General features: G+C 42.0%; 427 protein-coding genes, 1 tRNA gene, 3 pseudogenes and 1 riboswitch (1 of these 432 cut by a window edge). Of the genes and pseudogenes, 181 read left to right on the top strand and 250 right to left on the bottom strand.

The annotated features are described in order from the left end of the window. The first annotated feature begins 343 nt into the window (after positions 1-343). Both ACVW2L_RS22415 and ACVW2L_RS22410 read left to right on the top strand, forming a co-directional pair. Positions 344-1,717 carry a methyltransferase RsmF C-terminal domain-like protein gene (locus tag ACVW2L_RS22415; RefSeq protein WP_457130172.1) on the top strand — a complete coding sequence of 458 codons (1,374 nt, stop codon included), beginning with the start codon at positions 344-346 and terminating at the stop codon, positions 1,715-1,717. Between the two features lie 103 nt (positions 1,718-1,820). Next, positions 1,821-2,423, top strand: a complete 603-nt coding sequence (locus ACVW2L_RS22410; protein WP_457130171.1) for a glycerol acyltransferase — start codon at positions 1,821-1,823, stop codon at positions 2,421-2,423. Between the two features lie 7 nt (positions 2,424-2,430). On the opposite strand, the gene ACVW2L_RS22405 is transcribed toward ACVW2L_RS22410, so the two are convergent. From ACVW2L_RS22405 to ACVW2L_RS22365, 9 genes are all read right to left on the bottom strand, one after another. Continuing rightward, on the bottom strand, positions 2,431-3,915 hold the full coding sequence (locus tag ACVW2L_RS22405) for a tetratricopeptide repeat protein (RefSeq protein ID WP_457130170.1): 1,485 nt from the start codon (positions 3,913-3,915) through the stop codon (positions 2,431-2,433). 287 nt (positions 3,916-4,202) lie between these two features. Further along, the gene (locus ACVW2L_RS22400; RefSeq protein WP_457130169.1) at positions 4,203-4,442 is read right to left on the bottom strand and encodes a hypothetical protein; all 240 of its coding nucleotides are present in this window, start codon (positions 4,440-4,442) and stop codon (positions 4,203-4,205) included. A 14-nt stretch (positions 4,443-4,456) separates the two neighbouring features. Next, positions 4,457-4,864 carry an RNA polymerase sigma factor gene (locus ACVW2L_RS22395; RefSeq protein WP_457130168.1) on the bottom strand — a complete coding sequence of 136 codons (408 nt, stop codon included), beginning with the start codon at positions 4,862-4,864 and terminating at the stop codon, positions 4,457-4,459. Between the two features lie 262 nt (positions 4,865-5,126). Then, on the bottom strand, positions 5,127-7,277 hold the full coding sequence (locus ACVW2L_RS22390; protein WP_457130167.1) for a tetratricopeptide repeat-containing sensor histidine kinase: 2,151 nt from the start codon (positions 7,275-7,277) through the stop codon (positions 5,127-5,129). A 193-nt stretch (positions 7,278-7,470) separates the two neighbouring features. Next, complete coding sequence (locus tag ACVW2L_RS22385) at positions 7,471-8,217, bottom strand: LytR/AlgR family response regulator transcription factor (RefSeq protein ID WP_457130166.1); 747 nt, start codon at positions 8,215-8,217, stop codon at positions 7,471-7,473. Continuing rightward, positions 8,214-9,257, bottom strand: coding sequence for a sensor histidine kinase (locus tag ACVW2L_RS22380; protein WP_457130165.1), 1,044 nt, complete (start codon positions 9,255-9,257; stop codon positions 8,214-8,216). The genes ACVW2L_RS22385 and ACVW2L_RS22380 overlap by 4 nt, the downstream gene beginning before the upstream one ends. A gap of 32 nt (positions 9,258-9,289) precedes the next feature. Next, the gene (locus ACVW2L_RS22375) at positions 9,290-10,129 is read right to left on the bottom strand and encodes a LiaF transmembrane domain-containing protein (RefSeq protein ID WP_457130164.1); all 840 of its coding nucleotides are present in this window, start codon (positions 10,127-10,129) and stop codon (positions 9,290-9,292) included. 117 nt (positions 10,130-10,246) lie between these two features. Then, the gene (locus tag ACVW2L_RS22370; RefSeq protein ID WP_457130163.1) at positions 10,247-11,284 is read right to left on the bottom strand and encodes an agmatine deiminase family protein; all 1,038 of its coding nucleotides are present in this window, start codon (positions 11,282-11,284) and stop codon (positions 10,247-10,249) included. Positions 11,285-11,379: 95 nt separating this feature from the next. After that, a complete protein-coding gene (locus tag ACVW2L_RS22365; protein WP_457130162.1) occupies positions 11,380-12,249 on the bottom strand; it encodes a carbon-nitrogen hydrolase in 870 nt (289 codons plus the stop codon). Between the two features lie 203 nt (positions 12,250-12,452). Between ACVW2L_RS22365 and ACVW2L_RS22360 the strand changes: the two genes are divergently transcribed. Both ACVW2L_RS22360 and ACVW2L_RS22355 read left to right on the top strand, forming a co-directional pair. Further along, positions 12,453-13,367: a lysylphosphatidylglycerol synthase transmembrane domain-containing protein gene (locus ACVW2L_RS22360; RefSeq protein WP_457130161.1), complete on the top strand. Its 915-nt coding sequence runs from the start codon at positions 12,453-12,455 to the stop codon at positions 13,365-13,367. A 75-nt stretch (positions 13,368-13,442) separates the two neighbouring features. Continuing rightward, complete coding sequence (locus ACVW2L_RS22355) at positions 13,443-14,147, top strand: SDR family NAD(P)-dependent oxidoreductase (RefSeq protein ID WP_457130160.1); 705 nt, start codon at positions 13,443-13,445, stop codon at positions 14,145-14,147. Positions 14,148-14,195: 48 nt separating this feature from the next. Here ACVW2L_RS22355 and ACVW2L_RS22350 read toward each other — a convergent pair whose 3' ends face one another. The 3 genes from ACVW2L_RS22350 to ACVW2L_RS22340 form a co-directional block, all read right to left on the bottom strand. After that, positions 14,196-14,369, bottom strand: coding sequence for a hypothetical protein (locus ACVW2L_RS22350; RefSeq protein ID WP_457130159.1), 174 nt, complete (start codon positions 14,367-14,369; stop codon positions 14,196-14,198). 1 nt (position 14,370) lies between these two features. Beyond that, positions 14,371-14,646 (bottom strand): hypothetical protein, encoded by a 276-nt coding sequence (locus ACVW2L_RS22345; RefSeq protein ID WP_457130158.1) that lies wholly within the window; start codon positions 14,644-14,646, stop codon positions 14,371-14,373. 161 nt (positions 14,647-14,807) lie between these two features. Further along, complete coding sequence (locus ACVW2L_RS22340; RefSeq protein ID WP_457130157.1) at positions 14,808-15,146, bottom strand: single-stranded DNA-binding protein; 339 nt, start codon at positions 15,144-15,146, stop codon at positions 14,808-14,810. A gap of 142 nt (positions 15,147-15,288) precedes the next feature. Here ACVW2L_RS22340 and ACVW2L_RS22335 point away from each other — a divergent pair, with 142 nt between their 5' ends. The 3 genes and pseudogenes from ACVW2L_RS22335 (at position 15,289) to ACVW2L_RS22325 (ending at position 17,825) form a co-directional block, all read left to right on the top strand. Next, positions 15,289-15,654, top strand: a complete 366-nt coding sequence (locus ACVW2L_RS22335) for a hypothetical protein (RefSeq protein ID WP_457130156.1) — start codon at positions 15,289-15,291, stop codon at positions 15,652-15,654. A gap of 145 nt (positions 15,655-15,799) precedes the next feature. After that, a pseudogene (locus ACVW2L_RS22330) lies at positions 15,800-17,343 on the top strand (NAD(P)/FAD-dependent oxidoreductase). 5 nt (positions 17,344-17,348) lie between these two features. After that, on the top strand, positions 17,349-17,825 hold the full coding sequence (locus tag ACVW2L_RS22325) for a DinB family protein (protein WP_457130155.1): 477 nt from the start codon (positions 17,349-17,351) through the stop codon (positions 17,823-17,825). A 96-nt stretch (positions 17,826-17,921) separates the two neighbouring features. On the opposite strand, the gene ACVW2L_RS22320 is transcribed toward ACVW2L_RS22325, so the two are convergent. The 3 genes from ACVW2L_RS22320 to ACVW2L_RS22310 all read right to left on the bottom strand — a co-directional run bounded on the left by ACVW2L_RS22320 (position 17,922) and on the right by ACVW2L_RS22310 (position 19,223). Beyond that, complete coding sequence (locus tag ACVW2L_RS22320; protein ID WP_457130154.1) at positions 17,922-18,140, bottom strand: hypothetical protein; 219 nt, start codon at positions 18,138-18,140, stop codon at positions 17,922-17,924. A 101-nt stretch (positions 18,141-18,241) separates the two neighbouring features. Continuing rightward, on the bottom strand, positions 18,242-18,637 hold the full coding sequence (locus tag ACVW2L_RS22315; RefSeq protein ID WP_457130153.1) for a hypothetical protein: 396 nt from the start codon (positions 18,635-18,637) through the stop codon (positions 18,242-18,244). Between the two features lie 13 nt (positions 18,638-18,650). Beyond that, positions 18,651-19,223 carry an RNA polymerase sigma factor gene (locus ACVW2L_RS22310; RefSeq protein ID WP_457130152.1) on the bottom strand — a complete coding sequence of 191 codons (573 nt, stop codon included), beginning with the start codon at positions 19,221-19,223 and terminating at the stop codon, positions 18,651-18,653. A gap of 260 nt (positions 19,224-19,483) precedes the next feature. On the opposite strand from ACVW2L_RS22310, the gene ACVW2L_RS22305 reads away from it, so the two are divergent. Then, the gene (locus ACVW2L_RS22305; protein WP_457130151.1) at positions 19,484-19,849 is read left to right on the top strand and encodes a CoA-binding protein; all 366 of its coding nucleotides are present in this window, start codon (positions 19,484-19,486) and stop codon (positions 19,847-19,849) included. A gap of 116 nt (positions 19,850-19,965) precedes the next feature. Here the strand turns inward: ACVW2L_RS22305 and ACVW2L_RS22300 are convergent, their stop codons facing one another. From ACVW2L_RS22300 to ACVW2L_RS22285, 4 genes are all read right to left on the bottom strand, one after another. After that, positions 19,966-21,120 carry a sensor histidine kinase gene (locus ACVW2L_RS22300; protein WP_457130150.1) on the bottom strand — a complete coding sequence of 385 codons (1,155 nt, stop codon included), beginning with the start codon at positions 21,118-21,120 and terminating at the stop codon, positions 19,966-19,968. Between the two features lie 377 nt (positions 21,121-21,497). Next, a complete protein-coding gene (locus ACVW2L_RS22295) occupies positions 21,498-22,904 on the bottom strand; it encodes an alpha/beta hydrolase family protein (protein WP_457130149.1) in 1,407 nt (468 codons plus the stop codon). Positions 22,905-22,942: 38 nt separating this feature from the next. After that, entirely contained in the window at positions 22,943-23,578 is a 636-nt protein-coding gene (locus ACVW2L_RS22290) for a hypothetical protein (RefSeq protein ID WP_457130148.1), read from the bottom strand. Further along, a complete protein-coding gene (locus ACVW2L_RS22285; RefSeq protein ID WP_457130147.1) occupies positions 23,562-24,056 on the bottom strand; it encodes an RNA polymerase sigma factor in 495 nt (164 codons plus the stop codon). Before ACVW2L_RS22285 ends, ACVW2L_RS22290 begins: the two co-directional genes overlap by 17 nt. Positions 24,057-24,286: 230 nt before the next feature. Here ACVW2L_RS22285 and ACVW2L_RS22280 point away from each other — a divergent pair, with 230 nt between their 5' ends. Beyond that, positions 24,287-25,261: a hypothetical protein gene (locus ACVW2L_RS22280; RefSeq protein WP_457130146.1), complete on the top strand. Its 975-nt coding sequence runs from the start codon at positions 24,287-24,289 to the stop codon at positions 25,259-25,261. Between the two features lie 15 nt (positions 25,262-25,276). On the opposite strand, the gene ACVW2L_RS22275 is transcribed toward ACVW2L_RS22280, so the two are convergent. The 6 genes from ACVW2L_RS22275 to ACVW2L_RS22250 all read right to left on the bottom strand — a co-directional run bounded on the left by ACVW2L_RS22275 (position 25,277) and on the right by ACVW2L_RS22250 (position 31,592). Then, complete coding sequence (locus ACVW2L_RS22275; protein WP_457130145.1) at positions 25,277-26,359, bottom strand: hypothetical protein; 1,083 nt, start codon at positions 26,357-26,359, stop codon at positions 25,277-25,279. 5 nt (positions 26,360-26,364) lie between these two features. Continuing rightward, on the bottom strand, positions 26,365-27,483 hold the full coding sequence (locus ACVW2L_RS22270) for a hypothetical protein (RefSeq protein ID WP_457130144.1): 1,119 nt from the start codon (positions 27,481-27,483) through the stop codon (positions 26,365-26,367). A gap of 39 nt (positions 27,484-27,522) precedes the next feature. After that, positions 27,523-28,635 carry an SPFH domain-containing protein gene (locus tag ACVW2L_RS22265; protein ID WP_457130143.1) on the bottom strand — a complete coding sequence of 371 codons (1,113 nt, stop codon included), beginning with the start codon at positions 28,633-28,635 and terminating at the stop codon, positions 27,523-27,525. A 435-nt stretch (positions 28,636-29,070) separates the two neighbouring features. Further along, positions 29,071-29,979, bottom strand: a complete 909-nt coding sequence (locus ACVW2L_RS22260; RefSeq protein ID WP_457128872.1) for an IS3 family transposase — start codon at positions 29,977-29,979, stop codon at positions 29,071-29,073. Further along, on the bottom strand, positions 29,976-30,299 hold the full coding sequence (locus ACVW2L_RS22255; protein ID WP_457126385.1) for a hypothetical protein: 324 nt from the start codon (positions 30,297-30,299) through the stop codon (positions 29,976-29,978). The genes ACVW2L_RS22260 and ACVW2L_RS22255 overlap by 4 nt, the downstream gene beginning before the upstream one ends. Positions 30,300-30,542: 243 nt before the next feature. Next, positions 30,543-31,592: a glycoside hydrolase family 130 protein gene (locus ACVW2L_RS22250; RefSeq protein WP_457130142.1), complete on the bottom strand. Its 1,050-nt coding sequence runs from the start codon at positions 31,590-31,592 to the stop codon at positions 30,543-30,545. Positions 31,593-31,702: 110 nt separating this feature from the next. On the opposite strand from ACVW2L_RS22250, the gene ACVW2L_RS22245 reads away from it, so the two are divergent. The 3 genes from ACVW2L_RS22245 to ACVW2L_RS22235 are packed head-to-tail and all read left to right on the top strand — an operon-like array spanning position 31,703 to position 34,546. After that, positions 31,703-32,557: an alpha/beta hydrolase gene (locus tag ACVW2L_RS22245; RefSeq protein WP_457130141.1), complete on the top strand. Its 855-nt coding sequence runs from the start codon at positions 31,703-31,705 to the stop codon at positions 32,555-32,557. 10 nt (positions 32,558-32,567) lie between these two features. Continuing rightward, positions 32,568-33,656 carry a glycosyltransferase gene (locus tag ACVW2L_RS22240; protein WP_457130140.1) on the top strand — a complete coding sequence of 363 codons (1,089 nt, stop codon included), beginning with the start codon at positions 32,568-32,570 and terminating at the stop codon, positions 33,654-33,656. Positions 33,657-33,694: 38 nt separating this feature from the next. Continuing rightward, entirely contained in the window at positions 33,695-34,546 is an 852-nt protein-coding gene (locus tag ACVW2L_RS22235) for a 4-hydroxy-3-methylbut-2-enyl diphosphate reductase (RefSeq protein ID WP_457130139.1), read from the top strand. 101 nt (positions 34,547-34,647) lie between these two features. Here ACVW2L_RS22235 and ACVW2L_RS22230 read toward each other — a convergent pair whose 3' ends face one another. Next, positions 34,648-34,995 carry a HesB/IscA family protein gene (locus ACVW2L_RS22230; protein WP_457130138.1) on the bottom strand — a complete coding sequence of 116 codons (348 nt, stop codon included), beginning with the start codon at positions 34,993-34,995 and terminating at the stop codon, positions 34,648-34,650. A gap of 94 nt (positions 34,996-35,089) precedes the next feature. Here ACVW2L_RS22230 and ACVW2L_RS22225 point away from each other — a divergent pair, with 94 nt between their 5' ends. The 3 genes from ACVW2L_RS22225 to dnaA all read left to right on the top strand — a co-directional run bounded on the left by ACVW2L_RS22225 (position 35,090) and on the right by dnaA (position 38,944). Then, positions 35,090-35,620 (top strand): DUF7935 family protein, encoded by a 531-nt coding sequence (locus ACVW2L_RS22225; protein WP_457130137.1) that lies wholly within the window; start codon positions 35,090-35,092, stop codon positions 35,618-35,620. 4 nt (positions 35,621-35,624) lie between these two features. Then, positions 35,625-37,172, top strand: a complete 1,548-nt coding sequence (locus ACVW2L_RS22220) for an acyl-CoA mutase large subunit family protein (protein ID WP_457130136.1) — start codon at positions 35,625-35,627, stop codon at positions 37,170-37,172. A gap of 344 nt (positions 37,173-37,516) precedes the next feature. Next, entirely contained in the window at positions 37,517-38,944 is a 1,428-nt protein-coding gene (gene dnaA / locus ACVW2L_RS22215; RefSeq protein WP_457130135.1) for a chromosomal replication initiator protein DnaA, read from the top strand. Positions 38,945-39,044: 100 nt separating this feature from the next. On the opposite strand, the gene ACVW2L_RS22210 is transcribed toward dnaA, so the two are convergent. The 6 genes from ACVW2L_RS22210 to ACVW2L_RS22185 form a co-directional block, all read right to left on the bottom strand. Then, the gene (locus ACVW2L_RS22210; RefSeq protein WP_457130134.1) at positions 39,045-39,446 is read right to left on the bottom strand and encodes a hypothetical protein; all 402 of its coding nucleotides are present in this window, start codon (positions 39,444-39,446) and stop codon (positions 39,045-39,047) included. Positions 39,447-39,453: 7 nt separating this feature from the next. After that, complete coding sequence (locus tag ACVW2L_RS22205) at positions 39,454-39,660, bottom strand: cysteine-rich CWC family protein (RefSeq protein WP_457130133.1); 207 nt, start codon at positions 39,658-39,660, stop codon at positions 39,454-39,456. Between the two features lie 30 nt (positions 39,661-39,690). Next, positions 39,691-40,431, bottom strand: coding sequence for a hypothetical protein (locus ACVW2L_RS22200; protein WP_457130132.1), 741 nt, complete (start codon positions 40,429-40,431; stop codon positions 39,691-39,693). A 212-nt stretch (positions 40,432-40,643) separates the two neighbouring features. Then, the gene (locus ACVW2L_RS22195) at positions 40,644-43,022 is read right to left on the bottom strand and encodes a ribonucleoside-diphosphate reductase subunit alpha (RefSeq protein WP_457130131.1); all 2,379 of its coding nucleotides are present in this window, start codon (positions 43,020-43,022) and stop codon (positions 40,644-40,646) included. A gap of 71 nt (positions 43,023-43,093) precedes the next feature. After that, complete coding sequence (locus tag ACVW2L_RS22190) at positions 43,094-44,065, bottom strand: ribonucleoside-diphosphate reductase small subunit (RefSeq protein ID WP_457130130.1); 972 nt, start codon at positions 44,063-44,065, stop codon at positions 43,094-43,096. A 394-nt stretch (positions 44,066-44,459) separates the two neighbouring features. Continuing rightward, positions 44,460-44,822: a methionine-R-sulfoxide reductase gene (locus ACVW2L_RS22185; protein WP_457130129.1), complete on the bottom strand. Its 363-nt coding sequence runs from the start codon at positions 44,820-44,822 to the stop codon at positions 44,460-44,462. A gap of 203 nt (positions 44,823-45,025) precedes the next feature. Here ACVW2L_RS22185 and ACVW2L_RS22180 point away from each other — a divergent pair, with 203 nt between their 5' ends. Next, positions 45,026-45,595, top strand: coding sequence for a GNAT family N-acetyltransferase (locus ACVW2L_RS22180; protein ID WP_457130128.1), 570 nt, complete (start codon positions 45,026-45,028; stop codon positions 45,593-45,595). Here the strand turns inward: ACVW2L_RS22180 and ACVW2L_RS22175 are convergent. After that, entirely contained in the window at positions 45,592-47,346 is a 1,755-nt protein-coding gene (locus ACVW2L_RS22175) for a lysophospholipid acyltransferase family protein (protein ID WP_457130127.1), read from the bottom strand. The genes ACVW2L_RS22180 and ACVW2L_RS22175 overlap by 4 nt on opposite strands. 37 nt (positions 47,347-47,383) lie before the next feature. On the opposite strand from ACVW2L_RS22175, the gene ACVW2L_RS22170 reads away from it, so the two are divergent. Further along, on the top strand, positions 47,384-48,046 hold the full coding sequence (locus ACVW2L_RS22170) for a ComEA family DNA-binding protein (RefSeq protein WP_457130126.1): 663 nt from the start codon (positions 47,384-47,386) through the stop codon (positions 48,044-48,046). Beyond that, positions 48,043-48,570 (top strand): adenine phosphoribosyltransferase, encoded by a 528-nt coding sequence (locus ACVW2L_RS22165; RefSeq protein ID WP_457130125.1) that lies wholly within the window; start codon positions 48,043-48,045, stop codon positions 48,568-48,570. The genes ACVW2L_RS22170 and ACVW2L_RS22165 overlap by 4 nt, the downstream gene beginning before the upstream one ends. A gap of 62 nt (positions 48,571-48,632) precedes the next feature. Here ACVW2L_RS22165 and hpf read toward each other — a convergent pair whose 3' ends face one another. The 3 genes from hpf to rpsU form a co-directional block, all read right to left on the bottom strand. Further along, positions 48,633-48,980 carry a ribosome hibernation-promoting factor, HPF/YfiA family gene (hpf, locus tag ACVW2L_RS22160; RefSeq protein WP_377101158.1) on the bottom strand — a complete coding sequence of 116 codons (348 nt, stop codon included), beginning with the start codon at positions 48,978-48,980 and terminating at the stop codon, positions 48,633-48,635. A gap of 12 nt (positions 48,981-48,992) precedes the next feature. Further along, positions 48,993-49,898 (bottom strand): tyrosine-type recombinase/integrase, encoded by a 906-nt coding sequence (locus tag ACVW2L_RS22155; RefSeq protein WP_457130124.1) that lies wholly within the window; start codon positions 49,896-49,898, stop codon positions 48,993-48,995. Between the two features lie 77 nt (positions 49,899-49,975). Further along, the gene (gene rpsU / locus ACVW2L_RS22150; RefSeq protein ID WP_457130123.1) at positions 49,976-50,170 is read right to left on the bottom strand and encodes a 30S ribosomal protein S21; all 195 of its coding nucleotides are present in this window, start codon (positions 50,168-50,170) and stop codon (positions 49,976-49,978) included. Positions 50,171-50,357: 187 nt separating this feature from the next. Between rpsU and ACVW2L_RS22145 the strand changes: the two genes are divergently transcribed. The 5 genes from ACVW2L_RS22145 to sucD all read left to right on the top strand — a co-directional run bounded on the left by ACVW2L_RS22145 (position 50,358) and on the right by sucD (position 55,133). Continuing rightward, a complete protein-coding gene (locus tag ACVW2L_RS22145; protein ID WP_457130122.1) occupies positions 50,358-51,944 on the top strand; it encodes an ATP-binding protein in 1,587 nt (528 codons plus the stop codon). 87 nt (positions 51,945-52,031) lie between these two features. After that, positions 52,032-52,883, top strand: a complete 852-nt coding sequence (locus tag ACVW2L_RS22140) for a methylated-DNA--[protein]-cysteine S-methyltransferase (RefSeq protein ID WP_457130121.1) — start codon at positions 52,032-52,034, stop codon at positions 52,881-52,883. Positions 52,884-53,158: 275 nt separating this feature from the next. Then, a complete protein-coding gene (locus tag ACVW2L_RS22135) occupies positions 53,159-53,428 on the top strand; it encodes an Ada metal-binding domain-containing protein (protein ID WP_457130120.1) in 270 nt (89 codons plus the stop codon). After that, a complete protein-coding gene (locus ACVW2L_RS22130; RefSeq protein ID WP_457130119.1) occupies positions 53,415-54,026 on the top strand; it encodes an alpha-ketoglutarate-dependent dioxygenase AlkB family protein in 612 nt (203 codons plus the stop codon). The genes ACVW2L_RS22135 and ACVW2L_RS22130 overlap by 14 nt, the downstream gene beginning before the upstream one ends. A gap of 228 nt (positions 54,027-54,254) precedes the next feature. Then, positions 54,255-55,133 (top strand): succinate--CoA ligase subunit alpha, encoded by an 879-nt coding sequence (sucD, locus tag ACVW2L_RS22125; protein ID WP_457130118.1) that lies wholly within the window; start codon positions 54,255-54,257, stop codon positions 55,131-55,133. A 795-nt stretch (positions 55,134-55,928) separates the two neighbouring features. Here sucD and gltX read toward each other — a convergent pair. Next, positions 55,929-57,434 (bottom strand): glutamate--tRNA ligase, encoded by a 1,506-nt coding sequence (gene gltX / locus ACVW2L_RS22120; RefSeq protein WP_457130117.1) that lies wholly within the window; start codon positions 57,432-57,434, stop codon positions 55,929-55,931. A 192-nt stretch (positions 57,435-57,626) separates the two neighbouring features. Here gltX and ACVW2L_RS22115 point away from each other — a divergent pair, with 192 nt between their 5' ends. Together ACVW2L_RS22115 and ACVW2L_RS22110 are read left to right on the top strand one after the other, a co-directional pair. Then, positions 57,627-58,838, top strand: a complete 1,212-nt coding sequence (locus tag ACVW2L_RS22115) for a sensor histidine kinase (protein WP_457130222.1) — start codon at positions 57,627-57,629, stop codon at positions 58,836-58,838. After that, positions 58,819-59,325: a DinB family protein gene (locus tag ACVW2L_RS22110; protein ID WP_457130116.1), complete on the top strand. Its 507-nt coding sequence runs from the start codon at positions 58,819-58,821 to the stop codon at positions 59,323-59,325. Before ACVW2L_RS22115 ends, ACVW2L_RS22110 begins: the two co-directional genes overlap by 20 nt. Before the next feature lie 70 nt (positions 59,326-59,395). Here ACVW2L_RS22110 and ACVW2L_RS22105 read toward each other — a convergent pair whose 3' ends face one another. Then, the gene (locus ACVW2L_RS22105) at positions 59,396-59,731 is read right to left on the bottom strand and encodes a DUF6249 domain-containing protein (protein ID WP_457130115.1); all 336 of its coding nucleotides are present in this window, start codon (positions 59,729-59,731) and stop codon (positions 59,396-59,398) included. Between the two features lie 189 nt (positions 59,732-59,920). Here ACVW2L_RS22105 and ACVW2L_RS22100 point away from each other — a divergent pair, with 189 nt between their 5' ends. Then, a complete protein-coding gene (locus tag ACVW2L_RS22100) occupies positions 59,921-60,502 on the top strand; it encodes an RNA polymerase sigma factor (RefSeq protein WP_457130114.1) in 582 nt (193 codons plus the stop codon). A 5-nt stretch (positions 60,503-60,507) separates the two neighbouring features. Continuing rightward, positions 60,508-60,993: a hypothetical protein gene (locus ACVW2L_RS22095; RefSeq protein ID WP_457130113.1), complete on the top strand. Its 486-nt coding sequence runs from the start codon at positions 60,508-60,510 to the stop codon at positions 60,991-60,993. A 278-nt stretch (positions 60,994-61,271) separates the two neighbouring features. Here ACVW2L_RS22095 and ACVW2L_RS22090 read toward each other — a convergent pair whose 3' ends face one another. The 4 genes from ACVW2L_RS22090 to ACVW2L_RS22075 form a co-directional block, all read right to left on the bottom strand. Next, positions 61,272-62,975: a sodium:solute symporter gene (locus ACVW2L_RS22090; protein ID WP_457130112.1), complete on the bottom strand. Its 1,704-nt coding sequence runs from the start codon at positions 62,973-62,975 to the stop codon at positions 61,272-61,274. 108 nt (positions 62,976-63,083) lie between these two features. After that, positions 63,084-63,269: a hypothetical protein gene (locus tag ACVW2L_RS22085; RefSeq protein WP_457130111.1), complete on the bottom strand. Its 186-nt coding sequence runs from the start codon at positions 63,267-63,269 to the stop codon at positions 63,084-63,086. 215 nt (positions 63,270-63,484) lie between these two features. Next, the gene (locus ACVW2L_RS22080) at positions 63,485-63,802 is read right to left on the bottom strand and encodes a GIY-YIG nuclease family protein (protein ID WP_457130110.1); all 318 of its coding nucleotides are present in this window, start codon (positions 63,800-63,802) and stop codon (positions 63,485-63,487) included. 120 nt (positions 63,803-63,922) lie between these two features. Next, positions 63,923-66,391: a PIG-L family deacetylase gene (locus tag ACVW2L_RS22075; RefSeq protein ID WP_457130109.1), complete on the bottom strand. Its 2,469-nt coding sequence runs from the start codon at positions 66,389-66,391 to the stop codon at positions 63,923-63,925. A gap of 376 nt (positions 66,392-66,767) precedes the next feature. On the opposite strand from ACVW2L_RS22075, the gene ACVW2L_RS22070 reads away from it, so the two are divergent. The 9 genes from ACVW2L_RS22070 to ACVW2L_RS22030 all read left to right on the top strand — a co-directional run bounded on the left by ACVW2L_RS22070 (position 66,768) and on the right by ACVW2L_RS22030 (position 75,323). Continuing rightward, positions 66,768-67,400 (top strand): TetR/AcrR family transcriptional regulator, encoded by a 633-nt coding sequence (locus ACVW2L_RS22070; RefSeq protein ID WP_457130108.1) that lies wholly within the window; start codon positions 66,768-66,770, stop codon positions 67,398-67,400. After that, on the top strand, positions 67,397-68,752 hold the full coding sequence (locus ACVW2L_RS22065; protein ID WP_457130107.1) for a TolC family protein: 1,356 nt from the start codon (positions 67,397-67,399) through the stop codon (positions 68,750-68,752). Before ACVW2L_RS22070 ends, ACVW2L_RS22065 begins: the two co-directional genes overlap by 4 nt. Positions 68,753-68,768: 16 nt before the next feature. Next, the gene (locus ACVW2L_RS22060) at positions 68,769-69,833 is read left to right on the top strand and encodes an HlyD family secretion protein (protein ID WP_457130106.1); all 1,065 of its coding nucleotides are present in this window, start codon (positions 68,769-68,771) and stop codon (positions 69,831-69,833) included. 4 nt (positions 69,834-69,837) lie between these two features. Then, positions 69,838-71,382 carry a DHA2 family efflux MFS transporter permease subunit gene (locus tag ACVW2L_RS22055; RefSeq protein ID WP_457130105.1) on the top strand — a complete coding sequence of 515 codons (1,545 nt, stop codon included), beginning with the start codon at positions 69,838-69,840 and terminating at the stop codon, positions 71,380-71,382. 285 nt (positions 71,383-71,667) lie between these two features. After that, complete coding sequence (gene pnuC / locus ACVW2L_RS22050) at positions 71,668-72,258, top strand: nicotinamide riboside transporter PnuC (RefSeq protein WP_457130104.1); 591 nt, start codon at positions 71,668-71,670, stop codon at positions 72,256-72,258. Positions 72,259-72,319: 61 nt separating this feature from the next. Next, positions 72,320-72,877, top strand: coding sequence for an AAA family ATPase (locus ACVW2L_RS22045; protein ID WP_457130103.1), 558 nt, complete (start codon positions 72,320-72,322; stop codon positions 72,875-72,877). Positions 72,878-73,043: 166 nt separating this feature from the next. Then, positions 73,044-73,604 (top strand): RNA polymerase sigma factor, encoded by a 561-nt coding sequence (locus ACVW2L_RS22040; RefSeq protein WP_457130102.1) that lies wholly within the window; start codon positions 73,044-73,046, stop codon positions 73,602-73,604. Beyond that, positions 73,601-74,155 carry a hypothetical protein gene (locus tag ACVW2L_RS22035; protein ID WP_457130101.1) on the top strand — a complete coding sequence of 185 codons (555 nt, stop codon included), beginning with the start codon at positions 73,601-73,603 and terminating at the stop codon, positions 74,153-74,155. Before ACVW2L_RS22040 ends, ACVW2L_RS22035 begins: the two co-directional genes overlap by 4 nt. Continuing rightward, positions 74,136-75,323, top strand: coding sequence for a hypothetical protein (locus ACVW2L_RS22030; protein WP_457130100.1), 1,188 nt, complete (start codon positions 74,136-74,138; stop codon positions 75,321-75,323). The genes ACVW2L_RS22035 and ACVW2L_RS22030 overlap by 20 nt, the downstream gene beginning before the upstream one ends. Positions 75,324-75,414: 91 nt before the next feature. On the opposite strand, the gene ACVW2L_RS22025 is transcribed toward ACVW2L_RS22030, so the two are convergent. Beyond that, entirely contained in the window at positions 75,415-76,599 is a 1,185-nt protein-coding gene (locus tag ACVW2L_RS22025; RefSeq protein WP_457130099.1) for a class I SAM-dependent rRNA methyltransferase, read from the bottom strand. 85 nt (positions 76,600-76,684) lie between these two features. Between ACVW2L_RS22025 and ACVW2L_RS22020 the strand changes: the two genes are divergently transcribed. Continuing rightward, a complete protein-coding gene (locus tag ACVW2L_RS22020) occupies positions 76,685-76,912 on the top strand; it encodes a hypothetical protein (protein WP_457130098.1) in 228 nt (75 codons plus the stop codon). Between the two features lie 75 nt (positions 76,913-76,987). Here the strand turns inward: ACVW2L_RS22020 and trpC are convergent, their stop codons facing one another. The 5 genes from trpC to ACVW2L_RS21995 all read right to left on the bottom strand — a co-directional run bounded on the left by trpC (position 76,988) and on the right by ACVW2L_RS21995 (position 81,905). After that, the gene (gene trpC, locus ACVW2L_RS22015; RefSeq protein WP_457130221.1) at positions 76,988-77,773 is read right to left on the bottom strand and encodes an indole-3-glycerol phosphate synthase TrpC; all 786 of its coding nucleotides are present in this window, start codon (positions 77,771-77,773) and stop codon (positions 76,988-76,990) included. A 57-nt stretch (positions 77,774-77,830) separates the two neighbouring features. Beyond that, entirely contained in the window at positions 77,831-78,487 is a 657-nt protein-coding gene (locus tag ACVW2L_RS22010) for an anthranilate synthase component II (RefSeq protein WP_457130097.1), read from the bottom strand. Between the two features lie 54 nt (positions 78,488-78,541). Continuing rightward, complete coding sequence (locus ACVW2L_RS22005; protein ID WP_457130096.1) at positions 78,542-79,951, bottom strand: anthranilate synthase component I family protein; 1,410 nt, start codon at positions 79,949-79,951, stop codon at positions 78,542-78,544. A 216-nt stretch (positions 79,952-80,167) separates the two neighbouring features. Further along, a complete protein-coding gene (locus ACVW2L_RS22000; RefSeq protein WP_457130095.1) occupies positions 80,168-80,605 on the bottom strand; it encodes a cytochrome B in 438 nt (145 codons plus the stop codon). 112 nt (positions 80,606-80,717) lie between these two features. Next, positions 80,718-81,905, bottom strand: coding sequence for an anhydro-N-acetylmuramic acid kinase (locus tag ACVW2L_RS21995; protein WP_457130094.1), 1,188 nt, complete (start codon positions 81,903-81,905; stop codon positions 80,718-80,720). A gap of 211 nt (positions 81,906-82,116) precedes the next feature. Between ACVW2L_RS21995 and nagB the strand changes: the two genes are divergently transcribed. From nagB to ACVW2L_RS21975, 4 genes are all read left to right on the top strand, one after another. Beyond that, the gene (gene nagB / locus ACVW2L_RS21990) at positions 82,117-84,036 is read left to right on the top strand and encodes a glucosamine-6-phosphate deaminase (RefSeq protein WP_457130093.1); all 1,920 of its coding nucleotides are present in this window, start codon (positions 82,117-82,119) and stop codon (positions 84,034-84,036) included. 415 nt (positions 84,037-84,451) lie between these two features. Continuing rightward, complete coding sequence (locus ACVW2L_RS21985) at positions 84,452-84,952, top strand: hypothetical protein (RefSeq protein ID WP_457130092.1); 501 nt, start codon at positions 84,452-84,454, stop codon at positions 84,950-84,952. Positions 84,953-84,970: 18 nt separating this feature from the next. Beyond that, positions 84,971-85,336, top strand: a complete 366-nt coding sequence (locus ACVW2L_RS21980; RefSeq protein ID WP_457130091.1) for a hypothetical protein — start codon at positions 84,971-84,973, stop codon at positions 85,334-85,336. Between the two features lie 35 nt (positions 85,337-85,371). Beyond that, complete coding sequence (locus ACVW2L_RS21975; protein WP_457130090.1) at positions 85,372-85,731, top strand: hypothetical protein; 360 nt, start codon at positions 85,372-85,374, stop codon at positions 85,729-85,731. Between the two features lie 377 nt (positions 85,732-86,108). Here the strand turns inward: ACVW2L_RS21975 and ACVW2L_RS21970 are convergent, their stop codons facing one another. From ACVW2L_RS21970 to ACVW2L_RS21950, 5 genes are all read right to left on the bottom strand, one after another. Then, entirely contained in the window at positions 86,109-87,128 is a 1,020-nt protein-coding gene (locus ACVW2L_RS21970) for a carboxypeptidase-like regulatory domain-containing protein (protein WP_457130089.1), read from the bottom strand. 122 nt (positions 87,129-87,250) lie between these two features. Next, entirely contained in the window at positions 87,251-88,264 is a 1,014-nt protein-coding gene (locus ACVW2L_RS21965; protein WP_457130088.1) for a carboxypeptidase-like regulatory domain-containing protein, read from the bottom strand. 39 nt (positions 88,265-88,303) lie between these two features. Then, positions 88,304-89,080 carry a hypothetical protein gene (locus tag ACVW2L_RS21960; protein ID WP_457130087.1) on the bottom strand — a complete coding sequence of 259 codons (777 nt, stop codon included), beginning with the start codon at positions 89,078-89,080 and terminating at the stop codon, positions 88,304-88,306. Positions 89,081-89,306: 226 nt separating this feature from the next. Further along, positions 89,307-89,792 (bottom strand): molybdopterin-dependent oxidoreductase, encoded by a 486-nt coding sequence (locus ACVW2L_RS21955; RefSeq protein ID WP_457130086.1) that lies wholly within the window; start codon positions 89,790-89,792, stop codon positions 89,307-89,309. 68 nt (positions 89,793-89,860) lie between these two features. Continuing rightward, positions 89,861-90,307 carry a VOC family protein gene (locus ACVW2L_RS21950; RefSeq protein ID WP_457130085.1) on the bottom strand — a complete coding sequence of 149 codons (447 nt, stop codon included), beginning with the start codon at positions 90,305-90,307 and terminating at the stop codon, positions 89,861-89,863. 209 nt (positions 90,308-90,516) lie between these two features. On the opposite strand from ACVW2L_RS21950, the gene ACVW2L_RS21945 reads away from it, so the two are divergent. Then, entirely contained in the window at positions 90,517-92,901 is a 2,385-nt protein-coding gene (locus ACVW2L_RS21945) for a DUF5686 family protein (RefSeq protein ID WP_457130084.1), read from the top strand. A gap of 64 nt (positions 92,902-92,965) precedes the next feature. On the opposite strand, the gene ACVW2L_RS21940 is transcribed toward ACVW2L_RS21945, so the two are convergent. From ACVW2L_RS21940 to ACVW2L_RS21930, 3 genes are read right to left on the bottom strand one after another with little or no spacing between them, the layout of a single operon-like run. Beyond that, entirely contained in the window at positions 92,966-93,658 is a 693-nt protein-coding gene (locus ACVW2L_RS21940) for a response regulator transcription factor (protein ID WP_457130083.1), read from the bottom strand. Positions 93,659-93,661: 3 nt separating this feature from the next. Next, positions 93,662-95,308: a sensor histidine kinase gene (locus ACVW2L_RS21935; protein ID WP_457130082.1), complete on the bottom strand. Its 1,647-nt coding sequence runs from the start codon at positions 95,306-95,308 to the stop codon at positions 93,662-93,664. 9 nt (positions 95,309-95,317) lie between these two features. Continuing rightward, complete coding sequence (locus ACVW2L_RS21930; RefSeq protein ID WP_457130081.1) at positions 95,318-97,231, bottom strand: prolyl oligopeptidase family serine peptidase; 1,914 nt, start codon at positions 97,229-97,231, stop codon at positions 95,318-95,320. A 144-nt stretch (positions 97,232-97,375) separates the two neighbouring features. On the opposite strand from ACVW2L_RS21930, the gene ACVW2L_RS21925 reads away from it, so the two are divergent. Next, positions 97,376-99,184, top strand: a complete 1,809-nt coding sequence (locus ACVW2L_RS21925; protein ID WP_457130080.1) for a tetratricopeptide repeat protein — start codon at positions 97,376-97,378, stop codon at positions 99,182-99,184. Positions 99,185-99,204: 20 nt separating this feature from the next. Then, complete coding sequence (locus ACVW2L_RS21920; protein ID WP_457130079.1) at positions 99,205-99,504, top strand: DUF4286 family protein; 300 nt, start codon at positions 99,205-99,207, stop codon at positions 99,502-99,504. Between the two features lie 96 nt (positions 99,505-99,600). Here the strand turns inward: ACVW2L_RS21920 and ACVW2L_RS21915 are convergent, their stop codons facing one another. From ACVW2L_RS21915 to hemC, 12 genes are all read right to left on the bottom strand, one after another. Continuing rightward, positions 99,601-100,449 carry an OmpA family protein gene (locus ACVW2L_RS21915; RefSeq protein ID WP_457130078.1) on the bottom strand — a complete coding sequence of 283 codons (849 nt, stop codon included), beginning with the start codon at positions 100,447-100,449 and terminating at the stop codon, positions 99,601-99,603. Between the two features lie 18 nt (positions 100,450-100,467). Next, entirely contained in the window at positions 100,468-101,130 is a 663-nt protein-coding gene (locus ACVW2L_RS21910) for a DUF2461 domain-containing protein (RefSeq protein ID WP_457130077.1), read from the bottom strand. Then, positions 101,108-101,515 carry a DUF983 domain-containing protein gene (locus tag ACVW2L_RS21905; protein WP_457130076.1) on the bottom strand — a complete coding sequence of 136 codons (408 nt, stop codon included), beginning with the start codon at positions 101,513-101,515 and terminating at the stop codon, positions 101,108-101,110. Before ACVW2L_RS21905 ends, ACVW2L_RS21910 begins: the two co-directional genes overlap by 23 nt. Positions 101,516-101,521: 6 nt before the next feature. Next, positions 101,522-101,797, bottom strand: coding sequence for a hypothetical protein (locus ACVW2L_RS21900; RefSeq protein WP_457130075.1), 276 nt, complete (start codon positions 101,795-101,797; stop codon positions 101,522-101,524). Between the two features lie 58 nt (positions 101,798-101,855). Then, positions 101,856-102,398 carry a CopD family protein gene (locus ACVW2L_RS21895; RefSeq protein WP_457130074.1) on the bottom strand — a complete coding sequence of 181 codons (543 nt, stop codon included), beginning with the start codon at positions 102,396-102,398 and terminating at the stop codon, positions 101,856-101,858. Between the two features lie 131 nt (positions 102,399-102,529). After that, positions 102,530-103,555 (bottom strand): uroporphyrinogen decarboxylase, encoded by a 1,026-nt coding sequence (gene hemE, locus ACVW2L_RS21890; RefSeq protein ID WP_457130073.1) that lies wholly within the window; start codon positions 103,553-103,555, stop codon positions 102,530-102,532. 163 nt (positions 103,556-103,718) lie between these two features. Continuing rightward, the gene (locus tag ACVW2L_RS21885; RefSeq protein WP_457130072.1) at positions 103,719-104,240 is read right to left on the bottom strand and encodes a tetratricopeptide repeat protein; all 522 of its coding nucleotides are present in this window, start codon (positions 104,238-104,240) and stop codon (positions 103,719-103,721) included. Next, positions 104,240-104,944 (bottom strand): response regulator transcription factor, encoded by a 705-nt coding sequence (locus ACVW2L_RS21880; RefSeq protein WP_457130071.1) that lies wholly within the window; start codon positions 104,942-104,944, stop codon positions 104,240-104,242. The genes ACVW2L_RS21885 and ACVW2L_RS21880 overlap by 1 nt, the downstream gene beginning before the upstream one ends. A 139-nt stretch (positions 104,945-105,083) precedes the next feature. Then, the gene (locus ACVW2L_RS21875) at positions 105,084-105,953 is read right to left on the bottom strand and encodes a sensor histidine kinase (RefSeq protein WP_457130070.1); all 870 of its coding nucleotides are present in this window, start codon (positions 105,951-105,953) and stop codon (positions 105,084-105,086) included. 78 nt (positions 105,954-106,031) lie between these two features. Next, positions 106,032-107,399, bottom strand: coding sequence for a glutamate-1-semialdehyde 2,1-aminomutase (gene hemL / locus ACVW2L_RS21870; RefSeq protein WP_457130069.1), 1,368 nt, complete (start codon positions 107,397-107,399; stop codon positions 106,032-106,034). Positions 107,400-107,480: 81 nt separating this feature from the next. Beyond that, complete coding sequence (gene hemB, locus ACVW2L_RS21865; protein ID WP_457130068.1) at positions 107,481-108,452, bottom strand: porphobilinogen synthase; 972 nt, start codon at positions 108,450-108,452, stop codon at positions 107,481-107,483. Between the two features lie 84 nt (positions 108,453-108,536). Beyond that, positions 108,537-110,114: a hydroxymethylbilane synthase gene (gene hemC, locus ACVW2L_RS21860; protein WP_457130067.1), complete on the bottom strand. Its 1,578-nt coding sequence runs from the start codon at positions 110,112-110,114 to the stop codon at positions 108,537-108,539. Between the two features lie 237 nt (positions 110,115-110,351). Between hemC and ACVW2L_RS21855 the strand changes: the two genes are divergently transcribed. Next, positions 110,352-112,751 (top strand): ABC transporter permease, encoded by a 2,400-nt coding sequence (locus tag ACVW2L_RS21855; protein ID WP_457130066.1) that lies wholly within the window; start codon positions 110,352-110,354, stop codon positions 112,749-112,751. Positions 112,752-112,990: 239 nt separating this feature from the next. Here ACVW2L_RS21855 and hemA read toward each other — a convergent pair whose 3' ends face one another. After that, complete coding sequence (hemA, locus tag ACVW2L_RS21850) at positions 112,991-114,217, bottom strand: glutamyl-tRNA reductase (RefSeq protein ID WP_457130065.1); 1,227 nt, start codon at positions 114,215-114,217, stop codon at positions 112,991-112,993. A gap of 150 nt (positions 114,218-114,367) precedes the next feature. Here hemA and ACVW2L_RS21845 point away from each other — a divergent pair, with 150 nt between their 5' ends. The 4 genes from ACVW2L_RS21845 to ACVW2L_RS21830 all read left to right on the top strand — a co-directional run bounded on the left by ACVW2L_RS21845 (position 114,368) and on the right by ACVW2L_RS21830 (position 117,457). Next, on the top strand, positions 114,368-114,742 hold the full coding sequence (locus ACVW2L_RS21845) for a DoxX family protein (RefSeq protein WP_457130064.1): 375 nt from the start codon (positions 114,368-114,370) through the stop codon (positions 114,740-114,742). A gap of 49 nt (positions 114,743-114,791) precedes the next feature. Further along, positions 114,792-115,622, top strand: a complete 831-nt coding sequence (locus tag ACVW2L_RS21840) for an alpha/beta hydrolase family protein (RefSeq protein WP_457130063.1) — start codon at positions 114,792-114,794, stop codon at positions 115,620-115,622. 53 nt (positions 115,623-115,675) lie between these two features. Continuing rightward, the gene (locus ACVW2L_RS21835) at positions 115,676-116,668 is read left to right on the top strand and encodes an MBL fold metallo-hydrolase (protein ID WP_457130062.1); all 993 of its coding nucleotides are present in this window, start codon (positions 115,676-115,678) and stop codon (positions 116,666-116,668) included. Between the two features lie 123 nt (positions 116,669-116,791). Next, entirely contained in the window at positions 116,792-117,457 is a 666-nt protein-coding gene (locus ACVW2L_RS21830) for an energy transducer TonB (RefSeq protein WP_457130061.1), read from the top strand. Positions 117,458-117,479: 22 nt separating this feature from the next. Here ACVW2L_RS21830 and ispG read toward each other — a convergent pair whose 3' ends face one another. The 6 genes from ispG to ACVW2L_RS21800 form a co-directional block, all read right to left on the bottom strand. Further along, a complete protein-coding gene (ispG, locus tag ACVW2L_RS21825) occupies positions 117,480-119,507 on the bottom strand; it encodes a (E)-4-hydroxy-3-methylbut-2-enyl-diphosphate synthase (RefSeq protein WP_457130060.1) in 2,028 nt (675 codons plus the stop codon). Positions 119,508-119,519: 12 nt separating this feature from the next. After that, entirely contained in the window at positions 119,520-119,777 is a 258-nt protein-coding gene (locus tag ACVW2L_RS21820; protein ID WP_457130059.1) for a Txe/YoeB family addiction module toxin, read from the bottom strand. Continuing rightward, entirely contained in the window at positions 119,768-119,965 is a 198-nt protein-coding gene (locus ACVW2L_RS21815) for a DUF2683 family protein (RefSeq protein WP_457130058.1), read from the bottom strand. Before ACVW2L_RS21815 ends, ACVW2L_RS21820 begins: the two co-directional genes overlap by 10 nt. Before the next feature lie 96 nt (positions 119,966-120,061). Further along, complete coding sequence (locus tag ACVW2L_RS21810; RefSeq protein ID WP_457130057.1) at positions 120,062-120,751, bottom strand: response regulator transcription factor; 690 nt, start codon at positions 120,749-120,751, stop codon at positions 120,062-120,064. A 110-nt stretch (positions 120,752-120,861) separates the two neighbouring features. Beyond that, positions 120,862-122,667 (bottom strand): sensor histidine kinase, encoded by a 1,806-nt coding sequence (locus ACVW2L_RS21805; protein WP_457130056.1) that lies wholly within the window; start codon positions 122,665-122,667, stop codon positions 120,862-120,864. Between the two features lie 147 nt (positions 122,668-122,814). After that, positions 122,815-123,177 carry a DUF3127 domain-containing protein gene (locus tag ACVW2L_RS21800; RefSeq protein WP_457130055.1) on the bottom strand — a complete coding sequence of 121 codons (363 nt, stop codon included), beginning with the start codon at positions 123,175-123,177 and terminating at the stop codon, positions 122,815-122,817. A gap of 82 nt (positions 123,178-123,259) precedes the next feature. Between ACVW2L_RS21800 and ACVW2L_RS21795 the strand changes: the two genes are divergently transcribed. The 9 genes from ACVW2L_RS21795 (at position 123,260) to ACVW2L_RS21755 (ending at position 130,420) form a co-directional block, all read left to right on the top strand. Further along, a complete protein-coding gene (locus ACVW2L_RS21795) occupies positions 123,260-124,456 on the top strand; it encodes a THUMP domain-containing class I SAM-dependent RNA methyltransferase (protein WP_457130054.1) in 1,197 nt (398 codons plus the stop codon). A 1-nt stretch (position 124,457) separates the two neighbouring features. Beyond that, complete coding sequence (locus ACVW2L_RS21790) at positions 124,458-124,952, top strand: hypothetical protein (protein WP_457130053.1); 495 nt, start codon at positions 124,458-124,460, stop codon at positions 124,950-124,952. 75 nt (positions 124,953-125,027) lie between these two features. Then, the gene (locus ACVW2L_RS21785) at positions 125,028-125,252 is read left to right on the top strand and encodes a helix-turn-helix domain-containing protein (RefSeq protein ID WP_457130052.1); all 225 of its coding nucleotides are present in this window, start codon (positions 125,028-125,030) and stop codon (positions 125,250-125,252) included. A gap of 57 nt (positions 125,253-125,309) precedes the next feature. Further along, on the top strand, positions 125,310-125,954 hold the full coding sequence (locus ACVW2L_RS21780; RefSeq protein WP_457130051.1) for an HD domain-containing protein: 645 nt from the start codon (positions 125,310-125,312) through the stop codon (positions 125,952-125,954). Positions 125,955-126,011: 57 nt separating this feature from the next. Further along, positions 126,012-126,548, top strand: a complete 537-nt coding sequence (locus ACVW2L_RS21775) for a YceI family protein (RefSeq protein ID WP_457130050.1) — start codon at positions 126,012-126,014, stop codon at positions 126,546-126,548. A 312-nt stretch (positions 126,549-126,860) separates the two neighbouring features. Further along, positions 126,861-127,925 (top strand): sensor histidine kinase, encoded by a 1,065-nt coding sequence (locus ACVW2L_RS21770; RefSeq protein WP_457130049.1) that lies wholly within the window; start codon positions 126,861-126,863, stop codon positions 127,923-127,925. A 46-nt stretch (positions 127,926-127,971) separates the two neighbouring features. Beyond that, positions 127,972-128,622, top strand: a complete 651-nt coding sequence (locus ACVW2L_RS21765; protein ID WP_457130048.1) for a DUF47 domain-containing protein — start codon at positions 127,972-127,974, stop codon at positions 128,620-128,622. A 15-nt stretch (positions 128,623-128,637) separates the two neighbouring features. Then, the gene (locus ACVW2L_RS21760; protein ID WP_457130047.1) at positions 128,638-129,651 is read left to right on the top strand and encodes an anion permease; all 1,014 of its coding nucleotides are present in this window, start codon (positions 128,638-128,640) and stop codon (positions 129,649-129,651) included. Positions 129,652-129,682: 31 nt separating this feature from the next. Further along, positions 129,683-130,420, top strand: a complete 738-nt coding sequence (locus ACVW2L_RS21755) for a DUF4197 domain-containing protein (RefSeq protein ID WP_457130046.1) — start codon at positions 129,683-129,685, stop codon at positions 130,418-130,420. A 14-nt stretch (positions 130,421-130,434) separates the two neighbouring features. Here ACVW2L_RS21755 and ACVW2L_RS21750 read toward each other — a convergent pair whose 3' ends face one another. The 5 genes from ACVW2L_RS21750 to pdhA form a co-directional block, all read right to left on the bottom strand. Next, positions 130,435-131,715 (bottom strand): carboxypeptidase-like regulatory domain-containing protein, encoded by a 1,281-nt coding sequence (locus tag ACVW2L_RS21750; RefSeq protein ID WP_457130045.1) that lies wholly within the window; start codon positions 131,713-131,715, stop codon positions 130,435-130,437. After that, positions 131,708-132,277 (bottom strand): RNA polymerase sigma factor, encoded by a 570-nt coding sequence (locus ACVW2L_RS21745; protein WP_457130044.1) that lies wholly within the window; start codon positions 132,275-132,277, stop codon positions 131,708-131,710. The genes ACVW2L_RS21750 and ACVW2L_RS21745 overlap by 8 nt, the downstream gene beginning before the upstream one ends. A gap of 213 nt (positions 132,278-132,490) precedes the next feature. Next, on the bottom strand, positions 132,491-133,057 hold the full coding sequence (locus ACVW2L_RS21740) for a pentapeptide repeat-containing protein (protein ID WP_457130043.1): 567 nt from the start codon (positions 133,055-133,057) through the stop codon (positions 132,491-132,493). Positions 133,058-133,140: 83 nt separating this feature from the next. Continuing rightward, positions 133,141-134,841, bottom strand: a complete 1,701-nt coding sequence (locus tag ACVW2L_RS21735) for a 2-oxo acid dehydrogenase subunit E2 (protein WP_457130042.1) — start codon at positions 134,839-134,841, stop codon at positions 133,141-133,143. Between the two features lie 134 nt (positions 134,842-134,975). Further along, on the bottom strand, positions 134,976-135,971 hold the full coding sequence (gene pdhA, locus ACVW2L_RS21730; protein WP_457130041.1) for a pyruvate dehydrogenase (acetyl-transferring) E1 component subunit alpha: 996 nt from the start codon (positions 135,969-135,971) through the stop codon (positions 134,976-134,978). A 354-nt stretch (positions 135,972-136,325) separates the two neighbouring features. Between pdhA and ACVW2L_RS21725 the strand changes: the two genes are divergently transcribed. Both ACVW2L_RS21725 and ACVW2L_RS21720 read left to right on the top strand, forming a co-directional pair. Beyond that, on the top strand, positions 136,326-136,898 hold the full coding sequence (locus tag ACVW2L_RS21725) for a C40 family peptidase (protein ID WP_457130040.1): 573 nt from the start codon (positions 136,326-136,328) through the stop codon (positions 136,896-136,898). A 161-nt stretch (positions 136,899-137,059) separates the two neighbouring features. Beyond that, on the top strand, positions 137,060-138,085 hold the full coding sequence (locus ACVW2L_RS21720; protein WP_457130039.1) for a CapA family protein: 1,026 nt from the start codon (positions 137,060-137,062) through the stop codon (positions 138,083-138,085). A gap of 2 nt (positions 138,086-138,087) precedes the next feature. Here ACVW2L_RS21720 and ACVW2L_RS21715 read toward each other — a convergent pair whose 3' ends face one another. Continuing rightward, complete coding sequence (locus tag ACVW2L_RS21715) at positions 138,088-138,273, bottom strand: hypothetical protein (protein ID WP_457130038.1); 186 nt, start codon at positions 138,271-138,273, stop codon at positions 138,088-138,090. Between the two features lie 91 nt (positions 138,274-138,364). Between ACVW2L_RS21715 and ACVW2L_RS21710 the strand changes: the two genes are divergently transcribed. After that, positions 138,365-139,306, top strand: a complete 942-nt coding sequence (locus ACVW2L_RS21710; protein WP_457130037.1) for an SPFH domain-containing protein — start codon at positions 138,365-138,367, stop codon at positions 139,304-139,306. 329 nt (positions 139,307-139,635) lie between these two features. Continuing rightward, entirely contained in the window at positions 139,636-140,820 is a 1,185-nt protein-coding gene (gene hflX, locus ACVW2L_RS21705) for a GTPase HflX (protein WP_457130036.1), read from the top strand. 85 nt (positions 140,821-140,905) lie between these two features. Here the strand turns inward: hflX and ACVW2L_RS21700 are convergent, their stop codons facing one another. From ACVW2L_RS21700 to mqnB, 4 genes are all read right to left on the bottom strand, one after another. Beyond that, a complete protein-coding gene (locus ACVW2L_RS21700) occupies positions 140,906-141,175 on the bottom strand; it encodes an alpha/beta fold hydrolase (RefSeq protein WP_457130035.1) in 270 nt (89 codons plus the stop codon). Positions 141,176-141,233: 58 nt separating this feature from the next. Then, positions 141,234-141,815, bottom strand: a complete 582-nt coding sequence (locus ACVW2L_RS21695; RefSeq protein ID WP_457130034.1) for an alpha/beta fold hydrolase — start codon at positions 141,813-141,815, stop codon at positions 141,234-141,236. A 196-nt stretch (positions 141,816-142,011) separates the two neighbouring features. Then, the gene (locus ACVW2L_RS21690; RefSeq protein WP_457130033.1) at positions 142,012-142,878 is read right to left on the bottom strand and encodes a menaquinone biosynthesis family protein; all 867 of its coding nucleotides are present in this window, start codon (positions 142,876-142,878) and stop codon (positions 142,012-142,014) included. Between the two features lie 88 nt (positions 142,879-142,966). Then, positions 142,967-143,629: a futalosine hydrolase gene (mqnB, locus tag ACVW2L_RS21685; protein WP_457130032.1), complete on the bottom strand. Its 663-nt coding sequence runs from the start codon at positions 143,627-143,629 to the stop codon at positions 142,967-142,969. Positions 143,630-143,788: 159 nt separating this feature from the next. On the opposite strand from mqnB, the gene ACVW2L_RS21680 reads away from it, so the two are divergent. From ACVW2L_RS21680 to ACVW2L_RS21655, 6 genes are all read left to right on the top strand, one after another. Then, entirely contained in the window at positions 143,789-144,205 is a 417-nt protein-coding gene (locus ACVW2L_RS21680) for a 6-pyruvoyl trahydropterin synthase family protein (protein ID WP_457130220.1), read from the top strand. 9 nt (positions 144,206-144,214) lie between these two features. Continuing rightward, positions 144,215-144,853 carry a GTP cyclohydrolase I FolE gene (folE, locus tag ACVW2L_RS21675; RefSeq protein ID WP_457130031.1) on the top strand — a complete coding sequence of 213 codons (639 nt, stop codon included), beginning with the start codon at positions 144,215-144,217 and terminating at the stop codon, positions 144,851-144,853. A 119-nt stretch (positions 144,854-144,972) separates the two neighbouring features. Continuing rightward, complete coding sequence (fabD, locus tag ACVW2L_RS21670; protein WP_457130030.1) at positions 144,973-145,860, top strand: ACP S-malonyltransferase; 888 nt, start codon at positions 144,973-144,975, stop codon at positions 145,858-145,860. Between the two features lie 102 nt (positions 145,861-145,962). Beyond that, complete coding sequence (locus tag ACVW2L_RS21665; protein ID WP_457130029.1) at positions 145,963-149,694, top strand: ATP-binding protein; 3,732 nt, start codon at positions 145,963-145,965, stop codon at positions 149,692-149,694. A gap of 115 nt (positions 149,695-149,809) precedes the next feature. Next, complete coding sequence (locus tag ACVW2L_RS21660) at positions 149,810-150,433, top strand: hypothetical protein (protein WP_457130028.1); 624 nt, start codon at positions 149,810-149,812, stop codon at positions 150,431-150,433. 224 nt (positions 150,434-150,657) lie between these two features. Continuing rightward, a complete protein-coding gene (locus ACVW2L_RS21655) occupies positions 150,658-150,906 on the top strand; it encodes a hypothetical protein (protein WP_457130027.1) in 249 nt (82 codons plus the stop codon). 4 nt (positions 150,907-150,910) lie between these two features. On the opposite strand, the gene recO is transcribed toward ACVW2L_RS21655, so the two are convergent. From recO to tilS, 3 genes are read right to left on the bottom strand one after another with little or no spacing between them, the layout of a single operon-like run. Beyond that, the gene (recO, locus tag ACVW2L_RS21650; protein ID WP_457130026.1) at positions 150,911-151,636 is read right to left on the bottom strand and encodes a DNA repair protein RecO; all 726 of its coding nucleotides are present in this window, start codon (positions 151,634-151,636) and stop codon (positions 150,911-150,913) included. A 12-nt stretch (positions 151,637-151,648) separates the two neighbouring features. After that, entirely contained in the window at positions 151,649-152,128 is a 480-nt protein-coding gene (locus ACVW2L_RS21645) for a hypothetical protein (protein ID WP_457130025.1), read from the bottom strand. 14 nt (positions 152,129-152,142) lie between these two features. Next, positions 152,143-153,486: a tRNA lysidine(34) synthetase TilS gene (gene tilS / locus ACVW2L_RS21640; protein ID WP_457130024.1), complete on the bottom strand. Its 1,344-nt coding sequence runs from the start codon at positions 153,484-153,486 to the stop codon at positions 152,143-152,145. Positions 153,487-153,538: 52 nt separating this feature from the next. On the opposite strand from tilS, the gene ACVW2L_RS21635 reads away from it, so the two are divergent. Together ACVW2L_RS21635 and ACVW2L_RS21630 are read left to right on the top strand one after the other, a co-directional pair. After that, the gene (locus tag ACVW2L_RS21635) at positions 153,539-155,947 is read left to right on the top strand and encodes an OstA-like protein (protein ID WP_457130023.1); all 2,409 of its coding nucleotides are present in this window, start codon (positions 153,539-153,541) and stop codon (positions 155,945-155,947) included. A 45-nt stretch (positions 155,948-155,992) separates the two neighbouring features. Next, positions 155,993-156,343, top strand: coding sequence for a DUF5808 domain-containing protein (locus tag ACVW2L_RS21630; protein WP_457130022.1), 351 nt, complete (start codon positions 155,993-155,995; stop codon positions 156,341-156,343). A gap of 85 nt (positions 156,344-156,428) precedes the next feature. Here ACVW2L_RS21630 and ACVW2L_RS21625 read toward each other — a convergent pair whose 3' ends face one another. Further along, the gene (locus ACVW2L_RS21625; RefSeq protein ID WP_457130021.1) at positions 156,429-157,010 is read right to left on the bottom strand and encodes a non-canonical purine NTP diphosphatase; all 582 of its coding nucleotides are present in this window, start codon (positions 157,008-157,010) and stop codon (positions 156,429-156,431) included. 1 nt (position 157,011) lies between these two features. Beyond that, on the bottom strand, positions 157,012-157,506 hold the full coding sequence (locus tag ACVW2L_RS21620; protein ID WP_457130020.1) for a hypothetical protein: 495 nt from the start codon (positions 157,504-157,506) through the stop codon (positions 157,012-157,014). A 179-nt stretch (positions 157,507-157,685) separates the two neighbouring features. Between ACVW2L_RS21620 and ACVW2L_RS21615 the strand changes: the two genes are divergently transcribed. From ACVW2L_RS21615 to ACVW2L_RS21565, 11 genes are all read left to right on the top strand, one after another. After that, positions 157,686-159,065, top strand: a complete 1,380-nt coding sequence (locus tag ACVW2L_RS21615; protein ID WP_457130019.1) for a peptidylprolyl isomerase — start codon at positions 157,686-157,688, stop codon at positions 159,063-159,065. A gap of 19 nt (positions 159,066-159,084) precedes the next feature. Further along, entirely contained in the window at positions 159,085-160,047 is a 963-nt protein-coding gene (locus ACVW2L_RS21610; protein WP_457130018.1) for an AAA family ATPase, read from the top strand. Between the two features lie 61 nt (positions 160,048-160,108). Beyond that, entirely contained in the window at positions 160,109-160,369 is a 261-nt protein-coding gene (locus tag ACVW2L_RS21605) for a hypothetical protein (RefSeq protein WP_457130017.1), read from the top strand. Further along, a complete protein-coding gene (locus ACVW2L_RS21600) occupies positions 160,366-160,659 on the top strand; it encodes a type II toxin-antitoxin system RelE/ParE family toxin (RefSeq protein ID WP_457130016.1) in 294 nt (97 codons plus the stop codon). The genes ACVW2L_RS21605 and ACVW2L_RS21600 overlap by 4 nt, the downstream gene beginning before the upstream one ends. 196 nt (positions 160,660-160,855) lie before the next feature. Next, positions 160,856-161,293 carry a 50S ribosomal protein L13 gene (gene rplM, locus ACVW2L_RS21595; protein WP_294792728.1) on the top strand — a complete coding sequence of 146 codons (438 nt, stop codon included), beginning with the start codon at positions 160,856-160,858 and terminating at the stop codon, positions 161,291-161,293. A 23-nt stretch (positions 161,294-161,316) separates the two neighbouring features. Beyond that, the gene (rpsI, locus tag ACVW2L_RS21590) at positions 161,317-161,703 is read left to right on the top strand and encodes a 30S ribosomal protein S9 (protein WP_377102230.1); all 387 of its coding nucleotides are present in this window, start codon (positions 161,317-161,319) and stop codon (positions 161,701-161,703) included. A gap of 21 nt (positions 161,704-161,724) precedes the next feature. Beyond that, complete coding sequence (rpsB, locus tag ACVW2L_RS21585; RefSeq protein WP_457130015.1) at positions 161,725-162,591, top strand: 30S ribosomal protein S2; 867 nt, start codon at positions 161,725-161,727, stop codon at positions 162,589-162,591. A gap of 95 nt (positions 162,592-162,686) precedes the next feature. Then, complete coding sequence (tsf, locus tag ACVW2L_RS21580; RefSeq protein ID WP_457130014.1) at positions 162,687-163,538, top strand: translation elongation factor Ts; 852 nt, start codon at positions 162,687-162,689, stop codon at positions 163,536-163,538. Between the two features lie 166 nt (positions 163,539-163,704). Next, on the top strand, positions 163,705-164,409 hold the full coding sequence (gene pyrH / locus ACVW2L_RS21575; protein WP_457130013.1) for a UMP kinase: 705 nt from the start codon (positions 163,705-163,707) through the stop codon (positions 164,407-164,409). A gap of 111 nt (positions 164,410-164,520) precedes the next feature. After that, positions 164,521-165,084, top strand: coding sequence for a ribosome recycling factor (gene frr, locus ACVW2L_RS21570; protein WP_457130012.1), 564 nt, complete (start codon positions 164,521-164,523; stop codon positions 165,082-165,084). A 75-nt stretch (positions 165,085-165,159) separates the two neighbouring features. Next, positions 165,160-166,926 (top strand): ABC transporter ATP-binding protein, encoded by a 1,767-nt coding sequence (locus ACVW2L_RS21565; protein ID WP_457130011.1) that lies wholly within the window; start codon positions 165,160-165,162, stop codon positions 166,924-166,926. 234 nt (positions 166,927-167,160) lie between these two features. On the opposite strand, the gene ACVW2L_RS21560 is transcribed toward ACVW2L_RS21565, so the two are convergent. Continuing rightward, positions 167,161-168,459: an MFS transporter gene (locus ACVW2L_RS21560; protein WP_457130010.1), complete on the bottom strand. Its 1,299-nt coding sequence runs from the start codon at positions 168,457-168,459 to the stop codon at positions 167,161-167,163. 411 nt (positions 168,460-168,870) lie between these two features. On the opposite strand from ACVW2L_RS21560, the gene ACVW2L_RS21555 reads away from it, so the two are divergent. After that, positions 168,871-170,247, top strand: coding sequence for a M20/M25/M40 family metallo-hydrolase (locus tag ACVW2L_RS21555; protein ID WP_457130009.1), 1,377 nt, complete (start codon positions 168,871-168,873; stop codon positions 170,245-170,247). A 399-nt stretch (positions 170,248-170,646) separates the two neighbouring features. Here the strand turns inward: ACVW2L_RS21555 and ACVW2L_RS21550 are convergent, their stop codons facing one another. Genes ACVW2L_RS21550 through ACVW2L_RS21540 form a run of 3 tightly spaced genes read right to left on the bottom strand, consistent with a single transcriptional unit; the run spans position 170,647 to position 172,549 of the window. Further along, positions 170,647-171,441, bottom strand: coding sequence for an ABC transporter permease (locus ACVW2L_RS21550; protein ID WP_457130008.1), 795 nt, complete (start codon positions 171,439-171,441; stop codon positions 170,647-170,649). Then, positions 171,438-172,343 (bottom strand): ABC transporter ATP-binding protein, encoded by a 906-nt coding sequence (locus tag ACVW2L_RS21545; protein WP_457130007.1) that lies wholly within the window; start codon positions 172,341-172,343, stop codon positions 171,438-171,440. The genes ACVW2L_RS21550 and ACVW2L_RS21545 overlap by 4 nt, the downstream gene beginning before the upstream one ends. Beyond that, positions 172,337-172,549, bottom strand: coding sequence for a hypothetical protein (locus tag ACVW2L_RS21540; RefSeq protein WP_457130006.1), 213 nt, complete (start codon positions 172,547-172,549; stop codon positions 172,337-172,339). The genes ACVW2L_RS21545 and ACVW2L_RS21540 overlap by 7 nt, the downstream gene beginning before the upstream one ends. Positions 172,550-172,749: 200 nt before the next feature. On the opposite strand from ACVW2L_RS21540, the gene ACVW2L_RS21535 reads away from it, so the two are divergent. Continuing rightward, complete coding sequence (locus tag ACVW2L_RS21535; RefSeq protein WP_457130005.1) at positions 172,750-173,763, top strand: sensor histidine kinase; 1,014 nt, start codon at positions 172,750-172,752, stop codon at positions 173,761-173,763. A gap of 1 nt (position 173,764) precedes the next feature. Next, entirely contained in the window at positions 173,765-174,499 is a 735-nt protein-coding gene (locus ACVW2L_RS21530) for a LytR/AlgR family response regulator transcription factor (protein WP_457130004.1), read from the top strand. Positions 174,500-174,608: 109 nt separating this feature from the next. Here ACVW2L_RS21530 and metF read toward each other — a convergent pair whose 3' ends face one another. The 6 genes from metF to murQ all read right to left on the bottom strand — a co-directional run bounded on the left by metF (position 174,609) and on the right by murQ (position 182,419). Continuing rightward, positions 174,609-175,562 (bottom strand): methylenetetrahydrofolate reductase [NAD(P)H], encoded by a 954-nt coding sequence (metF, locus tag ACVW2L_RS21525; protein ID WP_457130003.1) that lies wholly within the window; start codon positions 175,560-175,562, stop codon positions 174,609-174,611. 58 nt (positions 175,563-175,620) lie between these two features. Continuing rightward, positions 175,621-175,941, bottom strand: a complete 321-nt coding sequence (locus ACVW2L_RS21520; protein WP_457130002.1) for a four helix bundle protein — start codon at positions 175,939-175,941, stop codon at positions 175,621-175,623. A gap of 42 nt (positions 175,942-175,983) precedes the next feature. Further along, the gene (metH, locus tag ACVW2L_RS21515) at positions 175,984-179,670 is read right to left on the bottom strand and encodes a methionine synthase (protein ID WP_457130001.1); all 3,687 of its coding nucleotides are present in this window, start codon (positions 179,668-179,670) and stop codon (positions 175,984-175,986) included. A gap of 185 nt (positions 179,671-179,855) precedes the next feature. Further along, positions 179,856-179,970: riboswitch (SAM riboswitch) on the bottom strand. A 137-nt stretch (positions 179,971-180,107) separates the two neighbouring features. Beyond that, the gene (locus ACVW2L_RS21510; protein ID WP_457130000.1) at positions 180,108-180,839 is read right to left on the bottom strand and encodes a Bax inhibitor-1/YccA family protein; all 732 of its coding nucleotides are present in this window, start codon (positions 180,837-180,839) and stop codon (positions 180,108-180,110) included. A gap of 108 nt (positions 180,840-180,947) precedes the next feature. Then, a complete protein-coding gene (locus ACVW2L_RS21505; protein ID WP_457129999.1) occupies positions 180,948-181,514 on the bottom strand; it encodes a hypothetical protein in 567 nt (188 codons plus the stop codon). An 80-nt stretch (positions 181,515-181,594) separates the two neighbouring features. Then, positions 181,595-182,419, bottom strand: coding sequence for an N-acetylmuramic acid 6-phosphate etherase (gene murQ, locus ACVW2L_RS21500; RefSeq protein WP_457129998.1), 825 nt, complete (start codon positions 182,417-182,419; stop codon positions 181,595-181,597). A 107-nt stretch (positions 182,420-182,526) separates the two neighbouring features. Here murQ and ACVW2L_RS21495 point away from each other — a divergent pair, with 107 nt between their 5' ends. Then, a complete protein-coding gene (locus ACVW2L_RS21495) occupies positions 182,527-184,122 on the top strand; it encodes a S41 family peptidase (RefSeq protein WP_457129997.1) in 1,596 nt (531 codons plus the stop codon). Positions 184,123-184,183: 61 nt separating this feature from the next. Here the strand turns inward: ACVW2L_RS21495 and der are convergent, their stop codons facing one another. Both der and era read right to left on the bottom strand, forming a co-directional pair. Beyond that, positions 184,184-185,485 (bottom strand): ribosome biogenesis GTPase Der, encoded by a 1,302-nt coding sequence (gene der, locus ACVW2L_RS21490; protein ID WP_457129996.1) that lies wholly within the window; start codon positions 185,483-185,485, stop codon positions 184,184-184,186. Between the two features lie 127 nt (positions 185,486-185,612). Further along, the gene (era, locus tag ACVW2L_RS21485) at positions 185,613-186,491 is read right to left on the bottom strand and encodes a GTPase Era (RefSeq protein WP_457129995.1); all 879 of its coding nucleotides are present in this window, start codon (positions 186,489-186,491) and stop codon (positions 185,613-185,615) included. 143 nt (positions 186,492-186,634) lie between these two features. Between era and ACVW2L_RS21480 the strand changes: the two genes are divergently transcribed. From ACVW2L_RS21480 to ACVW2L_RS21460, 5 genes are all read left to right on the top strand, one after another. Next, positions 186,635-186,711, top strand: a tRNA-Met gene (locus tag ACVW2L_RS21480). A gap of 227 nt (positions 186,712-186,938) precedes the next feature. Then, entirely contained in the window at positions 186,939-188,138 is a 1,200-nt protein-coding gene (locus ACVW2L_RS21475) for a phage integrase SAM-like domain-containing protein (protein WP_457129994.1), read from the top strand. Between the two features lie 5 nt (positions 188,139-188,143). After that, complete coding sequence (locus ACVW2L_RS21470) at positions 188,144-189,031, top strand: hypothetical protein (protein ID WP_457129993.1); 888 nt, start codon at positions 188,144-188,146, stop codon at positions 189,029-189,031. A gap of 114 nt (positions 189,032-189,145) precedes the next feature. Continuing rightward, positions 189,146-189,772, top strand: a complete 627-nt coding sequence (locus tag ACVW2L_RS21465) for a hypothetical protein (RefSeq protein ID WP_457129992.1) — start codon at positions 189,146-189,148, stop codon at positions 189,770-189,772. A 55-nt stretch (positions 189,773-189,827) separates the two neighbouring features. After that, on the top strand, positions 189,828-191,738 hold the full coding sequence (locus tag ACVW2L_RS21460) for a DEAD/DEAH box helicase family protein (protein ID WP_457129991.1): 1,911 nt from the start codon (positions 189,828-189,830) through the stop codon (positions 191,736-191,738). Between the two features lie 82 nt (positions 191,739-191,820). On the opposite strand, the gene ACVW2L_RS21455 is transcribed toward ACVW2L_RS21460, so the two are convergent. Continuing rightward, positions 191,821-192,450 (bottom strand): helix-turn-helix domain-containing protein, encoded by a 630-nt coding sequence (locus ACVW2L_RS21455; protein WP_457129990.1) that lies wholly within the window; start codon positions 192,448-192,450, stop codon positions 191,821-191,823. An 897-nt stretch (positions 192,451-193,347) separates the two neighbouring features. Between ACVW2L_RS21455 and ACVW2L_RS21450 the strand changes: the two genes are divergently transcribed. The 10 genes from ACVW2L_RS21450 (at position 193,348) to ACVW2L_RS21405 (ending at position 198,477) form a co-directional block, all read left to right on the top strand. After that, positions 193,348-193,845 carry a hypothetical protein gene (locus ACVW2L_RS21450; protein ID WP_457129989.1) on the top strand — a complete coding sequence of 166 codons (498 nt, stop codon included), beginning with the start codon at positions 193,348-193,350 and terminating at the stop codon, positions 193,843-193,845. A 22-nt stretch (positions 193,846-193,867) separates the two neighbouring features. Next, positions 193,868-194,041 (top strand): hypothetical protein, encoded by a 174-nt coding sequence (locus tag ACVW2L_RS21445; RefSeq protein WP_457129988.1) that lies wholly within the window; start codon positions 193,868-193,870, stop codon positions 194,039-194,041. Between the two features lie 424 nt (positions 194,042-194,465). Beyond that, a complete protein-coding gene (locus ACVW2L_RS21440) occupies positions 194,466-194,975 on the top strand; it encodes a hypothetical protein (protein WP_457129987.1) in 510 nt (169 codons plus the stop codon). Positions 194,976-195,053: 78 nt separating this feature from the next. Continuing rightward, complete coding sequence (locus ACVW2L_RS21435; RefSeq protein WP_457129986.1) at positions 195,054-195,506, top strand: hypothetical protein; 453 nt, start codon at positions 195,054-195,056, stop codon at positions 195,504-195,506. A gap of 23 nt (positions 195,507-195,529) precedes the next feature. Next, positions 195,530-196,027 carry a hypothetical protein gene (locus tag ACVW2L_RS21430; protein WP_457129985.1) on the top strand — a complete coding sequence of 166 codons (498 nt, stop codon included), beginning with the start codon at positions 195,530-195,532 and terminating at the stop codon, positions 196,025-196,027. Between the two features lie 320 nt (positions 196,028-196,347). Then, positions 196,348-196,743, top strand: coding sequence for a hypothetical protein (locus ACVW2L_RS21425; RefSeq protein ID WP_457129984.1), 396 nt, complete (start codon positions 196,348-196,350; stop codon positions 196,741-196,743). 11 nt (positions 196,744-196,754) lie between these two features. Further along, positions 196,755-197,228, top strand: coding sequence for a hypothetical protein (locus tag ACVW2L_RS21420; protein WP_457129983.1), 474 nt, complete (start codon positions 196,755-196,757; stop codon positions 197,226-197,228). A 103-nt stretch (positions 197,229-197,331) separates the two neighbouring features. Next, positions 197,332-197,712 (top strand): hypothetical protein, encoded by a 381-nt coding sequence (locus ACVW2L_RS21415; protein WP_457129982.1) that lies wholly within the window; start codon positions 197,332-197,334, stop codon positions 197,710-197,712. Between the two features lie 5 nt (positions 197,713-197,717). Continuing rightward, positions 197,718-197,993, top strand: coding sequence for a hypothetical protein (locus ACVW2L_RS21410; protein WP_457129981.1), 276 nt, complete (start codon positions 197,718-197,720; stop codon positions 197,991-197,993). Beyond that, on the top strand, positions 197,974-198,477 hold the full coding sequence (locus ACVW2L_RS21405) for a hypothetical protein (RefSeq protein WP_457129980.1): 504 nt from the start codon (positions 197,974-197,976) through the stop codon (positions 198,475-198,477). Before ACVW2L_RS21410 ends, ACVW2L_RS21405 begins: the two co-directional genes overlap by 20 nt. A 115-nt stretch (positions 198,478-198,592) precedes the next feature. On the opposite strand, the gene ACVW2L_RS21400 is transcribed toward ACVW2L_RS21405, so the two are convergent. Together ACVW2L_RS21400 and ACVW2L_RS21395 are read right to left on the bottom strand one after the other, a co-directional pair. Then, positions 198,593-199,384, bottom strand: coding sequence for a hypothetical protein (locus tag ACVW2L_RS21400; RefSeq protein WP_457129979.1), 792 nt, complete (start codon positions 199,382-199,384; stop codon positions 198,593-198,595). 104 nt (positions 199,385-199,488) lie between these two features. Beyond that, positions 199,489-200,022, bottom strand: a complete 534-nt coding sequence (locus tag ACVW2L_RS21395; protein WP_457129978.1) for an N-acetyltransferase family protein — start codon at positions 200,020-200,022, stop codon at positions 199,489-199,491. 640 nt (positions 200,023-200,662) lie between these two features. On the opposite strand from ACVW2L_RS21395, the gene ACVW2L_RS21390 reads away from it, so the two are divergent. The 6 genes from ACVW2L_RS21390 to ACVW2L_RS21365 all read left to right on the top strand — a co-directional run bounded on the left by ACVW2L_RS21390 (position 200,663) and on the right by ACVW2L_RS21365 (position 206,304). Next, complete coding sequence (locus ACVW2L_RS21390; protein ID WP_457129977.1) at positions 200,663-203,206, top strand: hypothetical protein; 2,544 nt, start codon at positions 200,663-200,665, stop codon at positions 203,204-203,206. A gap of 59 nt (positions 203,207-203,265) precedes the next feature. Beyond that, positions 203,266-203,595 carry a hypothetical protein gene (locus ACVW2L_RS21385; RefSeq protein WP_457129976.1) on the top strand — a complete coding sequence of 110 codons (330 nt, stop codon included), beginning with the start codon at positions 203,266-203,268 and terminating at the stop codon, positions 203,593-203,595. Beyond that, the gene (locus ACVW2L_RS21380; protein WP_457129975.1) at positions 203,592-203,885 is read left to right on the top strand and encodes a hypothetical protein; all 294 of its coding nucleotides are present in this window, start codon (positions 203,592-203,594) and stop codon (positions 203,883-203,885) included. Before ACVW2L_RS21385 ends, ACVW2L_RS21380 begins: the two co-directional genes overlap by 4 nt. Then, entirely contained in the window at positions 203,863-204,252 is a 390-nt protein-coding gene (locus tag ACVW2L_RS21375; RefSeq protein ID WP_457129974.1) for a hypothetical protein, read from the top strand. The genes ACVW2L_RS21380 and ACVW2L_RS21375 overlap by 23 nt, the downstream gene beginning before the upstream one ends. Before the next feature lie 230 nt (positions 204,253-204,482). Continuing rightward, on the top strand, positions 204,483-205,214 hold the full coding sequence (locus tag ACVW2L_RS21370) for an N-6 DNA methylase (protein WP_457129973.1): 732 nt from the start codon (positions 204,483-204,485) through the stop codon (positions 205,212-205,214). Between the two features lie 652 nt (positions 205,215-205,866). Continuing rightward, positions 205,867-206,304 (top strand): hypothetical protein, encoded by a 438-nt coding sequence (locus ACVW2L_RS21365; protein WP_457129972.1) that lies wholly within the window; start codon positions 205,867-205,869, stop codon positions 206,302-206,304. A 672-nt stretch (positions 206,305-206,976) separates the two neighbouring features. On the opposite strand, the gene ACVW2L_RS21360 is transcribed toward ACVW2L_RS21365, so the two are convergent. From ACVW2L_RS21360 to ACVW2L_RS21350, 3 genes are all read right to left on the bottom strand, one after another. Next, complete coding sequence (locus tag ACVW2L_RS21360; protein ID WP_457129971.1) at positions 206,977-207,216, bottom strand: hypothetical protein; 240 nt, start codon at positions 207,214-207,216, stop codon at positions 206,977-206,979. Then, positions 207,216-207,587, bottom strand: coding sequence for a response regulator (locus tag ACVW2L_RS21355; protein ID WP_457129970.1), 372 nt, complete (start codon positions 207,585-207,587; stop codon positions 207,216-207,218). Before ACVW2L_RS21355 ends, ACVW2L_RS21360 begins: the two co-directional genes overlap by 1 nt. A 111-nt stretch (positions 207,588-207,698) precedes the next feature. Beyond that, a complete protein-coding gene (locus ACVW2L_RS21350; protein WP_457129969.1) occupies positions 207,699-208,067 on the bottom strand; it encodes a response regulator in 369 nt (122 codons plus the stop codon). A gap of 181 nt (positions 208,068-208,248) precedes the next feature. On the opposite strand from ACVW2L_RS21350, the gene ACVW2L_RS21345 reads away from it, so the two are divergent. Continuing rightward, a complete protein-coding gene (locus ACVW2L_RS21345) occupies positions 208,249-208,497 on the top strand; it encodes a hypothetical protein (RefSeq protein WP_457129968.1) in 249 nt (82 codons plus the stop codon). A 30-nt stretch (positions 208,498-208,527) separates the two neighbouring features. On the opposite strand, the gene ACVW2L_RS21340 is transcribed toward ACVW2L_RS21345, so the two are convergent. The 3 genes from ACVW2L_RS21340 to ACVW2L_RS21330 all read right to left on the bottom strand — a co-directional run bounded on the left by ACVW2L_RS21340 (position 208,528) and on the right by ACVW2L_RS21330 (position 211,626). Then, positions 208,528-208,851, bottom strand: a complete 324-nt coding sequence (locus ACVW2L_RS21340) for a single-stranded DNA-binding protein (protein WP_457129967.1) — start codon at positions 208,849-208,851, stop codon at positions 208,528-208,530. A 338-nt stretch (positions 208,852-209,189) separates the two neighbouring features. Continuing rightward, positions 209,190-210,794, bottom strand: coding sequence for an IPT/TIG domain-containing protein (locus tag ACVW2L_RS21335; RefSeq protein WP_457129966.1), 1,605 nt, complete (start codon positions 210,792-210,794; stop codon positions 209,190-209,192). Positions 210,795-210,828: 34 nt separating this feature from the next. Next, the gene (locus ACVW2L_RS21330; protein WP_457129965.1) at positions 210,829-211,626 is read right to left on the bottom strand and encodes a hypothetical protein; all 798 of its coding nucleotides are present in this window, start codon (positions 211,624-211,626) and stop codon (positions 210,829-210,831) included. A 114-nt stretch (positions 211,627-211,740) separates the two neighbouring features. Between ACVW2L_RS21330 and ACVW2L_RS21325 the strand changes: the two genes are divergently transcribed. The 10 genes and pseudogenes from ACVW2L_RS21325 (at position 211,741) to ACVW2L_RS21280 (ending at position 221,914) form a co-directional block, all read left to right on the top strand. Further along, positions 211,741-212,973 (top strand): hypothetical protein, encoded by a 1,233-nt coding sequence (locus tag ACVW2L_RS21325; RefSeq protein WP_457129964.1) that lies wholly within the window; start codon positions 211,741-211,743, stop codon positions 212,971-212,973. A gap of 1 nt (position 212,974) precedes the next feature. Further along, a complete protein-coding gene (locus ACVW2L_RS21320) occupies positions 212,975-213,598 on the top strand; it encodes a response regulator (protein WP_457129963.1) in 624 nt (207 codons plus the stop codon). Positions 213,599-213,659: 61 nt separating this feature from the next. After that, positions 213,660-214,028 (top strand): annotated as a pseudogene (locus ACVW2L_RS21315) (zincin-like metallopeptidase domain-containing protein); the annotation flags it as partial. 200 nt (positions 214,029-214,228) lie between these two features. Further along, positions 214,229-214,564: a helix-turn-helix domain-containing protein gene (locus ACVW2L_RS21310; protein ID WP_457129962.1), complete on the top strand. Its 336-nt coding sequence runs from the start codon at positions 214,229-214,231 to the stop codon at positions 214,562-214,564. A gap of 13 nt (positions 214,565-214,577) precedes the next feature. Beyond that, on the top strand, positions 214,578-215,624 hold the full coding sequence (locus tag ACVW2L_RS21305; RefSeq protein ID WP_457129961.1) for an HNH endonuclease domain-containing protein: 1,047 nt from the start codon (positions 214,578-214,580) through the stop codon (positions 215,622-215,624). A 5-nt stretch (positions 215,625-215,629) separates the two neighbouring features. Then, positions 215,630-216,340, top strand: coding sequence for a hypothetical protein (locus ACVW2L_RS21300; protein ID WP_457129960.1), 711 nt, complete (start codon positions 215,630-215,632; stop codon positions 216,338-216,340). A 416-nt stretch (positions 216,341-216,756) separates the two neighbouring features. After that, positions 216,757-216,981, top strand: coding sequence for a hypothetical protein (locus ACVW2L_RS21295; protein ID WP_457129959.1), 225 nt, complete (start codon positions 216,757-216,759; stop codon positions 216,979-216,981). A gap of 682 nt (positions 216,982-217,663) precedes the next feature. Then, complete coding sequence (locus ACVW2L_RS21290) at positions 217,664-218,965, top strand: DEAD/DEAH box helicase (protein WP_457129958.1); 1,302 nt, start codon at positions 217,664-217,666, stop codon at positions 218,963-218,965. A gap of 242 nt (positions 218,966-219,207) precedes the next feature. After that, the gene (locus ACVW2L_RS21285) at positions 219,208-220,866 is read left to right on the top strand and encodes an ATP-binding cassette domain-containing protein (RefSeq protein WP_457129957.1); all 1,659 of its coding nucleotides are present in this window, start codon (positions 219,208-219,210) and stop codon (positions 220,864-220,866) included. Further along, positions 220,856-221,914: a glycosyltransferase gene (locus tag ACVW2L_RS21280; RefSeq protein ID WP_457129956.1), complete on the top strand. Its 1,059-nt coding sequence runs from the start codon at positions 220,856-220,858 to the stop codon at positions 221,912-221,914. The genes ACVW2L_RS21285 and ACVW2L_RS21280 overlap by 11 nt, the downstream gene beginning before the upstream one ends. Here the strand turns inward: ACVW2L_RS21280 and ACVW2L_RS21275 are convergent. From ACVW2L_RS21275 to ACVW2L_RS21265, 3 genes are all read right to left on the bottom strand, one after another. After that, positions 221,898-222,737 (bottom strand): glycosyltransferase family 4 protein, encoded by an 840-nt coding sequence (locus ACVW2L_RS21275; protein ID WP_457129955.1) that lies wholly within the window; start codon positions 222,735-222,737, stop codon positions 221,898-221,900. The two genes, ACVW2L_RS21280 and ACVW2L_RS21275, sit on opposite strands and share 17 nt — an antisense overlap. 256 nt (positions 222,738-222,993) lie before the next feature. Then, positions 222,994-224,100: a hypothetical protein gene (locus tag ACVW2L_RS21270; protein ID WP_457129954.1), complete on the bottom strand. Its 1,107-nt coding sequence runs from the start codon at positions 224,098-224,100 to the stop codon at positions 222,994-222,996. Then, positions 224,087-224,833, bottom strand: coding sequence for a class I SAM-dependent methyltransferase (locus ACVW2L_RS21265; RefSeq protein WP_457129953.1), 747 nt, complete (start codon positions 224,831-224,833; stop codon positions 224,087-224,089). Before ACVW2L_RS21265 ends, ACVW2L_RS21270 begins: the two co-directional genes overlap by 14 nt. A 196-nt stretch (positions 224,834-225,029) precedes the next feature. On the opposite strand from ACVW2L_RS21265, the gene ACVW2L_RS21260 reads away from it, so the two are divergent. The 5 genes from ACVW2L_RS21260 to ACVW2L_RS21240 are packed head-to-tail and all read left to right on the top strand — an operon-like array spanning position 225,030 to position 231,384. Further along, positions 225,030-226,532 carry a B12-binding domain-containing radical SAM protein gene (locus ACVW2L_RS21260; RefSeq protein ID WP_457129952.1) on the top strand — a complete coding sequence of 501 codons (1,503 nt, stop codon included), beginning with the start codon at positions 225,030-225,032 and terminating at the stop codon, positions 226,530-226,532. Positions 226,533-226,539: 7 nt separating this feature from the next. Further along, the gene (locus ACVW2L_RS21255) at positions 226,540-227,586 is read left to right on the top strand and encodes a radical SAM protein (RefSeq protein WP_457129951.1); all 1,047 of its coding nucleotides are present in this window, start codon (positions 226,540-226,542) and stop codon (positions 227,584-227,586) included. A gap of 7 nt (positions 227,587-227,593) precedes the next feature. Beyond that, positions 227,594-229,048, top strand: coding sequence for an ArnT family glycosyltransferase (locus ACVW2L_RS21250; protein WP_457129950.1), 1,455 nt, complete (start codon positions 227,594-227,596; stop codon positions 229,046-229,048). A gap of 54 nt (positions 229,049-229,102) precedes the next feature. Continuing rightward, positions 229,103-230,563 carry a B12-binding domain-containing radical SAM protein gene (locus ACVW2L_RS21245; protein ID WP_457129949.1) on the top strand — a complete coding sequence of 487 codons (1,461 nt, stop codon included), beginning with the start codon at positions 229,103-229,105 and terminating at the stop codon, positions 230,561-230,563. Next, complete coding sequence (locus ACVW2L_RS21240; protein WP_457129948.1) at positions 230,563-231,384, top strand: class I SAM-dependent methyltransferase; 822 nt, start codon at positions 230,563-230,565, stop codon at positions 231,382-231,384. The genes ACVW2L_RS21245 and ACVW2L_RS21240 overlap by 1 nt, the downstream gene beginning before the upstream one ends. Here ACVW2L_RS21240 and ACVW2L_RS21235 read toward each other — a convergent pair whose 3' ends face one another. From ACVW2L_RS21235 to ACVW2L_RS21195, 9 genes are all read right to left on the bottom strand, one after another. After that, entirely contained in the window at positions 231,385-232,305 is a 921-nt protein-coding gene (locus tag ACVW2L_RS21235) for a nucleotidyltransferase domain-containing protein (protein ID WP_457129947.1), read from the bottom strand. Between the two features lie 105 nt (positions 232,306-232,410). Further along, complete coding sequence (locus ACVW2L_RS21230; protein WP_457129946.1) at positions 232,411-233,655, bottom strand: O-antigen ligase family protein; 1,245 nt, start codon at positions 233,653-233,655, stop codon at positions 232,411-232,413. Next, positions 233,627-234,760, bottom strand: a complete 1,134-nt coding sequence (locus ACVW2L_RS21225) for a DUF1972 domain-containing protein (protein WP_457129945.1) — start codon at positions 234,758-234,760, stop codon at positions 233,627-233,629. The genes ACVW2L_RS21230 and ACVW2L_RS21225 overlap by 29 nt, the downstream gene beginning before the upstream one ends. Further along, positions 234,757-235,830 carry a glycosyltransferase family 4 protein gene (locus ACVW2L_RS21220; RefSeq protein WP_457129944.1) on the bottom strand — a complete coding sequence of 358 codons (1,074 nt, stop codon included), beginning with the start codon at positions 235,828-235,830 and terminating at the stop codon, positions 234,757-234,759. Before ACVW2L_RS21220 ends, ACVW2L_RS21225 begins: the two co-directional genes overlap by 4 nt. Positions 235,831-235,832: 2 nt before the next feature. After that, the gene (locus ACVW2L_RS21215; RefSeq protein WP_457129943.1) at positions 235,833-236,792 is read right to left on the bottom strand and encodes a glycosyltransferase; all 960 of its coding nucleotides are present in this window, start codon (positions 236,790-236,792) and stop codon (positions 235,833-235,835) included. Beyond that, the gene (locus tag ACVW2L_RS21210; RefSeq protein WP_457129942.1) at positions 236,782-238,425 is read right to left on the bottom strand and encodes a hypothetical protein; all 1,644 of its coding nucleotides are present in this window, start codon (positions 238,423-238,425) and stop codon (positions 236,782-236,784) included. The genes ACVW2L_RS21215 and ACVW2L_RS21210 overlap by 11 nt, the downstream gene beginning before the upstream one ends. 109 nt (positions 238,426-238,534) lie before the next feature. Then, on the bottom strand, positions 238,535-239,941 hold the full coding sequence (locus ACVW2L_RS21205; RefSeq protein ID WP_457129941.1) for a lipopolysaccharide biosynthesis protein: 1,407 nt from the start codon (positions 239,939-239,941) through the stop codon (positions 238,535-238,537). A 10-nt stretch (positions 239,942-239,951) separates the two neighbouring features. Then, positions 239,952-240,749: a glycosyltransferase family 2 protein gene (locus ACVW2L_RS21200; protein ID WP_457129940.1), complete on the bottom strand. Its 798-nt coding sequence runs from the start codon at positions 240,747-240,749 to the stop codon at positions 239,952-239,954. A gap of 413 nt (positions 240,750-241,162) precedes the next feature. After that, a complete protein-coding gene (locus ACVW2L_RS21195; RefSeq protein WP_457129939.1) occupies positions 241,163-242,119 on the bottom strand; it encodes a hypothetical protein in 957 nt (318 codons plus the stop codon). Between the two features lie 149 nt (positions 242,120-242,268). Here ACVW2L_RS21195 and ACVW2L_RS21190 point away from each other — a divergent pair, with 149 nt between their 5' ends. From ACVW2L_RS21190 to ACVW2L_RS21140, 11 genes are all read left to right on the top strand, one after another. Continuing rightward, on the top strand, positions 242,269-243,588 hold the full coding sequence (locus tag ACVW2L_RS21190; protein WP_457129938.1) for a serine/threonine protein kinase: 1,320 nt from the start codon (positions 242,269-242,271) through the stop codon (positions 243,586-243,588). Between the two features lie 62 nt (positions 243,589-243,650). Further along, positions 243,651-244,595: a hypothetical protein gene (locus tag ACVW2L_RS21185; protein ID WP_457129937.1), complete on the top strand. Its 945-nt coding sequence runs from the start codon at positions 243,651-243,653 to the stop codon at positions 244,593-244,595. Between the two features lie 92 nt (positions 244,596-244,687). Next, on the top strand, positions 244,688-246,130 hold the full coding sequence (locus ACVW2L_RS21180; RefSeq protein ID WP_457129936.1) for a PP2C family protein-serine/threonine phosphatase: 1,443 nt from the start codon (positions 244,688-244,690) through the stop codon (positions 246,128-246,130). After that, on the top strand, positions 246,117-250,187 hold the full coding sequence (locus tag ACVW2L_RS21175; RefSeq protein ID WP_457129935.1) for an FtsW/RodA/SpoVE family cell cycle protein: 4,071 nt from the start codon (positions 246,117-246,119) through the stop codon (positions 250,185-250,187). Before ACVW2L_RS21180 ends, ACVW2L_RS21175 begins: the two co-directional genes overlap by 14 nt. A 53-nt stretch (positions 250,188-250,240) precedes the next feature. Beyond that, a complete protein-coding gene (locus tag ACVW2L_RS21170; RefSeq protein WP_457129934.1) occupies positions 250,241-251,032 on the top strand; it encodes an FHA domain-containing protein in 792 nt (263 codons plus the stop codon). Further along, entirely contained in the window at positions 251,029-252,381 is a 1,353-nt protein-coding gene (locus ACVW2L_RS21165) for a serine/threonine protein kinase (RefSeq protein WP_457129933.1), read from the top strand. Before ACVW2L_RS21170 ends, ACVW2L_RS21165 begins: the two co-directional genes overlap by 4 nt. A gap of 175 nt (positions 252,382-252,556) precedes the next feature. Further along, positions 252,557-254,110: a tetratricopeptide repeat protein gene (locus tag ACVW2L_RS21160; RefSeq protein ID WP_457129932.1), complete on the top strand. Its 1,554-nt coding sequence runs from the start codon at positions 252,557-252,559 to the stop codon at positions 254,108-254,110. Between the two features lie 276 nt (positions 254,111-254,386). Continuing rightward, positions 254,387-256,474: a TonB-dependent receptor domain-containing protein gene (locus ACVW2L_RS21155; protein WP_457129931.1), complete on the top strand. Its 2,088-nt coding sequence runs from the start codon at positions 254,387-254,389 to the stop codon at positions 256,472-256,474. Positions 256,475-256,514: 40 nt separating this feature from the next. Continuing rightward, positions 256,515-257,156: a TonB-dependent receptor domain-containing protein gene (locus ACVW2L_RS21150; protein WP_457129930.1), complete on the top strand. Its 642-nt coding sequence runs from the start codon at positions 256,515-256,517 to the stop codon at positions 257,154-257,156. Between the two features lie 24 nt (positions 257,157-257,180). Continuing rightward, entirely contained in the window at positions 257,181-258,440 is a 1,260-nt protein-coding gene (locus tag ACVW2L_RS21145; RefSeq protein ID WP_457129929.1) for a right-handed parallel beta-helix repeat-containing protein, read from the top strand. A 6-nt stretch (positions 258,441-258,446) separates the two neighbouring features. Next, positions 258,447-259,550: a phytase gene (locus ACVW2L_RS21140; RefSeq protein ID WP_457129928.1), complete on the top strand. Its 1,104-nt coding sequence runs from the start codon at positions 258,447-258,449 to the stop codon at positions 259,548-259,550. 253 nt (positions 259,551-259,803) lie between these two features. Here ACVW2L_RS21140 and ACVW2L_RS21135 read toward each other — a convergent pair whose 3' ends face one another. The 6 genes from ACVW2L_RS21135 to ACVW2L_RS21110 form a co-directional block, all read right to left on the bottom strand. Continuing rightward, positions 259,804-260,322: a helix-turn-helix domain-containing protein gene (locus ACVW2L_RS21135; RefSeq protein ID WP_457129927.1), complete on the bottom strand. Its 519-nt coding sequence runs from the start codon at positions 260,320-260,322 to the stop codon at positions 259,804-259,806. 250 nt (positions 260,323-260,572) lie between these two features. Further along, on the bottom strand, positions 260,573-261,373 hold the full coding sequence (locus ACVW2L_RS21130; RefSeq protein WP_457129926.1) for a DUF3823 domain-containing protein: 801 nt from the start codon (positions 261,371-261,373) through the stop codon (positions 260,573-260,575). A 20-nt stretch (positions 261,374-261,393) separates the two neighbouring features. After that, positions 261,394-263,427: a RagB/SusD family nutrient uptake outer membrane protein gene (locus tag ACVW2L_RS21125; protein ID WP_457129925.1), complete on the bottom strand. Its 2,034-nt coding sequence runs from the start codon at positions 263,425-263,427 to the stop codon at positions 261,394-261,396. Between the two features lie 10 nt (positions 263,428-263,437). Continuing rightward, the gene (locus tag ACVW2L_RS21120) at positions 263,438-266,926 is read right to left on the bottom strand and encodes a SusC/RagA family TonB-linked outer membrane protein (RefSeq protein WP_457129924.1); all 3,489 of its coding nucleotides are present in this window, start codon (positions 266,924-266,926) and stop codon (positions 263,438-263,440) included. Positions 266,927-267,133: 207 nt separating this feature from the next. Beyond that, complete coding sequence (locus tag ACVW2L_RS21115) at positions 267,134-268,234, bottom strand: FecR family protein (RefSeq protein WP_457129923.1); 1,101 nt, start codon at positions 268,232-268,234, stop codon at positions 267,134-267,136. Positions 268,235-268,297: 63 nt separating this feature from the next. Further along, complete coding sequence (locus ACVW2L_RS21110) at positions 268,298-268,936, bottom strand: RNA polymerase sigma-70 factor (RefSeq protein ID WP_457129922.1); 639 nt, start codon at positions 268,934-268,936, stop codon at positions 268,298-268,300. Positions 268,937-269,453: 517 nt separating this feature from the next. Between ACVW2L_RS21110 and ACVW2L_RS21105 the strand changes: the two genes are divergently transcribed. Further along, a complete protein-coding gene (locus tag ACVW2L_RS21105; protein ID WP_457129921.1) occupies positions 269,454-269,849 on the top strand; it encodes a YidH family protein in 396 nt (131 codons plus the stop codon). A gap of 121 nt (positions 269,850-269,970) precedes the next feature. After that, a complete protein-coding gene (locus ACVW2L_RS21100) occupies positions 269,971-270,357 on the top strand; it encodes a hypothetical protein (RefSeq protein ID WP_457129920.1) in 387 nt (128 codons plus the stop codon). A 32-nt stretch (positions 270,358-270,389) separates the two neighbouring features. Here ACVW2L_RS21100 and ACVW2L_RS21095 read toward each other — a convergent pair whose 3' ends face one another. After that, positions 270,390-271,877, bottom strand: coding sequence for a PAS domain-containing protein (locus tag ACVW2L_RS21095; protein WP_457129919.1), 1,488 nt, complete (start codon positions 271,875-271,877; stop codon positions 270,390-270,392). Positions 271,878-272,042: 165 nt separating this feature from the next. On the opposite strand from ACVW2L_RS21095, the pseudogene pruA reads away from it, so the two are divergent. After that, positions 272,043-273,672, top strand: a pseudogene (gene pruA, locus ACVW2L_RS21090) (L-glutamate gamma-semialdehyde dehydrogenase). A gap of 93 nt (positions 273,673-273,765) precedes the next feature. On the opposite strand, the gene can (ACVW2L_RS21085) reads toward pruA, so the two are convergent. Beyond that, positions 273,766-274,422, bottom strand: a complete 657-nt coding sequence (gene can, locus ACVW2L_RS21085) for a carbonate dehydratase (protein ID WP_457129918.1) — start codon at positions 274,420-274,422, stop codon at positions 273,766-273,768. A gap of 259 nt (positions 274,423-274,681) precedes the next feature. Between can (ACVW2L_RS21085) and dnaK the strand changes: the two genes are divergently transcribed. Further along, positions 274,682-276,595: a molecular chaperone DnaK gene (dnaK, locus tag ACVW2L_RS21080; protein ID WP_457129917.1), complete on the top strand. Its 1,914-nt coding sequence runs from the start codon at positions 274,682-274,684 to the stop codon at positions 276,593-276,595. A gap of 73 nt (positions 276,596-276,668) precedes the next feature. Here dnaK and ACVW2L_RS21075 read toward each other — a convergent pair whose 3' ends face one another. The 3 genes from ACVW2L_RS21075 to ACVW2L_RS21065 form a co-directional block, all read right to left on the bottom strand. Continuing rightward, the gene (locus tag ACVW2L_RS21075) at positions 276,669-277,370 is read right to left on the bottom strand and encodes a TMEM175 family protein (RefSeq protein WP_457129916.1); all 702 of its coding nucleotides are present in this window, start codon (positions 277,368-277,370) and stop codon (positions 276,669-276,671) included. Positions 277,371-277,450: 80 nt separating this feature from the next. Next, complete coding sequence (locus ACVW2L_RS21070; protein WP_457129915.1) at positions 277,451-278,239, bottom strand: TIM-barrel domain-containing protein; 789 nt, start codon at positions 278,237-278,239, stop codon at positions 277,451-277,453. After that, positions 278,169-279,713: a glycoside hydrolase family 31 protein gene (locus ACVW2L_RS21065; protein ID WP_457129914.1), complete on the bottom strand. Its 1,545-nt coding sequence runs from the start codon at positions 279,711-279,713 to the stop codon at positions 278,169-278,171. The genes ACVW2L_RS21070 and ACVW2L_RS21065 overlap by 71 nt, the downstream gene beginning before the upstream one ends. Positions 279,714-279,801: 88 nt before the next feature. Between ACVW2L_RS21065 and ACVW2L_RS21060 the strand changes: the two genes are divergently transcribed. Both ACVW2L_RS21060 and ACVW2L_RS21055 read left to right on the top strand, forming a co-directional pair. Next, positions 279,802-280,143, top strand: coding sequence for a hypothetical protein (locus ACVW2L_RS21060; protein ID WP_457129913.1), 342 nt, complete (start codon positions 279,802-279,804; stop codon positions 280,141-280,143). A gap of 49 nt (positions 280,144-280,192) precedes the next feature. Further along, positions 280,193-280,372, top strand: a complete 180-nt coding sequence (locus ACVW2L_RS21055) for a hypothetical protein (RefSeq protein WP_457129912.1) — start codon at positions 280,193-280,195, stop codon at positions 280,370-280,372. 67 nt (positions 280,373-280,439) lie between these two features. Here ACVW2L_RS21055 and ACVW2L_RS21050 read toward each other — a convergent pair whose 3' ends face one another. The 3 genes from ACVW2L_RS21050 to ACVW2L_RS21040 all read right to left on the bottom strand — a co-directional run bounded on the left by ACVW2L_RS21050 (position 280,440) and on the right by ACVW2L_RS21040 (position 283,027). Next, positions 280,440-281,342: a nucleotidyltransferase family protein gene (locus ACVW2L_RS21050; protein WP_457129911.1), complete on the bottom strand. Its 903-nt coding sequence runs from the start codon at positions 281,340-281,342 to the stop codon at positions 280,440-280,442. An 87-nt stretch (positions 281,343-281,429) separates the two neighbouring features. Beyond that, complete coding sequence (locus ACVW2L_RS21045; RefSeq protein WP_457129910.1) at positions 281,430-282,545, bottom strand: M42 family metallopeptidase; 1,116 nt, start codon at positions 282,543-282,545, stop codon at positions 281,430-281,432. 68 nt (positions 282,546-282,613) lie between these two features. Further along, complete coding sequence (locus tag ACVW2L_RS21040; protein WP_457129909.1) at positions 282,614-283,027, bottom strand: GNAT family N-acetyltransferase; 414 nt, start codon at positions 283,025-283,027, stop codon at positions 282,614-282,616. 247 nt (positions 283,028-283,274) lie between these two features. Between ACVW2L_RS21040 and ACVW2L_RS21035 the strand changes: the two genes are divergently transcribed. Further along, positions 283,275-283,598 carry a hypothetical protein gene (locus ACVW2L_RS21035; protein ID WP_457126385.1) on the top strand — a complete coding sequence of 108 codons (324 nt, stop codon included), beginning with the start codon at positions 283,275-283,277 and terminating at the stop codon, positions 283,596-283,598. Further along, positions 283,595-284,503, top strand: a complete 909-nt coding sequence (locus tag ACVW2L_RS21030) for an IS3 family transposase (RefSeq protein ID WP_457126506.1) — start codon at positions 283,595-283,597, stop codon at positions 284,501-284,503. The genes ACVW2L_RS21035 and ACVW2L_RS21030 overlap by 4 nt, the downstream gene beginning before the upstream one ends. 289 nt (positions 284,504-284,792) lie before the next feature. Here ACVW2L_RS21030 and ACVW2L_RS21025 read toward each other — a convergent pair whose 3' ends face one another. Together ACVW2L_RS21025 and ACVW2L_RS21020 are read right to left on the bottom strand one after the other, a co-directional pair. Continuing rightward, positions 284,793-286,409, bottom strand: coding sequence for a S8 family peptidase (locus tag ACVW2L_RS21025; RefSeq protein ID WP_457129908.1), 1,617 nt, complete (start codon positions 286,407-286,409; stop codon positions 284,793-284,795). A 24-nt stretch (positions 286,410-286,433) separates the two neighbouring features. After that, positions 286,434-287,975: an acyl-CoA carboxylase subunit beta gene (locus tag ACVW2L_RS21020; RefSeq protein ID WP_457129907.1), complete on the bottom strand. Its 1,542-nt coding sequence runs from the start codon at positions 287,973-287,975 to the stop codon at positions 286,434-286,436. A gap of 189 nt (positions 287,976-288,164) precedes the next feature. Between ACVW2L_RS21020 and ACVW2L_RS21015 the strand changes: the two genes are divergently transcribed. The 3 genes from ACVW2L_RS21015 (at position 288,165) to can (ACVW2L_RS21005) (ending at position 290,883) form a co-directional block, all read left to right on the top strand. Then, the gene (locus ACVW2L_RS21015; RefSeq protein WP_457129906.1) at positions 288,165-288,497 is read left to right on the top strand and encodes a hypothetical protein; all 333 of its coding nucleotides are present in this window, start codon (positions 288,165-288,167) and stop codon (positions 288,495-288,497) included. 66 nt (positions 288,498-288,563) lie between these two features. Continuing rightward, the gene (locus ACVW2L_RS21010; RefSeq protein WP_457129905.1) at positions 288,564-290,162 is read left to right on the top strand and encodes a SulP family inorganic anion transporter; all 1,599 of its coding nucleotides are present in this window, start codon (positions 288,564-288,566) and stop codon (positions 290,160-290,162) included. Positions 290,163-290,172: 10 nt separating this feature from the next. After that, positions 290,173-290,883: a carbonate dehydratase gene (gene can / locus ACVW2L_RS21005; RefSeq protein WP_457129904.1), complete on the top strand. Its 711-nt coding sequence runs from the start codon at positions 290,173-290,175 to the stop codon at positions 290,881-290,883. A 130-nt stretch (positions 290,884-291,013) separates the two neighbouring features. Here can (ACVW2L_RS21005) and rplQ read toward each other — a convergent pair whose 3' ends face one another. From rplQ to rplC, 30 genes are all read right to left on the bottom strand, one after another. Then, on the bottom strand, positions 291,014-291,625 hold the full coding sequence (gene rplQ, locus ACVW2L_RS21000) for a 50S ribosomal protein L17 (protein WP_457129903.1): 612 nt from the start codon (positions 291,623-291,625) through the stop codon (positions 291,014-291,016). A gap of 110 nt (positions 291,626-291,735) precedes the next feature. Then, positions 291,736-291,852 carry a ferredoxin-thioredoxin reductase catalytic domain-containing protein gene (locus ACVW2L_RS20995; RefSeq protein ID WP_457130219.1) on the bottom strand — a complete coding sequence of 39 codons (117 nt, stop codon included), beginning with the start codon at positions 291,850-291,852 and terminating at the stop codon, positions 291,736-291,738. After that, positions 291,852-292,844 carry a DNA-directed RNA polymerase subunit alpha gene (locus ACVW2L_RS20990; RefSeq protein ID WP_457129902.1) on the bottom strand — a complete coding sequence of 331 codons (993 nt, stop codon included), beginning with the start codon at positions 292,842-292,844 and terminating at the stop codon, positions 291,852-291,854. Before ACVW2L_RS20990 ends, ACVW2L_RS20995 begins: the two co-directional genes overlap by 1 nt. Positions 292,845-293,001: 157 nt before the next feature. Continuing rightward, complete coding sequence (gene rpsD, locus ACVW2L_RS20985) at positions 293,002-293,610, bottom strand: 30S ribosomal protein S4 (RefSeq protein WP_457129901.1); 609 nt, start codon at positions 293,608-293,610, stop codon at positions 293,002-293,004. Between the two features lie 67 nt (positions 293,611-293,677). After that, positions 293,678-294,067 (bottom strand): 30S ribosomal protein S11, encoded by a 390-nt coding sequence (gene rpsK / locus ACVW2L_RS20980; protein WP_457129900.1) that lies wholly within the window; start codon positions 294,065-294,067, stop codon positions 293,678-293,680. A gap of 132 nt (positions 294,068-294,199) precedes the next feature. Next, positions 294,200-294,577, bottom strand: coding sequence for a 30S ribosomal protein S13 (gene rpsM / locus ACVW2L_RS20975; RefSeq protein WP_457129899.1), 378 nt, complete (start codon positions 294,575-294,577; stop codon positions 294,200-294,202). A gap of 68 nt (positions 294,578-294,645) precedes the next feature. Then, complete coding sequence (gene ykgO, locus ACVW2L_RS20970; protein WP_022833269.1) at positions 294,646-294,762, bottom strand: type B 50S ribosomal protein L36; 117 nt, start codon at positions 294,760-294,762, stop codon at positions 294,646-294,648. 8 nt (positions 294,763-294,770) lie between these two features. Next, positions 294,771-294,989: a translation initiation factor IF-1 gene (infA, locus tag ACVW2L_RS20965; RefSeq protein ID WP_294794535.1), complete on the bottom strand. Its 219-nt coding sequence runs from the start codon at positions 294,987-294,989 to the stop codon at positions 294,771-294,773. A 63-nt stretch (positions 294,990-295,052) separates the two neighbouring features. Then, positions 295,053-295,844: a type I methionyl aminopeptidase gene (map, locus tag ACVW2L_RS20960; RefSeq protein ID WP_457129898.1), complete on the bottom strand. Its 792-nt coding sequence runs from the start codon at positions 295,842-295,844 to the stop codon at positions 295,053-295,055. 5 nt (positions 295,845-295,849) lie between these two features. Further along, positions 295,850-297,190, bottom strand: a complete 1,341-nt coding sequence (gene secY, locus ACVW2L_RS20955) for a preprotein translocase subunit SecY (RefSeq protein WP_457129897.1) — start codon at positions 297,188-297,190, stop codon at positions 295,850-295,852. A gap of 7 nt (positions 297,191-297,197) precedes the next feature. Beyond that, on the bottom strand, positions 297,198-297,644 hold the full coding sequence (rplO, locus tag ACVW2L_RS20950; RefSeq protein WP_457129896.1) for a 50S ribosomal protein L15: 447 nt from the start codon (positions 297,642-297,644) through the stop codon (positions 297,198-297,200). Positions 297,645-297,648: 4 nt separating this feature from the next. Next, positions 297,649-297,828 carry a 50S ribosomal protein L30 gene (rpmD, locus tag ACVW2L_RS20945; RefSeq protein ID WP_294794539.1) on the bottom strand — a complete coding sequence of 60 codons (180 nt, stop codon included), beginning with the start codon at positions 297,826-297,828 and terminating at the stop codon, positions 297,649-297,651. 6 nt (positions 297,829-297,834) lie between these two features. Continuing rightward, positions 297,835-298,353, bottom strand: coding sequence for a 30S ribosomal protein S5 (gene rpsE / locus ACVW2L_RS20940; protein ID WP_377102082.1), 519 nt, complete (start codon positions 298,351-298,353; stop codon positions 297,835-297,837). 18 nt (positions 298,354-298,371) lie between these two features. Beyond that, positions 298,372-298,728, bottom strand: coding sequence for a 50S ribosomal protein L18 (rplR, locus tag ACVW2L_RS20935; RefSeq protein ID WP_294794542.1), 357 nt, complete (start codon positions 298,726-298,728; stop codon positions 298,372-298,374). Positions 298,729-298,733: 5 nt separating this feature from the next. Then, entirely contained in the window at positions 298,734-299,291 is a 558-nt protein-coding gene (gene rplF / locus ACVW2L_RS20930) for a 50S ribosomal protein L6 (RefSeq protein WP_457129895.1), read from the bottom strand. Between the two features lie 16 nt (positions 299,292-299,307). Next, positions 299,308-299,706: a 30S ribosomal protein S8 gene (gene rpsH / locus ACVW2L_RS20925; RefSeq protein ID WP_100342668.1), complete on the bottom strand. Its 399-nt coding sequence runs from the start codon at positions 299,704-299,706 to the stop codon at positions 299,308-299,310. Between the two features lie 139 nt (positions 299,707-299,845). Then, positions 299,846-300,115: a 30S ribosomal protein S14 gene (gene rpsN / locus ACVW2L_RS20920; protein ID WP_294794544.1), complete on the bottom strand. Its 270-nt coding sequence runs from the start codon at positions 300,113-300,115 to the stop codon at positions 299,846-299,848. Next, the gene (gene rplE / locus ACVW2L_RS20915; protein ID WP_457129894.1) at positions 300,108-300,686 is read right to left on the bottom strand and encodes a 50S ribosomal protein L5; all 579 of its coding nucleotides are present in this window, start codon (positions 300,684-300,686) and stop codon (positions 300,108-300,110) included. Before rplE ends, rpsN begins: the two co-directional genes overlap by 8 nt. Beyond that, positions 300,686-301,024, bottom strand: a complete 339-nt coding sequence (rplX, locus tag ACVW2L_RS20910) for a 50S ribosomal protein L24 (protein ID WP_457129893.1) — start codon at positions 301,022-301,024, stop codon at positions 300,686-300,688. The genes rplE and rplX overlap by 1 nt, the downstream gene beginning before the upstream one ends. A gap of 1 nt (position 301,025) precedes the next feature. After that, positions 301,026-301,394: a 50S ribosomal protein L14 gene (rplN, locus tag ACVW2L_RS20905; RefSeq protein WP_066006038.1), complete on the bottom strand. Its 369-nt coding sequence runs from the start codon at positions 301,392-301,394 to the stop codon at positions 301,026-301,028. Between the two features lies 1 nt (position 301,395). Beyond that, on the bottom strand, positions 301,396-301,650 hold the full coding sequence (rpsQ, locus tag ACVW2L_RS20900) for a 30S ribosomal protein S17 (RefSeq protein WP_129876199.1): 255 nt from the start codon (positions 301,648-301,650) through the stop codon (positions 301,396-301,398). 20 nt (positions 301,651-301,670) lie between these two features. Then, positions 301,671-301,880, bottom strand: a complete 210-nt coding sequence (gene rpmC / locus ACVW2L_RS20895) for a 50S ribosomal protein L29 (protein WP_294794548.1) — start codon at positions 301,878-301,880, stop codon at positions 301,671-301,673. Positions 301,881-301,966: 86 nt separating this feature from the next. Next, positions 301,967-302,389 (bottom strand): 50S ribosomal protein L16, encoded by a 423-nt coding sequence (rplP, locus tag ACVW2L_RS20890; RefSeq protein ID WP_457129892.1) that lies wholly within the window; start codon positions 302,387-302,389, stop codon positions 301,967-301,969. A 154-nt stretch (positions 302,390-302,543) separates the two neighbouring features. Then, positions 302,544-303,449, bottom strand: coding sequence for a 30S ribosomal protein S3 (gene rpsC, locus ACVW2L_RS20885; RefSeq protein WP_457129891.1), 906 nt, complete (start codon positions 303,447-303,449; stop codon positions 302,544-302,546). A 7-nt stretch (positions 303,450-303,456) separates the two neighbouring features. Beyond that, entirely contained in the window at positions 303,457-303,885 is a 429-nt protein-coding gene (gene rplV / locus ACVW2L_RS20880; protein WP_294794552.1) for a 50S ribosomal protein L22, read from the bottom strand. 6 nt (positions 303,886-303,891) lie between these two features. Then, a complete protein-coding gene (rpsS, locus tag ACVW2L_RS20875; RefSeq protein ID WP_100342678.1) occupies positions 303,892-304,158 on the bottom strand; it encodes a 30S ribosomal protein S19 in 267 nt (88 codons plus the stop codon). A gap of 2 nt (positions 304,159-304,160) precedes the next feature. Continuing rightward, on the bottom strand, positions 304,161-304,988 hold the full coding sequence (gene rplB / locus ACVW2L_RS20870; RefSeq protein ID WP_457129890.1) for a 50S ribosomal protein L2: 828 nt from the start codon (positions 304,986-304,988) through the stop codon (positions 304,161-304,163). Between the two features lie 8 nt (positions 304,989-304,996). Then, positions 304,997-305,287, bottom strand: a complete 291-nt coding sequence (gene rplW, locus ACVW2L_RS20865) for a 50S ribosomal protein L23 (RefSeq protein WP_457129889.1) — start codon at positions 305,285-305,287, stop codon at positions 304,997-304,999. A gap of 1 nt (position 305,288) precedes the next feature. Then, positions 305,289-305,918: a 50S ribosomal protein L4 gene (gene rplD / locus ACVW2L_RS20860; RefSeq protein WP_457129888.1), complete on the bottom strand. Its 630-nt coding sequence runs from the start codon at positions 305,916-305,918 to the stop codon at positions 305,289-305,291. A gap of 1 nt (position 305,919) precedes the next feature. Next, positions 305,920-306,537 carry a 50S ribosomal protein L3 gene (rplC, locus tag ACVW2L_RS20855; RefSeq protein ID WP_457130218.1) on the bottom strand — a complete coding sequence of 206 codons (618 nt, stop codon included), beginning with the start codon at positions 306,535-306,537 and terminating at the stop codon, positions 305,920-305,922. 311 nt (positions 306,538-306,848) lie between these two features. On the opposite strand from rplC, the gene ACVW2L_RS20850 reads away from it, so the two are divergent. The 4 genes from ACVW2L_RS20850 to ACVW2L_RS20835 are packed head-to-tail and all read left to right on the top strand — an operon-like array spanning position 306,849 to position 310,367. Further along, a complete protein-coding gene (locus ACVW2L_RS20850; RefSeq protein ID WP_457129887.1) occupies positions 306,849-307,430 on the top strand; it encodes a putative colanic acid biosynthesis acetyltransferase in 582 nt (193 codons plus the stop codon). A 1-nt stretch (position 307,431) separates the two neighbouring features. After that, positions 307,432-309,081 carry a GMC family oxidoreductase gene (locus ACVW2L_RS20845; protein ID WP_457129886.1) on the top strand — a complete coding sequence of 550 codons (1,650 nt, stop codon included), beginning with the start codon at positions 307,432-307,434 and terminating at the stop codon, positions 309,079-309,081. Further along, positions 309,078-309,926 carry an aldo/keto reductase gene (locus ACVW2L_RS20840; RefSeq protein ID WP_457129885.1) on the top strand — a complete coding sequence of 283 codons (849 nt, stop codon included), beginning with the start codon at positions 309,078-309,080 and terminating at the stop codon, positions 309,924-309,926. Before ACVW2L_RS20845 ends, ACVW2L_RS20840 begins: the two co-directional genes overlap by 4 nt. Before the next feature lie 48 nt (positions 309,927-309,974). Then, entirely contained in the window at positions 309,975-310,367 is a 393-nt protein-coding gene (locus ACVW2L_RS20835; protein WP_457129884.1) for an acyl-CoA thioesterase, read from the top strand. Here the strand turns inward: ACVW2L_RS20835 and ACVW2L_RS20830 are convergent. Then, a complete protein-coding gene (locus ACVW2L_RS20830) occupies positions 310,364-311,530 on the bottom strand; it encodes a hypothetical protein (protein WP_457129883.1) in 1,167 nt (388 codons plus the stop codon). The two genes, ACVW2L_RS20835 and ACVW2L_RS20830, sit on opposite strands and share 4 nt — an antisense overlap. A gap of 41 nt (positions 311,531-311,571) precedes the next feature. Next, positions 311,572-312,831: a prephenate dehydrogenase/arogenate dehydrogenase family protein gene (locus ACVW2L_RS20825; RefSeq protein WP_457129882.1), complete on the bottom strand. Its 1,260-nt coding sequence runs from the start codon at positions 312,829-312,831 to the stop codon at positions 311,572-311,574. 86 nt (positions 312,832-312,917) lie between these two features. On the opposite strand from ACVW2L_RS20825, the gene ACVW2L_RS20820 reads away from it, so the two are divergent. The 4 genes from ACVW2L_RS20820 to ACVW2L_RS20805 all read left to right on the top strand — a co-directional run bounded on the left by ACVW2L_RS20820 (position 312,918) and on the right by ACVW2L_RS20805 (position 315,841). Continuing rightward, positions 312,918-313,637: a DUF3667 domain-containing protein gene (locus ACVW2L_RS20820; protein ID WP_457129881.1), complete on the top strand. Its 720-nt coding sequence runs from the start codon at positions 312,918-312,920 to the stop codon at positions 313,635-313,637. A 64-nt stretch (positions 313,638-313,701) separates the two neighbouring features. Beyond that, on the top strand, positions 313,702-314,466 hold the full coding sequence (locus ACVW2L_RS20815; protein WP_457129880.1) for a hypothetical protein: 765 nt from the start codon (positions 313,702-313,704) through the stop codon (positions 314,464-314,466). Further along, entirely contained in the window at positions 314,463-314,900 is a 438-nt protein-coding gene (locus ACVW2L_RS20810) for a hypothetical protein (RefSeq protein WP_457129879.1), read from the top strand. Before ACVW2L_RS20815 ends, ACVW2L_RS20810 begins: the two co-directional genes overlap by 4 nt. A 224-nt stretch (positions 314,901-315,124) precedes the next feature. Then, positions 315,125-315,841: a DUF92 domain-containing protein gene (locus ACVW2L_RS20805; RefSeq protein WP_457129878.1), complete on the top strand. Its 717-nt coding sequence runs from the start codon at positions 315,125-315,127 to the stop codon at positions 315,839-315,841. Positions 315,842-315,850: 9 nt separating this feature from the next. On the opposite strand, the gene ACVW2L_RS20800 is transcribed toward ACVW2L_RS20805, so the two are convergent. The 5 genes from ACVW2L_RS20800 to ACVW2L_RS20780 form a co-directional block, all read right to left on the bottom strand. After that, positions 315,851-316,927, bottom strand: a complete 1,077-nt coding sequence (locus ACVW2L_RS20800) for a redoxin domain-containing protein (protein ID WP_457129877.1) — start codon at positions 316,925-316,927, stop codon at positions 315,851-315,853. 70 nt (positions 316,928-316,997) lie between these two features. Then, entirely contained in the window at positions 316,998-317,351 is a 354-nt protein-coding gene (locus ACVW2L_RS20795; protein ID WP_457129876.1) for a hypothetical protein, read from the bottom strand. A 10-nt stretch (positions 317,352-317,361) separates the two neighbouring features. Then, the gene (locus tag ACVW2L_RS20790) at positions 317,362-317,757 is read right to left on the bottom strand and encodes an RNA polymerase sigma factor (RefSeq protein ID WP_457129875.1); all 396 of its coding nucleotides are present in this window, start codon (positions 317,755-317,757) and stop codon (positions 317,362-317,364) included. Continuing rightward, positions 317,717-317,917, bottom strand: a complete 201-nt coding sequence (locus ACVW2L_RS20785) for an RNA polymerase sigma factor (protein ID WP_457129874.1) — start codon at positions 317,915-317,917, stop codon at positions 317,717-317,719. The genes ACVW2L_RS20790 and ACVW2L_RS20785 overlap by 41 nt, the downstream gene beginning before the upstream one ends. Further along, positions 317,910-318,239: a DUF6249 domain-containing protein gene (locus ACVW2L_RS20780; RefSeq protein WP_457129873.1), complete on the bottom strand. Its 330-nt coding sequence runs from the start codon at positions 318,237-318,239 to the stop codon at positions 317,910-317,912. The genes ACVW2L_RS20785 and ACVW2L_RS20780 overlap by 8 nt, the downstream gene beginning before the upstream one ends. Before the next feature lie 161 nt (positions 318,240-318,400). On the opposite strand from ACVW2L_RS20780, the gene ACVW2L_RS20775 reads away from it, so the two are divergent. Continuing rightward, on the top strand, positions 318,401-319,135 hold the full coding sequence (locus ACVW2L_RS20775; protein ID WP_457129872.1) for a hypothetical protein: 735 nt from the start codon (positions 318,401-318,403) through the stop codon (positions 319,133-319,135). A 92-nt stretch (positions 319,136-319,227) separates the two neighbouring features. Beyond that, positions 319,228-319,518 carry a hypothetical protein gene (locus ACVW2L_RS20770; RefSeq protein WP_457129871.1) on the top strand — a complete coding sequence of 97 codons (291 nt, stop codon included), beginning with the start codon at positions 319,228-319,230 and terminating at the stop codon, positions 319,516-319,518. A 158-nt stretch (positions 319,519-319,676) separates the two neighbouring features. Here the strand turns inward: ACVW2L_RS20770 and ACVW2L_RS20765 are convergent, their stop codons facing one another. From ACVW2L_RS20765 to rpsL, 5 genes are all read right to left on the bottom strand, one after another. After that, positions 319,677-319,886 (bottom strand): hypothetical protein, encoded by a 210-nt coding sequence (locus ACVW2L_RS20765; RefSeq protein ID WP_457129870.1) that lies wholly within the window; start codon positions 319,884-319,886, stop codon positions 319,677-319,679. Positions 319,887-320,042: 156 nt separating this feature from the next. Next, entirely contained in the window at positions 320,043-320,348 is a 306-nt protein-coding gene (rpsJ, locus tag ACVW2L_RS20760) for a 30S ribosomal protein S10 (RefSeq protein ID WP_022830652.1), read from the bottom strand. Between the two features lie 113 nt (positions 320,349-320,461). Beyond that, a complete protein-coding gene (gene fusA / locus ACVW2L_RS20755) occupies positions 320,462-322,576 on the bottom strand; it encodes an elongation factor G (RefSeq protein ID WP_457129869.1) in 2,115 nt (704 codons plus the stop codon). A gap of 100 nt (positions 322,577-322,676) precedes the next feature. Further along, positions 322,677-323,144 (bottom strand): 30S ribosomal protein S7, encoded by a 468-nt coding sequence (gene rpsG / locus ACVW2L_RS20750; RefSeq protein ID WP_377102052.1) that lies wholly within the window; start codon positions 323,142-323,144, stop codon positions 322,677-322,679. A gap of 19 nt (positions 323,145-323,163) precedes the next feature. Next, entirely contained in the window at positions 323,164-323,586 is a 423-nt protein-coding gene (gene rpsL, locus ACVW2L_RS20745; RefSeq protein WP_457129868.1) for a 30S ribosomal protein S12, read from the bottom strand. Positions 323,587-323,923: 337 nt separating this feature from the next. Here rpsL and ACVW2L_RS20740 point away from each other — a divergent pair, with 337 nt between their 5' ends. Beyond that, positions 323,924-324,103, top strand: coding sequence for a hypothetical protein (locus ACVW2L_RS20740; RefSeq protein WP_457129867.1), 180 nt, complete (start codon positions 323,924-323,926; stop codon positions 324,101-324,103). Between the two features lie 50 nt (positions 324,104-324,153). Here the strand turns inward: ACVW2L_RS20740 and ACVW2L_RS20735 are convergent, their stop codons facing one another. The 22 genes from ACVW2L_RS20735 to ACVW2L_RS20630 form a co-directional block, all read right to left on the bottom strand. Beyond that, positions 324,154-324,276, bottom strand: coding sequence for a hypothetical protein (locus tag ACVW2L_RS20735; protein ID WP_457129866.1), 123 nt, complete (start codon positions 324,274-324,276; stop codon positions 324,154-324,156). A 63-nt stretch (positions 324,277-324,339) separates the two neighbouring features. Then, complete coding sequence (locus tag ACVW2L_RS20730) at positions 324,340-325,434, bottom strand: acyltransferase family protein (RefSeq protein WP_457129865.1); 1,095 nt, start codon at positions 325,432-325,434, stop codon at positions 324,340-324,342. Between the two features lie 85 nt (positions 325,435-325,519). Next, positions 325,520-326,515, bottom strand: a complete 996-nt coding sequence (locus tag ACVW2L_RS20725; protein WP_457129864.1) for an ABC transporter ATP-binding protein — start codon at positions 326,513-326,515, stop codon at positions 325,520-325,522. Between the two features lie 81 nt (positions 326,516-326,596). Continuing rightward, a complete protein-coding gene (locus ACVW2L_RS20720; protein WP_457129863.1) occupies positions 326,597-327,427 on the bottom strand; it encodes an outer membrane beta-barrel protein in 831 nt (276 codons plus the stop codon). A 36-nt stretch (positions 327,428-327,463) separates the two neighbouring features. Further along, positions 327,464-328,231, bottom strand: a complete 768-nt coding sequence (locus ACVW2L_RS20715) for a hypothetical protein (protein ID WP_457129862.1) — start codon at positions 328,229-328,231, stop codon at positions 327,464-327,466. Continuing rightward, the gene (locus ACVW2L_RS20710) at positions 328,215-328,787 is read right to left on the bottom strand and encodes an RNA polymerase sigma factor (RefSeq protein ID WP_457129861.1); all 573 of its coding nucleotides are present in this window, start codon (positions 328,785-328,787) and stop codon (positions 328,215-328,217) included. Before ACVW2L_RS20710 ends, ACVW2L_RS20715 begins: the two co-directional genes overlap by 17 nt. Positions 328,788-328,916: 129 nt before the next feature. Next, positions 328,917-329,492: a DUF420 domain-containing protein gene (locus ACVW2L_RS20705; protein ID WP_457129860.1), complete on the bottom strand. Its 576-nt coding sequence runs from the start codon at positions 329,490-329,492 to the stop codon at positions 328,917-328,919. A 73-nt stretch (positions 329,493-329,565) separates the two neighbouring features. Continuing rightward, positions 329,566-330,264 (bottom strand): SCO family protein, encoded by a 699-nt coding sequence (locus tag ACVW2L_RS20700; RefSeq protein WP_457129859.1) that lies wholly within the window; start codon positions 330,262-330,264, stop codon positions 329,566-329,568. Further along, the gene (locus ACVW2L_RS20695; protein ID WP_457129858.1) at positions 330,265-330,615 is read right to left on the bottom strand and encodes a cytochrome C oxidase subunit IV family protein; all 351 of its coding nucleotides are present in this window, start codon (positions 330,613-330,615) and stop codon (positions 330,265-330,267) included. It abuts the gene before it with no gap. 21 nt (positions 330,616-330,636) lie between these two features. After that, on the bottom strand, positions 330,637-331,371 hold the full coding sequence (locus ACVW2L_RS20690; protein ID WP_457129857.1) for a cytochrome c oxidase subunit 3: 735 nt from the start codon (positions 331,369-331,371) through the stop codon (positions 330,637-330,639). 25 nt (positions 331,372-331,396) lie between these two features. Further along, positions 331,397-331,984 (bottom strand): cytochrome c oxidase subunit 3, encoded by a 588-nt coding sequence (locus ACVW2L_RS20685; RefSeq protein ID WP_457129856.1) that lies wholly within the window; start codon positions 331,982-331,984, stop codon positions 331,397-331,399. Between the two features lies 1 nt (position 331,985). Further along, complete coding sequence (gene cyoE, locus ACVW2L_RS20680; protein WP_457129855.1) at positions 331,986-332,876, bottom strand: heme o synthase; 891 nt, start codon at positions 332,874-332,876, stop codon at positions 331,986-331,988. Next, positions 332,873-333,889 carry a COX15/CtaA family protein gene (locus ACVW2L_RS20675; protein WP_457129854.1) on the bottom strand — a complete coding sequence of 339 codons (1,017 nt, stop codon included), beginning with the start codon at positions 333,887-333,889 and terminating at the stop codon, positions 332,873-332,875. Before ACVW2L_RS20675 ends, cyoE begins: the two co-directional genes overlap by 4 nt. Positions 333,890-334,016: 127 nt before the next feature. Then, on the bottom strand, positions 334,017-335,903 hold the full coding sequence (locus ACVW2L_RS20670) for a cytochrome c oxidase subunit I (protein WP_457129853.1): 1,887 nt from the start codon (positions 335,901-335,903) through the stop codon (positions 334,017-334,019). A gap of 9 nt (positions 335,904-335,912) precedes the next feature. Then, positions 335,913-337,094, bottom strand: coding sequence for a cytochrome c oxidase subunit II (locus ACVW2L_RS20665; RefSeq protein WP_457129852.1), 1,182 nt, complete (start codon positions 337,092-337,094; stop codon positions 335,913-335,915). 49 nt (positions 337,095-337,143) lie between these two features. Further along, the gene (locus tag ACVW2L_RS20660; RefSeq protein ID WP_457129851.1) at positions 337,144-338,412 is read right to left on the bottom strand and encodes a quinol:cytochrome C oxidoreductase; all 1,269 of its coding nucleotides are present in this window, start codon (positions 338,410-338,412) and stop codon (positions 337,144-337,146) included. 12 nt (positions 338,413-338,424) lie between these two features. Further along, positions 338,425-339,000, bottom strand: a complete 576-nt coding sequence (locus tag ACVW2L_RS20655) for a c-type cytochrome (RefSeq protein WP_457129850.1) — start codon at positions 338,998-339,000, stop codon at positions 338,425-338,427. Continuing rightward, positions 338,993-339,529, bottom strand: coding sequence for a DUF3341 domain-containing protein (locus tag ACVW2L_RS20650; protein ID WP_294793226.1), 537 nt, complete (start codon positions 339,527-339,529; stop codon positions 338,993-338,995). Before ACVW2L_RS20650 ends, ACVW2L_RS20655 begins: the two co-directional genes overlap by 8 nt. Positions 339,530-339,535: 6 nt before the next feature. After that, positions 339,536-341,005, bottom strand: a complete 1,470-nt coding sequence (gene nrfD / locus ACVW2L_RS20645) for an NrfD/PsrC family molybdoenzyme membrane anchor subunit (RefSeq protein ID WP_457129849.1) — start codon at positions 341,003-341,005, stop codon at positions 339,536-339,538. A gap of 23 nt (positions 341,006-341,028) precedes the next feature. Next, the gene (locus ACVW2L_RS20640) at positions 341,029-344,076 is read right to left on the bottom strand and encodes a TAT-variant-translocated molybdopterin oxidoreductase (protein WP_457129848.1); all 3,048 of its coding nucleotides are present in this window, start codon (positions 344,074-344,076) and stop codon (positions 341,029-341,031) included. Between the two features lie 46 nt (positions 344,077-344,122). Further along, a complete protein-coding gene (locus ACVW2L_RS20635; RefSeq protein WP_457129847.1) occupies positions 344,123-345,391 on the bottom strand; it encodes a cytochrome c3 family protein in 1,269 nt (422 codons plus the stop codon). Between the two features lie 228 nt (positions 345,392-345,619). After that, the gene (locus ACVW2L_RS20630; protein WP_457129846.1) at positions 345,620-346,600 is read right to left on the bottom strand and encodes a deoxyhypusine synthase family protein; all 981 of its coding nucleotides are present in this window, start codon (positions 346,598-346,600) and stop codon (positions 345,620-345,622) included. Positions 346,601-346,837: 237 nt separating this feature from the next. On the opposite strand from ACVW2L_RS20630, the gene ACVW2L_RS20625 reads away from it, so the two are divergent. Further along, entirely contained in the window at positions 346,838-349,132 is a 2,295-nt protein-coding gene (locus tag ACVW2L_RS20625) for a serine hydrolase (protein ID WP_457129845.1), read from the top strand. Between the two features lie 232 nt (positions 349,133-349,364). Here the strand turns inward: ACVW2L_RS20625 and ACVW2L_RS20620 are convergent, their stop codons facing one another. The 29 genes from ACVW2L_RS20620 to ACVW2L_RS20480 all read right to left on the bottom strand — a co-directional run bounded on the left by ACVW2L_RS20620 (position 349,365) and on the right by ACVW2L_RS20480 (position 375,245). After that, entirely contained in the window at positions 349,365-349,865 is a 501-nt protein-coding gene (locus ACVW2L_RS20620) for an acetyl-CoA carboxylase biotin carboxyl carrier protein subunit (RefSeq protein WP_457129844.1), read from the bottom strand. A 3-nt stretch (positions 349,866-349,868) separates the two neighbouring features. Further along, on the bottom strand, positions 349,869-350,528 hold the full coding sequence (locus ACVW2L_RS20615) for a DUF4159 domain-containing protein (RefSeq protein ID WP_457129843.1): 660 nt from the start codon (positions 350,526-350,528) through the stop codon (positions 349,869-349,871). Between the two features lie 7 nt (positions 350,529-350,535). Further along, complete coding sequence (locus ACVW2L_RS20610) at positions 350,536-351,243, bottom strand: 16S rRNA (uracil(1498)-N(3))-methyltransferase (RefSeq protein WP_457129842.1); 708 nt, start codon at positions 351,241-351,243, stop codon at positions 350,536-350,538. Positions 351,244-351,256: 13 nt separating this feature from the next. Beyond that, positions 351,257-352,597, bottom strand: coding sequence for a hemolysin family protein (locus tag ACVW2L_RS20605; protein WP_457129841.1), 1,341 nt, complete (start codon positions 352,595-352,597; stop codon positions 351,257-351,259). Continuing rightward, complete coding sequence (locus ACVW2L_RS20600; protein ID WP_457129840.1) at positions 352,597-353,148, bottom strand: inorganic diphosphatase; 552 nt, start codon at positions 353,146-353,148, stop codon at positions 352,597-352,599. The genes ACVW2L_RS20605 and ACVW2L_RS20600 overlap by 1 nt, the downstream gene beginning before the upstream one ends. Before the next feature lie 5 nt (positions 353,149-353,153). Beyond that, positions 353,154-353,795 carry a DedA family protein gene (locus tag ACVW2L_RS20595; protein ID WP_457129839.1) on the bottom strand — a complete coding sequence of 214 codons (642 nt, stop codon included), beginning with the start codon at positions 353,793-353,795 and terminating at the stop codon, positions 353,154-353,156. A 62-nt stretch (positions 353,796-353,857) separates the two neighbouring features. Beyond that, complete coding sequence (locus tag ACVW2L_RS20590; protein ID WP_457129838.1) at positions 353,858-355,234, bottom strand: NADH-quinone oxidoreductase subunit N; 1,377 nt, start codon at positions 355,232-355,234, stop codon at positions 353,858-353,860. A 6-nt stretch (positions 355,235-355,240) separates the two neighbouring features. Beyond that, on the bottom strand, positions 355,241-356,689 hold the full coding sequence (locus ACVW2L_RS20585; RefSeq protein ID WP_457129837.1) for a complex I subunit 4 family protein: 1,449 nt from the start codon (positions 356,687-356,689) through the stop codon (positions 355,241-355,243). Position 356,690: 1 nt separating this feature from the next. After that, positions 356,691-358,598 carry an NADH-quinone oxidoreductase subunit L gene (nuoL, locus tag ACVW2L_RS20580; protein ID WP_457129836.1) on the bottom strand — a complete coding sequence of 636 codons (1,908 nt, stop codon included), beginning with the start codon at positions 358,596-358,598 and terminating at the stop codon, positions 356,691-356,693. A 96-nt stretch (positions 358,599-358,694) separates the two neighbouring features. Next, complete coding sequence (nuoK, locus tag ACVW2L_RS20575; protein WP_457129835.1) at positions 358,695-359,024, bottom strand: NADH-quinone oxidoreductase subunit NuoK; 330 nt, start codon at positions 359,022-359,024, stop codon at positions 358,695-358,697. A gap of 1 nt (position 359,025) precedes the next feature. Then, the gene (locus ACVW2L_RS20570) at positions 359,026-359,529 is read right to left on the bottom strand and encodes an NADH-quinone oxidoreductase subunit J family protein (protein WP_457129834.1); all 504 of its coding nucleotides are present in this window, start codon (positions 359,527-359,529) and stop codon (positions 359,026-359,028) included. Between the two features lie 59 nt (positions 359,530-359,588). Continuing rightward, a complete protein-coding gene (locus ACVW2L_RS20565) occupies positions 359,589-360,101 on the bottom strand; it encodes a NuoI/complex I 23 kDa subunit family protein (protein ID WP_457129833.1) in 513 nt (170 codons plus the stop codon). 1 nt (position 360,102) lies between these two features. Continuing rightward, the gene (nuoH, locus tag ACVW2L_RS20560; RefSeq protein WP_457129832.1) at positions 360,103-361,155 is read right to left on the bottom strand and encodes an NADH-quinone oxidoreductase subunit NuoH; all 1,053 of its coding nucleotides are present in this window, start codon (positions 361,153-361,155) and stop codon (positions 360,103-360,105) included. After that, on the bottom strand, positions 361,155-362,150 hold the full coding sequence (locus tag ACVW2L_RS20555) for a 2Fe-2S iron-sulfur cluster-binding protein (RefSeq protein WP_457129831.1): 996 nt from the start codon (positions 362,148-362,150) through the stop codon (positions 361,155-361,157). Before ACVW2L_RS20555 ends, nuoH begins: the two co-directional genes overlap by 1 nt. Positions 362,151-362,221: 71 nt before the next feature. Then, positions 362,222-362,557 carry a four helix bundle protein gene (locus ACVW2L_RS20550; protein ID WP_457129830.1) on the bottom strand — a complete coding sequence of 112 codons (336 nt, stop codon included), beginning with the start codon at positions 362,555-362,557 and terminating at the stop codon, positions 362,222-362,224. A gap of 33 nt (positions 362,558-362,590) precedes the next feature. Further along, positions 362,591-363,955, bottom strand: coding sequence for an NADH-quinone oxidoreductase subunit NuoF (gene nuoF / locus ACVW2L_RS20545; protein WP_457129829.1), 1,365 nt, complete (start codon positions 363,953-363,955; stop codon positions 362,591-362,593). After that, positions 363,955-364,482, bottom strand: coding sequence for an NADH-quinone oxidoreductase subunit NuoE family protein (locus ACVW2L_RS20540; protein ID WP_457129828.1), 528 nt, complete (start codon positions 364,480-364,482; stop codon positions 363,955-363,957). Before ACVW2L_RS20540 ends, nuoF begins: the two co-directional genes overlap by 1 nt. Further along, positions 364,475-365,686, bottom strand: a complete 1,212-nt coding sequence (locus tag ACVW2L_RS20535; RefSeq protein WP_457129827.1) for an NADH-quinone oxidoreductase subunit D — start codon at positions 365,684-365,686, stop codon at positions 364,475-364,477. Before ACVW2L_RS20535 ends, ACVW2L_RS20540 begins: the two co-directional genes overlap by 8 nt. A 3-nt stretch (positions 365,687-365,689) precedes the next feature. Further along, positions 365,690-366,193, bottom strand: coding sequence for an NADH-quinone oxidoreductase subunit C (locus ACVW2L_RS20530; protein WP_457129826.1), 504 nt, complete (start codon positions 366,191-366,193; stop codon positions 365,690-365,692). Continuing rightward, entirely contained in the window at positions 366,194-366,736 is a 543-nt protein-coding gene (locus ACVW2L_RS20525) for an NADH-quinone oxidoreductase subunit B (protein WP_457129825.1), read from the bottom strand. 475 nt (positions 366,737-367,211) lie between these two features. Continuing rightward, complete coding sequence (locus tag ACVW2L_RS20520; protein ID WP_457129824.1) at positions 367,212-367,583, bottom strand: NADH-quinone oxidoreductase subunit A; 372 nt, start codon at positions 367,581-367,583, stop codon at positions 367,212-367,214. An 80-nt stretch (positions 367,584-367,663) separates the two neighbouring features. Beyond that, a complete protein-coding gene (locus tag ACVW2L_RS20515) occupies positions 367,664-369,391 on the bottom strand; it encodes a tetratricopeptide repeat protein (RefSeq protein WP_457129823.1) in 1,728 nt (575 codons plus the stop codon). Between the two features lie 33 nt (positions 369,392-369,424). Beyond that, positions 369,425-370,327: a PstS family phosphate ABC transporter substrate-binding protein gene (locus ACVW2L_RS20510; protein WP_457129822.1), complete on the bottom strand. Its 903-nt coding sequence runs from the start codon at positions 370,325-370,327 to the stop codon at positions 369,425-369,427. A 224-nt stretch (positions 370,328-370,551) separates the two neighbouring features. Next, on the bottom strand, positions 370,552-371,376 hold the full coding sequence (locus tag ACVW2L_RS20505) for an energy transducer TonB (RefSeq protein WP_457129821.1): 825 nt from the start codon (positions 371,374-371,376) through the stop codon (positions 370,552-370,554). A 48-nt stretch (positions 371,377-371,424) separates the two neighbouring features. Then, positions 371,425-371,964: an ExbD/TolR family protein gene (locus ACVW2L_RS20500; protein WP_457129820.1), complete on the bottom strand. Its 540-nt coding sequence runs from the start codon at positions 371,962-371,964 to the stop codon at positions 371,425-371,427. A 6-nt stretch (positions 371,965-371,970) separates the two neighbouring features. Continuing rightward, positions 371,971-372,585: an ExbD/TolR family protein gene (locus ACVW2L_RS20495; protein WP_457129819.1), complete on the bottom strand. Its 615-nt coding sequence runs from the start codon at positions 372,583-372,585 to the stop codon at positions 371,971-371,973. Positions 372,586-372,674: 89 nt separating this feature from the next. Further along, entirely contained in the window at positions 372,675-373,505 is an 831-nt protein-coding gene (locus ACVW2L_RS20490) for a MotA/TolQ/ExbB proton channel family protein (RefSeq protein ID WP_457129818.1), read from the bottom strand. Between the two features lie 503 nt (positions 373,506-374,008). Next, on the bottom strand, positions 374,009-374,350 hold the full coding sequence (locus ACVW2L_RS20485) for a translation initiation factor (RefSeq protein WP_457129817.1): 342 nt from the start codon (positions 374,348-374,350) through the stop codon (positions 374,009-374,011). A gap of 7 nt (positions 374,351-374,357) precedes the next feature. Continuing rightward, the gene (locus ACVW2L_RS20480; protein WP_457129816.1) at positions 374,358-375,245 is read right to left on the bottom strand and encodes a diacylglycerol/lipid kinase family protein; all 888 of its coding nucleotides are present in this window, start codon (positions 375,243-375,245) and stop codon (positions 374,358-374,360) included. A gap of 227 nt (positions 375,246-375,472) precedes the next feature. Here ACVW2L_RS20480 and metK point away from each other — a divergent pair, with 227 nt between their 5' ends. The 4 genes from metK to ACVW2L_RS20460 all read left to right on the top strand — a co-directional run bounded on the left by metK (position 375,473) and on the right by ACVW2L_RS20460 (position 378,654). After that, positions 375,473-376,723 (top strand): methionine adenosyltransferase, encoded by a 1,251-nt coding sequence (gene metK, locus ACVW2L_RS20475; protein WP_457129815.1) that lies wholly within the window; start codon positions 375,473-375,475, stop codon positions 376,721-376,723. Positions 376,724-376,793: 70 nt separating this feature from the next. Next, a complete protein-coding gene (locus ACVW2L_RS20470; RefSeq protein ID WP_457129814.1) occupies positions 376,794-377,306 on the top strand; it encodes a DUF3347 domain-containing protein in 513 nt (170 codons plus the stop codon). A gap of 3 nt (positions 377,307-377,309) precedes the next feature. Beyond that, entirely contained in the window at positions 377,310-377,879 is a 570-nt protein-coding gene (locus tag ACVW2L_RS20465) for an NUDIX domain-containing protein (protein WP_457129813.1), read from the top strand. A gap of 37 nt (positions 377,880-377,916) precedes the next feature. After that, complete coding sequence (locus ACVW2L_RS20460; protein ID WP_457129812.1) at positions 377,917-378,654, top strand: lysophospholipid acyltransferase family protein; 738 nt, start codon at positions 377,917-377,919, stop codon at positions 378,652-378,654. Positions 378,655-378,746: 92 nt separating this feature from the next. Here the strand turns inward: ACVW2L_RS20460 and ACVW2L_RS20455 are convergent, their stop codons facing one another. The 3 genes from ACVW2L_RS20455 to ACVW2L_RS20445 form a co-directional block, all read right to left on the bottom strand. Continuing rightward, positions 378,747-380,045: an ATP-binding protein gene (locus tag ACVW2L_RS20455; protein WP_457129811.1), complete on the bottom strand. Its 1,299-nt coding sequence runs from the start codon at positions 380,043-380,045 to the stop codon at positions 378,747-378,749. Between the two features lie 62 nt (positions 380,046-380,107). Beyond that, positions 380,108-380,785, bottom strand: coding sequence for a response regulator transcription factor (locus ACVW2L_RS20450; protein WP_457129810.1), 678 nt, complete (start codon positions 380,783-380,785; stop codon positions 380,108-380,110). A gap of 349 nt (positions 380,786-381,134) precedes the next feature. Further along, complete coding sequence (locus ACVW2L_RS20445) at positions 381,135-382,652, bottom strand: ammonium transporter (protein ID WP_457129809.1); 1,518 nt, start codon at positions 382,650-382,652, stop codon at positions 381,135-381,137. Between the two features lie 549 nt (positions 382,653-383,201). Here ACVW2L_RS20445 and ACVW2L_RS20440 point away from each other — a divergent pair. Continuing rightward, positions 383,202-383,675 carry a hypothetical protein gene (locus ACVW2L_RS20440; RefSeq protein ID WP_457129808.1) on the top strand — a complete coding sequence of 158 codons (474 nt, stop codon included), beginning with the start codon at positions 383,202-383,204 and terminating at the stop codon, positions 383,673-383,675. A 531-nt stretch (positions 383,676-384,206) separates the two neighbouring features. On the opposite strand, the gene ACVW2L_RS20435 is transcribed toward ACVW2L_RS20440, so the two are convergent. Continuing rightward, entirely contained in the window at positions 384,207-384,386 is a 180-nt protein-coding gene (locus tag ACVW2L_RS20435) for a hypothetical protein (RefSeq protein ID WP_457129807.1), read from the bottom strand. A gap of 228 nt (positions 384,387-384,614) precedes the next feature. Here ACVW2L_RS20435 and ACVW2L_RS20430 point away from each other — a divergent pair, with 228 nt between their 5' ends. The 6 genes from ACVW2L_RS20430 (at position 384,615) to ACVW2L_RS20405 (ending at position 395,290) form a co-directional block, all read left to right on the top strand. Next, positions 384,615-385,178 carry a hypothetical protein gene (locus ACVW2L_RS20430; RefSeq protein WP_457129806.1) on the top strand — a complete coding sequence of 188 codons (564 nt, stop codon included), beginning with the start codon at positions 384,615-384,617 and terminating at the stop codon, positions 385,176-385,178. Positions 385,179-385,225: 47 nt separating this feature from the next. Further along, complete coding sequence (locus tag ACVW2L_RS20425; RefSeq protein WP_457129805.1) at positions 385,226-385,651, top strand: TraM recognition domain-containing protein; 426 nt, start codon at positions 385,226-385,228, stop codon at positions 385,649-385,651. A gap of 308 nt (positions 385,652-385,959) precedes the next feature. Continuing rightward, entirely contained in the window at positions 385,960-387,021 is a 1,062-nt protein-coding gene (locus ACVW2L_RS20420; RefSeq protein ID WP_457129804.1) for a hypothetical protein, read from the top strand. Continuing rightward, entirely contained in the window at positions 387,018-387,746 is a 729-nt protein-coding gene (locus ACVW2L_RS20415) for a hypothetical protein (protein WP_457129803.1), read from the top strand. The genes ACVW2L_RS20420 and ACVW2L_RS20415 overlap by 4 nt, the downstream gene beginning before the upstream one ends. Positions 387,747-387,765: 19 nt before the next feature. Further along, on the top strand, positions 387,766-391,482 hold the full coding sequence (locus ACVW2L_RS20410; protein ID WP_457129802.1) for a PKD domain-containing protein: 3,717 nt from the start codon (positions 387,766-387,768) through the stop codon (positions 391,480-391,482). After that, positions 391,475-395,290: a DUF6443 domain-containing protein gene (locus ACVW2L_RS20405; RefSeq protein WP_457129801.1), complete on the top strand. Its 3,816-nt coding sequence runs from the start codon at positions 391,475-391,477 to the stop codon at positions 395,288-395,290. Before ACVW2L_RS20410 ends, ACVW2L_RS20405 begins: the two co-directional genes overlap by 8 nt. A gap of 951 nt (positions 395,291-396,241) precedes the next feature. Here ACVW2L_RS20405 and ACVW2L_RS20400 read toward each other — a convergent pair. From ACVW2L_RS20400 to ACVW2L_RS20380, 5 genes are all read right to left on the bottom strand, one after another. Next, entirely contained in the window at positions 396,242-396,490 is a 249-nt protein-coding gene (locus ACVW2L_RS20400; RefSeq protein WP_457129800.1) for a hypothetical protein, read from the bottom strand. Between the two features lie 288 nt (positions 396,491-396,778). Continuing rightward, positions 396,779-397,732 (bottom strand): PorP/SprF family type IX secretion system membrane protein, encoded by a 954-nt coding sequence (locus ACVW2L_RS20395; RefSeq protein ID WP_457129799.1) that lies wholly within the window; start codon positions 397,730-397,732, stop codon positions 396,779-396,781. 3 nt (positions 397,733-397,735) lie between these two features. Then, entirely contained in the window at positions 397,736-405,520 is a 7,785-nt protein-coding gene (locus ACVW2L_RS20390) for a putative Ig domain-containing protein (protein WP_457129798.1), read from the bottom strand. A gap of 272 nt (positions 405,521-405,792) precedes the next feature. After that, positions 405,793-406,848: a helix-turn-helix transcriptional regulator gene (locus ACVW2L_RS20385; RefSeq protein WP_457129797.1), complete on the bottom strand. Its 1,056-nt coding sequence runs from the start codon at positions 406,846-406,848 to the stop codon at positions 405,793-405,795. A 476-nt stretch (positions 406,849-407,324) separates the two neighbouring features. Next, on the bottom strand, positions 407,325-407,567 hold the full coding sequence (locus tag ACVW2L_RS20380; protein WP_457129796.1) for a hypothetical protein: 243 nt from the start codon (positions 407,565-407,567) through the stop codon (positions 407,325-407,327). A 125-nt stretch (positions 407,568-407,692) separates the two neighbouring features. On the opposite strand from ACVW2L_RS20380, the gene ACVW2L_RS20375 reads away from it, so the two are divergent. Further along, positions 407,693-407,851 carry a hypothetical protein gene (locus tag ACVW2L_RS20375; RefSeq protein WP_457129795.1) on the top strand — a complete coding sequence of 53 codons (159 nt, stop codon included), beginning with the start codon at positions 407,693-407,695 and terminating at the stop codon, positions 407,849-407,851. Positions 407,852-407,888: 37 nt separating this feature from the next. On the opposite strand, the gene ACVW2L_RS20370 is transcribed toward ACVW2L_RS20375, so the two are convergent. From ACVW2L_RS20370 to ACVW2L_RS20355, 4 genes are all read right to left on the bottom strand, one after another. Then, positions 407,889-408,065 (bottom strand): hypothetical protein, encoded by a 177-nt coding sequence (locus ACVW2L_RS20370; RefSeq protein WP_457129794.1) that lies wholly within the window; start codon positions 408,063-408,065, stop codon positions 407,889-407,891. An 11-nt stretch (positions 408,066-408,076) separates the two neighbouring features. After that, positions 408,077-408,952, bottom strand: a complete 876-nt coding sequence (locus ACVW2L_RS20365; protein ID WP_457129793.1) for an SDR family oxidoreductase — start codon at positions 408,950-408,952, stop codon at positions 408,077-408,079. Between the two features lie 64 nt (positions 408,953-409,016). After that, positions 409,017-409,952, bottom strand: coding sequence for a manganese catalase family protein (locus ACVW2L_RS20360; RefSeq protein WP_457129792.1), 936 nt, complete (start codon positions 409,950-409,952; stop codon positions 409,017-409,019). A gap of 54 nt (positions 409,953-410,006) precedes the next feature. After that, positions 410,007-410,267, bottom strand: coding sequence for a KGG domain-containing protein (locus ACVW2L_RS20355; protein WP_457129791.1), 261 nt, complete (start codon positions 410,265-410,267; stop codon positions 410,007-410,009). 222 nt (positions 410,268-410,489) lie between these two features. Here ACVW2L_RS20355 and ACVW2L_RS20350 point away from each other — a divergent pair, with 222 nt between their 5' ends. The 6 genes from ACVW2L_RS20350 (at position 410,490) to ACVW2L_RS20325 (ending at position 416,561) form a co-directional block, all read left to right on the top strand. Next, positions 410,490-411,227, top strand: coding sequence for an SDR family oxidoreductase (locus ACVW2L_RS20350; protein WP_457129790.1), 738 nt, complete (start codon positions 410,490-410,492; stop codon positions 411,225-411,227). Between the two features lie 9 nt (positions 411,228-411,236). Next, the gene (locus ACVW2L_RS20345) at positions 411,237-412,316 is read left to right on the top strand and encodes a zinc-dependent alcohol dehydrogenase (RefSeq protein ID WP_457129789.1); all 1,080 of its coding nucleotides are present in this window, start codon (positions 411,237-411,239) and stop codon (positions 412,314-412,316) included. A gap of 25 nt (positions 412,317-412,341) precedes the next feature. Then, positions 412,342-413,028 (top strand): DUF421 domain-containing protein, encoded by a 687-nt coding sequence (locus ACVW2L_RS20340; RefSeq protein ID WP_457129788.1) that lies wholly within the window; start codon positions 412,342-412,344, stop codon positions 413,026-413,028. A gap of 9 nt (positions 413,029-413,037) precedes the next feature. Further along, positions 413,038-413,745, top strand: a complete 708-nt coding sequence (locus tag ACVW2L_RS20335) for a DUF421 domain-containing protein (protein ID WP_457129787.1) — start codon at positions 413,038-413,040, stop codon at positions 413,743-413,745. 9 nt (positions 413,746-413,754) lie between these two features. Then, complete coding sequence (locus tag ACVW2L_RS20330; RefSeq protein ID WP_457129786.1) at positions 413,755-414,213, top strand: BON domain-containing protein; 459 nt, start codon at positions 413,755-413,757, stop codon at positions 414,211-414,213. A 146-nt stretch (positions 414,214-414,359) separates the two neighbouring features. Then, complete coding sequence (locus ACVW2L_RS20325) at positions 414,360-416,561, top strand: hypothetical protein (protein WP_457129785.1); 2,202 nt, start codon at positions 414,360-414,362, stop codon at positions 416,559-416,561. Here the strand turns inward: ACVW2L_RS20325 and ACVW2L_RS20320 are convergent. From ACVW2L_RS20320 to ACVW2L_RS20310, 3 genes are all read right to left on the bottom strand, one after another. Further along, the gene (locus tag ACVW2L_RS20320; protein ID WP_457129784.1) at positions 416,548-418,146 is read right to left on the bottom strand and encodes an alpha-amylase family glycosyl hydrolase; all 1,599 of its coding nucleotides are present in this window, start codon (positions 418,144-418,146) and stop codon (positions 416,548-416,550) included. The two genes, ACVW2L_RS20325 and ACVW2L_RS20320, sit on opposite strands and share 14 nt — an antisense overlap. A gap of 78 nt (positions 418,147-418,224) precedes the next feature. Then, positions 418,225-419,022: a hypothetical protein gene (locus tag ACVW2L_RS20315; RefSeq protein WP_457129783.1), complete on the bottom strand. Its 798-nt coding sequence runs from the start codon at positions 419,020-419,022 to the stop codon at positions 418,225-418,227. Positions 419,023-419,166: 144 nt separating this feature from the next. Beyond that, positions 419,167-419,817 (bottom strand): response regulator, encoded by a 651-nt coding sequence (locus ACVW2L_RS20310; RefSeq protein ID WP_457129782.1) that lies wholly within the window; start codon positions 419,815-419,817, stop codon positions 419,167-419,169. 185 nt (positions 419,818-420,002) lie between these two features. Between ACVW2L_RS20310 and ACVW2L_RS20305 the strand changes: the two genes are divergently transcribed. After that, entirely contained in the window at positions 420,003-420,236 is a 234-nt protein-coding gene (locus tag ACVW2L_RS20305; RefSeq protein ID WP_457129781.1) for a hypothetical protein, read from the top strand. A 289-nt stretch (positions 420,237-420,525) separates the two neighbouring features. Here the strand turns inward: ACVW2L_RS20305 and ACVW2L_RS20300 are convergent, their stop codons facing one another. Both ACVW2L_RS20300 and ACVW2L_RS20295 read right to left on the bottom strand, forming a co-directional pair. Further along, entirely contained in the window at positions 420,526-421,005 is a 480-nt protein-coding gene (locus ACVW2L_RS20300) for a hypothetical protein (protein WP_457129780.1), read from the bottom strand. A gap of 6 nt (positions 421,006-421,011) precedes the next feature. Then, entirely contained in the window at positions 421,012-422,163 is a 1,152-nt protein-coding gene (locus ACVW2L_RS20295; protein WP_457129779.1) for a zinc-dependent alcohol dehydrogenase, read from the bottom strand. A 166-nt stretch (positions 422,164-422,329) separates the two neighbouring features. Between ACVW2L_RS20295 and ACVW2L_RS20290 the strand changes: the two genes are divergently transcribed. From ACVW2L_RS20290 to ACVW2L_RS20265, 6 genes are all read left to right on the top strand, one after another. Then, positions 422,330-423,406: a PAS domain-containing sensor histidine kinase gene (locus tag ACVW2L_RS20290; protein WP_457129778.1), complete on the top strand. Its 1,077-nt coding sequence runs from the start codon at positions 422,330-422,332 to the stop codon at positions 423,404-423,406. Between the two features lie 367 nt (positions 423,407-423,773). Further along, complete coding sequence (gene glgX / locus ACVW2L_RS20285; RefSeq protein WP_457129777.1) at positions 423,774-425,924, top strand: glycogen debranching protein GlgX; 2,151 nt, start codon at positions 423,774-423,776, stop codon at positions 425,922-425,924. Continuing rightward, the gene (gene treZ, locus ACVW2L_RS20280; RefSeq protein ID WP_457129776.1) at positions 425,902-427,722 is read left to right on the top strand and encodes a malto-oligosyltrehalose trehalohydrolase; all 1,821 of its coding nucleotides are present in this window, start codon (positions 425,902-425,904) and stop codon (positions 427,720-427,722) included. The genes glgX and treZ overlap by 23 nt, the downstream gene beginning before the upstream one ends. Before the next feature lies 1 nt (position 427,723). Beyond that, a complete protein-coding gene (treY, locus tag ACVW2L_RS20275) occupies positions 427,724-431,767 on the top strand; it encodes a malto-oligosyltrehalose synthase (RefSeq protein ID WP_457129775.1) in 4,044 nt (1,347 codons plus the stop codon). 58 nt (positions 431,768-431,825) lie between these two features. Continuing rightward, positions 431,826-433,613 (top strand): glycoside hydrolase family 15 protein, encoded by a 1,788-nt coding sequence (locus ACVW2L_RS20270; RefSeq protein ID WP_457129774.1) that lies wholly within the window; start codon positions 431,826-431,828, stop codon positions 433,611-433,613. Beyond that, positions 433,614-433,674, top strand: partial view of a mechanosensitive ion channel family protein gene (locus tag ACVW2L_RS20265; RefSeq protein ID WP_457129773.1) — the start only. 995 nt of this gene lie beyond the right edge of the window; the window shows 61 of its 1,056 coding nt (coding positions 1-61); its start codon is at positions 433,614-433,616; the stop codon falls past the right edge of the window.

The raw sequence follows: 433,674 nt of genomic DNA, 5'->3' as shown, positions 1-433,674 counted from the left end.
TCGTCGTTCTCTGTCGCAGAGAACTATTTTGTAAAACCCTTGCGGATTCTATTTTTCAATGTTTTGCTTCGTTGTAGAAGCGGCTGCAAAGATGCGAATAATTTAGTATTCATGTCAAGTGTTATTTTCACTTTTTTTAAATCTTTTTTTCTTCGCAAATCTTCAAAAAACAACCGGCTTTTTTACCGGCCGGGTTGCAAATGTAAGCAGAAAATCTGAACCACCGAAAACATTTTTTATAATTTTTTATATAAGGCCATAAACTACTGTAAACTAACGTTTAGCAAAAGCATATTGCCAATTAAAACCTACCCTATTAGGCTTTTTGTATATTTGAACACAGATGGAGACGAACCAATTCCCCCCAAATTTTCTTGAATTACTGAGCAACGAGCCAGGATTTGATCGCGATAATTTTGTTAACGCGCACCAAAATTCGGCTACACCGACAACAATTCGCCTAAATCCTTTCAAAAAAACAAATATAAAAGCGCGCAACCCGGTGCCCTGGTGCGCAGATGGCTTTTACCTTGATGCCCGTCCATCCTTTACATTCGACCCACTTTTTCATGCCGGCACCTATTATGTACAGGAAGCATCGTCTATGTTTATCGCACACATTCTTCAGCATATAAAACAACCGGAGCCTGTAAAAATACTGGACCTGTGCGCTGCGCCCGGCGGTAAAAGCACTTTGCTAAACTCGGCAATGGATGCCAATGACCTGTTGGTAGCTAACGAAATCATTAAAACGCGCGTGCCTGTGCTGGCCGATAACCTTACACGATGGGGAACATCAAATACCATAGTTACTAATAACGACCCAAAAGATTTTGAGCGACTGCCCGGCTTTTTTGATATAGTATTGGTTGATACCCCTTGCTCCGGCTCGGGCATGTTCAGAAAAGACCCTGACGCAATGACCGAATGGAGCGAGGCCAACGTTAACCTTTGCCACCAGCGGCAGGAGCGCATATTGGCCAACGTGTATCCTGCGTTAAAAGAAGACGGATACCTTATATATAGTACATGCTCTTACTCGCATCAGGAAAATGAGGACATTTTGGATTGGCTGTGCCAGACTTTTAATATGGAAAGCATCAGCATACCTATTAATAAAGACTGGGGCATAGTTGAAACACAGTCGCCTTTGAAAAAGGCGTGGGGTTATCGTTTTTATCCGGGCAAAGTAAAGGGTGAAGGCTTGTTCGCTGCCTGCCTCCGTAAAAAAGAGGAAACCACCGATCTGGGATCTTTTAAGAACAACAATAACCAAAAAGTAGATAAACACGAGATGGAACTGGTACGCAGTTTTATTATGCAGCCGGAAAGGTTTTATTTTTTTAAAGTGAACGATGATTGGCTGGCTATAGATAATGTGCACAAAGAAAGCCTAAACTTGTTGGCGCATCGGTTATATCTGAAAAAATCTGGCGTGCGAATAGGTAAAGTTGCGGGCCGCGACGTTGTGCCAGATCACGAGTTAGCTTTAAGCACTATAGTTAATAAGGATTTGATTTTGCAAACCGAGCTTGATTACGACCAGGCCATACAATATTTAAGGCGGGATAACTTAACTATTGATGCAACCGATAAAGGTTGGAGCCTGATGACTTATGAGGGACAAGCTTTAGGCTGGGCCAAGCTGCTGCCCAACCGTATCAATAATTACTATCCTAAAGAGTTACGCATATTAGCTCAGCCACCTAAAAATTGATATTTGTTGGATATTTAATCCGTGTTTTTATAAATACATTAAATTAGCGGCCATGATCATTAAATCAAAACCGTTAAAACCCTTCTTTTTTAAATGCGGGAGCATGCTTATTTCCGCATTGCTAAAACGGCGCTTTAATAAACTGATCATTAATCCGGTTGAACTAAAGCCTAACCACTCTTATATTTTAATGGTTAACCATTTTAGTTTTTTTGATGGGTTTTTTGCTTTTTATTTATGCGGAAAGGTTTTGTGGAAACCGGGTTTTATGCGCAAACTTTACATCATGTCGGTTAAAAAGCAGATGGAGAAGAATCCCTGGTTACAATATTGCGGCAGTTTTTCGGTTGAGCCCGGCAAGTTGTCGTTAATTGAAAGTTTTGATTACATAGGCGAAAAGTTATCTGAGCCCGGTAACTTATTTCTTTATTTCCCACAGGGGAACCTGGAAAGCATGCACATACGGGATATTGAGTTTCAGGATGGAATAAACGAAGTGGTAAGCCGTGTTAAAGGCAATTGCCAACTAATTTGGTGCAGCAACATTATTGAGTATTTTGAAAGCACCAAGCCGTCGTTATATTTTGAGATGCTTGATTGCGGCACAACTGCCGACTATGATTTTAAGCAACTGGTAGAAAAAGTGAATACGCACCACAAGAAAGCGTTGCAGCAACAAGTGAGGTTTACTAAATCTGCGCTATAATAAATAGCTAATCGGCTTTTACACGTGATAAGCCATCTTTAGCTTGATTATCTATACTGTTTTGATACTCGTGGTTTTTCATTGATAGGGTGAGTTTGAAAAACTCTGCTGCTTTTGTAAAGTCGCGTTTCTTCTCGTAAATAAGGCCGCTAAGCAAGGCTGAGTTGGCAGCATAATAATAACTGGTTGTTCTGCCTAAATTTATTGCACGCTGGTAGTTGGGTAACGCCGCTGTATCATTTTCCATAGCGTCGTAAGTGCGGCCAAAGCGGTAATAATATTCTGTTTTGTCCCTAACTATTTTGAGCTCATTAAACTGTTTGCTTTTGAGCATTGTGAGCGCCTTATCGTAGTAGCCCCCGTCAAAGTAAAATCTTGCTCTCAGCAATTCTTCGTCGGGGCGGCTATCGTTCGCTTCCTTTAAGGCCTCCTTATCTTTTTCATCTGCGGCTGATCCTTTGGTACGCACCAGATTAAGATAACTGTTATAGCCATCTATGTCTTTTTTTAGAAAAGAACAGTAAGCAACCTTTAAGTATGCATCCTTATTAAAGCTATCACCTTTATTTTCATTGATAAACTTCAGAAAATATTTATCAGCGTCCTTATCCATCCTACATAGTTTGGCATTGGCTAACCAGTAAGTTATTACAGGCATATCCATGTATTCTGATGTTTGCGGAGCATCTATAAATTTACTTATGGCTACATCTGTATGGCCAGTTTTAAATGCCATGTAACCTTGCAGGTAGCTTTTTAATAAACTCTTGTCGCTCATATCGCCGGCCATTGCCATCAATTGAGCATAGCTGCCTTTGTTTTTCAGAACATCAATATTGGCCAGTGCTATTATAAAAGTAACTTCATCCTTATAAAAACTGTATTTGGTACCGTCTAACTGGCTGCGTAACCGTTGCAATTGTTTTAAGCCAGTAGGTAAATCGCCCTTAACTCCCAAAAAGCCAACTATGCCCTTTGAGCTCGGCGGAATAGCGCCAACCAAAATATTTAACCAGCCAATGCTTTTTTGATTGGGAAGAAAATCAGGAAACTTCTCTGCGTTTTTTGTTAGCAGTTTATGCCCCTTGCGCATATCAAAAACGGAGGAGGGATAGTCGCCAAACTTAGCTTTCAACACTGCCGACTGTATGTAAATATCAGCTTGCGCGAGCATATAATAGGGCGATTTTTCGTCGTTGTCTTCTAATGCGTCAATCCGGTCAGAGCGCTTGTCTTTATATTTTGCGTAATCTGCCCTATTGCTTGAAGTAAGCAGGTAGAAATAATCCATATAGTTTTCCAGCAAAGTGATGATGCCGTTATCTGGATTAACGCGCTTTTCTTCTGCTATAAGTCTTTTTGCCTCAGGAAACCTAAGTTCAAAAATAGCTTTGAAAGCGGCTGTAGAGTTTTGATCTAAAGTAAAATCAGCTTTAGCAGGCTGTTGAAAGCCGATAAAAATTAAAAATAACAGAGCGTACTTATAAGCCATCCATCAAAGGTATTTTATTTAACTTATTAAGTAACTAATTATTGTGGATTGGGTTTTATGGGGGTTTATAATTTACGGGCTGTTGGTGTTTTACTTGGAAATATGACAGATAACGGCGAAGTTGTGCCTGCATTTTAACGTTAGCCTTAGCTACACGCATTAAAAGCTGGAATTTAATAAATTGGCAATTAATTTACCAATAAAACAAGCGCCAGTAGGGCAGTTATTTTGACAATGAAAACTGAGCGAGATACAGTTACATCTGTCTTTTATGAGTGAAACGTGTATTAAGTTGCTATTTCATTTAAAATAAATTTAAATGAATCGTCTGAAAGAACTGGAGAGCTTTGCAATTTTGGGTTTTCTACGACGGGATAATCCCTTAACTTCTGCGCTATCATTTCTCTCAATACAGCATCATTAGTGCCTGATACAAAATGTCTTAAAAGATATTTAATCTCGTAAGCCGAGCACTGATCATTCAAATAGCGTTGAAAGATATCGTTAAGTGAGTGTTGATCTGTCATCTGCCCCCCTTTAATCAACTAAGATCAATGGCTTGAAAAAGCCTGCCGGTGCTTCCGTTGCGATAGACCTGTCTTTCACCAATATTGCTGGTAGCAGTTATAATAAAGTAATTTTGGCGTCTTTTGTTTAAAGCAGCTTCCCTAAAAATTTCATAGACCAGGTTTTCGGCTGTTTTAAAAATATGGTTCCGAAACGGTTTACCGGGATCAATATTTTCTCTGTCAATCCATATTTTAACGAAAACTTCCCGGAGTATTTTTCCAGCTTGTTCTTCAGTCTTGACTAATCTTAGCATAGTACGGTATAGTCTAACCTTATAATTATTATAAAGTTGTTCCAAGGCCTGTTTGTCATCGGACTTTAGTAACATTATCAGCTCACTTTCAGCTAATAACATATAATTGATATGATTATTACTCATCCCAGTCAATGCTTTAATACAAAAATACTTAATTGCGCTTTAACTTAACTTATGTTTAACAGGATGATTAAAAAATTACGAAATCGCTATTACAATTATCATTTTTTTTTAAAAAATAATAACAACACTTCCTAAACGGAAAATATTCTGATTTTAAAAATGAGTTTTTAATTAAACGAAAAAAGAAGCACCACAAATTATTATTTTGATAACAATTAGAGTTTTTGCTATGATCTAATAGCAGATTGTTATGTTCAGCATATTACCCCAAGGGCAGATCAAAACACAAACGGGTGCCAATATCCAGCTTGCTTTCAACCCAAATTTTCCCGTTATATTTTTCAATCAGATCTTTACAAAATAAAAGCCCCATTCCGGTTCCGCTTTCATTTTCAGTACCCTGCAAGCTACTTACACGACTTTTAAACAAATGGAGTAAATGCTGTTCTGTCATTCCAATGCCGTTATCTTTAATACAAAAAAGCATGCGGTTATTTTCATTTAAAGCTGATATTTCAATTAAACCACCCCTGTTTGAAAATTTAATGGCATTGGTTAAAAAATTATGAATAACAATACGAATGGAACTTGGATCCGCAAAGGCGGCAACGTTCTGATCCATGTTAAGTGCTATATTTAGCTCCTTTTGCGTTATCCTGTCTTCCAGATGCATAAGTTCCTTATTTACCAGGTCATCTATTTTAAAGGGTTTAATATTGGTGTCAGTAGTATCAACCTGGCTATTGATCCAAAAAAGCAGTGTATCCAAAAAATCTGATGTGTGTTCAAGTTTATTGAACACGGTTGGCGTCATTTCAATAAACTCGCTATGCGTAATACTATCATCTATCATTAAATTAAAAAGTCCCCGCAATGTGCTTATCGGAGCCCTCAGATCATGCGCAAGCACGCCAATCAATCTGTCTTTCAACAAATTAAGTTCATTCAACTTAACTGCTTGATTCTGGATATCTTCCTGCTGCAACATTATTTCCTTATTTTTTTCCTGGAGCAACTTATTAATTGCTTTTTGCTTGCGCCTGCCTCTGTAATAAATGGCAGCCAATGTTGCTACTACTATTGTAATACCGGCATAAGCAATATTCACGCTTCGTTGCACCGCCAATTTTTGCCTAAACTCCTTTTCTTTTTTTAATTGCTTTTCGCCTATTTCTTTTTGCTCTTTAGCAAATTCTATCTCGAGATTATAGAAAGCTATCTTCTGTATACTTTCATTGTGTTTTAGACGGCCGCGCATGGTTGAGTAGACCAATTCCTGACGATACGCTTCCTCAAAACGCCCTAATCCGGCAAGTGCTATACTTGTTTGCTTGATAGCGTCTGTTTTTATGGCCGTACTGCCAAGACTAACAGAGGTGGTTTGAGCCTGCAAGGCAAAATTGTAAGCTTCCGTAAAATCTTTTTTGCTGTTAAATGCCTGTGCCAAACCAAGGCACGCCTTGGCTGTGTTATATTTTATTTTACTGTGATTGGCAGATTGTAACGAAAGGTTGAAGTAATATATGGCAGAATCAGTATTATGTGTGCGTAAATTATACAAACCAAAGTCATAGTAAATCAGACTCTCACCGTCCTGGTCGCGCATCTTTTTAAAGTTAGCCCTTGCATAATGCAGATAAGGTAAAGCTTCTGCATCTTTTGCCTGATCAAGCAATACCTCGCCAATGTTCTGAGAGATAACACCAAGTCCTTGCACATCATCAAGGCGAGTCCAAATATCTTTTGCCTTTTTATAATACTCAAGTGCCTTTGAATAAAGTTCCAGCTCGTGCATTATTATGCCAATATTGCAATATTTATCCGCAGCGGATAAATCGTCCTTTTTCTTTATGTTAATGATCAAAGACCTAAAATAATTATCAAGCGCTTTTGAATAATCTCCCCTATTATCATATGTAATCCCTATGAGGTTATAACATTCTGCTGCGTCTGTCTCGTTGCGCGCGTTAATGGCAATTTGAAGAGCTTTATCATAAAGCTTTATTGCTTTATCATAATTGCCTAAATAATCCTCAATGCTACCCAGCCCTGTATAGCAATTAAAAAGCCCATGCTTATGGCCAATTTGTGTATAAATGGCGAGCGCAGTATTATATAGCTTTTCTGCCACCTCATAATTGCCTATATAAGCATTTACCGATGCAACCTGCACATTACCATCAGCAATACCTTGTCTATCGTTAATTCTTTTCGCAAATTTTATTTCAAGCTCACCGTAATAGTTAGTACTGTCCGGAAAAGACTCATAAAATTCCAGCGCAAGCTGGTTAATGCGTCTTATGGTTATGGTGTCGGGCAGGGTGTTAGTATTTTTGAGCCGGGGCGAGATGAGTTTTTTTAAGCTATCTGTTGCGCTGTTAAATGGATGCGCAGACACAACAGAACAGAGCATGCTCAGAAAAATATATATCGCACAGTGGGGTTTCAATTCTATCAGTCAATAGTATAAGAAGTAAAACTAATATATAAATGCTATTAATAGTATTAAGGCGATGATATAAGCAAAAAAAACCGCGATATGCGGCTGTTTAAATACGTTGATTTAAGCGATACAACTAACAGGAATAATGGATAAAAATCTATCCCTATATACCTAACACCTGTTTAAGTTTAGCATACCCCGTTTTACTAACAGGTATTTTGGCACCTGACTTAAGAATTGCCAAATGACTATCTTTTTCGTAAGGGTCTATACGCGTAATTTCCTGTACGCTTAATATATATGAGCGATGCACCCTTACAAAATGCCGGGGATCAAGCGTTTGCTCAAAAAAGCTCATGGTTTTGTTTTTAAGGAACGAGCCTTCGTGCGTAAATACGCTTACGTAGTCATCGTCGGCCTGCAGGTATTGCACATCGGCGACAGGTATAATTTTAACCTTTGTACCTGTTTTTACAACAATGCGTTCATGCTGCTGCGGCGAGTGCGATGCGGTTTCTAAGAGATTTTCTGTTTGTTTTGGCACTGTACCGATAGCTGACGCCTGCCCCAAATATTTTTCAATGGCCTTTGCAAAACGCTCTTTACTAAAAGGTTTTAGCAAATAATCCACGGCATGTGCCTCAAACGCTTTTATGGCATATTCATCAAAAGCGGTAGTAAAAATAATGGCCGGCGCGTCGTCAACCAACTCCAGCATTTCAAAGCCATTTATTTTGGGCATTTGCACGTCTAAAAAAACCAGATCCGGCTTGTGCTGCTGTATAGCTTTAAGTCCTTCAAACCCGTCGCCACATTCCTGTAGTACTTCTACCTGCGGAAAATCCAGCAAATACTCCTGCACTACCATGCGGGCCAAAGGTTCATCGTCAATAAGTAAAGCTCGGGTCATAACTGCGGTATTTTTATTATGGTTGTAAATATATTATCATTTGCGTGTGTTTCCATCAAATCATTACGTGCAAATAACAAATATAAACGGCGCTGCACGGCGCTTAAGCCAAAACCGGTCCCCTGTCGCGGGCGCGATGTTTTAGGATCAAACGGATTTTGTACTATCAGTTCAAGATAGTTTCCATCCAATTCTGCCCTTATGCTTACCACCACTTCCTCTGTAGTGTCATACAAGCCGAACTTTATAGCGTTTTCTACAAGAGGCTGTAACAGCATAGCCGGCATTACGCATGATCCGCAACTTTCGTCACAACTTATCTCAGTTTTTAAGCGGTGTCCAAATCTAACTTTTTCAATATCAAGGTATAAGTTTAAATGCTGTAGTTCTTCACTTAAACTAACTTGCTGCTGATCGTCTTTGCGCAGTGTCCCGCGTAAAAAGTCTGATAACTGGTGTATCATTTTGCGGGCCAACTCTGGCTTAAAACCAATTAAGGCGTTAATAGAGTTTAGGCTGTTAAACAAAAAATGCGGCTGCAACTGCTGGCGCAAATTATACAACTCTGCTTCGCGGGCAAGCCTTTCGGCCTCAGTTTTACGCTTTTCGTTTTCTTTTTGATCTTGCTGGGTATACCAGATCATACTTATCATGGCCATCCATCCTATCGCCAAAAAATTAGTAAACGACCGGATAACCATTGATTGCCCCATAAAACTTGCGTAAACAGCTTCCGGATTTAGCAAAGGCAAAATATAACGACTGCCCGCTGTACATGCGGCGGCTAAAGCAACGCACCATATTAAAATATTAATGTAACTGCCCTTACCAGGCTGATAATAACGTAAGTTGTTGTTAATAAGCCAGCATGCCGCAGCCAGCAATATGGTACTTACCGCACCGTCTGTAATACCGGTAAACCAGTCAAAACCAAAGCTGTGCATAATGTAGCTTTGCAGGCCGGCCCATGCCAACCCGCAAGCTGCAAATGCACCACGCAATTTTGAAAATGTTAATGATGTAGTTGAGTGAGCTGCCACAAGTAAATTGCTATATTGATGTTATTTACTAATTAATAGCTGCGCACATCTACGCCTGCAAATATGGATGTTCCTTTAATTACCAGAATTTTATTCGGATCCTGCGGAACCGCAGTTCTAACGCGTTTGTCATCAAACCCGGCAAATACTGCTGCTACGTCTGATACTACTGTCCAATGCGACGGCACTATCATTTTAACTCCACCAAACACTTGTGTTACGTCAATATAAACTCTGCCGTTAATGTCTGATTGAGTGAGGTCAATTTCAGCACCGCCAAAAACGTTTACTATTTCGCCACCCTGAAAGTTTTTTGAATAGATAGTTTTTTTAACGCTGCCAAAAATAGAAACCGCGTCCAAATGCTCGTCGCCTGAATAAAAGGGTTGACTTTGTGCGTTGGTAGTACCGGCATCTGCCATGGTGCTAAAATCTGCAAGTGGTTTCTCGGCTGTTAAAGGCTGCTCTACGTTGAAGTCGTATTTACTGCTCTCCCATTTTTTTTTCCAGCTCTTTTTATCCCAATGTGTAGTTTGATTTCTTCTTACTATCATCCACACGCCAACTGTAATTAGTATGCCGGGAAAAACAATAGCGCCTGCATCTAAACCGGGTATAGCCTTACCAAGCAAAAATAATATGCCAATAACTACAGCAACCAGCCATGATGAATTACGAAAATTATTCTTGCTACCTATATAAAGGCCGCCTACAATAAGCCACATTGGCCAGCTAAGCAGCCAGCTGGGAAAGAAGAAAAAGTCAAATTCTTTGAGTAACCAGGAAGCGCCTATGCACAGTAAAATAATTCCGGCGAAAACTTTTCCTTTGTTTGCACTACTTTGGTGATCTATATTAGAGTTAGTATCCATGTCTTTTAAATTAATTGTTACTCAAAAGTAACGCACTAATATAGCAAGCCCAACTTAAAAAAGGCAAGCATCTATTAAGAACTCGGTAAAAGCGGCTAATATGTCGGTGAAAAATTCTTATACCTCAGGCTCCTGCTGGCTAAGGCAGTGAAAGCTCCCTAATCCCCAGATAATATCTGTCGAATCTATCCCTATAACTTTCCGGTCAGGAAAACATTTGGTAAGAATATCCAGCGCCTTGTCATCATTGGCACACCTGTAAGTTGGTACAACAACAGCGGCATTACCAATATAAAAATTAGCGTATGATGCGGGTAGGCGCATGTCGTCATAAACTACCGCATCGGGCATGGGTAATTCAATTATATTTAATTGCTTGCCATTTAGCAGGCGCATGGTTTTTAATGATTGTAAATTCTCTTGCAGCAAGTAGTAATTATCGTCGCCCTTATTTTCTTCAACAACGGTTACAACGGTATCTTCATTTACAAAACGGGTTATGTCGTCAATATGCCCGTCGGTATCGTCGCCAACTATACCATCGCCCAGCCACAGTATTTGTTCTGCGCCATAGTAGTTATACAGGTACTCTTCTATTTGACCCTGATTTAAATGCGGATTACGATTAGGATTCAATAAACATGCGGTGGTAGTAAGTATGGTTCCCTTTCCATTAAAATCAACAGACCCACCTTCCATTACTATGCCCGGATGATAAACCGGCAGGTTAAAATGATTGGCTATTTTAGTTGGTATAACGTCGTCCAGATCAAAGGGTGGATACTTGCCTCCCCATGCATTATAACCCCAGTCTACTATAGCTTTTTGCTTAGTGGCCTGATTCATCAAAAACGCCGGACCATGATCGCGGCACCAGGCATCATTACTCTCAAACTCGAAGAACTCGATTTTGCTCAAATCGGCATCTACCAATTGCAATTGCTGTTTGGCAAAAGCGGCCATGTACTCATCCCTAACATTTATACGCACCAGTTCACCCTCTGATAAAGCTTTAATAAACTCGCAGTATTTAGGATAAATGGTTACAATCTTGCCCGGCCAGGATTCTTCCTTATGCGGCCAGCTAAGCCAGGTTGCCTTATGTTTAGCCCACTCAGCTGGAAAATGATATCCTTGTTGTTTCGGGTAGTTCATGGTAGATATAAAGTAAACCTGTCATTGCGAGGTACGAAGCAACCGCGAACTTTGCAGCGTGCTATTGCTTCGTACCTCGCAATAACAGGTGGTTATTAGTCGTTATCTAAAAGACGTTTTGTGATGGGTTGATATGAATCTATGCGGCGATCCCGCAAAAATGGCCAGTGGGTGCGGTAAAAATCAGTTTTACCCAAATCAAGTTCCTGCACTACAACTTCTTCGTCATCAGTTGATGTTTGATGTATTAAAGCACCAAACGGATTGGCAAAGAATGATCCTCCCCAAAATTTAACGCCGGCTTCCTCTCCTACCCTGTTTACACTTACCACATGCACTCCATTGGCAACAGCGTGCGAGCGCTGTATGGTTTGCCATGCGTTGTATTGCTCAACATTGGTGGCTTCATCCTGCGTAGTGGCCCAACCAATTGCTGTTGGATAAAATAATATTTCTGCACCCATCAAGGCGGTAATACGAGCCGCTTCAGGATACCATTGATCCCAGCAGATCAGCACGCCGATAGTAGCAAATTTGGTTTTAAAAACCTTATAACCCAGATCGCCGGGGGTAAAGTAGAACTTTTCGTAAAAACCCGGGTCATCCGGTATGTGCATTTTGCGGTATTTACCTAAATAAGCACCGTCAGCATCCAAAACCGCAGTGGTGTTATGGTAAAGGCCCTGCGCACGTTTTTCAAATAGCGATGCTATGATAACAACACATAACTCCGCTGCCACTTTTGAAAGTTCATCGGTTGATGGACCGGGAATAGCTTCGGCCAATTGAAAATTATCGTGATCCTCCACATCGCAAAAATACAGCGAAGTAAAAAGCTCCTGCAAGCAAACTATCTGCGCACCTTTTTGGGCTGCTTCTCTCACCTTAGCAATCGCTTTCTGCAAATTCTGCTGCTTATCAGCAGTACAGCTCATTTGCACAATACCAACTTTTACTTTACTCATGTCCGCTAAAAATTTCTGCAAAAATAAGGTTTTTTAAAGATTAGTTGATTGGTGATTAGCGATTAGTTGACTTGTGTTTCGTCACAGTTATATAATATTACAATACAGATTTGTAAAGTTATTACTTGCGTTTAACCTTAATTAACTATTCCCTAATCTTCAATCTTTAATTAACTAATCTCTATTTACTACCTTTGCGCGCAATGACAGAAATAGACAAAAGCATCATTGACGAAGTGGAGGACGAGATAAAACCCAAAACTTTAAAGTCAAAGCTTTGGAACATTACCAAAACAATCTTAAAGTTCGCTGTAACGTCGGTATTGTTATACTTTGTATTCAGACGGGTGCCGCTTGCAGATGTTAAGTACAGACTATTACACGCCAACTATTGGTGGATGGGAGCGGCATTGGTTAGTTTTTCACTTTCCATGATAGTTTCCTCTTGGCGTTTAATGAGTTTCTTTAAATCTATTAACCTTCATCTTGATCCCCGCTTTAATTTCCGGCTGTATTTATTAGGATTATTCTATAATTTCCTGCTGCCAGGTGGTATAGGCGGCGACGGTTACAAAATATACATGCTTAATAAAAGCTATAAACTACCGGGTAAAAAGGTTTTTTGGGCCATACTGTTTGACAGACTAAGCGGCCTCTGGGCTATAGGGCTGATAACGGTTATGCTGATTTTCCTTATACCGCAAATAGATATACATATAGGCATTCCCTTAGGCATATTCGTTGCTGCTTCAATAGTTTACTATTTTGTGGCTTATACGTTTTTTAGAGAATACACACGTCATTTTTTTGCAGGGCACGCAAAGGCTGTTCTGGTGCAGGGCTTACAAGTAATGGCAATCGTTTTTATATTATTAGGACAAAATTTTGATGGGAAATTTTCGCCCTATCTGCTGTCTTTTCTCATCTCTGCTTTGGCCACCATTATTCCCATAAGCATTGGCGGTGCCGGAATAAGAGAAACGGTGTTTATGCAACTTAACCAAAGTATTTCCGATGGACGAAAGCCTGGCGGTGTTTTTGCCGGGTTCATTTTATATAATATCGTTGTTAGTAGCACTATCTGGCATTTACTACGTATTGCGCCCAAGCCGACTTGAAGATGGCTTACCCAAGGGCGATGTTGTTGTTGGAGAAACGGACGACGATGCGGTTGGAAATTAATTATTAGCAGTATGAACATTATTATAACAGGTGCCAGCAGCGGCGTAGGTTTTGAAGCTGTTATAGAACTGGTTGCTACAGGCAAACATAAGGTAATAGCATTGGCCCGTACGCAAAACAAACTGGAAAAACTGGCCGAGATAGCTGTGGGTTTAAATCCGGATGCTGTTATATATCCTATTGTGTTTGACATTGTGCACGATGATTACGCCGATCTGCAACAGTTTATCAAAACCCATTTTGATGGAACTGTGGATGTACTGATCAATAATGCAGGCGCGTTGGTAAATAAACCCTTTACCGAACTACTGGAAACCGACGTTGTTGAAATGTTGCAAAGCAACTACCTGGGCCATGTACGCATTATTCAAAATCTGTATCAGTTTATGCCTTCAGGTTCGCATATTTTAAATATTGGCAGCATGGGCGGTTTTCAGGGGAGTTCAAAATTTGCGGGACTGTCAGCTTACTCTGCAAGCAAAGCCGCTTTACATACCCTTACCGAATGCCTTGCCCAGGAATTTAACGAAAAGGGAATATCCGTTAACTGCCTGGCCTTAGGCTCTGCGCAAACCGAAATGTTAGAGAAAGCCTTCCCAGGCTACCAATCGCCGGTAATGGCGTTTGAAATGGGTAAATACATTGCTGATTTTGCCTTAACCGGCCATAGATTTTTCAATGGGAAAATTTTGCCGGTAGCGTTGAGTACGCCGTAAAAAAGCCCGAACAGTAAAGTTCAGGCTTCTATGTAGTTCGGGATTCCTTTATTTCTTTAAATACAGGAAAAATATAGCCAGGGTGGCACCCACATGGCCTATCCAAAAGATAAACATCCAGGCTATAACTTCGCGCTTATTCCCCCTCATGTCTTGCAAAAGCTTTTGTATTTCGCTGCGCACGTCATCTTTAGTTGCAACTAATTCAATGCCCTTTACCATACTATTTTTTAAGGATAAGCATTATAACAGCTACTGTTGCGCTAAACTGACCGATCCAGAATACAAACATCCATTTTATGGAGTTACCAATTTCTTTGCTTAGGTCGTATTTCACCTTTGCAAGATCATCCTTTGTAGCTAAAGATTTAATAGTTGCTTCCACAGACCGTTCTGTTTTGTTATCGATGTATTTAAACATAGCCTCGGTTGTTTCGTTACCTAATTTATCAGATAACAGCTGGTACAGCCGGGCGGTTTCCTTTGCTTCTAAGTACATAACAAATATAAAATAAATGTGATAAGGTTAGGTTTAGGTGATGTAGGTTTAGGACATTGTATCTTTTTATAGTGGCAGTTTACAGTAGCAGTAGGCAGTGGTAGCCAAATTAGTATTCACTAAACAGCTCTTTAATTTACTGCAAACTGCCCACTGTAAACTTACGCTCTCGCTCCAACTTTTAAAAATTCGTGCACTACTACTTCGGTGGCGTAGCGTTTGTTGCCGTCTTTATCTATGTAACTGCGGTTGCTTAGCTTACCTTCTATAACTACCTCGTCGCCTTTTTTTAACATGTCGCCGGCTATGCCTGCCTGTACACCCCAAACTACCAGGTTGTGCCATTGCGTTTCGGTAATGCGCTCGCCCTTATCATTCTTGTAGCTGTCGTTAGTAGCTAATGATAGCTTGGTTAATTTCTTGTTGCCGTCAAATATTTTTACTTCCGGATCCATACCCAGGTTTCCCACCAGGCGTACGCTGTTCTTTAATGAGTTCATAATTTGCTATTTTTTCGTTTCGTATTTGATGATACAAAGGTGCAGCTTGCTAAAAATATTAGTCGGTTAATAAACGTTTACAATCGATAATAACCGTTTGCAAACGTTTGCAAATAAATAATTAATTGATTACCTTAGCTTTATGATTACCGAAAAAACTTGTTTAGATTGTGGTACCGTTATACATGGCCGTGCGGATAAAAAATTCTGCAATGATCTCTGCCGAAATAACTACAACAACCAGCTAAACAGTAACAGCTATAACCTGATCCGCAACATCAACAATATATTAAAGCGTAACCGCCGTATTATGGAAGAGCTTAATCCGTCAGGTAAAACAAAAACTACCACCGTTAAAATGGCGGCCAAGGGCTTCAACTTTAAATACCTTACCAATAAATATGATACCGCCAATGGCAAAACCTACCACTTTTGTTACGAGTACGGTTACCTGCCCTTGGATGGCGATGAGATACTACTGGTGAAGCGCGAGGAAAAAGCAGAGTAATAAACAAACAACCTTTTCCATATTCTCCCAATCACCAATCTTTAATCACTAATCTTCCAACAACCAAACTTTGACCTTTAATCACCAATCATCAATAACTAATTCACTAAATTGCACCCATCCGGGATAAAAACCCGGCAACAACATGGTAAAAGAAATTGAAATTGTATGCTCGCCAGAGCAGCACGAAGATATAGCGGCACTAAAAAGTATAGCCGCCACCACCCTTAAAGTTGCCACCAAACAGGTAACCCACCTCAAAATTTTAAAACGCTCTATTGATGCCCGTGGCCGCAAGGTAGTGTACCGCATGCAGGTACAGGTTTTTATGGGCGAAACTAAAGCGCCTGATGTTTTCACAGTCAACTACCCTGATGTAAAAGATGGTAAACCGGTACTTATAGTAGGTGCCGGTCCGGCTGGATTATTTGCTGCTTTGCAATGCATTGAAATGGGTTTAAAGCCTATTGTGTTAGAACGGGGTAAAGATGTAAAACAGCGCCGTCGGGATCTGGCTAATATCAATAAGCAAGGGCTGGTTAATCCCGAGTCGAACTATTGTTTTGGTGAGGGTGGCGCAGGGACTTATTCTGATGGCAAACTCTATACCCGATCTACCAAACGTGGCGATGTAAATGCTGTTTTGAAAACGTTTGTTGCCCATGGTGCTGCAGAGGATATATTAATAGATGCCCGGCCGCACATTGGCACCAATAAGCTGCCGCAAATAATTACCGCCATGCGCGAGAGCATACAAAATGCAGGCGGTGAAGTGCGGTTTGATGCTAAGGTGACGGAGCTGCTCATCAGTTTTGATCAGATAAAAGGTGTGCAATTAGCAGATGGCGAAAAGTTAGCTGCCGACGCCGTTATACTGGCCACGGGCCACTCTGCCCGCGATGTGTTTGAAATGCTGCGCCATCAGGATATTTTAATGGAGGCTAAAGCTTTTGCCTTGGGTGTGCGTATAGAACATCCGCAGGAAATTATCGACAAGGCGCAATATCATTGCGATTTCAGGGGCGAACACCTGCCACCGTCTTATTATAATCTGGTAGAGCAAGTAGAAGGGCGTGGAGTGTTTTCGTTCTGTATGTGCCCGGGGGGGATCATAGCCCCTTGCGCCACGGAGCCGGGCGAAATAGTAGTGAACGGCTGGAGCCCATCCAAACGGAATAATCCTTACGCCAATTCGGGTACAGTGGTACAGATCAATCTGGAGGATGTGATTGGCGATAGTGCCGATCCGTTTAAAATGCTCAATTTTCAGCATGAGGTAGAAATGGCGGCTTTCCGTGCAGGAGGCGGTAATTTGGTGGCACCAGCGCAACGGATGGTTGATTTTGCAGAGGGCCGCTTGTCGCGCGATCTCCCTAAAAACTCTTACTTGCCCGGCACCAAAAGTGTCGACCTTTTAGAAGTGCTCCCTTTTAAAGTGCACGAACGCCTGCGCAAGGCCCTGCCTGTCTTCGGCAAAAAAATGAAGGGCTATTATACCAACGAAGCGATATTGTAGGTGTCGAGTCGCGCACGTCATCGCCCATAAAAATACCCCGCGTTAAAGAAACCTTACAGCATCCGCAAGTAAAAGGATTGTTCCCTTGTGGTGAGGGGGCAGGTTATGCAGGGGGGATAATATCTGCTGCAATTGATGGCATAAATTGTGCTGTGGCAATAGGGAAGATATAAAGCTTATGAATACATCAACTCAACTCCAAGCCGAACTAAAAAAAGTATTATGGGGCCAACCGTGGTATGGCAACTCGGTATATGTTACACTAACCGGTATCAACTTTGAAACAGCTATTAAACGCCCGCCGGGTGGCGCGCATACCATAGCCGAAATTGTGCTGCACATGATAAGCTGGACCGAAGAGGTGATTGATCGTATAAACGAAAAACCTGCAGGTTTGCCTTTAGGTGGCGATTGGCCGGAGCCGGCCGCTCTTGATGAGCTGAAATGGAACTTGTACCTGGATGACCTTAAACTGGTAAACACCAACTTGCTAAGAGCCATACAGGACTTCCCGGAAGAAAATTGGGACCAGCCTATTATCGATGATCGCGGCGAAGAACCTATTGTTACCTATGCCGAAATGGTTTATGGCTTAATTCAGCATCATATTTACCATCAGGGGCAGATAGGGTTGCTGGTTAAGATGCTATCATAAATAAAGCAGGTCATGCTGAACTTGTTTCAGCACCTCACATACTAAGCGCGCTTTAATGTCCAGTGGGATGCCGAAATAAGTTCGGCATGACTATATTTAATATGCTAGTTCCTCACAACTAAACCCCGCGCCTTTTAACAGCAACTCAATCTGCCGCGGCGAAAGCTCATCATCAGATACCACTCGTAAAATATTATCGCAATCTTCCAGGTCGAAATTCCATTCCTCAATTTCGGGGCGCGAGCTTAACAGTGGTTTAATACTATCAACCAGATGCGGCGCCGAAACACTTGTTGTAAATACCAATACGTTCATGTTGTTATTGATTATGGTTTGAAATAAGCGGAGGCTTTGCATCTTATCAACCCCTCCGCCCATATAACGATCATGCTAATCTAAACAGGACAGTTTGCCTGTTATTCTTCTGATTTTTTTACATCATTTGCCCAGTCGTTCCATTTACTGGCAAACGGATGGTTACCACAGCGCTCCTTCATTTTTTGTTTGAATGTTTCGCGCTCATCGGGCGTCATGCTGGCAAGGCGCTCTTTCATTTTCCAGCGCATCCATGGTGCGCGGCCACCGCCGCCGCATGGCCCGCAACCCCGGCCGCCGCCCCGGCCAAAGCCAAACAATAGCTTGCAAAGTACAAACAGGCCCATTGCCTGCCAAAAGGTTATAACGCTATACCCAAATATGCCGGGTACCAGGCAGTTCCATAACGTCATCACCGCGAAGCTTACCAGCGACAGGAATGCCGCCCCAGCCAGGGGTATAAATATGAAACGCCCTTTATAAAATGCTTTTTTCATTTTCTTAAATTCTTTAATATCGTGTTATATCTAAATACAGTTGTTGTAAGCGGGTGCGCAAATGCAGCACGGCATATCGCTTGCGCGATACCAGCGTGTTTACATTCACGCCCGTTATTTCGGCAATTTCCTGAAACGTCATGTCGTCCATTTCCTGCCAGATAAAAACCTGTCGTTGTTCTTCGGGCAGCTCATCCAGGGCCCTGAATAGCTCTTCCCAAAACAGGTTGCGCAGATACGCCGTTTCCGGCGTTACCTCATCGGTCATTAAAATAGCCTGCAGATCGCTGGTATCGTCGTCATCATCATCGCTGATGAAAAGATCTTCCAGCAAACTCTCTGACCTTTTTTTATGCTTATCCGTAATTTTGTTCCTCGCCACTTTGTACAGCCAGGCGCCTGTCTGTTCTATTGGCTGCGCATTAACCACCGAGCTAAACTGAAACCATACATCCTGCAGAATATCTTCGGCATCAGCATCACTCTTCACCCGTTTACGGATAAAGCCCATTAAGCTCTTACCATACTCCTTTATTGTGCTAAGGATATGGCTGTTTTTGTCTTCGGGCATTACGGTGGTGATCAATGTTTTATTGTTTTATAAAGGTATAGACGACTGACCTTTAAAAACATTTCAAATAATTTTAAATTATTTTTCTGGAGCGCTGCTAAAGTTCGCCTCTTGAGAGGGAGCGGGCAGACCTGTGCGGCTGCAGGGGTGTGTTTAGTCGCTTGCACAACACACCCCTACACCCCTCTCAAGAGGGGAATCGCACAGTCCGCCGCTTCTGGCTAAGAATGACAATAAATCCGGTTTGGCGCAGTATTTGAACACTATTAAACACTATGGCAAATAAAAAAACATTGATATTAGGAGCCACGCCCGATGCATCGCGTTATGCCTATCTGGCAGCTAACCGCTTAACCGGGCATGGGCACACTATTGTAAACGTAGGGCAAAAAACCGGCGAGGTGGCAGGCGTAGCTATTGAGAAGCCCGAAACCTTGCATAATGATATTGACACCATTACACTATACGTGGGCACCCGCAACCAGGAGCCATTGTATGATTACATATTAGGCACCAACCCAAAACGCATTATTTTTAATCCCGGTACAGAGAACCGCGAACTCCAAAAAATGGCAAATGAACGCGGGATTGAAACTATTTATGCTTGCACATTGGTGATGTTAAGTATTGGCGAGTATTAACCCCCCTTAACCGCCTGAAGGGAGAACAATGGCGGGTGGTTTTAAATTCTTATAATGAAAAACTTAATGCGTTGTATGTGGAGAAATCCTTCTGCGGAAACCGCACTCCGGAATACTTAACTTTTATTTGTAAGCGGTAATTCTACAAAAAACGAAGCACCGCTTAGCGCATCGCACTCAAACCATATGCGCCCACCCAGCAAATTGGTGTAATCCCTACATAACGAAAGCCCCAGCCCTACCCCACTTTCATTAGCCGTACCTCTTACCGTTGCCGAACTCAGTTTAAATATATCGTCTGTAAGCTGCACCGGTTTACCGTTGCCACTATCTTTAACTACCAGTAAAGCGGTTGTTGCCTGTTGGCTAACAGTTATCAGAATATTGCCAGCCGGTGCGGTAAATTTAATGGCATTATTTACCAGGTTGCGTACAATAAGCTGCACCATGTCAGCATTGCCCCATACGGCAGCCTTCTCGGCAAACCTCACTTCCAGCAGAATGTTTTTTCGTGTGGCAATTGCCTGAAAAAGTTGTATTTGTTGTGCCAGCAATTCCTCTAAAAGCAAATTCTCTCTAAGCAATACCCCTCCGCTCATTTGGCTTTTAGACCAAAGCAGTACGTTGTTTACCATATCAAGCGTACCGCGTGTAGATTGAAGCAACTGAGCTTTGATCTCCCGTCGCTCCGCCTCAGACAGGTCAAACTCTGATAACAGCTCCAGATAGTTCTGTATAAGCGCGAGCGGACTGCGCAAGTCATGAGATATAATGGAAAATAGTTTGTTTTTCTCCGCATCAAGCTCTGTTAATCTTAAAGCGTTTTGCTGTGCCTCTTTTCGTTCGCTATCATACCTTTTACGGGTGATATAAAAACAGGCCAGCACAATGATCATTACCGTTACATAGGCAGAACTGTTATCAATATAGCGGTCAATTTTTGCAGGATAGGTGTATGGAACCCATTCCGGGTGATAATACTGAATAGTATTAAGACCCACTAACAATAAAACGTTGCTGCTTACCCAATACCAATATTGCTTTACCGGCACTATGGCCACCATTACCACCAGCATCAAAAGAAAAAAGTAACCCGTAGGGCCGTCGATACCTGAATTGAGAAAAAAATTGATAATGAACAGGCAGGTGCCGGTTACGCAAAAAATTGCGCGCGAAACAGCAGTATAATTCAGAAAACGCGACAAGTAATAAAGCAAGCTAACCAGCACTAAAGTAACAGCGCTTACTAAAGCTACTAAGGGCAATCCCACTATTAAATTGAGTGGAATATTGTAGATAAGCGCTGCTATACAAATCAAAAGCACCGAATGAAATATCCGGATTGGTAAAGGAAAATTGCTTCGCGGCCCACCCCAATGTTCAGTGAACCGTTGAAAAAAATCAACAATATTAGACACTACAACAATAGTAACGATTAAATTTTATTGATGCTATAGTTTAATGGGTTTTACTGAACCTAAATTTTCCACACAGTAGAGTTATTGTTGAAATAATTACATTTTTATCGCAATTGTTACTTGACGAGTTTTATCTAACCATTTAGGTGGCCGGCTTACACACTAACTAAATTAAGTGTCTGGTTTAAAGTAAATTGCTCATTTATCTGCAGTTGCTTAAGGTCATACAATTAAAATCCCAGTCCATTTATCCAGGTTGACACCTTTTCCAATGCTACCGGGTTGAAAGTCTCTTCTATTTCAGCATATTCATTCATACTGCCGGTTTTAGCTTTTTGAAACAGGTGATTAAGTCCTGTTAGCGCTACTTCTTCATGATTTTTATTGCCTGCTGTTTGTAATGCCGCTTTAATGGCTGCAAGGTTAGTAATGTTTTCAACCTGAATATCTAAAGTGCCATTTATAGCCAGCACAGGGCACTTAATTTGGGTTAGGTAGTCTGCCGGTTTAAGCGACAAGGCGTAACGGTACCAGGCTGACAGGAACTGAGTTGTTATTTTGTTTGCCATATCTTGCTTAGATTCTTTTGCAAACGTTTTAGGTGGAAATGCACTTAGGGCACCAAGCAGCACGGTATCTACTTTAGCCTTGAGTGCAGCATTGCTGAGCTGGGGATTATCAACTATGGTCTTAAATACATTTTGAACCATAGACGTCGATAGTTTCATAGCTTCCTCGGCCGTCCCCGCCATACGCAATTGATCTTTCTGTTGCTGTAAGCCTAATTCAGTCATCGGTACACCCGGAGCTGCTAACAAACAGATAAATTTCACGGCATTATTTCTGGCGGCAACCATCGGAGCTATCATTCCGCCTTCGCTATGGCCAATTAAACCAATAGATAGTTTATTAAGGTCTGGTCTTACCTGTATATATTTAACAGCAGCCTCCGTATCATCAGCAAAATCAGCGGTTGTGGCAGCAGCAAAGTTACCGGTTGATTTACCAACTCCCCTGTCATCATAACGTAGCACTGCTATGCCGTTTCGGGTAAGCCAGTCGCTCAATACTAAAAACGGGCGATGGTCCATGCCCTGTAGTTCCTCGTTCCTGTTTTGCGGACCGGATCCTGTAATAAGAACCACGATCTTTGAGACATTACCACTTGATGGGATAGTTAAAGTGCCTGCTATCGTATTACCGGTTTTTGTGTTAGGGATAGTCACTTCCTCCTGTTTATAAGGAAATGTTGTTGGATCCTGCGGACGCTTGCCTTGCTCTTTGGGTGTGGTGTGCGTTAGGATAAGTTCTGTGTTAAGAGCGCCTTGTGTAAAGGTTCCATTAATAATGCTGCTATTGGGCTTATAAGTTCCGGTAAATTTAATGCCAAACTTATTTGCTTCAATAGTGATTGCATTGTTATTGACTGTTGTTTTATCCGTGGCAAGTCCTTTTGCACCCTGATCGGGGCTATCCATTACAGTAGAGTAGCCATCTCCCGATTTGTTAATGTGAAACACCAGGTTAAGTTTGGCTCCGGCAACTTTTATTGCACCGTACCAGTCGCCGGTTACGTCCTGCGCTTTTAGGTTAAACGCTGCTGCTAATAGCATCAATATTAAGGTTATCTTTTTCATTATTATAAAGGTATTAGGATATCTGTAAAATTACTTTTTTATTCTCCTTGTCTCAGCTTTTCCATCTCGGCAATGGTTTCCTTCAGCTTATCAAATAAGCGTCCGTACACAACACGCACCTCCCAACTGTACATTTTACGAGAAAAAAAGATCACAAGCAACAGAGATGTTGCAAGATATGCCGCTGCCCAAAATGGAATATCAAGTGTTGGATGTCTTTTTTGCAGAATTAAAAAAAAGCCCACTTTGTTCCAAAACGACCACATACCGCTAAAGCCAATTAAACAATATAACGGCAAAGAAAACCTTACTATTTTTCCGAATTTAGCGAAGGTGTCTTTGATATACAAATCAAACGCCTTAAGGTATTCATAACTGCTTACGCCTTGATCCAGCGTTTTAATGGTATTTACAATCCTACGGGTGTACCACATCATAAAAAGCGCCATGGTGCAAAAAACCAAACCATTCAAAAAAATATCCATAAAATAATCAGTAACAAGTATAACAACGAGCAACCCATAATTGAAAACTCTGTAGTTTTTCATCCGCTGTTTTATCCGCTCAACCACATTGATCGATTTACGATTATACAAGTCGTTAACTTGCGGCGCAACCAGGCTGCTTTCGTTCAGAAATCCCTGTTTCCATATTAGTTCAATTGAGTTTTCCATCCAATAATTTTTTTAAACGTTCTTTAATTCTGCCCACACGCACGGCAACATTATTTGCTGTTGTATCCAATATATCGGCAATTTCCTGGTAGGGCTTTTCTTCCAGGTAGAGTAAAATAATAGCCCGGTCCACTTCCGACAGCTGCCTTATGGCAATGTATAGCTGATTCAACGGCTCATCTTTAAAAGCCCGATTTTCGGTTGTTACAAAGTCGGGCAAAGGGTCAGAGGTGAAATACGTTTTCCCATTCTTTTTATGTTTTTTGAGTAGCGTAAGGCACACATTAAGAGACACCCGATAAACCCAGGTTGACCATTGGCATTGTTCGTGAAAAGTTTCTTTGCTTCGCCAAATTTGCAGGCATACCTCCTGGTAGTAATCCTCAAAATCCTCTTGCGAATTGGTGTACGCTCTGCAGATCTTGATAATGATGCCTGCAAAGGGTACAATAGATGTCTGGTAAAAATCTATGCTCAATTTCTTGTCGTTTAGTGCTATTTACATGATTAGTGGCTGATATCAAATAATATTACACCGGATCTGAAATTTTTTGAGGATTGTGTTTGGGAATGGTTAGGCGAAGTGGGAGATTTAAGTGGGACGCTTAAAATTTGGGCGTCCAAGTTTGCAACTTGGACGGGCGGGGAATAGAACAATTTCATAACTTGCAATTGGATACAAAAAGCAATAGCATCGATTAAAAAACAATGAGAGTTATATTACCTTTTAGGCCAAACGAAAATAGCTATGACATAGATTTTTGCGATGAAGAGTATGAAAGATTTGTGAAAGACCTACCTGGGTTCTCCAGCAATGCAGATCTCATTAAATTGTTGGATGACAATGAACAGAATATTGTTCAGTTAAGGGATGTTAAATTCGAATTTATACTTGGAAACGATAATCCGCAAATTTTAGAACTTAAAGCACAAATCCCAGAGCTAGTTACTGATTGGATAGATGACTTTTTAATCATTGACTTTGTCTTAGAGCGCGAATTAAACGGAATGTTCATTGTAATAAGAACCAATTCATATCTAAAGAGACTGTCCGTTTTAATTAATTTAACTTACGGAGCAACTATTAATTTCCTCCATGGAGTTATCCTGTCTAGTAACGGTATAGATAAAACTAATGTACTAATGAATAATCTTGACTTTGCATACCTGCATGCGAAGAAAATAGGATGGCCACCGATGACAGGTGTTAAATTAATGGCTACAATAAGTTGGATGAATAAATATGAAATCAATTTTTATTCTTCCAGTCGCAACTCTGCTGGTCGGGCAATAAACGCATTCACTCATCTATTTAGTTATGAAATAACTGAAACCGATTCCGCACATCTTTTTTGGTGTATGCTGGGTCTAGAGAGCTTATTTGCCCAAGGGACGCAAAATATCTCTGAACAATTGAGACAAAAGATTTCATTAGTGCATGGTGAACCTTTAGAGTTTAAGAAAAAGCTGAACGCTTTATATGCGTTTAGATCTAGACTAATTCATGGAGATTTGAATTTTCCCGCTAAATTTTCTATTGATCATGAAAATTACGAAGAGGGTTATTGGGATTATGTAGCATTTGCCGCTTCCCTTTTATTAGCAAGTATTAAAATCTTAATACAAAATGATCTCAATGAATTTAAATTTACATTTACTTGGACAACTGATGTGGGAGTTTAGCCTTACAGCTTTTAATTAACTTTCTTTACTTGGCCAAATCGAGGACACATAACCAGCTCCGCTTTTACTCAAAGGTAGCCGTTTATAAAAATGAGGGTGAGGATTAAAAATGGCTTCTTTCTGGAGTATAAAGTTGATTAAATCAAAAGAGACTTCGACACCTAATGTTTTTCTAATCGCAATAAGCAAGTATCCCACATCAATAATATAATTAAGCCAATCTGCCGCCTCCTCAGCTGTTATTATAAACGACGGCGGATCAAAATGCATCATATGATTACGTAGTTCACGCAATTTATCGCAATTGGGAATATAAGATTCAGCATTAAGGTGCCGACCGCTGATTTGGTACACCCAACCGAGCTTATCTTTGAACCTACGCCCATGACGATGACCTAATCTATCTTTATCAAAGATCCAATTGGGTAATGGGTCGTATTCTGCTTTTAAATACAATTGATTTAATGTGATTTCTATAAGAGAAACAGTATCGCTAATCAACGTGCGTAAGTCTAAAAACCAATCTGTCGTTAATGCTAACCTGGAGGTTTCAACCAACTTCGTTCGATTTTTCGATATTCGCCTGATTAGCAAGGGGAAAAGATTTGTAAAAGAACGGCCTTCCCGATCAAGTTTGGGTATAATTGGATATGATTTACCATATATTTGCTCACCCGTCCCATCGCTTATAGCAAACGTTTCATTGTTTTCATCAACAAAGTGGGCGTCGTATTTTAAATCCATGGAATAGTCTAACCAGCGACATTCTATGGCTAATAAATTAAAATCAATTCTTTCAAAATACCCTTTTTCTCTAATATATTCAGCTATAATTAAGTAGTTCAAAGGTTTACTAGTTATCTTGTTTCCATCCTCATCGGTACTATGGATATTATAACTCAAGCGGTCTTTGTACCATTTCTTTCTGGTCTTTCCATTCTGGAATAATTGGTCAACAATGAGAAAACCCGCTTCTGTATTTGCTCCTTTGCGTGGGGTATCACTGAAAATAATATATGCGTGTTGATTTTTCTCGTCTTCCTGGGCTTTGAAATTTCGATTAGGATTATCTATAGTGAGTGTAATTTTTCTCTCCATACATTTTACCCCTGTCCTCCATTAAAATACCAAACCCCCACCGCAATCAAAGCCAACACCAACAAAACGGCCAAAACGATTTTAATAACGCTTACAGGTCGCGCCCCAATTACCTCGCCGGTGCTGGCGTTTATGGTAAACTGGTAAAGTTTGTTATTGTAAGTATAGGCGCTTACCCAAACCGGCAGCACCATATATTTTATGGCGTTGTTGCTATAGGTGGTATCGGTATCGCCAATGCGTTGTTCATCGCCGCCTATGTCGTTCCTTATTTCGGAGTTTATGGGTTCCACCGTTTGTTCCTGCGCTTTTTTAAAACCGCTTTCGGGGTCAAGCTGGTAGGTTTCTGACCGGAAACCGCTCAAGTATCCCTCATTAAATTTTTTAAGCTTCGCGAAGTTCCAGGGGCCAAGTTTATTCAGTGTTTTTTCGGGTAAAGATTTGCTGGCCGGCACCTCCAAATCATTAAAATCACAATGTACCGTACCACTGGCAGATGACCAACGCGTATGCCTTACCTGCCGGGTGCGGGTCTGGCTTTTGCCGTTTACCGTTTCTGTATAGGTTTCGGTAGTATAGTAATAGTCGCCGCGCTCACCGGTATAGTCTGTTACGGTATCGGTATCATAAGTAAAGTAGGGTAAATAAACGCCTGTTAGTGCCGATGCACTGCCGTTAACTTTAGCGGCCAGATCATTAGGTGCCCACCAAAGGCCCTTAAGCCATTTATTAAAATACAATATGCCCTGCTCGCGGGTAACATCAAACGGCAAAACATAATGCGGCGGCACATACTGCTTGCCGCCATCCAGCTTTAGCACCAGCGGCGCTGTGCAGAACGCGCATTTGTCTGACGATACAAAGGAATCTAACAAAGTTTGCGAACCGCAATTATTACATTGAACGGTTTTTATGTTGTCGCTTTGCCTTTCAACATCTATACCCGCCACAAAATCGTCCAGATCCACAGCAACTATGTCGTTATCCGTGCCGCTATCAATGGCGCTGGTTTGGCCGCAATGGTCACATTGCAGGGTTTGGCTGCCTGGCTTGTAGTACAGCATTGCGCCGCAACCCGGGCATTTAAGCAAGTTGCTTACCTGGGCGGTGTTAGTATTGGGCATAAGGCATTTAAAGGTTTGGTTTTTTTATAGCGTTAAACGTTATGCCAATGGCGGAGGTACATCACTTAACAGATCGGCTATCTCTGTAACAGTTTGTGCAGTGGCCCAATTGGCCATTCCCTTTTTCCACATCACGGTGTCCTTATCTATTTGTTTGTTGCCTATCATGGCCGCGATATCCGAAAGGCTATGCGGCCCGTCGGCTTTACCATTAATTACTACATGATATTGAGCGCCTGCAGGCAGCGGCGGTGGTGTTTCGCCAACGGGAGCGTTTGCATCAAACTGGCCCTGCTTAAATATATTGCCTACCTGGCCCATCATGGCAGCGCCTACACCAAGCCCCATCCCGGCAGCGCCCAGATTACCGCCAATGCTGTTTTCGGCAGATTTTTCGATAGCGTTGGCTGCCTGAAACTGCGCGTAAGCGCCCAGGTTGCCCAAAATACCCATCTGGCTGCGCTTATCTAATATTTCCTCTACTTCGGGTGGTAATGATATATTTTCAACCAATAGCTTGGCAAGGTTAAGGCCCATTTCTGCAAAATCAGGTTGAATGTTGGTGGCTATCAATTGCCCCATTTCGTTATAATTAGCGGTTAGGTCCAGTATTCCGATCTTTGACTCGGCCACTGCGTCCATACCCCTTGAGCTAACTATGTTGCGCAATTGTTCGGTGATATCACTTACAATAAACTGCGGGTTGGTTGCCGATATGTTGGCTATAAATACCGAAGGATTATCTACTTTAAAGTTGAATGACCCAAACGCCCGCAACCTAACGGGGCCAAATTCGGCATCGCGTATCATTACCGGGTTTTTAGTGCCCCATTTCTGATCGGTGAATGTACGTGTGCTTATATAATAAACATCGGCTTTGAACGGACTGTTAAAACCATATTTCCAACTCATTAAGGTGGTTAATATGGGCATGTTTTGCGTAGTTAACTCGTAAGTTCCCGGCGAGAAAACATCGGCAATTTTGCCTTCGTTTAAAAACACCGCCACCTGCGATTCGCGTACGATTAGCTTTGCGCCCATTTTTATGGCATTATCCTCCCGGGGGAATTTCCACACCAAAGTATCATGCGTGGTATCAACCCACTCAATTACATCTATTAATTCGCTTAAAAGTCTGCTAAAAAGTCCCATTTTGTTTAAACAAGGTTAGTTTTTCTTTCATAAATATGAACAAAAAACCATCATTTTGTTACAACAAGTTAATTTTTTAATAAATATTAACAAAAAGCAAACCCCGAATTATGGAACGGCCTATGAAGCTATTATGGCCTGCGCGCAATAATGACAACCTATGCAAGAATAGTTCACAAAGGGTAAACAAGCCCCAGGACTGGCATTTATGTGTATCGTCCTGAAAAAAGTTTACACTTTTAATGATTAATCCTGTGATAAGTTTACACTTTAATTTTAGTCCTGTTATAGGTTTACACTTTTCTAAATATAAAGAATAAACTATTGTTGTTTGCTTGTTGTGTGGGAATGTGGGAAACTCCTTCAGTTTTCCATATTTCCACATGTTTTTCGTTTTTTGCTTCTTTTTTCTTTTTACTGTCTCCTTTCTTTTGTTTAAAACTGTAGTACCCGATTTCTGCAGGGTCTGTTAACCCAACTCTTCCATTTACGTTGGATCGGGCCGGTTTGCCCATGTGCCTGGTCAGGGGTCATCATATCAATGCTGCTATGCAGCCTCACGCTGTTATAAATCTCAACAGCTGTTACTGCCGACTCCCGGGCGCTTGTAAGGTGGGGATATACTTCCTTAAGTAACTCCAGCTTTAGTATTCCGTTTACTCTTTCTGCAATGGCATTATCCCTGGGATCACCGCTTTGGGTCATGCTGATAGCGATAGCGGCTTGATTTAACAAACCGATATAGTTTTCACAACAGTATTGTGAACCACGGTCTGAATGATGGATCAACAGTTCATTACCCGTCCTTTCTTTAAGCGCCATTTCCAGAGCCGCCACAGGCCCCTGAACTGATAGGTCCTTATTCATGTGGTAACCCACGATCTTACGACTGTAAGCATCTGTAACCAAACTCAGATAAGCGAATATGCTCTTTTTCAGTCGTATATAGGTAATGTCACTCACCCATAATTCTTCTGAACGGCTTAATACGATACCCTTTATCAGGTCGGGGTATTTCTTCATCCAGTGATTCGAGTCCGTTGTCCGGGGCTTACTGTGCCTACGCTTTCTGTTTAACAAACCGTTTTCACGCAGCAGGTCAAACACCCGATCTCTGCCCCTGACGATATGATGATCTGCCATAAATGGCTCCATCATCGCATACAACTTTCGTCCTCCAAGTTTCGGTTGAAGCAGGCGGTGAGCAAGCACCTGAGCGATTATCAGGTCGTCCTCCAGTACACTTTTTCCTAATGCTTTTTGATATTGATAATACGCCTGTGGCGAATGACCAAGCAGTCTGCAAAGCTCACGAAGTCCCCGTGAGCAGCTTTGCATTTTCATTTGGACCGCCTGGTGCCATGCTTTTTTCGCAGGTCTATACCCAGCTCCTTACTGGATATATCGATCATCAGATCCTGTAACTCAATCTTCAGACGAGCTTTTCGAAGCTCCTCACGGAGCGTCTTAACATCATCCGGTAAGGTTGTGTCTTCTACTGAAATGGCTTTAATTGCTGCCGGCTTCTTTTCTTTCTTTTGCTTTGACATCACCATCCGGTGGATTTGCGCACGGGATATTCCGTACTTTTTCTCTAAAGCTCGGTAATTTAATCCCAATAAATTACGATCCATAAGTATCGATTCTGCTGTTCTTTCGTCCATCTTTGTTTACTTAATGTGTAAACCTATTTCAGGACGAGACAATGGGACAAAAATTTACAATGCCTACGACCACTGATTATCAACAACTTATCGAACATTTACAGCTAATTTTCCTGACGAATAAGTAGTCTCACTTTGTCCCACGCAGAAAAAGCAAACCATTAATTATCAAATACTTACCGAAAAAACTGTCCCATTACGTCCCCCGGTGTCTCACACACCCATGGGACAGTGGGCAAGTATTCATACGCCCAATTGGGCCAGTATCTCTTGTATAGAAAACGTGGCCCCACACACAAACTCGTCACTTGCGCCGTAGTAAATGGTAACAGTATCGCAGTCAACCACATGCCCGTTGGTAAACACCACATTGCCAAAAAAGCCGCTTAGTTCGTAGGGTTCGGTAGGTATCATAATGGGGTCTTCGGCGCGGGCTATAACCTTTGTCGGGTCATCCAGATCAAGCAGGAAAGCGCCCAGGCAATACTGGTGTTCTTTGTTGGCGCCATGATAGATTTCCAGCCAGCCCTTGTCGGTCTTTATCGGCGCTGCCCCGGCGCCAACACGGGCGCTATCCCAACTGCCGGGCCGGGTTTTAACAATGCACTTGTGCCTACCCCAATGCACCCCATCCGGCGATTCGGCTATCCAGATATAGTTGCCGCCTATATCAACACTGCTTGGGCGGTGCAAAGCGTAGTAGAGGCCGTTGATCTTCTCCTCAAAAATGGCGCAGTCCTTATTATGCGGGGGCAGTATCATGCCGTGCCGCTCAAAGGTCTTCCAATCTTTAGTGGTGCGCATGCCAACCCCCACCCCATTGCCTGATACAGAGGTGAAGGTTAGGTAGTAAGTATCATCAATTTGGGTAACCCGGCAATCCTCAATACCAAATGCCTCCAGGTAACCCATTCCAAATAGCGAACTGTACCCTTCCGGCTCATAAAAGTTGATGCCGTCGTCACTACACAACAAACGCAGGTGCGATAGCGTGGTAAGGTAGTCCAGACCCATATAACGTATTACCCTTGGGTCCGTGGTTATCAGTTCCGGGTGCTCTGCGGGTAATTCTACAATCTCCGTCTTACCCAATTCATTAAGAACGGGAAAGAAAATGGAGCCTTCTTTTTGCACGGCGTTCTCGGCCACCCTAACAATCAGCCAGATTTTACCTTCAAACCTAAATACACCGGGGTTGAGCAGGCAGATTATATTCAGGCCTTCCTCGCTTGGCGGCAGGTCGGCGGGTTTTAGTAAGGGGTTTTGCGGGAAACGACGGGCCAAATCACTCATGGTACAAGTTTTTGCAATATTTAACAAGTTGTTAAGACATAAGTTTTAAAAGGTAGCGAAACGCAAATTCTCCCTTCGCATATTTAAGCATAATCCTTAATATTGCCTTAATGGGTTTTTTGCAGATCCCCGGCTTGGGAACAGTACATTTTCATGAATACGGAACGGGTAACAAACCCCTGCTGGCTTTTCACGGCTATGGTATGACCGGCAAGCAGTTCCATGTTTTGGAGCAGTCTTTGTTAAAAGAATACCGCGTTTATGGCTTTGATCATTTTTTTCATCATGAAAGCAAATTAGATAACTGGACCGAAGAACAAATAGTGGCGGGTATGCCACGCGCAATGATGCGGCATTATGCCGAGGAGTGGTTTAAACTGCATGGCCGGCAGCGCTTCTCTATAATGGCGTACTCCATAGGTGCCAACCTTGCACTTATCTTGGTAGAGGAATTTCCTGATCTTGTGGATGAGGTTATCCTGATGGCACCGGATGGGTTATCGGTTTTTAAAGGATTTCACTTTTTGTTACATCAGGGGCCGGGTAAACTCTTATTCAAGCGGCTAACCAAAAGCAAATGGATGGCAACATCGCTCTTACGCAACTTGTTGCGCATAGGCTTTATAGACCAGGCCTTGTTTGACATTGCTTATAACGAGCTGGATACCCCTAAAAAACGATTGGATGTTTATTATACGTTAAATCTAATGCGCCTGCTTGTACCCAATACGGAGCGTTTACCAGATCTGATCAATCAACATAAAATAAAATGCATTTTGATATTTGGCAGGCACGACAACCTGTTTCCTCACAAAAATGCTTTGCCTTTTATTGAAAAACTCCATGATCCGGCCATTCATCAGGTTGATCTTGGACATTGGCTGATAGTACCTGCGCTTGATGAATATTTAACTAAATTTGAAAGACAAGGAACCGCAGACCATCTGCGCCGGATAAACCAATAATAAATTAACATTGATATACATAATTGCTGCAACCTTATTCTTTATAGTATTGCGCTTTACGGTTACGCTGTTCAATTTTATATCAGACCCAAAACTCAGGCGCGTAAGCCGGCACTATACCGACCTGGTATCCATTCTTATCCCCGTGCGCAACGAACGGCGTGATATTATTACTTTGCTTGAGTCTATCTATCAGCAGGATTATAATAACTACGAAGTGATTATTTTGGACGATGATTCAACAGATGATACGTACAAATTATGCAAGGCTTTTTGCGACAGGCATCAGAATTTCAGAATAATAAAAGGTGAACAATTGCCTGCCGGGTGGACGGGCAAGAATTTCGCCTGTCATCAGTTAGCACTTGCTGCCAAAGGAGCTTTCCTATTATTTCTGGATGCCGATGAGCAGGTGCATAACAGATTGATAAATACGGCCATTTATCGCATGCATCAATATCAATTGGGTTTGCTAAGTGTATTTGCTAATCCTGATATGCTTACAACCGGCGAGTGTATTGTGGTGCCCCTGCAGCATTATCTGCTGTTAGGTTTGCTGCCGCTCAGGTTAGTCTATCTTATAAAAAGCCCTTTTGTTGCTGCGGCAAGCGGGCAGTTTATGTTTTTTGATGCCGGCGCATACCGTAGGCACCAGTGGCACAGTTTGGTTAAAGATAAAATTGTGGAGGATGCCGAAATTATGCGGCTGGTTAAGGCGGCAGGACATCGAGGCGAAACCTTGCTGGCAAACAACATGCTTAGCAGCCGCATGTATAAAAGTTACACAGAGGCAATTAGCGGCTTCAGCAAAAATGTACTTTCAGTTTTTAATTATAACATCATTTGGTTTTTAATATATATACTGTTAACTATTGCAGGGCCAATGATGGTGATCATCACCCTTAATATCCCGCTTATTTTGTTTATGTCGGCTATCATCCTGATCGGTCGTCTGATGAGTTCATTACTGGCAGGTCAAAATCCTGTTTACAATATTATTTTGCACCCATTGCAAATGATAAGCCTTACGGCCATTGCCTTCATAGCCATTCAAAAACATCTAACCCATACCCTTACGTGGAAGGGCCGGCGGATATAGATTAATTTGCATTAAATATTGCTTAAATTTGTACACGTATGGGAGCATATAACTTACAGGTTACTATTGATAAGGATTCGGGCTTTTGCTTTGGCGTTATTTATGCCATTGATATGGCCGAAGATATCCTGGAGGAAGACGGTTATTTATATTGCCTTGGCGATATTGTACACAATGATGAAGAAGTAGGCAGACTAAAAGCCAAGGGGCTGCGTATTATAGATCACGCTGCGTTGAAAGACCTGCGTAACGAAAAGGTGCTAATCCGTGCGCACGGCGAGGCTCCGGAAACTTACCGTACCGCGTTAGAGAATAATATTACGCTGATAGATGCATCGTGCCCGGTTGTGCTTAAGCTGCAAAACCGCATCAAAACATCATTTGACGCAAAAGAAAAGATCTTAATATTCGGAAAACATGGTCACGCCGAAGTGGTAGGTTTACAGGGACAAACCAATAACGAAGCGCTCGTTTTTCAGGATCTTGCCGAATTGGATAATGTAGAGCTTCCACAAAAGATCACCCTTTACAGCCAAACTACCAAAAGCATGGATAAGTTTTATCATATAAAAGATGTACTTACCGGGCGTGGCTATGAACTGAATGCTAATGACACTATTTGTCGCCAGGTATCCAACCGCGATAAGGATCTACCCGCGTTTGCAAAGAACTTTAATAAAATAGTTTTTGTATCCGGAGTAAAATCATCAAACGGAAAAGTGTTGTATGAGGTATGCCGCAAACATAATCCTGATACCTATTTTGTTTCATCAATAGCCGAATTAAGTCCATCTATGTTTTCGTCGGATGATACCGTAGGGATTGCAGGGGCAACATCAACACCCATGTGGCTGATGGAACTGGTAAAAGGTGAGTTGGAATCGTACTAAATCTCTTTGAACTGCTTCAGCATCAAAAGCTTATAACAAAAAAGCGGCTCCGAAATATCGAGGCCGCTTTCTATTTATATAGGTAGATAGTAAGATCGTATTTATACAGAGAAAGAGGTACCGCAACCGCAGGTACTTGCAGCATTGGGGTTACTGAATGTAAAACCACGGGCATTCAAGCCATCCTGAAAATCAATTTGCATGCCCGCCAGGTACATACCATGTGCTTTGTGCATGTATACCTTTATATCTTCAATAACGTATTCGTTATCGCCGTCCTTTTTCTGGTCGAAACCTAAAACGTAGTTCATACCGGCACAACCGCCCCCTTCAACACCAACGCGCAGGCCAAAATTTTCGCCTATCTCTTGCTGATCTCTAAGTTTATGTAATTCTTTTACTGCTCCGGTTGTAAACGTTACCGGTGCTGCTTCAACCGCTACACTCATGTTATTTTAAATTAACTACACAAATATAAGGTAAAATGCGGATTTTTGTTGAGCACGCCTTTTTTATGACCTGCGCCTAACAATATTTATAAGCATGGATCTTTACCCTTTTTTATTAGATATATTAAAATACAGTATTGCAGGTATGGGGGTGGTATGGGTGGCTTTTTACTTACTGAAACCTTATCTTGATAAACAGGATCAGTTGCAGCTGCTGGAGTTAAAAAAAAGCATCAGCAGCCAAACGTTGCCATTGCGTTTGCAAGCCTACGAACGTATGGTGCTGTTTATTGAACGCATTAACCCTGCAAATATGCTTATCCGCCTAAAAGCAGGTGATTATACCGCCGCCGAATTGCACGCATTAGTGGTGAGCGAAATACGTAATGAATATCAGCACAATATTACCCAACAAATTTATTTGAGTTTGCGTGCCTGGGGTGTGGTAAAGCAATTAAAAAATGATACGCTAAGTATAGTTAGTAATGCAACAAAAGCCTTACCCGAAAATGCGAGTGGTATGGAATTGGGTAGGATTATCCTGGCGCACTTAAGTCAGTTAGAAAACGACCCTTATGATGTAGCCATCGGCCTCGTTCATAAGGATCTTGATAATATATTATAATATTATGCGGGGCAAAAAGGTAAAAACCACTTCGGGTATTGAGATCAAAGAGGTTTATACTGAACCCTCGGCGATGAATGAACTACCGGGCGAGTTTCCTTACACCCGCGGTATTCAGAAAGACATGTACCGGGGTAAACCCTGGACGGTGCGCCAATACGCAGGCTTTTCAACCGCCGAAGAATCTAACAAACGTTATCATTATTTATTGAGCCAGGGCACAATGGGCCTGTCGGTGGCGTTTGATCTGCCTACGCAGATCGGTTACGATTCTGACCACGAACTCTCTGAGGGCGAAGTGGGCAAAGTTGGTGTAGCTATTGACTCGTTAAAAGACATGGAAGCACTTTTTGATGGTATCAAACTGGCAGACATCACCACCTCAATGACCATTAACGCTACTGCAGCTACACTATTGGCCATGTACATCGCGTTAGCAAAGAAACAAGGCGCAGATTTGCAGCAGATTTCGGGCACGGTGCAAAACGATATATTAAAGGAGTATGCCGCGCGCGGCACCTATATATATCCCCCAACCCAGTCCATGCGGTTAATTACGGATATATTTGAATACTGCAGTAAAGAGCTTCCAAAATGGAACACCATATCCATATCAGGCTACCATATTCGCGAAGCAGGATCAACCGCGGTACAGGAGTTGGCATTTACACTGGCTAATGGTAAGGCCTATTTAAATGCGGCAATTAGTCGTGGGCTTGATATTAATGTGTTTGCAAAAAGGCTTTCCTTCTTTTTTAACTGTCATAATAATTTTTTTGAAGAGATAGCCAAATTCAGGGCGGCGCGACGCATGTGGGCCAACATTACCAAACAAATGGGCGCTACTGATGCAAATGCCCAAAAGCTCCGCTTCCATACGCAAACCGGCGGTTCAACGCTTACCGCCCAGCAACCCATGAATAATATTAGCCGGGTTACTGTACAGGCGCTTGCAGCGGTACTTGGCGGAACGCAATCTTTACATACCAACAGTTTTGACGAGGCTATTGGCCTACCCAGTGAAGCAGCTGCGCAAATAGCACTGCGCACACAGCAGATCATCGCTTTTGAAACCGGAGCAACAGATACAGTTGACCCATTGGCCGGCTCTTATTTTATAGAGGCGCTTACTGATGAACTGGAAAAGGCCGCTTATATATATATAGATAAGATAGACGCCATGGGTGGCGCCGTTAAAGCAATTGAACAGGATTATATCCAACAGGAAATTGCGGCATCAGCTTATATCTATCAAAAAGAAATAGAAAATGGCGAAAAGATAATTGTTGGTGTAAATAAATTTACTAAGAGCGGCGGAAAAGCGGATGCTTCTTTTAGGATTGACGATAAAATAAGGCAGGATCAGATAGCAAAAATCAATACACTTAAAGCGTCTCGAAATAATGTTCAGGTGGCTTCGTGCCTCTCAAACTTACGCCTTGCCGCGGGCAATAATGATAACCTAATGCCGCCAATATTAAACGCTGTTGAAGCTTATGCAACACTGGGTGAAATAGCCCAAACCTTGCGGGAAGTGTTTGGTGAATATTAACTTAATGTTATTCCGAAAAGAAGTAAAGCAATCTGTTTAACCGACGAAAAAACGCGGGACAATTTTTAAATTTATAGTTAAACTTTGTTGAAAAAATGCCCATACGGCATTGAAACGCAATATCCTATGTTAAAACATATATTTAGGTACCCCCGCCGCTAATAATATAGGTTTTAATACTGAAAAACACACAACGAATGATGTTATTTTTTCAAAATTTATTTCAATAAAAAGTTAAAATTTAATTTTTTAATTCGCTTTTTTTCTGAATATTCGATGTTCCGTAGCAAACCCAAAGAATGCATCGCTGAGGGTTGTAATTCAATATTTTACTAAAAACTTATATGGAAAAAACTTGTACTAACGTCTGGAATAGCTGTCTCCAAATCATAAAAGATAACATACCGGCGCAAAGCTTTAAAACCTGGTTCGAACCAATTAAAGCTTTACGCATGGAAGGCAGTGTTCTTACTATACAAGTTCCGAGCCTGTTCTTCTACGAATGGTTAGAGGAGCATTATGTTGGCCTGCTGCGCAAAACAATTAAAAAACAATTGGGTGATGATGGACGTTTGGAGTACAACATTGTTGTTGAACAATCATCGGCAAGTAAACCGTATACAACTAATATGCCGTCAAACGGTAACGGTGCCGAGTCAAAAAAACAGTCTATGCCCATCCCGATCTCTATTAATAAGGATATAAAGAACCCGTTTGTTATTCCGGGGCTTAAAAAGCTTAATGTTGATCCGCAGCTTAACCGCCAATACACCTTTGAAAATTTTGTTGAGGGAGATTGCAACCGTTTGGCACGGTCGGCAGGATATGCCGTTGCTGCAAAACCAGGCGGTACATCATTTAATCCGCTAATGATATATGGTGGTGTAGGTTTAGGTAAAACCCATTTGGCGCAGGCCATTGGCAATCAAATTAAACAAACACTGCCTGATAAACTGGTTCTTTACGTATCGTGCGAGAAGTTTACCCAACAATTTGTTGATGCGCTTAAACATAATAATATTAATGATTTTGTGAACTTTTACCAGGCAATTGATGTGCTTATAATGGATGATGTGCACAATTTTGCCGGCAAAGAAAAAACACAGGATTTCTTCTTCCACATATTTAACCACCTTCACCAATCAGGCAAGCAACTTATCATTACATCAGACAAAGCACCTAAAGATCTGGCTGGTTTAGAGGAGCGTTTGTTATCAAGGTTTAAATGGGGATTATCAGCAGATTTGCAGATCCCTGATCTGGAAACCCGTATGGCTATCCTTAAAAATAAAACCTATCAGGATGGTATTGAGTTGGGCGACGACGTGATTGAATACGTTGCACATAACATTGATAATAACGTACGTGAACTGGAAGGCGCTATGGTATCGCTACTGGCACAATCAACGCTTAACCGCAAGGAGATAGACCTGAACCTGGCCAAGCAAATGCTGAAGAACTTTGTGAAAAATTCTTCAAAAGAGATATCAATGGAGTATATACAAAGCCTGGTTTGCGAGTACTTTGAAGTGCCTATTGAAATGGTAAAATCACAGACCCGCAAGCGCGAAATAGTGCAGGCAAGGCAAATATCTATGTACCTGGCCAAGGCGCATACCAAGAGCTCACTTAAATCAATAGGAAGCTTTTTTGGCGGCCGCGACCACTCAACTGTTATTTATGCCTGCCAAACGGTAGAGGATTTAATAGACACCGACAAGAAGTTTAAAGGATACGTTGCTGATATACAGAAAAAGCTCAAAATGAGCTAGGTTATTTCGGATTTCGGATGTTCAATTTCGAATTTGATATTGAGGCGCTGCGGGTTTACCTGAGCGCTTTTATTTTTAGCGGATTTTTTTGGCTTGAAGTTTAATAAACACACGCCAAGGGCCCATCCTTAGCTACCAACACAGACCATCCCGGTTTAGCGCCGACAGCAACAGAGGCAATAAATTTGTCGCGGACATAAATCCCAACTTCTATCAAACCGTCGTCTTTTGATTCTGTCCATTCGCATCTTATCTCACTTTCGTGCGCTATAGGTTTTATAGTAGCATCTTTTGCTAAGTATTCTTTTGGATTTAAAAACGGCATATCCTCAGGCAGCCAAAATGAAGTAACAGGCGGCTCTTGTTGGTTATAAAGCCAGACATCGCCAACAATGTCTTCACCCTCGTATAGATAAGCGTAGGCTACGCGGCTATCGTCTTCTATTACTATAGAATAATGGCTATCAAATTCGCAGTAAGTACGTAAGGAAATATTAGACATACAACTATTACGCTATCTCCATTGCCTCTTTATAATCCACCTGCAAAGCTCTCAAACAATCAGCGCACATACAGCCCTCAAAATTTTCGCTGATGTATTGCACCTCGTTTAAACTTAGCTGTACGCCGCTGCACTGGCATTTAGTATAGGAGTTAGCCTTACACTCAATCCGCGTTCCACAACGGTCGCAGGCTATTATTTCGTGCTTGATCATTTACATCAAGATAACAAAAGACAGCGAGTTTTAAAAATTGTAAATTAAAAATAAATTGCCGGCGTAGGCTTTAAAATCAGGGGTAATAGGCGCATCAAAGAATTCATCCACCTTGGTTTTTGCTAAGCTAACGCTATAACGCGCTTCTATGCCCACATTTATTCTATTGGTAACGGCAAAATTCAAGCCCAGCTTCGGTCCAAGGAACGGTATATTATTGGTTTGAGAAGTCACAGTAATATCCTGAAGCGTTTCGGTAGTAAAGCTATACTTAGAGAACATATAACCACCGTTAAGACCGGCATAGAAGCTGGCCGAAGGAGTTATCAGCCATTCATATGCTGCTCCTAAATAAGCGCCCACCCCTGTAAAATTGCTTATCCCTATTTCTCCGGCAGCAATTACCTGTCCATTAAATTCAACCTCTATAGGATAAGAAATTTGCTTTGGTTGATATGCCCTGTAATCAGTTGTAAGCGACAATATAAAATGGTTTGTTTTTTTTGAAAGGGTCAAACCAAATGTAGGTGCGCTTTTGTATGAATCTCTTAAATCACCCAGCGGTGCTTCAATACCGCCATTTGCAGCTAAAGACCACCCTTCTGTAGGTAGGTAGGCTCCTCCGCTGCCTCTTTTGCTCCCACCAAGTAAATTGCCATCTGCGTTCATCCCACCAGAAAGGTGCTGAGCCTGCGAGGGTAAGCAAATTACCATTAAAGATAAAACCGGAATAACGAAAAAATAAAAGAGGCGTTTGAATTTAAAGTGCATGCGCAAGGATGAGATATGGTTGATTCTTCAAATTTAATACATTTTTTTAACCGATACTAAAAAATTTCTTTTAAGCCATAGTTAATTTATTGATTAATAGGTTTTTTTGGGTTATAAGCTCCTTTGTAATAAAACTGTACCTGGAGCACGCTATGAAAACAAAAAGACGCCTTAGTATTAAGGCGTCTTTCATAATTTAAATTTATTGGGGTTTATGCTGAGCAGGTTACGCAGCCTTCTTCCATTGAGCAGGTTGGGCCTGCAGGTATCTCGTCTTCCACCTGTTGTACCACTGCTGGTATAACAGGGTCCATGTTTTTACCGCCTTGGTTTTCAACAGTAAACTTAACCGCTTGAGACGCCGCTTGTGTACGCAGGTAGTACATACCTGTTTTTAAGCCTTTCTTCCATGCGTAGAAGTGCATTGAAGTTAATTTTGAGGCGTTTGGCGAGTTTATAAACAGGTTTAGAGATTGCGACTGGCAAATGTACGCTCCTCTGTCTGCAGCCATATCTATAATGGTACGCATTTTTATTTCCCATACGGTTTTGTACAGATCTTTCAAATCCTGAGGGATCTCCGGAATATCCTGAACAGAGCCATTCGCAGAAATGATCTTGTTCTTCATGGTAGTATCCCACATGCCGCGGTTAACTAAATCGCGCAACAGGTGTTTGTTAACAATGATGAACTCGCCGCTTAATACCCTGCGGGTGTATATGTTTGAAGTGTATGGTTCAAAGCATTCGTTGTTACCTAATATTTGCGACGTAGAAGCTGTGGGCATTGGCGCTACCAATAATGAGTTACGTACACCGTGGTTCATAACATCTAAACGCAGGTTTTCCCAATCCCAACGGCCACTGTCTGGTTTTACATTCCACAGATCAAACTGGAACTGGCCTTTTGATAGTGGCGAACCTTTAAAGGTTTCGTAAGCGCCTTCTTTAATTGCCAGGTCCTTTGAAGCTGTCATGGCAGCAAAGTAGATAGTTTCAAATATCTCCTTGTTTAACTGCTGCGCTTCTGCGCTTTCAAATGGCATGCGTAATAGGATGAATGCATCAGCCAGGCCTTGTACGCCTAAACCAATTGGGCGGTGCCTTAAGTTTGATGTACGGGCCTCTTCAACCGGGTAATAGTTATTATCAATTATCTTATTAAGGTTAATAGCAGCCTGATAAGTTACCTCATATAATTTTTCGTGATCGAACTTGCCCTCGCGAACATAACGTGGCAACGCTAATGATGCCAGGTTACAAACAGCTATCTCATCAGCTGATGTATACTCTAAGATCTCGGTACAAAGGTTTGAGCTTTTTATAGTACCTAAGTTTTGCTGATTTGATTTGGCATTAGCGGCATCTTTATACAATAAATAAGGAGTACCGGTTTCTACCTGGGCATCTAACACAGCAAACCAAAGTTCTTGTGCTTTAACAGTTTTGCGGGCACGGCCTTCGGCTTCGTATTTTTTATAAAGAGCCTCAAACTCCTTACCATGGCAATCTGCTAAACCTGGTGCTTCGTGCGGGCAAAACAAGCTCCAGTCTTCATTTGCCTCAACACGCTGCATAAACAAGTCGCTTACCCAAAGGGCGTAGAACAAATCGCGGGCGCGCATTTCTTCTTTACCGTGGTTTTTACGCAGGTCTAAAAATTCAAATATATCTGCATGCCAAGGCTCTAAATAAATAGCGAAAGCGCCTTTGCGTTTACCACCACCCTGATCAACATAACGGGCGGTATCATTAAATACGCGCAGCATAGGGATAATACCGTTGCTGGTGCCGTTAGTACCGCTTATGTATGAGCCGGTAGCACGTACATTGTGTATGCTTAAGCCTATGCCACCCGCGCTTTGCGAAATTTTCGCTGTTTGTTTAAGCGTATCATAAATACCTTCAATGCTGTCATCTTTCATGGTTAACAAAAAGCATGAAGACATTTGAGGTTTTGGAGTGCCCGAGTTAAATAACGTTGGTGTAGCATGGGTAAACCAACGCTCACTCATCAGGTTATAGGTTTTGATAGCGCTCTCAATATCCTCTTTATGGATACCTACTGATACGCGCATAAACAGGTGTTGAGGGCGCTCTGCTATCTGGCCATCTAACTTTAACAGGTATGATTTTTCAAGTGTTTTAAAGCCGAAATAGTCAAAGCCAAAATCGCGGTCGTATATGATTGAACTATCTAGTTCTTCAGCATTTTTTTGGATGATCTCATGAACATCCTCTGCTAATAACGAGGCATTTTTGCCTGTTTTAGGATCAATGTACTCATAAAGCAGCTTCATAGTTTCAGAAAACGACTTTATTGTATTCTTATGCAGGTTGGATACCGCAATACGCGATGCCAGCAAAGCATAGTCAGGGTGTTTTGTAGTAAGTGATGCGGCCGTCTCGGCGGCAAGGTTATCCAGTTCTGATGTAGTTACCCCATCAAATAAACCTTCAATTACTTTTTGTGCCACATCAATTGGGTCAACCAATGCCGGGTTTAAGCCATAGCATAGCTTTTCAATGCGCGCGGTGATCTTATCAAATTTTACCGACTCTTTTTTTCCGTCTCTTTTTACTACAAACATACCAGTGAACAGTTAATGGTGATTAGTGATTGTCTTTTGTTGTTATATATATTGGGTTGTAGGTCTCCTTTTTAAAAATCCTCATCTAATGAGAATGATTTGCTTTCCTGATTATTTAATACACCGCTTTTTTGATAATCGCCTACACGTTTTTCAAAGAAATTGGTTTTGCCTTGCAGGGATATCATCTCCATAAAATCAAACGGATTTGTGGCGTTGTATACTTTGTCATAACCCAGCTCGCCTAACCATCTATCGGCTACAAACTCAATATACTGGCTCATTAGTTTAGCGTTCATGCCAATCAGGCTCACCGGCAATGCATCGCTTATAAATTCTTTTTCAATTTCAACAGCGTCCGTTATAATGGCCGTTGCTGCTTCTTTTGATAGTTTGTTTTCCAACATACGATATAACAAACAAGCAAACTCGCAATGCATACCTTCATCACGGGATATTAATTCGTTGCTAAAAGTGAGACCCGGCATTAAGCCACGTTTTTTTAACCAGAATATTGAACAGAAACTACCCGAAAAGAATATCCCCTCAACCGCTGCGAAAGCAATTAAGCGCTCGGCAAAAGTGCCGTTGTTTATCCAACGTAAAGCCCACTCGGCTTTTTTTCCTACACATGGTACAGTATCAATAGCGTGGAACAATCGATCTTTTTCGGCAGGTTCCTTAATGTAAGTATCAATTAATAACGCATATGTTTCTGAGTGGATGTTCTCCATCATGATCTGGAAACCGTAGAAGCAACGCGCCTCGGGCAATTGCACCTCACTCATAAAGTTAACAGCCAGGTTTTCGTTAACTATGCCATCGCTGGCGGCAAAAAAAGCAAGGATATGCGAAATGAAGTGACGCTCGCCATCGTTCAGGTTCTCCCAGTGTTTCATGTCGTCAGAAAGATCTATTTCTTCAGCTGTCCAGAAACTGGCTTCACATTTTTTGTACATTTCCCAAATGGCGGGATACTTAATCGGGAGGATGACAAATCTGTCTTTATTCTCCCTTAGTAATACTTCATTTTCCTGGCTCATTCCCTATTCTTTTTTTACCGTTTAACCATTTGTTAAAAGTCGACAAACCACCTGCCGCTCTTTGTTTTATTAAAAAGCGGATAACTTTCTTTTCTTAAAAGTTCTGTGTGTACTTCCTTCAGCTTTATTAAGTTAACCTGTGATTTACACAGTGTTAACGCTAACAGATGCGATTAGCTAATATCGCCGTTGGACTAAAACAAATGTAACAGCGATATCGTTAAGATGGATGCCGAAGTTTTGAACAATAGGCCGAGTTATAAACAATTTTACCCCCTTTTTCTTCACATCGACTCGTGTAAAACTTTTTATTTTTTTTAAAACAAAATGGCTGAGTATATGCAATGTATTTCCTGTCAGTTAATAAAACTTTCAGGAATATTCGTATGTAAATTTATTGTACAGGAACAAATTTCATTGACAAAGAATTAACACAGTGGCGCACATTTTTTGGTGTTAAATATTCACCCTCAAAAACGTGCCCAAGGTGAGCGCCGCAATTGGCACAAACAATTTCAACGCGGCGGCCATCTGCGTCTGGTACCCGCTTTACTGCGGCTGATATTTCATCGTCAAAACTTGGCCAGCCGCAATGCGATTCAAATTTTGACTCGGAAGTATAAAGCGGTGTATCGCAGCGTTTGCAAACGTATAAACCCTGCGCCTTATTATTTAATAACGCTCCTGTAAATGGGCGCTCTGTGCCTTTGTGTAATATCACCCATTCTTCGTCGGGTGTGAGTTTGTTGTATTCCATTTTTAATTATTTAATTACTGAGCTGTTGAATGGTTTCTCGATATATACAATGTACGCATATAAATTCAACTGATTTTAGCACGAATGGTTTGTTGACATAGTGTTGACCGAAGGACAAGCACCCTCTCTTCTATTTAAGGAATAGATGTTTTAAAACTATTCAACTATAACTTATGTAGATTAGAAATTCATCCATAACAAAAATGTTGATCAGAAAAGCAAAGCGCGAAGAAGCTAACATCATTGCACCTTACCTATTGATGGCAATGGGCGATATTGCATACAATTTTATAGGAGAAAGCTCGCCGGACAAAGCGACTGCCTGGTTAGAAACACTCATAAGCAAAAGCGATAATCAGTATTCTTTTGAAAATTGCATGGTGGTAGATACCGGGCAAAAAATTATTGCAGCTGCACTGGTGTATAATGGTAGCCAATTACAGCAGTTGCGCCAACCCGTTGCAAAAGTAATCAAGCAGATGTTTAACCGGGACTTTAATCCAGAGGATGAAACTGAACCGGGCGAATATTACATAGATTGCATAGCGGTGAATCCTGAGCAGCGAGGGCAGAAAATTGGCACTAAGCTATTGCAATTTCTGATAGATGAATATGTATACAAAAGAAATGAAACACTTGGTTTGCTGGTAGATAAAGATAACCCGGCAGCCCAAAAATTATACCTGAAATTAGGTTTTAAATTTGTTGGCAATAAGACTTTCGCAGGAAAACAAATGGAACATCTTCAATTAAAGGGAAACAATTATCCCTAAAAATTCTGCGTTAGTTTCTCCAGCATATCCTCTGGTATCTTTTCCAGATCAAGCACCAGAAAACCATCAAGCGAATCGGAAAATTTGGGGTCGATATTGAAGCCTATTATCTTCGCGTTTAACCCAATGTATTGCCGCAGCAACACAGGCACCTTTATATTCCGTGTTTCTACTTCCGATATCAGGCTGTCCAGGTTTTTAAAAGTATCCTCGCTACCGCGCAACACGTCGGTATCTATCTGGGAAAAATCAACCTTAAACTTTTTACGCGGCTTAACAAATGCGGCCATTTCATTATCGAAATGATTGCGGTTAATGTATTCTACTATTAATGATTTAGAAAACCTGGAGAAGGAGTTGCTGATGCTTACCGGCCCAATCAAATAGCTGTACCTGGGCTTATCAGCTACAAACTTTATTATACCCTTCCAGAGCAAAAACAGAGGTAAAGGTTTTAACTGATATTCTTTGCGGATGAACGAGCGGCCAAGTTCCAGACTCCGTTTAAGCACAGGCGTAAGCTCCGATTTTATTTTAAACAGCTCGTTTATATAAAATCCTTTTTTGCCGAAACTATAGAATATCTCATCGCCCAGGCCTATGCGGTAAGCGCCAACTACCCTGCGGGCCTCTTTATCCCATATAAAAAGGTGATGGTAGTAAATATCGTACTCATCTAAATCAATTGATTTGTTGGTACCCTCTCCAACCTCTCTAAAAGTGATCTCGCGCAGCCGACCTATTTCTCTGATAACACAAGGTATATTTTCGGTGGGTGTTATAAATACTTCATAGTTTTTCTCCGTCCAAACCAAATAATCCTCCCGCAATTGAATAACCTCTTGCTCTAAAATGTCAGTATCAATAGTTTTAACTATCTCCTGCTGCTTTTTTTTTATTTTGAACAGTTTGCGTGGATCAAACAGGCGCTTTTCACCTTCCAATCCGGTACCCAGCGCATAGGTTTTGGCCCGTAAGAAGTTGAGCAACTGGGTGGTGTTACTATAGTTGGGAAAATCTTGCGCAGCAATTGGTTTACCAATACGCAGTTTTATGATATGCCCCTGTTTGTTAAAAAGCTCTGACGGCAGTTTTGCAGTACGCAGCGTTGGATGGATTAAACCGAGCAGATTAAATAACAGGCCGTTATTGCCATGAAAATAAATTGGCACCACCGGCACTTTTGATTTGGCGATGATCTTACCAACTACCGGATGCCATATCTTATCTGTAACCTGTTGCTTATCAATTTTAAAGGTAGACACCTCGCCTGCCGGGAAAATACCTATAGGTGTACCATCTGCTAATAAACTGAGCGTGTTTTTTATACCACTTATACTGGATGAATGTTCAACGTTCTCAAAAGGATTTACCGCGATAAAATATTCACTCAGGTTGGGTATCTTTTTCAGAATAAAGTTAGCCATTAACCTGGCATCAGGCCGCACCATTAACAGCATTTTAAGCAGTACCAGGCCTTCTATACCTCCATACGGATGATTTGCAATTGCGATAAAGCTACCCTTTCGTGGTATATGCCTCAGGTCCTTCTCATTAAACGCTATTTCTACACCACAACCTTGTAAAATAGCGTCAATAAATTCAATGCCCTGTTTTGGTTGCGCCTCGGCAAACAAACTATTCACCTGATTTATCTTCATCAATTCCATCAGGAATGAGGCAAGGCCCGGCATTTTCAGTTTATCAACTCCGGTAGCTTTTGCAAATTCCTCGGTGGTTATTACTTTCATTTTTAAATTGCTAATTTAACGGCTACTTCCCTAAATCATGAGGCAACGAATAACCAACTATTTTTCCATTACTAAAAAAGAATGGAACGGCACCGTTGTGCTGGTTATAGCGATATTGTTAGTTGTAGCTGTGCCTTACGTTTATCAAAATCTCCACAAAGATAAACCAATAAACTATAAAGAGTTTGATAAAGCAGTGGCCTTACTTAGCGTAGCAGATAAAAAATCAAAAATAAATGCCAACTCCGGTAAAGGCAACCCATCGGTATTTGCTTACTCCTCAAATAAATTAAAGCCGGGCGAAACGGTAGACGTCAATACTGCCGATTCTGCCGCACTAACCCATATACATGGTATAGGGCCTTCATTTGCCCGGCGCATTGTGGCTTACCGTAAAAAGCTGGGTGGTTTTATAAATAAAGATCAATTGAAAGAAGTGTATGGTCTTGATTCGGAAAAATATGCTGAGATAAATAATGAAGTGCGGATAGAGCCTTCCGGTGTTAAGAAACTGGCTATTAACACTATTGATTTTGAAACCCTGCGGCATTTCCCATACCTTAGCTATAAACAGGCTAATGCGGTGATACAATACCGCGTGCAGCATGGCAATTACCGATCATTAAACGACATGCGCGACATCGTCCTTCTTAATGACGAAATTTTAAGTAAAATTGCACCATACATCACTTTTAAATGATTGAACAACGAATTAAAGCTGCTATACGCGACATCCCTGATTTCCCAAAACCCGGTATTGTATTTAAGGATATTACCACTATTTTAAAAGACCCTGTTTTATGTGTGGATATAGTTGATGCCTTTATTGACCTGCTAAAAGATAAACACATAGATGTTGTGGCAGGAGTTGAAAGTCGTGGGTTTTTATTTGGACTAACGTTGGCCACCAAGCTGGGAGTATCGTTTGTACCGATCCGAAAAGCAGGTAAACTTCCCTATTCCGTAAAACAAAAAACATACGACCTGGAGTATGGCAGCGCGGTGATAGAGATGCACATAGACGCTTTTGAACCGGGCGCAAATGTTCTGCTACATGATGACTTGCTTGCCACCGGCGGCACCGTAACTGCAGCCAGCGATTTGATAAGTGATATGGGTGGGAAAGTATGCGGTTTTACTTTTGTAGTTGGCCTTGGATTTTTAAATGGGAGAGAAAAAATAGCACCTATTAATGGCGATATAATTGTGCTGGCAGAATATTAAGCAAAAAAAAAGCGCCCCGATTTTTCGGAGCGCTTCATTATTTAATTAATATATCGTTTTTATTAAAATTCTTCTTCGGTTGAAGTCAGAACAGCTTTTCTAACCTCCTGCGCTGCTATTTCTTTCTTTGTTTTATGCTTCGCTATTTGCTTGCGCAGGCTTTCAATAGCCAAATCGGTTGCCTCTTCAAAAGTTTTGCATTGCTCTTTAGCAAATATGGTATTGCCGGGCAAATGCAGTTTTATTTCTGCTATTTTATTTGCTTCATGTTCTACATTTTCCAACTTTAAATAAACTTCCCCGTTTATAATGTTATCAAAAAAGGTATCCAGCTTATCAGCTTTCTTCTGTATAAATGCCAATAAATTTTTGTCTGCATTAAAATGAATTGATTGCACTGTAATTTTCATGGTTCCTCCTTTTTATGCCTTTGGATGGGCGAGTTTATAAATAGACTTTAATCTTTCAACGGAATTATGGGTATAGATCTGCGTAGCGCTCAGGCTAGCATGCCCCAAAAGCTCTTTTATAGCATTCAGGGCGGCTCCTTTGTTGAGCAGGCTGGTTGCAAAAGTGTGCCGTAGCACATGCGGACTTCTTTTGCTTTGGGTTGATATATGGGATAAATATTTCTGCACAATTAAATAAACAAGCTTCGGATATACGTCTGTCCCTTTATTTGTAACGATCAATGTTAACGATTTGTTACTAAAATTTTCACTTTTCTTTAAGTCCAGAAATTTTGTCAGCAAATGGCGCAATTCTAAGTTCAGCGGAATGATGCGCTGCTTATTACGTTTGCCTAAAACTTTTACCGTGCCTTCATAATTATCTATATCTGTTTCCTTAAGGCCCACCATTTCTGCAAGGCGCATGCCCGTACCGAATAGCATTTCAATTACAAGCTTATCGCGGGTTCCGGCAAAATCTTCTGTAAAAACATCTGCACTGTCTAACATCTGGGAAAGCCGTGCGTCCTCTACTACCACCGGAAGATTTTTTGGCACTTTGGGTGTATGTATTTTTGATGCAGGATTGATAGTGATCACCCCATCCGCCAACAAAAATTTAAAGTACTTACGCAGTGTTGCTATTTTACGACTGATGGACCGTGAAGCGATCTGGTTACCCATCATTTCAACCATCCAATTGCGAATGTGGTGTTGGGTTATTTGTTCAGGATGGGTAATTATTACTTCCGGACTATTTAAAAAGGCCATAAATTGGTCAAGGTCTGACCGGTAGGCTGATACGGTGTGCGGAGAGTACCGCTTTTCGAACTGTATATATTGTATGAAACGCTCTAAAAACATAAAAACTACTTGCACATCCGTGTAAATTGAATGTACAAATAGTTTTTTATATGTTTTCAGGAAAACTGAAAAATTCTTTTTATTGAAAAGAACTATACAGCAGTTTCCAGATTTAAGCCTTGTTTGTAAATGGCATGCTTAACCACGTGACGACGGGTCACAGATTTTTTCTCGAATGCCTGGCGGCTACGCAATTCGCGCAATACACCTGTTTTCTCAAATTTCTTTTTGAAGCGTTTTAATGCTTTATCTAAAGATTCGCCTTCTTTAATGTTGATGATGATCATAATTCCCAAATACCTCCTTTCAGGGACGTCAAAGGTAAGCACAAAGTTTTGATTTTCAAATAGATTTTTTCTAAATCAAAACTTTGTGCCTTAAATGCTGTGGGTGGCTATTTAGCAAAACATTTAGTATGCTGTTCTGTTAAAAACATCTATATTTAACGTGCTGTTAACCGGCCTTATATACAATATGTCCGAATCAAACATTCAAGAATCACCATATTTACATTACCTGGACGGCGGCGGCGAAATGGGCCGGCTTACCCGGGAATTTGATTGGGAAAAAACCACTTTGGGTACACCTGATACCTGGTCGCAAAGCTTGCTTACTACAGTTAGTATCATACTCAATTCTCGCTTTCCTATGTTTTTATGGTGGGGGCCTTCATGCATACAGTTTTATAATGATGCCTACCGGCCCAGTTTGGGCCAGAACGGTAAACACCCGACCGCACTCGGCCAAAACGGTGTAGACTGCTGGCAGGAAATATGGCCCATTATTAAACCTTTAATAGACCAGGTAATGGCCGGCGGCGAATCAACCTGGAGCGAGGACCAGTTGATACCCATTTACCGCAATAATAAATTGGAAGATGTTTACTGGACCTTTAGCTACAGTAAGGTTATTGACGAAACCGGCAAACCCGCCGGCGTATTGGTTATATGTAATGAAACTACTGAAAAAGTAAGATCGTATAATTCCGTCAAAAGCGCCAAGCAGGACCTTGAGTTTGCCATTGAAGCCGCTGAACTGGGCACATGGGATCTTAACCCGTTAACCAATCACTTTATAGGCAATACGCGTTTAAAGGAATGGTTTGGCTTGCCGTTGGAAGAAAGCATAGACCTTAACCTGGCCATTTCTGCAATAGTTGAAGATGACCGCGCACAGGTAATTGAAGCCATAAAAAATGCCATAGCGCCGGGTTCTGAAGGTAATTATAATATAATATACACTGTAAAAAGCCTGAAAGACGAGATCCGCAGGGTGCTTGAGGTAAAAGGGAAAGCGCTGTTTGATGCAGAAGGGAAAGCGTACCGATTTAGTGGCATAGCGCAGGAAGTTACCGAAGCCTATAAACTACAGCAACGAAAGGACGAGTTTATAAGCGTAGCCAGCCACGAGTTAAAAACACCCATTACATCGCTTAGTGCGTCAATGCAGATCTTACAAAAGCTGGTAAAGACCGATCCGTCGTCCGAAAAAATACCGGTGTTTGTAAATAAAGCTAATAACAACTTGAGCAAGCTTATTAACCTGCTTGATGATCTGCTTAACGTAACCAAGATACAACAGGGCCAACTTGCGCTTAACATTACCCGGTTTGACATTGTTGAACTAATAAAGGACTGCTGCGGCTACATTAACTTTAACAGCGAGCATGAATTTAAACTAATGGGCGATGACGAGGTAATGATATTTGCCGATTACCGCCGCATTTACCAGGTAATGATAAACCTGATAGGCAATGCCGTAAAATACTCGCCACAATCTAACCGGGTAGAGATAACAGTTTTTCATGATGAAGAGAACGTAACGGTATCGGTTCGCGATTTTGGTATTGGTATCAATCCGGAAAAACTTCCTCACCTGTTTGACAGGTATTACCGCGTTGATGCTTTTGGGCACCAGTTTTCGGGCCTGGGGCTTGGGCTTTACATTACTGCCGAGATCATTCAGCGCCATAACGGCAAAATAGCTGTAGATAGTAATCTTGGCAGCGGCAGTAACTTTTGGTTTAGTTTGCCAATGGATGACAGAATGGTTGAACAGTAACCAGGCAACTAATTTAACTAACACAGCAAGAAACGGGTTTCATAACGTTTTGCAGGCAGGTAAATTTGTACCATTAATGTTATGATAATGGAAACGCAAAACGAAATTGATTATAAAAGAATAGCCGAAGCCATAGAATTTTTAAGGCTGAACCATAAACTGCAACCTACTTTAGAGCAGGCAGCAGAGCATGTTAACCTAAGCCCCTTTCACTTTCAGCGGATGTTTAAGGATTGGGCGGGGGTAACACCTAAGCAGTTTCTACAATACCTGAGTATTGAATACGCCAAATCTGTCCTAAAGGAAAAACAAGCCTCGCTTTTTGATGCTGCTTTTGAAACCGGCCTGTCGGGAACTGGTCGCCTGCACGATCTCTTTATAAAGGTTGAGGGTATGACACCCGGCGAATTCAAAAACGGAGGCGAGCAACTCAATATCAACTATAGCTTTGCAGAGAGCCCGTTTGGGGCGGTCTTAGTGGCCTCAACAGCCAAAGGTATTTGCTATATGGCATTTGCTGATGAGGGTAATGATGAAGCTTTTTCCCATCTTCAGCATGCATTTCCAAATGCGCAATTCAACTTGTTTTTAGACCGCATCCAGCAAAACGCCATCTTTATTTTTACCCAGGACTGGAGCAAACTCGATCAGATAAAACTGCACCTAAAAGGCACGCCTTTCCAACTGAAGGTCTGGGAAACCTTACTTAAAGTGCCCATGGGCGGGCTGGTAACTTATGGTGGGTTGGCAGGTAAATTACAGAGTCCTAATGCCAGTAGGGCGGTAGGTTCGGCGGTGGGTGATAACCCTGTAGCTTTTCTTATCCCCTGCCACCGGGTCATCCGTTCAACTGGCCAGATCGGCCAGTATCATTGGGGTAGTGATCGCAAAAACGCCATGATTGGTTGGGAAGCGTCGAAGGCATTCGGAGCAGTTTGATCTGGCAATCCCACAGTAATATTCGCACGTGTTGCACAAAATATATGTTCCCTTGCTAAAAAATATTCAATTAATTGAATATTAGATATTTAACGATTTAAAATGTCATGACTTTTACGTCTGGAAAGATAGCTGTAATATCTACTTAATTAATTAAATATCAGGCAATTGAAAAAGCCTAAAATTGCCCATTTTTTTGATCATTTAGCAACACTTTTGCAACCGATTAGCAACACTTTTTTTGAATGACCGCAGCGGTTAACATATCAATTTAAATGACCGAGCACCTCACCTTAGGCGACAAACCTCTCACCCGGGGCCGCGCATTACATAAACTTATCGCCACAGGCGAAATAAAATTGGCCGGCAATAAAAAGCTGAAAATATACGGCACACTTAAATGTTCATCAGGCAGACGATTGAAATTAGAAAACCGTATATTCTTTAAAAACGAAGACGAAGCGATAGCCAACAACTACCGCCCATGCGGCAATTGTATGCCTGCCGGTTATAAATTATGGAAAAACAACAATGGAACTATTTGAGCAAGAGAAAGCACCCAACCTTTTGCCCTACGGCGGCGAGGTTATATATTATGGCCGGGTGATGGATGCGCAAAGGGCCAACCATTATCTTGACGTTTTGCTAAACACAATTGAGTGGAAAAACGATGAAGCGGTGATATTCGGCAGGCACATTATTACCAAACGTAAAGTGGCCTGGTATGCCGATAATGATTATAGCTACACCTATTCCAACACCACTAAACACGCCTTACCCTGGACAAAGGAATTATCGGCATTAAAAACACTGACTGAAGAACTAACAGGACATCAATTTAATTCGTGTTTGCTTAACTTGTATCACAATGGCGATGAAGGTATGGCCTGGCATAGCGATGATGAAAAAGCTTTGGGTAAAGATACCGCCATTGCATCCTTAAGCTTCGGTGCGGAGCGCAAATTCGCGCTTAAACACCGCGAAAGCAAACATAAGGAGGAGTTGATATTAGCCCATGGCAGCTTGTTGATAATGAAGGGCGCAACACAAAGTAACTGGCTGCACTGTCTGCCCAAATCAAAAAAGATAAAAGAGCCAAGGGTTAATCTTACTTTCAGGACGATGGTGCAGAATAAAGTTTAAGTAAAAAGAGGTGAATGTATTGGTTGCTTAAACCTTCTGCAATTTTGTTCCAGCGGAACAAGACCCAAATGACAGAAGTTTAAATAATAATTGGTTATAATAATACCCGTTCGGCAAACTTCATCATAATTATTACAATAATTTATGGCCTAAACGCCTAATACGGGCAAATTTAGTTTGAGAATATGGCCAATAAACTTAGATTTGCGCTACAAAAATCAAAATTCAATGAGTGTACTCGTAAATAAGGATTCTAAAGTTATTGTTCAGGGTTTTACAGGTAATGAAGGTTCGTACCACGCGTCGCAAATGATAGCATATGGTACGCAGCTGGTTGGCGGGGTTACTCCCGGCAAAGGCGGGCAAACCCACCTTGACAGACCTGTGTTTAATACTGTTGCCGATGCTGTTAAACAAACCGGTGCTGATGTATCCATCATTTTTGTTCCGCCTGCATTTGCTGCCGATGCGATAATGGAAGCTGCTGAAGCGGGTATAAAGGTAATTGTCTGCATTACCGAAGGTATCCCTACAAAGGATATGATACAGGTTAAAGAATATCTGGCAGACAAAGACTCACGCTTAATTGGCCCTAACTGCCCTGGTATTATCACTGCCGACGAAAGCAAAATTGGCATTATGCCGGGCTTTATCTTCAAAAAAGGTAACGTTGGTGTAGTTTCAAAATCGGGTACCTTAACTTACGAAGCGGTTGACCAGGTTGTTAAAGCCGGTTTAGGCATAACCACTGCCATTGGTATTGGTGGCGATCCAATCATTGGTACACCTACCAAAGAAGCTGTTGAATTATTAATGAACGATCCTGATACACACGGTATCATTATGATAGGCGAAATAGGTGGCGGCATGGAAGCAGAAGCTGCCCGCTGGATTAAAGAGCATGGCACTAAACCTGTTGTAGGTTTCATTGCGGGCCAAACCGCGCCTCCGGGACGCCGTATGGGCCACGCCGGTGCAATTGTTGGCGGTGCTGATGATACTGCTGCTGCAAAAATGAAGATCATGGCTGAGTGCGGTATCCGTGTAGTTGAATCGCCTGCCGAAATTGGCGCTGCTATGGCAGAAGAATTGGCTAAGCTTGCTTAACTAAGCAGTTATAAAAAAAAGAAAATCCCGGAGCTAAAGCTCGGGATTTTTTTTTGCTAAATATGCCGTTATGAGCACGAAGCAATCCCTATGCGGGTCATTGAGCGTAGTCCACCGCTCTTGCCTTGCCAAGTTTATTATTGTTCTTTTCCTTGATGAAAAGAACCAAAAATCAAGTCAGCAGAGATGCTTCTTTGCCGCACATGGCCTTTGCCCTGCAAAACGCAATGCGCCACGGCTACGTTACGTTGCGGCGGACTAACTGATCGCTTTGTTAATCTGTAATCGCAACGTTCCTGATGCCTTTGCCCACACACAACCCACTGCGCATTGCGTTTTCAACCAAAGCTTATCTGCTGACGGATTCTACAAATAAAAAATTACTGCACACAAGAAACATTAAAAAGAAATAGGTTGCCTGGTAGGTGTGCGGCCAAGAGTATAACATTTACGTTTTTTTAACATTGCAATATTCACAACAGAGCACAATTCGTCAGCCGCGCAGCTTCGGAAAAGAGCAGGGAAAACAGATGGCCTGTGTGTGGGCAGGGGCATAGTAAATTTTTGCTGAAGCGGTGGCGTGTGCGGTAACAGGCGCAAAAAGATTACAGCCCGTGGTTTTACCTGATCGTGGGCAAAGGCCTTGTGCGCAAAGAAGCATCGTGGATGACTTGATTTTTGTTTCTTTTTATCAAGAAAAAGAAAAAAGGCTTCCGCGGCCTCAGCGGGGCAAGCTAAGAGCGTTAAGGCCTCACTAAGCTACAGATGAAGTCGATTTAATCAAAAAAGCAAGGTCTAATTACCAAACTCCGCTACCCCAGCCTCAATTCGCTTAACGGTTTCGGCCTTACCAATTAATGCAGCAATATCAAACACATGCGGACCAAATTTACCGCCTACCAGCATTACCCGGAAGGGCAGCATTACATCGCCGGGTTTTAAACCTTTATCGGCAGCTAATGCTTTAAACTTTTCCTCCAGTACTACAGCCGCAATGGTATCGCTACCATTTAATAATGCAACAACATCATTAAAAAAATCGGTTTTCTCGGGCGTCCATTTTGGTTTTACAGCATTCAGGTCATATTCCTGCGGTATCTCAAAAAAGTATTTAGCCTGGTCGTAAAAGTCAGTCAGCAAAGTACAGCGGTCCTTTATCAGGTTAATAACAGTTAGCAAATAAGTGGTGTCATCGTTTGCAACAATACCCTTAACCTGCAAAACCTCTTTTACTTCAGCCAGTAAGTTTTCGCCGCTTGACTTTTTTATCCACTCAGCATTGAACCATTTGGCTTTTTCAAAATCAAACTTGGCGCCCGATTTATTGATACGCTCTATAGAAAACTTCGCTACCAGTTCGTTTAAAGTAAACAACTCCTGGCCACTGCCATCGTTCCAGCCCAAAGTAGCCAGCATATTAACAAAAGCCTCGGGCAAAAAACCCATGCCATTGTAACCCTTGTCGCCTTGCCAATCTAAAGCAAACACCGGGAAACCCAAACGGGCACCATCGCGTTTACTAAGCTTGCCGTGTCCATCGGGTTTTAATATTAAAGGCAGGTGTGCCCATTTAGGCATTTCATCTTTCCAGCCCAGGTATTTCCATAACAACAAATGCACGGGTGCAGATGGCAACCACTCCTCACCGCGAAAAGCGTGGGTTATCTTCATTAAGTAATCATCAACCACAACGGCTAAATGATAGGTAGGCATACCATCCGCCTTTAACAAAACCTTATCATCAACCTGGTTGGTATCAAAACTAACGTTGCCTCGTATCAAGTCGTTAAAGTTCACGGTCTCGTCGGCAGGTATTTTTATGCGGATAACATGTGGGGTATGGGCATCTAATAAAGCATCAACCTCGTGCTGTGGCAAAGAAAGTGAGTTACGCAAACCATCGCGGTAAACCTGGCCGTACTGAAAGTTAGGTATCTCTTTGCGGTTTTTATCCAATTCTTCGGCGGTATCAAAAGCATAATAAGCATGCCCCTGCATCACCAGCTGCTCGGCATACTGGCGATATAAACTTTTCCGTTCGCTTTGGCGGTATGGGGCATATTGGCCGGGCTTAACCGGGCTTTCATCAGCCTCAATACCACACCATTTAAGGCAATCAATTATGTATTGTTCCGCGCCTTCAACAAAGCGGGTTTGGTCTGTGTCTTCTATCCTTAAAATAAATTCGCCGCTATTTTTTTTGGCGAAAAGGTAATTAAACAGTGCAGTACGCACTCCTCCTAAGTGTAAACCACCCGTAGGACTGGGTGCAAACCTAACTCTCACTTTCTTATCTGACATATGTGGCGCAAAGATAGTTTTTAGTCGGGAAGTCCGAAAGTTAGTAAAGTCCGGATGATGTAATGTTTTTTTAGTCCGAAAGTCGGGAAAGTCAGGAAGTGGGCAATCTTTATTACTTTCCAACTTGTGTGGACTTTCCGAGTTTAGGACTTCCCGACTCCAATAAAATTTGCGTTATTTGATATTGATATGATAAACGCGTACCAAAACAGGAGGCTATGGAATTACATTTTGTTGTTTTTTGCAACAATTATAGCCAGCGGCTCGCTGATGTATACCCGGTATCTGGTAAAAAACATAGCACGCTCAGAACGCGCGCGTGCACAGATCTGGGCGCTGAGTATTAAGGAAACCATCAATGCTGATAATAGTAACTCTCTATCTTATATTTTCACGGTGCGCGATAGTTCTGCCGTTCCGGCAATTGTAACTAATCATAACGGAGATATATTGTTTTTTAAGGGGCTGGATACAACCAAAACCAATATTGATCTTCCGCCTGATGTAGCAGCAGGTAAAAAAGCACCAAAGTATGATCCGAAGTATTTTGAGACTCAGTTAGAAATTATGGAGTCGCAGCATGAACCATTTGAAATAGGTACCTGGCTTATCTATTACAAAGATTCTGATCTGCTTACCCAATTAAGGTTGTTCCCCTATGTGCAGCTCTCTGTTATTGCCATTTTCCTTTTACTGGCCTATACGGCTTTTAACTCATCGCGTAAATCAGAACAAAACCAGGTTTGGGTGGGGCTGGCAAAAGAAACCGCTCACCAGTTAGGCACCCCAATTTCGTCATTAATGGCCTGGCTGGAGTTATTGAAGGATAAGTTCAATGCCGAAGAAGACCCGCTAATGGCCGAAATGGGTAATGATATAAAACGCCTTGAAATTGTTGCAGACCGTTTTTCTAAAATTGGCTCGGTTCCTAAACTGGATACTTTGCCGGTTTATGGGGTAGTAAGTGATTTTGTGGATTATTTCAGGGTGCGTGTAAGTCATAATATCAACTTTGAAGTTACCGGAGATACCACGCTTCAGGCCGGCCTTAATATTCCGTTATTTGACTGGGTGATAGAGAACCTGCTTAAAAACGCAGTAAACGCTATTGAAGGCAAGGGTGATATTAAGGTAAATATTTCAACCAACAAGGTAAAGGATGAGATATTTATTGATATAAGCGATACCGGCAAAGGCATACCGCGCAGCAAATTTGTGCGAGTATTTCAGCCAGGCTACACCACGCGCAAACGTGGTTGGGGTTTGGGCCTGTCATTAACTAAACGCATTGTAGAAAATTATCATAACGGCCATATATTTGTGCGCGAATCTGAACTGGGCAAAGGCACAACTTTCCGCATCAGCTTAAAAAACATCAGAACAAATGATACCACCGAAGCCTGAAGAATACGCTCCAATGATGGGCAACTACATTAAACTGGTAGCCGATACCAATATTATTAATACGCTTGAGCAGCAAAACACAACAGTTTTTGATCTGTTTAACAATTTGGCCGAGGAGAAAGCCATGTACGCTTATGGCCCCAATAAATGGACGCTTAAACAGGTTATTGGCCATTTAATTGATGCGGAACGCACTTTTGCATACCGGGCTTACGCTTTTTCGCGCGGCCAGGCCGAACTGCCGGGTTTTGATGAGAACACTTACGTAGAGCACGGCGGCTTTAACGCCCGGTCTGCGCAGGACCTTGCTACTGAGTTTAAAGCGGTAAGGATATCAAATTTATATTTCATCCGCGCGCTGAGTGTTGATCAATTGACAACGGTGGCCATCTCAAACAGCATCCCAACATCTGTACGAGCGCTGGTGTACGTAATGGCAGGCCATGTGCAGCACCACCTGAATATTGTTAACGAAAGATATTTTTGAGCTGAAAGCCGAAAGACCAAAGCTAAAAGTTTGTGAGTAACTCCTTGGCTTTTAGCTTTCGGCTTTCAGTCTACTTCGCTGTTTTCTTTTCTATCACATATGCACCAAGCAAACCCAGGCCGCCAAAAAATGCGATCATCGCAAAGTAAATGGCTTCGGCATCATTAAGTCTTAATGACCATTCTAAAATGTAGGCCAAAAACAATCCAACGCCGCCGCCTATCATTAACATACCCGCGGTTAGCACATAGTTGCGCGATCCGGCATTGTCAACTTGCAGGCGTGGGTCCATGCCGCGCTCTATCATCGCCATTTTTTCCTTATTGCGAAGGTAAACGATGCCGAAAATTAGTAAAAAGAATGCCAATGGCACAAAAATGGGAATTAGTACGTCTGCTCTTTCCATATAATTTAAAGTTTAATTTCTGGTTATGTAACACCATGTTACATTGTGTTTTGCAGCTATGACTACCTAATTTTTAACCAGGTTACGGCCTGTCTAACTTTTTTTAAAATATGGGTTCTGTTAAAAGCATATATTTATATAACGGGGGTGTAACCTCAATTAAATTTGCGTAGTCATAGTAAGCATTAAATGCAAAGCAAGCTTACCGACATTGAACTGATACAGCGCACGCTAAAAGGCGACCAGCGGGCTTATGCCTTATTGGTAAAAAATTATCAGCGGTATGTTTTTACGCTGGCACTACGCTTTACCAAAAGCCGCGAGGATGCCGAAGAAGTTGCACAGGACAGTTTTATAAAAGTATATAAGGCGCTGAATTCTTTTAAACAGGAATCAAAATTCAGCACCTGGTTGTATACTGTGGTATATACCACTGCTATGACAAGTTTACGAAAACGAGGCACCAATACCGTTGCGTTAGATGACGAGGAGAATTTTATTCAGATAGAAAACGCTGCTTCGGTAGCAGATGTAAACAGCGCAGAGAACCGCTCAAGATCGTTTTATCTTAATCAGGCCATATCGCAACTATCTGCCGATGACGGAGCTGTTTTAACGCTGTTTTATCATGCGGAACAATCATTAGAAGAAATAGCATTAATAATGGGTATTGAATCCAATGGCGTTAAAATAAAATTATACAGGGCGCGCAAGCGTTTAAAAGAAACGTTAGAACGCAATTTAAAACATGAGGCGAAAGAATTGATATGAACAACATGGAAGAAAAACTGTGGCAATATATTGATGGAACCTGCAGCGACGATGAGCGCTTAGCTATTGCTGCTTTAATTGAAAATGATGCAGCCTGGCACACGGCGTTTACCAAGATGTTGGAGTTGGACAATTCCATAGCAGAGATTAGCTTAGATGAGCCGTCTATGGCTTTCTCTTATAATGTGATGGAAGCCATACGTGCACAGGAAGCAAGTAAACCACTAAAAACAACTATCAACACCTACGTTGTTGGTGCAATTGCAGGATTTTTTATTGCTGCTATTATTGGAGTACTGGCGTTGATATTCTCTCAAGGAAGGTTAAGTATCGCGAACAGTCCGGTTGATGTCAGCCTGCCCGATCTTTCTGTCCCTGTAATTTCAAGCGTATTAAGGGTTTTCTTTTATGCAGATGTGATACTGTTGCTGTTTTTGGTTGATACCTTTTTGAGAAGGAGAAAGAGCACCGCTGAGGCCAAAAGTGTATAAAAATATAAACACGGTGTTCGGTTTTTTCAGACAGTTTTATTTTTACCACTGCTTCATTTTTTCTGAAAACATAATCCTTTCAACACTAATACCACAGTGAGATTTTTGGTACAGTAATTGATTATATACGTATGAACCGGTACTTACCGGTTTAATTGTGATAAGGTTTAGGTTGAATGCCCCTAAGAAGCAAGTTCGAAGGGGCATTTATTTTTTCCAAAAATTACAAATGCTGTCCAGAAAATGGAATTGTGATCTAACTGAGGACGATTTAATATTTATTTCGTCTGTGATGTTTCTTTATCCTCAAAAAACAAATTGAGCATCAACGCAAGCCCTATTACTAATAAACACCCTATGGCGTTAAGCCATAAATAAGCCACCACTTCGTAGTATCCGCATACGCAGATAATTATCTCCGATAACACCGCTGCAATAAATACCGCAGTTCCTCTTACCTTTTTTAAATAAAAAGCGGTTACAAAAACTCCCAATATGGTACCGTATATATAGGATCCCAGTTGATTTACTGCTTCTAACAAGTTACCCAGCTTGCTCGCATAAAGCGCCATGGCGATGCAAACCAATCCCCAAAATACGGTAGCAGCACGCGATGCGTTCAGATAATTCTGGTCTGATGCTGTTTTGTTTACGCCGCGTTTATAAATATCAATTACTGTTGTTGAAGCCAATGAGTTAAGCGCACTGGCCGTTGAGCCCATAGATGCCATAAATACAATGGCTATAAGCAGGCCTATTAGTCCTTTAGGCAGGTAATGCGTAACAAAGTTCAGGAACACGTAGTTGGTATCGTTGGTATCAGCCTGGGCGTTGTTCCTTTTCATTATGGCCATTCCCTCCTGCCTTATTTTGCTTACGGCATTTTCTGTTTGCTGTAGTTTAGTTCTGGCAAGTTCTACACGGGCATTGTCTTTACTATCTATGGCGTTTATTAGCTCTTCGGCGTTAGTTTTTCTTTGTTCAAAGGCCTTGGTGTACTCAGCATCTAAGGCATTGTACGCTGCGGCGTATCCACTTTTTTGCACCTGCTTTACCTCGTACTGGTTAAAAAACATCGGCGGCCTGTTAAACTGGTAAAACGCGAAAACCAACACTCCTATCAGCAAAATGCAAAACTGCATAGGGATCTTTATCAAGCCATTCATAATCAATCCCATCCTGCTTTGTCCAACCGAGCTGCCTGTTAAATACCGCCCCACCTGGCTTTGATCGGTACCGAAATAAGACAGCTGCAAAAAGAACCCACCAATAATACCGCTCCAAATATTGTAACGGTTGTTGGGTTCAAACTTCCAGTCGATAACATTCATGCGGCCCAGTTTGCCCGCAAGTCTTAGCGCATGTCCAAATCCAACATTTTGTGGCAGTAAGGCCACTACCATTGCCCCTGCGGCGAACATCCCCAAAAAAATGATGCTCATTTGCAGCAATTGTGTGTATGATACTGCCTTTGTACCACCGTAAACAGTATAGAATATTACCAGCCCGCCAATAAAAAGGGTGGTGTAAGTGGTATTTATATTAAGGATGGTTGAAAGGATAATAGACGGCGCATATATGGTAATACCTGTTGACAACCCGCGCTGTACCAAAAACAAAAAGGCTACCAACGAGCGGGTTTTCAGATCAAAACGTTGCTCCAGGTACTCGTAAGCGGTGTAAACTTTAAGGCGGTGGAATATAGGTACAAAGGTGATGCAAAGCACTATCATGGCCAGCGGTAGCCCGAAGTAGAACTGCACAAAGCGCATCCCGTCTGAGTAAGCTTGCCCGGGGGCCGAAAGGAAAGTGATAGCGCTGGCTTGCGTGGCCATTACCGAAAGCCCTATATGGTACCAGGGGAGGGATCGTCCGCCTACAAAATACTGATCAATGTTTTTGGTAGCGCCGCTTTTCCAAACACCATAAACTACTATGGTTAACAGGGTAATGGCGAGAACGATCCAGTCTATCAGGCTCATCTATAATAGAGCGTGATAAGCGAGAAGAAAATGATAAGGAAAACCAGCCAAATGATAACTACACCATAAAACTGGTTCCAGCTACGTATAAAGGGAGGTAATTCAGTATCAGACGTGCTTTTCATGGCCTTTAACGAAGGTTCTGAGGAAGAAACCGGCAAACAATAGGCCGGTTACGCCTAAACCAATTGTGAAGCCAATGCTAACGCCGGTAACTACACCAATAAAAAGACCGGTTAACAATGCAACCAGGTAATAAATAGAATAGAAATTGTTGTCTTCGTGTTGTTTCATGTTGTTATTATGTAGTAGGGCAAAAGTAATTGATTATGCGTTGTATAGCAAGCTAAAATTTCAATTGTAACAGGCTTCTTATTTGGTTAGTAGAATTTTATTTGTCATTCTGAGCGATAGCGAAGAATCTTGTAAACCATGTTGTACCGAGCGCTCGGTTAGTAAAGCGTATAAGATTCTTCGCTATCGCTCAGAATGACAACTTAATTTAGAGTTCAGGTTTGGGGTGGCCAATCCATTATATCGGTATTCAAAAAACGCCAATCCGGATTTTCACTTTCAATTAGTTTTTCTTTCTTAACACGCAACCAGCCTTTTATTTCCTTTTCCCTTTCAATAGCATGATTTATATACTGATGCCTTTCAAACCAAACCAAGTAATAGCATTTGTATTTTGTAGTGAAATTGTCCTTTTTTTCAGTTCCAAAATAGTGTTCATAAAGCCTTCTTTCAAGGCTGTTTGTAACGCCAACATATAGTACCTTTTTACTCGAGGTTGTTAATATATAAGTGTAAAAATTGTACTGCCTCATCTTAAAAAAAGTTTGTCATTCTGAGCAATAGCGAAGAATCTTGTAAGCGATACTAAGCCGCTCGTTCATATGTAAAGCGTATAAGATTCTTCGCTATCGCTCAGAATGACAATTTTAGTTTTACCTCGGCTTACTCAACAAATTAACAAATAACTTATACGCACCCGGCACACCGGCAGGCAGCTCTCTGAAGAACACCAGCGAGGTGTAAATAAAGCGGCCCTTGCCATAATCGCCTACAATTAGTGAGCCCGGGTTTGGTTGTTCACCGGCATCATTCATCTGTAAGATGCTTTTATAGCGCGGGTCAATGTTACTTACAAAATACAGACCGCGTTCCTGAATCCAGCCTTCAAAATCGGCCGGGGTAATTTTGTTGGGATAGTTAAGTACGGGGTTAGTCGGATCAAGGAACGTAACCGCCGCATTCTCATCAGTAACGCGCTGGTTAACCGGACGGAAAGGATACGGACCCGGATTAACCACAATACCATTGTTGTTATTGTATTGCACCACCAAATTGCCACCATTATTTACATAATCTAACAAACGCGGCTGCATTACGGCCAGGCGCGGATTTACGTTGTACGCACGTATGCCGGTAACAATGGCATCGTAAACAGAAAGATCAGCGTTCATTATTTCGTTTTCTGTAAGCTGATGAACGTCATAACCCACCTGCATTAAAGCTTCCGGAACTAAATCGCCCGCACCTGCTAGGTAACCTATTTTTTTACCGGCAGTTTTCAAGTCCAGGTTGATCAATTTTGTCTCGGCCGGAGGGAATAAAGTAATGGCAGGCACGTGATCGTATAAAATTTGTTGTATACCTAAACTCCAATCCTTATCCCCAACTTTTACTACTGCTTGTAGTGTGCTGGTTTTAGGTTTATCGTCGCCCGGAGTTATAGTAAATGATGCTACCCACTCCGCATTGCGTGCTTTATCTGTAAAGTCAATTTTTTCGGGAGCGATCTTCCAGCCTGCAATTGGCTTTAGGCTTATGCTGCCACTTGCCTTGGTAAAGGCCTGCATTTTTATCTGCACGGTTTGCGGCTGCTGAGTGTTGAAAACGTAGTCTTTGTTGATGATGTTAGCGCTTACCGGTGGAGCGATAACCAGGGGCTGATAAATCTCACCTTTAGCAGGTTCAACGTACTTATACGTTACTGGGCGATCATAGCTTATATATATCCCGGCAATTGTGAATACAAATGTTACGCGCTTGTAGTCGGGATTTTCCGGACTGCCTACTTTGGTTTCGTCATTAATTGTGTATATACCAATGGGGTGAGGCGATTCAAGCCAATAAGGTTGTGTAATATTACCAGCATAATCATTTAAACTAAAACTTTTTATTTGATTTATGGGCAAATCGCCATTTGCAGGCTGCTCAACGTTTTTGTGGTCTATCTTACCGTCAAAGTAGGACACTTCTAATTTATTAATCTTTACATCAGGCAGTAGTCTGCTTATTATTTGCGCATTTACCTTTATTTCTTCTCCCACAGCATAAGTAGCCTGTGCCGTATAGGCTTCAAACCACAAACCGGCGCAGGCGGCTATCAGTTCTTTTAAGCATTTTAATTTTTGTTCTTTCCAGTATGGGTCGCTTACCTCTTCAACTTTAGTCAGTAACGACACCAATGCCGGAACAGACTTCTCCGGGTGATCAAGATCCAGATTTTTGCGTATACCTGCTATATCTGCCGATATACCTTTTCCACCATTTACACGCGTCCAGGTGGTGTTCACACCATCCATCAAATCAGTTTTCGGGGCATCGCCTAATATCGTTCTAAAAGTTTCCTGCGCATCGCCGCGTTGTTTGGCGCTGCCAAATCCTTGTGTTTTATGGTTAGAGCGGCTATCGGCAGCTACCTCGCCATATCCCTTACCCAATGCCGTATTATAAGCGCCTGTGCTCATTTTAAATGGGCCCTCGGTATTGGCACCGCCAAAATTAGCGCCGTTAACCATCAGGCGCTTTGCTTGCCATACTTGTGTATATTTCAGTTGCTCGGGGAAACGTTTCGGATCGGCAGCTGCCGCAAATGCTTCCTGCGCTATAATGGCCGATGAGGTATGATGCCCGTGGCCACCCTCGCCGGTGGTGGTAAAGCGGCATATAATAATATCCGGTCTGAATTTTCTTATCACCCAAACTGCATCGCCTAAAACTTTCTCATGATCCCAAATCTTCAAAGTCTCTTCCGGCCCTTTTGAAAAACCAAAGTCGTTAGCCCTGCTAAAAAACTGTTCTGCACCGTCCATTCTTCGGGCCGCTAACAGCTCCTGCGTTCGTATCAATCCCAGCAACTCGCTTTGCTCATTACCTATTAAATTTTGCCCTCCATCGCCGCGTGTTAAAGCTAAATAGCCTGTGCGGTAATGCTTCTCCAAGGCCAGGTATGCCAGTAAACGGGTATTCTCATCATCGGGGTGAGCTGCTACATAAAGTACGCTGCCCAACACATCCAGTTTCTTCAGTTCTTGCAAAATGGTTCCCGGATCAGAAGGCGGGGCGGTTTGTGCACAAACTGCACTACTCAATAATAAAATTGCGGCAAGTAATTTGAGATGCTTCATAGGGATAAATATAAGGCAAAGATTGTATTATTTATAAGTCGTAAAGGTGGTCAGTCAGAAAGATGTTACACTATTTAGAGGGATTAAGCTCAAAAAAAATTGTACCCCCCCCAAACTCCCCTCTTGAGAGGGGGACCTTCGGGTCTGCGCGGCTGCGGGGGTGTGTTAAGCCTCATGCATAACACACCCCACCGCCCCCCCTCAAGAGGGGAATCGCACCGCCCGCAGCTTTTTTTTGATATTTCGGACTTCTCAATTAATAAAAACTAATCAATCGATTGATTTTTTACCACTGACAATGAGTTACTTACGCTGTATGACAAAAATATGACACGCATTTAATCAATCGTTTGATTAATTTTGACCTATTGAAATTATGGACAAAGATAAAATAGACAAAAAGGACTACATTCTGGACGTGGCTGAACGCGTTTTTGCAGATAAAGGGTTCGACGGCGCTTCTACCCGGTTAATATCTGGTGAGGCTGGTGTAAATATGGCTATGCTTAATTATTACTTCGGTTCAAAGGAGGGTCTTTTCCTGGCAATAATTGAACGGAAGATATCTCATTTCCAAAACATCCTGCAAAATCTGGGCAGTAACGAAAACATGCGCGCTTGGGATAAAATGGAAACCTACATAGAGCTTTACGGCGATAAAATAGTAAGCAATAACTGTTTTCAGAAACTGCTTTATAAAGAAATGGTGATGGACCGTGGCAACGAGCTATCGCAAAAGTTGCGCGAAATGCTGCTTAAAAATGTTGCCGAGGTGGAGAAGATCCTGAAAGAAGGCATAAGCGCCGGCGACTTTAACCACGATATTGATATCCCGATGGTGATTGCCACCCTTTACGGCACCAAAAACTATATCATCAACACGCCGCTAATGGCCGGGCCGCTTTTGGGTTATGATATCCGTGACGATGAAATGATAGAAAAGAAGCTTAAACCACAGATAAAAAGCTTTATGAAGAATTTATTAAAATGCTACCTGCTAAAACAATGAAAATACAATTTAACACATCTCACCACTTCCATTTAATTAAGATACCGCTACTGGCCGTTATTTTGGCCATCCTGCTAATGGGCCTTGTAAATAATGCAAAAGCACAGGATAAAACACTGCGCCTGGAAGAAGCCATACAAATGGGGCTTCAAACAAGCAAGGTATTAAAACTGTCGCAAGCTAAAATAGACGAGGCGGTATCACGGTACAACCAGGAAAAGGACCGCGACCTGCCAACCGGATCAGTAAGCTTTGCTTATAACCGGGCGCAGATCCCTGCCAATAAGTTAAACTTTGGCGAAGAGGCTGTGGCGCTGCCGAAAAGCGCTAACGCTTTTCTGGGCATTGCATCTATCAACCAAACCATTTTTGGCGGGCACCGCTTAAAGTATGCACAGGAATCAACCAATTTGCTTACCAACATATCTCGTTTAGATGCGGTAAGAGATAAGGACCAGATAACCTACGATATTATCAGCGCTTACTATAACCTGTATAAGGTACAGCAAAGCTTAAAGGTGGTTCAGGAAAACCTGGAAACTATTGACGAACAGATTCATCAGTCGCAACGCTTTTTTGAGCAAGGTTTGGTGACTAAAAATGATGTACTGAGGTTTCAGTTGCAACGATCAAACGTTCAGATAAACGGTGTTGATCTGGAAAGCAACCGCAAGATCATCAATCATAACCTTAACATCTTGTTAGGTTTGCCAGAAAGTACCCGGCTGGTAATTGATGAGATACCCATGGCCAAACGCGCTATTGGTACGCTTAATGATTATATAGACTCAGCAATGGCTAACCGCCGTGAGCTGGCACAGTTGGACATACGTAAGCAAATTGCCGAAAACAACATCAAAAGCATAAAAGCCAATACTACACCTACACTTTCCGCCTCGGCTGGTGCTTATTATGTTGATGTATCTGCTAATCCACTGCCAAGAAGCGGCAACTTTATTACGCCTATTACGCTTGGGCTTACCGCATCGTGGAACTTATCAAGCCTTTGGAATAATAAGAATAAAATAGCCGAAGCTAAGATACAGCAAACCGAAGTAGACATTAACAAGGGCATTGTGTCTGACCAATTGCGTAACGAGGTAAATGAAAACTATCAGAACTATTTAACCGCTCTTGATAAAATCCAACTGCTGCAGACCTCTATTGAGCAGGCAGGCGAAAACAAAAATATACTGGCATCAAAATACAGAAGCAACATTGCATCGGCAATTGACAGGGCCGACGCGGAGACCCTACTCTACCAGGCACAGATCAATTTAGCATTGGCAAAAGCCGATGCCGACCTGGCCTACTATACCTTAATTAAATCAACCGGAAAACTAAATAAATAATAATTACTCTACTAAAATGGCAAAGCAAGCAACAGCTCAAGAAGATACACCTGCGAAAAAACCAAATAAAGTTCTCCCTATTATTTTAGGGGTGATACTGTTAGGCGGTATTATTTTCGGAGTGAAAGAATACTTATACTATAGTAAACATGTTGATACAGACGACGCGCAGATTGATGCGGATATAAGCCCTGTTGTGGCCCGCGTAGGCGGATATGTAGACAGCATAATGTTTGAAGAGAACACCCAGGTAACCAAGGGACAAGAATTGGTTAAAATTGACGACCGCGATTATAAAGTTAAGTTAGAGCAGGCCCAGGTTGCACAAACAGGCGCGGCTGCTAATGTAGGCGTAGGTGAGTCGCAGATCTTTACCAATACAGCTAATTCGGCAGTTGCGCGTGCGCAAATGGAGTCGGCCAAGGCACGTTTAGATAAAGTGGTGAAAGATTACGAGCGTTACGCTAACCTTATTAAGGATGGATCTATCACCCAGCAACAGTTTGATCAGGCAAAATCTGATCTGGAAGTTGCACAGGCTACTTATCGCGCATCGCAAGATCAATACAAGGCTGCCCAGCAACAGGTTAATACAACCCGCAGCGAGCTAAAGGTAACCAATACCGGTGTTAACCAACGCCAGGCAGATATTGATTATGCTAAACTGCAATTAAGCTACACCCGCGTTATTGCACCGGCAAGCGGCATCGCATCAAAAAAGAATGTGCAGTTAGGCCAGTTAGTACAGGCAGGGCAAACACTGTTTAACATAGTTAATGCTAACAGCCTGTTTATTACCGCCAACTTTAAAGAAACACAGTTAGAACAGATCAAGAACGGCCAGAAAGTACATGTTGAAGTAGATGCTTATCCTAATATGGAAATAAGCGGTACGGTTTACAACTTCTCGCCAGCTACAGGAGCTAAATTCTCATTGCTGCCGCCTGATAACGCTACCGGTAACTACGTAAAGGTAGTTCAACGCGTACCAGTTAAGATCAAGCTGACCGGAAGTAAGGAAGATCTGGCCAAGTTGCGTGCAGGTATGAGTGTAAACGTATCAGTATTAGTTAAAGAATAATTAAATGGCCGAAACTGGTTTTAAAAAATGGATCATCACAATTACGGTGATAACGGCTTCGCTATTGGAGCTGATTGATACCACTATTGTGAACGTAGCGCTGCCCCACATACAGGGAAACCTGGGTGCAACGCTTGAAGATGTGGCATGGGTAGTTACCGGTTATGCAGTGGCCAACGTAATAATACTGCCCATGTCTGGCTGGTTGGGCGGCAGGTTTGGCCGTAAAAATTATTTCCTGGCCTCTATTATAGTGTTCACATTCGTTTCGTTTTTATGCGGAAACGCGCAGAACATGGACGAACTGATCATCTTCAGAATTTTACAGGGCCTTGCGGGTGGCGGCCTAATATCAACCGCACAGGCTATTTTATTAGAAACCTGGCCCCGCGAGCAGATTGGCACTGCAACAGCCTTGTTTGGTTTAGGGGCGGTAGTTGGCCCAACTGTTGGCCCCACTATTGGCGGCTGGATTGTTGAGCAATATGCCTGGCCCTGGATCTTCTATGTAAACATACCCGTAGGTGCGCTGGCTGCTTTTTGCGCCTATACGTTTATTCGAGAGACGCCAAAAGAGGAAAAGCGACCTGTTGACTGGTGGGGCATTGTGCTTTTAGCTGTTGCCGTTGGTAGTTTACAAACAGTATTAGAAAAAGGCGAAAGCGAAGATTGGTTCTCTACAACCTACATTGTAATATTATCAGTAAGCGCGGTTCTGGGTACCTTCCTGTTTATTTGGAGGGAAATGAGCACGGACCACCCGATAGTAAACTTCAGCATATTGCGGCACCGGAGTTTTGCGGTGGGTATGTTTACCTCGTTTATACTTGGTTTTGGTTTATACGGATCTGTTTTTGTGTTCCCGGTGTTTTGCCAAACGCTGTTAGGGTTTGATGCGCAGCAAACCGGCGAACTGCTGTTTCCCGGTGGCTTGTGTACCATTGTGATGATGCCTTTTATTGGTAAAATGCTTAACAAAGGTATCCCTGCGCAGTTTATGGCTACTGCGGGTATGTTCCTGTTCTTTGTGTTCACCAATATGCTAAGTCATTCCACCCTGGAAACAGGGCAAAAGGATGTGTTAATTCCATTGTTGATACGTGGTGTTGGTATGGCGCTGTTGTTTGTACCATTAACCACACTTGCAATGTCAGACCTTAAGGGTGCTGAACTGGGGCAAGGGTCTGGTCTTAATAACATGATGCGGCAGTTGGGTGGATCTTTCGGTATTGCGGTGCTTACAACACTGATACATACACGGCAAGCTTATCATCGTAGCCATTTGTTGGAGAACATAAACGTTTTAAACCCTGCTTTTATCGAACGGTTTAACGGGCATTTACACAATTTCATGAGCAAAGGAAAATCCTTATCAGACGCTACTACAATGGCCTATAAAGCTATTGAAGGAGGTATAATGAGGCAAACCTTGCTGCTAACGTATGATGATGCCTACTGGTTATCAGGCATGGTAATGTTGTTTTCCATCCCACTGTTATATCTGCAGCCTTTTAAAAAGAAATTAAAGGCAGTTACAGACGCACATTAAGAACAAAAGCCGTTCTCTTTTGCAAGGGAACGGCTTTCTCCAAAAAAATTAACAATTAAGTTTAGTGCCTCCGGATATCCGCTTTCCTCTCACAAAAAGTATCCGCCGAAGGTATTTGTTTAAATCTTAGCGATAAAATTATAAGTTTTTTGATAAAACAAGGCATATTTTTTATTCTTTTAATGAAAAAATTTTGCCCTGTATACAAATCCAATCATTTTTTCTTAAACCAAAGTAAAAAACAGGCGGAAATTGATGTCAAAGGGATTGAATTTTAGTTAACAAATGGCACTTGCACAGGAGTTTCAAATATGGTGGCAGCAACAAACATGGCAAGAGCTAACAGGCTTTACAACCGGCTTGCTATGTGTATACCTTGCAGCTAAAAACGTTATATGGAACTGGCCGCTGGCTATCATCAGCGTAGTTACCTATGCCTTTATTTTTTACGAAAAACACCTGTTTGCCGATACCGGTTTGCAACTTTATTTTTTGGCGATGAATATTTATGGCTGGTATCATTGGAGCAAAAGGTCGCCGTTAGATAACGTTGCGCCTGTGGTGCGGATAACAAAGCGCCAGATATTATTAAGCATAATTGGCGTTGCCGTAGTCACCTTGTTTTTAGGCTCTGTTTTAAAATATACCACGGCCTCCTACCCCTACCTTGATAGCTTTTGCGCTGCTTGCAGCATAGTTGCCCAACTGCTTTTGGCACGCAAGGTTTTAGAGAACTGGCTGATATGGGTGTTTGTAAACATTATTTATGTTGGCATCTATTTATTTAAGGACCTGCACCTAACCGCCGTAATGTATGCTATCTATATACCGATAGCGGTGTTAGGGTATGTGGATTGGAAAAAACAGCTAAAATGATTTCAGATTTCGGAATTGTGATTTCGGATTTAATTACTTTTATACGCGTCTATTCTAAAACATGCACAATACCGAAATAGAAAATCCGAAATCCGAGATTATAAAGATCGCTATAGTTGGTCCGGAATCAACGGGCAAGTCTACCATGTCGGCATGGTTGGCAGAACACTATGATACTGTTTGGGTGCCCGAATATGCGCGCGGTTATTGCGAGAAACTAACTACTCCGCCTACCTGGCAGGACGAAATCAATATGTTTAACGGGCAGTTGGCGCTTGAGCGGGAAATGGCGACTAATGCCCGAAATGGCATTTTAATATGCGATACTACCTTCATTACCGTAAAGATCTGGAGTGACCATATTTTCGGCAGTTCGCCTAAAGAAGTAACCGATGCGCTTACCCAACATCATTATGACCTTTACCTGCTATTAAATATAGATATGCCATGGCAGGATGACCCGCTGCGCGATTTCCCCACGCTGCGCGAACACTTCATGGAAATTTGGCACCAGGAGCTTAAAGCCATAAATGCTAACTACATAGTAATATCCGGCACCGGGCAGCAACGGTATGATAGTGCTGTGGGGGTGATAGATCAATATTTATCTGGCCATTAAATTTGGCTAAAGCCACTTTCTTCTTACTATGTGCCGCCGGTTAAAAGCAACGGATAATCAGAGAATACATAGCCTTTGGGCCAAAACCACCCTCTGAAGAATATTTTCCTTTCCCGTGCAACATTCAAACAAAGCATGCGTCATATAACATTGAAAGCTAAACAGTTTGAGCGCCGTATTTACTGATAAGCATTATAACCTTGTTGTTGAGTGCAAACAGGGTAGTAAGAAAGCCTGCTATGACCTATACAGATTGTATTCGAAAGCAATGTTAAATGTTGCCTTTCGGATAGTGGGAGATATTGGCGATGCTGAAGACATTTTGCAGGAATCTTTTGTTGACGCATTCAGCAAGTTAAAAGATTTTAGGCAGGAAACAACGTTTGGCTTGTGGCTTAAGCAAATTGTAATAAACCGCTCGGTTAATTTATTAAGAAAACGCAGGGTTGAGTGGGTGAGCCTGGATGAGAGTGATGCCGAAAACCTGGGTGAAGTGGAGGTGGATGACGATGAAGATGTTCAATACCAGGTACTCCTTATTAAAGAAGCAATGACAAAACTGCCCGATGGATATCGAACGGTATTGTCATTGTATTTGTTAGAAGGTTATGACCACGAAGAAATTGGACAGGTTTTGGGCATAACAGAAAACACATCCCGAACGCAGTTTTTAAGGGCGAAAAGAAAGCTATGTGAAATATTGAATAAAAAAGGACGAATAAAATGAGTTCAAGATTAGATGATTTTATAAAAAATAACCGCGAACAGTTTGACGATCTGGAACCGGCAGACGAGTTGTGGCAACATATAGAAAGGGGGTTGCCCCGGCCGGCGTATACTGAAAGGTTTAAGAAAAAAACATTTTCGTTCGGGTTTGTTTTGCGCGTGGCAGCGACCGTTATTTTAATTATGGCAATTGGCTTTACCGGCTATTTAAAATTAAGCTCACGGGTAGATCTGGCCGCAATAAATCCCGATTATGCGCAACAACAGGCACATTATGCTTCCTTGGTTGAAACCAAGCGCTCAGCACTAAAGGCCGTTACCAAAGCCGACCCGCAATTGTATAAGGAGTTTGACACAGAGTTTGCCCGTATGGATTCGGTTTATAAACGATTAAGGAATGAGTTGTCTGTTAGCCCGGATCGCGAAAAGGTTTTGCGTGCAATGATCCAGAATTTACAGATACAAACGCAGGTTCTCAATCAACAGCTAAACATGGTTCAGCAATACAACAATATGAAATTAGTCCAAAGAAATGAGATCAAAAATGTTTAATACATTATTGCTGATTGTATTTACCGCCATTCCTGGTCGTATTTTAGCCCAGCATGTTATTAAAACGATGATGGCTAAGTATGCTATAGTTGTAAATAACGATAACGGATCGGCCGGTGCGGATACAGGCAACAACAGTATTTATATTTTTACCACCCCACACGTGGCAGAGGTTATAGGATTTGATCCGGAGATTCCGGTTGTATACGTATATAACAACGGTGCCTATGTAGATGACACCAACGTTGAATTGATAAAAAATTACAGCAAGACCTATACAGTTAATCTGCAAGACAAATTGGTGATAGATAATTTATACGGAAAAATAACCGTGAACACCTGGAATAGGAATGACATTAAGGTAGACATACAGATTAAGGTAGCCGCAAAGGATGATGCAGACGCCAAAAAACTGCTTAATAAAGTAAGCATCAATAACGAGAAGGTAGGCTCAAGGGTGGCGTTTAAAACCAACATAGCCAAAGAAGGCGTTTGGAACCTTATATCTGGTAGCAATAAAAATATTTACAGGCGAATAGAAATCAATTATACTATATATATGCCTACCCGCAATGCGCTTGATATAAGCAACCAGTGGGGAATTATTGAGCTGCCTGATTTTGAGGGTAAGGTGGTGATCAACTGCTCGTATACCAACCTCATCGCTCAATCGCTATCTAACACTGCGGAGATCCATATTAACAACGGGGATGCTAAAATTGCTAAATTAAAAAAGAGCGATCTTAATATTTCTTATGGTAATTTAAGCCTTGGATCGGCCGACAACCTTAATGCCGTTGTAAACTTCAGCTCGGCAAAGATCGGGAAGATAAACACCTCTGGTGTAATTAGTATGCAGTACAGTACCGGTCTGCAAATTGATGATTTGGACAAAGACATGAAAAACCTGTCGGTAAACTCATCATTCTCTAACGTAAAATTGGGTTTAAGCGATACAAAGAATGCCAACTTTAATGTAACGGTACGTAATGGCAGCTTTAGCTATAACAATCCGGCTATAAACATGGCAACGAAAAATCCAAGCGACTCTACCGCCAACAGCGGGCAAATGCAGCAAGCGCAAAACTATAAAGGGCAGGTTGGCAAAGGCAGCACAACTAAACTTATCAAAATCAACTCAAGCTACGGAAGCGTTAAGTTCGATTGAGAGTCAAGAATCAAGATGTCTTCGTATAGTTTTGAGAGACAAAATTGAAAATCTAATCTTGATTCTTGGCTCTTGTCTCTTAGTTCTTACTCTAAAATACCCTGCAAAGCAAGCCTTTTAAGTACTCACCCTCGGGGAATGATGCTCTGACCGGATGATCCTCGGGTTGGCAGAACTGACAAATAAACTGCACCTGTTTACCGGCATCTAACGCGGCCCAGGCCAGCACCTGTTTAAAGTTTTCCATGTCCATAGCGCCCGAGCATGAGAATGTAGCCAACAAGCCACCGCTGTTGAGCAATAGCATACCAACGCGGTTTAAGTCTTTATAAGCGCGCGCAGCCCGGTCTAGCGCCGAACGGGAAGGCGCATATTTTGGTGGATCAAGCACAATGATGTCAAACTTTTCCCCGGCATCCTTAAAGGCGCGCAACTGCTTGTTTACGTCTGATTGGATAGCCGAATGTATGCTTTCGTCAAGGTTGTTTAGGCTGATGTTTTGCTTAAGGGTTTCGATAGCTAAAGCAGAGCTGTCTACGCTGGTTACTGATGCTGCGCCGTTGCGCAGGGCATTCAGCGTAAATCCGCCGGTATAGCTAAAGCAATCCAACACTTTTTTACCGGCAGCGTGTTCGGCCACAATGCGGCGGTTGTCGCGCTGATCACAGTAAAAGCCTGATTTTTGCCCCTCGGCTATGTTGATACTGTAAACAATACCGTTCTCTTTCACTTCAACAGATGCGGGTGGCTCATCGCCCCACAAAACAACGTTATCTGTTTCCATGCCCTCATGCTGTCGCGATGAGGCATCGCTTTTATCAAATATACTCAGCGGATTTAGCAGGCGCTTTAACTCATCAATTATAACCGGCATTAACTTTTCAATGCCCGATGTAAGTATTTGTACGGCTAAATGATCGGCGTACTTATCAACTATCAAACCCGGCAGGTAATCAGCTTCGCTAAAAATTAAACGGCAGGTATCAGTATCTGCATTTAAAATAGTTGTACGGGCATTTACGGCAATCGCCACCTTTTGCCTCAACCAATGTTCATCAACTGCTGTATTTTCATCCCACTCCAGCAAACGCAAAGCAACCCGCGATTGATCGTTATAAAAGCCATACGCCATAAAATCGCCTTTATGGTTGAGTAAACGTACAATATCGCCGTTAACTGGCTTACCTTTAACACGGTCTATCGCCCCGGAAAACACCCAGGGATGCCTTTGATTTACTGCTTTCTCTTTATCCTTTTTTAATACAACATCAATCATGGCTGCAAAAGTATTAATATTTCTGCATTCATAATTTTTGTACGCTATGGATTACATTATAAAGTGTTATTCGTAACTTTATATTATGACGTTGTTAGAGTTAAAAAAATCTATACACGAGAAGATAGATAACATAAATGACGAGAGTTATTTGGAAATGATCAACGATATTATTTCATCAAAAGATGAAGTGTTTATCATCCCGGAGCATATGAAGGAAGGAATAAGGCGGGGCGAGGAGGACATTAAAAATGGCCGATTTAAAACTATGGAAGAATTGGAAGAGAGATATAAAAAGTTCTTAGAAGATTGATTTGACTCCAACCAAAAATAGCGATGGGTTTGAAACCCATCGCTATTTTTGGTTACAATATTTTTCAATTTTATACTATCTCAACCCCTTCACAAACTCCTTCATTGCATCACCGGGATGCTCTTGCCTCATAAAGTTTTCGCCAATTAAAAAGCCGTTAAAGCCTGCCTGCTTTAACTCATTAATTACATGGGTATTGCTGATGGCACTTTCAGATATCTTCATAAAATCTGTCGGGATATGATCCACCAGATCAAAAGAAGTTTGTACCGATACTGTAAAATCGGCCAGGTTGCGGTTATTTACACCGATAGCATCTAATTCTGGATGGATGCTACGCTGCAACTCTTCCATGTTATGTACCTCTAACAGCACATTTAAGCCTAAGCTTTTAGCTAACGACGCCAGGGTGTCTATTTCTTTCGGCGTAAGTATAGCGGCTATCAGCAATATAATATCAGCACCCCAGGCTTTGGCTTCCAATACCTGATACTCGTCTATCATAAAATCTTTGCGTAACAGCGGTATCTGGTTTATGGCGCGGGCTTTTGCCAGATCCTGCTGCGTACCCATAAAAAAGTCAGTGTCGGTTAATACAGACAATGCCGAAGCCCCTGCGGCGGCATAACCCCTGGTTACATCCTCCACACTAACTTTATCATTAATGATACCTTTTGAGGGCGACCTGCGCTTAAACTCCGCAATAATGCCGGTTCGGGCAGGGTCCAACAAAAAGTCTTTAAACGAATAGGTTTGGCGATTAAACAACGCAGAACTTTCCAGTTGTTTAATGGAAATGTTTGCCTTTGCCGCCGTTATCTCTTCGCGTTTGCGGACTACAATTTTATCAAGTATGGTCATATCCTTTTGCTGCTGCAAATGTAAACTTTGATTGCTCATTGTTAAATCTCAGTGCGCTTATTGTGAAACAACCTCTTCGGCAACTGTTTCTGTGCGTAATGTCAGCCAGTTCTGCATCATTTCTTTTCCATACTCGGTAAGGATAGACTCAGGGTGAAACTGAACTCCTCTAACATCATAAAACTTATGCCGTAAAGCCATTGCAGAATTATCGCGTTCATCAACAGCTGTAATGGTCAATACATCCGGCAGATTTTTCTCATCAACCACCCATGAATGATATCTGCCCACCTTAAACTGCTGCGGCAATCCCTGAAAAAGTTGCTCATTAACGTCGGTTACTTTAATTGGGGTAGCAATACCGTGCATAGGCTGCTTTAAGTTGTATAAACTGCCGCCAAAAGCTTCGGCAATGGCCTGCTGCCCTAAACACACACCAAATATACTTTTGGTTGGAGCATACCGCTTAATAACATCTAACAACAAACCTGCCTCAACAGGAATGCCGGGCCCTGGCGAAAGAATGATTTTATCAAACGCCTCTACATCCGCTAAATCGAACTTATCATTACGCCATACCTCGCATTGCAGGCCAATTTCGTTAACCAAATGCACCAGATTGTAGGTAAATGAGTCGTAATTATCAATAATTAAAATTTTGCCGTCCGATCCACCAAGGGGGATGGAAGCCTGTATGTTTTCTTTTGTACTCATAATAATCACTATTACGTTAAATTAAATATTAATTCCCCTTTAGGGGGTTAGGGGCTACAACTCTTCTGCCAACTCAATAGCTCTTCTTAATGCTGCTATTTTATTATTCACCTCATTCAATTCGCTTTCGGCTACTGATCCTGCCACGATACCGGCACCTGCCTGATAGTGAAGTGTGTTGTTTTTGCTCAGGAACGACCTGATCATGATGGCATGATTAAAATCGCCGTTAAACCCTAAATAGCCTATGGCACCGCTGTAAAAACTGCGTTTTATATTTTCATTCTCATCAATAATTTCCATGGCCCGGTATTTTGGCGCGCCGCTCAAAGTTCCAGCCGGGAAGGTATCGGCAACCACCTTAAAAGTAGGCACATCGGGTAGAAGCTGCCCGCTTACTTTTGATACAAGGTGAATCAAATGCGAATAATATTGTACCTCTTTAAAAGCCTTAACCGATACATGGTCGCAATGGCGACTCAGGTCATTACGCGCCAGGTCAACCAGCATTACGTGTTCTGATGATTCCTTTGGATCGTTCTTTAGGTTATGTGCTATTTCTGCATCTTTCTCATCATCACCACTACGTTTAAATGTACCCGCAATTGGGAATATGGTAGCATGCCTCTCTTTTATTGTTATCTGAGCCTCGGGCGATGAGCCGAAGATCCTGAAATCGCCAAAATCAAAATAAAATAAATAAGGCGACGGGTTGATGGAGCGTAACGCGCGGTATACATTAAATTCGTCGCCGGTAAATTTCTTAGCGAAAGCACGCGATGGTACTATCTGGAAGACATCGCCCCGGTAAATATGCTGCTTCATCTTTTCAACAATAGCCATAAAACCCTCGTCGCTCAGGTTTGATGTTTCTTCGGCGTTGCTCTGGAAGCTATATTCAGGGAAGTTTTTATTTTTTATCAGATCTTCTATCCTTCTGATGCTCGATCCGTCATCTGCGCCCTCGGTGGAGTTAAGAAATATATATAATTCGTTTTTAAAGTGATCAATAGCAATAATATACCGGTAAAGATGATACTGCATTACCGGTATTTGCCGGGTGGTATCATCGCTCTTTTTTAGGGTGATGGTTTCAAAATGCTCAACCGCTTCGTGGGTAAAGTAGCCAAACAAACCGTTAGAGGTAATTTTTAAAGGGATGTCTGTAGTTTCAAAACTGCTTATAAAATCGCTTATTTGATCAATCAGTTCAAAACTGCCTTCTTTTAATTCTGCTTTTGTGCCATCAGGATAGGTTGTTGTTAATGCGCCATTATCCAACAATATACCGGCAAATGGCTGGCAACAAACAAAGCTGTGGCTGTTCTCGCGACTGTGGTAGTCTGAACTTTCCAACAGAAGCGAATTAGGGAAAACATCGCGCAGACGCAGGTAGATGCTTACCGGCGTTGTGGTATCGGCAAGTAGCTTTTTATAAGTGGTAGTAATTTTAAACTTTTTCATTTAGCGTTAAATTAGGATATAAAACAAAAAACCCGGCAGATTGGGGCTCGCCGGGTTTTGTATTAGGTTTACAATTGTTTAGTCTTGCTGATCACAAACGACTCCGGCTGCCCAATTTAATGAGTGCCACCAGTAGTTATTATTGTTGTTTTTGATCATTGTGGTCACAAATTTATAAAGAAAAATGAATTAGCAAACTTTTTTGCATTCTTTTTTTCAACTGGCACCAAATAAGCCCCTACCACTTTGAAGAATAGCCACTACGATAACCAAAAGTGCCAATGAATACGAAATAGCAATAGCGCGAAACTTGGCTTCGTGTAATACTGCCTTTTTTGAACGGCTATGGCCAATGGTTATTAAAGCAATGGCAAACAGCATCATAACAGCGTGCTCCATTGTCCAGTAACGGGCGGTATCATCTTTCATGGTTGCTTTGGTAAACTGTACAAACGGGCTAACAAAGTATAATATTAAGCCAATTAAAAACTGGGTATGTACAGATATCATGGCAAACAGATTTAACTTACGGTTACCGTCTGTATATGATTTTTTGCCGAACCAGCCAACAAAGGCTACCAATATAGCCACCACAACCAGCAGCATTACTAAATACCTGAACCCGGAGTGCAGGTGTAAAAGGAAATTGTACATAAAGAAATTTTTTGCAATATACGAAGCCCCCTCTAAATCTCCCCCGGTAGGGGAGACTTTTTATCGTGCGTTTATAAAGCCCTCCCTTCCGGGGAGGGTTGGGAGGGGGCTATCACCCAGCAAAGCTAACTTTCCCTAACAATACCGATGGATTGCCGCCCACTGCCAAGGGTTCACCCGCTAATGCTTCATTCCCTAACAAAGCAAACAATATGGCCTCCTTGGCATCAGGGTTAATACCCAAACTCCCTGTATCATTAATTTCTGTACGATACAAGCGTCTTTTTAAATAATCCATCACAAATGGATTTTTTGCACCGCCACCGCTTACAAACATTTTAGCGCCTTTAGGCATATAGGCGCGGGTAAAATCTGCAATGGCTTTCGCTGTAAAGGCGCTTAGCGTGCTTATCACATCCTCCGGCGCTATATGACTGGTACCTGATCGCTCTTGTGCTGCCCGAACATACTCTTCATTAAACAGCTCGGGACCGGTGGTTTTGGGTGGTTTTTCCTGAAAGAAGGGATGCTTGAGCAAAGAATTCAACAAACCTTCGTTAACGGTGCCCGAGTTGGCTATGGCAGAATCCTCATCAAAAGCCCTATTAAAAAACTTGCGGCTAAAAGTATCTATTAAAGTATTACCGGGTCCAATATCAGAACAGAGAATGCGGTCAGTATCGCCATCTGCAGGTAGATAAGTAAGGTTGGATATTCCGCCAATATTAACCAGTATGCGATCCTCGCCCGCCATACTGCCCAAAATCACATCCCCGTATAAAGCCAATGGGGCACCCTCGCCGCCCGCCGCTACATGTTTCTGCCTAAAATCAGATATGGTTAATATTCCTGTATTAACTGCCAGGTGGTCGCCGTCTCCAATTTGCAACGTGGCGTTAGGGTAACCGTCGTGCTTATGCAGCCGCTGCGGTGCATGGTAAATAGTTTGCCCGTGACTGGCTACAAAATCTACGTCAGCCGGATCAACTTCCCAGCCCAGCAATGCTTTCAGTACAAGTTCGGCGTGGTAGCTGCCTATAAAAGCATTCAACAAGCACACCTTTTCTAACTCAACCTGTTTCTTGGAGAAGACCGGGCGTACATCGTCCTTAAAACTATCGCTGTAGGGCACAGTAATAAAATTAAGCAGTTTAAACTGCGTTTCAAGTCCATTACCAATAAAGCTGCACAAGGCAATGTCCAAACCATCAAGCGAAGTGCCCGACATTAAACCAATGCCCAGCCGAGATGGCTTTTGAGCGATATCTACCAGTTGTTGTAAATTTTTGTTCAGAGGCATATGATGAAAGGATTTGGTGAGATATTGAACCAAGCGTCAAGGTGCAGGCATCAAAACTGGAGTTTCAGAATATAGCCTATGTATGTTGGCTCTTTAATTCCTGCCTCTTAACGCTACAAATTAGCTATTTGCCACCGCAACAGCAAAAGTTAAATCAATAAATGTTGATATTTGTTGAAGCACATAGCATCTTCATATAACCTGCTGCACCATGGCCCGATTAAATTTATTAGAAGAAACCCGTTACGAAAAGCTGCCTGTTACCGTTTATGCCACACCTGCCGAAGCATCATTTGCAGTAGCTGCACGCATAGCTAAACTGATACGCAGCAAGCAGGCCAATGGAGAAAGTGCAGTGCTGGGCCTAGCCACCGGGGTAACGCCAGTTGCAGTTTATGCCGAGTTGGTGCGTCTGCATAAAGAGGAAAGTTTGAGCTTTAAAAACGTCGTCACCTTTAACCTGGACGAATATTATCCTATGCAGCCGCAAGCAGCGCAGAGTTATGTGCGTTTTATGAACGAGCAGCTGTTTGATCATATTGATATCAACCGCGACAACGTCCATATACCTGACGGCACTCTTCCACAGGAAGAAATAGTTAATTTCTGTTTAAATTACGAAAACCAAATAGAAGAACTGGGTGGCCTGGACCTACAGATATTAGGTATTGGCCGCACAGGGCATATTGGGTTTAACGAGCCTGGCTCAGCACCTAACTCAGGTACCCGATTGGTGACTTTAGATGATATGACTCGTGCCGATGCCGCCCGCGATTTTGGCGGCAAGCAGAACGTACCAAGCAAGGCTATCACCATGGGCATAGGCACCATATTTAAAGCGCGCGAGATCATCCTGATGGCTTGGAGTAGTAAGAAGGCCCCCATTGTTAAAAAGGCAGTAGAGGGCGAGATCTCGTCCGAGGTGCCGGCTACTTATTTGCAGCTTTCGGATAATGTTGAGTTCATCCTGGATGAACCTGCGGCCTCTGAACTTACCCGTTTTAAAACACCTTGGCTGGTGAAGGATTGTGTGTGGGATAACGAACTGAAGAAGAAAGCCATAATATGGCTGGCCGAACACGCTGGCAAGCCCATTCTAAAACTGGTGGCCGACGATTACAACAACAACGGCATGGCGCAATTAGCCGTGGAGCAAGGGCCTGTTTACAATATCAACATAGACGTATTTAACCAGATCCAACATACCATTACAGGTTGGCCCGGCGGCAAGCCCGGTGCCGACGACAGTCAACGGCCGGAGCGGGCTCAACCGGCCCAAAAGCGCACGGTGATATTCTCGCCCCATCCCGATGATGATGTTATATCTATGGGCGGCACCTTTATGCGTTTGGTTGATCAGGGTAATGATGTGCATGTGGCTTACCAAACATCAGGTAATACGGCGGTGTGGGATGATGATGTGCTGCGATACGTTGAATTTGCAATTGACTTTGACCATAGCATGGGAACGCCCGCAGCTAAGCTGCACAGCACTTATGCTGATATGCGCACCTTCATCGCACAAAAACAACCCAACCAGCCCGATACTCCAGAGATACGCGATGTGAAAGGTTTTATACGCAAAACCGAAGCCTTGGCAGGTGCACGCTACGCCGGTTTAAAAGATGACCATATCCATTTTATGGCTTTGCCGTTTTACGAGACCGGCAAGGTAAAGAAGAACCCGGTAAGCGAAGAAGATATCCGTCTTACTATGGAGCTGTTGCAGGAGATAAAACCGCACCAGGTGTTTGCCGCAGGCGACTTTGCCGACCCGCACGGCACCCACATAGTTTGCTTTAATATAGTGGTAGAGGCGCTGCGCCGCTTAAGCAAAACCGAGGCTTGGGTTCCCGATTGTTGGCTCTGGATGTATCGCGGCGCCTGGTTTGAGTTTGAAACCCACGAGATTGAAATGGCTTTACCGCTATCTCCGGATGAGGTGCTGCGGAAACGTTATGCAATTTTCAAGCACCAAAGCCAGAAGGACCCGGCGGTGTTTCCGGGTGAGGACCAGCGCGAGTTTTGGGTACGCGCCGAGGACCGTAACCGAGAAACCGCAGAGCGTTATGACCGCCTTGGCTTTGCCGAATACGCCGCTATGGAGGCCTTTAAAAGGTATTATTTCTGAGGTGTTCCGTTTCACATGAATATGAAACAAAGTGGAACGGGTGAAACACTTTTTTCAACTAAATAACTGATAGTAAATGAGTTAACGATTAGACGTGAAACAAAATGAAACTACTTATTCGTCAGGAAATTTAGCTGTAAAAACCTCACAACGCACTGTATTTCAGCCTGATGTGAAAATGCAATATTGCGCATGTAAGTGAAACGCTTTTTGGGAGCTATTTTTCGACCACGCGGGCTTGCCAAAAACGGATTGTAGTACGACGCTGCCGATGGGATACTGCAAAGAATAGTATTATATCTCTAAGGTGGCATTGTGCAACCTCAGGGTCCCCTTCAGGAGACCCTGAGGGGACCGAAACAACGGCGTACGCGCAGAACACCACCGAGGCATAGACAGTATTTAAATAATAAAAATGGCTAATTCGATTAAAATTGACTATGATGGTAACGGCTTCTGGATACATGAAGCATTTATAGAAGTACTCAGTGAATTTGTATGTAGAACATTTGAAAATACTGGGCTTCCCAACTTAACGGCGAACATTCAAGACCTTTATATAGATTTTGATACAAATCGAAGCAGCGCTTACTCAGGGTTTGTAGAGCTACTGTTGGATGACAATGTGATTTCTCCCAAAGACAAAACTCAATTTCTTAATCTTTTGACAGACGCTCAAAGTCGAATCGTTTTGGAGGGAAACGAGTTAAGTACAACCTGGTTAAATAATTTTGAAAGCATAAAAACTAGTCCTAGATTAAGAAGAGTTTGGGTCATTCCTATAAAAACCCAAAGCCTAATCACAACATTGGAGTATATAAAGCAATTAGTTAACGGTACATGGCCATATTCTGGAACAAGTACCAGCGTTCACTACCTGGGTTTTCCGAGCGATAATGCACAGCTAAATATATAATTCACAATAAAATAGTTTATGACAATAATAGATTTATATACAGGATTCGAAATTGATTCGGAGATTATTTTTAGAGAAAAAACCTTATCGGGTGACAATGTAACTGAGGTTCATTTGTGGTATGGATACTTTGTTGATATCATGAGTTTAATTCCCCTTAGCGAAACGATGCATCAAGATAGCGTTACTTATAATTGGCAGAAAGGGACAGGTTTTTACAATTACCAAGAATGGGAATGTAAACGAGTACAGGAATTCAATGACCAGCTTATTTCGATCAGTTCAAATATCGAATCTGATTTTCAAGAGGCATATAATGCACTTAAACTGATTTGCCACTCGACATTGCAGAACTCAAATAAGCTGTATATAGAATACCTATAATGTATGAAAAGTGGATATTTTTAAGAATAATTAATATGACTACAATAGATTTATACACTGGATATGAAGGAGAACTGGATGATTTCCTACGAGAACGGACTCCCTCCGGAACTTTAGTATTCGAAGTTCACCTTTGGCATGGGCATTTCACATCGGTGCTAGACTGGTTGCCATTTATTACAGAGACACATGAAGAAAGTGTCGTATATAATTTTCATACAGATGTAGACTGGGGTGATGAAGAATCTGAGTGTAACAGGCTTCTGGAACTTTATAATCAGCTGGAAGCAATTGAAAAAGACATAAATCCACTAGACTACGATGCATACATAGCTATAAAGCAAATCTGCAATTCTGCCCTGCAAAATGGCAATAAACTCTACTATAAAAATTAACACGTTTGGGGGCAAGTATCCAGCCGCAGTGTGAGAGGACGCTCGTGAGGGCACAAGTATTAAATTAGATTAATAATCCTATTTATCCTTATAGTAGTCTGAGAAATTTCTGAACATTTTGAAATAATTTCCGTCCCCGCAGGGTCTCTCATAGAGGGACCCTGCGGGCCGTGATGCTTAAGGGCCAGCATAGTTTACTCGCATTGGCTAGTTAAATGTATAGCCATACTAAAATATAAAAAGCGGACTTACTCTAACGTTGACCATTATGCTACCTCAGGGTCCCTTTCAGGAGACCCTGACGGGACGGGAGTCATTAATCATTTTTTTCCTGGCCCTTGTTGATGTTCCGGCGCGATGGCCGTTATTATTATTAATTATTTATTGGAAAGCGGCTCCGAAGGCTCAAAATCAATAGGCAGTAACTCACTTACCCGTTGCGCACCCATTCTACCGCTCCATATCAGGTTACTTTGGTTATAACTACTGGGAGTTATCAGGTCATCTTTAGTCCCGTTTTGAAAACTTAAGTGCGACTCATTACCGCCCTTATACCTAATAACCATGCAAGGAAATTCCATAAAATGATGTATGCCGTTCACGAGGGTGGTGGTGCATGTATCGTTTAATAATTGTTCCTTATTCGCCCTTATATTGTTAAAGGCAAAATTAGTGTTAGCATAGTCGTAAAAAAAATTGGTCTTTTCCAGATCTCTTGCGCATACTGAACGTATAAAATGCATTCTCGATCCATAATAGGCCTCATCGCGCGCGTTGCGTATGGCTTTTATCTCGTCGGGCGACAAGCTCAATGTGTCTTCCTCAAAAACATAATTGCCTTTATATGCTGTTTCATTGGGAGATGATCTTCGTGAATACGAAAAAGCTGACAGAAAACAAGTGATGTTGTAGCCCAGTTTTTTATTGTGAATGATCAATGGCTGGTTTGCATTAGCTGTTAATGTTCGTTTATGATAAGTAAAGCCGATAACTTCCGGGTTAATTATTATGCAATCTTCGCTTACTGAACCAATGAATTGGGTTAAAAATATTTCCATATACTTTTCCCTGTTTTTGCCTCCAATACGCACTTCCCGTAAAATCCGGGTACGTGGACTTAACTTTACAGTTAAGGTTTTCCCGCTGTAATTATATATCGTATCTGCCTGATAACCCAGGCTGCTTACAATCAATGCTTTTTTGGTTTCATTGGTATAGAATATAAATTCGCCCTGCGTGTTTGAGGTGGTACCCTTTGACAAGCCATCTAAATATATGCTGGCACTACGAATAGGATTACCCGTGCCGGCATCAACCACAGTGCCTTTAACAACTTGCGCGTGCGCATAAGCTGTTACAAGCAAAAAAGCAATAGCTGTAAATAAGGCCTTTATCATTATCAATTATTAATCGGTTAATGGTTCCCAGGGCTCAAAGTCAATTGGCAATAACTCATTTACCCGTTGCTCGGCCATTTTGCCACTCCATATCAGGTTACTTTCGTTATAACTATTGGGGGTTAATGCAGTAGCATCAGCCGGCCTTTTAAGGTCATTTCTCCGCTTTGAAAGGTTATCCAGGAATTAAAAACGCGGCCGTTATAGGCAAGCATCGCAAAAGGTCTGCCCGAATAATACATTCCGTCGTTATGGACGATGATGTTGTTTAATAATTGTTCTTTATTCGCTCTGATATTGGTGAGAACAAAATTAAATTTATACTCGTTGTAATTGAGAATATTATTAAAGCCACAGTAAAAATTGGTTTTTTTCTCATCATTCGCCCAATCCTTCTCCCAACTTGCCCCCGCCAGTACTAAACGTATAAAATGCATCCTCGATCCATAATAGGCCTTATCACGTGCTTTGCGTATTTTTTTTATCTCAACAGATTTTAGGAACAACGTATCCTCCTCAAAAACATAATTGCCCTTATACGATGTTTGCATATGGTAAGATGTTTCCCAGGGATACAATGTTGGCTGGGGCGCATAAGAAAAAGCCGACAAATAATAAGTGATCTTGTAACCCAGTTTTTTATTGAGAATTATTAACGGCTGATTTACAGTGGCCTCTAATGTTTTTGTTTTTTGATGATAAGTGAAGTTGATGTCGTCCGGGTTACTTATTATACAATCTTTGTTGCGCGAACCGATGAACTGGGTTAAAAATATTTTCATTTGCTTTTCGCGGATCGTTATTATGGTTCCAACAACCGCTTCACGTAAAACCCGGGCATGCCGGCTTAATTTTACAGTGAAGGTTTTGCCGTCGTAATTACTTATTGTGTCCGGCTGATAACCCAGGCTGCTTACAACCAATGGCAATTTGGTTTCATTAGTATATAATGCAAACTCGCCCTGTATGTTTGAGGTGGTACCTTTTGATGATCCTTTTAAATAAACACTTGCTTTAGGGATAGGATTGCCCGTTTCAGCATCAACCACTTTACCTTTAACAACCTGCGCTTTAACAGCTATTGATATAAGTAAAAACGCGATAAAAAAACACCCCATCAATATTTGCTTCTTCATTTATCTAACGATAATGTTTTATCTATTGCTACTCTTAAATTACGGCTTAACGGCCAACGTGTAGGTAGCGTTAAAATAGGTCGGCGTCATAGCGTACTCCATTCCCCGGGCAACCACCTGCTCTGTAGCTGCACCAAATCGGTTAGTACCGCCCACTACTACTGTTGTTTTAGGATCGTCGCCGTTTACGGTTATACCATAGTTAAAGGCGCCTTTATCATTAATGAGCTGACGGATATATTTTAACGGGAAAGCGAGTTCTAATGTATAAACTTTGTCTTTAGTTACGTTTTGGGCCATAATTATACCCGCGTCGTTGTAAACAGGTACGGTCCCATCAGTAAATTCCTTTATACCGTTAACCTTTATCACCTTAAGTTGCCCGTTTATTCTTTTGTTGATCATCACTACTACATCATCTTCCAGCGGACCCGCCGTCTTCATAGCATAATCAATTTGTACTGATGTCCACGGTATTATAGGATAAGTTACTTTTACCGGCGGTAAGGCTGAATTTTTATCCGCGGCGCTAACGGTTAAAGTTATACCCCCATCCAGCATCTTCTGTATAACCTCAACTTCTGTTGCCTGGCAAGCCAGGTACAGGTTATCTGCATCGTTAGCCAGTGTATACAATATTTCGGTGGCACGATTATACGCTTGAAAAGTGTCGTTCCATTCAGTTGCCTTGCCGTCGGTTTTAATTCCGGCAGGTGCAAAAATGCTGACTTCCTGTTTGTTGGGTAATTTTTGCGCGCATACTATATTATTCATAAATATTAGCGCCGCCGACGCTAAAACATACTTTATGTTCATTGATAATTGGTTTGATCGGGACCAATCTACGAAAAGTTCGTAAAAAACAAGAGGCAATTGGATTTTTTCACAGTATGACCGCTACCCTTCACCCGTGGCAGACTGGAAAATAATTGCTTAATATTTGTTGGTCATTTTCAATTTTTATTTGTCCGAGCGGTAACGAAACGGAAATCAGGTTAACGAGATGATAGCGGAAATTGACAAAGAGGCTAAAGAGTAAACTCTATTTAGCAAAAGCCACCTTTAACCCTGTTACCTGTCTTATGCTTCTTGCTGCCTTTTTATCATCAGACGCTATAATCCTAAAGGGGCCGTCGGTTGGGGGTAATGGGTTTCCATCTACTTTATCAGCCAGAATTATCTGTTTGTCTGTAAATTCTTTATCCAGCTCAACCAACGCGAAAATAACTTTATAACCATCAGCGGCTTCTGCCATAACATATTTGGTAAGGTTCAATCCCCTAAGCGCTGCGCCTGATGTAACGCCGGCTTTCTGTAAAATATCTCCAAGTAAAACACCCGAATAGGTATGGTCTTTACCCGCTTTATCTTTATAGATGACAGATACCTGCTTAAATTTCTGTAACTCCGCTTTATCTATATTTAAAGGCATTGTAACCTCACCGCTTACAATAACAGCCTGGGCGTTTGCGGTTATGCTTATAGCTACCAAAAAACAAATCAATATTGGGGTAAGGAGTTTTTTCATCGTCATATTTTTAACAATATAACGCTAAGGTAGATAATATTTATCCCCTTAAAAAACCCGGTAATTCATCATTTTAACTCTTCGGCCAAACCCACCAAAAGCCCATCTGCACTGCGCAGGTAGCAAAGCTTATATACGTTTTCGTAGTTAACTATTTCGCCCACCAATTGCGCGCCTTGTTTAACCAATCTGGCTACTAATTCGTCAACGTCTTGAACGGTAAACATAGCACGCAGGTAACCCAGCCCGTTAACCGGAGCGGCGCGGTGATCTTCGACAATGGCAGGCGCAATAAAGCGGGAAAGCTCCAGCTTGCTATGGCCATCAGGCGTAATCATCATAGCCACCTCAACGTTCTGGTTGCCGAGCCCTGTAACGCGGCCGGCCCACTCCCCTGCTATGTTGCCCCGCCATTCTAACTTAAGGCCTATCTCGGTAAAAAATGCAATGGCGTTGTCCAGAGATGCTACAACAATGCCCATATTGTCCATTCTTAATAATTTGTTTTCTGCCATGGCTTCGTCTCTTTATAAATTATAGTCATTGCTATTTTTTACAAGTTGTCTCAAATCTACTGGATTTTTTCCAGCAAGGTCCTCAGCAAAAGACCTCCCGCCCTTTAAAGCTTGCAAACTGGACGGGAAATAAAGAATCTGCATGATCAATTTGCGATATTGCCTGCGCGTTTTAGAAAACATATAAGCAAAACATAGGTTAAGTAAACATGCGTTGGCATTTTTGGTTTTTTATTGGTTTTTTGTTGGTTGGATTACGGGCTGCAGGGCAGACGGTAGTGACGGGCCAGGTAGTTGATGCAGCAAACGGAAGGCCCCTGGCTTCGGTGTCGGTGAGTTTTCCGGGAAGTAATTTGGGCACGCGGGCTGATTCGCTCGGACGGTTCCGGTTATCCGGCGCTGGAAACTTCGCCCAGGTGGAGTTTTCGCACGTAGGGTATTTGCCCGCTGTGAAGACCATAGTGCCCGGGCAGGTAAATAGGTTACAGGTATTGCTGGAACAGGATGTATCTGAGCTGGCGGGGGTGACAATTAGTTCGGGCAGGCGCGGGCCATACAGAAACAAGGGCAACCCCGCGGTTGAACTGATCCAAAAGGTGATAGATCATAAAAAAGAGAACCGCGGGGGAGAATATTTACAATATGAGCAGTACGAACGTATGGGCTTATCGTTGTTTAACCTACCGCAAAAACTGGTAGAGAGTAAGTTTTTCAGTCAGTACCAGTTTATGTTGGATACGGTAAACGGGCAAACTTTTTTACCGGTGCTGCTGGAAGAGAAATTGTCTGACGTTTATAAAAAACAAGAGACCCAGAAGCTTTACAAGGGAGTGAATATTTTGCAGTTTATTGATACGGCCGGTATTAAGCTGTACGTGAACCAATTTTATGGCCATCAGATTGATATTTATGAGAACAATGTATTTATCCTGGCCTATCAGTTTTTGAGCCCAATAGCAGATAATGCACCCAATTATTATAAGTTTTTTATTACTGATACCGTTGATAACCAGGTAGAGCTCACATTTACACCGCGCACCAAAGGCGATCTGTTGTTTGAGGGTAAACTGAGGGTTAGTTTGGATGGCCGCTACGCGGTAACAGCTTGCGAACTTCGTTTGAACAGGCAGGTAAACGTGAACTTTGTGCGAAGCTTTGACGTGTTGTTAGATTTTGCACCGCAATTAGATGGCCGTTACCTGCTTACAAAAAGCATGGTAAAGGCAGATTTTGGGTTGACCAAAAAGGGTTGGGGTATTTTTGGCGAGCGCACGGTGGTGTTTCGCAATTACCGGAATGATTCCGTAAGGGTACTTACACCAGCCAAGGGTTTTGATACGTTAAGCAAGGGCCAGGCGCAGGTATATGCCAAACTGTATAAGCTGGAACAAATGCCATCGTACAAACGGACGATTTGGGGGCTAACCACGCTAACGTCTGGTTACGCTGATTTGGGGCCTGTGCAAATTGGACCATTGGCGCAGTCGCTGTCTTTTAACGCCCAGGAAGGTTTGAAACCGGAAATTGGATTCAGGACGACGCCCAAACTGGACAGCACTTTTTATTTTGACGGCTTTGTATCATATGGTACCAGGGATCACCAGGTAAAAACCGGTGCAACGGCCTACCTGGCATTAAATAAGACGGCGCCTTATCGTTTTCCGAATGATTACTTTAAAGTGAGCTATCTATATGACGTGGATGTGCCCGGGCATACGTTTTCGTTAACCAATAGGTCCACCACGTTGTCTTCGCTTCAAATCGGGCGAACGGATTACTGGCTCTACAGTCGCATCTTCCAGTTTGAGTATGTAAAAGACTTTGAAAACCATTTTTCTTATAGAATAGGTTACAAAAACTGGGAGCAAACGCCTGCAAAGGCATTGGTTTTTCAACTTCCTGACGGCACTAACATCCCCAGCCTTACCACCAGCGAACTTGGCCTGCATTTACGTTATGCCCCACATGAAGAGCTTGTACAAGGTGCCCGCAACCGGCACAGCATTCATAACCCTTATCCTATTTACGATCTACAGCTCAACCGCAGTCTTGGTGGTCAATTCAGCTATACAGCTATCGGCCTCAATATTTATAAACGTGTCTATCTTTCGCAGGCCGGTTTTACAGACGTTACTTTATTGGGTGGCGTCGTGGTAGGCAAAGTGCCTTTTCCCCTACTTAACATCAGCCCGGCTAACCAGTCGCTGGCCTATAAACGGGATGCTTATAACACTATGAATTACCTTGAATTTGTGAGCGATCATTATGCCGGCCTCAACTTCACCCATACCTTTAACGGTTTCTTCTTAAACAAGATCCCGCTGATAAAGCGCCTTAAGTGGCGGGAATTTCTATCGGCCAAAATTTTATATGGTGGTCTGCGCGCCGAGAACGACCCTGCGCAAAACAAAGATCTATACCGTTTCCCTGCTGCTGTTTATGCTTTGGGCAACACACCATATGTAGAAGCCGGTGTGGGTATAGCTAATATTTTTAAGGTTTTCCGGGTGGATGCTATCCGGCGCTTCAACTACCTCGACAATCCTAATGTTCGCACCTACGCCATAAAATTCAGCTTCTTTCCGCAGTTTTAACGTATTCGTAAATAAAAAAGGCGCTCCATTGAGCGCCCTTAATTATAAAATACGTTGAAAATTCTTACGCTAGGTAAGCAAATTTATAACCAATACCCCTTACAGTTTGCAGATATTGCGGATAATCAGGGTTAGTTTCTATCTTTTTACGCAGGCGCACAATGTGCATATCAAGTGTGCGGGTATTCACATCAGCGTTATAACCCCAAACTTCCATCATTAGTTCCTCGCGGTTTATTACTTTGTTTTTGTTCTTTAAAAAGTAAAGCAATATGCGGTTCTCTAATATGGTCAGCTCAATTTTTTTGCCATCCTTTATCAGCAGGTGGGTGTTAGGATGGTGCTCCATGTTGGCAAAGCTGTAAGTTTCTGATTTTTCGTTATTCAGCTGAAACTTGATCTTGTTATCTATCAGTGCCACCATAACATCCATATTAAATGGTTTGGTGATGTAATCAGATACGCCGAAGCCATAAGCATCAATCTTGTCAATATCCTGCTGTTTGGCGGTGGTCATGATGATCAGCTTATCAAATCCTTTGGCGCGTACATTGGCGCATACTTCTGACCCCTGTTTGCCGGGCAACATCCAATCTAACAAAACAATATCCGGCTGCTGCGAAAGAATAATTTCTTCGGCATCGTCGCCGTTATTTGCTTCTAAAACTTTATATCCTTCTGATTCCAGACGTTCGGCCACTAAAAAACGCAGGTTTTCATCATCTTCAACCAGCGCAATCTTTATCTCTTTGTTCATGATCTAATTTTCGTAAGGCAGCGTTATGGTAAATTCCGATCCCTCGTTAACCTTGCTGCGAACTATAATGGTACCATTCATAAAATTTACCAGCTCTTTGCAAAAGGCTAAACCCAGGCCAACGCTTCCGTTCTTGTTATATTGGTTTTCTAATCTATAAAATTTTCTAAAGATATTGTTTAATTCACTTTTTGGGATACCTATCCCATTGTCAATAAACGAAAATATAATATTACGCTTTTCAGCGCTTACATTTATAAAAAGCGTCTTTTTTTGCGGATGCGAGTACTTGTAAGCGTTCTCCATCAGGTTTTGAAAAATACTGCCCAATAAAACCACATCAGTTTCAAAATATTGCGCGTTTTTTATTTTATAATTCAGCTTAAAGTCGGGATATTTAATGGTAAAGGTATCAATATAGCTTTTTACAAAATCGGTTACGTTTATCTTATCTTTCTTGATCTTGATAGATTTGTTTTCCAGTTGGGTAAACGAGAGCAGTTTGTTCATCAGCTCGTTCAGCTTGTCTGCTTCTTCATCCAGTATCTTGCCGTAGTGTTTGCGTTGTCGCTCGGTAAGTTCACTATCACCGCGCAGGTTTGAGCCCGCAATTTTTATTACACTTACAGGTGTTTTAAACTCGTGGGTAAAATTGTTTATAAAATCGTACTGCAGCTTAAACAGCTTAAGGTTTACATTAACATTGCGGTAAATAAGCCAGCCTATTAGTACAAAAAAGAAATAAACAAGCAATATTATTCCACCCGCCGGCGCAAATCTGCGGTTAGCCTCGGCCCGCAAATAGCTTTTTGACGACTTGAAATACAGTTTATAATCTGATAACGCGCCAGAGAGCGCAACCTCATCCGTTAATACCTGGCTCCTGTCAATGTCTGGCGGGTCATAAACAAACTGCTTTATAGAGATCTCCTGGTAAAGCTCGGGGTTTGTATTAACAATCTTGAGGTATTGCGGATCAAGATAAAACGTAAGCATGTTCTGCTTATAATAAGCAGGCGAATAACCGCTTCGCTGCAGATCATAGTACACTTTCAGATCCTCGTTATTAGGAATATTTAAAAAGCTTACCTTACCCGGCCGGGTCAAATAAAATTTGGCCTGATCTTCATTACGGGCGCCGCGCGAGGTATCATAAGCAGCGATATAATCACTCAACTTATCTGCCATTTGCCTAAAATCATTCTCGTTTATGGTAGCTTCATTTTTTACCGGCAACACCTTTTGGCCGGGAGGATAATATTGATGGACGGCATTAACCCGCATACCCAGGTTCCTCACCTTTTTGTTTGAGCCGATGGGGTTACCCACGGTTATTTGAAAGAAAGCTATTTTACGGATAAAGGAGAAATTGCTAAAAATAGTGTCGGCGTACTCACCGGCCAAAGCAGAATCAAGCAAACCCGTGTACGAGGTTATGATGGGTATTCTGTTTTTATAAAGATCATTGTAAGGGTTTACAAAAGTTTTTTCGGCAACGCGGTTTTTCTTTGATGCAAAATCATTCTCCACGTTTTGGGCCGTTATTTTGTAAGCCGCATAAAGCGCCACAAATAGCGTAACCGATACCAGTATTAAAAAAGCTACTATCAGTGAAAAATTCTTCCGGTAAGAGGTATTGGGTGCCCTCATTGCACAAGGTTAAGGTTTAACCAGCATATTATCATGTAAAAATTTTTCAATTTTCTGATACATCTGCGTTCTGCTGCTGTCTGTTGATCCTGATCTGTTTTCCTTGTTGCTGCTGTTATAGTCAACCTGCACATTGCGGCGCCGCAAATTGCTGATGTAATGGCCCATTTCGCTTGTGTTTAAGCGTGAATCCATACTTGCCTGAAAAATCATGACAGGGGATTTTACCTTACCAGTATTAAATACGGGCGATATGGCTTTAAGGCGCTCGGCATCTTTTTCCGGATCGCCAAACATCTCATATCTCCTTTGCATAATGGGTAAAAAAAACGACGGCAACTCCTTCACATATGTAAAAGCGTTTATGGGCGCATCAATAGCTACGGCACAAGCATATTTATGTGGGTAGAACGATACGCCGTATAAAGCCGAGAAGCCGCCAAAGCGGCGTCCAACTATAGCTATTTTGGCGGGGTTGGCTATTTTATTCTGAATAAGCCAGTTAACCCCATCTAATATATCCTGTTGAATTTTTCCGCCTTGTTCTTTAAAGCCGGCGTTATAAAATTGTTTGCCATAGCCTGACGAGCCTCGGTAGTTCACCTGCAGCACGGCATATCCCCTGCTGGCAAAAAACTGCGTTTCCGCCCTGTATCCCCATTGATCGCGCTGATCAAAGGGATTGTCATGCGGGATAACGATCACCGGTAAGTCCGCACGATCATTGCCCTGTGGATAAGTAATGTAACCGTTAATGATCAAACCATCACTTGCATGATAGGTTATCGGTTCCATCGCGCACATATCCTCGGGGTTAAGCTTTGAGTTATCGTTAAGTTTGCTCAGCTTATTCTGCTTACGGTCATATAAATAAACCGCACCCCGGCTTCTGTCTGTTGATGCTGTTACAATAAATTTCTGTTCGGCGGTGTCTCTGCTTGACAAGCTAATTTCACTTCCCACCAATTGGCGGCTCAGGGCATTGTACATTTTTCCAATATCTTTATCAAAAAAATGCTTTTGAGGCTTATCCTCTTCCCAGGCGGCAGATTCAATCCTGTGCTTGCTCCTCATGTATTCCACACGCTGCATATCCGCCTTATCGCTGGCATAAACAACGCGTTGTTCTTTGCCATCTTCAGCATTGATTTCAACAATGGCTGTTTTATCCCTGCCGACATTTGATAAAGCGTAGAAATTGTTCTTAACGCCGCTAAAACCTATGGGGCGCACGGAATTACGGAAGTTGTTTTTTATAATAAGCTTAAACGGAGCGCCCTCGCCGGTGCGGTAAAAAATGCTTTCATCGGCACCCTCGTTGGCCTTAGCAAGGCGTATACTGCCATCAGCATCAAGAAACCATTCTGTTATTTTGCCGGGATTAACAAGGTATAGTTTCAATTCGCCCGTTTTTATATTCAGCTTGTATACATCGCTTATTGCCGAGTCGGGAGTGTTCAACGTACGCTTGTTCATTGAGATGGACAGTACATTAGGCGCAAGGCGGTTAGTATTAATTATCCAGGTTCTTACTTTTGGTTCAGACTCAAACAACACCCGTGTTTTTAAGCTCTGTACATCAAGCGCAAATATTTGATGCCTGCTTTTATCACCAAAGTTTTGCTTACTAAATAATATCTGGTTATCAAAGGTCCAAAAATAGTCGCCCCGAACGTTAAAGTCCGTGTATGATGTAGCGGCTACTTCGTTCCCCTCTTCAAGCTTTTTTATGTATAGATTTTGTTTATCCTTATACCGTTTCAAATAAGCAACATACTTGCCGCTTGGCGAAATTTTAAAGTTGCTTTTTTCAGAAGAAGTAAAAAAATCGCTTACAGCAATATCATCCGCCTTTTTATCCTTGCAACCAGAAAAAGCGATCAGTAAATAAAATAAAAGTAAAAGTCTCCGGCTCCTTATCATCGTATGTTACTTCAGATTATAACAGCTTAAAATAATGAAATATGTACCCGTGTTTTTATTTGTCACCACAATTTTACCCTTATACAGCGTTAGTAACTAATCAATAAAGCTTACATCAATAATATAATATCTAAATTTAACGCTATGAAACGCATTTTAGGATTTGTATTTGTTGTTTTGCTGTCCTCGGCTAACTTATTAGCGCAGGGCAATGAATTTGCACTGGCCCGCCAGTATACCGCCAATGGCGAGCCTGAAAAGGCGCTGGAGCTGTATGACAAATTATTTAAACAAGATGCCGAAGCGTATTTTTCATTTTACCTGAATACCCTTTTTGAATTACAAAAATTTGATATTGCCGAAACTACAGCCAAAAAAATGGTTAAGCAATTCCCTAAAAATAACAAATATATTATTGCACTGGGCGGTGTTTACAACAAAAAGAACGAGAAGGAAAAGGCCAATTTATTATATGATGACCTGATAAAGAGCATACCCGCCAGCCCTAACGAAATAAGCAATGTGGCATCGCAATTTTACCAGGCCGGCAATGTTGACTATGCTATTAAAACATTTTTGTACGGCCGAAAGAAACTGGGCAAGGATGAACTTTTTGCTAACGAACTGATAACGCTATACCGCTATAAACGCGATAAGGTGAATATAACAGAGGAATTTTTAAACTTTTTACCTACAAACGCAGGCTATCTTGGGCAGGCACAATATACGCTATCAACCCTGTATGAGGGTGATGAGGATTACGATATGTTACGTACATCTCTGTTAAAAAGGATACAGAAGGACCCGCAGCAAACCATATTTATTAATATGCTGACATGGATGTACATGCAGCAAAAGGATTATGAACAGGCGCTTAACCAAACCCTGGCGCTTAGCCGCCGCACTAACAGCGATGGCGGCGATGTGTACGACCTGTGCCGCACCCTGGTAATTAACGAAGCTTATGATACAGCCATACGTGGTTATGAATTTGTTATAAACAAGGGTAAAACCCAGCCCTGGTATACATCGGCAAAAATTGAGCTGATTGATGCAAAAAACCTTAAAATAACCAGCGGCAAATACGTTTATGATGACCTGGTGGGCCTTGAAAAAGATTACCTGGACCTGTTAACCGAGCTGGGTAGAAACTCATCTACCGTATATGCCATGCAAAGGCTGGCCAAACTACAGGGCTTTAAACTGCATAAACTGGACGACGCGCAAAAACTTTTAGAGGAAGTGAGCAAGATACCAGGTGTGCGCGACGAGCTGGCCGCTGCGTGTAAATTAGATCTGGCAGATGTATACCTGTTAAACAAGATGCCATGGGACGCAACCCTGCTTTATAGCCAGGTAGAAAAAGATAATCCTAACTCTGCAATGGGGCAGGACGCCAAGTTTAGAAATGCCAAATTTTCTTACTACACCGGCGATTTTGCTTTTGCCAAAGGACAGTTAACGGTATTAAAGTCGGCAACTTCGCAGTTGATTGCGAATGACGCTTTAAACTTATCTTTATTAGTTACCGATAACCTGGCTGCCGATAGCGCCGGCAGTGCGCTAAAAGTATATGCTAAAGCCGATATGCTGATATTTGCGCAGGAGCCCGAGAAAGCGATGGTGGTGTTGGATAGCATTAATGTTTTGTATCCCAATAATATCCTTACTGATGATATATTAATGTCTAAGGCGCGGATATACATTCAGCAAAAAAAATATACTGATGCTATAGTTCAACTTAAAAAGATCTATACAGATAGTCCAACCGAGCTTTGGGCCGATGACGCGGTTTACATGTTGGCCGATATTTATGATAATCAGTTAAATGATAAAGAGCAGGCTAAAACGCTTTACCAGAAAATAATTACTGATTACCCGGGTAGCTTGTGGATCAATGATGCCCGCAAGCGGTTCCGTATTTTACGTGGCGACAACACAGAGAACCTGTAATTTATTTCTATTTTTGCGGCATGATCGTTTATAACGAAACCGTGATTGTGGATGAAGCCATACATAGGCAATGGCTTAGCTGGATGCAGCAGGAGTATATACCACGCGTAATGGCTACAGGCCACTTTACCCGCCATACTGTATTGAATGTGCTTGATTCGCCTAACGAGGGTGTAACCTATTGCGTTCAGTATTTTGCAAATACCCGACAAGACTATAATAAATTTATGGCCGGCCATCTGCCACAACTACAGGCACTTCATTTACAAAATTTTGAAAACCAGTTTGTAATGTTTAATACATTAATGCAAACGGTATGATGTTTAGCAGGCATGCTTTAAAGTGAGAAAGGCCAGGATTAATCCGGGCCTTTCTCGTTTTAAAGCATGCGCCAAAGGGCAATGTCTGAATATCTTTTACTTCGTTATCAAATTATACAATTCATCCAGTTTGGGGCTTAACACAATCTCTATCCGGCGGTTCTTTGATAATGCCTCAGCGGTATTAGCAACATCAACAGGCTGGTACTCGCCTTTACCTGTTGCCGTTAACCTTTTAGGATCTATCTTCTCAACCTCGGTCAAATAGCGCGTTACCGATGTGGCGCGCAGCACGCTCAGGTCCCAGTTGTCTTTTATTTGCCCAAGGTTATTAATCTTTTTATTGTCCGTATGCCCTTCAACAGCCATGTTAATATCCGGCTCTTTCTGCATTACTGTAGCTAATTGTTTTAATGCCGCTTTACCACGGTCATCAATAACTATACTGGCTGATGGAAACAGCAATTTATCTGTTAATGACACATAAACCTTTCCATTTTTTATATCAACCGATAAACCATTTTGTTGGAAACCTAATAGCGCCTTTTGCAACTTTTCTTTCAAGGCATTGGTGGCTTCATCACGTTTCTTTAGTATATCCTCTACTTCTTTTAAACGTTGCTCGCGCTTTTGCAGATCAGCAGAGAGCTGACTAACCTTTGATGTTGACGAGTTATAGTTGGTATTTAATGCTTCGTACTTATCATTAAGGGTGTTATAGTTGCCTTGTAAAGCGGCAATATCGCGCCTCAAGCCGGCAATGTCCCTGTGTAACTTTGCGGTATCGTTTTGTAAACTACCAACCTGATCTTCAAGTGTACCGGTGCGGGTAGTTAATGAGTCGCGCTGGGCCAGCAAACCCTTGTATTTTTTAGGCGATAACACTACGCAGGAATGTAGTGTAGTTGCTAAAACTGCCGCCAAAATAAAATACTTTATCTTCATACTATTTAAGGTTATATGTTAAACAATTGCGTTGCGTAAAAAAACATTAAGCGGATAGATCTTGCTGCATATGGCAGCTACTTTGTCAACAAGGTCCGCTTTCATCAGGTCCTTATCTTTTAGCTGGTGCCAGGCTATAAAGCTTTTCAGCTTTAGCAGTTCAATATTTTCATTGTCGGCGCTGTAATCGCGCGGCAGTGTTTTCAATTTATCCTGATCCCTAAAAATACCGAATAATTTAACAAAGTCTGCATCATCAATTATTGCTTTCAGGTCTTTTCCGTTATAGTCAATTTCCTGCCTTATGGCTTTTAAATGCGTAGCTTCCGGCATCCAGTAACCACCGGCAATAAAAGATTTTCCCGGCTGAATTTGGAAGTAATATTCGGCACCGCCAGGCTTAAGCCCGGTAGTAGGCAGGCTTACGCCAAAGTTGTTTTTGTAAGGTGTTTTGTTTTTGCTGAAGCGGACATCCCTGTAAATGCGCATCACACATTTTTTAGGATCAAGCTCCGGTGATACAGCCGAATCAATTTTATGTACCTCTTTTATCAGCTTGCCTGTAAAATCAATAACATTTTCGCGGGCCGTATCGTGGCGTTGTTTATTATCCATAAACCACTCCCGGTTATTATTGTCTGCCAGTTGTGTTAAAAACTCAAATGTTTGCTTTTGTATCATCAGTATCCAGATGGGGTTGATAATGTATCTTGGGCGATAACCAGTACAATAATAAAACGCGCGAGGCTCTGAAAATTATAGGTGCCATTACAACGCATCCGCCAATTATTACCCCCGTATATAACCACGGCGACGTGGTATTGTTGGTTATAAAATAGGTACCCATTGCCAGCGCGAACGAAAGACCCACATTTAAGGCATAGCTAACGTACATGGCCGCGTAAAAATAGCCGGGCTCTATTTCAAAATAAAGGTTGCAATGGGGGCAGTTAAGATTAATCTTGTTGGAGCCAAGGTTGTATACGCTCCCGCTGAACATATCGCCACGGCGGCAACGCGGGCATTTTGCATGCGCCATTGCCCACAGTTTTGATGTGTTAGCCACAGGCGTTTAGTTTAAATGCAGCTTCTCTTCGCGCATTTCAAGAGTTACATTCTTTTTGCGGTATTTTTTATACCAGATATAGCCAACTATCGCGACAGCAAGATAAGGCGCTGCTAAAAGGTACATTATACCATTATTAAGGCCATTAGCGGCACCGCCTCCGTTTGCACTGCTGGATTCAACAGTAGCGCTACACATAGCGCATTGTGCGTTAGCTTGTGTGCACACAAAAATCAACAAGCCTAATGCTAAGAATGTCAGTAAAAATTTAGAGCCTTTCATTGTTGCAAAAATAACTATTTAATAATTAAAACGATGCTTGCGCCGCTATATTATGCCGCTACTTCTTTTCGCGGAAATGCTTATAGATTTTAACTGCGCACATTATAATTATGGAGAAGGCAATTATGCCCACTACTCCGAATATCCAGTTGAGCGAACTTTTTAGTACCACCAAAAAAACTATTGCGAAAAGCAAGATGGTAGCCAATTCGTTCCAAACGCGTAATTGGGTGGATGTCCATTTGTAAACGCCGCTACGCATTTGTTTCATTTTATGCTGACAGATAAAGTGGTAGGCTATCAAACACCCAACAAATGCCAGTTTAATATGCATCCAGGGCTGTTGCAGCCAAAAATCCCTTATGTAAAGCATTGTGCCACCTGCTGCCAAAACAAGGTACATAGAAGGGGTGGCAATAACCCACCACAGCTTGCTCTCCATTATTTCAAACTGTTTGGAAAGGATAGTGCGGTCTGGTTCGGGTTTGGCTTGCGCTTCGGTATGGTAAATAAAAAGGCGCACCATATAAAACAGTCCCGCCATCCAGCAGACTACAAATATGATGTGTATGGCAAGAATGTAATCGAAATAGTTGCTCATGCCCCCTAACCCCTAAAGGGGAATTAATGTGGTTATTTAGTTTGTCATTGCGAGGTAAGAAGCAATCGCGAACTTTGCATGGCGGCCGTTCTCCGTGCGATTGCATCATACCTCGCAATGATAAGTTTCTATTAATATTTGTACTCTTTTATTACCTCAACCGCGTACTTTACATTGTCAAACGGGATATCAGGCATAATGCCGTGACCCAGGTTGAATATGTAGCCGTTCTCCCCATTCATACGGTCGAACAAGCGGTGAATACGTTCTTTTATAACCTTTTTATCAGCATACAAAATATGTGGATCCAAATTGCCTTGAACGGCTATACCTTGCGGCAAACGCCTCTTCATATCCAACAAGTCAACGTTCCAGTCGATAGAAATAACATCAGGTTTAGCCTCGGCCATTAGCGGCGCGAAAACGGAGCTGCCCTTACAGAAAGATATTACCGGTATATCTTTACGATTCAATTTGCTGATGATCTCGGCAATGTAACGGTGAGAAAACTCTTTGTAATCGTCCCATGCTAAAGCTTGTGCCCAGCTATCAAAGATCTGCACAGCATTAACACCGGCAGCTATCTGTAGGTTAAGGTAATCAGCAGTAACTGTAGCTATCTTTGATAATAACTGATGCGCCATTTCAGGCTCATTGTGCAGCATCAGTTTGGTGCGTTTAAAATCTTTTGATGATCCGCCCTCAACCAGGTAACTCATTACGGTAAACGGCGCGCCCGCAAAACCAATAAGCGGTATACGGCCATTCAGTCGCTGCTGAATTACCTTTATAGCGTCGGCCACGTATTGCAGCTTATCAATACAATCAACATTCAGATTATCAATATCAGCCTTGGTGCGTACCGGGTTGGCAAACCGCGGACCAATATTAGCCTCAAAGCTCAGGTCGCCGCCCATGGCTTCGCCTGTTACCAGTATGTCCGAAAACAAAATTGCCCCGTCAATATCCAGCAGATCAACAGGCAGCATAGTAACGTCTGCAGCAATCTCCGGCGTTTTACACATTTCCAGAAAGGAGTATTTGTTTTTGATCTCCCAATACTGCGGCATAAAGCGTCCTGCCTGGCGCATCATCCATACTGGTGGGCGTTCTGTTGCCTCAGAAAATGCGGCTTTTATTAATAGTGAATCCCTCATCTTTTTTGTTAGAATCAAGAGTTAAGAATCAAGAATTAAGACTTTAATTCTGCTCTCTGTACCCCTTACGACTCTCTGCTTTTTATGTTTTATAATTTCTCTTGGTTCTTATTTCTTGGCTCTTGGTTCTAAGTCCCTGGCTCTTGATTCTTGTCTCTTGATTCTATTTACCCTTTAGTTCCTGATGAAGCTTTTTGATTACTTCCTTCATCTTTGCTGTGGTCTTTGCTTCGTGCTGATCTGTTAATTGTAAGTAGGCCTTGGCCTTTTCAAAATTACCTAACCGGATGTTAATATTAGCCACATGCACCAAAGCGGCAACGTGGTCATTTGCAGATCGTAATGGATATTGGGCGGCTAGTTCGTAATGTCTTTCGGCCTCTTCATAATCCTGCCTTTGCAGGTTAATGCCACCCATTATAAACTCGTAAAACCCGCGCCGTTGCTTGCTTAACCATTGGGGTTTACCTATCTGGCTTAATAACGACTCAGCCCTGTCATAATCCTTTTTATGAAACGCTTTGGCTGCCATAATTACAGTACCCTCTTTAAAGTAACCGTATATCAGTAACCCTACAAACATTACAATAACGCCCACTAACTCGTAAACGCGCCACTGTAAGGCAAAGCCCAGTAAAATTAAAAATGCCCCTGTAACAAGTATGCGTGCCCGGTTTGTGAACATTAATGCTGATCGGTAAATTTATAGCCTACCCCACGTATTGAGTGAAAGTAAACCGGGTTTTTAGGATCGGGTTCAAAATATTTACGGAAGGTTAAGATAAAATTATCAATGGTACGGGTTGATGGATAAACATCATAGTTCCACACAGTTTCCAATATCTGCTCACGCGATACGGCCTCATTACGGCGCTCTATCAGCAACTTAAGCAGCATGGTTTCCTTTTTAGTAAGCGGAGTGATAGAATCATCGCCGTTAACCAGTTCAAATGAGTTAAAATGAATGGTTTTATCGCCTATTTTATAGCTGTTAAACTCTTTAAGATCATCGCCCTTTAAACTGCGTTTAACCAGGTTATTAACACGTAAAATAAGTTCTTCTAAATTGAATGGCTTGGTCAGATAATCATCTGCGCCTTTTTTCAGACCTGCAATTTTATCCTCGTTGGTATTTTTGGCGGTAAGGAACATGATAGGCACCTCTGAGTTTTCCAGTCTGATGGTTTCAGCAACCACAAAACCGTCAATCTCCGGCATCATTACATCCAGGATAACCAGGTTAAAACGCTCCTCTTTAAATATTTGTAAAGCTTTTTTGCCGTTGTTGGCAGTTGATACCTTGTAGCCTTCTAACTCAAGGTTGAGCTTTATAGCCTCTAAAAGATGATCCTCATCTTCGGCTAACAGAATTCTTTTTTTGTTTGGCATTGTGAGTTTATTTATGCACTAATTGTGAAATGGAATAATTTCCGTCGTGCTGTAAAGGCACTGACACCCGTCCTCATCAATAATCGTGCAGAGTTACCAAAAATACCCTTTATCCCTGCAATCCCATTGTCATATCTTGTTACCCGAACACCACCTCGAAAATACTTCCTGCCGGGCGATTGTCTTTAACCTTTATACTGGCTTCGTGCTTATCTAACACCTGCTTTACTATGTACAGCCCCAGGCCCGTACCTTTTGTATTACGCGTATCCTCGCTGCCCACACGATAAAACCTGTCAAAAATGCGGGTTTTTTCGTTATCGGCTATGCCAATGCCATGGTCTGCTACTCTAAAATGTATTTTCCCATCTTTTGCAAAAAGCTTAACGTCAACCGCTTCGCAGGGTTTTGAGTACTTAATGGCGTTTTCAATTAAATTGGTAACTACCGATGTAAGCGCGAACTTATCACCGGTTATTTCAATTTTAGGTTCAATTTCGGCGTTTATTATCTGTTGATTTCCGTCGCATTTGGTTATTTGCAGGCGGTTAACAATGCTATCCACCAAAACTGATAAGCTGAATTTTGCCTTCGGGAAAGTGTACGAGCTATTCTCAATTTTTGATGCCAGCAGCATATTCTCTACCATGTCATCTAAACGCTCAATATCAAGTAATGATTTATCTATAAAATCCAAAATTTGCGCTTTGCTCAGATCACGTTTCTGTATGGTTTGCAGCAACAGTTTGATAGATGCCAAAGGCGATTTTAGCTCGTGCGTTACAGATAGCAGGAAGTTCTTTTTCTGCTCCTGTAATTTACGCTCACGCGCAAGCGATTTATGCATGTAAAACGCCCCTGCCAACAGCACAAGGCCAAACATCATCCCTTCGCTCAGGATCATTCCCTTACGCTCGGGCTGCATTTTTACCAGCATATACCCCCACCATACCAGTTCAGCAACGGCGTAGATAATTATGGCGTAAAATATTACTAATGGCTTTTTCATTCAGTTTGCAGTTTGCAGTAGTCAGTTTACAGTACTTCGCCGCTGACCAAAGCCAACTGCTTACTGCAAACCGCCAACTCACTTCTTAAATACCAGATCCAGGCTATCAAATATAGCTCTTTTTGTTTTTTCAAGATCTATCTTATTATGGGCCGATGATATAAAACCAACCTCATAACCCGATGGACCTAAATAGATACCTCGGTTGATCAGTTCGCGGTGCATTACTTTAAATTTTTCCATGCTGGCTGCATCAATTTCTTCGGCTTTGCTAATGCTTGCCTTATCCGTAAACGCGAACCAAAAGATGGAACCTATGCTGAATACCCTGAATTTGTAACTCCGCGCAGTAGCAAAACGCTGTATAGCATCAACAAACTCCTGCGTTTTATTATTCAGATCTTTGTAAAAGCTTGATTTAAGCAATTCTGTCAGTTGCGCAATACCTGCAGCCATCGCAACCGGGTTGCCAGATAACGTACCCGCCTGGTAAACGCCACCATCTGGAGAAACATGACCCATAATTTCGGCAGATGCACCATACATGCCTACAGGCAAGCCACCACCGATGATCTTGCCGTAGGTAATAATATCCGGTTTGATCTGGTAATATCCGGCAGCGCCTTCAAAACCTACGCGGAAGCCAGAGATAACTTCGTCAAATATTAACAAAGTGCCATTGGCAGTACAAATATCGCGCAGTGATTGTAAGTACTCTTTGCTTTGCAGCAATAAGCCGTTGTTGGCAGGTATCGGCTCAATAATAACGGCCGCTATCTGATCTTTAAAATCGTCAAACGCCTTTTGCAGCGCTTCTGTGTCGTTTAAGCTGATAACAATGGTTTCGTCGGCAAATGCTTTCGGTACACCGGCGGATGAAGTCTCGCCGAAGGTTACCAGGCCAGAGCCGGCCTTAACCAGTAATGAGTCTGAGTGACCATGGTAACAGCCTTCAAACTTCAGGATCTTATCGCGTTTGGTATAACCGCGAGCCAGCCTGATAGCAGACATAACCGCCTCGGTACCAGAGCTTATAAAGCGCAGTTTCTCAATAAATTTATTGTTTTTAACAATGAGTTCTGCCAGTTCATTCTCCAAAGCTGTAGGTGCGCCAAACGACATACCGTTTTGCATTACCTCTATCACTTTGTCTTTTACCTTTGGATGGTTATGACCCAAAATTAGCGGTCCCCATGAGCAGCAAAAATCAATAAATTCGTTGTCGTCGGCATCCCAAACGCGACAGCCATCGCCCTTTTTAATAAATAGAGGTGTACCGTAAACCGACTTAAACGCCCTTACCGGCGAGTTTACCCCACCCGGAAAAAACGTCTGCGCTTTGGCATAAAGTTCTGCCGATTTTTCCCTGCTGATATCCGGCTTACCTGTGGTACTTACCGCGACATCTTCCTCTCCCGAAAACATTTTTTTAATACTGTCTAACATCTTTCTTAAGTAAAAATTAAAAAGTAAAAATTAAAAAAGCCTGGTTGTTTTTTTGACTTTTTAATTTCGACTTTTAACTTATCACAACCACTTATTCTCTAACACTTCTTTAGCATGATACGTTAATATCGCGCTTGCGCCTGCCCTGCGTATGCCCATTAGCACTTCAGTAACTGCGCGCTGCTCGTTGAGCCAGCCGTTACGTACGGCCGCTTTTAACATAGCATATTCGCCGCTTACGTTATAGGCAGCAACAGGCAGCTGTGTATTATCTTTTAATAACTTTATAACATCTAAATAAGCCAAAGCTGGTTTTACCATTAAAAAATCGGCGCCCTCGGCTTCATCTAATCGCGCTTCTATTAATGCCTCCTGCTGGTTGGCGGGATTCATCTGGTAAGTTTTTTTGTCGCCAAATTTCGGTGCCGAGTTCAATGCATCCCTGAACGGGCCATAAAACGCGCTTGCATACTTAGCTGTGTACGACATTATGGAAACGTTGCTGAAGCCATTATCGTCTAAAACCTTGCGGATAAAACCTACGCGCCCATCCATCATATCGCTCGGGGCAATGATATCGGCGCCGCTTTGTGCATGAGCCAAAGACATTTTGCCCAAAACCTCTAATGTTTCATCATTCAGTATCTGGCCATTCTCAACAATACCATCATGCCCATCAATACTGTACGGGTCCATAGCCACATCTGTAACCACGCAAGCCTCAGGAAAGTTTGATTTAACCTCGCGTATTGCACGCAGATACAAAGTTTCTTCGCGATGGCTTTCGGTAGCGTATTTGTCCTTCAGTTCTTCGCTTACATTCGGGAACAGGTCAAATGAATTTAACCCCAGTTTAAGGCAGCTTTCTATCTCGCGCAGCAGGTTATCTATCGAATACCGGTACAAGCCCGGCATAGAAGCTACCTCGGTTTTTTGATTTACGCCATCAACAATAAACAGCGGAAATATTAAATTAGCCGCGCTTATGTGCGTTTCCTGCACCATCTGGCGGATAATTTCGCTTTTTCTATTTCTTCTTGGTCGTTGATTCATTTAGTTCACGGTTAATAGATGATAGTTCATAATAGTTGGATTCGCAGCAATTTTACTATGAACCATCAACAATGAACTATCAACTCAAATTCCAAACACCGCCTCTGCCAAACCTACCTCATCTGGCGAGAATGGCAGGGTGTATTTAACACCCATCTCATCAAATTTCTTTCCGGTTGATTTACCCATGGCAATTACTTTTTGATAAGGATCAAGCAGGTTATCTATAAAATAAGCATCAACATTTGATGGGCTGGTAAACACCAACACTTCTGCACCTGATGCTTCAACCTCATCCTCCAATACGGTTTCGTAAATCGGCAGGTCAATTATCTTAACACCTGCAGAAAGGCCTTGCTGTACGCTCCTTAATGAATCTTTAGCACCCGGGAACAATACAGTATCACCCTCCGGTACCAGTTGAGCAAACTCGGCGGCTACATCGGCACTGTCGTTACCCACACCCGTGTAGTTGGTAAAATACCCTTTACGGCGCAGCATTTCTTCTGATCCGGCACCCATTACCCCAAACTTTACACCTTTTGGCAATTGCGGTTCTAATTGAAAGAAATATTCTACGGCATTTTTGCTGCTGAAGAAAAGCCAGTCTACATGCTTTAATATAAACGAGTCGAGCTTGGTTATTATAGGAACTGTTCGTATAAGCGACCGGTCATCTATCTGCATATTATGTTTTGCCAGCGCGCGGCGGAAATAACTTTGTTCTGATACCTCGCGGGATATAAACACACTTGAGGGCAGCTTACGGTCTTTTTCAAAATAGCTGAACACTTTTTTTGAAAGCCCCTCGGTAGTGGGTGCTTCAATAAATAACCTGTCCGGAAACTCATCACCTTCGTCAGCCTTTGAAGTAAACACCTGGTACACGCCATCTTCTTTACGGCAATAGCAGCCCAACGGCAAATGGCAGCCACCACCAAACATCCTTAATAAAGTTCTTTCAACGGCTAATTCCTCGGCAACATTAGGGTGATGCAAAACCTGCAAAGCCGCAAAAAGTTCGGTATCTATCTCGCGTATCTGTATAGCCAATGCGCCCTGTGCAGGGGCCGGTATTAATTCATTTGGTGTAAGTTCTTCAACATGAAACTCGCTCAGATCAATACCCAGCCTATGTACACCGGCTTTAGCCAGCATAATGGCATCGTAGCTTTCATCACGCAGTTTTTGTATACGGGTAGGTACATTACCGCGCAGCTCTTCAATTTCAAGATCGGGGCGATAAGCTAACAACTGGGCCTTACGGCGATTAGACGATGTACCCACAATAGCGCCGTATTTTACGGATAGTTTTTGTTTAACATCAACACAGTCTTTCAGTATCAGCAAAAGCTCAGACGGGTCTTCGCGTTCTGATACTGCGGCAATTATTAATCCTGCCGGATTTTCTGTAGGCAGGTCTTTATGCGAATGTACGGCAAGGTCAATGGTGCCTGCCAACAGTTCTTCCTCCAGCTCTTTGGTGAAAAAGCCCTTGCCTTCCAGCTTATCAAAACTTAAATTAAGAATTCGGTCGCCCTGCGTTTTAATGATCTTAAGTTCGGCGGTTATGTTATGTTTTGCCAAACTATCCTTCACAAAGTTGGCTTGCCATAGCGCCAATTCGCTGCCGCGTGTTCCTATTATTAATGTTCTTTCCAATTGCCTTAATTATTTGCAACCGCAAATTTAATTTTTTAATGCTAGGATAGTAATATTAATTGAGGATATGAATGTTAAGTGACGGAGGGGCTATGGTTTTTGCATATTGTATCATAATCAAACAAATACTGTTTCAGTTACGAACATCTGTTATTTACATTTAACTAATAATATATTGATAATTAGGTATTTATATAATTGGCACATATTTTTGTTATAACAGAGAAATTGTGAATCATGCTGAAAAATTATTTTAAGGTAGCCTGGAGAAATATTCAAAAGCAAAAAGCATTCTCTTTTATAAATATTTTTGGCCTGGCAGTGGGTATTGCTGCATTTTGGCTCATCACCCTTTATGTTAGCGATGAGTGGAGCTATGACCGCTATAATACCCGTGCCGACCGCATATTTCGTGTTGTGCAGCATGGGCAATGGAACGGCGGCAAATTCGATCTGGCAATTACATCGCCACCATATGCGCCAACCTTGAAAGCAGAGTTTCCGCAGGTTGAAGAAACCGTACGCATAAATCCCGAGGGCGGAGGTAATATTTCATTTGGAGATAAAAAAATAAATGAAGGAGGCATGTTTTTTACCGATGCTGGCTTCTTTAAGATTTTTTCGCATAATTTTTTATATGGTGACCCCAATACAGCTTTGCAAAAACCACAAAGCATTGTATTAACCAAAGCATTTGCCGAAACCATATTTGGCAACGCCGCAAAGGCGCTAAACCAACTGATACAAGTAGATGGTAATGCTACTACAGTTACCGGCGTAATAGCGGATGTGCCCGTAAATTCGCATTTTTCCTTTAAGGCCCTGCGCAGTATGCCGTCTGAAGATAATGGCGCTACGGGAAACTGGGGTAACTCTGAATTGTATACCTACGTACTTTTGAAAAACCACGGCGACAACAAACAGATTGAGGCCATGGGTGAAGATTTTTTTAACCGCCATATTAAAGCCGATTTAGGCCCTATGAAGTTCACGCTGGAATTGCAACCGCTTACGGACATACATTTACATTCCAACTTAGGTTATGAACTTGGCTCAAACGGTAACATTACTTATGTGTACGTGTTTAGCATAACTGCTTTGCTTATACTGGTTATTGCCGTTATAAACTATGTAAACTTAACCACTGCAAGGTCTTCTATCCGCATTAAGGAAGTTGGTATACGCAAGGTCATCGGGTCAGGAAGGCGACAGGTAATGGCATTGTTTTTTGTTGAGTGTATTGTGTTAACACTTATCGCCACTATTATAGCATTAGGGGTAATTTATTTCACACTCCCCTACTTTAATTCTCTATCGGGTAAAACATTGGTGTTGTTGCAATTTGGCGCTGTAAAAACCATAATAATATTTGCTGCATTTGCATTGTCCATCGGTGTTTTATGCGGTATTTATCCCGCTTTATTCCTATCGGGATTTAAAACAATTCCTGCTATTAAGGGGCAGTTAGGGAATCAATTTTCTACCATTTTTTTCCGGAAATCGTTAGTAACCTTTCAGTTTGTTGTTACAATTGTCATGATATCAGGGTCGGTCATCATTTACAAGCAGCTTAATTATTTTTCAAATAAAGATCTGGGCTTTAATAAAGCACAAACAGTAACCTTCCATATTAATAATCGCAATGTACGCGGCCAAGTAGACGCGCTGAAGCAACTGCTACTGCAAAACCCTAATATAGAAGGTGCAGGTGTAGCCGGAAACCCAATTGGCAACAATAACATAGGCGGGGGCGATTTTAACCTGGGCGCAGATGGTAAGCCCACTTCCGGATCAACAATAGTACAGAACTTAACTGTTGATGCCGATTTTATCCCCACCCTACAGATAAAGATGGCCGCAGGCAGGAATTTTTCGGCAGCGAATTCAACAGATATAAAAGATGCAATTATTGTAAACGAAACCTTGGTTAAAGACCTTGGCTGGACTAACGCTGTAGGTAAACCGGTACGTACGGGGGTTGACGAAAAAGGTAATGTTATAACACAAACCATTGTAGGAGTGGTAAAAGATTTTAACACTTATTCACTTCAGCATAAAATATCTCCTATGGTATTAAATATGCCAGCAACAGTCGGCGATAAGGATAACCTATACATCCGGATAAGCCGCGGAAATGTGCAGGCATCGTTAAATTATATAACTCAGGTATTTAGCAAATTTGACAATGAAAATATACCCGAATTCCATTTTCTTGACCAAAATTTTGCAGCTCAATATCAAACTGAGCAAAAGCAAGGTAGCATATTGCTAACATTCACCCTGCTTGCCATAAGTATTGCCTGCTTAGGTTTATTTGGACTGATAACTTTTACCGCCGAGCAACGTGTTAAAGAAATAGGCATCCGTAAAACATTGGGGGCAAGTGTGGCCAGTATTGTGCATTTGCTATCAACCGACTTGATGCGCCTTGTTGTGATAGCTGTGCTTATTGCCTGCCCTATTGCCTGGTTTACTATGGATAAATGGCTACAGGAATTTGCTTATAAAATTGATATAAATCTTTGGGTTTTTCTTTTGGCAGGCAGTGTTGCTGCCATAGTGGCTCTTGCAACCATAAGCATACAATCTGTAAAAGCAGCCTTAGCCAACCCTGTAAAAAGTTTAAAAGGCGAGTAAGTAAGGCTTCAACGCCCTTAGGTTATTTCAAGACATTATCAAATTCTGTTTTGTACCGTACAAGCGTGACACTGAAAGTACTTATCAGCGTTTTTCAATACGCAAGGCAAAAATCAATTGGAGCAAGTCAAATATCGAGAGAGTGGAGCGTTTAACGGCCACAGAATTAATGACAGAACAAGGTCAAAAATTTGTTGATGCTGCTAAGCCGGTAAGTGGGAGATTGAGTAAAGCGGATTTTAATTACTGTTGATCAATATATCTTTAGCCATTACCATAGGTACGCTGATATATTTTTTCTCCATATAATTCATAACACGCTCCAAAACTTCGCGAGATTGCTCGTCCATGCCTTGCACTTCATCAGCAAAAACGCTGTTAATGGCTGTGTTGCGGATCTCTTTTATCTTTTCGGGTACACAGCGCATAGCCAGTTCAACGCGGCGCTGTTTAAGCAGCTGCAAAAACTCGCACATGTTATCTTCAATAATAGCTTCGGCATGTACAAGTTCCTGGTAACGTTCCTGCATGTTGCGTTTAGCTACTTCGGTTAATGAGTGTACCTCAATAAAATTTACCGGAAAGTGCTCTAATACTTCCGGAGCGGTATCGTTAGGGATGGCAAGATCAACAATAGTTTTGCGGGTTGTTTCGCCATTGAGTAATGAAGTATATATTTCGGGCGTAATGATGGGTTCAACTGCCGATGTGCAGGTGATGATCACGTCAAAACCTTTATTGTAAGTTTTAAGCGCCTCCAGATCAAAAGCTTCGCCGTTTAAGTCGGCAGCCAGTTTTTCAGCCTTTGCCAAAGTGCGGTTAAACACCGCAAAGTTAGAAAATTTATGCTTTTGAAGATATTTGGAGATGTTTTGGTTGGTTTCGCCTGCTCCGATGAGTAGGATGCGGGCATTACTGCAGAGTTTAAGGTTATTGAGCTTACGGTAAGCTAACGATACTACAGAGATGGGGTTTTTAGAAATTGCGGTATTGGTATAAACCTCTTTAGCTGTTTTGACAACACAGCTCATAAACATTCGCATCCCGTCGCCGGTAAGACCTGCTTCGCGACAGTCCTCATAAGCTTTACGCAACTGTGCCAATATTTCTTTTTCTCCTACCACCAAACTTTCTAAAGAGCAAGATGTTCTTAGTAAGTGGTTAAGTGCCTCTTTTTCTTCGTATATTAAAGCGGCATCAACAAAAGTGCCCATGTAATGCGTACACAGGCCTATGTTAAGTTTCTCTATAAATTTTGCGGCAAATGCTTTGTCGACCGTTTGTGGGGTAAGCATAACAAACTCAACACGGTTGCAGGTGGCAAGGTAAAACATTTCAGAAATACCGAACTCTGCTTTTACCTCACGCAGTTTATCCGTCAGATTTTCCTGACAGATAACCAGCTTGCCCAACTCCTTCAGCTCAATCTGTTTATGCGTAAAAGCTATTACCTTTAGATACTTCAAAACAAGTTTAAAATTAACCGAACAAAAATAATATCCTGTAGCAGAACCTCTGTCAAACCTTTGTCATACCGACGTATTTAGATTGTTTATAAATAAACCGAAATCGTGTTCGTAAACATCTGTTTATCAGCTTTAAGTAGAAAAAATATAATGACAACTTTAAAAAAAGTGAGCACAATCACTTTAATTTTAGGCTATGCGGCCGCAGGTATCAATCATTTTAGGGTACCAGAGTTTTATATCGCTATCATTCCGCAGTATATCCCCCACCCGCAATTTATGAACGCGGCGGCGGGTATCTTTGAAATTATATTCGGATTAGGGCTGGCGTTTAAAGTTACCCGCAAATACGCGGCATGGGGAATAGTTTTAATGCTTGTGGCGTTTTTGCCTGTGCACATCAGCATGATAACCGATGCGCCTTTTAGGCTTGGCGCCACAACTGTAAACCCTTTGTTAGCCTGGTTACGACTGGCGCTGCAACCTGTTTTAATTGCCTGGGCATGGTGGCATACAAGGGAGTGATATTGTATTTGCTAAGTGCGTTGCAATGTGGTATACTTGATAAGCAATTATGATAAAAAAAGAAACCTTTACACTGCCCGGCGCTAAAGGCCGCGGCATGCTGGCAGATCTTACTTATGACGATACCAATAAGGCCGCGCCGCTTGTCATTTTCGCGCATGGTTTTAAAGGCTTTAAAGACTGGGGCACGCATAACCTGCTGGCCAATTACTTTGCCAACAATGGTTTTCGGTTTTTAAAGTTCAACTTTTCGCATAATGGTACCACTCCCGATAACCCGGTTGATTTTACCGACCTGATAGCTTTTGCCGATAATACTTTTTCGATGGAATTGGAGGACCTGGGTACCGTGATTGATTTTGCCTGCAATGGCCCATCCATGCCGCGCGCCAACGGGGTTTACCTGATAGGGCATAGCATGGGCGGAGGCATAAGTATAATAAAAGCGGCCGAAGATAAGCGGGTTAAGAAACTGATAACATTTGGAGCGGTAGCGAGTTTCCGCAATCTGTGGCCCAAAGCGGCCGAAGAGCAATGGCGGCTGCAAGGCGTTATGTACATGTACAATAGCCGAACACAACAGCAAATGCCGATAAAAAGTACATTGTTGGATGATCTGGAAAAGAATGCCAAACGGTTGGATATTTTAGCCAATGCAGCAGCAGTAACCTGCCCTTGGTTAATTTTGCACGGCGACGCCGATGCCACTGTGAATATCAGCCATGCAAAGGACCTGAAAAAGGCCCAACCCAGAGCTGAATTGATTGTTGTTAAGAATGGCGACCACACTTTTGGTGGGACACACCCCTATCAGCAAAATGCGCTGCCGCAAGATCTGGCGGCTTTTGCTGAGGTGTCTGTTTCTTTCTTAAAAAAATAAAAATTTAAAAGATTTCCGGCGGTCAATCGTCTGCCATTTACGTACTATATAATATGAGCTTAGAAAGACCTGCCAAAAAAGATAACAAATACATCAACACCATCCCTACAGACGAAGCAGGCTTTGATAAAATGATCCCGATTATGCGGGAGTACATGAATAATAAATCTGAGAGCACCCCTGCCAAAACACTCGGCCCGTTTAAAACCGATGTATCTGTTTACAATACCCCGCCAGAAACCGGCTTGCGGGTAACCTGGGTTGGCCATTCCAGTTTGCTGATCGAAATAGATGGCTACACCATACTTACAGATCCGGTTTGGAGCAATCGCGTGTCCTTTACCCAGTTTATGGGGCCAAAGCGATTTTTTCAGCCACCCATTGCTTTAAAAGATCTGCCGCACATAGATGCCATTATCTGTTCGCACGACCATTACGACCACCTGGATACAGCTACCATTGAGTTTTTTGCAGGCAGCACTATCCCATTTTTCTGCTCCTTGGGTGTAGGGCAATACCTTAAAAAATGGGGCATCGCTGCCAACTTCATTACCGAAATGGATTGGGGCGACAGCGTAATGATTGCACCTGATTGCGTTTTAACAGCGGCCCCGGCACGGCATTTCTCCGGCCGCGGTATCTTAAATCGTAACGAAACTTTATGGTCATCCTTTGTAATTAAAGGACCAAAGCATAATATATATTTTGGAGCCGATTCCGGCTGGCACCCACAATTTGAAGAGATAGGCGAAACCTACGGACCGTTTGATTTGACCATGCTGGAGATTGGCGCTTACGGTAAATACTGGCCGGATATACACATGGGACCTAACCATGCATCAAACGCGCACCTTGCCTTAAAAGGGAAACTGATGATGCCAATACATTGGGGCACATTTAACCTGGCCCTGCATGATTGGTACGAACCCGTTGAATTACTGATAGAATACGCCAGAGAGAAAAATATTGAGCTATTTGTACCTGAACCAGGTAAACCTACTGAAGTTGGTGCGTTTAACTCTGAATGGTGGCGGAAGTATATGTAGTTGGCAGCTTGTAGTCGGGAGCTTATTGCAGGCGCTTGAAAATAAATAAGTAAGATAGATTAAAATAACGATATGACTTATGGAATTTCAGGCGATCAGGCATCTAACTAAAAACAGCCGAAAATGGAAAAGCCAATTATTAACGCAAAGCTAAAATTTAACTGCACCGCCAATTGGGACAAGATGGGCGATGCAGATGGCGGCAGAAATTGTCTTTTATGTCAAAAGAAAGTATACGACTTCACTAATAGCGATCAAAACGAATTTGAACTCATCTTAGCTGAAAACAATTATAACATTTGCGGTAGGTTTAAACTTGAACAATTAAAAACACCTATTCTAAAAATACCTGTTTGGAAAAAATGGCTATCAGCAGCTATGGTGTTCATTGGATTTAATTTATTGAGTGGAAGGCTAATAGCTCAACAAACTAGGGCGATAATAAAACAGGAAGAAATAAGGCCGTTAGATTATAGCTTTCCCCTAGGTAAAATTGCAATCACATTTGATACGTATCCGAAATTCCCAGGAGGAATTGAGGCATTAAATAAATTTCTCCAAAAAAATGTTAGTTACAAAGGACGCGAAGGAAAAATAATTGTTGGTTTTGATCTCGACAAAAAAGGGAAAATTAGTAATCCTCGAATTTTAAGCGGACTTGATAGTGCAAGCAATGCCGAAGCGCTTAGGGTGATGAAATTATCACCTCGATGGCAACCGGCGCTGTTTAAAGGGCAAGCCACAACTATAACATTTACTTTACCAGTGGTATTTCAACTTTCAAAATAGAACGTTTGCTGCCAACTGCCTACTAAAAACTGCCAACTTCTTCAACAGGCTCAATCCAATTCCCATCCTCACGAATGATGCTTATCAATTCATCCAGCGCATTGGCGGAACTGATATTCTTTTTTACAGCTTCTTTACCGCGATAAAGGGTGATCTTATCAGTACCCGAACCAACATAACCATAATCAGCATCGGCCATTTCGCCTGGGCCGTTCACTATGCAGCCCATAATACCAATTTTTAATCCTTTAAGGTGACTTGTGCGGCTGCGGATCATCTGTGTAGTAACCATCAGATCAAACAAAGTACGGCCGCAGCTTGGGCATGATATATATTCAGTTTTTGAGATTCGGGATCGTGTAGCTTGCAGAATACCAAATGCTGTTGAAGTAATTGTTTTTGTATCAACCTGCGGCACATCTATCCAAATGCCATCGCCAAAGCCGTCTATAAGTAAGGCTCCTAAATCTGTTGATCCGTAAAGTTGTAGGTTCTGCGTTGTAAGTTGTGGGTTTTGATCAACAAAGTTGTATGACCTTTTGATGATGACGGGAACTTCTAACCCCAATTCTTCCATTTTAAAGAAGAAGGCGCGCTGATCTGCCATGCCGTGCAAGGCATCGGTTTCTAAAACAAAAACCAATGTATTGCTAAACGGCAACGAGCCAAATTCATCAGAATCAATATCCGCAGGTTTTAATCTAACCAAATTTAAAGGCGATGACCGATCAACATCACCAATAAACTCCTTCAAAGTAAATAAAGGATGGCACAGTGTTTTATTACTCAGTTTTTTCCAGGTGGAATAATTATAAAGCTGCTTTAAGTTGCCGGGAAGGTTAAAGGACGGTAATTCATCAGCCAGATAAACAAAATCAACCGACTGCTCGCCCATGTTGTATTTATCCAGCAATGGCGAGTAAATATATCCGGCGTCATTCAACACGGCAGGATCCTTCAAATTTGCTTTAGACAGATCAACCACCACGCGTGGAACCATATGCCCACCTATGAATGCGTTAGCTTCGTAAGTATGGCGTTTTTTGTACTCGTAAGGATTGTGGGTTGTGAGTTGTGAGTTGTGAGTTATAGGTTCTGAGCTCTGAGAATTTTCTTGATTCTTGACTCTTGATTCTTGACTCCTCTTAGAATATCTTTTCACCAATGCAATAGCTACCGGTGCTTCTGCTTCGGGCTCTTCGGTTAGTGATACACGGACTGTATCACCAAGACCATCTTCCAGCAGCGTACCAATACCAACGGCAGATTTTATACGGCCGTCCTCGCCATCTCCCGCTTCGGTAACGCCTAAATGCAGGGGGTAATTCATGCCTTCGGCAACCATAGTCTCCACCAGCAACCGGTAGGCCTGAACCATAACCTGGGGGTTGCTTGATTTCATGGAAACTACCAGGTTATAGTAATTCAATGTCTCGCACATCCGCATAAACTCCATTGCCGACTCTACCATGCCCTGTGGCGTATCGCCATAGCGGCTCATTATCCGGTCGCTTAACGACCCATGGTTAGTGCCTATCCGCATGGCAGTGCCATACTCTTTACACACTTTTACCAGCGGTGCAAACTTTTGGTAAATACGTTCCAGTTCGCCTTTATATTCAAGGTCGGTATAATCTATCTGGTCAAATTTCTTTTTATCGGCATAGTTACCGGGGTTAACCCGCACCTTTTCTACAATCCGCGCAGCAACTTCGGCAGCGTTGGGCGTAAAATGGATATCGGCAACCAGCGGTGCAGTATAGCCACGGCTGCGCAGTTCTTTTTTTATTACAGCCAGATTTTGCGCTTCTTTAATACTTGGCGCGGTAATGCGGATATATTCGCAACCCGCCTCTATCATGCGGATAGACTGTTCAACCGTACCCATTGTATCCATGGTGTCGGTAGTGGTCATACTTTGTATGCGGATGGGGTTATTGCCACCCATAGGTACATCGCCTATAAAAACCTCGCGCGTTACAAAACGCGAATATTCTGTAAGCGAGTTACAATAACGACCGGGTAATAATTTGATAGCAGTTTCGCTCATGATGAACTGTGATTAATAATGCCCCTTCAAAGAATAGACATTTAGTTTGTCATCAATTACACTGTAAATTATGCGATGTTCACCATTTATTCTTCGTGACCACTTGCCTGATAATTCGTGTTTTAATGCTTCAGGTTTTCCAACACCTGAATAAGGGGTTTCAATAATGGATTGAAGTAATTCGTTTATTTTCTTTTGAACAGAAATATTTCCGCTTTTTCTCCACTGATTTAAATCATCCAAAGCTTTTGGCGTAAAAACTATTTCCATAGATCGCCAATATCAACTTTAATGCCTTTACCGGCGTTAAGGTCTTCGTCTCCATGTTTTATCATAGTAACGAATTCCGGATCATAAGTTGATTTTTCTGCTTTAAAGGATATCTTTAAAGCTTTCATAAAAGCTTTAATTGCAACCAATTGTTCTTTATTCTCAGGATGAACTATTAGTGTTTCCATGTTACAAAATTAAGGCATTTTCGCAATAGTTGTTCGATTTTTTTTACAGACGATACTACGCAGTAGAGTATACCTGTTCCAAACCTTACAAAATGCTTAATTTACCAGCAACTTATACCCCCTGCCATGCACGTTGATAATCTCAACAGATGGATCATCTTTCAGGTACTTACGGATCTTGCTTAAAAAAACGTCCATGCTGCGGCCATTAAAGTAATTATCGTCGTGCCAAATATTAAGCAGGGCTTCTTCGCGGGTTAATACTTCGTTTTGCTTTAGGCAAAGCAGGCGCAGCAGTTCAGCTTCTTTGGTTGATAGCTTTTGCTGGCTGCCATTTATAGCTATAACCTGTGCCGAATAATCAAATTCATAAGCACCGATTTTAAAGTTTGATTGCTTATCCTCCCGGCGCTCTGCACTTTCTGCACGCTTTAACAAGGCGTTAACGCGCAACAACAATTCTTCAATACGGAAGGGTTTGGTTATGTAATCGTCACCACCTAAGTTATACGCCTGGGTCTTATCCTCTATCATACCTTTTGCAGTGGCAAAAATTATCGGCACGTCCTGGTTTATCTTCCGGATATCTTTGCCTAAAGTAAAGCCGTCTTTTTTGGGCATCATTACATCCAAAATAAGCAGATCAAAGCTTTGCTTGGTAAAGGCACGCAGGCCCTCCTCTCCGTCGGTACATAAAACAACATCGAACTTGCCTTTCAGCTGCAGGTAATCCTGTGTAAGCAATCCCAGGTTAGGATCATCTTCAACCAGTAATATTTTTTTCATGGTTCGGTTGTATTTAGTCCGGAAGTCGGCAAGGCCGAAAGTCCGAAAGGTTTTTGGGTGATATTATACGCGTATTTGTAAAAAAAATTGCTCGCTTTTAATGCTGTTAATTAAGCCGTTGCAAATTTTAACTCAAATTCTGATCCTTTATCTTTTTCAGACCGCACGCTGATTGATCCGTTCAGTCTTTTAACTATTGTATTAACATAGCTCAAGCCCAACCCGAAACCTTTAACGTTGTGCACATTACCTGTTGGTATGCGGTAAAACTGTTCAAAAATTTTGGTTTGCTGGTCGCGGCTCATGCCTATACCTTCGTCGGCCACTTTAATTATTACCTGCCCGCTTTTATTAGAGCTGCTTATAGTTATCTTAGGTTTACCTTCACTATATTTAATAGCGTTATCAACCAAATTGTAAAGCACGTTAGAAAAATGTAGCTCGTCTGCTATAATTACAGGCTTTTCTGCACTTAGCTCCAATTTAATTTCGGCATCGCATTTTTGCAGTTTAAGCTCCATGCTATCTAAAACAATGGCTATAAGGTCGTTTATATTTACCGGTTTATTCTCCAGCCTAAAGTCGTTTTTATCAATGCGGGCAACGTTTAGCACCCGTTCAATATGATTGCCCAGACGGGCATTTTCTTCATAAATAATATTGGCAAGGCGCGTTATACGGCTTTTATCAGCATTAATTTCAGGATCAAGTAATGATTCGCTGGCTATCATAATGGTTGAAACCGGAGTTTTAAACTCGTGGGTCATGTTATTGATAAAGTCCGTCTTCATTTCGGAGATCTTTTTCTGCCTTATAATAGTTACCAGTGTGTAGGCAAAGCAAAATATCAGTACAAAGAGCAGCCCCGCGGTGGTAGCCATAGATGCTTTCATGCGACCAAGAACAAATGAATTTTTTTGCGGAAATGATAATTTTATTTTACCGGGATCATTGACAACGTCCTTGGTAAAAATTGCGGTCTCGTAAGTATTATCGGATGTAAACTTAGGTCGCTTGGTGGCATCAGCAGCGCTGGTAAATATCAGCGAATCGCCACTGGCATTGGTTACGTCGTAATTAAACGGAACGTTAATATTTCTGCTTTGTAACTCAACACGCAGCAGGGAGTCGATCCACTCGCGGTCAAGCCGATTTTTCAATAGCTCCCCGGAGCGTTGGTATTCAGTTAATAGGGTTTGCATAGAAGTTGCGCTGCCTGCAAGGGCGGCTGCGTTCCTTAAAGAGTCTTCCGTCATCTCGGTAATCATCTGCTTCACCTGCCTTATACTGCGTTCCTTTTTCTTCCGCATTTCCTCTTTTTGCCAAACTTCATTTACTTGCAATTGAGCAACTATCTGCGGGCCGTATAATGGGTCTGTATATGAAGTGAAAACAGTATCGTATTTATTGATCCTTCCGGTCCGCTTAACATATTTAGGTTGCGGCAAAGCGGTTAAGCGGCCCTGCATGTTACCTAATTCATCAAAGTAGAAATCCATTTTTAGTTTACCAGAGAACGCTTCGTCGAATTTTTGGCTGAGAATTAACCGCTGCAGGCTATCAGTTAGTAAAGCGATGCGTTTTTGACGTGCAGTTGAAACACTGCTACTTTGCGAGCTATCTTTAGCAATAATTTGAATCTGCGGCTCGTATTTTTTTATTACTGCGTTAATAACGCCTGTATTGCGGCCATCACTAACACTATGATTAGCTAAGGCTTTTTTTGCCAAAAATCTGTCGGCATCATGCTTACTTAACTTATCAACCACATTATTAAGCGCTCCATTAACTGTGCTGTCAAACAGCTGTGACTGCATATCATAGCTTTGCATCAAAAAGTATAACTGCATGGTAATAACACCAAGCAATGCAAAGCTCATCAGCCCAATAATAATGCGTATGCTTCTTCTTTTCAAAGCGATAAAATCAGCAGGAGTTTCTTATACCTTCTTCTGCAAAGACAAAAATATTTTAAATAATGCCTATCCGCTGGTTTTTAACAAATTTTAACAAAAAAGCCCCGCTATTGCGGGGCTAAAAAATTGTATGTCTTAAATATTTAATTAAAACGGCAGATCATCATCGTCTGCTGCAGAGCTGATATCAGCAGGTGGGGCATACTCAGGAGTTGAGCTGCTGCCTGCACCACTCAACACATTAACGCGCCAAAGCTGCATAGAGTTAAAGTAGCTCTTTTTACCGGTTTTGTCTGTCCATGGGCGGCCACGCAGGTTAAAGAAAACCTCAATATCATCGCCTACCTTTATATTATCCAACAGGTTACACCTGTCTTGTATAGCCTCAAACTTTAAGTACTCCGGATATTGAGGATTTTCAACATACTCAACAATTAATTCTCTTTTTTTTAATGAATCGGTAACCTGTGCGGTTGCACCAATTTCATGTACTTTGCCTTTAATATCCATCCTTATAAAAAAATTTAAATGTAAAGTTAATAGATGTAAAGTAAAATTAGGGTTTATTAATTCATAAATTCGCCAAAATATTATGCAAGTTTTCCACACCGAGAGTAAGATAGTTATTACCTGTAATAAAAGGCTATCGCCTTATCTACAGCAAGAAGTTGAGGCTTTGGGCTTTACCCCTGTACGCGTATTTCAAACAGGCGTTGAATTAAAAGGCACTGTTACCGATACCATACCGCTTAATTTAAATTTACGTAGCGGCAGCCAGATACTCTACCTGTTAAAAAGTTTCACTGCGGCCACTCCGCAGGAGCTTTATGAAAACCTGGTACAGATAGAATGGGAGCAGTTGATTGATTTTAGTGGATATTTTTCTGTAACCTCAAATGTTAACAACGAGCATATACTTACGCCCCTTTTTGCCAATGTTAAGGTAAAAGATGCCATTGTTGATCGTATTAAATCCGTTAAAGGTATCAGGCCCAACTCTGGCCCTGATGCCAATAAAACCGTGATACATCTTTACTGGCAGGATGACAAAGCCGAAATCTTTTTAGATACCTCTGGCGAAACACTTGCCAAGCACGGTTATCGTAAAATTCCGGGCAAGGCGCCCATGTTAGAAGCATTGGCCGCATCGGTAATTATGGCAAGCAACTGGGATAAAAATAGTCCTTTTATTAACCCCATGTGCGGATCTGGCACGCTGGCTATTGAAGCAGCTTTGCTGGCTACAGAAAAACACCCGGGCCTGTTTAGAATGAACTATGGCTTTATGCATGTTATGGGTTATGACGAGCAGGAGTTTTTTACAGAACGCCGCAAACTTAAAGACAAAGCAAAAAAAGAAGTTGGCTTTAAAATTATAGCTACCGATATATCTGCCGACGCTGTTGATGTGGCAAAAAAGAATGCCAACACAGCGGGTGTAGAACATTTAATTGATTTTGCTGTTTGTGACTTTGCCGATACTGAAGTACCCGAAGAACCGGGCGTTGTAATGTTTAACCCGGAATATGGCGAGCGTTTAGGCACGCATACCAAGCTGGAAGCAACTTACAAACGTATGGGCGATTTTATGAAGCAAAACTGCAAAGGTTACAGGGGCTATATTTTTACCGGTAATCCTGATCTGGCTAAAAAAATTGGACTACGCGCGGCACGCAGAATAGAATTTTACAATGGTAAGTTAGATTGCCGCCTGCTTGAATACGAGCTATATGATGGCACCAGAAGAGCGCCGGTAGAACCTGATCAATATCCGGGAGGATTAAAATAATATGAAAAAGATATTTTTATTTTTTGTTGCTACAACGCTTGCTGCATCGTGCTTCGCACAGCAGGAACTTGCTTTTCCGTTTCAAGGCGGTAAGGAGGTGATGAATAGCTTCTTTACGCAAAACGTTGATGTATCATTAGACATCCAAAAAAGAAAAGTAACCGGAACTGCCGTTTTTAAGTTTACTGCAGATACCGCCGGAGCCATCAAAAAAATAATTATCTATTATGCTGATGATGTGTCGTTGGTAACGCCCATTATTGAAGCCTTAAAAAAATCAGACGGTAAATGGATTATTCCATTCAGAGAAAAAGCGCACGATTTCATCATTCCGTTCAGGATCAACTTTAAAACACCTGCAACGGCGAGCGCTGCTTTGCAAAAAGCCGTGTACGAATATCATCGCACCCGTAAGCCAGTACTTTCTAATGATCAGGTTCCGTTGGATGTAGCAACGCTGTTGCCTGCGGTATCAGTAACTTATGAGATTAATTGATCGTTATTTTCAATTCTTGAAATCTAAGGGCAAATAATTTTCGTAAGTGGATAAACTGATCACTATATCATACTTATGACGAATGCCACGGGTTTAAAAATTAAGGCTATCGCCGCTAACATCCGCACAAAACGAGAAAAAAAGAATTATACACAGGAATATTTAGCTTATAAACTAAGCATTTCACAAAATGCCTACAGTAAAATAGAACTGGGGTATACCAAAATAACGCTGGAACGCCTGTTCCAAATAGCCGAGATCCTTGAAACTGATGTCATATCGTTACTCAATTTAGATTAGCTGCATATTTTAAATATTTAACAAAGCATAAGCTCCATTACTGTAATATTGCAGCTTATGGAACATGCAGAGATTATTGAAAAAACCATAGAGTTTGTTAAAGAAACGCTGAAAGACGCCGAAGGTGGCCACGACTGGCATCATATAGAGCGCGTTTATAACAATGCAAAAAACATAGCCGAGACAGAAGACGCCGATATTTTAGTAGTTGAACTGGCCGCTTTGTTACATGATATTGCCGACCCCAAGTTTAACAATGGCGATGAAGATAAAGGCCCGCAACTTGCAGCAGAATTTCTGAACAGCATCGGGGTTGAGGCGGCCATAATAACGCATGTTCAAAACATCATAAGGTACATGTCGTTCAAATCATCATTTGATGCGCCCACCTTCAGCTCTATAGAAATGCAGATAGTACAGGATGCCGACCGGCTTGATGCCATGGGCGCCATAGGTATAGCGCGTGCTTTTAACTACGGCGGACACAAAGGCCGGGCAATTTACGACCCCAATATAAAGCCCGAGGCGCATACCAATAAAGAAGCTTATAAAAACTCAACTGCACCTACCATTAACCATTTTTACGAGAAGCTATTGCTGTTGAAAGATAAAATGAATACAGAAACAGGCCTACGCCTTGCGCAGCAACGCCACAACTTTATGCTGGTTTATCTGGACCAGTTCTATAAAGAATGTCACTAATTGTAAAAATAGTAACACACTATAACACGGCGAATGGAATCGTCGTTATTTAGCAGTATGAAACGAATACCCCTGATTGCATCATTCTTAATAATTTCTATTGCTGCGGCATTTGCGCAGAGTACTGCTACCGTTACCAAGGCAGGCATTAAATTTCAAATAAAGAACCTGGGTATTAATACCGGTGGGACAATAGGGGGCGTAAAAGCTACTATTCTGTTTAATCCGGCCCAGCTGGCCACCAGCAGTATTGAAGCTACCGCAGAGGTCGCCACTATAAATACTGATAACGAAGAGCGCGATACGCACTTAAAGAGCGCTGACTTTTTTGAAGTGCAGCGTTACCCGCATATCAGCATGAAATCGGTGTCTTTTAAGCACAAAAGCGGAGTCAATTATGTGGGTAAGTTCAACGTCACCATAAAAGATAAAACCAAGCAACTGGATGTGCCTTTTACATATACAGAAAATGGCAATACTGCTGCAATTATCGGCACCGTTAAACTAAACCGGCTTGATTTTGGCGTAGGGGGTTCAAGTCTGGTGCTGTCTGATAATGTTACCGCAACCATAACCGTAGACATGAATAAGTAGGCGGGCTCAGGAGAAAGGGTGTTTCACAAAGATATATAACACTCCCGGAACGTTTGGAACGGATTCTTTTGTAAACATCTTATTTTCAAATCCTTAAAATTTCGCAGTGAAACAGTATGAAACTACTTATTCGTCAGGAAAATTAACTGTAATTTAAGCCTAAGTTCCTGATTATCAATCAACCGTAATTTTAGAAACTTTTCCCTTTTTATGAAACGGTTTTGAAACGATCTCCATGCCCAACTTCTAAACTTAACTTTTCCATATTGTCCTGTTAAACTATTGCGTTAGTAATTTCATACTTTTATTGTTATGAAATTCAGGGTACTTATATTGATCAACGCGGGAGCGGTAGCCATTACGCTGTCAGCCGTAAATTACTATTTTCAGCGCAGCCTGTACGATATGGCTATGACCTTTGTTGCCACCCTTATTACCAGCTTTATTGTTTTTTATTACCTAATAGAAAAATATATCTACTCAAAAATAATAATCATTTATAAGCTGATACATAATCTTAAACTGGGCCGCGATCTGCGCGACGCTTTGGGCGAACATACCAGCGCCGACCCCATTAATGACGTTGAGAAAGAGGTAAAAGAATGGGCCAAACAGAAGAAGACAGAAATAGACGCATTAAAGACCCAGGAGAAATTCAGGCGCGATTTTTTATCCAATATATCGCACGAATTTAAAACCCCTTTATTTGCCATACAAGGATATATTGAGGCCGTGCAGGATGATGACCTGGAGGATAAAGCGATGGCACGCCAGTTTTTAGACAAGGCATCAAAGAATGTGGACCGCCTTAGCTACCTGATAAAAGACCTGGATGAAATATCAAAATTAGAATCGGGCGAGCTGCCTATTAATTATACCAAGTTTAAAATTAATGATCTGATAAAAGAGGTTATGGAAAGTTTGGAGTTAAAGGCCAGGCAGCATAAAATTAAATTGAGCTTTAAGCAGAAATATGATGAGGCCACAATGGTAACCGCCGACAGAGATAAAATTACGCAGGTACTGGTTAATTTGCTGGACAACTCGTTTAAGTATGGCAGGGAGGACGGCACCACATCGGTTACCTTGTTTGATCTTCACGACACAGTGCTGATAGAAGTAACCGACGATGGCATTGGAATTGAAGAAAAATACCTGCCGCGCCTTTTTGAGCGCTTTTTCCGCACAGATGCAAGCCGCTCAAGGCAAATTGGAGGGTCGGGACTTGGATTGGCCATTGTTAAGCACATTATAGAGGCACATCAGCAAACCATCAACGTGCGTAGTACAGAGGGGTTGGGATCAACATTTGGGTTTACGCTGCAAAAGGTTAAACAAGGATTACCATTTCCCGGGTTACCAATATTAAAAAGTTAACATTAAATTAACATTGCAAATGTACCTTTGAGCAAATATTATTAAAATGTCGTTAAACAGTATCTTCCAGTATTTTGTACCAAAGGATAAAAAAGTTTTTTTTCCGCTATTTGAACAAGCCGCAAACAACACCGTAGTCATGTCAACCCTGCTGGTTGAAGCGGTTAACTCAAATAACCCGGCAACACGCGAAGAACTGTTTAAACAAATTGATAAACTGGAAAACAAAGGCGACGAAATTACCCACCAGGTATTTTTAGAGCTGGGCAAAAACTTTATTACCCCGTTTGACCGCGAAGATATCCACTCGCTTACCAGCGCTATTGATGATGTGGCCGATTATATACAGGGTGCAGCCAACCGCATGAACCTTTATCGTATTGACGACTATAACGAACATATACTTAAACTTTGCGAACTATGCCTGCAAGGCAGTACCGAGCTGGAAAAAGCCGTTCGAGAATTGAAAGATTTGCGTAATGTACGCGCCATAGCTGACTCATGCATCCGCATCAACAGCGTTGAAAATCAGGCCGATTATGTGTTTGATCGCGCCGTTGCTGATCTGTTCCTTTACGAAAAAGATGCCATCCGCCTTATAAAATACAAAGAGATCTATGCTGCTTTGGAAACAGCTACTGATATGTGCGAAGATGCTGCCGACGTTATGGAATCCATTTTAGTTAAAAACGCCTAATTTTTATAAATTTAAATGGTTACCACCCTTTTAGTTATTGTAGTTGCCCTTGCGTTAATATTTGATTACACCAACGGTTTTCATGATGCGGCCAACTCAATAGCCACTGTAGTATCAACCAAAGTGTTAACACCTTTCCAGGCGGTACTGTGGGCTGCAGCGTTTAACTTTTTAGCTTATTTTGTTGTAACCGACCATAAAGTAGCCAATACAGTTGCCAAAATTGTTGTTATGGACTATGTTAACATCCATGTACTACTTGCGGGGCTATTTGCGGCAATTACATGGAATTTAATAACCTGGTGGTTCGGCATTCCGTCCAGTTCATCACATACGCTTATTGGCGGTTTTGCAGGCGCAGGTATAACCAATGCACTATATATGGGCGCAGCGCCCCTTGATGCCGTTAACATGCATTACATCACTACTATTATAATGTATATAGTGTTGGCCCCTGTAATAGGCCTTACTATTGGGTATATTATAACCATACTTATAATGCACATCTGTAAAAATGCGCGGCCTGCCACAGCCGAGCGTTGGTTTAAAATATTGCAGCTGGCAACATCAGCATTATTAAGCTTTGCCCACGGAACAAATGATGCGCAAAAGGTTATGGGTATACTTTATGTTGCTTTAATAGCCGAAAAAGTAATATTGCCAACCGCACCAATGCCGGAGTGGATACCATTGGCTTGTTACTCTGCTATCGCTTTAGGTACCATGTCTGGTGGTTGGAAAATCGTTAAAACTATGGGCAGCAAGATCACCAAGATCACCTCGCTTGAGGGTGTTAGCGCCGAGACCGCAGCTGCCATCACTCTAAAAATAACCGAGCATTTTGGTATCCCGGTTTCTACAACCCATACCATTACCGGTTCAATTATAGGTGTTGGTTTAACAAAACGCATATCGGCCGTGCGCTGGGGCGTAACCATCCCGCTAATGTGGGCCTGGATAATCACCATCCCTATATCGGCTATATTAGCGGGCACAGTATTTATGCTGATGCGTGTTTTCGGTTACTAAAACTCTTTTGCACTTTCAACGTTTTAACGGTATGAAAAAATATTTGTACCTGCTGTTGCCTGCTCTTTTAATTTCTTTACCGTTTTCCGGATGTGATGTTGCGCAACAGGCGGCCACCGCTGTTATTAACTCGCAAGGGCAGCCAACAACGCTCGAGATAGGGAATGCTTTAAAGCAAGCGCTTGAGCAGGGGTCAACCAACAGCAGCGATCAGTTATCGGCAGTTGACGGCTTTTTTGCTAACGCGGCGGTGAAAATATTGTTCCCGCCCGAAGCACGTAAGGCTGAAAACACATTGCGCAGCATAGGTTTAGGTAAACTGGCTGATAATGTTATACTATCGCTCAACCGCGCTGCAGAAGATGCTGCCAAACAAGCCAAACCCATATTTGTAAGCGCAGTTAGGCAAATGACCTTGCAGGATGTTATGAATATTTTGTTAGGAAGCCAGGATGCCGCCACGCAATATTTTAAACGCGCAACCACTGCCGAATTGGTAAGCAAATTTAAACCTGTTATAGAGACAAGCCTTGGTAAGGTGGGTGCGACACGTTATTATACCGATGCCGTAAACGCATACAATAAAATACCACTGGTAACTAAACTTAACCCGGATATTAGCGATTACGCCACTCAAAAAGCTATTGAGGGTGTATTTTACCAGATAGCACAGGAGGAACTTAAAATACGCCAGAACATTGGTTTTAGAACCACACCATTAATGCAAAAGGTTTTTGCCTACGCAGACAAAAACAAAAGAGCACTCTAATTTAAAACTTACTATTATTTCTCAGGCTTGTGGAACTTCACAGTCACGGTAATCTTCTTAGGTTGCCCCTGCGGGCTTCCCACCCATTCAGGTCCATTTTTAATAAGTTGGACGGCTTTTTGGCCAGCCATATCATCGTCCGTTTTACTGATCTCGAAGTCGCTTAACGTTCCGTCTTTTCCAACGGTAAAGCTTACCCTTGAACTGCCGGTTTTGCCATTGGGCAATACGGAGTTGGCATTAAGATACTTCTGGAAGTTTTCCCATCCATATTTAGGTTGTGCATCCGGCTGCGTTCCGTCTGGTTTGGCTATCACCACCTCGTTTAACATCATGGCGTCTGGCTCAAGTGTCACTTTAGACGGCGCGTCTTTCGCATCTATCGTGCGGGGGCGGTAGCCTATATATTTATAGCTAATATTTGTGTTAAGGCTGTCCACATTTAGTGTATAGGCGCCATCTTTATCAGTAAACGTGGAGTTGGCGTTGTTACCTGCTCTAACTGTTACGCCGGGCAAAGGCTGGCCGTCTTCGCTTACAACTTTACCCTTTATTGTAGCAGACACCACTGTAGCAGAAGCGGCCTTTGCTGCCGACATTATTTGATCTTTTAAAGGATCACTATATGCGCCTACTTTCTCTTGCTTCTTCTGTCTACCGAAGGCCACTACCACCATTTCATTAAATGGTACAGAATCTTTTTTAACGCGGGTATTTTCAGCAGCAAGAGCTACTTCATTTAAATTACCACCCTGCACGGCAGATGAAGCAATTTCTGCAGTTTCATCAGCCGTTACCGGCACATCGTAATTGTTAGAAGCTGATCCGTTATAATAGGACCGGCGTGGTGATCTGATCACCGCTCTGTTTCTTGGGGCATTGAAAGCTATTAATGAGTCTTTGTTGATAGCTATCTGAGGGTCCTTAATAAGTGGCGACGGGGCTACCTCTGTATTATCGGCTTGTAATTGTGCGCCAACTTCTGCTTTATTTACCACCGGGCCAGACATTAGCCACCAGCCCCCAACACCCAACACCACTATAACCGACGCCGCCATTGCCAATGTGCTAAAAGAAATTATACGCGCTTTTGGCCTTTGTAAACGATTATGCAAATTAGCGGCAAGCTCCGCAATGGCTTTATCCTGATTTCCGGCAGCTTCAAAACCTTCCATTGCATCCATCAAAAGGGGGTCGTTAAGCGCGCGGCGTTCCAGCTCGTACATCGCACGCGTATCCAGTTTCCCTTCCAGGTACTTTTTAATTTGCAATATGTCGGCGTTCTTGCTATCCACTGCTTCTCTCTAAACAAATTTTAAGGTTGCGTTTACCGTTCTGTATATAACTCTTAACCTCGTTAAGTGTAAAACCGGTTAAGTCTGCAATTTCTTTATAGCATTTCTCTTTTAAATAAAACAGATCAACGCTTTGTTTTTGCGCGGGTATTAATTTATCCATGCATTTTTCTAAAGCGGTAAGCGCTTCTTCCTTGTTGTTATCTTCAGGATGCAAAACAGGGTTAAATTCCATAAAGTCATCCAAACCAATTGTTTCCATTTTTTTGCCAGACCGTAACTGCATTAAACAATAATTACGGGCAAGCACATACAACCAGCTTCTAAACTGTTTTACCTCGTGCTGCTTTACTTTGGTTACCAATTCCTCAAAAATTGCCATTACAGCATCTTTTGCCGGTTCCTCATCTTTTAAGTATTTTAAACAAACCCCATAAATAAGCTGCATATATTTTTGGTACAACTTACCTAAAACAGCAAGATCGCCGTTTTTACGATATCGTTGTAGCAGTTCTTCATCATCTGCATCATCAGGCCTAACTGGTTTGGTAAAAAACTTCACGGATGGACAAAACTAACTGTTTTAAGGCGATTTATAAAATAAGGATATTAAATTTCGCTGTCATTTCGATAGAGCAGCGGGGGGTAGTGTGCTGGCCGCGAACGAGAAATCTTTTCGAAGATGCAAGGTGAGCCTTATCGCTTCGAAAAGATCTCTCTTTCGCGCCGACGCTCAAGGCCCGCCTGCTCTATCGAGATGACAGAGGGGAAGAGTTTACACAATCTTTAAATTATATTTATGCAACAAGCCGGGTAAGCTGTGTGTAGCAAATATGGCTTTGTTTAACGTGTTCAGCTCAGGGTCTATTATAAAATTGTAGGCGGTGCTAAAGTTAACCGAGGTAAGGTTGCTTTGCCTGAAAACAGTTTCTAACAGGTTGCACTCGTCAAACACAGAACCACTTAGATCGGCTTGCGTAAAAGTGGTTTCTTTTAATGATGAGCGGATGAATTTGGTCTTCAACATTTTTTTGCCCATAAAGGACGAGTAGTCTAAAATACACGACTCAAATTGAACGGCAAACAAAAAATCGGCACATTGGCTAAAGTTAACGCCCAATATTTTACAGCTTTTAAATACTGCGTTGTTAAGCGTAGACCGGTCCCACTTCATCATAGATAGATCGCAGTCCTCAAAAATGCAATCAATAAATTTAGCTTGTGCAAATTCGCTTTCTTTCAGATCGCATTTTTTAAAGGTGCAGTTATTGTATTCGCCACCACGGGTGGTTTGCCCCGCGAAGCTTTGTCCGTTGAAAACTTTGTCGTCGTGTATTTCCATTTGATTTTGTCCTAAACTAAAATAGCGACGGGTTTTACACCATCGCTATCAATATCTATAAATTCGAAATCGAAAATCCGAAATTAAATTAGCAGTCTAACCGGTTCTTCCAGCAATGATTTTAAAGTTTGCAGGAACGCTGCTGCCAAGGCACCATCAACCACACGGTGATCGCTGCTTAGCGTAACTTTCATAACATTGCCCGGCACTACAGCGCCATTTTTAACTACAGGTACGGCTTGAATACCGCTTACCGCAAGAATACAAGCGTTAGGTGTATTAATAATTGCCGTAAACTCATCAACACCAAACATACCTAAGTTAGATATGGTAAAGGTTGAGCCTTCCATTTCGGCAGGCTGTAATTTTTTGCTTTTTGATTTACCGGCCAGATCCTTAACCTCTAAAGAAATGTGGGTTAATGATTTGCCATCGGCAAATTTAATAACCGGCACCAGTAAGCCTTCGTCAACAGCAACAGCAACGCCAATGTTTACATGCTCATTGGTGCGGATCTTATCACCCATGAAAGATGAATTAATTGCGGGATGTTGTTTTAAGGCAACAGCGCAGGCTTTAACCACAAAATCATTAAATGATATTTTAACCGGAGCAACCGCGTTGATTTTGGTGCGGGCCTCTATGGCCTGATCCATATCAATAGACATAGTTACATAAAAATGCGGAGCAGTAAACAAGCTTTCACTTAAGCGGCGGCTAATTGCTTTACGCATTTGTGTAACCGGCCGTTCTGTAAATTTCTCTTCGCCGGTAAAGGTTGGCAAAGTAATAGGAGCAGCGGCCGGTTTAGCGGGCGCCGATGGAGCGGCAGTTGCAGGAGCAGCTGAAGCTGCTTGAGTGCTACTGCTACTTTCCGCTGCAACTTTAGGAGCGCCCGGTTTAAAGTCTTCTATATCTTTTTTAACAATACGGCCACCCTCAGCGCTGCCTTTAACAGCGGTAAGGTCAATGCCCTTGTCTTTAGCCATTTTGCGCGCCAACGGCGACGCTTTTACGCGGCTGTCGTCAGAACCTTCAGATGCTTCTTCAGTTGCATTGGCGGAAATAGTGGCAGTCTCTTCCTTTGATTCGCTGTTACTGTTAGTTTGCGCTGCTGCTTCGCCTCCACCGTCTTGCAAAAGTGGTGTAATATCAGTTCCTTCTTTACCTACAATAGCGATAATGCCATTAACTGGTGCAGCTTCACCCTCTTTAGGGCCGATGTATAATAAGGTGCCGGTTTCATAACCAACCACTTCCATGGTAGCTTTATCAGTTTCCACGTCAGCCAAAGAATCGTCTGACTTTACTTTATCACCAACTTTAAAATTCCATTTATTAATAACACCTTCTGTCATGGTATCGCTCAAAGCAGGCATACGTATAACCGTAGCCGGGATGCTCGACAGATCAACTTTAGCAGCAGGTGCAGGTGTTGCAGCAGGGGCCTTATCGGCAACCGGAGCAGCAGGTTTTTCTTCTTCTTTCTTTTCAGCAGCAGGTGCGGCTGTGTTTTCGCCGGCAAGAGCAGCTTTATAGTCTTCGCCTTCTTTGCCTATTACAGCAATAACAGTGTCAACAGGTGCAGCCTGGCCCTCTTCAATACCAATATATAACAGACTGCCATCCTGGTATGATTCAAAATCCATGGTGGCTTTGTCAGTTTCTATTTCGGCCAACACATCGCCCGATTTTACCTTGTCGCCAACTTTCTTATGCCATTTAGCCAAAACACCCTCAGTCATGGTGTCGCTCATTTTCGGCATTTTTATTACTTCGGCCATTATATATTGTTTAATGATTTATTGATTTACTGAATTATTGATTAGCTATAATATTGAATAAAAATGATCGGGGATGATTTTTTTTATCACCGTGATTTAATTCAATAAATCAACCATTCAATAATCGGCTATTGTCAGTCTTTTATATAAGGATAATCTTTTTGTACGTAAACATCGGTATATAACTCCGAAGCTTCCGGCCATGGCGATTCTTCTGCAAATTTAACAGCCTCATCAACCTCAGATTTTATCTTAACGTCCATTTCTTCAAACCATTTGTCATCGGCGTAGCCGTTCTTTTCAATGGCAAGCTTAACCGCTTCAAGAGGATCTTTAGCCTTATAGCTTTCCAGTTCCTCTTTTGTACGATATTTCTGCGGATCGGACATGGAGTGACCTTTATAACGATAAGTACGCATCTCCAGGAAGGTAGGGCCTTCGCCTGCACGGGCACGCGAAACTGCTTCGTCCATTGCGTTATGTACCGCAACCGGGTCCATACCATCAACAGCTGATGAAGGGATGCCGTAAGGTAAACCCAGTTTGTATATATCGGTTTGTATGGTGGTACGCTGTACCGAAGTACCCATGGCGTAACCATTGTTCTCGCAAATAAATATAACAGGCAGTTTCCAAAGAGCAGCCATGTTAAAGGTTTCGTTCAAAGCACCCTGGCGCACGGCACCATCGCCCATGTAGGCAACGTTAACAAAATCAGTACCTTTAAACTTCTCTGCAAACGCAACACCTGCACCCAAAGGTATCTGGCCGCCAACTATACCATGCCCGCCATAAAAATGATGCTCTTTGCTAAACATGTGCATTGAGCCGCCCTTGCCTTTTGAGCATCCGGTAGCTTTGCCGTAAAGCTCGGCCATTATAGCGTTAGAGCTTATACCCTGAGCAATAGCATGCGCATGATCGCGATAGGCAGTGATCATACTATCTCCCTTTTTCATTACCGACATGGCCCCGGCCAAAACGGCTTCCTGACCTATATACAAATGGCAAAAGCCTCTGATTTTTTGCTGACCGTAAAGTTGTCCTGCCTTTTCTTCGAACCTACGCATTAACAGCATAGACTCGTACCACATCAGATAAGTGTCTTTAGTTATTTCGATTGAACTCATTAATTAAAATCCTCAGTTTGCAGATTAATGCGCAAATCTAATTATATATCCCAAAAAACCGAAAGCGGTATGTAAAAAGATTAGCTTTTAAATAGCTTAAACGTTATAGTTTGGGTAACAATATCAAATTCAGAAAAATTAAGTTACACACGTATTACAAATGGGTTATTATCTCCACTATTAACAGTGTTAAAACTATTGCATTTACACAATTGTTGAAAGTTATTTTTTTATGAAATATGTAACAAAGTGTTTGGTTTTTTGAAAAATATGAATAGTTTTGTGGGCAACCTGATCCGAAGTGTATGATTTAATGAACAAATTCATTAAAAAACAAAACGAAACAAGGACTAAATGAAGAAAACATTACTGGCAATTGCCCTATTTTTCAGCGTTTTAGCCGTTCAGGCACAGACAAAAACCGTTCCAAGTCAGGCAACGGAAAAAGCTCCCGAGGAGCAAGAAAGCTTAGCAAAAGATTATCTATCACAAATAATGGGTGTTGCGCTTAACACAACATCAAATATGAAGCTTTTTAGTTTTGTTTATGACTGGATAGGCACACCTTACCGTTTTGGTGGTGGCTCTAAAAAAGGCATTGACTGTTCTGGCTTTACCAAACAATTATACGAGCAGGTTTTTAACCTTGACATAAAACGCAACTCGCGTGATATTTTTAGCATGGTTAGCCCGGTTAAAAAAACTGAACTTAAAGAAGGCGACCTGGTTTTCTTTAAAATACGCAGCCGCAGCATCTCGCACGTAGGTATTTATTTAGGCGGGAACCGTTTTGCACACGCCTCTTCTCGCGGTGTGGCAATAAGTAGCCTTGACGATAATTATTATAGCCGTTATTTTTATAAGGGCGGTCGTTTGTTAGCGTCCTTCAAAAAAGAACTGGAGATTACCGAAGACCAAGCACAATAATCTAACGTTTAGATACTGATATATCCTTTCACTTTTGCGGTGAAAGGATTTTTTTTGCCATTATGATTTGCCGCCTGAATCTTTTTATCATCATTATCAGCTGTTTGTGCCTGATACCTGGCTGCGAGCCCCCGCAGTCAACAGTAAAAAATAATCCCCCGGTGGTTAGTCTACCAAAACAAATACCCCCTACGCCAAAACTACCAGATTCTGTGTGCATTGCTGCCGTTGGCGATATTATGCTGGGCACCTCCTATCCGGACAATTCTACCTTATCGCCAGACAGTGCTATAAATAGGTTTAGGTATGTAGAGCAATACTTCCAAAATGCTGATGTAGCGTTCGGAAACCTGGAAGGCACCTTGCTTGATGGTGGCCAACCCGCTCACTATAAACTGCATTTAAAAAGCAAGGCCTATTTGTTCAGAATGCCCGCTAAATATTGCGGCATTCTTAAAAATGCAGGATTTGATGTACTGAGCCTCGCTAATAACCACATCGGCGATTTTGCCGAAACCGGTCGCGAAAGCACTGTAAAGGCTTTAGACAGCTGCGGCATACATCATGCAGGGTTATTAGAATATCCTTCGGTTGAGTTTGAAAGAAATGGCGTAAAATATGGTTTCTGCGCTTTTGCACCCAACAGCCACACCGTATCAATTTTTGATATGAAAGGCGCGGCCAAGATCATCAGCGATTTGAAACAGAGGTGTGACATAGTGATGGTATCATTTCATGGTGGTGGGGAAGGGCCGGATTTTGAGCATGTGGCTCCGGCGGGCGAATCCTACTTTAGTGAGCGCCGTGGTGATCTGCGCGTCTTTGCACACAATGCTATTAACAATGGAGCTGATATAATATTGGGCCACGGCCCGCACGTGAGCCGCGCAATGGAATTATATAAAGGCAGATTAGTCGCTTACAGCCTGGGTAATTTTTGCACTTACCGCGGTGTGGGTATTGAGGGCGTTGCAGGCATTGCCCCGCTTTTAAAAGTTTATTTAAACCGTAAAGGTGAATTTTTAAGCGGAAACATAATTTCGGTTAAGCAAAGCAGGGAAAGGCATGTTGAGCCCGATACATTGCATCGGGCTGCAAAACGCATGAAATGGTTAACGGTTGTAGATTTCCCTGACAGTAAGCAATTGTTGATATCAGAAAAGGGATTGCTTAGCGTTGTTAGATAAAGCTAAGCCTCGTCCTTGGTGTTGCGCACCAATCCTATCCCGGTTAAAAAAAAGATCAGGCTTATCACGCCTATCACTGTAAGGTTTACCGCATTGCCGTCGCGTTGTATAATTACTACGCCGGTGTAGATTAGACCGATAATGCCCAAAATGGTCAATATAGTCCCAAAAGTTCGTTTTACGTTCATAGGTTACTTCTAAAAATTAATCATTAATTTTAGAAACAAATTGCACTCCAATTAGTCCAAATAAACCAGGTTAATACTTAAATCATATATAATGCAAAGCCAAATAACATCTTTCATATTGGTATTTATCGTATTGGTAATACTTTTTTCATCCTTTGTGACTGTAAAACAGGGCACTATTGCAGTAATTACCGTATTTGGCAAATACCGCAGAATATTAACACCGGGGCTTAATTTTAAGATTCCACTTATAGAGGCTATTTATTCTAAAATATCCATACAGAATCGCTCAGTTGAGCTGGAATTCCAAGCCGTTACGTTTGACCAGGCCAATGTTTATTTTAAGGCCATGATCCTCTTCTCCGTATTAGATCAGCAGGAAGAAACCATTAAAAACGTAGCCTTTAAGTTTGTTGATGAGCGTAATTTAATGCAAGCTTTAATACGTACTGTCGAGGGTTCTATCCGTGCTTTTGTGGCCACCAAACGACAGTCGGAAGTATTGATATTACGCCGCGATATTGTTGAACACGTTAAAGAGCAGCTGGACCTGATATTAGAGGGTTGGGGTTATCACTTGCAGGATCTGCAACTGAACGACATTACGTTTGATGAAGTGATTATGAAATCAATGAGCCAGGTGGTAGCATCAAACAACCTAAAAGCAGCTGCCGAAAACGAGGGGCAAGCTCTATTGATCACCAAAACTAAAGCTGCCGAGGCAGAAGGTAACGCCATCAAAATATCTGCCGAAGCCGAACGCCAGGCATCGCAACTTCGCGGGCAGGGTGTGGCGCTTTTCCGTCAGGAAGTTGCAAAGGGTATGAGCGCTGCCGCCAAAGAAATGGAGCAGGCGCATATGGATACCTCGGTAATATTATTTACCATGTGGACGGAGTCTATTAAACATTTTTCAGAAAACTCAGAGGGTAACGTGATCTTCCTGGATGGCTCAACCGATGCTATGCAGCAAACCATGAAACAGCTGATGAGCCTGAATGTAATGCAGCAGATGGAGAAAGGGAAGAAGTAAATTTCGGATTTCGGATGTTCGATTTCGGATTTATGGCTAATCAAATAAATTCGAAATCGAACATCCGAAATTCGCAATTCCCAAACATCCGAAATGGAACATCCGAAATCCGAAATATTCATTATCTTTGCAGCATAATGAATATTACTGCTATACAATAATACTTTGGCCCCAAGGCAAGCTATCCTCAAATAGCCGGACCGGAGTATCCCGTTTTAATTAATTAAATTTATTATTGAATGTTTTGTCGGCTATGGCTGCTCACTGTGTATTTTTGCACATGATGTGGTTTTGCTAATTGGCATTCCCATTGATATGATCATTACTGAATGAGAAAGAAATTTTATGATACTGCTATAAAGCAGGAGCGTGCTGTGCTTGTTGGTGTTATTACCGCCAACGAAAGCGATGAACGCGCTAAAGAATATTTAGAAGAGCTGGCGTTCCTGGTAGAAACAGCCGGAGCTAAAACTGAAAAGGTATTTACCCAAAAGCTGCAAAAGCCAGATCGTGCTACGTTTGTAGGCTCGGGCCGTTTGGAGGACATCAAAGCCTTTGTAATTGAGGAGGAGATAGATATGGTGGTGTTTGACGACGAGCTAACACCATCGCAACTGCGCAATATTGAGAATGAGCTGCAGGTTAAGATCCTGGACCGGAACAACCTTATATTGGATATTTTTGCCAACAGGGCGCAAACAGCGCAAGCCAAAACACAGGTGGAGCTGGCACAGCTACAATACCTGCTGCCCCGCCTAACCCGTTTATGGACGCACTTGGAGCGGCAAAAAGGTGGTATTGGTATGCGCGGACCGGGCGAGAGCCAGATTGAGACCGACCGCAGGTTGATTCTGAATAAAATTGACTTGTTGAAGGACAGGTTAAAAGCGATTGATAAACAAAATGAAACGCAGCGTAAAAACCGCCATCAACTGATACGGGTTGCGTTGGTGGGTTATACCAACGTGGGTAAATCAACCATTATGAACATGCTGGCAAAATCTGACGTATTTGCAGAGAATAAGCTGTTTGCTACGCTGGATACAACCGTGCGCAAGGTGGTGATTGAAAACGTTCCCTTCCTCCTGTCAGACACCGTTGGATTTATCCGCAAGTTGCCGCATGATCTGGTTGAGTGCTTCAAATCTACTTTGGATGAGGTACGCGAGGCTGATATTTTGATACATGTTGTTGATGTATCGCACCCAAGTTTTGAGGACCATATACGGGCCGTGAATGACACCCTGAGAGAATTAGGCGCATTGGATAAACAGACTATTGTGGTTTTTAATAAAATAGATGCCTATCAGCCCGTGCAAACACACAGCGAAGATGAGTTACATACCATGACCTTGGATGACTTTAAACATAGCTGGATGGCTAAAAATAACAATCCCGCGATATTTATTTCGGCAACCGAACGAGAGAATATTGATGAGTTTAGGAGCCTGATTTACGAGTTGGTTAAGGATATTCATACAAAGAGGTATCCGTATGATCAGTTGTTGTATTGATGCTTAGTAGAATCAATAGTTAGGAAACAAGAGTTAAGAATCAAGATGCAAGAGAGTGATGGGTATACCTGTCGCTCTTTTAGCTTTATGGTTTCTTAATATCTGCTATCACCTCATCCAACAGTCTATTAAACTCCGCAGGATTTTCGACCATGGCATAATGCCCTGTACCTTCAGTATAATAAACTTTAAAAGGAATATTTTTAGCAGCCATGTATTTGGTAACAGTCGGTGTTACATCGCTGTTAATAAGGTATAACTTTTTCCCGGCTTGCTTTAATTTACCAAGTTCATCAAAGCTCAGGTCTTGTTGCTCCATACTGGCTATAGCAATGGCGCTATCCGTTTGCGCCACATCATTCAATATTCTCTTTTTTATATCTGGCGCTGTTGTTTTAGAAAACAGCGACTGCTCAAAGTATTGAAAAAGCTATTTTTTTAAAGTTGTGTTTCATTTCGGCAATGGCGGCAGCGTACTCCTTAGCTGCATTGGGGCTTTGCGGTTCGCCTACGTTTTTAAAGTTATCAATGCCCACCAATCCCAATATTGAAGTAGGATTCTCAGCGGCAGCCTGCAAGGCAATATCGCCAGACATTGAATGCCCTACCAGGATGACATTTTTTAAGCTAAGTTTGCTAACAACAGCATTCACATCGCTGCCATAAGTTTTGGTGTCCCATTTATCTCGGTTTTTCCCCGATTGCCCAAAGCCGGGCAGGTCCATGGTAACAACCCTATATTTTTTGCCAAAGTACGACACCTGATTGGCCCAATAACCTTTGTTAATTGCCCAACCGTGTATAAAAAGTATAGTAGTGTCGCTTCTGCCGGTATCGGTGTAAGCAATATTAACACCATTGTTGCTAATAACAACCGGCGTTTCAAATGCATCTGTGCCAGTTTGTTCTGTCTCAGATTTTTTCCCGGATTGACTACACGAGAGAATAACACCTGATAACAGGAAAACAACTACAAGATTGAACAGTGATTTCATAAAGTACTTTTGGGAATAACGATCAAAAATTAAAAAATTTTCTAATTGTAAACTATTCTTCAATAACCATTTAACTTTATTTAACACAAGTTATTATTCTGAGCGATAGCGAAGAATCTTGTAAAAATGCAAGGCCGAGCGCTTGGTTAGTCGCTCATATAAGATCTTTCGCTATCGCTCAGGATAACAAACTACCTTACGAGAGGAAGATTTCTTCCTTTATCTCCGGTATAATCCCTTTCTCTAAAGCCGTATCAAATAAAAGCTTAATTGCCTTCCTTCCATCCTCGCCTAAGTCAACGGAGTACTTATTTACATAAAGCTCAATATGCTTATACATCACCTCCTCGCTCATTTCCTGCGCATGTTGACGGATGAATTCTAAACCCGATTTAGGGTTAGCAAAAGCAAACTCAACTGATTTGCGCAGCACCCGGTTAACTTTATGCTGAACTTCTAAAGGCAAATTACGGTTGGCAACTATACCGCCCAACGGGATAGCGCAACCGGTTTTCTTTTCCCAAAAATCGCCCAGGTCTATTATCTTTTTTAAGCCTTTGTCCTGATAAGTGAAGCGGTTTTCGTGGATAATTAAACCTACATCCACTCTGCTCTCTAAAACGGCATTTTCAATATCCGAAAAAACTAACTCAATTTTATTGGTAGCCTCCGGGAAGGCCAACCCCAACAAAAAATTAGCTGTGGTATACTTCCCGGGGATGCCGATTAAAGGATTTATGATTTCAGATTTACGATTTACGATTTGCCCTTTTTCCAAATCCGAAATTGAAATTTCCAAATCCGAAATTAAAAGCGGGCCAACTCCAAAACCCAGTGCGCTGCCGGCATCCAGCAAAACATATTGATTGGCTACATAAGCAAATGCATGGTAGCTTAGCTTGGTAATGTCCAACTCGCCGCGAAATGCTTTTTGGTTAAGCGTTTCTACATCGTCATAAAAAACCTCAAACTCCAGGCCTTCTGTGTCAATTTTATGATGAATAAGCGCGTCGAAAATAAAGGTATCGTTAGGGCAAGGCGAAAAGCCGAGGGTTAGTTTCATTTTGAAAGATTAGTGATTAGTTGACAAGAGATCAGGCCGAACAACTGAAAAATCGATAATTCAATAAACCATTAATTCAATAATTAGCCTAAAGTTCCTTTATCAAATCCAGCGCAAATGTATTCAGATTTTTAACAGCAAGGCCTATCTCCCAGTTATTGCGGTTACGTTTTTCAACATAATTTGACACTGCCCTGATCTGTACACACGGCACCTTTAACTGATGGCAGGCGTAAAAAAAAGCCGCCCCTTCCATACTTTCCAGTTGCGGTTTAAGTCTATCAGTAATTGCTGCTATTGATGCTTCGTTGCCATGCACCTTATTTACAGTTATTGCGGTGGCTTTAACCGGGGCTAATTTTGAAGTGAAATAGCTAATAGAACTTGTTGGATTAAAAATGCCCGCGCCCAAACCCAACTGCTCAATGCTGATAAAGCGGGTATCATCTTCGGCACCTAACTCGGCAAAGGTATCCTGGGTTATATTAACCACGCTGCCTAAAGGAATATTGCGGTCAAAACTACCTGCAATGCCTAAATTAATTACTAGGTTATAAACGTTATGCGGCAGGTGTTTACCTAAAGCAAAAGCGGTAGGTACCATACCTGCGCCGGTTATCAATACAGAGCAGTTAGCTACCGAAGCATGGCGGGGCAAAAACAGATCAGGCTCATCCTTTACCTGCAAACCTAACGATTGTATTAACGGCTCAACTTCGGGCTGCGTAGCAGCAACAATCAAAATGCGCATAGGCCTTGTTTTTATGCTAATATAGCTTTTTTAGTTTGCAGTGGCGGCCAAGCGTACAGTGGGCAGTTTACCACGTTAATAATTACCAGTTAAAAACTGCCCACTGCAAACTAATAACTGCAAACTCAATTATGTATATTTGCACCCATTAAAATTATGATGATACACATAACGCGCAAAGAACATTTTAATGCCGCACACAGAATGTACCGTGAGGAATGGAGCGCAGAAAAAAATGCGGAAGTGTTTGGCAAGTGCGCCAACCCTAACTGGCATGGGCACAATTATAACTTGTTTGTAACTGTAAAGGGCCAGGTAACGCATGCTACAGGTTATCTTATTGACCTTAAAGATCTAAAACAAATAATACACGAATACGTAATTGAAAAGCTTGACCATAAAAATCTAAACCTGGATGTTGATTTTATGAAAGGTAAAATGGCATCAACAGAGTTGGTATGTATTGAGATTTTTAATCAGCTAAAAGCGCCTATTGAAGCCCATGAAGGTGTGTTTCTGCATTCGGTTAGGCTGTTTGAAACCGAGAACAACTCGGCAGAATATTTTGGTGATTAAATCTGAAAAATGATCGACAAAAACAATATCCCCGATAGGGATGACGACATAAACGGCTACGAAAAGGTTGACCGTTATAACCCCGACCTGATAAACAGCTTGTCTGCCCATTACAAAGAAGTGTTAAAACAGATAGGCGAAAACCCCGAACGCGAAGGTTTATTAAAAACTCCGGAGCGTATTGCCAAAGCCATGCTTTACCTTACCCACGGATATGACCTGGACGCTAAGGAAATTTTAAGCTCGGCATTGTTTAAAGAAGAATACAGCCAAATGGTGGTGGTGAAGGACATAGAAGTATATTCTATGTGCGAGCACCATATGTTGCCCTTTTTTGGTAAAGCACATATAGCTTATATACCTAATGGGCACGTGGTTGGTTTAAGCAAAATACCACGTGTGGTTGATGCTTACGCCCGCCGTTTACAAGTACAGGAGCGTTTAACCAACGAGATACGCGATTGCATACAAGAAACATTGCAGCCAATTGGCGTGGGTGTGGTTATCGAGTGCCGCCACCTGTGTATGTGTATGCGCGGTGTGCAAAAACAAAACTCTGTAACTACCACATCAGCATTTACAGGCGGCTTTTTACAGGAAAAAACAAGGGCAGAGTTTTTGCATTTAATATCGTCTAAGCTTAGTTGATTAGTTGATTAAGTTGATTGTGTGAGTGGTTTTGCTGCCAATCAACTGTTGATCAATAGATATTACTATCACATTAATAACATTATTAAAACTACTCACACAATCAACTTAACCAACCAATGAAAGCATACATTTTTCCGGGGCAGGGCGCCCAGTTTGTAGGTATGGGCAAGGACCTATACGAACGATCAGAAAAAGCACGTGAATTATTTGAGCAGGCTAATACTATACTGGGTTTCCGCATTACTGATATAATGTTTAACGGTACCGATGAGGACCTGAAACAAACTAAAGTAACGCAACCCGCTATATTCCTTCATTCGGTTATCCTGGCTAAAGTATTGGGTGATGATTTTAAACCTGATATGGTGGCCGGTCATTCGCTTGGGGAATTCTCGGCGCTGGTTTCGGCCAACGCCTTATCTTTTGAAGATGGCTTAAGGCTGGTTGCAGCGCGTGCTAATGCTATGCAAAAAGCCTGCGAAATACAACCATCAACCATGGCGGCTATTTTAGGTTTGGATGATTTTACTGTTGAAGATATTTGCCAGCGCATAAGCGATGTAGTGGTACCTGCCAATTATAATTGCCCAGGCCAGTTGGTAATATCAGGCTCAATAGCCGGTATTGACAAGGCCTGCGAACTGATGACCGAAGCAGGAGCTAAAAGAGCTATTAAACTAAATGTGGGTGGAGCTTTCCATTCGCCATTGATGGAAGCTGCGCGTGTTGAGTTAGAGCATGCCATTGTAAATACTACCATTAATATGCCGGTTTGCCCTATATATCAAAATATAGATGCCAAACCTTATACAGATCCGGAGCAAATTAAACATAATTTAAATGCACAGCTTACCGGTGCAGTGCGCTGGACACAAACCTTAATGCATATGCTTGAGGATGGAGCAACATCATTTACCGAGGTTGGACCGGGTAGTGTTTTGCAGGGGTTGGTTAAAAAAGTAAACCGGCAGATACCTACAGAAAGCGCCGAAATAGCACAATAAATTAAAGAAGCCGCAAACTAAAGCGGCTTTTTTTTATTTAAGTGTGTAAGTTTACACCAATCAATTCATCACCTGTTGAGCTATTCCGCAAAAATACGTTTAATGTTATTATTGCTGGCGGGCAGCTTGCTGCTTACTGCTTTAATAGTCCATCGTTCTAATACCCCGGATGCAAGTATGCGCGAAAGCGCCAAAGGGCTGGAAAGTAACCTGCATAAAAAGGAAGCTTACATTTACACTTTTATTAATGGCAAACCCAATTTTAATAGCTTAAAAAACATAGCCCGGGACGAAAAGGAGGGCCTGCGTCTTATTAACCAGCTCACTACCGAAAAAGGCATCAGGTTTGTAACCGTAAAGAATAATAAAGTAAACTTTTGGAGCGGGGTTGAAGTTATTCCAAGCTCCCCTGCCCGGATAAAGGAAGGCGTATCGTTTATAAGGGAACCGAATGGCGATTATGAAGCAATTAAGAAAACAGAGGGCAATTTTTCAGTTATATTTTTTATACCTATAAAAACCACCTATGCTTTTCAGAATCAATACCTGCAGAATAATTTTTCGCAGGATCTTATAGACGAGAAAAACATAGAAATTGCCGACTTTACAGATAAAAATACCTATGCCGTTCACAATGTAAATAACGCCTACCTCTTTTCTGTTAAAGCAATACCCAACCAGGTTAACTCGCGTTTTTACTACTCAGAAGTTACGCTTTGGCTGCTGGCATTAATGGTGATATGCATTTTTGTGCAAAACACCTGTAATTATCTTGTCCGTATAGACTTTCCTTTTCTTGGTTTGTTCATCCTTTCCCTGTTCATCATTGGCTTACGGGCACTCAACCTTTTCTATAACTGGCCCAACTGCACTTTTAATATTGGCATCTTTGACCCGAAACTGTTTTGGGGAGGGCGCTTGTTTCCATCCATCGGCGACCTTTGTATAAATATACTTTGCCTTACATGGCACATAACATTTTTGTATCAGCTGCGCCATAAACTACTCAAATTTATTCCCGATAAGTTTTCAGGGTACGCCTTGTTAACAGGCTGTTTCACCATACTGGTAATTACTTCAACCGCTCTTTACCATCTATTCCATGATCTGGTTATAAGATCCGATATCAGTTTTGACGTTAGTAATGTGCTTAACCTTTCCATACTAAGCGCTTATGGCTTGGTTATGCTTTGTTTTAGCTTTCTCGTATTCACTTTATTAATAGAGGTAGCATTAAGCATATGCGTGCAATTGCCTATTGTGCGCAAGCATCAATTGCTGTTCTTAATAATTGGTACTTCCGTTTGCACTATTGGGTGGGCGTTGCAATACCACCAGTTTACATTTTTCTATTTTTTATGGGGAGCTATAGTGGGCGTAAGGGGGTATGCCTACCATCGTTATGAGGGGAAGTTAAATTACCGTTCCTTAGCAGTAATAATTTTAATATGCTCATGTATATCGGCACTGTCTCTTACCCGCTTTGAAAAAGTAAAAGAGGGCAAGATGCGTCGCTTGCTGATCAAAAAACTTGAGTTTCCGGACGATGCTGCTGCAGATACCTTATTTAAAACAGTTGAAAGTAAAATTGTTAAAGACGAAGTTATACCCAGCTTTTTCATTACCAATCATCCCGATAACGAGCACATCAAAAACTACTTTCAGAAACGTTATTTTGATAGGTACTTGTCAAAATATAATCTGACTGTACACGTATTTAATACCGAGGGCGAACCAATTGGTGGCGACCAAAGTTATTACTCTCAGGTTTTTGGTGATATGGTGGCGCTGGGATCATTCAAGGTGTCCAAATATTTTTACAGACAAACCACTACTCCGGGCTTGCTGAGTTATTTTGCCATATTGCCGGTATTTAACAAAAATGAACCTATTGGCTCAATAGTAGTTGTGTTGGACGCCAATACAATTTATAGCGGCGACTATTTCCCCGCCTTGCTGGCAGACGGCGACTTTACCGGTGACGGCGATTTTAAAAACTATTCGTATGCGTTTTACTCTGATAATAAATTGTCCTCGCAAAACGGAACATATGTTTACAACCTCACAAACGATACCACAACCGCAGCGGGCTTTAAGGGAATAAGTAAAAAGTATGTTGAAAAAAACGCTAATATTATTAATAACACCTGGTACGATCCGATTGATAGCTATAGCCATTTGATATATAAACTGCCTAATGATCGCGACTTTATTGTAGTGACCAAAGAAGAGAATCCTGTTTTCAACATAATTACCTCGCTAACTTTTTTCTTCATCATATTATTGACTTTTAGTTTGGTTGTTATTTTATCAGTCTGGGCCTGGACACGCATTAAAATCTTAACTATAACCAATGACCGTATAAAATGGGGCTTGCGGCTCAGTTTTGACAAAGTACTCTACAAAACACGCATCCAGTTATCAATGGTATCGGCTGTAGTTATAACGCTGATATTGGTAGGCGCAGTAACCTACGCATCAATAAGTACGCAATATCAGGCCCAGCAAGACAAGATGATTCGGGACAAGATCATCCGGGTCTCAAATACAATTGGGAATTCGCTTGGTGATTATGTAAATAACAACATCGAAGAAAAACAGATAGCTCTTGATGGCCTTGCAGAGTTATACGCTACTGATTTGACCATCTTTAACCAAAATGGAGACGTTGAGGTAACTACGCAGCCCCGTATTTACGAAGAAGGCCTGGTAGCCGGTAAAATGGACGGCCGTGCTTATATCCACCTCAATAAGTTACAGCGTGCTGAGTATATAAACGAAGAAACTATTGGCCGCCTTAAATACAAGGCGGTGTATGCTCCCATCAGAAACATCAAAGGGAGTAATAAAACTATTGCTTATTTGCAGCTACCCTATTTTGCCAACGAGGTTGATTATCGCGAACGCATTGGATCATTATTAAACGTGATGATCAATATTTACGCACTTATTTTTATCGCGATAGGTTTTTTAGCTGTGGTAATTGCACGGCAGATAACCTATCCGCTAAATTTTATACAGCAAAGTTTAAGTAAAACCATTTACGGCCAAAAAAACGAGCCCATACTGTGGGACCGCGACGATGAGATAGGCGCGCTGATTAGCGAATACAACAAAATGATAGCTGCGCTTGAACAAAGCGCGCAAAAATTGGCTCAGTCTGAACGGGAAAGCGCCTGGCGGGAAATGGCCAAACAGGTTGCTCACGAAATTAAAAATCCTTTAACACCGCTTAAGCTGGGGCTTCAATTGTTAGAGAAGTCATGGCGGGAAAAGGATCCGAAGTTTGATCAAAAATTTGAGCGCTTTAGTAAATCGTTTGTAGAGCAGATTGAAAGCCTGTCATCAATAGCATCAGAGTTTTCTGCATTTGCAAAAATGCCAGACACGCGTATGGACAGGTTTAACATTTTTGATGTTTTAAACCAAGCCGTGATAATTTTTAAACAAATGGATAATTTCACTATCCTATATAGCGCGCCAGAACAACCGTTTATTGTATTTGCTGATCGCGACCAGCTATTGCGTTGTTTTAATAATTTGCTTAAAAACTCAATTGAAGCAACCCCGCCAGACAGAGCCGGACTTGTTGAGATAAACTATGAAATTGATGCTAAAAATATTCTTTTTATGATCAAGGATAACGGTAATGGCATCCCTGAGAATATGCGAGAAAAGATATTCGAACCCAATTTCACTACAAAAAGTTCGGGCACAGGCTTAGGTTTGGCATTTGTAAAAAATTCGATTGAAAACGCGGGTGGAAAAGTATGGTTTGAAACAAAAACCGGCCTGGGAACTACGTTTTACCTTAATTTCCCGAAAACGACTTAGCGTATTATTTACGTTATGAAATATAAGCCCTTGTGGTACAATAATCTTTGTATACTATTATGTAGTATATTTGCGTTAAAACCAATTTTAAATTAAAGGGACATATATTTATTAAATGAGATTTTTTTTACTGCTTGCGTGCTGCGCAATAAGCCTTAACACATCAGCTCAGTTTTGGAAAAAAAAGGTTAGGTATGCTGCACTGGCGCCTGCACAATCTATGCCCGCCCCTCAGTTTACCACACCGGCGTTAAAACTTAAACCCAGCATTGCCTACACTAATTTTTATATAGCACCTGTGTTTGATTTTGATAAAATGGAACAGGCCATGCTTAAAGAGGCAAAACACAATATGCGCTACCGCGAGTACCAGCAGGCCAGCTATAGTTTTACAGACCTGGCAGGTTTATATCTGTTACATAACAGGTTTTCTGAGGCTAAATGGTACCTGTTGCAAAGCATCTCACTCTCTCATGATGCTAAGCTTAAATTAGCCAATTTGTTAACGCTTGCCGGTATTAAAACTGATTTGGGTGAAGTTTCTATGGCTAAAACCGATCTTCAGCAAGCGCGTGTGTTGGCCAATATCAATGGTTTTAACACCGATGTGATTGAAATTGATAAACGCCTTATTGCCCTTAGCAACAGCAAGCCTTTGGTAGTAAAGCCTGAACTACGCTACTCTGAAGCTGTAGAAGCTGCCGCCCGGAAAAAAGCATTGGCACTTAAAGTGCTATAAACTTAAACAGTTTTGTTAAAATAAGTTAAAATACTTGGTTCTGTTAACCATATTTTTATATTTGTTTATTGTTATTACAGAACCGGACCAATTGTTCTTTTTAACAATTAATGAGATAGTTAATACGAAAGAGGAAGCCCCACAGCTTTCTCTTTTGCTTTTAAAAAAATTCTGATTACTAAACATACTGGCGCCTGCTGTGTTTATATACAAAATAGATAATTATGACAAACTCAACGGACACTATACCTGCAGATAAGGATGGTAAATATAAATTCACCATTAGCTATTCAGAACGCGAAGTAAGCTGCCAGGTAGAAAAAGAACAAGACATGCTGCATGTAATCATTGATGAGAACCTGAATGCCGACTTAAAGATAAATGCTGACGGGTCAGTTATCCAAGTTGATGGTGCGGCTATACCTGAATCATGCGTCACTTATATTAAAAAGCAGGTATTAGGCCACAGCTAAGCTTTCAGGACAATACCTCTTCTAATACTTCGTGCGAACGGATATTACCGAAATTATCGGTATGTAAGGAATAATAATCAAGCAGTTTTGTAATCAGATGGCGGCGATCTTCGTTATTAATTTTCAAGGTCGCCGCACTGCTAAAGCCCGATTGTAGCAAACTGCTAAATATCTGCGTATACGGCTGCGAGATAAATTGCAAGCCATCCGGCTTATACCTGTTAAACGTTCCGTTTTTCAGATCAAAATAATCTGCTTCGCCTGCCAGGTATCTATCAGGATAAAAACCAAGGTAACGCGTTAAATTGATGAGGAACAGCAGGTGAAAATTAGCCAATCCTTCCGTTTGATGATCCAGCCACTCAACCGCGCTAAATAAAAAATCGAACAAATTTTCGTCGGCAGTTTGTTGTTTAACCGTTTTGTATATCACCTCGTTTAAAAACATTGTAATGCTGCTTTTAACTATATCATAGGGGATGGTTTGCAGCAGCGGTGCATTCTTTAGCTCGGCAATGCGCTGTATGCCTCCGGTATTTTTATGATACACCACCATATCCAACAGGTGCAGCGGCTGCAGCATATTACGGCTTACTTTAGCTTTTACCTTTTTTACCCCGTTAATGATGTATGATTGTAAGCCAAACTTCTCGGTAAATACCTGTACAATAACGCTGCTCTCGCCGTAGTCGGTAGTTTTTAAAACAATGCCCCTGGTTTTATGCAGCATGTATGCAGGTACTTATTTCATCTCTTCCTGAATGGCCCTTAAAAGTTCGTTAGGGTGTTGCGAGCCAATGATATAAACAAGGCCGTCCCTGTCTGTCAGATAAATAGCATCCCGCCCCGCCGCATAAAACCGGATAAAGCCTTTTGAGTGCAGGTTATAAACCGGGTTATTAAAAAGGTATCTGCTGTAAGCAGTCTTTTCTACTTTAACAATGCCATTAAGATCTATTTTAACCAGGCGTGTTGTCCATAAGCCGTTAAGTAAAACGCTTTTATTCTGCACCCTTGTTCTGAAATGGAGCAGAAAGCCCATAATAATAGATATGATTATTATAGCAAACCCCACTACGGCCAGTAGGTTGCCGGTGTTTTCGCGCTCATCTGTAAAAACGTAGGCAGCAAAGCAAAACATAGCCAGCACCAAACGTATGGTTATGGGTATAAATTCGCGCCCCAAATATTGCTTCTCTGTAAATGCAGCTTTTTCGCTCATTTTATTTTAAATTATTATTCGCACTCACCTATCGGCAACAATTCGAATATAGTTACTTTTTTAGTGTTATTCGTCACTTTATATCGCTCGTCGGGCCGGTAGCCCGCTATCCATATTATATCACCGTTTGCGTTTACTAATAACGGAATAGTTTTTTTTAAGTGCAGCGGAATTTTAAGATCAACAAAAAAATCACTTACTTTTTTCTTTCCATGCATCCCCAGCGGATAAAAATGATCGCTTCGCTCCCAATACCGCAATAATAGCGGAAATTCAAGTTTATCGCTGTCAACAGAAAGGGCTAAAGGGTTATTTTTAATAACCACCGGCTCATCGCTTTTTGTAACATTTAACTTAAAGGTGCCGTGTATTAAAGTGTTATCCGTATCAGCTATCAGGACGGAAGGTGCTTCCTGAATTTTTTTGGTAAGGATCAGCTTTCCCCTATCAAGCACCAAAAGGTAGCCAAAGCTAACTTCAAATTTTCTGCCTGCATGCTTGTTAAGGCTTGCAATTATATCATCAACATCGTGCTCGCTAAAGCCGTAACCCTGCAACAATTTAAACAACAACAGCCGTTGCGGGAGCAGTTTCTTAACCTCGTCAACAGCTATATGGATCTCCGTACCTATATAACTGAATAATTTTTGTCTCACTTCTTCCACCCGCAGTTCAAGCAACTGCTCCAGTTCTCTAAAATGTTTAAGGTTGTTTTCAAACGTATGTTCCAGCGAAGGGTTAAGTTCTTTTAGTGCTGGCACAACTTGATGACGTATTTTGTTACGCGCATATTTTACCGATGCGTTAGAGCTGTCTTCAACGTAGGTCAAGTTATTTTGGGCAACTATTTCTTCAATATCTTTACGGGTAAAGCAGAGCATGGGGCGTACAAGGTTGCCATTTTGGGGTAAAATGCCGTGCATACCCGCAATACCTGTACCCCGCACCAGGTTTAACAATATTGTTTCAATTGTATCGTTTTGGTGATGCGCCAAGGCAATGCAGGTGTGGTTATACTGGCGGGCTACTTGTTCAAAAAATTCATAACGTAGCTCGCGGGCTGCCATTTGAATAGAAATTTTGCGGGTGACGGCGTAATGTTCTGTATTAAACCTTGTGCTGCAAAAAGGCGTCTGATATTGCAAGGCTAAATTACGGCAAAACTCTTCATCAGCGTTGGCCTCGGCCCGTAGTTGAAAATTGCAGTGCGCTATGGTAAATTTATAACCTGCCGTTTTAAAAAGATGCACCATTGCTACAGAATCAATACCGCCACTAACAGCAACCAGCAAATTGCTATCACGCTTAAAAAGACAATATTGTTCGATAAAATTGGTGAATTTTTGGACCGGCAGCATGCATCAAAATTATTAATTTAATAACCCCCTGCAAAAAACTAATTTTGCTGCTGTGAATAAGTACGTTTTAAGTCTTCTTTTAATACTAATGGCCGGGGTTGGTTGGGCACAACAATCAGGTAAATCAAGAGTAAAGCTTATTTTTTCGGAAAGCGGTGGTTTAGACAAAACCAAAGATGGCAAAGTGGTTTATAAAACCAAAAAGGGGGTATTTCAGCAAGATTACTCTACGCTAACTGCAGATAGTTCGTTGTGGTATGCTGATGAAAATATGGTTGACTCGTACGGCCATGTTGTTATTAACCAAGGTGATACGCTACACATTTTTGCGGATAAGTTACATTACGACGGCAATACAAAATTAGCCACCTTAACGGGCAACGTTAAAATGGTTGACAAGGATGCCACCCTGTTAACCGATTTTTTTACTTACAACACAGCTACCAAATTTGGTACTTACACAGGCGGAGGGAAGCTTTTCAACAAAGAAAACACGTTGACAAGTAAAAACGGGTATTATTTTGCAAGTAGCCGCGATGCGTATTTTAAGTATAACGTAGTACTAAATACTACGGATGCCGTTATTAAAACCGATACGCTAAAGTATAATTCGGGCAGTAGGATTGCGTGGTTTTACGGGCCCACCAATATTTATGGCACCAAAGACAAGGATGTGCTGTATACCGAAGATGGGCGGTACGAAACAATACCGGAACAGGCTTTCTTCGGCAAAAAAAACCTATACACACAGGGCAGTAAAACGTTAAAAGGCGACAGTCTTTTTTACGATAGATTAAAAGGCTATGGCCGGGCTGTTAAAAATGTAACTTTTGATGATAAAGAGCAGCGGGTTACCATAAAGGGCCATCTGGGCGAGTATTATAAAGACAGCGAAACAGCCAGAATTACCGAAAACCCCTATGTTATTTTTGTAACGCAGGATAGTTCTAAAAACAAAGCTCCGGCAGACTCTATAGCCAAAGTAATTAAAAAAGATTCTTTATCAGTCGGTAAAAAAGACATCGTGGTAAAAAAAACAGTACCTGCGGCTACTGTGTCAAATTCAAAACCCGCCACTCTTAAAACTACTGCCTCGGCACGTGTTAAGCCTACTTTAAAGGCGATAACCGATTCTGTGATAAAAAAAGCAAATCCGGCTAAAATACCTGCTGTCAGCAAATTAACCTTAAAAGCGGTTACAGATTCGGTTATGAAAACGGCACAACAAAAGGCCGGGCCACAAACTGCCAAAGTTGCGCAAACACAAAAACAGGTTACGCAAACCGTTGCTTTAAAAGATTCGGCAGACCGGCAGGCTAACGCCAAAGTAGATTCTATGTATATGGGTGCCGATACCATTGTAACGCGTGTTATTACGGTAAAGCAAGAAAGAGAAATGAAACTTGCGCGCTATCTTTTAGATAACCCTGATACAACAGCTGCAAAAAGACCAAAATCTGTTATGCTTACCAAGGCTACATTGCCCAAAGTTTTAAAAATAACACCCCCGCCGTTTCCAAAAGATACCAGTTTTATACATGCTGATTTTTTTGGGCCGCCAAGGAAACCTGCGCCTAAACCAGTGGCGAAGGCTGCTCCGCCAAAAAAACCTGCTGTGGCAAAACCTGCTGTGGCAAAAACTAATACAGCTAAAATTGATTCGGCAGCGCTAAAAGCCAAAATGTTAAATGATACTGCAAGGATCAGGATCATAATGGGGTACCACGCCGCCAAAATCTTTAAATCTGACCTGCAGGCTAAAGCTGATTCCATGTACTATAGTGCAAGCGATTCAACCATACGAATGTATGTTACGCCTATTATATGGACGCAAGGTTCGCAATTGACCGGCGATACCATTGCCCTGCAAATGAAAAATAAAAAGATTGACAATATCGACCTGTTCCCTAACGGATTTATTGTAAACATTGAAAAAAACGATTCGCTGCATTTTAACCAGGTTGGAGGCAAAAAAATCCATGGTACTTTTAAAGATAGCCGCCTAAACACTATGGAAGTTACAGGCAATGCCGAGACGATTTATTTTAACCGCGATACTGTTAAGCATGTGGTTACAGAAATGTCGAGATCATTAGGCAATGTAATTAAGGCCAATTTTAAAAATGGCAAGCTTAATCGTGCCAACACCTACGGAAATACCGAAAACAAGGCGAACCCCATCAATAAGGTTAAAGAGGACGATAAAATTTTAAAGGCATTTATCTGGAAACCTAAAGAACGCCCACAGACTAAAGAGGCTATCACAGGCAACGGCAGCAAGCTAAAAGCAACTGCGGTTGCTGTTAAGACACCCGATAAAAAAGGATCAGTTTCTACCTCAAATAAAGGCAATGTTAAAGATCCGCCTGCAAAGCCAGTTACCGATAAACCAGGTGCACCGGCGACTAAAGATACAGTACCACCAAAACCGGTTACTTATGAGACGATAATAAGTAATTAAGTTTATTTTATTTATAGGTTTAACATGCGTTAGTGCGTACATACGATGGAACCAGACTACGTTGATCTGATAAATAAAAATAAGAACAAGAAGCCCCGCTCTAAGAACGTCCGCTGGTATGTCATTACGGTTGGCATAATAGGCGCTATTGCGTGTCTAATCAAACTGATATCAAACTCAGAACATCTATTTAATAGCAACAACCATTATATAGCCGGCTTTATTTACTATAATATAGCAGATTCAAGGGTATTTATACCACGCGGCGATGGTTTGGGCTGGACCTTAAACTTTGCAAATAGCTGGAGCTACACTGTATTGGGACTAATTGCCTTAATAGCTTTGTATAGTGTTTTACGTTCGTTTGAGGAAAGTAAAAGCGAAATACCGAATTAGGCAAGCACTAAAGTATAAATAATTACCTACAGAGTATACTGTGTAGCAGGTGTAGCACCCTACCTGCTACGCTACAAACATTTTATTACGAGTTTTTATTCAAAAAATCCACCAGCTTTTCTACTGCCTTGCCCCTATGGCTTATAGCGTTCTTTTGGCCAAGGCTCATCTCTGCAAAAGTAATGTCATACCCATCCGGCTGAAAAATGGGATCGTACCCAAACCCTTCATTGCCCGACAATTCTGTAAGTATAATGCCGTCTACAGTTCCTTCAAAAAAATATTCCTTCCCATCCCATATCAGCGAAATAACAGTAATAAAACGCGCTTTACGGTTGGTAACACCCTCCAACTGCTTAAGTACTTTGGCGTTGTTGGCTGCATGATTACCGTGCTCGCCCGCATACCGGGCGGAGTAAACACCGGGCTCGCCGTTTAGGGCATCAATCTCCAGTCCGCTGTCATCAGCAAAACAGTTTATGCTGTATTTATTGTAGATGAAATGGCTTTTAATAGATGCGTTCTCTTTGAACGTTGAGCCTGTTTCGGCAATATCATCGTGGCTCAAGATATCATTAAGGCTCAGCAATTTAATTTTGCCGGCTACGGCAGCCTGCACTTCGGTAAGTTTGTGGGCGTTATTGGTAGCAAAAACTAATTGCTGCATATTAAAGATTTTTCATTTGCTCCCAGAAAGCGCGCTTATTATCCGTACTTTCCATCATATCATCAAAACAAAAACTAAGCAATGTATTGCAGCCGGATATCAATTGTAGGCGGTTAAACTCCGGCGCAGACATAGCAGCGGGAATGGCTTTATCCCCCAAAATAAGCAGCTTTTCAGGGGCGAAATAACTGGTTATGGCATGGATATCGGCATCATTCCGGGCTATATTCAGTATCGCAACATCGTCAGGCTGATAGCCTTTTCGCGAAAGAATAGCTTCTAAAGCAGTATAATGTGGGGCATAAATAGCCTCATGTTCGGTGTAATGGGTCAAAATCAAAAATTTCTTCTTGTTCTTTCCCTCGTAGTTGAAGCTAAAAGGCAAGCTTTCAGCTTCCTTAACAACTTTTTTACTTTGAAGTTCTTTATCCTCGGGTAGCAAATAGATATCTTCGTTTATTATGAACCGAAACGCGGCAGGGTCTTCTACTTTCACTTTTAACAAATTTTAACCAAAAATAGTTAAAGTGTTTGAAGCTTTATCGGCATATTCGCACAATTATAAATCTGCATTATCTTTGCGCTCCATTTAAGGCGTTTTATAGTGAACAAGATTTGCCAAAAATTGGCGTTTATTGAACAGATTTGTTGCAGTAGGTACATATTAATTTTTACATGAGAAAGATAGCAGTAGTTATTATAAGTTTTGTTTTGTTTACCACGGCCGCCAGCGCGCAGAAAAAGCAGGTGCTGGATAAGATAGTGGCTGTTGTGGGTAGCAATATTGTTCTGAAATCTGATTTAGACCTTCAGTATTCCCTTTACTTATCACAGGGAAACCCGCCTAACGAGGATATAAAATGCAGTATTTTACAACAAATTGTTTCGCAAAAATTGCTTAATCATCAAGCGCAGATAGATAGTATTGAGGTAAAAAGTGATGAGGTGGACAATGAGATAGACCGCCGTATGCGCCGCAGTATACAACAAGCCGGTGGCGAGGAAAATCTTGAGAAATTCCTTAACAAATCATTAGTTCAATACAAGGATGAGCTTCGTGGCGACATTAAAGATGCTATGCTGGCTGAACGTATGCGTAGTAAGATAACTGAAAAGATCAATACCACCCCGCAGGATATAAAGAAGTTTTTTGACGCGATTCCGAAAGATAGTTTACCAATTTTTAATAAGGAGGTAGAAGTAGGACAGATAGTTTTTGACCCAAAACTTTCAAAGGAAGAAAAAGAAGATGCCCGTAAAAAAGCACAAGATCTATTAGATAAGTTTAAAAAAGGCGACGACTTTGCTACCCTTGCCAAACTTTACTCGCAAGATCCGGGTTCTGCGCCAAGCGGTGGCGATTTGGGCTTTAACGACCGTAGTGGCTTCGTAAAAGAATTTTCTGCCTGGGCATTTAAACTTAAAGCGAGCGAAGTATCGCCGGTATTTGAAAGTGATTTTGGCTTTCACTTTCTACAGGTTGTAGAACGCAGGGGCGAGAATGTGCATGCCCGACATATATTGATTGTTCCAAAAATGACTGAGGCAAGCGTTAAACGGGCGGAAGCAAAAGCTGATTCTATTTACAAATTAATAACAGATAGTAAAAGTAAGGGCGAGTTTTTTGCCAGCGCAGCAAGCGTATTTTCTGATGATAAAGAAACAAAGTATAACGGCGGGATGCTATTGAATCCGGACAACGTTGATGTACGAACTACTTTTATACCTACAGACAGGTTAGACAAACAGATTGCCGGAATAGTTGACTCAATGAAAGTGGGAGATATATCAAAACCACAACCATACCGCGATCAGAATACAGGTAAAACTTCTTATCGCCTTTATTACCTAAAATCGGTAACCGATGCGCATAAAGCTAATCTGGAACAGGATTATCCGAAAATTAAGGCCATGGCCAATGCTGCCAAAATGAACCGCGTGATGAGCGAGTGGTTTGAGAAAAAAAGAAAAGAAAATTACATAAAAATAGAAAAAGAATACCAGCAGTGCCCACAATTGCAAGGCTGGTCTACTGTAACCGCTTCAATCAAATAATTAAAACCCTTTTAACACTATGCAACACCGATCTGACGTAGAGGCCGCCGATGCCCTAAAACAAGCGTACCAGCAAATACGAACAGAAATAGGTAAAGTTATAGTGGGACAAGACGAGGTTGTTAAGTTTATACTGATCTCTATTTTCAGCAACGGCCATTGCTTATTGGTGGGCGTGCCCGGGTTGGCAAAAACCTTGCTGGTTCAAACTGTATCGCAAGTACTTGACCTGGATTTTAACCGTATCCAATTTACGCCCGACCTAATGCCTTCAGACATTATTGGTGCTGAAATATTGGGCGAAGACAGAAACTTTAAATTTATTCCGGGCCCGGTGTTTTCAAACATCATTTTGGCTGATGAGATAAACCGTACCCCACCAAAAACACAGGCTGCGTTGTTAGAGGCCATGCAGGAAAAATCTGTTACCGCGGCAGGTGTTACCCACAAACTGGCGCAACCATTTTTTGTACTGGCAACCCAAAACCCCATTGAACAGGAAGGAACCTATCCGCTGCCCGAGGCGCAATTGGACAGGTTTATGTTTAAGATATCACTTAACTACCCATCATTTGCCGAAGAAATACAAGTAGTACGTAACACAACCAGCACCTTAAAACAGGAAGTGACCAAGCAACTTAATGCTGAGCAAATTATTTACTTTCAGCAACTGGTGCGCAATATTCCGGTTGCAGATAATGTATTGGAATATGCAGTTAAACTGGTAGCTAAAACCCGCCCCGGCGGCGAATTCGCAGCTCCGCAGATCGGCCGTTTGCTTAACTGGGGTGCAGGCCCGCGCGCATCTCAATTTTTAATACTGGGCGCTAAATGCCATGCGGTTATTAATGGCAAATACTCGCCTGATATTGAAGATGTGCAGGCCGTAGCCAAACCAATTTTAGGGCACCGTATAGTACGCAGCTATCATGCGGAGGCAGAAGGGCTTACTACTGATGACATTGTTGCCCAGCTGTTTTAACAACTGATTTCTTATAACACGTAATCAAGTAATTTTGTATTTTTGATTAAAAGGCATTGTTATGACTGTAGCTGCTATAAAAGAAAAACTATACCATTACATCAGTGAGGCGGATGATAAAAAAATCAAAGCGCTTTACACTTTGCTGGAAGAGCAGATGAATCCTGTTACAGATTGGTCAGAGGACGTAGAATTTGTGGCTGAATTAGATGAGCGGTACAGACGATGGGAGGCAGGTATAGACCGTGGCTACAATCTTGAAGAAGTTAAAGAATATTTAAATCAGCAGAGAAAAGATCGTCAAGCAGGTGTTTCAAAGTGACTTATATTGTTGAACTATCGCTCAAAGCTCGCAAAGAATTAGCCGATGCGTCAGCGTGGTATGATGAACAATTATTCGGCTTGGGGGAAGACTTTGAAAAAGAAGTTTTTATAAAGATCGATCTTATTAAAGAAAGCCCATTTCACTACGAAAGTAAAAAAGGGTTTCATGAAGCAATTACTGAAAGGTTTCCATTTTTGTTGGTATTTAAGGTTGAGCAAAAGCTTAATATTATAATCATTGTATCAATTTTCCACATGAGTCGTCATCCTAAGAGAAAGCGGCGGTAATACCATAAGCATTATCACTCATACAGATTGTTAAAAGTAACCGAAAAAACCATGCTCTATTGCTGCAGAAGCACCAGCTATAGCTTTCGCATAAATTATCCTTAAATCACCCTTGCAAATAAAACTTTAAACTGTATCTTTGCAGTCCCTAAAAAGTAGGGTGAAATAAACATTTTATTAAATTAATTTAAAGCAAGTGAATACGTTAAGTTACAAAACTGTCTCTGCCAACAAGAAAACCGTTAACAAACAGTGGGTTGTTGTTGACGCTGAAGGCGAGATCTTGGGGCGCTTGTCTACAAAGATCGCAATGATCATTCGTGGAAAAAACAAGCCAGAATTTACCCCAAACGTAGACTGTGGAGATAATGTAATAGTTATCAACGCAGACAAGGTAAAGCTTACCGGAAACAAATTTAGCGACAAGCAATATGTTTCTTACACCGGTTACCCGGGCGGTCAGCGTTTCATTTCTCCTAAGGAGTTAATGGCAAAACATCCAACACGTGTAATTGAAAAAGCTGTGCGTGGTATGTTACCTAAAAATCGTTTGGGCAAAGCATTATTTGGCAATCTGCATGTATATGCCGGTGCCGAGCATCCTCATGCAGCACAAAACCCAAAAGCTATTTAATCATTAACTAAGGAAAAAGAAAAATGCCAACAACTAACACTTCAGGCAGAAGAAAAACCGCCGTTGCACGTATCTACCTTACTGATGGTAGTGGTGCTATTACCGTTAACGGTAAAGATTACAAAGAATACTTTCCAACATTGCCATTGCAATACATTGTTACTCAATCAACAGAAGTATCTGGCTCAGCCGGATTATATGATGTTAAGGTAAATGTAGCTGGTGGTGGTGTTAAAGGACAGGCAGAAGCTGTTCGTTTAGCTATTGCTAAAGCTATTGTTGAACTTGATGCTGATAAGAAACCTGCGCTACGCGCCAAGGGCTTAATGACACGCGATATGCGTATGGTTGAGCGTAAAAAACCAGGACGCAAGAAAGCACGTAAGAGATTCCAATTCAGTAAACGTTAAAATTTTAAGGAGAACAACACAATGGCAAGAACAACATATGAAGAGTTACTGGATGCTGGTGTACACTTTGGTCACCTTACCCGCAAATGGGATCCGAAAATGTCACAGTACATTTTCATGGAGCGCAACGGTATACACATTATCGATTTAAATAAAACCTTATCAAAGGTTGAAGAAGCTGCTGCAGCTATAAAACAAATTGTAAAATCAGGCCGCAAGGTATTATTCGTAGCTACAAAGAAACAAGCGAAAGATATTGTTGCTGAATATGCAAAAGGTGTAAACATGCCTTTCATCACCGAGCGTTGGTTGGGTGGTATGTTAACTAACTTTGCAACTGTACGTAAGTCTATCAAAAAGATGTCTAACATCGATAAATTGACTAAAGATGGTACTTACAGCAACCTTTCTAAAAAAGAAAGACTGATGATACAGCGTGAGCGTATTAAACTGGAAAGTTTATTAGGCGGCATTGCAGACCTTAACCGTTTACCGGCTGCGCTTTTCTTGATTGATGTTAAGAAAGAGCACATTGCAGTGTCTGAAGCATTAAAGTTAAATATCCCAACCTTTGCAATGGTTGATACTAACTCTGATCCTTCAAACATCGACTTCCCTATCCCTGCGAATGATGATGCTACTAAATCAATTTCATTGATCACTGGTATTATAATCAAAGCTATTGAAGAAGGTTTAGACGAACGTAAACGCGAGAAAGACGACGAAGCAGAAAAAGAAGCAGCACAAGCTAAAGCGAAAGCTGATGCCCCTGAAGTTGCAGACAGATCTGCCGCTGCCGGCGAAGGCAAAAGAGCGCGTAAAGGTGCTGTTGAAGCTACTGCCGCAGTAGAAGACGAAGCTCCTGCTGCTGAAGGTTCTGAAGAATAATTATTAAAGAGTTGTAGGTTGTAAGTTATGGGTTGTAAGTTTTACGCCTAAAGCTTACAACTTGCAACTTTCAACTTTTAAAACATAAATACAAAATGTCTACAGTACAAATATCTGCCGCTGATGTAAACAAATTACGCCAGCAAACCGGTGCCGGTATGATGGATTGCAAAAAAGCTTTGACCGAAACTAACGGCGACTTTGAAGCAGCCATTGACTTTTTAAGAAAAAAAGGCGCTAAAGTAGCTGCCAGCCGTCAGGATCGCGAATCAAACGAAGGTGTTGTGATTGCACGCACATCTGCTGATGGAAAACGCGGTGTTATTATCGAGTTGAACTGCGAAACAGATTTTGTTGCTAAAAATGCAGAATTTGTTGCTTTTGCTAACGCGATTGCTAACGAAGCGGTAGAGCAAAATCCAAAATCATTAGAAGAGTTAAATCAGCTTTCTATTGACATTGAAAACTCACGCCCTACTATTGCAGAAGCTTGTATTGAAAAAACAGGTAAAATTGGCGAGAAAATTGGCGTATCAAAATACGAAGTTATTGAAGGCGAAAAAGTTGTAGCCTATATACACGGTAACTTCCGTTTAGGTGTATTGGTGGGCTTAAGTGCTGCAGTTGCTGGTGCTGATGAAGCAGGAAAAGACGTGGCAATGCAAATTGCCGCAATGAATCCTGTTGCTGTTGATAAAGACGGCGTTGATGCTACAGTTATTGAGCGTGAGCTGGAAATTGCTAAAGATCAAATTCGTGCTGAAGGCAAACCAGAAGAAATGGTTGAGAAAATTGCCGCCGGTAAATTGAATAAATTTTATAAAGACTCAACCCTGTTAAACCAGGAGTTTGTTAAAGACTCATCAAAAAATGTTGCACAGTTTTTAAGCAGCATTGATAAGGGCCTTACGGTAACCGCCTTTAAGCGGGTAGCTTTAGGAGCTTAAATATTTTATCCCCCTCGTTTACACGAGGGGGATTTTTTTTGTCGTATTTTCTGCTGCGACATCGAATGGCGAGCGTTTTGCACACGGCACTATGTTTTGACAAATACGACATAAAATTTTAACAGTAACTTTAATTCTATATTTTTGGTAAACCCACAGCATCTATATGAAATATAAAAGAATCCTACTAAAACTTAGCGGAGAGTCCTTAATGGGCGACCAGCAATACGGCATTGACAACAAGCAGGTATTGCAATATGCACAAGATATTAAAAGCGTACGCGAGCAAGGAATAGAGATAGCAATAGTAGTAGGAGGCGGTAATATTTTTAGGGGCTTGAGCGCAGAAAAGTCGGGCATGGATCGTGCTCAGGCCGATTACATGGGCATGTTGGCCACAGTTATCAATTGTATGGCACTGCAAAACGCCCTGGAAACCGTTGGTGTTGAAACGCGCTTGCAATCGGCCATTAAAATGGAGCAGGTGTGCGAGCCTTATATCCGCCGCAGGGCCATGCACCATTTAGAAGAAGGAAAAATTGTAATATTTGGCGCGGGTACCGGTAACCCTTATTTTACCACAGATACCGCAGCCTCATTACGTGCCATTGAAATGAAGGCTGACGTTGTTTTGAAAGGAACCCGTGTTGATGGCATTTACACTGCCGATCCCGAGAAAGACCCAACCGCTACGCGCTTTGATGAAATATCTTTTCAGGAAGTGTATGACAGGGGCCTTAACGTAATGGACATGACCGCCATTACTCTTTGCCAGGAAAATAAGCTACCCATTATAGTTTTTGACATGAACAAAGAGGGCAATTTTATGAAGATAGCCAGCGGAGAGCCTATTGGTACTTTGGTAAAGTAGAACAAGTGGGTATCGAGAACCGGGCCTTTTTGCCGCATCATAAATCTTGCATCTTGTTTCTTGATTCTTGCCCCTATTTTATATTTTTGGACAAATTTTAATAAAAATCCAATGAGCGAACTCATTAAAAAGCAAATTACTGATGCAAAGGCTTCCATGGACAAAGCCATTGATCACACCGATAACGAACTGAATAAGATCCGTGCAGGCAAAGCCAGCCCATCTATGTTGGATGATATTGTGGTAGACTATTACGGTAGCCCTACGCCGCTTAGCCAGGTTGGCAGCGTTAACACGCCCGATGCACGTACTATTGTAATTCAGCCGTGGGAAAAATCGTTACTTGTACCTATTGAGAAAGCCATTATGGAGGCTAATCTGGGTGTTAATCCGCAAAATGATGGTATTATCATCCGCATTAACGTACCACCGCTAACAGAAGAGCGCCGTCGCGATCTGGTTAAAAAAGCAAAAGGCGAAGCAGAAAGCGGTAAAATTGGCATCCGTAACATTCGTAAGGATGCTAACGAGAAGATCAGAAAATTAAAATTAGAAGGTGTATCAGAAGATGAAATGAAAACCGGCGAAGCTGAGATACAGAAGTTGACAGATGCCTACATTATTAAAGTAGATCAGCTATCTGAGGCTAAAGAAAAGGACATAATGACCGTGTAGTTTAACTGCATTGTCAAATTAAAAGGGAATGAGCTACTTAGCCATTCCCTTTTTTTATGTTTGCACATATAATTTATGAACATACTTTTAACCTACCTCAAAAAACATCAGTGGACGGTAGTACTGGCTTTAGTACTTGCAGGCCTTAATATAGGTTTCTCGCTGGTTGACCCCATGATAACCGGTACCATTATGGATAGGTACATTGTACCCAAAGACGGTATCATACGCACTTTTGATGAGCGTTTTTACGGCGCATTGAGCTTGATTGGTCTGGCAATTGGCGCGGCCATGGTATCGCGTATAGCCAAAAACTTTCAGGACTACTTCACCAATATAATTGTACAAAAAACAGGTGCCGAAATGTATGCCGATGGGTTAAAGCACTCGCTTGAGCTGCCTTACCAGGTTTTTGAGGACCAGCGCAGCGGCGAAACTTTGGGTATACTACAAAAGGTCCGCACAGATAGCGAGAAGTTTATTACCTCTTTCATTAGCGTGTTATTTGTTAGCCTGGTAGGGATGATATTTGTAATTGTTTACTCATTAAAAGTAAACTACCAGGTAACGCTGGTTTATTTTTGTGCCATACCTATTATAATGTTTGTGAGCATGGCGCTAAGCAAACGTATCAAGACGATACAACGGAAAATAATAGGTGAAACTACGGCGCTGGCTGGTTCAACTACTGAGTCCTTAAGAAATATTGAGTTGGTAAAAAGTTTGGGCCTGGCTAAACAGGAAATTGAGCGCCTCAACAAAACCACCTACAAGATATTGGATCTGGAGTTGCGTAAAGTAAAATTTGTGCGCAGCATGAGCTTTATTCAGGGTACTGTTGTTAACCTGGTGCGTAGCTGCATGGTATTAGTACTGTTAGTATTGATTTTTAAAGATCAGCTAACAGCAGGTGATTATCTGAAATTCCTGTTCTATTCTTTCTTCCTGTTCAACCCGTTACAAGAGTTGGGCAACGTGATCCAGTCATGGCGCGAAGCAGAGGTATCCTTGAGTAATTTTAAAAGCATCCTGGATACACCAATTGATCCTAAGCCTGAAAAACCTGTATTAGTTGAAAAGATCAAAAAACTAACCTTTGATAACGTTAGTTTTAAGCACCTTACCGCTAACCGCAACGCGCTTAACCACATCAGTTTTGAAACCAGTACCGGCGAAACCATTGCCTTTGTAGGGCCGTCGGGCTCGGGTAAAACCACTTTGGTTAAGCTGTTAGTAGGCTTGTATCAACCGCTTGAGGGTGACATTTTATACAACGGCGTATTAAGCAAAGAAATAGATTTGGACCAACTACGCGAGCGGGTTGGCTTTGTAACGCAGGATACACAGCTCTTTTCTGGCACCATACGCGAGAATTTACTGTTTGTACGCCCTGATGCAACCGACGAGGAATGTATGACGGTATTGCAGCGCGCTGCCTGCCAGACATTACTGGCCCGCGCCAGCAACGGTTTGGATACTGTAATCGGTGAGGGCGGCGTGAAGGTATCAGGGGGCGAAAAGCAGCGCCTTTCAATAGCTCGCGCCTTGCTGCGCAGACCAGATTTGTTGGTATTTGATGAGGCTACTTCATCTTTGGATTCGCTTACGGAAGAGGAAATAACAGAGACTATTAAAGATGTTTCCGTTTTTAACGATCATATCACTATCCTCATCGCACACCGTTTGTCAACCATTATGCATGCCGACAGGATCTATGTGCTGGAGAAAGGCCGGATAATAGAATCAGGCGGGCATACTGAACTGTTGCTGCAAAAAGGCCTGTACTACGCTATGTGGCGCCAGCAAATAGGCGAGAAAGTAACAGTTGAAGAGGATTTATAAACGATAATAAATAAGTGTTGCACAAAAATACATCCCCGGTGCAACACTATGTTTAATCAATTGATTATTAATATATTACAGTTTTTTTCGCAATACTGATTTTGAGTAGGTTTTGTACAAAAAAGTTTTAAGTGCTTACATATCAATACATTAAAGTATTACTGATTGGTGCGTTGTGCAACGCTTTAGCAACAGAAAAGCAACAAAAAAGCAACACTTTTGCAACAGCAAAAGTTATGCTTTCGGCTGATCATCCTGATGCGGAGTATGGATCTCATTAAGCGATAAAGGAACCAGTCTTTTTGTTTTAAAGAACGTTACAATAACGATCAACACCGTCATACTACCGCCAAAAATAACGGACGGCACCGTCCCCAACAGCTTAGCCGCTGTTCCTGATTCAAAAGCACCAATCTCGTTAGATGAGCCAATAAACATTTGGTTTACCGACGATACCCTGCCGCGCATATGATCTGGCGTGAGCATTTGCATAATGGTGCCTCGTATTAAAACGCTTACACTATCAAATCCCCCTTCGGCAAACAGGAACAACAGCGATAAGTAAAAATTGCGCGACAGCGCAAAACCAATAATAGATAAGCCAAAACCGGCAACCGCAATCAAAAGATTTCGCCAGGGCTTACCCATAGGCGACAAACGAGCCATAGCCAGCATAACCAGCACAGCACCTGTTGATGACACGGCGCGCATAATGCCCAGCCCCTCTGCTCCTACCTTCAATATCTCGTTAGCAAAAACGGGCAGCAAAGCCACGGCCCCGCCAAAAAACACCGAGAAAAGATCAAGGCTCATGGCGCTGATCATCATTTTATTATGAAAAACAAAGTGCAACCCCTCTGACAGGCTTTTCCAGATACTTTCTTTTGGAACAAAAACGGGTGGGTATTTCCGCAGAAAGAAAACACAGGTAAGGGCAATTAGCAAGAAGCTTAATATTACGGTAAACGCTGCTGTTATACCAAAAAAACCATAAATAAGCCCACCGGTGGCAGGGCCAATTATGGATGCGATCTGGAAGCCCGAACTGCTCCAGGTGCTTGAGTTAGGATAAAGCTCCTTAGGCACGCTATGCGCCAATACAGTAAATGCTGCCGGGCCGTAAAAGGCACGGGCAATACCATTGCAAAAAACCATGATATAAATAATATGCTCTACCCAATCCTGATGAATAATATTTGTTACATCTTTTAGCGTAACAGTGAATATCACTGCCGAGGAAAAGAAGACCAACAGAAAAACCAGCAGCAGCATTTTTCTTTTCTCACTTTTATCAGCAATGTATCCTCCAAATAAGCCAAAACCCAAAGCCGGGATAGCCTCGCTTAAACCAATTAAGCCTAAAGCAAAAGCGCTTTTTGTAAGGTGATAAATATAAAAGCCAAGTATTACGGCCTGCATTTGGTAAGCAAACGTAAAAAAGAAACGCATACCCAGGTACGAGCGGAAATCTTTAAAACGCAGGGCCGCAAATGGATCTTTTTTTACCGGTGGAAGGGATTCTGTATCTGACATAGCTTGCAGCAAATTTACGGTATAGGCGTCAAGAGAAAGAGCTAATAAATAAAATATGACTGAAGGGAGATTCAAGAGACAAGAACCAAGAGGTAAGATTTTTTTGTCATTCTATATTTCAACAACTTGTATCCAAATCCAAACTAAACTTCTGCTTAAAAACTCCTTCCCCGGGGAAGGGTGCGGTTGGCTGTGAAGTGGCGGGGAGGGGTTATTAAAGCGGCTAAAACCCCTCCCTGCACCCTCCCGCAGCGAGGGAATCACACAATCCAACGCTTCTTTTTAAATCTTTCAAACACTCCTGTTAGCAAATCCAAAAAATGTGCATAAGCATTAATACCAAAAGCTAATAAATAAAATATGACGATACATGAATATTAGCGATATTGAGGCAATACAATAACATTAACTATGAAGCGCCTGCACATACTCATGCTGTTATTTTTAACGGCTCCCGCCTTTTCTCAAACTATTGTTAAACAAGATGCCGCCATAAAGCAAATGGTTGAAGAAGTATCGTCAAAAAACATTGAAGCAATAGTGCGCAAACTGGTGAGTTTTAAAACGCGCCACACCCTTAGCGATACCACAAGCGCCACCGAGGGGATTGGCGCGGCCCGCAACTGGATAAAAAGCGAAATGGAAAAGTATGCAGCATCATCAAACGGAAGGATGAAAGTGGAGTTTGACACTTTTACACAACCGGCAGGCGGGCGTTTTGACAAACCAACTGTTTTAAAAAATATATTGGCGATATTGAAGGGGACTGATGCTACTGATAACCGGGTATATGTTGTATCCGGTCATTATGATTCGCGGGTAACCAACATCATGAATAGTAAAGGTGAAGCGCCCGGCGCGGTTGACGATGCTTCTGGCACAGCAGTGTCTATGGAGATCTGTCGCATTATGGCAACGCGCTCCTTCCCCGCCACCATCATTTTTATGGCAGTGCCGGGCGAGGAACAGGCTTTAAACGGATCGGCACATATAGCCAAACGTGCAAAAGATGAAAACTGGAACATAGATGCCATGCTGAACAATGATATTGTTGGCAATACCCATGGGCAGGACAATGATTTGAAGGATAATACACATGTGCGCGTTTTCAGCGAGGGAATACCATCAATTGACGTGGTAGTTCGTGGTGATACAAGTCGCCGCGTGGCTACGGCGATAAGTAATTTAATAGGTAACGGGGGCGAAAATGATAGCCCTTCAAGGCAATTGGCGCGTTATACTAAAGAAATAGCGGAACGCTATGTTGATCAACTGGATGTAAAACTGGTTTACCGGCGCGACAGGTTTTTAAGGGGCGGCGACCAAACCTCGTTTCAGCTCCAGGGTTTTACGGCGGTAAGGCTGACAGAAATGAATGAAGATTTTACCCGCCAGCACCAGGACCTGCGCACCGAAAAAGGCATTCAATACGGCGACCTGCCCGGGTTTGCAGATTATGATTATATACAAAAAGTGGCGCGGATGAATTTATCGGTTTTGGCTAACCTGGCCATCGCGCCTCCAGAACCGGGAAATGTTGGCGTAAGCACATCAGGCTTAACCAATACCACTACGCTTAAGTGGGAAACACCAAAAACAGGGAAGAAACCGGCCGGGTATTATATTCTGATGCGCGAAACTATTAATCCATATTGGGAAAAAAAGATCTACATAACGGGTAATACAAGCACACTCAATTACTCGAAGGATAATTACTTTTTTGCTGTGCAAGCCGTAGATGCAGACGGGCATGAGAGTTTGCCGGTGTTTCCGAAACCGGTGAGGTAAGCCAGTATCATTTGTCATTCTGAGCATAGCGAAGAATCTTATAAAAGCGAAAAGTTGCCCATCGTTTAGGCATTTAAGATTCTTCGCTATCGCTCAGAATGACAGATTATATTTCAACGATATATAATGCTAACTGTAGCGCAAAAAAATACCGATGAGTTTATGACCCATCGCTATTTTTTTGTTTTGTAATACTCCCCGCCCGTCCAAGCTTGCAGCTTGGACGCACAAAATTTAAGCGTCCCGCTTAAATCAATAAACATCCAAGCGAAACGCTTGGTGGGCGGGCAGGTCCGGGATTAAAAATCCGGACCAACATGCCGGGATATCAACATTTCGCAAAAAAAATAGCGATGGGTTTAAAACCCATCGCTATTTTTTTAAATGGTGTAATACTTTTTACTTCACACTCCGCTTTTGCACAATATAGAAGCCAGCCACAAATATCACTGCAGATACAACCAGGGCTATAACAACTTCCTGCGTAAACAGGTCTATTTTAAAATCGGCTGCTGTCATGGGCTTGCGCGGCAGGCTTTTTAATGCCAGCAGTGGATGAGCGTAAGGAATGGTGTAACTATATTTCCAGCTGGCGCTTGCACAAACAACACCGGTTATAAAAAGTATAAAACCAATCCCCATCGGCTTTAAAAAATCGTTCCACATCAGGCTAAATAAAAACTGAATAGAAAGGATGCCCAGTGATGAAAGGAATAGTTTCAGATATATCTGCAGCAATATCTTTTCCATGTGAAAATCACCAAACTTTAGTTCGGGTTTAAGCACGCCCAGTAAATTACCAAAGCCAATTGTAAAAAGCCCAAACAGCATTAATGTTATAAAGATCAATAACAAGGCGTAAAAAAACTTGGCCGAGTAAACAGACCATTTACCTATTGGTAAACTGAACAGGGTTTTCCAGGTATCGGCTTTATGCTCAATACTGTTAACCGAGTAGGCAATAAAAATAATATACATGGGCAAAAGCAACGTGCCCATAACATTGAGCGGTACGCCGGCAAAACGCAGCCAGTTTACCATTCCCGGCACGTTCATCAATTTGTCGCTGTTTATAAAATAACCTACAGTGGTAAGCAACAATATTAAAAATGGCAATAATATAGCAGCCCAAAAGCCCAGCGTTTTCCGGCTTTTATAAAACTCGGACCTTAACGATAATAGAAATCCGTTCATATAGCCTGATTTTGAGTGATATTTAAGAATAGGTTTTCAAGATCTTTTTGCACTTTGTGAATACTATACACCGTTATACCCGCCCGGTTAAGCAAAGCATTGATGGCCCCGGTATCTTCTTTTGATTTAAAGGCTACGGTTAAGTGGTCGTCATTAACCTCGCCAACTATGTACCCGCTTTTGGTAAGCAGATTAGCAGCATCAACCGTATTACCGGTTTCAATACGTACCTGCGGTTTGCTTAGGCCCTCCAGTTCCTTTATTTCACCCTGAAACAACAGTGTGCCTTTATTAATAATGGCCACATGGGTAGCCATACGCTCAATCTCGGCTAATAGGTGGCTGGATATGAATACGGTTTTGCCTTGCTCTTTGGTAAGGCGCTTTAACAATTCGCGTATCTCAATAATACCGTTAGGATCAAGCCCGTTAGTAGGCTCGTCCAACATTAGCAGTTTCGGATCAGGCAGCAGCGCCAATGCTATGCCCAGGCGCTGTTTCATTCCTAAAGAGTATTTACCGGCTTTTTTATCTGCAGCCTCTGTAAGCTGTACCAGGCGCAGCATTTCGTCTACCCGGCTATCGTCAATTTTTAAAAGTATGGCCCTGTTAGCAAGATTTTCTCTGCCGGTTAAATGGCTATATATGGCGGGCTGCTCAATAAGCGAGCCTATTTGCGAGAGTATTTGCTGGCGGTTGGTTGCAAAATCCAACCCGAATATTTTTATATCTCCCTGATCGTGTTGAAGGAGATTAAGCAGCAGCTTTATGGTAGTGGTTTTCCCGGCGCCATTAGGGCCGAGAAAACCATATATACTTCCTTGCGGAACTTGAAGAGATAGGGAGTTGACAACGGTCTGCGCGCCGAACTTAAAAGTTAGGCCGGTAGTTTCAATTACCATACGTTGTCTTTTTTAACCGATGCAACGGTTCTTAAAAAGTTTACACCTTTAACAAACAGTGAAGTAGCTTTTACCGTTGAGGATGCTGCCACTTCGGCCTCATGCTTTTTTTGTTCAAACTGATAGCTGATGCCCATTATTAAGGCAAACACTAACGGTGCAAGTAACAGTACAAAAGGATTGGTGTTGTTAACTAACTTTTTCATTGCGATTGATTTTATGATACAAAGAAATATCAAAATATCAACCTGCTAAAATCATTTAGACCAACAGTTGCTATTTATAGATGAACGGTTGCAGCACCAATACAAGGTGTTCGTCGATAATAACAGACCGTTCATCGATGAAAATATAGGCTGTATATAAATATCAATGCTTTAAAGTTCAAAATATATATTTTGGATTGATGAAAAAAGGCTTACAAGTCTTCTGGCACGTATTTATCTGGCTCAGTCTGGTGTCGTTTGTTTTGTTTGTGGTACGCAACAATGACAGATTTACCATGCAGGGCATATTGGTTCTATTCGTGCTTTACGGCCTCATTAACATTAGTTTATTCTACATTAATTACCTCATTTTAATACCTCGGTTTTTAGACCGTAAGAGTTACGCGGTTTATGCAATGGCGGTGTTAATTGTTGTAATTGGCTACGGCCTTGCCAAATACGGGGTAGGGCGCATTTTTCCGAATGATGTATTGTTGCGAAACTCAAACAACATTATCGGGTTTTGGTCGTACTTTATAAGTACGGCTATCACCAGCCTGATGTTTATTTTTCTGAGCATTGTATTAAAGTTTAGTATCGCCTGGTTTTCGAATGACCGTATACAACGCGATCTGGAAAACCAACGTTTGACTGCCGAACTGGCTTTTTTAAAATCGCAGATCAATCCCCATTTTCTGTTCAACTCTTTAAACAGCATTTATTCCCTGGCCTATCAAAAATCAGATAATACGCCCGGCGCCATCCTCAAACTATCAGAGATAATGCGGTATATGCTTTATGAAAGCAACGATAATAAGGTTGCCTTAGAAAAGGAACTGCAATACCTGCAAAATTATATCGACCTGCAAAAAATCAGGTTTGGCAAAAGTGCGTTTATTGATTTTAAAATTGAGGGCGAAGTGGGCGACCAGCGCATTGTACCGTTATTATTGATAGCATTTATCGAAAATGCCTTTAAGCACGGCGTGGCTAACGATGCTGCTACGGCTATTCAACTGCTAATACGCATTGATGCTACCAGTTTATACTTTTTTATCCGGAATAAAAAGCACGCTAATAACCGCGATGCAGTTGGCGGAATTGGCCTGAGTAATGTTAAACGCAGGCTGGATCTGCTTTACCCGCGAAAATATAGTTTAGAAATACGCGACGAAATTGATACGTACACTTGCGAATTATCCTTAGTTTTATAGCATGATAAGATGTTTGGTAGTTGATGACGAGCCTTTGGCGCTAAACATTTTGGAAGATTACATTTCCAAAATTCCTTTCTTAGAGCTTGTTAAAGCTACCACCAACCCTATTGAAGCGTTAACGCGGGTACAGGATGGCGGTATTGACCTGGTTTTTCTGGATGTGCAAATGCCCGAATTGACCGGAATTCAGTTCCTGAAAATAGCTAACGGAAAAACTAAGGTTATTTTAACTACCGCTTATCCGCAATACGCGTTGGAGGGTTATGAGCTGGATGTGGTTGACTATTTGTTGAAACCGATAGCATTCGACCGTTTTTATAAAGCGGCCCAAAAAGCGCAAGGCATTATAAAACCCGTTGCCGGGCAACCTGCCGAACCAGCCCAACATGTGCAGCAGCAACAGCAGGATTTTATGAGCGATTTTATTTTTATCAAAAGCGAACATAAGATCCAAAAAGTATACCTGCACGACATATTGTTTATAGAAGGCTTAAAGGATTACATCTCCATTTTTACCACTAATGAGCGCATTATCACCCTGCAAAACATGAAGAAAATGGAGGATACGCTGCCAGAGAAACATTTCATCAGGGTGCATAAATCGTACATAGTGGCCCTCAATAAAATTGACAGCATAGAGCGCAGCCGCATCCGCATAGGCGATAAAATAATCCCCGTTGGCGATACCTACCGCGACGACTTCTTTAAGATTATTGACGGGAAGAATGTTTGATTTCGAATTTCGGATATCGAATTTCGAAATTTTACTTCATCATTCAATATTCGGCGTTCAGTGTTTAACATTATTTGTCCAATCAACTAACCTCTAATAAACTAATTCACTAAAATATCGCTTGCGCAATACGTTTTGTCGGCCCAGGGTTACCCATGGTATAAAAGTGCATTACCGGCGCGCCAAATTTTATAAGTTCTTTACACTGGTTTATCATCCACTCAATACCTACCTCTTTAACATCAGCCTCGGTTTTGCAGGCGTGCACAGCATCGCTCAGATCATCCGGCATATCAATGTGGAAGATCTTTGGCAAACTAATTAGCTGTTTTGATGACGTTATTGGCTTTAATCCGGGGATGATAGGCACATTAATACCATTCTCGCGGCATTGTTTTACAAACTCAAAATACTTGCTGTTATCATAAAACATCTGGGTAACGATAAAATCGGCACCGCCATCAATTTTTTGCTTAAGGTATTTAAAATCAGTTTTCAGATTAGGCGATTCGAAATGCTTTTCAGGATAACCCGCGACACCAATACAAAAGTCAGCCTTAACAGATACATGATCTTCGTGCAGGTATTTGCCATTGTTCATATCGGTTACCTGCTGCAGCAACTCGTTAGCGAAGCAATGTCCTCCCGGCGTCGGCACAAATGATGATTCGGTTTTACGGGCATCACCACGTAACACCAAAACATTTTGAATTCCCAAAAACTGCAGGTCAATCAGCGCGTATTCGGTCTCCTCTTTGGTAAAACCGCCACAAATAAGGTGTGGCACTGCATCAACGCCATATTTGTTCATAATAGCCGCACACACTGCCACAGTACCCGGGCGTTTACGGTAGCTCACCTTCTCTAACAAACCACTTGCGTGCTCTTTATAGACACTTTCCTCGCGCGATGAGGTAACATCAATAAACGGCGGTTTAAACTCCATCAGCGGGTCTATAGCGTCAAATATACCCTGTATGCCGCGGCCTTTCATTGGAGGAAGAAGTTCGAAGGAGAAAAGGGTTTTGCCCTTGGCGTTTGCTATGTGGTCTGTTATCTTCATTGTTTTTTTGTATCAAGTAGAGAGTATCAAGTAGCAAGACTTTTCTGCAATCCATAAATCATTTTCTGTATATCAGTAATAGCGGCGCAATTTCTCTTGATTTTTCTGCTGTTATATAATTAAAATCTAAGGCTATTAATGTCTGCGTTTCCAGTTCAAAAGACGACCCTTGTGCAATGTTAAGAAATTGGTAGAACTCTTTAGTAGACTTTCTTCCGCAGCCTTCCGCAATATTGGAAGGGATAGAAACAACACATCGGGTCATTTGAGAAATCAAACCGAACTTTTCTTCGGATGGAAACGTTCTTGTCATTACAAAAATCGCTTTGGCAACTTCCATTCCAGCTTTCCAAACCTTTAACTCCTTAAAATTATGCATTAATGTCTTGCTACTTGATACTCGCTACTTGATACTAATAAATCAATAATTTAAGTTAGGGCCAAGCCAACGCTCCACAGTTTCCACCGACATATTTTTACGAGCAGCATAATCCACAATCTGATCCTTACTTATCTTATTCAAACCAAAATACCTCGACTGCGGATGTGCGAAATAAAATCCGCTTACTGAGGCGGCGGGCATCATGGCCAGGCTTTCGGTCAGGTACATGTGTGCGTTGTCTTCGGCTTTCAGCAATTCAAACAAAGTAGTCTTTTCTGTATGCTCCGGACAAGCGGGATAACCCGGCGCCGGGCGAATACCTGCATATTCTTCTTTTATCAGCTCTTCTTTGCTTAGTTCTTCGTTCTTTGCGTAGCCCCAGTATTCTCTTCGTACCAACTCGTGCATTTTTTCTGCAAAAGCTTCGGCAAGGCGGTCGGCAAGTGCTTTGGCCATAATGCTGTTGTAATCGTCGTGGTCTTTTTCGTATTTGGCTACCAGTTCGTCGCAGCCAATACCCGTTGTTACGGCAAAGCCGCCAAAGTAATCGGCTACGCCGCTTTCTTTCGGCGCCACAAAGTCTGACAAGGCATAATATGGCTCGCCCTTTACCTTTTCTGATTGCTGACGAAGCGTATGTATGCGTGAGAGCAATTGTGTGCGGCTTTCGTCTGTATACAGCTCTATATCATCACCATCGGTGTTAGCCGGCCAAAAACCGATAACGCCGTTTGCTTGTAATAATTTATTGTCTACTATCTCTTTTAATAATGTCTGGGCATCATCAAACAGTTTTTTGGCCTCATCGCCCACAAACTTGTCTTCAAATATTTTAGGGTAGCTGCCGCGCAGTTCCCAGGTATGAAAGAAAGGTGTCCAGTCAATATAAGGTACCAGCTCCGTTAACGGATAAGCTTCAAAAACTTTTGTTCCGGTAAATGATGGTGCAGGTGCAACTTTAGTTACATCTATTTTAAGCCTATCAGCACGGGCCTGCTCCAGTGTTACAAAACGTTTATCTGATTTTTTATTGGCATGTGCCTCGCGGGCTTTGGTGTACTCGTCTTTGATGCCTTGAATGTAGGCATCGCGGGTATCCCTGTTCATCAGGTTGCTGCAAACGGTAACACTCCGCGAGGCATCCAAAACGTGTATAGCTGCTCCCGAGTAATTAGGCGCAACCTTTACCGCGGCATGAATGCGCGATGTTGTAGCACCACCAATAATCAACGGAATGGTAAAACCCTGACGCTCCATTTCTTTGGCGAAATGCACCATCTCATCTAATGATGGCGTGATCAATCCGCTTAAGCCGATTATATCTACATCCTGTTTTTTGGCTTCTTCAATAATGCGCTGTGCAGGCACCATTACCCCAAGGTCAATGATCTCAAAGTTATTACAGGCCAGCACTACGCCTACTATATTTTTACCAATATCGTGCACATCACCTTTTACGGTGGCCATTAATACCTTACCGGCATTGGCACGACTTCCGCTGGAGTCTTCTCCGGCATCAATAACGCGTTGCTTTTCTAACTCAATAAAAGGCAGCAAATAAGCCACCGCCTTTTTCATTACACGGGCAGACTTTACTACCTGTGGCAAAAACATCTTACCAGCGCCAAACAGGTCGCCTACTATGTTCATTCCGTCCATCAGCGGGCCTTCAATTACCTCTAATGGCTTGGCGTATTTCTGACGTGCTTCTTCAACATCGGCATCCAGGTATTCAATAATACCTTTTACCAACGCATGTGACAGGCGGCTTTCTACCGGCTCATTGCGCCATTGTTCGTCGCGTACTATTTCTTTGCCTTTACTTTTTATGGTATCAGCATATTCAACCAGGCGCTCCGTAGCATCGTCGCGGCGGTTAAGTAAAACGTCTTCAACCAATTCAAGCAACTGCTTATCAATCTGCTCGTAAACCTCCAGCATACCAGCATTTACAATGCCCATATCCATCCCCGCTTTTATAGCGTGGTATAAAAATGCCGAGTGCATGGCCTCGCGTACAACATTGTTGCCTCTGAAGGAGAACGAAATATTACTAACCCCACCGCTCACTTTAGCATGCGGCAGGTTTTGCTTTATCCAGCGGGTGGCTTCAATAAAGTCAACCGCGTAGTTGTTGTGTTCCTCAAGTCCGGTGGCAACGGTTAAGATATTCGGGTCGAAGATGATATCTTCTGGCGGGAAGCCGACTTCGTTCACCAAAATATTGTAAGAGCGTCCGCAAATTTCTTTACGGCGCTCCAATGAATCAGCCTGACCGGTCTCGTCAAAAGCCATTACAACGGTAGCTGCACCGTAACTCATTATTTTACGGGCGTATTCTTTAAACTTTTCTTCGCCCTCTTTAAGCGAGATGGAGTTAACAATACCCTTGCCCTGGATACACTTTAGTCCGGCCTCAATAACCGTCCATTTGGATGAGTCGATCATGATGGGCAGCTTGGCAATATCAGGTTCAGAAGCTACCAGGTTAAGAAACTTAACCATCACCGCTTCAGAGTCGATCATGCCCTCATCCATGTTGATGTCAATCACCTGTGCGCCACCTTCTACCTGCTGCGCGGCCACTGATAAGGCTTCCTCGTAATTTTCAGCCAATATCAGCTTGCTGAATTTGGGTGAACCTGTAATGTTGGTACGCTCGCCCACGTTAACAAACATGGTATCGGGCTTAATGGTAACAGCCTCCAACCCGCTTAAGCGCATATTTGGTTCAAGCGTTGGGATCAGACGCGGCGAATACTGTGCGGCTTTATCAGCAATACATTTTATATGATCAGGTGTGGTACCACAACATCCGCCAACTATATTGACCATGCCAGCTTTGATGAAATCATCAACCTGGTGCGCCGTTTCGTGCGGGGTTTCGTCGTACTGGCCAAATTCATTCGGCAAGCCGGCGTTAGGGTAGGCAGATATAAATACATCCGCTTTCTCAGAAAGTTCCTCCAGATGCGGGCGCATTTCGCGTGCACCCAAGGCACAGTTAAGACCTACGGATAATAAGTTAGCATGGCGTACAGAGTTCCAGAACGCTTCAACCGTTTGCCCTGAAAGGGTGCGGCCCGAAGCGTCGGTAATGGTACCCGATATCATGATGGGCAAATGCTTGCCGCTTTCCTGTGCGTATTTATCGGCAGCAAATAGTGCCGCTTTAGCGTTCAGGGTATCAAATATGGTTTCTATCAGCAACACATCTGATCCTCCATCAACCAAACCACGGATCTGGTCGTAATAGGCATCAGCAAGAATATCAAATGTAACTGCACGATAACCGGGATCATTCACATCCGGCGAAAGCGAAGCGGTACGGTTGGTTGGCCCAACGGCACCTGCGACAAAACGCGGTTTTGACGGTTCTTTTTTATTGTATTCATCAACCACCTCACGCGCCAATCGGGCACCCTCATAGCTTAACTCGTAAGCCAGCTCTTCCATCTGATAATCAGCCAAAGAAATAACCTGCGTGCTGAAGGTATTGGTTTCAATTATATCTGCTCCGGCATCTAAATATTCGGCATGTATGGCTTTGATAATATCGGGGCGTGTAAGGTTCAGCAGGTCGTTATTACCCTGCAGATCGCTTGGGTGATCCTTAAACCGCTCCCCACGAAAATCCTGCTCCGTCAACTGGTACCGCTGTATCATGGTACCCATTGCCCCGTCAATAACCAGAATGCGTTTTTTTAGTTCGTCTTTTATATTCATTGTTTCGGATATGAGATTTGAGACATGAGATTTGAGATGGAATAATCTTAGATCTTATCTAAATCACAAAGTTTCAGATGGAAATGGAGTTAAGAAGACAGATACCGGAATTGGTCTCAAATCTCATGTCTCAAATCTCACATCTATAAAAGCTTATTTCGAAAAGTCTGGTATAACGTGACTTTCGCTTATCTGTCTCAGTCCATAAGTCGGCGGGCTGAAGTAGAATGTAGCACCTTGTTAAGTAACAGGTTGCTAAGACATCGCAGGGTCTAATCCCTCCATCTTTCTCTATAAGCAGCGCAAAGGTGCGCAATAAGTTTGTAAAGTGCAACCCATTTAAAGCCTCTGTTGGTACACCAAAAGACTTTTACTTTCTGCCAACAAAAAAAGCCGCTTGGTTAAAGCGGCTTTTAAAGGCTGTATAATAACTTACCTTAGTTTCTTCTGCCGCCAAATACGCGCAGCAACATTAAAAACAAGTTGATAAAATCAAGATATAAAGTTAAGCCGCCCATTAAGGCCATCTTTTTTGCTGATGCATCGCCATACTCTAAACCCGCACCAATGTTTTTCAGCTTCTGAACATCATAAGCCGTTAAGCCAACAAACACTGCTACACCAACGTAGCTAATGATCATATCTAAACCACTGCTGTGCATAAACATATTTACCAGGCTGGCTATAACGATGCCTATCAGGCCCATTATCATTAATGAGCCGAACTTAGTAAGATCAGTTTGTGTAGTGTAACCCGCAATTGCCATTATACCGAACACCAATGACGATGTGATAAAAACGCCGGTAATTGATGCTGCCGTATAAGCCAGTAATATATAGCTTAAACTTATACCCATAACAATAGAGTAAGCTATGTATAGCACAGTTAATACACCGTAAGACAGTTTGTTAAAGCCAAAAGATATGGTTAACACAAATGCCAGCGGGGCAAACATTACTATAGTACCCAACATTGAGTTACGGCCTGTTTCAGGGTCTCGCAACATAGAGTAAAGAGATGCGTCACTGGAAAAAATATAAGCACAAACCGCTGAGATCCCCAATGCTACGAACATCCATAAAAATACATTCGCAATAAATTTGCGCGATGCATCTGCTTCATTAACTTGTATTACGTTATCATAAACGTATTTTTCTTTAAATTCCATTTTTGTATTTAATTATATTGGTACTAAGATAAATTTTAGATGTGAGATTTGAGACATGAGATGTGAGAAAACACTTTTTTTTACAATCTCAATACTCAAATCTCACATCTAATTAAGTCTCTTCGTCAATTGCTCTTCTACTTTTTTAAAGAACTGTACTGGCTTCAAATTGCGCCAGGTCATATCGTCAAGTTCCCCGCCGAAGTTTATATAATAATCAATGTTATTACGCTTAAATTCTTCAATTACGTGCTCGCGGAAGTTGATGCCCGCTATCCAGCCATCCTCCACATCCTGAAACCATTCTTCGTAATAACAATCGTCAGACGAGTGATAGTTCAAAACATTCTCTCCTATCAGGATAAATTTATTGATGCCGTAATCTTCCATCAACTCAATTATCTCACGTTTAAGCAGCATAATATCATTGTTAATGGCATCGTTCCACTCGCCTATAAACTCTATAATAGCATAAGAACGCTCGTAATCAGCAAAAAGTACTTTAAGGTAAAGCGTGTTTGATCCGAATGAATCCCATTGCGGATGCAGCAGATAATTATAGATCTGCTTATCAAATTCAAACTCGCTGTATTGTGTGTTGTAAAACGGGGACCTATCGTCTTCCGCCGCCACATAATCATCGCGCCATTTATAATATGGTTCTATTTCGTGCATTTAAGCCCCCTCTAAATCTCCCCCGGTAGGGGAGACTTTTTATTAAATAGTTTATTATTCATCCTCCTTTAAAGCCCTCCCTACCGGGGAGGGTTGGGTGGGGCTTGATAATGCTCTACTGCTTTTCTCACGCTGCCTTCTTCAGTTAATAGTTTCGCAGCAGTTTGCTCGTCCAACCCGGTCTCCGCCATTATCATACGTGTACCGCGATCAATCAGTTTGTTGTTGCTCAACTGCATATCTACCATCTTATTACCCTTAACGCGGCCTAACTGTATCATTACTGATGTGCTCAGCATGTTCAGCACCAGCTTTTGTGCGGTGCCGGCTTTCATACGGGTTGATCCTGTTACAAACTCCGGCCCTGTTATTACTTCAACCGGTAATTTGGCAACTTCTGCAACCGGGCTGCCGCCGTTACAAACAACGCAGCCTGTTAATACATTATTTTGATTAGCAGTTTCTAAGCCGCCAATTACATAAGGCGTACTGCCCGATGCTGCTATGCCTACCACCACGTCTTTATCATTAATATCAAATGCCTGCAAATCTCGCCAGGCTTGCTCGGTATCGTCCTCTGCAAACTCAACGGCTTTGCGTATGGCACTATCACCACCGGCAATTATGCCCACTACCCAGTCGAACGGTACACCAAACGTTGGCGGGCATTCTGATGCATCAACCACACCCAGCCTGCCGCTGGTACCGGCGCCTATGTAAAACAATCGGCCGCCATTGCTCATTCTTTCGGCAACGGCTGATGCAAGCGCTTCAATTTGAGGCAATGCCTTGGCTACCGAAACAGCTACCGTTTGATCTTCGTAATTGATGTGGCTAAGAGTTTCGGCCACAGTCATTTTTTCCAGATCGTTATAATGAGAATCCTTCTCGGTTGTTCTTTGCATTTGCTCTGCTTTATTTCGCAAAATTGAGTAAAATTCCTGATAATGGTTAGATAATTGATCTAACAAAATATCAGCTATCGGCCTAAATGATTAGCTTTGTGATTGGTATGAAGAAAAACGCCGCCATTATTTTTCGCTCTGCAATTCTTATCCTGCTGGGGTTAACTATCGGCTTGTATATAAACGGCGATAACTTTATAGGGCACGATACTAACTTTTCTTCATCCGGACCAAGTAAATTATCAAAGGTTTTAGACCTTGTGCGGAATAAGTACGTAGACTCTGTAAACGTAGATAGTGTTGAAGGCGAAACGGTCAACGAACTTTTGCAACGGCTGGATCCCCACTCGTTATACCTGCCTGCCCAACAAGCGCTTAGCGTGAATGAGAAATTAGAAGGCGGCTTTAACGGCGTAGGCATTGAATATAGTTTGTTGCGCGATACCCTGGTTATATCCTATGTTTATCCCGACGGACCGGCTGCCCTACAGGGAATTAAGGCCGGTGATAAAGTGGTGGAGGTGGATAACGAAAAATTTTCGGGCACCAACCTTACCAATGAGCTGGTGAATAAGAAGCTGAGGGGAACTAAGGGCTCAGACCTGCTAATGGGCATACTGCGTGCTAATACGAAAGAAATAAAAGCTGTAAACGTTAAACGCGACCGCGTAACATTGAGCAGTATTGATGCCGCTTATAAGGTTGACGCAGAAACCGGATATATTAAAATAAGCAAATTTGCCACCAATACAGATGCCGATTTTAGGGCAGAATTATTAAAGCTTAAGGAGGACGGCGTTAAAAAACTGGTGCTTGATCTGCGGGGGAATGGCGGCGGTTATTTAAACAGCGCTACCAGCCTGGCCGACGAATTTTTAAACAGTAAACAGCTAATTGTATACACCAAAGGTATACACGAACCCCGCACCGATTACTTTGCTACAGATTCGGGCACCTTTCAGGATGGTAAGCTGGCTGTGCTGATAGACGAATACTCCGCCTCGGCAAGCGAGATCTTAGCGGGTGCCTTGCAAGACCTGGACCGCGCCACTATAGTAGGTCGCAGATCTTTCGGTAAAGGCTTGGTACAAGAACAATTTCAGTTTGATGATGGGTCGGCAGTTAATTTAACCGTGGCCAGGTATTACACAGCGTCAGGTCGATCCATACAAAAAACCTATAAAAACGGTGTTGCCAGCTACCGTAATGAACTGGCTGAGCGCATGCGCAAGGGCGAGTTATTTTCTGCCGAAAGCAACCTTAATGACAGCGTAATGCATACCAACAGCAAGTACCGTACATCAACCGGGAGAAAGGTATTTAGTGGCGGTGGCATTATGCCCGATGTTTTTGTGCCCGAAGACACCACCAAAAACACATGGCTGATTAGTCAACTAACCAAAAACGACCTTTTTACTGCTTATACAATAGACTACCTGCAGTCTGTTCTGAAATTGTACAATGCTGATGATGATTTTGTAAACGGCTACAATGTTAGTGATGCGGCCATGGCTCAGTTTATTAAATATGCATCGCTAATTGTTAAGGACATTACCAAAGAAGAGATAGCTGCCAGCAAGGCACACCTAAAAACTTTGCTAAAAGCCAATGCCGCACACTTTAAATGGGGCGATGCCGGGTATTATAAGGCGCTGAACTCAACAGACATCGCGTTGAAAAAGGCGGTAGAAAGTCTTAATTGATGTATGCAGATGTGCAGACGCTTTAATTTAATCTCATCCGCACATTTGCATATCTGCAAATTTACTTCTGCCTAAACCACACCTGTACCGGTGCCCCGCTTAGCTCAAAGTTTTCGCGAAGCTTATTCTCTATAAAGCGATAATAAGGCTCCTTTACATACTGCGGCAGGTTGCAGAAAAACGCAAACATGGGCGATGTACCCTGTATCTGCGTAATGTATTTTATTTTAACGTATTTACCTTTTAATGATGGCGGCGGATAATTCTCGATGATCGGCAGCATCACATCATTCAATTTTGAGGTAGATATTTTGCGTGCGCGATTAGCGTAAACCTGGTTAGCTACATCAATAACTTTTAGTACGCGCTGTTTCTCTGTTACTGATGTAAACACAATAGGTACATCTGTAAAAGGCGCAGTTTTCTCGCGGATCATTTCCTCAAAAACCTTAATGGTTTTGTTGTTTTTTTCAATAAGATCCCACTTGTTCACAACTATCACAATGCCTTTTTTATTCTTCTCCGCCAGGTGAAAGATGTTCATGTCCTGCGATTCAAAGCCCTCAACAGCATCAATCATCAAAATGATAACATCAGCTTCTTCCAGAGCCTTTATGGTACGCATAACCGAGTAAAACTCAATATTCTCTTTTACCTTGGTTTTTTTACGCATACCGGCAGTATCAATCAGCATAAAATCATGCCCGTATTGGTTGTAGTGTATGTGTATGCTATCCCTTGTGGTACCCGCAACCGGAGTAACAATATTGCGCTGACTGCCAATCAGTGAATTTATGATAGACGATTTACCCACATTCGGCCTGCCTACGATGGCATATTTGGGGCGCGTATTATCTTCTAACGGAAGATCTTCAAAGTGTTTAACCACTTCGTCCAACAGTTCGCCGGTACCTGACCCTGTCATAGATGAGATATTGTAGATCTCGCCCAAGCCAAAGCCGTAAAACACGGTAGCATCTGCTTGCTGGTTATGATTATCTACCTTGTTAACTACAACAAAAACGGGCTTTTTGCCACGGCGCAATAATGTAGCAATTTCGTCATCCAGATCGGTAATGCCGGTGGTAACATCAACCACAAACAAAATAACCGATGCTTCCTCTACAGCAATTATAACCTGCTCGCGTATGGCAGCTTCAAAAACGTCGTCAGAGTTGGCAACGTAACCCCCTGTATCAATCACCGTAAACGGATGATCCGTCCACTCAGCAACACCATAATGCCTGTCGCGGGTTACTCCGCTAAAATCATCAACAATGGCTTTGCGGGTTTCGGTCAGTCTGTTATATAAGGTTGACTTGCCTACATTTGGGCGGCCAACTATGGCTACTATGTTACTCATGCTTTATTAAGATGTAAGAAGCAAGAATCAAGAGCCAAGATATATTGCCTGGCCATCTTCTTATTCTATTTGATAAACTTTATTATTTACTTTTTTGTCTTGAATCTTGATTCTAACATCTTGACTCTTAACTAATGTACCCAAATTTCTTAAGGTAGTTTTTTGTGTCGCGCCAGTCGGGTATAACTTTTACGAATGTTTCAAGGAATACTTTACGCTGGAAAAACTCTTCCATATCCTTGCGGGCGTAGGTACCAACTATTTTAAGCATTTTACCCCCTTCGCCTATTATTATATTCTTCTGCGAATCGCGTTCAACAATTATCTCGGCGCTAATACGGTAGAGTTTTTCGCCTTCAACAAATGCGGTAACCACAACTTCGCAGCTATACGGAATTTCTTTTTTATACTGCTTTAACAACTGCGCCCTTATCATTTCTGATGCAAAGAAGCGGTCGTTTCTATCGGTCAGTGCGTCTTTCTCGTAATAAGGGGCATGCTCGGGCAGGTGCTCCTTTACAAATTCCATCACCGCCTGTATGTTATGGTCATGCAAGGCAGATATAGCAAATACGGCAACCGGTTTTAATTTCTCTTGCCAAAAATCTATCTTCTTCTTTACGGCCTCTTCGTCGCTTTGGTCTATTTTGTTAACCAGTATAGCAACGGGTGCTAAACTGCCTTCCAGTTTTTTCAGCACATCGGTTTCGTCGTATTCCTCGTGTATATCTGTTACCAGCAAAATCAGGTCGGCATCAACAATTGAGCCCTCTACCTGGTGCATCATGCTTTCCTGCAGGGCGTAGTGCGGTTTTATAACGCCGGGTGTATCGGAGAAAACAATCTGATGGTCAGCATCATTTACGATACCCAGAATACGGTGACGTGTAGTTTGAGCTTTATGGGTGATGATGGACATTTTTTCGCCCACCAGCAAATTCATCAGCGTTGACTTACCTGCGTTTGGTTTACCAATAATGCTTACAAACCCTGCCTTATGACCCATATTAAAATAATTAAAATATTATTTGGACTGCAAAGAAACGAATTATATCTTTGCAGTCCAATTTAAACAGAATGTAAATTGCATTTTGACAATTGGAAAGGGCTTTTCGGGGTAATGTACCGGTTAAAAAAAGCCAACAATAGTGCGGGATGGAGCAGTTGGTAGCTCGTCGGGCTCATAACCCGAAGGTCGTAGGTTCGAGTCCTGCTCCCGCTACCCAGTAAAGCCCCTGATGAAAATCAGGGGCTTTTTTTATGGATTTGTGTGTGGCTTACGCATAAGTGTACCTTGAAACGAGAGGTACACTCAATAAAACACTAATCAGCGAGGTATCTTTCGAGGTACACTCGTGAAAAGGCAAAAGGTACACTTTAAACCCATGTAAGAACCTAAATACCAGTTTGTTATAACGAGCTCTGATTTCTCTAACCCATTAATCAGTATGCAATGATACACAGCTATCACATTTTATTCTTTCTTTACAAATCTAAAGCCAATGACAAGGGATGCTCTCCCATCTTTTGCCGCATCACATTCAACAACACTCGTAAGCAATTCTCAACCGGTCATTTCGTGAGTGAAAAGAACTGGAGCAGCCAGGCACAACACATTAAGGGTAACTCGAAAGAAACTAAGCGGGTAAACAGCAATCTAGACCTAATTAAACAAAAGCTTAACAAGGCTTATGACGAGCTTATACGAGAAAAGGAATTCTTCTATATTGATGACATCTACAACCGCTTCTCCGGCAACGACAAAGAGTACAAAACTCTATTACAAGCCTTTGATTATCACAATAAGAAGATGAAAACATTAATTGGCAAGGATTACGTCCAAGCCACTTATGATAAGTTCGTGGTAATACAAACACATGTAACCGACTTTATTCGGCACCAATATAATAAGCCCGACTATCCGCTCTTTGAACTAAGATTGAACTTCTTAGCTGACCTTGATTACTACCTTAAAGTTGTTAAAAACCAAAATCAGAATACTATCAACAAGGTTATCGAGCGCGTTAAGAAGGTTATTAAGATAGCAGTCGGCAATGGTTGGTTAACCGCAGATCCGTTTATACTATACCAAAAGAAAAAATATTCCAAAGAGGTGGTATTTCTAACCGTTCAAGAACTAAAGAAGCTCGAAAACCACAAGTTTGTACAAGAGCGCTTAGATGCAGTGCGTGACTGCTTTATATTCTCCTGCTATACTGGTTTAGCTTATAATGAAGCTGCGTTGCTATCGGATGAACACCTGCAACCCGCCGAAGACGGCTTTACGTGGATTGAAATGGTAAGACAAAAGACCCAGCGTCCCATTGTAGTACCAATCTTACCCCGAGCGATAAGGATATTAAAAAAGTATGGCTACCCAAGAGCGGGCTTGCTTCTACCAGCTATATCTAATCAGAAGATGAATTCTTATTTGAAAGAGATCGGTTCGATTGTTGGCATAAACAAAGTTCTCACGCATCATATTGCTCGTAAGACTTATGCAAGCACAGTGCTAATGAACAATGATATACCTGTCGAAATCGTCTCGTTCCTACTAGGGCACAGCAAAACATCCACGACTGAAATGCACTATGCGAAGGTTGTTAAAGACTCTGTAACCAGGCATATTAAGGAACTTGCTAAGAAACTTTAACTTTAATGGGTAGTGGAGTGCATACCTCTGCTACCTTAATTCCTGAATTTTTCACAACTTTGGACATGCGGTATGTGAATTTCTATAAGACTAAAGATGAGCAAGGAGTTGAGTTAACTTATAATAGCACAGTTTTTAAGAAAGTTATTCATTGGGATCTTTTAACCGCTATAGGTGACGATACTGTTACTCTAAAATATCCTTTGGCCAAAAAAGAGTTTGAGCAATACCAAAAACAGACGGAGTTGATTCACGACACTCTCATCCAACACGACCTCTTAAACAGGAGGGAATCTAAATACCATCATTCTAACTTGCTATTCTTACTAATTGAGTTCAATAGACAGTATAAAAATCTGTTGGCAGACAAGGCACGTGATGCACGGCTGAACAATATGATCGAATTCCTAAAGCTGACTAAACCGTTGACTCCCTTGCAAAAGCAGAATGTTGAAATGTCTTTTGTCATTAATGGCACACCGTTCAGCTTTGAAGATCAGCCTATTCTATCTGAAATGGCTATCAATAAACTCGCTGGCATACTGATGAACAATATTCGGCAACTATATCCTGAACTTTGGGAAATACACCTCAAACGAGGTGGAAATCCTAAAGCTTTGAAAGAACGCGCAGTAGCGGATTCAACACTCCAAAATCAAGCTGTCGCTGATATAGTCAAAATTCTTATTGAGTACCTAAATAGTGATTCACAAGTTCTCAGTAACCCAACAGCAAAACCTGATAAAGTTACTTTGTCAAGTAAGCAGGGAGCATTTGTGTATGATCTATTAGTTGCTCTTAAAATTTACGACCCTCGAGAGAAATCGAAAACAGACACCGGCGGTAAGGAAGCAAATTATCACGGTCTAAGAAAGCTTATCGAGCGTTACTGATTCCAGTCAAATTGGACAAAACAAAGTCATAAAAGCTAGCGGTTTGTCCAAATTCACCCTCACTTACTGAACAATCTTTGTATCGTCATCAAACCAAATGACATATAAAGAATTATGAATTCATTATTAAAATTAAAGATTGAGAGCGTTACAAAACAGTACTATAACGCACTAGAACAAGGGTTGAGCAAGTTCGCTCCCCGAAATGGCTTTTATTACGTAAAAGCATTTGAGTTTCGCGATATTCGAAACGGCAGTTACCCATTTATTACTGCAAATTGGAAAGCAAATCGCGAAGATTTGTTTGTTGCAGAAGCGACGTTTGAACTTGCCGTATCAAGCCTTCATGCGGCTGATTCAAAAAGTCAACTTGACTATTCCAATATCATTGGCAAGACCTTACAGGTATTTCGCGTAGGTATACAATTATCAAATGATAACGGTATAGAAAAGGCTGTTGTACATGGCCTCTGGTTATATGAGTATAGCGAACCAAAATTTCTTGATGGCAACTCGCTACTGTTTGGAGCAATTGGGTCAGAGATTAAAAGTTTAGAAGACGGTACACTAGTAATTGCATCAGAGTTTGATAATGGTATAGATAACGAAATTCCTCTTGGACTTGTGGACGATTATACCTTTGAAGAGGGCGATCCATCTAATAATGAGGATTTGAGTGGTTCCGATGAAGAGCGGCGGGATGACAATCGATCACAGGATGACAATAATTCGGTTAACTAAGTATTTTGAAATAGGGAGGTGTCAGTGCGGCACCTTCTACAATTTTCAACGAGCCATGACAAACACCAGCGATATTTTTGACATTACCAATGTTACCTTCGACCAGGTAATAACCTATTCGAAAGATGTTACATACTTTAAAGAAATACCAGAAGTTACTCCTATTCCCACAAATTCAATTGTTTATAAAACGGTGACAGGCATAGGAGCAACCCATAGCGAAATCGTAGCTGAAAGGCACAGCATCATCGTACTTCCCCATATCTCTATCATCACCAGCAAGCATGACTATTACAAAAACGAAAAAGGCGTCAAAACCTTAGCTATTTATGGAGAGGTTAAAGTTAACGTCGTACGAGAATTTTTGCATAATGACGATGTACATACCAAAATACTAACTACTCCTAAAGGTTTAAACAAAATAATTGCTGTGATGCGAGAACACGAGCAGCATTTGGATTATAAAAAGCTTTTTTTCCTTTTAATTGATGAATGTCACAAGCTAGTTCAGGACGCCTTTTACAGAACAGACATGGTGGAACTTATGGAGCACTTCTTTGATTTTGAAAGGAAGGCAATGGTATCAGCTACGCCAATACCACCAAGTGACCCAAGATTTAAGAAAAAGGGCAAAGAATTTAAGCATATAAAGGTTTGCCCGGAATATGACTATAAACAACCGATTAATGTTGTACCAACTGACAGTGTTGTTAATACAGTAGGAGAATACTTCAACGAAAATAAAGCAGAATGTTTTTGTATATTTTTCAATTCTGTTGAAGGTATTAAAAGCTTAATAAATCAGACTAGTATCAAAGATGATTATGTCATTTTTTGCTCTAAGGAAAGTAAGGAGCTTTTAAAATTGAGCGATGAACCAAATGTGTCGAACAGCATCGGTGGCTTTAAACGATACAACTTCTTTACCAGCAGTTTTTTCAATGGTCTAGATATTTATATGGACATAAAGCCTGACGTAATAATCATCACAGATTATGGCTACAAGGACCATACATTGCTTGACCCTTATACAGATATACTGCAGATTATGGGTAGATTTAGGAGAACCGATGCGCAAAGAGACAACAATGAGTATGCATATCGAAAAGTAACTCATATAAACAATGCTGGTAGCTTTACCAATCCTTTAACAAAGCCTGAAGCCATTTTAAAAATCGAACACAGTAAAATTGTTTATGAACACATCCTTACTTTACAGCTTTCGCTTTATGATAACAAGTTCAAGCAGTTTATAGACCACCAACTGAAGACAGTTAAACCATATTTCCGGCTGTTAAGTGCTAAAGGTGATTTCTCGCATTTTTTGCAAGATAACTACCTGGACGATGAAAGAGTTAAAGTGTATTATAAAAGCACATCTGTACTGTTGAATGCTTACACGCACACTAAACTTTATGATGTCAATCAGGTTCCCCGTAAAACATACGACAAGGACACATTGATGAAATTGCAAAGAAAGAGTATCCGATATTCAAGCGAAATGAATAAGCGTATGGCTAATGACTTACTTGAGTTGGATGATTATAAAGGATTGGACGTTTATTATGAACAACGTGCAAATGTTGAAAAGTTGTCGCCTGTTATATTTGATGCCTATAAAAGACTTGGTTATCAAAAACTAATTGATCTGGAGTTTAAGAAAACACCTATTGAAAAAGAGCTTTTAAAGCTTGATATTGAAAATGGATTGAACCATTTGCCACTTATAAATATGGTATACATGACATTTCGCTTAAATGTTAAATATACTGTTGAAGAGGTTAAAGAAAAGCTTCTCGAAATATTTGAAGAGTTTAATATCTCTTATAGAGCCAAGAGTACTGACGTTTTCCGCTATTTTGAATACAAGGAAACAAAGGCAAAAGGCGGTGATAACAAAGACGACAGGGCGTATGTGTTTACCGCGCAAAAGTTTAACCCCATATCTGGGAGGCTGCATATTTAGCAGCACATTTTTTAGACATCAAGTATATGCATAGAAGAGTCGGTAAAAAAATGTGATTGCTAAGTAGCTGTCACCATTATCATTAAGCTACTTTCACTTTAGGAATTTCATAAACGTGCGCAGTAAAAGTACTCTTGGGTAGCGGCCAGTTTATCTTATCTGTGATTTTGTAATACTTTAATGCCTTATTTGTATGTTTATGCGGCTTACACACCTCTCTAACATATTCCCTGGAGATCAATTTGCTTAAAGGATTATGTACCTGCTTATATGATACACCCAACAAGCTAGCAAGTTGCGTAATCCTAAACATGCAACTTAACCCGCCATGAACGAAGAATTGCCGTAAACAGATTAACATGGCCTTTTCATGGTTTGATAAATCTTCAGTTTTATACAGAATGTCGTAAGAAAGCTGCTCATAGTGTTCTAAATCTTCAAAATAATACTTGTTGCAGGTTCCTTCTCGTTTAGAGCGCACTATTTTTAAGAATCCGGCGTCTTCCAAACGATTAATGGATGCTGCCAAAAATGTCCGTCCAAGTCCTGAACGTTCCATAATCTTTGTGTAGGATGGAAAACAATAATCTTTGTCGTTGCTGTCGAACGATCTAATGCTTACATAAGTAAGCGCATCTAAATACTTAAGTTTTTGTTCTTTTAAGTTTAAAAAGTCAGGCATGGCAATAAATTGCTGTGCAGTATAATTCACGTCTTATAATCATTAATGGGCTATTAACTATCGATCTTCGAAAGGGAAGTTGATCTGAAGTAGCTTGAACCAAATTTGGTTGGGCGGAGTATCTTAATATAAAAATACGAAATTTTTATGACTTTTCCTAGCGCGAACGACTTGGTGAGAATAGATAGTAAGTTGATTTTAAGATAGTTAAAACAGTTTGAGCTTTCCAAAATGGAAAAGGTGGAAGCAGCACATTTTTTATTCGGGTCTCTTAGTATAATACTATGTGAAAATATTTTGTACCCACTAATGTCGTTTCCCTTTACAGACTCTATCTACTATATATCTATATGTATAGATAATGTTCGTTTTGGGGAAAAGTGAAAATTAAGTTGCAAATTCAAAAACTGGTTTCTCCCATTTTCCTCTTACGAATACTATCTATACAAGAAAATATCTTAATGTATAGGTAACGTTCGCCATGGGAAATAGGTAAAACAAATTTCCATAACTCGCTAAAAATGAGTATCTTTATGTTAATTGTTGAAGCAAGGTTCACGCTGCTAAACATCATTATATATTTCACAGGGCACAAAGGAGCTGAGTATTATACTCGGCTCTTTTATTTAGAAGTCGTATCAGCCCAATTAAGGCATTTTCTACAACTTGATTAGGAAAGACATCAACCAGTTTTAGCTTTTAATGGCGAACCCTTAAAGGAGGTTAAAGCGTTGTTAACCAAAGGTTTAATGTCATTTTTATTTGCTAAAGTCACTGAATTTTAGTATATTTGTACTAATAAACTACTGATAAGCAATTAGTTATTCTGTTTCTCTTCTTGTTTTGGTGCTTATCACTCGTTTCTTTCAGATCCACTTCTTGCAATTCTGCAAGCTTGATTATCTAATAATCTTCAATAATACCCTAATGCAATTTAAAAATGATTTTAACAGTGAGCAGCTTAATGTGCTGCATGAGGTTATCCGTGAAGGAAGAACCTATTCAGATGTACCAAAACTTACCTTTACAAGCCAAGGAGCTTTCATAAACGAGCCAGGACAGATTGACCTTACTCTCGATAACTACTTTGAGACTGATGATTTAAAAGACTTCCGTTGCTTGGATACTTTCTGCGATTACATTATTCGGTTTGACTATAGTGACTTTGAACCATTTAAGAAGCTATTTCAGCTGATGTATGATAGAGTTTCATTTAATGTCTCATTTCACTTAGGGGCCAACGTAATTGAAGTTTTTATCCCATTTGAGGGTAAGGAAGAGCCTGAATATATCGATATAGTTTATCATCCAGCGTTTTATATGTTTTTGAAGCTATATACAGAAGGACATATAAATATAAAAGTTACATCAGACCAATTATTAGAGAAAATCTGTGACTTTACCGGATATGTAAAGATTTATTAAAGCTATAATAAAAAATAAGACAATGAATAATAAGAATAATGACAACGAATTGAATGCAAGCGCACTTACGGTTGCACAGATAATAAAAGGCAACAAAGACAAGCATGCTGCCTTAATTAAAGCTATTTTATCTTTTAAGGACATCATACCTAACTTGAAGGATTTTCCAATACAAATGCCTCAATCCATGAGATAACATCACAACACCTACTATCATCACATCTACATATACAGACGAAGCCACCTACAAAGTGGCTTTTGTCGTTTCTAACACCTGTTTATCACTCATTATGCGTCTATCTCACATTTACGCCCCTGGCATCGCAAAACGTACTCGCTTTTTGTTTTTGACACTTCTATCCAAATATCAATTCCAATTTTAAAATTTTGTCTATGGTGCGACCGGCTAGCCCGCTCTGAAGTACCGCCTCCCCTTCATCCTGAGGGAAAACGGAATATTGTTACGTTGTGCGCTCACAGTGGCAGTCTCGCAAGCTCGATTTTCTATCTATCGGAACAGTTGTTCCAAGTCAACCAAATTCTAACTAAGAATAGTGCCTTTTCAACTCCAATCCTTAAAAGTAAAATTTCCTAAAAACCATTTTCAATCCCTTTAAAACATGAAAGAAATGCATCATCCATTTGCGGTTAAAAGTGGAGCTATACTCGATCCGCAACCACCAAAACCACGTCGATATCGTGAACAACCTCGTTGGTTAGTCACCAAGTCGCGAACTGATCAGAAATATCAGAAGATGCAAAATGAATCTGTTGAAGCAGTATATCATCGCATTATTACATTGGCGAAACAGCTTATCCTTTTACACGGTGGTGATACCATCTATGAGCAAGACCACAAGTCAAATCCAGATTCCTACACCGGCATGCACAGCTTTGTCACCAGTACATTCTACTGGCGATTGGACTGTGAGCTTAATTACAACTATGAGGTTTATTATGCTTTTCACAACTGCCCTTATGAGCAACAAGTCCGAGAGCTTATGCATCCTTTTCCGCTTTACTGCACAACACATGAATTCAAACCCAAGCAAGGCTATGAAGCCTTTTATACAACTGTGCTTGAGGTACAAAATGCTATCCACATCACTACATTAAAAGTTACAGGCTGAAGCAGCCTTCTACATATATCCCAACCGCCTGGTCATTTGATCGGGCGTTTTTATTTATCAATTTTTTATTCAAACAACATGGAAACACAAAACAAACAAGACCAACAAATTAAAAATGGTAATCAGGCAGTAGAGAAAGCCTATCAAGCCATCATCAAAGAAGTCAAAACTGTACTTGCATCATTCCCAACCGAAGAATTGCGCACCTATGTTGAGCGTAAGGGAACTAACAACGATTCCCAATCATTTTATTGCCCTATGGCTTATATCAGTGTAGCTGAAAACTTTGGTAAAAGGGTGATCTCATTTGCTAAGAATGCGAAGGCGAAGCCGCACATTGGGCCAATACTTGATACTGTAATTCCACGCATCATTTATAAGCAAACGGCAGTAGAATCCAGCAAGATCAATATTGAAGATAGGGTGGAGGAATATACATACCAATACAGCAAATTCGATGATGCGTTGAAGTATGCAGCGAGCCTTGAGAATTATAAGAAACATACGGTTCACCCAATGCAGGAGGCTTAATCTCCTGCATCTAATTATGTGTTATGAAATCTCAAACAAACCCTGACTTACCTATGTCGCCTTATAATGCTGAAGTGCACCGGATTTATTTTAAAGTCCTTAAAGATGCAAAAGCATTACTTGCAACGATTGAAGCCGAATCGTTACGTTACTCACTCATCAGACGGGACAAGCCACCGATTGTTTCTGGCTCGATCATTCATGAATTTGTCTCTCCTTTGCTTTATCTACGGCTGTCATTTTATGAGGATAAGCTCGGTATCCACTATGGTTGGGAACTTATACCAACTTTTGGCGAATTCTATCCGATTACTAGAACCTTCATCCGCAATCTTTACAAGGCTACAATGGTAAGTGCCACTCCCATCAATATCGAAGATTGCATACGAACAGATTATGTTATAAACGAGTGTTCAGCAGCTTATGAGCATCTGGAAGAAAGAGGCTGTCGGCACCATTCATTTCACCTCGTTCCTTATAAACCGAAAGCTGTCAAAAGAAAGTTGAGCAAGGTCGCTTAACTGTTACCGATACTGATTAACTTTGTTTATTAACCAACAAAGGAGGAACCACATAGACAGTATCTATACCATTTAACATATTATAATTAAAGATATAAAGCGTTAAGCTTTGTTTGCTTTACTCAAACGAACCTAGGAAATTCAAATAAGCAGTAAAAGCAAATGAGTTCAACGTCCACGCGCAAGCGTAGGGCGAAGACTTGTTTGTTACTGCGTGGGCTTCCTAGGGCCTGTTTGGGTGCAGACTAAGTTCAGTCCTGCGCTTTCGTGTTTTATAACCATCGAGTTTGAGGACTACTCGGTAATTCAACCACTTATTCATGTTAAGGAAAATCTTACTCGTTAGCATATTGATCTTATCGGTCATTGCTGCTCACTCACAAACCCTTAAAATTACTGATGTCTCCGCTTCAGATCAAAAGCTTTGGAACAACAAGACCAAGGCTCTATTTGGCAAAACACTAGTCATTACAACGTTTGACAAAGCAGTGAGACTTGTCATTCCTGGGCACGAAACTATGGTGCTCAAACAATCAGGTAGTGACTCTAATGAGTATAAAGAAGTAACAGATGCAGGCAATGAAACTCAGAGTTATATACTAACGCTACAAACCACAATGCGCGTCGTTACTTCTGCAACATTTGTTTTAAGATATGATGAAAAGAACTCACCCTATCGATCTGCTGCACTCACTATTACGGCAAAGAGGTTTTAAATAGGAAGGTCATGAAATATACATTTAAATCTTATCTTATAGCGATAGCCTTATTGCTTGGAAGCCTATCCGCGGCTTATGCACAACGAACATTTAATTTCGAAATAGATGGTGCGAAGTATTCACTTGACGAGGCTAAGTATAACGATCTCTTTGGCATAACATTCTCTAAATTAGTCGCCAAAGGAGTGGCTAAAGAAAGCGCTTTTGACGCATGGGTAACAACGTTCAATGGATTCAAAGTATTCTCTGTCAAAGGGTATTACCGCTATACCACATACGGCGAAAGACTGGCAACCTCTCAGTATAGCGGAGACAATATGCCCCTGTACTTTCTTGGATGGGAGAAAGAAGGGAAACTGAGCAAAGCTAATCCTAACAATCCTACTAAACCCGAAAGTATAGCTGCAAGGATGGCCGTGCTAAATCACTATTTAGGTAGAGAAGTTGTTCGCTATCTAACAGACAAGCCAATCCTTGATTAGTTAGGTTGGCCCTGTTGGCTCGATTCTCTGAATAGGGTGCTTACCTAAGTCATCAACCTTTTAAAAGCCCAAAAGCCTAATACACGATAATTAAACCAATACAATGAAACAAACCTTATCAATCCTTCTGCTTGCAGCGGTACTGGCTACATCATGCTTACAAAAAACCACTGACAGCAAACCCAAAGAGCAATCGTTTAACATTAAAGAACTCTACGCAACAGGAGATTTGCCACCAACCAATGAAGCTGACAGGTTTGTTATAACCGGCACAATTGATGAAACTGATTTAGGAGGATCGTTTGTTGTGAATACTGTTGACGGAGATAGGGTCGCTTTGACTTTTAAGCCTGAACAGATGCAGGTAACCGACCGCAAGACTTTCAACGCCTACCTTTTAAAAGGTAACAAGGTTAAATGCGTCGGTACGAAGCTAGACCCAGGTGTTTACGCGCTATTGGCTGCCAAAATCACTGAACAGTAATTACCATGAAGTACAATCCTATAACCCAAGAACTCTATACCGGTACTGGTTCATTTCTAAAGCAACTGCATTGTCCATTAGCTAAAAAATGGGAGCAATTAAACACTACATCAAGTGCACAGGCCAAAACCTGTAGCACTTGTAATCGGGCTGTTTACGACACTTCCATTTTGAGTGATAGCGAAGTGCAATCTATGCTAAATGCAGCTGCTGAAACATGCTTAAAAGTTGACCTTAACCAATTTAGCATTACAATTACCTATGAAAACCGAAAACAATAACAACCAACAAACCGAACTTAGAATTATCAAAACAGCCCGAACAGAACAGGCAATTAATGAAGCTGCCAAGGAAGGTTTTTGGCCCATAGTTAAGCCTGTAATACCATCACCTGAAATAAGAGCCAAGTATGCTATCAAACAAGATAAGGAAACCGGAAAGATAACTGTAGGGAACGATTACAGGGCAATGAATATTCCAATGTTCAAATTTGACCACGACACGCAGCCTACAGATACAGATGTTATTATTGGTTGGACTTACTTTTATCCTTATCAGTTTGAAAGTCCTTTCGCTGCATACCTTGTGCCAAATGATTTGGGTATTGGCGAGCTTGTGGTTTTGGAAGACTTGATTGAAGATGTCGTCGGTGCTAAATGGAACCAGGGAGATACTTACCGCTTAAAAAGCTGTGAAGCTGTATGGGATGGTAAAGAGTTTGTTTTGCAGCATAAACCAACTAAAGTTAGCGGGTTTGTTGGGTAATGTTGTTTCAAAGCCTACCTTTTAAATGCCAAGAGCCGCAATACAGAGCTTACCTGAATTAAGTAGGCTCTGCAAACTTTGGTGGTAATCTTGATCTTGTTCTCTTAAACCGGTATCATTTTACTAATTCATAAGTTCCATCCAAGTAAGTCGGAGAAGTAAGCCATCCCATAGAATCATGAACGATAGCGCTGGCAGATGGATCTGAACTTCTGCCACCTACTATAATGCCATGTTTGCCATCAGCAGTAATCAATCCGTTGACAGTCATTCGATAACTGAATTTACCCTCTGCATCAATTACCTGGCTGATGTATTTTAAAGGTAAAGCAAGCTCGTAGGTGTAGACTTTCTTATCATCTATCAGGCCAATAGCTGTTATGCCAAAATCGTTATATATCGATATTTTTCCATTATCAATTCCCTTTGCACCATTAAGCGGAATTTCTTTGATGTGCTCCGATATCCGCTTGTTAAGGGCAGACAGTTGTTTTTCTGACAACGTTTTGTTGTTGCGAAGTGTAGAACTTACTCCTTCATCATATGGTACAATAACATCCGGGTAGGTGATTTCAACGGGAGGTATATTGCTGCCTTTTTCTGTACTCTTCAAACTCAATGTTACTCCGCCATCGATAATTTTTTGTATAATACCATGGTACGTTGCTTGCACCACAAGATAAAGGTTGTTGCTGTCATTACTTAAAGTATAGAAAAACTCAGTTGCGTTATTATAAGCTTCAAACTGAGGCCACTCGGTGGGCTTACCATCTATTTTTATGTCAAGAGGTGCTTTTATACCAGTTGTTTGAACTCTAGGCAAGTTTTGAGCATGTGACGCTATTGCTCCATTCAACATTAAAATAACTATACTGGATACAAGAGACTTAGGTATTAATTGGTTCATAAGTCGAATCTAATACGAACCTATCGAAATAGCAAATGTTAATTTGAGCATTGTACCAGTAGATTGCAATAAGCTACGCTATCCCTAACCCGCTTTCGGTTCCGTTAACGTAGCTCTTTCCGCATCATGATGTCGGTTTGTTCGTCGCTACCTAACTTGAAGACGTGCTTATCAAACTCAACGAATCCGTTCTTCTTATAGAAGCTTATTGCTCTCGGATTTTCTTCCCAAACACCCAACCATACATAATCGACTTTGAGTTGATTTGCTACTTCAATTGCCTTATCATATAGCACTTGTCCTACTTTCTTTCCATGATATTCTTTTAGAACGTAGATACGCTCAATCTCAAGTCCATGATCTTCCTTGATTTCTGTTTGTGCTTGTCCCTTATTTAATTTTAGGTAACCTATAACACTTTCACCCAACGTAGCGAAGTAGAAAAAGGAATCAGCATTACTTAGTTCACTAGTAAGCTTATTGTCAGTGAAACCTTCCGCAAGGTACTTCTCCATGTCCGCATTATCATTTGTACTCCCGAACGTTTCTAAGAATGTTTTCCTTCCAATCCTTTGTAAAAGGTGCAAATCCCCTAATTCCACCTTCCTTATCACTATTGTTTCAATACCCTCTGACATGCTTTCTTATCTCTAACTATTGCAAAGTTAGCATACAATGGTTATTAAGAAGAACGCCATTAACCTTACCCACTTTTGTTGCTTACATTGGGCTAAGGTTAACTCTGTTCTTCTCTTGTCGCTCCCACAGGCCCACCGCACAGGAAGAAAGGCGTTCCGCATTCCTTACACTCACAATCGTTGCGCCAAGCTTGCGTTCATGGTAATAAGCTTATCAGCACATTACCATTCACCGGCATAGCCGACTTGACACACCGCTTGTCAAGAGTGAACGTCATGCTCCACACTCACTTTCTCTCGATTTCAGCAACTCTCACTTATGCTGCACTTCACTTGGTTTGCAACCAGGTGAAGCTTGCAACGTTCAAGATGCGTAAATCGAATCGTTCGTATTGTCTGGCTCGCCTTGCGCCAATCGTTCGGGCTGCGCGATTGTCACAGCTCTTGATTTGCAATGCTTATGGCATTGCTCAAGGTCAATGCCAATCGTTTGTCGCAGATACTTAGCAGTCGTACCTATCGGTACTCTCTCTGCTAAGACCCTCACTCAACTCGCAACCACCTGCGTTGCTCTTCGGTGGTTTGGAGGGCTCGAATAGTTTACTAACGCCTCAATACTTGAAATTTATTAATAATATTAATGTCTGAAGTGGTTCAACTCGATAATTTGTTTGTTAATTTTAATAATTACTTTGTTAAAAGTATCTTAGGCTTCAATCTTAAACAATATTGCGAAATGATAGGCGAATACGAGTTGGGTTTAGAAACTATAGATGCCCTTATCGATTCTTACAATGAATCAGATATAAGTCTTTTTAACGAAGCTAAAACTCGCCTTTCATTTATAGATAAAATACTTACGGGATGCTTAGCTTGGGCTCATTCTGACATAGATCCTGAAGACTCATTCGGCGGAAGCTTCTGTGATTACAAACTAAATTTGTTCCGACCGGTAGCTGTTTGGGAAGCTAAACGAACCAATATATATTTTGAATTACCTATAGGTGTTTCGGAACTTATATTGCCTATCAAAACAATCGCCAAAGGCAATCCTAAGGTTAAAGATGCTCTTAAGCAAGTTAGTAGTTATTGCCATGAGAGAGGCATACAAATTGGAGTAGTATGTAATGGATGGCAGATAATTGCTTTTGTGGCCAATAGGAATGATTCTGTACCACCACTCGAGGGCAATGCGTTAGTGGTTTCTTCTCTTAACGTATTTAAAGAGAATTTTAAGGACGTTTGGAATTGTCTCTCAAAGCCAGGAATTGAAGAAAAACATATAATAAAAAAATTACTTGGTGATTCAGTAAGGCAATTACCTCCAAAATTATCGTCCACAATTTATCAATATCCGGGTATACAAAACCGGAATACCCTTCAAACTGAACTTGAAATCTTAAGCGATTTGGTTTTGGAAGATGTTATCAAAGATAAAGATGTTGAAAAGGATTTTTTAGAAGACTGCTATTGTAAAAGTGGTGCTCTGTCTCAATATTCCTTAGTCAGTAAAGACATTTTGACAACAAGATACAATTATTTATTTGAAGAAAATGATCGAAAAGCTACGTTAGAACAAGTTGCAACTAAAAAAGGATTATCTCCTGAACTAGTAGAATTGTTTGCCAATAGCCTTAGTAAAAGGCCAATTTTGCTTATCGGGGATGTAGGTGTTGGAAAGTCGACGTTTATAGATAATTTATTATTGGTTGAAGCTCCCAGAGTTTTTGAAAAATCAATTACGTTCAAAATTGATTTGGGTTCAAGAGCGATTATTAGCGTAGACATTAAAGAAGCGATACTTAAACTCATTGATGAACAACTTAAATTTAATTATAACGTTGATGTAGAGGATGATGACTTTGTAAGACATTGTTATTATATCGAATTAGAAAACTTTAAAAAAAATGTTAGAGTGAAACGCCTTTATGATGTCGAACCTGTTTTGGCTATCGAAAAGGAGGTTGAATACCTTAGTTCACTTGTCGAAGATAGAGCAACGCATCTAAAGAAAGCCCTTTTATACATAAGCAAAAGTCAAAAAAGACAAATTATAGTTTTTATAGATAATTGCGACCAACGAAATGATCAAGATCAGGAAACTGCCTTCTTAGTTGCTCAAGAGCTTGCGACAGATTGGCCAGTAATCGCATTCTTATGCTTAAGACCAGAGACTTTTCATAGAACGAAAAAATCTTCGGGTGCATTGAGTGGATATCATACTAAAGCATTCACGATATCTCCACCAAGAATAGACGATGTAATAATTAAGAGGTTGCAATTTGCTCAAAAGATCACAAGTGGTGAAATTAACCTGTCAAGACTTGAAAATAAAACAAGCTTCTCCAAGCTCGACATACTTATTGAGACCTTTAAAGATTCTTTAAGGCGTAACAATGAACTTTTCAAATTAATTGATAATATTTCAAATGGAAATATCAGAAAAGCTGTTGAGTTAATAAAGAAATTTTTTGCCAGCGCTCATGTTGACACAGAGAAAATAATTAAAATCGCGGAAGAATCAGGATACTTAGTTCCTGTTCATGAACTACTTAGGGCTATTATTTTCAACGAGAACGTTTATTACGATCCCAGCTCATCTGAAATCGTCAACTTGTTAGACGTACGCACTTATGATCCAAAAGAGCATTTTTTAACGCCATTGATTTTAGGGCTGCTATTTGATCGCTCAAAGAACAACAGGGACAATGGCTTTGTTTCTATAGCGGATTTGTATTCCCATGTACAATCTTTTGGCTTTAACGTTGATCAAATTGATAACGGACTGAATTTCATTTATTCTAAAAATCTTTTAGAATTGTCTCAAAAAGGTAATGCTTTAGATATAGCACATATCGAATTGCTCCTTAGAATTACCAACTCAGGGATTTATCACTTATGTTATTTATTAAACTCATTTACATATATTGATGCAATAGTTGTAGATGTACCAGTTTTTGATGAAAATTTAAGAGGCTTGATTATTAATGTGCAGGATATAAACGGGAGGATCCAACGTGCTCTAACTTTCAAGAATTATTTAGATCAAATCTGGCAGAACAGTGATTTTGTAAATCCATATTTTGACTGGAGGCAGCGCTCCGCCGAGTTAGAAAAGGAAATACAACGTATTTTAGAGCGATTAAACAAGAATGCAAATAGTTATAACAAACCATTGCAATAATTTGATAATGAAGGATTACATCATTGAGAAATATTCCAAGGTGATATATTAAGTAGTTTATGGCGAGCTTAAAATATTTATATAATTCTAACGGTGACTGGATAGCCTTTAAGCTAGGGAGATATTTATACAATTCAAATGCCAACTGGATTGGGTGGTTCCCATGGAATGATGAACATTCGGTTGACACAAAAGGCCAATATTTAGGGTCAATCTTCCCGGGTAACAGATTTTATAAAATTAATTATTTTCCTTATAGAGGTTACCCAGGCTATCCAGGCTATCCAGGTTATCCAGGCTATCCAGGATACCCAGGATACGGCGGTTATTCACAACTTCCCTCTGGAACTTTGGATTACACAAAAGAAGAATTGAATAACAAAAAATGACTGAATTACACAAAATTGTATATTCGCCAGTTTCGAAAGAACTTGAACGATGTAATTTGATTATTAAAGAATGTGCTATAACTCTGGACTCATTATTGTCTATACATAACGAAATAGAAAATGAACAAGAGAAAGAAGACCTTTTACGAGCAATGTTCGTTTTTACAACGGGAGGGCTTGATTCTATTATCAAACAGGCTATAAAAGATGCTCTGCCCTGGTTGATTGATATTAATAAGGGTGCCGAAAATATGTTTCTTGGATTCGTTGAAAAAGATATTCAAAGGTAATGATGATGGCTTTAGGGTTAATTCCAAACTTCTTTCTAAACTCCTCATATCAGAAAGTCCCAAAGAAGAATTGAAAGCTAGATTATGCTATAACTTAACGAGTAATAGCCTCCAGTCTAAAGATCAAATACTAAAAATTGCAGCATACTTTGATATCCCATCTGGAGCCATTGTGTCTGACTTTAACGAATTACATAGAATATTTTTGGAGCGAAATAAGATAATTCACGAAATGGATATCAATTTTGAGGGAGACAGAAGTAGAAATAAACGTGAATTAAACGAAACAGTAGGCTACATAAATAAACTATTAGAATTGGGTGAAAAATTCGTATTAGAAATCGATCAAAGGCTTATACACACTTAAGAGCCTTTCTTTATAATGTTACCTAGATTACGAAGAATGAATGTTTAATTCTCTCTCCAAGTTAGCCTCTCATCATCACATAGCTCACTTCGTTTCAAGGTAGTATCTCGTAATTGGGTATCATTCGCACACTCATGAGCCTCCGCAATTACTCGATTTCCACCTTGCCTTAGTGATGCTGTTCAGCAGTTCGTTGCTTCGAGAATTCACTCGAACTAATACTTACTGCTATGACTGAGATCAAAGAACTGCTTCCCGAGTTTAACAGGTTTGCTTACGGGCAATCCCTACACACCGCGTTTACTGACATGCTTGATTGGATGCTGTTACCTTTTAAAAGGTACGACACTGTCGATGAACAACGCAATGCACTCGAAACCTACCAATCTCACCCAAAGGTTGAACAATTAGTTAAACTTATAACACTGATAGGTGACTTGTCAGAAAACTTCAGAGATCCACTTGGTGAACTATTTATGCAAGCTATATCCAATGGACACAATGGGCAGTACTTTACGCCGGAACCAATCTGTGATATGATGGCAATGATGCAAGTTGGTGACATCATTGAACCAGGAAAGACCGTTAATGATCCAGCTTGTGGTAGTGGACGGATGTTGCTTGCAGCAGCTAAACTTAATCGCAGTAGCTTACTTTACGGTGCAGACCTGGACTTAACTTGCTGTAAGATGGCGTTGCTCAATATGCTACTTAACTCGCTTACTGGAGAGATAGCTCACATGAACACGTTAAGCAATGAGTTCTACAGAGGTTTTAAAGTGCAGACTACATTTGTTGATGGTTATAACATACCATACTACGTTGAGTTTACTGAACCTGAGTTAAGTTACATTTGGCTACGTCCTTTAAAAGTTCAGGAAGTTAAATCCAAGTTTGATATGCCATTTGAACCTGTTAGATCAGAATACACTATAAATGGCATTCAGATTAGCATGTTTTAATTACAAGTGCAAGCACTTCGCTCCACATATTCTTTATTGCCGCCAGAACTGTAATAGTAACAACCTCCTTCAGGACCTCTATATAGCTTCTGTCCGCTTTTATAGGTGCCACAATTTGAGGAAGTCGTATTGGTTGGCGTTATAGATGATTTTGAACAATTGCTGAACGACAACGCCGCGAGCAAGATAATAAGAATAATTTTCTTCATTGCTTGTTTATTTGGTCTTAGGGATTACATCTGCTGCACGCATCATAACCTTGAGATATAGCATCTCTCTTGCCAATAGGAATCGAGCTTTTTCTCAAATAGCTGCAATATTCGCTATGATACTTGGCACCTGTTCTAGTGATGTAAACTGTTACTTCCTTTTGAACATACTTTTTTGAAGTTTTCTTTGACTTGGGTTGAGCAACGGATGGTTGATTGATCGCTATACTAAGTACAGCTAATAGCATTAAGAGATATCTTTTCATGTCATAACGGTTTGGTTGCCACTAAAGTAGATTGAATATACGAGAATAGCAAGTCGGCACTTAACGACACTAATCCTTGTCAATTTGAGAATTTTATATAGATTTGATTATCCAAACTATCACAAGATGAGACAATTGAAAACCCTTATTACATCGTCGTTGCTATTGCTTATTTGTTTGACAAGCTGTAATACTTACTATGTTGCATCGAGCAATACTGAAATTAACATGTACGGTGATGCTAATGCCATACAGACTATACAAACAGTTCCTGTAGGTTCTGTGCTGCTATTAAAAGGCAAATCAAATAGTTATGGACTTAGGAAAGTTAGGTATCACAATGACAAAACGTGGTATTACACCTGGGATGATAAATTAACCCTTGTCCCAGGATTCAACCCTAAATCATATGATTATACCTATAGCAGTTATGAACGATCTGGTGTTACTACTACTAATAGCAGTGGATACAACGCAACTATTCAAACCGGTTCTAGAGGTGGCAAATACTACATCAACAAGAACGGTAATAAGACCTATGTAAAGCGAAGTACCCCATCAGGAAGTGTTAAACGTGTCGGAGGTACTGGTTCTAGAGGTGGCAGAAAACATTAATGCGCACATGGCAAGAGGCAGACCGTTCAATCCTAACACGAAATATGGACAGCGAAAGATAAGGGAAGACTTCCAAAGACGCTATGATGCAATGTCTCCTGAAGAGAGAAGTAAGCTAGAAGGTAATGTATTTGGAGCTAAATTAGTCTTGTTCATAATTGTCATTATCGTTTGCATTATTATTGTAGCGAACGGTGGCAAGATCAAATAGTATTCACCCTAAACGCTAGGCTTAGTCAGCCTGGCGTTTGCTATTTTTATGTGAGTAATCTTGTTATCCATCGGGTCATAGTAAACATCTACTTCAAAGCCTATTAACTTATAACGTTGAATAAACACATCGTCAACTACTCTGCTGCCAACAAACTCACCATCCCAAACCAAGTTAGTCTAAGCATTGATATTTAAAGCTTTGAACTCCTGAATCAAACAATTTAACCGATCTGCGATTACAATTTAATGGGAACGTGTTTAGAACTCATCAACGAACGGACTAAGTTGTATATAAAGATTTACGACCTTGTAGTCGTACATGGTTATACCGAAAAATTTTCAATGGAGTACGTTGCTCTTGAAACAGCGATCTCTCTATTACGTATCAGGTACGCACAAATACAAAAGGAGATAATAGATAGGTTTCCAGAATTCTTCTTGGAAAATAAACTAAGTTGATCACGTTGTTTTGCCTTTATCAACTGTTTTTGGTAAAGCGTTAGAAATGGGATTAGCGCGATCCTGCCAGTAGATCTTATCCAAACCTAACTTATGAGAAGTTGCAAGTAATATCTTTTTCTCATTCAATCGTTCAGCGTGTTGAGGCTTATCTAAGCTAACAGGGATAGACAAGTGTGCTATAACGTTGCCGGTCTGGACATTGATAAATTCGTAATAGGTCTTTACAATAGATGGCATCAAGTAGCTATTTGAGTGGTAGGGATATGTTTCCGCAATGTCTCGTATAAAGACTCCAAGTCAAATGGTTTGGGAATGTAGTCGTCAAACCCTATCTTATCATATTCTTCATTGATGTTAGAGTTACAACTAGCAGCAATCACAGGCAAATGTGGGTACTTTGTTTTGATCTCGCGCAGAACTCGCATACATTCCTTTCCGTTCAGTCTGAAATCCAGCATTACCACATGCGGCTTCGTATCTTCGATTATGTTTAGAAAGTTTTCGTCGCAGTCCGATAGCGGATAAACATCAAAGCCACCCTCCTGTAACGCGTAGGTAAGGATATTCAGGACATCGCTGTCGGTTTCTTGTACAATAATGGTTTCCATGATGTTGATTTCAAACTGAAATCCAAAAAGAGAGGAAGGGTTCTTAGCCTGATACGGTCTTTGGGGTCCGATCAAATGTAGTGAAAGGAATGCAGAACTTCACAGCTTGAACTAATTATAAAAAGCATCTCTGATTGCAGTAAGTAATACACCGATATCATCTGCCTTATCAACGTAATCAAATGCACCAGCGTGCAAGGTTTGTTGCTTTACAATATTACTAGCATGAGTACTAAGTATTACAACTCGATAATCATTGTTCCTATTTAAAAGCGTTGTGGTCAGTTCTAAACCTCCCATCACTTGCATCCTTAAGTCTGTTAATATAACGTCAATACTAATTCCACTGTCGATCAAAGCTAAGGCCGCTTGTCCATCTGCTGCTGAGCCAACTACCTGCATATCGTTTTGTCCAGATAGCAGTTCACAAAGACCAGTTCTGATAAGCGGATGATCTTCTACGACTACAATATTTATCATTAAAGAAAGACGGTACTTTAACGTATTGGTTTAGCGTAAACGTTTTTCGGGTATTTATTTCTTTAGCAAAGCGTAGTTATACGTTCATGATATGGTTGAGATCTAAGTAATTGAATGATGCGAGCTCAACCGCGGCATACCTTTTGTTTACATTGTTGAGAACTTATAAACAAGAGGTTAGATGAACTCACATGACTTTAACAGCTTAGACTTACCGGAGAAAACAGAGGCAATGTTGAAAGGAACGTTCCTGATAGACCGTCTTACTGAACAGCATTATATAAAACTATACAATCTGAACTGCTTCTACGTCGAGGTTTACTTCGATGATAGCACGCATCTTATTAGCGACATTCATGCGTTTAAATCAACCGCAATGCTCTCACCCTATTTAGATTGGCTTTCCATTGCTATTTATATTAACGACTAGAGACACAAGTTCTGCTGCCAATTACGGGCACTATCCCATCTTGGAAATACTTGACGCCCTTATGTCAACAACATGTTGCTTAACGCCATGCAAATCGACAAATGTTCGGGTCTTTATGCTACCCTCTATATAAGCGAATAAGCCTTTCTCTAATGGATATTTGACCTTCTCCGCTATAGAGGCCATCACGACTATGTTGTGTCGCTCCTGATGTTCAACATCGCTTTTGCTCTTGTTATGGATTTCAGTAGTCAGAAGTTGAAACGTCAGCACTTTTGTACCATTTTCAAGGCTTTGGTAGCTAGGAACATCGGCTATATGCCCAGCAAGAATAACTTTATTGACACCTGACATGTAAGGGAGTAGGCAAACTGCCCATTTTGTTAGTTGTAAACTTATGAAAATTACATGAAGGAATACTGAGTAAATCTATTTATAAGCTGGCAGGCCACCTTTCGCACAGTTCAATGCCGAAGTGATCTATGACGCACGCAGCCTGCCCCTCCGACGCGCTGCAGCAGTCCAGGGCGAAGACCGACACAAATTTGTACCGGTCGTCCGCTCCTGATGACCTCCGCAAACACAGCACTACCAGCCCAACATGAACGGCAGGCAGGTCTATAAAGGCAAATTATAGAGTACGGCCACCGCTACACAGTTTACAGGATCGCTCACGCCTGGCCTTACGCTGGCTAAGGCTTAATTTTATAAATTACATAATTATCGTTTCGCTCATTATTCCCTGAAGGCAGCGTAAGGTACAATTTGCCTGCAGCGTCAAGCGCCATTCCGATTGCCATTTGGGTTGTGGGGTTCAAAAAGGTATTTGTAATCGTTGAATTTTTAATGCTGTAAACATTATTACCCATAACGGCAATCAGGTCTCCTGAGGCGTCAACCGCTAAATGGATTCTCCCGGTACGGAAAAATTGAGATACGTCCGGAAACAAGCCTCCTGACAATGCATCCGGCAGCGGATTGATTCCAGGGATACTTACAGTGCCTTGTGCGCTTATCTTTTTTATGCGGGCCGACCAATTTATGTTATTACCCGGGCCGCCACTTGCTTCGATCGCATAAATATCATCGTTTTTAGCATCAACCGCCATGGCAATCCCTCCACCCGTATTTGCAAATGTACTTACCAAACCATCTGGAGTAATTTTGCGAATGGATGTCTGATCATTTACAACCAAATTTCCCGCCGCGTCAAATGCAAGATTTCTAGGTCCAAAAAATAATGCATTGGCTCCTGTACCATTTACATTGCCAGTGTAATTGCCTCCGGCAAAAACTGTCATGTTGCCCTGCGGCGATATTTTATAAACTTTGGCCGGACCATTAATTTGAATCGACGCCCTGGAAGGCACAGCAACATAGGGTGATGCGATATATATATTGCCGGATTTATCAACCGCGCATCCGGCTATGTAAGGAATAGCATCAGCGGAAGCCGGTATCTGCGCAAATAAACTGGAGGTACCATTGGGCGACACCTTATAAACCGAGTTGCTATACGTGCCGTAAATATTACCAGCAGCATCTAAGGCCAGGTTGTTGAGGCCAAAATTTTTTATACCCGGGTTGATGATACTGAAACTTGAGGAGGTTGCGTTGAAATCGTTTTTGTAAGTTAGTGTCACCCCATGGGTTGTCAGGGTAATTTTGCCGGCACCAGCGACACCTGTCGGCACAGTAAAATAGACAGCTGATACACTTGCCGAATCTACTGTAGCGCTAACTCCGTTGATGGTAACTTTATTATTAGCAACGGTGCTGCTTAGATCTATACCGTAGATAATTACTTTACTGCCCGGCATCCCCCCTTCATTATTAAGTCCGCTTATTTGCGGGCTTGGTTTTTCAACGGTAAACTTTGTCGGGTGAACAATGCTTTTGCCATTGGTATTGATGGTAAGCGTTACCGGGCCCGGCGGAATATTATCCGGTATCACAACAAATATTCGGGTAGAGTCGCCCCCGGTGACATTAGCGCTTATGTTGTTAAACAAAACTTTGCTCTGCGTAAAATCCTGACTAAAATTATGACCATTGATCAGAATTTCGCTATTGGGCTTGCCGAGGTTATTTAAAATAAATGGGTTATAATAGTAAAATGGGTAAAAGTCGTTGCTATAGGCCTGGCCGTCATACCCTTCATACCGCATGGTGGTGACCGTGGGCTGTGTTGCAGGATCAACATCCGCTTGTTTGTCTTTTTTACAGCCAAATGCTAAGAAGATAGAAGAGCAAACTAATGCTAAAAATAGTTTTTTGAATACGTTCGGATTGGTCATAAAAACAAAACTTGTGATTGTATTAGTTAAATGCTTATCTGTAAATAACATTGAATTTTCCTTCTGTAAGATCCAAATCGCCTGATGTTCCTGATACAGGTACCAGCTTTCCCGTAAATGTTCCGCTGACTTTTTTATTAACCACATCCAGCGCTGTTATAATAACCGTGGCACTCCCGCTCTGTGGCACCGTTCCCCAGGTTCTAAAACCGATGGTACCCTTGGTTGTAACATAGTTAACAGTAGCCGGGTAGTTTCCTGGTACGGTAATGCCTTTTACAATAATAGTGGTTTCAAAAGTATGGTAGCCGATACTCATATACTTACCTTCTGAGGTGGAACCGGTTATGGTAAGATCTGTGCCCGTAAGGGTAGCTGACGCCGGATGTCCTACAAAGTTGCCATTTAATTTATGCGATAGCGAATAGCTTTTGGTTGGATCTGCATCGGACGGGGTGTAAGCATTACCAGTACTGCTCGCTGTGAATGCAAATACGCCTAAATCAGTATTTATCCCAGGTTTGATCTCCACAATTCTGTCTGGTGCCAAAGGCGAAAAACCGTTGTTAACCGCTAAGGAGATCCGATAGCGGCCTGGTTTTAGTTCCTTCAGCGAAAAATCACCCGAGTTGCTATTAATTTGCAGCGTACTGTTAAATGCCGGGTCGCTCTCGCTCACCACGTTTAAACTTAAGGCTGCGTTTGCCGGCGAAATAATGCCACTCAAAATGCCGTTTGCTATTGTTGATTTTTCTGCGCTGTCAACTGCTTCTTTTTTGCATGCGGTTACGCCTATAAACAATGCTGCCAGCACTGCCAATAATTTCTTCATGGTTAATATTTAATTACAAAAATACTTGTTTTAAAACCTGCTGCAATCACCCAATTTGGGGGATTTTAAATACAAAATTGCTTATGCAAACCGAAAAGTTTTACTTTTAACTAAATGTTTGAGCAGATTGTAAACTTTTTTATGCCTACGGCAATGCGGCGTGATATTAGTCACCCTGATTATCACGAGTTCAGGGTAGTTGTAAGCACCTGCTTGATAGGCTTGCCGCTGGTACTGCTTTTTCCTGTTCCGCTTTATTACCTGGGAAAACCTTATCTGGGCTATCTTATTAACGGAGCTTTGATTGCTGCTACATTGTTATGCAGCCGCTATTTGGGGCATTACCGCATCCCTATGAGCATTACGGCGCTGGTAACTTATTTTATTATTTACGATTGGATAAACGGTTCAGGACAAATATTTTCTTCTAATGTAAGTATATTACACATGTACTTACTTGGCGCGATATGGGCGGATAAGCGTTTTGGGTGGTGGGCCATTTTTTCTAATCTGATTATATTTTATATTATTTACCACAATACCCAATTGGTTGGCCACACCCGGGGCGACGCTTTATATGCCTTGATTATGAACGGCCTGATCACTATATTTTTTGGCGGTTTTCTGGCATATCTGCAATTAGATCAGGAGCGAGACAGGATAAAAATAAAAGCTTTACAGGATGAAAAAATAAGCATGCTTGATGATGCCGTTAAAAAACGAACTGAGCAGCTTAACACCATGCGCGAAACACTGGCTACTGATTTTCATGACGAAACCGGCAACATGCTGTCGGCCATTACCCGCCAGGCAACCTTGCTTAAATTAAAGCTCATTCAGCGGGATGATGTGCAGTTAATTGTTGAAAGCATTATAAAAAATAGCAAACGCCTTTATGCCAGCAGCAAAGATTTTATATGGCAGTTAAACCACAACAGCGACGACCCTGCCGAATTATTTGACTACCTTACCGGTTATGGCCAATTGTACTACAACCAGTTTGACATTGCCTTTTCTTCCGAAACTGAACCTTGTAACGGTTTACAACTTGACCCTTCTGCAGCACTTAACCTGATATTTATTTTTAAGGAAGCGATGACCAATGTTATAGAGCACTCCGGCGCTACCGAAGTACATTTAAGCCTGAGCTGTCTGCAACAAAGCGTATGCTTTACCTTACACGATAACGGCGCCTGGAAAAGCATTAGTAGTGACCGTGAACATTATGGCTTGGGCAATATTGAAAAACGATGTAAAAGAAACGGGTTTGAGCTGGATATAGAAAAGGCAGATGAAGGCACCAAAATAAGTATAACGGCACCTGTTAGCAGTGCGCTTTTTGTATAACATGGATAAAAGAATTACCATAATTGAAGACAACCCCAAGATACGCGAGGGCTTTGCCGTTGTTATTGACAGTACAACCGGCTATAGGGTAGTTGGTCAGTACACTACTTGTGAAGAAGCACTGCGTAACCTTGCAAGCGATAGTCCTGACTTAGCGCTGATGGACATTGATCTGCCCGGCATTGATGGCATAGAAGGTACCATACGCATTAAAAAACAGCTCCCCGGCTGCATAGTGCTTATTATTACCGTGATTGAAGATAGCGACAAAGTGTTTCGGTCATTGTGCGCCGGCGCAGGTGGCTACATCATCAAAAACTCTGATACCGACGATATCATTAAAAGCATCAGCGAGGCTTTGGCAGGCGGAGCGCCAATGAGTTTACGTATTGCTAAAATGGTTGTACAATCCTTTACCCGTGCCAGCGATTCGCCGCTGTCAGAACGCGAACAGGAAGTGCTACGGGGTATTGCCGAGGGCAAAAGCTACTCAAAAATCGCGCTCGATCTATTCATCAGCAAAGAAACGGTACGAAGTCATATCAAAAATATTTACCAGAAACTGGCCGTAAACAGCAAAGCAGAGGCGATAAAAGTGGCAGGTGATAAACGCTGGTTAAGTTAGCTTGAATCTCTAGCTTAGTGACACGATTGTAAACATTATTTGATGCTGTGCATTCTTTCAACCCACAAAAGACACGGCACTTGTGCCACCTTTAAAAAAATCTGTAGGTGCTGAAGAATACTATTGCACCTTGTTTCACGAACTGGCTCACAGTACTGGTCACAGCTCAAGGTTGAACCGTAAAGAATTGTTGGAAACCGATGGCTTTGGCAAAGTCAATTACGCTAAAGAAGAACTTACTGCTGAAATGACAGCAGCATATCTATGCGCGGTTACCGGCATAGGACAACCAACAATTGAGAATAGTGCTGCATATATTGAGAATTGGTTGAACGTACTTAAGAACGATAAGACATTAATCATTAAAGCTGCTTCACAAGCTCAAAAGGCAACTGACTATATACTCAATGAGAAGGTCATTTGTGATTAGGGAGCTATAATTAGTCTGCACATTTTTTGGACACATGGTATTAGATATACACTTATGGAAAAATAATGTGCAGACATTCGATTCACGCAACAGTTACCTTTTAAAACGTAAGCAAGTTAGCAAAATGACAAGTAATAACTTTTGTGGGGTATAGGAAAACACTAATCATAGAACGAATAACTTTTGATCAGCTACCTGGAATGGTAGCTCTAATACTTGAAAAGCTTGAACGAATTGAAGATGCACTTTCAATTCGAGGAAATATAGATCCTCGTCCATCTAAGGATATGCTTACGGTAGATGAAGCCTGTGCCTTTATGGGCGTATCTAAGTCTACCTTATATAAAATGAGTAGTAATAATGTAATTCCACTATACAAACCAACTGGTGGACGTATCTACTTTAAAAGGGATGATATCAATTCCTACTTACAGCAGAACCGGGTGATGAGTCAAAAGGAGATTGAGCAAGAAGCATTGAACTATGTAATAAACAATCCTGGTAAGAGCAGGGCAGCGAGAGTATCTAAGAAATAAATATCTTAGCGGTATGGAGTTACCATATCAGCCTGACCTTCCGGTAAACTTGCTTGCTGCTTGTTTCAATAAGACTTCCGCGACGTATAAGTTTTACTGGTTCTTAGCTATTCTTAGTAAAGTAGAAGCTGGTGTGTTAACTATAAGCAAGAAAGACTTGTTTATAGAAATGGTTTCTCATTCATGGTTTACTGTAAACTACTTTCACGTGTCATTTGGAAAGCAAGACAAGTTGCAACATGCTATTGAGACGATAAAAGCTGTTGAAGGACTAACCATCGATCTCAATCGCGACAAGATCATTTCTCACTTATCACAAAGTAATAATCGAGAAACTGCGAAGCAGCTTAACTATTTTAATTCAGAAGTACCTCATCGTTTCTTAAGCCCGTGGTTTAGAGCGGAAGATATGAGTTTAGCGTATCAGCATTCTCAATCTTACACGAATAATTGTCCCTACGCTCTTCATAAGGAACACATTGAAATCAATCCAACATGGGTCAGTTATCTCAAAAGAAACAGCAGAATACTTAAGGATTTCTGTTACTGGAACCTGTCAACCTATCTTCAAACTAAGAATCCAAACGTTCCTGATATTCCCAATAAACTAATTAAGATACCGGTTAGAAAAGCTCTTAACTTGCAACGTAAACAGTATTGGGATATAGTTATAGGTGAACTTGGCGCGGTTAACTGCATCTACACCAATAGGTCTTTACAGGTTGGCAACTATGGAGTTGAACACTTCGTTCCGTATGCTTTCGTATCGCATGATCTTATATGGAACCTCATTCCGGCGGACAAGTCATTCAATAGCTCTAAGAGTGACAGGCTACCTTTGCTTGATAATCATTTTGATAAGTTCTTCAATTTACAGCAAGCAGCTGTAGAGATTATAAGGCATAAGTTACCAAACAACAAGTTCCTAGAGGAATACTTAAGTATCTTCTCTGACTTAAATCCTACATACTTCAATCGCGATAAGTTCTTTGAACATATTCAACCACTGGTTACTATAGCAAGTAATAATGGTTTTCAGTACCTTACCAAGCAAGTTTAATATCGATGTCAGACTTTATTTTATCCTTAACAAGTGGTGTAATTGGAGGTTTAATTGTATTGTTATTTCAAAAGTTTTGGGATTTCAATGACAAGAAGAAACAAATCGTAGAGGATGAGCTTAAAGCGAAAAGACAACTGGTCGTATCTCCACAACAACATTTACGTTATGTTGAAAGTAGAATTGTGGAGCATTTGCTTCCTGGCACTTCAATGGATAAAGTAAAGACTATTCTGGGCGTAGCTGATTACACTAACTTCTCACATGTTATGACAGAACTTAGTGAGGAAGCCACCTTGACTAACACTCATTATTTCAAATTTCGAAATGCAGACATACTGGTAACGTCAATTGATAACCGATCAATCGATTCTACTACCATCAGTAGTCACCAAGTCTCGGAATACCCAATAGAATATCTGTTTGATGGAGTTCCAAATAATATTATGGGTCAAATGACCTTCGACGAAGAAAATGCTATGTACGTGGAGGCTCACGAATCTAACAAAACTATGCGTGATGCTTACTTTGCAATCGAGTTGTATTATGGTCGTGGAGGTCAATATAGGTACTACACCTTGTTTGGTAATGATTTTGATAAAGTAAATCTTCACATAGAGGACAAAGACATAAGTCACTTTGCGGGATGTGAGATCAACTCTTATTGTATTTCTAGTATTGCGCACTTTGCACCATATATCTCTCCTTTTAGTTAAGATATTGTGAGATTAGTTACGACGACTAGACCTGTCTTTTAAAAGGTGAGGAATACGGTAACCAGACATAACACTTACAACATTTGGAGCTAACAGGATTATTAGGAGTCACCAACGGGAATAGTTTTCATTCTGAATATCCCATACTAATATGTTTGCCTGAAGAATATCTGCTGCTATCAAGTGTCTTAATTAGCCAAAACATACATTAACCGCATCCTTTACAAGTTAAGCCTCGCAAGTCAGACTTTAAACAGAAGCTTGACTGCACATTTCCTGAACACTTGGTATAGTATAAGCATTGTTGGAAATATAATGTGCAGACTGAAATGGCTACTTGAGCATGTTTACTTTTAAAGCATATAGTCAACATTCAATCACTTGACAGACAATCGTATTTATCTTAACTTAGTAATATGGAAAATGAAGCACGTATCCAAGAGTACAGCAGAGCAGTACAACAGTTGTTGATCGATAACGTCAATGCGGGACTGGAGACTCTAAGTTTAGATGAAATACATCATGTTCCTGTCGCTGCATGGGAAGGTAGCAATGGTAAGTTGGTAGCTGGAGTCCTTGAAAGCTTTAGAGATAGGCTTAAACCTGAAACTCTTATTGAATTAGATGCTATACAATTCTAGTTGCGCTTGTTTCTTAAGCTCTTTACCTTTTAAAGGCTGTAGGTGAATATCAAACCCAATCTCATCAAAACCTAAACTCACATTCTCAAATACAGCAAGGAGAAAACACTAAGTGGACACTTTCACGTAGAGGGTCTATAGAATAACCTTTTCATCAAAATCTGTCCATTGCTTCCGACGTTTTCAATCCCAAATATTTCTTCCCTGTATAAAGTAAGAAAAACAAGAAAACAGGGATTAAGAAGGAATGAGAATGATAGAATTATTGAGCAAAGTTACGCTTATAGCTGCTGTAGCGTGCAAGAGCTTCCGGCATAAACCCTCAATACAGCCGCACTATCCATTTATTCCTTTTCCATCTTGCACTTGATTGCTATAAGCGTGTGTAGGCATCATAATTCTTTTATTCACTTAATCCAATACAGATATGGCAGAAACATCTTAAAACCAAACGTTTTTACTAATTTTGACCAATTAACAATAGAGTTCGGTACATTAAACGGTACACAGGTTATTTCAGAGGGTATAAAGCACTGATATAAAGGTAAGCAAAGTCGTAGGTTCGAGTCCTGCTCCCGCTACCCAGTAAAGCCCCTGATGAAAATCAGGGGCTTTTTTTGTGGATTTGTTTGTGGTGTGCTGCTGCAAATTTAAATGTCCCGGGATTTTTTAAAATAAAGCTATGGCGTGGTTAGATAAATTGAAGCTAAAAAAAGGGTTAGTAAAAGCTGCAAACGAAGCAGGTTTTGTAGGGCCTAAAGAAATTCAGCAAAAAACGTTGACGCGTATTAATGGCGGCCAGGATGTAATAGCGGTTGGCCCCGAAGGTTGCGGCAAAACCACTACTTATATATTAGCCACACTCAACAAGTTTAACTATACGCCCGATGGTGTGCCCAAAGTTTTGATTTTGGTACCAGACAGAGAAAAAGTAGAAGAAGTTGTTGCTAAAATAGATCAGCTCAACAAAAACACAAGCCTATCTATCGTTCCTTTATTTGCTGCTCCGGGCACAGAAACCCAGATGAATGCCATAGCCGATGGTGCCGATATTGTGGTTGCAACACCCGACAGGGCGCGTGCCATTTACCTTAAACTTGGCCTGGACGTAAATAAAATAGAATTGCTGGTTATTGATGATGCTGAACTGATTGTAAAGCAAGGGTTGCAATTACCCGTTGCCGAACTGGCTGATAGCATCCCTAAATGCCAGCACCTTGTTTTTACCGAAGTATTGCATGAGCGCTTAAACAAAATGATAGCGCCTTTTATGAAACAGCCGGCCATTGTAGAGGTTGAAGAGATAGGCGAGCCGCAATTTGATACACATCCGCAGATATTATACCTGCTGCCTAACTTTGGCACTAAGGTAAATCTGCTTAACCTTTTTATGCAAGATGAAGACCTGTTTACCAAAGTAGTGCTGTTTGTAAACACTCGCCCAACGGCTGAGAAACTTTACAAAACCTTGCAAAATGGGAGGAGTACAGTTGCCTTGTTAAACCCATGGTTTTTTGAGATGGATGGCTTTACATCGTTGCATGATTTTAAAAACGCCAATACCCGGGTACTGATTGTGGTTAATGATGTGGAACAGAAACCGGATCTGGATGATATCCCGTTCCTGATTCATTTTGAATTACCGGTTAATAAAGAAACCTATATTGACCGAATAATTAGTAATTCGCCGGGCGTTGAAAATGAAACCATGGCCATTACGTTCGCAACGGATCTTGAACTAAGCGCGGTTAAAAAAATTGAGCAGGCCACCGGCCAAAAAATCCCAATGGGAGAATTGCCCGAAGATTTGATCATCGAAAAAGAACGCTCCTCTGCTGATGTTGCCGAAAAGAAGGCTGCCAAAGCAAAAGCAGATGATGGTGCTCCCGGAGGCGCATTTCACGAAAAGAAAGCAAGCAATGCCAAAACCTACAATTTAAAGGCCAGCGAAAAAGCTAAAATGAATAATAAGAAAAAGCATTAATAGCTTTGAGATGTGCTAAGTTAAAAGCCTCAAGTCGGAAGATTTGAGGCTTTTTTGTAGGGCAAGTTGGCTATTCAAATTTGCAATCCACTTTTATTTAATCACATCATGCATGGTCTGCCTCCATGCTTAATATTCCCAAACATTCATCATTCAATAGGCATCTGGGCAACCCTAACAGCTATCGGCACGTACTGGCTATAGTTTTTATGCTGTAGTTGTACAGTACTATTCGTTTAATTTTGAGATCTAATATTTTACTTATACTAAGGATACTAACCCGTGCGGAAAAGATACAAACCGGCATTCTGGTAGTACTTGATCTTGTTATTACATTGCTGGATATTGCTTTTCTGGCCCTGCTGCTGATAGTGGTAGATTTTTACAACAAAAGCTCAGCCCAACCAATAATTTTACCTTTTCAGTTCAGCAAAAATTCGTTACTGCCAATGGCACTGTTTTTTTTTCTGTATAGTTTAAAAAATGGCGCAGCCTATCTAATCCTGCAATGGCAAAATCGTTTCTTTTTTAATATTGCCTCGCGTTTGTCCAAACAAAACATGTGGCGCTATTTAAATCAAGATCACCTTAAATTTACGCATGTTGACTCTTCTGCCAATGTGTTAGAAATAAGTCATCAGCCTATTGAGTTTAGCAATTATATATTAGCCAATGTGCAGCAGGTTATTACACAAAGTATGCTTATAGCATTTACCGTTGTCGCCATTCTTTGTTATCAACCTTTGCTGTTCGCCTGGCTGTTTATGCTATTACTACCGCCTGTTATAGCGTTGGCTTATTTTATCAGGCGCAGGCTAAAACGCATAAGAACAGAGGCCAAGGCAACGCATATCCGCGTTATCCAATATTTACAAGAGGCCCTAAATAGCTTTATCGAAAGCAACATCTACAGTAAAAATAGCTTTTTTGCAGACAGATACGTCGGCTATCAGCAACAGCTAAATAGTAATATCGCCACACAGCAAACATTGCACGGGCTGTCATCCAGAACAATTGAAGTTTTTGCTGTTTTAGGTTTTATGATATTGATAGCCATTAATAAATGGGCAACCCGTGTGCCGGCTGCCGACCTGCTTAGCATAGGCGTATTTATGGCCGCAGCGTATAAGATAATCCCAGGAGTAGTAAAAATATTAAACAGCGTAAGTTTGATAAAAACCTACGCCTTTATACTGCCGGGCTTGCTACCTCAACAAACTAAAATCCGTAAAACAAATCCCAACGCTCCGCAAAGCATACGGTCAATTAAATTTGACAAAGTTGGCTTTAGATATGATCATCACAACATACTCGATAACCTGGACCTGGAAATATTGCCCGGAGATTTTGTTGGGATCTCCGGAAAGTCGGGTCGCGGTAAAACCACGCTGATCCATTTATTGCTTGGATTTTTACCGGAAACTACGGGTACTATAGCCATAAATGGCCTTGCCATTACAAATGAGGACAGGCAACATTACTGGCCACAAATATCCTATGTAAAGCAGCAACCGTTTTTTATAAATGATTCTATATTAAAAAACATTGTACTTACTGATGGAGACTTTGATCGCGATAAATTAGCAGCGGCTACGGCCGGCAGCGGGATTGACACCATGCTGGCGCAATACCCGGAAGGTTTAAATAAATTAATTACAGAAGATGGTAAAAATATGAGCGGCGGACAGCGACAGCGCATCATGTTTGCGCGGGCTTTATACCACGATTTTGACCTGCTGATTTTAGATGAACCATTTAGTGAGATGGATGAGCTTGCCGAAAAAGAAATGCTGCGAAACCTGAATATACTGGCGCAGCAAGGCAAAATGCTCATCCTTATTACACACAACAAGGCCAGCCTTACTTGCTGCAGTAAAATAATTAAGTTGGATGAAGCATAACCGGGTGAAAACATTGGTGATACTAACACCCGGTTTCCCTGCCGATGAAAACGACAGTACGTGTGTACCACCGCGGCAGATATTTGTGCGGGCATTGAAACGGTTGCATCCCGAATTGAATATTGTTGTACTGGCTCTTCAATACCCATTTTTTTCTAAAACATATCAATGGCACGGTGTGCAGGTTATTTCTTTCGGTGGTATTAATAAAGGGCGTATTTATAATATGTTTACCACATTTAGGGTTTGGGCCACTCTGCACAGGTTGAACAAAGGATATCATCTTATTGGCTCTCTTAGTTTCTGGCTGGGCAAGTGCTCCTTTATTAGCAGCAGGTTCGCCAAAAAACATCGCCTTAAACACTACTCATGGATATTGGGGCAAGATGCCAAAGCAGGCAACAAGTACGTAGCGCGGATAAAGCCCGATGAACTATCATTAATTGCTTTGTCGGACTTTATAAGGAGAGAGTTTAACCTGAATTATGGTATAGTGCCGAAAAACGTTGTTCCCGTTGGCATAGATCCCGGTTTATTTTCCCCGCCTGCAGGTAAAAGAGATATAGACATTTTAGGTGCGGGTTCATTAATCCCTTTAAAGCAGTACGATGTGTTTTTAGAGATCATAGCACAACTTAAATCCCATTTTCCGGATATCAAAGCCACAATTTGTGGTGATGGTTTGCAGATGCTGCATTTAAAACAAATGATAAAAGAGTTGGACCTCGCCGGTAATGTCACGTTGACCGGCAGGTTATCAAACCAAGAAGTGTTGGCGCACATGCAGCGCGCAAAGATATTTTTGCATACCGCTAACTATGAAGGATTTGGCACTGTATGCCTGGAGGCTTTGTATGCGGGCAACAAGGTAGTCAGCTTTGTAAAACCAATGGATATTGCCATTGAAAACTGGCAGATAGCGACAGACAAAAAACATATGGTGCAAATACTTAAAGAAATAATGCAGGATACTGATCTTACTCACGAGCCGGCTCTACCCTATCCGGTGGACGATATAGCCAAAATGGTTTTTAAATTATATTGCTGATCATCGCTATCTTTTCTGCAATAGCCTCAAAAGACAAATTAGACTTGAAATAGTCTAAGGCGGCACTTCTCATTTTTAGCATCTCGGTTTGCCGGGTATAAACTAAAGCAGAAAGTAGCGCTGCTTCATTACCCGGCTCAAATAAAAAACCGCAGTTACCATTATCAGTCATCATCCTGAAAGAAAAAATATCGCTCAAAACAGGCACGCAACCGCATGACATTGCCTCGCAAACCGCTGTGCCGCTGCCCTCATAAAAAGATGCCGAGATAATAACATCCGCACTATTATACCAATATAAAAGTTCATGGTGTGGCACTTGGCCTACTAATACAATAGCTGATGATTGAGGGTGGCCTTCCAATAGCGTGTTAATGTCCGGCAATATATCTGCTGTTTGATAGATCATGTACAACTTTGCCTGCGGCACTAAACCAGCAAATTTTAAAAATGCTTTTACAACTGTTAAGGGGTCTTTTTGCGGGTGAAGCCTGCCAACGTATAAGAACACTTTTCCGGTGGCTCCGGTCTTAGCTATTGCAAACTGCTTATCTATCTCATAAAAAACCGAAGACACTTCCATCACCTCATGTATTTTTTGGGGTGATGCCAGGTTACCTTTTTTTATCCAGTCGAGCCCCATTTCCAGCGATGCAAACAGGTAGGCATTAACAAATGGATCTGCCAGGCGCTGAATATATTTTTTGAGGCCAACAAACGGCCGCTCTGCATGATGTTGTACAATTATTTTTACATGCTTGCCCAAAAACAACTGCAATTGCATTACCTGTAGCGGAAAATGAAGGCCATGTATCAACACCACATCGGGGTTTTAGCTGCCTTACTAAATTGTGTAACTTAAAAGGGAATTTTAACCCCCATTTAGTAAACCGAACGAATTTATAATTAACACCATGTTTAACAAAGTCGCCCTCGTAGTTGATCTGCTCAATGCTTATTACCTCGTGGTTTTTTGCCAGGGCTGATAGTACACCACTGTATATATCTATCCGTTTTAACCAGTCATCCGGGTTATCAAATTGGTCTGTTTTTGTATAGCTGGCAAATACAAATTTCATTTAGGCCACTTTATCAACTGTAATTGGAAAATCGGCACGGGGATAATACCTTTTAATGTCTGTTATTAACGCCGCTAAATTCCCTTCAACATATTTACATGAACCATTAACATATATCTTACTGTATTTTTCAATATTAATGCCGGGTAGCTGACTAAGCATCTGTTCGTCAAACAGCCTGATATTGCCCTGATGCAGCACCAACAGAATATCTTCCGGATCGACAGCGTAAAAAGCATTATAAAAGCTGTCGGTATGTTTATTTTTGGCTATCACTATATCAGCTTTTTCGTTTTGCAGCTTCCAGATTTTAGCTGCATTCCTGTTAAACGTGTCATAAAGCTCTTCATCATTAAGCAGTTGTGTTTTGCGGGCGTAGCGTAAATGATGCCAGATGTTCCAGTTAGCGGTAAGCGTAGAATCTGTGCCGAACAGTAAGCAGGTATAAGTGTTTAATTCATTAACCTGAGCTGTTTTATTTAACAAAAAAAAGTTCGAATCAGGGCACCAAACCAATGCCTTAACTTTTTTTGCCTGTTTTGCAGACATCGCCACCCCATGCACTGCTATCACTCTTTTGCGCCAAATGTTCCAGCTAATAAGTTGGTCAATTTCTTTATTAGCCAGTTTATCTTTACCCTCGCCTACATGCACCACAACCTGTTGTTTTGCTTTTAAGGGGTTATTTAATTTTAATTTCCATAACCTGTCAAATTGTACCGAATGGATACAACACGTTTGCAATACAGTAATCGGCGCATTGTGGGTATATAAATATGCGCCGTGATTTACAACAGTTGTAACGCCACATAACAGGTTTTTAAAAAGGCCCCATTGTATACGCAGTTCAAGGGGCACTTTCAAAACCTCTGCTATTTCGTTTTTATAATTTTGATGGATGTAGCTGCCCCACTCCGTGTAATTATTATAAACGTTGCCACCAAATTGGGGGAACAGGTTAAAGTCTAAATGATCATGAGAATTAACCAGACCCGGAAAGAGTATGGCATTATCAAAATTTATCTGCAAATTATTATACACGCCCTCATCAACATAAACGGTTAGGGGCGTTTTACTGTTGCTGGTAGTTACGTTATTCAATATCATACCCGCGCCGTAAATGTATCCCGTATATTATACGCGACCCTTTAAATTTCTCATACACCGGCAATGCGTTTTTAGCATCATAGTAATGCTTTACCGCTTCGTTAACCTCCCGTTCAATTTTATTTACTAAAGTAAATCCATACCTGCTCAGGGCATCTTCAATATCGCTTACATAGTGTACAAAGTTTTTTACTGCGATGCTGGTGTTATGATATTTGAAAGTTCGTTTACCGCCGAATGCCAAGGCGTTTGGGTGGAAATCAGTTATAACAATGTCGCCCTTGGTTTTCAATATTCGGCTCCAGGCTTCAAGAGCCTCATCAATATTTTCAATATGGGCAACAGTAAGTGTCGATACGATTACATCAAATGAGCTATCGGGGATATCAATGAAAAAGTTGTCTTTAATTTGATAAACGCGTGCCGATGGATATTTAAGCTGAAGCCGGTTGAGCATCCCCGGCGAAACATCAAAGCCGCTTATATCGGCGGGTTTCTGCCCGAAAAGATACGGCCAGTGCCGGCCAGTGCCACACCCAATATCAGCAATCCGCTTGCCGGCTATATTTACCTCGCTTAACAGTTGCAAGAATATGGCCGAATCCATGTCCATCATCAGGTTACCCTGCTGTGTATCGTAATTCTCGGCCCACAGGTTATATGCCTCAATTGAATCTTTTTCCCGAACGGGGAAAATACGCTGTTCAATTATTTTTCTGATGGTTGTTATCATAATTGCGTTTTTATAAATACGCCTCATAATTAATTGTGGTTGCCAGCGCGGTTATTATTATCTACAGGCAACCGCCGTCAAAATCATTGCGTATTGTTAATACTATAGTTCACTTTATGGTTAAGTGCGGGGGCGCTTAACTATTTTTTAGGGGAAAGCGGCGGGCCAGGCCCGCCGCTTTTAATTATTATCATAAATGAATAAAATACTTTTGTTCAATCCTAAAAGCTCTGACGCGAAATATCGCATACCTAATTCTATATTAAATATTGCCGCATCTGTTGAAGGCAAATATGACTGGGTTATAGTTGACGGTAATTGCGAAGCTAACGCCCTAAAAAAAATAGAACACCATCTTGATAGCGGCGAGTTTAAATACATTGGATTTACGGTAATGCCGGGGCCGCAACTGCGACAGGCCATTACAGCGGCTAAAGCCATAAAAGAAAAATACCCATACACCAAAATGATTTGGGGTGGATACTTTCCATCCAATCAGCCCGAATCTGTTTTATGTTCAGGCTACGTTGATTTTATAATAAACGGCCCCGGTGATCATGCTTTCCCCACGCTGATAAATGCTCTGGAAAAAAATGAACCTTTTGAGTTCGTTAAAAATCTGATTTATCAAAATACAGATGGCCTTATATTTAAAACAGCCAAAGAAGACTTAATAGATCAAGACTCATTACCGCCCCTGCCCTATGATAAACTGAACCTTTTTTACCCGATACAGAAGTTTTTGGGAAAGACCTATTTAGGGGAAAAAACCCTGGCATATCACTCCAGCATAGGCTGCCCGTTTACCTGCTCGTTTTGCGCGGTTGTTCCTATTTACGAAGCACGCTGGAAAGCCAAATCGGCTCAGAATATGTACAAGGACATTAAATATATAAAGGACAAATGGGGCGCTGATGCTATTGAATTTCATGATAATAATTTCTTTGTATCAGAAAAACGCGCGGTTGAATTTGCAAAGTTGATTGAACCTGAGGAGATGACATGGTGGGGCATGGCACGTATTGACACCATGAGCAAATTTAAAGATGAGTCTTTAGCAGTTATTCGTAAAGCAGGTTGTAAAATCATTTTCTTTGGAGCCGAAAGCGGCAACAATTCTATTTTAGCGCAGATGGATAAAGGTGGCAGCCAAACAGGCGAACAGATCATCCAGTTTGCTGAGCGGTTAAAGAAATTTGACATAGTGCCGGAATATTCCTTCGTGTTAGGCACACCCGCCCCGACACCGCAAATGGTACAGGCGCAAATTGATTTTGAAATAGATTTTATTAAACAGGTAAAAACGGTAAACCCTAAAACCGAGATCATTATTTATACCTATAGCCCTGTACCTACAGAGGGTTCTGAACTGTATAAACAGGTATTAGCAAGCGGCTTTAAATTTCCGCAGACCTTAGAAGATTGGATAAGCCCGGCCTGGGAAAATTTTGATCTGCGCAAAAACCCGCTTACTCCCTGGCTAACGCCGGAGATGATAGATAAGATAAGAAACTTTGAGACGGTATTAAACGGCGTTTATCCCACCATTACAGACATTAGGTTAAGTACTCTAAAACGGGCTGCAATAAAAGCGGCGTCAACGATACGCTATAAAATTAACTTATACCAGTACCCCTATGAGATAAAGCTTTTGCAAAAAATTTGGAAATACCGCCAGCCCGAAATACAGGGGTTTTAAATGAACCATGACTAAGTTATTATTATATAACACCTATCAGCGGTATCGTACTTTACAAACCGACAAAATTTTTGCGTTACCGGTTGTTATACTAATGCCGCATAGCGCCTGCAACTGCCGCTGTGTAATGTGCGATATATGGAAAGACAATAAAAACCTGAAACAGCTTACTGAAAAAGATATAACCGGCCTGCTTACCTCGCTAAAAAAGCTTGGCACACAACAAGTGGTTATGTCTGGTGGAGAAGCACTGCTGAACTCCAATTTTTTTAGACTTTGCCAGATTCTGAAAGAGCAGGGCATTAAAATAAGTCTGTTAACTACCGGCTTATCAATCAAACAAAATGCTGATCAATTGATACAGTGGGTTGATGACCTGATCGTATCTCTTGACGGCGACGAACCGTTACATGATGCCATACGCGATATACCTAACGCTTTTAAAAAGCTAAAAGAAGGAGTAATGCATTTAAAGGCACTTAACCCTGCCTATCGCATAACGGCGCGTACGGTTATCCATCGCCTCAATTTCAGACAATGGCTTACCATTGTAGATACCGCAAAGTCCATGGGGATTGATCAAATAAGCTTTTTACCTGCCGATGTAAGTAGCCATGCGTTTAACCGCCAAACTGCCTGGGCCGAACCCAGACAGCATGAAATATTGATTCAGCAAAATGAGTTGCCCGAGTTGCAGGGCATTATTGAAGCACTTTTTGAGGAGCACAACGATGATTTTGAAAATGGCTACATAGCTGAGTCAAACCATAAAATTTACCAGATCTATCAATACTATGCTGCATTTTACGGATTAAATCCATTTCCGTTTAAAAAATGCAACGCGCCATGGGTATCAACAGTTGTTGAGGCAGACGGAAGTGTTCGCCCTTGTTTCTTTCACGATGTTATCGGCAATATTCGCGACGAGTCACTATCAGATGTTCTGAACAGTAAATCCGCAATAAACTTTCGTAAGGAACTTGATCTCGCAACCAACCCCACCTGCGTTAAATGTGTGTGCGCATTAAATTTATCGCCGCTTACCCGGCTATAGCCCAACCATGAACATAAAGCAATCAATAAAAAACTGGAACCCCGGCGTTCGTCAGGTAATTTTATTGCTAACACTACTGCAACTATTTATAACACTGCTCACTAACGGCTTCGCTTTATCGGCCGACGAGGCTATGTGGCATTACATTGGGCGCAACTGGTTTAGGCACGGGCTCGTTCCGTATAGTGGCGGGACTGACAATAAGTCTCCATTATTCTTTGCAATATTTGGCTTGTCTGATCTGCTATTTGGCGTTAACTATTGGTTTCCGAGGGTATTGGGTACAATCTGTCAATCTATCGGTATTTACTATGTGTATAAAATAGCTCACCACATTGCAGGTAAAAAAGCTGCCATGCTGGCTATCTCGTTTTATGGGCTGTCGGTGCTATGGCACTGCGTCGATGGGAAGTATGTTTCGTATACAGAAACATATCAAGTGTTGTTTATTATAATCGCAGTATTTATTTTCCTTACCCGGCAAAACAACGCCGGCGCATTTTTAAGTGGCTTTCTTGCCGCTGTTGGGATAGGCTTCAGACTTTCGGCCGTGTTTGGAATCCTAACGCTGCTTATTGCATCCTTGCGAAAAGGCATAAGGTATACAATTGTTTTTTGTGGTGGAGCTTTGACAGGCCTGGGTTTATTAACCTTACTATTTGTTGTTGCAGGCATCCATCTCCAGGACGTTTTCACCTATGCTTTGGCAGATAACTTTGGCTCCGGCAGCACTACAGATCATTCTTTATTATGGCGATTGGAACAAATGTTTGGCATGTTCTTCTATTCAGAAATGGTTTTATTTTATCCGGTTCTGCTGGCGTATTGGTTTATGAAACGACAACTTGATTGGTTGCTTTTATGGCTATTTTTTGAATTTATAGGTTTAAATATAGTGGGTAATTATGCCAGGGTACAGCTTAAGGACCTGCTGCCTGCATTTTCGCTGGTGAACGCCTTTGCCGCGGCGCATCTCATAAAAACTTATAACATCTCAACAGCCCGGGCCTTGCTGATAGTATGGGTATGTTTCTTCCCTAAATTACTGGAGCCGCTGGTTAATTTGAAAAAACTTTTCGTAAAAGATGCACCCCAAACCCAAAGCGTATCTTCTCAGCCCGATGAACTTGGTTGTAAGGAGTTGGGGTTATGGATAAAAGCAAATACAAAACCCCAACAAAAGGTTTTTGTGGCGGGCTTTGGCGCGCAGGTACAGGTTTATTCCGAACGGTTTTCACCCACTATCTACTTCAATGTTACTCAGACAGATCTTGCTAAAAAAAGATTTTATGAGGATATGGAAACTAATAAGCCCGATGTTGTATTGGCACCACTATTTCCGAATTATAGCAAATATGTAAGCGCTGATCTGCGGGAATATATTGACCATTTGGTTGCTGATTCATACAGTTTTGACAGGAGCTTGCACGGCTATAATATTTATCGCATTAAAAGTAAATAATGATTAAAGCTTAAGCAGGCAACCCGTGGCAATTTGAGAGCGTAATTCCTATAAATGAAGAACATCCTCTTTACCCATTCCTATTTTTTAGGTTTTGACCCGAAGCAATTGGCTTTAGGGCAACCATACCCGCCATTGGGTACTTTGTATGCCGCTGCTTTGCTGCGCCAGAATGGGTACAGCGTATCCTTATTTGACACTATGTTCTGTCATCAGGCCGAGGAGGTAGATACAGCTCTGATCAATAGCGTTCCTGATTTTTTTGTATTGTATGATGATGGCTTTAACTACCTCACCAAAATGTGCCTCACCAATATGCGGGAGGCAGCATTCAGGATGTGTAAACTGGCAAAGGCGAGGGGATGTACGGTAATTGTTTCCAGCTCTGATTCAACAGATCGTTACGTCGAATATTTACAGGAAGGGGCCGATTTTGTAATTATCGGCGAAGCGGAACATACCCTGCTTGATTTAGTAGATAACATACAAGCCGGAAAAAACACTTACAACGAAATACCCGGACTTGCTTTTATAAAGAAAGACAAGCCCTACAAAACACAGGTGCGCCCTGTTTTAAAGGATCTGGATAGTTTGCCTTTACCCGCATGGGATTTAATTGATATAGAACCGTATCTCAAAAGCTGGTTAAAAAATGCAGGCTATTTTTCCCTTAATATGAGCACCACGCGTGGCTGCCCCTTTAAATGCAATTGGTGCGCCAAGCCCATTTATGGTAGTCGTTATAATTCACGCAGTCCGCAAAATGTGATACAGGAAATAAAGCTGCTGAAATCGCTTTTTAACATGGACCACATTTGGTTTTGCGACGATATTTTTGGTTTAAAACCAGGTTGGATATTAGAATTTTCTCAATTGATAAAACGGGAAAATATATCCATCCACTTTAAGATCCAATCAAGGGCCGACCTTTTGGTGGATAACCATATTGTTGCCGCTTTGGCCGATGCAGGGTGTGAAAATGTTTGGATAGGCGCCGAGAGCGGATCGCAAAAAGTGTTGGATGCCATGGATAAAGGCATTACCGTAGAGCAAATACGTACGGCTACCCAAGCCATGAAAAGCAATGGCATCAAACCTTCGTTTTTTATTCAGTTTGGTTACCCGGGAGAGGATAAAGCAGACATTGCCAGCACAGTTAAGATGATAAATACACTGCTGCCTTTTGAAATTGGGATCTCCGTATCCTACCCCTTACCCGGCACCGTTTTTTACGAGCGTGTAAAGACTGATCTACATAAAAAAACTAACTGGACAGACTCTGATGAGATGGCACTTATGTTCAGCAACACGTTTCCACCATCTTATTACAAGCAATTGCATAAATATGTGCATCAAAACTATCATAAGCATTTGGCAAAAAATAGTATGATAAAGTTGATCAAAGACCCCTTGAGTGTTAACGCAACTATTTTAAGAAAAGCACTTTCTGTAATGTACCATGCCCCGGCAACATTTTTTGAACGCCTAAAGTTAACCCAACTGGAAAAGGTATAATGAATATAACTGCTGACAGAACTAACGAGTACTACACCGCAAAGGCATTCACTGCGCAGTCTGGTGTTTTTGATGATATTTATTCGGCCAATAGTATTGTTGCTTATAAACGAGAAAGGGTACGGGCCAATGTTTTGCAGCACTTGAAACCCGGGGCCGCTATACTGGAGTTAAATAGCGGTACAGGCGAAGACGCTGTTTCTTTCGCAAATAAAGGCTTTCGTTTACACGCCACCGACGTATCAAACGGTATGCAGCAACAATTACGAAAAAAGGTAAAAGACCAAAATCTGGGACACCTGGTAAGCAATGAACTTTGCTCTTTTACGCAACTGCATCTGCTAAAAAATAAAGGGCCTTTTGATCATATATTCTCCAACTTTGCAGGCTTAAATTGTACCGGCGAACTGGATACGGTTTTATTATCACTGCCCGGATTGTTAAAACCCGGTGGCACCGTTACATTAGTTATCCTGCCAAAATTCTGTTTGTGGGAGTCGTTATTGATATTTAAAGGAAAATTTAAAACGGCTACCCGCCGTTGGTTCAGCAAAAACGGAGTTAAGGCCCACGTAGAGGGCACGCATTTTACCTGCTGGTACTACAACCCATCATACATTATAAATACTGTAAAAAATGATTTTGATGTGCTGGGCGTTGAAGGGCTATGTACGCTGGTGCCGCCATCCTATATAGAAGGGTTTGCAGAAAAATATCCACGCATATACACTTTGCTAAAAAAGGCAGAGGGAAGATTTAAATCAAGTTGGCCGTTGAAATTTATAGGCGATTATTATATAATATCGCTAAAGAAAAAGTAATTATTGAGCCATGCTGCTTTCCGGATGGTGCAAAATAAGTGAGGTCTTTATTTCATATTGCTTAAGCAGACGGGCTTGAAAGTTGGCAGGATCAGGCTTAGCGTAATGTTTTCCGGTGGCCATAGCCATAATACCGCCGTGCGCATTAACTTTATTAAGCCTTGTTTTTTTCAACCAGCGTTTAGCCGTTATCTTCATTAGCAGGTTATCAATAGCGTTGCCCACGCCATTATTAAATATAGCTTCAACTAACTGCTTTAAAGCATTAAATTTTAATGGTTTTGCTGATGATACCCGCATGATCTTATTAGGCAGGTGTTGATGGGTCCAGCTGTTGGCTGCGTAAAACTTTTCAATGATGGTGTCTCCCTGGAGGGGCATTAGCGTAACAATTTCAATAGCTGTATAAATGTTTTTTTCCGCTATCTCCATTTGCTGCTCATCTACATAATAGTTCATGCAAAAACAGTCTTGTTTGTTAACCAGATAGGTCAGCTTTTTAAAGGCATGCATTAGGGACCTCGCTATCCAAAGTCTGTTGGCAGAGGTAATTATAAACAGGTCGATGTCAGAGCCATCGTCGGCAAAGTTTTTAGATAACGAACCCGAAATTGCTATCCCCCTTACATACGGAAACTTAATGAGAATATTCCCCACGCGCTCCGCTACTTTTATCAGCTCATCTGCTTTTTTATTCCCGCTACGTCGTCGCTCAATATTTGCATGATCATTTTTTAGCGAGTAGAAAACACCAAAACGAAACACCAACCGATCATTTACCACACCGTTTAATGCGTTGTCAAAATCATGCGGTTGGTATTTGTTCCGTAAGAATAAATAGATCTCGTTAGCCACCAAAGGATAATTGAACATGTCAAAATAAGCGAGCGTAGCTAATATGTCTTCTTGAAGTTTTGGCACCGGCTTTCTCTGATTAATCTGTATGAACACGTTATTTTTATTGCGTTTACTGTTATATAATAATGACGTGCACATCCCTGATTTGGTTGCCTTAACATTTAAAAATTAAGGAGATACAGGCTTATATTTATTACCATTTTTTGTTACCGAGAAAATAAAGAACGAAAAGAATACAGCATAAAAAAATACACCCTTATCCACATCCAACAAATTCTCTGACAGTGATATAAATGAAATCAATGTCATAAAAGTAAAAAACAACAGATCCTTTCTTTTTACCGCAATATTAAAACCATACCATAGTGTACCTAAATAAATAAGCAGGCCCCAAATACCTGATTTAAATAGGAAACTTAGGTACTGGTTATGTGCGTTCAGGTTCTTTAAAAACGAGCTGTAGTATTTTTGCTTAAAAAATTGTTCATGTAGCAGGGCCGTTTCCGTTCCGGCGCCATGGCCAAAAACGGGCGCTTGTTTTATAGCATTAGTAACTATGCCCCACCGCGCCATACGCGAGTCAAGGATCTGGCCGCTTGCTGTATGGGAAAGATCTGTGCGAAGGTCTGTTACATAACGGGTGCGTAAAGAACCGACAGAAAAAATGACAACTAAAAGTAGTACAGAAGCTGATGCTGATATTGCAGTATACCGCCAGCGCATTTTTTGCCTCAACAAAAACCAGGGTATTGCCAGGTTAATAATTAAAAGTAATGGGATAAAAACAGATTTAGAGCACAGTTGCACCAAACCCGCCGTTAATATTATAGCGCATATCACAAGCCGCTTGCGCTGCGTTTTGTTATTCATCAAAACAGATATTACATAAACCAGCGCTATGGCTATCTGCATAGAAAAAAATGTTGCGTGCATGTCAATTGGCGCAGAAAAATTATGGTTGGTAAACGCCGCAGAAAACAAAGCCGATTTAGGCAGGTGATAATATCTGATCAGCCTTATGGCATCTGCATATAAGTAGATAACGGTAGCAGCACAAACCCACGCGAAGCCCATGAGCAATTTTTCCCGGTATTCTTCAAGAGCGACGGCGGCTAAACAAAACAGAAACGGGATAATTAATATAGGAATATGCAGCGTCAATTCGCTGAGCGCCCCGGTTAGGTTAGTTGTATATAACATGCTGATTACTGTTACAAAAAACACTGAGGTTAGCGCTATATTGCGCAATTCAAAACCCGGTTTACGCAGATGTATCAGCAGGTGCAGCGCAAAGCTTATCAATATAACATGGCTAAAAAAACGATCAAATGGCAAACTGGCCATCAACATTAATAAGTGATAATAGCTTATACAGTTAGTGAGATTATCCCCGGTTTTTTGCAGCTGGTTCATGGTTGTGGTTCAGGTAACAGTCAACAGCAAACTCTTCGTACTGGCCTACAATCCTGTCCCAGTTAAAATGATGCTTTATTTTATGCGCATTATTGATAACCATGTTTTGCTCGTTATTTTGGCGCTGCACATTTTCAACCAGACTGCATACATCACCTGCGTTTGAAAAGTAAAAAGCATCAGTATTTAGTACCGACCTGTTAAAGGGGTTATTGTGAGCAGCAATTAAGGCCTCGCTCGCCATGGCTTCTAACAGCGATGGATTGGTGCCACCCACACTATGCCCGTGAAAATAGAGGTAAGAGTTATTTTGTAACACCCTTACACTTGGCGTATCGTAAATAGCGCCTTCAAATTTTATCCGGCTATCATTTTTAAATTTGTGTGTGATGAATTTTCCGAATCTGTTTTCAGTGTTACCCAACACCACAAACTGCTTGCGCGAGTTACTGTTATTAAAACCCTGCAAAATGGTCTCGATGTTATTTTCAGGCTCCATGCGGGCCATCAATAAAAAGTAATCTTCTTTAAGTGCCTGTTTTCTGGTTAGCTGCTCCCGCTCATTCAATGAAAAAGGATCCGCTCCGTAAGGGATATAATGACTGTTAATTTCATATTTATCTGCTAAATAAGTTTTAATAATTGACGAATCTGAAATATAATAATGACTGTACTTAACAGCCAGTTGTTCGGCGTATTTCAAAAACTTTTGGATAGGCTGACTGTATTTTGAGCGTTTCCATTCCAACCCATCCATATTGGTAATGATTGTGCTTTGTTTAGGATAAAGTTTACCCCAAACCGAACTGCTGGTATAGCCCATCAGTAAAATAACATCATAGTTTTGCCTCCGGGCATCTATCAGGCAATTAAAATCATAAATAAACTGACCGGCAGCACCCATCAGGTATTCGGGATCATAACAATGTTTAATTTCAACGCCGTTCCATTTATCTTTTTGATACGGGTGATTATGTGAATTATAAACTGTTACCCTATGCCCACGGTTAACCAGCCCTACTGATACATATTCTGATATGTGCTCAAAACCGCCATAATAATTGGGAATACCCCTCGTTCCTAAAATCGCTATCTTTAATTTCATTGCAGTGTTAATTGATATGCCCTAAGCGTTTGTTTTGCGGCTTGCGGCCAGGTATATTTCTCTAATATTTTTTCGCGTAGCGATGTATTAACAGTTGCGGTGCTTGCATTTTCAACTTCAGCTAAAATGCTTTGTGGCGATGCGGGATCGCAATAGAATGCGCCATCAGCAAAATACTCCCGGGTATCGCCTTTATCAGTAATTACAACATTGCATCCCATGGCGGCGGCCTCAACAGAACTTAGGCCAGTGGTTTCAAACCAGCTGGGTAAAATATGCACCTTGGCTTGCGCATAATACTGCAGCAATTGCAGCTGCGGAATGTGGTCTACAAAGGTGATATTGGATGCCGCTACTGCGCGGCATTCATTGTAATAACTTAACTGATTAGGGCTATGGGCACCAATTAAAAGCAACCTGAACCGGGTATTATTTAAAGCTTTTATCAGGTTTAATTGATTTTTTATGCCTTCAATTCGTGCTACGCAGAGCACCAGTTCCGCATCCTTTTTTACACTATCATCATATTGAAATAATTCAGGATCAATACCATTAGGAATGATGCTGTATTTAACCTTTGACGGATATGCCGTGTTCACCCTGCGACATTCTGAAAAAGAATTAGGCAATATCCGGCCGGCTTGCGCTAAAATAGTCATGATACTTTTGCGCTGCCCTTTCCATATATATGCCTTAGTCGCAAGGTGATCACGGCCAAGTGCCCACCGAGCCATTGTTTTTAAATACTCGATGGAATTACCTGTTAAATAATTAAATATTACCCCTACGCCTTTTCTATAGTACTTGTCATATTCGCTATAATCAACCAATATGGTGGATATTACAAAGGGCTTTGCCGCTTTTTTGCTGTGATGAAGTATATCTGCCGGGCGAATAAGATTAAAGAAGTGCAGCAAGTCGTACTGCGCATACTTAATGTCCTTATTGCTTAGTTTAATTGTTGCATTTATTCCCAGCATATTTAACTGCTTTGCTGTTTGTACAGCCTGAACAGTGTCTCCGCCCGGAACGCTATATAAAGTTGATCGTGCTATGATGGCTACATTCATAATTACAGGCGGTTTGGGCTTAGTTTATGCATAAAGGCAATTAGCTTTTGAGGGAGAAAACTCAGCGTGTACAGCAAATAGTTATCAAACCGCTGTGGAAATATTTTAATAGCGCGACTTATATGCCCACGCGATATTTGCGGCTGATAATTATCTGTAAGGAATTTTTTACCGCATAGGGCATGATAAGCGCTTTCGCGTATTTTTCTTGTATCCTGATCTTTTATAATGGCCAGCAGTTCTTCACCTTCGGCTGTTGTAACTACTCCGCGCAATACCGCGTTCCTTTTCAGGCTGCGAAATCTTTTACCGCGCCATTTTTCGTCGATGGTTGCCGATGTCGGGTTCAGCCTGTATTTGATGAGGGGCTCATTAAGATTATATAGCTTTCCGGCTTTGGCAATGTTGGTCCACAGCAAATAATCCTCAAAATTATGCGCATTTTCAGGGTATCCACCCAAACTAACTATGCTATCTTTTTTATACATCACGGCCGGGTGTACAAACGGGCAGTAGAAATACATTTTCTGTATAATTTCTTCGTGCGTATGTGCAATACATTCAAAATTGAACAGATGATCGCCGCCGGCAGAGATATATTCAGCATCACTGCCTACCAAAATATAATCAGGGTTGTTTTGTAAAAATGAAAGCTGTTTTTCCAGGCGCTGCGGGTAACAAATATCATCGGCATCAAAGCGAGCTATGTACAATGCGTTAGCGTTTTTTAAGCCATTGTTAAGCGCTGCCGCCACGCCCTGGTTATCCTGATTTATGATCCTGATACGCGGGTCGTTAAAGCTATTAATGATGTTCACAGTATTGTCGGTTGAACCATCATTCACAATTATCATTTCAAAATTGGTATAAGTTTGCTGTAGCACCGAATCAATAGCTTCGGCTATGTAGCATTCGGCGTTATAAGCCGGCATTAAAACGGTTATTGTGGGATCAACCTGCATACTCAACACGTTTTTGGCCCTCCTTTAAATTCAAAAAAAGCATCAATTCAAACAGTACCAAAACAGATAATTGCTCAAACCAGTAGTCCACAAAAAACACTATTAATACCAGCGCAATGATGGGAATGCCATAAGTGAGCAGCTTATAATGGCGGGCAAAAAAAGCTATGTATAAAGTAAACAAGGCAGCAAAGCCCAACAAGCCGTATTCGCTCAGCATTTGATCGTATACAGAGAACGGGCTATGTGTTAGAGAATGATAATCGCCGCGCTTGCTGAAAAACTCGAGATACAGATCAAGGTGGTTTGCCTTAAAATCCGGATCAATATAAACGTACTTAGCAGGGAAGGTGCCCGTAACACCAATACCGCTTACCCTAAAAGCCAGCTTTGATGAGAAATTACCCATACCGTCGCCGGTTAGTATTTTAAACGGATGCTGTAAAAAGAAAATAAGTGTTTGTAAATGTCCTTGCACCTTTCCGGGTAAGGCGGTGTTAGCTTCGGCTTGCGCTGCCAGATGCAGCTCTTTCTTATGTACGCTGATAAACTTAACCAATGGTATTTGTTCTGCCGGGGTAACCTTCAGGCCCTGAAAAGGCGGTGTATGTATATTAGGCGGAGGTATAAACACGCGACCTGCATCAGTAACAAAAACTTTCTTACTAACCGCCAGGCGCGGCGGGGGTGTCCGTTGGGCACTCAAACTATCCAGGTACAACAGGGCAAGCTTTTGTCTTTTTTCTTCATGATCTAATGTACTGTCGGCACGGAGTGTAAGAGGGATAGGCAGGGTATCAGGTTTTACGGGCGGGCTTTTTACGTGGGCGATATTTTTAAAAGTGTCTACAACATACTTGTTGTTCTCGGGCGATATTTTAGTCATAAACACCACAAAGAGCATCCCGCAAACCATTAAAAGACTTTTCTGATCCCGGTCGCTTTTAAATATAAACAGCGGTATCAGTATGATAAGCAATGCCAAATTGGTAAAGTTGCTTCCCGTTAAAAGCAATACTACCATGCATGTTAGCAACATGAAAGGCTTTTTAAGCATGTAGTAGTAAATGACCCCGAAGGCGCTTATAATAGCGTTGTTGGTAGAGGTATCAAAGGTTAGCCCTTTGATGAAATCGCCAGTACTTAAAAAGTATTTTTGATATTGCCCGCGGTAGGTATAGGGATTTACAGCGCCAATCTCAATTAATATAGCTGCGAGGTTAAGCAGCGAAAAGACTGCGTTTATTATAAAAAAGATCAGCAGCGTTCTGTGGATAGTTTCGACGGCGTTTTTTTCAACCGATAACTTTACCTGGTGAACAGCCAGTATGCACAGCAGCCAAAACAGAATACCCATACCAAAAACAAGCAGGTAGTTAGGCGCATTATAATCTTTGTTAATTATAACAGCTATCAGCGCTATTAAAATAATAACAGGGTAAAACAGGGGTATTCTTGAATTTCTTAAGCTGAAACCAAATCGAAAATTGGTGTCCAGCAAATAGACGATGACTATGGCCGGGATCTTAATTGCCAGTTTTACATTCAGAAACAGCAACAATAGCAATAGCAATTTCCAGTCGGCAAAGCCGCGGAGCTTTTTCAGGTCTATCTTTTTTAGGCTATTATACATTCCCGGTGCTTCACTGGTTTTTAGTTACAGGCGCCTAATGTAAACGCGCTGTTTTTCAAAAATGATTACGACCGGAAACGAACCTTGGTTGCCTATGTGGAATGATATATTAGCTTAAAACCAGCTTCAATTTGTCTTTATCGTTAAACCTTAAAGTACCGGTAATGACTAATGCTACGAGGTAAAAAACAACGCTAACCGGCAATGCCACCCAGCCCGCAGGGAAAATAAATTTTGCAGCGCATCCGCTCAACAATGCACAGAGGGCGCATACAATTAAAGGCTGCCAGCTATTGCCAAGCCGGGGTATTTTATTTTTTTGGAAGAAGAAGATAATCTGTGCCGAACACGATAACAAAAAGCCTGTAGCCGCGCCTTCATTTTGATAGAGCGGAATCAGTATAACATCGGCAACTACATTTACTATCAAGGTTACTATAAATGAATGCAATATCATTTTTAAGCGGCCCTGGGCAAAGTAAATGGTCCAGAAAAAATTTTGCAGGTATAACAGCGGCATACATAAGCTTAAAATAAAAATGGTTTTGGTGTTAACTGCCCCGTATTTGCCGGCGGTAATGGCATCAATAACCGGAGCCCAGCAAACATTTAACAACAAACCAATAAACGCTGCAATTATTAATTCTGCTCTCAATAAAAGTTGAATTCCGGACGTGTCTACATCCCTGCCCGTAAACAGCTTAGTGAAACGCGGGATAAGCAATGGGGCAATGGCCAGTAGCGGAAGTGTTGCCATTTCAAATATCTTATAGGCAAAACTATACTCTGCCAACTTAGCGGCCGAAAGAAAAATCCCGATAAATATCCAGTCAAGCCGGGCCAATGCAGCGGTAATAATAACAACGCCGCTTTGCGGCAGGGCCTCGCGTAGTAGTTTTAAATAATCCGTTTTATACCATTTAATGGCTATTGTACTATTTGCTTTTTTAAAAAGCAGAATACTCAAAAGCAGCTCCATCAAATCACCAACAACAAATACTGCTGCCAAATTGGCCAAGCTTATAATATGTAAAACCAATAAAATTATTAAGCCAATAAATCGCACAAAGTTTGAAACCAGCAGCATATAAGCTAATAGTTTAAATTGTTCTAACCCGCTTGTTACCTGTTTAAAAGGGGTAGAGAAAAACATCAGCAGTTTTCCTATACCAATTAATAACACCAAATCATAAATCGCGCCCTTTGGTAAGATCAACCAGCCGGTTATCAGTATGCTATAAAACAACAAACCGACAAGCAACACATGGGATAAATATATTGAAAGCATATGCTGTTTATCCCCGCCAGCGGCAACCTTCTTTATGATGAGCTGATCCATACCGACTGAAAGTATGTTAAATACAGCCAACAGTATGGCCAATGTTAGGTTAAGCCAGCCAAAATCTGTTTTATTTAAGGTGGTTGATAACAAAAGGAATATGCCAACCCCCAGCACCTGGTTAAGCACCAGCTGTAAGGTGTTGGCGGAAAGATTTTGAATAAGCTTTGACTTCATGCCGATGCTGCTAGTATTCAACCGCAAGGTCACGTTCCAAATGTTCGTTTTTGCTGTAGCTGCGGGCCATTTGATTTAAATAGTGGTATTTAAGCCAACGGTTTTTATAAATGGTTTTTGCTATAACCCAACCCTCGCGGCCATCTAAAAAACCTAAAAGCAATATATAATTCCGAAAAAAATTGAAAAACGGCGATAAATACATGTTAACAAAACTGGCCCGTTTCCCAACTTGATAGTATTTGGCCGCACTTAGTTTAGCATAGTAAATAGCCTTACTGTCACACTCAAAACTGTCTTTCACAGAATAATGATTGATGCTGCCTGTAAGTGCTGCTATTTTAACCTGCCCCTGTAGTATTAATGTTTCATGCACTAAGGGTTCAGACCATTTTACGTGTTTCTTATTAAAAAGACGGATATGATGATCGCGGCCCCAATTACCAAAACGTATGCGCCTTTTACCAAAGAACGACCTGAACTTTATGTCATATACCACCTGCTCATCATCAAGTTTCAGATCGTGCAGGGCCAACACTAATTCTATATCGGGTACTTCATCCGCATCAATACTCAGTATCCAATTGTACGCAGCCAGGTCACTTCCTTTATTTTTATTGGCCCCATAGCCTCCCCAGCTTTTTTGATAAACCCTGCAGCCATTTGCAAGGGCTATACCCTCAGTACCGTCGGCGCTGTCGTTATCAATTATTATAATATCGTCGGTTATAAGTTTTGCTGCGTTGATGCTTTTTTCGATGATCTCGGCTTCGTTTTTTGTGATAATAACTATTGATATAGGAATCATGTGTGTACGTTTTATAACCCTGACGGCTTTGTATTACGTATCACGCAAAGTACGCACTAAAGGTTGCCTGACAGTTGATATTTGATACAGCCGTTGCGATGAGAGAGTTGTAATGATCTTACCCGAGAAATGTGCTTTTGATGGGTGGAATTATGCTGAAACCAACTGAAGTAACGCGTTTTTGCTGTTGCAAAACTGTTGCTATTGTGTTGCTAAAGTGTTGCTAATCTGTTGCAAAAAACGGGCAATTTATGTCTTTTTAAATGTGCTTGTAATCAGCTATTTAACTGTATTTTATAGCTGATTTTCCTGACGAATAAGTTATTGCAATTAAAATCGCAAATATTTGGAAATAAGCTGATTATGTATTAACAACATGGGTAATACATATTTTCTGCAACACCACGCGTTAATTACACCACCGAACTTGCCTTATAAATAAACCAAGCGTTTAAAATTACATAGCTCGCCAATAAAATCTGGGCTATAATAAAATCAAATTTTTGTGCCTGCGCAGGCTTACCTTTTTTAATCAATTTTAACGAATAGGCTGTCGCCATTATAACGGTTAAAATAAACAACAAAGTAAGGCAATGTAGTGTATCAACCAGTGTAAATGTTGTTGAGTCTGGTAATGATGAATCAACAATATACTTATTACCAATAACTGCAAATAACGCGCCTACGCTTAGGCCAAATCGGGAGTCAATGCTGTCTGTATGTATATAAAAACACATATAGGCAATTAAAAATGCCACATACATACCCAAAAACATTTTCCAGAACAAGCCTGTAGCATCGCGGTTAATCCGTAAAAGAACTTTAAAGTTACTGTATTCGGTATGCGGCTTAACAAGCGACTCATCGCCAAAGCCGGTTTCGTAAACTTTAGTGCCTGTTGTTACATTAATACTGTCTACATTCCAGCCGCGCAAGGTAAAACGCGGGTCGAAATGGTTACCCAGGGTATCAGCAGAAAAAACCAGCGCATCAGAATCAAACTGTGAGTTTTCTATGGAGAAGCGCAGCTTCTGGCTGTCAAAAGGAAAATTATCTATGGCCCACGAATCCTTCATCACACATTGCAGCTTCATCAAAAGGTATATCTTCCCCCCGGTACTGTCAATAGTTGAGTAGGATTTAACCACTGATTTTGCCTGCGGCACTTCCAAATTCTGTACAAAATCAAACTTTTTGTCTTTGTATTTAAGCCACAGCCAAAGGTTTACGGTGTATTCTTTTTCTTTAAAATCAATATCATGTATACTGGTGATGTAGACACCGGCTTTAACAGTATCGGGTTTAGGGTGCTGTGCCCTGACAATGGTAACCGATAATAAAAATAGAAAAGTGTATAAAAGTTTTTTCAAGGGCATATCTGCAAGGTTATCAAATTTACTTATTTAACTGATAGCATTTTAAAATATCAATACTATAAACAGTTAAATCATATTATGATTTAATGAAATTTCATTTGAATTACAACAAAACACCCTTATTAAATGTAAATTTACTACGTATGAGTAAAGTGTTTACAATAGCAGATGGTCTTGAAAATTTAGGGGCCTTACGCACGGGCGGGCAAGGTTCCGTTTATAAGGGCAGACGTAAAGGCATTATTTACACGGCTGTAAAACTTATACCCACACCAATCCATACTGAGGACCCGCAGGATAAAAACTATCGCAACTTTCAAAACGAGGTTGCCAAGCTGCAAAAGGTGAATGAAATTCCGAACCCCAATATTGTTAAAATATTGAGTTCGGGAATTACAGAAAGCGGCTCGTTCCCTTATATCGAAATGGAATACATTGAGGGGCCCGATCTGAGTGAGTTGCTTACCGCTCCGAATGAAAAAATATTTACACTTAAAGAAGCTTTAAAAGTAGCCGAGCAACTGGCCTGCGCGCTTGCCCATTGCCATAAAGTTGGGGTTAAACATGGTGATATAAAAAGCGATAACATAAAGTATAACTCGCACACCGGCAATTATGTGTTGCTTGATTTTGGCCTTGCCATTATGAGCGAGGAGCAGCGCCGCACAAGCATACGCCATGCTGGCGCCGTAGAGTTTATGGCTCCTGAGCAGAACGAGGGTAAAATGCTTTTGCAAACCGATGTTTACAGCTTTGGCGTGATATTATATGAGTTGCTTGGCGGCCAGGTACCTTTCCCTTTGAACAGAGGTAGCGATACAGCGCGCAATGCGGTAATGGTGGGCCACCTTGAAGAAAAAGTGCCCGATGTGATGACGCTCCGAAAGGCCAACCTGCCAAAAAGCTGGACCAAAGAAAAAAAGGACGACGAAATGCACGTACCCGCATGGTTGTTGGAGATACTAACAAAATGCTTGCAAAAAAAACCGGAAGACAGGTTTGAAAGCGGCGCCGAACTTCATGATGCTATTGTGAAGGGAAGCATGTCGGTGGGCATCAATGCAATACCGGCTCTGCAACCTGAAATTATTGCCTTGCAGGAAGAAAACCGCAGGTTACAACAAGCATTGGCCCTGCAACCACAACCCGAAATAAGGTCAAATGGATTAAATGCGCCGGTATCGAAAGCTTTTTTTAACGGCATATTTGCGCTGATGATAGTATTTATGTTATTATCCGGCTATCTGTTGTTTATCAAAGACAGCTCAGCAAATGCCAATGTAGCTAAGGTTGATTCATCAAAGTATTTGCAAGACACTATACAGGGGGAAGAACCGCAACCTGTTTACAATGATGACAGGCCTGCAGAACGAGACACTGTTACAACAAAAAAGGCAGTAACCGAATCGGACACGACAGAAGATCTTACGCCCGATACCTCTTTAGCGCCACAGGAGTTTTAATCGTAACGCATCACAAACATCTGCTACAGTAAAATGTTCAGTACACATACTCACAATAATTCATGGAAACAAAAGGAAATTTTTGGCAACGCTTAGGTATTCAGGATTGGTTTTTAACTAATGAAACATCCGGTATAAATGGAAAGACCGCTGCCCTTACACCTGATGTTGTTTATAAGTATATTATTGAAAAATTTACCGATTCTATAAGAGAACTATCTTTCGGTAACCGGGTTGTGTTTTACCACGAATTTATTATCAGCTTTAACGCCGAAGATTATCGGGAATTTGTTGAAAACAGACAAGGGATTTTTGGTTTGATTGCCAAAGAAACTGTAAAAAAATTCTACGAAATTTTAAAAGAACACCGAACCGCAGGTAAAACAGTTGAACCATCGGGCTCAAAATGGGTTTTCAGGCTGGTGTCGCACCCGGATTACGTAAGGGGCGATAAAGGATTTATAGGAAAGTTATTACCGGATAATAATCAAAAAGCAGAAAACCTGCGCGTAACGTTTATTCCACGGCAAACAGGTATTGCACAAACATTTGATGTTAACAATGATATTTTAAAGGGCTTCACCTACTACAGCGATGGCTACATGGAATTACCCTACGAAGAGGAATTAGAGTACGCAGACGAAAAGACAGTAAGCAATAAAGTACTGGCCCGTTTAGAAACCATTATTCCCGATAAACAGTTTTCGGGTAAAAAGGTGGAATATTTGATGAAGGAGGATGATATGGTTATATCAGGCAGTGATGAGACGCGCGACGATGCAAATGTTTTTATTATTCCTTCAGAATGGGTTAACTCGCCGCATCTGCAAATTAAATATAACAAAGCCGATGGCAAATTTTACCTTGCTTCGTTTGGCGAGATTACTACCATGAACGAAGTGACAGTAAACAGAAGCGATGTAAATGCACCGGTTTGGACAGAACTTCCGGTTAATTCGCGGCTGCTGTTAAACGGAATAATTGGCGTTAACTTATTTAAATCATAGTATGTCGCACGGCTTGTCAATTGCATTGTTAGTACTTGTTGTTGGTCTACTGGCAATACATTTTATCGACATCAAAAAATCGGGTAAACAAGATGGCTGAAAACTTTTTTGGACTAACAGATACCGGCAAAGTACGCGACAATAATGAGGATACCTTTATTGCTCAGTATATTTTAAATAAACGGTATATACTGGCTTGTGTAATTGATGGCGTAGGCGGGTACCACGGCGGAGAAGTTGCCGCGGCCATAGCAAGAGAAGAGATCCTGAAAGAGCTTGAAAAAGACAAAGGAGATCTGATCTCTGAAATGATATCAGCTTTTAAGCAAGCTAACGCCAAGATATTTTCCGAAAGGCAAGCCAATAAGGAACACGAACAAATGGCCTGCGTGGCAACATTGGTTGTTGCTGATACACAAAACAATCAGTTTGTTTATGCTCATGTGGGCGATACCCGATTGTATTTGCTGCGCGATGGCTCCCTGATAAAAATATCAAAGGACCATTCATTTGTGGGATACCTGGAAGATTCGGGTCGGCTTACCGAAGCTGCAGCCATGAAGCACCCAAAGCGTAACGAGATCAATAAAGCATTGGGGTTCAGCAATGAGATAGACACAGACGATACTTATATAGAAACAGGGCAATCGCCTTTCTTGCCTGGCGATATGTTATTACTGTGCAGTGATGGCTTGACCGACATGGTAGACAAGAATGACATCACCGATATAATAACCGGTGACGATACGCTGGAGCAGAAAGTAACGGCACTTGTTGAAACCGCCAATAACAACGGTGGCAATGATAACATTACTGTTGTTTTAGTAAAAAACGACAAGGCCCCGAAACGTGTTGATGTAACTAAACCGGCATCCGCAGAAAAAAAAACTATTGAGGTAAATAAAGACACGTTGATTGTACCCGACGAGAAACCACGAACGCACCCAACCCCGGTGGCACCAGTTAAACAAAGCAGCAGCTTAACATTAATTTTAGGTGTTATTTGCCTTGTTCTGCTGGGCTCGTCAGTTTGGCTCTACCAGCAGTGGCAAAAATACAAACCTGCCGAAAAGGCAACAACCACACGTGCACCACGTAATGAGCAGGAAATTTTATTACAGGATGCTTTTGACAATGCCAAAGGAGACACGCTTATACTATCTGACAGCATATTTAAAAGCCCCATAATTATCAGCGACACATTATTTATAAAAGACGACAGTGTTTTTATAAAAGCAAAAGGCAATATAGTTTTACAGCGCGATACCGCCTACCACGGCCCGGCCTTGGTAATAGCGTCTTCAGCTAAAATAACTGTGTTAGATAGCTTGCAGTTTAATGATTTTGCTACCGCCATGTATGTTAACAATACAACGCTGGTATTAAAAAACACCCATTTTGTTGGCAGCACGTTTCCGGTTTTGAACAGGTACCGTTTTGGTGGCAAGGCCAATGTAACAGCCAGATTACCTGTTTTAATAATGCCCGGCGATTCTGTATCTAAACCCCGCGTAAATACAAATGGAAAAAGATAGCGTAGCGCCTAACCGAAACACTGAACGCTGGTTTTTACTGTTTGCAGCAATTCTATTATCGCTGTTTTTCTTCAGGTTATACACCGTATTACAAACGCGTTTTGCGGATGTAGACGCGCGCCTGAAAGATGGCACCATGATCAATTTAAATGCCAAAAACCCCGCCGCGTCTATAAGGCACCTGCTTGAAAAAGGCTATTATTTTGATGACAAGCGGGATATTGACCTGATAGAAGCAACTGTAGCAGGCGCTCTTAAGCCTGGAGAGCAAATTGATAATATTGGTGAACTGAATAAACGACGCTTTGATATTTCGGCAGACGAGGCTTATGCAAAAGGCGGGGAATCTTTTAAGTCGCGTGTTGAGGCATCACGATCCCTGTTAGGTTATACAGGCGATGATTCTTTACGTTTTGATGAGGAGTTAAGCAAGAAAGTGCGGTGGTTCACTGCAACTAACGATTTAAAAATGGGCAGTTATTCCATCAGCGGATCCATTTTAAATAAAGACGTCCCCGTACCGGGTGTATTGGTAAAGCTGGAGTTGATATTACCGCAAGACAGTATTTTTAATAGCGAACCTACCGAAGATATTAAACTCATAACATCAACAGCTAACGGTGTAGCTACAGTTTACATGCCTGATAGCGCGGGTAAAAAGCATTTGCAGGAACTAAGCGCATACGCCCGAACCGATGATGCAGGCCACTTTAACTTTAAAAGCCTGCCAGACAATAAAGCTTTTAAGGTATTGCCCTTGCAGCCGGGATATCAGTTTGGCTCGTCGCAGGGAGTTCAAAGTCTAGATGACGATGCATCCTTTACCTTTCAACAAAGGCCGCATACCATCAGGCTTTTCTCCACGCGCGATTTTAACATCTTAAAGAAAGAAAGATCACTCATCATACGCACCCCGCAGGAATTTAACGCGTGGTTTTTAATTGTTGCATCAAGCTTTGTAGGCGCATTTGTAGTGATGCACATCATCCTTTCATGGAAATTCAGCGCTGTCGATCAGTTTATTCTACCTGTTATTATGCTGCTAACCGGTCTGTCGTTTTTAACAATGCTGAGTTTGCAGGACCCCTTACGCGACAGGTTTTTAGCTAAAGATAGTCTTATTTATCTGGCCATAGGCTTAGTTGCAATGTTGGTTATGCTTACTATTCAGCTGCGGCGTTTTAATACCGATTCGCGGTTATACCGCATGCTGGTGTTTAAAAACGTTACCTCCGCGGCGAATGGATGGCCCTGGATAGTTTCGGCTATCTGCCTGCTGGCTTTAACAATAAGGTTTGGCACAGGACCCGAGGGAAGCGGTGTAAAAGTCAACTTGTTTGGCTTTCAGCCCAGCGAGGTTGTTAAATACCTTATCATTCTTTTCCTGGCAGGCTTTTTCGCTGTTAACGAAAAACTTATCAGCGAATATACCAGCTGGAAAAAACGCTGGTCGTTCTTTTCATTCGCGTTAGTATCTACCCTGGTAACATTAATGTTGTTTTTGATTTTGGGCGATCTGGGACCGGCAATGGTGGTATGCTTTACGTTCATAGCGCTGTTCTCGTTCTCTCGTGGCGACTTTATGTTTATGGCTATAGCCGTTGTGCTTTATGTAATTGCATCATGGATCTTCAATAGCGTTTGGCTTTCCACCGGAGTGACCTTAGGGGTTGTGGCCTTGCTGATGCTGTTTCAACGCAAGCAACTAAGCGAGTCGGCCATAATGGTATTGGTGATAATGGCCGCATTTTTAACCATCGATCAGGTTCCCTATCTGGAAAAGCTTTTCCCAGGCCCGGTACAGCGCTTGGTTGACCGTAAAGCCATTTGGCAGGATGCCTGGAACAATGAGGTTTATGGCGGCGACCAGGTAGCCAACGGCCTCTGGGCCATGTCTGGTGGTGGCATCAGCGGGCAAGGTGTTGGTGAGGGATTTGCCAAAACTATTCCCGAGGCCCATACAGATATGATCCTTCCTTCTATGGGGGAAGAATTTGGCTGGGTAGGTATCATAACCATATTTATCCTGTTTCTATTATACCTGCACCGCGCCATCATTATTGGGAGGCGAACGGGTACCCCTTTTCTTTTTTACTTATGTGCGGGTATCGGCATATCAACTTTTGTACAATTTCTGCTTATTGCCGGCGGATCAACCGGTGCATTACCTTTATCAGGTGTGTCGCTGCCATTTCAAAGTTATGGGGGCTCGTCATTAGTTGCCAATTTACTTGCTTCCGGGTTTTTACTATCGGCATCAAGGGTAAAAGGCACACCGGTACAGATAACCTATATTTCCAAACAACAGGATAAAAATCTGGTACCTGCCCTTATAGCGGCCTGTTTAGGCATATTGCTGTTAACCGTTAATATCTCGCGTTATTTATTTAATAATAAAGTGTGGGTGGTGCAGCCATCACTGGTTGCCGACCGCAGTGGCGCACGCATGTTCAGCTACAATCCGCGCATCGCAATTTTAATGAATAAACTTAAAGCAGGATCACTGTTTGACCGTAACGGAGTACTGCTGGCAACCAGCGATGCTGCCACAGTTAAAAAGCAGCGTTTTAAATTATACGGCGCAGGAATTGAAAATTACAATCTCGACTCTGCAATGCATAAAAGGGTTAACAGATACTATCCTTTTGATGATCAAATGTTTTTTTGGACGGGCGACGCAAACACGGGGGTGTTTAACGGCAGCGTAAACGGCTACTTTGCAGAATATGAACACGCTGCAGAACTACGCGGTTTTGACATGCCTACAAAACGGTTCTCTGCCATAGCTAAGCGATATGCCGAGAACAGGTATCTGGCCCGCGGTGTAAAGGAAATGACCGTTGTTAAAAAAGACTATAAAGCACTTGCGCCACTGCTGCTTGCCGGGATAAACAGCGCTGAAGTAGAAGCGTTTAAAGCCCGCAACCGCGATGTGAAGCTAACAATGGATGCCGGTTTACAGACCAGTATACAACGCTCTATCGCTACGGATACTTCATTAAATGATAATCGCGTATCGGTAGTTATAATGCAGGCTAACACAGGCGATGTGCTCACATCAGCTGTTTATCCGTTGCCGCCGGTACACAATTGGGAGAAACTGACCATGAGCTATGCGGAGCAAAACCAACTATCGCAATGGATGACCACTTCTGATCTGGGTTTCACACATTTCACCCAACCAGGTTCTACTGCCAAAGTGCTTACCTCTATGGCAGCCTTTAATAAACTGGGATTGGAAGCTGCTAAAAAACGATACACGGTAGCCTCATGGGAGCGTATCAGGACCAAAGGGTTGGAGCCTGATGAAACCGGTGTAATAGATCTGCGACGCGGTTTGGTAAAATCTAATAACGTTTACTTTATAAAATTGGCCAACCAGGAACATCTGGAGGAACAAATGGGCGACCTTTACCTAAAAACCGGTATGTTTTTACACGGCGTAGGTGGTTATTATTATAATAAACCCGACGAGAACCCGTCCGGAGAAGAAAAGTGGCGGGAACTATGGCGCAAAACCGAGTTTAACACAAAACCACGTTATAACCCCAATAACATACGCCTTACCCGGGCTAAAGGAATATCTGGCATGGCGTGGGGTCAGGGCGAGTTAATTGCTTCGCCTGCCGCGGTCGCCAGGTTAATATCGGGCGTTGCCAATAACGGTGTTATGGTAAATAATCGTTATGTGTTGAAAGTGAGCGACTCGCTGGCACCTGTGAACTCGGGAATAAAATTGGCCAACGATCCCAAATACGCGCAGCTTTTACGCGAATACATGATAGAACAAAGTGCGCCTAAGGCATATACATTGGGGCTTTCAGTTGCAGGTAAAACAGGTACGCCAGAACGAATCTGGAAAAAAGAGCAAATAAATGATGGCTGGTATGTGTTTTTTGCTCCTATGGCTAAATATAAAGGCAATATTGTGGTTTGCGTGCGTATCGAATCAACTAAAGGCTCTTCAGATGCCGTTCATCTGGCGGGCAGGCACGTTATACCATTTTTGCTAAAAAAGGGTTATATTAAAGATATCACTCAACAAACAAAAGAATAACAGTTAGGTTAAGTAATAATTCAGAGTAAATATCTCGTCAAGGTTGTATAAATATGTTATTAAATTTTTTTAAGAGCGAAGCGGAAGAACGACCGGATGATGTTAAAGGCGTGCGCCACGCCTTACTACAATTTATAAAGCAACAACTGCAAAAAGCAGAAGGTGGCGAAGGCGGCAATATTAAGGGTGTATGCTTGTATATAAATACCGGCGATGCTGAAAGGCATATTTATGAGGCCGCTGTTTATGCTGATGAGCCGCAAAAGCTAAGAGACGAGATACAGCGCATTGCAGACGACTATGCAGTAGAAATCCCGGCTAACTGGTCGCTTGATGTTACTTTTGACGAAGAGATACCTGCTGAAGCCACAAAGGCCTCAAATATTGACGTTGCCTTTTTTGTAAAAACCGGCAAACACTTTATAAAACAAACAGCCACTGCCTACCTAAGGGCTTTAAGCGGCGAGACGCTTGAGCCCGAATACACCTTACAATCTGACAACGGCAAGTTTAACATTGGCCGCGACAAAAAAGCACAGTCTGATGAAGGGTACTTTCGTACCAATCATATCGCCTTTCCATCAGAAAGCGAACACAAAGAGAATAAGTTTATCAGCCGCCAACACGCACATATTGAATGGAACAATGATGCCGGCCGTTTTATGATATTTGCTGACGAAGGAGGCGTACCACCAAGAAATAAAGTTAAGGTACGATCTGAAGCCAGCGAACAAATAACCAAGTTACATGCTACACATATAGGGCATCCATTGCAAGAAGGCGACCAGGTAATACTGGGTGAGTCTGTAGTGCTGGAGTTTAGCTATCAGCCCCTCAAAAAATGAGCAAGGTATTCACAATAGCTGAGGGGCTGGAAAACCTGGGTGCACTACGCACCGGCGGCCAGGGCTCCGTTTACAAAGGCCGGCGCTACGGACCAATCTACTCAGCTGTAAAGCTTATACCCACCCCCATTTATACCGAAGATGAGAACGATAAAAACTATCGCAATTATCAAAACGAGGTAACTAAACTGCAAAAGGTTAACGAAAATCCTAACCCTAATGTAGTTAAGATACTTAGTTCGGGGATTACAGAAAGCGGCTCCTTCCCTTTCATAGAGATGGAATACATAGAAGGGCCGGACCTGGCTGAACTTTTACACCCACCCCACGATAAAATATTTACACTTAAGGAGCTGATCAAAGTTGCTGATCAACTTGCTTTCGCCCTGGCTCATTGCCATAAAGTTGGCGTTAAACATGGCGATATAAAAAGCAATAATGTAAAGTACAATATCCATACAGGTAATTATGTGCTGCTTGATTTTGGCCTTGCTATAATGAGCGAAGAACAGCGCCGCAGCAGCATACGCCATGCAGGCGCTATAGAGTTTATGGCGCCGGAACAGCACGAAGGCAAAATGCTGATGCAAACCGACATTTACAGCTACGGCGTAATTTTGTACGAACTGTTGACATCGCAGGTGCCCTTTCCATTATCTGGCGACGGTGATACGGGTCGTAATGCTGTAATGTTAAGTCACATGGAGCAGGAATTGCCTGATGCCCTAAAGGTGCGCAGTGCCAACCTGCCTGTTGAATGGAGCGATGAACAAAAAGCGTTGGAGATGCAGGTACCGGCCTGGTTTACCCAAATATTGAACAAATGCCTTCAGAAGAAGCCGGAAGACAGATTTGTTGATGGTGCTGAACTGCACAACGCCATTATAAACGGAAGTATATCTGCTTCTGCCGGGTCTGGTGCAGCGCTTAGTGCCATAGCCCTTGAAACAGAAAATACGCGGTTACTTGAACAGCTGGCTTCTTTTAAAGCCACGGCCGGCACGCTTTACAACCATAATAGGGAGGTTTATGAGCGCAACCCAAAAATGACAATTATATCGAAAAGGGCCTTAAGAGGGCTTATTGCGATAGCCGGTATATTTATGTCGCTTTTTATTTATAAAATTTTCTCGGCAAATGAATACGTAGGCGGAAACCCTTATACTTACCAATCGCCTTACATCTTTTTTAAACCCTACAACGTTGATAGTATGTTAAAGGCTGAGCGCGCCCGAATTATAAAAGCCAGACTTGATAGCATTGACAGAAAAGCGAGAGCTGCACACGCAAATAAAAACCCGCCCGGGCAGCAAAAGAAAAAAAGGAAGAGATTTTTGGGGATATTTTAACCTCCTTCTGCTACCTTTTAAGAGCTAAAAGCCTCGGATCTTACGATTTGAGGCTTTTTTATTTGAATTAGCTCGTTTTTTGGTTACAAGAATATTGAACTATTGAAGAAACTATTGTTAACGGTAACTTAATATTAGAGTGGTTAATTTGTTAATATAATTTGTTAGCCAGTAAATGAAATTTGCCCTTTTTGTTGCAGCATTGGTAGTTACCTTTTCATTAAAGGTGAATGCCCAATTTAAAGAGGTAAATGCTATAAGCCAAAAACATCCCGATTCTGCCCTTATCATTCTGAAAAAAATTCACGCAACGGCAATTGATAATAGAAATAGAATAACAGAGGGTCTTTGCTTGCAACAAATGGGGCAGATATGTTATAACCAGGGTCATTATGCGCAGGCCTTAGATTTTTATCTGCATGCGGATAAAATATTCAACGAGCTCGATGATAAAAATCTAAGCGCCGCTAACCTTGCGGAAATGGGTGTGTTATACTATTACAATAAGCAACTTGATCAAGCCCGTGTAAGTTATAACAAAGCACTTTCACTATACAGACAAACCAAAAATTTAAAAGGGCAGGCAGATATTTTTGGCAACATAGGCCATCTGTACGAAAAAAAACAGCGGTATGATAGCTCGTTTTTTTATCAGCGCTTGGCCCTAAAAAACTATACTGCCATTAACTACACACAGGGTGCTGCCAAAATATACGAAAATCTGGGTAGTATTTATGAGGACCTTGCTAAATATGATTCAGCATATGTTTGTTTTAACCAGTCATTGCAGTTATATAATGCAGAGCACAACGAAATTAGCAGCATAGAGGTGCTAAATAATCTTGGCGATATGCTGCGTAAAACCGGCAAGCATGCAGCCAGCATTATTCAATCAAAAAAAGCCCTTGCTTTGGCTACGCAAACCGGCAATATCTATCAGCAAGCCTCGTGCACCAAAGATATCGGACAGGCTTATGCTCTGATGAACAACATGGATAGTGCCTACACATATTCTGAATTAAGCCGCAGATACTATTTAGATGTGTACTCAAAAGATGCAGCCAATCAAACCGTTTTTTTACAGGTATTATATGATATGAGCAAAAAAAGCGATGAGATTAACCGCTTAAATAATAACAGGAATATAAATCGAATTATAACCATCGCAGTAGTGATTGTCATTGTACTGGTGATAATATTAGGCTTGGTGGTCTTTAGTCGGCAGCGTTTAAAAATAAAAGATCAGCAGGTACAACAGGAGCTAAAAAAGCTGGAAGAAGAAAGCCTGATACAACAATTGGAGCTTAAGAGCAGGGAACTATCTACACACACCCTAAATTTGATCAAGAATAATCAGTTGCTTGAGCATTTACGCAGCACACTGCAGGCTATGGTTAAAGAAGATAAGCGCGACCAGAAAAAGCAGATGCAGCAAATTATATTGCAGATAAACGAAAGTTTTAACCATGAGCAACACTGGAAGGAATTTACCACAGCCTTTGAGCAGGTGCATCAAAGCTTTTTTGAGCAGCTAAAAAACTATAGCAGCGAATTAACGTCAGCCGATATGCGGTTGATAGCCCTACTTAAAATGAACTTGGACTCCGCGGATATTGCCACACTACTGGGCATATCAACTGATAGCCTTCGCGTATCGCGGTATAGGTTACGAAAAAAGCTTAACATTCCCCAGGGCGATAATCTCACGGCCTTCATACAAGCTTTATAAGCCCCACGTAAACCGTTACACAAAGCATAAATTTCATCGTTTTTACCCACTTAATATTGGCTTAATGTAACGGTAATAAAATGATAACGGCGTTTCTTATAGTATTTAACTCAATGACATTCAATAAATTACAATTCATTGTTGCCTTTTGATATATGTACTTTGTAACGGTGTTGCCTTTATGTAACACGCAAAGTTTCGTTTACAAAAATCGACAGCACATTTTTGCGGCGTCAATAAAAAATGACGGATACGTTATCGCAAAAATTCAATGCTATGAATAAAATTTTACGAATGCTATTACCCCTGCTGTTTTGTATAACGGCGGCAAGCGCAACAACAATTAAAGGCCGAGTTTATGATAAAAATACCGGCGAACCACTGGTTGGTGCCACTGTTACTATTGAGAAGTTTGGCAAATCAACCAGCACCGGTTTAGATGGATCTTTTGAACTGAAGGGCCTTAAGGCAGGTGCCGCGAGTTTGCGCGTTACCTACATTACCTATAAAACAGCTGTACAGGAAATCACAGTACTTGAAGAACACACCCCTGCTGTAACAGTTTATATGGAAAAGGATACAAGGGAATTGGAGGAGATTGCCATTACCTCATCAGGAAACGGCAATACAGACAATGCCGCGCGCAGGATTGAGCAAAACGCGATGCAGGTAATGAATATCGTTTCGGCAAAATCTATTGAAATATCTCCAGACCTTACAGTTGCCAACGTAATGCAGCGTGTATCTGGCGTTTCTATTGAGCGCAACAGCAATGGCGACGGTCAATACGCTATTTTGCGTGGTATGGATAAACGTTATAACTACACGTTAGTTAATGGCGTTAAAATACCAAGCCCAGATAACAAATACCGATATGTACCGCTTGACCTTTTCCCGGCTGACCTGATGGACAGATTAGAGGTTTACAAAACGCTTACGCCAAACCTTGAAGGCGACGCTATTGGCGGCGCGGTTAACATGGTGATGAAGGACGCACCTAATCGTTTCCAGGTAAACGCAAACATTGCGTCTGGTTATAACCAGTTGTTTTTTGATCGCAAATTTACCAGCTATGATGCTTCGGCAGTAAATCACCTTTCTCCTTATGAAGTTAGCGGGCGTACTTATAACGCTACTCAAGCTGATTTTCAAAAAGCTACCTTAGATTACAATACAAAAAAACCCGCTCCAAACCTTATCGGAAGTTTATCATTGGGACAGCGTTTTTTAAACGACAAATTGGGGGTGATTGTAGCAGCCAGTTATCAAAACACTTATCGCGGCAGCAATAGCACGCTGTACGGAACGGCTGTTAGCGGCACCGATGCTTACGCCACTGTTACAGATAAAGAATACAGGGAATATTCCGATCAGCAAAAGCGTTTAGGTTTGCATGGCAAGGTAGACTACGTTTTCAATAGCAAAAATAAGATCAGCCTTTATAACGTTTATGTTAACCTGCAAAACATACAAATAAGAGATGCTGTTAAAACTCCATTTAACGGCGTTTACGATGCTGCAAATGGCAACTCAGAACTGGTATACACTACACGCAGCCGTTTAACTGAGCAGCAAATCTATAACAGCACGTTACATGGCGACCATAAGCTGTTTAATGATAAATTTAAAATTCAATGGTCTGCGCTATATTCTTCAGCGCAGAATGACGTTCCGGATTATACTACTATCAGCCTAAACGGAGTACAAAAAAACTTTCAGCAAACTCGTACGGTGTTGGTTAACACGGCACCGGTAACCCACAGGTGGGAACGCAACACCGACGAAGACAAGGCCGGTTACCTTGACCTTACCTATATCGCAACAATTGGCGGCGAAAAAGTAGACATTAGTGCTGGCGGACTGTACCGCGACAAAAAACGGAGCAATCTTTTAAACAATTATACACTGGCTCCTTCTTCAGCTAATGCCGGGCTCATGTATGGTAGTCCGGGATTTCAAAAATATTCCGACTTGCAATTGTCAGTTACTAATCCAACAGGCGGCGTAGCCAATACTTCAACATACGATGCTTTTGAAAAAACTACGGCAGGGTATGGTATGCTTAAATTTAATGTTAAAAAATTACAGGTTATAGGTGGCGTGCGTGTAGAACATACCGACCAGGGCTACAACTTGTTGTTTCCACAGGGTGAACCAAGACCGATGGGCAGCCAGGTATATACAGATGTTTTACCCAGCTTAACCTTGAAATATCATTTAACAAACAAAGCTCAGTTGCATGCATCTTATTATAAAGCCTTAAATCGCCCGGGCTTTTATGAAATTGTTCCTTCAAGGCTGCCGGGTGAAGACTACGTTGAAAAAGGTAATGCTGATCTAACGTGCTTTAGCCGACAACTATGATCTGCGCTATGAGTGGTTTCCCGGTGCCGCCGAGCAATTATTGGTAGGCGTGTTCTATAAAAATATTCAAAATCCGATAGAATACACCTTTATTGCCGATGCGGTGCGCGGTCAGGATGTTTTTTATATCCCCGGCAATTTTGGTACTGCAAAAAACTACGGAGCCGAAATTGATTACATTAAGTACTTTAACAAAATAGGTATTAAAATTAACTACACCTATACCCATTCGCGCATTACTACTAACAAAAATAAACGTATAATAAACAGCACCACCGGCGATATACAAACTATCAATGTGGATCAAACCAGGCCGTTGTATGGTCAGTCTGAACACATTGCCAACCTTTCATTATTATTCAAAGACACTAAAAAAGGATGGGATGCGCAAGTTGCAGCCGCTTATACCGGCCCGCGTATCAACACGGTATCGCAATTCTTAAACAATGACCTGTGGCAGAAAGGCTTCGTCCAGATGGATGCTTCGGCAGAAAAAAGGTTGAAAAGCGGGTTTTCTGTATTCATCAAAGCAAACAACCTGCTAAACACTCCTACCCAACTGTTTATAAAAGGTGTTAGCCCTAACAGCAAAGATGCCGCGGTATCAAACGGGCAAACACTTATCCGCAACGATTACTACAGGCAAAGCTATGTGCTGGGTGTGAGGTTTAAATTCAATTAACATAAAGCATTAAAAAGTAAGAATATGAAAACAAGAAGATTTTTTATCGCTATAGCCCTGCTTATGCTGGCGTTTGCGGGCTGTAAAAAAGCCAACCTGTATGTAGATACCACTGTAGCTAACGGATCGGCCACGGGCGATATATCAGGAATTTGGGAAAAAGGCACCGTGCACGAAATTAAAGGTGACGTAATTATACCGGAAGGCAAATCCTTAACCATACAGGAAGGTGTAACAGTTTTAATGGATACGCTGGCTAAACCTGAGTTTATTGTTAAAGGCAACCTTTACGTTTTGGGTACAGATGAGAACCCGGTGAAATTTACCGTAAAAGACGAATATAAAACCGATAAAAAGAAATTCGGCAAATTGTGGGGTGGTATCCTTGCCGCGCCAACTTGCGCCGAGCTGGTACTTGACCATGCCATCATAGAGTACGGGGGCAACACAACTTCCGATGCGTCAACATCGGTAAAACAAGGTTTGTATAAAGCGGTAGCCGGCGAAAACGTGCCCGCCCTATGGTTCTCTAACATCAACGGAAAATTAATCGTAACAAATTGTATCATCCGTAATTTTCAGGAAGACTGTACTTATATAGAAGGTGGTAAAAGTATCTTCTCATTTAATAAATTCTATACAACAGGCGTTACCGGCGGCGAAGCTATGAACTTTAAATCGGGATGTCTGGCTGATTTGGCTTATAACCTGATTTACAGCACAAATACCAACGCCTTTAAGCTATCAAACGCAGGCGACCGCGTGCCACAGGCTTATATTATTGTTTATAACAACACCATGGTAAACACCGGCTGGCGCAGGCCAACTGCAAAAGGTGGTTCGGTTTGGTTAGAGGCAACCGTACGTGCCGACCTGTACAACAATCTGTTTGCCAATACACGTTTCGGTGTAAAACGAGACCCTAAAAAGCCCGAAGACTCGCGCTCTAAGTATAGCAACAACTGGTATTATGGCTATGATGCTACAACTGTTAAGCAGTTTCAACCAGGCGCTAATGATATAGTAGCCGGAACCAACGATGTACGCGGAACCAATGCAGGCGAAAATGACCCCAAATTTGTTAACTATCCTTTAAGCGCATCAGTAAACAGTGCTGATTTTGATACCAATTGGGATTTCCATTTGCAGGGTAACTCTCCGGCTTTAACAAAAGGCACAACCACTTTTACCCGCAATCACGCAGGCGGTATAGTGGTAAATGGTATAACTTATAAATCGCCTGAGCCATCGTTATATGTTGGCGCGTTTGGCACAAAATTGTAATTGTTAATGAAAAGAATTCAGTTATTATATATACCGCTGCTGGCATTGTCTTGTTCAGCCTGCAACGGACCAGCATCCACTAAATCATCTGTTGATACTTTAGGGTCAGATTCTGTAGCCTATAATACTGCAGAAGTTAAACCGGCTGTAATTACAGAGCCTGTAAAATATGATACCGATGATCCGGCTATATGGGTAAACCCCGCCGACCCGGCTAAAAGCCTGGTAATAGGCACGGATAAAGACGAGGATGGCGCTTTGTATGTTTTTGATCTGAATGGAAAGATCGTTCAGGATAAGGTTGTGCATGGCTTAAAACGCCCTAATAATGTTGATTTGGCCTATGGTTTAATGCTGAATGGCAAACCAACGGATATTGCCATAACAACAGAGCGTTTAACGCATAAGCTGCGCATTTTTTCCCTGCCGGATATGAAACCTGTTGATAAAGGTGGAATCCCGGTTTTTGAAGGTGAAACAGGCACAGAATATCGCGATTTGATGGGGATCTCTATTTATACCGCGAAGGATGGCAAGATGTATGCGATAGTTGGCAGAAAAACAGGGCCTGCGGATGGCTATTTGTGGCAATATTTATTGGGCGATGACGGCACCGGAAATGTAAAGGCTACGCTGGTACGTAAATTTGGCCAGTACAGCGGTAAAAAGGAGATAGAATCCATTGCTGTTGATAATGAGTTAAAACATATCTACTACTCAGACGAGCAGGTTGGCGTACGTGAGTATGATGCCGACCCAAAATCTGGCAATAAGCAGCTGCGCATTTTTGGCACTACCGGTTTTAAAGAAGACCATGAAGGTATTTCTATATATAAACTGACTGATTCAACAGGATACATCATGGTGTCTGATCAGGGCGCTAACCGGTTTCAAATCTTTAGTCGCGAAGGAACGCCGCAAAACCCTAATGAGCATAAACTTTTAAAAATAGTAAATGTTGCCGCGCGGGTTAGTGATGGATCTGACGTTGTTAATGTGCCTTTGAATGATACATTTAAGCACGGCCTGTTTGTAGTAATGAGCACCGACAAAACATTCCATTATTATCGTTGGGAAGATATTGCAGGCAAAGAGTTAAAAATTAAGTAGGCTTTTTATTGCCTTCTGCGTTTACAATTTATTGAAAATCTTGCTCCGTAAAGGGTGCAAGATTTTTCTGTTTTGTGGCATTGCTATTATTATTAACAACTCTGTTCCGGAACAGGTGGAACAAAGCGGAACAGTATTTTTTTTAAGACGTTGACAATTAAACATATAGCTTTTAAAATGAAACAAAGCGAAACAACTATTCGTCAGGAAGAATAGCCTTAAAACGCATTCAATATACTGATTATTAGTATAGTTACTGATAATGCGATGGACTTACCCCGTACTCTTCTTTAAAGCATTTGCTAAAATAAGCGGCGTTACTAAATCCTACGTTTTCGGCAATTTCGGCCTGGCTGTACCTTTTTTGATTTAATAATACAACCGCTTTTTTTAGACGTACTGAACGGATAAACATTGTTGGAGCATAACCGGTAAGTGCAACTAATTTTCTGTACAGACCGGTTCGGTCCATATTCATGTCTTTACTTAATTGTTCAACAGAATAAGACGGATTCAGGAGATTCTCTTCTACAAACCTGAGCGCCCGCTCAACTAATTCCTGGTCAAATGATAGCGGGCATTCGTCGCCTGCTGCTATGCTCTCCTGCCCACTTAACTGGTCCAGGGTTTGACATGCATTTGTATAAATACTCTCCAATTGTGCCTTAAGCAGCTCATCACCAAGATTGTTAATGATCGCTTCAAGCGGTTTTAATATCAACTTAAGTCGTGTGCGTAGCTCCTGCCCCATATCTATAATAAAGTTAATCATTATAACAATGGTGTAAATAATAAAAAACCAAAAATCTCCCGCGGGAGATCTCTAAAAACTATTTGACATGGCATAGTTCTACTAAGCATTATCGCATCTGAATATAAACACACCAGTTATCCCATTAATATTAACAGCTACACTAGCCAAGATATGACCATCCGCACCTTGAGCGCAAAAAATTGCTTTTCACCAAAAAAGCCGCCACGTAATACGTGGCGGCTTTTGAATTGTGTAGTAATTGTTAAAATTACGGCAGTTGCAATTTTATTACATCTGAATATAAGGCATCAGTTATGGTATTAGCTTTAACAGCTACAGACGCATAGATAGTACCATTATTACCAAAAGCACGCAAGAATTGCTTTTCGCCGGTGGTAAGGGTATTCAAATCAACTTTAACAGTAACAGCACCAGTAGAAGTAGCAGCAGCAGGAACTATGATACCCCCGGCATTTGTACCGGCATTAAAGCTACGTGCCGCACCTTGAGTAGCAGACTGAAGATCTGGTACATTGGTTGGACTAAGATATATAGCTACATACTGTAAAGTTGCTAACGTACTGGCAGAAGGTTTAGTAACGTTAAACGTAGCTGTAAAAACGCCACCAGTATACGTAGTTGCAAAGTTATTCATCCACAAATAGGGTACCACCTCGATATTACCAAGATCAGTATCACCGTTAACTGAAATGGCTTTGTTTGTAAAGTCCTCAAATGGCAATCTACCCGGGTTGGTTCTGGCCGTGTAGCTACCATCAAAAAATTTACTGCTAAAGCTACCATCATGCTTGGCATAAATTCTAACCTCTCCGGCACCATATCTCTCTTGCGCCCCGCTTGTTTGCTGTAAAAGCACATGAGAGGTGTTGGCAGAACCGATAATGTCGGGGTTGGTAAATATTAACCCAACGGGTTTCCCCTGATAAGTGAACCGTCCTGATAATGTTGATGATGGGTATTTCTCATTATCTTTACCGCATGATTGCACAAGCATACTTGCTGCAGCCAGCAACATTATAAAAAGTGTTATTTTATTTTTCTGTTTCATAATACATTTTTTATGATTTATTATTCGCCCGGATTTCTTTCCCAGTTTGGATTAAAGGTTCTCCAACTATCAACCGTAGCTGAATAATAGCTTTTGTTTTCAAAGTACTGAGGATTAGCTCTCTTTCTGAAAGCCCTTTTTCTTTCAAATACATATTTACCATTATTACCACCAGGATTGCCTGCGATATTTACTGTGTAACCATATAATTGGTATGGGTACGACGAACCATTTGGATATTCCCCTGCTTTTGAGTTAGTCGGGCCGTCCCAATATTGATCTGCCAATCTCCATCTGTTCATATCCCAAAGACGGTGATCTTCCATAAAAAATTCAATGCGCAATTCCCTTCTTAGCTGAGCAAAGTCAAACTGACCAGCACTAAGGTCCGGAAGTAAACCGCGCCTTCTTAAAACATTAATATAAGTAACACCTACAGCCGGGCCACCTAACGGAGCACTAAATAAAGCGGCTTCAGCGCATATTGCATACGCTTCTGCCAAACGGAAACGTATTACCCATATATCGCTATAGTTTGGTGCAATTGAGGCACCTGGTTTCTCGTCAAGCCATTTGCGGGGGATAAAACCGGTTTTGTTTACAGTTTGACTAGTATTCTCAGCTGGTCCGTTTATACTGGTAAGGAAAGTACCTTGAGTTCCTTTTGCCGGAGGGGCAGAGGTAAAAACCAGCAGCGTACCATCGGCATTATAACCACCACGCCACTCACCCGCGCGTAAATCTACCGGGCTACCCTTCCATACAGCTTGAGGCCATATAACTGATCCCCATAAACGTGCATCTTTTTGCATAAATGGATTACTATTTGGATCTGACAAGTCATACATGATCGGTGCGTTGCCAACACCACCCTCGTTAATCAGATTTGGGGTACTGATGGTCCTGGTTTTTATTCCCTGGGCACGGGTAGCTCTATCCTCAAACGACTCGACAAAGTCAGCTGTGGCACCCAATTGATTACCAAACTGGGTGCTTTCGTTAAGGCTAAACGGACCAACCCTCTCAGTCCAAGTGGTATTTCTGGCAGGCGATAGACGATCTGCTGTCCATATTACTTCGGTATTACCATCTTTAACGTTTATCACCTTATCAAAGGCTTGTTGCGCCGCTACAAGAGTAGCACCTGTCATTAATTGGTAAGCACCCCCATCAACAACCTCTTTGGCAGCATCAAAAGCAGCCTTGTAATAAGCATCAGCTTTAGTTGCAGGGATACCATGAGTTTGAGTGCCAAATTTATCCTTTTTTTCAACATTCGCGTCGCCGGGGGTATTAAATCTGGCAATTGAAGCCGCAGTTAAAGCAGCACGTGCTTTAAGCATTTTGGCCGCCCATCTATTAGCCAAAGCCTGGTTTTTATTTTGTCCGGCCGGAATAGTTGCTATACCGCTACTTGTCAGCTTTGCAGCAGCAAGGTCGCACTGGGCTATGATGTAATCATAACATTTTTCTTCTGAGTCGCGTGGCTTTTGCAGTGGCGTCGCATCTGTGCCGCCCGCAAATTCAAATACCTCGTCGCCTACAATGGTCAAACCACCCAAAGTTTTTACCATGTGGAAAAAAGTCCAGGCACGTAAAAACATAGCCTGTCCTTCAAACGAGGCATTTTCAAACGCAGACATACTCTTTTTAGACTCTTCAGTACGGATGCCTGCTAAAAATATGTTTAGTCTGCGTATCAAGCCATAATCAAAAGCCCTGTACCTGTTTTTGGTGAAAGCCACTTGCTGAGCAGAAGCCCCACCCCTGTTATTTTGCGCATCATCCGGATCCTGTTGAAAACTATCATCAGTAGCGTTACTTGCGCCCCAGCCAGCAGATCCAACACCAAAATTATTACCAGGAGGGTTAGACACCTCATTAATTTGATTGTAAAAACGGGCCAACACTGAGTTGATCAGGTTCTTATCGGTATATACAGCTGGTTCTTCGATCACCGAGTTCGGAACAACCGTTAGGTCTCTTTTACACCCAATAAACACCATGTTTATTAAAAAGAGTGCGAATAGACTATATAAAAATTTTGTTTTCATGTTCTTATATTTAGAATTTAACTGAAATGCCTGCTGTTAAAACCCTCGGGCTAGGTAATCCGCCACCGGCACCTTGTGTAAGTTCCGGATCAATTTTGCCCGGCATATTTGAGAATGTATACAAGTTTTGTGCAGCTACATACAACCTAAGGTTAGTTAGACTTAAAGGTTTCAAAACAGAATATGGTACTGTATAACCTATTTGTAAATTACGTACTCTAACATAGGTTATATTGGTTTGCCATCCGCCGTGGTTGAAATTTGTATTTGGCGCAGGGTTTGTTTGTAAAATCAATGGGTACTTACCAACTACAATAGGGCTGTTTCTGTCAAATATGTCAGAATAATAGCTTGAGTTATCTAATAAATACTGTGATGTATTACGGTTTGGTAACCACTCGCGCATGTAAGCACCGGTAGCACTGCTAAAACCAGAAGAGGTCTGTTCAAACGTAAACATTGAACCACCTGTAAAATCGGCCCTAAGGTCAAACCCTTTGTAGTTTACGTTAAAACCAAAGCCAAAACTTAATGGTGGGAGACCACCATTTATTTGATAGGTTTCCCTGGTTTGGTCGCGGTCATTTATCACACCATCACCATTTGTATCTTTGAATATAAAATCGCCGGGTTTTTGGGTCACGTTACCTTTGCCGTCCTGGTCAATACCGTGGTTCTGTATTTGCTCCCAGTTTTGAAATTGTCCAACAACTACATACTGAAATGGCCCGCCACCTAATCTGTCTACACCGCTATTGCGAAATCTGTCATAGTCACTTGAAAAAATCTGGTTGTAACGGAAACCTGTTATGCTTCTGCCATAGCTAAAGCTGGCGTTAAAGCCGTAACTAACTTCGCCTACACGGTCGCGCCATGACAAACTACCATCAACACCGCGGTTTTTATCGGTGTTAATGTTTTCATCACCAGGCTGAAAACCTGCCAGGTCAGGCAAGGTTAACCCTCTATTTGCCCGAAGGCCTGTACGGGTACGGTTAAAATAATCTAACGCGATATTCAAGCGGCTATTTAACAAGGTAACGTCAATACCAACATCACTTGTATAGGTACGTCCCCAGGTTAAAGCTGTAGAAGGCGGAGGTAACACCTGTGTACCGGTAATTACACTACCGTTTAGTACCGCAGAGCCTTGGTTATACTCATAACCCGTCAAGAAGTTATCTGTAGGGTTGCCAATGTTGAAACCTAAAACACCGTATGATGCCTTGATCTTAAAATCGTTAAAAATGCTTAGAACCGGGCTTTGTTTCCAGAAATCTTCCTGAGAGATACGGTAAGCTATTGCGCCACCCGGGAAGAATCCCCATCTATCGGCAGGTCTGTAGTTAGATGAACCATCGTAACGTCCAAAAGCCTCAAGAATGTATTTGCTCGCAAAGTCGTAATTTAACCTTACCTGATAACCCTGCGCCGGTGAATAATTACTAATGTTATCCTCGAAAGAGGTAAGATTGCCATTACCAGCATTTGGTATATAAGGGATAGCATTAGCCGGCGGGATACCCGTTATCCTTACAAATGGCGAATAACTAAGGGTGCTCTCTTGATTGACATTCAACTGGAAATTGTGTTGGCCAATAGACTTTTTATACTCTAACTGAAATTGAAGTGAAGACTGATCAGTATTTCCAAAATTGTGCTCATTATTACGGTTTGGTGCAAATGACGCATCTGGGACAATGACACCTGCAGTATTTAACACATACAAACTAGGTGACAAACGGCGCGAATCGAACTGGTTACTCAAGAATGAGTAATTAGCCAACATACGCCCCTTTAAACCCGGTAAAATGTCTACTTCTAACGTACCGGTTATTGAAACATTTCTCCTGGTGGTTGATTCTGTTCCTGATAACTTAGGATCTACTAAACCATAGCTGTATGACTGAGATGAAGGAGATGTACCTGTAGGGTATAAAGGGTTACCGTTAACATACGGCCCTGATAATGGACTAAGATACGGCGCAGTTCCCGATCCCGGTAAAATTGGCAAATTACGAAATGGGGCTTCGGCCTGCCAGTCAAAATCGTTGCCTTCAACATTGGTATTCGATTGTTTTGACCAGTATCCATTCATTTGCATACCAAATTTGATACGCTTGCTAATATTAGCATTAAAATTGGCTTGTATATTTTGGCGTTTAAAACCATCACCAAAATCGCGCAAGGCTACACCTTGATTTAAGGTTGCTCCGCTAATATAATAGTCTGTATTTTCTGTACCACCTGAAACAGCGATCTTAGCCTGGTATTGCGGCGCGCTTTTGTATATATATTTATACCAATCAAAACCTTCATAACCTGCTTCGCCATTCATAATTTTTTGGTAGATCTCCGGAGTTATAGTTCTGGGAGAAACACTTTGTCTGCCATCACCGTAAGTTTCGGTTTGTACTATACCTTTAACATAGCTTTTTATATCGGCGGGCTTAGCAAAATTGGCATAAGTTTGCGTACCATAATAGCTGTCAAAATTAAAAGTTGGCTTTTGGCCTCGTTTACCTTTTTTAGTTACCACAACTATTACACCGTTTTCTCCGGCAAAGCCGTAAATAGCAGCTGAGCCGTCTTTTAAAACGTTCAATGATTCAACATCATTAAAGTCAAGGGCGTTAAAAGCATCCATATTACGTCTGGTACCATCAATAATAATAAGAGGCTGATCACCAGCATTATTGCCACCATTACCAGTACCGCCAAAGTTACGAATACGAATTATTGGGTTGGATCCCGGCTGGCCGCTACTTTGCCTAAAGTTAACACCGGCAATTTTACCTGCCATTGCACCTGAGGCTGACGTTGCCCTTGATTGTGACAAGTCATCGCCGCTAAGTTGTGAAACTGCGCCGGCAAGTGTAGCCTTCTTGGTGGTTAAACCAAAACCTGTTACAACAACTTCATCCAGGTTACGTGTTACTTTTGTCAGCTTAATATCCAGCACTTTCTTGCCCTCTATAGCAATTTCCTGCTCGGTATAGCCTACAAAATTTACTACTAAAACAGAACTAGCGCTTGGTACGTCTAAAGTAAATTTACCATTAACGTCAACCGCGACAGCGTTAGTAGTGCCTTTTACCTTAACGGTTGCACCAATTAAGGTTTCGCCGGTACCCTCGTCGGTAACCTGGCCGGTTACTCTAAAACCTTGTTGCGGGCCGGCTTCGTAAGCTGCCATGTCATCCGCCCGGGCAATTGATACCAGTTGATTGTCAATTTCCTTGTAAACCAAACCAAAATCACCAAATACCTTATTAAGTACATCAGTAAGGTTCGCGTTATCCGCCTTTATAGATATCTTTTTGTTTGTAAGCGTTTTTGAGTTGCTGTAAACAAACCGATAACTACTTTTATTTTGGATAGTTTCAATCACTTTGTCCAGATCGGCATCCTTTAAATTAAGGGAAATTGTGGTTTGCGAAAAAACGTTCGCAAACGCTCCGATATTAAAAATCAATATAAAAAATAGTGTCAGTTTCATTATTAACAGACGCTTAAATAGATAAAATTTTTCCGATACACTCAGCGAGTGCATAAATATTTTCATAACTTTAGGAATTAAGGTGAAATAACAACAGGTAGCCGTGCCAACAACATCTGCTGTTACTAGTAATTGGTCATCTTTTAGGAGCGGGATCAACCATTAGGTTATCCCGTTTTTTTAGGTCATTCTTTTCTCATAGGCATATTATTTTGTAATGTAAAATGTTAAATCCTTCTTTTTGAATTGAAAAGGCTCTGCTTCGCGCAAAGACATAAACGCAGACAAAACGGTGGTTTTCTTTTCAAACGTTCCTGTGAATCTTAAATTCTTCAATTCATTGTCTTTAAAGATTATCTGAACACCATACCAGCGTTCCATGTCTGCTGCTATTGTTTCAAAATCTTCATTTTTAAACACCAGTTTGTTTTTAAGCCATAAGGTTTCAACTGCTGCACTGTCAATATTGGGGAGGTAGGTTAAATTGGTAAGGGAATATTGGGTTCCCTCTATTACGGCATTTATGTTACGGCCGCGTGGTTTATTTAATTGTATTTGAGATGGTAAGTTATTTTCAACTATTAACTTTTCTTTTGGCTTAAGTATGATACGATCGGCCTTGCGGTCATTCAGCGTTACCTCTATTGAGCCCTCAATAAGCGAGGTCTCGCTCTGCGATGCGTCATCGTAGGATTTAATGTTAAAAACAGTACCAAGCACCCTTACATTCATTTTTTTTGTGTGAATTATAAAAGGGTGCTTACGATCTTTATGCACTTCAAAAAAAGCTTCGCCATTTAAATATACTTCCCTGATTTTATCGCCGAATGATAGCGGATAGCTTAAAGTAGTACCTGAGTTAAGCGTAACAATTGTACTGTCTGACAAAACCAGTTTTCTTTTTACTTTGGGCGCGGTAGTGCTATTTTGCCAGTTTCTGGCAATAGAGGTTTCTTTAGCAGTCCGGGCCGATAGGTACCACAAAAACAATGTTGTACCTAAAACTAATACTGCTGCATATTTTAGTACAGCAGGCCATAATTTACGCGGCGCCTTTTCATTATCATCCTCGCTATCCACATTGCCAGACTGTTCTGTAAGGTGAATAACATCCATCAATTTATTAAAATTTGCAGCGCTGGCTTTATATTCTGTTTTGTTTGCGTTCCAGTATTGTTTTATGATCGCGCTTTGTTTTTTATAGGACGTGTTTTGCTGCATTAACAGAACAAGCTCCTGCTGCTCTGCAGGAGTTAGTTCTTCTGTCAATTCTTTTGTAAGCAGCTCTACAAAGCGTGGTTCAACCATATAAAACAAGAATACCTTCTGATTTAAAGCAAGGACAATAAAAAAAGACGAATTGCCTACAGGCTAAAAAAATATTTCTGAAAAGGCCATCATCATCACAACCTTCGAAACAATATCAGTCTTAATTAACTTGGCCGATGGCGTCACGGAATAACCGGTCAAACAAGTAGTAAGCTTTTGCATTGCCCTGAATAATTGGGTTTGTACAGTGCGCGGCGATATATTTAATATTTCTGCCACCTCCTTATACTTCAAGCCGTCTTCTCTTATTAATTTGAAGATAATGCGGCATTGCTGAGGTAGCGCATCTATAGATTGATCCATATAAAAATGCAGTTCTTTTTTTTCAAGCTGGATCTGCGGATCGGCGGTATCTATCAGATTCATCTCGCCCGAATCTTCGGCCGGGACAACACGAATAGAAGAGTATTTTTTAATATAATTTAAAGAATGGTTTTTTACGGCAACAAAAAAATAGGTATCAGGGCGCTCAATGTGCTGCATATTGCTCCTGTTTATCCAGCTTTTTACAAACACATTGGTCACTATCTCTTCAGCTTCTTCTCGCTGATGAGTATACATCATACTAAAGCGTACCAATGCATCATATAGCAGGTAATAAAATGACTCAAATGCCTTAACGTCGTCGTCAAAACATATGCGTTGCCAAAGCGGCAAAATATGCTCCTTTTTATAGTTCAAGCTTTTAAATAAAATGGAGATGCCTCCGGTTTAATAATAATCCTGTAATGCTACAATCCGTCAGTTTATCAAAAAATGATAACGGTATTATTTTCACTAACAGACTGGTAATTACTCATTAATTGGTTAGTACCAAATTATGCTTTACAGTAACTAAATCGTTTGCGTTGATGTTGAAAAAATTTATACTGATGTTGATTTAGAAAATTGTTTAACTACAAAGTAAGTTTAATTGATCTAAAAGTAGGTTAACTACCTATGATGGTTGATAACAACTAATTACATTTATACCATCATGAAAAAATGTTCTTCATATTTATATCTATAATTATGGTTAACGTGCTGAATTAACGGCTCAGGATATAAACACCACATCGTATGTTACCACTACAGGCGAAAGTGTATTACGTTTAGTATTTGTGCCGCCATTATATAAATTGCAGGCATGGTAGTATTTTACAAATGACGAAAAACTGAAATAGTGGATAGCCCCTCCTCCTATCTTATTTAAATTACTATGCAAAACGATAAAGCGACAGAGAAACTTGTAAAAAGACAAAATGTAAACGATCATTTAGCTAACGAGCGTACCATGTTGGCATGGGTGCGTACCGGTATTGGTATTATAGCTTTTGGCTTTGCAGTAGTTAAGTTTTCGCTTTTCGTTCGCCAGATCTCCGTTGCCATCGGAAAAAACCTCAGTAAACCACATGGCTACTCGGCCGAGATCGGCATCGCTTTGGTTGCATTGGGCACATTGAGCATAGTGTTTGCTTACATCCAATATCGCCACACCGAACGCCAGTTAGATGCCGAAGAGTATCATCATTCATCCTGGCTCATTCAACTGCTTGTGGCGCTTATCTCGCTAATAGGTATAGCGCTTTTGGTTTATCTTGTTATAACAACTTAAGAGGATATACATGGCAATTTCCTCGTCCAAGCCCAGAAAAGGTGTACATAGTTTGTAACTCTTTCATAAATTATGGCACAACCTGTCGGTTTAGCAAAGCGTTTAGTAGATTTGCCTTACTATGCTCAAGAAGTCGCTTTTTACGTTAACGCTCGCCGCACTTGTTTTAATTAGCACTACAGGCTGCAATCGTCAGCAAAAGTTTACCCGCGAAATGTGGAGTTATGGCGATGGGTTGGAATACCCGTCGAGAAAGATGATACTGGATGATTTGTTAGCCAACCATAAAATAAAAGGACTTAACCATTACCAGGTTATTCAATTGTTGGGAAGCCCGCAGAATAGGGACACTTCAAGCTTTAAATATTCTTATCAGATAGAAGATACCGGACTGAAATATAACCCAAAAAAGAAGCCGGTTTATATCAAAAATCTGGTACTTTACTTTAGTAACGATTCTATTGTTACTAAAACTGAAGTGTCTGAAAAGACCAAGAACGTAAAGTAGAATGAGGCAGCAAAGCTAAGATTTAGAACATTTTATCCCGCTGATTCCGTTTTAAGTGAGATAAGCCTGACCTGTTCGTCAAGTTCACGCGCCGATACCATTAAGTAGGCAATAAGTTTACTCTGCTCTTCCTCGCTATTCGGCGTATTACAAAGCAGATCTGCAAGGCCCATTATCCGCACTAAAGGCGAACGTATGGAGTGCGATTGCAGCCAGGCAATATCCAGCAATTGCCTGCTTTGTTGCTCCACAGCGTTAGCATAGAGTATTTTTTCGGTATTATCTAAACAGGCGCCTATCATTTCAAGCGGTTTTCCGTTATTATCAGTTTTTAATTTAGCCCATGACCGTAGGTAGCGCAGGCTGCCATCCGGGCGGAACACCCGTTCATTAAACTCAGCTCCTACCCCGGTATCTAAAACCTGCTTAATTATACTATATATATTGTCCCGGTCATCGGGATGTAGCCGCTCCAGGTAGCCGGCAAATGTTGCTTTAAAATTGTGCTGATCCAGCCCGTAAATGGTGTACAAAGCCGGCGACCAGCTTACTACATCATTAACAATATCCCATCGCCAGTTGCCAAAGTGCGCCAGTTCCTGGCTTTGTAGCATTAACAGGTTAGCGTCTCTAATAACTTCGGTTTGCTGCCGGTTCTCTAAAATTATACGCAGCAAAGCGGCGGTTTTTTCCATCACTTTCAGTTCTTCCGGGCGGGGGCTTTTAGGTTTGTTATAATACATTCCTAAAACCGCTATTACATTGCCTTCGCCATTAGTAACCGGATTGGCCCAACACGCTGCAAGATTATATTTTTCTGCAAGCTCTGTATAGTTCGCCCAACGTAGGTCTGCGGCTATATTGCTTACAATAACCTGCTGCTTCAATGAAGCAGCAGCTCCGCATGAACCCACATTTGCGCCAATAACAATATTTGAAATTGCTTCCATGTAAGGCAAGGGTAGCGACGGCGCCAAACCGTCGGTTAATCGCCCGTTGGTGATCCGATGAATAGAACAAAGCATTTGCGGAAACAATTCTTCAAGGCCTTTAAGATAGGCCAGAAGCACATTGGTTAGCGATATGGACAAGTCTGAATTGAGATGAAGGATATTGCGCTCCAGGAGTTCTACCGCGTGTAAGCGTTCGGTAACACTTACATCAAGCATTATACCGCATAATCTAAATCCATCCTCGTTGTTATGGGCAATTGAAACCGTATCCCTAACCCACACCACCGTACCATCTGCGCTTATCATCCGGAATTCAAAAATCTGTCTGGGTGCTCCATCCTCTTTTATCATGCGGTATTTGTCAACAATACCGCGGTCATCAGGATGTATTCGTGTTACCCAAAAATCTGGCACCTGCAACCATTCGGCCGATTCAAAGCCTAAAATAACCTTCACTTGCTCGTCAATAAAGAAGAATCTGCGCATATCCATATCGGCATTCCAAACTATTGCGCCTATGGATTGCAGCAACGAATAAAGTTGTAAAGGATCGTTTTCTATGATCATGCTTGGATAAAATATTGGCAATTAAAAATACTACAACGCTATCACAATTCAAAGGCAGTACACGGCCATTAAATACGTCTGTCACCAATCCGTAAATTGAGTACGTGCTTGCAATACTTTTGGCACATTATTGTTACATTTGACATACCATTAACTGATACTACTATGCTCAAAGGATTTTTCAATGTGCCTATCCCGCACAATGAACCGGTATTTAATTATGCCGCCGGAAGCCCCGAACGCGCTGCACTCAAGCTCGCTTTGGAACAAACCCGGGCGCGTCAAATAGATATTCCGATGTATATTGGCGACCAGGAAGTGCGTACTGCTACAAAACTGGAGATACGCCCACCTCACGACCACCAACACGTATTAGCTACTTTTTCTGAAGGTGATAAAGGCACTGTGCACGAAGCAATAGCAGCAGCACTGGCAGCTAAAGCCGACTGGGAAAAATTATCCTGGGAACAACGTGCCGCGATATTTTTAAAAGCGGCAGAACTGCTTGCCGGCCCCTACCGAATGAAGATCAATGCCGCCACAATGCTGGGGCAATCAAAAAACGCTTACCAGGCCGAGATAGATGCAGCTTGCGAAATGATAGATTTTCTGCGCTTCAATGTGCATTACATGACGGAGATCTATCAACAGCAACCGCCAATATCACCAAAAGGTATATGGAACCGCGTGGAGCAGCGCCCGCTGGAAGGTTTTGTGTTTGCACTTACACCGTTCAATTTTACGGCAATAGCCGGCAACTTGCCAACATCGGCAGCCATGATGGGTAATGTGGTAGTTTGGAAACCCGCTTACACCCAAATTTACGCTGCCAATGTACTAATGCAGGTTTTCCGCGAAGCGGGTGTGCCACACAGGTGTTATTAACCTAATTTATGTGGATGGCCCGGTCGCCGGTGATGTTATATTTAACCACCCTGATTTTGCAGGAATCCATTTTACAGGCTCAACGCCTGTTTTCCAAACCATTTGGCAAACTATCGGCACCAATATTCATAAATATAAAAGCTATCCGCGTATTGTTGGCGAAACCGGGGGTAAAGACTTCGTATTAGCGCATCCAAGCGCCGATGCAGAAGTGGTAAGTACTGCGTTAGTTCGCGGGGCCTTTGAATACCAGGGGCAGAAATGCTCTGCTGCCTCACGGGCTTACATTCCTGCTTCACTTTGGCCAAAAGTTAAAGAGTTAATGCAGCGTGATCTGGCCGCTATTAAAATGGGACCGGTTGAGGATTTCGGCAATTTTGTGAACGCAGTTATAACTGAGGTATCATTTGACAAATTGGCCAAATATATTGATGCTGCCAAGGCCGACACCGGTGTTGAGGTAGTAGCAGGCGGCGGTTATGATAAAGCCAAGGGCTGGTTTGTTGAGCCAACGGTACTAAAAGTAAACGATCCTTTTTACGTAACCATGTGTACAGAACTGTTCGGTCCGGTGCTGACGGTTTACGTTTACGACGATGACAAGTTTGATGAGATATTAGATGTAGTTGATAAGACATCAGTTTATGCCCTTACGGGAAGTATCATATCCCAAGACAGATATGCTATTGATAAAGCTACCTACCGTTTGCGCAACGCGGCGGGTAACTTTTACATAAACGACAAACCAACCGGGGCAGTTGTGGGGCAGCAGCCGTTTGGCGGCGCCCGCGGCTCCGGCACAAACGATAAAGCGGGCAGCATGATCAACCTGCTGCGCTGGGTATCACCAAGAACAATTAAGGAGACCTTTGATCCTCCTAAGGATTACAGGTACCCGTTTTTGGGATAGTTTTGGAGGAGAGGCAAGAATCAAGAGCCAAGAAGCAAGACAGTTTAGCAGTAATTGTCTTGCTTCTTGGCTCTTGATTCTTGATTCTTTCTACTATTGAAACCTAAACACCTCATCCATGTTCTCGTTATTGCGGGTGCTTACGCCCATATCTTTTATTTTACCTGTCTCTATGCTGTATACCCAGCCATGCACCGCTAACTCCTGCCCGGTAGACCATGCGTTTTGTACGATAGAAGTTTTGCAGAGGTTGTAAACGTTTTCAACCACGTTCAGCTCAACGAGGCGGTTGGTGCGCTCTTTCTCATCTGTTATTCTGTCTAACTGCTCTGCATAAATACGATAAACGTCTTTAATGTGACGTAACCAGTTATCTATCAATCCAAATTCTTTATTACTCATGGCAGCAATAACGCCGCCACACCCATAATGGCCGGTAACAATAACGTGCCTTACTTTTAAAACGTTCACCGCATAATCCAGCACACTCAGCATGTTCATGTCTGTATGTATCACCATGTTTGCAATGTTACGGTGCACAAAGATCTCGCCCGGCTGCGTGTTGGTGATCTGGTTGGCCGGCACACGGCTATCGGCGCAGCCTATCCATAAAACCGGCGGATTTTGGCCCCTTGCCAGCTTTTCAAAATATTGCGGATCGAGTTCAAGTGATTTTGCTATGAACTGTTCATTGCCGGCTAAAAGGCTTTCATAAGTTATATGACCGGTATCGTGAATTTGTGCACACATAGATTAATTAAATTGTATTCGCAAAGTAACAATTTTTAAAGTTTTGTTAAAAGAGATTCTAAACGATGTAGTCGTTAACTTAATTACCCCAACCTCTGCCAACCTGTCACCGTTTCCACCCACATTCTGACTATTTAATACCACAAGTCACCCCCCACTAAGCACTCGCCGCCCAAAAAACTGACAAACCTAATTTGGCACAACCCTTGTTAATAAGCATGTATTAGGTAAAACAATCAAGTAAAGAAACAATAATCATATGTCTAAAATAATCGGAATCGACTTAGGAACAACAAACTCCTGCGTATCTGTAATGGAAGGTAACGAACCTGTAGTTATAGCTAACAGCGAGGGCAAACGTACTACGCCGTCAGTAGTAGCTTTTATCGACAATGGCGAGCGTAAGGTAGGTGATCCTGCAAAACGTCAGGCTATTACTAATCCTACAAAAACTATTTCATCTATTAAACGCTTCATGGGTAACCAGTTTAACGAGGTTACTAAAGAAGCAGAACGCGTGCCTTACAGCGTAGTAAAAGGCGACAACAACACTCCGCGTGTTGAAATTGGCGACCGCAAGTACACGCCACAAGAAATTTCTGCAATGATTTTGCAGAAAATGAAAAAAACTGCGGAAGACTTTTTAGGTACCGAAGTTACAGAAGCGGTTATTACTGTACCTGCTTACTTTAATGATGCACAACGCCAGGCTACCAAAGAAGCCGGTGAAATTGCAGGCTTAAAAGTTCGTCGTATTATTAACGAACCTACTGCTGCTGCTTTAGCTTACGGCTTAGACAAAGCTCATAAGGACATGAAAATTGCTGTGTTTGACTGCGGTGGCGGTACGCATGACGTATCAGTACTGGAGTTAGGCGATGGCGTTTTCGAAGTAAAATCAACCGATGGTGATACACACTTAGGTGGTGATGACTTTGACCAGGTTATTATTGACTGGATGGCGGATGAGTTTAAAAGCGACGAAGGTATAGATCTGCGTAAAGATCCAATGGCTTTGCAACGTTTAAAAGAATCTGCAGAAAAAGCTAAAATTGAGTTATCAAGCTCAACTCAAACAGAAATTAACTTACCATACATCAGCGCTGGCGACGGTGTGCCAAAACACTTAGTTAAAACTTTAACCCGTGCTAAATTTGAGCAACTGGCTGATAGCCTGATCAAACGTACTATTGAGCCTTGTAAAACTGCTTTGAAAAACGCAGGTTACAGCACAAGCGATATTGACGAGATAATATTGGTAGGTGGTTCAACCCGTATACCTGCTATACAAGATGCAGTACAAAAATTCTTCGGTAAATCGCCTTCAAAAGGTGTAAACCCTGATGAGGTTGTTGCAATTGGTGCAGCTATACAAGGTGGTGTATTAACCGGCGAAGTTAAGGATGTGTTACTGTTAGACGTTACCCCGCTTTCATTAGGTATTGAAACCATGGGTGGCGTAATGACCAAACTGATAGAATCAAACACTACTATCCCAACCAAAAAATCGGAAGTTTTCTCTACCGCGTCAGACAGTCAGCCATCTGTGGAGATCCACATTTTGCAGGGTGAGCGCCCAATGGCATCAGCTAACCGTACTATAGGCCGTTTCCACCTGGATGGTATTCCACCAGCTCCTCGTGGCGTGCCACAAGTTGAGGTAACTTTTGATATTGATGCCAACGGTATATTGCATGTATCTGCAAAAGATAAAGCTACCGGTAAAGAGCAAAAGATCCGCATTGAGGCTTCTTCAGGTTTAACTGACGCTGAGATCAAAAAAATGAAGGATGAAGCAGAAGCTAATGCTGATGCTGACAAAAAGGCAAAAGAAGAAGTTGAAAAACTGAATGGTGCCGACGCACTGATCTTCTCTACAGAAAAACAACTGAAAGAGTACGGCGATAAAATACCTGCTGATAAAAAAGGCGCTATTGAAGAAGGTTTAACCAAGCTTAAAGCTGCTTATGTGTCTAAAAACTTAGCTGATATTGAAGTAGCACAAGAAGAACTGAACACAGCGTGGACAGCAGCTTCTGAGGATATGTACAAAGCATCTGCTGAAGCCGGACAACAACCTGGTGCTGATGCAGGCCAGCCTGGCGGTAATGCCGGTGGCGCGCAAGGTGCAGCTGATGATGTTACCGATGTTGACTTTGAAGAAGTGAAGTAAGCTACAATAAGTAAACTCAATATATATCAAAGCCCTCTCTGATTAAACGGAGAGGGCTTTTTGTTTTATGCGTTTAAGCTTGGCTTTGCTCTGTGGCTGCATTTTCGGCAACTGCCGGCTTTTCTTGAAACTTACGTTTGTTATACCTGTTTAGGATATACATCATCGGCCAGATCATGAAATATATAATAGGGAACGGAGCTCCAAAAATCAGGGCGATTAATAAGCAGCAAAAAAAGAATGCAGGTATAGCTATGGCCCGCATCCTGAAGAGGTGTAAAAACTGCGCTGATGGTAAGTGTTCGGCTATGTTATTAGCAGGATTAAATACATATCTAATGATGCGAAAATTAACTATTGCCATAATTATAACATTAGCATTGTAAAACACATAGGGAACCGTTTGCAGTTGATTTTCGCTAAAATATGCTGACGAAAACGGCATCAACACCACCGTGAACAGAAACAGCATATTCATCCATATCAGTTTTTCGGTAAAATTGGTTACAAAACCAAATATGCGATGGTGACTACGCCAGTAAATGGCTATCACGAAAAAGCTCATCATAAACCCAACGAACTTTGGTATCATGTTCAGTAGATCAACTATCTGCTCATGGGTATTTTTATTGTGACCCTCAGGAGCTTTTATCTCAATTATTAACAATGTTATAGCAATAGCGAATACCGCGTCGGTAAATAGAATAAGACGTTCTATCTGAAAATCCCTCCGCCCGGGGTCGTGTTGGTCTAAAAGATGGTCGTGTTGTTTCATAGCAATTTACGCCATTAAGATAGATAAAAGCCACGAAAAATATCATGACTAATTATTTCTAAGCTCTTTCGGCAACATTATCAATAACGCACAACTAATTCCGAACTAATGTTATCCCTTTTATCAATTAATTTAGGCTGACTAAACCCATGTAAGACTACCTGCAGATATGGATATTTAGATTTGAAATTTCCTTCTACTTCAGAAAATGTTATTGATCTATCCCGAGGATTGAACCGGATAGCACGCTTATAATATTCTCCTTTTTCATATTGATAGCTGATGCCATCGTCCTCATAATAAATAAATTCACTTTCGGCAAAGCCGTTCCAAACGTTAATGTAAAGCGTTCCATCACATTCATCAGCCGTGCTTTGAATTAAACTCTGCATTGGGATGATTGCACCGCCCTTAATAAAAACAGGCAGATCATTCAATGGCGCAGCGACATTCACTATCTGCGCCCCTTCAAAATACTCATCTGTGGTTAAACGATACCAATCCCCTTGCGGCAAATAAACATCGGCTGTATTTTCCGTACTTATAACAGGAGCAACCAATATTGTATCGGCAAAAAGAAATTGGTTTTGAAAACGTTCATTATAAACATTTTCGTCCCAGGTGTAGTCAATAGCCAATGTGCGGCTCAAGGGCATGCCCGTTTGTGTTGACTTGTAAAAACCCGAATAAATGTAAGGCAGCAATTTATAACGCAGTTCTATATCCTTACGAATGATATTCTCGTATTCTTCGCCCCACTCCCACGGTTCGCGCATGTTCATTCCCTGCGCTGCGTGGTTACGGAACATTGGCGTATAAACACCTAAAGAATTCCAGCGCACCATTAATTCGGGTGTAGGGTTGCCCATAAATCCACCACATATCTACTCCAATAAACGAGAAGCCGCCAAGGCCAAGGCTATTTACCAGCCGCTGCCCAAATAACATATGTTCATCGCTGGCAGAGTTGTCGCCGGTCCAAATGGCAGAATAACGCTGGGTGCCAGCATAGGCGGCCCGGGTTAGTATAAATGGGCGCTTATTGTCTAATATCTTTTTTGTACCCGCCTGCGTGGCACGTGACATTTGCATACCGTATGCATTCCGAATTTCGGGCATATAACGGTCGCCAAATTTTACTATCGGTGGTATGTTTTGTCCCCAGGCGGCGGGTTCGTTCATGTCGTTCCAAAACCCTTCTACTCCAACACCAGTCAGCGCTGTAAAGGCTTTACCCCACCATTCGCGTACCTCTTCATTAAAAAAATCAGGAAAATGGCTGCGGCCCGCCCAAACGCTGCCAGTGTATAATTCGCCGTTGGGATAGGTGGCAAAGTAACATTTGGCAACACCTTCGTCGTATTCCTTGTAACCTTGTTCAATTTTTATCCCCGGGTCAACTATCGTTACCAGTTTAAAATTGATAGCTTTTAGTTGGTCGACCATTCCCTTCGGATCAGGAAAGCTTTGCTTGTTCCAGGTGAAGATCTTAAAATCATCCATGTAGTCTATATCGCAATAGATGGCATCGGCAGGAATGCTGCGTTCTCTGAACTTTTTTGCGATGCCCAGCACTTCATAAGCACTCATGTAGCTCCACCTGCATTGTTGATAGCCAAGGCTCCACAGTGGAGGCATTTCCATCCGCCCGGTAAGCCAGGTATAATCCTTAATAATTTCGGCTATGCTTTGCGCGCCGAAGAAATAGTAGTTCATATCCCCGCCGTCAGCTCCAAACCAGGTAAACTGCTCGTCGGTACTGGCTCCAAAATCAAAATAGCTTCTATGGTGGTTATCGAAAAACAAACCGTAGCAAACGCCGCTGTGCAGGCCCAGATAAAATGGGATAGTTTTATATAAGGGATCGTCTTTAGTGGTATGCACAGCCGCGTCCGTATTCCAGTTTACATAGTGCATGCCGCGTTTGTTGAGATTACCTGTCTTTTCGCCCAAGCCCAAAAACATCTCATCTGCATGAAGTTTGCGGTAGTTCATTACTTTGTCGCCTTCGAGTGTTGTGCCGAAGCGCTGGTCATCTCCACTTAAAAGTTTTCCATCATCTGTAAAAAAACTAAACCGTAATGGGTTTTTATTGATTAAAACTTTGATGGCAGATGTATATAGCTCGATGGTATTATCAAAGTCCTGATAGGTCATATTATCCTGCGGACTCGTGATAACGGCCAACGACTCATCCGGCTGCTTATCTGCTTTGGTTATACAAATGCGGATAACGGTATCGCTGTATAGCATAACCTGCGCTTTGGCAACGGATGTGCTGATAACTAAAACCCCATTTTGCATTTCTGCAGATTCAGTATTTCCCAATAATTCTACGTGCATACTAAATCAACCGTTTTAAGGTTTTTTAGTTTTAGGCAAATGTGTATCCATCATTATACCGGTCATCGATTTTAACTATATTTGAATAATGAAATTTTTGGCGTCGTTGCTTATCTTGTGTATAGTTTTACTATCGGCTTTTGCCGGAACGGTAAAGCCTTTGCAATTGGCAGAGAAAGCCAATTGCTGCGCCAGGGTTAATAAAAACGCTCGTTGCCCCAAAGCGCCCGAAAAAAAACATCAGGAAGATAGCTGCGAGGAATATGGTTGCAATATGTTGCTAACGTGCAGCATCTGCGGCTTTTTAGCTGTTGAGCCTCTTAGTTTAACGGCGGCATTGGCTACGCTAACAGAAAAAACAGTCCCGATATATCGATATGGCAATTCAGCCGTTTACCTCACTAAGGACTGGAAACCACCAAAAGTTTAAATGTTCAATCAGAGAATTAAAACATTAAAACTTTATAAAATATCATGACATGAAAAAATTAGGATTAGGAGTTATAGTAGCATTATTTGCATGCGCCAGCGTATTTGCTGATGGCAAAGTACCCGCAAAAAAAGTTGTTAAAAAAGCAACTTGTACAGCATGTACTAAGGCTAAATGCACCAGCAAGGCAACTTGCTCAAATGTTACTTCTGCTTGCGTGTGTAAGTAAAAGTAATAGCCAATAAAAAAGCCGGCTCATATATTGAGCCGGCTTTTTTTGTTTTATAAGCAATTAATTAATCCCACAAATTGGCAGGGTAGGTACCATTCTCAACCAAAGCCGATATAGATGCCTGTACAATTTCTTTGTCTTCTTTATAAGTTACACCAAACCATTTTGATGGTGTTGGAATAACTTTAAATGCTGCTTGTCCGCTTTTAATTAATTCGTCTGCAACAAGTGGAATAAAAAATTCAGCCTTAGGATTTTCTGCATTAGCCTCAACAAATTGTTGGAACATTGGCAGGCTTTGATCAAACACGGCCGGAGTAAATCCCCAAAAATTCATAGAAACCGGCTTGTCATTAGGCAACGGATGTTCGCCTGTAGCATCTTTATAGGCAACGCTCCCGTCCTCTTTAAAATAAACTTCGGTTCGCTCGTTAACGCCGGTCATGTTGCCCTTTTCGTCAACCTCGCACACACCTCGAGACACTGAGCCATTTTCTGACAACGTTTTATCTATCTGATAACCCATCAACGAGTATTGCGTATCAGAAGCCTCGGTGGTTAAAAATTTAACCATTTTCTCAAAAGCGTCGTAACCGTAATAATCATCTGCGTTAATAACGCAAAACGGCTCCTTAACCTGGTTACGCGCTGCTAATACTGCATGGGCGGTCCCCCAGGGCTTGGCGCGCTCAACTTCTTTATCAATACCAAATGGTTTCAGATCAAAGCTCTGAAAAACATAATCAGTTTCTACTCTGCCGTTCAGCTTGGGTTCAAATATCGACTGAAACTTCTCGGCAAACTCCTCGCGGATAATAAAACTTACCTTTCCAAAGCCAGCCTTAATGGCATCGTATATAGAATAGTCAATAATAGTTTCGCCGTTGGGGCCAAAGCCATCAGTTTGTTTCATGCTTCCATAGCGGCTGGCCATACCTGCGGCCAAAATAAGTAGAGTAGGTTTCATTGTCTGACAGTGATGATTTAGTAATGTTTCGGAATTTTTTTTATTAAATCAATAACAAAAACTCAATTTTGTTGTAAATATATAATATTATTTGATGTACCTAAAATCTTGCCCCGATTTAATTTGCAATAATGATTCATAAATTAAACTGATAACATTATCCACGTCTTCTTTGTGCACCATCTCAACCGTGGTGTGCATGTAACGCAGACACAAGGATATCAAAGCCGACGGCACGCCGTCATTTGAGTACGCAAATGCATCTGTATCAGTACCAGTTGAGCGCGATGAGGCCTGGCGCTGGAAAGGAATACCCGCCTTTTGGGCAGTTTCTATCAACACCTTATTTACGTTATTTTGAACTGCGGGCGCATAAGATAAAACAGGGCCCCTTCCACAAGCCAAATCGCCTTGAGTTATTTTGCTGATCATAGGCGTTTGGGTATCATGCGTAACGTCTGTCACGATGGCTACATTTGGCTTAATGCGATGCGCTATCATTTCGGCACCACGCAGACCTATCTCTTCCTGAACCGCATTTACTATGTAAAGGCCGAACGGCAGTTTAACGTTATTTTCTTTAAGTAAACGGGCCACTTCTGCTATCATGAAGCCGCCAACGCGGTTATCCAACGCGCGGCCAACATAGTACCGGTCGTTCAATATCATAAACTCATCCTCGTAAGTAATTACGCAACCAACGTGAATGCCGAGTTTTTCAACCTCTTCTTTTGAGGTGCAGCCGCAATCAAGAAAGATGTTCTTAAGTGACGGTGCCTCTTCCTTTTCGCCGCCTAAACGGGTATGTATGGCGGGCCAGCCAAATACAGCTTTAACCACACCGTTATCAGTATGGATATTCACGCGTTTTGAAGGTGCTATCTGGTGGTCAGAGCCGCCGTTGCGGATTACGTAGATCAGGCCATCGTTAGTAATGTAATTTACAAACCAAGAAATCTCGTCGGCGTGGGCCTCAATAACTACTTTGTATTCCGCTTCAGGATTAATAATACCTACGGCTGTGCCATAGTTATCTACGTAATGATCATCAATATAAGGCTTGATGTAATCTAACCAAAGCTGCTGCCCTTTCCACTCAAAACCGGTGGGCGAAGCATTGTTAATGTATTTCTCTAGAAATGATAATGAGTTATCGTTTACAACTGCAACATGAGGTTGCTTTTCAGATTTCTTTTTAGACATATTGTATTCGGCTTTTTGACCCCTAAAGGGCCGAAAGCAAATATAACAAAGCCGTACATATAATGTTCTTAATTTTTAATGCGCTTTTCCATTATCTCATAATCAATACCGTTACGATTAAATGTATTGCCTGTTTGCCTGAATCCTGATTTAGAATAAAACCCAATGGCCGACACACGTGCATTGCACCATAAGCGGCTGCCCCCTTCATTTGTAGCAAAACTGTTAATGTATTGAAGCAAGGTTTTACCTACACCCTGCCCTTGTGCTTCAGGCACTACGGCGAACTTGCGAAACTGAAAATCATCCCCTTTAGGGAATAATGACACCACAGCTACAAGTTTGTTATCCGCAAACGCGCCGAAATGATAGCCGTGGTTATCCTCTTCCATTTCCATTTGGGAAAACGGTTCATCCGGGTATAACACATCGCGGCGTAAACGCCAGGTGAGCTCAGGACGAATCTGTTCTATTTGTAACATAGAGTATGTATGTGTTGTCCCACGTGGGGGTGGGACAATGTGAGACAATTTGGGACACAATTTATGGCAAATTTTTGATAATTAATAAGTTACGTTTTTTTAGTGGGACAATATGAGACTACTTATAAGTCAGGAATTTTAGCTGTAAAAACATCGTAAACAATTGATTTACAGGGATGATAAAGAAATGAAATTCTGTGGAAAACTGTCTCGTCCTGAAATAGGTTTACACATTAAGTAAACAAAGATGGACGAAAGAACAGCAGAATCGATACTTATGGATCGTAATTTATTGGGATTAAATTACCGAGCTTTAGAGAAAAAGTACGGAATATCCCGTGCGCAAATCCACCGGATGGTGATGTCAAAGCAAAAGAAAGAAAAGAAGCCGGCAGCAATTAAAGCCATTTCAGTAGAAGACACAACCTTACCGGATGATGTTAAGACGCTCCGTGAGGAGCTTCGAAAAGCTCGTCTGAAGATTGAGTTACAGGATCTGATGATCGATATATCCAGTAAGGAGCTGGGTATAGACCTGCGAAAAAAGCATGGCACCAGGCGGTCCAAATGAAAATGCAAAGCTGCTCACGGGGACTTCGTGAGCTTTGCAGACTGCTTGGTCATTCGCCACAGGCGTATTATCAATATCAAAAAGCATTAGGAAAAAGTGTACTGGAGGACGACCTGATAATCGCTCAGGTGCTTGCTCACCGCCTGCTTCAACCGAAACTTGGAGGACGAAAGTTGTATGCGATGATGGAGCCATTTATGGCAGATCATCATATCGTCAGGGGCAGAGACCGGGTGTTTGACCTGCTGCGTGAAAACGGTTTGTTAAACAGAAAGCGTAGGCACAGTAAGCCCCGGACAACGGACTCGAATCACTGGATGAAGAAATACCCCGACCTGATAAAGGGTATCGTATTAAGCCGTTCAGAAGAATTATGGGTGAGTGACATTACCTATATACGACTGAAAAAGAGCATATTCGCTTATCTGAGTTTGGTTACAGATGCTTACAGTCGTAAGATCGTGGGTTACCACATGAATAAGGACCTATCAGGTCAGGGGCCTGTGGCGGCTCTGGAAATGGCGCTTAAAGAAAGGACGGGTAATGAACTGTTGATCCATCATTCAGACCGTGGTTCACAATACTGTTGTGAAAACTATATCGGTTTGTTAAATCAAGCCGCTATCGCTATCAGCATGACCCAAAGCGGTGATCCCAGGGATAATGCCATTGCAGAAAGAGTAAACGGAATACTAAAGCTGGAGTTACTTAAGGAAGTATATCCCCACCTTACAAGCGCCCGGGAGTCGGCAGTAACAGCTGTTGAGATTTATAACAGCGTGAGGCTGCATAGCAGCATTGATATGATGACCCCTGACCAGGCACATGGGCAAACCGGCCCGATCCAACGTAAATGGAAGAGTTGGGTTAACAGACCCTGCAGAAATCGGGTACCACAGTTTTAAACAAAAGAAAGGAGACAGTAAAAAGAAAAAAGAAGCAAAAAACGAAAAACATGTGGAAATATGGAAAACTGAAGGAGTTTCCCACATTCCCACACAACAAGCAAACAACAATAGTTTATTCTTTATATTTAGAAAAGTGTAAACCTATAACAGGACTAAAATTAAAGTGTAAACTTATCACAGGATTAATCATTAAAAGTGTAAACTTTTTTCAGGACGATACAAACAGTGGGACAAAAAATGCAGACAAGATCAATTCGATCCTGTCTGCATTGAAAATCACTTTTTCTTATTTATAATTTGCAGCTAATTTAAGTGCATTGTAAGCGTTAACTATACCGCCTGTTATGCAAAGCTCATCAAAAGCAGCTTCACGGCTTTCTTTTCCTTCCGTTAAGGTTACTTTATGTGTTACTTTTTCCACTGATCTTAAAATAATGTCCTTAACCTGCAAGGCTGTCAGTTTAGGGTAATATGATCGGATAAGCGCTGCCAGCCCGGCTACTACCGGCGCCGCCATACTGGTGCCGCTATGCAAGGCGTAGGTTGAACCAGGCGTTGTTGAGTTAATATCAACACCCGGTGCAAAAACGTCTACCGTGGTTTTGCCATAGTTAGAAAAATCAGCTTTTAACGTAAGATCGTCTTTGGGCCCGGATGCACCTACTTCTATCCAGGCCTGTGCCTTTCCGCTTTTATCTTCATATACGCGGCTCGGAAAATTGTTTTCTTTCTCTGTATTATTATTGTCGTTACCAGCAGCGTGTATTATCAATACATCTTTGCTCATGGCAAATTTAACGGCCTCATCAACAATTTTTTTATTGTACGACTGAGATTTACCGAAGCTCATGTTAATAACGCGGGCACCATTGGCAGCCGCATATCTTATAGCGTTGGCTACATCTTTATCACGCTCATCGCCGGTTGGTACCGTGCGTACACCCATTATCCTAACATCATCAGCCACGCCTTGTATACCTATTCCATTTGTCCTGTTAGCGCCAATGATGCCCGACACATGCGATCCGTGATCAGCATTGGGGCCGGTAATGTCAGTGTTGCCATAAAAACGTTCATTAACGTCGGCATAATTATCACCTACAATATTGCGCGGGTCAAAATCAACATTGTAATTATATTCCAATTGTTCATTGTAATGATCCCACGCGGGCATAATCTCTTTCTTAACAAAATCGCTCACATTCTTGTAATCAGGCAAATAGCTCAATACTGTTTTTTGCACCCTGGCCTCGGCGCTGTTTTTTGGCTGATATTTAACCAACTCGTCGGCTGTTGGATCTTTCTTGCCGATAGCCGCCAAAATATTGTCTAAGGCCACCTTGAAGTTATTCACCCCTGTAAAGCTTTGCTTTGATTTTGCTATTTCTCCATTAACCTCGGCATTAAGTTTCTTGTACGCTGCAAACGCTGCTACATCGGCACCTGTTAGCTTATTAGTATCCAGCGCTGCAAATTTCCTTTTATAATTGCGTACCAGGCGGGTTATTTCCAGGTTATCAAACTCCACATTCCCTTTAGCAGATCCTATAAAATTCCATCCATGCAGGTCGTCAGCATAACCATTCTTGTCGTTATCTATTTTATCGCCCGCTTTTTCTTTCGGGTTTATCCACAACACATCTTTTAAATCCTCGTGGGCCGTGTCAACGCCGCCGTCAATTACTGCTACTAATACGGTAGTATGTTTTTTTCCTTTCAGCAGCTCATTGTAAGCTTTTTCTGTGCCGATGCCAAATACCGAGTCGGTTTTTAGGTCGAGGTTTTGCCAGCCCGATACGGGTTTTTTAACTTGCTGGGCAGATGCGAACAAGGGTATTGACAGGCATAGGGCAAGTACTAACTTTCTAATCATCTTCATTCTTTTCATTATATATATTCTCATTTTAAGTATTAATCGTTATGCGGCCTATAATGGGATGTTGCCGTGCTTTTTACGCGGATTATTGACCACTTTATTCTCCAGCATTTTAAAAGCGTTAATCAATTTAAGCCGTGTTGCAGATGGCTCAATAACTTCATCTATAAACCCACGTTCTGCTGCGCGATAAGGGTTGGCAAATATCTCTGAGTACATCGCTTCCTTTTCCTTCCATTTCGACTCAGGGTTGGCAGCAGCGTTTATTTCGCGCTTAAAAATAATTTCTGCTGCGCCTTTGGCTCCCATTACGGCTATCTCTGCTGATGGCCAGGCATAATTCATATCAGCACCAATATGTTTGGAGTTCATCACATCATAGGCCCCACCGTAAGCTTTACGTAATATCACGGTAACACGAGGTACCGTAGCTTCGCAAAAAGCATAGAGCAACTTGGCTCCGTTAGTAATAATAGCGTTCCATTCCTGATCCGTACCCGGTAAAAAGCCAGGCACATCTTCAAAAACCAATAGCGGGATATTAAAACTATCGCAAAAACGTACAAAGCGCGCCCCTTTTACAGAAGCATGCCTATCCAATACGCCGGCTAAAAAAGCGGGCTGGTTGGCAACTATGCCTATACTGCGGCCTGCCAGGCGCGCAAACCCCACCACCAGGTTTTCTGCAAAATCTTTATGAACTTCTAAAAAGCTATCAGAATCAATCACCTGGCCTATTACTTCCCGCACATCATAAGGCTGCGAGGCAGTTTCAGGAAGGAAATTGTCAAGTCCGGGGCGTAACTCATCTTGCGGTTGATATGGTAAAGCCGGGGCCATGCTTTCGCAGTTTTGCGGCATGTATGAGAGTAGTTTTTTTACATGTTGAATAGCATCTATCTCATTAGCGCAGGCAAAATGCGTTACGCCCGATTTGCTTGCATGGGTATTGGCACCACCTAACTCTTCTGATGTTACTATTTCGTGTGTAACGGTTTTTACTACGTTGGGGCCGGTAACAAACATGTACGAGGTATGCTCAACCATCAAAATAAAATCTGTAATAGCGGGAGAATAAACAGCGCCCCCTGCGCATGGGCCCATAATAGCCGAAATTTGCGGCACCACGCCAGACGCCATTGTATTACGGTAAAATATATCGGCATAGCCACCCAATGATACCACCCCCTCCTGTATACGTGCTCCGCCAGAATCATTCAGCCCCACTACAGGTGCGCCGTTCTTTAGCGCCATGTCCATTATCTTACATATCTTTTCGGCATGTGTTTCAGAAAGCGAACCACCGAAAACGGTAAAATCCTGCGAGAAAACGTATACCAAACGCCCGTTTATGGTGCCATACCCGGTAACAACACCATCGCCGGGATACTTTTCATTTTCCATACCAAAATCAACGGAGCGATGGGTAACCAGCATACCTATCTCCTGAAACGAGCCTTCATCCATTAAAAAGTGTAAGCGCTCGCGTGCAGTTAGTTTGCCTTTTTTATGCTGACTTTCAATGCGGGCCTGCCCGCCGCCTGCCAGCGCATCCCGGCGCCTTTTATTTAATTGGTCTATTTTGTCTTTCACAATGGCTGTGTGTTAATGTGCAATGCTAAAAATAGTAATTATGCTTGTTATAATATATGTTAGACATAAACGTTTTAAGCGCGTTGCACATATTTTGAATCAATTAAAACTGTCAGCTAATTTTAAAAATATATGTTGACACAAATTATTTATAATTTGCGGGCGCAGATTTTTATATATTTGTAACGGATGAATAGTAGGAATAAAAGAACTTTTGCAAGTTTGCTGTTTATGGTTGTCTTTGCTACAAAGATGACTATATCGGTTATTCCTATATTTTCTTTGCTTGATGCCAAGATAGCAGCATCAGTAATTATGCAGCTTGAGCAAGAGACCAAAGGCGAAAAAGACAGTACAGACAAAGATTTGTTAAAAGAAAAAAAAGGCTTCGACGAACATATTTACAGCTTTTTTGACTACAAACCCTTATTAGTTGAAACCAATAGACTGCATAATAAGGAGAAAGCCTTAGCAGTAAGGTTATACCATAAGGTGGTACCTACCCCCCCTCCAAACGTTTAGTTAAATTAAGCCGGGCACTCTCCCGGCTTGTACGGCTATTTCTAAAAATTTAACTAAAAAATTGATATGCAATCACAGCAGACTGGGGGCATTGCAGGCTTCCTTAATATAAAAAAGTATTTTCTCCCTAAAAACCTTAAAAAGGATCTTCCATCAAGCATAGTAGTGTTTCTGGTAGCACTGCCTTTATGCTTAGGCATTGCGCTTGCATCGGGCGCCCCATTATTTGCGGGCTTAATTACAGGCATTGTTGGCGGTATAGTAGTAGGCATGATGAGCGGTTCGCAGCTTAGCGTTGCCGGGCCGGCAGCAGGCTTAACCGTAATTGTATTAAATGCTATAACAGGATTAGGATCCTACGAATCATTCTTACTCGCGGTTTTCCTTGCGGGCGTTATGCAAATAATATTCGGTTTAATAAAAGCAGGAACCATAGCTAATTACTTCCCTTCATCAGTAATTGAAGGCATGCTGGCAGCTATTGGTATCATTCTTATTATGAAACAGTTTCCGCACGCAGTGGGATACGATGCCGATTTTGAAGGAGATGAAGGTTTTGCACAAACAGATCAGCATAATACCTTTTCGGAGGTAATGATAGCGTTTTCTAAAATAAATTACGGCGCCGTTATTATCACCATGGTATCATTGGCGATACTAATTTACTGGCCCAAAGTAAAAAAGCTGGCCTTGGTGCCTGCCCCCCTGCTGGTGGTAGTAACGGGTATCATTTTAGTGTTGGTTTTTAACGGAACAGACCTGGATTTGCGCGATAAGCAAATGGTAAACATACCCGTTGTAAAAAGCGCGGGTGAGTTTTTTGGCCTCTTCAGATCGCCGGATTTTAGTCAAATAGGCCGGTTGGATATATTTTTAACCGCCTTAACTTTTGCCGTAGTAGCCAGTTTAGAAACCTTGCTTAGCCTGGAAGCAGTTGATAAAATAGATCCAATAAAAAGAGTATCGCCAACCAATCGCGAATTGCTGGCACAGGGCACAGGCAACTTAGTAAGCGCTATGTTGGGTGGGTTGCCAATGACGGCCGTTATTGTAAGGTCATCAGCCAACGTCAACGCCGGTGCCCGCACAAAGGTGAGCGCTATAGTGCATGGTTGTTTACTGTTAATATCGCTATTAACTATACCTGTGGTTATTAATATTATACCGCTGTCGTGCCTGGCAGCTATACTATTGATGACGGGTTATAAACTAACGCGCATAAGCCTATTCAAACATATGTGGCACAAAGGCCTGCCACAGTTTGTTCCTTTTGTGGTTACTATCGTCGCCATTTATTTTACCGATCTGTTGAAAGGGGTTGGCATTGGCATGTTAGTGGCCATATTCTTCCTGCTTTTAACCAACTTACGCAACTCATATTTCTACCATATTGAAAGTAACGGGCGTAAAATACGGATACGGTTGGCAGAGGAGGTTTCGTTTTTAAACAAAGCAGCCATACAGGTAACACTCACCAATATCCCTAAGGAAACCGAAGTTATAATTGATGGCTCGGCGTCAAGATACATTGACCCCGATGTCTTGGAGATCATCCATAACTTTAAGCATAATGCTTATACTAAAGGCATTATAGTATCACTTGAATGTATTAAAGAAAGGTACGATGTACCTAAAATGAAAGATTTGTTACAAGAACTTAAATAAGATTTTTACGATGAAAAATAATAACAACGGAGTAAGTACTACCGAAAAATATAAATTGCAATTGGCCAATACTGAAAGCTATACCAAACTATTAGCAGGCAACCGCACATGGGTGGATAAAAGACTACAGGAAGACCCTGAGTTTTTTACAACGCTGGCAAAAGGCCAAAGCCCCGAAGTATTATGGATTGGTTGCGCAGACAGCCGTGTACCTGCTAACGAAGTTACCGGCACCAAACCGGGCGAGGTTTTTGTGCACCGTAACATTGCCAATGTATGTGTGCATACTGACATGAATATGCTGAGCGTGTTAGACTATGCTGTTAACGTATTAAAAGTAAAGCACGTAATTGTAGCGGGCCACTATGGCTGCGGCGGCGTGGCAGCTGCGTTAAGCAATAAACAATTTGGTTTAATTGATAACTGGCTGCGCCATATAAAAGATGTGTACCGCCTGCATAGCCACGAGCTGGACCGCATTACAGATCAGGCACAAAAGGTAAACCGTTTAGTTGAACTAAATGTAACCGAGCAGGCCTACAACCTTTGTAAAACCACCATTATACAAAACGCATGGAAAGAGCGAGACGACCTTTCTGTACACGGCTGGATAGTGGATATCTCAACAGGGTTGATAAAGGATCTGGGCGTAAGCGCAAACGATTCGCACAAGTTGGGGTATGTGTACGAGTTTGAAGAAACTGAAGTAGCGGCCCATTAACTATAGACCTTTTGTTTTAAGGTTGTCCCGGTATGCCGAAAGGCTGCCGGGATTTTTATTTTGCAACAATTGTATAAACAAAAACGGCCCCGATAAATCGGGGCCGTTTTAATATTTAAAGAAGACGATATTATTCGCCTTTCTCTGCGTTTTCTTCGTTTTTAGCTGGTGCTTCAGGAGTTTCCTCTGCAGCAGGTGCAGCAGTTTCTTCAGCTACAGCTGTTTCTGCAACTTCCGCTTCTGGAGCTTCTGTTACTTCCTCAGCTACCGGAGCATCTAAAACAACTTCTTCCTTAGCCGGTGCAGCAACAGCAGCGCCACCTTTACCACCACGACGACGAGTTGATTTTTTAGCAACAGCTGCTTCGCCTTTAGTGTAAACAGTGTTATAGTCTACTAATTCAATTATTGCCATTTCAGCGTTATCGCCTAAACGGTTTTCTAATTTAACAATACGTGTATAACCTCCTGGGCGATCAGCAATTTTTGCTGCGATATCGCGGAAAAGGATAGACACCGCGTCTTTGTCCTGCAAATAGCTGAACACTGTACGACGTGAGTGTGTAGTATCGTCTTTTGATTTTGTTAAAATAGGCTCTGCATAAACGCGTAAAGCTTTTGCTTTAGCTAATGTAGTTGTAATGCGTTTGTGCAGGATAAGCGATGTAGCCATGTTAGCTAACATTGCCTTGCGGTGGCTGTTGGTACGCCCCAGGTGATTTACTTTTTTACCGTGTCTCATTGTTTTGTTGTTTGTGGCACGTGCATACCGTTGGGCGGCGGTTTATCGTCAAGCCCTCGGAATTACGCGGTTATTATTAGAATCAAGAGGCAAGAATCAAGATGCAAGATTTATGTCCTGTTGCTTATCTCCTCTTCTCTCAACTGTTGTTTGTTATAATCAGGAGTCAAGAATAAAATGCAAAAACAGTCTTGGTTCTTGTCTCTTGATTCTTGACTCTTAAAAATTATTCTTCGTCTAACTTAAATTTAGCCAGGTTCATGCCAAAAGACAATCCTTTTGATTTAACCAGGTCCTGAATTTCTGTTAATGATTTTTTACCAAAGTTTCTGAATTTCAGCATGTCTGCTACGTCATATGATACCAGGTCAGCCAGGCTGCGGATATCAGCTGCTTTTAAGCAGTTTAACGCACGGACAGAAAGATCAAGATCAACCAATTCAGTTTTAAGGATCTTACGCATGTGTAAGATTTCCTCGTCAACTTCTTTAGTTTCTTCTTTAGCTTGTGCTTCTAACATCATGTTCTCGTCGCTGAAAAGCATAAAATGCTGGATCAAGATCTTAGCAGCTTCTTTAAGCGCGTCTTCAGGATGGATAGATCCATCAGTAGCAATATCCAAAACTAATTTTTCATAGTCGGTTTTTTGCTCAACACGATAGTTCTCGATGGTATATTTAACGTTCTTTATCGGGGTGTAGATGGAATCAATAGCAATTACGCCAACGTTCGCATCCGGGTTTTTATTCTCCTCGCTTGGTACATAACCACGCCCTTTGTTGATAGTAAATTCAACTTCAAGGGTTACTGAAGAATCCATGTTACAGATAACCATATCAGGATTTAAAACAGTAAAGTTGTTTGAGAACTTGGTAATATCGCCGGCTTTGAAAGCATCCTGACCATTGATGATCACGAAAACTTTCTCGTTGTCGCCAGAATCACCTGATTTTTTAAACCTTACTTGTTTCAGGTTTAATATGATCTCGGTAACGTCTTCAACAACACCTTTAATAGTTGAAAACTCATGCGTAACTCCTGAGAAACGTACAGAAGTAATTGCAAAACCTTCAAGCGATGAAAGTAAGATACGACGCAGAGCATTACCAATGGTTACACCGAAGCCTGGTTCTAACGGACGAAACTCAAACGTACCCTCAAAATCAGTCGATTTCTGCATGATAACCTTGTCTGGTTTTTGAAATGCTAAAATTGCCATTTATATCCTTTATTTATTGTTTGATTGCTAATAGATTTGAGTATGTAATTGGAGATCCAACCTTACCTAAACCACAGTTTATTAATGTTTAGTTATGAAACTGAAAAATGAGATTTGAATTTTATATCAAATCTCATGTCCCAAATCTCATATCTTATTATTTAGAGTACAACTCGACGATCAGGTTTTCCTTGATGTTTTCAGGAATCTCATCGCGGTTTGGATAGTTAAGGAACTTGCCTGTTAAATTAGCAGCATCCCACTCAATCCAGCTATACTTGTTTATTTTACGACCAGCTACCGATGTAGTGATAGCCTCTAAAGATTTTGATTTCTCGCGAACAGAAATTACGTCGCCTGCTTTTACCTGGTAAGAAGCAATGTTGACAACGTTTCCGTTTACGTTAATGTGTTTGTGGCCAACTAACTGGCGTGCACCAGAACGTGTTGGAGCAATACCTAAACGGAATACCACGTTATCTAAACGGGCCTCTAAAAACTTTAACAAGTTTTCGCCGGTAATACCTTCTTTAGCAGAAGCACGGTGAAACAGGTTTTCGAACTGACGCTCTAATACACCATAAGTGTATTTTACCTTTTGTTTCTCCATTAACTGTACTGCGTACTCTGATTGCTTGCCTCTTCTTTTTGAAGCGCCATGCATACCAGGGCCGTAGTTTTTTCTTTCTAACGCTTTATCCGGGCCGAAGATGGGCTCACGGAAACGACGTGCAATTCTTGATTTTGGACCTGTATATCTTGCCATTATTTGTTGCTTTTAAAGTATCAAACGGCCCGCAGCCGCTGAATCTTAGCTTTAAAAAATTGATTAATTAAACTCTTCTTCTTTTTGATGGACGGCAACCGTTGTGCGGAAGTGGCGTAATGTCCTTTATTGTAGTAACCTCAATACCTGTAGTTTGCAGAGTACGGATAGCCGACTCGCGACCAGATCCAGGACCTTTTACAAATACTTCAACTTTACGCAAACCTAAATCATAAGCAGCTTTACCGCAATCGGCAGCAGCTTGACCAGCAGCATAAGGAGTGTTCTTTTTTGAACCCTTGAAGCCCATTTTACCAGCTGATGACCATGATATAGCCTGACCGGTTTTGTTGGTTAAGGTAATGATAATGTTGTTGAAGGTAGCGTTGATGTGTGCTTCGCCAACGGCTTCAACAATCACAATACGCTTTTTGGTTACTTTTTTAGCTTTAGCCATTTTATGTTTTAATTATTGATTTAATGAATTACTGAATTATTGATTCATAATTCGGACCCACCAATCGTTTTAATTTTATTTATTCCTAATGACGACGATCAGAACGAATGTCTGATCACCAATCACTAATCACTATTTAGTAGCTTTCTTTTTGTTAGCAACTGTTTTACGTTTTCCTTTACGGGTACGTGAGTTGTTTTTAGTACGCTGACCACGCAGAGGCAACCCTTTACGATGACGTGTACCACGGTAACAACCAATATCCATTAAGCGTTTGATGTTAAGCTGAACTTCTGAACGAAGCGCTCCCTCCACCTTTATCTCGTCGTTGATGATAGTACGAATAGCTGTAAGCTGATCGTCATTCCAATCCTGCACTTTAGTGTTTAGATCGATACCTGCTTTAGTTAAAATTTCAACAGCAGTTGAACGGCCAATACCGTAAATGTAGGTTAGGCCTATCTCGCCTCTTTTGTTCTTTGGTAAATCAATACCTGAAATCCTTGCCATATTTGTTTTGTTTTTTGTGCAACAACCGAACGGCGGCTACCGTTGTACGACCTGTTGCGCTTTTCTAATTATCCCTGACGTTGTTTGAACTTAGGGTTCTTTTTGTTGATAACGTAAAGTTTGCCGTTACGACGAATGATCTTGCAATCAGCACTACGTTTTTTTATGGATGCTCTAACTTTCATCTCGCTTATTATTTATATCTGTATGTAATACGGCCCTTTGATAAATCGTAAGGACTCATTTCCAACTTTACTTTATCACCAGGTAAAATTTTGATGTAGTGCATCCTCATTTTACCTGATATGTGCGCAATAATCTCATGACCGTTTTCAAGTTCAACTCTGAACATCGCGTTTGATAACGCCTCCCGAATTGTACCATCTTGTTCAATCGAAGATTGTTTTGCCATATTTTACTGATTATTACTAAATTATCCGCCCCAAAAGCGGGACGCAAAATTAATAAAATATTTTTAATTATTTATTTTTTCTTTTAAAACATTATCAACATAATCAAATGACGATAATATGTCGGCTTTACCTTTGCGTATTGCTACCGTGTGCTCAAAATGCGCAGATGGTTTACCATCAATTGTTGATACTGTCCAGCCATCATCCCAAAACTTAACACCGGCTCTGCCCGCGTTTATCATTGGCTCAATGGCAATCACCATTCCCTCCTCCAGTTTCACTCCTGCCCCACGTTTGCCATAATTAGGCACTTCGGGCTTCTCATGCAGTCTGGTTCCAACACCATGGCCAACCAACTCTCTAACCACACCAAAACCATGCTTTTCGGCATGCTCCTGTACAGCATAGGCAATATCGCCAATGCGCATACCCACAACTGCCTTTTCAATTCCTTTGTCAAGGCATTCGCGTGTTACACGCAAAAGCGTTTTAGCTTGCTCGCTTATCTCGCCAATGGCAAAAGTAAAAGCGGAGTCGCCGTAGTACTTATTAAGTATTACACCGCAATCAACAGATACGATATCTCCATCCTTTAACTCGTACTTTCCCGGGAAGCCATGTACCACCTGATCGTTCAGCGAAATACAAAGCGAGTAAGGAAACCCACCGTAGTTTAAAAATGCAGGAACACCGCCATTATCGCGTATATAGGTTTCAGCTAATTTATTCAGATCAATAGTGCGTACACCAGGCCCAATAACTTTGGCTACTTCGCCATGGGTTTTTGCAACCAGCTGTGCGCTCTCTCTTATTAGTTCTATCTCTTCGGCAGACTTATAAATGATCTTTGACATGCTTATTAAATGGCTGTCGGAGTTGTTCCGGCAGCGGCTGGCACAGCCGAACGTCCTTTTATTCTGCCGGTTTTCATCAATCCGTCATAGTGGCGCATTAACAAGTGGCTTTCTATCTGTTGTAAGGTGTCTAAAACAACACCTACAAGAATGATAAGCGAGGTACCACCAAAGAAACGCGCAAACAGGTTGTTTATACCTACCATGTTGGCTATAGCAGGTATAATAGCTATGATAGCTAAAAATACCGAGCCGGGCAGGGTGATCTTTGAAATAACACCGTCAATGAAGCTTTCTGTTGGAAGACCTGGTTTAATACCGGGAATAAATCCGCCATTCTTTTTCATGTCGTCAGACATTTGCTTCGGGTTAACCGTGATAGCAGTATAAAAATAAGTAAATACTATGATCAGTATAGCCAACAAGCCATTGTGTAACCACGATGTATAGTTGGTTAATGCTATCAAAATGCTGTTTGATGCCGCGGTTGGGAAAAACGACGCCACGGTAGCCGGTATAAACATAAGCGCCTGCGCAAATATGATAGGCATAACACCGGCAGCATTCACCTTTAAAGGAATGTACTGACGAACGCCACCATACTGTTTATTGCCAACAATACGTTTTGCATACTGAACCGCTATTTTGCGGGTTCCCTGAACAATAAGTATAGTAAACATTACCACACCTATTAACGCCACCAACTCCACAATAAAGGCAATTAAACCACCTGTACCGGTTGTACGGTTGTCAAACTCAGCTAAAAATGCACTTGGTAACGTAGCAATAATACCCACCATAATAATCAATGAAATACCATTGCCTATACCTTTATCTGTAATTTTCTCGCCTAACCACATTACAAATAATGTACCCGCAGTTAACACCAGGGTATTCATTATGGTAAACATTGGGTTAGCAATCAATATCTCATTAGCCGTTACCTGAGAGTTCAGGTAAGCCACAGCTTGTACAGCCGTAATAACGATAGTAAGATAACGTGTCCACTGGTTGATCTTGTTACGGCCACTTTCGCCCTCCTTTTGCATTTTAGCAAAATAAGGTACTGCTATACCCAACAACTGCATCACAATGGATGCAGAGATATAAGGCATAACACCTAATGCGAAGATAGATATACGCGAAAACGAACCACCCGCAAACATATTTAATAAACCAACCAGGCCTTCAGCCTTGTTGGTATCAGTTTTCGATGCGTCTACACCCGGAAGATGCACGAATGAACCTACACGATATATTAAAAGAAATAAGAGTGTGTTAGTTATACGCACTCTTAGATCCTCAATTTTCCAGATATTGGATAATGTGGTGATGAATTTCTTCATAGAAATTTTATAGCTTAACTATGGTGCCACCAGCAGCCTCAATTGCTTTTTGCGCGGTAGCGGTAAATGCATGTGCGGTAACTTCTACTTTGCCAGTAAGTTCGCCACGGCCTAATATCTTAACCTTGTCGTTCTTTGATGCCAAACCATGATCTTTCAAAGTTGCAAGATCAATTGTCGCGATTGAATATTTTTCAATTAAACCTTGTAAAACATCAAGGTTAACACCAACATACTCTACGCGGTTAGGGTTTTTAAAGCCAACCTTAGGCACACGGCGTTGTAACGGCATCTGGCCACCTTCAAAGCCTATTTTACGGCTTGTACCTGAGCGTGAACCGGCACCTTTATGACCACGTGTTGATGTACCACCACGGCCAGAACCTGTACCACGACCAATTCTTTTTCTATTTTTAGTAGAACCTTCTGCAGGTTTTAAATTATTTAAGTTCATGATATTAAATGTTTTCTACCGCTACAAGGTGGTTAACTTTTCTAACCATACCAATAATAGCCGCAGTAGCTTCAACTTCCACGCTGTGGTTTATTTTCTTCAAGCCCAGTGCCTCCACTGTTCTTTTTTGGCGCTCACTTCTATCGATCACGCTTTTGATCTGAGTTATCTTGATCTTTGCCATGTCTGATTATCCGTTAAATACTTTTCCTAAACTTATACCGCGTTGCTGAGCTACTGTGTTAGCATCGCGCAATTGCGATAATGCTGATACGGTTGCTTTAACCACGTTGTGCGGGTTTGATGAGCCTTTTGATTTTGCCAATACGTTATGTACACCGGCACTCTCTAATACTGCACGCATAGCACCACCTGCAATTACGCCGGTACCGTTAGCAGCTGGTTTTATAAATACAAAACCGCCAGAGAATTTACCTATTTGCTCATGAGGTACAGTACCATTGATGATCGGAACTTTTACCAGGTTCTTTTTAGCATCATCTATACCTTTTGCAATAGCTTCTGTAACCTCTTTAGCTTTACCTAAACCGTAACCTACTACACCTTGCTCATCACCTACCACTACGATAGCAGAGAAGCTGAAAGTACGGCCACCTTTGGTTACCTTGGCTACACGCTGTATGCTAACCAAACGATCTTTTAATTCGATCTCGCTGGTTTTTACTCTTTTTATGTTAATTGTTGACATTTCTTTTCTTCCTACTGATTAAAAGTTTAAACCACCTTCGCGTGCACCTTCGGCCAGTGATTTAACACGACCATGATAAAGGTAACCGTTTCTGTCAAAAACCACATCAACAATACCGGCTGCAATAGCTTTTTGAGCTACCAGCTTGCCTACTGCTACTGATTGGTCTGACTTGGTACCATCAGCAGTAAACTCTTTTGATAAAGATGATGCCGATACAAGTGTTTTACCGTTAACATCGTCAATGATCTGCGCATAAATACCTTTATTGCTTCTGTACACTGACAAACGCGGACGGGCTGAAGAACCTGACAGGCGCTTCCTGATACCCATTTTAATTCTGTCTCTTCTTGATAATTTCGCTTTAGCTGCCATGACGATTATTTTTTAGATGCTGATTTACCTGCTTTTCTTCTTAATACTTCGCCTGCAAACTTGATACCTTTACCTTTGTATGGTTCAGGAGTACGTAACGAGCGTATTTTTGCCGCTACCTGGCCTATCAGTTGCTTATCGTTTGATTCCAGAATGATGGTTGGGTTTTTACCCTTATCAGCAGTGGTTGAAACTTTAATTTCTTTTGGTAACTCAAACACATAGTGGTGAGAGTATCCTAATACAAGGTCTAACGTGTTGCCGGTATTAGTTGCGCGGTAACCCACACCTACCAACTCCTGAACAATTTTGTAACCTGTAGTTACGCCAACAACCATGTTGTTTAACAATGAACGGTATAAACCGTGCAATGCTTTGTGGCGTTTTTGTTCAGTTGGGCGCTGAACTAATAGTTCGGTACCTTCCTGTACAATTTTAATATCGGTGTCAACCGCTTGTTGCAACTCACCGTTGGGGCCTTTTACAGTTACCACATTATCATCAGATACTGTGATTGTAACGCCTGCAGGTATTGCAATTGGTGATTTTCCTACTCTTGACATTGCTTAATTCCTCCTATTAATATACGTAGCATAAAACCTCACCACCAACATTTAACTGTTTAGCTTCTTTATCGGTCATTACACCTTTTGAAGTTGACAGGATGGCGATACCTAAACCATTTAACACACGCGGCATGGTGTCCATACCTGCGTATCTGCGTAAACCCGGGCGGCTTATGCGCTCAATTGAACGGATAGCTGGAATTTTAGTTATTGGATGGTACTTTAAAGCCACTTTAATTGTGCCTTGCGGACCATTATCCTCAAACTTATAGTTTGCAATGTAACCTTTATCAAAAAGAACTTTAGTGATCTCTTTTTTAAGGTTCGATGCAGGAATTTCAACAACCCTGTGGTTGGCTTTAATAGCATTCCTTACTCGTGTAAGATAATCTGCGATTGGATCTGTATTCATTATTTATTGTTTGTGACGATGGTTTCCTTCCCGGCCTTCCGGGCGACCTTTCATCGGTTAATTCTTAAATTCAAAAGTTAAAATTCAAAACTCAAAAAGCCCGTTTTGACTTTTTAATTTTGAATTTTGACTTAGCTTATTACCAAGAAGCTTTTTTAACCCCCGGTATTTTGCCTTCTAAAGCCATCTCGCGGAAAGTAACACGCGAAATGCCGAATTGGCGCATATAACCACGTGGGCGGCCCGTTAATTTGCAACGGTTGTGCAGTTTTACAGCAGATGATGCTTTAGGCAATGCATCTAATGCAACCCAGTCACCAGCTTCTTTTAACGCTGCTCTTTTCTCAGCATATTTAGCTACTAATTTGGCACGTTTTACTTCGCGTGCTTTTACGCCTTCTTTAGCCATTGTTAATTGGAGTTTGATTTTTGAATGGTAAACCAAATTGTTTCAGTAACTCTAATGCTTCAACATCATTAGTTGCCGAGGTTACAAAGGTAATATCCATACCTTGTATTTTGTTAATTTTATCAATGTTGATCTCCGGGAAGATAATTTGCTCGGTAATACCTAAAGTATAATTACCTCTTCCGTCAAAACCTTTATCATTAATACCTTTAAAATCGCGGATACGTGGCAGAGCTACAGAGATCAAACGATCAAGGAACTCATACATGGTATTGTCGCGCAAAGTAACGCGTACACCTACCGGCATGTTTTTACGCAATTTGAAGTTAGAGATATCCTTTTTAGATTTTGATGATACTGCCAACTGACCGGTAATTGTGGTTAACTCGGTAATTGTGTTCTCAATCAACTTCTTATCGGTAGTAGCACCGCCAACACCCTGGTTGATGGCAATTTTCTCCAATTTAGGAACCTGCATTACGCTTTTGTACTGAAATTTATCTTTCAGGTTAGTGCGTATCTCTTCCTTGTATTTTGATTTTAATCTTGGTGTGTAAGCTGACTCGGCCATTACTTAATTTCCTCCCCTGATTTTTTTGCTACTCTAACTAATTTACCGGCATCGTTTTTCTTACGGCCAACACGGGTTGTTGCTCCTGTTTTAGGATCAACCAGTGCCAGGTTAGAAATATGTATAGCAGCTTCCTGCTTTACAATACCGCCATTAGGGTTAGCTGCATTTGGTTTAGTGTGTTTAGATACCATGTTAGCACCTTCAACAATAGCACGATTTTTATCAACTATTATTTCCACGATTTTACCTTGTGATCCTTTTGAATCACCGGCTATTACTTTAACTAAATCACCCTTACGGATCTTCAGTTTAATTGCTCTGTTTTTCTTTTCCATGTTACAATACCTCCGGTGCTAATGAAACGATTTTCATAAATTGTTTCTCACGCAATTCTCTTGCAACAGGGCCGAAGATACGTGTGCCTCTCGGCTCATCCTGGTTGTTCAATAAAACAGCCGCGTTATCGTCAAAACGGATATATGAACCGTCTTTTCTGCGAATCTCTTTTTTGGTTCTAACCACTACGGCTTTTGATACAGTACCTTTTTTAATGTTACCAGATGGCAGTGCGCTTTTTACAGTTACTACAATCTTGTCACCTATTGAGGCATATCTTTTACCGGTACCGCCTAACACACGGATCACTAAAACTTCTTTAGCTCCGCTGTTGTCAGCTACATTTAATCTTGATTCCTGTTGTACCATCTTATTTAGCTCTTTCTAAAATTTGAACTAATCTCCAATTTTTATTCTTGCTCAGCGGACGAGTTTCCATAATCAATACGGTATCACCAACACCACAAGTGTTAGCTTCGTCATGTGCCATAAACTTGGTAGTTTTCTTTACGAACTTACCATAGATCGGGTGCTTCACCTTCCGCTCAACAGCTACAACAATAGATTTCTCCATTTTATTGCTAACTACCAGGCCGGTACGTGTTTTTCTTAAATTTCTTTCCATTTTTCTCGACGCGTAAAAAATTAATTTTGTTCAGAAGCTTTCGCCGCTTTACGCTTGGTTAATTCAGTATTTAAGCGAGCGATCTCCTTGCGTACTTTTGTAATACGGCTTGGATTTTCTATGGCCGAAACCGCGTGTGCAAATTTAAGCTTAGTAAGGTTTGCCCTCTCCTCGCCTAATTTTGCAACCAACTCTTCAGTTGCGAGCTCTAAAATTTCTGAGTTCTTCATTTCTTTTGTTAGTTTTTTGAGTTGTTAGTTCTAAGCTTCCTTTATCCAAACTGATAACTGCAAACTCAAAACTGCTAACTATTTGTTTATGCTTCTACGTAGTCTTTTCTAACTACGAATCTTGTCTGTACCGGCAACTTCTGGGCTGCAAGGCGTAAAGCCTCTTTAGCAACTTCCAGAGGTACGCCTTCTGCTTCAAAAATGATCCTACCGGGGCGCACTACCGCTACCCAATATTCCGGCGCACCTTTACCTTTACCCATACGTACCTCTGCAGGTTTTTTGGTTACAGGCTTATCAGGGAAAATCCTGATCCAAACCTGGCCTTCACGTTTCATGAAACGTGTTACAGCAATACGTGCAGATTCTATCTGGCGGCTGGTTATCCAGGCTGCTTCCAGTGATTTCACACCGAAAGATCCGAATGAAAGTTCAGTGCCACGGGTGGCTAAACCTTTCATCCTGCCTTTTTGCATCTTTCTGAACTTCGTTCTTTTTGGCTGTAGCATTTCTCTTTTAGATTTGAGATATGAGATTTAAGATTTGAGAACTACCTCTTTGCAAAAACCTTTACCTTAATTCAACTTTCTTTTATAAAATCAGACTTTTAAAACAAGACCAAGATTCTCAAATCTCACGTCTCATATCTAACGCCCAAATTAATTATCTCTTGCCTGGACCGCCGGGACGACTACCGCCACCACCACGATTTGGGCCACCCGGACGGTTATTACCACCGCCGCGGTTGTTTGGGTTACTGCCCGGAGCACCACCGCCGCTTCTGCCACGATCGCCACCACCTGCACCACCTCTGCGGTCACCACCGCCTCTTCTGTCACCTCTGTCGCCGCCGCGCTCATTGCTGAAACCTGCTGCGCCTTCAGGGCGTCCACCTTTACCGCTTGCGCTGCTTGTGCCACCAATATTTGGAGACAAGTCGCGTTTGCCGTAAACCTCACCTTTGCAAATCCATACTTTAACACCTATTTTTCCATAAGTAGTTAAAGCTTCGGCTAATGCGTAATCAATATCAGCGCGGAAGGTATGTAACGGAATCCTTCCTTCTTTATATTGTTCACTACGCGCCATTTCCGCACCGCCTAAACGGCCTGATGTCATGATCTTGATACCCTCTGCACCCATTCTCATGGTTGAAGCGATAGTAGTTTTCATTGCTCTACGGAAAGAGATACGCGCTTCCAGCTGTTTGGCCACGCCTTCTGCAACTAATTGTGCATCCAGCTCAGGGCGTTTTATCTCGAAAATGTTGATCTGAACTTCCTTTTTAGTAAGTTTTTTCAACTCTTCTTTTATCTTGTCAACTTCGGCACCACCTTTACCTATAACAATACCCGGACGAGCAGTGTGTATAGTTACAGTAATGCGTTTTAATGTGCGCTCAATAACAACTTTGGCTACACCGCCTTTGTTGATACGGGCTGATAAGTATTTGCGGATCTTTTCGTCCTCAACTAATTTATCGGAGTAGTTGTTGCCACCGAACCAGTTAGAATCCCAACCTCTGATGATTCCTAATCTGTTACCTATTGGATGTGCTTTTTGTCCCATTTCCTAATTAGTTGTTTTCATTTTTACTATCAACAATAAGCGTTACGTGGTTTGAACGCTTGCGTATACGGTATCCGCGGCCTTGTGGTGCAGGGCGTAATCTCTTAGCCATACGGCCACCACCTACTGAAACCTCTTTTACAAACAAACCGCTGTCTTCAACACGTTTACCTTCGTTTTTTGCTTCCCAGTTTTTAATGGCTGATAACAAAAGTTTCTCTACACGAATAGCAGCTTCTTTGTTAGTAAATTTTAATATATATAACGCTTTCTCAACGTTAACACCTCGTATCAGGTCAACCACCAAACGCATTTTGCGCGGTGAAGTTGGACAGTTCTGTAGTTTTGCAACAGAAGCGCCACCTACTTCGGCTTTAGCAGCTTCTTTTTGTTGCCTGATTAATACAGACTTTTTAATTTTTGTTGTTGCTTCCATTGCCTGTTATTTTTTCTTTTCTGCGTGACCGCGGAATGTACGGGTTGGTGCAAATTCTCCCAACTTGTGACCAACCATGTTTTCTGTTACGTACACAGGGATAAATTTATTACCGTTGTGTACTGCGAATGTATGACCAACGAAATCCGGAGAAATCATGGAACGACGAGACCATGTCTTTACTACTGATTTTTTATTTGATTCATTCAAGGTCAGAACTTTTCTGTCCAGGTTATGATCAATATACGGTCCTTTTTTAATTGAACGTGCCATTATTATTTCTTCCTTCTTTCAATGATATAACGATCAGACCCTTTTTTCTTGTCGCGGGTTTTGTAGCCTTTAGCTAATAAACCTTTGCGCGAGCGTGGATGACCACCTGAGGCTCTACCCTCACCACCACCCATAGGGTGATCTACCGGGTTCATGGCTACACCACGAACTCTTGGGCGACGACCTAACCAGCGTTTACGACCAGCTTTACCTAATACCTCATTTTGTCTCTCGCCATTTGAAACTGTACCGATAGTAGCCAAACAAGTAGCTAAGATCATACGTGTCTCGCCTGAAGGCAATTTGATAACTGCGTATTTGCCATCACGTGCAGCAAGCTGCGCGTAAGTACCGGCTGAACGTGCTATTGTACCACCCTGACCCGGATTCAATTCAATATTGTGAATGATTGAACCCAAAGGGATGCTTTTTAAAGGTAAAGTGTTACCAACTTCAGGTGCAACGTTCTCGCCAGATACAACAGTTTGTCCAACTGTTAAACCTTCCGGAGCTATCATGTATCTTTTCTCGCCATCAACAAAGTGTAGCAAAGCTATACGTGCTGAACGGTTTGGATCATATTCAATTGTAGCAACAGTTGCGGGGATGTCAAACTTATTACGTTTAAAATCAATCAATCTGTATAATTGCTTGTGGCCACCACCAAGGTAGCGCATGGTCATTTTACCACTGTGGTTACGACCACCAGACCTGGTGTTTACTGATACTACTAATGACTTTTCTGGTACATTTGTAGTAATGTCAGAGTTATCGGCACCTACTCTGAAGCGGGTACCCGGCGTAACCGGTTTAAATCTTTTTACTGCCATCTCCTTATTTATATATTGCTATAAAAATCTATTGTTTCACCGTCTTTAACCGTAACAACAGCTTTTTTCACTGTGGCAGCACGACCAGATACCGGGCCGGCTTTAGTGTTGCGTGTTTTTAGTTTTCCAACGTACCTCATGGTATTTACAGCTGTAATGTTAACGCCATACATGGCTTCTATAGCTGATTTGATCTGAATCTTGTTAGCTTTTGGATGTACCAGGAAAGCGTAACGGTTAAGCTTATCAGTTAACTGAGTAACTTTTTCAGTAAGTAAGGGTTTTCTTAAAATTTCCATATTACTTAGCTAATGCTTCCTCCAAAAGTTTAACAGCACCTGTGGTTAACAAAAGCTTGCCTGCGTTTAACACATCATAAGTGTTTAACTGGTCGGCAGTAATTACTTTTGCTTTTTTCAAGTTTCTGCTTGATAAATACACATTGTTATTTGCAGCAGGCAATACCAATAATGTTCTAACATCAGTAGCCTGCAGATCTGCAACCAGTTTGATGTAGCTTTTAGTTTTAACAGCGTCAAAATTAAAATCTTCTAAAACTATAATGTTGCTATCTTTTGCTTTGTATGATAAGGCAGAGTAACGAGCCAGCGTTTTAAGTTTTTTATTCAACTTAAAGCTGTAATCGCGCGGCTGCGGACCGAATACACGGCCACCACCATTAAACAATGGAGATTTTACGCTACCGGCACGTGCACCGCCTGTACCTTTTTGTTTATATAATTTACGGGTTGAACCTGCTATCTCATTACGCTGTTTAGCTTTGTGAGTACCTTGACGTTGGTTAGCTAAAAATTGCTTAACGTCCAGATAGATTGCATGATCATTAGGTTCTATACCGAAAATAGCTTCAGGAAGCTGCACCTTGGCACCTGTTTCTTGACCTGATACATTTAATACTTTAACTTCCATCTTATTTATCCACTATTACTATTGAACCTTTAGCCCCAGGGATAGAACCTTTAACTACGATAAGATTTTGATCAGCGTAAACTTTCAAAACTTCTAAGTTTTGCATCTTTACACGCTCATTACCCATTTGACCCGCCATACGCATTCCCTTGAATACGCGAGATGGCCATGATGAAGCACCCAATGAACCCGGAGCACGTAACCTGTTGTGCTGACCGTGAGTTTGCATACCTACACCGCCAAAACCATGACGTTTTACCACACCCTGAAAACCTTTACCTTTGGAGGTACCAACCACATCAACAAAATCTCCTTCGGCGAAAATCTCAACGGTAACAGTGTCACCTAATGATTTTCCGTCCTCAAAAGACTTAAATTCAACTAATTTACGTTTTGGGGTTGTTCCGGCTTTTTGGAAGTGTCCTTTTAAAGGACCTGTAGTGTTTTTCTCTTTTTTCTCACCGTAGGCTAACTGTACGGCAGAATACCCGTCTGTATCAACAGACTTGATTTGTGTTACCACGCAAGGGCCAGCTTCGATAACGGTACAAGGGATGTTTTTCCCTGTGCCATCGAATATGCTGGTCATACCTACTTTTTTACCAATTATTCCTGACATTTTAATATTTTTTGTTGCCCATCGAAGCAGTAGGGCTTCGTTCAAGGCATGTTATCCCCGTTAAGGGACGGCAAAGATAGGTATTTTACATTAAATGTCAAATACTTAGTGAGTTATTTTTTTATAAATATTTAATAGCGTTTTGCACGTTCATTTAACAACAAAAAAACGGTTTAACATGGTGTTTTGGTTTTTAAACAGTAGTAACAGTAGTACCCCCCGGCCTTTAATTGTAGCAAGTTTGCAGCAGCGTAGCACCTGTTGCTGCTACGCTACACTTTATCCCAATTATTTTTACCTTTATAGCACTGATGATTTTTTCTCACGATCCTAACGCTGAAGACGCTTATAAGAGACCATCCTTCCCGGTATCAGACAAAATGAGACGCCTTGTTTGGATGGTTAGCTGGTTTTTACTGTGCCGATTTACCCCCGCACCTATGCACAGGTGGCGCAGCTTTATATTGCGCATATTTGGCGCCCGGATAGGTGCCGGTAATTATATCTATCCCAATTGCATTATTTGGGCACCATGGCTGTTAGAAACCGAAGACGTTGTAACTATAGGCGGCGGTGTTGAAATTTACAATCCGGGCGGAGTTAAACTGGGCCATCATACTATACTCTCTCAAGGTGCCTTTTTATGTGGCGCCACGCATAACTATCAATCAATTGACTTTACGTATATAAAAAAGCCGATAGTGACAGAACAATATGTTTGGATATGTGCCCGGGCTGTGGTATTGCCCGGAGTGCTTTGCCACGAGGGAAGCGTTTTAGGCGCGGCATCTGTAACCGGTAAGGACATGAATGCCTGGACAGTTTATGCGGGTAATCCGGCTGTTGCGGTTAAAAAACGTAATAATGTAACATCAGTTAACATGCAGGAATAAAATGACCGAAGATGCTTCATTACTTAAATATGATCTGTGTATAATTGGAAGCGGCCCGGCCGGAATAATCACCGCCCTTGAATATTGTAGGTCAAATCCCGAAAAACAGGTTTTATTGCTCGAGTATGGGTTTAACAATCAGGGGCCTAAAAACCACCTGGACGATTCAATTGTTATCACCAATCCCGTTAATCACCATCATCCATATGAATGTACCAATAAAGGGCTTGGCGGCACCTCGGCAACCTGGGGTGGCCGTTGTGTAATGTACGACGAGGTTGACTTTGCTAAACGCGAAGCAATTGGCGAAAACTGCACATGGGATAAGGCCCTGTTTGAGGAAGTAAGCAAATACATAGGTAAAAGCGCCGACTATTTTGAATGTGGTAATGCGGAGTTTGATATTAGCGCAGTAGATGTTGGCGTAAAAAAAAGAATTGCCGAAGGGTTTGTTGAAGGCGATATAACAGATAGTGTTATTGAAAGATGGAGTATGCCTACCCGTTTCGGCGCTCGCTATGCCGACGATATCAAAGCGATAACTAACCTTACTTACATTGAGGGTAAAGAAGCTTATACATTCGCTGAGCCCAATGAAGACGGACATGTATCTACATTACTCATAAGAGATGTTAGATCCGGAAAAACTGATACCATAGCTGCCAATGTATTTGTATTGGCAGCAGGCGCAATGGAAACCACACGCATTTTACTGCGTAACCTGCAGCTTTTTAAGCTTTTAAGCGGAGTACCCAACGCCTTGGGCAAGTATTATCAAAATCACGTTTCAGGAAAAATGGCCTCTATCAAATTTTACGGCGATCCTGAAAAAACCGATTACGGGTTTCATAGAGACGCTGATGGTTCATACGTGCGCCGGCGATTTCAGTTCAGTTCTGATTATTTAATAAAAAACAATTTGTTGAACACAGCGCTATGGCTTGATAATCCCTTGTATTATAACCCCAAGCACGGTAGTGGGCCTATGTCTTTTATGTACATGGCCATGATAACCCCAGTGCTTGGCAAGAAACTGGCTCCGCCCGCCATTGCGCATTCGGTAACAAATGGCAAGGTTTTCGGGGTGGGAAAACACCTGTTGAATATTTTAAAAGGACTGCCGGGTTCAATACTAACACCGGCCTCAATATTTTACAGACGTTACTGTTTGAAGCGCAAACTGCCAGGCATTTTTTTATACAATCCCGAAAATCGTTATGCTTTGCATTTTCATGCAGAACAAATCCCGATAGAAACCAACCGCCTGGAACTTTCTGAGGACGGAGAGCAGCTCATTGTCCATTATGAGCTAACTGAGATTGATGTTACATCTGTTATCGCACTACATGATGAGTTGGATAAATGGTTAAGAAAATGCAATTGCGGCGAATTAGAATATTGGTATCCAAAAGAAGAAAGGGAGACAATGATCAGGCAAATATCACAGGATGGCGTTCATCAGTTAGGCACAACCCGAATAGCAGACTTTCCGGATAAAGGCGTTGTTGACCGTGATACTAAACTGTGGGGCACAAGTAACGTTTACGTTTGCAGCAGTTCTGTTTTTCCAACATCCGGGCAAGCCAATCCAACCTTCTTTTTAGGAGCATTTGCAGTAAGGCTTGCCAATCATTTAAGCAAATTAGGATGAGAAAGGTTGAATTAGCAAAAGGTGTCCATTCATCAGTATTAGGATTTGGATGCGCACCTATTATGGGCTCGGTTGATGCTACTACGGGCAAGCGGGCGCTCCATTGCGCGTTTGATTTAGGCGTTAATCACCTTGACTTGGCTCGTTCATACGGATATGGCGAGGCAGAGAAGTTTGTAGGCAAGCTAATTAAAGGTAACAGACATAATTTAGTGCTGGCCAGCAAATTTGGTATTATGGCTAACTGGAAGGCGAGTTTAATAGCGCCTGTTAAACCCTTGGTGCGGTACGCTATGGGCAAGATCAAAAAAAATAAACCTGTTGCAAATAATGTAAATATCCAAGCCAGCGGCATATCTATTGCCAATAGTTTTATGGAGCGGGTACCTTTACGTGGAGATGTAATGAAAAAAAGCCTTGAACAAAGTTTAAAAGCGCTTAAAACCGACTACCTGGATTGTTTTTTCATTCATGAACCCGAAGAAACCTTGCTAAATATTGACGAATTGATCAACATGGCCGACATGCTGAAGCAACAGGGAAAGATTAGAGCCTTGGGCCTGGCATGCACAAGGGCGCAAATGCCATCGCATGCCGCTTATCTACATAAATTCAACTTATTGCAATTTGATAACTCGCCGGGTGCGCCGGGTTATGATAAGGCTGTGGCAGATCGCGGATTGAGTTCAAATGTCATCTTTTCGCCAATGCGTGGCGGCTCAGGTGACGTAAAACCTGCTGATAAGCTTAAACTTTTGTACAAGGACTTTCCTAATAGTGTCGTTATATGCTCTATGTTTAACCCAGATCACATCGCTGCAAATGCCAAAGCAGCGGATTACTAATTAGATAACCGTGCTTAATCTTTTTTAGATTATTTTACTTTTACAGGGATGAATTTTTATACACGTAAATGGGTAAAACCCGAGGATCTTAATGCGCATAACACACTTTTTGGGGGCCGCTTAATGGCCTGGATAGACGAGGAAGCAGCCATTTATACAACTATACAACTGGGCACAAACGCGGTTGTAACAAAGTTTATCTCGGAAATAAATTTTGTAAACTCTGCAAAGCAGGGCGATATTGTTGAGTTAGGGATAAAAGCCATCCGTTTTGGGCGTACATCCTTAACGCTTACCTGCGAGGTGCGTAACAAGATCTCGCAAAAAACTATCCTCACTATTGATAAGATTGTTTTTGTAGCTGTTGATGCTGAAGGTAAACCCATTCCGCATGGCCGTACTGAGATAGTTTATACCGATGAGCGGTTGAGAGAAGATTAAAAATAGCCTATGCCGGGGATGTTATTTTTTAAAGGCTTAGACAATAACATTAGAAAAAATACAAAGCAGCTAATAGCAAATGATACAACTACCCAAATTAGCGTCTCTCCGTTTCTTTGCTCAAATGGTTCATATACCGGCTTAAACACAACAGGGAAAACATTGTCGGGTTTATCACCTATTGTTTCTGCAAAATTTTCTCTCACTCTACCATGCGCTATTTTATCCAGGTAGACAAAGTTGCTTAAATGCATCAACTCAAGGTTATTTTCACAATTCTTGTAAAACACTTTTAAATAGCCCTCTTTTTCCTGGAGTGACAGTTTCTTGCTGATTGTTTGTTGGTAGCTTAATGCTAACCAAGCACCGGGTTTATAGGACCGGTTATCTTCATCGGTCACCAGCAAAGTATCTGCTCCTTTGTACGGATGAGTTTCTAAAACAATGATCCCCGGCTTTGTTGGATCGCCATATTTAAAAATTGCGGCTCTGTCTTTTATAAAAGTAGTTTTTATGATAGATTTAGGATTGATACGCCGAAGTGCCTCCTTCTCTGCTTGTTTACCGTTTATAATCAGTGCGGCATTATTGCTTGTTAACCCTGATGCCGGATCAGAAATTAAATAGCTGTAGAATTTTATAAAATGGTTTTTATCATATAGCGGTACCGCTATATAAATATTTATCTCGTACTTAGAATTGTGTTTGCCTGTAACCGCAGTTTCCGATCTAAAGCGTGCCAACTTTTTATCGGCATAAAAATTTTTTACTGTGTAATACTTTGTTGGTGGTAGCTTATTAAGTTGACTAATGTTGGTTAGCCTGGTAAGTTTACCAGTTGCCGTTACAAGGTACTCCTGCGCTATAACATTCGTCACTACCATTCCGATCCAGGCAAGTATTATGAAGCCACCAATAGGGTTCTTGCCAGCAGCATTCTTCTTAAACTCTAAAAGTTTTATCCTGGGGCGCAACCATACCAAAACCGGTATACCCGGAAGCACCATTGGCACAATGAAATTTAGCGTTTCTTGATAAACCCAAAAAACAGGGGTTCTGATAAACAAAACCGAATGCAAAAAAGTATAAATGCCTATAGTTGCAATACAAATAAGTACGTATGGGATGAAGATCAGTCGGAATTTGGTTCCTATTTGTTCCATGATGGGCTAAGTAATACTTAGATGCGCTTCGCGATGCTTTGTTACTCCATCATTAGCCTGCGTATCAACTCAGCGCTTTGCTTTTTGCCTTCTTCGAGCCTGTCGTTAAAAAAGGTTTGTACCTGATTAAAATGTTTTTTGTAGCCTTCCATATCGCCGTAGCCTATAATTGAAGACCATTCACGCACGGCAGAATGGAACTCCAAATCATCACCGCGAATGGTTTTATCATACAGGGCTGCCTGGATAGACTCCTCTAACAATTCATCATTTTTGAATAAATACTCGGCAATACCCAGGCGTAATCTAAAGGGCGGGGTTTGGCCAATGAGGTTATCATAAGGATTTACACCCAAGTGATACCAGGCATCAACCATACTTAAAATGCTTAAATGCGAGTTAGGCTTTTGCTTTTCGTGATTTTGCGATAGTGAAAATTCCTTCATCACCTTATCACTCAACATTATTGGTTTACGGCTTTCGTGAAAAACAAAATCGCGCGCGCGGTACAACCGTTCCCGGAAAGCCTGCTCTTCCTCCTGTATCATCAGCTTAAATAACTCTGATTCAGAAACCGCGTATTGCCTCACTTGCTGCCGCGCATAAGGATTCATTATAGCCAAACCCGCGTAAACGTGAGCTTTGTAGCTAAAAATGCGCAGCGTGGTTAAGATCTTAACATTGTCAATACCACCTATATACGATGCGTTTTCCCACGGAAAAAAGCCGGCCGACATCCATGCTGTGCCCATACTTTCAAAACCAACATGGGTAACGGCTTGTGTGTCAGCCACTATTTTGTCGTGCTCATGGTAATCAGCTAACTCCACTATCTTCGAACCTATAGCGTTAAACAGATCAAGCATTTGTTGCCGCGCCGCCTCATTAGATCTGTGTGGTATCAATATCAACGTTTGGCCTTTAGGATCAAACGCGGGACCATGCATGCCATGGAACGTAATGATCTGAGCTTCTTTAGGAAGATACTTTTCAAATGCAGCTATCTCGGGCGTTTTTACGGAAGTTTGGCCCGCTACAATAGCGCCGGGTTTGGTATAAGCGGCAAACTCTGCTACCACGGCGTCAAGCTTTTCTGCTTCTACGGAGTAGATCACCAGGTCGCTGGCTTCTGCAACCTCTTTACCTCCGTTTAGCACGGCTATGTGGTGTGCGGCAAGTTCTTGCTCCAGCCTGAAACGATTGGCAGGCAGATCGCAGCCCGAAACCGTATACCCCGCTTTTGCAAAAGCTTTGGCGTATAAACGCCCCATATCACCCAAACCAATAATGCCTATCTGCATAACAAAAATAAAGGCCTAATATATGGTTTTGCTAAAAGCCATACACATCGTTAGCATCTTTTTTATATTTTAGCAAAAACTACCCCATGACAGAAATTGCCCAAAACAACTGCCTAAACTGTGGTAAAAACGGCACAGGGAATTACTGCAATACCTGCGGCAACGAGTATCATATTCATCGCATTACAGTAGGGCATATTTTACATGAGGTTGTGCACTTACTCACTCATTTTGATAAGGGTGTTCTCTATACAATAAAGCAACTGCTACTTCGCCCCGGCTTTATGCAGCGCGATTACCTGGCAGGTAAACGCAGCAAACATCAGAAACCTTTTGCTACGTTTTTTGTGTGTGGCACTGTTACTGCGCTGGCGCTTTATTGGATAAATATTGCAGTTGGCAAACTTTACAACGATGCAGATCTGGAGGAAGGGCATTACTATCAGCATTATTTTGCTTTAGGTCAAATGTGTTTGGCGCCCGCTTACGCGTTGGTTAGTTGGGTGATATTTAGTAAGCGCTATAACTTTGCCGAGTACCTGGTTATTATTCTCTATAATACTTCAATGTTATTGCTGTTTGTTTCTGTGGTAAACTCGTTAAAACTACTCTTCGGACCATTTGAAACAGGGTATATTGAGATGGTGGTTGTACTTGCTTATAATATTATAACCAATATTAATTTGTTTGCAGATAAGTCGCGGGTGAGCATAGCATTGCTTACTTTATTGTCGTCTGTTATTTGCTTCGCTCTTTCTCGTGGGACAATGGAAGCGTTTATTCATTTTTTTATGCCGCATAGTTAATTGCAAACTTTATGTTTGTGATAGCGTATAATTATAGAATGCTGATACAAATCTGAAAAAGGTTATGAACATTTATAAGAATTTAAGTATTGTCTTGCTTGTGGTGTTAAGCAACATCGGATTAAGCCAGGCACAAGACACAATAAAAAGTGCTGCTAAAAAGCCCCTCGCTAAAGTTGCCACAACTGCGCAAAAACCGGTGACAAGCGGCATACCTATCAACCCAAAAACAGGCAGACCATACGGCAAATGGGGATATGGTACACAAGCAAAAACAGCTCAGCCTCAAAAAGCGGACAGCACCCCGGTAGCTCCACAGCCTGTTGCACCGGTAGTAACTGATAAAACCCTTAATGGACAATACAAATACCTGCTTACAAAAGTTTATAATTACCAACAGCCTTTTATAGCTGCATTTTGGAAAAATGTCCGCGACTCGCTTAATAACAGTGAACAGCAGCTTAAAGCAGCTAACCAGAAGCTTGCCGCAAGCAACCAATCAGTTAACCAGTTGAAAAGTGATGTTAGCACAAGCCAGACGGAGCTTTCTAATGCTGAGTCGGTTGATTTCATTGGCATATCGTTTTCTAAAAACGGTTACAGCACCATGATGTGGAGCTTGGTTTTAATATTGGGTGCCGTGGCTGCTTTTGTGATCTTCCGCTCCGGAAGCGCACGGTCTGAGGCAACTTACCGTACCAAGCTTTATAATGAGTTGGAGGAGGAATTTAAAACCTACAAAGCCAAAGCCAACGAGAAAGAGAAAAAGCTGGCCCGCGAACTGCAAACCGAGCGCAACAAAGTGGATGAATTGACAGGGCGTGGATGAGAGCGTTCCTATTCGGTTGGAACCCGGTGAAGTTTGCGTGGGCTGACCTGGATGACGATATAGCCTTACTTCGTTCAGGTGAGGTTTTGGAAGACAACTGGAGCGCTGCCAGCCATAAAGCTATACAGCCCGGCGACCGGGCCTACGTTGTACGCGTGGGCGTAGAGCCTAAAGGCATATTTGCTTCTGGGCTTATATCATCAGCGCCTTATGTGGCTTACCGTAACGGGCGCCACTATTACCGTGTTCACATCCGGTTTGACACCTTGCTTAACCCGGATAAAGAACCCATACTTACACTTGATATACTAAAAACCGGCGACCTGGCTAAACAAACCTGGACACCGCAGGCATCCGGCATATCTATTAAGCCCGACCTGGTTGATGAACTGGAAGGCGTTTGGCAAGACTTTCTGGATACGCGGGCGATATAGCGTGTCCCACGGATGGGTGAGACAATGTAGGACACAGTGGGACAGTTTTCTTACTAAAAAGCTGTAAGTAAGCGGTTTGCATTTTTTAATTGGGACAAAGTGAGACTACTTATTCGTCAGGAAAATTAGCTGTAAAGAACTGGTAAAGAATTGATTATCAATATAATATATTTTGCATTTTTTGTCCCAAAAAAACAGGGCAAAATTAAGAGCGATAATGGGCTATGCAAATTGCAGAAATTGTGGTTTATGTGATACTTCTGCTTGGTGGGATATGCAGCTATGCCACAGGTAAGCTTACGCCTGGGGGTAGCCTTACCGGCGGTTGTATTGGCCTTGTTATTTTTAAAGGTGGCGGCCTGCCATGTTTCGTAATGTTAACCTTCTTCTTCGTGATAGCATCAGCCGCCACAAAATGGCAGCGCGAAAAGAAAGTGATGATGAATGCTGCCGAGCAAAGCAAAGGCCGCCGCAATGCCGCGCAGGTTTTGGCCAATGGCGGCGTTGCCGCGTTGTTGGGCTTATGGGGCTGGTTGCAACCTGGCAATTTATCGTTAACCGAATTAATGATTGCCGGGAGTATCGCTGCCGCTACCGCTGATACTTTATCGTCAGAATTAGGAACAGTATATGGCCGTCGCTTTTATAATATCATCACCCTAAAAAAAGACACACGCGGCCTGGATGGCGTGATCAGTCTTGAAGGTACACTAATAGGTATTGCAGGGGCGTCTGCAATTGCTGCTATTCACTGCATCGGTTTCGGCTGGAACGAACGTTTCATCATTATAATACTGGCCGGATTTACTGGCAACCTGGTTGATTCAGTTTTAGGAGCATGGCTGGAGCGTAAGCGTTTGATAGGTAATAATGTGGTAAATTTTTTAAATACCGCCGCGGGCGGCGGTATTTGCTGGATATTTATGGCAAGTAATTTATAAGGCGGGTATTTATTTGAACAGGCCGTTAAGCGTGTTTTCTAATGATGCAAGGTCTGGGTTGATGGCTATAATTTTTAATTGAGGGTCGAGCAGGTAAGTAATTGGCAAGGCACCTACGCCGTATTCAACAGCTATGCCATTTTTCCATCCTTTTAAATCAGATAAATGATACCCTGCCAAATGATCCTCTTTGATTGCTTTTAACCAACTGTTTTTATATTCATCCAATGATACGCTTATCATTTTAAAGTTTTTTTGCTTTAAGTTTTCATGTATGTTTACCAACGCAGGGCTTTCTAACCGACAGGGCGCACACCATGACGCCCAAAAGTTTAACAGAATATAGTTTCCTTTTAAATCGTTAAGAGAAAATGCTTTTCCTAAGTGAGTTTTTTGAGAAAAAGCAGGTGCAGTCTGCCCAATCTTAACAGCCCTTTTCGCATTTATAAACTTTGTCAACTCGGTACCGCCTTTACTGTTGCGAACAGCTAAGCTTAGCTTTTTATAAAGGTCTTCTATCTCAATAATTGGTAATGACTTTAGGTCTGTTTTTATAATATAAGGGATTATTAATGAGCTTAAATGAGCTTCTGCAAAACGTTTGGTTACGCTTACTCTGTCTATGTTAACCTGATCATTCTCCTTTCCGGCAGCTATCATCGCCGCTGTATCGCGCCTGGCGGCCGCCTCCGCATGCTTGCTTCGTATCACCATTATTTGTTTTTGAAACGATAACATCAACAGGAAACAATCCTTAAAATCAACTGCGGGTTGCTGCCCGGTTACTAATACATCTTCCATACTATCATTTATAAATGAAAAATTTAATACGCCTGATTCTAAAGCCGTTGGGTAACGCATATTGCCAACTTGTAAAGCCACCAACTCAACATCCTCAATGTCACCTGTAAAGCGAAATTTATGGTCAACAACAGCGGTTGAGTCTACCTGCTTCTTTGATTGATAGCTTAAATAGATAGTCCTAATTGAGCTATTATTGACGTTGCCTGCGATTTCAAATTGCTTTTTTTGGGCAAAAGTGGGTACAGTACATGCCAATAGGCATGCGATAATTAAATTCTTCATGATGTGTTTATTTTATATTTAGGTTTTAGATTGTGTTACAGACTATGTAGGTTGGCGTGATTATTCGCGATTAATACGTCCCTATGGACGGTGTGGACGTATTCCAAATCTTTTCTTTTAAGAAACGGATGACATGATCTGCATATATTAACAGGAGAAATACAAAACCCATTTGAAATGTAAAGAGACCCGTTTCTCCTATTGTTTTTAAACTTGCTAACTGATGGCAAATAATTAGGCCGAACGTAGTAAAAATCAAAATGCACACGCAAGAGTATTTGACATGGCGCAAACGCTCCGAACGTTGCTGCGCGATCTGTAATTTGGCAATAACCTGTTGCTCAAACCCGTTATCTGGAACAATGAGGGCGCTTTTTTTAATTATTTTACCGATAGCGAAATCCTCGTTATGTATATTTTCCATCTTTAAGTGTTTAAATTTTTTTCAAATCGTTCAAAACTATTCGAATGCTTTTACGGGCGCGATGCAATATAACTTTGCAATTAGCTTCAGACCATCCGGTAATTGCGGCAATATTCCTTATACTTTCATCATCCAGATAAAACAAACGCAGGGCCAGACTTTCGTTAGCAGGCATCATTAATAGTGCTTTATTAATTAAATCAATTTGTTCCTCCTCGCGTAAATTGGCCAACCCACTTTCGTCCGGAATATCGGTTTCATATTCCTCACAAAATGACAATCTATCCTTTTTGCTGCTTTTCATTCGCATAAAAGCTTCATTGACAACAATTTTATAAAACCAGGTTTTAAAAGATGACTGTTTGTTAAAAGAACGGATAGCTTTGAAAGCTTTTAAAAAAAGCATCCTGTGCAATCTCCTGCCCGGCAAACTCATCTTTTACAATAGAAATTGCTAAAGTAAATGCCATGTTTTGATAAGTTTTAATAAAATACCTGTAAGCAACTTCTTCGCCATTACATAAAGCTTCAATGTAATTATTGTCTGAAGAGCGGTTGTTACTCATTTTTCTTCCCCAAGTAATTAGCAATAAGCATAGCAATACCACCCGATACGCCTAATATTGGTAGGGGCATAATACCGCCGTGAACCAGCTCAAATGGTAATATTTGGATTATAATAGCACCTAAACTTAAACCAATAATTATGATACCTATGTTTAGCAAATAAGATCCGCCTGCGCTCTTTTGAGGCTGCAAGTCGGGGGTTATACCCTTCTCAATCATTCGCATACGCTCGTTTTGCTTAGCGGTGAAAATGAAGTACCATGCTAAGAAAGCGCATATAATAAACACGACTGCAATTACGCAAAAAAATATGTTTTCCATTTTTTTGATTTATTTACTTGTTTGATTACCAAAAACTTTAAAAGGTTACATTTTTCAGAACTAAATTAATCTTTCCCTTACATCATTTGCTGAACTGTTATTTGCCGTTGTCAATCAATAAGTTAAATTTGGTAAACCATTTCTATTAAAACCAATCACGTATGGGTATACGTCAAAGGGTACTTGCCCAAAAATACATTTACGTTGGTGCTGCGCTATTAGGCCTTTGCTTTATAGGCACCGGTTTGCAGCATTTTATATACCTGCAATTTGTAGCAACGCTTGTACCGCCCTACCTGCCCGTTCCGATGCTATGGGCGGGCTTTACCGGCGTAGCTATGATAATAGCAGGCGTAAGCTTTTTGCTAAGGCGCAGGACTGCCCTTGCCGCATTGCTATTGAGCATAATGATGGCCGGTTTTATTGTAATGATTCACATCCCTAAACTGATAGCGGCACCACACGAAATCAATAACTGGATGCGCGCCATGCAGGACCTTGCTATTTTAGGCACTGCACTGATGCTCACTTCTCAAAAATCATTAAACAAAGCCGGCTTATATTTATATGCGCTGCCAGTTATATTTTTAGGCGCCGCGCATTTTATGCACCCGGCTTTAATCACGCCAAAAATACCTTCGTATTTACCGGCTACTGCTATTTTCGACTTTGTTGTGGGTGCTGCAATGGTAGCTTTTGCGGTTTGCATTATTGCCAAGCGATACGCACAGATAGCCGCTCTTGCGCTCGGTATCATGTTGTTGGTATTCGCGCTGTTATATAGCGTGCCCACTTTGGCTGCTAATATTAAAAACGGTGCCGAGTGGACCGCGTTGTTATTGGCAATGGCTGTTGCGGCAGGTGGGTTTGTGGCAGCGGGAAAAGTTGGCAAATAAACAAGCCTGACAAATTCATTCTCAATCAAGTTGACAATAAAAACAAAACATGTTAGTGTTACAACTGTCTTAACTGTATAAAAAACTAAAAGATGGTTGTTTTAAAAATAAATGCTGATACGCCGCAGGAACGCGAAGTTAAAATAATAAGTGACAATGGCACGTGGGACAGCGGTACTTACCATATCTATAGTGCGAAATCTTTAGAGGATATACAAACGCAGGATCCTCATGATAAAACAAGGTCCGACTATTTGGGGGAATTATTAATTGATAAGGAAAAGCCGCTTTGGGATTTTAAACAAACCGGCTTAAATCCCGACGAAAAGAAACAAATTGCAGACTTTGTTATGGATTATGAAGCGCCGGATGGGGTGTATTAATTAGTTATCAACTCTTAAAAAATAGGGTCTTGTCTATTATCCCAAAAGAAAAGCACTTCAATATTTGAGTTATTGATACGGTAGAACATTGAACATTTGATTTCCAATATCGTCAAATGTATCGTCTGCCTCATCAGTAAAAATTACTTGATATGGCATTAGTCTACAGGATATTTCTTTTTAAATTGTTCAAGTGTTTTAAATCGCCCCGCTTTTACATCCTCTTCCCCTCTTGCTATGCCCTCTAAGACATGGGGCGGCAGGTTGGCTTCGTTTTCGTCTTTTACAAACGATATACGCTGTTCCTCTAAAAATGCAGCCATAAGCTTTTCCTGTTCAACAGTAGGAGTTACTATGTAAGTGCTCATAAACAAATTTACTTAAAAATATCTTAAACAAAAAAGCCACGGATATTAGCCCCCTCTAAATCTCCCCCGGTAGGGGAGACTTTTAATTTCTTTAAACCAAAAAAAGCCACTCCTTTGCAGGAATGGCTTTCAATATTATCGGATCTTCCGGTACAGTTAAACCTTGATCTCAACTTCAACTCCACTTGGCAATTCAAGTTTCATTAAAGCATCAACAGTTTTTGAGTTAGAGCTGTAGATATCCAATAAACGTTTGTAAGAACATAATTGGAATTGCTCGCGTGCTTTTTTGTTAACGTGCGGTGAACGCAATACTGTAAAGATTTTCTTTTCAGTTGGTAACGGAAGCGGTCCGCTAACTACAGCGCCCGTAGGCTTAACTGTTTTTACGATTTTCTCGGCTGATTTGTCAACCAGATTGTAATCGTAAGATTTTAATTTGATTCTGATTCTTTGGCTCATGTTGTTTTTGTTTGATGACCGTTCCTAAGAGCTATTTATTAGGGCGATCGGGATTTACTATTTAAAAAGTTGATTGGCGACTAATCTTTAATCACCAATCAACTAATCTCTAATTATGCATTACTTCCTGCTGCTTTTCTGCCTTTTGCTTTAGCAACAATTTCGTCTTGTACGTTACGTGGCGCTTCAGCATAGTGATCAAACTCCATGGTTGAAGTAGCACGGCCCGAAGTGATAGTACGTAACTGGGTTACGTAACCAAACATTTCAGAAAGTGGTACAGTAGCTTTAATTACCTGCGCACCTGCACGTGAGTCCATACCCAAAAGCTGGCCACGACGACGGTTCATGTCACCAATAACATCACCCATGTTTTCTTCAGGGGTTAAGATCTCAATTTTCATGATCGGCTCAAGCAATACCGGTTTACATTTTGGCAATGCCTCGCGGTAAGCCATTTTAGCTGCTAACTCGAAAGATAGCGCGTCTGAATCGACTGCGTGGAATGATCCGTCTATCAAACGTACCTTTAAGCCGGTAAGCGGGTAACCTGCCAACACACCATTTGCCAAAGAAGCCTCAAAGCCTTTTTGTACAGATGGAATAAACTCACGTGGTATTGAACCACCTGAAATTTCGTTAACAAAAGTTAAACCTTCTTTACCTTCATCATTTGGTGATAACACAACTTGTATATCAGCAAATTTACCACGACCACCGGTTTGTTTCTTATAAGTTTCGCGGTGTTGTACAGTACCTGTAATAGCTTCTTTAAAAGCAACCTGTGGAGCACCCTGGTTAACCTCTACCTTAAACTCGCGTTTAAGACGGTCCATGATGATATCCAGGTGAAGCTCGCCCATACCGCTAATTACGGTTTGACCGGTTTCTTCGTCAGATTTTACGTGGAAGGTAGGATCCTCTTCAGATAATTTACCTAAAGCTATACCTAATTTATCAACGTCAGCCTGAGTTTTAGGCTCAATAGCTAAACCGATAACCGGGTCAGGGAAATTCATTGACTCCAATATGATCGGGTGTTTCTCATCACACAGGGTATCGCCTGTTTTAATATCCTTAAAGCCTACTACCGCAGCAATATCACCGGCACCTACGTTAGGTATTGGGTTTTGCTTGTTAGCGTGCATTTGGAAGATACGAGAGATACGCTCTTTACTGTCAGAACGCATGTTATGGATGTATGAACCAGCCTCTAAGTTACCCGAGTAAACACGGATAAAGCATAAACGGCCCACAAACGGGTCAGTTGCAATTTTAAATGCTAAAGCTGCAAATGGCTCTTTTTCTGTAGGGCGACGCAAAATTTCTTCGCCGGTATCAGGGTTGGTACCAATAATGCCTTCCACATCCATAGGCGAAGGAAGCAATTCCATCACATAATCAAGCATGGTTTGTACACCCTTGTTTTTGAATGATGAACCGCAAACCATTGGAACGATCTTGGCATCTAAAACAGCTTTACGCAAAGCGTCTAATACTTCGCGCTCAGTAATTGTTTCAGGAGCGTCAAAGAATTTCTCCATCAGGCTCTCATCGTAATCAGCAACTGATTCCAATAATTTTTCTCTCCATTCGGTAGCTTCTTCGATCATATCCTCCGGGATAGGCACTTCAGTAAAGGTCATACCTTTATCATGCTCATTCCAAACAATACCTTTCCAGTTGATCAAATCAACAACACCTTTAAAATTCTCTTCAGCACCAATAGGTAATTGCAATGGCACTGCGTTGCTGCCTAACATGCTTTTTACTTGTTTTACAACATTTAAAAAGTCGGCACCGCTGCGGTCCATTTTGTTAACAAAACCTATACGGGCTACATTGTAGTTGTTAGCAAGCCTCCAGTTAGTTTCTGATTGTGGCTCAACACCATCAACAGCAGAGAAAAGGAAAACCAAACCATCCAGTACACGTAAAGAACGATTCACCTCTACGGTAAAATCCACGTGTCCCGGGGTATCAATAATGTTGATGTGGTAGTTTTGGCCTCTGTATTTCCAACCAACTGTAGTAGCTGCAGAGGTAATGGTAATACCACGCTCCTGCTCTTGCGCCATCCAGTCCATTGTAGCTGCACCTTCGTGTACCTCGCCTATTTTGTGGCTAACGCCGCTATAGTAAAGAATACGCTCGGTTGTGGTAGTTTTACCGGCATCAATGTGGGCGGCAATACCTATGTTTCTTGTATATCTTAGATCTCTTGACATATTAATTTTATTGAGTGAATGAGCAAATGAGCGAATTAGTGATTAGTATAACGTTACCAAATCAACAATTCACTCATTCACCCAATCACAAATTCACTCATTAGAAACGGAAGTGAGAGAACGCCTTGTTGGCCTCAGCCATTTTGTGCGTATCTTCTTTTTTCTTCACTGCTGCACCTTCACCTTTAGCTGCTGATATGATCTCGCCGGCTAATTTCTCCATCATGGTTTTTTCGCCACGACGACGTGCATAGCTGATCAACCATTTCATTCCCAAAGCAACTTTACGCTCCGGACGAACCTCGGTTGGTACCTGGAAGTTAGCACCACCTACACGGCGGCTTTTTACTTCAACAGCTGGCATAACATTGTTTAAAGCCTTTTTCCAGGTCTCTAAACCGTTCTCGCTTGTTTTCTTTTCAACAATCTCAACTGCATTATAGAATATTGAATACGCGGTAGATTTTTTACCATCGTACATCATGTTATTTACAAACCTGGTTACCAAAATATCATTGAATTTTGGATCAGGAAGAAGGATTCTTTTTTTTGGTTTTGACTTTCTCATTACTACTATCCTCCTTTAATTATTTCTTTTTCTTAGCTGGTTGACCTTTTGCCGGAGCAGCTACCTGACCTGGTTTAGGGCGTTTAGTTCCGTATTTTGAACGGCGTTGATTACGACCGGCAACACCAGAAGTATCTAAAGCACCACGGATGATGTGGTAACGTACACCAGGTAAGTCTTTAACACGACCACCACGGATCAACACAATAGAGTGTTCTTGCAAATTGTGTCCTTCGCCAGGGATGTAAGCGTTAACTTCTTTACCATTGGTTAAGCGCACACGGGCAACTTTACGCATTGCTGAGTTTGGTTTTTTAGGGGTAGTGGTATACACGCGTGTGCATACGCCTCTTCGCTGTGGACAGCTGTCCAACGCTGGCGACTTACTCTTGTCAACCAGAGCTACTCTACCTTTTCTAACTAATTGCTGAATAGTAGGCATTCTTGCTTTTTGTTTTGTTTTTTTAAATCCCGCTGCCATCCTTCATTGGCGGGCAGTTTTCGGGACTGCAAAAGTACGGAGTTATTTTTTGATTTTCAAGCGGTTGGGCCAAAAAGTTTTTCTTTTTTAGTGACAGGTTGAAGAAGGTTGATTGTACTTGCGATTGACGTTGAGGCTTAGTGCTTTAAAAAGGTATTAGTTACTTGGCGAATAACGGTTTCCCAAGACCGCCGGGCAATTGTTTGAACCATGATTTGTAGTATTTATTATATTAATCCTGTTATCATTTAATCCTACAAATCCTAGCTCAGACAACAAAAAAGCCCCCCTCACCAAAATGGCAAGGAGGGCTTTGGTTGGAGCCTTCTATCTTGGCGGCGCAGGTGCGCCAGCTGGTCGTGGCGGAGCCTGTCCCGGCTTCGGCAACGAAGCACATCCTGTACTTATTGAAGCTGCGATAGCTCCAAGTAATATTATAGTTATCAATTTCTTTTTCATAGCTGTGATGTTTTTATGATAGACACTCCCGGGCCGTTAATTGTTTTTAAAAGCTTTAAATCTCTGCGTTTATCCTTGTGGGGCACCTGGAGGAGCGGGCGGCGGTGATACACGACGCGATGAACCGCAGCCTGCAGCAACTAAACTGCAAAACAGGCCAAGGAACAGTAAAATAATGATTAGCTTTTTCATAGCGGGTGGTTTAACATACAATAACTACGCGCCTGTTTTGTTTCAGCAATTTAAAAGGTTTTATTACCCCGCATGCGAACCGAACCTTTTTCGCAATTTTACAAAGGGCCGCTCTACCCAATAGTATGATGTTAGCGATAGCAAAATAGTTAAGCCCAGCATTAAACAAAGCCATAGTGGAGTAGCAAACTTAAAATATTGATTGGCCACTGTAACTGCGACCCAATGAAAAAGATAGAGGGAATAACTAAGCTTGCCGATAAAGACCAGCACATTATACTCAAATATTTTTCTGATGATCGAATTTTGCGATAAGTAACCTATGCTCGGGATTATAAACATAAAGCCTAATGATTGCCTGGTAAACCTGAAAGACTCCGCGAATAAACGGTTGCTAAATACAGCTGGACTTAATATTATAACGATGCCTATAAGCAAAGCCCAAGGCGAGCGTATGATATTAATATACCACGTTGCCCGGTTTTTATAAACAAGCAATGCAGCAATGCAGCCCCACATAATAGAATCAACCCGCGTTTCTGTTACAACATAAATGCGCATTGTTGCTGCATAATTATTACCTGTGTTTAATATATAATATCTATATACAAAAGCACACAAGCACACTACCAGGGACAGATAAAGCAACTTATTACCGCTGCGATATAACAGGTAAAACAACACCGGAAAAACGAGGTAAAAATGCTCTTCAATAGAAAGCGACCACACAATGTTAAATATATCATCAAAACCATTAACGGCCGGAGGTTTAAGATAGGTATAATAGTAATTAGCGAAATAAAACAACGAGGACAGAATGGCTAATAATTGTATACGAGAATGGTATATCAGCAGCAATATTACAGACAGCGCCGTCATAAACACCAACGCAGGGTAAAGCCTTATTACGCGCCTTAAATAGAATTTTTTAAGGTTGATGGTATTGTTGCTGTTAAATTCATTGATCAACAAGCCTGTTATCAAAAGCCCGCTGATAAAAAAAAACATACTTACCCCAAAGCCGCCGGGTATAACCCTCCCAAAACCAATATGAGCCAGTATCACCAAAATTATAGCCGCTCCGCGTAAACCGTCCAGATGGGGTTGATAAGCATTTTGAAAGCCAGGATTTATTGTCTGTAGAGGTTGCTGTTTCAAGTTTATTCCTTTGATTGCTAAAATACAATATGACCGGCGTTTTAAGAAATTTGAGGTTCTGCAGGTGCTGATGTCAAAAGGTGTTTTAAAACTCCAAATATCTATTCACCTTTATGTGCACCTTATCGCATTCATTGTACTTACCAGGCTCGTCGTTCAGCAAGCGCAGGGTCACACCTTCTTTTTCAACCAATAAACCTTCATGGCTACCTTTAAAAAGTACTTGTTTTATGGTCCAGTCCTTGCGTGTCCAACTATTGGTGGGTTTGGCCCATTCGGGATAGATCACCACGTGCTCCTTGCTGCTATGTATGCCACAATGGGCAGCTTCAAGATGCGTAAGTACGTTACACCCGGTTAGCAAACGCGCGGTATACAGGTTTTGAGGATTTTGATATAGGCTTTTTGGATTACCTGCTTCTAATACCTCACCTTCTTTTAAAACAACCAATTCATCAGCCATAGACAGCACCTCGGCCGGATCGTGCGATACCATTATCACGGTCAATCCGGTCTCCATTACCACCTGCCTGATATCCTGCTGCAAACCTTCGCGAAACGAAGTATCTACCTGATTAAAGGGTTCGTCCAGCAATAAAACTTCGGGTTTAGTTACCAGCGCGCGGGCTATGGCCACACGCTGCTTTTCGCCGCCGCTTAAAAAATTTACTTGTTTATCGGCAATTTTAGCAATGTTAAGTTGCTGCAGCACACGTTGCGTATTTTCTTCTTTGGCGGCAACATTTGTATTGGGCAGCAACACCGCAACATTGTCCCAAACTTTGGCATAAACGTTCAGGCCATCCGTATCCTGGGTAACCATACGCATGGCATCATGCCCCGGTATAAGTTTTTCTTCCGGCCCCCAAATACGTTCTCCTTTAAACTGCACCTCGCCCTCATCAGGCGATAGCAATCCGTACAGCATTTTAAGTAAAGTACTTTTACCACTGCCACTCTCTCCTATTATAGCCGTAATTTTCCCTTGCGCAATACTCAGGTTGGTTGTTTTAACACCCGCCGCTTGTTTGCCCGGATAAACTTTGCTGATCGATATGGCCTCAAGGAATGGAGTAGTCATGAGGGTAAAGATAGGCACTAAAAAAGTCATGCCGAATTTATTTCAGCATGACTTGTTATTATGAGTATTCGGATAAGCCTCTTAAAAGCCGAACGTAAACCCGAAGGAGAAGTTTTTCAAACCTGCCTGGGCCGGGCTGTTCTCAAACATATCGTTAAAGTAGTACTTAGCAAATATACCGGCGCCACCATAACCTAAACGTCCAACGGCACCATAGCGCATTTTTGTAAAGTGGTAATCATCATCTATTTTTTGCTTGCCGCGCTCCTCGCTTATTTGCTTAACTCTTCCGCCCATTAACAGGCCCACTTCTGGCCCCGCTATAAACCTGAAGCGTTTTCCGCCCGAGTTTTCGCTGCTTCGGAACTCAAACGAAAGCGGGATGCGCAAATAAGTTGATGAGAAACGATTCTTACTAAAGTCTACATTATCATTAATATAAGTTAATGATGACCCGCCTTTTTGTATGGTAACATTCTCTCGCAAACGAATGTGCGTCCAGTCTATACCGCCTGATACGTACATTTTAAAATTGTTATTAAAACGGTAGCCGAACTGAACAAGGTCAAAGCCAAAGTTGCTACTCTTCCAGGACCGGTAGCGCAAAAACTGATTCTGCGGCGACAGGGTGAAGCTGCCGTTATCTATCAGTGTAGCCAAACCAAGGTCAACCCTTGAAAAGGTAATGCCAAAATTAAATCCCGGCTTGCCTGCGCGGGCTTTGCGTGCGCTGTCAACTTTAGCTTTCCTATCGCCGAAGCTAAATTTTATGCGTTGTTTTTTCTCGGTAGTGGTAACCACGGTTGTATCACCGTTCTTAACGGTAGTTGTGGTAACAGTTGTTGTGGTATCTTGTGCAAGGCCGATGCTTGCAACCGCAGCCATCATGGCGGTAAGTAATAAGCGTTTCATATATATTGGTGTATTTGTGTTATGTAATTGGATTTTTTATTGTTTTTTTATTTTTAAAATGCCCAGGTTTACACCGGTAACTCTCGTCCCTTCGTCGTCGCCGGCATCTGTAAATTCAATCAGCTTATCTTCCCGTTTATCAACAGCGGCAATTATCGTATTAAACAGGCCACCTAAGCCATGGGCTTTTTTCTTCACAGGCGGTTTCTCCTTTATAGGTGTGTCTTTCGCTTCGTCAATCGGTTTTTCCATATATTCAACAGCGTTATCAGCTAATAAACCAGTGCTTAGCGGAATATCATTAGCCGGTACGGCAGCTTGCGAAGCCGTAGCCTTTTGCATCGGGACAACAGCTAAAACCGGTTCAGGTTTTTGAGTAGTCGCTTCCGTTAAAGTAATCGCTGTTTCTCGTGGTGCCTGTTCAGTAACCTGAGTTTTGTTTAACCCAGAGGCTGTTTTTATTTTAGTGCTTGTGGCAATTGCATCTTCTAACCGGTCCGCTACAATGCTAACCGGAGCTGCAGCTTCCTTTGTATAAGTTTGAGGTTTAACAGCTTTTACGCGTTTAACCAATTTTACAGGCTGTTCAGTTTTTTGCTGCTTCTGATTAAAAAACCAAAGCGACACTGATGCAAGTACTATAACGCTTGCCGCTATACTTAAATACGGCATTATTGAGCGTTTTGCCTTTTTACCGTTCAACTCGCGGTCGATATTTTGCCAGACGTCTGCTGATGGCTCCAATTCAAAATCGTTCAGTTTTGAATTAAATAATTGGTCAAACTCCCTATCCTGCATTTCCATATCTTTTATCCTCCATTTTGATAACCATATCTTTTAAAATTGTGCGGGCTCTTGATAATTGTGATTTAGAAGCCCCTTCCGTTATACCCACCATCTCGCCTATTTCTTTGTGCGAGTACCCCTCAATAGCATATAAGTTAAATACCATGCGATAGTTGTGCGGCAGTTCCTGGATAAATCCCATCAGATCTTTAGCACTTAGTGTAGCTATAGCAGCAGCGTTAACCGATGGCTCATAACCCGAATCAATGACATCCATCAATTGTAGCGATTTGTGGTACTTACGATGATACTCAATGGCGCTGTGTACCATTATCCGCCTAACCCATCCTTCAAAAGCACCATCGCCGCGGTAATCGGCAAGCTTTTTAAAAACATTAATAAAGCCATTCTGCAACATGTCTTCGGCCTCGCCCTTGTCTGTAGCGTATCGCATACAAACGCCGAGCATTTTTGAAGCCAACAGCTTATACAGTATCTCCTGCGCTTTCCGCTCGCCCGCCTTGCAGCGGGAAACTAATTCATCAATTGTGTAAGTTGGTTTCAATAATAGCATTTAATAGTAAGATGAAACAAAAGCTAAAATGGTTGCAGAGAAAGTGAAATATTTATTAAATATACCATATAAACAAAAAGCCTCCCGAACGCTTCTGCGCAGGAGGCTTTTCATTTATGTACAAAGCAGCTAAAAATGATAAAATGGTTTTATCATTAAATAAACCACTACGCCGCTTACCGTAACAAACAACCAAATTGGGAAGGCCCAACGCACCAGTTTTTTATGCTTTTCAACCTGCATTTGCAGGCCGCGGTGAAAGCTGAGTAATATTAAAGGCAAAACACCTGCGGCAAGAATAATATGGGGTGTTAATATGGCAAGGTATATGGTGCGTAATGTGCCATATTGCGTTATTTCGTCTCCTAAAACTTCACCATCTCCGTTTAGATCGCCATAAATGGTATCATGGCGCATCAGGTAGTGAAACAGTACGTAAGAGATGAGGAATATCGCCGAGAGGCAAAACGTAAGTATGTTAAGCCTTTTGTGCATAATGATATTACGCTGCTTTATATAATATAACGATACCAACAACAACACAGAACATGTGCCATTAAGTATGGCGTTAAGCATAGGCAGGTATGGCGTAAAAGCAGGAGCTTCTGCCGGGCCGGGTATAATGTGGCGGTTAAGCAAAATAACCAGTAATATAACTACAGCAGTTATAACGGCTACGAATCGGAAAATAAATTTATCAGTCATTTTTTGTTTTGCATTTATGTCGGATGATTTAGCCCAGGTTACTATGAACCATCAACCATGATCTATTAACTATCTAATAAAGCGGCTCATCCATTTCACGTATCTCTTCGGCTATTAGTACTTTTATCTCGTCGTTTAGGCGGGTCATTTCCTCCATTGAAGCGCCGGAATAATAACCCCTGATCCGTTTCTTTTTATCTATCAATATTAGCTTATCGCTATATATAAAGCTCCCATTGCCGGCATCAACCGCATTTACCAGGAAACCTTGCCTGGCCAAAGGATAGATCTGCGAAGTATCCCCTGTAAGAAACATCCACTTTACCCCGGCCGGATTAAACTGTTTGGCATACTTTTTTAAAACAGGCACCGGGTCGCGTTGGGGATCAACCGTTATAGATACAAACGAAACAAGTTTATTCTTTTTGTAGGTATCAAGCAGCGCTTTCAAATTACTGTTAGTGGTTTCGCAAACACCTGTGCAATTAGTATAAAAGAAGTTGGTTACAAAAATACTGCTATCAAGCGATTTGCCTGTAACCACGCGTCCGTCCTGATCCGTCAGTTTAAAATCCGGCAGTTGGTGGTAAATGGTATCGGGGATAAATTTACCATGAAACTTATGGCCGGTTTCGGCTACCTGTTTTGGGCCGTAAACCTGTAGCGGTTTATACCTGTTCTTACCCTTCTCGGTAAGTAAATAATATAAAAATCCCGGCAAGGCCAATATGGCTGCCAGGATCAATATTTTTTTTACTAAACGGATACTCATTTATGCTCTCAATCCAATCCAGTGGTGGCTCTCGTTAGTAAGCACCAGGATCAAACCGATGATGAACAGAATAGGCACAATTATAGAATAAACCAGGCCCACTTTTTCAAACTTTAAGTGCATAAAGTAAGCTACTATATAAAATGCTTTAGCCAGTGTTAAAACTATGTATATAGGGTTAGCAATGTTATATCCGAAAATACCTTTAGGAACACAGTAAAGTGCTATAAAGAATTCAATTACGGTAATGCCCAGCAATATGAAAAACACTTTCCATATTTTCTTAGCGGTCATTCCTTCACCATGCTCATGGTCGTGATCGTGGCTTGTAACGTCTGTATGTGATGACATAATATATTATCTGTTATAATGTTATACTAAATAGAAGAAGGTAAACACGAATACCCAAACAAGATCCACAAAGTGCCAGTAAAGACCAACTTTTTCAATCATTAAATAGCTTCCGCGTTTCTCATAAGTGCCGGCCAGCACGTTAATCGTAATAATGATATTGATGATAACACCGCTAAACACGTGGAAACCGTGGAAACCTGTGATAGTGAAGAACAGGTTAGCAAAAGCCTGCGCAGCTGTTTTTTGCGCATCTAAGCCAACACCAGGCGCCTCATTAAAGAACTCTTTTAATGTATGCTCATTACCGGGGATACTTGCCCACCAAAAACCTTCATGATGTAAGTGTGTCCACTCCAAAGCCTGGCAACCCAGGAACATAAAGCCGCCGATAATGGTCAATATCATCCAGTTAACAACTTCCTTTTTTGAATTACGATGGCCTGCTTCAACAGCTAACACCATTGTAACCGAACTCATGATGAGAATAAATGTCATGATACCCACAAACACCAGTGGTGCACCGTGTTCAATGCTCGTCAACGGTACAGATTGGAAAACCTTATCTGCAGCCGGCCATGTAGGCATGCTGAAACGAAGAGCGCCATATGATATAAGTAACGAAGAAAATGTAAAGGCATCCGATAAAAGGAAGAACCACATCATCATTTTACCGTACTCAACCTTAAACGGAGAATGCCCGCCGGCCCATGGGCTTGTTTTTAATTCATCAATTTTTGATACTGCTTCGCTCATTTCTAGTTTAGCTATGAAATTGTTATTAATGTTGGTTCAAAAGTAAAAAAACATACAGATAAATCCATATAATATCGACAAAATGCCAAAAAATACCTGACATCTGCATGTTGTATAAGTTCTTAACCTGCGGCTTATTGCGGTAGCTGGCCGAAAGCGTTAAGCCCAGCAGCACCAAGCCGGCTATGATGTGTATTAAATGCGTAACAGTAAACGCATATATAAACGACTGCGCTGCATTCGGGTTTATAAAATAAACACCCATTTTAACCAATTGAGACCAGGCATAAAACTGCAAAGCAAAAAAGCCCACTCCCAATAACATGGTTAACCAAAGAAAAAGCCGTTGTTTCTCAAACTGTAGGCGTTTGGCCGCGTTTGTGGCCAGATACAATGTAACACTGCTTAGTATAATAACGGCGGTGCTGTACATAAATGCAACGGGTAACTGCATATCAAGCGCTTTGCCGCTCTTTTGGCCGCCTATGTAAACAATAAAACCGCTGGTAAGCGCCGCAAAAAACATAAACGATGTGAATATAAAGATCCACATATTGAATTTTTTTGCGCCGAGGTTTAATCTATCTTCCTGTTGTATCTGAGCCATCATCATCTCACTTTCCTATAAAATCAAATAAAAACATTAACTGTACTATCGGCAACCAAAAAAACGATCCAAACATTAGCTTTCTGGCTTCGGGTATTTGCCGGGTACGCAACAGCATAATTGCCTGGTACAAAAATATCAGGCTACAAATTAATGTTACACCGCCAACGTAGTAACCACCATATCCAAAAATAGTAGGTAACAAACTTACGGGCAGCAACATCACGGCAAATATAACAGTAATTATTGCACTGCCTGTGTCTCTGTTTCCGGTAGGTAATAAACGGAAACCCGCTAATTTATAATCATCATCCAGTACCCAGGCAATTGCCCAAAAATGCACAAACTGCCATACAAATTGTATAGAGAACAATACCAGCGCTATCTCGTCAATACGCCCATTTGGCTGACCCGCCACATAACCAATCAATGCCGGGAAAGCGCCGGGAAAAGCGCCCACAAAAACTGATATCGGCGACTTTCTTTTTAATGGCGTGTAGGCGAATGCATATAGCAGAATTGAAAAAACAGATAGCAGACCGGTAAGTATATTTAAGGTCCCTAACAGATAAGTACCTGCCATGCCCATACCTAAACCTAAAACCAAACCTTGCCCGGTGGTCATCCGTCCGGCAGGCATTGGGCGGTCTTTGGTGCGTTTCATTAACTTATCAAGGTCAACCTCTATAACTTCGTTAAAGCTGTTAGCGGCAGCGGTCACCAAAAATCCACCAATTACCAACTTAATCCAGTTGAGCCACATGGTTGAACTGTATAACGACCCCCATGTGTTACCACCATTGGCCTTTACTGCGATAATAAAAGATATAGACGCAGAAAATACCACCAAAAAGGTGAGCCTGAACTTTATGAGTTTTGAAAAATCGCTAAACTTCATTGATGCCCTCCGTGTAAATTTGCCGATCGAAATAAATTAAGCAACAAATAAAATTGCGCCCCAAATAACAAACTTGCTAAAAGAATATGGCTGGCTTGTGCTACCGGCGGCAGGGCCAGATAGGCTAATGCAATACCCGTAACAATTTGTAACACCACCATCAGAAACGAAAAACTCATTATCTGCTGTTGTATGGAGTGCCTGTTAAAGCCCCTGCGTATTAATAAATACAATATAATGTTTACCGCCAGCACTATTAATGCAAGGTCGCGGTGATTGGTAAAAATCTCGCCTGCGTTAGTTATCCATGTGGACCGGTATCCATCTTGCAGATGTGTGGCAACGGCGTCAATACGTTCGCGCACTTCGGTGCCTAATGTTATTTGTACAACAGATAAGACCAGTGCTGCTATAGTAATAATGTAAGTTATAGTGTTAACGCGCAAGGCTGGCCTGCCGCTTGCACGCGCCAAATGGTAAGTGGCTATGCAAATGGCCAAAATAGCCAATGCTAATAAAAGGTGTACCGTGATAATCCAGGCTACCAGGTTGGTAGATACTACTATTGATCCAAGCCAGGCCTGAAAACCGATCAACACCAGGTTAAAAACACTTAAAAAAGGAATCAACTTGTTTTTGTCTGCGTAGGTAAAGGAATATACAGCCGTAAGCAATAAAAATATACCAGATACTGCGCCAATTAAACGGTTAACATACTCCGTCCAGGTGCGTGCTACATTAAACTCTTCCGGCACCAGTATCGATCTATCTTCGCGCAGGCGTTTTGCCAGATCATTGTAGCCAAAAACATCCAGTGTATTAGCAAAACGCTGGTTTTTAGCCATACGGCCATCAACATACTTTTGCTTGTAATTGTCGGGTAATTGATCGGCACTCACCGGTGGGATATACCTGCCGAAACACTTAGGCCAGTCTGGGCATCCCATACCGGAACCTGTACTACGCACAACGCCGCCTGCAAGTATCAATATAAAAAGCAGTATAATGCTCAAAAGATTAACTCTCTGAAATCTATGCTTGGCGGTGGTTTTGTGCATCTATGTATCTTAAAAAATTAGGGTATCTGTTATGGATATTAATCCGGTACAGATACCCTAAAAGAATCAGATCAGTAAATTATTATTTTACTTCTTCGTTAGCTTTTTGTGTATTTGTCCATTTACTAAGCTCTTCTAAACCTGCAGGATTATCTTCAAAATCATGCGGAACGTTTGAACTCATTGTTTGAGATAGCGGAGTGGTTTGCATGATGTAATCCTCTTCGGCGCCAGGCTTGCTATAATCATACGGCCAGCGGTAAACCGAAGGTATCTCGCCGTGCCAGTTGCCGTGGAAATGCTCAACAGGTGCAGTCCACTCAAGGGTGTTAGCTTCCCATGGATTTTGAACTGACTTTTTACCCCAGAATATAGAAGTAACAAAGTTATAAAGGAATGCCACCTGCGCTAGTGCAGATATAATGGCCGCCCACGTAATAAACATATTAACTGATAACCAGCGCTGCATAGACGCGAACTCTGTAAATTGGTAGTAACGACGTGGTACACCATCAAGACCCATAAAGTGCATTGGGAAGAACACCAAATAAGCACCGATAAAGGTTAACCAGAAGTGCAGGTACCCTAACTTCTCGTCCATCATTTTACCGAACATTTTAGGGAACCAGTGGTAAACACCCGCAAGCATACCAAATATTGCTGCTGAACCCATTACCAGGTGGAAGTGCGCTACCACAAAATAAGTATCGTGCAGGTTGATATCCAAAGCTGCATTACCCAGGAATATACCTGTTAAACCGCCAGAGATAAAGAACGACACCATACCTATAGCGAACAACATTGCAGGTGTAAACCTGATGTTACCGCGCCATATAGTAGCCAGCCAGTTGAATGTTTTTACTGCCGATGGTACTGCAATAATCAACGTTGTGATCATGAACACACCACCCAGGAACGGATTCATGCCTGTTACAAACATGTGGTGACCCCATACTATAAATGATAATACCGTAATACCTATCAAGGAATAAACCATTGCATGGTAACCAAAAATAGGCTTACGTGAATTTACCGACATGATCTCTGACGAGATACCCATGGCAGGCATAATTACGATGTATACCTCAGGGTGACCCAGGAACCAGAACAAATGCTGGAACAAGATAGGGCTACCACCTTCAAATGGCATTACCTTTCCTTGTACAACAATGTCTGATAAATAAAAGCTGGTACCAAAGCTACGGTCAAATATTAACAATACCACACCTGCTACCAATACAGGGAATGATAACACACCCAAAATGGCTGTTAAGAAAAACGCCCAGATAGTTAAAGGCATTTTCCAAAGGTCCATGCCTTTTGTACGCATGTTTAACACAGTACTTACGTAGTTTATACCGCCCATAAGTGATGAAGCGATGAAAAAAACCATACTTATCAGCCAAAGCGTCATCCCCATGCCTGAACCTTTCATTGCAGTTGGCAATGCTGATAAAGGCGGATATATTGTCCATCCGGGGCCGGCAGGGCCCTTTTGGATGAAGAATGAAGAAAGCATAATAACACAGGCAGTAAAGAAGAACCAGTAAGATAACATGTTCATGAACGGCGAAGCCATATCACGCGCACCTACCTGAAGCGGGATCAATAAGTTACTAAATGTGCCGCTTAAGCCGGCTGTTAATACAAAGAACACCATTATGGTACCATGTATAGTAACCAATGACAGATAAAACTCAGGATCAAGGCGGCCTTCAGGAGCGAAACGGCCCAATATAGTTTCCAATAAAGGAAACGCCCTATCGGGATAAGCCAATTGGATCCTGAATAATATAGACAGCATCATCGCGATAAACGCCATAGTAATACCTGTTATAAGGAATTGCTTAGCGATCATCTTATGATCCTGACTGAAAACGTATTTTGTTAAAAAAGTGTCTTTATGGTGATGCTCGTGACCCTCTTCGTGATGTGCTACCCCGTGATCGTGAACTGCTAATGTTGACATACTCGCTAATTAATTGTTTAACGCTAACCTGTTTGTAGAAATATTATTTTTTTTAGCCTCGGCTAATTTTAACTCCGTTCTTAAAGCCGGGGTTAAATAGGGTTGTTGCTTGGCCAACCATTGAGTGTATTCGGCTTCGCTTACCACACGCACAACTTTTTGCATGTTGTAGTGGCTGGATCCGCATATTTTATTGCAATAAACCAGGTACTCAAATTTAGAATCGTCTAATTTATTACGCATCTCCTGCGTGGTATATGTTGGTGTAAACTTAAAATAGTTAGGTAAACCCGGTACCGCGTTTAACTGGACCCTAAAATGTGGCATGTAAACACTATGGATAACATCCATAGCAAAAATATTTAAACGTATAGATTTGTTAACCGGGATAACCAAGGTATCAGCGGCTAAATCATCCATGCTATTTTTGTCGCTATAATCAATACCCATTTTGTTAGAGCCGCCAACTAATTTAAAGTTCTTTTTGCCTAATTTACCGTCTGGACCAGCATAGCGTAGATCCCATGCAAACTGCCGACCGGTGATATCGATATTTATAGAAGCCGGTTGCCCTTTAGCATCAACACTGTCAGTTACTTCTCTCCATGTAAAGAAGCCGAAAATTACCAGTACAGTTAAAACAATGGCGGGAACAATTGTCCAGACCTTTTCAATGGTATTGTTGTGAGGTAAAAAGTATGCTCTGCGTTTTGATGAATGCCTGTATACAAACAAGAACGTAAAAAGCAATATCTGGGTAATTACAAATACTATAAAAGTAATAACGGTGGTGGTCCAGAACATGCTATCTATTTTTACACCATGCGCCGAGGCTGCATCGGGTAATAACATTTTGCCCTGTACAGAAAATGACCAATAGGTTCCAACCGCGCCCGCTATCAGGAAGATAATACAAATAATAGCCATCAGGTTGTTCCAGTTAATGCCTGCTTTGCCTTGTATCTTCTGGCTAAGGTCATATACCTTTAAAATTTTACCAATAATAGCTATCGCTATGCATGCCAGCACGAAAAGCAATATATAGTAGCTCACGCTTAACCAGTCAACACCCGGCTTTTCTACAGCTGCTGCAGTTGTACCTTGCGCCATCAGCAAATTGGTGCCGGTAAGCATCAACACAGCAAACAGCGAAAGCATTTTTTTAGAAGTTATTACTTTATTGAATCCCATTGTAATTGGTAGTTTGGTATTCTGTTTTTGTTGCAAATTTAACAATATATTATATGTGATGATGTAAGCTTTCTGGCAGGAACGGGTGATTCTTAGGCGCCAAAGCTTTGAACTTGCTTAGCGCTGTAAAGATCAGGAAGGCAAACAAGCCGGCGAAACCTATGAATGTACCTACTTCGATCCACAAAACTGCGGTAAACCATTCAGAAGCCGGGCCAACTGTGCCTGGCATAATCATTTGGAAATAGTCAAACCAGTGGCCTATTATTAAAATGATACAAGCTGCTTTTAAAATGCTGGTTGAACGTTTTGAATCGCGCGCCATTAACACCAACAGTGGCGTTAAAAAGTTAATTATTATGCTGAACCAGAACCAAGGTTTAAACTCCGGCTCCCATCTTTTGAAAAAATAAGCCGTCTCTTCGGGTATATTGGCATACCAGGTTAATAAGAACTGGGCAAACCACAGATACGTCCAGAATACAGAGAAACCAAACATAAACTGACCAAAGTTGTGCAGGTGATCCTGCGTTACCCATTGCATGTAACCCTGGCTGCGCAGATAGATAATGATCAGCGTCATGGTAGCAAGGCCTGTTACCCACATTGCGGCAAAGTTATACCAGCCAAACATGGTTGAAAACCAGTGCGCCTCTAATGACATGATCACATCAAAAGCAAATACCGGAATAGTGAAACCGAATATAACAAGGAAAACACAGGCCAATTTAAAGCTCTTTTCATAGTTTAACATGCCACCCAGCTCGTCCTCGTTAGCAGAGTACTTTACAAATAACCTGCTTAATAAAATATAGGCCAGTAAAAATCCAATTACACGTACTAAAAAGAATGGCTCGTTAAGGAAACCTGCTTTACCTGCTATTAGGTGATCGTAAGCTTCGCTACCTTCTTTGGTAATATCATGCTGAGCCCAGATCTTATAAAGATAAGGTGCTACAACTTCGTGGCCTTCTTCATTAAGAATTTTGTGGTTAAAGCTGAGGCCGGCAATTATAACTATCACTAAAATAATAGCCGGTATAGGTATTATTTTGATAAACGCATGCGGAACGCGAAGAATAGAGGCTGACCAGCCTGATTGTGTTACATATTGTATGGCGCAAAAGAAAGCTCCGGCCAAACTAACACAGGTAGTATAATAGGCCATCAGCAATAAATTAGCAAACGTACGCTCAACCTGCCCGGTAAGGAAACCAAGTGCGATCACTACAACACCTATAGCAATGGCAGCAAGGCTCCAGGTTTTTGCTTTGCCCGCAAACTCAAACTGTTCGTCAAAATTATTATGAGTCTTCATCAAATTTATTTCTTATAAGTTTTGTAAATGGTGAACGTACATTACAACTTTCCAGCGATCCTGCGGAGCCAGTTGCGATGCGTAAGATCCCATTGCGTTTACGCCGTAAGTTATAGTGTGATAGATCTTTCCATCCGTAAGGTCTTTCATTGCGCCACCACGTGATGACTGACCGGTTGCATAATTTGGCGGCGGCGGGAAACCGTGTTTAACAACTTCGCCATCTCCGCCTCCGGTAGCACCATGGCACGGAGAGCAAAACGTAATGTACATTTTTTTGCCTTCTGCTAAAGTAGCGGCATTAACAGCTAAGGGGCTTACTATACCTGTTGAAGCAGCTTCGTACCCTTCCTTGCTATTTGGAAAATCAAAACGGGTAAAACCAATTGGCGTAGTACCGGCTGGGGGTACTTGCGCTGTTTTACCATCTTTAAATTGCTCATTCTTCTGATCAGGATCATATGCAATGTGCTCATACATATTGGGTGCGTACTCCCATCCGGTGTTTTCCTTATTGTTACATGAGGTGGTTACCACCGATGCAACAACAGCAACAACCGCTGTTCCCAATATTTTATACTTATTCATAGCTAACATATTTTCTGGTGTTATGCTTAACTTCTACTGCTCCTGCTTCTTTTAATATATTCGTTATATCCTCGTGCGATACGTTTCCTTTAGCATCAATTGCTATTACAAAACGGTCATCAGTTGCTCTAAGGTCCATTACCCGTGGCGCTCTACCCGGGAAAAGGTGTGTAGCGTAAAAGAAGGTAAATGCCATACCAAATGCAGTAAATAATACTGTCCATTCAAATGTAGCCGGTACAAAATCCGGGATGGCGAAATATGGTTTACCACCAATGTTCATAGGCCAGTCATGCACCAAACAGTAATAAATAATACTGAAGATTACCGTACCGCCTAAGCAGCCGAACATGAATGCCGCATAACCCAAACGCGATTCCTTAACGCCCAACTTGGCATCGATACCGTGTATTGGCATTGGGGTGTATACATCATAAATAGGGATACTATTTTTCTGTAACTTGTCAATCCCATGCATCATCACATCCGGATCGTCAAAAAGTCCTAATATATATTTAGTGCTGCTCATTGTTGATTATGCGTTTTCGTATTTTTCTAAATCTACCGTATCGTAAGGGATCAATGAATCTTTGTAGTATTGAACCTGAGCCGGATCAAGATGTCCTTCCTCAATTTGTTTCTTCTTAGCTTGCTCGCTTGACGATTTCAATAAAAGTTTCACCTCGGCCATTGCTATTGAAGGCAACACACGAAGGAACAACAGGAATAACGTAAAGAACAAGCCTATTGATCCGATGAAGATACTTACGTCAACCCAGGTTGGCGTGAACATAGCCCAGCTTGAAGGTAAAAAGTCGCGGTGCAATGAGGTTACGATAATTACGAAACGCTCAAACCACATACCGATGTTTACGATGATAGATAGTACCCATGCCATTGCAATGTTGGTACGGATCTTTTTGAACCACATTACCTGGGTCATCAGGATGTTACAGCCATACATCATACAGCCTGCCCACCAGAACGGACCGGTAAAGCGGTTAAGGAAAGTATATTGCTCATACTCGCCGCCTGAATAGTAAGCGATAAAGAACTCTGTTAAATAAGCCACACCAACAATAGAGCCTGTTACCAGGATGATTTTGTTCATTGATTCGATGTGGAACATGGTTATGTAATTCTCTAACCCTAAAACCTTACGCGTTACCAGCAATAGTGTTTGCACCATTGCGAAACCTGAGAAAATAGCTCCTGCAACGAAGTAAGGAGGGAAAATTGTTGTGTGCCAGCCCGGTTCTAAAGAGGTAGCAAAGTCCATTGATACAATAGTGTGCACTGAAAGTACCAGTGGGGTTGATATACCTGCTAATATTAATGATACGGTTTCAAAACGCTGCCAGGTTTTAACTGAACCTGTCCAACCGAATGAGCAGATAGAATAAATTCTGCGGCGAAGGCCTGAAGCGCGGTCGCGGATGCTGGCAATATCAGGCAATAAACCGATGTACCAGAACACTAATGAAACCGAAAAGTAAGTTGATATCGCGAACACGTCCCATACCAGTGGCGAGTTAAAGTTAACCCACAAACCAAATTGGTTTGGCAGCGGCAAAGGCCAGTAAGCTAACCAGGGGCGGCCCATGTGCGATACTACGTAAGTAGCTGCGCAAATTACCGCGAAGATCGTCATCGCCTCTGCAGAGCGGTTAATAGAGTTACGCCAGTTTTGACGGAACAGTAACAAGATTGCCGAAATAAGCGTACCTGCGTGACCAATACCTACCCACCATACGAAACCGGTGATGTCCCAGGCCCAGCCAACTGTTTTATTCAAACCCCATGATCCGATACCGAACCAAAACGTCCAGCTAACTGCAAACACCCAAAGGCAGGCCCCTATTGAGGATACGATGAAACCTATCCACCAGGCTTTGTTAGGTGCGTTTTCAACAGGTGTAAGAACATCGTTTGTTACCTTGGCGTAGGTTATATTCTCGCCGGTAATTAACGGTTCCCTTATTATTGATTCTTTATGAGATGCCATACTTTATATATAATAATGATAGCTTAAGCTTCTAATTCAAATGTGTTTCTAATTTTTGCCTGGTAACCTATACCTGCTTCAACGTTAAATTCTTCAAGCACATAGTAAGTTCTTTCGCTCTTCAATGCTTTTGACACTGCCGAGTTAGGATCATTACGGTTACCGAATATGATAGCATTGGCAGAGCAGGTTTGCTGGCAAGCCATTTTGATATCGCCATCTTTTACAGGGCGTTTCTCAATTTTAGCTTTCAGTTTACCGGCTTGTATTCTTTGGATACACATTGAGCATTTCTCCATAACACCACGTGAACGGGTAGTTACGTCTGGGTTTAATACCAATTGAGTATGCGGATTGTTAAGGTAGTTATCAAAACGTGAATCGTTCCAGTAGTTGAACCAGTTAAAGCGGCGTACTTTGAACGGACAGTTGTTAGCGCAATAACGGGTACCAACGCAACGGTTGTAAGCCATATGGTTCAACCCTTCTGATGAGTGAACGGTAGCTAATACGGGGCACACAGTTTCGCACGGAGCGTGGTCGCAGTGCTGGCAAAGCATTGGTTGATGTACAACCGATACATTGCTGATGTCTTCCAAATGAGCAATTTCTGTTTCTTCGGTAACACCTTTGCCGGCTTCGTTAAAAGTGTAATAACGGTCAATACGGATCCAGTGCATTTCGCGGCGGCGGCGTACTTCGTCTCTGCCTACAACCGGAATATTATTTTCTGCGTTACAAGCAACCACACAGGCACCGCAACCGGTACACGCGTTAAGGTCAATTGCCATAACCCAATCATAGTTAGGGCGAACGTGCTCGTCCCAAAGGCTATAATCTTTGTGTCCTTCATGATGGCCAACCGCATGTGCAGGGTTTTTAACAAACTCGGAAAGGCTGGTTTCGCGTATTATGCTACGTCCTTCGTATGAATGGTGCGTTTGTGTTTGTGCCAATTGAATGTTATCGCCGGTTGCACCAACTTTAGCAATAGTAGTGCCCTGGAAAGTGCCGTTACGTAAGCTGTAGAAAGGGAAAGCATTTTTGCCTATTCCACCTTCAATTACAGCGCCACCGCTGGTGCGGCCGTAACCCACAGCAACTGATACCGTACCAACTGCCTGCCCTGGCTGCAATAAAGCAGGTAAAGCAATTGAGTATCCGTTAGCATCAATTGTAATTACATCGCCTTCAACTAAACCTAACTCTTTCATGTCATTTTGAGACATGGCGGCAAAGTTATCCCAGGTAACTTTTGAAACCGGATCAGGCAGCTCCTGTAACCATGGGTTATTAGCATGCTTGCCATCGCGGATAGCGTTAGTTTGATATAAAGATAATTCCAGCTTTTTATCGCCGGAAGCAGCTAACTGTGCGCTTTGACTTAAAACTTTCTGAGCTACACCATTTAAATCAAAGCTGAATGAATAAGCGCCTGCCGGTTTATCAGCAGCTTTTATAAAACCTGTTTGCAATACGCTTTCCCATCCGGCCTGGCCTGAAAGACCTGCCAACGGAAGTACTGTTGTATTCCAAACGTTTCTTAAATAAGTATAGTAGTTATTAACCGAGTTTGATGACCATACCAACAGGCTTTGTTGAGCCTGGCGGGTATCGTAAACCGGGTTAATGGTTGGTTGCATTACGGTATAGTAACCTTCAATAGCACTATCGTCACCCCACGACTCTAAGTAATGGTGGTTAGGTGCTATAACGTTACATATGGCAGAAGTTTCATCTTTAGTATCAGAGAATGATACACGTACCGGAACTTTCTCAATAGCTTTAGCTAATGCTGCGCCTTGATAAAAATCATAAACCGGGTTAGCATTCAGGAAGAATACTGCGCCAACTTCGCCGCGTTTAACTTCGTTAACAAACTCTGCTAATTCAGCGTCATTACCTGCATATTGTCTTGAATAGTTGTCCAGATCAATTGTAGTGCCGTAGCTGCCCAATATTGAGTTAATAGCATTAACCAATATTTGGGTAGCTACATCATTTGAACCTGCAACAACCAGCGAACGACCTTTAGCTGCTACCAATTCTTTAGCAACAACTGCTATAGCGTTATTGGCTGCTTTATTATTTGCTAATGCTTTGCTGCCCGGTAAAGTAGTGCCCGAAATCGCGTTGTAAAGATTAACTAAGGCAATTCCCTCTTCTGATGGTTTTAGTGCGATGCGCACATCAGCATTGGTACCTGTTAAGCTCATGCCTGTTTCAAACTGGATGTGGCGAGACATTTTCTTCTCTTCCAGTGCTTTGGCAGCACGCTTTGATACGTACTGGCGGGTGAACTCTTCGCCAGATACCCAGGTGCCTAAAAAGTCGGCGCCGAAGCTTACAATAACGTCAGCTTTATCAAAATTATAATGAGGTATAACGGCTTTACCAAAACTGTTTTGGTTAGCCTGAATAATACCGGTATATGATACTGCATCATATGTTACATGTTTTGCAGTAGGATAAGCAGCAATAAAATCTGCAATTACGCTTAAAGTTGAAGGGCTTGAAATAGTTGAAGATACGATACGGATCTTGGTGCCGGCATCAACAATTTTAGCAAGTTCTAATATAATATGGTCATCAACATTGCTCCAGGTAACGTCAGAACCATTTATAGCAGCGCTTTTTACACGGTTAACGTCATACAAGTCAAGAACTGATGCCTGAGCCTGTGCGCTCAAACCACCTTTTGAAAGAAGATCATTCGGGTTACCTTCTACCTTGATCGGCCTGCCTTCGCGGGTTTTAACCATAATGGCCGAACCTTCGTAGGTTGATACATAGTAATTGGCAACACCCGGCGTAATTTCTTCCGGTTTAATTAAATATGGGATGGATTTGTGTACAGGTACCCTTTGGCAAGCCGCTAAGGTAACCGCGCCAACGCCAAAACCTACCGCTTTTAAGAAATCGCGGCGGGGAGTTTTACCCAGCAGGCCATCGCCAGACAAAACATCCTCAATTGGAATAGGCTCCGCAAATTCGTTTTTATTTTTCTCAACAAATTCCGGGGTTCGGGTTAGTTCTTCTACACCTTTCCAGTATTTTTTATTGCTATCCATTTAAGCTGTAATATAAAACTGTAATGCTCTAAATTCTATCTGTATATTAATAATGGCACTTGCCGCACTCAATACCGCCTAATAAAGCAACGGTTGGTTTTTTGCCTTTTTTGATCTCATCATGAGCGGCTAAAACCTGATCGTAATATGCACTGCCTTTGCTGTTAACCTCGGTACGTTTGTGGCACTGTATACACCATTTCATGGTAAGCGGGCTGTATTGTTTAACCTCAGGCATGGTCTCAATCGGGCCATGGCAGGTTTGGCATTTAATGCCGCCCACAGTAGTGTGCTGCGAGTGGTTAAAGTAAGCCAGATCTGGCAGGTTGTGTATACGCACCCACTGTATAGGGCGAGCCTTAGTGCTGTCGTATTTAGCAGTTGCCGGATCGTAACCCAAGGCATCGTATATTTTGTGTATCTCCGGCGACTCAGTCTTAACTGATTTGTGGCAGTTCATACACACGTTTAACGACGGTATAGATGCATTTTTTGATTTGAACGCGCCGGTGTGGCAATACTGACATTCAATTTTCATGATGCCTGCATGCAGTTCGTGCGAGTATTTGATTGGCTGGGTTGGTTGGTAACCAGTATGAACATCTGTGTTCCACAGGATATTCCACTGCCAGGCTCCGCCGCCTATAGTAACGCACAACAGTACGAAGAAAACAAATTTCTTGTTTTTGGCCATCCTTTTTACGGTGGCAAAACGGTCAACCTGCTCGGCTTCTACTTCCTCGGCGTCAAGCACAACGCCCTTTTTAGTAATGATGGTTTCGAGCGTGCCGATTACCCTGTTTAATACCAGGATGATGATAAAGGCAAGTATGATCACACCGATAAGACCAAAAACAACTAAGTCGCTTGGGCCTTTATCTTCCGCAACCGCACCAGCAGCAGGACCTGCAGTCTTCTTTGCATCTTCTAACTTCTTGTAGCCATCACGTGCATAAGCAATAACGTCTGCGGCTTCCGCATCAGTAATGTTGGGGAAAGCGGGCATGCCGGCCTGACCAAACTCTTCGTAGATCTTTATCGCTTTTGGATCTTTAGCTGCAATTAAAGCGGGGTTATTTTGTATCCACTTAGTTATCCATTTGTCATCGGTATCCTCTGTCAACAAAGGCCCTAATGCAGGACCAGTCATCCGCTTATCTAAAGCATGACAGGCGTTACAGCCATTTTTCTTAAACAAAGCCTCCCCATTAGCAGGGTCTCCTTGTGCTTTAACAGAAAATCCCCAAACGGCCAAACATAACGCAAGTAAAACCGGTTTAGTGAATTGTTTAAAAATCAATGAGATGCTTCTCATAAAGTTGTATTGTGCTAAATAGTTTATTTTTATGTACTAAAAATGCTAAAAGAAGCCACTTTTACGCAATTTTTCAGCCACAAAAGTATAATTTATTAAATAATCGCTGACAAATAAATGACAGTAATAACTAATTTATAATCTTTCTAAATAAATAGAAATGTTGTAAATTTTATAACTAATTGTTGCAATTATTTACGATAACATCAGTTCAATTTAGAATTTTTGCTATTGTCCTAATATCCACGCAAATATCAATGGTGCTACTATGGTGGCATCAGATTCCACTATAAACTTAGGTGTATGGATGTCTAATTTACCCCATGTTATTTTCTCGTTAGGTACCGCTCCGGAGTACGAACCGTACGAGGTGGTAGAGTCAGAAATCTGGCAGAAATAGCTCCAAAAAGGTATCTCCGGCATCTCCATATCCTGATAAAGCATCGGCACAACACATATTGGAAAATCGCCTGCAATGCCCCCACCTATCTGAAAGAAACCAATTCCTTTACCTGATGAATTTTTAACGTACCAGTCAGCCAGCCAGGCCATATATTCAATACCACTTTTCATGGTAACGGCCTTTATTTCATTCTTTATTACGTATGATGCAAAAATGTTACCCATGGTAGAGTCTTCCCATCCGGGTACTACAATCGGCAGATTCTTTTCCGCAGCGGCCAGCATCCATGAGTTTTTTGGATCTATTTCATAATACTGTTCTAAAACACCGCTCAACAACATTTTGTACATGTATTCGTGCGGAAAATAACGCTCACCGGCGTCATCAGCATCTTTCCAAAGCTTATGAATATGTTTTTGTAAGCGGCGGAATGCTTCCTCTTCGGGTATGCAGGTATCAGTTACGCGGTTGTAGTGGTTCTCTAAAAGGTCCCACTCGTCCTGCGGACTTAAGTCGCGATAGTTAGGCACGCGTTTGTAGTGCGAATGCGCTACCAAATTCATTATATCCTCTTCAAGGTTAGCCCCTGTACACGAAATGATATCTATTTTACCCTGACGGATCATCTCGGCCAGCGATATGCCTAACTCCGCGGTGCTCATGGCACCGGCCAGGGTTACCATCATTTTACCGCCTTCGGTAAGGTGTGTTTCATAACCCTTGGCCGCATCCATCAACGCGGCAGCATTAAAATGCAGGTAGTTTCTCTCAATAAACTGAGATATGGGTCCTTTGGTAGTGCTCATTATCTTTCAAATTTGAAAGGCAAAAGTAGGTATTTTGAGGGAAAGAGGGATTTGCTTTTGCAAATGAATTCAGAGCCGAAGAAACTTGCTTTTACCCTACCGATATGTATGCGCCTTTTAGCATACGACAGAAAGGAGAATGCATAATTAAACTATAGGCCTGATTCAATTGCTACCATACGTTAATTTTTGTTAATTATTGGTATTCAACGTGGATTCTGACTTAGTTTGCGCAGCATGCAAAAACTCTCACTGAAATCGGTTATCCGGTTACTGATCTTTATTATTCTATCCTCGCTCAATATTCAGCATGGGCAGGCGCAAACCGCCAATTTAATCTTATCGGGCACAGTAATTTCTGGTGAAGACCAACAGCCGGTGAGCTATGCAGGGATCACAATTTCGGGCACGGGCATTGGCACAGCTACTAACAGCAAAGGGGCATTTGTGCTGCATATAGCTACAAAAAACATGGCCGATACATTGCTTATAAGCAGTATCGGGTATTTAACCAAACGCATACCGCTCTCTGATCTATCTCCTGGTACACTTCAAATTAAATTAAACAAAAGCAGCTTAGAACTTAAGGAGGTAAAAATTCAGTATCGCGATCCGCTAAAGATCATACAAAAAGCTATTGAGCACATACCTGATAATTACCTTAACCTACCGCACGTTATTAAAGGCTTTTACCGGATGCATACGGCTAAAAACGATGAACCTTTACAATTATCAGAAGCAGTATTTGACATTTATAATTTTGGCTATGCCGATAAACACGCTAATATGTTCCGGTTAATAAAGGCGCGGGATATTAAAAATATACGCGATTTTAAAAATATTGAGGTGGGCCAAAGTCCACGAACTGTTTTTAATGAGGATATAGTAAAAAACATAAATACGCACGAGATCTTTGGCAAAGATGGTTTAAAACGGCATCAGTTTGAAGTAAAAGGTATAGTTGATTTTAAAGGATACCCTGCTTATGAAATTGATTTTACAGAAAGGAATGGCGCAAAGGATATAACCTACCGCGGGAAAGTTTTTATTGAAACTAAAACGTACGCTTTTTTATATTTTGATTACCGGTTAAGTCCTGAAGGGGCCGCCCGGACAAAGATGGGCGATTTTTCGCAACGATTGCTAATGAAAATGATGAACATTAGCATGGCAATGAAAGCCGGTGACAATAAAATAAGCTACAAAAAAATAGGCGACCGATGGGTGATCTCGGATGTGATTGCCAATAGCGCCGTCTATATTAAGAGCACCTTACTTCATTCAGATTTTGTTGCAAAAACACATTACAACTACGTGGTGACGGATGTTGATACAACCCGGAACCAAGCCTTTGTTGAAACTTTAAGCAATAATAGCAGCATTGAAAAAAACAGTACGACAGACGGCGCGGAATTTTGGAAAGATTATACAACCCAACTCCCTGATTTTAATGTTGAAAAAGTTGTGGCAGATATCAGAGCAATTAACAACACCCTTGAACTTAAACAGGCGCTTGAAGCAAAACTGCGTAAGCTACCTAAAGACCCCGCGTTACGTATAGACTCTATATTAAGTTTCTATAATAAAAACGGCCAGTTTAACGGCACGGCACTTGTAAAAAGCAGCGGAAAAACCATCATCAGTAAAAGTTATGGCTACGCCGATGAGGCAAGTAAAACTGTAGCAAATGAGCAAACTGTTTATCGCATAGGTTCACTGTCTAAAACCTTCTGCTCGGTTATTATAAATCAATTAATTAATGAGGGAAAACTTTCTTTGCAGGTGCCAATAAAAACATATATCCCCTATTACGCTAATGGCGAAGTTACCATTGAACAGTTGCTTACACATCAATCAGGCATTCCCGATTACTTTCATAATGATGCTTATAAAGCAGAAATAGTTAGTAAATCATTTTCCCTAAAAGAAATGGCGATCAAATTTTGCAGCGATACACTGCTGTTTAAAAACGGAAACAGTTTTAGTTACAGTAATTCCAATTTCTCTGTATTGGCGCTGATAGCAGAGGAAGTAACAGGCAAATCTTTCAATAGCCTTTTGTCCGAACGCATTATCATTCCGCTACAACTTAATAATACCTGGTTGGGTTATAAAACAGGCAAGCAGCAAGCTGTAGGATACCTTGAGGCGTTTGTTCCCGAAATTAAGTATGACGCGGCCAACGTAACAGGCGCAGGGGGTATATCATCGTCGGCAGAAGATTTGGCAAAATTCCATAGCGCATTAATGGCCGACAATCTTTTATCTAAAGCTGCTAAGGCCGAAATGTTGAAGCCACGGGTTGAATTTTTAGATTACCGCGCCTGGTATGGTTATGGCTGGATGATTGATAAAGATTATTTCGCTGCCTCAAAAAAGCACGTTATTACTTACCACCCGGGTACAGATCTGGGCTTTTATACGCTATTTGCGCGCGAAGAAGACACAAACACCTGCGTTATATTATTGAATAATACCGGCGATTTCCCACGGTTTGACATGACTGATCTTATCTTAAATGCATTGAATTGATAGCGGGAGTACTTTTTTCGACTAAAACTACCTAACCTCGTTGTAACGTATTTTCAATGATTTATATCAGACTACACATTGCATTAATATTGCCAAAGACACGTTGGCTTAAATGAATAAATGGGGATGTATTGACCAATTTCGCGGCGTGGTAGTGACAAAATTACGCGGGTGGCTCACGGAAGCTCACAGGGCTCAGCGTGGCTCACCCGGTTCTGAGCCACCTATCCTATTAGACAAATAGCAAAAGTATCTGGCTTTTCTCTACTTTATCGCCCGGATTGATTTTAACTGTTTTTACAACAACGTCGGCAGGGGCCTTAATGATGTTTTCCATTTTCATGGCTTCCAGTATCAGCAGGTTATCGCCTTTGCTTACAGCATCACCCTCCTTAACAAAAATGCGAAGCACTAAGCCCGGCATAGGGGCTTTTAGTTCGCCTATCTTTGCACTGTTTAAATTGCTCAGACCCATTTTTTCCAGCAGAAGATCAAATTGATCTTTTGCCGAAACGGTATATAAATTATTATTTACCCGTATTTGCGCGGTTTTTGAAGCGCTGTCAAAGGCTACAACTTCGGCATTATACGATTGCAGATCGTTTATAATATGCCAAACAGAAGAATTGATCCTACTTACATCTGAGTTAACGTTCTCATTATTGATAACAACACCGCCATCAATCCCATCCTCAACAGTATATTTATGCGAATTTACGCTAACCTCTAACATCCGTTACTGCGTTAAAACATATTGAACCAGGTTGGCACCCATTCTTAAGGCCTTTAGGCGGGCCTCCTGCGTATCGCCGGCGTAAGTACCCAAATCCTCCCATCCGTTGCCCAGATCACATTCAAACGAATAAAAGCACACTAAACGCCCCTTGTAGATCAGGCCAAAACCCTGCGGGCGTTTACCATCGTGTTCATGCACTTTAGGCAACCCTGTAGGGAAGCTGTATTTTTGATGATAGATAGGATAATTAACAGGCAGCTCCACAAAATCAAGTTCAGGGAATACCTTCTTCATTTGCGGCCGTATAAACTTATCTAAACCATAGTTATCATCAATGTGCAAAAACCCTCCTCCTGTTAAATATTTCCTCAGATTTTTTGCTTCCTGGTCAGAAAAAATAACGTTACCATGCCCTGTCATAAAAACAAAGGGATAGCTAAAAAGTTGTGAACTTCCAGGCTCAACAATATCATCCTCCCTGTCAAAATTCGTCTTTAAATTCTCATTACAAAACTTAATAAGGTTGGGCAAAGCAGTACGATCACCATACCAATCGCCACCACCGCTATACTTAAGCTTGGCAATTTTATAGGTAGGCGCGTTAAAGCTGCTTAACGTAAACAAGCCAAGCAGTATAGCTGTATATACCAAATTCTTCATGTGTGTCTTAGCGGTTTAAAAAATTGATCTCGAAACAAGCGGCTAAAGCGGCGGTCTCCGTTCGCAACCTGCTATCACCTAAAGTTATAGCTTTATATTGGTTTTGCAAACCCAAATCAATCTCGGCAGGGGTAAAATCCCCTTCCGGTCCTATTAATATTACATAACTCCCCGATTTTTCAACCTCGGCCGCTAAACTACTTTTGTTATCTTCTATGCAATGCGCAATAAATTTCCGAGCGTTAAACTGCTGCTGGATGAACTTATTAAAAGCGATTGGGGGATTTAAAATGGGATGGTACGCTTTTAACGATTGCTTAATTGCAGCCGTTATGATCTTGGCAGATCGCTCTGTTTTAACTTCTTTACGTTCAGATCGCTGACAGATGATGGGGGTTATTTCATCTATACCTATTTCGGTCGCTTTCTCTAAAAACCACTCAAAACGTTCAATATTTTTGGTTGGCGCTATAGCGATGTGAAGGTGATGGTTGCGTTTACCAAATTCGGTTTGTACGCCTGTTATTTTAAGGATGGTTCTTTTGGGATGGGCTTCGTGAAGAATGGCGTTGAACAATCCTCCGCGTCCGTCAATTAGTTGAACACTGTCGCCAGCCTGCAGGCGTAAAACACGTACACAGTGCTTGCTTTCCTCTTCGCTGAGGAAATACATAGGGTGCGAAGCATCAACATCGGGCGTATAAAACAGGTGCATACAATACAGCAGATCAATGCAAATCTACTGTATCTTCCTCATTTAGCAATAACTCCAGCTTTACGGATTCTATATTCTGGTCAGATTTTTTTAAAACGGTTATGTTGTAACCGTTTGATTCCTTTTGCTCGCCAACGTCAGGTATTTTCCCAAATACATGGCCAAGCCAGCCCGATACCGTATCAAAGTCGCCATCTTCGGGCAGGTCATGCGGTAAATGCTCATTTACATCATAAATAGGCGCCAGCGCGTTAACAATAAACTCTCTTTCGTTTACTACTTCAACAATTGGCTTTTCCTCGTCATACTCGTCCTGTATCTCGCCCACTAACTCTTCTACAATATCTTCCAACGTTACCATGCCTGCTGTACCGCCAAACTCATCAGATACGATAGCTATCTGGATGCGCTTTTGTTGTAACTCAGCCATCAGATCGTTTATCTTTTTGGTTTCGGGGATAAAGTAAGGCTTGCGTATAATATCCTTCAGAACAATTTCTTCATTTCTGGCCAGTAAAGGCAAAATATCTTTAGCGTGAACAATACCCACTATCTTGTCAATCACCTCATCATATACAGGCAACCGCGAGTATCCCTCAGATATCAGCATCTCCAATAATTCTTCTTTTTCTGTATTGAGCTCGATACCAGATATTTTGGTACGCGGCACCATTATATTTTTTACAACGCGCTCATTAAAATCAAATACGTTTTGAATTAACTCATGCTCAGACGAGTCCAAAGCACCGGTTTCTCTGCCTTGTTCAAGCAAGTACTGCAGTTCCTCAGAACTATGGTGAGCTTCGTGGCCGCCAACCGGATTTATACCAAATAGCTTAAGCATAAAATTAGCGAAACCGTTAAGCACCCAAATAGCAGGTTTAAAAACTATATAGAAAAACCTGAGTGGTATTGATACCGCCATTACCGTCCGCAACGAGCGTTGTATGGCTAATGATTTAGGCGCTAATTCGCCAAAAACAATGTGAAAAATTGTAATTGTTGAAAATGCAATAATATGACTTGCAGTAATTACCCCCGGCGCAAGTTCTACGTTAAAGGCTCTGAATGCATTTACCATTAAGTTAGTAACCACCTCTTCGCCAACAACACCTAATCCCAGTGATGCAATGGTAATGCCAAGTTGTGTAGCTGCGAGATAACCGTCGAGATTATGCATCATACCGCGGGCAATCCTTGCCACGCTATTGCCTGCTTTTGCCCGCAACTCTATCTGAGACGTGCGAACTTTAACCATCGCAAATTCTGCAGCAACAAAAAAGCCGTTTAAAAGAACCAGAAAAAGGGTTAAGAAAACACTAAGTCCGCTAATATGATAATCGCCGGGGTCCATTAAATATTTATTGGTGAAACAAAGGTAGATTGGTAAAGCTCAAGGCTTTCGGCAATCACCTTGTATGCATATCTTTTACCTAACATATGCTCAATTGTAACGTTTTTGCCTTCCAGTTTTTTGTAGTCTTTAAAAAAACGCACTATCTCTGTCATTGCATGAGGCGGCAACTCGTTAAGATCGTTAATATAATTTACCGACATATCATTTTTTGCTACCGCAATAATTTTATCATCTTGCTCTCCATTATCAACCATGTGCATAACGCCAATAACTTTGGCCTCTATCATTGACATCGGGAAAACATCTATTGAGCAAAGCACCAAAATATCTAATGGGTCTTTGTCATCGCAATAGGTTTGTGGGATAAAGCCATAATTAGCCGGATACATTACTGAAGAAAATAAAACTCTGTCAAGTTTAAGTAATCCTGAATCTTTGTCTATTTCATATTTAGCCTTTGAGCCTTTCGGAATCTCAATTATAGCGTTAACAATTTCAGGAACGTTGTCGCCAGTAGTAACCTGGTGCCATGGGTGTAGTGTAGCCATATATATTATTTGTTTTTTTCAGTACTTGTTTTCTTCCTTTTTAAAAAAGCTATTAATAGCGGTATTGATGTAATGACTATGAGCCCTAATATAACATATTCAAGGTAATCATTCAACTGTGGATACTTTCGTCCTAAAAAATAACCGGACAAAATAAAGGTACATGTCCACGCAATACCTCCCGCCAGGTTGTATATCGTAAACTTTTTAAAATCAACCTTAACAACCCCCGCAAAGATAGGTGCAAAAGTTCTTATTATAGGGAAAAATCTTCCCAAAACTAGTGCCATACCTCCGTGTTTATTATAAAATTCTTCGGCAACCACTATGTAACGTTTCTTGAAGAAAAGAGAGTCATCCTTTTTGAACAGCATTGGCCCTGTGCGATAGCCGAACCAATACCCCGTATAGTTGCCTAAAATACCAGCCGCCATAACCGAAAAAAGGAGAGTAGCTAAATCAACATCTATTCTGCCAGATGCACACAACAATCCGGCCATGAATAAAAGATAGTCCCCGGGTAAGAAAAACCCGAAGAACAAGCCCGTTTCTGCGTATACCACAATCAGTAAAAAGTAAAACCCTCCCTTACTTAAAATAGAATTAGCATCGGTTAAGTTTTGCAGGTATTCCCAAAAATTTTCCATTAACTATATCTGTAAAACTACAAATATTAAATCAATTAGAAACCGATTTTGATTTTAATGAATTAAATGAGTCGGGATATCAGGTCGGGATAGATGCCAATAACAACCGTGGCAATAGCCGCAATTGCAAAAACAAAAACATAATTACCGGGCACCAACACAGGCGAACGTTCGCTATTGCGAAAATACATAGCTATAATAACCCTGAAATAGTAGAATATACTGATAATAGCATTTATAACTGCTAAAACGGTAAGCCAGATCTGCCATTTGCTTATGGCGGTACTAAACATATAAAACTTGCCTATAAAACCCGCAGTTAAGGGAATACCAGCCAGAGAAAGCATAGCTACAGTTAATACCAACGCTAAAAACGGATTTGTTTTTCCTAAGCCGTTAAAGCTGTCAAAACTATCGCTGCCACTTTGCTGCTGAACCAATATTAGCGCGCCAAACGCAATTATTGAAGCTATTGAATAAGCGCTTCCGTAAACGAAGATTGACACCGCAGAGCTGCCGCCTAAAGCGATAATTGCAAAAAGCATATAACCGGCATGCGAGATACTTGAATATGCCAGCATGCGTTTAAAGCTCTGCTGGTATAAGGCCGTTATGTTACCAATAAATAGGGTGAGGATGATAATTATTGATAAGGGCTGCATCCAGAAACCACTTGCCATACCGAACGAAACTGAAAACAAACGATAAAACGCGGCAAATCCGGCTACCTTAACAACGGTAGACATAAATGCTGTAATGAGCGTTGGAGAACCTTCGTATACGTCAGGCGTCCAGAAATGGAAAGGAGCAGCACCAACTTTGAAGCAAAGACCAATTAGTATCAACATCATACCGGTAAATGATAACCAATCAATATGAGTGTCGTGCGAAAGCCATTTACCGATCTCTTCTAAATTGAATGAACCCGAAGATCCGTAGATCAAAGTGATACCAAATAATAGAAATCCGGTTGAAAAGGCACCCATTAAAAAGTACTTTAACGCAGCTTCGTTTGAAGCGAAATCGCGTTTTTTAATACCGGCAAGGATGTATAAACTTACTGACATGATCTCGATACCGATAAACAGCATTGATAAATTGTAGTAAGATACCATTACAATGATGCCGGCTAGCGAAAATAATATAACGGCGTAATACTCGGCTACGTGGGAGCTTATGCGTTCAAAATAATCTTTTGAAAGCATAACGATCAATATGGTTGATAATATAGCAACAGATGAAAACACTACCGAGAAATTGTTAAACAACATCATGCCACTGTAGATAGGCGTGGCACCGTCGTTCCAATGGCCCAAAGCCAATCCGAATGCGACCAGTAAACCAATTATAGTAACAGGCAGTAGTGCTTTCTGCATTTTATACAGGCCCAGGTATAGCAGCACTATAGGTAAAACAGATATAACTATTAGAGTATTCATATTAAACTACCTGAGATTTATATTGTGTATCAAGTTGTTAACCGAAGCCTCTGATATGTGCAAAATTGGCTGAGGATAAACACCGATACTTATTATTAAAAAACAAATTATGCCCAACGCAATAGCTTCTGAGCCTTTAACATCTGCAAAAACAGCTGTTAAGGCATTGGCTTCGCCCTGCATTACATTTTTGTACATACGCAGCATGTAAACCGCGCCAAATATGATGGTTAGACCTGCAATAGCGGCCAGCCATATATTATATTGGTAAACACTGTTCAGTAATAAAAACTCGCCTATAAAACCGTTAGTAAGCGGCAAGGCCACTGTGCCTAATACGATGATAAGAAATGCGATAGAAAAAACAGGAGCTGCTTTGGCAATGCCACCTAATTGAGAAAGATCGCGGGTGTTTAAACGGCGGCTGATGATATCCCAGATAAAGAACATACCTACAACATTGATACCGTGGCTAAGCATTTGTACCATCGCTCCTTGCAAGCCCTGAACATTCCAGGCAAATATGCCCGCAGCTATAAGGCCTACGTGGGCTATTGATGAATAGGCCACCAAACGTTTTCCATCTGTTTGAGTGAAAGCAATTATAGAAGCGTATACAATACCAACAATTGATAATATGATGGTTAAATTCTGCCACTCAAAAGCTACTATCGGCGCATTAGGGATCAGCCATCTGATGACACCATATACACCCATTTTCAGCATAATACCTGATAGCATCATAGTACCGGCAGAAGGTGCTTCGGTATAGGTATCAGGCTGCCAGGTATGAAATGGGAACACAGGCATCTTAATAGCGAAAGCCAGGAAGAATGCCCAGAAAACCCAAACCTGCTGACCATGCGATAAACCCGAATGGTAAAAAGTCTCTAAACTGTAAAGCTTATCAGGGGTTTGCGTATATAAATAAATAATAGCTACCAGCATAAAAAGTGAGCCGGCGAACGTATAGATAAAAAACTTAATGGTAATGCGGATACGATTTTCGCCTCCCCATAATGCGCAGATAAAGTAAATAGGTATCAACGCTGCTTCCCATCCTACGTAAAACAAAAAGCCATCTAAAGCTGTAAATACTACCAGCATAGCGGCTTGCATAAACAAGATGAGCGCGTAAAATACACCCGCGTTTTTATAATTATGCTGATAGGTTGTAAGAATAATTAACGGCACCAATACGGTTGTTAACAATACCATTATCATGCTGATACCGTCAATACCGGCAGTAAAGTAGATGCCTAAACGTGTTATCCAGGGCACATCAATCTTAAACTGTGTGCTGGCGTCTGGCACAAAATTGCTTAGGAAAAACAGGGCAACCGCCAGTTCAATAACCGAGAAAAATAAGGCGGCATGTTTAGCTGTTTCGTTTTTAAGGAACAGCACAGCAAGCGCTGCTATTACCGGCAAAAATATAAGTATACTAACAGTCATTTTAAATAACACTTGTTAAGCTATATAGCAAAATGGCAATAATGCCTGCTACCATCATAAATATGTAGAAACCGACGTTACCCGCCTGCAATAATCTAAAGCTCTTGCTGGCCTCAATAGTACCTTTGCCCAGACTATTCACTATACCATCAATACCCAGTTTATCAACCACCTTATAAAAGAACACTGAAAGAGCATCTAATGGCTTGCGGATAATGGCATCATACAATTCATCAACATAAAATTTATTGTAAGACAGGCCTGCCAGCGCCGGGCGTTCTTCCGTATCAGCTATCGGAACATGGCCGCCTTTAACGTATTTGGTATAAGCATAAGCCATGGCAATTAAAGCGCCTCCAACGGAAAGACCCATTAGCATCCATTCTGTACTGTGGCTTAATTCGTGCTCGCCCATTATCTTGTGCGATGCTTCAAAAACAGGTGTTAAGAAAGCGTTTAATTCGTGGTGACCACCCATTACAGCCGGCACACCAATCATACCTGCAATAATTGACAAAACCGCCAATACTATTAAAGGAATAGTCATGCTTGCAGGCGACTCATGTAAATGGTGCTCCTGCTCATGCGTGCCCCTAAATTTACCCCAGAAAGTAAGGTACATCATGCGGAACATATAGAACGAGGTTAGCATTGCAGTAACCACGCCTATTGCATAATAAACCGGGTTATGGGCATAGGCTGCCGCTAAAATTTCGTCTTTTGAAAAGAAGCCTGAGAAAGGAGGTATACCCGCTATTGCTATGGTACCTATCAGCATGGTTATAAATGTTACTTTAACCTTCCCTTTTAAGCCGCCCATTTTACGCATATCCTGCTCTCCGCTCATGGCGTGAATAACAGAGCCCGCACCCAGGAATAATAATGCTTTGAAGAAGGCGTGTGTTAATACGTGGAAAAATGCACCGGTATATGCACCAACGCCCAAGCCTAAAAACATATAACCCAACTGCGATACCGTTGAATACGCCAGCACCTTTTTAATATCTGTTTGCGTAAGCGCAATTAATGCAGCAAATACGGCGGTTGCTAACCCTACAATGGCAACTACCTCAAGGGTTTCAGGAGCCATTGTGAATAGGATATTGGAGCGAGCTATCATGTAGATACCTGCAGTTACCATGGTTGCAGCGTGTATCAGTGCCGATACCGGTGTCGGACCGGCCATTGCATCTGGTAACCATGTAAACAATGGCAATTGTGCAGATTTACCGGTGGCGCCTACAAACAGCAGAATAGTGATTAGTACAAACGGTGCACCGCCGGCGCCAATAGTGGCGGCCTTACCAAATACATCGGCATAATTGATGCTTCCAAAGTTTGTGAAGATTAAGAATATCGCTATCAGGAAACCTAAGTCGCCTACGCGGTTCATGATAAAGGCTTTTTTAGCTGCGTCTGCATAACTTGCGTTAGTATACCAAAAGCCAATAAGCAGGTATGAGCATAAGCCAACGCCTTCCCAACCAATAAACATGATGAGGTAGTTAGAGCCCATCACCAACAGCAGCATAAAGAATACAAACAGGTTTAAGTAAGAAAAGAACTTACCAAAACCGTCATCATCATGCATATAACCGGTTGAATACAGGTGAATAAGAAATCCTACTCCGGTTATGATCAATAGCATTATAGCGCTTAACTGATCAACCAGAAAAGAAAAATTTACCTTTAATGAGCCTACGCTGAACCACGTGAACAAATCAACATTAATAGGAACGCCGGTAGACTTTATTTGAAAGAAAGCAGCAATACTCAGGCCGAATGAGCCCAATACAACTAAACTGCCAATTGCGCCAATAAGTCCTTTTGATAGTGAATTACGACCGATGCCATTAATAACAAAGCCCAGCAACGGTAATAAAGGAATAAGCCAGATATATTTATCCATTTTAAAAGTCGTACGGTTTGACGTTGTACGTTATACGTTTTTCTTATATACTGATAATTCTAAATCGGAAATTGAAAATCCGAAATTCGAAATTATCTACCATTTCAACCTGTTCAGTACGTTTATATCAATAGAGTTGGTGTTACGATAGATCATTACTATAATAGCCAAACCCACCGCAACCTCGGCTGCTGCAAGCGCCATAATAAAAAATACAAACACCTGTCCTGCCGCATCCCCACGATAAACCGAAAAAGCTGTAAGCAACAGGTTTACCGAATTTAGCATCAACTCAACAGACATAAAGATCACTATAGCGTTGCGGCGCAACAACACGCCCATAACACCTATTGAAAATATGATAGCACTTAATAATATGTAATGATTAAGCGGCACACCAAGCATTGAATTAGTTAAACTTTGCATATTACGCTGCTTTTGGGTCTTTATCTTTAGTTGCTAATAAAACCGCACCAACCATTGCCGATAACAGCAATATTGAGGAGATTTCAAATGGCAATAAATATTCGTTAAACAATACTTTTCCGAGGTTTTTAACCAAACCCAGATCGGGGTTTTTCATTACCACCAGGTTTGAAGCGCCTAAGGCTTTTATTGATGCTACTATAGTAACAAGGAAACATCCGCCACCTATAACCGCAGCTATTTTTACAAAATTTGATTTTGCCGGCTCAGAATCCTCATTTAAATTGATGAGCATTAGCGTGTATAAAAACAATACTAATATGGCACCCATATAAACAATGAAGTTTACAACGGCTAAAAACTGAGCGTTAAGTAAAATGTAATGGACGGTGAACGTAAAAAAGGTTAGTATAAGATAAAGTATACTATGCACCGGATTTTTTGCGCTTATTACCAAAATGGCAAAAAAGATAGACAAAAACGCTACAACGTAAAATGGATTCATGGTTATCTATTAACGTACCTTATACCCTTAAAAAAGTTGGGCAAAGGTATAAAACTTCTTTATTGATTTAACGGGGCCTCTACTAATTTGTCTTTACCGTAAATAAAATCCTTGCGCAAATAATCTGAAGGCACAATATCACCATCCAGATAAATTGCTTCTTTAGGGCAGGCCTCTTCACACAATCCACAAAAAATGCAACGCAGCATGTTTATTTCATATACAGCAGCATATTTTTCTTCGCGATACAAATGCTCCTCGCCTTTCTGGCGCTCGGCTGCAGTCATTGTAATAGCTTCTGCCGGGCATGATAATGCGCATAAACCACAGGCAGTGCAACGCTCTTTGCCGTTCTCGTCACGCTTAAGCGAGTGCATGCCTCTGAAATTCTCAGAGAATTCACGTTTTTGTTCCGGATATTGGATGGTTACATCGCCTTTGGCAAAAACCACTTTCATAAAGTGCTTCATGGTAATACCTAAACCTTTTACAATGGCCGGCAAGTAAGCGCGTTCCATTAGAGTAAGCGGCTTCGACTCCAATACCTTTCTTTTATTACTTAATGGTTCCATATTATCCTCTAATAAAAGTCATCCACAATCCGGTTATAATAATATTGGCTATAGCCAATGGTATCAGCGATTTCCAGCCAAGATCCATCAATTGATCATAGCGGAAACGGGGTATAGTCCACCTTACCCACATGAAGAAGAAGATAAAGCCGAATATTTTACCAAATAACAATACCACCCCTAATATTACCGATATGTTGGTACCTGCATTAGCAGCCACCCAATCCATAAACGGATAGTTATAACCACCAAAATATAGCGTAGCCATTACAGCCGATGAAATGAACATATTGATATACTCAGCAAACAGGTAAAAGCCAAGTTTCATTGATGAGTATTCTGTGTGATAACCGCCTACCAGTTCAGTTTCGCACTCAGGCAAGTCAAACGGAGAGCGGTTAGTTTCCGCAAAGGCACATATTATAAAAAGCAGGAAACCCAAAGGTTGCTTAAATACAAACCAACTAAACCAGCCATTTGCCCAAAAACCATGCTGCTGCCCCGCTATCTCACCCAGGCTCATGGTACCAGTAACCATTATTAAAGCGATAATAGAAAGGCCCATTGAAATTTCATAGCTGATGTTTTGCGATGCCGCGCGGATGGCGCCTAACAACGAGTATTTGTTGTTTGAGGCCCAGCCACCTATCATGATGCCATACACACCTAATGATACTACACCAAAAATGTAAAGTATGCCCACATTTATGTCGGTAACCTGCAGATCAATAACCGTTGTACCAATCGTCAGCTTTTGTCCCCAGGGAATAACTGCAGAAGCTATACAAGCTGTAAAAATAGCCAGCGATGGGCCCACGATAAACAGAAAACCTGTTGCATTAGTAGGTATGATCTCTTCTTTTAAAAACATCTTACCACCATCAGCAAGGGGTTGTAAAATACCCCACGGTCCTGCACGGTTAGGGCCAACCCTATCCTGAAAAAAGGCAGCCAGTTTACGCTCCGCGTAAGTAGAATACATGGCTACTACCAGGCTGATAGCGAAAATGATCACTATCAAAGTAAATTTTATTAGGATATCAGTCAGTTCCATTATAAACGTGTCTCCCGTTCAAATTGTGTTTTATTAGCTTCCTGTAACACCGGATTGGTTTTTACTACCGGAAGCGGTTTCATTTCGTAATGATTAGAGCTGATAACTGATTTATGCGAGACTTTACGCGGACCTTCAATTACCCAATCAGACGTTTTCTTTTTATCAAAACGGCATTCGTTGCAAATAAACTCTTCAACTTCGCCCCATTGATCCTTACGTGCGGTTACACGAAGCACCTCTTCGCCTTTATACCAAAGGGTTACTTTGCCGTTACAGTTAGCGTGATCGCAATCGCGGTGCGCTTCTACCGGTTTGGTAAACCAAACACGGTTTTTAAAGCGGAAAGTCCTGTCTGTTAATGCACCTACCGGGCAAACATCAATAACATTTCCAGAGAAATCATTATCAACAGCAGCCTGGATATAAGTCGATATTTCTGAGTGATCGCCACGGTTCAATATGCCATGTATACGATGATCGGTAATCTGATCAGCAGTGAAAACGCAACGGTAGCAAAGAATACAACGCGTCATGTGCAATTGGATCTTGTCGCCTATATCAATTCTTTCAAATGTACGGCGGTCGAATTCATAACGTGTCTTCTCTCTTCCATGCTCAAAGCCCAAATCCTGTAAATGACACTCTCCAGCCTGATCGCACACAGGGCAATCCAGCGGGTGGTTAATTAATAACATTTCTACCACACCCTTACGCGCCTCAACAACCTCTGGCGATGTAATGTTTTTCACTTCCATACCATCCATCACTGTGGTACGGCATGATGCTACCAGCTTAGGCATAGGACGAGGATCCTTATCAGAACCCTTGCTTACCTGTACCAAACAAGTACGGCATTTACCGCCGCTACCTTCCAGCTTAGAATAATAGCACATAGCCGGCGGAACAATATCTCCTCCTATAACCCTTGCGGCGTTAAGGATGCTTGTTCCGTCTGGTACTTCTACTGATATTCCGTCTATTGTAACTTTCATTTAAGTCAAAATTAAAAATTCAAAAGTCAAAAACTGATGAACTTCAACGTATCATTTTTGCACATTAATTATTATTGAAGCGATAATCTTTGACATTCATCCGCCTCCTTTATTAAGTTATTAATGACTTCTTTCTCATTTATCAGAACTGTATCTCTGATTAAACAAAGCCAATATTTTGTTTCGTTTGACGATTTTAAGGCTATGTTGTAAAAGTTCTTAAAATCCTTTACTGAACTACCTGCCTTCGCTTCAACTATATTCCACCCTATTGAGGTTCCACTTCTTAATAACTGATCAAATATTGAAAAGTAAATTCTTTCATATTTTGCTATCGATATAAAAACTACGAGTTCCTTCGAAAATTGGTAACATCTGTGTCTTATATCAAAAGGTTTCTCAACCAACGCTTTTTTGAATTTTTACTTTTTAATTTTGACCTAGCTCGCTGCCGGTTCAGGCTTCGGCAACGGATCTGCATAATGCGCCAACCCGTAATTGCGTGTTACGGCTTCGCTTGCATGGCTAACGTGCCATTCAAACTCATCTCTGAAGTGGCGTATAGCACTGGCCACCGGCCAAGCTGCTGCATCGCCAAGCGGGCATATTGTATTTCCTTCAATCTTTTTAGATACATCAACCAACAGATCCATGTCACTCATGCTGCCATGACCCATTTCAAGACGATGCAATACTTTTTCCATCCAACCGGTACCTTCACGGCATGGCGAACACTGTCCGCAGCTTTCATGATGATAAAAGCGTGCAAAGTTCCAGGTGTTGCGCACAATACACTGGTCTTCATCAAAAGCGATAAAGCCGCCTGATCCCATCATAGTACCGGTAGCAAAACCACCATCAGCCAATGATTCGTAGCTCATTAAACGCCCTTCGCCTGCTGCTGTCTTCAAGAACAGGTTAGCGGGCAAAATTGGTACAGATGAACCACCTGCAACAACTGCTTTTAGGCGTTTGCCATTGGCAATACCACCGCAATATTCATCGCTGTATAAAAACTCTTCAACAGGTAAGCCTAAATCAATCTCGTAAACACCCGGCTTAACCAAATTACCACCTGCAGATATCAGTTTGGTACCGGTACTACGACCGATTCCTAATTTAGCATACTCTTCGCCGCCATCATTAATGATAGGTACTACGGCAGCAATAGACTCCACGTTGTTAACTACTGTTGGGCAACCATATAAACCTGCAATAGCCGGGAATGGAGGTTTAATACGCGGGTTACCACGTTTGCCTTCTAATGATTCAAGCAAAGCTGTTTCTTCACCGCAGATATAGGCACCGCCACCGGGCTGTACGTACAACTCCAGATCATAACCTGTGCCTAATATATTTTTACCTAAAAAGCCATTGGCTTTTGCTTCGGCTATTGCTTTTTCAAGAATGCGGATCTGCGGCATCATTTCGCCGCGAACGTATATGTATGACGTTTTTGCCCCTAAGGCGTAACTTGCTGTAATCATACCCTCAATTAATAAATGAGGGATATAAGTCATCAAGTATCTATCTTTAAACGTACCTGGTTCAGATTCGTCAGCATTACAAACCAGGTAACGGGCAACACCTTCCGGCTTAGCCAAAAAGCTCCATTTCATTCCGGTAGGGAAGCCTGCACCACCACGGCCACGCAAACCCGACTTTTTAACTTCTTCCACCACTTCCTCTGGCGACATTTGTTTCAAAGCTTTCTCTACAGATCTGTAACCGCCTTTTTGGCGGTAAACATCAAAAGCATTGATGCCGGGTACGTTTATATGTTCTAAAAGTAATTTGCGTCCCATTAGTTATTCGCCTTAGCTTTTAAATCCTCAATCAATTGGTCGACGGAATCGTTAGTCAACTTTTCATAAAAAGTATACTCAGGGCCGATCTGTAAAACCGGTCCGAAGCCACAAGCCGCCAAACATTCCACACCGCGCCAGCTAAACAGGCCATCGGCAGTAACCTCACCTTCTTTAACGCCCAGCTTTTGCTCAATATGATCCATTACCTTTTCGGCGCCTACTAAACAGCAAGGGCCTGTGCGGCAAACTTCTAATGCATATTTGCCTTGCGGGCGCATAAAATACATCGTATAGAAAGTAGCAACCTCATAAACCTCAACAGGTTGTATGTTCAAATACTCGGCAACTTTGTCCATCGCCGGCGCGCTTACCCAGCCAAACTCGGCTTGCACTAAATGAAGTATGGGCAACAATGCCGATTTTTGTTTTCCTTCGGGATAGCGGTTAACAATGTCAGCAAATTGGTCGGTTAGCGCGATTGAAAACTCAACCGGAACCATCTCGGTATTTTCAACTCTAAGCATCTAACTCTCCGGCTATAACGTTTAAACTACTCATGTTAATAATCGCATCTGAAAGTAACATACCCGCACTCATAGGAGCATACATCTGGTAATTGATAAAGCTCGGCCTGCGGAAATGCAACCGGTAAGGTGCACGGCCGCCATCATTTATCAGGTAAAAACCTAACTCGCCGTTAGCGCCTTCAACAGCATGATAAACTTCAGTATGCGGGGTTGGTATCTCGCCCATAACTATTTTGAAGTGGTAGATAAGGGCTTCCATGTTATTATAAACTTCCTCTTTCGGAGGCAGGTAAAATTCGGGTACATCAGCATGAAAAACATCGCTTGGCTCTTTTTCCAGCTTTACCAAAGCTTGTTCTATCAGGCGAAGGCTTTGCCACATTTCCTCATTACGCACCAAAAAGCGCGAATAGACATCGCCATTTTCGCCTACCGGAACTTCAAAATCAAAGTCCTCATAGCTTGAATATGGGTTCATGGCACGCACATCATAATCTACACCGGCAGCACGCAATAACGGTCCGCTCCAGCTGTAGCTTAAAGCATCTTCTGCAGTAACAGCAGCAACACCCTTAGTACGGTCAACAAATATTCGGTTGCGCGTAAACAGCGCTTCAAATTCTTTTAATGTTTTAGGGAACTCCACCAAAAACTTACGCAGTTTGGCAAAAGCTTTAGTATTAAAGTTCCGTTCAAACCCGCCTATACGGCCTATATTAGTTGTTAAGCGTGATCCGCAAACTTCCTCGTAGATCTCGTAAATAGATTCACGGAACTCCATCATGTAAAGGAAGCCGGTGAAAGCACCCGTGTCCACACCTAATACACCATTACAAACAATGTGGTCTGCTATACGGGCAAGCTCCATTACAATAACGCGCAGGTAATCCACGCGTTTAGGTGTTTGGATACCTAATAGTTTTTCAACCGTCATATGCCAGCCCATGTTGTTGATAGGCGATGAACAGTAGTTTAAACGGTCTGTTAATGGTGTTATTTGGTAAAAAGGACGATGCTCGGCAATTTTTTCAAACGCCCTATGAATATATCCTATAGTTGAAACGCCACTGATGATACGCTCCCCATCCATTTGCAAAACGTTTTGAAAAACGCCATGCGTAGCCGGGTGGGTAGGGCCTAAATTTAGCGTGGAATGGTCGCTTTGTGGATCGTTATCTATATATACCGGATGATTCTCCATGTTCTATCTTCCAAAAAAATAATCTTTCTTATCAACGCGGTTCGGGTCCTCCAGCGGGAATTCTTTCCGCATCGGGAAGGCCGTCATATCGTCAACATTCAATATTCTGCGCAGATCAGGATGGCCGTCGAAAATAACACCGAAGTAGTCGTAAGTTTCGCGTTCCATCCAGTTTGCACCTTCCCACAAATTTGTTGCTGTAGGGATGTGGCAATTTTCGCCATCAATAAACACTTTAATGCGCACACGCACATTGTTTACCAGGCTGTGCAGATGATAAACAACGCCTATTGTAAGTTCCTGCTCAGGGTAGTGAACTGCAGTTATATCTGTTAAATAAATAAACTGAAGAACCGGCGAATTCTTAAGGAAAGCTAGCAAATCATTTATCTGCTCTTTAGTGGTCTGGAGTGTAAGTAAGCCGAAAGGTTCACCTACCACAGCTACCGCATCGCCAAAGCGGGTATTTATATTACTTAAAAGCTCCTCGTTATTTATCTTACCCATTTATTGAATTCCGTATGATGCTAATAATTTCTGGTATTCCGGAGTTTCACGTCTGCGGGTTGATTCTGTTCTAACCAGATCCTGTATATGCATAAAGCCATCAATAATAGCTTCGGGGCGTGGCGGGCAACCCGGTACGTAAACATCAACCGGTATTATCTCGTCTATACCCTGTAAAACTGAATAAGTATCAAAAATACCACCACTTGAAGCACATGCCCCAACGGCCATTACCCAGCGCGGCTCGGCCATTTGCAGGTAAACCTGGCGCAATACCGGACCCATTTTTTTGGCGATGGTACCCATAACCATTAAAAGATCGGCTTGCCTTGGTGAAAAACTTAAACGTTCTGCGCCAAAACGCGAAAGGTCATAATGCGAGGCCATAGTGGCCATAAATTCTATACCGCAACATGAAGTGGCAAAAGGCAATGGCCAAAGTGAATTGGCGCGTGCCATGCCTACCGCTTTATCAAGCGAAGTAGCAAAAAATCCCGCTCCCTCTACTCCCGCAGGAGCCCCAACTATTTGAATATCACTCATGAATTATAATTATCAAATACCTGTCCAAACTGTGGCATTTGGACGCGCAAATTTATGATAAAATACGTTGTATTAGCTACATTAAAGGCTAAACGAAATATATTTAGAATTATTCTAAACAAACACCATGGCCTTGAATGAATCACCATTTTATATGCTATAACTATTGAAATTGCACTTTAGTGCGTTTCAATAAAATATATGACAACAGCGAAACATTTGAAACACCGTTGTCTATTAACCGCCTGTTATGCAGCATATTGCACAAATCGCATGAAACACCTTGAAACTACTTTTAAGTCAGTAAACTCAGCCGTAAAAAAAGCATAACGAATTACTTATCAAGCAATTGGTAAACAGGCAAAATTTAAATCTGCAATGAAACGCTTTTTAAACAGTGCTCCCCGATAAATAAACTATAAACGGATAAGGCGCGTGTTAGAAATCAAGGCCCACAGTAAGCAAATAGTGCACTTTAGTCCCAGTCGAGGGCCTTTTTCTTTATAACGTAGATAAATCCGGCCAGCAGGGTTGCCATAAAGATGAACATCTCTATCATGCCGGATCTGCCTAATTCTTTAAAGTTAACAGCCCAGGGGTACATAAATATTACCTCCACATCAAACAATACAAACAGTATGGCTACCAGGAAATATTTGATAGAGATGGGGGTGCGTGCATTACCAACAACTTCAATACCCGATTCAAAAGGCGTAAGTTTATCTTTAGTTGCGCGTTTTGGTCCTAACTTGTGTGTACCAAACATAGTTGCCACTACAAAACCCAGCGCAACCAACATCTGAAATATAATTGGTAAGTAATTTACCGGTAAACTTTGAGTTTCCATGCCGCAAATATACAAAGGGCTTATAAATAAAAAAGGCTTCTTTTTACAGAAGCCTTTTTTATTTATAAATGTGTTATTAATTACTTGCTTTTAGTGCCGGCCTTTTGCTTAAAGTAAGCATCCGCCTGCGCATCATCAGGCCTTAGGGTTTTTGCTTTGTTAAAGTACTCGGTTGCTTTTATGTCGTCCTTTTCCTTATAGCCGTAATATACCCCCAGGTAATCATACGCTTCTAATAAACCTGTCTTATCAATTGCTGATAAAGTAGCTGGATCTTTGACTCCAGAAATTTCTACAACTTGTTCATAATAAGGCTTTGCAATCCCTTTGATATTATTACGATCAGCGTCTTTCAAATCTGCAATCCGCGCTCTCATCAAAGTTGCATAAGCCACAGGGGAGGCGGCCCTTTTGTTAATGTAAGCAAAAGCAGAGTCAGCTCTTACCAAAAATGTTGAATCTGGTTTGTATGACGGGTCAGCTTTGGCTTTTGCAATTTCCTCACTTGTAAAACCAAAATAATAGCTGCGTCCTAAGTTTATGTAGTCATTTAAGTTTAGCTGTTTCGTTCTGGCAATATATTTAGCCCATGCATCAGCAGAGCCCTGGTACTTACCTCTTTTGTAATAAACTCCGGCTATATCAGGATAAACATCTACAAATGAACTATCTAACTGTACTGCTTTAGTTAATGTTTCTATACCCTTAGTAGTATCCTGACCTGATTGGATCTGTGCACGACCATGATATAAAAAATCGCGCGGAATAACGCGTTTAGGATCAGCTTTTGCCATCCATTTATTCATGTAGTCCATAGCGCCCTTAAAATCCTTACTTTCAAATGCAGCATAAGACAAATAGCGATAAACCCTGGCATTAGGATTAGATGACGCGGCAAGTTTTGTAGCAACCTCGCGCACCTCTGCCCATTTACCGGCGCGTACCAAAAAGTCGGCATAACGCAGCAAAGTCTCATCAGACTGGTCGGTCAAACTCATGTATGTTTTGTAATGAGCCACCGCAGAATTTATTTTATCAACAGCTACTTTACGATTGGTAGTGGCCTCGCGGCTCTCTGTTTCCGCCCATTCGCGGTAAGCCGGTCCAAAGTTAGCGTCTATACCTGTAGCCGCTTTAAAAGCCGCTTCTGCAGAATCAAAGCTATCGGCATATTTCCACAACACCCCTATAGCAGTGTTAGCAGTAACTGATTTTGGATCAAGCGTTAAAGCTGTTTGATAGTTTGAATAAGCATCATTACTTTTAAACTGCGAGCGATAAGCATTACCTAATTCAATAAATATTTCGGCATTTTTCTCGTTATCCAGTTTTGCTTTGTTCAAAGCATCAATAGCCAAATTGGCATTCTGTGAAGAGAGTTTACCATCTTCCGCACCTAAAAGATACCCTTTGCCAATATAAAGAAAAGGCTCTGCATCTTTTTTCTTCTTTAAATCAATTGCTTGTTTAAAACTTGCGTTAGCGCCGGCGTCGTCCTTATTCAAATGTGCTGCTACACCTAAGCCAACATAATTAAGCGCTGATTTAGGGTCGGCTGCAACACCTTTATTGAATACAGCTTTTGCTGAATCAACATACTCTTGTTCCAGATATACCCATCCCAACTGAAAAAACGCCTCGGCATTTGTCGGCTGCGTAGTTGTCAGGTTCTTAAGCATCGCTTTAGCTTTTACATACTGCTCGGCATCTATCGCTTTTTTGGCATCAGCAAGGCTTTGTGCAAAAACTGATGATCCAACAAGCGCAAGGCCCGCTGCAGCCGTAGCTATTCTTCTGATCATTTTCATCTTTTACTATTTTAGTTTTATAATTTACCTCTGTTATTTCTTCTTTACAATATTAATTTCCCTTGTAGGAACCGAATCGGGTAATATTCCCGACCGCAAAATTATCCGTTGTCCCTTTTCACCTAACATAAAGTAAGCAAAGCCTGTGCCTAAACCCATTTTGCCGGTGCTATTAATTATAAACAGATCTCTGGTAAGCGGATATTGTTTTAGAGCGAGTGTAGCTTGCGAAGGTTTAAAATACCCTGTCTTTTTACTGTCATCCTTTACTGAAACAATTTTAACTTTACTTACCGCTTCCGCGTAATCCTTATCCGGATCATTTAGCCAACTAAAACCTGTTATGCCAATAGCATTTTGGTGCTCGCTGACATATTTTATCACCTCTTTGTTGTCCTTAAGGCCGTATATATTTCGCCCTTTAAGGTCAGTACTGTTTGCAAAATCCTTTAAATACCTTACCAGGCTTGAGTTGGGGTTATCAAAAACAATATTTAAGTCTGTTCTTGCTTTACCGTTAAGCATATTTTTCAATTCACTAACTGTAAATAACGTATCAACAGAAGCGTTATTTACTATAAGTGTAATTGCGTCAACCGCAAACCTATCAACCTTAGGTGCCCGGTTTCTGCCATCCAGTATCTTTTTCTCCCCCGCGCTCAAATCGCGCGATAAAATGGCAAGCCTTACACTATCATTCAAAAAAAGGCTTACAACTTTATTCTCGGCCCCATAAACGATGTTTAAATCTGCCTGTTCATTGAGGCTCTTAAATACAAAAGCCTCTTCATCAACAATTGGTTGAAATGATTCATCAACCGCAATTACTGTTTTACCGCTTACTGTCGTTTCCTTTTCCGTTTCTTTAGTTTTTTGGCCACAAGCGGCTATTGCCAACATGAACACAAAGAACAAATATCCGTTTTTAAACCTCATCAGGATCCTTCTTTAATAAACGTGCAAATCTTAATACTGCATATATCATAATAAGAACGCCAAAACCGGTTCTTTGGAAGCCTGCGAGCTGCGGTAACATGTCCTTCCAAAATATAATCATCAGGCCGAAACCCAAAACGCAAACGGCTGTTACCCCTCCTAAAATAAGCAAAAACCGCCTTTTGAGCGATTTTTGCTTACTATCAAATTTTAATGACATCACATTACTGTTCTTCGCCCAACGTGAAGTTGATTGGCACAGTGTATTGTACACGAACTGGTCGGCCATTTTGAATACCGGCTTTCCATTTCGGTGATTTCTTTAGGATACGCATAGCTTCCTCTTTCAAAGTCTCGCTTGGTCCACGTACTGCACTAACATCTGTCAAAGCACCATCTTTTTCAACAACGAAAGAGATAAATACTTTACCCTGTACGTTATTTTCCCTGTCAACACCAGGATATTTGATGTTTTTCTCCAGGTACTTGGTAAACGCAGCAGCACCACCCGGAAACTCCGGAGCAGATTCCACTGAAACGAAAATTTTATTTTCGTCTTCTGTAACCTGTTTAATATCTGAGTTACCTACCGGTTCATCAATTCTGATCTCCGCGTTCGGGTCACCTTTCTGATCTTTTGGACCTGGATCGGCAACCTTAAGTTCCTCCTGTGTAGGTGGATCTTCTTTTACCTCAACATCCGGCTTAACAACCAAAGGAGGAAATTTCACTTGGTCAATCTTTGGTTTTGGCGGTTCTGGTGGTGGCGGAGGTGGTACTTTTTTCTGTTCTTCTGGCGGCGGCGGAGCTAAAATAACATCAGTCATTTTAACTTTCTCATCGGCCTTCGGAATGAATCCATCAATCATATTGATGATTGTCTTCATGGATATAACAAGTACGAAAAATATTATGCCGAATAGCAACGCGCGATTGGTATTGCGCGGATTAGCTTTTCTAAGCTCATATGCTCCATATGCTTTGTTACGCCCGGTAAAAACAACGTCGATCCACTCTTGCTTTAATATGTCTAATTTAGATCCCAGCATGGTTCCGAGTTTTAATTTTTAACGTTTATTTTCTATTTAAATTATACCTTAATATAATCCATCTCTTTGCAGCAAGCCAATCTCGTCTTGACTGATATCCTGTATCGCTCTGATCTGATTACCCACAATGTTCAACTCATCCATAACGCTAACAACGTTCTCGTAGGTTGATTTTGAACTTGGCTTTACTATAACGATCATGTCTTTGCCTTGTGTTTTTTTAACTTCAGCTGATTTCTCAAGCAAAGTTTTCCTTAATCCATTCTTACCAAAGCTATCAACAGTTGGGCCGGCAATTGGTTTAGCAGGCTGGCCTATATACCATTCTACTTTGTTGTCTTTCCCAATTAAAATGGTCATTGTGCGGCTTTCTGCTACGTCCAATTCCACCTTTTTGTTATCGTCTTGTTTATCCGGCATGGTAAGGTCCATTGCCTTAGGTTTTTGGAGGGTAGTAGTAAGGATGAAGAAAGTTATAAGCAAGAAAGCCAAATCCACCATGGCTGTTAAATCCACACGTGTTGATTGCTTTTTACTTCTTACCTTCTTACCACCTTTACCCCCACCGGAGGTATCTAATTCTGCCATATCTTTTTATTTTTGCACTTTTCTAAGTGATGTAATTAAACTGAATTTATTCACCTCCTGCTTTTGCAGGGTTTTTATAATTTCGGCAATTTTAGGGTACTCTTCCTTGCTATCACCTTTTATGGCTACTGTTAATACAGCATTATGAAGCGCTACATCGGCCTTACGGGTTTCTTTAACCCAATTGAACAGTTCATTAGTATCGGTTGTATCAACCGGAATACCTGTTTGCCTAACATCTCCGCGTTCTGAAACAGGAATGTTTAGAAATTGAGGTAACTGTTTAACAGGCACGCCAAATGATTCAGTATTTGAAAAGGACTTTATCTGTTCAGCGGTGAAGGTAATTCCATACTTCTCCCCCATTGCCTTTAAAGTTTCCATTCTCAGATCCTGGCCTTCAATGTTGTAAAATACTTTTCCCTGGCCGACTATAATAGCGGCAAAATCATTTTCAGGAAGCGCTACTTCCGAAGCCGCAGCAGGCACTATTGCCGTTATCGGATCCTGAGTTTTTGGTTTTGCCGACAATATGAAGAATGTTAGCAACAGAAAAGCCACATCGCACATGGCGGTCATGTCTATTGCCGTACTTTTTCTTTTTACTTTTGCTCTGGGCATAATCTAATAATTTTAATATTTAGTGTTGATTTAATTGATTTATATATCCGGCTCTTTTAAGGAGCCGGATATTTGGCAAACACTAAAATTTATTTGTTTTTATGCGATGCAGCAAATGTTTGCACAATGCTGAATCCTGTTTCGTCAATTGCGTAAGTTAAACCGTCAATTTTTGAAGTGAACAAGTTGTACATTACAATTGATACTGTTGAAGTTGTAATACCCATTGCAGTGTTTACAAGTGCTTCAGAAATAGCTTGTGATAATTTAGAAGTGTTATTTCCTGATTGAGATAACTCGGCGAAGGCCTTAATCATACCAATTACCGTTCCTAACAAACCTGTTAATGTACCAATAGATACCAAAGTAGCTATGATGGTTAAGTTTTGCTCTAACATTGGCATTTCTAATGCAGTTGCTTCTTCAATATCTTTCTGGATAGCTAAAGTTTTTTGATCAACATCTAATGTAGCATCATGCTCCATTTCGCGATATTTTTTCAAACCTGATTTGATTACGTTAGCAACAGAACCTTTTTGTTTGTCGCATTCTGCAGAAGCAGCATCGATGTTACCTGCATTAAGGAAACCTTGTATTTTTCTAACAAAGGCATCAACATTGCTGGTACCAGATGCTTTACCAATAACGATGAATCTTTCGATAGAGAATACAATAACCATTAAGATGTAAGACATACCAAGTGGTACAAGATAGCCACCGCTATGAACAGTTCCATAGATGTCAGTTGGTTCACCCTCAACATCTCCACCTTTAAAATGGCTTGGATTACCTAATACAAATACGAATATAATAATTGCTACAACAATGCAAATAGGAATAGTCAGGCTTGCAAAAATGCTGCTTTTGCTTGTGCTTTCTGGTTTAGCAGTAGTAGTTGGTTTTGTTGGTGCGTTTGCCATTACTTTAAATTTTAGTTTTGATTTTAGTTTTTGTTTATGTTTTAATTTATTTAACGTGCTTTTTCAGCGGATAACAAAATTAAACTTTTAATGAAATAAAAAAACTCTTTTGTTATTCTTTAACAATTATTTAATAACAAAGCTCTTGCCGCTGTTTTAATAAACGCAGATGGCTAAAAATCTTTGCTTTAAACAATCTTTTACAATGAAACCCATTATTTTTTATAATCGCAAACAATAGTTTACATATTTTATGTAATTATACTGTTATAGTTAAATTTTGGTGTTTATTGCATATTACGTATGGTAAAGATAAGCTTTCTTACCTACAGTATTCTGCTACAAACGCTCAAAGATTTAAATGATAACCCTTGCAATACGTTATAAAAGTGGTTTAATTGGCGGTGCAATGATAATCATTACAAGTATAACTAAAAAAATAGTTATTTTATTATTTCTGATACAATCTTTTTTTAATTGTTAATTGCACCATATACCGGCGCTTACCCGCCGGCCTTTTTTGCTTTAAATCCATCTGCTAACAACATCGCCAGGATTTTATCCCGAAAATCGCCTTGTATTAATATCTCGCCATCTTTAACAGATCCTCCAACACCGCATTTGGTTTTTAGTTTTTTACCCAATTCTTCCATATCGGCAAGTTTGCCAGCAAAACCGGCAATAGCAGTAACCATTTTGCCTCCGCCTTTCCTGTCCAGGTATATTTTCAAATTCTGCTGTTGCGGTGGTACAGTCAATTCTTTGCTTTGATCAGCTTCCTCTTTATTAAAATCCGGATCGGTAGAATAAACCAGTCCTGAAAAATCATTCAACTTCTTTGCCATTTGCGTGCTAGTTGTTAAAATTATCGCCAACAATTACGTTTAACGTAGCGGGCTTTACTGTTATATCTACTTCCGCTTCCATTTTTGTAGGTTCGCCATCCAAATGCATTGGCCCGGCCACGTCACGTTTAACGGTTATACGTTGTCCCTTTATTATCTCCACAAAACTTGAGCTATCAGCTGTTTTGGTAAACATACGTAACACCATCTCAGGAAAACGATACAATGGAAATGGCTTTACTATACACACATCAAGCGAACCATCCTGCACCGAAGCCTTTGGAGATATATGCGCGTTATTACCGTACTGCGACGAATTGGCTATACTTAAAATAAACGCCTTACGAGTATAATTAACGCCATCAATAGTTAAATAGTATGTATGCGATCTATAATTTATAATTTCTGCAAGCGATGATTTAGCATAGCTAAAAAATCCCCGCTTTTTACCGCCTGCGAAAACCTGGCCTATATGTGCATCAAAACCCAGGCCCGCAATATTGAAGAACGGGCGACCATTAGCCTCTGCAGAATCAATTGATTGAATTTGAAGTTTATTTAAAGTTTGTATTGATTCTTCAATATCCATCGGGATACCTAAAAAACGCGACAATCCGTTTCCTGATCCACACGGAATTATGCCCAACGTAACCTTACTTCCAACCAAACCCGAGGCAGTTTCATTAACCGTACCATCACCTCCTACTGCAACTACAACGTCGTACTTTCCTACGGCATCTGTTGCCGCCTCCCGTGCATGCGCAACGCCGGTTGTAAATAGAATAGTAGATTCAAACAAAGCTTTATCCAGATATTTTTCTATCTGTCCCGGCACGTCATCTTTTTTCTTCCCTCCTGATATCGGATTAATGATAAATAATGCTTTCTTTTTCAACTACCTGCTAATTTAAGGTGCCAAAAGTAAATGTATTTTCTGCTTTGTGAAAATTGTTTTATTTTTGACCTGTTGATAGTGGACTGATTTAGCTGCCCAGATGAGATTTTACCCCGGGCCGGATTGCAACCACGTAAAAAAGTGCTAAAACCATACTTTTACTTAGTTCAATTACTGCTCGCTTTCAACCAGTATTTATTGTTAATTAATTTATATAATTTATTAGTATGCCTTATTTATTTACTTCAGAGTCCGTTTCAGAAGGTCATCCGGATAAAGTTGCCGACCAAATATCAGACGCTTTGATAGACAATTTTCTTGCATTTGACCCCGAATCAAAAGTGGCCTGCGAAACACTTGTAACCACCGGACAAGTGATATTGGCGGGCGAAGTAAAATCCAAAGCTTATCTTGACGTTCAGAGAATAGCGCGCGAAGTGATCAACAAGATTGGCTATACCAAAGGCGAATATATGTTTGATGGCAGTTCTTGCGGCGTACTTTCAGCAATTCATGAGCAGTCTCCGGATATTAACCAGGGTGTTGATCGTAAAGCAAAAGAAGAACAAGGGGCGGGTGATCAAGGGATGATGTTTGGTTATGCCACTATTGAAACTGATAACTATATGCCTTTGGCCTTGGATATTGCCCATGCTTTATTAATTGAGCTGGCGGCCATTCGCCGCGAGAATTCAGATATTAAATACCTTAGGCCCGATGCTAAATCACAGGTTACGTTGGAGTACGATGACAATAATCAGCCTACACGTATAGATGCTATTGTGATATCTACTCAGCATGATGATTTTGATGAGGAAAAAACAATGCTTGCCAAGATCAGTGAAGATATCATCAATATACTTATCCCAAGGGTAAAAGCTAAATATCCAAAATACGCTCACTTTTTTAATAGCGACATCAAATACCACATTAACCCAACCGGTAAATTTGTTATTGGCGGGCCCCATGGCGATACCGGGTTAACCGGCCGCAAAATCATTGTGGATACATACGGCGGTAAAGGGGCGCATGGTGGTGGTGCTTTTTCAGGCAAAGATCCTTCAAAAGTTGACCGCTCTGCGGCTTACGCTACCCGCCACATTGCTAAAAACTTAGTGGCTGCAGGCGTTTGCAACGAGGTATTGGTACAGGTATCCTACGCTATTGGCGTAGCGCAGCCAATGGGTATTTATGTAAACACCTACGGCAGCGCTAAAATTGCGTTAAACGACGGGGAGATAGCCAGAAAAGTGGAAGCTATATTTAATATGACTCCCTATGCTATAGAAACCCGTTTTAAACTGCGCAACCCTATATACAGCGAAACAGCAGCTTATGGCCACTTTGGCAAGCCAAGCCAAACGGTAACCAAAAGCTTTACCCATCATGACGGCTCTGTTTTAACCCGCGAGGTTGAGTTGTTTACCTGGGAAAAGCTGGATTACGTAGATAAGGTAAAAGCAGCTTTCGGTTTGTAACAAAAAATTAATTAATAGTTTTTAATTTAGGGCGGTATATACCGCCTTTTTTTATGCGGATAAATTATCTATGAAAATAAAACTAATACTACTATTATTACCTGCAATTATATTGTTGGCTGCTACTGCAAATGCAGAAGATCTGCGGTACTCTTTAAGCAAGGTAACACAAGATTATTTCAACATTCAAAAGGCGCTGGCTGCAAACAACGCAGCCCGGGCTACCGAAAATGCGCAGGCAATTATCTGGGATTTGCGCAATATGCCCGTTAATATGATGTCTGATAGCCAGCATAAACAATGGTTTAGTCATTTAGATAGGTTGATGCAAGCCAGTCGCAGAGTTAGCCAAAGCAACAACATTGTCGCACAAAAGCAGGGATATACTGAGCTATCCAGGCAGTTTTTTGAGACGCTTAAACTTTTTAACCTTAACAAACAGCCGGTTTATAAGCTTAGTTGCGACGGAAACGTCTGGCTAGCGCAATCAACCACGGTTAGTAATCCTTATGTTAGCAAAGGCGATAAAAGCAAAAGATGCGGCAATATTGATGATATTTTAAACGTGGGCAAACATAAATAAGCTATGCAGCGCGCTGAAGAGAACCCCTGGCAAATAACATCGCAGCAAAACATTTACGATAATAACTGGATAAACCTTACGGAGTATCAGGTTATTAACCCGGCGGGCAACCGAGGTATATATGGTAAGGTGCATTTTAAAAACCGGGCCACCGGCGTTGTGCCGCTTGATGCAGATGGCAATACCTACCTGGTGGGCCAATACCGCTTTCCGCTGGATGAATACAGCTGGGAACTACCCGAGGGCGGTGCTCCGCTGGATGAGGACACGTTAATAGCCGCCAAACGCGAACTACTGGAAGAAACCGGCCTAAAGGCCAATAACTGGACCGAGATACAGCGCATGTATCTAAGCAACTCTGTATGCGACGAGCTTTGCATTATTTACCTGGCAACAGGATTAGAGCAATTTGAGGCTGAACCCGAGGACACAGAACAGTTGCAAACCCGCAAGCTGCCTTTTGAAGAGGCTTACCAAATGGTGTGCGATGGTCGCATAACCGACTCGGTTACCGTAGCAGGGATATTAAGGGTAAAACTAATGATGCTGGAGGGCAGCATAACCATGCAATAGATAAAATATTTCTAATTTAGCAGGCGTAATTACCGGTATGAGGAAATTTTTAGGCTACATTTTATCGCCCATCACTACAGTACTTTTTTTCCTGGTGTTGTGCATCTTTCAGCCTATACAGTGGCTTTGCTACAAGCTTGGGGGGTACGCGGCACACAAACGTGTAGTGGATATCCTTAACTTTTGCCTAACCGCTACTATTTACTTCTTAGGCGATACAGTTACCTACACCAACAAGCAAAACTTACCCGAGGGCCGGCCCATTATTTTTTTGGCTAATCACCAAAGTTTACTGGATATACCACCTTTGATATGGTACTTGCGCAGGTATCATGCTAAATTCATCTCCAAGATAGAACTCACCAAAAACATCCCATCCATATCCTACAACTTAAAGGTGGGCGGTGGCGCTAATATAGACCGCAAGGACCAGCGCCAAGCCATAACCGAGCTGATGAAGCTGGGCATGCGCATGAAAGATAACAACTGGTCTGCCGTGATCTTTCCGGAAGGAACCCGCTCTGCTGATGGCAAAGTGCGCAAATTCCAGTCGGCGGGGGTAGCTACCATATTAAAAAAATGCCCCGATGCCTTATTGGTACCCGTTGCTATTAACAACTCGTGGCAGGTGGTGCGCTATGGCATTTACCCGCTTAATACCTTTACCCACGTTACCTTAGAAGTGCTTGCGCCCATTGAACCTAACGGTAGGCCGGTTGATGAACTGGTGGCTTTGGCAGAAAGCCGGATCAAGACTTATTTGGGGCAGGAATAGCCGGCAAAGTGTAGCATGCTACAGGTGCTACACCCTGCTACAAACCTGCTACACCATATTTTACAATACCCTAAAATACAGTAAACTACAATTTAACGCGTAAATACTAAGCTAACCTGATTTGTCATACGGTCAATTATACGGTAATTGATCTTTGCCTTATGGTAATCTACAATACGCTTCACAATGCCAAGACCAATGCCGCTGCCTTCAATGCTGATACTATTGCTTCCGCGATAAAAGGCTGTAAACAATAATGCTGTATCAGACACATCCGGCGGTTCGCCGGTGTTGGTAATATATAATGTTACCTTGCCCTCGCCCTGGCTTATTAAACACTCGGGCTGATGGTTGTCTGAATACAGGTAGGCGTTCTTAAATAGGTTAAGCAAAACTATTTTTAAAAGGGTCTCGTCGCCGGATATTTCCAGATCGGTATCTTTACCGGTGTTGTTCTCAATTTCAAATTTCAGTTTAAAATCAGGATATCTTTTTGCAAGTTCTGCAGTGCTTGAATAAACAATTTCATCCAACCGTGTTCTGGTGAAGGAAAGGCGGTGTTCGCGGCTGTTAATATCAGCCAATGCTACTAATGAACTTACCACCTCAGAAAGCTGAAAAGTGTCCTGAAATATACTTTGCAGGTTTGTGCGGATCGTCTCGTCCAGTTCATCTCTATGCGATAAATTTTCCAGCTGCGCCGCTATACGGGCAATTGGTGTACGTAGTTCGTGCGATGCGTTGCTGGTAAACTCTCGTTGACGGTCATAAGCATTATCTATACGGTCCATCATTTGATTAAAAGAACTTGCCAGCACGTTTATTTCATCTTCGCGCTCCGCTTTATGCAAGCGTATTTTTAAATTACTATCGTTGATCTCCTGTATTTTTCGCCGGAAATTATCCAGCGGTTCAAGCGCTCTTTTACCTAAGCCAAAAGAGAGTAACCAAACCAACACAGTGCCGGTTACAAATGCGCAAAACAATATATATTTTATATTACGTAGCCCAACACTGTAATAGGTGTCATCCGCCGAGATCAAAACATAGTAACCATTTTTCTCTACTATCCCATAAATCCCCAGTACAACATAGGGAGCGTTCTTCTTTAAAACACTTTTATCTTTTTTTATCTTGTCAAAATCTCCATTTGTCCAATGTATGCCCGGCCTACTCGCGCTGCTGTATATCAGCTCCCGGGCTTCGTTATAGACCTGCGTTTTTTCATTATACAGCTTGTTTACGGTATTGCTGTCAATTATCTTCTGCATTGGATAGCTAACCTCTTTTACATGGATGAGCAGCTTAGCGGTTGTCTGCGCCTTTTCGGTAAGTAGTCCAATAAATTCATTTTCTCTTAAATCGGCAAACAGGTAGTAAACTATTAGCATAACTATTGCCAACACTGCCGAGAATAAACAACTAAAAATAAAAGAGAATCGCTGTTTTAAGTTCATTTAAGATAATAACCAAATCCGGCACGTGTATGTAGCAGCGCCCTGCCGTGGCCTTTGTCTATTTTATTTCGCAAATAATTAATATAAACTTCAATAGTATTGGTGCCGGTTTCAAAATTAATACCCCATACTTTAGCTGCAATAGTTTGCTTAGAAACGGGTTTTCCTTCTTCCATAGCCAGCAATTCAATTAACTTATATTCTTTAGGCGTAAGTTGTATCCCTTTATCTGCCCGTGTTACCCTCATTTCGCCCGGGTAGATAATCAGGTCGTCAATTACAATTTTTTGTTTTTCGTTTTCTGTTTGCGAGTAGCTTCGTCTTAGTAGCGCTTTAATACGTGCAGAAAGTTCGTCTAAATGGAAGGGCTTTACCAGGTAATCATCTGCGCCGGCGTCAAAGGCAACAATTTTACTTTTTACATCGCTATAAGCCGTTAAAATAAGTATTGGTTTAGATCTATCATCCGCACGCACTTTCTTACAAACCTCAATGCCATTTAACAACGGAACATTAACATCCAGTACAAACAGATCATATTTTTCCATTTGCAAATGCTTAAAAAATAATCCTCCGTCATAAACCAAATCACATTGTAGCATTTGGCTGCTTAAAAATACCTTTATTTCATTAGCCATTTTATAATCGTCCTCAAGCAGCAAAATTTTATACATAATATCGACTAATGAACGATTAAACTATATTTGTGGGAATTTAACGAAAATTTTAAAAAAAAGTAAAGCCTCTGTGATAAACAGAGGCTAATTGAGGAAGCTAAAAATCGTACCAAGAAAAAAAGCACCTCAAGTATTATAATTATTAACTATATAACAGTAACTTTTATCTGCTTTTTTGAATTTAAGCTAAATTAACCTTTAACTAAAGACCAAACCTTAAGAAAACATTAGAATTTAAAACTCAAACTGTTTATCTGCACTGCTGGTATAATTAAACTCATTCCCTTTAACTAAATAAAAAAACCGCGCCGATAATTGACGCGGTTTTTTATTTATGTTTTTTACGTTATGCTACTACAGCATCTTCTTCCGGATAAGCAGTTGTGCCGTGGTCAAACATATCTATGCCACCTTTCATTAATTCTCCTTCAGCTTCTACTCTTAAGCTCCAAGGGTGAGGTAATTTTTTGATAATGAACATCATTAAAAGCGCAATTACAAATGTTGCCAATGTTATTGCACCACTGCCAATAAGCTGCGATTTCAGGAGGCTAAAATCACCACCGTAAAATAATCCGGTGAACGGCTTAGAATCGTCCGGTCCTGTAGGGCCGGTAAATCCATATTTTCCGCAAGCAAATAAGCCTAATGACAGGGTTCCCCATATACCGCAAAGGCCGTGAACAGGCACAGCGCCAACCGGATCGTCTATACGCAGGTACTCCAGTAAGTTTGTACCCAGGTAAACAACTAAGCCTGCAACAGCACCAAGCAGTATGGCACCCAGTGGATCAACCCAATAACATGGGCAGGTAATGGCCACTAAGCCCGCCAAAAAGCCGTTTATTGTAAAAGCCAGATCAAATTTTCCTTTAGTATCGCCAAACCATAAAGCTAAATACATAGCTACTATACCACCTGCACAGGCAGCTAAGGTTGTGTTTGTTGCAACGCGGCCTATGCCTTGTCCGTCCATTGCAGACAGGGTACTGCCGGGGTTAAATCCGTACCAACCAAACCAAAGAAGGAAGCCACCCACCGCTGCAATGGTAAGGTTGTGCGCAGGGGGCATGCCGCCGCCATCACGTTTAAACTTACGACCCAAACGAGGGCCAAGCACGATAGCACCAGCCAATGAAGCCATACCGCCAATGGTGTGAACAACAGTAGAACCGGCAAAGTCAAGGAAACCTTGGGCAACTAACCATCCATCTGGTCCCCAGGCCCAGTGGCCTAAGATAGGGTAAATGAAGCCTGTGATACCGATACTGTACAAAATATCACCACGGAAACTTGTACGACCGATCATTGCACCTGATACAATGGTTGAGCAGGTGTCAGCAAAAGCATATTGGAATATCCAATGCGCCAATACAGGGATACCCGTTGCTAAATAGGTTGGTGGAATATTCTGTAAAAAGAACCAGTCTTTTCCGTCTGGTCCATGCCATCCGATAAAGGCGTTTCCGCTACCAAACATAAACGCATAGCCAATTGCCCAAAACAACAGACCACACAGACAGGTATCGAAAATACATTCCATTAATACATTCACAGTTTCCCTTTTGCGGGCAAAACCAGCTTCAAGCATTACGAAACCGGCTTGCATGCCAAATACCAGGAATGCCGCTACCAATGTCCAAACGGTGTTGACGGTGTTCATTAATGATGTCTCGATGGCCGAAGGAGCGGCCGCGGCTGCTTCAGCATGTGCTGACGAGGGGAGCAGTCCCGGCAATGTAAACATAGCCACAACCACCAGGCCCAAGCCAATCAGTTTGCCAGATAAAATGGTTGCACCAAGCATCCATTTCTCTCGGGTAATCGTGGGAAACCATTTTTTTTGTAGAATTTCAATCTTCATAATTGTTCGATAAGTTAAAGTGAAAAGAGTGCATTATGCTAAGTATTATCTTGAATTTTAGCTAAATTACCCTTTAACAGAAAGCGAAACCTTAAGAAAACCTTAGAATTTATTATAACACTAAAAAAATAACCTTATTTATAACAAAATTTTAATTGAAATGGATATTTACGCAGCAAAATTTTAAAATCTACCTGAATTAATTATATAATTTCATTAAATAGTACTTATATGAAGCATATTTGTGAGTGTTTATTAAAAAACACATACAATAACTGCGAAAAACCGTAGCGCTGTATTAAAAATACGCTATAATGAAGTAGTAAATGACGACGCGACTTGGTATTCGTGAGCAAAATTTACCGTAGCTTTCGTGTAGAAATTGCATCATGTCCCCGCAATGACGCAGCTTGGGGTTGTTGGAAACTGTACCCACAAGTAGCGAACGAAAACTTACTCTCACCGAAACAATCCGCCCTTTGCCGATTTAATACTCCTTTTCACCCAATAGTCATTTCAGCTGATTGAGTGCCGTGCTAATTTCGCGGCATGACAAACTTGATCCTGTTAACATTATTGCTGCTTACCATTACCCTAAGCCTGGGTGGCGGCCTTTACGAAACTTTAGTGATCTATCCTAACTGGAAAAAAGACGTGCATCCCTCAACGCTTTTAGAAAAGCTGCACAGCTCCGGGCAAATGCTGGCGGGCACCAGGTTTTGGCCATTAGTATCGCCTGCTCAGGTTCTACTTTCAATAGCCAACATGGTTATGGCTTACCTGCATGATGGGCCGGCCAGGTGCGTTTGGCTTACGGCCGCGGTTATTATATTTGCATCGCGTGTTATCACCTTTAGTTACTTTATACCGGTAATGCTGCGTTATATAATGAAACCCGAAGATATTGAACCCAACCGCTTGCGTAGTATTGTGAAATGGTGGGTAGGATTAAGTCCGCTACGGTTATTGCCCGAAGCTGCTGCCTGGGGTTTGTGTATATATGCTATCGCTAAAATGGTTTAGCAACCTGTAGACAGCTATACAATTAAAAACGTTTTGGCTGTAATATTTAGCTGCTGTTTGCCACTAATGGTAAAACAAAATTATGAAAGTAATAATAATGCTCCTAATGTTATCTGTGGCCTTAGCAGGGTGCGGACCAGAATCATCGCCAGAAGGCAGAATGACCATAAAATTCGCTCGGTATCTCTTCCGCCATTAGCCTTTCCTCCAGTCAATCAATCTTCCGTTCAAGTTCTGCAAATCTTTTTTGCAGTTGCGCATGGTGGTCTAAGTGTTCATGAGACAGCTGATCGAAAGTTGCCACGATGGGCAGCTTTTCCCTTTCCACAATCTTCTGTATTTCTTCTAGCTGCCCCTCATGCGAAATAGCCTGGCGATCCCTTCCCTCGCTTGACTTTCGGACGTATATAAAATATTTTATCTTTTCCTTTATCCATATGCGCAAAAAGGGATAACGGGTAACACTTTTGTCTTTGCTTGACTAAGCTTCCCGTTGCCCCTTTCTGGGTACAAAAAATATGCGATGTTAACTTAATCCGGCATATTATTTATATCACTTTCGTCAGCTTTCGCAAGCGGCCTTATGCACAGCATGGCGTATTGCAGCATCAGGGAAGCCTTCCTGTACGCCTCCTCCCTTGAAAAACTGATACCGTGAATTCCCCTGTACAGTTCGATGAACAGCATTAAGCGGTGTTCCTTGATTTCCATGGCCTAATTGTCCTTCCTTTGCCGAATCGTCGGTAGTATGAAAATCTCACTGAAAACCGTTAAAACCTAACACTTCCGCGCGTTGCCGCAAAAAGATACGCTTAACGCATTTACGAGATCAAACCTTACACGCCAATATGGCGGGTAGACTTCAGGGACGACAAGCGGGCTTTCGGCATAAAGCCTGCCGACCGCCTGCACCACATCTACTGCATAGGGAAGAGTGGCATGGGCAAGTCGCACCTGCTGATGAATATCGCGCTTGATGATATTCACAAGGGGCACGGAGTCTGCGTGCTCGACCCGCATTCGGATACCATTGAAGCGATTTTGCGCCGCGTGCCGGAATACCGCAAAGCGGACGTGGTTTATTTCAATGCCGCTGACGCAAACAATCTTCCGACTTTTAATCCGCTGCATGGCGTGCCGGAACAGCAGCGGCAGCTCGTAGCCTCCGAAATGATAACCACTTTCAGAAAGCTTTTCTTGACGCGTGGGGCAGCAAGATGGAAAGGGTATTACGCATGGCAATACTTACGCTGCTTCACTATTCCGCAGGGCCCACTGCTGGACATTCACGCTCTGTTAGTCGACATAGAATTTCGCTTAAGCACACTGATGATCCCTACATTCTTTCCTTTTGGAAAACGGAATACAACCTCAACACCAACGCGCGAAGGCAACCGCCATATTGCCGATATTGAACAAGGTGGGCGCGCTGCTGGAAAACGAAACGCTACGGGGTATTTTCGGCCGCCAAGAGAGCATTTCGCTCGAACGGTGCATGAATGAAAATAAGATCGTTTTGGGCAATCTATCAAAAGGCATTATAGGCGATTATGCGGCTACCCTACTCGGGAGCTTCATCATTACCAACATCCAAAACGGCCATGCGCCGGGCAGCTATCAATGTTGGCAAGCGCAAGAGCTTCTACCTGTTCATAGACGAGGCGCTCAACTTTATCTCGGCCTCCTTTGCAAGCATGCTCTCTGAAGTCCGCAAGTACGGCGTAGGACTGTTTATCACGCACCAGTACCTCGATCAACTAGAACCAGAGGTTCGCAGCGCCGTATTCGGCAACGTGGGAACGATCATCTGCTTCCAGATCGGGCTTCCCGACGCGAAGGTCATGACACAGGAGTTTTACCCTAAGTTCAGCTATGAGGACTTCGTTAGCCTGCTGAAATACCACATTTACCTAAAGCTGCTGATTGACGGGACAGAAAGCAAGGGCTTCACCACGGTAACGGTGAAGTTCCCATAAATATTGACATTGCGCATCTTAAAAAATCTGCATTATCAAAAAATGTTCATGGATTAGGTCATCTCTATTATATAGAGCCTATACCTTATCACGATAGCGGAGACCGAATCTTTGCTGACAATCCGCCCGTCTTGACAGGGCGGCTACCGGCTATCTAGACATTGCCAGTAGCGACTTGCTTGCTAACTGATTTATCATATCACAATGAAAAAACCTATCTAAGCCTGATAAAGCATTATCTCTTTCAAATATTGTTTCTTCCTGTTTTTTTACTACCTTAACAATCACCAAACTAACACCCTTTCACAATGAAAAAAATCATCTTAAGTGCACTCGCGCTCGCTTTTGCTTTACCTTCCTTCGCTCAATGGAGCTACGGGACCGGAACCATTTATACAACTTCCGACAAACTTGGAATAGGCATTTCAAGCCCTACAACTAAATTTGGCGTACAGGGCACTGTGGGAGCTTCAACACCAGCCGCAAACTGGACGTCAACGGGCGATATAGGAGCTGTAGTGTATAGTGAAGGTGAGAACAAAGCGGTATTGAACGCCGTCGCAGCGAGTTCCGCCACATTACGCCCCGTTTTTTTCGGGCGACGATCAAGGGGAACTCTTGCAAGTCCAACAGCGCTTCAGAACAATGATCAGATACTGTCATTTTTGTCTTCCGGATATGATGGATCGAACTTTCAAAATGCCGGAGGGGTTGATTTTCTGGTTGACGGCACCCCTTCATCCGGTAATATTCCTACTAAAATAAGTTTTATTACAGGATCTAACGCAGGCAACAGAGCGGCACGTCTAACGGTTACATCAAGTGGACTCGTGGGTATCGGTACAACCACACCCGACTACACGCTTACGGTAGCCGGTCTCATTAAGAGCAGCAATTTGTATTCAAATGGCAACTCGACTTACGTAGGCGCGGGTGCAGGCAACAGCACCATGACCGGAGGTGGCAATACCCTCTTAGGTACCAGCGCGGGAAGCACCCTTACTACCGGAGGTTTCAGTACCATTATCGGCTGGGCTGCGGGCGCAATAACCACCGGCAATAACAACATCATTCTGGGAACGGTCAATGTTAATAGCTCCAACAGGTTTCCAGGTCAGGCGCTAACAAGTGGTACCGACAATTTATTTATAGGAAACGGCGCAGGCAGTTATGTATCAACAGGAGCTTTTAATATTGCCATTGGTATCGGCGCTTTGACTGCAGGCAACGGGAGTGACAATACGGTGGTTGGTCCTAACGCGGGCTATCAGAATTCTACAGGTACTTACAATGCTTATTTGGCAACAGAGCGGGATACGCGAATACCACAGGAGGCGGGAATACCTTCATCGGTACTAACTCGGGTATGAGTAACATTACCGGCAGTGGAATTACCTTTATTGGCTATAACGCGGGAACAGCAAGCGCAAGCGATCTTTTTAACGCTACTGCCGTAGGTTATAATGCCCAGGCAACAGCTTCTAATACTCTTATACTGGGCAATGGGGCCAACGTAGGCATCGGCACCACCACACCGGCTACTAAGCTCGACGTTCAGGGTGGTAACGCGAGTGTTTACAACACGGGAGTCTCAACCAGCTTTTCGGTTGGATCGGCGGCGGTAGGAAAAACCTCCATAAATTTAATCACTTCTGCCGACGCAGCAGGATACGGCATTCTGCAATCGGTTAATAGCAGCGGCTCAACATGGGGAAATACCATTGTTAATCCGCAGGGCGGCAACGTAGGCATTGGCACAGCCAGCCCCGACGAAAAGTTAACCGTTGATGGAAAAATTCATTCGAAAGAGGTGAAAGTGGACCTCAGTATTCCCGTACCTGATTATGTGTTTGAGCCTGAATATAAGCTAACGTCCTTAGACGACCTTAGAGCATATGTAAACAAAAACCGTCACCTGCCCGAGATACCTTCGGCAGCACACATGGAGAAAGAAGGCATTATGCTAAGCGAGATGAACATGAAACTGCTTAAAAAGGTGGAGGAGCTGACACTATATCTGTTGGAGCAGCAAGTGCAGCTTAAAGCACAAGCTGATCGCATCAAAAAACTTGAGGAAGTTTCTACCAAAAAGTAACCAATCAAACCTTATCACCATGAAAAAAACACTATTTAGCATAGGTATTGTTTTGCGCTGCGCGTTAGGCTTCTCCCAAGCCCCTGTGTCGGTAAATTTGAATACCGGGACTTCAAGCGTGGTCGTACCCATTGATAACATTCAAGCCGGAGATGTAACGGTTCCGGTTAGTTTGGCGTACGGGTCAAACGGCGTGAAATTAAAATACGGCGAAGGAACGGCCGGTTTGGGGTGGAACTTGATTGCCGGCGGGCAAATTACCCGTGAAGTGCGTGGTTTGCCCGACGACTACGGAGGACTTGGCGGCGAACTCCAAGGATGGTTATATAGCTCAAAGGGCGCGGCTATTGACGGGTTTGCAATAGCCAACAACAGCAATCCCCCTAATTGTACCGACCAGACAACCGACCTATCCTATATATCCAGCCATTTTAATGACTACGACGATACCGAGCCTGATTTGTTTAGCGTGAGAGCACCCGGTTTGTCATGCAATTTTGTGTTTGACAGCAATAATCAGATACGGCTTGCTCCTTACCAGGACCTTAAAATAGAGTATGATATTTCAACTACCTTCTTGGGCAGCTTTACGGTTACCAACAACAGAGGCACCAAATACCATTTTACGCTTGGTAACCTTGCCTCAATGGTAACCTCTACACGATGGGATATCGGAATGCCTTACTGGCCCGAGGCAAACATTAAATACTTTAAAAAACAGTATTATCAGTACCTAAACTTGGTGGGTTATTATGATGCCTGGCTGCTAACAAGCATAACGGATGCTAGCGGCAATACGGTTTCATTTAACTATACAAACAAAGGCGCTTCGTCAACCAGGGACCTTGTAGCGGCTAACTCCGGCGGGACTGGGCTGGACTCAATGTATGCGGTTTTCAACGAAAGTGATGTTAACGTATTGTCTAACATATCCGCCAAAGGTGATACGGTCAATTTTTCCTATAATACGCAAACAAACGACATCGTTCAGGGAACGTTGTTAAGTTCAATATCATCAAAAGGCATAAAATATGCTTTTAATTATGCAACTGTCAATTTCAACAAAGATTCCGTCTCATTTGAGTTTAACTGCCTGCGCAGCATAACCGCCGAGGAATGCGCTTCACCACTCAACTACAGGTTTGTATATGAGGGCGAATCCGGCATCAAAGGGCCTTACGTCTATTCCAACCGAGACTCCGTTTTTCAATACACAGACGCATGGGGCTATTACACAGGCAAAAAGTCAAATAACGTTGGCACTACCAATGCAGCAATGACTAATATAGCCATGCTGAAGCAAATAAAGTACTTTAATAGTGGTACTACTGATTTTGAGTATGAATCAAACAGCTATAAAGACCCAAACCTGGGCACGGTAATATATGGTGGTGGAGTCCGGATAAAAAAAATAACGGACTTCGACGGCATAAGCGCAACTAACAACATCGTGCGTAATTACGGTTATGCGGACAGTCTCGGCGTTTCAACGGGAGTGCCTTTAGCTTTGCCACAGTACAAATTCATCCGGCCGGTTGCATCATCGCCAACAACCGGCAATTCTACAGTCACTGTCATTTCAGATCAGTCAGAGAACGACCAGACCATTATGTACGCTCAGGTGAAGCAAAGCCAAACCAACAACGGATATACCATATCCGATTATAGTATTCCCGCCGGAGCTTTTGCCGCTACCGTTCCTTTAGGAGACTGGACTCCCACTATCAGCCATGCCGCTGTACCCGGCTGTACGCCCAGCCTTGGCTTGCTTGAAAATACCGTACGCACTTATCCCTTCGCGCCGAATGCAAATTATGAATTTGAGCAGGGCCTGCTCAAAAGGGAAAGGAGCTATAATGAGGCCGGCAGCAAGGTGGCAGAATCAAACTATACTTATACACGGTCAAACGCAAGCGCTACTCCTGTATACGCACTGAGACTTGATGAAAATGATTATGCAAAAGTATATGCTAAATACGCGATACTAACCAATACCAGTGAGCTGGTTGCGCAGATAGACAGTAAGGTGTTTGACCCTTCGGTTACGGCAGGGATTTCTGAGCTTACAAAGTTTTATTATAGTTCAACGGCTCACCACCTGGTTACCGAAGAGGAAAAAACAGGCAGCGACGGATCAGTATCGCGCACGCATATCTCTTACACCAGAGATTACGCCGGTGGTACAGCATCAGCCTACAGCACGGCACTTGTGGCAAAAAACATCAATATACCTTTAGAAACTTACAACGAGATTAAGCCGTCGGGTTCAGGAACGTTTAGAGTTACCGGCGGACAGGTAACCAAGTTTGCATCTTTTACGTCTAAAGACGCTTTAGTGCCTAACATACTGCCGTCGCAGGTTTATAAATTGATCTCGCCAGCAGGGTTGACCGATTTTGTACCTACAATCACCACCAACGCGGCAACGCCCGACTCACGGTACGTGCTGGCCAATACGCTAACGAGCTATGATAAGCTGGGCATGCTCAAGAGCGGCGTGGGCATTAACAGGCGCCCGCAAACCGTGCTAAGCGACACCGTTCGGCAAGTGCCTTTGGCCGTATTTAACAACGCCGCTCCTACAGAGGTTGCCTATGCTTTGTCTTCTAATGTAACCGAAAATTTTGTGCCTAGCACGCCGGCAAACATTGCAACGGTAGCGGGCCGCTGGGACGGACAGGCTGCTGATTCATTTACCGGCAACGTAACTTTTACGCGGGCCATTACAAAAAATACATGGGTAAAATATTACATTTTTTCTGCCTGGATAAAATCGGCATCGGGGGGTTCGTTTAACGTAAATGCCATAGCGGCAAGTACGGTATCGGCAACGCTCACGTACGATAACAGTAATATCTGGAAATACTATGAGGTTAAACTACCGGTAAGTATGCTTGCTGACAACTTTACCGTCAGCTTTACTGTTACCAATAGCCTTGTTATAGGCCATGATGTGCTGTGCTACCCCCAAACCACGGAAGTAAGCACAAGTGGTTACGACGCGAATTTTAACTACGCCCTGGTTGAAACAGGCACCAACGGCAATACAGCATACTACCAGAAAGATAAGTTCGGGCGGGTGCATCTGGCATTCGACAAAGACAAGCAGATAACGTTGAGAAAAACTTACGATTTTAAGAATCCAAGCGTCACGTTGCCCTATCCGCTTTTTGCGCCTAACGAACCGGTAGGTCACAAAGACTATTACGTTAACGAAGCGTATACTTTTTATATAGCCAACAATTACGCGGACTGTGACTTGCCTATGCCCACTTTTAGCTGGAATTATGGCGACGGTTCAAGCCCGACATCAAGCAACGTGCATACCTGGACAACGCCCGGCACCTATACTGTAACGCTTACGACAACCGCAACCGGGTACGCGCCACAAAGCAGTACATACGAAATAACCATAAAAACGCCGCCGCCGCCGATGGTTGCGCTTTACTATATTAATAATACAAGCAGCAGCGGTTTAAAAAGACTGGAGTTTTTACAAGGGGGCGTAGTTGTTAAAAGGGTTGAGGCGGGCAATATCGGCTTTACAACCATACCGCAGGGCAGTTATACGGTTAAGGTTTATTGTTACGGCGAAGACACAGACATAAGCGTAGTTGCAGAGACAGACTCGACAGCAGCCGAATGCAAGAACTGGCTGCATGCCAACGTGTACACCTATAACGTTGATACAATGAGCTATTTTATGGTCATCCTAAACCCTACGCCTTGTGAATAAGCTGCGCTACAACCAATCTTCGGCATCCGGGATGCTTAGTGTTATCGTTTTGGGATTGGCGTTACTGCTTAGTCAGCAGGCTTGGGCGCAAAGCCGCACCTTTATCCAACAGGATGTTATTACCATTGCGGGCATAACCACGTCGGCACAAATTGATACGCTTAACCAGGCCAAAAAGCAAAGCAGCAGAACTTATTTTGACGGCCTGGGCAGGGTAATACAGTCTGTAGCCATACAGGCCAGCCCCTTGCAAAAAGATGTGGTGCAGCCAATGGCTTACAATGCGCTGGGTCAGCAAACAACCGGTTACCTGCCTTACGTATCCACATCAACAGACGGCAGTTACCACAGCACCGCCATTAGCCAGCAAAAAACGTTTTACCAAATAACTACCGATAAAATAGCGGTTGACACGGCGGCCTACAGCGCCCGCGTATTTGAAAACAGCCCCCTGCAACGGGTTTTAAAAGAAGGTTTGGTAGGTACAGGCTTCCAGCCGGTGAGCGGGCAGCATTATAAAACGGTTAGCTACCGCAGCAGCACCGTTGCCGACAGTGTGCTGCAATGGAGCCTGACGGGTACTACCTCGCCAACTTATTATGCCGCCAACAAGCTGTCCGTTGTTGATGCTACCGATGAGCAGAGTATTGAGACGCGGGTATTTACCAATGTGTATGGCCAAACGGTGTTAAAGCGGCAGGTAAAAGGCAGCGGTTATTTAGATACCTATTATATATATAATGCCGCAGGTATGGTTAGTTATGTGGTGCCCCCAAAGGCCCTCAGCCTGATGAAAGCTGCTGCCAACTACGCACTTAGCCAAACAGCTGTAAACAACCTGCTGTTTAAATACGAGTACGATAACATGAGCCGGCTAATTGAAAAAACCGTTCCGTCATCAGGGGTAATGTATGTTATTTATGATCCGCTGAGCCGCCCGGTGCTGTTGCAGGATGCCAACCTTCGCGCTGCCAATAAGTGGAACTATATAAAATATGATATAGAAGGCAGGGCCATATCACAGGGAATATATGTAAACGCTACGTATACTACGCGTACAGGAATGCAAACTTACGTAAGCGGCCTGTCGGGTTATAACACGGTTTGGGCCGAGGAGCGCAACAGCACATCGGGCACGGGTTATTACACCAACAACGTTTTCCCCACTGCGGATATAGAACCTTTGGCCTATGGCTATTTTGACGATTACGATCTGGACGGCAACGGAACGGCTGATTTTAGTTATCAAAACCAGAGCCTGCCCGGCGAAGGTACCGCCACCACAAAAACACGCGGCCTGGCAACCATGAGCAGGAAAAGAACCATAGGCGCGGGCCTGAGCAATATATGGCTTACCGGCGTGGTTTTTTATGACAGCAAGGAAAGGCCCATACAAACGCAGGGCAACAACCAGCTGAACAGCACGGTTGCGGATGTAAGCACCACCGTAATGAATTTTATCAGCATGCCTACTGTGAGCCTGGTAAAAAAGGTGACATCGGCTACTGTTACGGTAAAAACAATTTATAATTATGATGTAGGTTTCCGGCTGAGCACACTTGACCAGCAGTACAACAGCGACCCTGTTGTACGGGTGGGTAATTATGTTTACAACGAGATAGGCCAGCTGGTAAAAAAGAACCTGCATGCCATAAACGGGGGGGCGGCTATTCCAACCAACCTTACGCTGGGTACCGCTCAATCGGTAGCAAGCGGGCAGGATGTGCTGAGAGTGGCCAGCAACTCCATTACGCTTACGCCGGATTTCGTTGCCGCTTCGGGATCAAAATTTGTGGCCAAAATAGGCAGCAACCCTTATTTGCAGTCGGTTGATTACCGGTACAACATACGGGGGCAGCAAACCAGTATTAACAACAGCACGCTTACCGTTGACGGCCTGAATGATGACGATGATGATGTGTTCGGCATGCAGCTGGATTATAATACCGTGGTAACCGGCAATACCGCCAGCTGGAACGGGCAGCTCAGTTCGGTACGCTGGATGAGCCGCGACAGCTTGGGGATTAAAGGGCCGGAGCGCAATTATAATTACAACTATGATCAGCTAAACAGGCTGACCAGCGCCCTGTACCAGGAAAAGATTAGCGGCAGCTGGAACGGTAACGGAGCCTATGACGAAAAGGATATTGCCTATGATGTGAACGGCAATATAACGGCATTGAAGCGCAATGCCTTACTGAGCGGAACGGTAAGCGCCATTGATAACCTTACCTATACCTACGACAGTAATAACCCCAACCGTTTAAAGCACATGACGGATGGTACAGGGGCCAACTATACCGGTTACGGTTTCAGGAACCTTACAGGCAGCACGGGTGATTATGCTTATGATGATAACGGGAATATTAAAACTGATCCCTACAAAGGACTCGGGTTTACCTACAATGTTTTAAACAGGGCGGATACCATTAAGCTAACCGGCACCAACAAGTTTTTGGTTTATACTTACAGTAGCGATGGCATGCTATTACGTAAACAGCAATATAACACCACCCTGCAAAAAACCACCGATTACATTGGGGGCTTTGTTTATGAAAATAGTACATTAGCATACTTCGGGACGCCGGAGGGGCGCGTTCTTTACACAGGAGGCACACTAAAGCCACAATACATAATAACCGACCAGCAGGGCAATGCAAGGGTAACCTTTGTTAACAATGATGGTGTTGCCAAAGTAATACAGGAAAACAGCTACTACGCTTTTGGCATGGTGCAAACGGGCGGGCTTACCCCTGCTGTTTTGCCCAACAAGAGTCTTTATAACGGTGGTAGCGAGTTGCAAAACGATTTTGGCGATCTGCCCGACCTGATGCAGACTTTCTATCGTAATTATGATGCAGCGCTGGGGCGTTGGACGGGGGTTGACCCGATTGCGGAGGGGGCGGAAAGTCTTTCGGTTTACAACTATAGCGGGAATAATCCGGTGATGTTTAATGACCCGCTGGGGGATTTGATGACACCGAATGAAAGGGGAAAGTACGGATTAGAATTTGGGTCTGTTCTGAACGACTACTTCAAGGCATCCTATGAGGCGTTTGGTGGGGGTGGTGGGTGGTATACGCCTGGCTACATCTCATACTTAAAAGGCCAAATTGAGCAGGCTAAAATGGGCGCTGTTCTAACAGAAGTGCTCGATAAACTATGGAATAGTCCATTTGGCGGCTTTTGGAATTCAGTTGACATTACCCGGGTTTATAAGTATACTGGCGGACCTTCAGCACAATCTATTGGTTTCGATCGTATCGCAAACTCGTTAGGATGGTCACCTCAACAGCGGGCAGCCATGTGGCTAAGTGTGGCGGAAAGGATGAACGCAGCGGCTGATAAAGGAACACCTGGATATTTTCATGTAAATCCAACTTACGGCTTAATGGACGGGCCTGATCCTATATTCGGATTTCGGTTAGAGGAAGTGAATATTCATAGTACAAATAAACAAAAAGACAATGGTTTATCCGATCTTGCAGATGGGCTCTCTATTGCATTCGGCACGATTGATGAAGGAGTAAGCCAAGCTAGTAGAATAGACGAAGTTGTAAACAGTATAAAAACAGTTGGACGTTATTCCGGCGTGGCTTCGAAACTATTAGGAATACCGTCTATTTTGAAACATGCTGGGAAATTTTCTCAAGCTTACCGAGCGAATGATAGAGAACAAATGGCAATCATGGCGGGAAAATTGGTATTAGATGGAATTTTCACATTCGGGAAATCAACCAATCCATTATTTTTTGTTTCGGGTTTAACTTATTCTATAATAGACATGGCAACAGATACAGACAAATGAAAAAGATAATTAACCTTATTTTCAACAGATTTTATAAATATTATGGCGAGGATACCGGTCTGTTATACTCAACAACAATGCTTGCTGGCATAACCTGCCTTACAGCTGCGGGAATTTACGTCATATCATATTCGGTGGTTAGATCCGATCATAATCCGTTGTTTTTTTTGGACAAATCAAAAGATAGTCTTAGGTTCCGATTGATATGGGGGCCTCTAGTGGTAATTATTGTGCAGCAAATTTTTTACAGATTGTATAAACACAATAATTTCTACAAAAATGTAAATCATTACTATGATGCAAATAGGCCAACTGGTTTTTTTAGTAGAAATGCCCACTATGTATCTTTTATCTGCTGTATCCTTTTCCTTTTACTTAGTTTTTTTATCGGCGACTATATAACTCAATTAGTATTTGATTAATATTATCTATGCACTTGTTGGTGTTCCGTGCCCTGGCCGTTGTTGTGTCTTATGACCAACAACTGAAGCGCGGGAAGATGCCAATGGCTTTCTTAATTGATGTGAAACAGCCAAGCCTGGCTATGCGCCGGGCTTTGTTGTTTTTATATAACTTGCTTTTGAAAAAGTGGGATAAAAAATGGAGTTTTTATAGAACATTGATTATAAGTAAGTTAACTTAAATCCACAGCTAATTTTCCTGACTTATAGGTAGTCTCACTTTGTCCCAGCTAAAAACAGCAAACTATGCCCTTGTTTGTCTTCCGCGCCCAAGCCGTTGTTGTGTCTTATGACCAACAACTGAAGCGCGGGGAATACCAATGGCTCTCTTAACAGATGTAAAGCAACAAAGCCTGGCTAAGCGCCGGGCTTTGTTGCTTTTATAACTTGCCTTTGAAAAAGTGGGACAAAAAATTGAGTTTTTATAGCATATTGATTATAAGTAAGTTAACTTAAATCCACAGCTAATTTTCCTGACTTATAAATAGTCTCACTTTGTCCCAGCTAAAAACAGCAAACTACTAACTGTCAGTTGCTTTTTGAAAACATTGTCCCAACCTGTCTCAATTGTCTCACACACACGTGGGACAAGCGTTAAAAGAACCAGGTTAATTAAACAGTGTTGGAGAGCGCCTCCAAATCTTCCATAAAGTTCGACATTTCCCGCCTTCCCCGCTACCAAACAGGCAAAAGCGGCAAATCCAGATTTAATTTGGTATGCCGCTTTTTTATTGCCCATAATTTTCTATAAGTATTGCTCTTGGCTTGTAATTCCAGAGGATCGGACGACAACGAAGATTAGGATAAGAGCTATGGCTTCACACGTTAATTGAATGAGCCTTCAAAGTTTGACCCACTATAAATTCATTCAGACGAACTCGTTATCCTCGGCAATATTGGTTGAATTTTCAATGGAATCGAATAACATTAGTCTAAATTTGCCTTAACGAAATTCTGCTGTCATTTCTTCAAAAATCACCCAGTGTTGTATAAGCGCGGCTTTAATGAATATATAAATTAATGGATTTTACAGTAACTTGTTTTTCAAATCCGTCCCAAAACGATAACTTAGGCTAAGTTCATTGGTGGCATTGTTAAAGCCGCCAAGGTTGTTGCCTGATGTATTGAACGCGTAGCTATATCCTATCTTAAAGCTGCCGCTGTTAATGGATAAAATACCTGCCATTTGTTTGTTGGTGTTATAGTTAAACCCCAGCCCAAGTTGCTCTTTTAAAAATAGTGAGCCAGATAAGTTAGCGATTGTAGAAGTGCCTTTGGAATAAGATATAAGCATTGCGGGCTTAAATTTAACTTCCTCGGACAAAGTGGTCAAGTAACCCGCCGCAAAGTAATAATGATCTTTTAAATAGTTAAATTTTTGTACAGATGCATCACCCAGCCCTTGTAAAGTAAGTTCGGGTAGTGATACGCCTACGTAATAATTGGCACCATAAAACATCACCCCAAAACCCAAGTTGGGCGTTGTCTGTCTTACGTCATCTTTAAACTGTGGGTCATTATAATCAAGCGATGAATAATTAGCTGCATAGCTGCGTACGCCAATGTTAAGTGATACTGCCAGATAATTTTCATTCGTCAGTTGGATGGACTTTGCAAAAAAGCCATTTATCTCCGTCAAGCGTTCTACGGCAAACTGGTCGTTCAGTACAATTAAACCTGCAGCGCTGTTATAAGACGGTATAGGGACGCTTGCATTGAACAGCAGCATTTGCGGCGCCCCGGTTATCCCAACAAATTGCTTCCGTCCTAACAGATTAACAGAGCCAGCTTTGTCTATTACCGAATAAGCCGGGTTTAATGGTGTAAGGTTATCGGCATATTGGCTATAGCTAAAATTACCTTGTTGCTGGGCCATGGCCTTATCTGTAATAAACAGCAAAATGCTAAAGCTAAATAAAGCAGCCATCAATTGATGGCTGCTTTTTATATGATTTATAATACTTGCTTTATTTAGATTCATTTGTTAATACTTTAGCACCAGGTAACCTGTTGTATGTTTGGTTACAGCACCTTCCTTGTAATCCACTGAGTAGAAATAAGTTCCCGGAAGCAATTTGCTACCATTGCTGCTACTCCCATCGAATACTTTAGTAACGTTATCATAACCCTTAATACTGAATACCTGAACACCTGATTTGTTGATGATGCTAACTGTATTATCCGGATAATTTAATATTCCATCAATTGTCAGCACGTCGTTAACTCCGTCGCCATTGGGCGATACGGCCTGATGCACGGTAATACCGGATGCTATACTCTCATTATCGAACGTGGATGCCCTTGCAGCCTGCCTTGGGACATTAGCAGTGGTAGTAAAAGTTGCCGGGTTAAGCATGGTGTTCATGTACTTCTCCGCTCCATCAAGGCCATTATATTCGATCACCGTAACGCGATAATTGGTAAGGACCGTCAAACCGGTGATAAAGGCATTGTTGCCTGTCCCATTGTAAACACAATACCACCCCGTATTGCCAACCTGCATGCCTAAGCTAAACTCGCCGTTTGCCGCGTACGTAATATTGTCGGGGCTGGTAATTACGCCGTTGGCGGTCCTCGCCACAAATACAGCCCTCCTGCTACCGCTACCACTTATCCAGTTTACGGTTGTAGCATCCATAGTGGTGTTGGTAAAAGTTAATTTTAGTGATGGAACAGTAGGTGGCACTGCCGGAGAAGGCAGTGTAACTACACTTGCCGGATTAAGCATCGTGTTCATGTACTTTTCAGCTCCTGTTGTACCATTATACTCTATCACCGTAACACGGTAAGTACTATTGGGCAATAAACCGGCTACATTAGCGCTACTGCCTGTTCCATTATAAATACAATACCAGCCGGTTGCTCCTATTTGCGTGCCCCCAGCAAATGTTGTGCTGGCTGTATACGAGGTGTTATCAACGGCATTTATCACCCCGCCTGATACTTTGGCAATAAATACAGCACGTGTTGCACCGTTACCATTGGTCCAGCTTACAGTCGTAGCATCCGCTACGGTATTAGTAAAGGTTAATTTTAACGATGGCACTGTTGGCGCCACCAAGGGTGAGGCCGGCATTAGAACCGAGGCTGGTGACAAACCGGTAAGCAAGTATTTAGTTGATATACTTGCCCCGTTATATTCTACAACTGTTACGCGGTAAGTCTTGTAAGGCAGTAATCCGCTAATATTCGCCGCACTGCCGGTGCCATCGTAAACACAGTACCACCCCGTGGTGCCAATTTCTTTACCAGAGCCAAAAGCTGTATTGGCGGTATACTCCATACTATTGGCAGGGGCCGCTACGCCGCCGCTTGCCTGGGCAACAAATACGGCGCGCCTGGCGCCATTTCCGCTTATCCAGTTTACTGCAGTTGTGGTATAAGTTGTATTACTAAACGTTAGCAAACGTGCCGATATGGTTGGCAATACATTTTGCGATGATGCGGTGGCTACGTTGGCCGGCGATAGGCCGGTAAGCAAATATTGCTCGGTAGCAGCAGCACCGTTATAATCAACCACGGTTAAGCGGTAGGTGCTGTAAGGCTCAAGGCCGGTCACATCAGTGGTGTTTCCGCTGCCATTATAAACGCAATACCAACCTGTTGTTCCAATTTGAGTACCAGAACCAAAGGTGGTGTTTGCCAAATAAGAAGTATTACCTACTGGCGCTGCTACCCCGCCTGATACTTTGGCAATAAATACAGCACGTGTTGCACCGTTACCATTGGTCCAGCTTACAGTCGTAGCATCCGCTACGGTATTAGTAAAGGTTAATTTTAACGATGGCACTGTTGGCGCCACCAAGGGTGAGGCCGGCATTAGAACCGAGGCTGGTGACAAACCGGTAAGCAAGTATTTAGTTGATATACTTGCCCCGTTATATTCTACAACTGTTACGCGGTAAGTCTTGTAAGGCAGTAATCCGCTAATATTCGCCGCACTGCCGGTGCCATCGTAAACACAGTACCACCCCGTGGTGCCAATTTCTTTACCAGAGCCAAAAGCTGTATTGGCGGTATACTCCATACTATTGGCAGGGGCCGCTACGCCGCCGCTTGCCTGGGCAACAAATACGGCGCGCCTGGCGCCATTTCCGCTTATCCAGTTTACTGCAGTTGTGGTATAAGTTGTATTACTAAACGTTAGCAAACGTGCCGATATGGTTGGCAATACATTTTGCGATGATGCGGTGGCTACGTTGGCCGGCGATAGGCCGGTAAGCAAATATTGCTCGGTAGCAGCAGCACCGTTATAATCAACCACGGTTAAGCGGTAGGTGCTGTAAGGCTCAAGGCCGGTCACATCAGTGGTGTTTCCGCTGCCATTATAAACGCAATACCAACCTGTTGTTCCAATTTGAGTACCAGAACCAAAGGTGGTGTTTGCCAAATAAGAAGTATTAGCTACCGGTGCGGCTACCCCGCCCGATACTTTAGCAATAAATACAGCACGCTTAACGCCGTTACCATTGGTCCAGCTTACAGTTGCGCTGGTGGCGGTAATGTTAGTAAATGATAGCAAACGCGATGATTGGTTTGGTGGTACCGGCGGCATGTTAACCGTTACAAGATAGGTTTGAGATGTAAGATCGGCGGCCTTAACGGTATAAGTTACCGGCGAACTAAAATTCACGGCAGTTACGCCGCTTACCTGTATAACGGTATCAATCTTCACCGATGCCCCTGAGGTGGTAAACACAGGCACCAAAGCGGTTAAATTGGTACCAGACGGAACGGTCATTGCTATCGTTTTATCCGTCTCATTTACAAACGCGGTAGTAGCGGGAGATGTCAAACCAAAGGTAGTAATTGCTTTATCCGAACTGGCAACGTTCACCGTGATATTAATAGTATCCTGGCTTATTCCGCCTGCATTAGCTGCGGTAACTATATAGTTTGTTGCTGCCGATGATGTCTTTGGCGTTCCGCTGATAGCACCGGTGAAAGGGTCAAATACCAATCCTGCCGGCAAGGCCGGGCTGATGCTATAACCCAACATCGAAACTTTGCGTATTGTGTTTGATTCTGCAACATACAGGTCACCTGCACCATCCAGCGCCACAGCGTAAGCAGATGTGAAGGTGGCGGTATTACCTTCGCCATTGGCAATTCCTGCAGTACCGCTACCCGAAATAGTTGTAACGCGGCCTGTTACGCTTACACGACGGATGTTCCGGCTGCACGCTACTAACAAGTCACCCGAAACAGCGTCATAAGTAATGCCATAAGGCGATGTGAAAGTGGCTGAAGCGCCCCAGCCATCGGCATTACCCGGCGCGCCCGAACCGGCAAGCGTGGTAACCTCACCCGCAGGCGTAATTTTACGGATTGCCTGGCCGCTCACATCGGCAACGTATAAGTTACCCGCTGCATCAAATGACAGCCCGGTGGGAAACCTAAATGTGGCCGCTGTACCTGTGCCATTCGCCCCGCCAGATACACCACTCCCGGCAAAGGTTGTAACTACGCCCGCAGGGGTAATTTTGCGAATCTTGCGGCCTCCCTGCTCCGAAACGAACAGGTTGCCCTGGGCATCTATCGCAATACCGGAAGCTCCGTTAAACGTGGCAGCCGTACCGGTGCCGTCAACAGAACTACGTGTAGCACTGCCTGCAAATATGGAAATAACACCTGCTGGTGTAATCTTATTGATCTTAGTGTCAACGGCTACATACATATTTCCCGTAGCATCAAAGGCCATGCCTTCTCCTGCGCCGGCGGATGTAAAATTACTTACCGTCCCATCCGATATTTTTCGGATGGCCGAATAGTTGTCGCCTGCATACAAAACACCCTGATTAAAAGCCAGGCCCCAGATGCCGCTGAAAGTGGCTGACCCAACAGGTCCGTTCGCAGAGCCGGCGACAGGGCCGCCCGAGAATGCTGACGTTTGTCCGTAACTCATCGCCGGAACCGCGCCGCCATTGTTAACCGGAGATATCGCCGGAACCGCAACAGTTGCTGTATAACTTAATTTTGAATTGGCATATTGTATCGATGGAACAGGAAAAGCGTTCACTGTGATAGTAATAGTATCCTGGCTTATTCCGCCTGCATTAGCTGCGGTAACTATATAGTTTGTTGCTGTCGACGATGCTTTTGGCGTTCCGCTGATAGCACCTGTAGCCGGGTCAAATACTAATCCTGCCGGTAAAGCCGGGCTGATCCCGTAACCAAACATCGAAACTTTACGTATTAAGGTTCCCTCACTAACATAAAGGCTGCCGGCGCCGTCCAGCGCTACAGCATAAGCGGCTTTGAAACCGGCTGCATTACCCTCGCCATTGGCAGTACCAGCAATTCCGCTACCCGAAACCGTAGTAACCCGGCCGGCAATACTTACACGACGGATGTTCCGGCTGCAGGCTACTAACAAGTCGCCCGAAAGAACATCATAAGTAATGCCATAAGGTTCTGTAAAGCTGGCTGAGGCACCCCATCCATCGGCGTTACCTGTTATACCAGAACCGGCAAGCGTAGTAACCACGCCCGCAGGGGTAATTTTACGGATAGCTTGGCTGCCCACATCAGCAACGTACAAGTTGCCCGCTGCATCAAAGGCCAGCCCGGTTGGGAACCTGAAAGTGGCGGCCGTACCGGTGCCATCAGCCCCGCCTGATACGCCACTACCTGCAAATGTAGTAACTACGCGCCCAGGGGTTATTTTACGAATTTTTCGGCCTCCCTGTTCCGAAACGAACAGGTTACCCTGGGCATCTATTGCAATACCGGAAGCCCCGTTAAATGTGGCAGCCGTACCGGTACCGTCAACAGAACTACTTGTAGCATTGCCCGCAAAGGTAGAAACAACACCCGCAGGTGTAATTCTTTTTATAAGATTACCAACCGCTACATACATGTTTCCGGCAGCATCAAAGGCCATGCCTTCGCCTGCGCCACTGGTGGTAAAATTGCTTACCGTACCTCCTGAAATTTTTCGAACGGCCGCATAGTTGTCTCCTGCATACAAAACGTCCTGACTAAAAGTCAAGCCCCAGATGCCGCCGAAAGTGGCTGACCCAACAGGTCCGTTTGCAGAGCCGGCGACAGGGCCGCCGGAGAATGCTGACGTTTGTCCGTAACTCATCGCCGGAACCGCGCCGCCATTGTTAACCGGAGATATTGCAGCTACCGGAACCGTTGCTGTATATGTTAATGCTGAGTTAGCATATTGTATGGCAGGAACAGGTAAACCCTTCACTGTGATATTAATAGTATCCTGGCTTATGCCGCCTGCATTAGCTGCAGTAATTACATAGTTTGTTGCCGGCGCGGTTGCGCTTGGCGTTCCGCTGATAGCACCCGTAGCGGCGTCGAAAACTAATCCTGCCGGTAAGGCAGGGCTGATCCCGTACCCAAACATCGAAACTTTGCGGATGGATGTTGGCTGTGCAACATACATACTACCGGCACCATCCAGCGCCACAGCGTAAGCAGATGTAAAACTGGCTATATGACCATTGCCATTTACATTACCCGCGCTCCCGGTACCTGACACTGTAGTTACACGGCCCGCAGTACTTACCCTCCGGATTTTCTGACTGCATACCACGAACAGATCGCCCGAAACGTTATCATACGAAATGCCATAAGGCGATGTAAAAGTGGCTGAGGCGCCCCATCCATCAGTGTTACCTGGTGCACCCGAACCGGCAAGTGTGCTAACCACACCCGTTGGCGTAATTTTGCGGATAGCCTGGCTGCTCACATCAGCAACATACAAGTTACCTGCTGCATCAAAGGCCAGCCCGCTTGGGAACCTGAAAGTGGCGGCCGTACCCGTGCCATCAGCCCCGCCTGATACGCCACTACCTGCAAATGTAGTAACTACACCGGCAGGGGTAATTTTACGAATTTTTCGGCCTCCCTGTTCCGAAACGAACAAGTTGCCCTGGGCATCTATCGCAATACCGGAAGCTCCGTTAAATGTGGCAGCCGTACCGGTACCGTCAACAGAACTACTTGTAGCATTGCCTGCAAAGGTAGAAATAACACCTGCAGGCGTAATTTTATTGATCTTAGTATCAACAGCTACATACATATTTCCGGCAGCATCAAAGGCCATGCCTTCGCCTGCGCCGCTGGTGGTAAAATTGCTTACCGTACCCCCAGAAATTTTACGAATGGCCGTATAATTGTCTCCTGCATACAAAATACCCTGATTAAAAGCCAGGCCCCAGATAAAGCCGAACGTAGCCGAAGCTACCGGTCCGTTTACAGAGCCGGATGTGAGACCACCTGAAAATGTAGTAGTTTGACCGTAACCGGTGGTTGGGATTGCGCCGCCACTGTTAACCGGCGTAACCCCCGTTACCGGTACAGTTACAGTATAGGTTAATGCTGAATTAGCATATTGTATCGATGGAAGGGGGAAACCGTTCACCGTGATATTAATAGTATCCTGGCTTATTCCGCCTGCATTAGCTGCGGTAACTATATAGTTTGTTGCTGCCGATGATGTCTTTGGCGTTCCGCTGATAGCACCGGTGAAAGGGTCAAATACCAATCCTGCCGGCAAGGCCGGGCTGATGCTATAACCCAACATCGAAACTTTGCGTATTGTGTTTGATTCTGCAACATACAGGTCACCTGCACCATCCAGCGCCACAGCGTAAGCAGATGTGAAGGTGGCGGTATTACCTTCGCCATTGGCAATTCCTGCAGTACCGCTACCCGAAATAGTTGTAACGCGGCCTGTTACGCTTACACGACGGATGTTCCGGCTGCACGCTACTAACAAGTCACCCGAAACAGCGTCATAAGTAATGCCATAAGGCGATGTGAAAGTGGCTGAAGCGCCCCAGCCATCGGCATTACCCGGCGCGCCCGAACCGGCAAGCGTGGTAACCTCACCCGCAGGCGTAATTTTACGGATTGCCTGGCCGCTCACATCGGCAACGTATAAGTTACCCGCTGCATCAAATGACAGCCCGGTGGGAAACCTAAATGTGGCCGCTGTACCTGTGCCATTCGCCCCGCCAGATACACCACTCCCGGCAAAGGTTGTAACTACGCCCGCAGGGGTAATTTTGCGAATCTTGCGGCCTCCCTGCTCCGAAACGAACAGGTTGCCCTGGGCATCTATCGCAATACCGGAAGCTCCGTTAAACGTGGCAGCCGTACCGGTGCCGTCAACAGAACTACGTGTAGCACTGCCTGCAAATATGGAAATAACACCTGCTGGTGTAATCTTATTGATCTTAGTGTCAACGGCTACATACATATTTCCCGTAGCATCAAAGGCCATGCCTTCTCCTGCGCCGGCGGATGTAAAATTACTTACCGTCCCATCCGATATTTTTCGGATGGCCGAATAGTTGTCGCCTGCATACAAAACACCCTGATTAAAAGCCAGGCCCCAGATGCCGCTGAAAGTGGCTGACCCAACAGGTCCGTTCGCAGAGCCGGCGACAGGGCCGCCCGAGAATGCTGACGTTTGTCCGTAACTCATCGCCGGAACCGCGCCGCCATTGTTAACCGGAGATATCGCCGGAACCGCAACAGTTGCTGTATAACTTAATTTTGAATTGGCATATTGTATCGATGGAACAGGGAAAGCGGGTTTTGCGCCATTAAATAATAAAGAAACACTACTGCTGCCGTTGGTAGCTACCGCCAGATCGGCTTTTCCGTGGCCATTCAAACCAACTATGGCCAGGTTATACGCGCCTGTTGCTGTTTCAAAATCAACTTTCGCAGCAAAACTACTGTACGTAAACGTTAAAAATAATAGAGTTTTTTGCGCTATGCGGCGAAATGAGGGGTGCATGATAATTGATTTAGATATATATAATTGTAGACTTAGCATTATTATCAAAAAAACAGATAGTGATAAACAATAATTACTACCTATTACCGTTTGACAATCTGGTAAAAATAAGCCTCAACTTTTTAACGGACACGCCCGAAAAAATTAATATACTTCCCGAAAAAAAATTCATGAATTGTAAATGAGTCAGCTAACTGTATAATACTTGGCTTTAATAAAATGGACGTATATAACTATAGCCTGTACCGACCGAGTTATACATACCACAGAAACTATTTAATGGTGGAAGGTGAAAAACCGTGATATTTTTTAAATGCTGCCGAAAACTTCCCCGGGCTCTGGTAGCCAAAGGTTAAGGCTATTTCTTTTACACTTACAGGTTTTGATCTTAACATTTGTAAAGCCAGCACCATTTGCTTCTCCTGATAGTACTGAAATATAGAATTGTCATTAACCGCTTTAAATAAATTTTGCAATTTAGCGGCAGAGGTATGTAACGTTTCCGCCAAACTATTTATACCTGGGAACCCACTTGTAAGGCGATCTATCAGAATTTTTTCGGTGCGGGCAACCATGCGGCTATCGTCTTTACTAACCTTGATTTTTGGTGCCAGGTTTTGTGTTGATATGCTGGCGAAGAACTGGGAAATAATTTGTAGACAAAGCATTTTTACCAATATAATGCCCTGCTGGTCCTGCCTGCCATCTTTTAATAAGTCTAATATATTTTTTATAAGTAAATCAGACCCGGGCACGAGGTTGTCCCAGGTCTTATAAGAATTACCCGATTCAAAAAAGTGCTTGAAGTTATCCTCTTTTGCCAAAGTGGCCATCGGCAGGTTACGCTCGAACCATTTCTCATTAAAAACAAAATTGGTAAAGGTACCTTTATCGTCTTTACTAAAAAATGATTTCACTTCAGTACCAGGTTTATAAAAACCCCAACCATGCGTTGGGATGGTCAGGTCATTAAAACGGATCCGGTTGGCTACCGAACTATAAGTAAAGTGTGCGAGAAAGTAGTAATCGCATGGTTCCTGATCATACAAGGCATGCATAGACACATTTTTTCGAAACTCTATCTCGGTGATCATTATCCATAGACCTTCTTCTAATTCGCGGTACCGCATAACACCCTCTGAGAAGATATTATTGGTATGAATTTCATTTTCGGCGGCCAAAAACTTTGTAAAAGGCATGTGTTTAAGTGACTCGATCATGATCTCAGGACTATTGGAGAGATAAGGGAGATCGAAATAACCATCACGATATGTAAAAAAATATTTCCGCATACCGTTAAGCCATTGATTGACACGGAGTTTAAGCATTCGCGGCTAATAACATGTAATACGGGCGCACTTGATCATTTAATGTGTGTTAAGATAGTTTATTAATTTACATTTTTGCAAATCAAAGTACTTAACCGTTATGGAATCGTTGCAAACATTATGTTTCAAAAGGCCATTTTACGTAAATCTTCTAAGAAAAAGTTCGAAGTAGCCCACTGTGGGCTACCATACTGGACAAATCAGCGTTTTTAGCAGATTTGTCCTTTTTTTTTGCCTCAAAAACGGTATTAACGCTATAAAAAACGACGATTGCTTGGTTGAGCCCAGTAGTTCAACAGTTTGCTCAAACCAAACGGTTATCATCGACAATATTCAATCAGCCATTTAGCTTATAAAAAAGGAAATGATTGGGAACTTCCGCCATTCCCTGATCCTCGCGGAGGCACAGAGCGAAGTTAGGGGGGAAACCAAAAGGGAACTTGTTCTACTTTTTTACGAATCTGTAAATAAGCTTGTTATTTCAAAGCAAAACCACCTGCGATGCGTAAATCGCGCAACGAAATATCGGAAAATTGGCGTTTTGAAAGAGTATTCTGCATTAAATACCCATTACTGGTATACGGAAGACTATCTGGTGAAATTAATTCCATGCCTGTCCAATATAAATAACTTAGCGCGCGTGTTAAATACCTGATATTTAATTTTTTAAAACGCAGCCATCCCACGCTTGTTATACCTGTACATTCTTTGTAAACCATAAAACAAACGATTATGCTTATACCAATTGCTTTTATACTTATTGGCCTTTTTGCCATTATTGCGCTATGGCTCGTTATTCGTCAGGCAAAAGGAAAGAACGAAAAACGCACCAAATAATCAGCACATGAGAACTGTATTTCAAAAAGGACAACAAGTGCTCACTCCCGAGGGGTTGGGCACGATAGATGAAATTATCGGCGAAGAGATCACGGTTAAGTTACAAACCGGCGAAAAAAAAGCGTTTTCTGACGAAGAGTTGGAGGATAACAGCGATGCCGGATAAACAAGGCGGCCATTAGCCGCCTTGTTACCTTGTTACATTAAGGATGGTTACTCCGCTGGTTTTTATAGGCAGCCGGCTTAGCGCCGTTATTTTTACCATCAGCTGTCTCTAAGGCTGGGTGCATTGGTGGCTGAGCCTCAAAAGTTTTCACATCATTTTTCAAATCGTTTTGTGTCAACTCATTTTTATCGTTCGTATCTTTTTGCTTTTTCATACTAATGCAATTTAAATTGTTGGCGTGCCCCCGGTTACCTGGATGGTTGCGCCGGACATATAGCTGGATTGATCTGAAGCAAGCAAAACATATGCCGGCGCCAGTTCAGCCGGCTGCGCGGCCCGTCCCAATGGAGTTGATTTTCCAAATTCCTTAACCTGGTCTTCGGGCATGGTGGATGGTATAAGCGGTGTCCAAACCGGGCCGGGTGCCACGCAATTAACGCGGATCCCTTTTTCGCCCCATAACTGCGCCATGCTGGCTGTGAAGTTTTGGATGGCACCTTTGGTTGCTGCGTACGGCACCAGTGTTGGTTTAGGATTATAGGCATTAACCGATGTTGTATTGATGATGGAGCTGCCCGCTTTTAGATGCGGCTCTGCAGCCTTGCACAAATAAAACATCGCATAAATATTTGTTTTAAAAGTTTTATCCCATTCTTCTGCTGTTATCTCCTGTAAGCTTTCATGCGACATTTGGAATGCGGCATTGTTAACCAAAATATCTATACCGCCAAACTCCGTTACGGCTTTTTCAATTATTTGTTTGCAATGCCCTTCTTCACTTATATCGCCACCAACCAAAACCGCCCTGCGGCCGGCTGCTATAATATAACGGGCAGTGTCCTGCGCGTCCTCATCTTCATCAAGATATGATATCAATACATCGGCCCCTTCGCGCGCGAAAGCAATGGCTACCGCGCGGCCAATGCCCGAATCGCCGCCTGTAATAATTGCTTTTTTGCCGGTTAGTTTTCCCGACCCCGTGTAACTCTGCTCGCCATGATCCGCCTCCGGAATCATTTCTTCTATTGTACCAGGCACTTCCTGTTGTTGCTCCGGTTGTGGCGGTTGGGGGTAATCTTTTTTAGGATTTGAAGATTCCATAAGTTTACATTTTATAGGCCGCCTCAATTGGAGACGGCCATTTATTTAGAAAGGTTGAATAACGTTATTTACCGTAAGTAGACCATTGTATCTCTGTGGTTGGTGTGGCCTGCTTAAGTTCTTTACTGCGCTCTTTTGCCAAAGATTTATCCATTTCCTGCACCTGTTCTTCGGTTCGGTCGGTTCCCTCGGGTTCTAACTCAAGCAGGCCATTAGTTTCATTCACAGTTTCAACCGGTTTATCAAAATACTTCCATTCTTCGCCTAATTGTGTGCTTACTCCATCATTCCACGGTCCACGTATCTCGGCTCCATTTGACATGTTGAAATAGGCATTGCTATAGCGGGGGTCGCTTTGTAAAACACCCGGCGGAAAGTTTGGTTGGATGCTGTTCAGCGCAGCTTCAAATTGCTGATAATGCGCTACCTCGCGTGTCATCAAAAAGCGCAGGGTTTCTTTTACATATGGGTCATCGGTAAAAGACATCAGGTATTCGTAAACTATCTTGGCCCGGGCTTCTGCCGCTATATTTGATCGCATATCAACAGTCAGATCGCCGTTTGCGTTAACATAAGCCGCTGTCCACGGGTTGCCGTTACTGTCCGTCAGCGTTGGGCTGCCACCGCTTAACACGCCAAACTGCGGGTTTAACATCGCCTCGTGCATAAAGCTTTCTTTTGCAGCTTTCCCGTTCATGGCCTGCATAATTTCCGATTCGTCTGCCGATGCTTTAAGCTCTCCGCTAACACCGCTAAGCAGCATCTGTATGGTAGCGCCAACAATTTCCAGGTGACTAAATTCCTCAATGCCTATGTCCATTAACAGGTCATACTTATCCGGATAGGCTTGCTTGCAGGCAAAAGCTTGTGTAAAATACTGCATGGCGGCTTTTAACTCGCCATTGCTGCCCCCAAATTGCTCCAGCAGCAATCGGGCAAAGCGTGGGTCGGGTTTTGACACCCGCGCATTAAATTGTAGTTCTTTAACGTGGTGAAACATAAGTTAAATGTTTTAAAGGGCGGGTATTGAAGCACCCGCCCCAGGTAATTAGAATTAGTTTTTACCGCCTTTTCGGCCTATTTCTGCCATGTGTTCACGGTCGCGGCTAACGGCTTTGCCACCCTTACTGGCTATCTCCCGTTGTTGGTCATCATCCATAGCGGCAAAACCCCGGTTTGAGCTATTATCTGATTGTTGCTGGCTCTCCTGGTTGCTGCTGCGCCCTCTGCGGCTACCCGACTGATTTTCCTGCTGGTTGGAGCGGTTGTTGCTTTGTTGGTTTTCGTCTTTCCGGTTTTCTTTTTGAGTTGCCATAATTTTGAATTTAATGGTTAAGAAAATTGTATTTACAGAAAACAACGCCTTGCCCGAAACGAAGTTTGGCGATTAACTACCTGATGTGCAGGGTTGAAATACTCAATTTTTAGCGGCTATTACCTGTTTTGAAAGTAACGGAAACGAGCAACCAAACTTATTGTTGAAATAGTGACCGACCGCATAAGGTTGGGCAACATTATTAATCAAAGCAACAATAATATGGATCAAATGGATTTTAACGGGCGCTCAGTTATAGTTACGGGCGGAACAACAGGAATAGGCCGTGCAATAGCCTATAAGATGGCAGCCGGCGGTGCAAATGTAGTATTAGTGGGGCAAGACCAACAACATTTAGACGAAACCCTGAGCGGCGCAGAAGCTGATTATGCTGACAGGCTTAAAGGCGTGTTGGCCGATTTATCCAACGAAGACGGAATAAGGCAGTTATTTAATGAGGCCGATCGCGAATTGGGCAGTTTGGATCTGTTTATCAATAATGCGGCATTATCAGCCGGAGGCGTAACAGAAGGTAGTTACAGTGAGTGGAATAAAGTGGTACAAACAAATCTTACTGCATATATAGCCTGTGCAAGTTTGGCTGCCGAACGAATGAAGGGCGCGGGAAGCGGGCACATTATTAATATAGGATCAATGAGTGCTAACACCCGCGAAAAAGGAAGCACCGTATATGTGGCAACCAAATCGGGCATTCAGGGATTTTCTGAAAGCCTACGCAAAGAGTTGAACGAACAGGGCATTAAGGTTTCCTTAATTGAACCAGGCGCGGTGGATACCGACATGCAGCCGGCAAGCACGGATGAGAAAGCAGACAGTGTAGAAAAGATGGAGATGCTGCAGGCAGAGGACATTGCTGCTGCTGTAATGTATGTAGCCAGTCAGCCTGCCCGTTGTGATGTTGTTGAGTTAAAGATCAGGCCACATTTACAGATGATATAATATTGTAATATGGACGAGAAAGATAAGCATCCGCAGCAAATGAAGGCGGCTCTTAAAACCGGCGAGGGCGAGTTTGAAGTAGAACGGGTGGGTATGCCCGAAATAGCAAAAGATGACTGGGTGTTGGCGCGTGTTAAGGTAGCCGGCATTTGCGGTACCGACCTTCGCCATTGGAAAAAACACGAGCCGGAATTGGAGTGTAAGATTATGGGGCACGAGTTGGCGGGCGAAGTAGTAGAAGTGGGGCTGGCGGTTAAAAACGTGAAGCCTGGCGACCGCGTAGTGATAGAGACTCTTTTAGGTGATGACACCTGCGAATGGTGCAATATTCAGCGATATAATATTTGTCCAAATCTGTACCCGGTGAGGATGAAAACGATATCCCAGGCTTTTGCAGAATACGTAGCAGGGCCGTGCCGTAAATTTTATAAACTGCCCGATCATGTAAGTTTTGAGGAAGCCACCCTGCTTGACACCTTTTCTGTTTGCATGCACGCCATTCAGTTAAGCGGCATTAAGCTAAATGATAAGGTGGTGGTGATCGGGGCGGGCTGCATTGGCCTGGGCCAGCTGCAACTGGCTAAAATAAGCGGTGCAGATGTTTTAATTATTGATAAAGTGGATTCGGCATTACAACTGGCAAAAGAACTTGGCGCGGACGAGATTGTAAACAAGGACAATGAGGATATAGCAGAGCGCGTTAAAGCTTTTACAGGCGGGCGCGGCGCCGACATTGTTTTTGAATGCGCAGGTGGTACCGCTATGCCAATGACTTTGCCACAGGCGGTGGCATGCGCCCGGATAGGCGGCAAAGTTGTAGTTGTGGGCGGCTTTGAAAAAGGGCAAAACATTGAACTGGATTGGAGCCACATACAAATGGCCGAGATAAAGCTGATAATGAGCGCCAGTTATTCTTACTGGGACATTTATCCGGAAATGCAAATGAGCCTTGACCTGGTTTCGAAAGGAAAAATGAACGCGAGAAAGCTCATCACCCATAGTTTTCCGCTGGATGATATTAATAAAGCTTTTGATACTGCGCAGAAGAAGGAAGAAACCCACGCGGTGTTTGTGGCAATAACTATGTAAACTGGTATCCCATGCACAAGGCGCTATGAAGAAATTTGAGATTCATCTGGCTGATTGGCAGCGTATATTGTTCGGTCAGGCACAGCCAATATTCTTATTGGAGGTTCTTGTGCGTACGCTTATTATTTATATTTTTCTATTATTTGTGCTTCGTTGGTTGGGTAAGCGCATGAGCGGGCAGTTAACCATACTGGAAATGGTGGTAATGCTTACACTGGGGGCTATAGTATCTGTTGCTATGCAGGTGCCCGACCGGGGCATTACGCTAAGTATGTTTGTGCTATTCTGCACGCTGGCTTTCCAGCGCGGCCTTAGCTGGTTAGGCATTAAGAGCGCCCGAATTGAAGAACTTACCCAGGGTAAGATCAGCACATTAGTTAAAGATGGTGTGTTAGATCTGGATGAGATGCGGCGCTGCCGTATCTCGCCACAGCAACTATTTGCGCAATTACGCAGCAGCGGCATATTTAGTTTAGGCGAAGTAAGGCGCGTTTACCTGGAGGCTTGTGGATTATTTAGCACCGTTAAAATGCACAATCAGGTGCCTGGTTTACCGATAATGCCACCCGGCGACAACAGAGTACTTACCGTGTTACGTTACGCAAATGATATGGCCTGTAAAAATTGCGGACATGTAAACCCACATCGGCATCAATTAAAGGAGTGTCCTCATTGCGGCCAAAATAGCTGGACACAAGCGGTCATCCATTAAAAAAACAGTATGCAACCACAGGATATTCATATAAACGACTGGATGCGCATTCTTATTGGAGAAGTGCCCTTGAGTTTTTTTATCGAGTTATTTATCAGAGCTTTTATTGTTTACCTCATTTTGATGGTGTCTATGCGTGCAATGGGGAAGCGCATGTCATCACAATTGGGTCGTAATGAGTTGGCTGCACTGGTATCGCTGGCCGCAGCGGTTGGTATCCCTATGATGGCGCCGGACAGAGGTGTTTTACCGGCCGTTGTCATAGCGTTTGTGTTGATCACTACCGAACGTATAATAGCCATGCAAGCCTGCAAAAGCGAGCGGTTTGAAAATTTTTCGCAGGGCAAAGTAAGCACACTCGTGAGTGACGGAGTGGTTAATATAAAGGAGTTAAATAAGTCGCGGTTATCACACGAGCGGGTATTCGCTCAACTTCGATCACAGGGCTTGTTACAGTTGGGCAGTGTGTCCCGGTTTTATATGGAAGCCAACGGAACATTTACATTGGTGCGCAACCCGAAGCCTGTGCCCGGGTTATCTGTATTGCCACCTTGGGATGATTCGCTGCGCGATTGTTTTAAGGAATATTCTGAACGGCAGATCTGTGTACAATGCGGCTTTCCACAAAAAGAAAATGGACACGGTTATGCAAGATGCCCTAATTGTGCAAAAGAAAAGTGGGTGACCGCAGTTCAGGAGATCAGTGACAATGCTTAATAGGATGTTATGAAAAAGATAATAATAGCTGTGATAGTATTTGCTTTGGCCGGCTGCCAGACATCTGATGAAGAGATTCGGGCAGATATAGCAGGTAAGGCACGTAAAGACCTGAACTTTGCAGGTTTGTATTACACAGTGCAAAATGGCAAAGTAAGCTTCAGGGGCAGTTGCCCATCGCAAAAAGCTTTTGATATGGTAAAGCAAACAATATCGAATATTAATGTAATAAAATCAGTCAACTATAAGGTAAGCATTGCGCCTGTAAGCTTAGACGCCTTAACACCTCTGAAGCTTCATGCCGACAGCGTACTGGCTAAATATCCGCAAGTTGTTGCCGAGGTTAGTGATGCTGGAATAACATTAAGGGGAGCGGTTACTGCCGCACAACGCAGCAGGTTTATAAGCGATGCAAGACTAAAACTTCCCGGCCATGTGATGGATAGCGTTTACGTGATCCTAAAATAGCACATAGCTAAAGTGAGCATGTTGATCAACCGTAGTAATACGGTACTTTGCGAAGAATACGGTTTCTTGACAAAACAAAACCATACCGCCAAACTATGTGTTAATCCAACAAATAACTTACGGTTTTATTGATTTACAGAACAAATATGTCTACAGCAACATCATTATGGGCGACTGCAGCCATTCAACAATTGTCGGATGTAGAAGAGCAGCCTTCGTATAAGCGCACGGTAGCCGGCTTTAATTTTGAAGTGAAACTGCTCGGCGACTCATTATGGCTTATTGCCGGGTTCGGGAAAAATAAACAAATAGCTTTCCGTACCGTGTATTCTCCTGATGGCTTTCAGGATTTTAAGATAACACAAGACTCTGATAGCCAATTCTCAGCAAGTTTAACATCAGCCGTAGGCGAATTTAAAGTTGAGATCAACTTTCCGCGGCAAGATCAGCCTATCGTTCGTTATACAACATCGCTTAAACCGGCTACAGAGCTGTTTGTACCGTTCTGGCCAAGAGATATTATTGTTTCCGGCAAAGGCGACCCAGAGGGCGAGATCCATATATCGCAAACAGGCACCCGCTCCGGGCATCTTTATGCATCGTTTAAGAAACCGGCGGGTGGGTCATTCCTGTACCTGCAGAATCTGACGGCGTTAGCAGATTATAACATTGATACCCAAACTTCAGCCGGTGGCGTTGTAGGGGGGCAGTGGCCCGAAATGGGCCTTAGCCTGCCGCCGGCTTTAGAAAAACCTTTGCAAAAAGGCAAAACCTACACCATTTGCGATGCCTTTGTTGCACTGAGCGAACAAAGCCCCGCCGACCAGTTTGATGTAGCTAAAGGCTTTTTAGAGGCGCTTGGGAATCTTTACCTGCTCCTACCCCGCCCTGAAACGGTATACCATGATTATACAGAAATACTACCGAAAGCGCTGCACGATCTGCAAACCAATAAAGGTTGCTGGTCGCACCGGAGCGGGCACCCGTATTTAAACGCCTATTTGTGTGATTACAATACACCGCCCGAGATAATGGTGCAACTTTCGGTACTGTTGCCGGTACAGGATTATATGCGCTGGAGCGGAGAGACCTGCATAATGGAAAAAGAGATCATAGACGGTCTGTCTGCATTCTACAATGAACAACTGGGCACCGTGATGCGGTGGTTACCCGCCGAGGAAGGCATGTTAGATGAGTCTGAGGAGCAAAAAACGCCTTTGGTAATGGATGCCTGGTACCTGCACCATCCTTTACTTAACCTTGCCCGAATGGCGAGCTATGGCGATAAGTTAGCTAAGGACCTGCTGCTTAAATCTGTAGATTATGCCATAAAGGTTGCACGGCACTTTAATTACTGCTGGCCCGTGTTTTATAAGATGGACACCCTGGAAGTTGTAAAGGCCGAAACCAAGGAAAGTGAAGGCGGCGAAAAAGACGTAGCTGGTTTGTATGCGCACGTAATGCTGCAGGTATGGGAGCTAACCAAAGACAAAAAATACTTCGCGGAAGCAGAAAAGGCCGCACAGTCTATGCCGCAACATGGCTTCAACGTATTTTATCAGGCCAATAATACCATGTTCTCTGCAAAGGCAATGGTCTTCCTTTATAAAGAAACGAAAAAGGAATTGTACCGCGACCTTGCTTACTTATTTTTAGCCAACGTGTTTAAGAATGTAGCGCTATGGGAGTGTCATTACGGCTTTGGAAAAAATTTCCCAAGCTTTTTTCAGGTGTTTCCGCTTAATGATGCGCCTTATACAGCGGTGTACGAGGAGCAGGAAGTATTTGCAGGTGTGCATGAATTTTTAAATTATGCAACCGGTGTTGAACTTTTACCGGCAGTTAGACTGCTGCTTGCCGAGTTTGTGCGCCACGGAATACACCGCATGACCTTTTATTACCCGCCTAAACTACCTGAAGATATGTTGGTTAAAGAAGTAAAAACCGGCGAGTTGGACCCAAAGTTATGGATTGCTTTGGAAGATATTCATGACGGGTGGGAACAATCAGGCAGCGTTGGGCAGGAAGTGTACGGCGCGGGGCTTGCATTTGGTATTGTACCACGACAATACACGCGCATACCTAATGAGGATTTTATGGTGTTTATAGATTATCCGGTGCTGAACCAAACCACAAAGGGCAAAACTATACGCTTTGATGTTTTAGGCGATAGTGCGCTAACGTGCCGCATGTGTATAGTAAGCAAAGAACAAAAGCGCCTTCCCTCATTTAAAATTAAAGCTGGCAACAAAGAAGATCAAGAGCAGATTGATGCGGCAAAGCCAACTAAGGATGGGTTGGAGTATGCCATCCATGGTAATCAAACAATAGCCATCAGTTGGGGCTAACCGTTAACCAATAGCCAGCGTTAGCGGGTAGCGTTACATCACCCTTGGCAGGAGTTAGTGCACGCCCGCTGATTAAATCTTTTATAGTTGATGTATCTATGGGGAGCGTTATAGTTTGCTGTTTATCAGAAAAGTTAAACACTGCGAGTAATGCACCTTTATCAGAGTGATATCTGATAATAAAACAGTGCTTATTACCTGCATCCGGAACGTCCCAACGCCCTTGTGCAATTTCTGGATGGGCTTTGCGCAATGTTAAAAGGCGACGGGTGTAAGTAAGCAACGAGTTTGGATCACTTTGCTGTTTTTGCACATTTACTGACGGGTAGCCGTAAGTACCGGTGGCTATAACCGGGCGAAAAAGTGTGGGTGCGGTGCTAAAACCTGCATTAAAATTGATGTTCCATTGCATTGGCGTACGCACAGATAAGCGTTCTTTCAATGCTAAATCATCGCCCATGCCTATCTCTTCACCATACCGCAATACAGCTGTACCGGGCAGGGCCAACATCAACGCATAAGCGTGTTTCAACAAATGCGAATTGTTATTTAGCATGGGTGCCAGCCGCCTGCGGATGCCGCGATCATACAATTGCATTGTCGTATCCGGCCCCATTTTTTCATAAACTTCTTTTATCTCCTTCTTACTCAACTTGCCCAGGTCAACCTCATCATGGTTGCGCAAAAAATATACCCACTGCGCCTTTGGCGGTTTTTCTGCTGTAGCATGCAGCGCCTTTTGCAGCGGTTGGGCGTTGCCGCTGGCCAGCGCATAAAACAAGTATTCATTAACCTCAAAATTCAGCATCATATCTAATCCTTCGCCTTGCTTTGAGAAATAGTCTTTTGTCTCTTCAGGCTTAACATTGGCTTCGCCCAGCAAAACGGCATCAGGCTTGGCTTTTCTCACCGCTTGCGCCAACGCATGTAATATTCCAAAATGATGTCGTGGATCTGCTGCCGATGGGCGCGGATCATCAATAATAAATGGTACGGCATCCAACCTAAAGCCATCCATGCCCTGTTTAAGCCAGTAAGTTAGAATGTGTTCCGCCTCTGCCAATACTTGTTTGTTTTGAAAATTAAGATCCGGCTGGAAATTGTAAAAACGATGGAAAAAATATTTTCCCGTAGTGCTGTCAAGCCGCCACGTTTCCTTTTCCACCTTCGGAAAGCCCATACCTTTGTCCCAATCAGTGGGCCGCTTAACCGACCATACATACCAGTCTGGCCTTGCTCGAAACCAGGGATGCTGAATGGACGAATGGTTAAGCACCACATCCATTATCACCTTTATGTGATGTTGCTTAGCCGCCTGCATAAATTGACGAAAGTCTGCAGTGGTGCCTAACCGCGGGTCTACACCCGTATAGTCTGTTACATCATAACCGTCATCCTGCAAAGGCGAGGGTTGAAACGGAGCCAGCCAAAGCGTTGTAACGCCAAGGGAATCAAGATAGCCTAACTTTGAGCTTAGCCCCCTGAAATCGCCTATGCCGTTACCATCACTATCTTTAAAGGTTTTAACATCGAGGTTATAAATTACCTGTTGCTTATACCATGCAGGCGTACTGTTATCAGTCACATGCGGTTGTTGCCGCCTGCATGCCGTAAAACAAAAGGCAATTATTATCAGATATAAACAGCTCCTGCTCATGCCGCCTCAACAGGGAAAAATAAGCAGCGGCACAGCAATATGATCGGGAAGTTGCCTGGGGACGTAATCACCCAACAGCTTTTGAAAGTGATACATACGGTTACTGCAAACCAGCAGATCTGCGCCCATTGTATTGGTGAGTGTGTCTACTACATTTTCAAAGTTGGTCTCTTTTATATGGCTAAAAAACAACTCGCACATATTACTATAGCGGCCAAACGAGTCGACAAAAAGTTGTTTGCCATAATCGGGCATAAGGTCTGGAAGTCCCTGCTGGCAAATATGAGCCAATAGCACACTTGATTTTTTAAATTTAGCTAACTGACTAACTACAGGCTGCTGGCAATAACGCAGATCGGTTAAATAAACTATGCGTTTTATTTGCCGTGCCTCAAAATCATCAGGTAAGATCATCATTGGGCAGCTTATGTGGTTGAGAACTACCTGTAAATTAAGCCGGCAATTTTTTAATGAGGCAATAACCATGGAGCAATTTTCGCGGCGTATGTAAGCAGCCAATTTTCGCTCGGTGCATCGCGACGCGTCCATAGTTTTTATGTTGGGTAAATGCCGGTCATTAAAATCGCCAAAATTTTCCTCATCCATGTCAACGTGTTCGACACGAGCGCTTCGCGATTTGCTATCCTGGTTTGAAACGGCCTGCAAGATAAGCGACCGTGCGCCCGGCTGTTTGCTCATTTGAGCCTCAATAATGTCTTTACCGTTTTGCAGTGCAAATTGGTAAGCAAATTTGGTTACATGCGTATCATCCGCATGGTTTGTAATAACTAATATATTGTCCATAAAATCCTCCCCGCTAATCAACAAACACGAGTTAAATTATTAACAAGCGTTAATAGGTTGTGGTTTTGAGTGGAAATACCTGATTTACGTCAAGCTATATGCGATTGTTACGGTATTCTTAAACGCAGAAATACCTTTTCCCTCTTAATTTATAATGCCCCGGCGCATAGCAAACCTAATAAGGGCCGGTGTGTTGCGGGTGCCGGTTTTGTTGATCATAGATTGCCTATGCCCTTCTACCGTGCGCCGGCTGGTAAACAGCTTGTCGGCTGCTTCCTCGTTGGTATACCCATCAGCAATAAGTTGCAGCACCTCCATCTCCCGCTTTGAGAAGTCAACAGTCTGAACTTGTTCTGATGTTGCAGCCTGTCCCCCGGGTGTAAATCGTTTAATAAGATTATCTGCCACATTGGAACATAAATAAGAACGATTGCGGGCTACTTGCTTAATAGCAAATATCAGTTCGTCAGCATCGGCAGTTTTAAGTACATAACTTTTTACGCCCTCCTGAAAAGCCCGGCGAATGTATTTCTCTTCATCCTGAATGGTAAGCAGCAAAATTTGGACAGAAGGAAAACGCGACCGCACTATCGCGGCCAGTTCAAGTCCGTTTATCTTAGGCATGCTGATATCAGTTACCAACACGTCTGCGTTAACGCCGGTTTCTAAAAGGTCTATAATCTGCTGCCCGTCGCTGGCTTCACCTGTGATGTTAAATTCAGGCTCGCGTGCCAAAATTTGGTGCAACCCTGAACGAACGAGTTGATGATCCTCCGCTAAAATAATATTGATCATTATAGGTATCTGTTTGCAGTGTTTACTATAGGGGGTAGCTGCAAGAATACCGCCAAGATAGTGATAGCCAAACGGCGGTGCTTCATGTTTTGGTAAATACGGTATTTATCCGGGGCCATTATCGTATTAATACGTGTATTTTGATAAAATACAAGCCGGTAATTTCGAACAATAATAAAAATACAATGAGGTTTCAAATTACGGTTACATATAAAGGGCAGCAGCTAACACTCAGCGTTAGCACAGCTGTTTACCTTGAGAAGGTTGTTTATCAGATCAATACAGGCAACTTAAAGGTTATTGTTTATCAAAAAGATGGCAAGTGGCAATCAACTAATGATAAAGTTATTGAGCAGGAGCTTTTAGATAAGGTGGGTGCTGCAATAACAGAGCAAATAGGTGTTGAGCAGGCGGGGTAAAGAAGGATATAGGTGCGGTTTTTTGAGAACAAACGCACACCCGCTATCTCACATTCCATCGCCCCGTCTAAAGAGTAATAGCCCGTAAATAGACATAATCACCAAACGTTCCTACCAACCAACCAATCGTTCCTATGGACCGAAAAGGCTATAATCATCCCATAGGAATGTTTGGTTGGTAGCATTAAAGTTGTAAATCACTACGTTCGGTAGGAACGTTTCGTGAATTTGAGGTCATGTCTATTCATGGCTATTACATTAAAGGTGGGATTTTGATGAGTTGATTTGATTACCTTTTCTTCTGCATCACTTTAAAAACAACCAACGCGGCTACAGCGCCTATAGCAACGTTTTTTATCACCGCTTCCCGGTTGTATTTCCATTCGGCGTTCCAGCCCCGCTCGGCGAATATATTGGGCGCCTTGCCTTTTTTAAAATCATCAATTATCCCTTCAATCATATCTACCCTATCTGCCAGGATAAGTGGCAGCCAGTGGCCATAGCTCGACTCGCTGTACTTAAAAGCAAAGCGGCGTATTTTACCACTTAACCTTGCGGGCGGCTGGCCGGTGCCAAATACAGCGGTGTTATATGGGCGCTCTACCGACTTTAAAATCTCTACATTCTCCGGTTGCAGTTCCGGGCGCTCCCAGTTAATCCGGGCGTGGTCATCGCCGGTATAGATCTTCATTGGATACGTTGGTTCATTATCGGGGTCGGCATCAATGCCCCAACCCGCTATATGTTTTAAATGCTCTGGTGTTTCCATAATGTTTTATCTTGCTGATGGTGGTATAAGTACAGTTTTAATACATTCGTCGCGCTTGGCAGAAAAAATGTGGTAAGCCTCTGCTACTTCTTCTAAGGGTACGCGGTGCGTAATAATTCCTTTCGGGTCAATCCGCCCTGCCTGTATATGTTCAATTAGCCTTGGTAAATGCCGTTTTACCGATGCCTGGTTAGCGCGTATGGTTATGCCCTTATTGACCACATTACCAATAGGGATCAAATTATCAGTTGGGCCGTAAACACCCACTATAGAAACTATACCCCCTTTTTTAACGCCGTTAATGGCCCAATGCAGCGCGGTTGCAGATCCGGCCTGCAGCAGCAGCTTTCGGCCTGTTATAGTTTGCATGGCGTTACCGGCAGCATCGCCGCCCACTGCATCAATACACACGTCGGCCCCCAGCCAGTCGGTGGTCTTCTTTAAAAACAGTACCACATCACCAACAGATCTAAAATTATAGGCTTCGCACTGCGCATACTGACGCACAAAATCCAGCCGGTATTCAATATGGTCAAGCACAATTACCCTGCCCGCCCCAAATAGCCAGGCGCATTTTGCGGCCATTATGCCAACCGGGCCCGCACCAAATACTACTACTGTGTCACCGGGTTTAATGCCGCCCATTTCGGCAGCCTGGTAACCGGTAGGTAAAACGTCGGTAAGCAGTACAGCATCATCGGGGTCCATTCCTTCAGGTATCACCGTTGGGCCTACGTTAGCAAACGGCACGCGCACGTACTCGGCTTGCCCACCGTCAAAACCACCTGCGGTGTGCGAGTAGCCAAATATCCCGCCAACAGCAGTAGCTTCGGGGTTTGATTCGTGGCAGTTACCGTAAAGGCCTTGCTTACAAAACGCGCATTTGCCGCAGGCAATGTTAAACGGTACTAATACATTATCTCCCGGTTTAATTTTCTCCACGGCAGCCCCCACCTCCTCAACAACGCCAACAAACTCGTGCCCAAAGGTGCTGCCCACACGGGTGTCGGGCACCAGGCCATGGTATAAGTGCAGGTCTGACCCACAGATGCACGATCGGGTAACCCTTATTATGGCATCCTCGGGATGCAGGATCTCCGGATAAGGCTTATTGTCAATGCGTACCCTGAACGGGCCGCGGTAATTCATTGCTAACATAGTTCCTCCTAACGTTTAATATTAATAAATGCCTGTAAAGGCAACAGGATTATAAAGGAGCCGGTTTGATGGTTAAATACCCGTTTTAAGACCGATTTATACGGGTTTATTAGTTTTGCAAACAAAAATTTACTAACAATGGTTGCTATACAAGGAGTTAATAATCATGGATATAGAAGAAAATGATTTGTTAAAAAGCCTTGGCGACGTTGCCAACGAAGGCTACTTTGTGTTTAGTTTAGCAGAAAATAAGATCGTTTATTTAAGTGACGCCTTCAAGCGCATCTGGAATTTGCCGGAATCAGGCGGAAGAGTACATGCTGAGCATTTTTGGCAATTGATCCATCCGGATGATACCACTTACATACGCGAATGCCTGGCTGCGTTAAAAAGAGGAGAAAAGATAAAGACTGAGTTTAGAATAATGCCGAAAGGAGAAACGCGGCATTTGGAGCTAAAAGCTTATCCAATTGAAATGGACGGCCTGATGATAAGCGGCTATGTGGCAGATATAACCGATATTAAAAACAATATATTTTATGCCGAGAAAATAAATGCCCGCAAAAATGCGATGCTTGCGGTACTGGCCCATGATTTGAAAGAGCCCGTGGCGGTTATAAATATGATGGCCTCGGCCATTAAGGGCAATGAAGCTGTAGCCGGCAATACCACTATTCTCAATAATATTCAGGTAATAGAAGACTTGTGCGCGCGCAACATTGCCCTTATTAAGGACCTGATGCAGCAGGAGTTTTTGGAGTCGCCAGAGGTTGGTTTACGGAAGGAACGGTTAGACATGGTTAAGTCTGTTGGCGATATTGTAAAGCAGTACCAGGATAGTGAGAGCGTTATTGTTAAACAATTTGTATATAGGCACGATAAAGAGCGGGTTTATGCAGTGGCAGACATGTTGAAAATTGCGCAATGTGTAAATAATTTGATCGTAAATGCCATTAAATTCACGCATCCGGGCGGCCGTATAGAGGTAACTTTAACAGAGCAGGCAGATACGGTGCGACTGGCTGTAAGCGACAACGGTATTGGTATTCCGGAGGAGTTGAAGCCCTATTTATTTGAGCACCGTACACGCGCCCATCGCCCGGGCCTTCGGGGCGAAGAAGGAGCCGGGATAGGATTGTCCATCATCCGTTTATTAATTGAGCTGCACGGTGGAAAAGTATGGGTGGAGAGTGAAGTGGGAAAGGGCAGCACTTTTTACATTGAGTTGCCTCAGGGGCTTTAATAAGCTTTCGTCCTGAAATAGGTTGTACATTTTCTACACTCCGTGGGACAAAAATCTCTGATTTACATTAGCTCTGTAAATCTGCCATTTAAGCTAATTCTACAGCTAAATTTCCTGACGAATAAGTAGTCTCACTTTGTCCCACTCAAGAAATATTAAACATTAACTGTCAATCATTTACACAAAACAGTGTCGCAATGTGTCTCGTATTGTCCCACACCCACGTGGGACAGAACGATTACTACGCGCCGCTATTGTATTTCTACGGTAAATGCCGCTAATGCATATTCTGCTAAACCATCATAGCCAAAATATGTTATTCTGACGGCTGCGGCACTATGTCCGTAGCAGTATTTACCTGATATATATGAAACAAATTGTATACCCCGGGGCCGCCTTTCCCCTTGGCGCAACCTGGGATGGCAATGGCGTAAACTTCGCCTTATATTCTGAAAATGCCACGTTTGTTGAACTCTGCCTGTTTCAGCACGTGGACGATGAACTGGAGTATCTGAAGATACCCGTTACCGAACACAGCAACCTGATATGGCATGTTTACCTGCCTGACGTTAAGCCCGGCCAGCTATATGGCTACAGGGTGCACGGCCCGTACCAACCTGAGAACGGGCATCGGTTTAATCCTAACAAACTGCTTATAGATCCTTATGCCAAGGCAATATCCGGCACCATTGATTGGAACGACGCGCTGTTTGGCTATGAAATAGGGCACCCGGATGGCGATCTAAGCTTTAGTCACCTTGATAGCGCGCCGTTTATCCCCAAGTCTGTAGTGATTGACCCACACTTTGATTGGGGCGATGACAAGCCACCACGCGTAGCCTATTACAATACTATAATTTATGAGACCCATGTAAAAGGTTTTACTAAACTACACCCGGATATCCCGGAGAACATAAGAGGTACTTATGCAGGGCTTGCCCATCCGGCCAGCATTGCCTATTTAAAGACGCTGGGTATAACCGCTATAGAGCTAATGCCGGTGCACTACTTTTTAAATGACAGGCATTTAAAAGACGGTGGCCGCGCTAATTATTGGGGGTACAACACCATTGGCTACTTCGCTCCCCATCCGGATTATGCTGCGGGTAACAAGGTGAGCGATCAGGTTAAGGAGTTTAAGAGCATGGTTAAGGAACTGCATAAAGCCGGCATAGAAGTGATACTGGATGTGGTGTACAACCACACGGGCGAAGGTAACCGCATGGGGCCAACGCTTTCATTTAGAGGAATTGATAATGCAGCCTACTATCGTTTAGTTGATGATAATAAACGGTATAACAACGATTACACGGGCACAGGCAATACCTTAAATGCCAACCTGCCCAATGTACTGCGCCTGATGATGGACAGCCTGCGGTACTGGATACTGGAGATGCATGTTGACGGTTTCAGATTTGACCTGGCCGCCACCCTTGCCCGCGAATTGCATGAGGTTAACCGCTTAAGCGCATTTTTTGATATTATACACCAGGACCCGGTTATATCTCAGGTTAAATTGATAGCTGAGCCGTGGGATATTGGTGAGGGGGGCTACCAGGTAGGTAAGTTCCCGCCGGGCTGGGCCGAATGGAACGGCAAATACCGGGATGACATCCGCGATTATTGGAACGGCTCTGATAATATGCTCGCTGATTTTGCCGGACGCATTACGGGAAGCGCCGACCTCTATGAAGCTTACCGTCGCCCTACGGCAAGCATCAATTTTGTAACCGCGCATGATGGCTTCACCCTGCATGATCTGGTATCATACAATGAAAAGCACAACGAAGCAAACGGCGAAGATAACAACGATGGCGAAAGCCATAACCGCTCGTGGAACTGCGGTGCAGAAGGCCCAACGGATGATTCTGGCATTAAGGAACTGCGAGCAAGGCAAAAGCGAAACTTTCTAACCACACTGTTCCTCTCGCAAGGGGTGCCGATGCTGGTAGCCGGTGATGAAATGGGCCGCACGCAGCAAGGTAACAACAACGCCTATTGCCAGGATAACGAAATATCATGGCTGCATTGGGAAGATCAGGATGAAGAATTACAGGAATTCACTCGCCAGCTTATCCATCTGCGTAGGGAACATGCTGCCTTTTCAAGAAAAAACTGGTTTAGAGGCGAGCCGATAAAAGGAGATGGAATTGAAGATATCGCATGGTTTTTGCCCGATGGATCGCATATGATGGAGGAGCACTGGCAGCAGGACTTTGCCAAATCAGTAGCCGTTTTTCTAAATGGTCAGGGGTTACACGCGGTTAACTCAGAGGGCAACAAGGTTATTGATGATAACTTTTATATCATATTCAACGCCCACGAAGAGTCACTGGATTATAAGCTGCCGGAAAGGAATTATTCAATGGATTGGCAGGTTTTGATAGATACAAGTAAGCCAACTTTTAGTCCGACTGATAAAATATATAATGCAGAAGAGGTGGTTCATGTAGAAGGCCGGTCGGTTATTTTATTACAGCATCAGTTAATACAAGATGACAGGAATAAACATTTATAAGCGGACGATAGGCGTCAACTTTAATAAAGACAGCCTCGCTGAGATTGTTCTTTGGTCCCCGCTTGCCAATACCGTTAATATCAGTATTGACGATAAAATACTGCCCTTAAACAGCGAAGAGAAAGGATATTGGACCTTAACCACAGCCGAATTAAAGCCGGGCATGAGTTACGGGTTTGTTATTAATGGCAAAGACGCATTGCCTGATCCGGCCTCACTTTATCAACCCGAGGGGGTGCATGGCCTGTCATTGGCTACTAAAATAAATAACTTCAGGTGGACCGATCAAAACTGGCAAAATGTAAAGCTTAAGGACTACCTTATTTATGAGCTTCACACCGGCACATTTACTCCCGATGGCACATTTGCAGGCATTGAAGATAAGTTGGATTATTTGGTAAACCTCGGTGTAACTGCCATTGAAATAATGCCCGTTGCGCAATTTCCGGGTGAGCGTAATTGGGGATATGATGGCGTTTTTCCATTCTCAGTGCAAAATAGCTACGGCGGGCCGGTAGCACTGCAAAGACTGGTTGACACCTGCCATCAAAAAGGGCTGGCGGTTGTGCTGGATGTGGTTTATAACCACATGGGGCCAGAGGGAAACTACCTCGGTCAATATGGCCCTTATTTTACCGAAAAGTATAAAACGCCCTGGGGAGGTGCCATAAATTTTGATGACGCCTGGTGCGATGGCGTGCGCCAATACTTTATAGAAAACGTATTAATGTGGTTCAGAGATTTCCATATTGATGCCTTGCGTTTAGACGCTGTGCATGCTATAAAGGATTTAAGCCCTAAGCACATCCTTCAGGAAATGAAGGAGTATGTTGACGAGTTAAAGCAAGCAACCGGTCGGGAACATTATCTTATAATAGAATGCGACCTTAATGATACGCGGTTTATCAAACCAATTGCAGAGGGCGGGTTCGGGATTGATGCCCAATGGACGGATGAATTTCATCATGCATTACGGGTAAGCGCGGGCCAAAAACGCGATGGGTATTACGCCGACTTTAACGGAATTGAACATTTGGCAAAGGCTTATGTCGATGCATACGTATATGATGGCCAATATTCAGAGGAACGCCATAAATCGTTTGGTGTTAAAACCAATGGCCATGCAGGGCAACAGTTTGTAGTTTTCTCGCAAAATCATGACCAGGTAGGCAACCGCATGTTGGGTGAGCGTACAAGTACGCTGGTAAGTTTTGAAATGCAGAAGCTGCTGGCTGCAGCCGTTATATTAAGTCCTTACCTGCCATTGTTGTTTATGGGCGAGGAATACGGGGAACCTAATCCATTTCAATATTTTGTAAGCCACACTGATCCTGATTTAGTGGAAGCCGTTCGAAAGGGCCGTAAGGAAGAATTTAAAAACTTTATGAATGAAGGGGAAGCACCGGATCCACAGGCTGAGGATACGTTTGCAAATTCCAAATTGCAATGGAATGTAATTAAACAAGAGCCACATCAAACAATGTTTAATTACTACAAAGCACTTATCAAGCTTCGTAAAACTAATACCATATTGAAAAATAACAACCGCGAGACTATACATATCACGGTTAACCAACCACAAAAGGTATTGATATTAAAACGATGGAATGCAGAACAAGAATTGCTTTGCCTGTTTAATTTTTCTGACAAACCAGAGAGTGTCAATTTAAGTGGAAACTGGACCCTGCTTTTTGAATCATCAGCTAAGCAATGGAATGGTATAGCAGATGCGCCGCAAATTATGAATCGTGACGGTGTCACACTGCAACCGGAATCAGTAATTATTTATACGCAATAATATGTTTGATCCCGCATCAACCTATCGCATACAATTTCATAAAGATTTTACTTTCAAAAATTTGCAAAGTATCATTCCCTATCTGCATCAATTAGGAATTAAAACGCTTTATGCGTCCCCCCTGTTTGAAGCTACACCCGGCAGTTCACATGGATATGATGTAGTTGATCCGTTAAACATCAATCCTGAAATTGGAACATTGGATGAACTACGTGCAATAAGTGTACAATTGAAAGAACTGGGTGTAAGTTGGCTACAGGATATTGTGCCTAACCACATGGCCTATCATCCAAATAACAAATGGCTTATGGATGTGCTGGAAAATGGTAAGGGATCGGCGTACGCATCTTTTTTTGATATAGGCTGGGATAGCGATGTTTATAATGGCCGTATAATGGTTCCATTTTTAGGTCTGCCGTTTGATGAAGCCGTTGAGCAAAAGCAAATTCAAATGATCAAGAAAGACGGCAAACTGTACTTTGATTATTTCGGTCAGCAGTACCCGGTAAAAGTTGACGCGCCGAAAATATTTACTCAGGCATATTTAAAAAAAGTTAATGCTGATTCTGAATCCCTTAAAGAAATTTCAAATAGGCAGGCCTATCAGCTATGCCACTGGCAAGAAACAGACAGACAGATAAATTACCGCAGGTTTTTTACGGTTAACGGCCTTATCTGTTTAAATGTACAACACGAAGAAGTGTTTTTACATTATCATAAACTTATTAAACAATTGCTTGACGAGAGCATTTTTCAAGGACTGAGGGTTGATCATATTGATGGATTATATGACCCAAAAACCTATTTGCAGCTACTGCGTGAATTGGCTGGTCCTGACACTTATATCACCGTTGAAAAAATACTGGAAACCGGAGAAGCCTTCCCCTTTGGCTGGCCGGTTCAGGGCAACACCGGCTACGATTTTTTAGCCGTGGTTAACAACGTTTTTACCAATACCAAAAGTGAGCGTGCGTTTACCAATTATTACCAAAAGCTTATGGCCGGTGGTGATGATGTTGAGCGGGGAATACTGGAAAAGAAAACTTTTATTCTAAAGCAGCACATGGCTGGTGAGTTAGAAAATCTCTACCAGTTGTTTAAGAGCGTTGACCTGGCTCTGGTTGACGAGATTGCCGCAATTGGGGGCAGTTTAAAAAACGCAATTGCACAATTGTTGATCTACTGCCCGGTATACCGCTTTTATGGCAACACAATGCCACTAACCGAGGCAGAAGCCAAAGCTTTGATTAGTGTAATGGATTCGGCAACTAAAGGCAATCCCGATTTGAAACACGCATTTCAGATATTAAAGTCAGCATTATTAGAACGCACACAGCATGGAAATGTTGATTACAACGATCGTGCCTTGCACTTCTATCAACGCTTGATGCAATTTACCGGCCCCTTAATGGCAAAGGGAGTAGAAGACACCCTGATGTACACCTATAACCGCTTTATTGGGCATAACGAAGTAGGCGACTCAGCGGCTTCCTTTGGCATTACTACTGATAAGTTCCATGGCTTAATGATTGATCGGCAGCGCAATTGGCCGCTTTCACTTAACGGGACATCCACACACGATACCAAGCGCGGCGAGGACGTTCGTACACGCCTAAATGTGCTTACGGATATTCCCGACGAATGGTTCAGGCTGGTTAAGCAATGGCAGCGTATAAATTCAGGCTTAAAAACAAACACCGCCCCCGATGAGAACGATGAATATTTTATTTACCAATCAATTTTAGGCGCGTACCCTATGCCCCAAAGCGGCGACGATAACATTATCCAACGCATGCAAGAGTACCTGATAAAAGCACTGCGCGAGGGTAAAAAGAACTCTGATTGGGCGGCACCAAACGAAGTATATGAAGAGGCAGTAAAAAATTTTATAGTTAAGCTGCTGGATAAAAAAAGCGATTTTATGCAAAGTTTTATCCGCTTTCATCAGCGCGTTGCCGATTACGGTATCATCAATTCGTTGTCGCAGATTTTACTAAAGTTCACTTGTCCGGGGGTGCCTGATGTTTATCAAGGTTGTGAGTTGTGGGATTCGAGCCTTGTTGATCCCGATAATCGCCGACCGGTTGACTATCAAACGCGAAAACAGTATTTACAGAAAGAAAATGATGTTTACAGCGCTCAGCAATGGCAGCAGCTATGGGAAAAACGTTATAACGGCGAAATAAAACTACAGCTAACGCAACGCTTGCTGCATTTACGTTCTGCCGATACGAAGGTTTTTGCTACAGGTGAGTATAGGGAAATAACCGTAATAGGGAAATATAAAAATAATATCCTGGCTTTTGCGCGGCAGCATGGTGCAACCTGGTATGTTACTATTGTGCCTTTACATATGGCCGAACTTGGAGCAGACAATGCAAAGCCGCTGGAATTTGATTGGCAGGATACAGCAGTGGTACTGCCAGACGGAGCACCGCGTAATTGGGAAAATCTATTGGCTATCGAAAAAGGTTATGCTGCGGAGACTTTACCTGTCTTAATGCTTTTTAAAGACATACCTGTTGCATTGTTAAAACTGGAAAGGCCCGCTCACCGTGGAGCAGGATTATTACTACATATTACATCGCTTCCGTCACCGTTTGGGTCGGGCGATATTGGCCCTGAAGCTTATAAATTTATCGATTTTCTGTTTAGCAGCGGGCAGCGCTATTGGCAAATGCTACCGGTAAACCCTGTTGATAAAGGAGCCGGTTATTCGCCTTATAGTGCAAATTCAAGTATAGCAGGTAACACCTTATTGATAAGCCCGGAGTTATTGGTTACTTATGGCTGGTTAAGCGCAGAAGATATTTCGGGTCTTTATCTGCCATCAACCAACCGAGCCGACTTTGATCAAGCCGTAGTGTTAAAGGCCAAACTGTTTGATAAAGCTTATATCAACTTCATTAAGACAAGCAGTGACCGGCTGCAGGAATTTGAGCAATATAAAGCACTTGAAGCATATTGGTTGGACGATTTTGCATTATATCAAGTGTTAAAGCAGACCAATAAGAACATGCCGTGGTATGAGTGGGAAAAGCCTGTTAAAAACCGCGATAAGGCGGTGCTTGAAAGAGTAACCCGTGAAAGCAGCGAACGCATAGACAAAGAGAAATGGTTGCAATACATCTTTAGTAAGCAATGGGCGCAGCTTAAAGGTTATGCAGAAAAAAAGGGCGTCATTCTATTTGGAGACATGCCCTTTTACATCAGCTATGATTCGGTTGATGTATGGTCTCATCCGGAATTTTTCAAGCTAGATGAACAAGGCAAAATTGAGGGGATAGCCGGCGTGCCGCCTGATTACTTTTCGGCCGAAGGTCAGCTTTGGGGCATGCCTGTTTACAATTGGGAGGTTTTAAGGCAGGATAATTATAATTGGTGGGTGCAGCGTATCCGCAAAAATCTGGAATATTTTAATCTGATCAGGCTTGATCATTTCAGGGCATTCTCTGCCTATTGGGAAGTTTCAGGAAGTGAACAAACCGCCATTAACGGCAAGTGGGTGCAAGGCCCGGGAGTGGATTTTTTTGATAAAATTAAGGCGCAATTAGGCCACCTGCCCTTTGTGGCCGAAGATCTGGGAGATATTGATGACGCCGTTCATGAGTTGCGGGATGAGTTTTGCTTGCCTGGCATGCGGGTGCTGCAGTTTGCGTTTGGCGGCGAAACAGCAGTATCCGACCACGCCCCCCACAATTACACCACAAACACCTTTGCCTATACAGGGACACATGACAATAATACCTTAAAGGGCTGGTTTGCTCAAGACGTAAATAAAGTAAGTCGCAAAGCTGTTAGTGATCTCGTCGGTCAAAGGGTTTCTGAAAAAAACATCTGTAGCGTCTTGATCCGTCAATGTTATGGTTCGGTAGCTAAAACAGCCATTGTACCGGTTCAGGATGTGTTAGAGCTGGACGGCTCGCAACGTATGAACCTGCCCGCATCTGCCGATGGAAATTGGACATGGCGGCTAACCGATAATCAGCTTAGCGACGAAACAGTTAAGAAGTTACAGCGCTTAACTATGCTGTTTAACAGATAAGATTTCTCTTTTTGATAACAAATTCGGTTAAAGGTTGTTGAAAAACAAAATAGAACTCATGGCGAAACACACTTATCAAACAGGCATTATAGGCAACTGCAACTTTTTGGCACATGTTAACCTCAATACCAACATTGACTGGATGTGCTGGCCCCGTTTTGATAGCCCCTTTGTGTTTGGCGGAATGCTTGATCAGCAAAAAGGCGGTGAGTTTTCCATTTTACCTGTTGGAGAGTATACCTCAAAGCAAGTATATGCAGAAAACACCAACGTATTGCGTACAGACATAACCTGCAAAAATGGAAGATATCGTATAACCGATTTTGCACCGCGTTTCAGGCAGTTTGATCATTTCTACAAGCCCCTTATGCTGATTAGAAAGATAGAGCCGCTGGAAGGTGCACCGCGTATTCGTGTTAAATGCAAGCCTGTGTGCGATTACGGCCGCAAATACCAGGATGTACTGCATGGAAGCGATAATATCAGATTTACCGGATGCGGCGAAACAATGGGTTTATCAACCAACGTTCCGATTACCTACCTGATTGATGAAGAGTGCTTTGCCTTAAATGAAACAAAATATTTGATACTGAATTATGGGGAAGTTTGGAGTGGGCCTTTAGCCAGCACCTGCGAACACTATTTGCGGGAGACCATTGAATATTGGCGGCTGTGGATAAAGCACTCGTCTATTGCGCTGTTTTATCAACCATTTGTTATCCGCTCTGCATTAGCGCTTAAAATACATCAATACGAAGATACCGGTGCTATAATCGCCGCAAGCACTACCAGCTTACCCGAGTTTCCGGGGAGCGGGCGTAACTGGGATTACCGCTTCTGTTGGCTGCGCGACACCTATTATGTGCTTACCTCGCTTAATCATATTGGTCATTTTGAAGAGATGGAGCGTTATTTTAACTATGTAACAGACATTTCTTTTTCAGAGAATGATAGCTTCCGATATCAGCCACTTTATGGCATAACCGGTAAAAAAGATCTTACCGAAGAAATAATGGATCATTTGGAGGGTTATCTGGGTAATGGGCCGGTGCGCATGGGGAATCAGGCATCAGAGCATATTCAGAACGATATTTATGGACAGGTGTCAATTTCGTTGCTTCCATTATACACTGACAATCGTTTCATTTATAGTGAGCGTAAAGATTCTGATAAGTGGATCACATCAGTATTAGACAAGATAGAACGCACCATTGATGAGCGTGATGCCGGTATATGGGAATTTCGCAACATAGCATTGGTACACTGCTACAGCAATTTATTTCAGTGGGCCGGCTGTAACGCGGCAGAAAAAATGGCCAGAACCATAGGCGATACAGCGCTTGAAGAACGCGCCGCAAAATTAAAGGAACGCGCCGCCGGCCATATTGAAGCTTGCTATGATGCTGAAAGAAAAGTATATACACACGCTGTAGGCAGCCCTTACCTTGATGCCAGTACCCTGCAACTCATCATGATGAATTATATTGATCCTGCTTCGCAAAAGGCGCGTGATCATTTGGCAGCATTAGAAAAAGAGCTTAAAACAGAGAAAGGCTTGTTTTACCGATACCTGCATGCCGATGATTTTGGTAAACCTAAAACCACTTTTCTGATCTGCGCCTTTTGGTATGTAGAGGCGTTGGCCTGTGTGGGCCGGGTAGATGAAGCTGTAGAAGAATTTGAAAAGTTATTGAAATACTGCAACCATCTGCTGCTTTTCAGCGAGGATGTGGATGGCGAAGACGGCAGCCAGTGGGGCAACTTTCCGCAGGCTTACAGCCATGTGGGGTTGATGAATGCCGCTTACCGTATAGCAGTAAAACTGGATAGACCCGTGTTTTTATAAATGAATAGTATACTTAGCGATTGGTCAAAACTACTTCCGGGCTGGCTTTGGAATATAAGCC

The organism is Mucilaginibacter sp. HD30, from assembly GCF_054061755.1.
This window is presented reverse-complemented; position numbering and strand designations above follow the sequence as displayed.

Excerpts from the sequence above, each read along its gene's own strand:
- ACVW2L_RS22415 (WP_457130172.1), top strand. The coding sequence starts at position 344 with ATGGAGACGAACCAATTCCCCCCAAATTTTCTTGAATTACTGAGCAAC.
- ACVW2L_RS22410 (WP_457130171.1), top strand. The coding sequence starts at position 1,821 with ATGCTTATTTCCGCATTGCTAAAACGGCGCTTTAATAAACTGATCATT.
- ACVW2L_RS22405 (WP_457130170.1), bottom strand. The coding sequence starts at position 3,915 with ATGGCTTATAAGTACGCTCTGTTATTTTTAATTTTTATCGGCTTTCAA.
- ACVW2L_RS22400 (WP_457130169.1), bottom strand. The coding sequence starts at position 4,442 with ATGACAGATCAACACTCACTTAACGATATCTTTCAACGCTATTTGAAT.
- ACVW2L_RS22395 (WP_457130168.1), bottom strand. The coding sequence starts at position 4,864 with ATGAGTAATAATCATATCAATTATATGTTATTAGCTGAAAGTGAGCTG.
- ACVW2L_RS22390 (WP_457130167.1), bottom strand. The coding sequence starts at position 7,277 with ATGCTCTGTTCTGTTGTGTCTGCGCATCCATTTAACAGCGCAACAGAT.
- ACVW2L_RS22385 (WP_457130166.1), bottom strand. The coding sequence starts at position 8,217 with ATGACCCGAGCTTTACTTATTGACGATGAACCTTTGGCCCGCATGGTA.
- ACVW2L_RS22375 (WP_457130164.1), bottom strand. The coding sequence starts at position 10,129 with ATGGATACTAACTCTAATATAGATCACCAAAGTAGTGCAAACAAAGGA.
- ACVW2L_RS22370 (WP_457130163.1), bottom strand. The coding sequence starts at position 11,284 with ATGAACTACCCGAAACAACAAGGATATCATTTTCCAGCTGAGTGGGCT.
- ACVW2L_RS22365 (WP_457130162.1), bottom strand. The coding sequence starts at position 12,249 with ATGAGTAAAGTAAAAGTTGGTATTGTGCAAATGAGCTGTACTGCTGAT.
- ACVW2L_RS22360 (WP_457130161.1), top strand. The coding sequence starts at position 12,453 with ATGACAGAAATAGACAAAAGCATCATTGACGAAGTGGAGGACGAGATA.
- ACVW2L_RS22355 (WP_457130160.1), top strand. The coding sequence starts at position 13,443 with ATGAACATTATTATAACAGGTGCCAGCAGCGGCGTAGGTTTTGAAGCT.
- ACVW2L_RS22350 (WP_457130159.1), bottom strand. The coding sequence starts at position 14,369 with ATGGTAAAGGGCATTGAATTAGTTGCAACTAAAGATGACGTGCGCAGC.
- ACVW2L_RS22345 (WP_457130158.1), bottom strand. The coding sequence starts at position 14,646 with ATGTACTTAGAAGCAAAGGAAACCGCCCGGCTGTACCAGCTGTTATCT.
- ACVW2L_RS22340 (WP_457130157.1), bottom strand. The coding sequence starts at position 15,146 with ATGAACTCATTAAAGAACAGCGTACGCCTGGTGGGAAACCTGGGTATG.
- ACVW2L_RS22335 (WP_457130156.1), top strand. The coding sequence starts at position 15,289 with ATGATTACCGAAAAAACTTGTTTAGATTGTGGTACCGTTATACATGGC.
- ACVW2L_RS22325 (WP_457130155.1), top strand. The coding sequence starts at position 17,349 with ATGAATACATCAACTCAACTCCAAGCCGAACTAAAAAAAGTATTATGG.
- ACVW2L_RS22320 (WP_457130154.1), bottom strand. The coding sequence starts at position 18,140 with ATGAACGTATTGGTATTTACAACAAGTGTTTCGGCGCCGCATCTGGTT.
- ACVW2L_RS22315 (WP_457130153.1), bottom strand. The coding sequence starts at position 18,637 with ATGAAAAAAGCATTTTATAAAGGGCGTTTCATATTTATACCCCTGGCT.
- ACVW2L_RS22305 (WP_457130151.1), top strand. The coding sequence starts at position 19,484 with ATGGCAAATAAAAAAACATTGATATTAGGAGCCACGCCCGATGCATCG.
- ACVW2L_RS22295 (WP_457130149.1), bottom strand. The coding sequence starts at position 22,904 with ATGAAAAAGATAACCTTAATATTGATGCTATTAGCAGCAGCGTTTAAC.
- ACVW2L_RS22290 (WP_457130148.1), bottom strand. The coding sequence starts at position 23,578 with ATGGAAAACTCAATTGAACTAATATGGAAACAGGGATTTCTGAACGAA.
- ACVW2L_RS22280 (WP_457130146.1), top strand. The coding sequence starts at position 24,287 with ATGAGAGTTATATTACCTTTTAGGCCAAACGAAAATAGCTATGACATA.
- ACVW2L_RS22275 (WP_457130145.1), bottom strand. The coding sequence starts at position 26,359 with ATGGAGAGAAAAATTACACTCACTATAGATAATCCTAATCGAAATTTC.
- ACVW2L_RS22270 (WP_457130144.1), bottom strand. The coding sequence starts at position 27,483 with ATGCCCAATACTAACACCGCCCAGGTAAGCAACTTGCTTAAATGCCCG.
- ACVW2L_RS22265 (WP_457130143.1), bottom strand. The coding sequence starts at position 28,635 with ATGGGACTTTTTAGCAGACTTTTAAGCGAATTAATAGATGTAATTGAG.
- ACVW2L_RS22260 (WP_457128872.1), bottom strand. The coding sequence starts at position 29,979 with ATGAAAATGCAAAGCTGCTCACGGGGACTTCGTGAGCTTTGCAGACTG.
- ACVW2L_RS22255 (WP_457126385.1), bottom strand. The coding sequence starts at position 30,299 with ATGGACGAAAGAACAGCAGAATCGATACTTATGGATCGTAATTTATTG.
- ACVW2L_RS22250 (WP_457130142.1), bottom strand. The coding sequence starts at position 31,592 with ATGAGTGATTTGGCCCGTCGTTTCCCGCAAAACCCCTTACTAAAACCC.
- ACVW2L_RS22245 (WP_457130141.1), top strand. The coding sequence starts at position 31,703 with ATGGGTTTTTTGCAGATCCCCGGCTTGGGAACAGTACATTTTCATGAA.
- ACVW2L_RS22235 (WP_457130139.1), top strand. The coding sequence starts at position 33,695 with ATGGGAGCATATAACTTACAGGTTACTATTGATAAGGATTCGGGCTTT.
- ACVW2L_RS22230 (WP_457130138.1), bottom strand. The coding sequence starts at position 34,995 with ATGAGTGTAGCGGTTGAAGCAGCACCGGTAACGTTTACAACCGGAGCA.
- ACVW2L_RS22225 (WP_457130137.1), top strand. The coding sequence starts at position 35,090 with ATGGATCTTTACCCTTTTTTATTAGATATATTAAAATACAGTATTGCA.
- ACVW2L_RS22220 (WP_457130136.1), top strand. The coding sequence starts at position 35,625 with ATGCGGGGCAAAAAGGTAAAAACCACTTCGGGTATTGAGATCAAAGAG.
- dnaA (WP_457130135.1), top strand. The coding sequence starts at position 37,517 with ATGGAAAAAACTTGTACTAACGTCTGGAATAGCTGTCTCCAAATCATA.
- ACVW2L_RS22210 (WP_457130134.1), bottom strand. The coding sequence starts at position 39,446 with ATGTCTAATATTTCCTTACGTACTTACTGCGAATTTGATAGCCATTAT.
- ACVW2L_RS22205 (WP_457130133.1), bottom strand. The coding sequence starts at position 39,660 with ATGATCAAGCACGAAATAATAGCCTGCGACCGTTGTGGAACGCGGATT.
- ACVW2L_RS22200 (WP_457130132.1), bottom strand. The coding sequence starts at position 40,431 with ATGCACTTTAAATTCAAACGCCTCTTTTATTTTTTCGTTATTCCGGTT.
- ACVW2L_RS22195 (WP_457130131.1), bottom strand. The coding sequence starts at position 43,022 with ATGTTTGTAGTAAAAAGAGACGGAAAAAAAGAGTCGGTAAAATTTGAT.
- ACVW2L_RS22190 (WP_457130130.1), bottom strand. The coding sequence starts at position 44,065 with ATGAGCCAGGAAAATGAAGTATTACTAAGGGAGAATAAAGACAGATTT.
- ACVW2L_RS22185 (WP_457130129.1), bottom strand. The coding sequence starts at position 44,822 with ATGGAATACAACAAACTCACACCCGACGAAGAATGGGTGATATTACAC.
- ACVW2L_RS22180 (WP_457130128.1), top strand. The coding sequence starts at position 45,026 with ATGTTGATCAGAAAAGCAAAGCGCGAAGAAGCTAACATCATTGCACCT.
- ACVW2L_RS22175 (WP_457130127.1), bottom strand. The coding sequence starts at position 47,346 with ATGAAAGTAATAACCACCGAGGAATTTGCAAAAGCTACCGGAGTTGAT.
- ACVW2L_RS22170 (WP_457130126.1), top strand. The coding sequence starts at position 47,384 with ATGAGGCAACGAATAACCAACTATTTTTCCATTACTAAAAAAGAATGG.
- ACVW2L_RS22165 (WP_457130125.1), top strand. The coding sequence starts at position 48,043 with ATGATTGAACAACGAATTAAAGCTGCTATACGCGACATCCCTGATTTC.
- hpf (WP_377101158.1), bottom strand. The coding sequence starts at position 48,980 with ATGAAAATTACAGTGCAATCAATTCATTTTAATGCAGACAAAAATTTA.
- rpsU (WP_457130123.1), bottom strand. The coding sequence starts at position 50,170 with ATGATCATCATCAACATTAAAGAAGGCGAATCTTTAGATAAAGCATTA.
- ACVW2L_RS22145 (WP_457130122.1), top strand. The coding sequence starts at position 50,358 with ATGTCCGAATCAAACATTCAAGAATCACCATATTTACATTACCTGGAC.
- ACVW2L_RS22140 (WP_457130121.1), top strand. The coding sequence starts at position 52,032 with ATGGAAACGCAAAACGAAATTGATTATAAAAGAATAGCCGAAGCCATA.
- ACVW2L_RS22135 (WP_457130120.1), top strand. The coding sequence starts at position 53,159 with ATGACCGAGCACCTCACCTTAGGCGACAAACCTCTCACCCGGGGCCGC.
- ACVW2L_RS22130 (WP_457130119.1), top strand. The coding sequence starts at position 53,415 with ATGGAACTATTTGAGCAAGAGAAAGCACCCAACCTTTTGCCCTACGGC.
- sucD (WP_457130118.1), top strand. The coding sequence starts at position 54,255 with ATGAGTGTACTCGTAAATAAGGATTCTAAAGTTATTGTTCAGGGTTTT.
- gltX (WP_457130117.1), bottom strand. The coding sequence starts at position 57,434 with ATGTCAGATAAGAAAGTGAGAGTTAGGTTTGCACCCAGTCCTACGGGT.
- ACVW2L_RS22110 (WP_457130116.1), top strand. The coding sequence starts at position 58,819 with ATGATACCACCGAAGCCTGAAGAATACGCTCCAATGATGGGCAACTAC.
- ACVW2L_RS22105 (WP_457130115.1), bottom strand. The coding sequence starts at position 59,731 with ATGGAAAGAGCAGACGTACTAATTCCCATTTTTGTGCCATTGGCATTC.
- ACVW2L_RS22100 (WP_457130114.1), top strand. The coding sequence starts at position 59,921 with ATGCAAAGCAAGCTTACCGACATTGAACTGATACAGCGCACGCTAAAA.
- ACVW2L_RS22095 (WP_457130113.1), top strand. The coding sequence starts at position 60,508 with ATGGAAGAAAAACTGTGGCAATATATTGATGGAACCTGCAGCGACGAT.
- ACVW2L_RS22090 (WP_457130112.1), bottom strand. The coding sequence starts at position 62,975 with ATGAGCCTGATAGACTGGATCGTTCTCGCCATTACCCTGTTAACCATA.
- ACVW2L_RS22085 (WP_457130111.1), bottom strand. The coding sequence starts at position 63,269 with ATGAAACAACACGAAGACAACAATTTCTATTCTATTTATTACCTGGTT.
- ACVW2L_RS22080 (WP_457130110.1), bottom strand. The coding sequence starts at position 63,802 with ATGAGGCAGTACAATTTTTACACTTATATATTAACAACCTCGAGTAAA.
- ACVW2L_RS22075 (WP_457130109.1), bottom strand. The coding sequence starts at position 66,391 with ATGAAGCATCTCAAATTACTTGCCGCAATTTTATTATTGAGTAGTGCA.
- ACVW2L_RS22070 (WP_457130108.1), top strand. The coding sequence starts at position 66,768 with ATGGACAAAGATAAAATAGACAAAAAGGACTACATTCTGGACGTGGCT.
- ACVW2L_RS22065 (WP_457130107.1), top strand. The coding sequence starts at position 67,397 with ATGAAAATACAATTTAACACATCTCACCACTTCCATTTAATTAAGATA.
- ACVW2L_RS22060 (WP_457130106.1), top strand. The coding sequence starts at position 68,769 with ATGGCAAAGCAAGCAACAGCTCAAGAAGATACACCTGCGAAAAAACCA.
- ACVW2L_RS22055 (WP_457130105.1), top strand. The coding sequence starts at position 69,838 with ATGGCCGAAACTGGTTTTAAAAAATGGATCATCACAATTACGGTGATA.
- pnuC (WP_457130104.1), top strand. The coding sequence starts at position 71,668 with ATGGCACTTGCACAGGAGTTTCAAATATGGTGGCAGCAACAAACATGG.
- ACVW2L_RS22045 (WP_457130103.1), top strand. The coding sequence starts at position 72,320 with ATGCACAATACCGAAATAGAAAATCCGAAATCCGAGATTATAAAGATC.
- ACVW2L_RS22035 (WP_457130101.1), top strand. The coding sequence starts at position 73,601 with ATGAGTTCAAGATTAGATGATTTTATAAAAAATAACCGCGAACAGTTT.
- ACVW2L_RS22030 (WP_457130100.1), top strand. The coding sequence starts at position 74,136 with ATGAGATCAAAAATGTTTAATACATTATTGCTGATTGTATTTACCGCC.
- ACVW2L_RS22025 (WP_457130099.1), bottom strand. The coding sequence starts at position 76,599 with ATGATTGATGTTGTATTAAAAAAGGATAAAGAGAAAGCAGTAAATCAA.
- ACVW2L_RS22020 (WP_457130098.1), top strand. The coding sequence starts at position 76,685 with ATGACGTTGTTAGAGTTAAAAAAATCTATACACGAGAAGATAGATAAC.
- trpC (WP_457130221.1), bottom strand. The coding sequence starts at position 77,773 with ATGACCATACTTGATAAAATTGTAGTCCGCAAACGCGAAGAGATAACG.
- ACVW2L_RS22010 (WP_457130097.1), bottom strand. The coding sequence starts at position 78,487 with ATGAGTACAAAAGAAAACATACAGGCTTCCATCCCCCTTGGTGGATCG.
- ACVW2L_RS22005 (WP_457130096.1), bottom strand. The coding sequence starts at position 79,951 with ATGAAAAAGTTTAAAATTACTACCACTTATAAAAAGCTACTTGCCGAT.
- ACVW2L_RS22000 (WP_457130095.1), bottom strand. The coding sequence starts at position 80,605 with ATGTACAATTTCCTTTTACACCTGCACTCCGGGTTCAGGTATTTAGTA.
- ACVW2L_RS21995 (WP_457130094.1), bottom strand. The coding sequence starts at position 81,905 with ATGCCTCTGAACAAAAATTTACAACAACTGGTAGATATCGCTCAAAAG.
- nagB (WP_457130093.1), top strand. The coding sequence starts at position 82,117 with ATGGCCCGATTAAATTTATTAGAAGAAACCCGTTACGAAAAGCTGCCT.
- ACVW2L_RS21985 (WP_457130092.1), top strand. The coding sequence starts at position 84,452 with ATGGCTAATTCGATTAAAATTGACTATGATGGTAACGGCTTCTGGATA.
- ACVW2L_RS21980 (WP_457130091.1), top strand. The coding sequence starts at position 84,971 with ATGACAATAATAGATTTATATACAGGATTCGAAATTGATTCGGAGATT.
- ACVW2L_RS21975 (WP_457130090.1), top strand. The coding sequence starts at position 85,372 with ATGACTACAATAGATTTATACACTGGATATGAAGGAGAACTGGATGAT.
- ACVW2L_RS21970 (WP_457130089.1), bottom strand. The coding sequence starts at position 87,128 with ATGATAAAGGCCTTATTTACAGCTATTGCTTTTTTGCTTGTAACAGCT.
- ACVW2L_RS21965 (WP_457130088.1), bottom strand. The coding sequence starts at position 88,264 with ATGAAGAAGCAAATATTGATGGGGTGTTTTTTTATCGCGTTTTTACTT.
- ACVW2L_RS21960 (WP_457130087.1), bottom strand. The coding sequence starts at position 89,080 with ATGAACATAAAGTATGTTTTAGCGTCGGCGGCGCTAATATTTATGAAT.
- ACVW2L_RS21955 (WP_457130086.1), bottom strand. The coding sequence starts at position 89,792 with ATGAAAAAACTCCTTACCCCAATATTGATTTGTTTTTTGGTAGCTATA.
- ACVW2L_RS21950 (WP_457130085.1), bottom strand. The coding sequence starts at position 90,307 with ATGGCAGAAAACAAATTATTAAGAATGGACAATATGGGCATTGTTGTA.
- ACVW2L_RS21945 (WP_457130084.1), top strand. The coding sequence starts at position 90,517 with ATGCGTTGGCATTTTTGGTTTTTTATTGGTTTTTTGTTGGTTGGATTA.
- ACVW2L_RS21940 (WP_457130083.1), bottom strand. The coding sequence starts at position 93,658 with ATGAACAAAGAGATAAAGATTGCGCTGGTTGAAGATGATGAAAACCTG.
- ACVW2L_RS21935 (WP_457130082.1), bottom strand. The coding sequence starts at position 95,308 with ATGAGGGCACCCAATACCTCTTACCGGAAGAATTTTTCACTGATAGTA.
- ACVW2L_RS21930 (WP_457130081.1), bottom strand. The coding sequence starts at position 97,231 with ATGATAAGGAGCCGGAGACTTTTACTTTTATTTTATTTACTGATCGCT.
- ACVW2L_RS21925 (WP_457130080.1), top strand. The coding sequence starts at position 97,376 with ATGAAACGCATTTTAGGATTTGTATTTGTTGTTTTGCTGTCCTCGGCT.
- ACVW2L_RS21920 (WP_457130079.1), top strand. The coding sequence starts at position 99,205 with ATGATCGTTTATAACGAAACCGTGATTGTGGATGAAGCCATACATAGG.
- ACVW2L_RS21915 (WP_457130078.1), bottom strand. The coding sequence starts at position 100,449 with ATGAAGATAAAGTATTTTATTTTGGCGGCAGTTTTAGCAACTACACTA.
- ACVW2L_RS21910 (WP_457130077.1), bottom strand. The coding sequence starts at position 101,130 with ATGATACAAAAGCAAACATTTGAGTTTTTAACACAACTGGCAGACAAT.
- ACVW2L_RS21900 (WP_457130075.1), bottom strand. The coding sequence starts at position 101,797 with ATGAAAGGCTCTAAATTTTTACTGACATTCTTAGCATTAGGCTTGTTG.
- ACVW2L_RS21895 (WP_457130074.1), bottom strand. The coding sequence starts at position 102,398 with ATGAGCAACTATTTCGATTACATTCTTGCCATACACATCATATTTGTA.
- hemE (WP_457130073.1), bottom strand. The coding sequence starts at position 103,555 with ATGAGGGATTCACTATTAATAAAAGCCGCATTTTCTGAGGCAACAGAA.
- ACVW2L_RS21885 (WP_457130072.1), bottom strand. The coding sequence starts at position 104,240 with ATGTTCACAAACCGGGCACGCATACTTGTTACAGGGGCATTTTTAATT.
- ACVW2L_RS21880 (WP_457130071.1), bottom strand. The coding sequence starts at position 104,944 with ATGCCAAACAAAAAAAGAATTCTGTTAGCCGAAGATGAGGATCATCTT.
- ACVW2L_RS21875 (WP_457130070.1), bottom strand. The coding sequence starts at position 105,953 with ATGAAAAAGCCATTAGTAATATTTTACGCCATAATTATCTACGCCGTT.
- hemL (WP_457130069.1), bottom strand. The coding sequence starts at position 107,399 with ATGTTAGACAGTATTAAAAAAATGTTTTCGGGAGAGGAAGATGTCGCG.
- hemB (WP_457130068.1), bottom strand. The coding sequence starts at position 108,452 with ATGAATCAACGACCAAGAAGAAATAGAAAAAGCGAAATTATCCGCCAG.
- ACVW2L_RS21855 (WP_457130066.1), top strand. The coding sequence starts at position 110,352 with ATGCTGAAAAATTATTTTAAGGTAGCCTGGAGAAATATTCAAAAGCAA.
- ACVW2L_RS21845 (WP_457130064.1), top strand. The coding sequence starts at position 114,368 with ATGACAACTTTAAAAAAAGTGAGCACAATCACTTTAATTTTAGGCTAT.
- ACVW2L_RS21840 (WP_457130063.1), top strand. The coding sequence starts at position 114,792 with ATGATAAAAAAAGAAACCTTTACACTGCCCGGCGCTAAAGGCCGCGGC.
- ACVW2L_RS21835 (WP_457130062.1), top strand. The coding sequence starts at position 115,676 with ATGAGCTTAGAAAGACCTGCCAAAAAAGATAACAAATACATCAACACC.
- ACVW2L_RS21830 (WP_457130061.1), top strand. The coding sequence starts at position 116,792 with ATGGAAAAGCCAATTATTAACGCAAAGCTAAAATTTAACTGCACCGCC.
- ispG (WP_457130060.1), bottom strand. The coding sequence starts at position 119,507 with ATGAGCGAAACTGCTATCAAATTATTACCCGGTCGTTATTGTAACTCG.
- ACVW2L_RS21820 (WP_457130059.1), bottom strand. The coding sequence starts at position 119,777 with ATGGAAATAGTTTTTACGCCAAAAGCTTTGGATGATTTAAATCAGTGG.
- ACVW2L_RS21815 (WP_457130058.1), bottom strand. The coding sequence starts at position 119,965 with ATGGAAACACTAATAGTTCATCCTGAGAATAAAGAACAATTGGTTGCA.
- ACVW2L_RS21810 (WP_457130057.1), bottom strand. The coding sequence starts at position 120,751 with ATGAAAAAAATATTACTGGTTGAAGATGATCCTAACCTGGGATTGCTT.
- ACVW2L_RS21800 (WP_457130055.1), bottom strand. The coding sequence starts at position 123,177 with ATGGATATTAAAGGCAAAGTACATGAAATTGGTGCAACCGCACAGGTT.
- ACVW2L_RS21795 (WP_457130054.1), top strand. The coding sequence starts at position 123,260 with ATGCAAGTTTTCCACACCGAGAGTAAGATAGTTATTACCTGTAATAAA.
- ACVW2L_RS21790 (WP_457130053.1), top strand. The coding sequence starts at position 124,458 with ATGAAAAAGATATTTTTATTTTTTGTTGCTACAACGCTTGCTGCATCG.
- ACVW2L_RS21785 (WP_457130052.1), top strand. The coding sequence starts at position 125,028 with ATGACGAATGCCACGGGTTTAAAAATTAAGGCTATCGCCGCTAACATC.
- ACVW2L_RS21780 (WP_457130051.1), top strand. The coding sequence starts at position 125,310 with ATGGAACATGCAGAGATTATTGAAAAAACCATAGAGTTTGTTAAAGAA.
- ACVW2L_RS21775 (WP_457130050.1), top strand. The coding sequence starts at position 126,012 with ATGAAACGAATACCCCTGATTGCATCATTCTTAATAATTTCTATTGCT.
- ACVW2L_RS21770 (WP_457130049.1), top strand. The coding sequence starts at position 126,861 with ATGAAATTCAGGGTACTTATATTGATCAACGCGGGAGCGGTAGCCATT.
- ACVW2L_RS21765 (WP_457130048.1), top strand. The coding sequence starts at position 127,972 with ATGTCGTTAAACAGTATCTTCCAGTATTTTGTACCAAAGGATAAAAAA.
- ACVW2L_RS21760 (WP_457130047.1), top strand. The coding sequence starts at position 128,638 with ATGGTTACCACCCTTTTAGTTATTGTAGTTGCCCTTGCGTTAATATTT.
- ACVW2L_RS21755 (WP_457130046.1), top strand. The coding sequence starts at position 129,683 with ATGAAAAAATATTTGTACCTGCTGTTGCCTGCTCTTTTAATTTCTTTA.
- ACVW2L_RS21740 (WP_457130043.1), bottom strand. The coding sequence starts at position 133,057 with ATGGAAATACACGACGACAAAGTTTTCAACGGACAAAGCTTCGCGGGG.
- ACVW2L_RS21735 (WP_457130042.1), bottom strand. The coding sequence starts at position 134,841 with ATGGCCGAAGTAATAAAAATGCCGAAAATGAGCGACACCATGACTGAG.
- pdhA (WP_457130041.1), bottom strand. The coding sequence starts at position 135,971 with ATGAGTTCAATCGAAATAACTAAAGACACTTATCTGATGTGGTACGAG.
- ACVW2L_RS21725 (WP_457130040.1), top strand. The coding sequence starts at position 136,326 with ATGAAGAAAACATTACTGGCAATTGCCCTATTTTTCAGCGTTTTAGCC.
- ACVW2L_RS21715 (WP_457130038.1), bottom strand. The coding sequence starts at position 138,273 with ATGAACGTAAAACGAACTTTTGGGACTATATTGACCATTTTGGGCATT.
- ACVW2L_RS21710 (WP_457130037.1), top strand. The coding sequence starts at position 138,365 with ATGCAAAGCCAAATAACATCTTTCATATTGGTATTTATCGTATTGGTA.
- hflX (WP_457130036.1), top strand. The coding sequence starts at position 139,636 with ATGAGAAAGAAATTTTATGATACTGCTATAAAGCAGGAGCGTGCTGTG.
- ACVW2L_RS21695 (WP_457130034.1), bottom strand. The coding sequence starts at position 141,815 with ATGAAATCACTGTTCAATCTTGTAGTTGTTTTCCTGTTATCAGGTGTT.
- ACVW2L_RS21690 (WP_457130033.1), bottom strand. The coding sequence starts at position 142,878 with ATGAAACTAACCCTCGGCTTTTCGCCTTGCCCTAACGATACCTTTATT.
- mqnB (WP_457130032.1), bottom strand. The coding sequence starts at position 143,629 with ATGCGCATTTTGATTGTTGCTGCTACGCAGCCCGAAGTTGAGCCGTTA.
- ACVW2L_RS21680 (WP_457130220.1), top strand. The coding sequence starts at position 143,789 with ATGATACACATAACGCGCAAAGAACATTTTAATGCCGCACACAGAATG.
- folE (WP_457130031.1), top strand. The coding sequence starts at position 144,215 with ATGATCGACAAAAACAATATCCCCGATAGGGATGACGACATAAACGGC.
- fabD (WP_457130030.1), top strand. The coding sequence starts at position 144,973 with ATGAAAGCATACATTTTTCCGGGGCAGGGCGCCCAGTTTGTAGGTATG.
- ACVW2L_RS21665 (WP_457130029.1), top strand. The coding sequence starts at position 145,963 with ATGTTATTATTGCTGGCGGGCAGCTTGCTGCTTACTGCTTTAATAGTC.
- ACVW2L_RS21660 (WP_457130028.1), top strand. The coding sequence starts at position 149,810 with ATGAGATTTTTTTTACTGCTTGCGTGCTGCGCAATAAGCCTTAACACA.
- ACVW2L_RS21655 (WP_457130027.1), top strand. The coding sequence starts at position 150,658 with ATGACAAACTCAACGGACACTATACCTGCAGATAAGGATGGTAAATAT.
- recO (WP_457130026.1), bottom strand. The coding sequence starts at position 151,636 with ATGCTGCATAAAACCAGGGGCATTGTTTTAAAAACTACCGACTACGGC.
- ACVW2L_RS21645 (WP_457130025.1), bottom strand. The coding sequence starts at position 152,128 with ATGAGCGAAAAAGCTGCATTTACAGAGAAGCAATATTTGGGGCGCGAA.
- tilS (WP_457130024.1), bottom strand. The coding sequence starts at position 153,486 with ATGCTGCCGGTCCAAAAATTCACCAATTTTATCGAACAATATTGTCTT.
- ACVW2L_RS21630 (WP_457130022.1), top strand. The coding sequence starts at position 155,993 with ATGGAACCAGACTACGTTGATCTGATAAATAAAAATAAGAACAAGAAG.
- ACVW2L_RS21625 (WP_457130021.1), bottom strand. The coding sequence starts at position 157,010 with ATGCAGCAATTAGTTTTTGCTACCAATAACGCCCACAAACTTACCGAA.
- ACVW2L_RS21615 (WP_457130019.1), top strand. The coding sequence starts at position 157,686 with ATGAGAAAGATAGCAGTAGTTATTATAAGTTTTGTTTTGTTTACCACG.
- ACVW2L_RS21610 (WP_457130018.1), top strand. The coding sequence starts at position 159,085 with ATGCAACACCGATCTGACGTAGAGGCCGCCGATGCCCTAAAACAAGCG.
- ACVW2L_RS21605 (WP_457130017.1), top strand. The coding sequence starts at position 160,109 with ATGACTGTAGCTGCTATAAAAGAAAAACTATACCATTACATCAGTGAG.
- rpsI (WP_377102230.1), top strand. The coding sequence starts at position 161,317 with ATGCCAACAACTAACACTTCAGGCAGAAGAAAAACCGCCGTTGCACGT.
- rpsB (WP_457130015.1), top strand. The coding sequence starts at position 161,725 with ATGGCAAGAACAACATATGAAGAGTTACTGGATGCTGGTGTACACTTT.
- tsf (WP_457130014.1), top strand. The coding sequence starts at position 162,687 with ATGTCTACAGTACAAATATCTGCCGCTGATGTAAACAAATTACGCCAG.
- pyrH (WP_457130013.1), top strand. The coding sequence starts at position 163,705 with ATGAAATATAAAAGAATCCTACTAAAACTTAGCGGAGAGTCCTTAATG.
- frr (WP_457130012.1), top strand. The coding sequence starts at position 164,521 with ATGAGCGAACTCATTAAAAAGCAAATTACTGATGCAAAGGCTTCCATG.
- ACVW2L_RS21565 (WP_457130011.1), top strand. The coding sequence starts at position 165,160 with ATGAACATACTTTTAACCTACCTCAAAAAACATCAGTGGACGGTAGTA.
- ACVW2L_RS21560 (WP_457130010.1), bottom strand. The coding sequence starts at position 168,459 with ATGTCAGATACAGAATCCCTTCCACCGGTAAAAAAAGATCCATTTGCG.
- ACVW2L_RS21555 (WP_457130009.1), top strand. The coding sequence starts at position 168,871 with ATGAAGCGCCTGCACATACTCATGCTGTTATTTTTAACGGCTCCCGCC.
- ACVW2L_RS21550 (WP_457130008.1), bottom strand. The coding sequence starts at position 171,441 with ATGAACGGATTTCTATTATCGTTAAGGTCCGAGTTTTATAAAAGCCGG.
- ACVW2L_RS21545 (WP_457130007.1), bottom strand. The coding sequence starts at position 172,343 with ATGGTAATTGAAACTACCGGCCTAACTTTTAAGTTCGGCGCGCAGACC.
- ACVW2L_RS21540 (WP_457130006.1), bottom strand. The coding sequence starts at position 172,549 with ATGAAAAAGTTAGTTAACAACACCAATCCTTTTGTACTGTTACTTGCA.
- ACVW2L_RS21535 (WP_457130005.1), top strand. The coding sequence starts at position 172,750 with ATGAAAAAAGGCTTACAAGTCTTCTGGCACGTATTTATCTGGCTCAGT.
- ACVW2L_RS21530 (WP_457130004.1), top strand. The coding sequence starts at position 173,765 with ATGATAAGATGTTTGGTAGTTGATGACGAGCCTTTGGCGCTAAACATT.
- metF (WP_457130003.1), bottom strand. The coding sequence starts at position 175,562 with ATGAAGATAACAGACCACATAGCAAACGCCAAGGGCAAAACCCTTTTC.
- ACVW2L_RS21520 (WP_457130002.1), bottom strand. The coding sequence starts at position 175,941 with ATGCATAATTTTAAGGAGTTAAAGGTTTGGAAAGCTGGAATGGAAGTT.
- metH (WP_457130001.1), bottom strand. The coding sequence starts at position 179,670 with ATGAATATAAAAGACGAACTAAAAAAACGCATTCTGGTTATTGACGGG.
- ACVW2L_RS21510 (WP_457130000.1), bottom strand. The coding sequence starts at position 180,839 with ATGGAATTTAAAGAAAAATACGTTTATGATAACGTAATACAAGTTAAT.
- ACVW2L_RS21505 (WP_457129999.1), bottom strand. The coding sequence starts at position 181,514 with ATGCACGAAATAGAACCATATTATAAATGGCGCGATGATTATGTGGCG.
- murQ (WP_457129998.1), bottom strand. The coding sequence starts at position 182,419 with ATGCAAAGAACAACCGAGAAGGATTCTCATTATAACGATCTGGAAAAA.
- ACVW2L_RS21495 (WP_457129997.1), top strand. The coding sequence starts at position 182,527 with ATGAAGAAAAACGCCGCCATTATTTTTCGCTCTGCAATTCTTATCCTG.
- der (WP_457129996.1), bottom strand. The coding sequence starts at position 185,485 with ATGAGTAACATAGTAGCCATAGTTGGCCGCCCAAATGTAGGCAAGTCA.
- era (WP_457129995.1), bottom strand. The coding sequence starts at position 186,491 with ATGGGTCATAAGGCAGGGTTTGTAAGCATTATTGGTAAACCAAACGCA.
- ACVW2L_RS21475 (WP_457129994.1), top strand. The coding sequence starts at position 186,939 with ATGATACACAGCTATCACATTTTATTCTTTCTTTACAAATCTAAAGCC.
- ACVW2L_RS21470 (WP_457129993.1), top strand. The coding sequence starts at position 188,144 with ATGGGTAGTGGAGTGCATACCTCTGCTACCTTAATTCCTGAATTTTTC.
- ACVW2L_RS21465 (WP_457129992.1), top strand. The coding sequence starts at position 189,146 with ATGAATTCATTATTAAAATTAAAGATTGAGAGCGTTACAAAACAGTAC.
- ACVW2L_RS21460 (WP_457129991.1), top strand. The coding sequence starts at position 189,828 with ATGACAAACACCAGCGATATTTTTGACATTACCAATGTTACCTTCGAC.
- ACVW2L_RS21450 (WP_457129989.1), top strand. The coding sequence starts at position 193,348 with ATGCAATTTAAAAATGATTTTAACAGTGAGCAGCTTAATGTGCTGCAT.
- ACVW2L_RS21445 (WP_457129988.1), top strand. The coding sequence starts at position 193,868 with ATGAATAATAAGAATAATGACAACGAATTGAATGCAAGCGCACTTACG.
- ACVW2L_RS21440 (WP_457129987.1), top strand. The coding sequence starts at position 194,466 with ATGAAAGAAATGCATCATCCATTTGCGGTTAAAAGTGGAGCTATACTC.
- ACVW2L_RS21435 (WP_457129986.1), top strand. The coding sequence starts at position 195,054 with ATGGAAACACAAAACAAACAAGACCAACAAATTAAAAATGGTAATCAG.
- ACVW2L_RS21430 (WP_457129985.1), top strand. The coding sequence starts at position 195,530 with ATGAAATCTCAAACAAACCCTGACTTACCTATGTCGCCTTATAATGCT.
- ACVW2L_RS21425 (WP_457129984.1), top strand. The coding sequence starts at position 196,348 with ATGTTAAGGAAAATCTTACTCGTTAGCATATTGATCTTATCGGTCATT.
- ACVW2L_RS21420 (WP_457129983.1), top strand. The coding sequence starts at position 196,755 with ATGAAATATACATTTAAATCTTATCTTATAGCGATAGCCTTATTGCTT.
- ACVW2L_RS21415 (WP_457129982.1), top strand. The coding sequence starts at position 197,332 with ATGAAACAAACCTTATCAATCCTTCTGCTTGCAGCGGTACTGGCTACA.
- ACVW2L_RS21410 (WP_457129981.1), top strand. The coding sequence starts at position 197,718 with ATGAAGTACAATCCTATAACCCAAGAACTCTATACCGGTACTGGTTCA.
- ACVW2L_RS21405 (WP_457129980.1), top strand. The coding sequence starts at position 197,974 with ATGAAAACCGAAAACAATAACAACCAACAAACCGAACTTAGAATTATC.
- ACVW2L_RS21400 (WP_457129979.1), bottom strand. The coding sequence starts at position 199,384 with ATGAACCAATTAATACCTAAGTCTCTTGTATCCAGTATAGTTATTTTA.
- ACVW2L_RS21395 (WP_457129978.1), bottom strand. The coding sequence starts at position 200,022 with ATGTCAGAGGGTATTGAAACAATAGTGATAAGGAAGGTGGAATTAGGG.
- ACVW2L_RS21390 (WP_457129977.1), top strand. The coding sequence starts at position 200,663 with ATGTCTGAAGTGGTTCAACTCGATAATTTGTTTGTTAATTTTAATAAT.
- ACVW2L_RS21385 (WP_457129976.1), top strand. The coding sequence starts at position 203,266 with ATGGCGAGCTTAAAATATTTATATAATTCTAACGGTGACTGGATAGCC.
- ACVW2L_RS21380 (WP_457129975.1), top strand. The coding sequence starts at position 203,592 with ATGACTGAATTACACAAAATTGTATATTCGCCAGTTTCGAAAGAACTT.
- ACVW2L_RS21370 (WP_457129973.1), top strand. The coding sequence starts at position 204,483 with ATGACTGAGATCAAAGAACTGCTTCCCGAGTTTAACAGGTTTGCTTAC.
- ACVW2L_RS21360 (WP_457129971.1), bottom strand. The coding sequence starts at position 207,216 with ATGCCATCTATTGTAAAGACCTATTACGAATTTATCAATGTCCAGACC.
- ACVW2L_RS21355 (WP_457129970.1), bottom strand. The coding sequence starts at position 207,587 with ATGGAAACCATTATTGTACAAGAAACCGACAGCGATGTCCTGAATATC.
- ACVW2L_RS21350 (WP_457129969.1), bottom strand. The coding sequence starts at position 208,067 with ATGATAAATATTGTAGTCGTAGAAGATCATCCGCTTATCAGAACTGGT.
- ACVW2L_RS21345 (WP_457129968.1), top strand. The coding sequence starts at position 208,249 with ATGAACTCACATGACTTTAACAGCTTAGACTTACCGGAGAAAACAGAG.
- ACVW2L_RS21340 (WP_457129967.1), bottom strand. The coding sequence starts at position 208,851 with ATGTCAGGTGTCAATAAAGTTATTCTTGCTGGGCATATAGCCGATGTT.
- ACVW2L_RS21335 (WP_457129966.1), bottom strand. The coding sequence starts at position 210,794 with ATGACCAATCCGAACGTATTCAAAAAACTATTTTTAGCATTAGTTTGC.
- ACVW2L_RS21330 (WP_457129965.1), bottom strand. The coding sequence starts at position 211,626 with ATGAAGAAATTATTGGCAGTGCTGGCAGCATTGTTTATAGGCGTAACC.
- ACVW2L_RS21325 (WP_457129964.1), top strand. The coding sequence starts at position 211,741 with ATGTTTGAGCAGATTGTAAACTTTTTTATGCCTACGGCAATGCGGCGT.
- ACVW2L_RS21320 (WP_457129963.1), top strand. The coding sequence starts at position 212,975 with ATGGATAAAAGAATTACCATAATTGAAGACAACCCCAAGATACGCGAG.
- ACVW2L_RS21310 (WP_457129962.1), top strand. The coding sequence starts at position 214,229 with ATGGTAGCTCTAATACTTGAAAAGCTTGAACGAATTGAAGATGCACTT.
- ACVW2L_RS21305 (WP_457129961.1), top strand. The coding sequence starts at position 214,578 with ATGGAGTTACCATATCAGCCTGACCTTCCGGTAAACTTGCTTGCTGCT.
- ACVW2L_RS21300 (WP_457129960.1), top strand. The coding sequence starts at position 215,630 with ATGTCAGACTTTATTTTATCCTTAACAAGTGGTGTAATTGGAGGTTTA.
- ACVW2L_RS21295 (WP_457129959.1), top strand. The coding sequence starts at position 216,757 with ATGGAAAATGAAGCACGTATCCAAGAGTACAGCAGAGCAGTACAACAG.
- ACVW2L_RS21290 (WP_457129958.1), top strand. The coding sequence starts at position 217,664 with ATGGCGTGGTTAGATAAATTGAAGCTAAAAAAAGGGTTAGTAAAAGCT.
- ACVW2L_RS21280 (WP_457129956.1), top strand. The coding sequence starts at position 220,856 with ATGAAGCATAACCGGGTGAAAACATTGGTGATACTAACACCCGGTTTC.
- ACVW2L_RS21270 (WP_457129954.1), bottom strand. The coding sequence starts at position 224,100 with ATGATATTGAATAACGTAACTACCAGCAACAGTAAAACGCCCCTAACC.
- ACVW2L_RS21265 (WP_457129953.1), bottom strand. The coding sequence starts at position 224,833 with ATGATAACAACCATCAGAAAAATAATTGAACAGCGTATTTTCCCCGTT.
- ACVW2L_RS21260 (WP_457129952.1), top strand. The coding sequence starts at position 225,030 with ATGAATAAAATACTTTTGTTCAATCCTAAAAGCTCTGACGCGAAATAT.
- ACVW2L_RS21255 (WP_457129951.1), top strand. The coding sequence starts at position 226,540 with ATGACTAAGTTATTATTATATAACACCTATCAGCGGTATCGTACTTTA.
- ACVW2L_RS21250 (WP_457129950.1), top strand. The coding sequence starts at position 227,594 with ATGAACATAAAGCAATCAATAAAAAACTGGAACCCCGGCGTTCGTCAG.
- ACVW2L_RS21245 (WP_457129949.1), top strand. The coding sequence starts at position 229,103 with ATGAAGAACATCCTCTTTACCCATTCCTATTTTTTAGGTTTTGACCCG.
- ACVW2L_RS21240 (WP_457129948.1), top strand. The coding sequence starts at position 230,563 with ATGAATATAACTGCTGACAGAACTAACGAGTACTACACCGCAAAGGCA.
- ACVW2L_RS21230 (WP_457129946.1), bottom strand. The coding sequence starts at position 233,655 with ATGAACCAGCTGCAAAAAACCGGGGATAATCTCACTAACTGTATAAGC.
- ACVW2L_RS21225 (WP_457129945.1), bottom strand. The coding sequence starts at position 234,760 with ATGAAATTAAAGATAGCGATTTTAGGAACGAGGGGTATTCCCAATTAT.
- ACVW2L_RS21220 (WP_457129944.1), bottom strand. The coding sequence starts at position 235,830 with ATGAATGTAGCCATCATAGCACGATCAACTTTATATAGCGTTCCGGGC.
- ACVW2L_RS21215 (WP_457129943.1), bottom strand. The coding sequence starts at position 236,792 with ATGCAGGTTGATCCCACAATAACCGTTTTAATGCCGGCTTATAACGCC.
- ACVW2L_RS21210 (WP_457129942.1), bottom strand. The coding sequence starts at position 238,425 with ATGTATAATAGCCTAAAAAAGATAGACCTGAAAAAGCTCCGCGGCTTT.
- ACVW2L_RS21205 (WP_457129941.1), bottom strand. The coding sequence starts at position 239,941 with ATGAAGTCAAAGCTTATTCAAAATCTTTCCGCCAACACCTTACAGCTG.
- ACVW2L_RS21200 (WP_457129940.1), bottom strand. The coding sequence starts at position 240,749 with ATGATTCCTATATCAATAGTTATTATCACAAAAAACGAAGCCGAGATC.
- ACVW2L_RS21190 (WP_457129938.1), top strand. The coding sequence starts at position 242,269 with ATGAGTAAAGTGTTTACAATAGCAGATGGTCTTGAAAATTTAGGGGCC.
- ACVW2L_RS21185 (WP_457129937.1), top strand. The coding sequence starts at position 243,651 with ATGGAAACAAAAGGAAATTTTTGGCAACGCTTAGGTATTCAGGATTGG.
- ACVW2L_RS21180 (WP_457129936.1), top strand. The coding sequence starts at position 244,688 with ATGGCTGAAAACTTTTTTGGACTAACAGATACCGGCAAAGTACGCGAC.
- ACVW2L_RS21175 (WP_457129935.1), top strand. The coding sequence starts at position 246,117 with ATGGAAAAAGATAGCGTAGCGCCTAACCGAAACACTGAACGCTGGTTT.
- ACVW2L_RS21170 (WP_457129934.1), top strand. The coding sequence starts at position 250,241 with ATGTTATTAAATTTTTTTAAGAGCGAAGCGGAAGAACGACCGGATGAT.
- ACVW2L_RS21165 (WP_457129933.1), top strand. The coding sequence starts at position 251,029 with ATGAGCAAGGTATTCACAATAGCTGAGGGGCTGGAAAACCTGGGTGCA.
- ACVW2L_RS21160 (WP_457129932.1), top strand. The coding sequence starts at position 252,557 with ATGAAATTTGCCCTTTTTGTTGCAGCATTGGTAGTTACCTTTTCATTA.
- ACVW2L_RS21155 (WP_457129931.1), top strand. The coding sequence starts at position 254,387 with ATGAATAAAATTTTACGAATGCTATTACCCCTGCTGTTTTGTATAACG.
- ACVW2L_RS21145 (WP_457129929.1), top strand. The coding sequence starts at position 257,181 with ATGAAAACAAGAAGATTTTTTATCGCTATAGCCCTGCTTATGCTGGCG.
- ACVW2L_RS21140 (WP_457129928.1), top strand. The coding sequence starts at position 258,447 with ATGAAAAGAATTCAGTTATTATATATACCGCTGCTGGCATTGTCTTGT.
- ACVW2L_RS21135 (WP_457129927.1), bottom strand. The coding sequence starts at position 260,322 with ATGATTAACTTTATTATAGATATGGGGCAGGAGCTACGCACACGACTT.
- ACVW2L_RS21130 (WP_457129926.1), bottom strand. The coding sequence starts at position 261,373 with ATGAAACAGAAAAATAAAATAACACTTTTTATAATGTTGCTGGCTGCA.
- ACVW2L_RS21125 (WP_457129925.1), bottom strand. The coding sequence starts at position 263,427 with ATGAAAACAAAATTTTTATATAGTCTATTCGCACTCTTTTTAATAAAC.
- ACVW2L_RS21120 (WP_457129924.1), bottom strand. The coding sequence starts at position 266,926 with ATGAAACTGACACTATTTTTTATATTGATTTTTAATATCGGAGCGTTT.
- ACVW2L_RS21115 (WP_457129923.1), bottom strand. The coding sequence starts at position 268,234 with ATGGTTGAACCACGCTTTGTAGAGCTGCTTACAAAAGAATTGACAGAA.
- ACVW2L_RS21105 (WP_457129921.1), top strand. The coding sequence starts at position 269,454 with ATGCAAAACGATAAAGCGACAGAGAAACTTGTAAAAAGACAAAATGTA.
- ACVW2L_RS21100 (WP_457129920.1), top strand. The coding sequence starts at position 269,971 with ATGCTCAAGAAGTCGCTTTTTACGTTAACGCTCGCCGCACTTGTTTTA.
- ACVW2L_RS21095 (WP_457129919.1), bottom strand. The coding sequence starts at position 271,877 with ATGATCATAGAAAACGATCCTTTACAACTTTATTCGTTGCTGCAATCC.
- can (WP_457129918.1), bottom strand. The coding sequence starts at position 274,422 with ATGTGTGCACAAATTCACGATACCGGTCATATAACTTATGAAAGCCTT.
- dnaK (WP_457129917.1), top strand. The coding sequence starts at position 274,682 with ATGTCTAAAATAATCGGAATCGACTTAGGAACAACAAACTCCTGCGTA.
- ACVW2L_RS21075 (WP_457129916.1), bottom strand. The coding sequence starts at position 277,370 with ATGAAACAACACGACCATCTTTTAGACCAACACGACCCCGGGCGGAGG.
- ACVW2L_RS21070 (WP_457129915.1), bottom strand. The coding sequence starts at position 278,239 with ATGGGCAACCCTACACCCGAATTAATGGTGCGCTGGAATTCTTTAGGT.
- ACVW2L_RS21065 (WP_457129914.1), bottom strand. The coding sequence starts at position 279,713 with ATGCACGTAGAATTATTGGGAAATACTGAATCTGCAGAAATGCAAAAT.
- ACVW2L_RS21060 (WP_457129913.1), top strand. The coding sequence starts at position 279,802 with ATGAAATTTTTGGCGTCGTTGCTTATCTTGTGTATAGTTTTACTATCG.
- ACVW2L_RS21055 (WP_457129912.1), top strand. The coding sequence starts at position 280,193 with ATGAAAAAATTAGGATTAGGAGTTATAGTAGCATTATTTGCATGCGCC.
- ACVW2L_RS21050 (WP_457129911.1), bottom strand. The coding sequence starts at position 281,342 with ATGAAACCTACTCTACTTATTTTGGCCGCAGGTATGGCCAGCCGCTAT.
- ACVW2L_RS21045 (WP_457129910.1), bottom strand. The coding sequence starts at position 282,545 with ATGTCTAAAAAGAAATCTGAAAAGCAACCTCATGTTGCAGTTGTAAAC.
- ACVW2L_RS21040 (WP_457129909.1), bottom strand. The coding sequence starts at position 283,027 with ATGTTACAAATAGAACAGATTCGTCCTGAGCTCACCTGGCGTTTACGC.
- ACVW2L_RS21035 (WP_457126385.1), top strand. The coding sequence starts at position 283,275 with ATGGACGAAAGAACAGCAGAATCGATACTTATGGATCGTAATTTATTG.
- ACVW2L_RS21030 (WP_457126506.1), top strand. The coding sequence starts at position 283,595 with ATGAAAATGCAAAGCTGCTCACGGGGACTTCGTGAGCTTTGCAGACTG.
- ACVW2L_RS21025 (WP_457129908.1), bottom strand. The coding sequence starts at position 286,409 with ATGAGAATATATATAATGAAAAGAATGAAGATGATTAGAAAGTTAGTA.
- ACVW2L_RS21015 (WP_457129906.1), top strand. The coding sequence starts at position 288,165 with ATGAATAGTAGGAATAAAAGAACTTTTGCAAGTTTGCTGTTTATGGTT.
- ACVW2L_RS21010 (WP_457129905.1), top strand. The coding sequence starts at position 288,564 with ATGCAATCACAGCAGACTGGGGGCATTGCAGGCTTCCTTAATATAAAA.
- can (WP_457129904.1), top strand. The coding sequence starts at position 290,173 with ATGAAAAATAATAACAACGGAGTAAGTACTACCGAAAAATATAAATTG.
- rplQ (WP_457129903.1), bottom strand. The coding sequence starts at position 291,625 with ATGAGACACGGTAAAAAAGTAAATCACCTGGGGCGTACCAACAGCCAC.
- ACVW2L_RS20990 (WP_457129902.1), bottom strand. The coding sequence starts at position 292,844 with ATGGCAATTTTAGCATTTCAAAAACCAGACAAGGTTATCATGCAGAAA.
- rpsD (WP_457129901.1), bottom strand. The coding sequence starts at position 293,610 with ATGGCAAGATATACAGGTCCAAAATCAAGAATTGCACGTCGTTTCCGT.
- rpsK (WP_457129900.1), bottom strand. The coding sequence starts at position 294,067 with ATGGCTAAAGCTAAAAAAGTAACCAAAAAGCGTATTGTGATTGTTGAA.
- rpsM (WP_457129899.1), bottom strand. The coding sequence starts at position 294,577 with ATGGCAAGGATTTCAGGTATTGATTTACCAAAGAACAAAAGAGGCGAG.
- ykgO (WP_022833269.1), bottom strand. The coding sequence starts at position 294,762 with ATGAAAGTTAGAGCATCCATAAAAAAACGTAGTGCTGATTGCAAGATC.
- infA (WP_294794535.1), bottom strand. The coding sequence starts at position 294,989 with ATGGCAAAACAATCTTCGATTGAACAAGATGGTACAATTCGGGAGGCG.
- map (WP_457129898.1), bottom strand. The coding sequence starts at position 295,844 with ATGTCAAAGATCATTTATAAGTCTGCCGAAGAGATAGAACTAATAAGA.
- secY (WP_457129897.1), bottom strand. The coding sequence starts at position 297,190 with ATGAAGAAATTCATCACCACATTATCCAATATCTGGAAAATTGAGGAT.
- rplO (WP_457129896.1), bottom strand. The coding sequence starts at position 297,644 with ATGAACTTAAATAATTTAAAACCTGCAGAAGGTTCTACTAAAAATAGA.
- rpmD (WP_294794539.1), bottom strand. The coding sequence starts at position 297,828 with ATGGCAAAGATCAAGATAACTCAGATCAAAAGCGTGATCGATAGAAGT.
- rpsE (WP_377102082.1), bottom strand. The coding sequence starts at position 298,353 with ATGTCAACAATTAACATAAAAAGAGTAAAAACCAGCGAGATCGAATTA.
- rplR (WP_294794542.1), bottom strand. The coding sequence starts at position 298,728 with ATGGCAGCTAAAGCGAAATTATCAAGAAGAGACAGAATTAAAATGGGT.
- rplF (WP_457129895.1), bottom strand. The coding sequence starts at position 299,291 with ATGTCAAGAGTAGGAAAATCACCAATTGCAATACCTGCAGGCGTTACA.
- rpsH (WP_100342668.1), bottom strand. The coding sequence starts at position 299,706 with ATGAATACAGATCCAATCGCAGATTATCTTACACGAGTAAGGAATGCT.
- rpsN (WP_294794544.1), bottom strand. The coding sequence starts at position 300,115 with ATGGCTAAAGAAGGCGTAAAAGCACGCGAAGTAAAACGTGCCAAATTA.
- rplE (WP_457129894.1), bottom strand. The coding sequence starts at position 300,686 with ATGGCCGAGTCAGCTTACACACCAAGATTAAAATCAAAATACAAGGAA.
- rplX (WP_457129893.1), bottom strand. The coding sequence starts at position 301,024 with ATGGAAAAGAAAAACAGAGCAATTAAACTGAAGATCCGTAAGGGTGAT.
- rplN (WP_066006038.1), bottom strand. The coding sequence starts at position 301,394 with ATGGTACAACAGGAATCAAGATTAAATGTAGCTGACAACAGCGGAGCT.
- rpsQ (WP_129876199.1), bottom strand. The coding sequence starts at position 301,650 with ATGGAAAGAAATTTAAGAAAAACACGTACCGGCCTGGTAGTTAGCAAT.
- rpmC (WP_294794548.1), bottom strand. The coding sequence starts at position 301,880 with ATGAAGAACTCAGAAATTTTAGAGCTCGCAACTGAAGAGTTGGTTGCA.
- rplP (WP_457129892.1), bottom strand. The coding sequence starts at position 302,389 with ATGCTACAGCCAAAAAGAACGAAGTTCAGAAAGATGCAAAAAGGCAGG.
- rpsC (WP_457129891.1), bottom strand. The coding sequence starts at position 303,449 with ATGGGACAAAAAGCACATCCAATAGGTAACAGATTAGGAATCATCAGA.
- rplV (WP_294794552.1), bottom strand. The coding sequence starts at position 303,885 with ATGGAAGCAACAACAAAAATTAAAAAGTCTGTATTAATCAGGCAACAA.
- rpsS (WP_100342678.1), bottom strand. The coding sequence starts at position 304,158 with ATGGCACGTTCAATTAAAAAAGGACCGTATATTGATCATAACCTGGAC.
- rplB (WP_457129890.1), bottom strand. The coding sequence starts at position 304,988 with ATGGCAGTAAAAAGATTTAAACCGGTTACGCCGGGTACCCGCTTCAGA.
- rplW (WP_457129889.1), bottom strand. The coding sequence starts at position 305,287 with ATGGAAATTTTAAGAAAACCCTTACTTACTGAAAAAGTTACTCAGTTA.
- rplD (WP_457129888.1), bottom strand. The coding sequence starts at position 305,918 with ATGGAAGTTAAAGTATTAAATGTATCAGGTCAAGAAACAGGTGCCAAG.
- rplC (WP_457130218.1), bottom strand. The coding sequence starts at position 306,537 with ATGTCAGGAATAATTGGTAAAAAAGTAGGTATGACCAGCATATTCGAT.
- ACVW2L_RS20850 (WP_457129887.1), top strand. The coding sequence starts at position 306,849 with ATGATTTTTTCTCACGATCCTAACGCTGAAGACGCTTATAAGAGACCA.
- ACVW2L_RS20845 (WP_457129886.1), top strand. The coding sequence starts at position 307,432 with ATGACCGAAGATGCTTCATTACTTAAATATGATCTGTGTATAATTGGA.
- ACVW2L_RS20840 (WP_457129885.1), top strand. The coding sequence starts at position 309,078 with ATGAGAAAGGTTGAATTAGCAAAAGGTGTCCATTCATCAGTATTAGGA.
- ACVW2L_RS20835 (WP_457129884.1), top strand. The coding sequence starts at position 309,975 with ATGAATTTTTATACACGTAAATGGGTAAAACCCGAGGATCTTAATGCG.
- ACVW2L_RS20830 (WP_457129883.1), bottom strand. The coding sequence starts at position 311,530 with ATGGAACAAATAGGAACCAAATTCCGACTGATCTTCATCCCATACGTA.
- ACVW2L_RS20825 (WP_457129882.1), bottom strand. The coding sequence starts at position 312,831 with ATGCAGATAGGCATTATTGGTTTGGGTGATATGGGGCGTTTATACGCC.
- ACVW2L_RS20820 (WP_457129881.1), top strand. The coding sequence starts at position 312,918 with ATGACAGAAATTGCCCAAAACAACTGCCTAAACTGTGGTAAAAACGGC.
- ACVW2L_RS20815 (WP_457129880.1), top strand. The coding sequence starts at position 313,702 with ATGAACATTTATAAGAATTTAAGTATTGTCTTGCTTGTGGTGTTAAGC.
- ACVW2L_RS20810 (WP_457129879.1), top strand. The coding sequence starts at position 314,463 with ATGAGAGCGTTCCTATTCGGTTGGAACCCGGTGAAGTTTGCGTGGGCT.
- ACVW2L_RS20805 (WP_457129878.1), top strand. The coding sequence starts at position 315,125 with ATGCAAATTGCAGAAATTGTGGTTTATGTGATACTTCTGCTTGGTGGG.
- ACVW2L_RS20800 (WP_457129877.1), bottom strand. The coding sequence starts at position 316,927 with ATGAAGAATTTAATTATCGCATGCCTATTGGCATGTACTGTACCCACT.
- ACVW2L_RS20795 (WP_457129876.1), bottom strand. The coding sequence starts at position 317,351 with ATGGAAAATATACATAACGAGGATTTCGCTATCGGTAAAATAATTAAA.
- ACVW2L_RS20790 (WP_457129875.1), bottom strand. The coding sequence starts at position 317,757 with ATGCTTTTTTTAAAAGCTTTCAAAGCTATCCGTTCTTTTAACAAACAG.
- ACVW2L_RS20785 (WP_457129874.1), bottom strand. The coding sequence starts at position 317,917 with ATGAGTAACAACCGCTCTTCAGACAATAATTACATTGAAGCTTTATGT.
- ACVW2L_RS20780 (WP_457129873.1), bottom strand. The coding sequence starts at position 318,239 with ATGGAAAACATATTTTTTTGCGTAATTGCAGTCGTGTTTATTATATGC.
- ACVW2L_RS20775 (WP_457129872.1), top strand. The coding sequence starts at position 318,401 with ATGGGTATACGTCAAAGGGTACTTGCCCAAAAATACATTTACGTTGGT.
- ACVW2L_RS20770 (WP_457129871.1), top strand. The coding sequence starts at position 319,228 with ATGGTTGTTTTAAAAATAAATGCTGATACGCCGCAGGAACGCGAAGTT.
- ACVW2L_RS20765 (WP_457129870.1), bottom strand. The coding sequence starts at position 319,886 with ATGAGCACTTACATAGTAACTCCTACTGTTGAACAGGAAAAGCTTATG.
- rpsJ (WP_022830652.1), bottom strand. The coding sequence starts at position 320,348 with ATGAGCCAAAGAATCAGAATCAAATTAAAATCTTACGATTACAATCTG.
- fusA (WP_457129869.1), bottom strand. The coding sequence starts at position 322,576 with ATGTCAAGAGATCTAAGATATACAAGAAACATAGGTATTGCCGCCCAC.
- rpsG (WP_377102052.1), bottom strand. The coding sequence starts at position 323,144 with ATGAGAAAGTCAAAACCAAAAAAAAGAATCCTTCTTCCTGATCCAAAA.
- rpsL (WP_457129868.1), bottom strand. The coding sequence starts at position 323,586 with ATGCCTACTATTCAGCAATTAGTTAGAAAAGGTAGAGTAGCTCTGGTT.
- ACVW2L_RS20740 (WP_457129867.1), top strand. The coding sequence starts at position 323,924 with ATGGCAAGGAGGGCTTTGGTTGGAGCCTTCTATCTTGGCGGCGCAGGT.
- ACVW2L_RS20735 (WP_457129866.1), bottom strand. The coding sequence starts at position 324,276 with ATGAAAAAGCTAATCATTATTTTACTGTTCCTTGGCCTGTTTTGCAGT.
- ACVW2L_RS20725 (WP_457129864.1), bottom strand. The coding sequence starts at position 326,515 with ATGACTACTCCATTCCTTGAGGCCATATCGATCAGCAAAGTTTATCCG.
- ACVW2L_RS20720 (WP_457129863.1), bottom strand. The coding sequence starts at position 327,427 with ATGAAACGCTTATTACTTACCGCCATGATGGCTGCGGTTGCAAGCATC.
- ACVW2L_RS20715 (WP_457129862.1), bottom strand. The coding sequence starts at position 328,231 with ATGGAAATGCAGGATAGGGAGTTTGACCAATTATTTAATTCAAAACTG.
- ACVW2L_RS20710 (WP_457129861.1), bottom strand. The coding sequence starts at position 328,787 with ATGCTATTATTGAAACCAACTTACACAATTGATGAATTAGTTTCCCGC.
- ACVW2L_RS20705 (WP_457129860.1), bottom strand. The coding sequence starts at position 329,492 with ATGACTGATAAATTTATTTTCCGATTCGTAGCCGTTATAACTGCTGTA.
- ACVW2L_RS20700 (WP_457129859.1), bottom strand. The coding sequence starts at position 330,264 with ATGAGTATCCGTTTAGTAAAAAAAATATTGATCCTGGCAGCCATATTG.
- ACVW2L_RS20695 (WP_457129858.1), bottom strand. The coding sequence starts at position 330,615 with ATGTCATCACATACAGACGTTACAAGCCACGATCACGACCATGAGCAT.
- ACVW2L_RS20690 (WP_457129857.1), bottom strand. The coding sequence starts at position 331,371 with ATGAGCGAAGCAGTATCAAAAATTGATGAATTAAAAACAAGCCCATGG.
- ACVW2L_RS20685 (WP_457129856.1), bottom strand. The coding sequence starts at position 331,984 with ATGATGATGGCTCAGATACAACAGGAAGATAGATTAAACCTCGGCGCA.
- cyoE (WP_457129855.1), bottom strand. The coding sequence starts at position 332,876 with ATGAAGTTTAGCGATTTTTCAAAACTCATAAAGTTCAGGCTCACCTTT.
- ACVW2L_RS20670 (WP_457129853.1), bottom strand. The coding sequence starts at position 335,903 with ATGTCAACATTAGCAGTTCACGATCACGGGGTAGCACATCACGAAGAG.
- ACVW2L_RS20665 (WP_457129852.1), bottom strand. The coding sequence starts at position 337,094 with ATGGGATTCAATAAAGTAATAACTTCTAAAAAAATGCTTTCGCTGTTT.
- ACVW2L_RS20660 (WP_457129851.1), bottom strand. The coding sequence starts at position 338,412 with ATGAAGACTCATAATAATTTTGACGAACAGTTTGAGTTTGCGGGCAAA.
- ACVW2L_RS20655 (WP_457129850.1), bottom strand. The coding sequence starts at position 339,000 with ATGAATAAGTATAAAATATTGGGAACAGCGGTTGTTGCTGTTGTTGCA.
- ACVW2L_RS20650 (WP_294793226.1), bottom strand. The coding sequence starts at position 339,529 with ATGAGCAGCACTAAATATATATTAGGACTTTTTGACGATCCGGATGTG.
- nrfD (WP_457129849.1), bottom strand. The coding sequence starts at position 341,005 with ATGGCATCTCATAAAGAATCAATAATAAGGGAACCGTTAATTACCGGC.
- ACVW2L_RS20640 (WP_457129848.1), bottom strand. The coding sequence starts at position 344,076 with ATGGATAGCAATAAAAAATACTGGAAAGGTGTAGAAGAACTAACCCGA.
- ACVW2L_RS20635 (WP_457129847.1), bottom strand. The coding sequence starts at position 345,391 with ATGAGAAGCATCTCATTGATTTTTAAACAATTCACTAAACCGGTTTTA.
- ACVW2L_RS20630 (WP_457129846.1), bottom strand. The coding sequence starts at position 346,600 with ATGAGCACTACCAAAGGACCCATATCTCAGTTTATTGAGAGAAACTAC.
- ACVW2L_RS20625 (WP_457129845.1), top strand. The coding sequence starts at position 346,838 with ATGCAAAAACTCTCACTGAAATCGGTTATCCGGTTACTGATCTTTATT.
- ACVW2L_RS20620 (WP_457129844.1), bottom strand. The coding sequence starts at position 349,865 with ATGTTAGAGGTTAGCGTAAATTCGCATAAATATACTGTTGAGGATGGG.
- ACVW2L_RS20615 (WP_457129843.1), bottom strand. The coding sequence starts at position 350,528 with ATGAAGAATTTGGTATATACAGCTATACTGCTTGGCTTGTTTACGTTA.
- ACVW2L_RS20610 (WP_457129842.1), bottom strand. The coding sequence starts at position 351,243 with ATGCACCTGTTTTATACGCCCGATGTTGATGCTTCGCACCCTATGTAT.
- ACVW2L_RS20605 (WP_457129841.1), bottom strand. The coding sequence starts at position 352,597 with ATGGACCCCGGCGATTATCATATTAGCGGACTTAGTGTTTTCTTAACC.
- ACVW2L_RS20600 (WP_457129840.1), bottom strand. The coding sequence starts at position 353,148 with ATGGCTACACTACACCCATGGCACCAGGTTACTACTGGCGACAACGTT.
- ACVW2L_RS20595 (WP_457129839.1), bottom strand. The coding sequence starts at position 353,795 with ATGGAAAATTTTTGGGAATACCTGCAAAACTTAACCGATGCTAATTCT.
- ACVW2L_RS20590 (WP_457129838.1), bottom strand. The coding sequence starts at position 355,234 with ATGAATACTCTAATAGTTATATCTGTTTTACCTATAGTGCTGCTATAC.
- ACVW2L_RS20585 (WP_457129837.1), bottom strand. The coding sequence starts at position 356,689 with ATGACTGTTAGTATACTTATATTTTTGCCGGTAATAGCAGCGCTTGCT.
- nuoL (WP_457129836.1), bottom strand. The coding sequence starts at position 358,598 with ATGGATAAATATATCTGGCTTATTCCTTTATTACCGTTGCTGGGCTTT.
- nuoK (WP_457129835.1), bottom strand. The coding sequence starts at position 359,024 with ATGCAAAGTTTAACTAATTCAATGCTTGGTGTGCCGCTTAATCATTAC.
- ACVW2L_RS20570 (WP_457129834.1), bottom strand. The coding sequence starts at position 359,529 with ATGAATCCATTTTACGTTGTAGCGTTTTTGTCTATCTTTTTTGCCATT.
- ACVW2L_RS20565 (WP_457129833.1), bottom strand. The coding sequence starts at position 360,101 with ATGGAACCATTAAGTAATAAAAGAAAGGTATTGGAGTCGAAGCCGCTT.
- nuoH (WP_457129832.1), bottom strand. The coding sequence starts at position 361,155 with ATGGAACTGACTGATATCCTAATAAAATTTACTTTGATAGTGATCATT.
- ACVW2L_RS20555 (WP_457129831.1), bottom strand. The coding sequence starts at position 362,150 with ATGAAAGTTACAATAGACGGAATATCAGTAGAAGTACCAGACGGAACA.
- nuoF (WP_457129829.1), bottom strand. The coding sequence starts at position 363,955 with ATGGGACGCAAATTACTTTTAGAACATATAAACGTACCCGGCATCAAT.
- ACVW2L_RS20540 (WP_457129828.1), bottom strand. The coding sequence starts at position 364,482 with ATGCTTAGAGTTGAAAATACCGAGATGGTTCCGGTTGAGTTTTCAATC.
- ACVW2L_RS20535 (WP_457129827.1), bottom strand. The coding sequence starts at position 365,686 with ATGGAGAATCATCCGGTATATATAGATAACGATCCACAAAGCGACCAT.
- ACVW2L_RS20530 (WP_457129826.1), bottom strand. The coding sequence starts at position 366,193 with ATGGGTAAGATAAATAACGAGGAGCTTTTAAGTAATATAAATACCCGC.
- ACVW2L_RS20525 (WP_457129825.1), bottom strand. The coding sequence starts at position 366,736 with ATGAGTGATATTCAAATAGTTGGGGCTCCTGCGGGAGTAGAGGGAGCG.
- ACVW2L_RS20520 (WP_457129824.1), bottom strand. The coding sequence starts at position 367,583 with ATGGAAACTCAAAGTTTACCGGTAAATTACTTACCAATTATATTTCAG.
- ACVW2L_RS20515 (WP_457129823.1), bottom strand. The coding sequence starts at position 369,391 with ATGAAAATGATCAGAAGAATAGCTACGGCTGCAGCGGGCCTTGCGCTT.
- ACVW2L_RS20510 (WP_457129822.1), bottom strand. The coding sequence starts at position 370,327 with ATGAGGTTTAAAAACGGATATTTGTTCTTTGTGTTCATGTTGGCAATA.
- ACVW2L_RS20505 (WP_457129821.1), bottom strand. The coding sequence starts at position 371,376 with ATGCTGGGATCTAAATTAGACATATTAAAGCAAGAGTGGATCGACGTT.
- ACVW2L_RS20500 (WP_457129820.1), bottom strand. The coding sequence starts at position 371,964 with ATGGCAGAATTAGATACCTCCGGTGGGGGTAAAGGTGGTAAGAAGGTA.
- ACVW2L_RS20495 (WP_457129819.1), bottom strand. The coding sequence starts at position 372,585 with ATGCCCAGAGCAAAAGTAAAAAGAAAAAGTACGGCAATAGACATGACC.
- ACVW2L_RS20490 (WP_457129818.1), bottom strand. The coding sequence starts at position 373,505 with ATGGCAAACGCACCAACAAAACCAACTACTACTGCTAAACCAGAAAGC.
- ACVW2L_RS20485 (WP_457129817.1), bottom strand. The coding sequence starts at position 374,350 with ATGGCAAAGAAGTTGAATGATTTTTCAGGACTGGTTTATTCTACCGAT.
- metK (WP_457129815.1), top strand. The coding sequence starts at position 375,473 with ATGCCTTATTTATTTACTTCAGAGTCCGTTTCAGAAGGTCATCCGGAT.
- ACVW2L_RS20470 (WP_457129814.1), top strand. The coding sequence starts at position 376,794 with ATGAAAATAAAACTAATACTACTATTATTACCTGCAATTATATTGTTG.
- ACVW2L_RS20465 (WP_457129813.1), top strand. The coding sequence starts at position 377,310 with ATGCAGCGCGCTGAAGAGAACCCCTGGCAAATAACATCGCAGCAAAAC.
- ACVW2L_RS20460 (WP_457129812.1), top strand. The coding sequence starts at position 377,917 with ATGAGGAAATTTTTAGGCTACATTTTATCGCCCATCACTACAGTACTT.
- ACVW2L_RS20455 (WP_457129811.1), bottom strand. The coding sequence starts at position 380,045 with ATGCTAATAGTTTACTACCTGTTTGCCGATTTAAGAGAAAATGAATTT.
- ACVW2L_RS20450 (WP_457129810.1), bottom strand. The coding sequence starts at position 380,785 with ATGTATAAAATTTTGCTGCTTGAGGACGATTATAAAATGGCTAATGAA.
- ACVW2L_RS20445 (WP_457129809.1), bottom strand. The coding sequence starts at position 382,652 with ATGAAGATTGAAATTCTACAAAAAAAATGGTTTCCCACGATTACCCGA.
- ACVW2L_RS20440 (WP_457129808.1), top strand. The coding sequence starts at position 383,202 with ATGACAAACTTGATCCTGTTAACATTATTGCTGCTTACCATTACCCTA.
- ACVW2L_RS20435 (WP_457129807.1), bottom strand. The coding sequence starts at position 384,386 with ATGGAAATCAAGGAACACCGCTTAATGCTGTTCATCGAACTGTACAGG.
- ACVW2L_RS20430 (WP_457129806.1), top strand. The coding sequence starts at position 384,615 with ATGGGCAAGTCGCACCTGCTGATGAATATCGCGCTTGATGATATTCAC.
- ACVW2L_RS20425 (WP_457129805.1), top strand. The coding sequence starts at position 385,226 with ATGCGGCTACCCTACTCGGGAGCTTCATCATTACCAACATCCAAAACG.
- ACVW2L_RS20420 (WP_457129804.1), top strand. The coding sequence starts at position 385,960 with ATGAAAAAAATCATCTTAAGTGCACTCGCGCTCGCTTTTGCTTTACCT.
- ACVW2L_RS20415 (WP_457129803.1), top strand. The coding sequence starts at position 387,018 with ATGAGTAACATTACCGGCAGTGGAATTACCTTTATTGGCTATAACGCG.
- ACVW2L_RS20410 (WP_457129802.1), top strand. The coding sequence starts at position 387,766 with ATGAAAAAAACACTATTTAGCATAGGTATTGTTTTGCGCTGCGCGTTA.
- ACVW2L_RS20400 (WP_457129800.1), bottom strand. The coding sequence starts at position 396,490 with ATGGGCAATAAAAAAGCGGCATACCAAATTAAATCTGGATTTGCCGCT.
- ACVW2L_RS20395 (WP_457129799.1), bottom strand. The coding sequence starts at position 397,732 with ATGAATCTAAATAAAGCAAGTATTATAAATCATATAAAAAGCAGCCAT.
- ACVW2L_RS20390 (WP_457129798.1), bottom strand. The coding sequence starts at position 405,520 with ATGCACCCCTCATTTCGCCGCATAGCGCAAAAAACTCTATTATTTTTA.
- ACVW2L_RS20385 (WP_457129797.1), bottom strand. The coding sequence starts at position 406,848 with ATGCTTAAACTCCGTGTCAATCAATGGCTTAACGGTATGCGGAAATAT.
- ACVW2L_RS20380 (WP_457129796.1), bottom strand. The coding sequence starts at position 407,567 with ATGGTTTACAAAGAATGTACAGGTATAACAAGCGTGGGATGGCTGCGT.
- ACVW2L_RS20375 (WP_457129795.1), top strand. The coding sequence starts at position 407,693 with ATGAGAACTGTATTTCAAAAAGGACAACAAGTGCTCACTCCCGAGGGG.
- ACVW2L_RS20370 (WP_457129794.1), bottom strand. The coding sequence starts at position 408,065 with ATGAAAAAGCAAAAAGATACGAACGATAAAAATGAGTTGACACAAAAC.
- ACVW2L_RS20365 (WP_457129793.1), bottom strand. The coding sequence starts at position 408,952 with ATGGAATCTTCAAATCCTAAAAAAGATTACCCCCAACCGCCACAACCG.
- ACVW2L_RS20360 (WP_457129792.1), bottom strand. The coding sequence starts at position 409,952 with ATGTTTCACCACGTTAAAGAACTACAATTTAATGCGCGGGTGTCAAAA.
- ACVW2L_RS20355 (WP_457129791.1), bottom strand. The coding sequence starts at position 410,267 with ATGGCAACTCAAAAAGAAAACCGGAAAGACGAAAACCAACAAAGCAAC.
- ACVW2L_RS20350 (WP_457129790.1), top strand. The coding sequence starts at position 410,490 with ATGGATCAAATGGATTTTAACGGGCGCTCAGTTATAGTTACGGGCGGA.
- ACVW2L_RS20345 (WP_457129789.1), top strand. The coding sequence starts at position 411,237 with ATGGACGAGAAAGATAAGCATCCGCAGCAAATGAAGGCGGCTCTTAAA.
- ACVW2L_RS20340 (WP_457129788.1), top strand. The coding sequence starts at position 412,342 with ATGAAGAAATTTGAGATTCATCTGGCTGATTGGCAGCGTATATTGTTC.
- ACVW2L_RS20335 (WP_457129787.1), top strand. The coding sequence starts at position 413,038 with ATGCAACCACAGGATATTCATATAAACGACTGGATGCGCATTCTTATT.
- ACVW2L_RS20330 (WP_457129786.1), top strand. The coding sequence starts at position 413,755 with ATGAAAAAGATAATAATAGCTGTGATAGTATTTGCTTTGGCCGGCTGC.
- ACVW2L_RS20325 (WP_457129785.1), top strand. The coding sequence starts at position 414,360 with ATGTCTACAGCAACATCATTATGGGCGACTGCAGCCATTCAACAATTG.
- ACVW2L_RS20315 (WP_457129783.1), bottom strand. The coding sequence starts at position 419,022 with ATGGACAATATATTAGTTATTACAAACCATGCGGATGATACGCATGTA.
- ACVW2L_RS20310 (WP_457129782.1), bottom strand. The coding sequence starts at position 419,817 with ATGATCAATATTATTTTAGCGGAGGATCATCAACTCGTTCGTTCAGGG.
- ACVW2L_RS20305 (WP_457129781.1), top strand. The coding sequence starts at position 420,003 with ATGAGGTTTCAAATTACGGTTACATATAAAGGGCAGCAGCTAACACTC.
- ACVW2L_RS20300 (WP_457129780.1), bottom strand. The coding sequence starts at position 421,005 with ATGGAAACACCAGAGCATTTAAAACATATAGCGGGTTGGGGCATTGAT.
- ACVW2L_RS20295 (WP_457129779.1), bottom strand. The coding sequence starts at position 422,163 with ATGTTAGCAATGAATTACCGCGGCCCGTTCAGGGTACGCATTGACAAT.
- ACVW2L_RS20290 (WP_457129778.1), top strand. The coding sequence starts at position 422,330 with ATGGATATAGAAGAAAATGATTTGTTAAAAAGCCTTGGCGACGTTGCC.
- glgX (WP_457129777.1), top strand. The coding sequence starts at position 423,774 with ATGAAACAAATTGTATACCCCGGGGCCGCCTTTCCCCTTGGCGCAACC.
- treZ (WP_457129776.1), top strand. The coding sequence starts at position 425,902 with ATGACAGGAATAAACATTTATAAGCGGACGATAGGCGTCAACTTTAAT.
- treY (WP_457129775.1), top strand. The coding sequence starts at position 427,724 with ATGTTTGATCCCGCATCAACCTATCGCATACAATTTCATAAAGATTTT.
- ACVW2L_RS20270 (WP_457129774.1), top strand. The coding sequence starts at position 431,826 with ATGGCGAAACACACTTATCAAACAGGCATTATAGGCAACTGCAACTTT.